The following is a 461,373-nucleotide window of genomic DNA, read 5'->3' on the forward strand; positions in this document are numbered from 1 at the left end:
CGAGAGAGTGGATCAGCGTGTGAAAGGCCACAGCGAGGACACCAATCAGCTGCGCGACCTGCGTGTACTGATTGACGGTGCACCAACCAAAGATGGCATTTTGCTGCAAATTTTCACTCAGACGGTAATCGGGCCTGTGTTCTTCGAAATCATCCAGCGTAAAGGCAACGAAGGCTTTGGTGAAGGTAACTTCAAGGCGTTATTTGAATCGATTGAAGAGGACCAGATTCGTCGAGGAGTATTAGACGATGCATAAATGGATCTCGTTTCCTCATCGGGAGGGGATATGTTCTAAACAAGCGCATGCCGATTTCCCTGAAGAGGCAATTTATGAAAGAGAAGCAGGACGGAGCGGTTTCTTCGGTCCTGCGGCTCACTTTCACCACCAACATGCCCCAACGGGTTGGTCTGAGTGGGAGGGGGACTTACGCCCTCGTGCTTTTGATTTTACCCTGGTGGAGAAAGCCAGCCAGATAACCCCTTGGGCCGTGCCTCATCTTCTACACAACGCCGACTGCAAAATCCGTGTGTGGCGAATGGATGAGAAGATGGATTTCCTGGTTCGTAACTCCGATGGGGATGAGTTGCTGTTCATTCATCAGGGCAGTGCTGAACTCTATTGTGATTATGGCCATTTAGCAGTGAGTGAAGGTGATTATGTGATGATACCGCGTTCGACCAACTGGTGCTTAGAGCCAAGCGAGCCGATGTTCATCCTGATGATTGAGAATACCGATGCCGCGTATTCGTTGCCTGAGAAAGGCATGGTAGGCAATCATGCCGTGTTTGACCCAGCGGTACTTGAAATCCCATCAATCAACGATCAGTTCCGCGCTCAGTATTCAGAAAACCAAACTCAGGTTCAAGTGAAACGCCACGACAAAGTCAGCGTGATCACTTATCCATTCAACCCGCTGGATGCGATTGGTTGGCATGGCGACTTATCCGTGGTGAAAGTCAACTGGCGTGATATTCGACCTCTGATGTCGCATCGTTATCACTTGCCACCTTCGGCACACACAACGTTTGTGGGCGCAGGCTTTGTGGTGTGTACTTTTGTGCCTCGTCCGATAGAGAGCGATCCCGGAGCTTTGAAGGTGCCGTTTTATCACAACAATGATGACTATGATGAGGTGCTGTTCTACCACGCAGGGGACTTCTTCAGCCGCGATAACATTGAAGCAGGCATGGTGACCTTCCATCCGGCTGGGTTTACGCATGGGCCTCATCCAAAAGCTTTTAAGGCGGGTCAGGCACACAAGAAGAAGTTTACCGATGAAGTGGCGGTGATGATTGATACTCGCCATGCACTAGAGTTCTCCGATGAACTCGATAGCGTTGAAAACAAAGAATATGTCTATAGCTGGCAAGAAGCGGCTGATGACAAGAAGTAAGGGACAAGGATGAAACTAGCAACCAGGAAAAATGGTACTCGCGATGGTTTGTTGATGGTCGTGAGCAAAGATTTAAAACATTGTGTGGCCGCGACAGAAATTTTTTACGCGATGCATCTTGCGCCAACCATGCAAGTGGCTCTAGATAACTGGGAAAAAGTCGCCCCTCAACTAGAAGAGCTGTATAACGCTTTAAACAAGGGTACAGTTTCGGGGGGCGAGAAGTTTGATCCCCAACACCTGGAATCGCCTTTACCACGGGCTTATCAGTGGGCAGACGGTAGTGCGTACGTCAATCACGTCGAACTTGTACGTAAAGCGCGTGGTGCTGAAATACCAGAGAGTTTCTGGGTTGATCCTTTAATGTATCAAGGTGGTTCAGATGCGTTTATAGGCCCTTGTGACAATATCGAATTTGCGAGCGATGAATGGGGTATCGATTTCGAGGGCGAGGTTGCCATTGTCACCGGAGATGTACCGATGGGAGTGAGTGCCGAGCAGGCGCAAGACTCGATTCGCCTGTTGATGCTGGTGAATGACGTGTCTCTACGAGGGTTGATTCCTGCTGAGCTGGCAAAAGGATTTGGCTTCTTCCAGTCGAAACCTTCTTCAGCGTTTTCTCCGGTCGCAGTAACACCGGATGAACTTGGTGAACAATGGCAAGACAACAAGGTACATTTGCCGCTGATATCGACCTATAACGATGCGCCTTTTGGTTGCCCAAATGCGGGAGTCGATATGACCTTCAACTTTACAGAGCTGATTATGCATGCTGCGAAGACTCGTCCATTGTCATCGGGCACCATCATTGGCTCAGGTACAGTTTCGAATAAGCAAGGGACTGAACACGGTACCTCAATTGCCGAAGGTGGTGTCGGATATTCATGCATTGCTGAGGTACGCATGATTGAGACCATTCGTGATGGCAAGCCATCTACCCAGTTTATGTCGTTTGGTGACTCAATTCGTTTAGAAATGCTCGATACAGAGGGTGACTCTATTTTTGGAGCGATTGATCAAAAGGTTAGCCAATATCGCGAATCATAACCGGAGAAGCAGTTAACCACACAATTATGGTTACAGAGAGGGACTATGAACGAGAGCATCACACTCTATGGTTATTGGCGATCTTCAGCGGCTTATCGGGTGCGTATTGGCTTGAATCTAAAACAGCTCAACTATGAATCTAAATCGGTGCATTTGGTTCGCAATGGTGGAGAGCAACACGATTCACAATATCATGAGCTTAATGCCAGTGAATTGGTACCAGTGCTGGTGGATGGTGAGCTTCGGCTTAATCAGTCGTTAGCTATTCTTCAATATTTAGATGAAAGCTACCCTGAAATCTCCCTTATTCCAGAGCAGACACCGCTGCGTTATCAAGCGTTGGCGTTGGCTCAGGATATCGCGATAGAAGTTCACCCACTGAACAATCTGCGTGTGTTGCAGTATTTGGAGGGGGAGTTGTCGTGCAAACAGAAAGATAAGCTGGATTGGATTCAACACTGGGTTCACCAAGGGTTCAGCGCGATAGAAGAGAAGTTAGCAAAACACCGTAAGTTACATGGTGATTCGGTGTATAGCCTGGCGGATTCACCCTGTATTGTAGATATCTGTCTGGTGCCACAAGTCTATAACGCGCTACGCTTTGATGTGGATATGTCCGCTTATCCGTTGATTAACGCGATTGTCGAAGCGTGTAATCAACTGCCAGCCTTTGTTCATGCGATGCCTGAGAACCAAGCGGATGCGAACGTATAGATTTAAACGAATACCAGTTATCAAGCGCTGACTTAAATACACTAAGTATTAAGAGCAGGTAAGCCCCCACGGATTTCAATCCGTGGAGGGCTTATTGTTTCTGAAAAGCAACACGCTTTATCTCTTCCAACACTTCCGAGTTTGCAATCGCACCAAGATTTTCGACCGTCTTGCCATTGATAATCTGTTTCACGGCTAACTCAACTAGCTTTCCAGAGCGTGTTTTCGGCACGTCACTTATCGCAATTATTTGGCTTGGAACGTGCCTCGGTGAGCAAGAGGATTTGAGTTTGTTCTTGATGGTTGCCACCAAGTGTTCATCCAGAGTGGTATTTTGCTGCAATTGAACAAACAGCCATATCTGCTCATCACGGTCGATCTCTTTTCCTACCGCGATGGAATCGACAATGCCTTTAATAGTATTCACTTGCTGATAAATCTCGGCAGTACCAATTCTTACACCACCGGGGTTGAGCGTGGTGTCACCACGTCCGTAGAACAGGTAGCCACCATGGATGCTTTGTTCTACTTCGTCACCGTGATGCCACACGTTGTCGAACTTGTCCCAGTATGCGTTGTGATAGCGTTCACCAGTGTCATTCCAAAACCCTGTTGGGAAATTGGGAAGTGAATTGGTACACACCAGTTCACCTCGTTCTTGAATGACCGTTTGACCCGATGAGTTGAACACCTTGATATCGACTCCTAGACCTGCGTGTTGACACTCTCCCCGATAAACTGGGGATATAGGGTTGCCCAATACAAAGCAGCCGCAAATATCCGTACCACCAGAAATAGACGCTAAATGTAGATCTTGCTTGATGTGCTTATAAACGTAGTCGAACTGTTCCGGGTAGAGTACAGAACCGGTCGAGCAGAGTGTTTTTAAATGAGGAAGAGTGTGACTCTCGACTGGAGAAAGTTCCTCTTTCTCAATTGTTTCTAAATACTTGGCTGAGGTACCGAAAACCGATACATATGCTCGTTGTGCTAAATCCCATAGAACATCAGGATGCGGATAAACCGGGCTACCATCAAAGATCACCAGGCAAGCACCACTAGCGAGCGATGAAACATGCCAGTTCCACATCATCCAACCACAGGTGGTGTAGTAGAACACACGGTCTCTTGGCTTAATATCGCAATGAAGCTGATGTTCTTTTAGGTGATTGATAATGGTGCCACCGACGGAATGGACAATGCACTTTGGCTTCCCTGTCGTTCCAGAAGAATAAAGAACAAACAAAGGGCTATTGAACTCTACACGGGTAAACTCCAAAGGTTGAGGCTGAAAATGATTGATAATGTCCTGCCAGTTCTGGATCGGTACATTTGGCTCAATGCTATGCGATTTCAAATCGTTCTCTTGATTTAAATAACTAATGGAACTCACCCGCTTTAGCCCATTTAAGTGTTCAATGACTTTGCGGTTTTTGTCTATCATATCGAACGACTTGCCATTAAATGTATAGCCATCGCAGGTGAACAGAACCTTGGGTTTTACTTGACCAAATCGTTCTATCACACTCTCTACGCCAAAGTCTGGTGAGGTAGATGTCCAAACAGCCCCAAGGCTTGTGGTGGCAAGCATAGCGATTACGGTTTGCGGCAGATAAGGTGTGTAAGCCGCGACTACATCGCCCTGTTGCACACCACAATCTACAAGCCACTGCTGAACGCATGAGACTTCCTCACATAGATCTTGCCAAGTATAGATCTGTTGCTCTCCACGCTCATTTTCAAACCAAATTGCCTGTTCCTTTGATAACGACTCGGCAGAACACAACAAGTTTTCTGCATAGTTGACTAGTGATCCTGGAAACCAAACCGCGTCCCGATGGGATTTCGGTTGCTGCCAGCGGCTTTCACCTTGTTGTAATACCTGGTCGCCTTGTGAACCCATCATCTCACAAAACTGCCATACGTTTTGCCAAAACGACTCGGGATGCTCCACCGACCATTGTTGGAGATCTGCGTAGGTTTTTAGCTTCCTCTCCGATTGAGTGAGGCTATCCATAAATCGGGCTATGTTGGCATGAGCGATACGTTGGTCACTTGGTTTCCAAATTGGTTTATTGCTTCCGTGCATTTTATTTCCTGTAACATGCAATTAACATCTTTAGTCTGGTATTCAGGTTTTACAAAGTCAAAAGATCAGTAAAATAAGCATCCAACAGAATTGTGTAAATAAAATGTTACAGAAAGGCCGCGTTCGAAAAGTGGCGTAAACTGGCGCTTATCAGGAGTGGAGGTAGGCTTAAAGGAGGAGATTTTTTAGGAGGTGTATCATGACTCAATATCATTCGAAGCCCGTTAGTCAAGAGGGCTGGGTTGAGTGGAGCCTCGAAGAAGATGCCATTTGGCACGACTTGGTGACAAGGCAACTGAGCGTAATCAAGGGTCGTGCTTGCGATGCATATTTATATGGTTTGACCTTGCTTAATCTGCCATTAGACAGGGTTCCTCAGCTCCCCGAGATAAATAAAGTGCTTAAGGAAACAACAGGTTGGCAGGTACAGCCAGTTCCTGCATTGATTGATTTCGATCGTTTCTTTGATTTGCTCGCTAACAAGCGATTTCCTGTTGCAACGTTTTTAAGAACACGTGAGGAATTGGACTATTTACAAGAGCCGGATTTTTTCCATGAAATATTTGGCCATTGTGCCATGTTGACCAACACCGATTTCGCGGCTTTCACTGAGCGCTATGGAAAATTAGGAAAGGTAGCCACTCCTAAGCAACGTGCTTATCTTGCTCGTTTGTATTGGTTTACGGTTGAGTTTGGCTTAGTTCAGGAAGGACAGAAACTGAAAATCTATGGCGGAGGTATTCTTTCGTCTCCGGCAGAAACCATTTATGCGCTGGAAGGGGATGTAGCGATTCATGAAGAGTTTGAGATACAAACAGTCCTAAGAACGCCTTATCGCATCGACATTATGCAGCCTAAATACTATGTCATTGAGGGGCTGTCTGAGCTATTTGAAATTGGCCAAAAAAACTTATTACAGCAAGCTGATCTCGCGATAGAAGCGGGATTACTACCACCACTTTTTGAACCTAAGGAACCAGTACATGTTGAATGAACAAAAATGCGAAGCCTGCAGTATCGATGCAATCGCGCTTAATAAAGATGAGCAACAGTCTTTGCTATTAGAGTTGACTGACTGGCAGATCGTGGAAAGAGACGGCATCCCGCAGCTTGAGAAGGTGTATAAATTTAAGAACTTCAAGCAGGCGTGGGCGTTCAGTAATCAAATCGCAGAGTTAGCGGAAGATCAGTTTCATCATCCTTCTATCTTATTGGAATGGGGTAAAGTAACCGTGACATGGTGGAGCCACTCGATCAAAGGCCTGCACAAAAACGATTTTATCTGTGCTTCACGTTGCGATACCTTTTGTTTAAGTGATTGATTTTATAAATTAATAGGTGACTTTCTAGCAAGGAAGAGCAACGTCTTCCCAACAAACCTGAACTTTCTAGCCGCATTTAGCGGCTTTTTTTGTGCCTAAAGAATAAGCAATAACACAGTGAGGGCTCCTTGGATTCGTTTTATTGTAAAAATAGAAACGCCGTTTTAAAAATATATAGATTTGATCACATAAACCGAAATTCATATTTGAGTGTTATTGATCAAATATGAATTGGTTGTATTATGAACTTATCCAACAGGAGTACTAGCATGTTTATCAATTACAACAGCAACCCCATTGATGCGAAGTCGTACGATACGCAGAGATTAAGGGATGAGTTTTTAACAGAAGAATTATTTACAGCCGGTGGCGTGAACATGGTTTACAGCCATATTGATCGTACCGTTGCCATCGGTGTATGCCCGAAAGAAGAATCAATTAAGCTTGATGACTACGTCGACAAGAAAGCGTTTGGTACAGACTTTTTCCTTGAAAGAAGAGAGCTGGGTATCGTCAACCTAGGTGGAAGAACTGAGATAAAAACCCAATCTGGTACCTATACACTTGAATGCCTGGACGCTCTTTACTTGGGGAAAGGGGAACAAGAAGTCGAGTTCACGTCACTGGATAGTGAACAAGATGCCATTCTTTACTGTTTGAGTGCACCAGCCCATTATTCGCATCCATCTCGCCTTATCACTAAGGAAGAAGCAAAAAAGGTTAAACTAGGCTCAATAGATAACGCCAACGCAAGAGTGATAAATCAATACTTGCATCCGGATGTGTTGCCAACGTGTCAGCTATGTATGGGCATTACCCATCTTCAGCCAGGCAGTGTCTGGAATACGATGCCGGCGCATACACACGAAAGACGGATGGAAGCATATCTGTATTTCAACGTGAAACCATCTCAGGTTGTCTTCCATTTCATGGGGGAGCCGGAAGAGACTCGCCATATTATTGTTCGTGACAAGCAACTTGTTTTATCTCCTAGTTGGTCTATTCACTCTGGGTGTGGAACTCAAAACTATAGTTTCATCTGGGGAATGCTGGGAGAAAACCAAACGTTTGATGATATGGATTTCATCAATATGGAATTAATACGTTAACTATATAATAACTGTACCTTATACGGAGACATAACATGTTTAAATCTAAAGCAATAAAGTTTGCTGCATTAGCAGTAGCGGTAAGTAGTTCTTTAGGATTTTCATCTATCGCTTCAGCAGCGACAGAAATCAAGGCTGCTTTTAACCAATCTGATAGCCACCCACAGTACCTGGCGTTGGAAGAGTTTGGTAAGCAACTGGAAGCAGCGACTGATGGTCGTTATAAAGTTAACATTTTCCCGAATGCATTGTTGGGAGACCAGCGAGCTGCTCTGGAGTTGGTTCAGACAGGCGCTGTGCAAATGGCAGTAGTTGCGAACCCACTGATTGAAAACTATGACAATACTTTCACTGCAATCGGTATGCCTTTTGCGTACACGGGTATTGAGCATCAGGAAGAAGTATTTACTTCAGGAGTGCTGGACGAACTGTTTGCTTCAACTAAGAAGTTTGGTTTTGAGGTATTGGCTGCTTACACCGCAGGCTCTCGTAATATTTATACCAAAGGAAGTAACGTTCAATCAGTGGCGGATATGAAAGGGCAAAAGATCCGAGTAATGCAATCTAACACCATGGTTGAAATGTTGGGTTGTATGGGCGGAACTGGTGTGCCTATGAGTCAGGGAGAAGTGTACACAGCTGTGCAGCAAGGTGTTCTGGACGGAGGTGAAAACAACGAGATCACTTATGCAGACATGAAGCATTATGAAGTTGCGCCTTACTTTAGTAAAACGTCTCACTTGATGGTTCCTGACTTAGTCGTGATCAGCGATGATTTCATGAACTCTATGTCGGCAGAAGATCAGGCGACCATTCGCCGTCTTGCTAAAGAATCGACGGTAGATGAGTTTGCTAAATGGAATGCGACCATTGGCAAAGCACGTGCTGTTGCAGAAGAAAATGGCGCGAAGTTTATGGATGTTGATGTGAAGCAGTTCCAGGAAAGTTGCAAACCGCTTAAGCAAAAACTCATTAAAACTGATGCACAGAAAGCACTAACTAAAGTAATCAGTGAACTGAGCTAACCGTATCAGAGCCAGGCTTTTTGGCCTGGCTCAGTACTTAGGGTAAGGAAAGACTCTAGTGGAAAAATTGTTTATCTGGGCAGAGAAAGTAAAAAAAGTCATTGATTGGTGTGTCGAGCGGGCATGTATTGCAATCATGGCATTATTAACGGTTCTCGTTACCTATCAGGTTGTTACTCGCTATGTGTTTGACAGTCCGAGTGCGGTAAGTGAGGTGTTGTCCCGTTACTTGTTTGTCTGGCTTGTTTTGATTGGTGGTGCTTATGTGTTTGGCCTGAGAGAGCATATGGCGATTACGTATGTGCGTGACAAGTTCTCTTCTAAAACGGGTGTCATCGTCGATATTGCAGTTGAATGGGCGATAGCGTTTTTTGCTTATATCGTAATGTGGCAAGGCGGTTACAAAGCATCAGTTCGTCAGATGTGGCAGCAGGATTCAGCGCTGGAAATACCTATGGGTATTATTTACTCCGCATTACCGATTGCTGCGGTACTTATCTTGATCTATTTCGTTATCAATCAAGTGAAACTCATTAATAAATATCAAAAACTTAGTGTGAGAGGGTAATTGTATGGATGCTGCTTCACTCGCTGCATTGATTATGTTTGGCGGAGCGATTTTCTTACTCGTGGTAGGCGCTCCAATCGGTATCAGTATTGGATTACCTTCTTTTGCCGCTATGGTGAGTATCCTGCCATTGACTGGTGCAACAACAACAGCTGCTCAGCGTATGTTTACAGGTTTAGATAGCTTTGCTTTGCTTGCCATACCGTTTTTTATCCTTGCGGGTAACATCATGAATAACGGAGGCATTGCCATCCGATTAATTAACTGCTCTCGCATTGTTACTGGTTACTTTCCCGGAGCATTGGCACAAACGAATGTGGTTTCAAACATGCTTTTTGGTTCCATAAGCGGCTCTGGCGTAGCTTCGGCTGCAGCGATTGGTGGGATCATGAACCCTATCCAAAAGAAAGAGGGTTATGATTCGGCTTTCAGGACGGCAGTAAATATTGCTTCTGCTCCAACCGGGATGCTCATTCCTCCGAGTAATACGCTTATCGTATATGCGACTGTTGCAGGCTCGGTTTCTATCTCGGCATTGTTTATGGGTGGTTACTTGCCAGGGCTGCTTTGGGGTGGTGGTGTTATGTTGGTGGCAGGGATCATGGCGTACCGTCGTGGCTACATGTCCAAACATGTGCTGAGTATTTCAGAGCGATTTAAGCTGCTCATCGATGCCATACCAAGCTTGTCGCTCGTCGTTGTGGTGATCGGTGGCATTCTTGCCGGAGTTTTCACCCCGACAGAAGCTTCAGCAATTGCGGTGGTGTACTCATTGGCGCTTGGGTTTATCTATAAGGCTCTAAAAATTGAGCAGTTACCTGATATCTTATTGGCAACAGCGAAGCTAACAGCGATTGTTATATTTATGATTGCGGCTTCTTCGATCATGTCGTGGGTAATGGCATTTACCCAGATTCCGGGAGTGATTGCCGATACGTTGCTGGCGTTAACTGATAACCCAATCGTGATTTTGCTGATAATTAATGTGATTCTGCTTTTTGTCGGAACATTTATGGATCCGACTCCAGCGGTACTTATTTTTACTCCGATTTTCTTACCAATCTGTGTGAATCTGGGAATGGACCCCGTTCAATTCGGTATTTTGCTAGTATTTAACCTCTCTCTGGGTACAATTACCCCGCCTGTGGGGCCAATACTATTTACTGGTTGCAAGGTCAGTGATGTCAAAATTGATCATGTGATAAAGACGTTGCTTCCGTTCTTCGCGGTAATTTTCCTCGTGTTGATGGCAGTGACCTATATTCCGGCAATTTCGATGACGATTCCCCAGTTGATGGGATTGGTTCGGTAAAGTAGATATTTGGCAAGGCTCCACATAGGTGGGGCTTTTTTCGTTACTCGTTGATATCAAATCAATGACAAAAAACAGTACCGGGCGTTAGATTGATCGATTTAAAAAACAACCCGGTGAACAAGTGAAGTAATTAATGGAAGCGGAAAAGAAAACGGAATACCGTGCACCAGCTCTTGAGAAAGGGTTGGATATCATAGAGCTACTGGCGGCAGAAGAAGAGCCACTGACCAAAAAGCAGATAGCAGAAAAACTTGATCGTAGCATCAATGAGATATTTCGTATGTTATCTGTGCTGGTGGATAGGCAGTATATAAAGTTCGATAGTGAGTTTTCCGTCTACTCACTAACATTGAAAATGTTTGCCTTATCAAATCAACATCCACCTATCGCTCAATTGCTGAAACGTGCTAAGCCTCTTATGGAAGAGCTAAGTCTGAAGTTAAACCAGTCGTGTCATCTTAGTCGTTACGAAAACAGTGAACTTATTGTCGTTGCTCGTCAGGAAAGCCCATACAAGATGGGTTTTGGTTTGCGTTTAGGAGCTTCACTCGATATTTGTGCGTCAGGTTCCGGTGTTGTGCTACTGAGCTTCAGTACTGAAGAAACAAGAAGTGCGATATTGGAAAGTCAGACGGATGCGACGAAAGAAGAAATTGCCTACACCTTAAGCCATATTGAGAAAACGTTGGAAGATGGTTATTACGTAGGGGCCAGCCCTCAGATTTCAGGGGTGACTAATATCAGTGTTCCTATATTGGGCGTTTTAGGAGAGGTAATGGCGATACTGACAATTCCATATATGACACTCAACTCTGCAACGGTTCATCATCATATTGAAGATATCGAAAATGCAAAGCATGAGCTTTTGAAAGTAGCGAATGAACTGAACTTGAATGTTGTGACTTGAGTTTAATGACTTGCATATAGTGATTTAAAGGGCCAAAAGAAGACTTTAGGCCCACTAGTTGCTGGAAAGCATGTTGGGGGATTTTGCATCCCCTTTTATGGACATTATCCCGTAATGTTTGCAACTTCAGAGACTAGGCCTGCCAGCTCTTCCCAGCGCTCTTCTTCTACCAGGTTGCCCGGCACCATCCAGGTACCACCACATGCCAGTACAGACGGAATAGCAAGGTAATCATTGACGTTCCTCGGACTTACCCCGCCAGTTGGCATAAACTTCACCGGGTAAACGGCTGTAAGTGCTTTTAACATTGCAGTACCACCCGATGGTTCAGCGGGGAAAAACTTTAGTGTATCCAGGCCCATTTCCATTGCCTGTTCGACAAGGCTTGGGTTGTTGATACCCGGAATAATGGTGATATTCCGCTGCTGACAGTACTTCACAGTTGTAGGGTTGAAACCCGGGCTAACGATAAAGTCCACACCTGATTCGATAGCGGTATCAACTTGCTCCGTGGTCAGTACAGTACCAGCACCAATTAACATCTCAGGATAGGCTTCTCGCATGTTTGCTATAGCCTGTGCTGCCTCAGGCGTTCTGAATGTTATCTCTGCACAAGGTAGTCCATTTTCGATGAGAACCTGAGCGAGTTTTACCGCTTTTGACGAATCTTGAATGGCAATAACAGGGACAACTTTTAACTCCTGCAATTGTTTATTTAGGTCTTTCATTACATTTTCCTTAAATTTGTGGCATTAGTTCTTTCGATATGACAGCACCATGGTGTTGAATAACTGTGCCAGCCAAAGTATGTCCTGCCTTAGCGGACTCGGTACAACTCCCACCAAGGATTCGCTTTGCAAGGTAACCCGCACTAAAAGAGTCTCCGGCAGCCGTTGTATCAACAATATTATCGACAGGCGTTGGTGCGACTGAGAACTCTTCCTGCCCCGATATAACAAGGCAAGCATCACCGCCACATTTGATCACGATTTCTTCTACACCAAGAGACCTTGTTCTTCCTACGGATTCACTTATCTCCTTATCTCCCCACAACAACATCTCGTCATCAAAGGTCAAAAAAGCAATGTTGGTCAGAGCAAGTATCTCGGTGTACCACTTCTGCGCTAGGGCAGGGCTGCTCCACAAAGCAAGCCGATAGTTGTTGTCGAACGAAATCGCTACACCGCGTTCACGACACACTTTTAATGCGCTAATGAGCTTATCCCTACAATCTTCAGGCAAAATTGCCAGACTGATGCCGCTGAGGTATATCATCTGATGATCTGATAGCTGATTTATGAGAGTGTCGAGGGGCAGGGTGCGCAACCAGTACTTTGCTGCAGAATCATTACGCCAGTAGTAGAAGCTTCTCTCTCCTTCATCCGTAGTTTCGATGGCATAAATACCGGCAACCTTATCATCCGAAATTCGCACTAACTCGGTTTGGATTCCCTCTTTCTGCCACGATTTCAACATATCTTTGCTGAACGGGTCACTACCCAAAGCGGTGACATATGACGTGGTAATAGCGTGAGAATTTGTAAGGCGTGAAAGGTAAACGGCCGTATTTAACGTATCTCCGCCAAAACCTTGTATAAGCGATTCTTTAGTTTTCTTGAGTTCAACCATGCACTCGCCAATAACAGCGATATTCTGGATAAGCATTTATGTCTCCTAGCTTTGACATACTGTTTGATCTTTTTCTTTTGCTCGACTTTTAGACAAGCGAAATATGGTAATCATGTTCATGGTTATTACAGTGAGTTCCAGTAACACACCACCATAAGAGCCGACAATGATATTGTTCGTTAGCCAACAACATGCTCCCAACAAGAAATAGAGCCTCATCCGTATTCCTTGCGTAGCAAACATGGCATAGGTGCCGATGGCCGTACCGGCAATCGGGAATAACGTCCACCACTGTTCAGCAGCGTAGAGGCCTAGAATTAAACCCAGCACGATAAATAGGATTGCGACACGCTTTGAGGAGACATATATGGATGTTCCTGTTCGTACCGCAGAAAGTGCAGCTGCGAGCGTTGACATCATCGAACCGAGCAATAGATAGTGCAGAAGGTGGTTAAGATTAAAGACAAGCATCAGGATCTTAAGTTTTCTATCATCCTTTTGATAAAAGGTAGAGATACCTAACCCAAAGCTAACAAAGCCAAGCGCTTGTGCAATTAAAAATAAATTAATTTCCAACTTCTGCCCCTTTTGGAATCACCAACTCTGGTGATTATCTTGCTAACCAACCGCCATCGACAGCAATGGTGTAACCATTGATGTAATCAGATGCATTTGAAGCTAAAAAGACGCATGGGCCAGCAAGATCTTTTGGCGTACCCCAACGATCCGCCGGAATTCTATCCAGAATTTCACGGTTTCTCGATTCGTCTGCACGAAGCGCTGCCGTATTGTTTGTCGCCATATAGCCAGGAGCAATGGCATTGACGTTGATCCCTTCTTTAGCCCACTCGTTAGCCATTAAACGAGTTACGCCCATCACTCCACTCTTTGATGCGGTATAAGAAGGTACCCGAATTCCTCCCTGGTACGAGAGCATTGAGGCGATATTGATGATTTTTCCACCTTCACCTTGAGCAATAAATTGCTTTGCAACGGCCTGAGACATGAAGAAAACAGACTTGATGTTAATGTTCATTACGTCATCCCAGTCTTGTTCCGAAAAGTCGATGGCGTCATTACGACGGATGATACCGGCATTGTTTACGAGGATATCGATACGACCGAGCTCAGTAACGGCACGATCGACAATCGAAGGAATGTCGTCCAACTTCATCAGATTTGCGCGTATATCGATAAACTTGCGACCGGTTTGTTTGATTATTTCAATCGTCTCCTGAGGCTCGACGATGTTAACTCCAACAATGTCACAGCCAGCTTTCGCGAGGCCTAGAGCCATGCCCTGGCCTAGCCCTGTATCACAACCTGTAACGATCGCCACTTTTCCTTCTAAGTTGAATGATTCAAGCATTTCTTGGTGTCCTCTCATGTTTGCAACGGGTGCTATTACTCGATGTTGTCGAGTCTTTGAACTAGCATAACAATATTTATGGTCTATGATCAATTAAAGATTAAAACGCCATTTCATTAAAAAAGTTTACGTCATTGGATTATATGTGAGATAGGCTTTATATTTGTAAAAAGTGATTTTAGAAATTACTAGGTCATTTGAAGTTTTGGATTATAATCACGAGACGTTTTTTTCGAGGTAACGTAAATGAGCAAGGCAACACAGCCGGAAGCTGTATCTTCAGTTTTAAAAGTTTTTAGTATTCTTGAGGCACTGGGACAACAAAAAGAAATTGGCGTTTCTGAACTGTCTCAACGCTTAATGACATCCAAGGCGACGACATATCGTTTCCTGCAAACGATGAAATCTCTGGGCTATGTCTCTCAGGAAGACGAAGCAGACAGGTATTCGTTGACACTGAAGATGTTTGAGCTTGGCTCTAAATCTCTAGAGTATATGGATGTTGTGGCTCTTGCTGAGAAAGAAATGAGACACATCTCAGAGCAAACAAACGAAACTGTTCATTTGGGGGCTCTGGATGAAGGCTCGATCATATATATTCATAAGATTGATTCTAGTTACAGCCTTAGAATGCATTCTCGGGTAGGTCGTAGAAACCCGCTTTATTCAACTGCTATTGGCAAAGTGCTACTTTCTGGTCATGATGATGAGTTTGTTCGCAATGCTCTTGCAGAGGTTGAGTTTAAGAAAAGCACAGACAAAACCTTGGAGAATACAGATCAGTTACTTGAAGAGCTAAAAGTGGTTCGAGAGCAGCATTATGCGGAAGATAATGAAGAACAGGAGCCAGGGCTCTACTGTATCGGCGCTCCGGTTTATGACCGTTTTGGTAACATCATCTACGGTATTTCAATTTCTTTCCCAACCATCCGTTTTGACCATAAACGCAAGTCTGACTACGTGCGATTGCTACAAGAAGCGGGTAAAAATATATCTGAGCAGCTTGGGTTTTATGAATACCCGATTTAACTATCTACAACAGGTGTCACGATAACCGACATGAGGCTTCATTTAGCGAAGCCTCATACGCTCCAAATACATGATTCCATGTCCACTTTGTCTCCTCTTATCCAAAAGTTATATTTATTGGCAGTTATCAATTCTGTGATACTATTTGCGTAGTGAATTAGCAAAACGTAATTTACAAATGAGCTGCTGAGAAATGAAATAAGTTTTCTTCGGTGCTTATAAATAAAAAATTGCTTTTGCTTCAATGGAATGACATTTTGGTGGCCCTATGTTTTTTAATAAGCTTCGCTTGAGCTCTAAGCTTCTTTTTGGTTTTGCGATACCAATCTTAGCGATTTTACTTCTATCCTTTCTTTCAAACTCTTCCGTAAAGAGTCTTCTCAATGTAAACAACTCCCTGTCCCACGACATGTCTATGGTGACCAAAGTCAGCGCGATCAGAGGAGCGATGCTGGAGATGGAATCTGGTATGAGAGGGTATCTAATATCAGGTAAAGAGAGTTTCCTTGCCCGATATGATAGAGGGTTAAATTCGTTTGAAAATCAAATAGCTCAACTTGAGCAGAGTTATCGTAATAATCCACAGCAATTAGCGAGAGTCGACCAGATAGAACAGCTGCAGAAACAATGGTTGGCAGAGGCTGCCAGGCCTCAAATTGAGATGCGTAAAGAGATCGCTTTGGGCGAAGCGGCTACGACACGCTACTTTGAGCTTTCCGGCAGAGATATTGGCCCTAAAACCATTGTTGAGTTTCGTTCTATCATTGAGGGGATGGCCGCTGAGTTCGATGAACGATACGATAGAGATGGCTATGAGCTGCTAAACACTGTGCTGATGGCGGTAATTAACCAAGAGACAGGGCAGCGAGGGTTCTTGCTATCAGGCAATGAGGAAGCTTTAGCTCCTTATACTCAGGGTGAAAAAGACTTCGCAGCACAAGTATCGGCATTAAAGGAACATCTGGCAGGTGCTTATTATGATGGCTCTGAGCTTTTAAATAAACTTGAACAAGCGCAAGCAATAGCGAAAAAATGGCGGGAAGAAGCGGCTCAGCCAGAGATAGATGCACGTATTGAGATGAACAAGGTAAAGGTGACATTAAGTGACCTTACCGCGTTTATTGAAGAGGGTGCCGGTGAGCGAAACATTTTGGCCATTGATAAGGTCATTGAGCAACTGGTGAGCGCTGAAAAAAGTCATGTCGATCGGGTACAAACTGAGGCACAACAGTCGGCTGAGTCTGCCTCCAACTTTGGTATGATGGTCGCAATACTGTCTCTTCTACTTGTTTTGTTTATGAGTTATTGGATTGTACGTGAAGTTCTCCAGCAAGTTGGTGGTGAACCACTTGAGATTGCGACCATTACTAAGCAAGTCGCGCAAGGTGATCTTTCAAAACAGGTAGAGTCGGTTAAATATCCAAATAGTATATATGCGTCGATAGCGGTAATGACTTCACAGCTGCGTTCTACTATTTCAAAAGTGATGGGTGCTACCCAATCTCAGAAAGACGCTGCTGAGTCTCTATCTGTTGTTGCCAACCAAACCAACCTGAATGTACAGAGTCAGGTGAAATCTGTTGATCAGGTAACCGTAGCCATTGATGAGATGCAAATAACCGCATCTTCGGTAGCAGATAGTGCCGCGAATGCTGCGAGTTCTGCCAACCAAGCCGACCAACTGGTTAAACTGGGTTCAGAAAAAGCAGATAGCGCCGCAGTGGGTGTTTCTCAGTTAGCAGAAAGCCTGAACACCACGTCATCTCAAATCCAGGATCTTGCGGCAAGCGCAGAAGACATCACCGATATTTTGAATGTTATTAAGGGCATTGCTGATCAAACTAACTTATTGGCGCTTAACGCAGCGATTGAAGCAGCAAGAGCCGGCGAACAAGGACGCGGTTTTGCTGTCGTAGCAGATGAAGTCAGAGCATTAGCGAAAAGTACTCAGGATTCCACGGTAGAAATTGAGGGGATGATTGTCAAAGTACAGCAGCAGGCGCAAAGTTCTGTGGATTCTATGAATCAGGGGCAAAGTCAGGCTGGGCAAATCGTCAGTATTACCCATGAGGTGAATCATGCCCTTACCGATATCGAACAGATGGTGGCGGATATTACTGATGTGACTAACCAGATCGCAAGTGCCGCTGAAGAGCAGAGTCACGCTTCTAAAGAGGTGAGTCTGCGGGCGGAAGAGATTCGGGCTCAATCTATCCAAACAGGAGAAGGGGCAGAAGCGATATCGAAATCAACGGAAGAGCTTAAGGTGCTTTCAGCTCAGTTAGAACAAGAGATGGCCTACTTTAAAATCAGTTGATAGCGCATTCATTATTTATACGAAAAAGTGATGCGAAAAAAGCCCCGGTAACTTCTCGTTACCGGGGCTTTCTTAAATTATCCCGAGTTGAGGTTAGATAATATCATTCTCTTGCCTGACTATGCCCTGAGCTTCTTCCAGATGTTTAATCAATATAGGAAGCTTTTTGTTATAAAACCGCTTGTTGTAGCCGTCTACTTTACGGGGCAATCCATCCGCAAACTCGTCTAAATGTAGCCGGATAAAAACTGGGTTGTTATGTTCTGTGTCCTGCATTTTGTCACGGATAACCATAAGAAAACTTTTTAGCGTGTTCTCACATTGCTCAATACTCTCGTCAGTTGCGGGTTGAAATACGAAGTAATAAAGAGCCAGGCTATAAATAAGATTATGTGCCCGCTCTGACATTACACCGAGATCTGTTAATCGTTGTAGGTCAGATTTGAATCCGCTTTTTATCCTATCGACACTGGCCAATCTTTTGTTCAGTATGGCTTGGGAAGCCTTTTTCCTTTTGTTTACCCGGTAATAATACGCGCCATATATCGCGGCTATCACCAAAGCTAACAATATGACAATAACGTTTAGCATCAAGAACACCTTAAAATGAACTGCATATCATAGTAATCAAACCTTTAAGTGCTATCCACAATTCTGTGTGTCTACATATCGATTACGAGAATATTGTCTCACTGTGGGGACTTGATGGGCTAACCAACACTTTCGCAAGAGATAAGTGGAATGTGCGAAAGGTTGTTGTATGAGAGTACGGTTCACCAATACTAGTACTTTGGTTATTAATTAAAATTTAGATTTAACTAGATATTTATTATCTTCTTTATAGATATGCTGTAGATAATATAATTTGCTCATATGGCAAATCCAGAGTGATAACATATATAACTATTTATTCGATATTATTTTATCTCTACTAGTATGAGATATTTATAACATGACTATTATTCATGCTTCGTTTATAAATTATCGATTTCTCTTTGGGAATATAATCTTATTTTAGTTTAACGAACTTGATGGGGTTTTTGTGAGTTTTTAAGTGATTGAAAATAATAGCAATGCATTGCTAGGTATGTCTGTTTTTAGGAGAGTTGCTAATTCTGATGTTCGCAATATGAATGTATCACCTTAATTATATTAATGCAGAGTTGATGATGAATTATTGTCATTATCCTAACAAGCTTGATGTTGATCTGAAAAAATCCCGGTAGTATCTTTCTGTACATCATATTGTATATTTTATTTTAAGTTTTATTAAACTTTGATTTGATTTCTACGATTATTAAAAGTGGAGTTTATGGGTAATTCGCATAGTAATAGCTATTCTTTAATTATTAAAACAAGTACCACCTTATTATTCTCAATAGCTATATTTGGTTGCTCTTCAGAGCCCAGGACAGTTAATGCGCAAACATCTTTGATTGAAACGCGTAACGACTTATCTGAGCTTCCGGTTATTGACTCTGGCTACTGGGGCAATCTGAACAACGAATATACCTCAATTATTACCTACGAGAACCAGGGAGTTGGAGTCGGAAGACCATATACCTCTGCTCTGGGTTTTAAGTGCAGAACGTTGACCTTCTCTAAATCGACATCGACTAACAAGGTGGCTAAACGAGTTGCTTGCAGACAAGGTGGCTCTGATGAAGAGGCTTCCTGGCACATGGTAAACACTTTGATCACAAATCAATAAAACAGATTCCTATGAAGTTACATAATTCCAAATGGTTCGCACCAGCTCTAATGGCTATTTGCCCTTTTCAGGTGAGCGCGATAGACGCAACTCAATATCTGGCCGCGCAAAACGCGATGCAGATGGACGCAACTGAACCTGACACCAAAAGCAAAGTTGAAGAAACGGCGCCAAGCAATGCTGGTTACACCAAGGTAAATCGTGAAAACCTACTTTTACCTGGGGAAACAGACGTGCGAAATCTATTGCCTTCTTCAGGGGAAGATCTTGCCCCTCCTTATGGCGCGAATCTTTTTGCCGGGGGCTACGAAACCGAACGTGCTAATGGTCTTAACGACAACTACCTGATTGCTGCCGGAGATAAGATAAACATATGGATGTGGGGAGCAGTAAACTTCTCGAACGTACTTACGGTCGATAATCAGGGCAACATATTTATTCCTGAAATCGGGCCTGTCTCCGTTCTGAATGTGCCAGCAAGCCAGGTTAATGATGTGGTAACCCGAAAAATAAAAGAGGTATACACCAACAACGTTAATGTCTATGTGAATTTGCTTACTGCAACTCCGGTCAGTATATATCTTAGTGGTCCGGTAATCAGGCCCGGTCAGTATGCGGGAATGGCCTCAGACAGCGTATTGTATTATCTGAAACGTGCTGGCGGTATTGACCCAGAAAGGGGAAGTTACCGAGATATATCCATCGTTCGTGAGGGCAGAACGATCGCCAGGGTTGACCTTTATGACTTTGTACGCAAAGGCATAATGCGTGATATTACGTTCAAAGACGGTGACGTCATCCTTGTTCAACCGCAACGGGCTGCAGTAACCGTTTCGGGAGGAGTCAGAAATCCGTTTCGTTTTGAATTGGATACCAGCAACTCAACCGGTAAACAAATCTCAGCTTACGCCAGACCGCTGGCGAAAGTAAGTCATGTTGGTGTTATCGGCGACCGTTCTGAAGGGCCATTTTCTCGTTACATGTCGGCATCAGAGTTCGAGCAGTTCGAGCTACGTGATGGCGACAGAATCGTATACAACGACGACCTTCATGCTCAGGTTATCGATGTTAATGTCACCGGAAGCTATCAGGGGCCATCGTACTTTACGGTAAAGAACGACACGCGCTTACATGATGTCCTCAACCATATCCCGGTTGATCCACAACTCTCTAATTTTAGCTCGGTTTACATTCTTCGAAAGAGCGTGGCACAAAAGCAAAAAGAGATGATTGAGGAGTCACTTGATCGACTGGAAAGAAGTGTTTTCACTGCTCCAATATCATCAGATGGAGAGGCTTCTATCCGCGCCAGAGAGGCGGAGCTGGTTTTGGAGTTTACTAAACGTGCCAGAAAAGTCGCTCCACTAGGTAAAGTCATTGTTGCTGAGCATGGCAAGGTTGCAAATATCCTTCTGGAAGCTGGCGATAAAATTGTTATTCCAAGAAAGACCGATCTTATTCAGGTCGGTGGTGAAGTGTTAATGCCGCAGGCTGTTGTGTTCAACGAAAAAGCAGAAGTTGATGATTACATCGCATGGGCTGGCGGGTTTAGTGAGCGAGCTGAAGATCAGCGTATAGGTTTAATTCGTGCCAACGGACTGGTTGAGTTTGATAGTGATGCTGAAATAGAGCCTGGCGATCAAATTCTTGTCTTACCAAAGGTAGAAGTGAAGACAATGCAGACTGTCAAAGATATTACTCAAATAATGTATCAGATCGCGATTGCTGCGAACGTTGTAGTGGATTGAGTACCTGTAGTGGCGAAAGTAGCAAAGCGCACAAATCTGCAAGTCTGGAGTGATGTCATCCTTGCCATCTTCCTACGCGAGATTAAGAGCAAATCCGATGACAAGCTAGGCGTTGCATGGTCGGTGATTTCACCGGTTGCGCTTATTTTCATGCTTTCATACTTACGAGGCATGGTGGATGGACGCGATACACATGGCATTCCGACCTTCTTTTTTATGGTTTATGGGATGTTATACGTTCAAACATTTCTCGGAGTTGTTACGTCTGTTTCAGCCGCAATAAAAAGGAATAAACCGCTGTATGCGTTTAGACAGGTACAGCCTATTAGTTCCGTCATTGCAGTTACAGTATTTGAAGTGCTGACCAAGATTTGCGTGACGATAGTGATTGTCGTGATTAGCTATTTTTTGGGTTTCGAGTTTGTATTGGAAGATCCAATCTCAGCATTTGCCATATTTCTTGGGGTGGGATTGCTTGGCGCAAACGTGGGGATGCTATTTGCTTTAGCCAGTAGCTTTGTTCCTGAAGTTGATAAAGTCCGAACGTTAGTGGTACGTCCAATGTTCTTTATCTCAGGCATATTTTTCAGCTTACAGGATATTCCCAGAGATTTTTGGCACTACTTAACATGGAACCCAATCTTGCACGCAGTGGAGCTAACACGTTTTGCCGCTTACCCCTATTACGGTAGTGAGGGTGTGAGTGACTCATATTTCGTCATGTGTGTACTCGCTACTCTTTTCTTCTCATTGGCTTGTTATCAGGTTAGTTGGAAGCAGGCTATCAGCCGATAAAACACGATGCCAAAACAAATAAGAAGTCAGCAACGGGGAGCGTCCTCAGCCGTTCGCACGCTCAAATTAAAGAAAAAGAAAATGATATTAGTAAGGTCTCCAGACATGTTTGCTAAGCGATTAATGCAGAAAACTAGAGAGTTAAAAATCGTAAAGATGGTTTCACGGTCGCCATTTATCGCACTCGCGGTTGTACCAAGTATTTGCTTCTCTGCGTATCAGTTGCTTTGGGCGACGGAACGCTATGAAAGTCATGCTCAAGTAATTGTTCAACAACCCGACGGTATGGCGACGATGGACCAGTCAATGGCATTGTTGAGTGGACTTGGAGTGAACAGCACCGCTGTATCGGACACTGAGTTGGTTAAAGCCTATATCTACTCCAACGATATGTTGTCTTATTTGGATGATCAGCTTGATTTGCGCAGCCATTACAGTCATCGGGATATAGATATGTTTAGTCGCATGGAAGCCAATGAGAGTAAAGAAGAGTTTCTGGCGTACTACCAGAATCACCTCGATGTTTACATTGATGCTAAATCTCAGGTTGTACAAATAAATAGTCAGGCATTTGAACCGGATTTTGCCCATCGACTTACCCAAACCATCGTCGACAGAGCAGAGTGGTTTATTAACTCGATAGGCCATCAACTCGCAGAAGAGCAACTTAAGTTCATCAAAAATGAGCACAAAAATGTAGAAGAAAACCTTGAGTCTGCGCAGAGCAAATTATTGGCTTTTCAACAGAAATATAACTTGCTGGACCCAACGGCTGAGGGTGCTGCGATGCAGCAAATTACCTATACGCTTGAAGGGGAAATTACAGCAAAAGAGGCACAACTGAAAGGGCTCAATAACATCATGAGCGGAAATGCGCCACAAGTTGTGAGTATAAAAAATGAACTGAACGCATTGAAGGCGCAGTTAAAACGAGAACGCAGCAAACTTTCGACAGAAACGGGCACTTCGATACCTGTTAGTGAGATTCTAGCTAAATTCACCGATCTGAAAGTGAAAATGGAGCTGGCATTGCAAGCCTATACCGCTTCTCAGGTTTCTCTGGAGAAATCGAGAATTGAAGCTTATCGCCAACTCAAGTATCTGGTTGTTGTGGAGTCTGCTACACAGCCTCAAGAGAACAAATATCCGGACGTTTTTTACAACATAAGCCTGTTTGCCATGTTGATTACCATGATTTTTGCGATTGGAAGAATTATTACGCTGGTGGTGAAAGAGCTGAGGTAAACCTCATCACGCTTTCGAGCTTACTTACTGTTCAATTCATAAAGAAATTTTTAACTCAGTACTTCGTTAACAGAAGTGCATGAGCCTTTTTAATCATTGATTAAGTCGTAATAGGTTAGGGGAGAATATGAAAAAAGTACTGGTTGTTTTTGGTACCAGACCAGAAGCAATAAAAATGGCACCCATTGTCGATGAATTTCAAAAATCACCGCAAGTGCAGGTCCGGGTTTGTGTGACGGGGCAACACCGTGAAATGCTGGATCAGGTACTGGACCTGTTTGATATTAAGCCGGAATATGATCTGGATATCATGAAGAGAGGGCAGGACCTGACCGATGTTACTACGGCAATCCTGGAAGGCTTGAAGCCTGTGTTCGCTGATTTTAAACCTGACCGAATTTTGGTTCATGGCGATACAGCAACTTCTTTCGCTGCAACCTTATCTGCCTACTACCATCAGGTAGCGGTGGGACATGTAGAAGCCGGTCTTCGTACAGGAAATATTTACTCTCCCTGGCCCGAAGAAGGCATGCGTTGCCTAACCGGAAGTATTGCAGATCAGCATTACACACCGACAACAAGCTCTCTAAAGAACTTGATTCTAGAGAACACTGCGCCTGACAAGATTTTTGTTACCGGAAATTCGGTGATTGACGCACTAATCGAAGTCTCTGAGCGCATAGACAACAGCCCAAGCCTACAAGCTGATTTTCAGGAGAAGTTCGATTTTATCGAAGGAGATAAGAAACTTATTCTGGTGACGGGTCATCGTAGGGAAAATCACGGGGACGGTTTTGAACGTATATGCAGAGCACTGAGCAGGCTTGCAGAGCGGGATGATGTTCAGATTGTCTATCCCGTTCACCTTAATCCCAACGTCCAGGAGCCTGTGAAGCGTCATCTTAGCAACCTTGATAACGTGCACTTAATTGAGCCACAAGACTACCTGCCTTTCGTTTACTTAATGAAACGTTGTTATCTGATCTTAACCGACTCAGGAGGTATTCAGGAAGAAGCCCCTTCACTTGGCAAGCCTGTGTTGTGTATGCGTGATACGACAGAGCGCCCGGCAGCAGTAAAGGCTGGAACAGTCAAACTAGTTGGCACTTGTGAAGATACGATATTTAACGAAGTAGTGAACTTGCTGGATAACAACATGACTTATCAGGTAATGAGCTATGCCAACAACCCTTATGGTGATGGCCAGGCAGCAAAGCGAATTCTACAAGCGGTGCTTGGCAATGACACCTCAATGTCGTTGTTTATCGATCACTCCCTGAATGTTGCGTAACGCCATTCGGAATCTATTCAGTTAAACAGAGAAAATCATGAAATTTGAAACTATTTCCGTTATCGGTCTTGGCTATATCGGCTTGCCAACAGCCGCAGTTATTGCGAGTAACAAAATCAGAGTGAAAGGTGTAGACGTTAACCAACATGCTGTCGACACCATCAATCAGGGCAGAATTCATATTGTTGAACCTGGATTGGAAGAGCTGGTAAACACAGCGGTAAAAGACGGCTATCTGACTGCCCATACATCTCCGGAAAAGGCGGATGCATTTCTTATGGCCGTGCCGACACCATTCAAAGGCGAGAACTACGAACCGGACTTAAAATACATCGAGGCGGCTTCTAAAGCATTAGCGCCTCAGTTGGAGAAAGGTAACCTTGTTGTGCTTGAGTCAACTTCACCGGTGGGTGCAACCGAAAAAATGGCCGCATGGCTTCAGGAGGCTCGTCCTGACTTAACATTTCCACAAACTACGAGAGAAGGAGAGTGCGCAGATATTCTTATAGCGCACTGCCCGGAGCGCGTGTTACCTGGTCACGTAATCAGAGAGCTGGTTGAAAATGACCGTGTGATAGGTGGTTTAGATAAGGCGAGCACAGAAGCGGCAACTGCGGTGTATAAATCGTTTGTTCATAAAGGAAACTGCATCGCCACGACAGCCCGAACCGCTGAAATGGCTAAGCTAACCGAGAATGCGAGTCGTGATGTTCAGATTGCTTTTGCAAACGAGCTGTCTGTTATCTGTGAGAAGCAAGGTATCGATGTATGGGAACTAATCGAGTTGGCTAACCTCCATCCTCGAGTCAACATTTTGCAACCGGGTGCAGGTGTGGGTGGCCACTGCATCGCTGTTGACCCGTGGTTTATTGTCAATCAGAACCCGGAAGAAGCGAAACTGATTCATCAGGCACGCAAAACCAACGATGGCAAACCTCTGTGGGTGATAAGCAAAATTGAAGATGCGGTTAAAGACGTTGAAAAGCCTACTATTGCCTGTCTGGGACTGGCGTTTAAACCGGATATTGATGACCTGCGTGAAAGCCCGGCATTAGACATCACTAAGTTACTTGCGATTAAAGGTTATAACATCCTCGCGGTCGAGCCCAATATTGAAGTTTTACCAGGAGAGTTCTCTGCTTTGGAAAATGTAAAGCTCGTGGATCTGGAAACTGCGAGTGCTCAGGCCGATGTTGTTGCTGTATTGGTTAAACATCGAGAGTTTATAGATGGAACAATTACCCATCGTAACACTCTCGACTTTGTGAACTGCTAAATAGGATAGTAAGGGAGCTCTACATAGAGCTCCCGGTAAAATAATTTATGTTTCCGGTAATTGAGCTAAAACACTTTTCAGATCTACCTGTTGGTCAGGATAGGCCGACTCAATATGATATTCGTCTTGAGAAAGATTTCACACTTTCAGTGCTGGCTAAAATTCACGATAAGCCAAAAGAGCTGATTGTTCTTTTTAATGGGGCAACAAGTAAGGATAAATTAACCAAACCCAATTTTTCCAGATGGAGTTGGGCTGAAAAAACGGGTTACTCGTATATTTCTATTTCTGATCCTTTAGTTGGCACAACCGATGATTTAAATCTGGCATGGTATGTGGGAACAACAGACTTTGATCTGCAGAACTATATTCAGAAATGTATTAAGCGAATATTAATCAAAGTTGGTATTGAGCCTAACAAGGTTATTTTTTATGGATCTTCAGGTGGTGGATTTGCTTCAATTGTAGCTTCTACTTACTTACGTGGTTCTACCGCGATTGTCTATAATCCGCAAACGAATGTACTGGACTATAACGAAATAGCAGTAGATAGATTCTTGAACAGTTTTGGTGCAGAAAGAGCAGAACTAACAAAAGAGTGCTTGTATCGTTTTTCAATTTCAGAGCTAATGAAGCGTAATAATTACCTCCCAAACATAATTTATAAACAGAATACCCAAGACCAAAGCCATATACATCAGCATTACTTCAATTTCTATCAGAAGTATATGGATATGACGATAGGTATTGGTGGTTATGGTACGAGCCTGACAACGCATTTGTTTCACTCGAATGACGGGCACTCAGCCATTTCCGATATCAATGGATTCAAACAGGAGATCGAGGCTTGCTTACAAGTAGAGAAGCCGATTGAACGGAAGCCTTACAGCAGTATAGGCTTGTCTGCTTTTAATCTGGATTCAAAGATAAAGTGGGTCTACGACTTCGATGAACCAAGCTCTTCAACATTATCCGTTTCTGGTTTATACGATTTAACAATAAGTGAGAAAAACAAGCCTGCAATTCTTATCGCTTTCGATACAGATATTATTGATGAGGAATCACTTCGGTCTTTCGGTCTCGGATATTCAAAAAGCTTAAAATGCGCATTTAAATATATAAAACCTAAAACGAACAGTGAGAACTTTTTATTCTCTTTGGAAAATAAATTAGGGGTCAAACGAGTGGGTTTTAGAATCTGGAGTGGAGCGAATACAGCATCCATTTCAGATTTGAAGATTGAATGTTCTGATGCGGTATAGAGTTTAATTATTATATGAAGTTTTTAGAATTAATTGGCATTCGAAAAAGAACATTGCCAAATATTAATGTCGACCTATCCTCAGAAAGTGACTATATATTCTGGTGCGAAAAAAATGTCACGCATGCAAGACAGGTCTCCTGCTCCAGAGCGGCATTTCAACAAGGAAAAGATATTTATCCTGAACCTGCTTTAACCTATGGCGAGTATGCATTAAATGAAACTTTCGACCCAGCATATATTTCTGTTTATGCCAACCGATTAAAGCGGTCAGGAAAAGTAATAAAGGCTAGGGAACTGTATTCGCAAATTGAAGGTTTAGATTTCGTACAGCCCAAGTTATCAGCCGCGAACCCTGTATTTAAGGTACTTGGGGCTCGATGTGATGCCACTAATGCTAAAAAGTGGATGGACTTTGTTATATTAAGAAATAAGGGCGCGCACAAAGGGCTATCACGAAAGTTCTTCACCGTTTTTAAAGATGTTGATATGCCACTGGCTGTGAATACCGGCCTGGCCTATGCTGAAAGCCACGCAAAGGACATCAGATTTACCTCAGTATTTCTGAAAAGGGCTAAGCAGGTTATGACGGATGCTGAGTTTCTTGAACTGGTTATTCGTTTAGAAGAGAAGCACTCAGATGAGTTGTATCAGCATTACATTACTGTTGGCCAAATTAGTCATATTGTCAGCGAGTTTGGTGAGGGTGATGAAAGCTTGCAGCAAGTTCAAGCTATGTGCTTAGCGAGCAAAAGTGAATCTATTTTGAAAGCGGCCTTTGTCGCATGTAGTGACAAAAACTCTGCGTTATATTTATATTGTGCCAATGAGCTATCAAAGCTTGATCTGGATTGTAAGTGGAAGCGAAGAATTACGGACTTCTTCTTGTCACTGGGGCACGTATCTGTCGCTCAGGAGCTTATCTCAAAAGCACCCAAAACGGATCTAGAGCGGATGAAGAACAGATCCATCTCTTCTATCTACAACTTGAGTAGGAGAGGATATACGAAGGCTGGTGAACTAACGATTTACCCATACTATCAGCCTGAACGTTTGAAGGTTTTTTATCTGTTGCACAACCGATTACCGTATAACTCTGGTGGGTATGCAACAAGGTCACACGGATTGATTACTTCTGTAAACAAACGCTGGAGTATTGATGGTGTTTCCCGGTTAGGGTACCCACAAGACCGTGCAGGTTTTGAAAGTGAACCGTACGTGCCAAAAAACGTTATAGACGGTATTACTTATCATGCCTTAAATAACAAGCTGCATGCTTTTGGCAAAACACCCTTGGAAGAGTATATCTCTCAGTATGCACAAGAGCTTCAAAGTCAGTGTTTGAATGTAAAGCCTGCCATTATTCATGCAGCATCTAACTATATGAATGGACTCGTTGCCACCAGTGTTGCTCGAAGCTTAGGGATCAAATCCGTCTACGAAGTTCGCGGGTTATGGGAGATTACCCGAATATCTAAAGACCCTGCATGGGAAGGAAGTGAATACTTCAACATGATGGTGAATCTGGAGGCTCAGGCTGCGAAAGAAGCAGATGCAGTGTTTACTTTAACCAAAGCGTTAAAAAATGAACTGATTTCCAGAGGAGTGGATGAAAACAAGATAACACTTTTGCCAAACGGCGTGGATTCCTCAAGGTTTGTCCTTATAGACCGAAATGACGCACTGGCAAATGAGCTAGGGTTTGATGGCCAAGTTATTATCGGATTTATCGGTTCTGTAGTGCAATACGAGGGTGTTGAATACATCATTGAGGCAGCAAATATACTCAAGGGCCGTGGCGTACATAACTTCTCTGTTCTTATCGTCGGTGATGGTGCGGTGTTGGAAGACGCAAAAGCGTTAGTCAGCAGACTTGAACTAGAAGAGACTGTCGTGTTTACGGGACGTGTGCCTCATGAAGATGTAGAGCAGTACTATTCGATTGTCGATATCTGTCCTCTTCCAAGAAAGGGCCTACCCGTTTGTGAAATGGTTTCACCACTTAAACCGTTTGAAGCAATGGCAATGGGGAAAACAGTGGTGTCGTCGAACGTTGAAGCGCTTGCTGAAATAGTTCAAGACGGCGTCACGGGTTTGTTGCACCAGAAAGATGATGCATCTGATTTAGCCGATAAGCTTGAGCTACTGATTAATAACCCCGAATTAAATCATAGGCTTGGTAGCACTGCCCGAGATTGGGTAGTGAAAGAACGTGACTGGAAGAGCATCGCGCGCAGAGTCGACGCAGTTTACTCGCAATTGCTTGATGAATCGAACAAGTAACGGATGTTAAGTTCAAACATCGTTAGCTTGAAGCGGAACACAGTTACCGTTGGCAATCGGCTGATATCCGGGGCTATTTCTCGACTGTATGAGTCTGAATATCGAGAATTGTGTCCGGTCATAATAAGGTTGTTACCACAACATTCTTATAGGCTTGCTTGTGTTTACTTAAAGCATGGTCGGGTATCGGATGCCTATGAACTCCTTTTGGCATATCCGCCTAAAACCCAAAACGGTCAGACTCTATTGGATAAACTGAAGTTTCAAAGTGAGGTGATCAACGCCGGCAAACAGACATGGCTGCCACTGAACTCCGAGAAATCAAAGCTAAGTTTTAATCGTTCTGTTCTGATGACACTGCACAGTTCTGCCCCCTATGACAAGGCGGGCTATTGGTATCGTACCACTGCCTTGTTAACAGCGTTGAAGTCACACCAGGTATCCGTAGTTTGTGCAACACGAGCGGGGTACCCATGGGATTTGAGAAAGCATAAAGACTTACCAAAAGTGGAATCTGAGATGGTAGATAACACGCTCTTTTTCAGATTGTCAGCAGGTGGTTTTCCTTATAAGCGTGGGGCAGATTTGAAGTACATCAACGGTTATGCGCAGCAACTGACAGAGATAGCAAAGGCTAAAAAGGCATCGGTGATTCATGGACACTCAAACTATCTAAATGGTCTGGCAGCAATTAAAGCGGCTCGTGATCTGGGCTGCAACAGTGTTTATGAAGCAAGAGGTTTTTGGCATATGACTCAGGAAGCCAAAACACCGGGTTACAAAACTACAGAACAGTATGACTACGAATCGAAAATGGAACGTTATGCCTTAGAACTGGCTGATAAGGTTGTGACGCTCTCCCATGCGATGAAAGCGCTGATTACGAGTTGGGGGATAGAGTCCGACAAAATACATGTGGTACCAAATGCAGTGGACACCATGCAGTTTTCTCCAACAGTGAAGCAAGCGTGTGTGAACCTTACGAAAAGTCAGTTGCCGGACAATCACTGTTTCACTATAGGTTTTATTGGTTCACTTACCGTTTATGAAGGTTTAGATGTATTGATAAAGGCGGTGGTTAGCTTACGTCACAAGGGACACAATATTCAGTTAGTCATTGTAGGAAGCGGGCCAATGGAAAGTGAACTTACATCAATGGCGATGCAACATGATTGTGTTCATATGGTTGGCAGCGTTGCTCATGAAGAAGTAATAGCATGGTACGCTCAGTTTGATCTCTGTGCTTACCCTAGAACAGACGATGAAGTATGCCGTTATGTGCCGCCGATGAAAGTATTGGAAGCGATGTCAATGGAGATCCCTGTTGTTGTCTCTGACTTACCACCACTCACAGAAATGGTGGATGATATGTCTACCGGGCTGGTATGCACTTCCGTAGATCTCAACTCATTAGCCAAATGTCTTGAGTTTGGTCTATCGCACCCAAAGGAGCTGGAAAGAATCGCGAGCAACGCAAGGACGTGGGTAATGAACAATCGTACCTGGCATCAAAATGCCAGGCGATATGAAAGTCTCTACAACACATTTAAGTAATATTGCATATGAGAATATCAATGCTTGTCTGGAACGAGTTCCTGAATGACGCGCGGGTGCTAAAAGAAGCACAAACCTTACAAAGTGAAGGTCATCAAGTCTGTGTTCATGCACTGCATACTCCCGGCGTAACTCAACAGAAGGAGCGGCGTGAAGAAGGGATATCGGTGACGCGTGTCGCGCGCAGTCCCTTCTGGGGTCTAAGAAAAAAGCGTCGCAAGGAGAGTGAGAAGTCTCAGCCGGTAGAACCGAAACCCATCACTCTGTCACATCAACTGATGCGACTGGTAGCTCGAAGTTGGACACATTCTGCTCTGTGTCATGCTCTGATAAAGAGCAAGCCAGATGTGATTCATGCTCATGATGTAAATGTATTACCTACGGCATGGTTGGCATCGATATTGTGCCGGGTTCCGCTTGTTTACGATGCTCATGAAATCAGTACCAGTCGGGAAGGATACAAGAGCTTTAGAAAGCTTGTTGCCTGGATTAAGATTCGTATGCTTCCAAAAGCGGTAGCAGTTATTACAACCACAGACATGAGAGCTAAGTACCTTGCCAGAGCCTACGGTGTAAAAGAGTCTGTAGTACTGCAAAACAGGCCAAGGCTCACCACAGCTGAGAAGTCTTCAGATTGCATTCGTGAGCACCTCTCTTTGCCAGAAAGGGATTGGCCAATCGTGTTATATCAGGGTGGACTTCAGTCTGGCAGAGGTCTTGAAAAACTGATTGATGCTGCCAGGTTAGTGGAGAATGTGTACTTTGTTCTAATTGGTGGTGGACGCTTAACTTATGAACTGAATTGTCAGATTTCATCGTTGAACCTAGAGTCGCGTGTCCATATTATTCCTACGGTACCTTTGAGCCAGCTCCCGAGGTACACAGCGTCTGCGGATCTTGGTATTCAACCGATTGATAACACTTGTTTCAATCACTTTTCTACTGACTCAAATAAGTTGTTTGAATATGCCTTAGCGGGTCTTCCGGTGTTGGCATCAAACTTTCCTGAAATTCGCAAAATTGTGCAGAAATATTCAATTGGCGACCTTATTCAAAGCAATACTCCCGAGGGGTTGGCAGCTCAGGTTAAACAGTTAGTTTTTGACCATGAGCGCTTGGAGCGATATAGGCGAAATGCGTTATTGGCCCGGGATAATCTGTGTTGGGAAGAACAGGAGCACAAGTTAACGGCAATCTATCAGTCCATATTGGTGCCACAGTGAAGCCCAAACGCATTTTGATTTTGAGTTACTTTTACGAACCGGATCTTTCGGCATGTTCCTTTCGAACGGCTGCTCTAGTGAGGTATTTGGCCGATCTTTATCCGGACATAGAAATTGATGTCGTCTCAACCGCGCCATCTCGATACGCTTCTTATAAGCCAGAAGTAAAAAGCCGTGTTGCCAGCAACGTTAATATATCGCGGGTTGATGTTGCTGATGTCGGATTTGGTTTTATGGGAGAGTTGTTTTCATTTGCTAAGTACGCCTTTCACATAAGGAGTTTCATCTCCGATAAAGAGTATGACTTGGTATACGCAACCAGCGCAAAGCTCGGTACATCGGTACTGGCACGAGTTATTGCAAAGAAGAAAGCTGCCAAACTTTATTTGGATATCAGAGATCTTTTATCCGATAACATGGAGCACATGTTTCACCCGTGTGTTCATATCCCGCTATTACCCATCATTCGCAAGCTAGAACAATACGCTTTTTCGGGAGCCAACAGAATTAACGCGGTTTCTGGTGGGTTTACGAGACATCTGGAAACGTTTGTGAGTAGCGATTGCATTCGGCAGTTCACAAATGGAATTGATGACGGGTTTTCAACTTTGCGTCTAAGAAAAAGGAGTGATAGACCGTTGAGGATTGTTTATGCGGGAAACCTTGGTACATGCCAGGCGCTGCATAAAATTGTTCCAGAACTCGCGCAAAGGGCCAATGTTCGAATCACTGTCGTAGGTGATGGCCGTGATGCCAAAAAGCTCACGAATGAGTTACTTAAAAAAAGAGTTAACAATGTAGAGGTTCACCCTCCGGTTCCCAGAGCAGAGCTTAGTAATTACTACGAGGACGCAGATGTACTGTTTTTGCATTTGGACAGCTTTGAAAACTTATCCCGCGTGATTCCGTCCAAGGTGTTCGAGTACGCCGCAACGGGGTTACCAATGATTTGCGGAGTGCAAGGTTTTACAAGAAAGTTCATCGAAACAAATATTTCAAATGCTGCGACGTTTCCTCCAAACGATGTTGATGGTTGTATATCGAAGCTAAGTTCACTGCGACTTGAAGTGTCTTCAAGAGAAGTGTTTTGTGCGCGATTTAGTCGTAAAAAAATCATGAGCGAAATGACAAGCGACATCGGCAATCTGCTCTTTCAGTCATAAAGGGCGTTTCCTTAAGGACTCCAATGATAACGTTAAATAAGCTAACAAAGTTTTATCCTTCGAAACTAGGTAAACAGTACATCTTTAAAGACTTAGACTTTACCTTTCCGGAAGGAAAAAATATCGCCATTCTTGGCTCCAACGGTGCTGGTAAATCCACGTTGTTCCGGGTGATTGCGGGTAGTGAATACCCCAACTCAGGCAGTGTTACAATGACCCGTTCTATCTCCTGGCCGGTAGCCCTTGCAACAGGTATTCATCCTCAGATGACAGGGAGAGAAAATACGCGCTTTATTGGCAGAGTTAACGGTGTCTGCGATCTAGAGGAATATGAAGAGAAGGTGAAGGCGTTTGCCGAGCTTGGAGTTAAATACGATTTACCGGTTCGGGGATATTCTAGTGGTATGCGTTCACGCCTCGCTTTTGGTTGCTGTATCTCTATTGATTTTGATATCTATCTGATTGACGAAGCTACGTCGGTTGGAGACCAAGGCTTTCGCAGAAAAGCAAAACAAGCCCTGCTTGATAAGAAAGATGAAGCAACCGTGATTATGGTGAGCCACGATATCAAGGAGATAGAGCAGTTTTGTGACAGTGCAGTTGTACTGCATCAAGGTCGCCTGACGTATTACGACGATTTAAGTGAAGGGCTGAATTACTATAAGTCGTTGTGACTGATAATAGTTCTGGCTTAGGTGATACAAAAAGCAGCAATCAGCGTCAGAGTTGTGTCAGGTGCTCTCTATTATTGATTCACCTCACATAACCTATTGTCTGTCTGTGTCATAAGTTGCGCTGCAAATTAAAAGAAAGAGAGAAGCTCAAATGACACAAGTTAATCAGCAACGCTTAGTTGAACATTTCTGCCAACTGGTTCGCATCGACAGTGAATCAATGAATGAAAAGGAAATTGCAGAAACGCTGACGGAACAGTTGGGAGAGCTCGGTTTTATAGTACATAAGTTGCCGGTACCGGAAAAATACACGAACGGATTTAATGTATACGCGCGTCTTGAGGGCCAGAAAGAAGGCTCGATTCTTATGAGTGCGCACATGGATACCGTAACTCCGGGGATTGGTATCGAACCAATCATCGAAGACGGCATCATTCGCTCTAAGGGTGAAACGATTTTAGGTGGCGATGATAAATCGGGTATTGCTGCTGTAATGGAAGCGGTTCGCTGCATTCAAGAGCAAAACCTTGAACATAAAACTTTGGAGCTTGCATTTACCGTTCATGAAGAAGGTGGTTTGTTTGGTTCAGAATATTTCGATATGTCTTACGTTACGTCAAAAGAAGCGATTGTTTTGGATACCGGTGGTCCAATTGGTACTATCGTGACTGCGGCTCCGGGACAGCAGAAGATTGTTGCGACCATCAAAGGACGCCCAGCGCACGCAGGCCTTGCCCCGGAAGAGGGCATAAGCTCGATTATGGTTGCGGCAGATGCCATTAGCCAGATGAAGTTGCTTCGCATCGATGACGAGACAACGGCAAACATCGGCATGGTTAATGGAGGCCAGGCGACGAACATTGTGATGCCTGAGCTGAAAATCGTTTCGGAAGCTCGCTCCCTGAACGGTGAGAAATTAGCAGCGCAGGTTAATCATATGATTTCAACCTTTGAAGCCGTGGCTGAAAAACACGGTGCCGAAGTAGAAATTGAATCGAGCCGTGCTTACGACTCTTTCGTTATCGAAGAAGATAACGCACACGTGGAGGCGATTAAAGAAACGTTCGCTGATATTGGTGTTGAAGCCTTTACCAAAGGTACTGGTGGCGGTAGTGATGCAAACAACTTCAACAAGAAGGGAGTTACAACAGTAAACCTTTCAACAGGCATGGCGAAAGTGCATACCACAGAAGAGTTTATCGCGGTCGAAGATATGGTGAAGATTACCGAGTTCGTGAAGCGATTCCTGACTAAGTAACCTCTTGCCACGGCGTTTATACTGCGTGCCCCCGGATGTGATATTCGGGGGCATTTTTGATTGGGAACGAATCGAAATAGGGTTACTCTTCAAGCAATACCAGCAAGTGCTCCGGTAGCTCTTTTTCTAGCTCTGGATGTGCTTTAAGTAGCTCTTGAAGTTCGGAGCGTGCTTCATCAACTCTGTCCTCCTGCAATAGTCTTTCTATATGGGTAAATGGAGATATAGATAGCTGTCGGCTAGACTTAGCACGTATTGCTCGTTCTGCTTCTGGTGCAACTCCCATCAGTGACATTTCATCTGAAAAGGCCTCAACCTGCTCTGGAACAGGAACGGATAATGGCTCCTCTTGCCATTGCCATGGGGCCAGTATGGCGACAAAACCTACTGAGGCTGCAAGGCCGATATAGGGCCACCAGTTTCGTGATTTTTTGAGGTTAGAAACTGAATATTCCAATATCGCATTGTCAGCTTCAGCCGATGGCGTTTCTGTTGCCCCTTTTTTATACAGGGAGATGATGTCCTGATCATCGTATTTCTGATTCATGTTCTCTCTCCCAGCTTTTTGGTCAGGCAGTGCCTGAGTTGATCAAGGGCATATCTCAGACGGGTTTTTATCGTCTCTTTTTTTTGGCCGGTTATCTCGCCAATTTGTGATGTTTCGAATCCAGCTTCATGTTTAAGTAGAAAGGACTCTCTCTGCTGCTCAGGCAGCAATTCGATGCAGTTTTTCAATGCGGATACTTTGCGTTGCTCCGGATCATCTGTAGAGACGGATAACTCATCATCACCGACTACCACCAGTTCAGGCTTTCTGACACTTGATTTTCTATACTCATCGACCACTAAGTTGTGGCTAATGGAGTAAAGCCAGGTGGTAAACTTAGCTTTTTCCGTATAAGTTTGGCGTTTATCTACTACCCGAAACCAAGCATCCTGAAATAACTCTTCTGCTCTGGCCCGATTGTCAGGCAACTGCCGGACAAAGTAGCGAAACAAAGACGCTTTGTGTCTCTGGTACAGCTCAGCAAAGGCGCTACCATCGCCTTTGCTGTACGCAATCATCAGTTCTTCATCGGTTTGCTTCATAAACTCTGTGCAACTTCCACTAGTGCAACAAACTCTCCGCGATAATTATATGGATCGTCACCTCTACTGGTTCGGGCGATCGCTGCGATTTGTTCGTAAGAAAAATTATCCATGTACTGATTGTCCTTTAGCTTTTGAGCAAATGCAGCGACTGAAGTAGCAAACTGAAATTCTTTGCTGGTGGCATTAAAGTTATTTTCAATATTATCAAGGTCAACAGTGTGAGAGATACGTTTGCTGTTTGATTCTCCTGGTAGTTTATATCTGACTTTGACCTGAACCAACTCATCTGCGTGTTTACTCTTTACAGACTCAGTCTCTTGATAACGAAGCTTATCGATTTGACCTTCATTCCCAGAAAGTGTGAGCTCGTAAAGTGCTGTTACTGTGTGGCCGACACCTATTTCGCCCGCATCTACCTTGTCATTATTAAAGTCTTCGTCTTTTAACAAGCGATTTTGATAACCGATCAGACGATACTCTTTTACAGTAGCCGGATTAAACTCAACCTGAATTTTTACATCGGATGCGATTGTCTGAAGCGTACCACTCATCTGTCTCATAAGGACTTTCTTCGCTTCATGCAGTGTATCGATATAGGCATGGTTGCCATCTCCGGTATTTGCCAGTTGTTCCATCAATGCGTCATTGTAATTACCGCGGCCAAACCCCAGCGTTGTCAAGGAGATACCTTTTTTGCTCTCGGCTTTTATAAGTTCTTTAAGTTGTTCGATATCGCTTTCTCCAACATTAAAGTCGCCATCTGTTGCCAGCACTATACGGTTGATACCATTATCAACAAATCCAATATCCGCTTGCTGAGAAGCGAGCTTGATACCGCTCTCTCCATTGGTGCCCCCACCGGCTGTTAAGTTCTCCAGAGCGTTCTGAATGGCTTTTTTGTTGTCGCCACTTGTTGCTTCAAGGACAACTTGTGTACTGCCTGCGTAGGTCACCAGGCTAATGGTATCGTGCTCGGTTAACTCCTTAGTCAGCATACCTAGGCTTTTTTTAAGTAGTGGAAGCTTGTTTTGCTGGTTCATAGAACCAGACACATCGATTAAAAACACCAAGTTAGAAGGTTTTCTTTCAGACTTAGGAATATCGTAGCCTTTGAGACCTATTTTCAGAATATGTCGGTTGGAGTCCCATGGTGCAGTTGCAACTTCGGTATGTACGTTAAAAGGCACAGATTTGTCTGCTGGTTCCGTGTATTCATAAGGGAAGTAGTTGATAAAGGCCTCTTCTCGAATGGCGTCTGACGGTGGTAGTTCTCCCATATTGAGATAACTTCTCACATTGGCGTAACTGCCTGTATCTACATCAATACTAAAAGTAGAGAGCGGATTGTTTACAACCTGCTGTATACCATTGCTTGGGGAGTCTAGGTAGTTGTCTCGGTTGTCCATACCATAGGCGATATCCGCTGATGCGAGATAAGCTTCAGCTACCATTTTCTTGTGAGAACGAATAGAGCCGGGAACCGCCTGAAGTTCCATACGTTGCAACAGAATAACTTCTTTCTCTCTACGAGCATTTTCCAGACTAATTTGATGTGCAGCTTTCGCCTGATCAGTATTTGCACTCTGACTCTCTTCTTTATGAGTACACCCATAGATAGCAATGAGAGACAAAGCGATAGACGCTGAAATGGTTTGTTTTAGCATGATTAATCATCCTTTTACTTTGTTTGTACAGGTATAAACGGATGAGTTGTGCAAGTGGGGTGAAAAAAATAAAAAAACGGAAAGAGGAGAATCTTTCCGTTTTATAGGTTATCAGCTGGCGAAATTTGATTTCACCTTCAATAAGGTTTCTACCCGCTGGTTAAACGGGTGGTTCTCCTGCTCAGCCAGTTGTATCAGGTAGGCTGCACAGTTTGCCGCTTCGTTATCTAGGCCAAACGCTTGTATTTCATCAATATCGAATCCACAACGCACCAAGTAGTCATAACATAAAGTTTCACTAGCAGGGCGAGCTTTGCCGTTTCTTCGATCCAACCTTGCTTCAATAATATTAAGAGTTCTCATTCGATTCTGTTTATTCTTTCTACTCAAGCGCTTATCAAGAGCATCAAGTAAATCATCATCGTCAAAGGTAGGTATAGAATCCGATTCTGCGCGTCTTCTCAGAAACGGAGGTACTTCCAGAAAGTCTGTATCCATCGAAGCATTAACAGGCTGTGCCGGTCTGGATGCATTCGCTGGTGCTGCTGACATGAACGCTTTATCCATTTGTGGAACGGCAACGAGCTCAGGCATACCGTCTGCTGCGGGAACCGCGTCTTCTCCCACCATGGTGTAGCTGGTAAACGGAGAGATGATGTTGGCTTTGGTTGCTAATGTTGTTGCCTGTTCAACTCGGCTGGTGCCCCATTTATTGATGAGTAACTTAGCCACTAACTGCGAAATAGCGGTTTTAAAGTTTAACTTGGGGTCTTGAGTCAAGAAACTATGCTCTGATTCCTGTTGAGCGACAATATTCTTCGGACGCTGATGAGTAATCATAGCTACTGCATTACTCTGGTTTTGGTACAGGAACGCAGGATGATAGAGTGAATGTGTCGCTAACTCTGCTCCATGAACGTAAATTTTTGCTGGCAAGCTGTGATGAGCAGATTGTGTAAATACTTTAATTAGAGCGTCTGCCATATTTTCGTGTGGGTTAACCAGTGTTAGACATCCACCAGTCTCAACAGCAAGCCTTTGTAATATCGATTCAGAGATGGCAAACCCAACGCCAATGCAAAAAATGCGAATCCCTAAGGCTTTTGCTTCTCCAATTAGTTTATCAAAGTGGTCGTGAGCCCACACTTGTCCATCAGTAAGAAGAACAATATCGCTCACCATTTCTTTTGATTTCACCTGTTTTATGGCCAGTTCAAGCGCCAGTTCTATTTCTGTTCCCCCTAAGTCAGCCGAGAGGGTGTTCAAAGCGTCAGTGAACTCCTCAGTCGCTTCTCTGGGGTAATCATAAATACTGTGTGCATCGGAACCATACTCAATAAGGTTGACGGGGCGATTCTTGGGAAACTCAATAAACACTTCCTGCAAACCTTGAGCAACGTGCGTAATAGAAGGGCCACTCATTGAACCTGAACAGTCGACAAGCAACTGAACCGCTCTTGGTTTATCGTGGTTACCACTGTTCGTTAAGGCAGGTTTTTTTAGGACACTTTCATTTGGGACGATAGATCCAAGAGTCGCATATTGACCATCGAACTCAGTTGTGAAAAACGAAGATACAATAGCCTCGCATCTTAGTGTGAAACTGATGTCCTGATTTAAGAAACCGGTGAATCGAACTTGTTCTGAGTTCACAGCTTCAATTTGATGTGATGAGTTTGAAATTTCTGAAGAGTCGGGCAAGTAGACATTGGCCACAAAGGGATAGCTAACCAGAGCGTTAGTGGATGGTTCGGGCGAGCCAAAAAAGTCTTTCACGCCATAATGAGGTGTTACAAACGTAGGCAAAAAGTAGCGAAGCTGATTGCGTTCCGTTGTTGCTATTTGATGCAAAGTTAAGGATATCTCAGCGGATTCGCGAGGTGCCAGATTACCCAGATTTAGTTCGTATAAACCATCTCCCACATCTTTAATGAGTACCGCACGTTTCCCTTCGGCAATACCTTCTTCGTACTTCTCGTCAGCGGCTAACTTTTCTAGCACCTGACCTTCATAAGAGTGTTCACCAATCCGAATTTGCACGCCTCCTAATACCGCTTCGCGTGGAATAGGGAAGTGATAACACGTTTCTATCACAGTATCGCTGTCATTAAAAAAGTGTTGAGTAAGTTCGGTTGTAACCACTGGAAACAAGAAACGAATGTTGATGTTTGCCTCTTTAAGAGGTGATTGGTTGAAGTGATTAGTTTTGTTCATTGGCTCCCTCCAGAATACGGGTTACAGATTTGGCGATATTTTGTATCGTGACGTGATCAAGTCCGGCAACACTTTGGTCAATTTGGATCTCTATACCCTGAGCGATATGAATTGTGGTCAACATACTTATTTCACCAGCAATTTTTTTGGGTTCAGGTATGTCTGCTGGTGGTTCTTTTAGTGCAGATGCAATTTTGTCCAGAGATAGCCCGGCATTGCTCCACTTTTTTACAAGTAAGCACTGTTCGACATGTTGTTCACTGTACTTCGCGGCTTTTCGTTCACCGATAGGCCGATCTACAAGTCCCTTTTGTATATAAAAGCGTATTGTTCTGACCGGAAGTTCAACAAGCTCGCTGAGTTGGGTAATAGAGTAGAGATTCATACATTCACCATTTAATTGACAGTTAAAGTGTATATTAATGTCTGTTTAACTGTCAAATAAAGATCTTGGTTAGATCTTATGGTGCAAAAAGGCCCCGTAACTCTGAGTCTACGGGGCCTAAATTGATAATTGGAGCGATTGGGTATTTCGCTACTGTTGAGCCGGTTTGCGGGGCTTCCTTACTGGTTTCTTACGTGAAGCAGGGGTGTTGTTCCCACCTGTGCTTTTACCACCGGAGTGATTGTTAGTTTTGCTTTTAGCTTCACCGCGAGCGTTCTTTGGCTTAGAGGTACTATTTCCCTTTGAGATATGGCGACGATTTTTCCCAGTCGGCTTGTGACCCTTAGCATTATCCCCAGAGCGCTGACCATCTACATGATCTTTGTTCACCTTTGGCTTTTTAGGTTTTTTGGGCTTCTTTGGCTTGATAGGTCGGGTATCCAATCTGGACTCTGGTACGGTGTTTGTTACAGGGAAGGCTTCCAGTTCAAACCTTGGAATCACTTTTTGAATTAACCTTTCTATTGCAAATAGTTCAGGTGCCTCGTCTGCACATACCAGCGAATATGCCTGACCCACTTCACCAGCACGACCTGTGCGTCCAATTCTATGAACATAATCTTCAGCTACATTGGGAAGATCGAAGTTCACCACTTGTGGAAGCTGCGGTATATCGATACCGCGAGCCGCGATATCTGTCGCGACGAGTACACGAATATCTCCTGATTTGAAATCAGCCAGTGCTTTGGTTCGTGCCCCCTGACTCTTATTGCCGTGGATAGGAGCGGCTGTTATTCCCTGGTCGTTCAGATAATAGGAAAGACGATTTGCGCCATGCTTTGTTCTGCAAAAGACCAGCGTTTGTTGCCAGTTTCCATCAATGATGAGTTGTTTAAGCATAGGCGCTTTTTTACGCTTATCGGCAGGGTATACATTTTGCTCAACGGTTCTTGCTGTGGAGTTTGCCGGGTTAACGGATACTTCGATTGGGTTGTTCACCAAGCCTTTCGCAAGTTCGCGAATCTCTTCTGAGAAAGTGGCAGAGAAGAGCAGGTTCTGTCTTTTCTTAGGAAGTAAATTAAGAATCTTTTTGATGTCTCGTATAAAGCCCATATCCAGCATACGGTCGGCTTCATCCAGAACAAGCACCTCAAGTTGATCAAATTTAACGGCATTCTGATTGAATAAATCTAAAAGTCTTCCCGGAGTCGCGACCAGTACGTCGCAGCCTATACGCAGGTTCATCATCTGCGGGTTAATTTTAACGCCACCGAAGACAACGTTAGAACGAGTAGGAAGATACTTACTGTATTTGACGACACTGTCATTCACCTGAGCGGCCAGTTCTCTGGTTGGTGTCAGTACAAGCGCGCGAACATGATTTCCTTTTACTCGTGGGCCTGAGCTGAGAAGTTCCAGAATAGGCAGTGTGAATCCGGCCGTTTTACCTGTTCCTGTTTGAGCCGCAGCCATAACATCTTTTCCATCAAGTACAGCAGGAATTGCTTGTTGCTGAATAGGAGAAGGGATGTCGTAACCTTGCTCTTCGATGGCTTTTAAAATAGGTAGTGAAAGGCCCAGTTGGGTAAAACTCATAGAATTTGCTCTCGGTCGGCAGAGTAGAAACAGGCTGATTTAGCTGTAAAGGTCGCGCATTTTGCGCTTTTTGTAAGGGGAACACAAGCTCATTCGCGGGTCTGAGTAGATAAAAAAATGGGAACCCCGGAAGAAGGTTCCCAAACAACCACAAACGTGAAGAAAAATTAAAGTAATAAAAGCAAGATGCTTTCAACAAGGACTAACGAGCTAATATATGTTCCCTACGATAAATGCCTTAACTGGCTAAACTTTAAATACTGATACAGAATCGCTGAGTGAATGAGAAATTTTTTCAAGTTCCTGACTCAGGGATTCCGACTTCTCACTCTCGATTGCCACACTTGCAGCTTCGGCACTGACACTGGAAACCGTCAGATTTATTTCGGCCGCAACCGCACTTTGCTCCTCAGACACTGTGGCAACCTGATCATTTAAGCTTCCGATAGTGTCTACACTTTCATGAATAGAGAGCAGGCTAGAACTAACTTCTTCAACCTGGCTCAGGTTGAGTGATACCTTCTGCTGGCTGTTTGCCATGGCTTTTACTGCTTTGTCTGAATCGGCCTGGAGCGAAATAAGAAGTTCGCCAATTTCCTGAGTGGAATTTTGTGTGCGCATCGCGAGGGAACGTACTTCATCGGCTACCACTGCGAATCCTCTACCTTGCTCACCTGCACGAGCGGCTTCGATAGCGGCATTTAATGCCAGGAGGTTTGTCTGTTCAGCAATGCTTTCAATTACAGTCATAACATCACACACTTCCTGACTACGGCTGCTTAACGTTGTGACAACCTCAGTGGTATGTGTAACATCATTTGCCAGCTCATCAGTCACTTTCTTAAGTTGCTCTATGGTTAACTTGCTCGAATGAATCGCTTTGTTACCTGTCACCGCGGCTTCAGAGGCTTGATGGGCAATCTCCGCTAGCTGAGCTGATGTGGAAGCCATTTCAGAAGAGGCTGTGGATAGCTGGCTAAGATCTTCCTGCTGCTTTTCGATACGCAGTTTGTTTTCAGATGCACCGTTTGATATTGCATCTGAAGCTTGTGAAAGAAGCTTCGTGGATTCAGACACATCTTGAATCACGGGTTGTGTTTTATCTAGAAATTGGTTGCAAGCATTAGCGAGCTGGCGAGTTTCATCGTTGGTTTTAGTAGATGCTCGTTCGGTCAGGTTGCCGTCCGCCACTTTTGCAAGCAGTCCGACTGTCTGGCGAATTGGGCTTACGATTTTCTTACTCAAAAGGTATGTGATAAATACGCAGACAAGCCCCACGATCGCAGCGATAAGGACTTGTTGAACTCGGGTTTTGTCGTTTTCTGTAACAATTAGCTGTTCAAGTTGATGAATATCATTAAACACAACGCCTTCATCAATCTGAACAACGATGTGCCATGTGGTGTTTGTATCTTTAATATGAATCGGTGCAGAAGAGACCAGAGTACCATTCTGATTCACTGTCATTACCTGATTGTTTTCAGTGGCTTCAATCAATATCGGATCGCTGGTCACACGATTCGCAATACTGGTGTTACTTGATGCAATGACAAAACCGGTTTTGGTGAGTAATGAAATAGAACCACTGCCATCAAACAAAGCATTAGCCAGTTGTTTTGTTTGCGTGTTGAACTGTTCGATATTCAGATTTAAACCGACAACGCCATAAAATTTATCGTCCAGAACAATTGGCGCAGATATAGCTGAAACTAAAGTTTCGACTCCTTGAACAACATACTGATGTGGTTGGATAAAACAGGGCGTTAGGCTTTCTTTTGCGCACAGGTAGTATTCGCCTAAACGGTCACCCGATACATAACGCTCTGTATTCTCAAAATCGTTAAGCGGAGTTAATGAAAGCTCTCCAGAGGTGTATGACCAATAAGGAGCAAAACGGCCTTGTTTGTTATGGCCAGGCTGGTGGCGGAAAATCTTGTCTGCACCACCAAGGACATTGGGCTCCCAGACGCTAAAGATACCCGTATAGGATGGATGCGACTCTAGGCTTTTTGCCAGTAAACTGTTAAGCAACTGACGCATTTCCATCGCTCCAATACCACCAACGGATTGCTCTTTCTTAACCGCTTCAAAGCTGATGGCGAGTGAACTGACATAATCTTGTGCGGATAGAACTTCGTCACCGATCATGGTTGCGATTCGGTTTGTTTCGGCTTCCAGACTCGCTTCAGTCAGATTGGTAACCAAATCTTCGGTTTTTGTTCGGGTGAGATTTAATATCTGATCAGAACTTACAATAGAAGTAGCGACAAGAACGCATGAGATAACCAATGAGCAGGTAAAGATGTATAACCCTATGCGAGCTTGTATTGACCTTAAGTTCATAACCACCTCCTAGTTTGATATTGAGAATTCTATCAAGTTAGGAGTGCTATAACTGTGATGAATGCCAGAAATAACAAAACCGGTTTTGATTGATAAATGTTAAGCAGAAAACCAGTCAGTCTGGCACATATGTTCTATAAACCATTCGAATGCTTTGCCTTGCTGATCTTTATGCCAGGCGATAAAAACAGCCTGATCTGGACGTGGAATAGCACATTGTTTCTCAACCAGCCTGCCTGAGTTAAGGAGGGGAGCAGCCATATGCAGCGGAAGGAATCCAGTGCCCAACCCTTGAGATTGCGCTTCTATTTTGCTTTCCATAGAGCTGACGCGAATAACCTGCTTACTCAGGAAAAGGCCACTTTCTCTCACTGGTAAAATCTGAGATGTATCTGCTACTACTATAGAAGGATATTTTCTGAGTTGGTCGTTATCGATGATTCCTTCATAACTGGCAAGAGGGTGGTCAGCGGATACCGCAAAGACAAAAGAGAGACTGCCTATTTTGTGTGCTTTGAAAAGGCCCTTTGGAAGCTCGCCAGACACACCAATCACAATGTCTGCCCGTCTGCTATGCAGAGCATCCCAGCCACCACCCAGAACCTCTAATCCAAGAGTGACATCAACGTTGTGTTCAAGCTTGTTGAACTTCGAAACGAGGTTCAACAAAGGTTGTTGAGGAACAACCGTATCTCTGGCGATTCGTATTTCTCGTTCCCAACCTGAGTCCAACTGTTTGACCGCATCGGATAGTCGGTTTGCCGCGAGCAATATCTCTCTGCCTTGTTCCAGTACAAGCTTTCCTGCTGGTGTTAGCTTTGCCCGTTGTTTACTCCTGTCAAACAAGGGTACACCCAAATCCTCTTCGAGCTTTTTGATTGTATAACTGAGCGCAGAGGGGACTTTATACAGCGACTCAGCTGCTGCGGCAAAGCTTCCTCGCTTGTCGATGGCATCAAGTGCCTGTAGCGCTTCTATGGTGATTGCCTGATGCATAACTCATTGTTCAAATAATTTGAAGTAACCATTCAAAATGTTCCGATTTTCTAATCAATCTAGCACATCTAAACTTAGTTTCAACAGGTGAGGAGTCGAAGATTTACCTCATTCAATAATGATGAAAAATATTGAAGATTAGTGAGGCATTATGATTACTGTTAGACACGCACAAGAACGCGGCCACGCAAACTATGGCTGGCTGGACACTAAGTACTCTTTTTCATTTGCTGATTATTATGATCCTAAACATATGGGATTTTCTGCACTTAGAGTGATTAACGATGATTTAATCCATCCGGGAGCGGGGTTTGATACTCATGGTCATCGTGACATGGAGATCATCACCTATATCACTAGCGGCTCAATTGAACATAAGGATAGCGAAGGCCATATCCGTGTGTTACCTGCGGGAGAGTTTCAGTTAATGTCGGCAGGGAAGGGAATTTACCATAGTGAGTACAATGCTTCACAGACAGATGAGCTGACTCTTCTGCAAATCTGGATTGAGCCGAACTCGTTTGGAGGTAAACCTGGTTACCAGCAAAAAGATTTTGGCCGGAAAGCGGGTTTAACAACCATAGCAACGCCTACTGGTGAAAACGGAACCCTGTTAATTAAACAGGATGCTAAGTTGCATCAATTAATTCTTGAGCCAAACTCTTCATTGATGTACGACGTAACTTTGGGTCGAAGAGTGTATGTACATCAAGTTAGCGGAGCTTTACTGGCGGATTCAACCCAGTTAATACCTGGAGACGGAGCAAAAGTGGAAGCTCAGGACAGCATTGAGCTGACCAACAATACACACGATACAGTCGTAGCACTTGTGTTTGATTTACCTTAAAAGGAGAGATGTTATGGGGTTACTTGTAAACGGTGTTTGGCAAGATAAATGGTATAACACCAAAACCAGTAAAGGTAAGTTTCAGCGAGAAGATGCACAGCTACGCAACTGGATAACCGTTGATGGCTCGGCTGGGCCATCAGGAGAGTCAGGGTTCGAAGCGGAGTCAGGTCGGTATCATTTGTATGTTTCACTCGCTTGCCCGTGGGCGCACAGAACCCTTATTTTTCGCAAAATTAAAGGTCTGGAGCCCCATATCTCTGTCTCTGTGGTGAGCCCGGATATGATGGAGAATGGTTGGACGTTCGATAAAGGTAACCACAGTACCGGTGACGATCTGTTTGATTATGACTATCTGCATCAGGTCTATACGAGAAACAAACCTGATTATACTGGCCGGGTGACGGTACCTGTTTTGTGGGACAAAAAGTTTAATCGTATTGTGAGTAACGAGTCGTCAGAGATTATCCGTATGTTTAACTCTGCATTCGATGGTATTACCGAGAATGCTTTAAACTTTTACCCCGATGAACTGGTTGATCAAATTGATGAGCTAAATAGCTTTGTTTATAACAGCATTAACAATGGTGTTTATAAAGCTGGTTTTGCGACTACTCAGCAAGCCTACTCGGAGGCTTACTCCACGTTATTTGATGCATTGGATAATATTGATGCAAGGCTTGAGAATAATCGATACTTGTTAGGTGATTCTCTTACCGAAGCGGATTGGCGCTTATTTACAACTTTGATTCGGTTTGATGCAGTTTATGTTGGTCACTTTAAGTGTAACAAGCAGACGATTGAGCAGTATGAAAACATTAAGGGCTATCTCAGAGAGTTGTATCAATATCAGGGTGTCGCTGAAACGGTAGATTTCTACCATATAAAAAGGCACTACTACTTTAGCCATACCATGATTAACCCGACACAGGTAGTCCCGATGGGGCCAGATATTGATTATTTCTCGGATCACGGTCGAGGCTAGTGGTTAACTTGTTTGAGCTTATTCTGCAGATATTGCTGTTCGAACTGTTCGGCAGCAATTGCAGGAGACCAATGATACCCCTGACCAACTTGACCACCTAGCTGTTTAATCACAGTCAGTTCCTCAACGGTCTCGATACCTTCTACGACGACATTGGCTTGCAGAGTTTCAGCCATATTGAACAGCGTTTTGATGATCGTCTGATTGGTCGGGTTATTCTGAACTTCTTTCACAAAGATCATATCCACTTTCACTTCGTCGATATCCAGCTGGCTTAGATAAGCCATGGAAGAGTACCCGGTACCAAAATCGTCCAGCGAAATAGCAAACCCAAGCGCTTTAATTGCGGCTAGGGTTTTGATAAGTTCCTGCGATTTCTCCAGCTCCTGTGATTCGGTAATTTCTAAGGTGATGCAACTAGTATTGGTATCGTACTTTTGGCTCATCACTTCTAGGTAATGAATAAAATCTGGTTGCCTCAGGTCGATAGCGGAAATGTTTATCGACAAGCAAATATCTGATTGATATGGGGCTATCCATGCAAACATTTTTTCAATAGCGATTCTGGTCAGGCTATGGATAACACCGCTTTGTTCAGCGAGAGGAATAAAGACGTTTGGTGGAACCATTCCTAGCGAGTCGTGATGCCAACGCATCAGAGCTTCCCCCCCAATGACTTGATTGGTACTTAGGTTCACTTTTGGTTGAATGTAGATATCAATTTTCTGATCAGTTATCGCTCGTCTTAATTCATGCAGTATGTGAATTCGAGCTTCGACTTCCTCTGTCATTTGTTCGTTATAAGGTAGCCACTTGACCCCTTTTTTTCTGGCTTCCAGCAGTGCCATGTTCGCTTTTTGATGAAGGCTGGTGATTTTGCCCGAACCTCCGGTGACACATGCGGCTCTAAGGTGAATGTCCGAAAAATAAAAACTGTCATTCAACTGTGTCTGCCAAACATTTAGCAGAGTATCTACCTGATGCTCTGCCAGTTCATCATCAGTAACGAATATGACGGTTTGCAGGGGAGTAATCGCGATACCAAAGTGATCTTTAGCCAGTTGCAGGTTAACTTGCCATGGCAGTTTTGAAATGTGTTTTCTCAATCGATACATCAGTTTTCTTGTTTCGATAGCGACCTTCTCGGCACCAAGGGCGCTGATCAGGTGTTCTAACCCTTCCATATGGATAAGGATTAAACGGATATGCTTTGTCTTTATGCCTCGCTTTCGGAATTGCTTCTCTATGCTGTAACGGTAAAAAGTCTGATTTGGCATGTTCAGAGCCTGATCTAACAGACGGTGTTGCTTGTCCAGTTCTTCATGATACTGAATTCGTTTAGCCAAACTAACGGATAGTAAATAGAGCTCTCCCATGACACCCAGCATAAAGCTATGCAGAGTAATCAGGTTTTGTGGCAAGAGGTTGCTATAGGTAAGAAATCCGGTACACGCACCTGCGAATGTACACAACCATGATAGTAAATAATAAAATGCGGGGTGATACTTTTGCTTATAAGCAATGAAAGCAGAACTAATACAGATATAACTCACAATCACAATCAACACAGACGTGATGTACATACGTTGGAGCTCCGTTATCTGAAAGCTCACGAACAACAATATGATAAACAGCCAGCCACTTTTTTCGATGGCCTGACCAAGCCTTGGTCGATACTTATTTATATCCAGAAAGTGATGACCAAACATCAACGCACACCAGAGAATGATCAGGTGCAACGTGCCCATATGACTTCCAAGCCAGCGCACAAACGAGTCTGGAAAGAACACGTACCCGAAGCCATATAGGGGAGCAAAGTTCAGAAAGATAAATATTTGAAAAAGCAGATACCAACCGTATTGCGCGTTGTTTCTGCTCAGGGAAAAAATGATGGTGTTATAGATTGCGAGGGCAAAGAGGACCCCAACAGATACGCCCCAGAAAATCGTGGTTTTGCTTAAATCATCTTTGAATGCTAGCTCATCCATAAGCTTCAGCGGCATAATCGCCGGGCCATCACTTTGCTTCCTAATAAGTAACGTCAGTTTTTCATTGGGTGATATAGAAAACTTAAAAACGATCCCTTCGTATAATTGAGTCGATGGCGGGCGATCATAAATTCCAAGGTTTTGGGATTTTATTAATGAAGCCCCTCTGAAGAGAAAGAGATCAAGTTGGTGCTGTAAATGACTTTGTGACACCAAAGCCACTTTCATGGTTTGGGTAAGTTGAGATGCCGATATGTTGATTCTGTACCAGTAAGTGTCGCTGTTGGGAGAGAGAGAATCTTTATACAGGCTGGTATCAAATGCCGAATGATCGAGAACCTGTTCCGCGCTGTAATTGTTATCCAATATGGTTTCTAAAGGGAGAGTTAGATTCAAGTGCCAAAAGTCGTCGTCAACAGTTAGGTTTGCTGCTGACACCGAGTGACACAAAAGCAGTGTACAAAACCACAGGAATCTAGTCATAAACTGATTTTTACCAACGTGACGTAATTTATTCTGGGGTTATCCCCTTATCTATTAGAAAGCATATGTCACCACGGGGATATTTCAAATTGGTACGAGCCAAAACGGAAAAAGGGTGTGATAAAACACACCCTCTTACGAACTTGAATGAGTAGTCAGTATGAAGTTTAAGCCACCCTAGGTTTAGCAGGTTTGCTTAAAAGCCGGAAGCCTTGACCTATAGTCCAGTAGAAGTACTTGTTGATAATGCTCACTGGGATATAAAGCAGCATCGCTGTTAAAAGGACAATAACGAGCCCTAAGACAAAAGAGATACCTTGCGTAATTTCTATACCAGCAGCATCAAACAGTGAGTAGGCAACTTTTTGTAGAAGAGACAGTACCTTACCGTGTAAGCAAAAGTACAGAAGGGAGTTTGAACCAATATAGGCCAGTGTGGAACTCAACACACTGGTATTCTTGGAAATCGCAATACAAAGATGTATCCCCAATAGAGTGATAACGATTCCGTCGACGATGTAGTGAGTCGTTTCTATGTGAATAAGTTCTGAGAAATTCGCGTAATGGATAGTCACCAAGGGTATGTATAGGATCGCCATGAAGATAATGGATTTTCCAGTATCCAATGAGCCTAGCTTAGTCTCATTCTGCTTGTAAAGATAACCTAGCGACATATAAAACACGGAAGGCGCAATAAACTCTATATGCCATGGAACCGGATCCAGATCAGCAAAGTAATTGACAAGTAGCAATGCAATAGACAGAGATAAAAGGCCCGCCCCTTTTGTATACTTCACCATAAAGTAGAAAGGTATTGTTGCTACAAATAAACAAGCGAGAAACCACAGCCCGTCGTCTTCACCACGTATTTGAGCAAAGAAGTTGTAAAAAGCCTCATCCAGTGGTGGTTTATCACCAAAAGTTAATATTTGGCTCAGAATTATATTGGCGATACCGTAAATAAAAAACGGGATTAGAACCGTTCTGAATCGTTGTTCAACTACCTCAAGAAAACTGTATTTTGTGTTGAACAAATAGCCAGAAACAAAAAAGAAGATGGTCAGAAACATTGGCGAGAAATAAGCCATCAGCGTTTCGTTCATAAAATCGAGGTGGCGATAAATAATCATGAGGAACGCGATACCCCTAGCGATATCCAGCCACATAATTCTTTCTTTCATACATTCCTCCTCAACACCACGAATTTGCTTTTAACACGACAATATTTATAAGTTTCTTAACGGGCGGGAATATATCTTTTCCATGTCATTGTTTAGTCAGGAATTTGTTACTTTGACGGAAGCATTAAATGGTATGTTATACCTATTTCCCCATTCAAAACTTATCCGTTGTCTATCGAAACGACGAGCTGTAGAATGCCGCCTATTTTTCCATTTGATATGAAATATGTTGCATTTTGTTGTTGTTAGTGATGATGTTCCGCTGTGTCGTCAGCTTGAGAAAGTGCTCAGGAAAGAAGGACACTCTGTTTCAGAATGTCATAGTGGTGAGAGAGCGCTTCATCATATGGAGTCGTGTTCTGTCGATCTTGTTTTACTTGATGTGTCGTTGCCAGATATAGATGGAAATAGTTTTGCAAGGCGGATATGCCAACGATTTGCGACACCTATTTTGATGCTCAGTGTATATAGTGATGAGGCATTGGTACTTGAAGGGTATAAATCTGGTGCTGATCAATATCTTGTTAGACCGTTTAAAATCGCAGAGTTGCTAGTACGAATTGATGCAATTATGCGAAGAGTTGGTTTAGAACGAAAGCGATATGCGATGTGCCATACGGTCCAACAGATCAGTAATCAGATCTCATCGTTACCATTAACCGATACTGAATCTGATCTGCTGAGTTATTTGGTCAGTCGTCGGGGAGATATTATTTCTAAGGCAGAGCTCCAGACAAAAGTATTGTGCAAAGATATAAGCCCGTTTGATCGAAATTTAGATATGCATATCAGCAATATACGTCGAAAGTTAACATCAGCAGGGTTATCAAAGCAGCACATCAAAACTGTAAGAGGGAAGGGGTACAGTTATATAGAGCGATTGTAAACAATGTAAATTTGATACACATGCGAATAATTATCATCTAGATTTCTCGCGTTTTTCGTAGTTTGCATTGTGTTATGTCATTAAAAAGTAAGCATAATCAGATCTGGTTCCGCCGAATACATATCTATGTATCGATGGCGCTTCTTTTGATTACCCTGTTTTTTGCTGTAACTGGTATTACCCTTAACAGACCAGAATTATTCGAACAAAGCCATCCGGTCATCACCCAGTACAATCTAGAAGTGCCAACAGATGTGTTGTTCAAACACTCCAACTCATTTCATCCCGAAAAAGAAACCTTGATTACGTTTTTGAGAAAGGAAACAGATGTTCGTGGCTTTCCTTCTGATCTTGATGTCTATACCACAGTAGACAAAGGAGAGCTTATTGAGGGCGAGGTTTCGATGGACTTTAAAGGGCCCGGCTATAACGCAACGGTGTTTGTCGATATGGTGAGCAAAGAGGCTGAAATTGAGGTCACCGAGTATGGTGTAGTGGCGTTGCTCAATGACCTTCATAAAGGTCGGAACAGTGGTGAATACTGGAAGTGGTTTATCGATATTACGGCTTTGCTAATGGTGCTGTTTGTGCTTACAGGCGTTTGCCTTTTACTGCCGAAAAAGAAAACCCTTAATGTTGCCCTGAAATGGAGTGTTCTTGGAACACTGATTGCCTGGGCAGTTTATGTTGTTGCTGTGCCTTAGGAGCTCCTTTGAATAAACCTACCTTACCTTCCTTTTCAAAGACTGCCGTACTTGCGTCTGTTTTACTCGCCCCCTTTGTTGTGGCAAAGCCACTACCACCAGAAGTGAGTGTTGATTTTGGACTTCAATTACCAGAGGCCAAAGCATCTGCGCATGCTCGTCCTTACGTCGCAGTTTGGATTGAAGATGATGAGCGTAAACCAGTTAAAACGATTCAATTGTGGGCTGGAGACGATGAATGGCTAAAGGACCTGCGAAGCTGGTGGCGCAAAGTTGGTCGTTATGATCGGAAGCTAGTTGATGGCGTTACATCAGCCACCCGGCCATCCGGGGAGCATCGTTTTAGTTGGGATGGTAAGGACGACAGTGGCCATCGTCTGGAACAGGGTGAGTATACCGTGCATATAGAAGTAGTGCGTGAGCATGGTGGTAGAAACTATCTACGCCAAAAAGTTGCCTTTAACGAATCAGAAAGCAGCTACCAACTTGAGCCCACCGAAGAGACTGGGGTTATTACCATTAACTACCGTGTGAACTAAAGTCGTTCAGGCTGGTTACACGTAACGATTCCAAAGGAAAATCAATGAGCAAGATAATTAAAACGGCTGTATTGGCGTCAACGGTTGTATTCGGTGCCGTAGCATCTATGTCAACGCAGGCACATCCGCGTTGGATTCTGCCTTCCCATTTCACCGTCTCTAAGCAGGGTGGTGATTGGCTGACATTTGATGTTACAGCGTCTAACGGAACGTTTGTTTTTGATAAGCCAGCAAGTGCTGAAGCTACCTATGTGTTGCTTCCGGATGGAGTGAAGAAACGCCCAGATGCAGTTTTTAAGGGGAAGCGACGTTCTGTGTTGGACTATTACTTTGAGCAAGAAGGTACACATAAAGTGGCTTTTGTATCGGGCCCAGACTATTACACGTCGTACAAAGCAGGTGAAAGCGATGAGCTTATGTGGGTGAAAGCCAGTAAAGCTGAACGTAGTTCCGTTCTACCTAAACAAGCGAAAGATGTAGAAACTAAGCTGTTTTCTAATCGGGTAGAAACCTATATCACCTTAGGTAAGCCAACGGAAAAAGCGTTCACGATTGAAGGTAAGTTTCTTGAATTGAAGCCTGTTACCCACCCGTCGGATATTGTGGAAGGGGAGCCCGTTACTTTCCAGTTCTTCTATGAAGGAGAGCCGCAACAAGGTGTAAAAGCTGAAATCACACGCGATGGCACGCTTTACCGTAATCAGCCGAATGAGATTAATGTGATAAGTGATGCTAAGGGGGAAGTGACTTTTACGCCACAACAAGCAGGGCGTTACCTTATGAAGGCAAGTTATCAGGGCAAGCTGAAAGATGCGACGTTAGCAGATTTTGGTAGCGCCAGCCTGAACCTGACGTTTGAAACACAACTGAATTAAAGTTCTGATAGTCGATTTCCCGTCTGTTTCGAGAAACTCAAAAAAAGCCCGCAGATAGACTGCGGGCAACACCAATAGGGGTAGGAGAATTTCAGAGCTTGTTTGAAGTGTCACTCTGTTTATTTATCTATTACGCGGTTGCGCCTTTAAGCTTCGCTTCTTTTGCTTTCTGACGTGAGCCAAGAACAATGGTAAGAGCAAATGACAGCGCGAAAGACACAAGCATACCAATTACGTAAACGCTGATGCTGTCTGGACGGATTGAAATAATTCCAGGCAGGCCTGCTGCCCCCAAAGCCTGAGCTTTTACATTAAACATTGTCAGGAATGCACTTGAAACCGCTGCCGCACAGATTGCCGCAATAAACGGGTAACGCAACTTAAGGTTTACACCAAACATTGCTGGTTCAGTAATACCTAGCAGAGCGGTAACACCTGAAGGCATTGCGACACCTTTGGTCTTAAGATCTCTTGTTGTGAAACCTACCGCCAGAGCAGCACCACCCTGAGCAATGTTAGACATAGCTGCAATTGGGAAGATGAAAGTACCACCAGTGATAGCGATGTCTGCCAGGAGCTGAGTTTCGATAGCGATGAAGCTGTGATGCATACCTGTGATTACGAACGGTGCATAGATAAAACCAAACAACGCGCCACCAACAAAGCCAGCAGAGTCATATAGCCAGTTCAGACCATCACCCAGCAGGAAGCCGATATCGCGAGTAGCAGGGCCAACAAGTGTAAATGTCAGGAATCCAGTGATGAAAATTGCCAACATTGGCGTTAGTAGGTTATCCAGAACAGAAGGGATAACTTTACGAAGACCATTTTCAACTTTTGCCAGAATAAATGCGGATACCAAAACAGGCAGAACCGAACCCTGGTAACCTACTTTTTGAATCTCAAAACCGAAGATATTCCATGTTGGGATGGTTCCCGCAACACTCGCGCCACCAAAACCCCAGCCATTCAGAAGGTCTGGGTGAACCATTAGCATACCTAGAGCAGCACCAAGGAACGGGTTGCCACCAAATTTCTTAGAAGCTGAGAATGCAAGCAGAACTGGCAGGTAAACAAATGGGGCGTTCGCAAAAGTGTTGATCATACCTGCCAAATCGGCCATGCCAGGATAAGCTTCGATAAGTGACTGATCTTCAATAAACAAGCCGCTAGCTGTTAGAAGGTTGAAGATACCCATTAAAAGGCCGCCAGCAACAATTGCTGGAATAATAGGGACAAAAATATCAGAAAGGCCCTTCACCGCTCTTTGCACAATGTTTTGCTTCTCAGCACCTGCTGCTGCAACGTCACGGGTAGACATATCAGCCAACCCGGTTAGTTTGGCAAGCTCAGCGTGAACCTGGTTTACGATACCTGAACCAAAAATAATCTGGTATTGACCGGCAACTTTAAACTGACCTTTTACACCTTCAAGATCCTCGATGGCTTTTTCGTCTACCAATGATTCGTCTTTAAGCGCCAGACGCAGACGAGTAGCGCAGTGGGCTAAAGCTTGAATGTTGTCCTTTCCGCCAATAAGCGTTAAGAGTTCTTTTGCTACAGCAGGGTAATTCATATCTTACTCCGGTTGTTTTTTCATCTGAATGCTGTTTGTAATTCGCTAACTTTTTTAATTTTCGGGAACGTTTGCAAAATGGATTCTCGGTTATTTTTTGATTTAGTCAAAGAAAATGAAGGTAAATCGTGATCAATAGCACGAAAAGATAGATTTTAGGCAGTGTTATTGCCAAATGTTTACTACTTTTTTAGCTTGAATATGCGATGAGACGTTAAGGGGTAGTAGAGGTGATATTGTGTTTGCATGTCTTATATTTCATATAAAACAAACGGTTATATGCATTAGGTGGTTTTTGGTGAAATCGTTCCCTAGTGATTTTTGCCATCTTGCTGATATTTCTAGATATCCCTACCTTGAACGAGAGTGAGTTGAAGAATTCAGTACCCAAATAAGAAAAGTGTTTTTGAAAATTACGGGTAAATTTTTTGAGAATAGTATGTTGCAAGGTATTGGTGATGAGCCACAGAAAAAATACTTATGTCACAACTTACGCATTAAACAGTGATTACTTTGATAAATTCGTTTCAGATCGCAGAAGTCGAAAAAGATAACAGGTACAACAAAAAGGAATTATTTCAGGAGTAAAAATATATGTACAAAAAAAACGCAGTAATCACCGCAGAGAACGGTCTTCACACTCGTCCAGCTGCACAGTTTGTTAAAGAAGCAAAGAAATATGCTGAGGATGTAGAAATTGTTTCTGGTGGTAAATCTGCAACTGCGAAGAGCCTGTTTAAACTTCAAACTTTAGGCTTGGTGAAGGGTACGGAAGTAACAGTTCAGTCTACTAACCAGCAAGCAGTAAATGAGCTGGCAAAATTCCTGGAGAATGTAGAAGGTTAAGTACTCGCCTTTTAAATGAATATAAGAAAACGCAGCTATTTCAGCTGCGTTTTTTATCATCACGAAACACGACTCCAGTCTATCGAAAGCCTTTCCCTTCTCGAAAACATCTCTATGTGTTTCTCAAGAATAAGTTCTACAGTTTTTAAGCTTTGTTCTGATTCAGCTGAACATTCTATCTCAAGGGATTGCCTGCCTTCAGATAAAGCCATATGGCATTCACCCATCGGAAATTCAACCTGTCCTTTCTCGTCATCCCATTTTGCTGGTACCTTTCTAGAAAAGTGCCTGCACAAAGTGGTTAGATAACGGGGAGAGTGTTCAGATGCGATATTTGTTTTGCTTTTATGCATTCTGGTACTCGGTAATGAGAGGACGCCTCCTCAGGTATCCTCTTTAGTTTTAGAACTGGTATGATGCAGACAGTTTGTAATTGCGTCCCGGTTCATAGTCATCCGTTGTATAACCGCGAGCTACACCGTTTCTTGAGGCATGGGAAACGTATTGTTCATCAAATATGTTGTCGATACCAAAGGTGACCTGCAGGTCTTCGATATCTGATGGCATCCACTGAACATAAAGGTTGTGTGTATCGTAACCTTCCTTGATAGATGCACCATCAGGGACATTGTCTTCGTCAAGAACAACGATTGTGCTCCAACCAAACACGGCATCGATAGAATCCGCCTGATAATCCAAAGATAGTGCAATGCTGTCACCGGTATCCATGCTTACACCGCTTCCGTCTACAAGTGGTTTACCTGAAGTCTTGTTCTTCGAGTCGGATCGTGAGTAAGAGACTTTAGACATAAACGCGCCATAACCATAACCTGCACTGATCTCGAAACCTTTCAGTTCAGCATCTCCAATGTTCTCTATCAGATAGGAACTGTCGGCACTTTGGTAGTTTTCAGCAATGTAGTCGTCTATTTCCGTTCTAAACACGGTCACATTAGAGCTAATGAAATGGTCCCCGAAGTAATTAGCATAACGCGCACCAATCTGGCTGTTTAGTCCTGTTTCAGGCTTTATATCATCAGCTAGATAAGCAACATCCTGGTATTTAATAAAGGTTTCCATCAGTTCAGGACCCTTAAACAAACTTCTTGCATTCGCAAACAGCGATAGATTGTCAACTACTTCCCAGTCTGCTCCTAAAGCCCATGTCAGTTCATCGAAGGTCTTGTTGCTGGTTACCGCTTCTCGCTTGTAATTGTCGTATCTTAAACCTGCAGTTAGAGATAGCCCTTCCGTAAAGTAGAATTTATCTTCAGCAAATACTGCGGTTGAAATTGCGTCTTCATCCATGAAGTCTGAACCACCATAATTGCTACTACTGTTCTTGTTCATGTAATCTATGCCGTACGTAAACAGGTTTCGGTGCGAGGCGATATCAAGATCAGACTGAAACTTCGCGTTCAATCCAGTATTTTCATTGGTGGCAATGTTTACAGAGCGTCTGTCACCAGGCCACCCACCAGTTATCACGGACTCATCTCGGGTAATTTCAGTAGTACTGCGGTAAAGGTTTATTTTACCGGAGTGAACTCCGTCTTTAAGCTCGTAAGATACGGTAAAGGTATCACGATCGTAATCGGTAGGAATCAGGTCATCACCACTTAACCCCTGGTTAGCATCGCCCGACATGTCAGGCCTTGGGCTATAGTCTCCGCTATCACGATACATATCGTAGCTCAGCTCAAAACGATGACGATCTGATGGCTCGTATCCTACTTTGACTAACATATTGGATATGTCACCAGCTGAACCATAGGTTTCTACACCTTTGCCATCTTTAAAGTTATCTCTTTCAACGTAATGGCCGTATACCATGGCATCAACATTTTCGCCTAACATACCATAGAGTGTTAGGGAACCTTGTTTATGGTCATTGGAACCATAGCCGCCATAGATACGAGCGCCAAAGTCTTCACCATAACGAAGAAGATCTTTACCGTCTTTGGTTTCAAAATAAACCGAGCCCCCTAATCCAGATTGTGTCACTGAGTTGTTACCAACCTGAATATCAGCGGACTTCAAAATGTCAGGATTTAAAGTGAGGTTGCCGATATGATGGAACATGTTTGCATGTTGAGACGCACCATCAAGACGTATGTCGAGATCGGTCTCTCCTAAACTGCGGATATTAATTCTCTGGTTAAGGGAATGCGTGCCACCAACGTCTACCCCTGGGATGTCGCGTAATAGGTCTGACATATGATCAGCTTGTTTTAACGACATATCCTGGTCACCTAAATACTCCGAGTTACTAGAGACACTGGTTCCCCAGACGACAACTTCTTCCTGATTACTTTCCACCTCTGCAGATGCCTGACCACTTAGTACCACTGCTATAGCGACAGAGACTCGACTAATCCTTGCCAAATTATTTTTACTCATGATGAACCTTGTTTATGGTAATGATATCTATTCGCATTTATGATAGGTTTCTTTGCTAATGTGTTACAGCACATTTAGTTATGCAAAATCACCAGATTGTTATTTAAAAAAGGCAAACCAGTTATGAGTAAACCGCTTCCATCAATGTTTACTAAAGGCAGCTTTACCCGTCGGATAGAACATGATGAAAAACAGATTGTGGTGTCGGACAGAAATACTCAGACATCAGCACTTGTGGAAGGTGACTTGATCTCTTATCAGGTTACTAATGGTTTCGCACTGCATGGGGGAGTGACAAAAGAGCTGATAAATTTTGAGGTGATATCTACAGCTCAAAAGTCACTTATCGTCACTATATTATTGGAAGGAAAACTGGATTTTGGCTACGACGATTTAGGCTTTACATTTGATGCAAGGGAGAAGCCAGTAGGCGTCGTTGTTAACTTGACTAAGCCCGCAAGCTTCCGTCGCAAAATCCATCGGGATAATAAAGTCGCGAAACTTAACATTGTTCTACCAATTAAATGGATTAAGGAAAGAGGGGGATTGGATAACAATGTTGCCCGCTTTATTGAAACACATTTAGCGAGTTTTGAATTAGAACTGGCTAGTTCGGTATTAGAGCTCACCAGGGAAATCATCCACTTTAGTTCAGCAAGTGGCTTGATTGAAAAAATGAAGCTGGAAACAATGACGCAAATGCTGCTGCTGGAGATCTTTAAACAGTTATCTGAATATACGTCGCCCCCAAGATTTGAAGGCAGTACTACCCAGATAAATGTTGCCTTAGCAGAATCGTCTTCTTATGAAGCATCCTTCGAGCGTTCACTTGACGAGTTGGTTACCTATATCGAAGCGAATCTAGAGATGAACCTGACAGTTGCTGATCTAGCTGACTATTCTGCGATGAGTTTATCCAGCTTACAGAGAAAGTTTAAAAAAATGCTGGGTTACAGTATTCAGAGTTACATCAGACGCAGAAGGTTGGAAATAGCCAGACAGCAGCTAGAAAACGGGATTATCACGGTTACCGAGGCCGCTTACAGTGCAGGGTACAGGCACCCATCAAACTTTACTAACGCTTATAAAAAAGCGTTCGGTCACCCACCACAGGATGCTGTAAACAATAAGAACGAGCTTTGAACTCGTTCTTATTTAGTGTAACGAGCTAGTAGTATACGCACACTCGTTGATTTTCCAGAGATACCACGGTAAATGGCGTTTCGTAGATACCCTCTAGAACGGATTCATCGATGACTTGTTCTACTGGGCCGTCAATTACGACCCGACCATCTTTCATTGCAACGATATTGTCTGAGTAACAGGATGCAAAATTGATATCGTGAATCACGATTACCACGGCCTTGTTCATTTCATGCGCCAGCCTTTTAATATTTCGCATGATCTGTAGGGAGTGTTTGATGTCCAGATTATTTAAAGGCTCATCAAGCAACACATAATCGGTGTCTTGTGCCATCACCATTGCGATAAACGCCAGTTGTTTCTGACCACCACTTAACTGGTCCAGGTAACGATCCTCAATTGGTCCCAACTCAAGATATTCAATTGCAGAGTCGATAACCTTTTGATCTTCGGCGGCTAGCTTTCCAGCAGAGTAGGGGAATCGACCAAAAGAGATCAGCTCTCTGACAGTGAATCTCATGTTAAGGCTGTTTGACTGACGCAAAACCGCCAGCCTTTTTGCTAATTGTTTACTAGCCCATTGTTCCAACTCTGTGCCGTCGATGTATACGCAACCAGAGTCCTTTTCAAGTAATCGACTGACCATGGAAAGCAGGGTGCTTTTACCAGCACCGTTGGGCCCTATGATGGAGGTGACCTTACCCTTTTCAAAATTCACACTTGTGTTTTTGACCACATCCCGGCCTGAATAGGTTTTGTTTAATCTTTCTGCATTTATCACGGGATACCTACATGATCTTGTTTTTTAGTAAAATTCGGAGGAAATAAAGTCCCCCAAAGAAGTTGATGACAACACTGAGCGTAGTTTCGAACTCAAGTACATGCTCGATAATGAGCTGTCCACCTAACAGAGTGACCAATGAAATTAAGATACAGCCTAGAAATAAGGTTTTGTGTTGATAGCCAGTCAACCACTCACGGGTAAGATTTGTCACTAAAAGACCAAAGAAGAGTATCGGTCCGACTAGTGCGGTAGAAACCGCGATGAGTAAGGTGCTTAGCAACAATACTTTCTTGGTAACGTTTCGAACATCGACGCCAAGGCTTATGGCATTGTCATTATCCAGCCACATCACATTCAGCACGTTGTTGAGCTTAAACAGCCAGAACGCGGAAAGAGCAATAATCGGTGCACTGATATAAATAAGCTCTGTTTTTACATTGTTAAAACTCGCGAACATGCTGGACTGAACCATAGTGAACTCATTAGGGTCCAACATCAGTGAAAACATGGATGCAATATTCGAAAACAGCTGACCAAGCACAACCCCTAGTAATAGCAAGATCATTAGATTGCGTTTACCGGAGTGGAAGTAGAACTGAAACAGTAAAAATGAAAAGCTGACCATAAGCACAACGCATACTATAAAGTTAAGGTATGGGTTGAGTAGGAACTCACTGAATCCACCTAGCATATATACGATTAACACCTGAATTAGCATATAAAGCGCATCAAAACCCATAATTCCGGGAGTCAGAATCCGGTTATGAGTAATAGTCTGAAATGCCAGCGACGATAGGGCTATCGCTGTCCCTGAAAGTACAACGGCAATCACTTTTGGCGTTCTTCGTGAAAGAAAATACTGGTAGTTGTCTGGTGTGAGACCAATACCAAGAATTAACGTTGCTCCCAAAAGTGTCAGGGCTACCAGTACAAGCAGTTTGGTTTTATCGGTCATTGGTTTCTCTCTTTAGCAATAGAACGACAAAAGCCGAACCGCCAACAATACTGATGATCATGGATATTGGGAGTTCGTATGGGAAAATCACGATACGTCCGATAATGTCGCAGACGAGAATAGTGCACGCACCGAGCGCGGCAGTTAAGGGGATGTTTTTCTTTAGATTGTCACCGTTAAAGTAAGAGATGATATTCGGTACTATCAATCCCAAGAAAGGCAACTGGCCGACAATCATCACTACACTTGCCGAGAGAACGGATACGAGAATAACACCGATAGTGACGATCTGGCTGTAGTTAAGCCCAAGGTTAATCGCGAAGCTCTTACCAATACCAACAGCAGAGATGCGAGTGGCATATAGGTAGGTAAATATCGCGATAGGTACTGAGATATAGAGTAACTCGTAATCACCCTTGAGAATGTTGGCGAAGTTTGCCATGGTCCAACCAGACAGGTTCTGTAACGCATCGTATTTGTATGCGATAAAAGTAACGAGAGACTCAACAATATTGCCGAAGATAATCCCTATCAATGGAACAAATATGGCGTTCTTAAACTGTATAGACTGAATCAGTTTGATGAACATCAATGTACCAAGAATAGCGCACAAAAAAATAAGCCATAGTGCTTCACCATGTCCAAAAAAAAGCAGGCTTAGCATGTAACCAAACATCGCACATTCAATAGTTCCAGACGTGGATGGGGCTGCAAACTTGTTTTGACTTATCTGTTGCATTACTAACCCAGCTATACTCAGGCCCGCTCCAGACAATAGAATAGCCAGTAGTCGGGGGAGACGGCTGGTAATCAACAAGTTCCAGGCTTCAGCGTCACCGGATAGTATTGCTGAGAGAGATAGTGGGCTTACTCCAACGAAAAGAGAAACAGCGCTGAGGAAAATCAGCGCTGTAATGAATATTCTTAACCACATTGCTAATTAATGCGCCATATCGATAATCATCTGTTTTGTCGCATTCACACCTGCAATTGCAAGATACCAGGCGTTGATATCTAGAAAGACCATACGATTATTTTTGTACGCAGGGGTGGATTTAACCAGATCGTTGTCAAACTGCTTTCTGGTTTCACTTTTGCCCTTGTTAACCAGAATATCCCGGTCGACAACTAGCAGATTGGAAGGCTGTTTTTCACTGATAAATTCGTAAGAAATCAGATCACCGTGACGGCTCTCTTTTATACCTTCAACTGTTTCGGTGTATCCGAAGTCCGTGTAAATCGATGCAAAGCGAGATTTAGCCCCAAACGCAGTGATGTTGCCACCGGAACTCATCACGGTCAGTGCGTCTTGGTTGTTGTTCTGATTGTCCGATTTGATATTGTTTATCTGTGCATCGAGAGATTTGATAGTCTTTTCTACCTGGTCTTCAATTTGAAAGACTTTGCCTATGTTGCGCCATTGATCCTGAGTACTTTGCCAATACGACTTTTTCCCATCGACCGCAAATAGAAGAGTAGGAGCAATATCAGACAACTCTTTGTATGCTTTCGCACCTCTTGAACCTACGATAATAAGGTCGGGTTTGAGATTGTAGATCGTTTCAAAGTCAGGTTCGAAAAGAGATCCAGAAGAAGGGTAAGCATCAGTATCATACTTTTTTAGATATTCAGGATAGGTTACGCCTTTGCTAACTGCTATAGGGTCAATATCAAAGTAATCGAGAACGTCTAGAGAACCAATACCGATAACGACGACTCTTTCAGGAGTAGTATCAATATTAATAGTTCCTAAAGGGTGTGTCACAGTAGTGGCATTAGCGATGGAAAAAAGGGGAGCTATTGTGAATATCAATATTGTGAGTAATTTATGCATATTTATACCGAATGATAATGATTTGTATTTGCGTTCGAAGTATACCGAGTTGTTATAGATCTTCAAGACCATTGACAGTTTTCACCTTATAGAGAACAAAAACGGCAAAAACGCTAATTTCTGATTGTATCCGTTTCTAAATGTGGATAATGTTTCCTATAGGAAACTTAATGTGCATTTTGGAATTATTTAAGGACAAGTAATGTCAGATATCATAAATGTTGATGTGGTTGTTTTGGGTGGTGGGCCAGGTGGTTATAGTGCTGCGTTTAGGTCTGCTGATTTAGGGTTTAGTGTATGTTTGGTTGAGCAGAACAACACATTAGGTGGGGTATGTGTGAATGTCGGTTGCATTCCGTCGAAAGCCTTGCTTCACGCGAGTGCATTTATAGAAGAGGCGAAAGAGTCCTCAAGTATGGGTATTTCGGTGGGTGAGGTTGATATTAACCTTGATCAGCTGCGTACTCATAAAGAGCACACTATAAATAAACTCACTTCCGGGCTAGATTCATTGTGTAAAGCTCGGAAAATCACACGTATTCAGGGACGAGGAAAGTTTACGAATCAAAACACCTTGCTTGTGAATGATGGTGCTGAACAGGTTCATTTTAAGCACGCAATAATCGCGACAGGCTCGTGCCCTGTCTCACTTCCTTTTGCTCCAAATGACTCAAGAGTCTGGGACTCTACGGACGCACTGGCTCTAAAAGAGATACCGAAAAAACTGCTTATCATTGGTGGTGGCATTATCGGGATGGAAATGGCCCAGGTCTACTCGTCTCTTGGATCTAATATAACGATTGTTGAAGCGTTGGAGCAGATTATTCCTTCGGCAGACAAAGATCTCGTTATGCCGTTGAATAAGACACTAAAGAAGAAATACCAAATATATACAAAAACCAAGGTTACTGAGATGCGCTCAGGAGATGAAGGTATAGAAGTGAGTTTCGAGCGTAAAAAGGCCCCGGAAACTGAACAGTTTGACGCTGTCCTGATCGCTATAGGCAGGACTCCAAACACTCAAAACCTGGGGCTTGAAGAGCTGGATATTGGTGTTGACGAAAAAGGTTTAATCCCTGTTGATAGCCAAATGCGTTCTGCTATTCCGAACATCTTTGCTATCGGTGATATCGTTTCTGGACCAATGCTGGCACATAAAGCGACTCATGAAGCCAAAGTTGCTGCAGAGTCTATCTCCGGTTTGGAATCCCACTTTAACCCTTCTTCTATTCCTTCGGTTGCGTATACTTCTCCAGAAGTGGCGTGGACAGGACTAACGGAAAAAGAAGCTAAGTTACAAGGTGTCGACTACAGCGTAGGTAAAGTTCCCTGGATGGTCAGTGGTCGAGCAATCAGTGTAGGTGCTGAAAATGGTGTAACGAAAGTACTGTTTGAGAAAGATACCGGAAAAATTCTTGGTGCAGGCATATGTGGTGCGAATGCAGGTGAGTTAATCCATGAGATCTCGGTGGCGATGGAAAGCGGAACGACATTAAAAACGCTTGCCCACACCATTCACGCCCATCCAACGTTGGCAGAAACAGTAGCAATGGCGGCTGAGCTGGTAGATGGCTCTGTTACGGATATGCTACCCCAGAGAAAGCGATAACTTACTAAATTAAAGGCAAAATATTATATGTTTTGCCTTCAAATATTCATTTGAATTCAATCTGATGCATAAGTAAGCCAAATGCGAATCATTCTTTATTCGAAATATCTATAGCTCTTTTGATCTAAAACAAAGAAGTCCTTCTCTAACTCTTAAGTGGTATGGCTAATGATAACGGTTATCGTTAGCATGCGCATCACCGCATCATGCCTTGATGATTTAGACATATAAAAAAGGACAAGTAGTGAAAAAGACAACAATAAGCCTGGCCGTTTCGGCATCACTCTTTACCTCTGCAGTGTTCGCTGCACCTGAAGTGACAGTACTCGATAAAACTCACCAACCAGCGGGAAGTTTCCTTGCCTACACCGAATTCGAATTGTCTGGTGAGCCTTTGGCTGAGTCTCTGGGGCTGGATTTAGACGTACTGGATCCAAACATCGCAAACGTACCAACAGCATTTGATTTTGCGGCAGGTATTGAAAGTTACGAGTACTCAGAAGAAGCGATGTACGCTTTAAACTACCAGTCGACAATGGGCCCACATATTGTAAATGGTCCGCTTAACCAAGCACGTGGCGGTAAGCTTCATGACCTTGGGAAACGCGTGATTGAAATGGCTGCGGCAGTAGGTTTCCCTGCAAGCGAAGTTCCTCAGAATATGTATCCGATCTCTATTCCATATATGTCTGGTAGCCCTGAATTTGCTCAGACTCCTGATACAACGACAGTGAATGGTGATGAAGTTGAAATTACGACTGCTAAAGGTGAAGACAAAAAAGTACAGGTGGTTGTCCCTGCTTATTTCCGAGACTACAAAACGCTGTCCTGGGATGAGTCTTCATTTGATAAGACACTGAACCCGGCAGCAACCGGTGGTATCTTCCTGAAAGAAGTGATGTGGTCGCAAGACTTCCTTGGCGGCATGCATGTCACTGAAACCGAAGAAGAAGTTGAAGCAGACTCGGCTACGATGGATCAAGACGGCAAGCATAGCCTGGGTGTTTCCGCAGCGGATGGCTTCAACGGCATGCTTCTAACAGAGATGTCTATCGACAAGCTCCAGATCATTCAAAAAATGCTTGGCTTCGACGGTACGAAACTGGGGGTGAAGTTTGGTCCTGATTACAACCCGGAAAACGGCCCAATCTGGTTTGCACACAAGGTCTCTGTTGAAGAAGAAAAAGTAAATGGTGTAAACGCGATCAAAGCGTTAAAAGTGAGTGATTCTTCATCTCAGCTTCGTGATACCTGGATGATGCTTTGGCCAACGGCTGAGTTCTTTGCCTTTACTGACCAACGTGAAGCGAATACAGCGCAAAATCCAGCGTTTACTGCTGTATTTGATGGCGCTCCTTTTGCAGCAGCACCATCGCAAAACATCGATGCAAATCAGGTAAACGATGTGATTGCAGATGACGCATTCTCTCTGGCAAGTAACATCTCCAACTTGTTATTCCAGAACATCGCAGCACTTCACTTCAACGATGAAAAAGGCACATTTGTCACTGAGTACAAAGATGGTCAGCAGGGTGATCAAGTTGATATCTATGATTCATCCTACTCGATTGTTGCGCTTTCAATTTACCAGCGTGCGAAAGACGCACTACCGGTAGGGTATGCCTCTGCTGAATCTGGCGATGTAAACCTTCAGAGCAAGCACGGTAAGCAAGCACTTAATATGATTGTTAAACAAGCTGACTTTATTCTTGCAAACATGGTTGCAGAAAATGGCCTTGTGTTTGATGGCCTGACTCTGGATAAAGCGATGACCCGTTCTGGTGAGCAATCTCTGGACGCTCAATTTGCAACGATTCGTGGTCTTGTTGCTGCATACCTGGCTACAGATGACATGAAGTATAAGAAAGCCGCGCGCTCAATCTACCTTGCGGTGGAAAGAAACATGTTCGATAAGAACATCAACACATGGGCTGCTGTTCCTGGTCAGGCTACGATTCATACACCATACACTGCGGCTGCTATCTCTGGTGGTCTTCGCGAAGCGATTCTTCATCTTAAAAACGAAGAAGGCGAAAACGAACCTGCATTCGAATTAACAGCACTTACTGATCGCTACGTAAGCTGGTTCCGAGGCGTAATCAACGGTGGCATGCAGTTGGCTGAGTGGATGGGTGATTCAGGTGAAAACCAGATCAAAGGCAGTAGCTCAACAGATACTGACGAAGATGGTGTTCATCAGGTTATCGCTGCCGGCGGAAAATATGGCACAGCAATGACAATGGCAAACAAAGTCAGTGTTAAATAACATAGATTAGCTAAGTTAATGTTTAAGCAGCGATTTTTAGTCGCTGCTTTTGTTGTTTCTGATTCAATATAAAAGCGGTAGTGGTAGTAGGAATATAAAATGTCTGAACAACTTATCTCGCAAAATCGTTATTCTCCTTGGAGTCTTCGTACCTGGTGGGCGTCTTTGGCGTATCACCATAAATGGGCGGAAGCTATTTTATATTTGATGTTTGCGTCTGGTTTGCTTCTTTGGAACCGTGTAGAAGTTATTTGGGAAATCGAGAAGTGGGCGTTACTGGTACACATGTTGGCAGGTGTTTCTCTGTTTTCCCTCATAGTCGGGGCATTCTGGATGTCTCACCGTCGGTTAATTGTGAAGAGCAAAAAGCCGTTCCTTCGCCAAACCGGAACCATTATCGAATGGTTGTTAGTCATCTGCTCGGTGAGCGGTTTCTACCTGTTTTTCTGGGGCGCTCCGGGGAACACTATAGGTGAAATTATTTCTGATGTTCACTTCTATTCATCGTGGTTACTGGTACCACTGGTATTCAGGCATGCCATGCGCTGGACCGTATTGCGCATAGTGAAAAAATAGTAAAACTAATAATAACAAAGAGTTAAGGTTGATCTTTTCTCACAAAATACAGAGGAAATATGTTTGCAAGTTTCTTAATTACCTTAAGGGAAGGTCTGGAAGCCTTCCTTCTTGTTGGTATCGCGTTGTCTTATCTGAATAAATTGAATGCTCGTCATTTTAACAAATACATCTATCTAGGCGTGGCGGTTGGCTTGGTCTTATCCATTGCTGTTGCGTTTGTTTTTCAGGTTGTAGTGAATCAGTTCAGTAATGAGCTGTACCAGAACTACCTGATGTCCGGAATTCTTCTTTTCGCGACTATAGTACTGACCTATATGGCAGTCTGGATGCAAAATCAGGCGAAAGGCCAGGTTGCTCAAATGCAGCAGGATATTGGTGCAATGGTTAGTACAGGTAATCTTCTCGGGTTGGTATTTCTTTCGATGCTTGCCATTCTTCGTGAAGGCTTTGAGACTATCCTGTTTTTCTCTGCTCTTATGTATTCAAGCTTCGGTGAGCTTAGTACTCAGGATGCACTTATAGGTGCAGTATTGGGACTGGTACTTGCGTATGTGCTGGTCTGGGTAATGATGAAGAGTACGAGAAAGATGCCTTTGACCGCTTTCTTTAAGTGGACCAGTTTACTCATCATCATCATAGCGGCTGGCTTGTTATCTTCCGCAGTTAACATGCTACAGGCTGCCCATGTTCTGCCAATTGTCTACCCTCAGATGTTCGACATTTCCCACATCCTTGATGACAGAGGTGTGTTCGGTACGTTCCTAAGAGCCTTGTTTGGTTACAACTCATCACCTGGACTTCTACAACTTTCTGTTTGGCTTATCTACATGTTTATATTTATTCGTTTTTGGCAAAGAGGATACAAAGCAGCATGAATACCTCATCAAACAAGCAGGTTGTTATTCTAGGTGCAGGGCCGGCTGGCTTAATGGCTGCCTGGGAGCTTAATGAAGCGGGTCATCAGGTAACGCTTATCGAAAAAGAAGAGTTTGCAGGCGGAATGTGTGCAACTCAAACATTTAAAGGTAAGGAAGGGGAGTATCGATTCGATTTCGGTGGTCATCGATTTATCACCAAAAACCCGAAACTACTTTCCTTTGTTGATGAGCTGCTTAGTGATGACCTTATGTTTGCTCAGCGGAAGAGTGTGATTCGGTATAGAGGGAAAAAGTATCAGTATCCTTTGGAAATGATGGATCTGATTAAAAATGCACCCCTATCTTTGTTGTTTGGTGGTGGCTTCGATCTATTTATGCAGTTATTCAAAACGAAACCCGAAGATCGCTCCAAGGTCAGTTTTGCCGAGTGGACAGAGAGTCGTTTCGGTAAAACGCTCTACACGCATTTTTTCGAAGGCTACACAGCAAAACTTTGGGGAATCAACCCTCGCGAACTATCTGGTGATTGGGCTTCCCAGAGGATCAGCCTTATCGACCTTAAAGACATCGCCAGACGTATGCTTCCGGGCAAGCGTTCCAATATTCGTACTTATGCCAGACAGTACCGATATCCAAAGTGGGGTTTCGGACAACTTTATACCCGACTGGCTGAAGAGCTTGAGAAGCAGGGTGTTCGCATTATTTATAATGCAGAAGTCACCGGACTACAGGTTTCTGAAAATGGCACGATAGAGCAGGTTGAGTTCAGTAAAGGCCTGGAGAAACACACGCTTTATGCTGAGCACCTGATTTCCACTTTACCTTTACCGCTGATGACTAAACTGACGGGCTTTGATAGTGAGCTTGAGTTCCGTTCTCTTCGGTTCATGAACATGCCGATGGAAACTCAGAATATTTCAGACAACACATGGCAGTACCTTTCAGATCCTCACATCTTGGGTACTCGCCTACAAGAGCCGCGTCGTCGCTCGTCTTTTATGTCTCCCGAAGGTAAAACTTCCGTAATGATCGAAATTCCGTGCAACAAGAATGATGAAATTTGGAGTATGGATGGTGGGGAGTTAAGAAAACGTGTTCTTGACGACCTGGACTCACTAAACGTTGATCCCGAACTGTCTACAGGCGAGTTTTTTACCTCCTACAGCGAACATGCTTACCCCTTGATGGATATGAGTTATCAGGAAAAAAGAGAGAAGGCAATCAAACATTTGGCTCAGTTTCCGAACTTGGTCATGACAGGCAGACAAGGAACATTCAGGTACATTTTTACTGATACTGCAATGGAGATGGGAATGATGGCCGCACAGTCTGTCATGGATGGTAAAGACCGTCAGCGAGAGATATTTGATTACCGCAATGAAAAGACGGTGATTGAAGTTCAGAGTGTTGCCTAACGTTATTTGTAAAGAAGCAACAAAGATAAATTGAGACTTAACTTATGAAAAAAGCCTTTATTAGCAGCGTAGTTAAAATGCTGCTGCTTTGCATAGCGTTAGCAACATGCTCAAATGCATTCGCTTACTCTTATGCTGCCGCTGGAAAGGAGCCGTTAATTGATGGTCGTGAAGCAATATTGCAAGCCCTGGATGCTGAGGATTATCAGGCGGTTCAGGATGCGGTGGATGGACTTGAAGAAGAGTTTGCCTATCTGAAAAGTGATCACGACGTCGATCTGCTAACACCCATGAACAATGCAATTGCTCAGAAAGATGCTCTGCAGGTTGAATCTATTATCGATAGTGCGGTTGTTGAAGAGATTGTCCGTCGCTTGGATGGAGCAAGCAAAAATCTCGGTGATTATCAGGTTGCCAAAGTGTTAGTAGTAAAGAGTAAGCTGTTTTTAGATTTGATATTGCCGAAGCTGGATGATGTAAATCGCCAGCAAGCAAACGAGTCTATCGTGGCGGTTTTGGAATCTATCGGCAATCCGGGTGTTTTTGGCGTAGGGCAGACTCCGGCTGATCCAGAGCGCTTTGAAGCTGAGCGAGCAAAACTGATGGCCTCGGTACAAGGTCTGAAATTTCATTGATTCAGATGAAAGGGCAACATTGGATTTATGCTGTTTTTATCGCTGCTTATCTGTGGTGGGGGATTTGGCTTGTCCAATATCCAATGCAGATAAGCAGTGATGATGCATTTAATTTCTCTCGGGCGGTGGAGCGTTTCTCAGTACTTGAGTTTCGTCCACACTTTCCTGGATATCCGGCTTTTGTGGCGATGAGCTGGGGTGTGTCCTTGTTTGGAAGCGGTATCGCTCCAAATATCCTGGTTTCTTTTTTGTCTGTACTTGCAATTCCCCCTTTACTCTTCGCCTTGGTGTTTCGGTTGAGTCAGTCTGGTGTAGCTGCAGTGTTTGCGGGATTCTTGGTGATGACTCAGCCTTTGATGGGAGCATTGGCACTCAGTGGATTGTCCGATTCTATGGCATTGGCAATGTTATTGTTGGCTTTCATTTCTGCACTAAGTAAACGATATGCTCAGGTAGGGTTATGGATTGGCCTGATGTTGGCGGCACGTCCTTCGTACTTTCCTTTAGCAGCCAGTTTTTTGCTTCTTCCTTTAATTATTGTCAACCGACAAGAAAGAGTGTCCGCATACATCAAAGCCGCTAGCGTTATTTTAGTCATCGGAGTGTGCTGCTTTATTTTTGTGATGGCTAAAGACGGAACCGCTTACTTTGGAGAAGGGGTGCGCTTTACTCAAGGGCATTTTGATATCTGGGGCAATACCGCCTCTAGTCAGGATATGGGTTCAACTAAGTTTGGTGTGCTTAATCAATGGCTCGTTACCTTGTCAGAAGAGTATGGTACGGGACTGTTGGTTCTGATTTTGTTGTCCTTGATTGTTGGGCTGTTTGCATACAAACCATGTGCAGCAGCTCCATCGCATCTGCTTTGGCAAAGGGCAATTTCAATTGTTGGCGTTATTTATTTACTCTGGATTTTTCTGGCTCAGAACCCAGATAACCTTCGTCATTGGGGGCCTGTCTTCTTACTTTTTAGCGTCGTATTCCCGCTTCAACTATCTACTTATCTGCCCGACACTACTCATCATAGAACCTTAGGTGCTGTAACGATTTTAAGTGTGTTCTGCTTTGGTTTTAAAGGGGGTCAGCACCTTGATTTGAGCCAAAGAAATTCGCCAGTTCAGCAAGTAATCCAGTGGTTGAACAACAACAAAGAGATTCAACATGTAGGCACCAACTACCAGGTAAACCTTATTCGTGACACCTTCAAGGACCGAGCCATCTATGACATGTACTACCCAAGCAATGAAAAAAGGCTATTGAAGAGTAGCCACAACGCTTATCGCATCTCAGGGACCGAGCTGGTACAGCACAAATTAATTCAAACGTTTCCTGCAAGATTTAGCGGGGAACGGAAACTATTTCTATATAAATTAAGCCAGTAGTTCACTGGCGTTACTTATGAGCAACCCAAGATGTTAACAAGTCTAAATAAACTGTCTAAGTGGTTATTCCTTCTCATACTAACTTTTGTTAGTAGCTCTACACTGGCTGCTGACAAAAGTGCCTCCATGAGGATTAGCAAAGATAAGTCCATGATTTACAGTGCTAACTTTGACGCAGGAAGTATCAGCATAATATCGCGTGATAATGGGGAAATTCTGAAGGAAGCGAAAATTGGCGAAGATATTCGTCGAATCGCCTTCAGTGAAGATGAACAACATTTGTTAGCGACGGATTATCTCGCCGATAAAGTATTGTTACTCGATGCAAAATCACTTGAGGTGCAACACACAGTTTCGGTTCCTTCTCGTCCTTTTGGAGTGGTATACAGCGATAAGCATAAACTTTTTTACGTGACCAGTTTCGAACGGGATAAGTTGATGCTTATTAAGCACAATGGTGAAATTGTGAGAACAGTCGATACAGAAGCTTCTCCAAGAGGATTGGCTCTGACGGATGATCGCCTGTTAATTTCACATGCGATGACCGGACAGGTATCCATTTATGATGTCTCTGGTGAAGTGCCTCAATTGTCTAAAGTCATTCAACTCGCTGACAGTGCAGAAAATCCAAGCAAAACCGTTTCTCAGGGTAAACCAAGGCTTTTAGATAATATCGTTATTTCACCAGATGGTACGACAGCGTGGCTACCTCATGTGCTGTGGTCATTTGGTCACGATTTTCAGTTTCAGTCTACGGTGTTCCCGGCTATATCGATTATTGACCTGGAAAAAGGTAACGAACATGAAATCATAGACGAACGCAAGCAACTGTTTAAACAGATAAACATCATAGAAAGTGGTAACCGTATTCGTATTGTTTCTAATCCGCATGATGGTGCTTTTACAAATGACGGAAAAAAGGTCATTTTTACGCTTGCAGGCTCGGAAGATTTAATGGCTTTTGACTTGTCTCGTCAGCGCAAGAAGAACAAAAACCGTCACCGCCGTAAGAAGTTCCAGGGGGGGGTAAAGGCGACTCAGATATACCGTGGTGTACCGGGTAATAATCCTCGCGGTATCCTTATAGAAGGTCGTGAGCTCTATGTTCAGAATGCAATGTCATTAGATATCGCGAAGTTTGATACCGGTGCGCCAGGGCCGTTTTCCAAAATAAAATTGTCACAAGAACATTTTGCCTCTTTGGTTAAGGCAGACCCACTTTCACCTCAACTGCGCCTTGGCAAAACGTTGTTTAATAGCGCTAATACAGCGGATAACCCTGAATTTCCTATGGCCGGGGATTTCTGGATGAGCTGTAACTCATGTCATCTGGATGGTTTCAACTTTACCAATCGTCAGTTGATGGAAGATGGCAAAAAAGACCGTTTCGAAAATGCCCTGACTGGACACGTAGATGTCAGAAAGATGATCGCGGGTGATCCGGTTGGCGCCTATATTGATATCATACAAAAAACGCAGGGCGGTATGGGCGGAGATCCTCGAGAAGATGCTCCTGAGCAGGTTAGCGTGGAAAACCCACCAGTAGAAGCCGCGAAAATGATGACCGCGTTGAATGAGTATGTTCGCGCGCGTGAAAACTTACCTTACCTTTCTACCTGGCTTCGATTGGATGACAAAAAGCGCTACACCCATCCAAAAGAGTGGATTAACTCAGCGGAATGTAACGAGTGTCATACCACGATTTATGACCAGTGGGCAGATTCGAACCACGGTATGAATATGGACCACCCATATTATCGTCAGCATGAGGATGTTGCTGCCAAAGCTGAAGGCGAAGAGTTCCGCGTACTGTGCCGCGGTTGCCATGCTCCTCAGATGGTGATCAATAACGATAATAAGCCAATGAAAGAATATGGCGACATGTATGAAAAGGGTGGCCAATCCTTGATTGACGCTATGTCCCACGGTCAGGCGGTGAGTGAGCGCGGAACGGGCTGTGTATTCTGCCATCGAGTTACTGAAGCGGAAAATGCAGGAGGTAACACCGACCTGACAGTAAACCTGAAAGATCGCGAATCCTACGTGTTTGAAGATGCAGAGAGTAGCATGATGAAGTGGCTTTCTGAGAAGCAAATTAATGCTTCACCGGAGAAACACAAAGCGTCGTACTCTAATCCTGAGCTATATCAGAGCTCTCTGTACTGTGCGACCTGTCACAACGAGTTCACAACAGGGCAGGGGGCTAATATCAATGACAACTTTGGTGAGTGGCTGGCGTCACCGTTTAACTCACCGGAAGATCCTGCAAAGCACAAGACTTGTATCGATTGCCATATGACGCAGGATGTAACTGACTTTGATAACAAGGTAGCAGGGCAGTCAACCAATGATGGTCCGGTTAAGCAAAACATGCGCTCCCATCACTTTGTGGGCGGAAACTACTACTTTACAGGAATGCGAAACCAGGAACACAAAAAGCTGAGTATCGAAATTCTAAAGACCGCTTTGGAACTGGAAGTAGAAAAACAAGGAAACCTAATCACTGCGAAGGTAACCAACGTTAATTCCGGTCACGACATGCCTGGCGGTGCTCGTCGGCAAGTATGGTTGGAGGTTATCGCGACAGATGCAAGTGGCAAACAGGTGCTCACGAGCGGTGTCATGAGGGAGGGTTATATTCCTAAAGATGCGCGTAAGTTTATCAAGGTCGGTGTAGATAAAAACGGCAAACCGGTTGGTCAGCTTTTCTGGCGTTATGTGAAGATCGGTAAAGATACCCGAATCAAATCTGGTGAAACCCGAAACGAGGTGTTTGAACTGCCGCAACAGATTCAATACCCGCTCACAGTTTCAACTCGTGTGCTTTATCAGGTGTTTGCGAAAGGCCTTACCGACAAAGTTCGGGCAGCATACCCTGACGAAAACATTCCTGAGCCAGAGGTGATTGAGCTTGAAAAGGTTGTAGTTACTTATACCAAGTAGTTAAGCAAAAAAGGCGACCAGAGAGAAACCTGGTCGCCTTGTTTTTTGCTGAGCTAGTCGATCTAAACATAGTATCGACCTAATGTTCGGCTATTCACCAACCACCCTCTGTAGATAGTCGCATTTTATTTTGTTATCACCGGTATGTTCATTGTGGATGTCAATCTCTGCTTGTAACTCATGAGATGCAGGACCTTTTAAAGGCTCTTCAAAGTGTCGACCATTTACTTCATAGACCCCAACTCGGAGTTCCGCTTTCTCTAACTCCTCGATAACGACATTAATTTTATCTCTTATCTCCGAAAGCTCAGCAGCCTTGATGCCCAGCTTCCGAATTGAGTCCCCGCTAGAAAATACTTCTAATGCAGCTTCAACCCTCTCTTTCTGAGTCATATCAACCTCCGTTTTCTGCCATTGATGTAGCAGATATTTGCTAAACGCTGACAATGAAATTGTAGCTCCTTTTTTAAAGATTCGATGGATTTAGAAAGCTCAAAAGTATTTAAAAAAATAATGTTCGATTGATCTTTTATAATAGTGACTGTATAGTCACTCGCAAAAATGACCGGATGGTCACTAGTGTATGGCAAGCCAATCGTTGGTTGAAACCCGGGAAGAACCTTAGCGGCTAAGTTGCGTAATAAATATAACTATATGAAAGATTTTATTAATAATATTGACCAGGTAATGACACTTGCAAAAACCATATATCCTGGAAGTCGAAAAAAGCGTTACCGTTTTCTGTTTTGGGGGGGGATGAACAGTTCGACAATTAAAGAGATGAATCGGCTTCGGAGAAATGAAACATTGAAAGATGTGTTTATTCAGTATCCGATGATGAATGAAAAGCCGATGAAACCTTACGTCTGTGTGGGATGGAATCATAGAACGCGTCTGGAGCATTTCGTAAAACATTTTGAGTTTATGTCTGAGCATCTTGAAGGCGTATGTTCAGAAGTGTATAGCGATCGAGGGGAGTACTTTTTATTCTCGGTTACTGACAAAAACGACAAAAAATACCGGGTTGTTCTCTATTCCGGAGAATCGAGAGAAGGCTCTTGAGGGATCGCGATATTGAATGAATGGAATCAAAAGGTATATTCCATAACTTTTAATATTTCCGGAAACGACGCTATCTACATAGGCTCATTGCAAGGTGCCAGCGATGAAGTCGAAAATAGAACGGAGGTGATTAAGTCTTTGACCCGATCTTTACATGGTCTCAGACCTAAAGCTCTGATGATCGAACTTGTTCGATATCTAGCGACTATTTTTGAAATTAAGAACATCTTTTGTATAAGTAATGATGGTCACATTTATCGTGCCCTAAGATATACAGGCTCTAAACGTGAAAAGGTAACATTCAATTATGATGGCATTTGTAAGGAGCTCGGTGGTGTTCTGATAAACAGATATATGTACCAGATACCTGTTCAAGGTGAACGTAAGTCACTAGATAGTCTGAAAAGAACGAAGAGACGTCTGTATTCGAAAAGGTATGACTTTTTGGATGACCTTAGGTTCAATCTGGCGGATTCGCTGAGCCATAGTAGGTGATTTGATTTTTCCCGTTCTTTTTCGACACGTACATAGCACTGTCAGCCATACTAATTAAATCTTCAGCACCTAATCCATTATCTGGAAATTGGCTTACACCGATACTAAGCGTTGTTATGATTCGATGACCATCAATAAAAAATGGCTGGTTAAAAGTATACATAAGGCGCTTTAATATGGGTTCGATTTCGTTGGCATCTTTGGCTGACTCAATCACGGCAACGAACTCGTCTCCGCTGACACGAGCGATGGTGTCTGTACTACGTATGACTTGCCTGAGTCTGTCAGCAACTTCCATCAGAAGTGCATCACCGGTTGGGTGTCCGTAGTTGTCATTGACGCTTTTAAAGTTATCCAAATCCATAAAGACAACATAGGTGAGTGTATCGTAACGGTTAGCCCGACATAAGTGCTCTTGAAGTCGTTCTCCTAGCGTTAACCTGTTCGCTAACCCGGTAAGGTGATCGTGATGAGCCATGTCACTAAGCTTTGCCTCTGTTTCTTTGTAATAAGTGATATCCCGAACCAGACAAACGTAGCTTTGTTCTGCTCCTGTTTTGCCAATTACGCGGTTAAAGGTTATCGAGGTTGAAATGAGGGTTTGTTGCTTGGTTTTTAGGTAAACTTCACCGCTCCAGGAGTTGAATGAGGGCATTGCCGGGAGTACCTGATGGAGCTCAGAATCGACGAAAAGAGAGTCAAACGGGTGGTTTATCAGTTCAAACTTGTGATAACCCGATAGGCTGACCAGTGCTGCGTTTGCATCCATTACCATGCCGTGTTTGTTTATTACGAGTATTCCCTCTGATGTTGACTCAAACACCGCAGAGGAAAGGCTTTGTTGCTCACGGTGTCTGCGTTGCTCACTAACATCACGCATGACCGCAACCACCCCCTTTTGTGTCTGATTTTTATCGATAAAAGGAAAGTATCGTATTTCCAAATTGATCTTTCGGTTTTCAGGTGTGAGTTGAATCCTTTCATAGCATACCGTATCGCCTTTAAGCGCTTTATTTACGTACCGAGAGTAAGATAGATCCATTTTCTCACCGACGACCTGAGATACGGTGTGACCAATAACTTCTGACGGAGTTTTACCCAGCATATTGAGATAGTGTTGGTTAGCCGCCAGATAAACTTTGTCGTTGTTAATGACGGCAAGAAAGTCGTTAGTTGAGGTAAATAACTGTGCGTAAAGGTTGATTTGCTTTTCTGCCTGTATTCTTACAGTGACGTCGTGAATAACGCTAAACAGGAGCTTGCGATTATTGAAGTTTACCGGACTGGCAAACACTTCGACATCGCGTATATCTCCGCATGCCAACTTATGCTTAAAGAGAAAATGATTCTGGTTTAGGTTCTTAGCCCGCTGCATCTCTTGCTTTACTTCGTCAGCGCTAAGTTGGTTGATGTTCTGTATTTTTAGCTTTTGTAGGTGCTGCAAGCTATAACCATAGAACTCGACGGCGGCTAGGTTGGCTTTGATTATGTTTCCGGTCTCAAAGTCGATCAGAAGCATAGGTACGCGAGAGTCAGTAAACAGACTTGCGTAGGAAATATCCTTGCCAACCGTTAACTCTTCCAACATTAAGCTCTCCCTAGCACAGAGTAATAAACGCACCTATATGCATATTAGCAGTTTTATTTCAACAAATTAGAGAGAACTAATGTATTTTTCACCTTTTATTAAAAATAAGTCTTTAGAGCAAATTCTCAGTATTTTCTTTTAATTTGCTCAAAGTAATCATGCCAGTGAGAGCTTTAGCTGTGTTATCCACTTCTCGATACGTTCTGGAGTCTGCTCAGCCTGCCGTTCCATGTCTATTGCCAAACCGACAAACTGACCATCTTCCTCTGCTCGTGATTCGGAATGTGTGTAACCATCGGTTGACCAATGTCCTATGATGCTCGCACCGGCTTCTTCACATGCATCAGCTAAGTCAGCCATTGCATCGACAAAGGTATCTGCGTATTCCACTTGATCACCCAGGCCAAAGATAGCAACCTTGGTTTCAGCAAGGTTCAGATCTTCGATTTCATCTAAAACGTAGTCCCAGTCTGATTGAATTTCACCATTGTTTATTGTTGGTGTTCCAAGAACGACAAGATCATACTGCTCGAAGTCGTCGACATCCGCATCGGCAATATCGAAGCATTCACTACCAAATTGCTCTGCGATTTGAGTAGCAACTTTTTTAGTTGCACCCGAATCACTTCCAAAATAAACCGCTATGTTTTCCATTGTTTTTCTCTCTTTTAACTATTTCCACTCAGCAAGCTGGTTAAGTAGTGTTTGTTTATACTCAACCTGAAACTGTAGTGAGGTGATGCCTTGTTCAAAGCTTTGATGGTCTTTGGTCGAAAGTTGGTTAAATCTGTTTTGCAGTGTCACAAACTCAGCTACGCCCTGTTTGGCCGGACGGGAATCTAACTGAAGAGGAGCTTTACCTTTCGCTTTTCTCCTGGGATCAAATCGGTATAGAGGCCACAAACCACTAGCGACCAGTTCTTTTTGCTGTTCGATACCTTCAGACATATTGATACCGTGTGTGATGCAAGAGGCGTAGGCGATGATGATTGAAGGTCCCGGATAAGATTCCGCTTCTTGAATCGCTTTTAATGTCTGGTTCATATTTGCGCCCATGGCGACAGTAGCCACGTAAGCACTGCCATTGATCATGGCGGTTAAACCAAGGTCTTTACCGGCTATCTGTTTGCCTTCACTGGCAAACTTGGCAATAGCACCAGTCGGTGTCGCTTTGGACTGCTGTCCACCCGTATTCGCATAGACCTGATTGTTCAGGACAACTATGTTGACGTTTTTGTCTCCCGCCAATACGTGGTCCAAACCGCCAAAACCTATGTCATAGGCCCAGCCGTCACCACCTAATATCCAGACACTCTTTGCTACCAGTGAATCTGCATGTTGTTGGATTGGGTGGTTTTCTGGCATTAATTGTTTTAACTCGGCTACGTTCTTGCGCTGTTTATCAATGCCTTTTGCAGACGAGTCTTTTGCCAGCGAGATAAGGTCAAGATAAAGCACTTCCGGGAGCTCTGGCTTGATGGATTCCAGTTGCTCTAGAGCAATATCAGTTTCGCTGTCCACTGCCATTCTCATACCCAGACCAAACTCAGCATTGTCTTCAAACAGTGAGTTTGACCAGGCGGGCCCCTGACCCTCAGCGTTTTGGGTGTACGGCGTTGTTGGCAAGTTCCCTCCATAAATGGAAGAACAACCCGTCGCATTGGCGATCAACATATGGTCGCCATAGAGCTGCGTAATAAGCTTTATGTAAGGCGTTTCACCGCATCCTGAGCAGGCTCCGGAAAACTCAAGCAAGGGTTCCAGAAGCTGACTGCTTCGGGCATCGATGCGTTTGATATCAATTGGCTTTAATTCAGGTAGTTTGGTGAGGTATTCAAAGTTATCTTGCTGTTCCGATGGAACCGATTCTCTGGACACCATCTCTAGTGCTCCTAACACCTGCCCATTTTGAACGCTGTGTTCTTCTCGCATAGCAGGACACATTTCTGCACATAGCTGACAGCCGGTACAATCTTTTGGCGATACCTGAAGCGTAAATCGTTCTCCCTGAAAATCACGCAGCTTGTAATCGGTCACCTTGAAGGAATCTGGTGCATCATCCAGTAGCAGTGTATTGCTGATCACTTTGACCCGAATTGCGGAGTGAGGACAGACTAAACTACAGATATTGCACTGTGTACAGGACTCAGGATCCCAGTCTGGTACGAAGGAGGCAATATCTCTTTTTTCCCATTGGCTGGTTGCCGTAGGCCACTGACCATCTTCCGGAAACGCACTGACCGGTATTAGATCGCCACGGTTATGTAACAGCTCGGCAGTTACCTTGCGTACGAACTCAGGTGTGCGAATGGTCTTACTATGAAGTGATACCGCTTCGTTAAGTTGTTCAGGATTTGGGGTCACTTCGAACAAAGCACTGGCGGTTTTAACGACGGCATCATGATTCGCTTTAACTACCTTTTCACCTTTGTTGCGGTAGGTTTTAGTGATCGCTTGTTGCTGAAGATTCAAAGCCTTATCAGCATCAAATATATCAGTAAGCAAGAAGAAGGCTCTCTGCATTATGTTATTGATTCGCCCGCGTATACTCTGTTCGTTAGCGAGCCGGGTGGCATCGATGGTATAAACCTTAAGTTGCTTAGCCAGAATGTGCCCTTGCTCTCTATGCTGCAACTTCTGCCAGAGTACCTCTGGCCCATATGCAGAGTTAAAGAGTATGGTGGCTCCGACCTTGGCCTTAGCGAGAATATCGTTGTTCTTAAACAGACTGAATTGATGGCAACCAATAAAGTCAGCCTTCTCTATCAGATAAGGTGCGTCGATGAGTGATGTATCAAAGCGAAGGTGAGAGGTTGTCATACCTCCGGACTTTTTAGAATCGTAAACAAAGTAGCCCTGAGTAAACCAGTCACTGTTGTTGCCCGTTATTTTAATGGTGTTTTTATTTGCACCTACGGTGCCATCAGAGCCCAATCCATAAAACAGAGCGTTCAGCCTGGCTTCTTTGTAACTACGGGAAGAGGTTTGAACAGAGAGTGAACGATGAGTTACGTCATCCGTGATACCGATGGTGAAGTTATGGAACAGGCTGCCTTGTTCCATGTACGAGTAGATTGTCTCAACATGAGCTGGCGTAAACTCTTTGCTGGAAAGGCCGTATCTGCCTCCATATACGACGGGCGCTGACGTGATGTGATAGGTCGACCACGCACTGGATATTGCGCTAACCATATCAAGATAGAGTGGTTCTCCAATCGCTCCGGGCTCCTTGGTGCGATCCAATACTGCGATACGTCTTGTCGTAGAGGGTATCGACTTTATACAGTGCTCGATTGAGAATGGACGATAAAGATGGACACAAAGAACGCCGACCTTTTTATCTTCTTTAAGGTACGTCTCTACAACCTGATTAACGGTACTGGTTGTAGACCCCATCACCACAATGACATCATCTGCTTGCGGGTGACCATGGTATTCAAAAGGCTGGTAGTGACGGCCAGTCAACTCACCAAACTTCTCCATCATTTCAACAACGATTTCCGGACAAGCATCGTAGTAGCGATTGACTGCTTCTCTGGCCTGAAAATAGGTATCCGGATTTTGCGAAGTCCCTTTTAATGTAGGGTTGTCTGGCGTTAATCGTCGATTAAAGTTCTGAATGATAGCGTCTTTGTCTAACATTTGCTTAATCAGATAGTTACTAATGTAATCAATATGATTAAGCTCGTGAGAAGTTCTGAAACCGTCGAAGAAGTGAACAAAAGGTATTCTGCTTTTGAGCGTTGCGGCCTGCGCGATAAGCGCAAAGTCGTGGGCTTGTTGAACATTATTGCCGGCCAACATGGCAAAACCGGTCTGCCTGACACCCATGACATCCGAGTGGTCACAAAAAATCGAGAGAGCGTGTGTTGCTACAGTTCTGGCAGCTACATGTAATACGAATGGGGTTAACTCTCCGGCAATTTTGTACATATTAGGGATCATCAAAAGTAAACCCTGAGATGATGTAAAAGATGTTGCCAGCGAGCCAGCAGTTAGCGCTCCGTGTAAAAGCCCCGCAGCCCCGGCCTCTGATTGCATTTCGTAGATGTCAGGAACAACGCCACGGAAATTAGTCTGGCTTTGATTGGCCCACTCTTCACACTGTTCCGACATCGGGGAAGATGGAGTAATAGGGTAGATTCCAATGACATCGTTGCAGCGATAGGCAATAGACGCAGCAGCTTCATTGCCATCGACAATTCTTGTTTCGCTCTCAAATAGCTTAGATATATCCATGCTGTTTCTCTCCAATGCTATTGTTTGATGTCATCTGGGTCGAAGTTTTCGGCCCACTTACGTAAAACTTCCAACTCTTTCTGTTTACGCGCCTTTACATCATCGTTCTTTTGTGAAAACACATATTGAGGCTCGTGAGTACCGTTGGTATTGATGACAAGGCGCAAGTCCATGTTCAGAGTCACAAGGATTAATACGCTGGTAGCTGCGTAAAATAGATACAAAATATTCTTTCTCATGACTGAGCTTCCTCTACCTGAATCGCAATAGGTTGTTCATTTTCAGGGCGTTTGTTTACAAGAAGCTTCTTGCCCTGCTTAGGTTTTTTAACCCCGGATTTTCTGTTTTTCTTACTTGGTTTAGTGGCTTTTTTGTACCAGTCTTTCAAGAACAGCAGGTAGTCTGTCATGGCACTGATAGGGCAAAGCGTTTTACACCAAGGTCGATGAACAAATAATGATGTGAGTAATAGCAGGATGGTTAAGATGAACAGGTAGATGGGACCTATCATGCCAAACATAATGCCAAATGGTTCGTAGTTGAATGCGGCAGGCGCGCGGAAATATAAACCAGCCGCGAGTGTTGCAAGCAGTAATGCTCGGGGAAACCATACAAATGCCTTATGTTTCAGGCTGATTGTTTTGGCATTGGTCAGTTTTGACAAGCACTGCTGCGTTGTCCCCATTGGACAAATCATCTGACAATAGATGTTTTTGTTAAACATCAAAATATAGCCAAGTGTAAGAACAAGCAGGATGATAGCCGTGTAGTTTCCGAGGCCGGACATCCACGAGCCAGATATCAGGATGTTCATCGTGGAAGATGAGATCAAAGCAGCGGAGTAGAATCCAAAAATGCCCATTGATGCAATCATTAATGTCCACTGCATTTTCAGCTTGTGTGCACTGGAAGAGCGGCTGATAAACATGGCGGCAGCGAAAAATAGTACTGCTAATGCATCAATGAAACTAACGTTGTCAAAAGGGCTCCCTTCGTCCTTGAGGCGATAGCCAAACATTTGTTCCCGAATAGGGTCAATGGCATCGTTTGTTGCCTGTGTTATCCCGTTGGAAGATAAGGTAGCGCCACTAATGGCATCAACGGTTATGGTCTTTTTTCCCGACTGTCCAAGGATGTTACTCACAAGCCCGTTTTCAACGACCTTTGTGACATAAGAAGAGGTATCCTTGATAGAGAGTATGCTGGTTTGCTCTATGTCTCCTTGCATATCTATCCGAATAGCCATGCTCATCTCACCGCCATAGCCGACACCTGTACCGACACCTAGCCAGGCTTTTTGTTCTGAACCTTCAACGACCTGATACAAACCCTCGTCGACCTGAACCAGTTGCTGATTCTCGTTGACCAGTGAGTTGAGCATGGATATTTGGCGTTGTGATATTTCTAGGCCACCAAACCACCAGGCGGAAATGAGCAGTAATAATGAACCGACCGCTGCTAGCTTTTCGACGACTTGGCTCGAATTCTTTTTCGATCTTCTTGCCATTGTTTACCTACCTACAAAAGAAATTGCTTCGTTGTGTTTTATGTGGGTAATGGTATTCGTGTGGTGAGTGGCATAAAGGTAAAAACCAGTCGAATTTGGATAGAAATATGCCATTGATATTGAAGGTTGATATTTATCAATAGTCGATGAAACAGCGAAGCGAATGCGGCGTTAATAATGGAAAGAAATGAAGGGCAGAAATAAAAACAGCTCTGAACTTGCATCCAGAGCTATTAGAAATTGGAGGTATCTTAAAGTGTTTTTAAGTAGTCTCGAATTACGGTTAATACACCGTTCTCGTTATTTGAGGGAGCCTGATGTCTGGCGTATTTTTTTACCCCTTCATGGGCGTTTTTGACAGCATAAGAGTGGTAGCTTTGCTCCAGCATTTCGACATCATTAAAGTAATCGCCAAAGCTCATTGTTTCGTAAAAGCTAAAGCGAAGCGTCTTTTGAAGGTGTCTGATTGCAGCGCCTTTAGATGCGTTAATATTCATAACATCAAGCCAAATTCGGGCACTGATGACGACCTTATGATCTTCACCAAACTTTGCGTTGATGACTGGCTGTACAAACTGCTCTGTACCTCCAAAATGACAAATTGCCACCTTGATAAACTCATCTTCAACCTCTAGAAGGTCGTCGACATAACGGCATTGAGTGTAATACTTACTGAATTCTGCCAGCGCTTCAGGATCCTGAGTTTCGATATAAGCGGATTTTTTACCGCACAGAACGATGTGTGCTCCGCCGATGGTTCTGGCCGTTTTTATGATTTCATCGATAGATTCATCACCCATAGTACATGCATACAGCTCTTTGCCCTGGTGCATGACCATAGTGCCGTTCTCTGCGATAAACATCATGCGATCCTGTATTGGACCGAAGGTTTTTAACAGGCTGTAATATTGGCGCCCTGATGCGGCTGCGAACATAATTTCCTGCTTCTCCAGTTCATTAAACAGTTCGAAAAACTCTGGGTTTAGCTCGCTATTATCATCGAGCAAGGTTCCATCCATGTCTGACGCGATAAATTTAATTCTGTTTGATGTCATTATAAATACCTGAACTTTTGGAGATGCAGCATGAGGGGGCCGCTATTAGGAAACGTAAAATATAGGAAATTGAGACAGTTTGAAAGAAAAGTTTGACTATTGTCACACAGTTAGTAAGGAGGCAGGCGTCGCGATGAACGCTAAACAACACGCCCGCGAAGTGACTTTGTGGCCCCTTTTCTTTTCTTCGCGTCCACACGACGTATTTGCGAGTTTCGCGTCGGCTTCGTTGCTCTGCGGGCTTTTTGAACAACTGCGACAGATTGAATCATTAGTTTTAATCTTTCGAGCGCATCTTCTCGGTTTTGCTCCTGAGTTCTGAACTGCTGAGCTTTAATTATGATCACACCCTCTTTCGTCACTCTGGAATCTTTTAATGCGAGTAATTTTTCTTTATAGAAAGCGGGAAGGGTAGAGCGCCGGATATCAAATCGAAGATGTATCGCTGAGCTGGTTTTATTTACCTTTTGGCCTCCAGCGCCCATCGCTCTGATAGCAGAAAGTTCAATCTCCCAATCAGCGAGCTCTACAGAGTTAGAAATTTTTAACATAAATCAGGCGGGCAATATCTCTTGCATTACGTGGTTGAGCACATTAACCCAATATGGGCAGAACTGGCTACCACTTTTACGGTTTATCTCTTCAACTGCTTTCGCCATTGGCTTCTTCTCACCGTCTGCTTTTACATGGGTCATGGCTTCAAATGCATCAACGAGTGCTATCACTCTCGCTCCATGGGATATATTGTCCCCGGAAAGTTGCTCAGGGTAACCCTTACCGTCTGGTTGCTCATGGTGTTGATGGATAAACTGCTGCGCTTCGGCCCAGTGCGGCATCTCTCTTAGGAAAAGAGCACTGCGAATAACATGACCCCGCACTCGATTTATTTCAGACTCAAGCAATGAACCTTTTTGGCGTAGTAGGCTCATCGGCACAATTGACATACCGATGTCGTGCAAATAGATCGCGGTTCTTAACTGGCTTTCGTCGATCGGGTTTCCGGCGTACTGGTTAAGAAGTAAGGCTAACTTTAGTTGACGGTTACTTCGGCCCGCCCAGTTATCCATCCTCTTTTCTACGGTTTTGGCGATATCACTAAAGAAAACCAGATCAGGTTCAACTTCTTTCTCCCAGTCTACGCGTAGCTCTTCTGAATCGTACGCCAACAGTTCACTGGTATAGCTGTAATCAAGCGGTGGATCGAGGGCCATCAATGCTTCGTTAAAGTATTGATTATGTTTGGAAGCGTTATAGCTTCTTATTTTGGCGATGGATTCCGTCGCTGAATCAAACACCCTTGGGTCGTACTGGGTTTTTCCATATCTGGCACAATCATCGGCAAAGGACTTTACATGCTCAAAGATAGACAAGAGCAGTTCGGAAATCACTTCGGTATAGGGAAGTTGTCCTTCCCGAACCATCTGGAGAACATCTTCGAAAGCCATTAAAAGGGGAATAACAGGTTGAAACTGAGCAATACCCACATCACCTTTGACCGTGTGCACATATCGGAACAACTTATCAAGTAGCTCACGGTTAGTTGGGTCACTGGCAATCAATGGCATGGTGGCTTCGCTTTCTTCGCAAAGCATGTTTACTTCGTCTACCACATCATTAAGTACATCTATATCTATGTCTGGCGGTATAAAAGTAGTCATCCTGATCCTTGCTCTGTTAGTCCTTGGATTTGGTGCGGATATTATCTCAAAGCATAATTTATTATATGAACTCAGGCGAACTTAAATTTATAAAACTATGAACCGTGATTCGTAAATTGGCAGTATGAATAGATCTATTAACTAATAATTTAACTATACTTCCTAATATGAAGATATTTACGTGTTAGTGAATAGCTTACCGATATACCAGAAAATAGTGTGGTTGAAGTTATGGTATTGCGTAGAACAAACATATTCGTGCTGATGTTTTTAGCGTTTATGCTTATTTCGCTGCCATTTCCAATGCAAGCCAATACCATTCAAATATATACAGAAGATTACCCTCCTTATAATTACATTGAGGACGGACAGCCGGCCGGACTAAGCACAGAGATCGTTCAGCACATAATGGCGCTTGCAGGGCTTGAGTACACAATAGAGTTCCAGCCGTGGGCCAGGGCAATGATTATTGTCGAAAATGAACCCAACACCTTTGTTTATTCAATGAGACGTCTACCAAGCAGAGAGTCTCGATTTTTGTGGTTAGGAGAAATTGTCACGTCTCAACACTCTGTCTTCGCATTAAAAAAACGAAGTGATATTAAAGTAGAGAAAGTGACTGACCTTATTGGATACTTCATCGGAACCACGATTCATGATTCCAGGGAAACCTTATTAATCGAAAATGGTTTTCCTGTAGAGAACTTGACCCGGATAAGTGGAAGGGACGCCTACGAGAGAAATTATAAGAAACTCAAAGCGGGAAGAATTGATGTGTGGCCGATAGATGATGCAGTTGCCCATCATATAAGTCGCAACTGTGGAGATGACCCGAGTTTGTTGCTTCAAAAAGTCTATACCTTCAACGAAGGTACGCTCCACCCTTACTATCTAAGTACTAACTTACGTACAGATCCTGACATCGTTGAAAAAGTAATGAATGCGTTGGTAACTTTTAAAAAGAGCCGGGAGTACAAGCAGATTTTGAAAAGATGGGGTATAGAGACCTCAGAATAGTTGGCTTGTCATAATGAGATGGTGATGTGAAAATGACATCGTCAAACTTATATTAATGACAAACGGCTCTAGAAAATGATTAAACACACATACGATTGTTGGAGTCTTTGAAATCTGCAGCCTTGTTTAAATTTATATTTATCAGTTAGTTATGGCTTGGTGGTGATAATTGTCTTTATTACATCTAACGGCTCATCACATTTTGGCACAAATAATGCTCATGACCCTTGCTATTAATAATTTTCCAGGAAGATGTTGTGTTAAATATCACCGACAAAAGTAAAGAAGATCGTATTGTCCCTCTTTTCCGATTGGGCTTCAGACCCTTTTTCCTATTAGGGACGCTCTATTCAATTATCTCTATCGTTATATGGGTTTATGCGTTTCAGAAGGGGCAACCAGAAGCGTTAAAGGTTCCTGCTATCTGGTGGCACGTACACGAGATGTTTTTCGCTTTTGCCATGGCGATTGTGGCTGGCTTTGTACTTACGGCTGTTCAAACCTGGACTGGGGTGAATGGCACAAAGAGTTATCGCTTAGCGGCAATCGTCGCACTCTGGGCACTGCCACGGATTCTTTTTTGGACAGATACACCGCTGTGGATTACCTCGATAATCGAATCTCTGTTCATTCTGTCTGTTGCTTACGAAGTTGGGTTTAGAGTTGTCGAGTCAAAAGGCTGGAAAAACCTGTTCTTTGTCCCTCTGTTTGTTCTGGCAATCGTCGCTAACTTTGCTAGCTACGCTACCATTAAAGGTATGGCACCATTTCCACCGTCTGCGGTTTGGCATGCAATGCTGTGGTGGTTTGTATTGCTACTTTCTGTGATGGGTAATCGTGTTATCCCGTTCTTTACTGCAAGGCGATTCAATAGTGAAAAGCCACAGCCGATCCTATGGTTGGATTACGCTGTGAATATCTCGCTTGTGTTGTTGTTTGCTTTGAGCTTTTTCCCAATCGCTTCTATGGAGTTTTCTAAACCTTTGATGCTGGTCGCTGGTGCGCTGCAACTTGTTCGCTTTGTGCGCTGGAAGCCTTGGCAAACCGTGAGTGAGCCATTGGTTTGGTCACTACATCTTTCTTATGGGTGTATTCCGGTTGGATTGCTGTTGAGCGGATTCACCGACGGATTTACTCAGCACTCTATGATTCACTTGTTCGCAATCGGCGCTCTTGGTGGCCTGATTCTGGCAATGATTGCACGTGTAACCATGGGACACACTGGTCGAATGATCTATCAAGGACCGGCTTTCTGGTATGGATTTGCTGCCACTTTCATCGCAGCGGTTATCAGAAGTGTTGGTGTCGCAATGCAGCCAGAAAGCATTATCTTGTACGTGAACATTGCTGCGGGACTATGGGTGTTTGCATTTGGCCTTTACCTCGTGAAGTTTGGTCATATGTTGGCGACACCACGAGCAGACGGTCATCCAGGCTGATGTAATTATGACAACGCTATGATATCTTGGTTGGCACGATAATGTTGTTAATAAGAGACAAGATGAAAGCATCGGTAGAAAGAGTGCTGTTGCAAATAGCATTGGACTTAAGCGGAGATCTATCAAAGGGTAACCATTACCAGAAATTGATAGACTCCCTTCAACAAGTACTGCCTTGTGATGCCAGTGCGTTGTTTGTATTGGATGAGAAAGGATTTTTGACCCCGGTTGCGGTTAATGGACTGTCTCGATCGGTGTTAGGTCAAAAATTCTACCCCGACAATCATCCTCGGCTTAAGACCATTCTTGAAAGTAAAAAGCCAGTCAGGTTCAGCGCAGACTCTGAACTGCCGGACCCGTTTGATGGTCAGCTCTCAGCCGTACCCAATGAAGTAATCGATGTGCACGACTGCATGGGGTGCAGCTTGTACGTTGAAGATAAGCTTGTAGGGCTAATCACTCTGGATGCACTTGAGCCTGATGCCTTTGAGAAAATTGACTCAATTACGGTCGAAACTTTTGCTGCTCTGGCTGCTGCAACTCTCAGAAATAACACACTTTTTAAAGCGCTTCAGAAGTCTAATCGGCAGCAAAAAACCGTCAATCAGATGTTGATTGAGCAAGCCCGTTCTAAGGAAGGGAAACTGGTTGGTGTGAGCCCGCAAATCCAACGCTTGCGCGAAAACATCGGCATGGTGGCGAAATCCAGTTATGCTGTGTTGATAAGTGGGGAAACCGGAACCGGGAAAGAACTGGTAGCGCATGCTTTGCATGAACAGTCGCTGCGAGCGGACAAACCCATGATTTACGTAAACTGTGCAGCCCTGCCAGAGAGCATCGCAGAGAGTGAACTGTTCGGTCATGTGAAGGGCGCATTTACTGGGGCCAACTCTAACCGAGCCGGTAAGTTTGAAATGGCCGATGGAGGTACTCTCTTTCTGGATGAAATTGGTGAACTTCCTTTACTGCTTCAGGCAAAGCTATTGCGAGTTATCCAGCAAGGAGAAGTGCAAAGGGTTGGTGCGGATAAAAACTTGCTGGTGGATGTACGCATTATTGTGGCAACCAACCGCGATTTAGAGCAAGAAGTCCTTGAAAGCCGGTTCCGCGCAGACCTCTATCATCGCCTGAATGTTTTTCCTATCTTTGTTCCACCTCTTAGAGAAAGAGAGGGGGATATACCTGTCTTAGCTGGGCATATTCTCGATCAGGTACGTACACAATTTAATATCCATGATCTGCATCTTCATCCTGCGTGCCTAGCCAAAATGGAATCGCTGCAGTGGCCTGGTAATGTCCGGGAACTGGAGCACACCCTTATGCGTGCTGGTCTTAGAGTCATTCAGAAAGGTGAGAACTTAATTCGATTAATGCACCTTGGTATCGAAGAAAGCGCGCAAGCAAACGGGAAAATAGAAAGCCGTACGTTACCTAGTGAGCCTGTTGCGATGAGAGATATGGTAGAGGAGTACCAGAAGGAACTCATCGAACATGCTTTAGCGCAATCCGATGGAGTGTGGGCCCAGGCTGCGGAGTTTTTACAAATGGACAGAGGAAATCTCTACCGTATGGGGAAACGCTTGGGGATCAAATAGATAGTAAAACAGTGTTTGTTGTCATAACTACATCGCTGCGATGTGATTATGACAACGCAAGAAAATAATGCTTTTAATAAAATTCAATAAAAACAATAAGATAAAAGTTGGCACGCTTAGTGCAATATAGCTCCCGGAAAAATCGTCGCAGGCAATGAACCTGCACAGAATAATTAAACTGGAGCTCATATATGTTCTGTATTCAATGTGAACAAACAATTCAAACCCCCGTGTCTAAAGGCTGTAGCTTTGCTCAGGGTATGTGTGGCAAAACATCAGAAGTGTCTGATCTGCAAGACGTACTAGTATACTCTCTTCAGGGTGTTTCTTTCTGGGCTAACCTTGGACGCCAGTTTGGTGTTATCGATTCTGAAATCGATCAGTGGGCACCAAAAGCATTCTTTTCTACTCTGACGAACGTTAACTTCGATCCAGAGCGCATCATCGAGTTCACTAAGACTTCTAACGAGTTCAAGCAGCGTCTTGAAGAGCAAGTTCGTGCAGCTGCACTGGTTTCTGACAAAGAGATTCCAGAGCTTTCACCAGCAGCGAAATTTGAACTACCAGCAGACGCAACAGAGCTATTAGGTGTTGCACCTCAAGCGGCAGTTAACCGTGGCCATGAAACAGAAAACGAAGATGTAATCGGCCTTCGTCTTCTTTGCCTATACGGTCTGAAAGGTGCGGCAGCGTACATGGAGCACGCACGTGTTCTTGAGCAGACTGATAACGCAGTTTATGCCGAGTATCATGAAATCATGAGTTGGTTGGGTACGGATCCAACAGACCTTCAGGCTCTGCTTGAAACGTCTATGAAGATTGGTCTGATGAACTACCGTGTAATGGAGATGCTGGACAAGGGTGAAACTGACACCTTTGGTCATCCAGAGCCAAGCCAGGTTAACGTTAAGCCAGTTAAAGGCAAGTGTATCCTTGTATCTGGTCACGATCTTCACGACCTTGAAAAGATTCTTCAGCAAACTGAAGGTAAAGGCATCAACGTTTACACTAACGGTGAAATGCTTCCTGCTCACTCTTACCCAGAGCTTAAGAAGTACCCACACCTTGTTGGTAACTACGGCAGCGCATGGCAGAACCAGCAGAAAGAATTTGCTAACTTCCCAGGTGCAATTGTAATGACTTCTAACTGCCTGCTTAGCCCGGAAGTTGGTCAGTACGCAGATCGTATTTTCACTCGCAGCATCGTGGGCTGGCCGGGCGTGATGCACATTGAAGGTGATGACTTCAGTGAAGTAATCAAGTGCGCCGAGTCTCTGGAAGGCTTTAAGCACGACGAAATCGAGCATATGATTACTGTTGGATTCGGCCGTAACGCACTGATGGCTGCTGCACCTGCTGTGGTTGAGCAAGTGAAAGAAGGCAACATCAAGCACTTCTTCCTTGTAGGTGGTTGTGACGGTGATAAAGCAGAACGTAGCTACTACACGGACTTCACTGCTGAAGCACCAGAAGATAGCGTAATCCTGACGCTTGCGTGTGGTAAGTTCCGTTTCAACAAGAACGAGTTCGGTGATATCAATGGTATCCCACGTCTTCTTGATGTTGGTCAGTGTAACGATGCTTACTCTGCAATTCAGCTGGCTCTTGCTCTATCTAAAGAGTTCGACTGTGACATCAACGAGCTTCCGCTAACATTGGTTCTTAGCTGGTTCGAGCAGAAAGCGATCGTTATCCTACTGACTCTGTTTGCTCTAGGTGTGAAAGGCATCTACACAGGTCCTACAGCGCCAGCATTCCTGACAGACAATCTAATCAAGATCATTCAGGAGCAGTTCGATATGCGTAGCATCTCAACGCCTGAAGCTGACCTTAAGACTATTCTGGCAGCATAATCTTACTGCGCACAGTGCTCCGGCTTTTGCCGGAGCCTTTTTGTTTTTACCTGTTATTAATAAAGGGCTTCTGTGCCTGAAGGATATTTACCATGTTTGACTGGACACATTCAGATTCAATCCAGCTTGTTTGTCGTAAGAAGTGGCATGAAACACCAGACTCAGTGAGCTTTGAGCTTGAGTCAGAAGACAGCGATGTAGAGTTCAACTTTAAGCCAGGGCAGTTTGCTTCTCTGGGTTTCGAGATTGATGGCAATACAGAATACCGTGCTTACTCTATTAACTCTCTTCCGGGTGAATCGACATTGAGATTCACAGTGAAAAAAGTGGAGAACGGACTTGTTTCCAACTTTATTCTTGATGAGTTGAACGTTGACCAATCGGTAATGCTGCTAAAACCTGCTGGCGCATTTAATAACATCGACTGTACCCACAATGGCAAAGTGACCATGGTGAGTGCTGGATGTGGTATTACTCCGGTAATGTCTATGGTCAAGTACTGGCTAGAGCACAATAGTGATGTCGATATCGACTTCATCCATATGGCTCGCGATAAAGAAAACACAATTTACTTTGAAGAGCTGGAATCTATTGCTCAGCAGCACGATAACTTTAACTTGCGTCTACTGCTGAAAGACAACGGAGATACTGCTCATCCTCAAGGTCGTTTGGATAAAGAGTGGCTTTACAAACTCAGCCCAGATCTAAATGAAAGAACCGTATACCTTTGTGGTCCGGTTGGTTTTATGGAAGACATTAAGCGTTATCTGACGGAAGAAAACTTCGACCTGGAGCGCTTCTATCAGGAGAGCTACACTCCGGCAGAGGCCCCGGTTAGTGAGTCTGTGAACGATGATGGCGGACCTGTCAGCATCTCGGTACCTGCTTTTGGCAAGAACATTGAAGCGGAAGAAGGAAGCGTACTGGTAGATTCTCTGGAAAGTGCAGGCCTACCGATCATTGCGGCGTGCCGAAGTGGTATCTGTGGTTCGTGCAAATGTAAAGTAGAGAAGGGCGACGTAGAGTCGACAAGTAAAGAGACGCTGACAGAGCAAGAGATCAGTGATGGCTATGTTCTGGCTTGTTCAACTGTCGTTAAATCTGATGTTGAAGTCTCTCTAAACTAATTTCATAGACTCTCTTATAACCTCTGATGTCTTCAAACATTGGAGGTGACTACCTGCTAAAATATTCGAATATTTATCGAGTTAGAGTGGTAGGAGAGAGTCTTCATGAGCCAAATCGACAAGCTTCATAGTCAAAAAATCTATTTTCATAGCGACGAAATTCAAAAAGAGCAGGATCTGTGCCTGGAACGTCTCTATGACTTCAATCAAACTCGCCCTTCAGAAACAAGTACACGAGAAAATCTCTTAAAGCAGATATTCGCGGAAGTGGGTGAGGGCTCGTATATCGAACCACCTCTTCGTGCTAACTGGGGAAAACACACCCATCTTGGCAAGAATGTCTACGCAAATTTCAACTTAACACTGGTCGACGATACCCATATTTACATTGGTGACCACGTAATGATTGGACCCAATGTAACACTCGCTACTGCGGGGCACCCAGTTGATCCTCAGATGCGTATCGATGTCGCTCAGTTTAATATCCCTATACACATTGGCAAGAATGTCTGGCTTGGTGCACACAGTGTTGTGTTACCGGGCGTGACTATTGGAGAGAATACCGTGATAGGTGCGGGAAGTATTGTAACCAAAGATATCCCTGCAAATGTCGTGGCGGTTGGTAATCCATGTAGAGTTCTCAGACCGATTACCGAACGGGATAAGGAGTACTATTACAAAAACCTCCGCTTTGATGATAACTAAGCTTCCTGCTTCAAGTTTATTTCGATAAAGTCACCAACAAATATAGCAACAAGCCATCTATCAGAGTAAGGAAGCTAAATGACAATCTGTTAAGGCTAAAAAGACATTGGCTGATAGTGTTCTATACTAATGAAAACAAGAAGAATTAAGCCATGGTGGTCGCTGTTTAGGGAAGAGCTGATGTCTTTAAAGCATTTTCTACATTTTGTTGTTCTGAGTCTTGGACTTACCGTGACTCAGAACGTATCAGCAGAAACAATCGTCGTTGTTGATAGCTATATTGGAGACTATCCTTGGTCCGCGACCAGCAGGAAAGGATTCAACGAAACGATAGATAAAAAGCATAACGTCACGTTTCTGGAAATGGATACCAAGCGAATCTCTCCTTCTCTTTATGAAAGTAAAGCCGATGAAATCTGGGATGAGATTTCGAGTATTAAGCCCGACATCGTCGTGACCATGGACGACAATTCCCTTAAGTACCTTGGTGAGCGAATAACAAATGCGGGCTATCCATTAGTATTTATGGGTGTAAACAATGACCCAAGGCTCTATTTCGAGAGTGGTAATCTTCCTGCTCGAATGAGTGGCGTCCTTGAACGTCCGCTTCTTTTCCAAAGTATGCTCTATATATCCAAGGTGATACCGATGAAGTATCACCGTGTTTTGTTGGTTATGGATAATGGTGCGACCTCGACCGGTTTTTTTGAAAAAACACTGAATGGCCACGATAAGATAAACGCAAACGGGGTTGAGTTGGATGTGTTTATCGCGACCCACTTTAACGAGTGGCAAGAAAAATTTAAGTCACTCTCTCCAGATGACTACGACGCAGTTTTAGTTGGAAGTTTTTCCACCTTGCAAGATAAAGAGAACCTGCCGGATGTGACTGACAGTTACATTTTAGAGTGGGCCAGCGAACATAGCCCAATTCCATTGTTTACATTCTGGAGTCATCGTATCGGGCATGGAAAAACGGTTGGTGGGCTTGTTATCAGTGGATTTCAGCAGGGTAAAAGTGCCGCTCAGAAAGTACATTCGATTGTAGACAACGGGATATTCCCATTAATAGAAGTATCAAAAATAGGAGAGCCTATTTTTAGCGAGAGCCAACTCTCGCGTTGGGATATCGTTTTGCCTGACTATATTAGAGACCGAAGTCATATCGTTGAGTGATGATTATGGTTGCAGGTTAATAATAGAACTAAATTATTAAAAAATAATCCAATAAGGGAAACACAATGAAATCCAAATTGTTCGCGTCTGTTGCTGCTTGTTTTATTCTTGTTATGGCGGCATTGCCCGCTCAAGCTAATACCCAGAAGTTTATTTCATGTACTGTCGATTCATTGAGTGTAAAAGACAAACATAACCTGGCCAGGTGGATATTCTTTTCAATTGCAGCTCATCCCCAAATGGGGGAATACAGCAAAATCACAGATAGTGACAGGCTAGCCACAGACAAAAAGGTTGGCCGTCTAATTACTAAACTGTTGGTTGATGATTGCCCTGACGAGTTAAGAGTCGCCAATAAAGAAGATCCGTATGCGGTAGAGCGGGCTTTCGAATATATCGGTCAGGTAGCGATGCAAGAATTATTAACCGCTGAAGAGGTTAATAATGCTATTACGGGTTATATCGAATACACCGATCAGGATGCTTTAGAAGAGCTTATCTCAGAGTAATAATTTATAAGGCAGTGTGATGTCTAAACGACGATTTACTCTTGTCAGAAGCCTTTCTTATTTGCTTATACTTTTTAGTGTTTGCAAGATGAGCTATGCAAAAGTACTTATCGTTGGTGACTCTCAACATCCGCCATTTTCTTATATCGAAGATGGTGAGAATAAAGGTATCTATACCGAAATTGTTCAGCAGACACTGAACAGAATGAATCACACCGCTGTTAGCATTGAACTTTACCCTTGGAAGCGTTCCCTCGCGATGGTTGAAAGGGGGAATGCTCAGGCTATTTTCCCTCCTCACTACTTTCCAGGTAAGCGGCCTTTCTTAATTGATTACTCTGTTCCTATGATGACTGAATACGCTTCGGTTTTTTGCAACAAACGCTCGTTAAGTCAAAAAGGTATTGAGCTCAATGGCAACCAAATTTGGCCGGAAGATTTTTTCGATGCGTCCTTTGTGCTGAGCAGGGGCGTAAAAATGGGCGGGGATGCTTTCTGGGCAGGGGTTGAAAACAAGACCATAAGTGCCGAAGAAGTGAATGGCCCAGAGAATGCGTTGAATATGGTGCTTACAGGACGTAAAGACTGCCATATCAACGACAAGGTCACCGTGCAATGGTACTTGTCGAATGTTTTTACGGGTGAACGAGTGGAAGATGTTTCTCTGGCAGCGGTAATCGCGGAAGAGGCTGGATACCTTGCAGTCGGGGCAGACTGGAGCGATGACCAGAGAAGCGAATTTCTAGAGCAGTTTAATCAGGAGTTAAACATCCTGATCAATGATGGCTCTGTAGAGGAAATTATCGAACGATATATTCGTTAAGATTCTGAAACGCAGAAAAAGAGTAGAAATGACACCGGAGAAGTAATATGGAGCGTTACGATTACATTATCATTGGTGGAGGCTCAGCAGGTTGTGTGCTGGCTTCACGTCTTACCGAGGATGAAGCTATTTCAGTATGCCTGCTAGAGGCAGGTGGCAAAGATGACAGTGCCATTATCCACACACCAACGGGGATAATTGCCATGTTGCCGACTAAAATTAACAATTGGGCATTTGAAACAGTGCCACAGCCTGGTCTCAATGGACGTAAAGGGTATCAACCCAGAGGCAAGACTTTAGGTGGTTCAAGCTCAATTAACGCGATGATGTATGCTCGTGGCCATAAGTATGATTATGATCTTTGGGCTAGCTTGGGTAACGAAGGCTGGAGCTACGATGAGTGTTTGCCTTATTTCAAAAAGGCAGAAAATAACGAAGAGCTGAAAGATGAGTTTCATGGGCAAGGTGGTCCGCTGAATGTAGCTAATCTGCGCTCACCAAGTCCAATGCTCGACCGCTACCTTGATGCCTGTGAAGAGATAGGCATTCCGCGCAGTCCTGATGTGAATGGTGCTGAGCAATTTGGTGCAATGCAGACCCAAGTAACTCAGGTAAATGGTGAGCGTTGCAGTGCCGCGAAAGCTTATCTCACCCCTAATCTAGACCGCCCTAACTTAACTGTGGTAACTAAAGCCACCACACATAAAGTGTTGACTGAAGGTAAGCGTGCAGTCGGTGTGGAGTATGGCTCAAAAGGCAAGGTATTCCGCATCTATTCTAATCGAGAAGTGATTTTATCTGCGGGAGCATTTGGCTCTCCGCAAATCTTGCAACTTTCTGGTATTGGCGATAAAGCCGATCTTGAGCCACACGGCATTGAGCTGGTTCACCATCTTCCTGGTGTAGGGAAGAACTTACAAGATCACATTGACCTTGTGCACACCTATAAAACCTCAGCCAAAAAAGAAACGTTTGGTGTTTCACTACAAATGTTCAATGAGACCCGCAAAGCCTGGCCTGAGTGGCGCAAAGAGCGTAAAGGCAAACTGACCAGTAACTTTGCTGAAGGCATTGCTTTTTTACGCTCCGGCGATGAAGTAGATGTGCCTGACCTGGAGTTTGTCTTTGTGGTCGCCGTTGCTGATGACCATGCAAGAAAAATTCATGTTAGCCATGGATTCAGCTGTCATGTGACACTTCTAAGACCTAAGAGTCGCGGCAGCGTTACCATCCAAAGTAGCGACCCTTATCAAGCTCCGGTGATTGATCCTAACTTCTTCGGACACCCAGATGACATGCCTGTAATGATCGAAGGGTGGAAAAAGCAGTATCAAATGATGGAGAGCTCAGCCTTTGATGATGTGCGAGGTGAGAACTTCTATCCTGTTGATCCCAATGATGATAAGGCGATTGAGCAAGACATCCGTAATCGAGCCGATACCCAGTATCACCCAGTCAGTACTTGTAAGATGGGCCCAAAAGAGGATGAGCAAGCGGTAGTAGATAATCAAGGTCGAGTCTATGGTATTGAGCAACTGCGAGTCATTGACGCTTCTATTATGCCAACCCTGATTGGTGCAAATACCAATGCCCCAACCATTATGATGGCAGAGAAGATCGTTGAACAAATCAAACAAGACCATCTGTGCGGTCGAGTGGATTTAACGGTTCATCGTGACCAAAGCCCAACTAGCAGGGATTTTCTCTAGTTTTCTGCCTAGGTCACTTTTTAAGCTTTATGACTATCGTAAACTGGTCGGAGCAGTTCTTGATGTTGACCTTAAATAATCGAAAAAAGGAGTTTTTCATGGGTAATCTCTCTTCCCGGTTCGAATCGGCAGCCGTAGCTGTAAAATCATTGAATCAACGACCTGACAACGAAACCCTATTGTCACTTTATGCCTACTATAAACAAGGCAGTGCAGGTGATGTTCAGGGCAAACGACCTGGTCTGTTCGACCTTAAAGGTGGTGCCAAGTATGATGCTTGGGAGCGCTTGCGTGGTATGGAATCAGAAAAGGCTAAGCAGGAATACGTCGACCTGGTCGAACGTTTGACCAACGTGTGATGTTTAGCAAAATTCAGTATTTTGCTGCTTTGCTGAGTGTTCCCTGGCAAAGTCGCGAAGGCAACGCCCACGACTTTAGTTTCGATACCATCGCTGGTGATATGCTGTCACTGGCCGAGTACGAAGGCAAAGTGGTTCTGGTGGTTAATACAGCCTCGGAGTGCGGCTTTACCCCTCAGTACAAGCAATTGCAAGCATTGTGGGAAACCTATTGTGACCAGGGGCTAGTGATAGTTGGTGTTCCGTGTAACGATTTTGGTGGTCAGGAACGATCCTCAAATGCCAGCATCAATAGCTTCTGTGAACTTAACTTCGGTGTGACGTTCCCACTGGCCGCTAAAACCAGGGTTAAAGGCAGAGGTCAGCATCCATTCTATACCTGGGCCGGGCAGCAGGTCGGTTTCGTGGGTAAGCCGCGCTGGAACTTTCACAAATTTCTAGTGAATAAAGACGGCCAATTGGTTGACTGGTTCTCGTCTACGACCAACCCCAATGCCAGGAAAGTAGTGAGTGCGATTGAGCGCGAGCTAGCCAAATAACTCAAAGACCGGGCGGTTTTCTTGCTTTGCTGTCCGGCTAAACTTTTAGATTCACCTGTTCCTTGAGCATTCCATTCGGCTTGGTACGAGTAGCACACTATACCGTTTATGCAATGTATTTATTAGCGTAAATGCAATATGCGTCACAGTAACTGGACGGACCAGTGTCAAGATCTTGAACTGACTAAGAGAATGGTGTTAGGCGGCTTGCGAAATAAGCACACAATTGCCAAGGTTAAATGAGTGTTATTGGATCTGTTTAAGGAATGAATATGAACTACTTTGTCACTGGGGCCAGCGGATTTATTGGTTTAAACTTGCTACAACGTTTGACCAAACGGCCAGGAACCTTTTATCTGTTGGTTCGCAATGATGATAGCCAGCTTAAGATCCTAAACGCGGCAAAACAGCTTGGTTTCCCAACGGATAATCTGGTGTTTGTCCAAGGAGATTTGACCCAGCCGAAACTGGGAATCGCATCCCAGTGGATTGACCAACTCAGCAACTCAGTGACACATTTCTTCCACCTTGCTGCGGTTTATTCGTTCGAAGCCGATAGTGATACTATCGACAAGGTCAACATCGACGGTACCCGACATGCGCTTCAGTTAGCCGAAGAACTGGGTGCCGGCTGTTTTCACCATGTTAGCTCAATTGCCGTCGCAGGCCAGTATCGCGGCTGGTTCCATGAAGATATGTTCGAGCAAGCTCATCCTGAGGGCAACAGCTACCTGACTAGTAAGTTGGCCTCAGAGGCGCTGGTACGTGAGCAAAGTACATTGCCATGGAGAGTTTATCGACCTGGGGTAGTGATCGGAGACTCGAAAACTGGTGCGGCCATGCGTATTGACGGGCCTTACTATTTCTTTAAGTTAATTCAGAAAATACGTGATTCCTTACCACAGTGGGTACCTATGCTGGGGCTTGAAGGGGGTCGCCTGAACCTGGTACCGGTCGATTTTGTCACCGATGCCATGGATCATATTTCCCATCAGCCGGAGCTGAACGGCCAGTGTTTTCATCTAACCGATCCTGAGCCTTGTCGAGCCGGTGAGGTGGTGAATATCTTCGCCCACGCAGGACATGCGCCTCGGGTAGCGATGCGGATTGACCTTCGCCTGCTGGAGCTACTACCCAAAGCACTGCGCAACGAGCTGGGTAATCAGCCTATGTTAAAGCGTCTGGGCCAATCTCTATGTAAGGAGTTCGGGATCCCACCAGCGGTGGCCGCATTCTTTACCACGCCAACCTTGTTTGACTCCCGCAATACCCAACGGGCTTTAGAAGGCACGGATATCAGCTGTCCAAGACTTGAGGATTACGCCCCCGCTATATGGGATTACTGGGAGCGAAACCTGGACCCTGACCTGCATCTGGAGCGCAGCCTCAACGCCCGGCTGAAGGGTAAAACTGTGATGATCACGGGTGCCTCATCGGGCATAGGTAAAGCAGTAGCTCTTCAGCTAGCGAAGACAAAGGGGCAATTATTGCTGGTGGCGCGTAACCCTGAACGACTGCAGGAGACGGTTCGCGAAGTCGAAGAGTTGGGTGGCAAGGCGGCAGCATATTACTGTGATATTGCTGACCTTGAAGCCGTGGATGTGATGCTGCAATTGGTTGAACAGCAGTTCGGTAAGGTCGATGTGTTAATTAATAACGCCGGTCGTTCTATCCGTCGCCCAGTGATCAACTCGCTAAACCGTTTCCACGATTATGAGCGCCTGATGCAGATAAACTATTTCGGTGCACTGAGACTTATCAACGGTTGTCTACCTGGCATGATTGCCAATAATGGTGGTCATATTATCAACATCTCGTCGATTTCAGTGCTGACCAATCCGCCACGCTTTGCTGCTTATGCTGCGTCTAAAGGTGCGATGGAAAGCTTTACCCGATGTGCGGCTCCAGAGCTGATTGACTACAACATTCACATGACGACTATCCATATGCCCCTGGTCGACACGCCGATGCTTGAGCCAGTGGAAACCTATCGATCGGTCTCAACTCTCAGCCCTGAAGAGGCAGCAGAGATGGTTGCTAAAGCCATTATCGAACGACCGAAGCGGGTTTCCACCCGATTGGGCATGTTTGGTGCCTTAGTGCACGGGCTATTCCCTAAACTGGGTGAGCTTATCATGAACACTTATTTCCATATGTACCCAGACAAGCTGGATCAAAAGTACCGGCCAGATCTGCCCGAAGCTGAGGCTGCCTATGAAAATCAGCAACAGATACAACGGGAGATACAAGCCCTGTCCAGCTTAATCAGAGATATTCATCTGTAAGCTAGTGCTCAATTAAGCAGTAGACAGAAAAACAGACGACCAAGGAGCGGGAATGAAACGAATCGAAATGATTCATGCCTATGCGGCACCATTAGATGAGGTGATCCGGTTTTTCAGTGAACCCGATCTAATCGAAGAGAAATATGCAAAGCTCGGAGCGAGCAATACCCAGGTCCAGGAACTGGCAGAAACCGACGATGGCTTCAGGACCCGCACCGAGCGCCAGGTGCCGGCCAATGTGCCGTCGATACTGAAAGCGGTGCTTGGCGCGTCGAATCAGATCCGTCAGCAAGAGCAGTGGCACTGGTTGGATGACGACACAATCTCCTGTGATCTGATGGTAGATATTGTCGGTGTGCCAGTGACGGTGCAAGGTGAAATGCGACTGAGCGCCTTTGATGACAATGAGCGCTGTGAAAACCATGTCACTATCTCGGTATCAGCATCGCTGCCGCTTATTGGTGGCGCGCTGCAGGATTTTGTTGCCAAGGATGTCAAGCGTTTGGCCGAAGCCGAATTTGAACATATTCAGCAGCAGATTTCAGTCAGTGTAGCGTAGTCAGGTATATACCCGCGTTAACACAACACGTGCATGGAGGCCGAGTGAATACCAAGTCCAGAATCCTAGAAACAAGCCGATGTCTGTTCAATCAGCACGGGGTTGAGCCAATCTCCAGTTTGCAGATCGCAACTGAGCTTGAGATCAGTCCTGGTAACCTTTATTACCATTTTCACGGTAAGGATGAGATTGTTGCAGTGTTGGTCAACGAATGCGATCAGCTATTTGCCGACGATAGTCAGGCGTTTTTCCGGGAGGTTGAAAGCTTGGAGCACTATTGGGCGTTTTTGCATCGCCTGATGGAGCACTTCTTGCGTTACGAGTTTATCTTCAGGAGTCTGGATCATCTACACTGTGAGTCTCCGGCCCTTGGCCGGCGGATCAGAGCCCTGATTCGTCGACTGAAGGGGTTGATTATGACCATGCTGGAACGGTTATCCAGCCTCGGTGTTTTGCGGGTAAATCAAGCTGAGCAGGCTATCCTATCCGACAATCTTTTACTGGTTGGTCTGCACTGGGCACACTATCAGGTTCTGCTGCATCCAGGCCTCGACGAGCCAGCATTGGTGCGCAAAGGTGTGATTCGCATGTTGACCCTGGTTTCTCCCTACATCGCACCTGAGCACGGGGCAGCACTAGTTCAGCACCAGCGCTGGGCTGAGCAGCTCACGAGCTAGTGTTAACTCGTATCATAGAAATCGCAGTTCCCGTTAGCTGAGCTGCCCTGATACTATAGTAGATATTGGGGTGCTTATCTGGCGGCGGGATCTTCGCCTTTTATTACATCGTGTTGCCACAGAAATTGGGCAATGCTGTCAATCGCTTCTTCGGCTTCTCGAATCTGGCTAAACAACGGATAAACATGGGGCATCCCGTCACCCACTATCAGCTCGATTTGATGGTCAGCTTGTGTCAGCTTTTCAGCGAGACGAGTCGAGTCATCCAGCAAGACCTCTTCAGAGCCCACCAAGATCAGTGTAGGAGGGAGTTCCACGTAGTCAGCATAAATGGGAGAAACCAAGGGATCCCTTGGTGGTGCTCCGCAGAGATAGGTGTTGCGCATCAGCAGCAGTGAAGGCAGATCGAAGAACGGGTCGTCATTACGTTTTGCATAGGCGCTTTGTCCAGTCATCTCCATATCCGATACAGGAGAGAGCAGAACCGCAGCGGCGGGGAGTGGCAGATTATCCTGCTGAGCCTGCAGCATGGTTCCAAGTGCCAGATTACCGCCAGCTGAATCACCCATCAGGACTATTTGACGGCTGTCGTAGCCCTCTTTTAGCAGCGCACGGTAGACCGCGTAGCAGTCATCGTGGGCCGCGGGATACGTATGCTCCGGAGCCAGACGGTAATCTACCATCAGTCCACGGCCAGATATTTTCTGGCAAACCCTTCCGATAAAGCTGCTGTGGGTATTTGGGCTGACAAAACAGAATCCGCCGCCATGGAAATAGAGCAGCAGCATGTTGTCGTCGGATGCTGGCATGTCAACCCATTCACAGGGAATATCAGCCCAACTGCATGGAGAGCGCTTCAATAACTTCGGGACGTTGATGAGCGCACCATACTGGTCGATATTGGTGATCAGCTCTCGCATTTCATGCACATCATCGCAGCGAGCCATACGCTGGCGCATAACGCGCTCAAGCACTTTGTTAAATGCCCGACTTGTCCAATGTGCCATGTTTACCTCCCTGAACTTAGTTGGGGAACCCGCGCTGTCATTCGATCATGTCAATAGTATAGACGAACAATTCAGATCTTTAGTCTTACTCCTTCGCTGGCTCGGTTTCTCTGGTTACCCTTCGGTGTTGCCGAGGAAGAGGTGATACCTTGAACTGCTTCAGTTCGGCAAGCAGCATCTCGGCCTCGTACGCCAGGTTTTGTGAATGATCGTCGGCCAGAGGGTCGTACAGCCCTCCATTCAACCCTGACATTGCTGTGTCCATCACATCCCGATCGAGGGACGCCAATGCTTCTTCCAGGTAATCGGGTATTTTCTCTGAATGGGACAGGTTAGACGGGCAACTGACGAGTCCGAAATGCAGGTGGTCATCGTAGCCAAACATGGTGATGTTAATGGTTTGACCGGGGATAAGCAGAGACAGCGGATAGCATTCCTGCACTTCAGCACCGAAGAAATAGCGCCGCTGCGCTGGTCCCGGCACATTGGAAATGATCAGGTTGGTGGCTGGTGGTACCACATGGTTGATATTCAGTTTGCCGCCTAACAGTGCTAATCCGTTGACCAGAATCGAATAGTTGATATACCCTCCAGGTGACACCTCTTGCGCATGGTGCTTCACATTGTCGGTGGACTGTTGGATTGCTGCCAGACGCCTGGTTGGAGTATCCAAGGCATGACCGAGTTCAACCAGGCCAACCGCAAACTTGTTGCCCCCATTTTTGACTGCGCCCTCTTCCCGTAGATCAATCGGCATCAGTGCCACCAAGGGTTGCTCAAGACACAGACGGTGATCCTGCAGGTATCGATTCAAAGCAATATCACACACGCATAACATCACGTCGTTCAGTGACGCGCCGGTGACGCGGCTGATCTGCCGAAACTGGCTGACAGGTAGTCGGCCCAGGCCAACCGCTCGCGATTTGTGGTGCTTTTGGTTGAACGGTGTTTTGGGCGCGGTAAAGGGGACTTTTAGATCGGGTAGTTTGCCGCAAAACAGCTTTGATAGCATACCTGTGCCTAAAGAAACCAATCCCAATGAAGCACTGAGTTGACGTTTTAGCTCATCGACCGAGCCAAACAACTGAGTGATCAACTGATGATTTTCTTCCTGCTGTTGCTTGTGCGATTTTCCTAAATCCTGCTGCCAAAATGGCTTGCCTGGCTCTTTGGGATCCAGTGACGTGCAAAAATCAACTAACTTGCCGACTTTCATACCATCGGCAATGGCATGGTGCAACTTGAAGCAGATCACCACCTGATTGTCTTCCAAGCCACCAATCACCCACATTTCCCACAGTGGCCGGAAGCGATCCAGTTGATGACTGTGGAGCCTTCCCACTAAGTCCAGCAACTGCTCACGACTTCCCGGTTGGGGCAGCATCGACAAATGAACATGTTGGGTGATATCTACGTTCGGGACGTCCTGCCAATTTGGCCATTCGGTCAACGACAGGTTCAAGCGCCAGTTGAATGGTGACTTGACTTCGGTATAAGTGAGAAGTTGGCTGTACAGGTCACATGCGAACTCTGCGCTCTCGGTGCCTGGTGGTGGTTGCAAATGGAGTAGTCCGGTAACATGCATCGGCGTGTCACCAGATTCAAACAACACAAATGCAAGATCGATAAGAGAGAGTTTATTCATAGGCGCCCGTCGATCCAGTTTTAAACGAATGAAGAGGGGTGGGGGCAGTCCCCCACCAGTCTACTAGCAAGCTGTCAGCTATTTTTTCGCTTGCTGTTCTAGCATTGCTTCTACGATGGTAGTCAGCTTTTCGATTTTTTCATCTAACCGATCAAGCTTGGTTCGATCTATACCGCTGACACGATACATTATGTCGTTAACCTGGTCTTCAAGATGATCAGCAGTTTTATCGCGAGTCAGATCGATCTTGTCTTTCGCAGCTTGTTCCACTTCCTTGCCACGCTCTACCAGTTCGTCAAACATACGGCTGGTTTTCTGGTTAATAGACTGTGCCTCTTCGACACTGCGGCTATACATGCCCAGTCCCGCCAGCCAGATATTTCGTGTCATATACTCACCGTTTTCAACGATTTGAGTGGCGGTTTGGTCAACTGTGCTTAATTTGCTCATGATGTCCTCCCAATGAACTGGTGTTTCGGGTTATTCCGCTTTTTCGGTTGTTACAGTTTTTGGCTTACGTGCCGGTGCTTTAGTGGCTGTTTCGGTTTTTGCCTTGCTAGCAGGAGCTTTTCGCCTGGCTATACCTGAGTTTGACCGTGGTGCTGCCTTGGTCGTTTTCGCAGCTGGCTTTGCAGGTACCTCTTTAGCTACACTTTCTGCAGCGGCAGTCGCTGCTGGCGCGCTTTCTTTCTGAGCCTGGCTCTGCTTGAGCAGCAGTTCGACTTGTTCGGTCAGTTTATCCAGCTTGTCATCAACCTCATTCAGCTTGAAGCTCTCGACACCAGTGACTTTCTGCACCATTTGATGCAACCGCTCTTCCATTGCCACTGTGGCTTGGCTGCGTTTGGTATATACACGCTCTTTCTGCTGTTTTTCGATTGCACGCCCGCGCTCGAGCAGGTCTTCGAATAACGAACGGCCGCGGCTAGAAATCCCGTTGACTTCCTCGGCACTCTTGGCGTATGCGCCTAGTCCTGCAAGCCAAATGTTGTACATCATAGTTTCGCGCATGCTCTCGACGCTTTTATCATCACTGGCTGCGCTGCGTGAGAAGATCCCCATCTTTCCCTCCTTAAATTGAATAAGACTGAATTCTCATTCCAGGTTCATGATAGCTAGGGAAGTTAGAGTCAGCTTTCTAATAGCTTGTCGGTTCGCAATAAAATCAAAAAATCGTGATGGGATTTGCGCTGGATCAATTTTTCATAAGGACTCGCCGAGTAGTTCATCCAGGCGAAGGGTAATATGTTGTTCGATAGAGTGCGCAAACAGGCTGGCGGCAAAGCCAAGACGAATATTCATACTCATTTTGCCAGAGGTTGCTAGCAGCCATCCGTGGGCAGAATGGTGCTTAAAATGCAGGTGTTCTTCGTCCCAGTGCCAGCGCAGGCCGTATTCCAACTCCAGTTCATTGGCAACTTGCTCAGCGACATCTCTTGCCCGGTTGTGTGATAATTCGTGATCACGTTCGATAAAAATCACCATAGTTGATTAGACCGCCTTTTTCTTATTGGTATCGATTATTCATAGCGCAAAGCATGAAAAGGATCCAGCGTGCTGCTTTTCCGAAGGAAAAAAATCTGAAGAACTCCTCAATATTGAAGACATTTTCTAGGGTTTGTTGACCTTTTGAGCTGAATTTCCTAGCGCAATTTAGTAACCAAGAACGCAATTCCTGCTGCAAAACAGGCAGCGACTGCAACCTTTTTTAAGGGGCTTTGCTCGGTAGGAGTCAGAATCGAAGTTAATGCCGCTGCCCCAGCTGTGGCCTTTACAACTGGATTGTCGGCTTTCAACAAAACAGCCACTGCAATTGCAGAAATCAAGTACTTTTGGACTTGTGTACTCTCTTTCACTAAACCACATGAAGTGCGTACAAAGTGTTCACAGTTCTCAGAAAACAAGCTGTAGGGAACTCCTAGGAATTTTCTTGCAGTTTGTACCGCCAGAGCTGGGTTGTCGGCTTTAATTGAACTGAACTCAATACGTCGATTGTCGGCAAAAGAATTTAAATCAATTTCTTCCACACGCCGGTACTTCTTTGAGTTGTGAATAACCGTGTTGTTACCTACGTAGATTCCATAGTGTTTAAAGCCAGTGTATTGAATCTTCAACACTTGCCCTGAGTAATACATTGTAACTCCCCTCTACTAAGTGAGTACCATATCAATAATAGGGGACATTAAGCACTATTCAAGCTTGAACCTTGCAAGCCAGAGCTATCAGGCTCTTGCTATTTAGTAAAAAGGCTCTATGGCGAAGGTGTTATTTCAATAGTAGGCTTCTAAGTGCCTTAAATACAAAATCTCTGTTTTTAAGAATAAATCGATTCTTAGGGAGCCAAGAACTTGAACGTAGTACGGTTTTTGCTTTAGAGAAGGTCAGGAAGCCTTCGTGACCGTGGTAGTGGCCCATACCTGAGTTACCGATACCACCGAATGGTGCATCATCTGCGACAACGTGCATGGCAGTATCGTTTATTGAAACACCACCGCTGTGCGTTCTAGTCACAAAGTTATTAATCAGCGTTTCATTTTTAGACATGATGTAAAGTGCTAATGGTCGAGGCCTGTCATTAATGTATGTAATCACTTCCTCGGCATCTTCGTAGGTCATTATCGGCAAAATAGAGCCAAAGATCTCTTCTTGTAATATCTTCATGTCTGAAGATAGGTTACTGATTAGATGAGGGTAAACGCGACGACCTTGATCAGGTTCGACGTCTTTGACTGCATCGACTCTCGCCCCTTGAGCCTTTGCATCTTCTAAGAAGCTCATTAAACGAGAATATTGGCGTTCGGAAACGATATGGGTTTGCGTGTTGCTGTCCTTACCATTCAAGTGATATTCAGTATAACGCTTAATAAATGCATCGATGAATTCTCGCTCACGCTGTTTAGGAACAAAGACATAGTCAGGTGCCACACAGATTTGCCCTGAGTTGACTGATTTACCTACGATAACAGCGTCGACAGCGATATTAATGTCAATATCTTTATCAATAATGGTTGGTGATTTGCCACCCAGCTCAAGCGTGATAGGCGTTAGGTTATCTGCAGCAGACTTCGCCACAAGCTTTCCTACGGCTGATGACCCGGTAAAAATAAGGTGGTCGAATGGGAGTGCAGAAAAAGCAGCACCAACGTCAGCTTCGCCTTCAACAATCTGGATGTGCTCTTCGAGACCTTTTGTGAGTTTTCTTAAGGCTGCATTGGCATTCGGAGTGAACTCACTCATTTTAATCATGACACGGTTACCTGCCGCAAGTGCTTGTACCGTAGGTCCTAGCGCTAAATAGAAAGGGAAGTTCCATGGCGTTATAACGCCAACCACTCCGAGTGGTTGATAATGAACTGTAACGCTTGAAGGTGTCAGCATTAGCCCGGCATGACGCTTAGATGGTTTCATCCATTTCTTTAGATTTTTAGTCGCATAGTTAATGCCTGCAACACTAGGGAGTAAATCAGCGATGAGCGTATCAAACTCGCTACGATAGCCGTAGTCACGTTTCAGCGCATCGTAGATCTCTTGTTCATTGTCTAAAATGGCTCGCTTAAGCTTTTTCAGAATATCGATACGTTGAGCATAAGTCGGTGCTGGGTTTTTGTTATATGCACTTTTCATTAAAGAAAAGTCGTCTTGAAGTCGCTGAAGTGTTACGTTCTCTAGTATTGACATAATGATTCTCTGACTTGAAAAAATTAAACATCAGTCTTTATGATGCTTTTATTATAACTTCACAAACTCATTCACTACGATTTAGTTTACATTTGCGGTTAATTTTCTCAACTTTAAATTTACATTTGTAATGTGCAATGTAATGTCGGATTTATCGCGTAGAGAAATAAAAGAGAAAAATAGCAACGAGCTAATCTGAGTTGGATACGATATCACTCAGCGTTAGCTCGAAACTTTAACTCTCTTATACACTAACTAGAAAATGGTTCTAAGCCATTGCGATACGTTGTTCCGGGTTACGCTTATCGAGACTCGCGCTCAATCGGGTTAGCAACAGCGCGATGAATACAACCACTGCACCAATCCATGGTGTATGCATCAAACCTGCCTGTTCAACAACCAGACCTCCACCCCATGAACCCAGAGCAATACCAACATTAAAAGCCGCGATATTTAAGCCAGAAGCGACGTCTACTGCATCTGGAGAGTACTTCTCAGCTAGTTTAACAACGTATACCTGAAGGCCCGGTACATTGCCAAAGGCGAATGCTCCCCAAACAAGAATCGTCGCAACGGCAGTGAATTTGTTGACCGCTGCCAGGTTAAACACCAGCAATATTGCAGCTAGAGCCAGAAAGATAAAAGTAAGTGCTTTAGTTGGTCCCATGCTATCAGCCATCTTTCCACCCCAAATATTCCCGATTGCTACAGATACGCCATAAACAAGCATGATCAGACCGATAGCGCTTGATTCGAATCCTGTTACGTTTTCAAGGATAGGAGCAAGATAGGTAAAGGCTGTGAAAGTACCACCGTAACCTAAAGCTGTGATCGCATAGACAAGTAACAAGCGAGGTTTTGTCAGCACTTTGAGCTGAGACGACAATTTAGTGGCTGGTGGTTGCTTAAGGTTTCCAGGTACCAGAATTGCGCTACCGATTAGGGCGATAAGACCAAGTATCGCGACAATTAGAAAAGTCGCTTGCCAGCCAAATGTTTGACCAATCCAGGTGCCCAGTGGCACACCAGTTACCAGAGCCACGGTCAGGCCAGTGAACATGATGGCAATCGCGCTTGCTGCCTTGTCTTTAGAAACTAACCCAGTGGCAATAGTGGAACCGATCGAAAAGAAGACACCGTGGGCCAGACCCGTGAGTATACGAGCGGCTACTAATGTGCTGTATCCAGGTGCCTGCCAGGCGACAAGGTTTCCTAGTACAAACAGAGCCATAACGGCAATAAGAACAGTTTTGCGTTTCCAGTTACCAGTCAGGGCAGTGAGTACGGGTGCTCCGATAGCAACCCCAAGAGCATAAAGGCTAACAAGGAGTCCTGCAGAAGGTAGAGAAACATTTAGATCGGCCGCCATGGTTGGAATCAACCCAGCAATAACAAATTCGGTTGTACCGATGGCAAAAGCACTGAGTGTCAGCGCGAATAATGCGATAGGCATATTATCCCCTCAAACTAATTGATGTGTTTTATTGTTCGAGGGCTATTATTCATGTTTCAGAAATCGCAAAAATACCACTTTCTACAAATGACTTTTGCAAAAAACGCGAAGAGATGATCAAAAGGTTTATTTTGAAAATCGGGTTTTACTGCTGGTCTTCAAATGAACCTGTGCCTTCGATGACTTCGCTTATGCCTTCCCAGAATTGTCGAACGGATGGTCGCATAATCCCCTTAGAGCGGTAGCAAACGACATTGAGAGGGACGGTCAGTTCAGCTTTGTCTGCAAACACGGGGATCAGGCTTCCATTTTTAAGCTCCTCTTCTATCGCATGGCGAGGTACCCACGCAATCCCTTGTCCTGCTGTCGCCATCTTGATGAGCGTTTCACTTAAGGTTGTTTCGACAATCTGCTCAAGTGGAAGGTTAGATGTTTCAACCATTGGGGCAACGACACTTCTCAGAAAGGTTTGCTCCGAATAAGCAAGATAAGGAAGCTTTGGCATAGATGAGACGCTTGCCATGAGCTCAGGTGAGGCAACGGGTATTATTCTCTCTTTTAATATGAGTTGTTGCTCAAACTTGTCTTCAATTAAAAAGGAAGGCCTCATTTCCCTAGTATCGTAAGCAAATAATACATCAGAGGAATTATCTAATAATGCTTGGTAGTGATTATCAATACCTTGTACAGAAGGGTTTATATCAAAGTACAAACCTTCAAGGTGTTGTTTAGCTTGTTTAAATAGTTTTGGAATAAGATTAATTGCAAAGGAGTGCAGACAAACAATACGTACAGATTTATCACTCTTTAATGAGGCATTATAAAAATCTTCTTTCGTTACTTTAACGGTGTCTAATATTTTTTCTGCATAAGGAACGAAGTTCTTTCCATGTTCAGTCAGTGTAATTGGATATGTAGAACGGTCGAATAACGGAACGCCAAGCCATACCTCCAGAGCTTGTATTCTACGGCTAAATGCAGATTGTGTTACATACCGCGCTTTTGCTGCAGCAGAAAAACTTTCGAGCTCTGCTAACGTCATGAAATCATCTAACCATTTGATATCCAAGTTTTTAATCCTGTGTTTGGAGGTTATTCGTTAAATGAATACTATCATTCATAATCAGCAATAGAAAGAGAATTACTTACTTAAAGTAAGGGTATAGAATAAAAATGAGTCACCATAAAGGGTTAGAAATATAATTTAAATTTACACCGATAATAATTTATTTAATCAAGTTTTTCATTGGAAATCTGTTTAATTAAACGGACGGGATTCCTTTGTCTAAATAATTATGTCCCTGTCTGTAAATTATAGATGGCTTTAAGCTAGTAACACTAAAGAGAAATAACAATGTTTACCCTACTAAAAAATGCTGAATTATATAGTCCAAAGCGTATCGGTAAATCAGATATTTTGCTCGGTCACGGAAAAGTGTTGGCAATATCCGACGAGTTAAATTTATCTGGTCTAGGCGATATAAATAAAATCGATTGTGAAGGGAAGATAGTTGCTCCCGGATTAATTGACCAACATATCCATTTAACCGGAGGCGGAGGTGAAGCTGGCTTCTCTAGTCGCACTCCTCAGGTGACGTTGTCACGACTTGTTCGTGCAGGGACAACTACGGTTGTAGGTGTACTTGGAACGGATGGAATCTCTCGCTCTCCAAAAGATTTATATGCAAAAGCTTCAGCGCTGTGTGAAGAAGGTTTAACTGCCTATATGCACACCGGATCTTATGAAGTGCCTACGAAAACCATTACTGGATCTATCCGTGATGATATGACCTTTGTACCTTCAGTTTTGGGTGTGAAGATCGCTCTTGCTGATCACCGCTGTTCTTTCCCAACGATTAATGAACTTTCCCGTATTGTTTCTGATATCCGAGTTGCGAGCTTGTTGTCCGGTAAAAAGGGCTTGCTGCATGTGCACATGGGGGCTTTGCCGGAGGCATTTGCTCCACTAAATGAACTGGTTCGTATGGGGATTCCGGTCCAGCATCTCTCTCCAACTCATGTCGCCCGTACAGAAGCCTTGTTTGATGAAGCTATTTCTTTTGCTTTAAGTGGCGGTTTTGTGGATATCACCTCAGGTGGTAGTCGCTTCACTCCACCAGAGCAGGCCGCAAAATTGGCACTTGATTCGGGTGTTGATGTAAGTCGAATCACGATTAGTAGTGACGGAAATGGCAGTCTGCCTAAATTCGATGACGAGGGTAAATTAACCGGCTTAACCGCAGCTAGTGTGGACGGAAATCTTCTGATATTGCCAAAGCTAGCTGAACAGGGCATTTCTCTAGAGCAAGCGTTCTCGATGCTAACTTCAAACGTAGCTAACTCGCTGGGCATACAAAAAGGTACTATTCAGGCTGGGCGCGATGCAGATCTGTGCGTGTTCGATAAAGACTTAAATCTCGAAACGGTTATCGCCAGAGGCCAGACAATGATGCTGAATAACGAAATTCTTGTACACGGAAACTTTGAGTAAGGAAGAACATGAGTCTTTTAATAGCGTTAGTCGCCCTGGTGATAGCGGGACGATTTATTCTTAAAAAATACAATCCTCAAGGCGTGCTTTTTACCACAGGTATTGTTTTGATGGTGATAGCGATTTTTATGCAGGACGCGAGTTTTGTAAAAAAATCGACCGGATTTATCGGATTCGATATTTTCGAATACATCAGCGCAACGTTTAGTAATCGTGGTGGAGGCCTTGGCCTGAAGATTATGTTGATTGGTGGCTTTGCAATGTTGATGTCTGCAATTGGAGCCAGTCAGGTAATGGTTCGGGTTGCGGCTAAGCCTCTAACAAAACTTCGTTCGCCATATTTGATGTTGGCACTGGCATTTATTCTTGGGCAGTTTTTATCTCTGTTCATTTCTAGTGCTACTGGACTGGGGCTACTTCTAATGGCAACACTTTACCCGGTACTCGTCAATCTAGGTTGTAGCCGCGCATCCGTTGCTGCGGTTCTGGCTAGTACTTGTGCGGTTGAAATGGGACCAGGTTCAGGCAACTCTATTCTGGCGGCAAAAACCGCAGGATTAGATATAACCGAATATTTCGTTAGCGACCAGTTACCGATTACGATCCCGACCATACTTGCCATAGCCGTTGTACACGCTTTAACACAGCGCTACTTCGATAACAAAAGTACAGAGGAAGTGGTGGAAACCCAAGAACAGGCAGTTAAGCAAGATGATACAACTGCACCGCTTTACTACGTATTGCTGCCGATCCTTCCTCTGTTCCTGATGCTAACCTTCAGTAAGATCGGAGTAGAAAGTATCAGAGTAGGAATGTCTACAGCGATTATTATCAGCGTCGCTATCAGCCTGGTATGTGAGTTTACTCGCTGTCGCGACAGCAAGGTAGTCTTTGATAAGTTGCAAGGTGTCTTTAGCGATATGGGCAAAATTTTCGCTACCGTAGTGACTCTAATTATCGCGGGTCAAACTTTTGCAATGGGTCTTAAATCGATTGGTGCGATTGACGCGATGATAGAATTAGCGACTCAGTTTGGCTTCTCTGCTGCGATCATCGTTCTTATCATGGCACTGCTGACATTCTCGATTTCTGCCCTAATGGGATCGGGTAATGCAGCGTTCTTTTCATTCGCACCAACCGTACCTCAGATAGCGAAAACCATTGGTGTCGATGTTTCCAGCATGATTTTGCCAATACAAATGTCTGCTGGCATGGGGCGAACTATCTCTCCAATCGCTGGTGTTATTATCGCTGTATCTGGTATGGCAGGCTTGTCACCATTTGATGTGGTTCGCAGAACCTTGTTGCCTATGTTAAGTGGCTGGCTGTTCATGCTTACCATCACATTTAGCGGTAGTGGTCAGTTGCTTGATATTTTACCGTTTTTGGCAGGTATGGCTGTGTTAGCGAGTGTAGTGTTCTTTTATCGTAAGAACAAAGAGCAAAAATTAGCGACAGAATAACGTTCATTGCTCTAACTTAATCATCAAAAAATCCCACTCGACTGAGTGGGGTTTTAGTTTATACAGCGTGAGCTAACCATTTACATGGTTCTAGCTTCATACCGGAGAATGTAGCAGTGAATGATGATTTCAGTGGGCTACATGCGTAAACACCGAACTTAACTGAGTTGCTTGCAGGTAAAGGAGGGTTACATTTACCCATTTCCGCAGTGGTTTCACCTAGAGAGTGGAGGTGGAAAATCCTCATTTGCTTGAACGTCTCTCCATCAACCGAATGTTCAATCAGGAAATCTGGCCCTCTTCGGCTTAAGCGATACCAGATATGACTTGGTAGCGGAATATCTGTTGTTGCCCAGTCGGAGTAACCAAGGTTAGTGACTACGCTGCCAAGGCGTGAAAATTGTTCATTTTCATACTCAATGGAGGCTTTAAACCAGTTTTCATTATCTAGATAAATAATCAGACCGCATTGATCAAATTGAGCCTGATATTCAAAGCTGACTTTTGTAGTGAACGTGAAATTTTCATTTGATTCTACTTGCAGAGCAGGCGCGTTGTCATTTCTAAAGCCGTAGTATGAACGCTGCCAGAAGTCTGTTTCAGGTTCTGTTGTAATCGATACCGACTCTGCTGTTACCTTATGTAATTTTGGCTCGAATATCCATTCGCCCTTTGTAAAGTCTATCATTATCTTTTTCTCATCTAACTAACTGATACCTGGATTCTATGTCCAAATGTAGAGAAAAAACGAGAGGGGAGTCATGCGCCTAATTACTGAACATCGACAACCTGATTTCGACCACGATGTTTTGCTACGTAGAGTGCGCCATCGGCTCGGCTTAGCAGAGAATCGATGTTGTCGTTTTCCCTAAGTTCTGCAGCACCAATGCTAATAGTGAATTCCGGGCCGCTCATCTCGCGGCTCATTTTCTGTACCTGAATTCGAATGCGCTCTGCAATCATCTTCGCATCTTCAATGGAGGTTTCTGCGAATAGTATAGCGAACTCTTCACCACCAAGGCGGCCCAGAAGATCTTCATGTCGAAGGCTTTCCTGGCAGATATCAGAGAGCATGCAGATCGATTGATCTCCAACGGCATGACCGTAGCCATCGTTCACTGCTTTAAAATTGTCTATATCTAACATCAGAACGGATAGCGTACGTTTATTTCTGTCGTGGAAACTGATCTGCTTAGATGCAGTGAGAAAGAAATGCCGTCGATTACTGATACCGGTTAGGTAGTCGGTGTTTGATTCGTGGGTCAACTTCTCTTCCACTTGTTTACGAGAGGAAATATCAACCAGAGTCCAAACCACACCTTTGTCCAGATCAGGCTTATCTCCAGCATCTATCGCTATTGCTGAAATACTAAGCCAGACTGTGTCTCCTCCCTTCTTTAAGAACGGAAAGTCCACAACGATGGGTTTACCCTTCAGCAGGCTTTTTTCTATATAAAAGTTAAAGAGTTCCTGGTGGGATGAATCTATGTGGTAGGAGTCGATTTTAAGGCGGTCGATATCTTCAAATGTGTTATAGCCCAAGAGCTCACAGGCTGATTGGTTTGCCTGCGTGATATTCATATCTCTATCAGTTAACAAAATGCCCGCCAGGCACTTTTCATACAAACATCTGAAATCAATCTGACCGTCCATGTGCACCTACCCGTAATGACGTTGTAATCACTAACGATACAACTAAGTCTAATTCAAAATGGTGAGGTGCATAGGAGGATAGTTAAGATATTATTCCGCTTATTCCTGAAACTTCTTATTCATCTCAAGAGCGAGATAGAAGGAACGTGTTGTTGCTCTTGAAAATTCAAGCTGATCAACTTTTATTATCTGACTGTCAATAATGCTGTAATTTGGCCTGCTTAGCGGTGGTGTAGGGCTTTTGTTCATGGGGCCAACCTGATAGAGATAAAAGTCCGGGTTTTCAAATAGGATACTTTCTACATTGAACTTCACGACTTTACGTTTGCCGGGGGCAATCAGCTCGCCACCTGCCGCAGTGATGATTCCGTTTACAATGCTTTTCTGTCCGGCAACCATAAATGGACTTTCGGTTACCTCAAAGACCACTCTTGGCTTGTTCTCAAGAGGCTTAATCTGAGACTGAATATCTGACAGCTCTGCCACCAACTGTTTTGCTTGTTGTTGTTTATCGACAACCCTGCCTATCTTGACGATTTGTTCCAAAATCTCATTCAGGGTATATGGATCGTATTGAATGACATCCGCATCGATTTGCTGCTTCATTTGATCCGAGAAAAAGCGGTTTGTGCTGATGATAAGCAGATCGGGCTCTAACCCTTTTAGCAACTCCACATTTGGCTTGATATGGGAACCTATCTTTAGTGCATCTGGAAAGTCGTGATTACTGCGTGTGACGCCCACAACTTTGTCTTGAGCACCCAGCTTAATCAGAATGTCTCCTGCAGCAGGAGCCAAAAGGACAATTCTTTCGTATGCGTAGCTAGTTGGGACAAAAATTAAAGCTAGAAGTATCAGTAGATACCGTAACATCATAAACCTCAGAAAGTAGTTGTGGTGTTACCGCATCACGCGGAACATCGTAGATTAGATTGCCTTGTTTAAAGAACAGGAAGCGATCAAAGTAGCGGTGAGCCAGATTGATATCGTGCACTGAAGTTATCACCGTCTGTGGTAGTCGATGCATGTGTTCAAATATCTCTAGCGTGTGCCTGATATCAAGGCTGGAGTTAGGCTCATCCATAAAGATGATAGGCGCTTCCTGATTCAGAACCCTGGCTATCATGACTCGGCGCTTCTCACCGCCTGACAAATCGGCATAGCTCTTATCTTTGTACTGGTCGATATCGAGCAGCTTTAACAGATCAAGCGTGATGTCGCGATCTTTCTGCTGAAAATCATTGCTTGTCAGGTGCACATACCTACCTAGTAATGCCACTTCCATAACACTAAAAGGGAAGGAGATATCAGAGAACTGAGCAAGTACTGAGAATAACCGGGCACGCTCGGCATGAGGGATCTTCTCTATCGCTCTGTTTTGATAGAACACCGATTTCTTGGGTACATCAATTAATCCAGTTGCTAGGTTGATCAGGGTACTTTTACCACAGCCGTTCTCACCCATTAGCGCGACTTTTTCCCCGTGCTTTATTTCCAGCTCCGGGACACTCAGTTTGAAGTCTCCGCGGGAAAAATTGAGATTTTTAATCGTAAGGTTAGCCATTCCAGAAGTGCTCCCTGCGACGTTTTAACAGGTAGAAGAAGAACAGGCCACCAAAGATGGCAGTCATGATACCTACTGGCAATTCGGCGCCTCCTGGAATAATTACACGTGATAACGTATCGGATGCCATCAACAAGAATGCACCAAACAGGCTTGAATAGAATATGTTGTGCTTCATATCGCTGCCAAACAGGCTACGTGAAATGTGTGGGACAATCAGGCCGACAAACCCGATGATGCCAGAAAAGCTAACCGCTACCGACACCAACAGGGTAGAGGCGATAAATACAATTGATCGTAGCCTGTGAACGTTGACGCCTAAGCTCTGCGCGGAATGTTCATCGAGCGCTAGGATATTCAGCTTCATTGCGTTTCGGTGCAGATAAGCGAAGACCAGTGCAAAAAGTACAATACAGATGATCAATCGTTCTGCATTCACCATAAATATTCCCCCCATCAGCCAGTAGACGATGGAGTTTAATGAGTCTTCAAAGTAGTACTTAGAGAAGCTGATAACAGCAGAGGAAACCACATTCATCACCACACCAGCAAGAATCATGGTGATCGGGTTGATTCGCCCTCCGGTCAGGGACATTCGATAAACCATGGCAAGTCCACTAATACCAGTGATAAAAGCGAAAACAGAGATGAGATGAACCGGCATACCTAATGAGATAGCAAGTACGGCCCCCAAAGCTGAAGACGAGGCGGCACCTGTAGTGAAACTATCTGCTAGTGGGTTTTTAAGCGTGAGCTGGTAGATGCTGCCACTAAGCCCAAGCATTGCACCGATAACCGCTGAAAACAGTACCCTAGGAACTCGCAACTCGGTAAGAATTTTGTACTCAATTGCCGACATGTCTAACGGGTTGATGAAGTTAGGTCCAATTAACATGGACAACAACATGGCGACTATGAAGATTCCAACTAGTCCCCACTTCATGCTTCAACCTTATAGACAATTCTTGTTGCGATAAAGACCAATACCACGTTTAGCACCAGTAATATTCCTAAAGACGAATAGTTAAACGGTGAATTTAGCAGGGATGAGCGGATCAAGTCTGCGCTGTAAGTCAAAGGCGACAGCTTTGCCAGCCACTGAATAAACAGCGGCATTTGATCGACAGGGAAGAATGTGCCTGAAAGGAACATCATTGGTGTAATAACAAATGAGTTCATTGTCGCCTGATCTCTGTGGTTCTTCATTTTCAGAGAGACAATCAAGCCAATGAGTGCAAAAGCGATCAGATGAAGGACCAAAGCGAGCAAAAACTGGATACCAAAATGCAGTGAAATTCCGCAAATCACACTGTAAACAGAGACGACTACAACTGGAATCATGCCCTTGGTTACACCGTAAGCGACTTCACCCAGCACGATCTGCCAGCGCTGATTGGGAGAGAGCAGATACTCTTCAAATATTTTTAAGTAGAAACGGCTGATGTTTATCTCGGTAGCGATATTGTAGCTGTGGTTCATGCTTGACATGGCAAGCAGGCCGGGCAGAAGGAAAGTCAGGTAGTCCAGCCCCTCGACACTGGTTCCCTTGCCGACACCGTAGCCAAAGGCCATTAAATAAAGAAACGGTGGCACGGCTGCTGCCAGAACCACTCGCACTAGCTTTTTTCGGAGAACAGTACACTCCCGGTAGTAGATACCTACAACACCATCAAGCATTTTTGACTAACCTCTTTCCTGTTAAATGAAGGAATACGTCTTCCAGTGTTGTCTCCCTGATGCTTACAGGGGCGTGTGTAATTTGAGATAGCCTTTTAAGTGCTTGCTCTCTGTCATCAAAAAATTCCTGGGTGAACTCCTCTGACTCAATATCCAACACACATTGACCGAGCTGTTGTTTCAGAGTGTCCGCGGTTCCCTCTGTTATGATTTTGCCGCTATCGATAAAAATAACTCTTTCCGATAGACGTTCTGCTTCCTCAATATAGTGGGTAGTCAGGAATATGGTGCACTTACGTTCCTGATTGATTTTATTCAGGAAAGACCACATCTTCCTGCGACTGTGGGGATCGAGCCCTACGGTAGGTTCATCCAGAAAGAGGATTTTAGGTTTGTGCATCAGGGCTCTGGCGATCACTAGCTTGCGCTTCATGCCGCCAGAGAGTTTTCCTGATGGTTTTTCTTTATGATCTTGCAGGCCAGCAAACTCCAGACTCTCTTCAATGGCTTGTTCGAGGTCTTTGCCTCGCATTTTGTACAAAAGCCCATGAACACGGAGGTTTTCGGCAGGGGTGAGTTCTCTGTCGATATTGTTGTGTTGAGGTACAACACCAATTAAACGTCTTAGTTCATGTCTGTCGGAACGGTTTTCCTGACTTTCATACAAAATTTTGCCCGAGTCTGGCTCTAGCAGGCCGGTGAGCATTTTTATCGTTGTGGTCTTTCCGGCACCGTTAGGGCCGAGAAAGGCACAAATTTCTCCTTTTTTAAGGGAAAAACTCATGTTATCAACCGCCCGGCTCTTACCAAAATTTCGGGTAAGAGACCGGACTTCGATAAACGCATCCTCATTCGAGACAGCAACTTGTATGGATACTGTGTCTGGTTTTGATGCTGTGTTATTTGGAACTGAGGTTGCGTTCACTTCATTACCTACTTAAGCGCCAGTTTTGCATCGTTTGCTGCGTCAACCAGATGCTGAAGATAGATCTTTTGGATAGCATCGTTGCTACCAAGGCCTTCTAGGACTGGTGTTACTTTGATGCCTTCATTAGAAAGCATCACTTTCCATGAATCTTCTTCATCACCAGCCATATCGTTAGTTGCGTGGTCTCCAGCAACGACCATCAGTGGTTTGGCAGTAACTTTTTTAACACCATCTTTTTTCATATCGGCCAGTATCTTATCGAAACCAGGATGCCCTTCTACAAGACCTACATATGTTTTCACTTCTGGGTAAGCTTCATTCATCATCTCGCCCAGTTCATAGTACAGGCCTGTCGAGAGGTGGTCATTACCGTGTCCCATGTAGACAAGAGCGGAATTGTTTTTCTTAGCCAGTTCAACGTCGCTTTTCAGCGCAACGGTTAGCTTTTCGAGGTCCTGACGATACTCGTAATCTTTACCCCATGTTCCCATTAAAGGGCGGCCAATAGTGATGGTATGGAAAGGCTTCCATTTCTGCTTGATGGTTTCTATAGAGCTAAGTGCATCGGTATACGCTTTAAGATCGATGAACTCTTCACCGTGGGTAAGAAGCGTCGTTTGAACGACGATGTTTTTATAACCTTCGTTCTGAAGGTCAGCCAGAGTACCCAGAATATTTTTTACATCGTAGAAGCTAGCCGGGATGTCAGGGTGGGCATCTTTGTACGCTTGATCAGAGTCTCTTTGATGCCAGATTTTGCGGATAATATTAGAAGTAAAAGCGAAACGAACAGGCGTGTTCGGATACGCCTGTTCTACTTCTTCCTGAATACCGATTAGAGAACCAACCGCGGTGTCATAAGTCGTGCCAAATGCGGCAAGAACAATAGCGGTTTTAGCTTCTTCTGGTTTAGCATCAGATGCCTGAGCAAAAGGCGCTGCAGCAATAGCGCCTAGTAAAAGAGAAGTTGAAATTTGTTTTAGCATTATAGTGTTCCGTAAGTTAGATCCAACATAGGCTTGTAAACTCTTACGGGATGAACATCGGGCATTAGCAAAGGTGTGCTTATGTACCACGAGTAACCCGCTCGTTAGGTGGAAGAAATCCACACACATTCAGGCAGGTCTCCTGGCTCTTGGGTCTACGCCTTACAAACTCCCTTCCCAGATTTCTCCAGTGGCTTATATTTGAAGACTCACCAATTACAGTTGCGGGCACAGCTCAAGAATTTAACTTGATTCCCTATTAAGCGAATGCATAAAGCATAGCACCTGAAGCGTTAATATAATGCATTAAACTTTATTTAATCAACCGTGATTAAAATCAAAAAATGGTTATTTAATAAAAATATTTCGCTGATGATAAATATATTACCATTGCAGATAAATTTATTACTTACTGCTTTATTGATAATGCCTCTCATTTTACGTGGTTAAAATTCACACTTCGCATAGTAATTATTTGTTATTAATCACAGTTCCCAAAATCCTAAATGACAATGAATTCTTAATGTTTGAATAGTCAAAAACTTGTGGTGTTGCTGTCTAACCTTATGTTTTGTGGAGGTTGGTTGGGTCGTGGTGCTGTGGGGTATGACAATATATTTGCATGGGGCGTAATTTATTACCATCGTTGTATGATTTAGTCAGCGAAATATTTTTATCCATCATTGATATATTGGTAACCCTGAATTGATCATTGTTTATAAGAAATAGACAAATAAATTAAATATATCGAGGGAGTGATGAGTAATATTGTAATGGCTGTTAATGCAGGCAGTTCAACAATTAAATTTCAACTTTTTGAAATGCCTAATGAACAGGTAATTGCAAAAGGGATAATAGATAAAATTGGTAAGCAGGACGCGGCATTCTCAGTTAAATACGGAGAGGGCCATGAGTTCACACAATATAAACCAATATTAGACTATGAATCAGCCATTGATGGCTTGCTAACATCGTTAACTGAACTAGGTATTGTTGCTGATCTTAAAGACATTACTGGGGTAGGGCATCGAGTCGCCCACGGCGGAGAGCGTTTTAGCCAGGCGACCGTTGTGACCGATGAAGTCCTAAAAGAGATTGAGAACCAAATTGAACTGGCACCGCTCCACAACCCGGCAAATGTAACCGGCATTAAAGCGATTAAACGAATCTTACCGGATGTCTGCAATGTTGCTGTGTTTGACACTGCGTTTCACCAGACAATGAAGCCAGAACATTTCTTGTATGCCATACCGTATGAGTTATACCAGCAGCATAAAATTCGTCGTTATGGCTTCCATGGTACCAGCCACGGATACGTAGCACAGTTGTGCACGCAGCAACTCAACAAACCACTGGAAGAGTTAAAAATCGTCAGTTGCCACCTTGGCAGTGGTGCGAGCATCTGTGCCATCGACGGCGGTGAATCGGTTAACACTTCTATGGGCTTTACTCCTTTAGCCGGAATCATGATGGGAACCCGATGTGGTGACATTGACCCTTCTATATCGGGTTATCTGCAAGGCAAGCTTGAGACCAGCTATGAAGAGGTTCAGGACATTTTCAACAAAGAGTCTGGTTTGTTAGGTATCTCTCAGCTTTCTAATGATTGCCGCGAAGTAGAACTGGCCGCGGAATCAGGCAATTTGAAGGCGCAACTGGCATTGGACATGTTTGTCGACAGAATCCGCCATTTTGTGGGTAGTTATATGGTTCAGATGGGTGGAATCGATGCACTTATTTTCACTGGTGGTATCGGCGAAAACTCAAGATTGATTCGAAGCAAGGTGACCGAAGGGCTCTCTGCATTTGGTATTGCAATTGATGCCGCTAAAAACAAATCGAATGACACCTGCATCCAGACTGAAGACGCGACGGTTGCGACTCTGGTGCTCAATACAAATGAAGAATTAATGATAGCCCGAGAGGTCTGTCAGAAGTTGTAAGCATTAAGAAGTAGACAATTTTTATTATTTAATTAATTGATTTAACGACAAAGTTAAAAGAGGAAAATTCAATGGATAGCATCATTATTTCTCCTGGAAAGTACATTCAGGGTAGTGGCTCAATCAAGAACATCGCAAACTACGCAAACAAGCGCTCACTGGTTATTGCCGATGATTTTGTAATGGGTCTGACAAAAGATGCAGTAACGACCAGCTATGCAGCACAAGGAGTTGAAGTTAACTTTGAACTGTTTAAAGGTGAATGTTCTAAGGTCGAAGTAGAAAGACTAAAAGGCAAGATCGCTGAGTATGGCAGTGAAATGATTGTTGGTGTCGGTGGCGGTAAAACACTGGATACAGCAAAAGCGGTTGCGTTCTACGCAGATCTTCCAGTCGTTATCGTTCCTACTATCGCATCAACAGATGCTCCTTGTAGTGCGCTATCTGTTCTTTACACCGAAGACGGTGTGTTCGATGAGTACCTACTGCTTCCAAGTAACCCGGATGTGGTTCTGATGGATACTGACATCATTTCTAAAGCACCAACACGTCTGCTTGTGGCTGGTATGGGTGATGCGCTTGCAACTTACTTCGAAGCACGTGCCGCGAAGGCCGCTCAGGCTGGCAACATGGCTGGTGGCCTGACGACCAACGCAGCACTTACTCTGGCTCGTCTGTGTTATGACACGCTGATCGATCAGGGCTACATTGCGAAAGCTGCTGCGGATGCAGGTGTATCAACTAAAACACTAGAAAACATTGTAGAAGCAAACACCTTCCTAAGTGGTGTTGGTTTTGAAAGTGGTGGCCTTGCAGCAGCTCACGCAATTCATAACGGTCTGACGCTTCTTGAAGAGTGTCACCACCTATACCATGGTGAAAAAGTAGCGTTTGGTACGATCACTCAGTTGGTTCTTGAGAACGCACCAGCAGAAGAGATCAAAGAAGTTATCGAGTTCTGCGTTAGCGTAGGTCTTCCAACTAACCTTGCGGAGATGGGCGTGAAGGAAATCGATAAAGAGAAGCTGTATGAAGTTGCTAAACTGGCGACAGCGGAAGGTGAAACCATCCATAACATGCCGTTTGAAGTGACCGCAGAAAGCGTTCTTGCGGCAATTCTTGCCGCTGACCGTCTAGGCTCAGACTTGTTCTAATTGCTAACTCATTGACAACAAATGCTAAAAAGGTTCAGTACAATCTGGGCCTTTTTTTTGCATAAAATTCTCCGATTTCATTTCGATTTAGTGCTAAGCGTCGTGTAGATGCTGGTGATAGCACATAGGGAGGATTGAGGATGAATAGCGCAGAAGCAAGAGAAGAATTTAAACGCGTGGTCGATGATTTAAAATCACGTGGAACTTACGCAGGGGAAGTTGAATACGGACCGGAAGGTGATTGGCTTGGTATGGTTTATGAGAAGAACTACAGCTATAGCGATTATCGAGAGCAGGTTCAGTATGCAAGGTTAGTTTACAACGGCAGGACATCGTTTAAGTGATTGCCCTGCGTCACTTTATGTAGCTATTGCCCCAAAAAATATGGCTGTTATTAATTAACCAGACTTTCTCTCAACTTATCTGATACAGCGAAAGCTTACGATAAAGCGTAGAGAGCGCAATACCTAGCCCATCTGCTGTGGCGTGCTTGTCCCCATTGTGATAGTCGAGCGCGGCTAATATATGTTGCCTTTCAACTGCCTCCATAGGCATTAGAGGGTTTGAGGTATGTTGCGTCTCTTTTACAGTAGTCAGCTCTGGCGGAAGGTCGTCAGTTTCAATCCACTCTCCCCGACATAGGGCAACCGCATATTCAATAGCATTAGTTAACTCTCGGACATTACCGGGCCATTGGTAATCCATGAGCTGTTTTATCGCGCAACGAGACAAACCAATAATGGGCCGATTCATATCGACGCTCAGTCGGTGGAGGAACAGATTCGCAATGGGAAGAATGTCTTCGCGTCTTTCTGAAAGGCGTGGCACTTTGAGTTCAATAACACGTAAACGGTAGAAAAGGTCTTGTCGAAAATGGCCTTTAGCGACCTCATCGTTCAGGTTGCGGTTTGTGGCAGCAATGATTCTTACATCCAGTTTTCGTGGAATGTTTTCACCAATGCGCTTGATCTCCTTTTCTTGAATCACCCGCAACAGTTTGACTTGCATACTAGCGCTGATTTCGCCTATTTCATCCAGAAAAATAGTGCCGCCATTCGCCTCTTCAAACAAACCCGCTCGGGCTCTGTCCGCTCCCGTAAATGCGCCTTTGGTGTGACCAAATAATTCAGCTTCTAGCAGGGTTTCGCTAAGTGCTCCACAGTTAACGGGAATAAATGGACCTTCTGAACGGTTGGAAGCTTGATGAACATAACGGCTGATATGTTCTTTACCTGTACCGCTGTCACCACTGACCAAAATAGTAGAGTTCACTTCCGCAGCCCTTTTTGCGATATCGATCAGTTTTATCATCTGAGGGCTACGGGCGATAAAACCCGGAATAGGATCGATTGGATTTTCAAGGATGGCTAACTCGTTTCTTTTGGCAGCTAATCGTTGTTCTAGCTCTTGAATCTGTTGTTCTTGCTCGGTCAGGGTTTGACTGATGCTATCCATTTCAAAATAGGGTAGGTGCTCATCCAGTCGATGATCCCAGAACTCTTTAAAACGTCCTTCCATTTCACAATGAGAATCACCTTTGGCAACGCACTTGGTTTCGATGAAGTACATTTCACGACCACGCTTAAAAGTCTCATAGCCCGTTGCAAAGCCAGTAAGTGTCCAGCAGCTTCCTTCGTTGGCTGGCCCCAGCAAATTTAAATGTTGCTCCGCCTCATAGGAGTTGTCCATCTCTGAACGGATAACCAGTTTCTCGCTTTGACCATCGATAATCTCATGATGGGTGGTATTCACAATGCCAAATACCCTGTGCAGGTGTTCTCCGGCTTGCCCGTCCTGTAACAATTCCGGGAAGTCGTCCTGAAGCATTTTTGCGGTGCGCCATCCATGAGCAAAGCCAAAGCGAGTGAGTACCTTACGAGCTTTGTCGTAACCGAAGGTATCCACCAGTTCTTTTCTTAGAAGACCCAACGCCAGTGCATCAAGAATCAGAACCCGCTGTTGCATAAAATGTATAGAGGCGTCCTGACTGGATTGACTAAGTAAACCGTCTAGTAATAGCTCTTCAACTTTCATAAAGCACCCGTGATTTCCTGTTTTCGGAAATGAAATTCCTATTATCGGAATTAGAGCTGCTCTCTCACCGTAGAACTGAGATTTTGTTCATAAAAAACCTTAATTTCAGTGTGGTATATCAATTGCAACTACCCCTTCAGAGTTACACGAATAGAGCTGTCAATCCCGATAAATAACGAATAAATCAGGGATAAATATCAGCATTTTTAAGTCCGGAAAAATAAGGAAAAGCAGTATGACTAAGTACCATTCGACGGTAGGTCGACGGGATTTTATGAAAATGTTGGGGATGGGAGCTGCTGGAGCTGCCACACTGGGTGGAACGACGAAGGCATTTGCGGATCTGGATGAGATGATGGATTCGCCTTACGCAGAACGTAACCTTCCGTGGTGGGTGAAAGAAGTCGACGAACCAACAATCGAGATCGACTGGGATAATATGGAGATATTCCCCGGTCCTCATAAAACACTGTTTAACCCTGCAAGCTGGCCGAACCCTGAAGACTGGGTGAAAATCCGCGACCAGAACATCATTAGTACCACCGAAAAAGTAAAAAACAACGAACCGGGTTATTCGCTTCGGGACCGTGCACTTGCGGATGCTAACTGCTGGGGTTGGGGAACCAATACAGCTATCGATCCTTCCTGGACTGGCCCTGATGTTATGGCAACGGACAAGTGGGAACACCCGACCATGTTCTATGAGCCAAAAGACTTTGGTGTGCCGCGTTATCAGGGGACACCGGAAGAGAACTCTAGAATGCTTAGGGTAGCAGGTCGTATTCTGGGTGCTGCTGATATGGGCTTCGTAAAACTGAACGATAGAACGAAAAAACTGCTGTATGGAAACATTCGCTTTGAGAATGTTGAACGCGGTTATGATGCCAAAGATGGTACTTTTGTTCTTCCTGATAAAGACCTCTGGGTTATCTGTGCGGTTATTCCACAGAGCTTATGGATGGCGCAGTACACCGATCGTATGAGTTGGGCTGCGGCGAACACGGCCGCTTACTCTCGCGCCAATATATATTCTAACCGTATCAATGTATTCCTTCGCGGTCTTGGCTATCAGTTCTACGGCGGTAACACAGGCTCTGTAGGCCGAAGCGTTCCTTTCGGCATTATGTCTGGTATGGGTGAATATGGCCGTGCAGGTATTCTGGTGAGCCCACAATGGGGTACAAACTTCCGTACAGTAATGTTAACTGTTACCGACCTTCCTTTGGCAGAAACCAAACCAATCGACGCGGGTATTCTTGAGTTCTGTAAGACCTGTAAGAAGTGTGCGGAGATGTGTCCATCCGGTGCAATTCCAACTTCGGATGAACCTTGGTGGGGTGGTGATAAACCATGGCAGGCGAAGGGTTATAAGGGTTGGTATCAGGATGCTCAGAAGTGTTACTCCTATATGTTAGGTGGCGATCCCGACTGTAGCCGTTGTCAGGCCGTTTGTCCGTTTACCAAGTTTGATGAAGCTGTAATGCACGACCTTGTGCGTATGTCTATCGCTAAAGCCCCAATGCTTAACGACACCATTCGTAAGCTGGATGATGTGTTCGGGTATGGTGAAGAACCGTCGTCGTCGAAATCTCCTTGGGATGTGGATCCTATGGATATTCCTCTGTTTGGTATGGATAGATCACGCTCATAAGGTAAGGAGATTATTATGCGTTATATCAGTTGGGACTGGTTTTACTATGTAATTGTTGGTTTCGTTTTAGGTGGAGGAGCCGCTTATCTTCATGCTTACCTTAGGGTTCAGGCTAATAAGTTTAAATGGTATGAAACGGCTCTGACGGTCATCATTTTTATTACCGTATTGTTTATGGCCCAAACCTTTATTGGTTCGCTTTACGAAGGTGAAGAGCGCGCAGCATGGCTGACACTTCTGTTTATGGGGATTCCTACTTTCGTTATGGCGTTTGGAGTTTTCCGTTCATACACCAGAAGATTAACGTCTGAAAGAGGCTAACTAGTTTAGCAACTATAGATTCTAATACGTTGTACATGTTATGAAACCTGAACAAATCATTGCACAACAAAGGCTTGAAGAGGATGGCGCCCCAATGGGGCGTCAAAACCAAATCAGGTCGAAAGTTGGCAAAAAGAAAAAAACAAAATCCCTTAGTAAGAAAACCAAAGAAAGGATGATTGCGGTTGCCTCGATTGTTCTGATTGTGATCGCCTGGTTGATTGGTGATTATCGTCAGAATATGGATATAGAGCCGTATCTCTATCAGACTTATCCGGTAACTCAGAACATAGAGAAAACGGAGAACGGAAATTTCGCCGCATATGCAGATGAGCAGCTATTGGGTTATATCTCAGTGGGACAGGGAAGTGCTTATGGTGGCCCAATTCAAATGGCTGTCGCTACTGACCTGGAGGGCAAGGTTATTGGCTTGTCCGTAGTACGCCACCTTGAAACCCAAAGTTTCTTTGACCGGGTTGAAAGGAGTGGGCTGATTGCTCGCTTAGAAGGCAAGAGCTACAAGGATGCATTTAGTCTTGGAAACGATGTAGATGGAGTGAGTGGAGCAACTTATACCTCCCGTGGTATCGCAGATGCCGTGCTCGCAGGTTCCAGGAAAATTGCGCAAAGTGAGCTCAACCTTTTTGTACCACCTCAAGAGCCGCCTAAACTTGTTTTTGGGGTACCTGAAATAACGCTAATTGCTCTGTTTGCACTTGGAACCATTGGCCGGAAGTACTCAACTAAACATACCATGAAGCTCCGCTGGATTAGTTTGTTAACCGGTATTGTGGTGCTCGGATTTATCTATACTAACCCGCTCACCATATCGTTAATCAACAAGATGCTACTGGGCTTCTGGCCTGACTGGCATACCCACCTCTACTGGTACATGCTGCTTGTCGGGATCATATTCTCCCTGACTGCATTTGATAAAAATGCCTATTGCGAATGGTTCTGCCCGTTTGGTGCAGCACAGGAGTGCATGGGGAAAATCGGGGGAGCAAAAGCACCTAAAATACGACGCTTTAATGCCCATCTGAAATGGCTTCAAAGAAGCGTTGCTCTTACGGCTGTTATCGTTGCTCTGGTTTTCAGAAATCCGGGGATCAGCAGCTACGAAGTGTTCGGTAGCTTGTTCGACCTGGAGGGAAGCATTCCGCAGTTTTGGCTAACGGGTACTGTGTTACTGCTGGCGCTGGTTATTCACAGGCCCTGGTGCCGCTTTCTCTGTCCGCTTCACCCCATCGAGGCGTTTATCAAACTGATTAATAACTGGGTAAAAGAATCATGGCAAAACGTACGTCACGCAAGAAAAAAGACAGCAAGTCAAAAGAGCCACTAATCGTTGCTTTTGTTGTGATTAGCTTTGGGCTGATTATGTATGAAGTGGGTCTGAATGTGGCTAACGAACTTAACGCGGCTGAGCATATGAAGGTACTTATGGCTCAACGCTAGTGTTTGAGTTTTTGTAGGGATTATTTCGGTTGTCCGGAAAGGCTGATAGGGCATGCATTACTACACCCTATCAGTCTCTTTTTGGGCCTGTTGACCGCAATTACAGAATACTGGACAGGAACTTCTGTAGTCTTGGATGCTCTGGATTATCAAAGAAGTTTTCCGGGCTATCGTCCACCAATAGTTCACCATCTTCCATAAACAGAACTCTGTCGGCTACTTCTTTGGCAAAGCCCATTTCATGGGTAACTACAACCATTGTCATGCCTTCCTGAGCCAGTGATTTCATTACGTCCAGAACTTCCCCAACCATTTCAGGGTCAAGTGCCGAGGTTGGTTCATCGAACAGCATGATGTCTGGCTTCATCGCCAGGGATCGAGCGATGGCAACACGTTGCTGTTGTCCACCGGACAGCTGGCTTGGGAATACATCTTTCTTATCACCGAGTCCAACGCGGGCAAGCAGGGCTTCCGCTTCTGATTTAACGTCATCTTTCGCTCTGTTTGCCACTTTCAAAGGAGCCAGCATCACGTTATCGCGAACAGATAGGTGAGGAAACAGGTTAAACGACTGGAACACCATGCCGACGTTTTCACGCAGAACGTTAATATCCGTGTTCTTGTGGTACATATTGATACCGTCGATTACGATGTCGCCACTACTGATCTCTTCCAATTGGTTCAGTGTTCTTAGAAATGTTGATTTACCTGAGCCTGATGGCCCAATGATAACCACTACTTCACCACGTTTTACTGTTGCAGAAACACTCTTTAAAGCATGGCACTGATTAGGGTAAATCTTATCTATGTTGGTGGCGATGATCATATCGTCGCCTCTGAATTCTGGTCTAGTCACTGCTTGCTAACCTCTTCTCAATTTTCTGAACACCAAACGACAATGTTGAGGTAAGTACCAGATATAGCGCTGCTACAACAAACCAGACTTCAAATGATGCGAAGCTACCAGCGACGACTTCGCGTCCTGCTTTGGTTAAGTCGGTAATAGAAATAACTGATACCAGAGAAGAGTCTTTGATGAGGTTGATTAGCTGACCAGCCATTGGTGGCAATGTACGTTTAAATGCCTGTGGCAAGATAACGTAGATCATCGCTTTCGGGTAAGTCATACCCAGAGATCGAGCAGCCTCCATCTGGCCCGGTGGAATAGACTGGATACCAGAACGAATAATTTCAGCAATGTAAGCTCCAGTGAAAATCGAAAGGGCGGTGATACCAGCTGTATAACGGTCCAGATCGAAGACAGTACCCAAGAAGAAATAGACGATAAAAATCTGCACCAGTAGTGGTGTTCCACGTATGATTTCCACGTAAATCAATGCGAGATTTTTACTCATTGGATTGGATGAAATCCGCATTAATGCAGCTACAAGTCCAATGATAATGGCAAAGAATAGCGAAATAACCGAAAGCTTCAGGGTCATGATTAATCCCTGAATAAGTACACCTGCACTCTGCTGTTCGGTGCTGGATAACAAATCACCTTCAAATAGCAAATCGCCTTCGGCAACATGGACTTGACCCGTTGATTCGATTAGTTGTGCAGGGTCACCATTGTCAAACTCCACAACCAATTGTCCCTCAGCATTTAAGGCGACCATTCCGTCACCAGACGCAAAGGCTTCGATTGGCGAGTTATCAATAATATAGGGAAGAATCCTGCCCCACTGCCATGTGTAGTTGATTTTCTGAGAGGCGGTATAAATACCATAACCGATCAGAAACAGTGCTAAACAGAACAGTAGATGCCAAATCCACGAATTCGATTTCTTTTGCATAAAAACACCAAAAAAGGAGGTCAGGGAAGTTCCCCGACCTAAGATAAAGATTTATTTGAATTATTTAATTTGTTTTAACCAGGCGTCGCTTTTGAACCACTTGTTATAGATGCGGTCGTATGTGCCATCACCTTTAATCTGACGCAGGAAGTTGTTCAGGAAGTTCACCATATCTGGATCGCCTTGCTTAACAGCCCAACCTAGTGGCTCATAAGTAAACGGTTCCAGGATCACAGCAGTCTTATCTGAGTTTTGAGAAGTGAAGATAGAGACAAACGGCATGTCATAAACCATCGCGTCTGCTTTGCCGTTAATGACTTCCATCGCCGCATCGGTTTCTGTTTCAAATGCGTTGTATTGCGCTTTTTTCAGCATACGCTTAGTTACCTGCTCACCTGTTGTGCCCAGCTTACTTGTCACTGTGTACTTAGGATCATTCAGGTCTTTATAGCTCTTGATCTTACCTTCATGTTTTGGATTCAGGATTAGGGACTGACCTACGATGATATATGGGTCTGCAAAGTTCACTTTCATGTTGCGCTGAGCGTTGATTGTCATACCTGCCATGATCAGGTCACATTTGCCTGTGATAAGCGCAGGAATAATACCGTCCCATGCAGTGTTTACAGGTACGTACTTAACGCCCATCTGCTTAGCCATTACCTTACCAAGATCGATATCAAAACCGATGTAGTTACCATTTTTCGCTTTCATTTCGAATGGCATATAACCTACATCGAAACAAGCTCTTAGCTCACCAGACTCAGCGATACCGTCAAGAACTTCACCAGCAGAAACATTTGCTGAAAGTAGAGCAGCTGCGCCCACTGCTAATAATTTTGTTGTCATTTTTTTCATTTATTCACACATCCGTATTGTTGTTTAACCTGTCTTAATGAATTGTAATTCACTTATGTCGCATGATTATGCCATAATAATTGCGTTTGGCTACATTTATATTCTAGTCAGTAAGTAGGTTGAACAAATTTTGTGCGCCGTGAACACCATTAATTGGAATAAGTTAACGAATTGTTAACAATGTTCGAGGGTGATTTGTAGTCCCAAATACCGTTAAACTAAGCAAAAATAAAAAAACAAAAAATGAGAAATTCAGATGGAAAATAATAAGGTCACAATTCTTGATGGCGGCATGGGAAGAGAGCTGGAAAAACGAGGAGCACCTTTTCAACAACCAGAGTGGTCTGCATTGGCTATGATGCAGACTCCGGAAAAGGTTTGTGATGTCCACCGGGCATTTATACAAAGTGGTGCACAAGTCGTTACAACCAACAGCTATGCGTTGGTTCCATTTCATATTGGAGAGGAACGTTTTAAGAATAGTGCGCTAGAGCTTGCGGCTCGCGCTGGAGAAATGGCAAAGAAAGCTTCGGATGCTGAAGGTGGAAAGGCTTTGGTTGCAGCATCGATTCCACCTCTGTTTGGCTCATATCGTGCCGATCTTTATCAGCCGGATAGAGTGGTTGAGGTAGTTACTCCACTTATAAAAGGGCAAGCACCCTATGCAGATGTATGGATTGCTGAAACACAGTGTCTTATTGAGGAAACTCTTGCTGTTTATGAACAGGTTCGGAAACTCGATAGTTCGGATAAGCCGTTTTGGGTGGCTTTCACCGTTGAAGACAGCACGGACACTAAGGAGCCGCAATTGCGTTCCGGTGAAACCGTAAAGCATGCCGTTGAGGAAATGGCAAAGCTTGATGTGGCTGCGATTCTATTCAACTGTAGCCAGCCAGAGGTAATGGAGCAGGCGTTGGTTGTTGCTCGTCAGGTACTGGAAGCAAACCAGAAATCGGATGTTGAGCTTGGCGTGTATGCGAATGCTTTCCCACCAACAACACAAGATGAAGCAGCGAATGATGGTTTGAGTGAAATGCGCGAAGATCTAAACTTAGCTACATACACAGATATGGCAGTTAAATGGTCTGAATGTGGTGCAACGATTATTGGTGGCTGTTGTGGGATAGGGCCTGAATATATAGCTGCGTTGAGTGAACGTTTCAGTAAGTAGTTGTTGGGACTAATGAAAGTGAAACAGGCACATACTGTTATAAGTATGTGCCTGTTTTTGTTTATACGCGATTTACTAGTAGATTGAAGTCAGTTCACCTAACTTTCTATCCAAGTGCAGGCAGTACTTCGGCAGTAATTAGAAGCTGAGCTGAGATAATCACTATTCCAAAACCAGCGACAAGGACCAGCCCGGCCCGGCCACCTTTCACTTCATATGAACCACTATATGTTTCATCTGCTCTTGCCTTTTTCACCATTGCAACCGGGAGGAAAATGGCGAGTATCACAAGTGCAATCGCCGCATAACCAAGTGCCATAATAAATCCTTGCGGGTAGAAAAGAGCGAAACACATTGGCGGCACAAAGGTTACAAGTGCAGAGATAACTCGGTTTTGGTTTTGTCCTTGTTTACGCAGCGTATCTCCCAGGTACTCAAACAGGCCAAGGCTAACACCGAGAAAGGATGTAAGTAGTGCCAGATCAGCAAAGATACCAATAATCTGACCAAGCTTCCCAAAGTGAATCTTATCGGAAAGAGCGTTAATTAAACTTGTTAGTCCGCTATTGCTGTATAGCTCTTGTTGGCTAATCACTCCAAGGGTAACGATTTGCCAGAATAAGTAGATAAGCAAAGGAATCGCAGATCCAATCACAATCGATTTTTTAAGAGCGCGAGTGTCACCTTCTAGGTAGTTTACGATGGCCGGGATACTGCCGTGAAATCCAAATGAGGTAAAGATAACAGGGACAGCGGCAACGATAAGACCCTTCTCCAAAGGCATATTCAGTAGGTAAGTGCCTGTTACATTAGGTGCCAGGAAGAACAACACAGCAACCATGGCTGCAAGCTTAGTCGCGAATAAGATTCTATTTACGCGATCGACAGTGCCAGTCCCAATGGTCACGATCAACGCAACTATTAGAGTAAAGATAACGGTTGAGGTTTGGTTCGTTAATGACATACCAAAAAACTGCTCTAAGCGCTGACCAAACTGAGCACCTCCGCCCGCGATATAAGCTGCACATAGCGCGTAAAAAAGAAATAACATCGAGATGCTAGCAACCCACTTCCCTTTGTCGCCGAGAAACTGTTTGGCAAGAGTGTGAAGCGTTGCATTTGCAGGCGCATGTTGGTGAAGTTCCAGCATAAGCAAGGCGGTATAGGTCATCAGTGCCCACAGAACAAACATGATACTAAGGGATGTGAAAAAACCGATACCTGCAGAGGCGAGGGGAAGCGCGAGCATGCCAGCGCCGATAGTAGTACCTGCTATGATAAGCGTACTTCCCAGAACTTTTGAGTTGTTCATTGTAATTAATTCTTTACATTGTCTGCTAGAGTGATGTGCGAACAATATATGATCATTACTTAGGTGGCAATATGCTGTGTAAAATATTGTTGTCAGGTCATGTAATAAAATATTTACGTCTCGTGCTGTTTTTCTAAAGGCTCTTGCCACAGCGCTGGAAGGTAACATTCCAAAAATCAACGTGGTCAAGCACTGCTTTTCGAAACTCTTTGTGAGCATTGCTGTAAGTCGTGTCCAAGGGAGGGCCATATGGAGCAACAAGCTCATCAATATAAGGGCCCAGTTCCGAATAGATTTGGTCGAGCTTACTTAAATAAGGCTGTATTTCTCCAACGAAAAACAAGTTGAATACATTGGTAGTGTATTCCAGCCTTTTCCTACTATGATGCTTTACACAAACAATTCGACGAGAGTTTTTCCAAAGCATGTCTGTGGTGCTATTGAGCCAAAGCGAACTTCTTTTTAACGAGTAGAGTAACGGGCCGATAATTCGGGTCTTATCGATATTTTGTTGATGAGGAACAACTGGTAAAAGGTTTTGAAAGTCCGAATAATTTCCTCCTAACGACAACGCTTTTAAACCGGGTTCCAGACTGGCGACAAGATTGTAATCTTCATCGGTTAACCAACGAGTTTTAGACAATTGCTTACGTACTTCATCAGATTGTGTAATAAGGTTGTGCCAATGATGAGGAAGGTGTTCGGTTTTAACTGTTTTTAATTCGACTAATGTATTGCGTTCTTTTTCAGAGAGTTCAGTCGAGTTCATGCACATATCCAATGTCTTTAACAACGTGACCTGATAATCAAAATTGGCGAACTGATCCTGCACCTTGCCTAAGCTCGAGTTTTTCTCTGCAATCACATTGAACAAACCACATTGTCGGAAACCATAACTTTCAAGTAAGCCCATTGAAACGCGCGGCATTTCTTTACGCAAACTTCGCTTATCAGCAATTTTTAAAGTGATCTTTTTAGGGGTAGCAACAGTATCTACTTCTAGGACGTTACTTAGTCTGGATAGGTAATTTTCAAACATATCGTCTTGTTCTGCATCTGGTATGCATCCAGTTAATGCAAGAGTAAGTAATATGCTTGTAGTCACAGTTTTCGACAGCATAGTCATCTGCCTTGGCTAAATTATAACTATAGTACGTTTCCTTCGAACATTTAGATCACCGCCCTTGAGTTGCCTACATATTTCTAGGAGAGAAAATGAGAAGTGTAATTTTGATGCTAACGGTTTTTGTTTTGACAGGTTGTCTCGGTATGCCTGAAAACCTAAAGCCAGTTAATGAGTTTGATGCCAGGCAGTATATGGGCAAATGGTATGAGGTAGCTCGTTTAGACCACAGTTTTGAGCGAGGGCTTAGTAAAGTCACCGCTGAGTACTCTCTTAAAGAAGATGGAGGGATATCTGTTATTAATAAAGGTTATTCTGTGGAAGAGGAGAGTTGGGATCAAGCGGAAGGCAGAGCTTATTTTGTTCGGTCTGAAAGCGAGGGTTACCTGAAAGTGTCTTTCTTCGGTCCTTTTTATGGTTCCTACGTGGTCTTTGAACTCGGTGACAACTACGAATACGCCTTTGTTTCCGGTCCAGATAATGATTACCTCTGGTTGCTGTCAAGGTCTCCTGACGTCGACGAAAGTGTGAAGAATCGATTTTTAAACCTATCTAATGAACTGGGTTTTAAAACTGAGAACATTATTTGGGTTGACCATTAATAAGTGTGACTCAAGTAAAGCCCTAGTTAATCATGTTTCATATTAATATCCATGTCTGATATCTTTACCATATGCTATTTTGATATTCAGCGTGTAATGAAGCAGTTAATAGTTGCCATATTGTCGTTGTTGATGTTGTCCGTTCAGTTTGCTCGTGCGGAAGATACTCATACCCGCGAGTTATTAATTGTACGAGGTGATGGCGACTGGCCCCCACTAGAGATGGGTGTAGATGGCGTGAATGAAGGTTTGCATTTTGATTTGGTTCGAGATGTAGCAAAACGTCTAAACATCAAAATTCGTTTCAAAAGTTTCCCTTGGAAACGTGCAATTGAAATGGTGCGTTCTGGAAAAGCAGACGCCATTACTTACATGTCTTATACGCAAGAGCGAACAATATTCGGCATATTTTTGGAAGATAATATTCTCTCGCACTCCGATATTGCACTTTTCACACTCAAAGAAAACGCCGACAAAATTAAATTTACCGGAAATCTGAGAGAACTAGAAAACTACTCGATAGGTACTCTCAAAGGGTACGCCTACGAAGATGAGTTCGATGCTGCAGATTATCTTGAAAAGGATAATTTGTCTGCCCATGAAAAGCAGCTGGTGCTAAAAATCGTAAAGGGGAGATTGCCTATAGCAATAGGCAACGTAAGCGATATCAAGTATTTCGCTAAAGAACTGGGTGTCGGTGATCAGATCGCGTTCCTTGAGCCCCATATTATTGATAAACAAGCAAACTACATTGTTTTTTCTAAGTTGAGAGATGACGGAATTGCTCGCCTATTTGCTGATGAAATGAAGAAATACAAGCAAACTCAGTCTTATCAAGATTTGCTTCAAAAATATGGTCTAAACGACTAGTTTCTCCATAACGAAGTTTGTAAATATCTCACCTCTAACTTTTATCTGTTGCTCTTCTATTACGTTAAAACCAAAGTGTTCGAAAAAGGGCCGGGCAGTAATACTTACCTGAGCATAGTAGCGTTTAATTTGATTGGACTTTCCTCTATCCAGAATTTTATTCATGAGCGCTTTTCCAACCCCTACGCCCTGAAATTCATGATGGCAAAAGAAGTGATCAATCAAACCGTCTGATTGGAGATCTGCATAACCTACAATCTGACCATGATATTCAGCGACAAAAGGTGATAGCGTCTCTAGTTTATTCGCCCATGCATTCATATCGAACGATTCGGGTGCCCATGCTTTTACTTGTGCGAGAGAGTAGTGACGTATATTAATATTGCGCACGGTATGGAAATATATATTCCACAACGCAGTTGAGTCTGACTTTTGATAATCTCTGATTGTAATCATGATGTTGAATTCGTTTAACCTCTGGATAGTTCGATAGAAGCGTGATTAAATCGTGCTCGTAATCAAAGTTATACCGGAAAAATAATAATATTCAAAAAGGAACAATAATTGTGGCTAGCGCAGTATTGGAGAAAATCACCAGAAATAAAGCTGTTTGGGTATCAGTAATCCTGTTGGCTTTACCACCCCTGTTTTGGGCTGGAAACTTCATTGTTGGTCGTTCTGTTCGGGGTGAAATTCCCCCAGTCTCCCTTTCATTTTATCGATGGTTGATTGCCGCAATCATTTTGCTTCCGTTTACTTACCAGAAAATCAAGAAAGATTGGCAATTATATCTGCAGTCGAAATATCTTGTTTTCATTTCAGCCATCTCTGGAGTGAGTGCGTTTAATACCCTTGTTTATCTCGGGCTGCAGTCGACCAGCGCAAATAATGGAATGATTCTTAACGCTTTTATTCCTCTGCTTATTAGTGTCATAGGGACGGTTTTGTTTGGTTTGCGTTTAACAACTAAGCAGTGGGTTGGGGTAGCGATATCGTTAACTGGCGTAATAACAGTGATTACTCAAGGCGAACCACTTTCGTTGCTTTCCTTTACGTTTAACCCGGGTGATTTGACTGTGATCGCTGCAATGTTCTGTTGGGCTATCTATACGCTGGTTTTAAAGCGTCTACCAGCCGAAATAGATCGGGTTGGGTTGATTGCTGTTCAGGTTCTTATTGGTCTTTTTGCGTTATTGCCGTTTTATATTATGGAAACTGCGTCAGGTATTGCTACTCAATGGAATCAGCACGTTATCTTCAGCCTGGTTTATGTCGGACTGGTACCTTCCGTGCTCGCGTATCTGATTTACTCTGCCTGTGTGGAAAGATTAGGCCCAACTAAAGCGGGGCTCTCAACCAACTTATTGCCAGTATTTGGCATACTGCTTTCAGCGTTGTTTCTTGGAGAGAGCCTCTATATGTATCAATTTGTGGGTATGTTCATGATCTTTATAGGTATCAGCTTGAGCTAACTTAAGACCATTTACGTTTTTTGTTTTTCTCTTCCTTGTCGAGAAACGCTTTTTCCAAATTGATATCGTATCGGTTAGCAATAGAGCACAGATAGATAAAGACATCAGCGAGCTCACCACTGAGCTCGCCAACTTTTGAGTTTTGATCAATCGCGATGCCTTCTGCTTTTCGAACCGCTTTAAATAACTCACCGACTTCTTCACCAAGCAATAAGCATTTCTCTTTGGCGTTTTGCTTAGAGAAACCTCTTTCTACCTCCAACTCAGCTACGTATTGTTGAAAGTCGGTTAGTGTGGGTTTTTTCTTTAACTCAGGCACAAGTTATCCTTTTAGAATTATTTAGTTAGCCAAACTCAAAGTCATAAAGCGGCTGTTTGGGTCGGGTTTATAATCAGCGAATGGGTCACAGTAACTAAAACCAAACTTTTCGTATAAAGCTCGCGCGGGTTTAAAGTAATCTTCAGCACCCGTTTCCAGGCTGATGCGCTGGTAACCTCTTGAGGTAGACTCTTCAAGGATGTGTTGCAGCAATTTACTACCGACACCAGATTTACGAGCGATGGTTGTTGTTCGCATTGATTTGATTTCAGCAAGCTCCTGAGAGTGTTGTTTTATGGCAACACAACCCATCAGTTTTTCATCAAGCCATGCGCTAAAGAATGTAATTTCCGGAGATTTGAGTTCGTCGATGTCCAGAGCATGCACACTTTCCGGTGGTGATGTCGCGTACATGTCGGCAAGGTGCTCTTCCAGGAGTGCCAATACTTCTCCGCCAGAAAGATCATCTATTTTGATTTCCATATCTATGTTTTCTCCTCTTGTCGTTGTTATGGCAAACATAATGCCTTGTATTTTCTTTCGACACCAGAGGATAAATAATAAGCTATTTTTCTTGGTCGAGTCCTTTTAACAGGGCATTCGCTTTGGTTTTTGCGGAATCCTGATAGACGTCAAACGCATCTTCTTTATTTCTACCGCTTAGATACAAATAGCCGTGGATAATCAGCATAAAGAAGGAAATGACAACGACAAGTAGAGGCGCCAGACCGAACGACTCTATATTAAGCGAGTACAGACCAGCGAGCAAAAACAGCCCCGATATAATGGCAATGGTTTTGCTTCTTGTTGATTTATTCATTAGTAACCTACTGATTTGTTTGATGTACAGAGGTTACTGAGAATGACTTGCGCATAAATTGAGCTGGGTAACAAAATCTAGATGCACTTAACTTGAGGACCCAATATAGCCGCTCAAGGCATTAAGATATATATCAAAACTGAGCGCCCCAACTCGTAGCTTCGAAAAATTAGAAGTATTAATTCTAAATAATCGTTTTTTACGAACCTTAGATAAATAATAAAGTTGAGTTTATTGCTTTTAAAAAACTGTGTTGAATAAGTTTATTGTTTTATCTCTCCCCCGCCAGACAAAAGATCTTGGTGTTACTTAGGTACCAAAAAAGATGACAGAATTTGCGACATGTTACTCTGTTTTTAAAACAAATTTAGGGTACGCACTTAAGCTAAAGAAACTACCTAATGGATCTTATGTTAGCCGGGATGGTATGACATTAATGTCGATTTCCGCTTTTAATCAAAACTTTAAACATGACTTACCTGTATCTGAAACGAGTATGGCATTAGTAACATCTGATGTCGTTAGTGTTCGAGTACCTGCACACGTTGATGATGAAGGATATAAAAAGGAACGAGCGTTCCCTCTAGAAGAAATTGAATCCTATCTGAGTGTGAAAGCAGCGAGTTAACTTCATTTCACTATTCCCAACCCAAATAAGATCTTAAAGGCTCAATTCCTTTTCCTTCTATAGCGGAGGTCGTAAATATCTCGCTAACACCTGCTGCATTGAGAAACTCACAAGCTCTTTCAGGGTTGTTTTCATTTTTATCAGACTTGGTAATGACACCAATAACTGGCCGGTTGAACACCTGGGCGAAAAGGGGAGCAAAGATGCTGTTATCGGTTTCGGCACTTTGGACTAGTGCGACTACATCTGAGTCGTAGGAGGTATTGATAAGCGCACTGTAGAGGCGAGGGTTTTCCAGATACTCTCCCGGTGTATCAATCGCTGAAAAACAGAAATCCAACGACTGGGTTTTTTGGTATTGAATAGGCTGGTGGGTAAGAGATTGTATAAGCGTTGTCTTACCACATTCGCTTTGCCCCACCAGCATGACACGTTTTTTACTCATTGATAACCGTATCGCTCTAGGTTCTGGTTAGCTGGCAGGAGCTGAACTTCATCATATCCCCCAACGTATAGATAACCTGCTGCAGAGCGTACTCCACAGCAGATACATCACCAGTGATGACCACAGAACCGGTAAAGCGATCCACAAAGCCAAGTTCAACCGCACCTGATTTGGTCGCGATGTCGCCAGCAATGATAGACGCTTCGCTTGGGGTGATGGTCATGATCCCAATCGCATTACCGGAATTGCCATTTTCAGTCGTCAATCCAAGCTTTTTAAACAGGTTTTTGTTTGGGTTGGCAATCAGGTGCACCAGGGTAATCTGTTTACCCGGTACGTATTCCTGAATCACTCTTTCCTTGTCATCACTATGCATGTCAAACCTCGGATTACATTAACTGTTGCCAAAGTGCAGCATCTGGTTTTGCAATCACGCTGTTTTGAACCAGCAAGCCTTTCTCTCCGGCATCTTGAGAGGCGTTAGTTACCGCTGCTTTCACATCGGCAATATCACCGTTCAGCACCATGTAACATTTACCACCAATGCCGAATGCCATATGAATGCGAACCAATTGAACGTTAGCGGACTTAACAGCGCGGTCTGCGGCAGTAATACAAGCGCCAACACTGTAAGTTTCTACCACACCGATGGATTGTTTCTTCGGCACTTCGTTAACACCGCTGAGCGCTGGAAGAATCGATGCGTGAACATTTGGGATAACAAAGTGATCCACTGTCATATGTTCACCGGCTTTTCTGCCATTCTCGACCGCTTGTTTAACAGCGCCGATTTCTCCGCCAATCATCACAATGTATTTGCCGGGACAAATCGTTTTTGTCACAAGCAGACTGACATTGGCACTTTTAAGCATGACATCGCTTACCTCGATGCCGCGGGCAATACTGGATAGCTCTACCAGACCAATTGCGTGATACATAATTTACTCCCTGATAATTGTGATAGCGGAATCGCTGATATTGCTGATAGTGCCATTGATACTGGCGTGAATTGAGACACCCAAGGCGTCTTCATCTGGTTGGGCGATACACTGGCCTAGAACGACTTTGTCACCTACAGAGACAACCGGTTTTGAAGGTGCGCCGATATGTTGCTGTACTGGGACAACGATTTGTTCTGGATGCCAATCTAGCGGCTCTAAAGGCGCTGACTTTGCATACGACTCGATATTCAGCTTAGAGACAAGACGTTTAACCGGAACCATCCGATATTGTGCCATTGGGTCTGCAGGTCTTAGTTCGCCTTCGTATCTCGCTCCTTGTTCACGCAATTTCTTTTTCAGAATCTTGTTTACGCGCATTGGGGAGATATCAACCGGGCAGGCGTAGGCTTCACATACGCCACACTCAGAACAGGTCAGGGCGGACATCAGTACAGAAGGCTTAGCCACATTCTCATAGCTGATTGCTTTTACAAGCTCACTTGGTGGCAGTTCATGACCAATAAGGTGGCGAGGACAAAGCTCAGTACAGAGACGGCACTGTTCACATACGGTTTTCGCCATATTAATTACGCTCTGGTCAGACTGCTTTTGTCTTCTTACCAGAATATGATCATCCGGGAATACCAACAGGCCGCCAGTCGTTTTGGTAACCGGAGTAGAAAGATCTTCTACTAACTTACCCATCATCGGGCCACCCGAGATGAAAGCCGGATTTGGAACAGTAGCGCCACCGGCTAAATCTAGTGCTTCCTGCAAGGAAATACCGATAGGCACAGTAAGCGTTACTGGCTTAGCTACAGCCCCGTTAATGGTCAGCGTACGATGAGTAACCGGTGCTTCACTTTCAAGCGCATCGGCAACCTGAATCAGAGTCTGAACGTTGTTAACCATCACGCCAACCGATGCTGGAAGTGCGCCAGCGGCGACTCTGCGTCCTGTCGCCATCCAGATCGTAATCACTTCATCACCAGCCGGGTAAACGTCCGGAAGAATATGAATTCGAACATTTTCAGGAAGAAGGGGAGTCAATGCATCTATGGCTGGTTGATATTTCTGCTTCAAAGCAATCACGCCTTCTTTGGCGTTGGTCATTAACATGCCGTATAGCAAGCCGCGAATAAGTTTATCCGGAGTTTGTGCCATTAGCTGTTGGTCAACTTTAAGCATAGGTTCGCACTCAGCAGCGTTAACCAGATAGATTTCCGCCTCTGCCTGCATTTTTACGTAAGTTGGAAAACCCGCGCCGCCTGCTCCCACGATGCCTGCATCACGGATTTTCCTGATTAGTTCCGGCTTGTCGAACTGGCTAAATGTCTGCTGTGTCAGTTCTACATTTCGGTCAGCCGTTTCTAAGAATGGAGTCATAGTACTGCCTCGAATAATTTCCGGATTTCATTCTCTGAAGCCCGGTATGGATTAGTTTCAAAAGTCTTATCTGCCTGCGCTGCTTCAACCATGTCAGGCAGTTTTTCCCTCAATTGACGGTGAGCAATACCGTTGGCTCTTAATGAACTTTTAATGTGAATTTCTTTTTGAAGCTGTCGAATCTGATAGATAAGCTGATTTACTGCTGCGTTCTCGTTGATGCCTTTAGGACACAGTTGACAGAACTTGGCCAAACGGGCATATCGCTTGCGAGCCCGTATATCTTTGGCATTCAGACGAATAGAGTGGGGAAGCAACATCGCATTAGCGAGGCCATGTGCCATATGATATTGCGCGCCCAACTGGTGAGCCGCAGCATGATTAACCCCAAGGCCAGCCTGAGTAAATGCCATACCTGCCATCGCAGATGCGTTATGCATCTTTTCACGTGTTGATAAACAAGAACCATTTCGGAATGCAATAGGCAGATATTTAAATACGATGTACACCGCCTTTTCAGCTAGTGCATCGGTGAAGTCATCCGCATCGACTGACACGTAAGCCTCTATAGCGTGAGTCAGTACATCCATTCCGGTATTTGCGGTGATGTTTTCTGGCAGACTCACTGTCAGCTCAGGATCGAGAATGGCAACATCAGGGAAAATACTCGGATGGAAAATCGGATACTTTTTACCTTGTTGGTTATCACTTATCACTGTAGCTGATGACACTTCTGAGCCAGTACCGCTAGTTGTCGGGATAGCGATACAGCGTTCCAGATTGATGTTCTGGTTCTGAGAGGCAAAAAAGTTCATCGCTTTTGCAGCATCGATAGCAGAGCCACCCCCAAATCCGATAATGATTTGCGGTTTAATCTGCTGAAGTTGTTCGATGCCTTTTACGACAGTTTCAATATCTGGGTCCGGAGAGATCTCGGAAAAAAGATAGACCTCATTTTTCGTCTTAAGCTGACTTTCCAGGCGAGCAAAAAGGGGACTGCTCGCCAGAAAACCATCACAAACAATCCAGATTTTCTTATCACTGAACTTGTCCAGATAGCTTAAGCTGCCAATGCCGCTGTAAACTTTAGTTTTGACTGAAAAATGGGCCATATCTTAATCCTTGTCCAGAGATTAACGGATAGAGAATCCGTTATGCAGAACGCAACGTCTTGTACGAGCAAACGAGCGAGCTGACGTGGTTCCTTCACCTGTTGGTGTCGCGATAGTAAAGGTGTTAAAGCTCTCTGCACCTACACCGATACCGCCGTAAGAAGGGCCGTTTTTAACGAAGATCGACGTCTGCATTAACTGCGCAACCTTGTTCAGACGCGAAACGTTCTGAGAGTGCATAATCGCTGTGTGATGCAGGTTGTTTTCGATTTTCAGAGAAAGCGCCAGGCCCTCTTCGAAGTCTTTTACACGAACAATAGGAAGTACTGGCATTAACTGCTCTTCAATAACAAATAAGTCATCCTGAGCGGCTTCGAAAATAATCAGTTTTGGTTCGTTTTCCGGAACATGTAAACCAGCAGCTTCAAGAATAGTGGCAGGGCTGCGACCAACCATATTCTTATTAACAGCGCTGCCGTTGAAACAAGCACTGCGAAGCTTTTCAATGTCAGCCGGGTCAGTCAGCAGATGAGCACCAAACACTTTCATCTGTTCGATCAGACGTACCGCTACACTGTCGATAACCACAACCGATTTTTCTGCGATACAAGGGACGTTGTAGTCCAGAGATGCACCGGCAACAATGCTTTGAGCTGCAGTTGTGATTTCCGCTGTTTCGTCAACAAGACAAGGAGGGTTACCTGCACCCGCACCGATCACTTTTTTACCGGTTTTCATTGCTGCATCTACAATACCCGGGCCACCAGTTACTGCCAGAAGTGCAATACCCGGATGAACCATCATTGCCTGAGTCGATTCAAACGTAGGCTTAGCTACAGTCACGATAAGGTTTCGGATACCACTCGCTTTAAATGCAATCTCTTCCAGTTTCTCGATTAACCACAGTGAGACCAGTTTTGCGCCTGGATGTGGACAGAAGTAAACCGTGTTACCTGCTGCCAACATAGATATTGTGTTGTTGATGATGGTTTCTGTCGGGTTAGTACTTGGAGAGATAGAACCAATCACACCAAAAGGTGAGTACTCAAACAGAACCATACCGTCATCACCAGTCAGCGCTTCTGTCGTTAAATCTTCAACACCTGGGGTGTTTTCAAGGGCTGCCTGATTTTTCAGGATCTTGTCGTGCGTGTTACCCATCCCAGTTTCCGCTGCTGCGTCGGCAGACAGTTTAGGAATCAAAGGAGCCACTTCCTTACGGATAGCAGAAATAATTGCCATACGTGTCTTTAGAGGACTCTGGAAATAACGCTGATACGCTTTTTGCGCCGCTTCTACTGCACTGTCTACATCACTGAAAATGGCCGCTTGTTCGGTCGCGCTAACGGCTGATGGCGCTGCGTCAGAAGTTTTCGCAACTGGTGCAGCTTCCGATGATAACTTTTCCACCAGTATGTTTCGCACAATGGCTTCTAGTTGGGTTGTATCCATTTCTATTTTTCCTCTAACTCTAATCCGTCAATGGCAGCAGTGGCGATTTCGATATCCTGCTCAACAGAGCCACCACTGATACCAATTGCACCAATTATTTTGTTGTTGTAATAAAGAGGAAGTCCTCCACCGAACGTAACAAGCTGTCCTTCGCTGATGGCTTCCAACTGATAAAGATCGCTGCCTGGCTGAATTAAACCGGGTAGCTGGTGTGTCGCACATTTAAGTGCAATAGCTGTGTATGCTTTTTTAGGTGCCAGCTCTATGCTTGCTAACAGAGAGTCAGGCATACGATAAGTGATGATCAGATGACCATGTTCATCCATCACCGAGATAACCACAGGTACATCGATTTTCAGCGCTGCCCCAACAGCTTGCTTCAACATCTGATGTACGCGGATAAACCCTAGCGATGACGGATCTTCAACGGGTGGTTTCATTTTTGTTTCGCCTGGTTCTGATTGCTGATTTTCCGTATATGAGCCTTCAGAAACGGCTTGCTGGTATTTCTCAACCACCGTATTTACTAAGGCTTCTGTATAAGCGATGTGATCTTCTAACCTTGATACGGCATACAGAAAATCTGACATACGGTTCAGGTACTTAAGGGCAACCGGACGAACGTTAGTTGTCTGTGTCAGCTCAACAAGGCGACGTTCCGCTCTACGAGCGATGGTTCTTGCAAGATGCAGACGACTACCGGATTCAGTTGCACCGGGCAAAACAAAGCTGTTTACCGGTGGTAGGGCAGACATGCAACGATCGACCGCTTTTTCAAGCGCTTCAATATCTTCAATTTCGACAAAGCGTTGCTGCTTATTTTTGCCGTTACCAGAGTCAGCTACCTCAGCCCCAAGGTAAAACAGCTGGTGCTGGATCTGTTCCAGAAGCTGGCGGTTGTACTCATCTTTTACCGATTTTTGGGCAAAACTCAGGCAAGAGTTCAACTCATCAATCGTGCCGTAAGTATCGACTCGTGCATCGGCTTTGGAGACTCTAACGCCACCGATTAAAGATGTTTGGCCTGCGTCGCCTTTTTTCGTATAGATAGCCATGACTTACACATCCTCCTGATAAGTCAGCGAATCAACGATACCAACAATGGCAGCATCAACTGCATCACCCATACCGTCGATAGCAAGACGTGCTGAAGAGCCGCGAGTCACAAAAACCAGTTCCCCTTCGCCCGCACCAACGGAATCAACCGCAATTTCATCAGATAGGTGCGCATCTTCGGGGAAGGAGCCATCGCCACGAATAGGGCGGATAATCAGCAGTTTTTTGCCAATCAGTGATGGTGATTTTTGAGTGGATACAACGGAACCAACTACTTTTGCTAATTGCATAATCTACTCCGCCTTAATCAATTTAATTTGACGCTGAATCAGCGTTTCATTTGCAAGGGCTGTGACTAACGAACCTGAAGGCGTTAGCAGCCATTTGCCGTTTAGACCCACTACCATGGAGTAATCAATAACCTTGCGTGTAGTGGTGTGAACTTGTTGCCCTAACTGGTCAAAGTAAGTAACCGGTAAGCCGGATAAACGGGTAACCGGTATTCTGGATAGCAGATTTTCATGAATGCTGATTTGAAGGCTCATACCGTATGAGATTGCATCCATTACCGTTTTCACCGCTTTGCTACTGTCGTCAGCCATAGCCAGCTTGCTCAAAAAAGAGAGGTCGGCCAATGAAATAGATAGCACGCTGTATCCGGTATAGATGGACGGTGAAAGGCCTTCACCCAGAGCGGTGATATTGGTTTTAAAAACCGCACCTTCGCGTTTTTCCAGCATCTTGATGACTGCTTCAACAATCATCGAGACATCGGGAGCATTCTTACACTGGTTGGGGCTATAACTCACTTGCTCGCTCCTTACTCAGCTGAACCAAGTAAAATCGCAAATGCAGAGTTGTTACCTACATCTGCAGCATTTGCTTCGTCGGTATCAATGTGCATTTCTAAAACCAACTCAGGAGCAACACGAATGGCAACATCATCAAATACGGTTTTACGCTGTGTTCCCTGAATAGAGACTCTTACGGTGTCACCGTGTTTTACGTTGTAGACCAGTGCATCCAGTGGTGACATATGAATATGTCTTACCGCTACGATAGCGCCCTGAGACAGTTCTATCTGACCAAATTCACTGATTAGGGTTACGCTCGGTGTACCATCCAATGCGCCAGACATGCGAAGTGGCGCTTTTACACCAAGAACACGCGCGTCTGTTGCTGAAAGTTCAACCTGTGTTGCGCTACGCAGTGGTCCAAGTACGCGAACGCGCTCCAGTTGTCCTTTCGGTCCTTTAACAGTTACTGTTTCTTCCGCGGCGTAATGACCTGGCTGAAGCAGCATTTTCTTTACTGTTAGGTCATTGCCTGGGAACAGCGCCTTGAAGTCGGGTTCCGACAGGTGGATATGACGATTAGAAATGCCAACCGGTATAGGGCGGTGACGCATTTCATCAAATACAGTTTCAATGGTTTCGCGAACCTGTTGCTCATTGATCGCTTTTTCGTTGATCATCTCTTCTTACCTTCGTGAATACAGTCTACGTGTGGTTCGCCTTTCTTACGCGGGCATGCAGGGTCCTGACAAAGATTGCAGGTTGCTACTCTTTGTTCCTCAACTGTTTCCGCATCTTGTTGTGGTTCAGTTTCTACCGGAGCGTTATCTTCCGGAGCTGTTTCCTCTGGGCTATCTTCTTTATCTTCTTCGAGAGCAACTTCTTCTAGATCAGCTTCTTCTGACTCTGTTTCCGGCTCCTGTTTTTCAGGCTCAGGTTCTGGTTTTTCCTCTTCAGGCTCCTGCTCCTGTGGTGCATCATCTTGTGGTGCTGGCTCAGGCTTTTCTACCGGAACCACACTAGCCAGAAGTTTTGCATCAGGGCGAGACAACACTTTCTGAGCAACAAAACCGTTGCCTTGCTCTGCCAGAGCTGCACCGGTTGCAACCGCAGCCTGAACTGCTGCAACATCTCCGGTTACCTTGATGGTCATCCAACCACCACCTTTAGCGGTGTCGATACCAACCATATTGATCGCTGCACATTTAGCCATTGCATCAGCGGTGTTTATCGCCAGTGCCAGCCCTTTAACTTCTAATAAACCGAGAGAAACTTTCACTTCTATTCTCCTGTCTGGTCGAATGTGATTTTGAATGGAATGCCTTTTACTAAACGGGCGGCGTTGTTCCCTAGTGCTCTGAGTACGGCACTGTTTTGAATTTCTGTTGCGTTTGCAGTGAAGAGTGGGGTGCTGTCTGGCAGATTCTTCTGGTGAATCACCATGTTCTGACCAGTACAAGCGATGCCCACTGAAAGAGCGGAAAGTTGAGAAGCCTCGTATGCCTGACTAATCAGGTTGCTTTCGTCAATGGCTTCTAATTGGAATGGAATGCTCTCTTCCTCAATACCGAACAGTACTTCCTGCCACTGGACTGGAAATTCACTGCCGATATGACGAATCAAAATGGAAGGCTTGTTATCGACGTACAGATTCATTATTTATCCCCTTTCACATGAGACAAAATAAGACCTGTTGCTACCGCATTACGAGGGCCTTCACATCCGCGAACATTGCCCTGCCCGGCAACCAGGTTGTAGTGCGCCAGTGAGTCTGTTACTAGTTGAGGGATTTCGAAATCCAGCGAAGAGCCACCAACCAGAACCACGAATGGAATATCACGGATATTGCCTGTTGGGCTAACGGACTTAAGTGCACGGATAGAGTTAGTGACGAAAACCCTAGATTTCGCAGAGCGTCGGATAGCCTTAATTCTTTCCAGAGGTAAGTCGCCACTGAGCGGGATAAACTTATCCTCTTTAACCACAACAACGCGGGCAAAGACTTCCGCAGGCAGTGGCTTTTCGAAGAACTGAACTGTGCCGTCTTCATGGCGGATATGGAAAAGGCTCTCCACTTTAGCCAGTGGGTAGCGCTTAATGTCCTCCGCCAGATAACGGTCTTCCAGTCCGAGTTCAGCAGCGATAATCATGGTGACCATTTCACCGGCCCCTGCAAGGTGGATAGCAATGATATCGCCGCTGGAATTGATGATAGATGCGTCGGTAGAACCTGCGCCCAGATCCAGAATCGCCATAGGCTTATCGGTTCCCGGAGTGGTGAGCGCGCCTAAAATAGCGGCTTCAGCTTCTGCGCCTCCAATCTGAACATCTATGTTCAGTGTATTGTGGATCTCTTCGGCAATGCGTGCCATTTGAAGATGGTCTGATTTCACCATAGACGCGATGCCAACCGCGTGCTCCAGCGAGAACTCACCTGCAAGTCCGCCTTTTACGCTCACTGGCACAAAGGTATCTACTGCTAACAGATCCTGAATGAATACTTCGTTGGTTGGTTTGTTGGTTAGCTCTGCCATTGTTTGGCGAACATTTTCCAGCATGCCACCAATATTGGTTCCGGCTTCACCCGTTACGTTGTCGATTTTTCCGCTGGCACCAACCGCATCCATAATGGCTTCACTGCCTTTAGTGATTTCGATTGTTAGTGTTTTGCCTTCACTAAAGATAGATAGGGCACCGGCTGGGATTGTTCTTGCTTTTACATCGCCTTCTGGCGTTTTCACTACCACCGCAGAACGTGTACCGATCAGTGCCCGGGCAACCGGAACGACGCTTTTTGTCTCTTCCGGCGTTAAATCAAACATAGTGGCAATACCGTATGGGTTTGACAGGGTTCTTATCACCTGTCCCGGTGCGGCCACTTCAATAGCGGCGTTCATACCCATAGGGATTTTGTCGATGTAACTGACTTCATCGACAATCGGAATGACTTTGTCCAGACGGTTGTTGACCAGCACGCCGTCGTCTTTTTGCAAGATAGCGCCAACAATCTGATAGCCTGCGTTTGAAGAGGCATTAATCATGGCTGCAACATCGGCAAAGTCGACCTCTTTCGGCACGACCAGAATGTAGGGTTTGGAATTGTCTTTGGTTAGCAGATCGCCGATTGAGATGGTTTCACCTGCACCTATGCCTAATCCGCCAGGTGTCTTAGGGTTGTGACCTATCATTGTCGATTCGGTGATGATGGTTTCTGTAATCATCTCCATAGCAACGTCGCCAATAACCGGCGTTGCTTCATTAATTCTTATCAGGTCAAGATCTTTGACCGTTAATCCAGCCTTCTCTACGACCAGATTCAGAGCTTTGTATATACCCACAAGGTTCTGCTTAGTGCCTTTGATTCCCGTGGTTTCTGTCAGTGCACTGGCAACAAATTCTTCTAATCCATTATGTTCAACGCTAGCTAACGCTACTTCTGTTGAAGAGTTACCGATGTCGACACCAACAATATAAGTCATGATACTTCCGTTTATTTCGTCATTTTTCTTATGGAAAGAGTTCTTATAAAAAAGCTCTTCCCTCCACCCAACAATAAGGAGCTTAGGAGGGAAGAGTTAAGGCGAATTAGTCGTCGCCTTTCAGCTTCTTACGCTCTTCGTAACGCTCAGCTGCTTCGCGGACATAACCCGCGCAGATTGTTGCCTGATACTTGATTTCAAGTTCACGGGCGATATCCAGCAGTTCTTGTTTAGAAGAACGGTAAGGGCGTAGCGCGTTGTAGATTTCTAATACGCGCTCATCTTCAACTACCGCCAGTTCTGCAGCTCGCTCAAAGTTCACTGCAAGACGTTCACGGCCAGCACAACGTGCGATATCTGCCTGGATTCGCAGAACCTCAGGAGTGATACGAACATCATTGCTGTCTACCTGACCATTCATTACGCCTTCCAGCGTAATTTGATCAGCCGTTTTACCAGTTGAAGTTTTCACCAGATCAGGGCGCTTTTCTGCCAGAGGATAATCACTGACGGAAACGCTTCCTGCTGGTGAGCTAGCCGCAGGTGCAGGCGATGCTGCTTCAGGGCTATTCATTTTCGCAAGTACATCGCGAACCATTGATTCAATTGCATCTGAATTCATCGTCATATCCTTTCTTAAACCGCGACCTGAAGTTCTGCTGCAGGCTTACCAACCACAACGTGCTTAGTTTCCTTAATATGCAGCAGAGCTGACTTAGCCTGATACTTAGGACGAGCCATTTGGTCGTTCATTGTTGGTACAGGTTGAGGCGTTTCGCCTTTCGCGTATTTAGCCGCGTTTTTGCCAATCAGACGGTAAGTTTCCGGAGTCAAAAGTGGTGCCTGCGGAAACAGCTCAAGGTTCGAAAGAGGTGGTAGCCCTTTTTGATGGATTACCGTCGTACCTTTAGACTGAATCCCGATGCAGATACCGCTGCCACTCAGGTGCTCACCTTCTACTGCTGCAAACGCAACATCAGAAGACTTGAAGCAACGAACAACACGTGCACTAAGACCTTCTTCTTCGATACCCGCGATCATTTCGCGAAGAATACTCGGATGAGGTACGCCTACGATGCTTTCAGTCTGAGAAATACCGAACGCAGGGCAGACAGCGATAACTACTTCGTCACGCTTAGTGCTAGGCTGAGCAACACCAATTTCTGTTAAGAAATTGCTAGTGGTTGCTTCAGCAGCAGGCTTATCAAAAGAAACAGCCTGAGGCTGACCAACCTGCATATTGCTCACTACGTCTTCGATAATCTGACGCAGTAATTTTTCATTTAATTCCATTGTCAGTCTCCTTAACCCAGCTCGTTTGGATCGATAGCAGCAGGAATATCTTTAATCTGTTCCCAGCGTTCCGAGCTCATCTGGTATCCTGTTGAAGGACCTGCGTAGTCGTTAACGTCGTTAACAGCAGAGATAACCTTGTTGTTTTCACCAATGATTGCTGAAGTGTGTAGGTAGTCACCCGCCACTTTCGCTTTCTGAATATCCAGTACAGCCTGAGCAACATCCTGGAAACCACCGTCATAAAGCGCTTTAACCACTTCAAGGCCGGTGCGGTTTTCATCAATGATTTCCTGAGCTGCCTTGATATCTTCAACCATGTTACGGTCTGGATAATCTTTAGAGCCGTGTGCGTAAGTCGCTGCAGTTACTTCTTCGTCTGTTACTGGAGGAAGACCCATGCCTTTGAACACTGCCTGAATTGCACGTGCTGCCTTGTTACGAACCGCAACCACTTCTTCTTCGCGAACCGGGTTCATAGAACCATCCACTTTAAGGTCACGCTGAAGTACTAAGTAATCGTCGAAGTCTTCTGCGTCCTGGTTGGAACCTGCGAACATGTTGTCGTAGTTAGGTACAGACGAGTAACCAGATGAGATAAAGTCAGTACCTGGCAAGAACTGCATAAGCAGGCGAGCAGTACGACGAGTCTCAGAGTGTGAGAATGTCTGGTCGTTACCAGACGCACACTCGAGGTCGATTGCTGAACAGATTAGGTTTTCTGCTAGCACAGCACGAACACCTGAAGGTACCGCTGTTGGAATACCGATACAGCTGATAGAGCCGTTCTGCAGACCCTGTACGCCAGCCGCTTTAGTGATGTAGATACAGCGAGCTTCCAGATACAGCATGGACTTGCCTTCTGCATAACCCATCTGTACCTCAGAACCTGTGCCTGATGTAAAGCGCATCTTGATACCACGAGAAGCGTAAGATGACGCTAAGAAGCCTTTAGACCAAGGTGTATCATCACCATCAGTAAATACAGGTTCAGTACCGTAAACAGAGATGGTTTCTGCGTAACAAGTGTGACCAAGCATACCTAGCTTAAGCTCGGTTGCTTCTTCAAGAGCACACTGAGTCAGTACGCCCGGACGACCTGTCTGAGAACCCACAAGAAGGGCAATGGCGTTAAATGGCGCGTAACGCGCTACCGCGACGGTAGTTTCCTGCTCATCAAATCCGCGAAGTGCTGCTTCTGCTGCATCTGCTGCGATCTGTACAGGGTTGTCTTTCACGTTTGTTACGTGGGCCTGCTGAGAAGGTGTTTTTCTGGCGCGCATTTTTTGCATCGCCATCATCATCTCAACCACGTTCATCTTAGACATCACATCTACGATCTTCGCAGGTGTCATTGATGTCGTCAGAGGGATGATTTCATCGCGAGCAACGTTCGGATCACAAAGCATGTTTGCAAGCTTTGCAGAATCCATGGCCATTACTTTTTCAGCATTTTCAAGATTGATACCGTATTCAGCGATATAGTGGTCAATCAGGTCAAATTCTGATTTTGGTTTGCTGTCCAGTTCGACAACTTCACCGTTTACAATTTTAATCGAAGGAGTTGGATCGTTCGGGCTATCCATTGCGATAAAGCCTTCTTCAACCCATTCCTTCACAAAGCCATCCTGATTAACAGGGCGCTTTGCTAACTCTTCAAATCGTTTTGATTTCATGGAACGACCCCTGTCAGTCCTTAGATGTAAGATGGACGGCTGTTAGTTGGCTCGTCACCCATAGCAGAAAGTAGAGTTTTACCTACTTCGCGAGCAGACGTTACCGCCTGACGAACTGCGCCTGAATCACCAGAGATGATTAGGATCACTTCGTTACTAAAGCTAGTGCCACCAGCCGGAGAGCTGTATGCAACCGTTTCTACGTTTGCAGACTTAACTGCTGTATCTGCCATTAGTACGCCAACCGCTGCTGGTGCACCTACGATTACGCCACATGCTTTACCAAGTGGTGAACCGAACGCTTTTTCCAGTGCGTAGCTTGCGCGAGCGCTGTATTGAAGTTCGATATGACCTGCATCATTTGCGTATACATCGCCAAACGTACGGTCGATTTCTTTAAGTGCTACTTCGATTGCGCGGCGAACGTCAGAGACATCGTCACCACCAAAGATGATTAGAGAACCATGGCCAGCACCGCCTTTTGTGTCACGTGGCAGTTCGATAGAAACTACTTCAGTGTTAGTGCCTTTTACTGCTTCGTCCGCAGCCATGATTTGTGGGCCTGCACCAGTACGTGCACCCAGAATACCGATAGAGCGGTAGCGCTTTTCAAGCTTCATTGCGTCCAGAACTTCGCTATCCACGTTTGCGATGACCAGGCCGATAGTGTCGCCCATTGCTGTTCCGACGAATTCAGTTAAACCACACGTCTTTTCCATTTTTTTGCCTCGTTCTATTTCTTGCTGGTCAGATGTTGTATCTGCGCCTTTGACTTTCGCCATAACCTGAGCCATGACTTCGTCGACCAGGTTGCTATCCATTACTCAATTCCTTTAGGTAAGATTTTCTCTACGTCAGTGTGTGGACGTGGGATTACGTGAGTCGCTACGATTTCACCTACGTTAGCTGCTGCAGAAGAACCAGCGTCAGTTGCTGCTTTAACCGCACCTACGTCACCGCGAACGATAACGGTAACCAGACCAGAGCCGATTTTTTCGTAACCAACTAGATCTACGTTTGCTGATTTAACCATTGTGTCTGCTGCTTCGATTGCTGCTGTAAGACCTTTAGTTTCAACCATGCCTAATGCTTCTTGTTGCATAATTACCTCGATATTTAATTTGGTGTTTGTTTTTTCGAACATGAGAACTCGGGAACTAAATCTATACGCAGTCGAAGAAAAAAAATTGCGCACTTGGAGGGCAATAAATGGAAAAAAATCATCAATGCTATGTGAAAAAATTGTTCCGACAGCGGTGGAAGGCCCATAAAACCGTTAGTTTTATGAAAATCAGGAATAACAAAAAATACTCAGTGATTATTTTAACATTCGAGATCTAGGTTAAATTTTTGGCCTATTTATGATCGCCTTAACAAATTGAGGTTTAGGTGATGACAATAAATTTTTGTTGCTTCAAATTTATACAAATGCAATAAAAACAGATAGATGTAATGTTTTATTCAAAGATAAAGGACAATATTGTTGCATTGTAGATGGGCAAAATAGTGTTATTTGAAGATTAGGATGACAATTTATTGCTATTGAAATGACGTATATTAAGCAGCGGAAAGACGAGTTGTATTCCAAACGAGAACAAGTACCAGAGAACTCATAACAATTTAACCATAACACTATTCTGTCAGCTCCCCCTTAATAACGAGTTGATGGAACTACCGGAAGAAAATGATATGAAAGATACATTAAAAGGACAGTGTATTGCGGAGTTCTTAGGTACAGGTCTGTTTTTATTTTTTGGTGCAAGTTGTTTGGCTGCGATTAAAGTAGCCGGTGCCAGTTTTGGTCTTTGGGAAATCTGTATTACCTGGGGTTTAGGTATTTCATTAGCAGTATATCTAAGCGCAGGTATTTCGGGTGCACACCTCAATCCAGCAGTAACGCTTGGTTTGTGGTTGTTTGCGAACTTTGAAAAGAGAAAAGTAATTCCTTATGTACTGTCTCAGACAGCGGGCGCTTTTTTCGGTGTCGCAATGTGCTACCTAATCTACGCAGATCTGTTCACTGCTTATGAGCAGGCGGAAGGTATGGTACGTGGTAGTGAAGAGAGCCTCTATCTGGCCAGTATATTCAGTACTTACGCTAATCCTGGCATCACTATCTGGCGCGCATTTATCGTCGAGATCGTTATCACTGCTACATTGATGGCTTTGATTCTTGCGCTGACCGATGACGGAAATGGCGTACCGAAAGGCGCAATGGCACCACTTCTTATTGGTATTTTGGTTGCAGTGATTGGCGCGGCAACCGGGCCATTAACTGGATTTGCTATGAACCCGGCAAGGGATTTTGGACCGAAAATCTTTGCCTGGATGGCGGGGTGGGGCAATGTAGCCTTCACTGGAGCAAGAGATATTCCTTACTTCCTTGTTCCTATATTTGCTCCGTTAATAGGTGCAATCATTGGTGGGGGCGGGTACCGCATGCTTATCACCAAAAACTTGCCAGAGGCGACAACAAACTAGGCTATTTTTAGTTTAGTGAATAAGTAGTAGTCCCCTTGATATCGGTCACAACGAGTATAGAGTGCTGTAATGTAAACTCGGATTTAACGTCACATTGAGCATAACAATAATAGGAAAACTCTAATGAACCGACCGGAAAGCTTCCTGGAGTCACAGGGAATAAACAAGGTGTTGCAGGATTTTGCCAATGCAACCGGGTTAGCTGTGGTGCTGGTAGATATAGATGGTAAAGAAGTGTCGGCTTGCTTTAACTTTACCAACTTCTGCCAGAAGATCAGAAAGACACCTGAATTGTATGCCAGATGCATTGAAAGTGATCGATGCGGGGGACTAGAAGCTTCTAAATCAAATAAACCGTGTATTTACCGTTGTCACGCAGGTTTAGTTGATTTGTCTATTCCATTAATAGTCGGAGGCCACTTAATCGGGTTTGTGTTATGTGGTCAGGTGCGGGTATCGAGTGGCTCTAGCAGTGCTGAGCTTGGCGATATTCAGCCAGTAGACATGAAGTGGATGAAGAACGCAGAGCTTATTGAGGACTACAACAATATTCCGGTCGCAGACTATTCAAAAATATTTTCTGCTGCTGATCTGCTAAAAACATTGGTGGATGATTCAATTAAAAAACACATGGACTTTGTTGTTATTAACGACAAATACGATGTAAGAACTTTGTTTAAGTCCAATGAAGGGAATCAACCACACGACAGTAAAATTAAAAAAGCGCTCAGATATATTGAGGCACATTTTTTTGAAGATGTAAGACTAGAAGAAGTGGCTGATCACGTTTATTTAAGTCCGCATTATTTTAGTAAGCTGTTTAAAAAAGAGATGAAAATTGGCTTTAACGCCTACGTAAATCAACAGCGCATGGTTGGTGCTAAAAAAATGCTGCAATACAGTGACTGGTCTATCTCCAGAATTGCACACAACCTCGGTTTTTCAGGGGCTAGCTACTTCTGTAAGGTGTTCAAAAACGCGTACAACACCACACCTCAGGAGTTCAGGGCATCACTGAAAGATGAAGAAGAAACACTAGTAGATGTTTAAAAAATAGGACCCAGATAAATATTGGCTGTTTGTCGATAAATATATTCCATCTCTCTAACTATTTTGACAGGGTTATATATGTATTGTTTTGTGGTCAATATTTATCAGCAACTCAAAAAATGAGTTAAGTATTTATCTTTTTGTCAAAATTGATAAGTATCAATTTAGTGAATTTATTCATGTGAGAAACTTCTCACATCTATTTAGTGCTTAGCGAATACGGGTGATTTCGCAGCAGTAAGTTAAAAGTGAATCAGGTGAAAGTCCTGGACTGTACCCGCAACTGTAAGCGGACCGTTTGTATCCGAGCAACGAATGAAGCCAGATACAGAAGAGTTCGTAAGTCAGAACCTGCTAAATGGAATACTCAACTATAGAACAACCTGGGCGGGAGCACTCAGAGTCGTCTTGTCATGCGATTTCTCCTGCCCTAGCTGTAAGTAAAATTCGATGTATACCAACTTTCTGTATAAGTCGTATGCATTAAGGAAATAGTAAGTGGGCAAATTAAAGCGTTCAAAAAACAATTCAGAACTGCGCTGGGGCTATACCACAGGTGCATGTGCTGCTGCGGCTGCGAGAGCTGCGGTAAGAGCGCTTATTACACGCGAACTGCTTACCGAGATAGAAATTAAGCTGCCCAATCGTGATCTTGTCACCTTTCCTTTAGCACGATTGGAAACAAACGAGTTAGACAATATTGAACAGGTAATTGCGGGTGTGATTAAGGATGCTGGTGACGATCCTGATTGTACTCATGGTCTTGAAATTCAATGCATTGCGCGCTGGAACGGTGAAACAGGTATCCACCTTAAAGGGGGAGAAGGCGTTGCCACGGTGACGCTTCCCGGACTAGAACTACCTGTTGGCGAGCCGGCCATTAACCCTGTACCGAAAGCCAATATCCTGGAAATGGCCGAACTTGAATGGGCGAAAGCACCTGATGAATTGCGTGATGAAAAAGGTCTGGAGTTAACCATTTCTGTTCCTGGCGGCCTCGAAGCTGCGAAGCAAACCATTAGTGAGCGACTTGGTTTGATTGGAGGCATTTCGATTTTGGGAACGCGCGGTACCGTTAAGCCTTATTCAACATCTGCGTATGCAGCGTCGGTAAGACAATCGGTGCAGATCGCCCGGGCTAACGGGCTGGAACAAGTTGTTTTGACAACGGGTAGTCGCTCGGAAAAAGCAGCTATGACTCAGTTTCCTGAGTTAGGGGATATGGCCTTTATTCAGGCAGGTGATTTCATCGGTGTAGGCCTTCGCGCAGGAAAGCGCTACGGCCTTAAAAAAATATCGCTGGTTACCATGATTGGTAAGCTCGGCAAGCTGACATCTGGCCGGATGATGACTCATGTTTCCGGCCACGCCATCGACTTTAAACATTTGAGCGAACTTGCTCAGGAAGCAAAATTATCAGAATCCCTGTGCCAGCAAATTGCTGACGCAAATACAGGGCGACACGTATTAGAACTGGTACGTGAACACAAACCAAAGCCATTTCTAACCCAACTGTGTGAAGAAGCCAGAATGCATGCGAGTAAGTATGTTGCAGATGCGCTTCAGGTTGAGGTGATTCTTATCGATTTTGATGGCTCTCCACTGGCATGTGCTCGTGGTGAAAGTACGGTTCACGAACAGCAGGAATTAAAAGATCTTTCAGACGGTAATACTATGGATTCAATGCAACAAATGACTCGTCAGGGACGAGTAATAGAGAACGGCTCATTCGCAATCATTGATGATGAGATCCAAAAGTTTCACGGTGGTCATAGCTACGATGAACAGCAGTGGCAGGTAGTGAGACGAGCTATTCACACAACTGGTGATTTCGAGTTCGCTAAGTTATTTAGGTTTAGCCCTGGTGCGGTTGAAGCGGGTATCAGCGCGCTTAAAGCGGGCTCTCCGATCATTAGCGATGTCACCATGATCACCAGCGGTATCAGTGCTCAGAGACTTGCGGTAAACAACAATCAGACCTACTGCTTTATCAGTGATAAGGGCGTTATTGCAACCGCAAAAGAGAAGGGTGAAACACGCGCTATTTGGGCAATGCGTAAAGCACGTGACCTTGGCCTGTTAGACGGTGCAATCATTGGTATTGGTAACGCTCCGACGGCGCTTTATGAAATCCTGAGAATGGTTGAAGCAGACGAAATCAAACCGGCACTTATCGTGGGCATTCCGGTTGGATTTGTAAAAGCGGACGAGTCTAAACAAGCGTTGCTTGAGCAGAAAAAAGTACCTTATATCCTAAGCGAAGGCCGCAAAGGTGGCAGCCCGATTGTGGTATCGACGATTCACGCACTTCTTTATCAGACGGTATAAAAACTATGGCGAGTATTGTTGTCATCGGTGTTCCTGAGGATGGTTGTTTAAGCCTAACTAGCCGTGCAGTGAGCGTAGTATCACAAGCAAGAGTGGTTGCTGGTCATCCCCGTCATATCGAGTGGTTTCCTCAGTTTGACGGTGTATTTCTGGATATGACTCAGGGGTTTTCTGAGTGGATGAATGAAGTGATCGACGAGAGTGAAGAGGGCGATGTTGTTGTTCTAGCATCTGGTGACCCGCTCTTCTTCGGCATTGGTACTACTTTGCTTAAGAAATTGCCTGCCGATGAACTGGCCTTTATTCCGACGCAAAGCTCGGCTCAGTTGGCGTTTTCTAAAATGGGTTTACCCTGGAATGAAGCCGCATACATCTCTTGTCATGGAAGACCGTTGAATGGACTGGTTGCCAGAATGCAGCAAGGCAGTTTGTTCGCCATTCTTACCGATTACAAAAATACACCGCAAGTTATTGCCCGCCACATGCAAAACTTTTACGAGACAAACTGGAAGTTAACCGTTTGTGAGCAGTTGGGCGGCACGTCAGAACAGGTTCGAACTTTTACCGTTGATGAACTGGTAAGCAGTGATATCGAGTTCGACAAGCTCAACATTCTCGTAGCTCAGAGAGAGAGCAAAGCACTATGGGGTGGTAACGGTCAGTTTGCTTCTGATGAGAGCTTCCTTAAGAGAATGCCTCAAAAAGGATTGATTACTAAACAGTCGGTAAGACACTTGGCGCTTAGCGCAATGCGTATTGGTCAGGAAGACATTGTCTGGGATATTGGTGCAGGCTCTGGTTCGATATCAATAGAATCTGCGAAGTTTGCAACTCAGGGCAAGGTGTTTGCTGTTGAGTGTAACGAAGCTTGCTTTAACAGTATTGAAGCCAATATTTGCGCCCATGGTACCGACAATGTTCAGCTAGTGACGGAGCCAGCTCCGGTTGCGCTGATTGATTTACCAAAACCCAATGCGGTTTTTGTTGGTGGTAGCCGTGGTGCAATGGACGCCATTCTTTCTTATTCATGGGCTTCGTTACTAGATTCGGGACGATTAGTCGTTACCGCAGTGACCATGGACACAGTAACCGAAATCTATCAGTGGGCAAAAACCAACGAACTCAGTTTTGATGCTCAGCTAATCAATATTTCAAATACACAGCCGCTAGCGCACTACCAACGCTATCAGGCAGAAAACCCTATTCACCTTTTTTCATTTGTAAAAACGCAACAGTCTCCGGGAGAGAACGATGAATAACAATAAATTCGGTCAACTATACGCAGTTGGTGTAGGAACAGGAGACAGTGAGTTACTGACCCTTAAAGCCGCGCGCCTGATTCAGGAAGCGGACGTTGTGGCGATTCCTGAGAAGAACAAAGGCAAAGCCGATTCGTTTGCATGGGAAATTGTGACTGGCGCAATCGCAGAAAAAGAGATTAAGGGAGAGCACTGCTTCCTTCATTTCCCAATGACTCGTGATGCTTCTATCAATGTTCCGGCATGGCAGTCAGCTGCTTTGACGATTCTTGACCGACTAAAGCAGGGCAAGTCAGTCGTTTTTGTTACGGAAGGTGACCCATCCGTATTTAGTACCTGGGCCTACATTCAGGAAGAGCTGGAAGAGATTGCACCGGATGTAGTTCCTGTCATCGTACCGGGTGTAACATCTATTACAGCTGTACCTGCTGCAACGAAGATCCCTCTGGCTGACGGTAAAGAGCGCTTCTGCGTTGTACCTGCAACGTACGGAATTGACTGTCTTGAGTCGTTAGTCAAAGAGTTCGACACCATTATGCTTATCAAAGCGGGACGTATGATCGAGGCGCTTTCAGCGAAGTTAAAAGAGCTTGGCCTTGAAGACACTGCAACCTACGTATCTCACGCAAGCACTGATAAGGAAGAGATCTACCGAAATCTGGATGATGTTCCGCAAGAGCACCGCTACTTCTCTATGGTTCAGCTTTCTATCCGCGCGCGTCGTGGTGTTCTTCGTGGCAAGCAATCAGCAGCGTAACTGGTATTTATAATGAAACTGGCTATTTACGCGATTACCGCAACCGGAGCAAAGCAGGGCGAAAAGCTTAAACGAGCGCTACCTTTTGCTGACCTGTTTGTTGCACCTGTTGCTTTTGATGATATTGAAAGTGCGCAGCTATTAAACCTGCCACTGTCTGGTTTTATCGCAGAGCGCTTTAATCAGTATGACGGGCATATCTTCATTTGTGCGACTGGTATTGTCAGCCGCATGATCGCTCCGCTGATTGAAGATAAACGAACCGATCCGGCCGTTGTCTGCTTAGACGAACAGGCAACGTTTGCTATCTCATTGCTTTCCGGCCATCGCGGTGGTGCCAACGAACTAACGGAGCGTGTGGCACATATTGTCAAAGCTACTCCAGTGATTACTACAGCATCCGATGTTTCTGAAAACATCTCTACCGATATGCTGGGCGCACCATTTGGCTGGAAACTGGACTCAATCTCCGAACCCTCCATTACCAAGGTTTCCGCTGCGGTTGTAAATGACGAACCTGTGATTGTTGCTCAGGAAACAGGGGAGAGAAACTGGTGGAAATACGAAAAGCGTATGCCTGCCAACATTCTTACTCACACCTCTTTAGAAGGCATTAAGAGCGACGACTTTAGCGGAGCTATCTTAATCAGTGACCGTAAATCTCCTCAGATTTCAGACTGGGACAATAAGCTGGTCTTATGGCGTCCTAAGTCACTGGTTCTTGGACTTGGATGTGACCGCAATACACCGATTTCTACCCTAAAAGCGGGATTAGAAGCTTTTAGTGAGGAGTTTAACCTTGATCTTGATTCTGTTCAGGCCATTGCGAGTATTGAGCTAAAGGCAGACGAAGTTGGGTTGAACGAACTGTCAGCAGAAATGCAGTGGCCTTTTATTACCTTTGCTGCTGAAGAACTTGATGGCATCGAGGGCATTGAAAACCCTTCAGATTACGTGAAAAAAGTAACTGGTAGTAACTCGGTTGCCGAAGCTGCCGCGCTTAAGCTCAGTGATACCAATAAACTGGTCGTCGCTAAGTGGGCATTCAAGCTTGACGGTTTCAATATGACAGTGGCTTGTTGTCGCAAAGAGTTTAGCGAGTCTCTGGTTCGTCATAAGCGTAAAAACTGGTTTGGCGAAAAGAAACATGGCAGTGAAGAGCGCCATGGTGAGAAAACGCAGTCGGCTTCTTCTAATAAGATCGAAACTAAAGAAATCAAAATTAATGCCCATGGCAATGAGGTTGTTGAAGGTTACCAGTGCAAACCCAAGCATGTTGATCTCGACAGACCGATGCTATTCCACAAGCACCATATTTTGCTTTGTGAAGGCAAGCGATGCGCAAAAGCGGGAAGTAAAAATCTTGCCCACGATCTGCGCGGAATCCTGAAAGAGCTTGGCCTGTCAAAAGGCGAAAAGCGAATCAAAATAAGCCGAACCATGTGTGCCGGAGCATGTCGCAATCGTTCGACCATGGTGATTTACGAACGCTCAGATAATCCGTCTTCGAACCATGCTCAATGGCTGCGTGGTGTGGAAGAGTTTACCGAGCAGCAATGGCGAGATGTGTTTGTCGCTTTGTCAGAAGACAGGCCACTAAAAGAACTAATTGAGAACAAATATTTTGCGGCAATTGAAGAGGCCGAGAACGAATAAATGAAAAGACTAAGACACTACACCAAAGGAACCGCAATTGTACTGAGTTGCTTTGGCTCTGTCGTAGAGCAACGCAGATATCAGGAACTGATGGGTAAGGTTCAGAGCCGTTATCCTCAGTGCGAAGTACGTATGGCGGTTAGCTCTCGTATGGTGATTAAAAAACTGGCGGCAAAAGGGCAAGAGTATCAACACCTGCCTTCGGTTCTGGCTTCTTTGGATATGGAAGGGTATCAACGTATTTTGGTTGTCTCTTGCTATGTATTCCCGACAGATGAACACAAACAGGTGGAAATGATTGTAGAAGGTTTCCGCAACTTCTCTCTATCCGCTATCGAGTATACGCCGGCCATAGTCCATCACACTCATAGAGCCAGTGATCTGCTTTCTGGTATGAACAAAAGGTTTGCTGAAGGTAGTGACATTAACCTGTTTATCCACCATGGCGCGCCTTATCTGGATAACGCTGGTCATCAGGCTATCGACTATTGTGACAACTTGCTATCCCGACTGTCGGAAAAAAATATCTCTTGTTCCTTAGAAGGAGCAATGCCGTTTGATTTGGTAAAAGCAGAAGTTCAGCGTCGTATTGAGTCTCTGAACTCAGATACCGCACTGCTACTTCGCATTATCCCGCTCTTGCTGGTTTCCGGAAATCACTTTGTTAAAGACATGGTTGAGATAAAAACGCAGTTATCGGATCTCTGTGACGTGCAAATCGCGGAAGGCGAGGATGGCGAATCATTTAATCTTCTGTCAACCAAAGAGGTGACAGACATAATTTTCACTCAGATCGATCAGGGCTTGATTCGTCTGAAAGCACCGGCTGAGGAGGCTAACGGTGGCTAAACTTTATTTGGTGGGACTGGGTCCTGGTAGTTTGGATCTGATGTCCGTTCGTGCACAAGAAGTCATTAAAAGTGTCGATGTGGTGGTTGGTTACGGCTTGTACGTAAAACTGATCGCATCCTTGATAGATAAGCAGGCGCTTGTCAGAACTGGCATGACTAAAGAGTGGCAGCGCGCAGATGCAGCTATCAAACACGTTCAGGAAGGCAAGGACGTAGCACTGGTTTGTTCTGGTGATGCAGGTATGTATGCCATGTCTCCACTGGTGTTTGAGCTTCTCTCTTCTCAGGATATCGATATTGAAGTCGAAACCGTTCCGGGTATTACTGCGGCCAACGCTTGTGCCTCGCTGGTAGGTGCGCCTTTAGGTCACGATAGCTGTACCATTTCTCTTTCAGATCTGTTGACACCATGGGAAGTGATTACTCGTCGAATCGAAGCCGCAGCAATGGCTGATTTTGCGATTACTTTCTACAACCCGCGCTCTAAAAAACGTCAGAACCATATTATTGAAGCGCAGCAGATTTTGCTCAAGCACCGTCCGGCAGATACGCCTGTAGCGGTTGTGAATGCAGCTTATCGTGAAGAGCAAAGCGTACAACTTTCTACGCTGGATAAGTTTACTGAACTTGAATTTGGTATGAACGCGGCGGTCATTGTTGGTAACGAAAGCAGTTACCGTTTTAACGATCTAATCGTGACACCGCGCGGATACAAGAACAAATACACACTGGAAGACGGAGAAACCCGTGAAGGGCAAACTCCGGGACGTTCCCTAAAACAAGAATCAAAAGACCTGAAACAAAAAGGCGAGGAAGTAGTATGACCGTTTATTTTATAGGTGCCGGACCGGGCGATCCGGATTTGATTACCGTCAAAGGCGCTAAGTTGGTAGAAACTTGTCCGGTTATTCTGTATGCCGGTAGCCTTGTACCTAGAGCCGTAATTGAACGTGCTCGTCCGGATGCACGAGTTTATGACTCAGCAAGCATGGATCTGGATGACATCACTAAAGTCTACACAGATGCTCATGCAAACGGTGAAGATGTTGCGAGAGTTCAGACTGGGGATTTGTCTATTTACTCATCTCTTGCTGAACAGACTCGCAGACTAAACGCGTTGGGTATCGACTGGAAAGTGATTCCGGGCGTTTCATCGTTTCAGGCATCCGCAGCAGCACTAGGTCAGGAGTTAACCCTTCCAGAAGAGTGTCAGACCATTATCTTGTCTCGCGCATCAGGCAGAACACCAGTGCCGGAGAAAGAGAATCTGAAATCTTTGGCTAACCACGAGGCGACGTTGTGTCTGTTCCTGAGCGCAACTCTGATTCGTAAGGTGGTTCGCGAACTGAGCGACGTTTATCCTCAAAACTGGCCTGTTTGCGTAGTCGAAAAAGCCTCTCATCCTGAGCAGCGTATTATTCGTGGTACGTTAGCAGATATTGCTGAAAAGATGCATGAAGCAAACATCAAGTCTACAGCGATGATCATTGTGAGTAAGGTATTTGCTATCGATGACTTCGTTGATTCTAAACTTTATGACCCGACTTTCTCTCACGCTTGTCGTAAAGCCAAAGTGGTTGAATCAGAGCCGGTAGCGGAAGGAGATTCCCATGAATAAAGGCAAAGTCTATTTAATCGGAGCAGGGCCAGGCGATCCGGGGTTGCTTACCTGCCGCGCAAAACAACTGCTCGCTGACTGTGATGTGGTTTGTTACGACAAACTGGTGAGCGCTGCAATTTTATCTACCATTCCAGAAGGTGTTCAACTTCATCAGGTAGGTTACTTAGGTTATCAGGGCACTCATATCGATTACGGAATGCATCCTGACGTGCTTGAGTTTGCTCTTGCTGGCAAGCGAGTGGCTCGCTTGAAAGCTGGCGACCCTTGTATTTTTGGCCGCACGACAGAAGAGTGTCGTGATCTCAAAAGCAAGGGCATTCCGTACGAAATTGTACCGGGAATCACCGCTGCTCTGGGTGCGGCTTCTTACTCAGGCTTTCCACTAACTAGTGGTGGCGTCGCTTCAAGCGTGACCTTTGTTAGTGGTCACAAGAACACCAAGGCGCTTAACTCATGGAGCCGTCTTGGCCCGGATGGCGGTACATTGGTGCTTTATATGGGTGCTAAAAAGCTTGCAGAGCATACTAAGAGCCTGATTGAAAACGGTAAAAGCAAGGACACACCAATTGCTTTAATAAGTTCTGCGACCAGTGCTGATCATGGTTGTATTACAGGCACTTTGGAAACTATCGCTGATAACGTCGAAAAGGCAGGGTATCGTGGCCCGGCGTTAGTAATCATCGGTGAAGTTGTAGAGCAGGCCGACGAACTGGATTGGCGCAATCAGCTTCCGCTTACTGGCGTAAGAATGCTGACTTGCGGTCAGTACGAAGAGCTAAAAGCACTTCGAAATGCGGGTGCTGAAGTGATTGCAGTAGAAAACATGCCAGTGAAATCCCTGATTGATAGCGAAGATTTAGAGTACCTGTCATCGTTGTCTGAGTTGAGTTTTAGCGACCTGCCATCATTCAAAGTGTGGTGGAGAGCGGTGCAGGAAAACAACTGGGATATCCGCAAGTTCCCGATGCCAATGGGCAGTAACAACCGCTATGTTAGGAACGCATTAAGTGAGATTGGCATTCGTCCAGAAAGTGTTTCTGATAAGGCGATGACGCTAACACTAAGCGAAGAGAAGGCGTTTGGTGAAAAAGATAAGTTCTATCTTGCAGGCCGCATGGACAGCGAAGCACAACACTATGCTTTACCTGAAGTTGAATGGGTTCTGGTCGAAAACATTGCTATGTTCCAGTCGATAGCTCAGCATCATTCAGAATCTATTCAGAATGCCCAGTTGGTTCCGCTTAACGAAGAGGTGAAAGCGTGGGCGTTAGCAAATAACTACCTGGCTGACGAATGGGATATCCCTGACTTTGTTGATATCTCTGATTTGACTGAGTCTGGTGAAAGAGCCGATGTTGCCTGATACGGTTTTGTCCACGAGCGATAGCCTGCTAGCGGGCGCATGGATATTAGTCTGCGCGCTTTGGCTGGATAAGTGGCTGGGTGAGCCTAAGCGTTTTCATCCGCTCGTGGGTTTTGGCAATCTGGCTAAGCGTATCGAATCGTTTTGTCGCGATATTCGGTTCCTTAGTGAAAGTCAGCAGGGGTTTCTCGCCTGGACTTTGGCTGTTGTTCCTCTAGTTTTCGTAACCGCTTATCTGGTTTCGTTAGCTCTGCAGGTTCACTACGCACTTTGGTTTGTTTTGAATACGGTTATCTTATACCTCACCATTGGTGGGCGCAGTCTAATTGAGCATGCCGACAACATCTATCAACCTCTTAAAGCGGGAGATATCGATGGCGCACGTTATCAGGTATCCATGATTGTGAGCCGCAATACCGAAAAAATGGAAGAGAAGGAGATCACTTCCTCTGCCATTGAGTCGGTACTAGAGAACGGCAACGACGCTGTTTTCGCACCCATGTTCTGGTTCCTTATTTTTGGTGCTCCGGGTGCGGTGTTGCTTCGATTGTCGAACACGCTTGATGCCATGTGGGGTTACAAGAACGATAAGTACTTGAACTTTGGTTACATCAGCGCAAAAATCGATGACTTTTTAGGTTGGATACCAGCTCGTATAACGGCATTGGTTTACGCATCTCAGGGCAGTTTTAGAAAGTCGATAGCTTGCTGGAAAAATCAGGCGAAAGAGTGCAGCAGCCCCAATGGTGGCGTCGTCATGACAGCAGGAGCGGGAGCGCTGAAGGTGACGATTGGCGGCCCCACTTATTACCATGGTGTGCTGCACGATAAAAAGCCGATGGGAATCGGGGAGTATGCAAAAGCAGACTCCATACCGCTTGCTAACCAGTTGGTTGAGCGCGGTAGTTTTACCTTAAGTTATATATGGCTGGTATGCGTCATTACAGGAGTCGTTTAATGGCGATTAAACACGGCGGAAATCTGATAGAGATAGCTGCGCGATTTGGTACTAATCCATCGGACTGGATTGATCTTTCTACCGGGGTTAGCCCCTTTACCTATCCGGTTGGAGAGATTCCGGAATCTGTCTGGAATCGACTTCCGGAAACCAATGATGGATTGGAAACGGCAGCCCAGTCTTATTACGGTACTGCATGTGAACCCGTTGCGGTTGCAGGTTCTCAGGCGGCAATTATGGCTCTACCGGGCGTGATTACGCTTGAGATGGGGCGATGTGGAACCATTGCCTTGCCAAGAGTCGGATATAAAGAGCACCAGCATGCCTGGAGTAGCTACGAATTAGACGGTAACGAGTGGGAAATTGAGTTTTATGATGACTTCCCAACACAGGAACAAATCGAAAGCTGCGATGTGGTTCTACTGATTAATCCGAACAACCCTAGCGGAAGATTTACCGAGCAAAGCGAATTGCAGAAAGTTCTGCATGATAAACAAAGCAAAGGTGGCTATCTGATCGTCGATGAAGCCTTTGCAGATTGTACTCCCGATATCTCGGTGCTGGATGAATCGTCACATAACGAACATCTGATTGTGCTTCGCTCTGTCGGCAAGTTCTTTGGGTTAGCGGGTGCGAGAGTCGGTTTTGTTTTTGCAAAGTCAGTTATTAAGGCTCTGCTAGAGGAAGCGCTTGGCCCCTGGACAGTAACTGGTCCGGCACGCTGGGTGATGAAAAAAGCGCTAAATGATGAAAAATGGCAGCGAGAAACTGCATCCATGATACAAGCTTCGTCAGAAAGACTTAATCAGCTATTAGATACTCGACTTGATTGCCATAGAGCGGGAACGCAGCTTTTTACTACGGTTTATCTGGACAACGCAGCTGAATTCCATGAGTTCCTTTGTACCCAACAGGTGTTAACACGATTGTGTGACGAGAAAAACGCGATTCGTTTTGGCCTTCCGTCTGATGATGAACAGTGGGAAAAACTCGATGCAGCTTTAAATGCGTTAGCCGAACATAAAATGAGACAACCAGAAAAGGAACGGGCTTGTGAGTGATTCAAAAAATAGAGTGGAACTTGTCCTTGGCGGTGCTCGATCAGGCAAAAGTAGCTACGCAGAAAGAGTTGCCAAAGAATCTGGAAAGCCAGTTATCTATATCGCTACGTCAGAAGTTCGCGATGATGAGATGGCAAAACGAGTTGAACTGCATAAAGCGCAACGCCCGGCTGGGTGGCAGGTGATAGAAGAACCTTTTGCACTTTCTAATGCACTGAAAAAACACAGTAAAGAGGATAACTGCATTCTGGTGGATTGTCTTACGCTATGGCTTAGTAACTCTCTTTTCGGAGACACAGAGACTGAGTGGTCTGAGGTCAAAGCGGAGTTTTTGCAAACACTTTCTGAACTGCCGGGGCAGGTGCTACTTGTAAGCAATGAAGTAGGCTGTGGCGTTGTTCCAATGGGAGAGATCAGCCGTCGTTACGTTGATGAAGCGGGTTGGCTGCACCAGGCGATTGCGGCTCAAGTATCAAAAGTCACGCTGGTAACAGCAGGGCTACCAATGACTCTGAAGGGAGAATAATCATGGGTTGGTTGAACTATATTACTCTGAACTCGGTTGCTCCGGTTCCAAACCTGCATCAAATCAGCGATGCAGGGGCAGGAGAGGGATTAATGCAGCTTCATCCGACCCGCGATACAGAGCAAATTGCCTGCGGACATGCTAACACGCTTCTCAATGGAGAGTTTCATCCATCACCTGTGTTAGGCAATGGCTCTGTTACCCCCGCGATTTTGGTACATGGCTTGTTTAGAGCGCTTCAGAAAAAAGGGTTCAAGATTCGACTGCACTGTTATCAACTTGGACTGGATAACACACCAGACTTTAGTGACTGCAAACTGGATGATGTGGTTGTTCACCATTGCAACATTGGTGATGAAGCGGAGCTTATTCAAAAGGAGCTTATCCCTGAACTTAAAAGACAAGCTGAAGAGGGTGAAGAACACCTGATTGCGGAATCCGGAATTGGAGGAACGACTTTCGCTACGCTATGGCTTCGCCGTTGGATTGATGAATCGCTCTGGTTTGCAGGAAGTACCAAAGATCCACAAAAGCTGGCTATTAAATCCCAACTACTCGAATCTCTGTGGGAGAAATCTTCGGAACTCGCATTAGATGTAAACCAATATCGAGTTGATAATGAGTTGTCAGATCCAGTGCAGCGAGCTTGTTGTTCATTGCTAGAGTCACCGTGCAAATCACTAAACTTTGCTGGTGGTGCAATGATATTTGCTCCTGTTATTGCGATGAATGGTAGTTCTCCGGTTAACGAGGTTTCAATCTCAACCACCAAATGGGTATTGGAATGTGAGGACTCAAGAGTTGCGGCATTTTCACTGCCTGATAATTGTCGATTAACCACCCCGAAAGCAGATTTCTTGCTGTCTGAATATGAAGCTATCCGAATGTACGAAAAAGGCTATGTCATCGAAGGTTGTGGCTTAGGCGCATGCCTTGTTTTTGCTGAGCAACATGGGCTCAGTGAAAGTGAAATCATTAGTAGCCTGGATAGTGCAGTAGGGCATTGGTTAAGTTAATTATCACGTAGAAAGCAGTTGCAGGGGGCTAGTAACGTTGCTGGCTCCTCGGTTTAGTACGTGGGTATAGATTTGTGTTGTTTTCACATCTTTGTGTCCTAGTTGCTCCTGAACAGTTCGAATATCAGCTCCCGATTCAAGTAGGTGGGTTGCGAAACTATGTCTTAATGTGTGGCACGTGACGTGCTTTATTAGCCCCGCTTTTTTAGATGCTTGCTTGATAGCCTTGCTTAATGCGCTCGGGTTGATATGGTGGCGCCTGATTTGGCCTGTTTCTGGATCAGCCGAAAGTTTTCCAGACGGAAAGAGATATTGCCATTTTAGCTCTTTACTTGCATTGGGATATTTCTTGTTTAGTGCGTCTGGAAGCCATACTCCAGCGAAGTGCTCATTGACAATATCTTGCTCAAAGTACCTTTTTACTATCTGCTGTTGTAGTTCAAGTGCTGCATGTAGATCCTCTGCAAGTGTAACTTGACGGTTTTTGCCTCCCTTACCTTGCCAGACCCTAACGACACCAAAATCGAAGTCGATATCCTGATACCTTAATCGAAGGAGTTCCATTTGCCTTAACCCGCTACCATATAACATTTGGGCGTGAAGTTTGTATATGGGATTGATAGCCTGAAAAAGTCGGCCGAGTTCTTTGCGTGTAAGCACTACAGGTATCTTTCTTTCAATTGCCGAGCGTTGAAATCTCAGTTCCATTGAAAGTGGGCGCTTAATGATCTCTTTGTACAAAAAATTTATAGAGTTTAAGGCAATGGCTTGTGTTTTCTGTGAAGAGTTCCTTGACGTAGCGAGGTAGGTAAGAAATGCCTCAACGTGAGATTCATCTAGTTTGTCAGGATGTTGTTTCTGGTTGTAGTAAATGTACTGTTTAATCCAATAAATGTAGCTTTGGACAGTCCTATACGCATAGTGTCTGGCAAACATATACTCGATTTAACTGGTTTTATGAACAGTATCTGATTCTTAGTAAAATTTAGTGTGATATAAGGATGATTTCCGTATTTTTGAGTTGTCAACTAAGCTGAACTGTTTACTATTAATTTATTAATCAAACGGTTAACTGATAACTCTAGAGCGTTGGTTCGTGCGATAGATGGACGAGTCGAAGTGAGATAGATGGAAAGAAACCGTTTAGAAAGCGTTAGCATACTTAATCACTTCACAAACATGTTTACCTGTAGGAATGTATGAATAATAAAAAACAGCAGCATTATATTTGGAAGCATTATTTAAGCCCATGGCTTAAGGGTGAAAAAGTCTGGTGTAATAGAAGTGGAAAAATATTCCCTACCTCAAGGGATAACATTGGGCAACAACGTTTTTTTTACGAGGCTGAACCTTTAAATGATTTTGAACGGAAATTGGTGATTAGCTTTATAAAGAAGATGCATCCTACTAGTTATGAGACTAGCTTGAGTACCTTAGAAATTTACGACGTGGTATCTCGGGGAGATCAACTTACACGTAGAAATGGAATTGAAGAATATCACACATCTATTGAGCACAAAGCAGAAGCAACTATTGAAAGCCTATGGGACAAGGACTTGTCTTGGTTGGATAATATGCAAAGTAAAATAGACTTTTCGCGCTTCTTAGGTGTCCAGTATTGTCGTACAAACCGAGGGCGACAATCATCATCAATTTCTCTTCGAGAAGTTGAAGCTGCTTTCCCTATGTATACAGGACTGTTTAGCCCAGACAAATTATCTAAAGTTTTGTGTCTGTTAATGGGGGACGTAGTTGGTAATTGGATCTACTCTTCAGGCCATTTTAGTTTGCTCAGTAATTCTACAACTCTAGAGTTTATAACTGGAGATCAGCCCTTATTCAATCTAGATATGAGGGGAAGAGGTAAAAATGAAAATGCGATGGAGTTCAATTTGTTTTATCCAATTTCACCAAAGTTAGCTCTATTAATTACCCGTGACCGAAAAGAGCATAAGGAGTTGAATATTGATGAGGTCAATTCGTACAATAAATTCATTGTTTCGTGTTCTCATGAACAGTTATATGCAAAAAACAAAGAGTCATTGTTAGCATACCTGCCCGAAAGAAAAGTATGCTAACAAGCAATTTAAGAGGGATTCACAACGCTTGGCATTTTTGCTTCTACTTCAAATTTAGTGTTTATGGCACAATGTTTTAGGTTTGGGTGGAGGCGTTGTTCACCCCTTAATTGGGCGTTAGGTTTCGTGTTTGAACTCGCAAAAATAAGTGCAACTAGTGTAATATCATAACCCACTATTTAAATGTGGTTATCTGTCTCCATATAGCACTTAGGGTTAGCAATTGCTTTCCTCTGTAAACTAAAAGTGGAGGCTGTATGACAGCTAGTTATGCTAAAGATTTTCACGAAATTCCAGAGTCATTAACCAATAACTCTTCTCTTAAGCGCAAAGCGTTGGACTTAGTCCAATCTGAACCAATTGCAGGTAAAGTTACGACTGGTGGTAGTCGGTTGGAAGATTTTCGAGAAATCTTAATTGACTTCTTTGATTTGCAAATAGATTTAAACGCAGCGATTGCTGAAACTGAACATAGGCTACCTCGTCAGCATAGTATGTTTTCTGGCGATAACCGTGTGTTTGCAAGTGGTTGGGCGGAGCGTTTAGTAAGGACGCAAGTTAGTAGGTTCTATAATCAGGCTGTCTTGGAAACAATCATTGAAAGCGGAAGTGATGATTGCTTTGTAGATCACTCTTCAAGTGAACAGGCTTCGTCGAAGTGTTCTCAGCAATTAGCAGGTGCGAATCATAGTGCTCGCGTAATGCTAGAGCGTATAAAGTCATCTTATGGCGATGGTGAATGGAATAATGAGCGCAAGCTCCCTGACCATCCTCACTGTACCCATACGTTTAGCCCTGTGCTATAAAACCTAACAATCTGTTTAAGAGTGATTCGCAACGCTTGGCATTTTTGCTATGCGTTGCGTTTTGTGTTTAAGGTGGTATGCGGAAGCTTCGGTATTGCGTTGCTCACACCTTAACAGGGCGTTATACCGCAATCAATCATCTAACCTTTTCATAGCTTTACGATAAACATCGCTTCGTTCGCGCTTTCCTACAGCTAAAACGGTTACAATGATGACATCGTCTTCAACTTTGTAGACTAGACGGTAACCAGATTGGCGAAGTTTAATTTTATACATGTTGTCAGCACCGGATAGTTTTGAAGCCGGAACATGTGGATTGTCTAAGCGTTCAATTAGCTTTTTCTTAAACTGTTGCTGTAGCGTGGAGCCAAGCTTTTTCCACTCTTTGAGTGCGCTTTTCTTAAAGTCGAGCTTATAAGTCATCAATATTTACCGAAATGCTCTCTTCAGACTCACGCTCATTAGCGATAGCAAGCAGTTCAAGATCTTCGAGCCTGTCCATCATCATTTCGTATGCTTCGGCAGGTACGCAATAAAATGCTGGCTCATTTCGGTTTAATACAGCAACAGGTTCGCCGTAAGCACTAGTAGCGACTTTCATAGGGTTAGCTTTTAACTCAGTAATGCTTGCAGCAACATCCGCTAAAATTCTAGTGGTCATATAATCAGTCTCTTAAGTGGTCTTAATTTCGGTCATTTTATCCTGAATCAAGCGGTATAACAAGGCGCTCAAAGGGACAAAAAATGTGTGGCACTTTTGGTTCCGGTTAGGTTTAGTGTTATCGTTGTTTTCATTGAAGTTATAGGGCTTTTTTTGCCTATTAGCTTAGCGTTAGCTATTTCTCGCATATAAAGGAGTTCCAGTGGTAAAAGTTCTTGTTAGTTCATGTTTGGTTGGAAACAACGTTAGATACAATGCGAGCTGCTTATCGATGCCAGAACCTGAGTTACTCTGGCTCAAGTCAAACACCGAGCTAGTGATCTTTTGCCCTGAAGTATCAGCAGGTTTGCCTATTCCTAGAGCGCCTGCCGAAATCATTACTGGTAAAGGTGTTGATGTGCTCGATGGTTTGGCAAACGTCGTTGGAAATGATGGCATCGATGTTACTAAACAGTTTATAAGTGGGGCAGAGAAGGCTTTGGAACTGTGCAACACAGAGCAAATAAAGTACGCAATACTTGCAGAAGGCAGTCCTTCCTGTGGCAGTTCAAAAATTTATGATGGCACATTCAACGGGATTAAAATCGATGGTTCAGGGGTAGCTACTGCATTGCTCGAGCGAAATGGGATTAAAGTCTACAGTCAGCATACGGTAGCTAAGCTCCGAGGGGTGTTGGAAAAACATAGCTAACAAAGCATTTAAGAGTGATTCGCAACGCTTGGCAGTTTCGCTTCGCTCAAGTATAGCCAAGCGTCGCTCACATATATGGTCTCCCCCTGTTTTGCAAGTCAGCAGTGTGATTCAAAGTGCAGGTTAACTACCATATATACGGCCTGTTTTCGCGGCTATTGCCTTGGCCAAGATGAGGCAGTCGAACACGAAGTCCTAATCACCTTATCGACTGTAAAAGCCAGTGTGAGCACAAGGTTTTCAACGTGTAGGATTATCCTGTTATTCATCTTACTACGTACTTTGCAAAGGGTTGGTGATGGTTGTTTTTTATGTTGGTTGATACTCTTCATTTTTGGTTGTGACGGCCCAGGCGATTCGCATAAGTTTGTTCGCGAGTGCTACCGAGGCACGATTAGCCCCTCGTCGCTCTTGTAGCTCAAGCATCCATTTACTCAGTTTGTCGGATTTATACTTGGCTCGTCTTAAAGCCGCCCGTGCTCCATGAACCAGTAACGAGCGAATGTAAGTGTTACCTTGCTTAGTTATTCCCATAAGAATCACGTTACCGCCTGTTGTATCTTGCCTTGGAACGAGCCCCATCGCCGCGGATGCATCACGTCCAGTTTTGAACTGTTGACCAGAGCCGAGCCAGACGGCGACTGCTTGACTAGTGAGCGGGCCAAAGCCTGGAATAGACATCAGTCGCTTGGCATTATCAAACTGTTTGACGGTTTGGTTGAGCTTGTCTTCAAACCATTTAATCTGTTCGTCAATATATAAATAGCGTTCGTATTGATGTGATACCAGTTCACGTAATATTGGTGATAGTTGGTTCTCGGCATCCTCTAGAACTTCAGGAATTGCTTGTCTAAAAGAAGCTTTTCCTTTGGGAATAACAATGCCATATTCGGCAATTAACCCCCGAACCTGATTAATCAGGCGAGTTCAGCAATTGCTTCAGCGTCGTTATAGTCGTTCTTTTGTTTACGGCGTTGATTTTTGACGTGTTGGGGCGGGTATAGCAGGACTTCGTGCCCAAATTTTTTGAACTCACGAGCCCAGCAATGAGCCCCTGAACAAGTCTCCATGGCAATAATGCATGGAGTTTGAGTTGCGATGTAGTTAAGTAGTTTACTTCGCGGGAGTTTTTTTCGACCGAGATTCTTTCCTTTATGATTGATTTCAAAAAGAAAGAAAATACTTTTTGCTAAGTCGATGCTGATGATTTTATGCTGAGTCATGGTCTTCTCCTTTTGCTTCAGGACCTGAACACTCCAAGCATGGCTCAAGGCCGTGTGAAGTGTTAGGGGGAGACCATCTCATCACCTTAACAGGGCTACATGGATTCCCCCGGTTGTCAAACGTCCGCTAAACTTCAAGTGATGGGTTTTGGACTGCCGCTCTACATTCGGCCTACTTATCGACGATTTGCATACGTCGTGGCCCTGATGACTATGCGCGACTGCGGTGCCTTATTCGTTAGATGACATCATAATGTGTCCGCCGCATTAACAGGCTCTCCGCTAGTGGTCTTAACCTATCTCCATCCATTGCGTCCGCTATGACCCGGTGGGTGTGAATCTTGTTACGCTGCTTAAGACGTAAAGCGCTTAGGCAGCGTAATTTTTATACTCTGTTTGATTGTGTAGCAGTGACCAGATGATACGAGTATTTTTAGCAGCCAGTGCAACAATGGCTCGATTCATCCCCCTTCGCTCTAATATGCCTCTACACCATTGGCTCAACCTGTCTTGTTTATCTCCCAGATTGGAGATAACTGTTCTCGCTCCATGAACTAAAAGTGTTCGAAGGTACTTGTCGCCATGTTTGGTTATTCTGCCAAGTCGTGGTTTTCCGCCTGTGGAGTATTGCTTGGGTACTAAACCTAACCATGCTGAGAAGTCCCGACTTTTATCGAACTGGGAGCCATTGCCTATTGATGCCAATATTGCCGTTGCTGTTTGAGGGCCAATACCTCTGACTTTCATTATTCGCTGAACGTTGTCACTGGCTTTAGCAAAGGTATCAAAAGTATGTTCAGTATCAGCAATACGCTGATTGAGTATATCGAGATGCTGATAGGCATCATGAAGTACAGCTCTTGCCAGTTGAGGAAGGTCATTTTCAGCATCTTCCAGCATTAGCGGTACTTGTTTCATTAAGGATGAACGACCGACAGGTATAACTAAGCCGAACTCAGAAAGCAGTGCTCTAATACGATTCATGATAGCGGTTCGTTCACGAACCCAATGCTCCCGCATTCGGTGAACAGACAACATGGCTTGTTGCTCGGGTGATTTAACCGGAACAAATCGAGTAGAGGGGCGCTGAACCGCTTCGCAGATAGCAACGGCATCATTGAGGTCGTTCTTGCCCTTAGTTCGATAAGGTGCGACATACTTGGCAGCCATGATGCGTGGTTCATGTCCGAGTGTTCGAAGTGTCCTAGCCCAATAGTGTGCACCACCACACGCTTCAAGTCCTATACGCATCGGTGGCATATTTGCTGTTGTAGTCAGCAAGTTAGAGCGGTTAACGGATTTGTGGATTAGAACTTTACCATTCTGGTCGACAGCATGAAGACTGAAGTGGTTTTTAGCTAAGTCGATACCGCAGAAAAAAGAATAATCAGACATGGTGCCTCCGGTTTTAATAATGACCACATAAGTGTGGCTGATCCTCGGGAGGGGGAATCCATGTCATTCGTTATAACACAACACACAAATCTTGCCCTCAAATGTCAATTGAACTATTATTTGTACGTTATTTTGTACTGATTGGAGTTCACTATGAGCCGTATCCGCTTCGACCAAGACATCCAACCGCTATCGGAGTTCCGAGCGGGTGTTGCTTCTTACATAAAACAAATCAATGAAACTCGTCGCCCACTGGTTATTACACAACATGGTAAAGGTGTTGCCGTTGTCTTAGATGTCGTTGAGTATGAGGCGATGCAGGAGAAGATCGAGTTACTAGAAGAAATACGTGCAGCGGAATCTCAGCTAGCTTCTGGTTTGGGGGTTTCAAATGAAGACGCTCGTGCTCAAGTTCTTGGACGTATCAAAAAATGAAAGTAGTTTGGTCTCCGCTAGCTCTTCAAAAGCTAGGTGATACTGCTGAGTTTATTTCTTTAGATAGTCCATCAGCAGCGGAAAACTGGGTAAACGAGATCTTTGATAAGGCTGAACTTCTGGGAACGATGCCTGAAATGGGGCGCTTCGTTCCTGAAATGCCCAATACAAACTATCGTGAAATCATCTTTGGCCATTACCGTATTATCTATAGTCTAGGTCTTGAAGTTCGTATTCTGACAGTTCGCAATTGTCGACAGTTGCTGTCTGAAGACGATCTGTAGCACAGTGTTATAACAAATTGCTTAAGAGTGACGGCAAACCTTTGGCATTTTTGGTTCGGTTGAGTTTAGTGATTACGGTGGCTTTGCTTAGGCTTCGTGGTGGTTAGCCGCACCTTATCAAGGCGTTAGTTTACCAATCAAGATCATCACCCCAGTTTTTATTTAGGGTGATGTCTTAGCTACAAGTGGTTTTGTGGGAGTTGCGATTGACTAAGTACAGCCACAACTAAAATAAAACCGTCTTCCTTTGTAAAGTAAGCTGTGTGTTTTCCTACCGGAAAATAGAAACTGCTTGGATAAATCTCATCACAGCTGTGACCTACGGCTGGGTTGTCGGCAAGCATTTGAAACCCAGCTAGCAATGTATCTTTATAGTTGTTCCACTGCATTTTAGAAAAGTTGTTGATGGTATAGCTTTTAATTTTTCGTAAATGAGCCTGAGCCAATTTACTTAGTTTGTATTTATTCTTTTGCATAGTGGGTTACAAGGCGCTTAGGAAATCTTCCCCATCAACTACATTGCCTTGTGCTAAGTCTTGTTTAGCTGACTCGAAACAATGTTTAAGGTAATCAGTTTTCATTGCCTCTAGTTCTTCATAGTCTTTGATAGACATTACCACCACGGCATCTTTACTGTTTTTGCTAATCTTTACTGGCTCACGTTGGGCGCTTAGAAGCAGCTCACCAAAGTTACGCTTTGCATCATTTGCTGTTAGTGTGTGCATACTCAGTCTCCAAGTTTGGAATTACAGTAAGATTATAGCTTGTCGCACAAAATGGTCAATACGATTAAATCGTGCGATTTGTGCGAAAGGCAAACTAACAATAAATTTAAGAGTGATTCACAACGCTCGGCGCTTTCACTTCAAGCCAGTTTAGTGTTTATGGCACAATGGTTTAGGTAAGGTGGTAGCGTTGTTCATACCTTAATTTGGCGTTATGTGGCAGGTAGGATCTATGACCCCAGTAGCAGTTCTTGTTTATGTTCCCGATGTGGAGGCAGGGCTTCAGTGGTATCAGCAAGCGTTTCCTGAAGCTGTTCCAATTCATCTTCCAGACTTTGATTTCACGGTACTCAACGCAAACGGTTTTTCTCTCGAAATTGTTCAATCTGACGACAAGGTTTCTGAGGGTAAAAAGGGGACTGTACTCTATTGGTCTGTGAGTGACTTATCTGTAGCATTATCTCGTTTAGAAGCTCTTGGGGCATCTTTATATCGTGGTCCAATGGAGGTCGAAAATGGACTCTCTATGTGCCAACTTGAAGATCCCTTTGGAAACTTAATCGGTCTACGTGGGGCAACCACATAACAAATTGTTTAAGAGTGGCAGCTAACCTTTGGTATTTTTTTGGTTTGGTTGGCTTCAGTGTATACGGTAGCAATGTTTGGGTTTTGTAGTAGTTAGCCGCATCTTAGCTAGGCATTATGCAACCGGGGTTCAGGAGTAATCAGATATGCAGTTAGTAACTAGAGACTTAGCTCAGAGCAAGCGATGGTTGTCTGATTCTGAGCGAAAGTCCATCATTGAAATAATCGGCTCAAGTTTTTCAAACGTGACTCCAGAGGCTTATTTAGCTAAATACTTTGATGATTCTGATGCATTTGAACGAAAGCTTAGGCTTTACTTAGATGGTCACCAAGTTGTTGGTTATTGTTTGCTTACGTTCACTGACGAATCAAAAATTACAGTAATTCGAGCCTCGGCGGGATTTCTACGTGACTATCGAAAGGGTGGGAATACTTTCCAGTTTTCGTTGTCTGAGAGCTTTAAGTACTGGCTGCGCGCGCCCTGGAAGACAATTTATTACGCAGATACGATGCTTAGCCCTGCTATGTATCGAGCTATAGCAAAAAATACAGGTATTATTTGGCCTCATCCTCACCACCAAGCTCCGGGTGAAATCTTCAACCGTTTTAATCCTGATGGAGACCTTAGTTTAACCGAGCCTTTGCGTTGTTTGGTTCCTGTAAATCGAATAAGCAATTACGCGAAAAGCGAACTAGAGTCCTTTGAAAATAGTAACAAGCTCGAAATTCAATATTATTGCAACTTGAATCCAAACTTTAATCACGGAGTGGCTTTGTTTGTAGTAATCCCAGTAAATTTTAAGCAATTTTTAAAAACCGCATGGAAGAAACTTCGCGCAAGAAACGTGGCATAACGAAGTGTTTAAGACACAATGTTACCAGCAAAGCAAAACCGGCTATACCAGTGCTAGAAGAGTTCAACACATGACATAATGTTCTAAGGTAAATTATGATTTTTACAACAACAGAAACAGTTCCAGGCAAGGAAATAGAAGCCGTATTGGGCGTTGTTAATGGGAATGTAGTCCAGTCTAAACATGTTGGCCGAGATATAATGGCAGGTTTGAAGGGGATAGTCGGGGGTGAACTCAAGGGCTATACAGAGATGTTGATGGAAGCTCGGAATATAGCGGTAGAACGATTAATTGCAGACGCTGAAAAGTTAAATGCAGATGCAATTGTCGGGATACGCTTTACAACGAGTTCGGTTACTGATGGTGCGTCAGAAATACTCGTTTTCGGTACAGCGGTTAAGTTACGGCCTTAAGAATCAATGTAATCAGGCTACGAAACGGCTAGTAGCATAATAAGGTCCGGGTTCATAGCAAGGCGATTTAACCTCTAGCTTCTGTTACACTCCGCCTTCTCATCGAACAACAGGTACTTAAAATGAGTCAAGAACAACCGAACAACCCACTTCATGGCATCACTCTTGAAAAAATGCTAGTTCGACTGCAAGAACATTATGGTTGGAAAGGGTTGGATTCGAAGATTCAAATCAACTGTTTTTACAACAATCCATCAATAAAGTCTTCGCTGAAGTTTTTACGTCGAACGCAGTGGGCAAGAGACAAAGTTGAAGCCCTGTATATAGAGACTTTCTGTAAGTAAAGCTGCTGTTTCGGGCAAGAACGAGTCTAGCTGGATTTTGTATTCTCACTATGCAATTGTTAACATTGTGTAACTGGTTTTATAAAAAGAAAACGTGTCGTGAATTCTCCCTGTGTTCGAAATTGCTGCCTTGACGATAAAGATATCTGTATCGGATGTTTTCGAACTCTACAGGAGATTTTGGACTGGTCGGAGTCTACTCCAAAAGAAAAACACGAAATACTTCAAAGGTGTTGGGAGCGTAAAAAGTTAGCTCAATCCAAGGAGGATTAAATGTTATCAAGGGAAAAAACTGGGCTTATTGTTGTTGATGTACAAGGTAAACTCGCAAGATTGGTGCACAATAGCGATACTGTAATCTCCAATTGTCAGAAGCTGATTCAAGGTGCGCAGGCTCTTGAAATTCCGATTATTCTTCTTGAGCAAAACCCTGAAAAACTTGGCGACACAGTCAGCGAGTTGACGAATCAACTCAATGGTATACAACCAATAGTTAAATATACGTTTAATGCCTTCGAAGCTCCTGATTTTGAGCAGGCTATAAAAAACATGAAAATAGATACCTGGTTAGTTTGTGGTATAGAAGCGCACATTTGCGTCTATCAAACAGCCAGAGGTTTGATTGATATGGGTTACAAAATAGAACTGGTTAGCGATTGTGTCTCGTCTCGTTCTGCCTCGAATGTAGAACTTGGTATAAATCGCATGAAAGATGCGGGTGCTTCTATCACTGGGCTGGAAATGTGTCTTTATGAACTTGTTGAGGACTGTCGCTCTCCCGAGTTTAAGAGAATATTAGATTTGATTCGCTGAGGCGTATTTCCGTCAAACGATCCCTATCACTTATCTGCGGCTAGAAAACAAATGGAAATTTCTGCAAAAATTATCAGTCAGGCTGACACTGCAAAGCTATTAGATTTCGAGTTAGAAAACAGGCAATGGTTTGAGAAACATATCCCTCCCAGATTAGATAGCTTTTACTCTCTTTCAGGTGTTCAGTCGCAGATAGAGACGTTTTTAGAACAGTATGAAAATGAAACCCTTATACCAATGTTGCTTTGGACGCCTGATGGGGAGTTATGCGGTCGTTTAAACCTGACCATCGACGAGTCTGAACCCACAGTTGGAATACTTGGTTATCGGGTGGGGGAGAGATTTACTCGCCAAGGCGTAGCATCTCAGGCAATCAGTTTAATACAACAGTATATTGTTCAGTTTACTGAGATTACTACCTTGAAGGCGATAGCGTTAACGAGCAATATCGGTTCTAGTAAAGCGCTGGAAAATAATGGTTTTAACAAAGAATCTAACATTAAAAACTTTGTGTTGTTAAATGGACGCCACGAAGACGCCAATGAATATATCTGGACGCATTAATAAGAAGCAGACCCTAGCTCTTATATAGCAATCTGTTGTTGTGAGTTAACTCCCTCTCTCGAACTGGACTGGATTTGCAACATATAAAAATTTGATATACTACCGAGCAATATTATTTATACAGTTGTTTTAAATGAAGAAACTTATCACTGAGTGCTATTACTTCAGCACACTAAATTTCAACACTATTTTCAGAATCTTTGGTCCTTTTGCGATAATTACAGCTGTTTTAAGTCCTGTTATTGAAGTAATGAGTAGCGTCTATGAGTATAACTGGGTTTATCTCATGTATCTGTGCATGTTTAGTATTGTGCATACTTATCTTATGGTTCGATTTATCAAATTTATGGCCTCTGTTGCCTCCGGTCGAGTTATTGAACAAACGGTGTCGTTCCGTGAGTGGTTTGATTTAATCATTGTGTATTTTATCTATGGTGTTGCCGTCATGCTTGGAATGATTGCTTTGATTATTCCGGGCTTATATTTTTCAGCTCGATATGGATTTGCAGACTTTGAAGTCGTCTTAAACAAGAAAAAGCCTTTTTCTGCACTAGATACCAGCTGGAAAGAGACGAAAGGAATAACCCTAAAGCTGATATTGGTATCTGTACTCATTGGTGGTTTCCAGATAGTGTCAGGCACTATTCTTGGTTACGTTGGGGATACCTCGATGGCAATTAACATAGTAACAACGGTATTATCTGACCTCATTTCGACTGTTGTGATGATATTTATGTCTATTGCATACTTCCGCGTGTACGTAACCAACTTCGCGGCTAATGAAGTTCCAGCAGAAAGTGAAGCTTAGTGGCTTAAATCTTCTTATAAATATATAGAAAACTGTGATGTTTTCTAAAGGGATTGTTTATGAAAAAAATCGTTTTTGTCCTTGCCTTGTTTGTAACTCTGTTTGGTTGTGCTGGGATTAGCCAAAACGAAGTCACCGTTTCTAGTAGTCTGGTTGATTTTCTTTATCCTGATTCAGAGAACTATAAAGAACATCAACCGTCCATTCCTCATCTAACATTGCCTATTAATGTCGGGATAGCTTTTGTTCCAAGCGCTGATAACAACAAACTAGCGCTCTCAGCGAAGCGGAAGCATGAGATTCTAACAAAAGTGAAGGATGAGTTTTTAAGCCTCGAATATGTCAACAGGATAGAAGTTATATCTGATGCATATCTGAAACAAGGAGGCAGCTTTGATAACCTTAAACAGCTTTCAAGGTTGTATGATGTTCAGGTCATGGCTTTAGTTTCCTACGACCAAGTAGCTCGAAATACACAGAATAATGCGGCACTACTTTATTGGACAATCGCTGGGATGTACTTAATCCCTGGAGATGAAAATAATACACAAACTTTTGTTGATACCGCAGTTTTTGATATAAATAGTCAAAAGCTACTCTTTCGTGCTCCGGGAATCAGTGATGTTGAATCTTACTCCACCGCAGTAGGGGTAGAGGATAATTTTTACGATAACTCAAATAAAGGGTTTAACTTAGCTGTTTCAGATATGGTCACGAATCTGAAATCAGAACTCGAAATATTCAAGGTTCGTGTGAAGGAAGAGAAAGTGGCCAAGGTAAGCTATAGCGATGATTATAGCGGAGGTGGTATTGGTTGGCCGCTTATGATTCTAGTATGCTTGGTTGCTGCTATTCGTTTAAAAACAAATAAGCCTTCAAAGTAAGTACTCATACTCTTAAATTTAAACGCCATACTTTGCCAGAATGCAGAGTATGGCTTTTGTCTAGTTTCGTTTCTAAACCTTAACGATAGAACTCTTCTGATTTATCAGCTGTTGATTACTGATCTCAAACAGGTTTGGTAGCTGGTTTAATGTCACTCTGTCATGTGAGACCACAAGTAATATCGCTTCTGGTGCTTCTTGCTTTATGTATTGGAGCAATGCGGCTACATCTGCCGAAGATAGATTAGATAATGCTTCATCCAACACAATAAGTTGTTTATTAGGATCGATGCTCATCAAAATCATCAACTTTCTCTTCTGGCCAGTGGACATAGGAATCTGGCTAATATCCCGTTGAAATATAAACTCGTAATCAATAGAAGTGTGCGTAAATATTAGGCTACAGATTTTCGTGATTTTGTTTACGTCTGTTACACCGCGCATATAAAAGTTGGAATAAACACTGCCTCGAATGAAATCTGAAGTAGGGTCAATAAAGACGACCTGTTTAGCAAAGACGCTTGGATCGATATCAACACCATTGTAGAAACTATTAAAGAGTATGGTACCGGAGTATTCCTGGTGTGACTGAACAATGGTCGACATAAGCGAAGACTTACCGGAGCCGATCGGACCATAAAAGCCGTAAGTGTTACCTTTAGTCAGTTCGAGATTAACGCCAATAAGAAGAGGTGATTGCTCAGCGCTAATATCAACATTCTTTAAAGTAATACTGGCGATGTTGTCCAGGTGCAGACCTTTGCTAACTATTTTGGGCTCGATGTTTTCCAATAGATCCGCGATAGCCAGTTTTAGGTGGTAAGTTGATACCAGAATGAAAAAACCTTTGGTAACAAAGCTAATAACGCTTGATGCAGCGCGACCATTAAGTATTAAGAGCGCAAACAGAACGTTAAATACACTCGTATCTATCTTCGATGTATAGAAAAGTACAATAAATAACGAAAAGCTCGCGATAAAAGAGCTGACTCGAACAAACTCTTCCCAGTTGAAATTGAAACTAGCGAGTTTATGATCACTATCAAACGACTTTTTGCACGACTGTTCAAAGTTGTTTAGCAGAGATTGGTTATTTAGAAATCTTAGCTGCTTGTTATTTCTGTAGTATGAAATTCTTTCGTTCAGTAGGTCTTGCTGTGCAGACTCTAATTCAATAAACACCTTGTAATTGCGGTAACGCATATATGTTGCAGCGCCTATAACCACGATGTAAAAGCCAAACAATGCTAAGGCGTACGTACCAATAAACATAAACAGCAAAGAGATAACCAAAAGAAATATGGAGGCATCCATAATGATACTAGGTAGGTTTTCCCATATAACCTTACGGTTTGATTCAACCATACGCATTTTGGTTAAGCTGTCTTTTTGCTTAAAACCGGGCATCAATGAAAGTAGATAGCGCTCCATTTTCAAAGAGTTGTTCTCTAACTTACGCAGATGAATGTGTTTTATTGCGTATTTGAGCGCATATTCACACCCCCACAAAATTAAAAAAGCCGCGGTGACGAAAAGTAGCGTAGAGGCTTGTGAGTTAAATATCAGGCGAGTATTGAATAGGTTGCTATAAAAAGCTGGGATAAGAACAAATGGTACAGCGGCCAACAAAAAGAAGTTTGCTTTAGGGAATAGCTGATATACCACTTCTACGAATTCACGAGTCTTAAGTACCTTTGGGTATGCCTCTATAAAAACGATTTCTTTCCCGATCAACGCGTTTGCTTCAATTTGCTCGTGTTTGTCGTTCACTAAGTTAACGCCAATGCGTTGCACATAGCTTGGTGCTAAATCGGAGACGATGAATGCTTCGGGTAGGTCATTAACTGATTTAACTTCCCGCTTTTCAAAACTGTAGTTAAAGAGAGAATCCACGAATAATGGCTTGAGTTGCGAGATAAGCTGGTCCAGCGTTTCGCCTTCAATGTGTTTAAACGCTTTCCAATCAAATTTTGCTTGTGATTGATTAACAAGCAGCGTTATTACTGATTTCATAGAAGCCTCGCAAACATAAAGTATTCGTATAATAAGTATCAGCGATACAATGCACAATCTGATCTGAGCTTTTCTTTTGATTTAACAGCAATTGATAGGCTGTGTCTCGGCTCTTGTTGCTGGTTTATTAATAAATTGCTTACTTATTGAGCGCTCCTGCCGTGCACTCTATGACTACATAACATTAATTAATGAATGCCTGCCTTTGTCTTTGTGTGAATGATATAATATAGGATCTTATAAACCGTTATTGACTATTGTGACTACAAGGAAAGTTTGAACAAAAATTAGCTGAAAACTCAAAGTTATAGAGGGTGTTAAAGGTTTTGTGATCAAGCCCATCTGTCGATTTGAGAAATGATAAATTAGTTTCATCAATAGCTCATAATTGTGCTATAAGAGCAAACACTCAAAAATGATGAAATTAAAATGCTTTTTGAGAGTTCTAACTTCTATATCTATTTCGGTTAACCCATTCTGATTAAATTCTGGGCAAATTAAAGAGTAACTGGGTCTGTTATTATGCAAAATGTTGTAGTTGATTCTATTTCGGATATCAATATTAAAGGTTTCGACATCGAGATCACGCTTCCTAGTGGTGAAGTTGAAGTGATTAAAGATGGTGTTGTTGCTGTAGCGCTTGGTGAGTTGAATGTCGAGACTCGAGAAGGTGAATTCTCGATGAATGACCTCATCAAGCAAACAGGGGTCAACCTAGAGACGACATCCAGTGTCTTTTTAGAAAATCAACTTTATGCGACTGGCGACTCAGTAAAAGGAGATCTGGCAGGCGAAGGTACTGAAGAAGATTTACTTACTGGAGATGGAGATAAATCTCTGGAAGGTGAGGAAGATGCTCTCGGTATTTTAAATAGTGATGGAACTTCGTCAGAGACTCAGGATGGCACTACCGATGAAGAGTATCAGAAAGCGCTCAATGAAGTGGTTGACGAAGCTGCGCAGCAAAGACAGGAAGCATTAGAAAGACAATTTGCCCAGTTGTCAGAAATGCAATCTGCCCTTCAGGCCCAGAAGGACGCGCTTGCCCAGGAAAGAGAATACCTGGCTGAACTTGCCGAAGCTCAGCAAGCTGAAAGAGAAGCCATTGATGCTGAACGTGAAGGCGTCATTAGCCTGGCAGAAGCGATCATTAGCAACAGTGAAGTAGATGGTCAACACAATGTAGAGGACTACATTGTCGAACTAGAAGGTGACGGTGTAGATGTCGAGTCCGGTGTTGTGCTTTCTGGAGACGATGGTGGTGCATCATCCAGCTCAGAACTGGTTCAGGCGATAGAGTCACTGATTGAATCCAAAGAGAGCGCGAGTGAAGCTGCGGTTGCAACAGCCGCAAATACAAGCCCAGCACCGACTCCAACCCCAACTACTCCTTCGGGTAGTACAACGAGTACATCTACGAATACTTCTTCTTCGGATGACAGCTCTTCATCAAGCTCGACACCAAGAAATACTGCGGCTCAACCGGTAGAAGACCCTGTGGATGATGCTACAAATGATGATGGTGCCGGTGACAGTGATCAGTCAGAAGCAGCAGCCTATCTGACCCTGCTTTTAGATGGTGAAGATGATTCAGGAACCATCGGGGACTTTATTACTAACCAAAGTACTGACTTAACTTTTAACGGTCAGTCAGAGCCTAATTCTACCGTTAGGTTTTTGGTCACAGATGGTGAAAATAATACAGTTTACGAAGAGTTCGTTACTGCTAATGCAACGGGTAACTACACGGTTGAGCTTTCAGATGAGTACGCAGAAGGCAGTTATTCGGTAGCGGTATCAACAACCGCAAGCTCTGGCGAATCACTATCCGTCTCTGAAATACTGGTTATCAAGAAAACGCCACCGGCCACTCCGACGGTTGCTTTAGCAGAAGAATCGGATACCGCAGCCAGCTTCAATCAGGATTCTACGGGTCGAATAGACAAAGTGACTTCTGATAAAACACCAACATTTGAAGGGACAGCGCAAACAGGCTCTACAGTTACTCTGACCATCGATGGTGTTGAATATAAGTCTGCTGTTGTCGGTGAAGACGGACTGTGGTCAATAAATGTACCTTTACCAGATAATTTTGAAGATGGTAAACACTTTTATTCAGTAGTTGCCACTGATGAAGCGGGTAATGTTTCTGAAACAGTCAGCGATAACAGCACCTATTTCACACTGGATACCCAGATTCAGGATATGGCAGGATCTCTGGCATCGACATCCGATACGGGTAAAAGTGACAGTGATGGCATTACTAAGTATACCGATGGGCAGCTTAGCTTTACCGGTACCGTAGAAGAAGGTGCAACGGTAAAACTGGTTATTGCCATTGGTGGCACAACTTATACGGTTTCACCGACGGATGCGCAATATTCGGTTCTGGATGGAAAACGCACCTGGACCATAGATTCAAACTCGACGGATTTTGCCGCCGCCTTTATCGATAACGATATAGAAAACAATGGTGAGTATACCTACCATTTTGAATACGAAGATGCAGCAGGCAATATTATCTCGTCGGCTGATCAAACTTTGGTGGTTGATACAGAACTGCCATTTGTTACAAGCCTTGGCTTAACGGAAGATACGGATTCTGCGCCGGAAGGCATTACCAACAGTTCGTTAAAAACGGACAATATTACTGCAAATCAAAAGCCTGTTATTGAGGGTACTGCGGAAGCGGGCTCAAGCATCACTGTGACCGTTACTGCGAAAGACGGAAGCTACACTCAAACATACCAGACAGACACTGTTGGGGAGCGTTGGTCTGTAGAGTTGACCCGCAACGATGAAAATACTGAGTTAGTCAGTTTGCTTGATTCTGGTGAGTACGATGTTTCTATTGTGGCAACCGATATCGCGGGAAATACTCAAACAACAACCGACAGTTTTACTATCGATACCAGCACCAGTATCAATATCACCACTGGTTTAAATGAGAAAGTAAACAGCCAGATTCAAACTATCACTGGTTCCGCTGAAGAAGCGGCAACCGTAACGCTCACTATCAAAGGATTAGACTCAGATAACAATACCGTCGAATATACACAGCAAGTGTCGGTAGCAACTGATAGTGATGAAGACAGTGTTGGTTCATGGTCATTCGATATAGATCCTGCTCAGTTAGCAAAAGATGGTGTCATTGCTGACGGTAACTACAGTTACAGTCTGACATCGGTGGATATTGCGGGTAACACGGTTTCAACTGCGACGCAAAACTTTACTTTGGATACGCAGGTAACCCCTTTTACCGCGAAGCTAGACGATGCTTCTAATTCAGGTTCTCTGGATGATGTGATCACGAAAGATAACACGCCAACTTTCAGTGGTACCGTAGAACCGGAAAGTAAAGTTGAACTGACAATAAATGGCAAAACCTATACGGCCACAGCGTCAGATACCAGTGATGGAAGTTGGTCTATTACTGTGCCCGATGGTGATGCTTTACCCTCTGATAATCAGACATACTCCTACACAATCAAAGCCACAGATCCGCTAGGGAACGAAACGACACTTAGCGATTCAGAACAATATAAAGTTACGATTGATCTTGGTGACCCAACACTGTCTGGTGGTCTGGATGCAAGTAGTGACAGTGCTGTGGTAGGTGACCGGATCACCAACGAAACCAATCCACTGTTCTCCGGTTTAGGGGATGCAGGTGATACCATCACGTTGAGTATTATTAATGCCGATTATCCAGACCTGGCACCGATTGAAAAAACAGCCGTTGTTAACAGCGACGGAACCTGGAAGATTCAGCTGGATGATGGTGAAAACCCTGATGGCAGTGAGGACGGTGAGTACGACGGTAAACTGTTAGATGGCAACTACACATACACATTAAACGCGACGGATAAGGCTGGAAACAGCGTAACCACATCGGCAGCTTCTTTGGTTGTCGATAGTGAGAATCCGACACCGCTAACGGGCTCGTTAGATGAGAGCAGTGATTTAGTTTCAGATGCGGATGGTCAGCTAAGTAAAATTCAGGCGATCAAAGCAGATTACACGGACACTGAACTTGACGAGACAACGCGGGATACAACGCCTCTGTTGAGCGGTACCGTAGATGCAACCAATATCGATGAGGTTGTCATCTATCTTGACGATCCTTCAAAGTCGACACCTATTGTGGCAGAACTTGAAACCGATGCTGACGGGAAGCTTGTTGTTACAACCGATGCAAACGGCAACCAGGTAGTCAAATGGACGGTTCAGCTAGGATTGCAAAATGCGGGTGAACACAACTTTAGTGTGGTTGCTACAGACAAAGCGGGCAACCAATCTACGTTAAATGATCAGTCATTTACTATCGATAACGCGACCGCTGCTCCGACTGGAAACTTGCTTAACGAAGGTTCGGATTCGGGTACAAAAGGCGACCTGAAAACCAATATTCTGACTCCAAACTTCAGTGGTGAGGCGGGAAGTGCGGAAGCGGGATCAACACTGGTTCTTGAAATAAACGGTAAGAAATACGATACCGTCGTTAAGTCGGATGGTAGCTGGATAATTCCGGTGACAGATGCACTTCCTTCTGATGTCGAGGAGCAGCCGTTTACTCTGTCTCAAATTGACAATGCTGGCAATATCGCCAGTACGACTCAGACTCTGTTCATCGACACTTCTACAGAAGTTACCGCACATTTGCAGACAGAAGCTGATTTCACAACCGTGCCAGATGGATTTGTCAGCTCAGACTCAGGCGCAGATGGAGACAGCTATACCAACGTCACGGCACCGACTTTCACTGGTACCGGTGAAGATGGTTCGACAGTGACTATCTCGATCAACGGTCAGAATTACTCATCAACAGTGACAGACGGAAAGTGGACCATCGATGTTTCTGGCCTTACGCCGACCTCTGCCGATGTAGCGACAGGCGCTCAAGAGTTCGATTATACGGTGACCAGTACCGATGTCGCGGGTAACGAAGCGGAAGTGGAAGGTACTTTAACGGTTGATACCTCTCTCGTCTGGACTGGTGGTCTAGACAAGAGCATGACCATCTCAGAAAACAATGATCAGATTTATCTAGGCTCAACAGATGTTAGCTTTGGTGGAGAAATCGAAAGTGGTGGTACTGTAAGGCTTGTCTCTTTCGGTGGTAATACGTTATCTACACCTATCAATGCGACTGTTAATGCAGACGGCACCTGGATTATAGATTTTGCCAGTTCGGAAGCGATCCTTCAGAACCTGAGTGACAAAACTAACTACACATACACGCTGGAAGCAACGGATAAAGCGGGCAATACCCAAACTATTAGTAGCAACTTTACGGTAGAAAAGGCGCTACCAAAGATTCTGGAATTGGATCTGGACGACAGCTCAGAAACCGGTGTAGACGGAAACGCGGCCACACTGGACGACAACATTACTTCATTGCAGTCACCAAAAGTTTCGGGCCTAAGTCAGGTTGGAAATACCGTTTCGGTTGTGATTACTTATGAAGATGGTAATCAGGTTGGTTCTCCGTTGACGACAACGGTTCCAAATACCGATGTTGTTGATAAAGAGATCGATGGTGTTACTCAGTCATTTGCACCATGGTCCGTGACAACAGATGTTACTTTGCCAGACGGTCGTTACACCTATACTGCGACTGTCACCGACAGTTCAGGCAATACAGCTCAAAGCAGTACCATTGTTGATATCGATAATACTGATCCATTAGCAGGTATGGATACCACCCCGGACGATATCTTAACGGTTGAGACTCAACCATCGTTCACGGGGCCAGCTGATGCATCAGGTCAAAACGTTACTCTTGTTATCACAAACAAAGAGGGTACTAAGTCTTACATTATCAACGAGTCCTTTGATGCAGATGAGATATGGTCGATTGATGTAGCGAACTACAACGATGATGATACGGGTAATCCGATCGAGCTAGCTGACGGTGAGTATACTTATACGATTGATTCACAAGATCTGGCCGGGAATCAAGCCCAACAGATTTCAGGTAAGTTGACCGTTGATACAACCGCTCCTGAGTTCTCAGTTAAGCTTGATGATGCTTCAAATACTGGTGTCACTACCGATAGTATCACTAACGAAACACAACCTGTTTTTAGTGGTGAAGTTGATGACCCTGATGCGACAATTCGCCTTGAAATTGATGGCCAGACCTACACAGACGCAACGATTGCGCTAAATCCGGATTCAGGAAAGTATGAATGGTCAATAAAGGTTGATACCCCTCTTTCAGAAGGCGATATCAACTATACGGTTACCGCTACGGACAAAGCCGGAAATGCGAGTAACTCAGATGATAACGGTGTGCAGAAGAGCATCACTGTTGACTTTACTATTGATGATGGCGATCTGACCACCAAGTTTGGCTCAAGAACGAACGACGAATCTGAGTCAGAAATTCTTACTAATGTCGCTGCACCAACGTTCAACGGAACGGGGAATGCTGCGGGCGATAAAATTACCATCACTATTACCGGAACAGATGCAGACGGTAATCCGGTAAGTAAAACATTTGAGGGTATTGAGACAGGAACCGTCGCAGACTCCGATGGTAATTACTCCTGGTCGTATACGTTACCAAATACTATCGCTGACAAGCTGGTGGCGGGAGAGTACTCATATCAGGTCACGGCATCAGATGTTGCCGGAAACACCAAGACGATCTCTGGTGAAAACTTTAAGGTTGATCTTGAGATTTCGGAGTTTACTGCGAGACTGGATGACCCGAAATATACCTCCGATCTGTCAGAAGGCAACGTTCTGCATACGCAGGATGCAACGCCATATTTCTCAGGTAAAGTCGAAGCTGGTAGCACAGTAACATTAAGCATAGATGGTCAGCCACAGCAGCAGGCAACGGTCGATGCGAATGGTAACTGGTCAGTTGAGTTCCCATCGGACCTCGTAGAGAAAGAGTATACGTACACCCTTACAGCAAAAGATGCGGCCGGTAACACGCAAACACTTGGTGGTACTTTAGATATCGACCACTCGATAGATTTGACGGGCGGTTTGGATACGAGTTCTGATACCAAAGCCACAAATGCCAGCTCTGACTTCAACTTTGATAATTATACCTCTGATACCACACCGAAATTTACCGGTAATGGTAACGAAGGCGATACGGTTGAGCTTGTCATTAAGCGTGTGCTTTCTGACAAAGGCGTCGATCCAGAAGTAACAGAAACCATTGGTGCAACCTACACTGTTGTGGTTGATGAGAACGGTAAATGGGCAATCAACCTGGAAGATGAAGGTCTGACACTTGATCAGGGTAACTACCGCTACGAAATAACGGCAACCGATGATGCGGGTAATTCATCTACGATCTCAGAGCTAATGACGGTAGATACTGAAACCAGTGTTACGGGTGAGGTACAAGATCATCAAGATTCCGACACGGGTGTATCTGCGACAGACGAGATTACGCAAAGTACGACCCCGGTATTTTCTGGTACTGCAGAAGAGAGTTCTACGATCACGCTTACTTTGCACAATCAAGCAGATGGGGCGGACAAATCTAATGACATCATTAAGGTTATATCACTTGGCGAAGGTGAGACAGACTGGACGATCACGCTAACAGGAAGTGATAACCTGTCTGAAAATGCAACCTATGACTACACCATCGTTTCTGAAGACAAAGCGGGGGTTATTTCTGGGTCTAATTCAGACAATACAGGTACTCTGGTTATCGATAATACAATACCAACGATTACCAGCAATGCGCGTCTGGATGTCTCTGATGACTCTGCGCCGAACAGCAACGATGTTGTTAATAATTCGGGTAACGCTGACTTAACTGCCGATGGTATTACAAGTGATACAAAACCTCGCGTTTCAGGTGTTGCAGAAGCAGGTGTAGCAATATCCATTCAGGAAGTTGGTGTTGCTGATGCCAAAGTTTATACAACAACATCGGATTCAACGACGGGTAACTGGCATATCGACCTCGACGAGTTTAGCAGTGAAGGTGAGCGTACCTTCAATGTCACTTATACCGATACTGCGGGTAACACGGTAAATGAAACAACCACAATTACTCTGAACAATATTCACAATGTTACCCAGGACCCGTCTGCATCTGATTCTGTGCTCAATGCAAGTAGCACGGAGTTGCATCTGGAAGGCAGCGTTGATGACAGCGAACGAGTGTTTGTATTCATCAATGGCGCAAGCAATAGTCCTTATGAAGCCACGGTTAACAACGGCAAATGGTCGCTAAATATTGATGACAACGAGTTGCCTTCGAATGGTAATTATACCTACTACGTCGAATCTACTAATATTGCAGGCGTAGTGGATACGACCACGACTCAGACCATTGTTGTAGATCGAACACCGGTTTCAATAACCGCTTCTTTACACGAAGATAGTGACACAGGGTTTAATCCGACGGATGTAGCGACCAACAATGATGGTGTCACTTCCGTTCAGAAACCGTTATTTAGCGGGACAACGGACGACAAAGATGCCGTCATTCAGGTCACTATTGGCTCTGAAACAGTTACGGCACAGCTGACGACTGAGAGTGAGTCGAGTAATACAGGCCCTTGGACATGGGAAGTTCAATGGCCGAATGCGTTGGACACCAGCAGTGACCAAGGTGGTGTTACTTACAATTACACTGTGACGGCGAAAGACAGCGCTGGCAACGTAACAACGGAAAACAACAACTTTACTCTGGACACTGTAACCAGTGTGACAGCCGATTTAAGCAGCACACATACTGAGCAAAGTGGTGTAGACCTTGTAGAAAGCGGTCAGGTTCTGAAGTTCTCAGGAACGGCTGAGTTCGATGCTGATTCAAACAGCAAAGTTGAACTGGTTATTACAGATAAAGACGGAAATAAGACCGTCTTTGACCAAATTACAGTAAACAGTGACGGAAGCTGGAGCCATCAGTTAACACCGACAGAACGCAGTGCATTAACAGATGGCGAGTACAGCTATCAGGTTAATGTGACCGATAAGGCTGGTAATACCAACAGCACCACGTCACAAACCTTCAAGTTGGACAGTGTTGTCGATGGTTTTAGTGCAGAGTTGGATTCTGACTCTGGCCGTAGTAACGAGTTTGCTGATGACCAGATCACCAATGAGTTACCACTTAAGTTCAGTGGTACAGCCGAGGTTGGTTCTACGGTCGAGTTAACCATTGATGGCTATACCTATGTCGCTATAGTTGATAGCAGTGATCCAGGTAAGTGGACATTAGAAGTTAACGAAGGGCATCTCAAGTCGGGCCAGGCATTGCCTGCTGACTACTCCCTAGAAGATGCACAGACTTACCAGTATAGCTATACGGTTACTGACGTCGCGGGGAACATACTTTCTACATCAACTTCCAATAGTGCTGCGCTATCGGGAAGCGTAACCATAGATAAAACCGTTGATCAGTCGGAAACCGCGCATCTTAGCCATGACGCAGATGTCGATACAGGTTCATCACTGCTTAACCCGGATGCACAGACAGACGGTATTACGCAATCACACCACCCAGAATTTACCGGTACGACTGAGTTAGATGCAGAGATTACCCTTGTTGTGAAATCTGGCGATTCTGTGCTTCACAGCTATACCTTTGTTAACAGTGAAACAGCTGCGGCAGCCAATGATCAGTTGACGGTAGATTCGTCTGGGAAGTGGACGTTCAAAGTGCCTGATTTCTTGAATGATGGCAATTATACCTTCGACATTGATGTTACCGATAAAACCGGTAATGACGCTCCAACAACAACAGGCAGCGTAACCATTGACAACACGCTATCGACGGCTGTTTCGGGGTCGCTAACCGTAGAAACAGATACTGGTAGAGATCTGCTGTCAGGTGAAACCTTGGCACTAAATAGTGATGGACTTACCTCCGACACAACGCCTGAGTTTACAGGTGTTGGTGAAGCTGGTGCTATCGTCACGCTGACTTTTGCTGACTATCCAAACCTTAAACTGCAAACCAGAGTCGGTGATGATGGTAACTGGACCATTGATAATACAGCTGGAAACTACAATGAGTTGGTAGCAAACTTTACAAATGGCAGTACCTATAACTACAGCATCACGCAAACTGATAAAGCGGGTAACACGACGACAGAAGCATTCACAAGTAGTGTGACTTTTGACACCACAGATCCAACTAATACGACACTCAAACTGGCTGCAGAAGATGATACTGCAGGTAAGGCAGACGGAAAAACAACGCAGGAGCTGCAACAGGACGGTATCTCGAACCATGATGTAGTAACCATTATAGGTGTAACGGAAGCAGGTGCTACCGTTGATCTGGTGCTGACTGATATTACCGATCCTAACAACCAGACAACCGAAACGAAGCATTACACAGCGGTCGCTGATGCATCAGGAAACTGGAACATCACACTAGACAGTCATGATGACGGTACTTATCAGTACAAGGTCGTCACCACTGATCTAGCAGGTAATGAAAACACGGCTGGTGAAACAGGTGAGTTTAAGATTGATACCAAACTGAGTCTTGAGGGCGGTGTCGCGGATAACAGTGTACAGGGCTGGACGGTTAGTGAACAACTGACCAATAGCGCTGCACCTGTATTCAAAGGTACGGGTGATGCCGGAGATGTCATTACTCTGCGTCTCGATGCAGACCATATATATACGACGGTAGTCAATGAGTCCGGTGACTGGTCTATTTCCAATATCGATCTGTCTGACGGCAACAGTAACTATGCTGGCGGCACCTACAACTATATCATCACCGCGACAGATGCAGCAGGAAATACAACCCTTGCAACGGATGCGGCAGACAACGTAAATATCAGCAAAGAGATCCGCGGCAGTATTGAGGTCGATACTCAGGCCCCAACAGGTTTGGAAGGTGGTATCGCTGGGGACGAATCAAAAGATTGGTCTGTTGCTGACTACGTGAATGCTTCACAAAACAGCACCTGGGTTATTAAGGGTGAAGTTGAAGCGGGTACTCAGAAGGTTGTGGTGAGTATCAGCGGAGTCGCAGGAACCGAAACCGATGGCTATAAAGTAGAAAACGTTGAGGCAACGATAGATGCCGATGGTAACTGGGTTCTTGACCACACAAATATTCCAGCCTTAACGCAAGATGGCGACTATGAATACACTTTTGTCGCGACAGATAAAGCGGGGAACAACAGTGACCCGGTTACTCAAAGTTTCAAGTTTGATAGCAGTGTTACCGCGGTCAAATATGACATCAATGATGATGCTAATGACGACAATAGGGTAAACACGAGCACACCAACATTCAGTGGTAATCAGGCCGAAGGTACTGCAACCGAGCCAGGTGCGACAGTTACCATTACTATTGGTGGCAGTACATACCAAACAACGGCCGATACGAATGGTGACTGGTCTGTTACGGTTGCCGATTCGAGCAAGCTTACTTCCGGGGCTGGTGCCGAGCTTAGCGTACCAAACGGTGAGAGCAGTGCCGATATCGCATATACCGTAAAAGTGACAGACAAAGCGGGCAATGAAAGTTCGCCTATTACAGGTACGCTTACTCTGGATCAGAGTGTGGTGCTATCTGGAGATCTGTCTGACAGTAGCAATAGTGGTGCTCTGGATGACAAGCTGACCAATGACACAACCCCAAGCTTTAGCGGAACTGCTGAAGTGGGTTCTGTCGTTTACGTGGCGATTAATGGAAAAGTGTACGCTACAAACAATGCCGACCACGGCTCAATGGATAGTGCGGGCAACTGGACGATTACGGTTCCTGAAGCAGACAAACTTACTGCACCTGACACCTCTGATTCTAGTGAAGCTCAGGATTACTCTTACGTCATCTATAGTCAGGATGTGTCGGGTAATATTGGTTACCTGAAACCTGACGGCAGTGTACAAGCTGCAGATTCTCTAGATGCAGCAAAAGCCCAGACAACCAATACATTGCAAATTGACAATAAAGCATCGGTTGATGGTGACCTGGATGACAGTGCAGACTCTTCTTACACCTTTGTGGCCGAAGGCAGCAATACGCACACTGATATTGAAACTAAAGCAACAAATCTGGGTTCGGATGACACAACGAATCAGGTTGAGAGTCTTGTCTTTACGGGGACGGGAGAAAAAAACAGCACTATTCGACTTTATTTCAACACAAGTACAGTGCCTTCGGATGCGACGGCTTCTGATTACATAGAAACGACAACCGACGCCGCTGGTCAGTGGAGCATTAACGCAGCTACAGATTCTAACGGTTATGCGGAGCAAATCGCTCAGATCATTAGTGATAACGGTAGTAAGTCATACTCTTATGTGGTTGAAGTCATAGACAGTGCTGGCAACCATGAAACCCACAGTAATACCGTTACTATTGATACAACCAAGCCAGAAACAGGGAACTTCGACCTGGATTCTGCCAGCGACACCAGTATTGATAATAGTGGTGAAACCAACCTGATTAATCCGGTTATTTCCGGCATCAATGCGGAAGCAAACGCATTTGTGCAGGTAACAATAGATGGTCATCTTTATGAGACTCAAGCTGACGCCGATGGCAAGTGGGATGTCACGGTAAGTCACGATTTATCAGCCGGAGAGACAACTGAAAAAGAAGTTGAATATCAGGTCAATGTTTTTGATGCGGCAGGCAATAAAGCGGATGAGCAGTCGGGTTCATTTGTTTTTGACAATAAGATTGATACTCCAATCACCATTAATGGCAGCGACAGCTTCCTTCTGGAAAGTAGTGATACTGGAAAAAGCAGTACCGATGGAGTTACCAAGACCTCAGATGACCTGATTTTCACCGGTAAAGCGGAAGTTGGTTCTACCATTACCATCAACTTTACGGACTCTGGGTTAGCTTCTCAGACGGTCGTTGTGACGGGCGATGCGGATGAAAACGGAATGGCGCAATGGAGTATTGCTAACGTTGACATTCCAGCTCGTGATTCTGCTTACAAATACACAGTAACCGCCAAGGATGTGGCCGGAAACACTGCAAGTACAGACGCTGAAGTCTTTGTTGATGGTGTCACTCCAGTGGTCACCAAGGCGATGACTCAGGTGGCAAACACTCAGGCAGATGTTGATGAAGGAAGTATTCATGCCGATAAAACGACATCGGACAACACGGTTAATGACACGACACCGGTATTCTCTGGCGAGGTCGATGACAAAGACGCGGTAGTAGAGCTGATCATCGAAGGCATGACAGTCATTGCCACCATCGATCCAACAGCGAAAGCAAATGGCAAATACACCTGGACTGCTCAGCTTGCCGATGATCAGGTACTTGATGAAGGTGCTCACGCCTTTACTGTCAAGGTTACAGACCCTGCAGGTAATTCTGATAGCGTTGAATACACCAGTGTTGATGAAAAAATTACCATCGATACACAAGTCGATACGATAACTGCCAAACTGGACGATATCTCTCAAGCTTCAACAGGCAATGCGACACTGACGATTCAGGACAAGCCGACTCTGTCAGGTACTACAGAAGCCAATGCTGACGTAACACTTGTTATTGATGGACGTACATACACGACTCAAGCAGATGACAGTGGTGATTGGTCTGTTCAGATCGGTAGTGGCGATAACAGTGATCATACGTTAGATACTGGCAATTACGCTTATACCGTTTCGGTTAGTGATGTCACCGGCAATACAGACAGTAAGACCTTTACTGGTGAAAATGCTCTGGTGGTTGATCTGGACGTCACATTCACCGGAAAGCTGGATGATGACAGCAACACCTTTAATGCAGACAATCCGGAAACCGATCTTATTACTTCTGTTGATACGCCAGTATTTAGTGGAACGGTTATCGCGGGTACAGAGGTGTTTATTTTTGTCGATGGGACAAGCGAATCTCTGGGAACCTTTGGCACTGCTGGCACAGGAAGTCTGGTTAGCTGGGAAAAGAGCCTAAGCAGTTCTCTATCGGAAGCTGATCACACCTTTACTCTCTATGCGAGAGACCCCAATGGTCAGTGGATCTATCTCGATGCGGACGGTAACGCCGTTAAAGTTGACGACGCAGCTAGCGTACCGACCGATGTAAACACCATTACTATTGATAAATCGCTGGATGCATTCTCTGGTGATTACGATGCTACTCTGGATACAACTCGCGCTGGTTTTGATGGTGCCGATGATAATTACACCTCGAACAACGATCCTGTGTTCAAAGGGACAGGTGAAGCAGGTGGTACTGTTGAGCTGATTCTGGAAAGAACCGACACCGATCCACGCACCTCGCAGGGCAGTGTGATTGTTGAAGTTAACGACGCAGGTGAGTGGGTAGTTTCTAAAGATACGAGTGGCCTGAATGCAACATCCGGCAGCTTCCTTGGTAATCTGGCTGATGGTACTTACGAGTACAAACTGGTTTATACCGACATCGCAGGTAACACAAATGCAAGCTCAGCCACATTCACTGAGCTGACGATAGACAATGTAGCAGAACTGACTGCGAATGACTTAACCGCAGCGACAGATACCGCACCTGCGGGCGTGGGTGATTCCGACTCTCGTCATAGTGATCAGTTAACCAAAACAACACCAACATTGCAGGGTACTTCCGAACCCGATGCAGCAGTAACCGTCACACTTACTCAGATCGGTGACGATGTATTAACTACACCTGTTGAGATTGATTCCGTTGTTGATGCAAATGGCAACTGGACGCTGAACTTAAAAGGCAATGCAGAACTTCAGGCCCAGGGTTTATTGGATGGTGATGGCAACCTGAAAACAGATGGAGAATATCGCTACTCTGTTCAAAGTACGGATAAAGCGGGTAATACAAGCCCTGTTATCGAAAAGAGCTTTGTTTATGATTCGACGTTAACAGACACGGCTAATCAGGGCTCCGAGTTCAGTGGTGGTCTTGATCAAGATATCGCTCAGGATACGGGCTTGTATCAGGACGATGGTAAAACCTCTCAACAGAAACCACTGTTTACTGGCTTCGGTGAAGCAGGTGCGACCGTGACTCTATTGCTCCATTTCCCTTCAGGTGATACCGAAACCGTAACAACTCAGGTGAAGAGCAACGGTCAATGGGTCATAAATGCAGAGGCTTATCCAGAGCAGTTTGGCGCAGACGGGCTTGTAGCCGGTAATTACACTTATGGGCTGACCATTACTGATGACGCGGGCAACACTAAGACGTTGGCTGATCAGACATTAACAATTGATACAGAAGATCCGCAGCTAACAAATGTAGGTCTAAGCACCGCTTCTGATACAGGTGATAACTCGGATGATCATACAGCGAACGCTCAGCCTGTCTTCCAAGGTACGGTAAATGAGACCTCAGTCGTTGAGTTTACGGTTTATCAGAAAGACAGCAACGGCAATGTTATTGACTCTCATACCTACAATTTGGGTGAAGTGGATGGTAACTGGAATGTCGACTTATCTACGCTTAAAGACAGTGACGGTAACATCTATGAGATTACCGAATCTGGCACATACTACTACAAAGTAACCGCTACCGATCTTGCCGGACATACAACGGTACTGGATGATTCAGAACAGTCCATTGTTGTCGATCTGGAAAACAAACTAGTCGCTGATCTTGATAATACGGAAACTCTGACTACAGATAGCGCCCCTGTGGTAGCTACGAATGCGGATGGCAGTTCAACCACCACAACCATCACGTTGGCCGATAAACAGACCAATAACTCGCTACTTCAGTTTAGTGGTAGTGGTGAAACGGGCGATATTGTCACCATTACTGTTGACGGTGTTGAGGTTGCACGCTTTACATTGACCGATGAGACCGATCCGAAGACGGATGTTCGCGGAGATGGAACCACGCAGAACTGGACATATCAGCATGAAACCAATGTAGCCAATGCTAGCAGTCAGGATTTTGATTATGTCATCAGTTCGACGGATTTAGCGGGTAACGTTAAGACCTTTCAGGGCAATGTCGACGTAGACAAAGAGATTGTAAATACATTGACCACAGATGGGCTTACAGAAACATCTGATTCTGTGGGTGTTCGAGAGTCTATTGAGAAATCAGATAACATTACCAACTTAACGCCGGTTCTTGAAGGTAGTGTTGACGCTAATGCGAAATCCGTGAAGGTAACTGTTACAGACAAAGACGGAAATATTGTTGCAGAAGATGTTCCTGCGACGATAGACACAGCGAACGGTCGTTGGAGCGTCGAGCTTAATGGTTTAGATACTGATGACGGTAGCAAAGATGGTGAATACTCTTACACGGTTACCGCAACAAGTGCGACAAATAACGATTCATCAGTGACGGGTAAGTTTACCCTCGACAACACGATCTCCAACCCTGATTTTGTCGGAGGTCCTGTCAATATTGATGGCGCAGAAGAAACAGCGTCCGGCACTCCGATTCTTTCAACCAGTCCGACATTTGAAGGGACAGGTGAAACGGGCTCAACGGTAACGCTTGAGATACTCAAGCTAAACCCGGTGACCAACGAGTATGTTTCTAAGGGAAGCGAAAGCGTTCTGATCTCCACAGGAACAAACTGGTCGTTTGCCGCAGAGGACTATAAAGATCTTATAGAAACGACGGGTGATAACGAGTACCAGTACAAGTTAACGATTGTTGATGCTGCGGGTAATACTAAAGAGCTGGATGCGGATAACTTCCAGTTGAATTTGGAAAATCCGGTCATTGAATCCATGCGTTTGTCAGCAGAGAGTGACACGGGTGATTCCACCGCAGATAACTATACCAAAGATACGACACCGGAGTTTGAAGGTAAGGTAGACAAAGAGTCTACCGTGACGATTCGAGTTGAGCTTCTGGATGACAGCAACAACCCGACAGGTACTTTCTATACCATTAAAGGTAAAACAGACAGCACAGGTGCGTGGGATACGACGGACCCAAGTGGAGACTGGCAGGTCATCAATGCGATTTCCGGTAGTGATGACATTACTCTCGTTACAGAGGGTAAATATCAGTTCAGTGTTGAAGCAACGGATAAGGCCGGACATTCAAGCACAACAGAAACAGAGACCTTCACTCTTGATACACATAACTCTTTGACAGGAACTGTCGAGGCGGATTCTGATCATGCAGGGTATGTCGACAATGGTGTTCTAGTTACTAACGATTCATCGCCTGTGTTCTCTGGCAAAGGTGAGGTGGGTGACGTTGTCACACTGGCTATTCAAGTTAAAGGTGGTGTTGGCACTGATATCTACAGTCAGACCGCGACAGTTGATAGCGATGGTAACTGGACGATAGACCTTAACACCGCTGGTGGCTCTTCTTTCGAGTTACCTTCGGATGGCGATTATACCTACCGTATTTCTTCGTCTGACCTTGCTGGCAACGATAGTGTTATCTCCGGTGAGCTTACTCTGGATACAGATAACCCGAACAATCTTACTTCTCAGGGTCTTACTGAGGAGTCTGACTCCGGTAGCTCTAATACCGATAACATTACGAACCTTTCTCCGGTACTGGAAGGTACAGTTGAAAATGGCGATATTCAGGTTGAAATTACGCTACTAGCAAAAGACGGCAGTGTTGCGGAATTACCTGATGGTGTAGGACCAACATTTACAGCTACTGTCGTTGACGGCAAGTGGACAGTCGCACTTACAGGCCTTGACCTTGATAACGGCAGTAATGACGGTGTCTATACCTACAAGGTAACAGCGACAGACGGACTAACACCAACCACGATCACCGAGACAACAACTGGCGACCCGCTATCCTTTACGCTGGACAACAAAGTCGTACTTGAATCTGGTGCAGATATTCCGGATCCGACATTGACTTCTACCCATGCAACGACAAACGATGGAAAGATTGTTACGGGTGACCAGACACTGAATTTCAATGGGACGGGTGAAGCAGGCGCTACGGTTAAAGTGCAGGTATTTGACTCAACCAGTGGTGAAGTCGTAGCAACAGCGACAACCACAGTTTCAGATAATTCAACAGGTGCCGCCTGGGCTATTGATGATGCTGATTATGACCAGCAACTTGCGGGTGGCAATTACAAGTACAACATCACCATGACGGATATCGCGGGCAACGAAACACTGATTGCTGATAACGAAGCGATTAGTGTCGATCTGTCTGGGCCGACAGTTACGTCGTTCAACCTGGTTCATGACGCTGTGAATGACACCGGTGATTCTGCGACGGATAACCTGACCAACAATGCGACACCGAAATTTGAGGGTGTGATTAGCGAAGCCGGTTCAGTTGTTCTGACGATTATTGCTCTGGATGAAAGCGGTGACCCTATTACTGATAGCAAAATTGTCAGTGATTCCATTAGCACAAACCCTGACGGCAGCTGGAATTACACGCTACCTGTGAGTTTGTCGGATAACGGCAGATATCAATACACGGTGGTTGCAACAGACCTTGCGGGACAAGTATCGCCAGAATCGTCAGCAAAAGAGTTTGAGTTCGACAGCGTAAATATCATGACAGCGGGTATGGACTCAGGTGTTCAGAAAGTGGCTGACGAAACCGTTACCAAAACTTCGGACGAAGAATGGACAAACCCGGAGCGACTAACGAATGACTCTACGCCGAAGTTCTCAGGCAAACTGGAACAGGGTGATACCTCAGTTCAGTTGGTGATATTGAAAGACAACAACCCTGTCTTTGCTGACCCAATTATTATTGATGGCGATGCTATTAACGCAGATGGTACATGGGAGTATGAACTTAAGTCATCGTTAAGTGATGGCAACTACAAATACGTTATTACTTCTATAGATGTGGCTGGTAACAGCAAAGAGGTTAATGGTGAGTTTGTACTGGATGTCGCAGGTAATGTGCTAACAGCAACCGGTTTGACGACAGAATCTGATTCTGCACCTGATGTTGGCTCAAAAGCCGAAGAACTGAGCGACAATGTCACTAACATTGATCCGGTTCTTGAAGGTGTCGCTACAACCGCCGTAAGAGTGGAAGTGGTATTAGTCAGCCGTACAGGGGGGGCACTACCAGCAAAAACCGTGTACAGCGATGAGAGCATTGGTGATGGCGGTGAATGGTCTATTACTCTGGACGGCCTGGCCGCAGAAAAACTTGATGGTGAATACACTTACAAGGTCATTGCTTACGATTCGGCTGGTGAAGCGACAGAGCTAACTACAGCTAATGCTGCGGTTACTGATGAGCTTACGTTTACCATTGATACCGAGTTCACAGGAACCGCGACAGCTGACCTGAGCCATGATGCATCCTTTAATACAGGTGATGTGACAGACAATATTACCCAGTCTGGACTACCAATCTTTGAAGGCGAAGCGGAACAAAATGCCGTTATTCAGCTCACTCTGTTTGGTACGGATGGCAATAAGGTCGGAACAATCGTTACCCGTGCATCTGACCAGGGTACCTGGTCTATCGACAACACAACTGACGGTTACGGGACAGTCATTCCGGGTGCACTGGACAACGGCACATACACGTACAGAGTCGACATGATCGACACCGCGAACAACCATCATACAATCGATACTAAATCCTTTGTTGTTGATAATCAGGCTGCAACTCTTGAAGTGAGTGGTCTTGCGGATGGTAGTGATACTGGCCTTTCTTCAGAAGACAACTATACCAATGCAAGCACGCCAAGTATTACAGGGACTGCTGACGAGGCGGGTACTATTATCCTCACCTTTAAGCGAATGGACACTGACGGTACTACAGTTCTTGAAACCAAAACCGTTACTCAGAGTATTGATTCAGCGGGTACCTGGACGATTCCTGTCCCAGCTGAAGATGAACTGAGTGCGGGGGAATGGCAATACACGGTCAAGATGACGGATCTTGCGGGCAATGAAACCGCCGAGAAATCAACAGATAGTGATGGTGACCCATTAGCCTTTACATTGGATCTTCAGAACAATCTGACCGGTAAAATTGAAGCGCCTCAAATTAACGCAGGTGATGCGGAATATACGACATCATCAGATGGTCTGACGGTGACTATGGCTGATACGGTGACCAACAATGGTTCTCCGACATTCAGTGGTAAAGCTGAAGCTGGTGACAAAGTTACCCTGACCATTACCTTTGCTGGCGGTGTTCAGTACGAGAAAACCATTACTGTTGCCAGTGATGCGGATACTCAGGCACTGAAAGACTGGACCATTGATTTGTCGGACAGTGCCACTTATCCAGACTTCAATGAATTGACGGAAGAAGGTGAATACACATACACCATTAAATCGGTCGATGATGCAGGTAACAGTAAAACCGTTCAGGGAACGTTCAATCTGGATTCCGCGCCAAACGTAATTACAGCTTCTGGTCTGACAGATGATACCGACTCAAGCAGCGTTTCATTTGGTGACAAAGACTATATTGCTGCAGAGAAAACCGACAATATCACACAGGACGTGCCTGTATTGGAAGGCACGATTACCAACCCTACAGGTTCAAATGACGCAGAGAGTATTAAGGTTGTTGTACTCGATAAAGATGGCAATGAGGTTTATCAATACAAAGGTGTTATCTCCGGAAACAGTTGGACTGCATCTTTGGCTGCGGCCAATGTAATCGGCAATGCATCTGCTTCAGAGTTGGGTGAAGGTGATTACACGTACAACGTTGTTGCTGTAGATACGGCGGGTAATGAGTCAGTACTAAAAGCTCAGGACGTTGTTGGTGGAGAAGTGAAAGACAACATGTCGTTCACTATCGACAGAAGTGTTGATGCGAGCACAAGTGACGGTTATCAACATACCAATGACAACGATACAGGTAGCAGTAGTTCAGACCAGATCAGTAGCAATACTAAACCAGTATTCAGCGGATTCGGTGAACCTGGTGCTCTGGTTACCGTTACAATTGATAGTAACGACCCGGCATTTGATGCGATCGAGTTTACTACCCGAGTGAAATCAACAGCAGTGGATGGTAAGTTTAGCTGGACAATTGATACCGCTGATTTTGAGGCGATTATTGGGTCAAATGGCCTGGCGGATGGTGAGTACGAGTACAGCATCGCCATGACAGACAAAGCTGGCAATGAAACCACAGTAACACCTGAAAATAACAACACATTTGAAATCGACAGTACTAAGCCGACAATTACCAGCTTTGATATGGTATCAGATACAGATGCGCATCCTGATCGCACCGCGAATACCAGTCCGGTTTTCTCGGGTGTGATTTCTGATGAAAACGCGTCAGTAGTGACGGTAACTATTACTGATAGCGACAACGTCAAGCATGTGATTGACGTTGCTGTACCAAAAGGTTCAACAACCTGGACACTTGATCTCTCTGACTACGACTCTGACTTATCAATAGAGGGTTCAGATAACGCATCACTGGTTCTGCCAAGCGGTGAAACCAAGTACATCGTTGAAGTGACTGACGTTGCCGGAAATACAAGAACGGCAAGTTCAGAACAAACCTTTACCATTGAGACCGACAACAGTCTGACTGGAGAGATGACGACAGCCTCGGATTCAGGTGTGGATGACAGTGGTAACTATACAAACCCGGATAACGCTACCATAGCGTTTGGTGGCAACGGTGAAGATGGTTCTACCGTGACTATCACCATTTACGAAAAAGGTAACTCAACACCAGTTATCACTGGTGACACAACAGTAAGTGGTGGGAATTGGTCATTCTCAGTAGCAGATGAGTCGGCTCTGGCTGATGGTAAAGAATATACCTATACGATTTCTTCCACCAACGCATTGGGTGTTACTAAGACCATAAGTAACGATGGTGTGGTTGAGTCGGTGACTATCGATGGTGTTACCAAAGAGCTGAGCAATCAGCCAGCGACCACTAACTATGGCTTTATTGTTGATAAAACGGGTCCACAGTTTGATGAGTTCAAAGGGCTGACAGAAGAGACAGATACCGCAGCGACCGTATACGCGACAGAACAAGCGGCCACGGATGCGAAAAATGACAACATCACTAAATCTGCAACGCCAACGCTTGAAGGCACGATTGCGTCTGCTGATGTTGGTTTAATCGACACTGTAAAAGTGCAACTTCTGACCAAAGACAACAGCGACCTTTCGGGTGATGTTACCTACACAGGTACGGTAGATGGCACTAATTGGACAGTACAGCTTCCTGAACTGGCCGATGGCAAGTACACATACAAAGTGATTCTTACTGATCTGGCAGGGAACGTGAGTGAAAGTGATCCGTTGAGTTTCGAGCGTGATTCAACTGCACCGGATGCTCCTAAGAATGACCTTGGTGCGAGTGAAGACTTCCTTGATCACAATAATGACCAGGTTAACTCTGGCGACCTGACAGATAACATTACCAACAATCCTAAACCCGTGTTTACTGGTTCGGCAGAAGCCAGTGCGTCCATTACGCTTGTCATTGCGGGGGGTGGTACTTATACCACCGCTGCGGATGCATCTGGTAAATGGACAATTGACCTCAGTAAAGAGGACGGTGAGGGGTTAAGCGATGGCACTTATACCTACACAGTTACAGCAGAAGATACCGCTGGTAACGCCTCGTCTGCAAACGCAGAAGTTATTATCGACACAAAAGGGCCTGCGAATCTAACGGCTATTCTGGATGTGGACGCTTCTGTGGAAGATGATGCCTACATCGACAAAAATCTTGCTCAAAGCGATGCCATCGCAACTAAGCAGATTACCGATGGTGACAACAGTTATCAGGCTCCATTGCTTGGCGATGCCAGCCCTGTGTTCAAAGGAGAAGCAGATAAAGATGCCATTGTTAAGGTAACCATTACTAATCTGGCGGATAACACTTCTACCGAGTACACAGCGACGGTTTCCGCTCCATACGATGAAAATGGTGTGGGTGTCTGGACTCTTCAAGTGCCGCTATTGAGTGTGGATAACAGTGGTAAGGCAGAATACAAGTACGAAGTCACTGCGACAGATATTGCCGGGAATGCGACTGAAACGACAAATATTGTGGTGAAAAACCCAACAGTCGACGGCCAGTTTGTTGACACCAAGTACTTTGCATTGGATACCAAGACAACATTAACCGACTACCGTCTTTCAGCGAGAAGTGATACCGGTACGACCAACGACGATAAAGTCACCTTTGATACAACACCTTACTTCAATGGTAAAGGTGAAGTTGGCGCGACGATTCATATCGATATTCTTGATGCTAACAATGTCGTGAAAGGCACAGCAGAAGCCGTCGTACAGGCTGATGGTACATGGGAAGCTCAGGTACAGGATGCACTTGACGGGGGTATCTACTCTGCACGCATCACCGCAACGGATACGCTGGGGAATCAGGTCAGAGAAACCATCAATGATATCAACATTGATGTCGACAGACCTGACGCAGACGACCTTATCAATATTGTTCCGCTGGCTAATACTGTTGGTGGTGTTTCTGCAGAGGAAAACGACGAAGGAAACCGTGACAACATTATTGGTGGAAATACGGTATATATCAGCGGTGAAGCCAGCTCCGAAATAGGCGTAGGTTCTGAAGTCCATGTTCTGGCATACGAGCTGAATGCTGATGGCAGCATCAAAGCGGGTGGAATCAGCCGCGAAGTTACTGCGACGGTGAGTGGTAATACAGAAGGTACATGGACCGCGAGCCTGGACTTAGATACCAACTCTAATGATCCTGTCGAGTTTGGCTATGACGTCTGGATTGTCGATGCGGCCGGTAACGATATGGAAGGCTCACGCAAGTCGACTCAGAATGCCGGTGACAACCTGGAAACCTTTACGATTGACCAGCTGCAACTGGCATTAAGCAACTACGACAATGTTTCAGACGGTACGTTAGAAAACGGCCATTACTATACTCAGGGCTCAAACTTTACTGCAGTTGGTGTTGTTGAAGATGATGTGTCTGAAGACAACATTTCGGTGACTGTGGTTGGTGTTGATCCAAGTGATTATACATTCACAGTCAGCGAAGCTTCCAACGGTTCGAAAACGTGGAACCTAGTGTTTAAAGACCTGAATCAGGGTGACTATTCCTACACGATTCAGGCTACCGATTCTCAGGGAATTTCCCGAAGCATCACCCAACAGGTACATGTAGACAACGTAGACCCAGACGCACCGACTGACATTAAAGTGAATGGTGTTGATCTGAGTTCTTACAGTTCTGCACCTCTGCTTGATGAGATGACCTTTACCGGCAAAGCAGAACCGAACTCTACGGTTACTCTCTACTTCACTTCTGCGGATGGCAATACTGATCATAGCTATACCGTGAAGGCGAACGTGGGCAGTGACGGCACCTGGAAGATGGATATCAATCCTGATAACCAGAATGTCCCTAGAGGCGAGTTTACCTACAACTTTACTGTAACCGATCGCGCTGGAAACGAAGGTGCAAGGGCAGGTTATGAAGTTGATTACGACAATACCTCGCCTGTATTTACTGAAAACACTCTGACACTTGAGGCAGGCAAAGTCGGCGCGGATGAAAATCAGTCAGAAAATGACGAATGGTTAATCCGTGGAAATCAAGCTGAACTGGCGATTTCTGGTGATATCACTGATATCGAGAACAACATTTCTACGCTGACGATCAGTGTCGATGGTGGTAGTGCACAAACCGTGACAATCACGGATGGTCGCTACAATTTTGATTTAGCTGGTCTGAACTTAGGTACAGGTAATCATGAGTTGGTATTAACCGCGACAGATACTCACGGAAATACCACAACTCAGAGTAAGACACTGACCATTGATAACCAGATGGAAGTGACCGCATCTCTTGCTGCGAACTCAAACGGCGGTGATAAGGACGACCTTCTTACTAACGATACAACTCCTGAACTGACGGGTGTTACAGATCCTAATATCACAGTAACGATTACCATCAACAAAGATGGTAGTGAAGTGACCAGTGCAACTGTGACTTCCGATGCCAACGGTGTCTGGACGTACACAGCACCTGAGCTTGGTAGTGGCACTTACGATTACACCATTGCGGCGACAGACGGCAGTTCCCGAGCGGAGTTCCAGGCTAATACCTCAGGGCAGTTTAGTGTGGATGCGGATAAACCAATTGTGACCAACATTGGTGTTTCTGCACTCGCTGAAGATGGCAATGTGATCGCAGATGGTGTGACTGTCGATGGTACAAGTACAACCACCAACCATAATCAGGTTCGTATTGAAGGTGACCTTGATTCACTAAACCAGGACTCCAAGGTGGAAATCTATCTTGCGGGTCAGTGGCACAACGTCACTTCTGTTGCGGCTGATGGTCACTTTACCTACAACTATGACCAGACACTGGAAGCATCGACAACACCTTATGTTTATAAGATAAGAGCGACTGATGATGCGGGTAATGTGACGACTATCGATCCGGCGGGTTCGATCACCATCAGTCCGGTAGAAGTCTCAATAGATGCAAGTGGCTTAACGGAACTCACAACCGGAGAATATTCGGGACATCTGGTTGCCAACAAAGATATGGTCGACAACAATGGCAATATCACACTCAGTGGTAAGGCGCTGTTAGGTGAGAACTTTACGGTTTACCTTGCGGATAAAGACGGTAACAAGGTAGCTGGTAGTACTGAATATACAGGTATCGCAGACGCTTCTGACGGAACCTGGAACCTGGATCCTATCAGTATTAATAGCCTGAACCTGAACGAAGGTGAAGAGTACCAGTTTATTATCGAAGCGGGTGGTCGTATCAATTCTGTTCAGATAATGAAGGATACAGAAACGACCATTACTAACGTAGATGTCGCGGGCAAAGATGAAGATGGGCAGGACTACTTCAATTCAGATGAGCTAACCGGAACGATTATTTCCGGTAAAGCTGAAATTGGCTCTGTAGTAACAATCGAGTTGACTAAACAAGGTTCTGCTCCAGTAACGAAGACAGCGACGTTGCAAGCAGATGGTAGCTTTACCTATGCAGGTGATTCGTTAGATGACGGTACATACACTTACAAAGTGATTAGTACTGACCCGGCAGGCAATGAAGTCGAGTTGACGCCTGACAATGCATCTTTTATCGTCGATAAAACGGCTCCAGATGCACTTGATACCAGCTCGTTGCTTAGCACCCGTCCGGATACCAATGCCGATGGTGTGATTACGGAAAATAGTTACGAGTTCAAAGGTGTCGTTGATCTTGCGGATCTGGAAAATCAAAACAAAGTAATTATCGAAGTCGATGGTAAGACGTACGTGATCCGTCCTGATGATGCATCACTGACATCGGATGAAGTTACCTTTAACACCAGCACAGGTGAGTGGTCATTAACGGTTTCCAACCTCAGTGAGGGGAATCATAACCTTGTTCTAACGACCGAGGATCAGGCTGGAAATCAGAAGGTTCAGGTCAACGAGGACTTTACGGTTAAGACGCAAGTTGCCGAAAGTGATTTGACCTTCACTCTGGTTAAAGACAATGGTGATGTGATCGCTAAAGACTCTGGCACCGGTGAGTATCATACCAATGACCCTGAGTTCGATGTTCAGCTATCAACAGCAAGTAACAGTGACGTTACTGTCGTTGCGAAGCTCTATATAACAGGTAGCTCTGTAGCTATCGATTCACATACTGAAGTGCTGAACAGCTCAGACGGTAACAGAACCGTCACCTTCGCATCGCTTGGTGATACCTCAGGTGAGTACCGTATTGAACTGACGATTACTGATGCATACGGCAATACCAGCACAGAATCTATCACCAACATTGATTACGACAAACTGATCACCGATCCAACCGTGGATTTGGCATCTGAATCGGACTCAACCTCTGGAACCGGAGTTTCAGCGGAAGAGGGTGATTATCGCACCAACATCGAGACAGCAACCATTAAAGGTAGTGGGGATGCAGGCTCAATCATCTCTGTCTGGGTTGGCTCGACTCTGGTTGCCAGCAATGTTGTTGTTGCTGCGAGTGGTGAGTGGTCTTACAGCTTCCAGCCTGGTGAACTGAACCAAAATACTGACAATACAATATCGGTACAGGCTCAAGACAACGCAGGTAACACCTCTGCAAAAGTCACCATGACAAACAGTATCTATCTGGATACCAATGCGTTGGCGGAACCTGACTTTAGCTTTGCCGGTGAAGGCTCTGCTCCGGCAGGGGTTATCACTGAGAATTCGGGTGTAATCACATCGAAAATAAACACCATCGATATCGAGATTGCTAAGGGCAATGTTGACGGGAATGATAATGCTTCAGGATGGGAATACTCCCTGAATGGAGGAACCAGCTGGATTCAAGGCGGTGATAACTATCAAGTCACACTTGCTGATGGGAGTTATGATCTTCAGATAAGACAAACTGACAACGCAGGCAACGTCAGCGCGGTCAAATCTCAGTCTATCGTCATTGAAACGCAGGCTCCTTTTGTTCCTGTCATTGACTGGACTGAAGATACGGGCACCGACGGTGACAATATTACCCATAACGGTGAACTGAAAGTCGAAGGTATAGAGCCAAGTGCTACCTGGTACTACTCATTGAACGATGGGAGCTGGATACAAGGTTCGGGAGACACTATTGCGTTGCCAGATAACTTCAATGGAAAAGTTGAAGTGTATCAGAAAGATTGGAGTGGCAAAGATAGTGGCTTTGCAGAGCTAACAGGCATACAGGTTCTGCCTGACTTGTCGGCATCAATAACGATTGATATGCCAGATGTTACAAACGGCTATGCGAACAGCAATACCGTGACAGTTAACGGGCTGAATGGTAGCGCTGGCTGGCAATATACTGTTGATGGTACAACTTGGATTCAGGGTAGCGGTAATACCTTTAAACTAGCGGATAGCAGCTACAACCTAGCAGATATTCAGGTAAGAGAAATTGATTCAGCAGGAAGCGGTACGCCTGTTTCGGCAGGTACCGGAAATGTGGTTATTGATACGCTTGCGCCAAATGCTCCGGTAATAAAACTGGAGAACGATACAGGCACGACGGGTGACAACGAAACCTCCGACGGCACTATTTTGGTGAGCGGCCTGGAAAGCAATGCGACCTGGTATTGGTCAAACGATGGTAAAGCGTCTGATGCTGCCGATAAGGTCTGGAATTTGGGGACTGGAAGTAACAGCTTTGACCTTAACCCTGGCTTTGAGGGTGATGTAGAAGTTAAACAGGTAGATGTAGCAGGAAACGAAACCGTTGCGACACTTGAATCTATCAAGGTAACAGCACCACTCTCTACACCAACTATTGAGCTTCCTACGGGTAATGATGCGACAGTAACGGTATCAGGTACTGGTAGCAATAGCTGGATGTACTCTGTTGATGGCGGTGTGCACTGGTTTGTGGGCTCAGGTATTAGCTTTGAGCTGGCAGACGGTGACTACTCTCTGAATCAAATCCGAGTTGTTCAAATCGATGCAAGTAACAACCGAAGTGATGAGGCGAAAGCGAGTGCGTTCACGGTAGACACAACAGCGCCGGACGCAGCGACTATTACCATCACAGATACAGGCACGACTGGTGACAACATTACCACCGACCAAACCATTTTAGTGTCTGGTTTGGAGCAGGGTGCGACATGGAAATACTCGATCGATAACGGCGCAACATGGAGCAGCGGTGAAACTGTGAACGTTTCAGGCGCTGCGAGCTTTGATGTGCCGGTTGGCGAGTATGAAAAGGGTGAGATTCAGGTACAACAAACAGATGCGGCAGGAAACATTACTACGTCTTCCTCACAAAGTGTTATTGATGTACAAGCGGCTCTTGGTGCTCTAAGCATTACGTTGCCTTCGATTACGGGTAGCGATGGTGTTACCACGTACAACAAGGTTGTAACGGTTGAAGACATTACGGTTGGTGCGACCTGGCAATACTCAGTTGATGGCGGCAACTCCTGGATAACCGGTGGGGTTGCGACAGATACTACTGCTTCATTTGAGCTTGCTGATGGTGAATATACAGCTGCGGATAGTATTCAGGTTCGCCAGATGAATGCTGTTCAATCAACAGAAGACATCAATGCCACAGTGGCAACGGCTGGCTCAATTACGGTAGAAACGGGCACTCCTTCAACACCGGTTATTTCATACAACCATACCGGTAGCGATGGACAGACGAATGATACGACAATCACCATAAGTGGTATTACAGAGTCGAGCTGGAGTTATACCGTCAATGGTGGCGCAGCACAAACAGCCGTTGTAACCAACGGTGTAGCAACCATTACTTTATCCGGTGGTGATGGCAACTACGCGATTACGGCGACACAAACCAATGCTGCGGGTAAAGCTTCTGCGACACCAGCTTCTCTAAATATAGAGCTGGACATAACAGCGCCAGCACAAGCCAACATTGCTTATGTGCAGTCAGGTGCGGAAGGGTATACAGACACAGACTCGATTACGGTTACGGGAGTAGAAGCGGGCGCAACCTGGAAATACTCTTTGGATGGCGGTCAAACCTGGAGTAGTGACGCTGTATGGTCCGGGACTTCTCAGGTGATCTCTGGTGAACTAACAGAAGGTTCAAACGCGATACAGGTTTCGGTTACGGATACTGCGGGTAATACCTCTATCTCAGGTAAGACGGTTGTTTATGATGCAACGGATCCTGCTTCGCTAGGTGTTTCTTTGGAAGATTCTGGTTTGAATGGCGTTACGAGCAACGGACAAGTGAATGTTGCTGACATCGAAGCAGGAGCTACCTGGTCTTACCGTATTAATAGCGGTATTTGGATAACCGGAGGTACAAATACGACATCGGCCGCTGCTTCAGCAAGTTTCGTACTGACGGAAGATGATGGTGTTATCAACAAAGTCGAAGTACGTCAGACAGATGTATCTGGTCGTGAATCGATTACTACACTTGCTGGCGTGAACAGCGGTAGTACCCTAATCGTTGATACCACAGCTCCAATCGTATCTGTACAAACTGAAGTCAATAAGATCTCTGTCACCACCAACGAGGCTGTGACATTGAACTTTGATACCGACGGAGATGGTAACTCTGATAAAACTGTCGAGATTGCTTCAGCAGGAAACTGGGAAGTGGATCAGGCAGACTTAGGACTTACCGGTAACGGCGAAAATAAAACGGTCACTATGTCTGTAGAGGATAGTGCAGGTAATAGTTTGGATAATCTGGATATTCTATTAAATGTCGATACCCAGGCACCAACTTTGACTAACTTTGAAGTGAATGATGATGTGCTGAGCGGAAGCCAGTCGAGTGTAGAAGATGTATCCGATGGTTCCTGGACTAACGACAATCAGCCAACCTTTGAAGGGACGACGGAGAATGGTGCGACAGTTAAGTTAACGATTGGCAGTGATAACTATGAAGTCGTGGCTTCTTCAACGGATGGCAGCTGGAGTATTACTCCGGGAACTCCGCTAGCTGATGGAGAACATAACTATTCAGTCATGATTACTGACAAAGCTGGTAATGAGCTGGAAACTGCGAAAACCGGAACGTTGAATGTGGATTCGACGCCACCTGCGTATACAGGCCTTAACTATACCGAGAACTCGGAAAATGGGACTGTTACTGCTATTAGCTTTAATGTGTCCGATACCAACGGAGGAATCACTCAAAGTAACATCACTGCGCTTTTGGATGGTGATACTGAGAATCCTTTGCCAGTAACGGTTACCGGAAACGAAGTAACTGTAAATACCAGCACTGCGAACGCAACTCACAATGATGTAAATCACGATATCGTGATAACCATTACGGACGTTGCAGGAAACGAGACTCAGGTGGATAACGATATCTGATTTGTCAGGTAATCTGGAGCGAGTGTATATAAGAGGCGAAATACCAATCGGTTTGACTGATTGGTATTCGTTTCAGTGTCGCAATAAAAGATTGATTGATGCGACATATAGTTACTTATTGCTTTAATTACTCAGCTAATCTAGTATTGCGTTCGCATTAACTAAATTTTAAAAATATTAATAAGTTAGCTGTTCAGGATGTATAGAAACAAATGAAAGGTTTGAACAAGGTAGTCCCATACAAAAAAGTATGTAAAGCATTGGCTGCCTTATACGGTATTTTCCTTTGCGGTCACGCAAATAGTAATGAACTTCCAACCCCAACCGGTGTAAATAAAGCTCCCGTTGTATTTAACGAGAAGTACGATGTTGAAGAAGTTACAGAGCAGCAAACATTTATCAAGCAAGGTTACTTAATAAAGTTTGATGATGTGGTTGAATTGGCTTTAGATTCTTCCAAAGAATATCAGGCGCTTACAAGGGAAGTTGAGTCAAAAACGATTCTTAAAGATAAAGAAGAAAAGTATTACTACCCAAGAGCCTCCCTTAATTCAGAGACTACAAAATACTACGGTACACCGGTTCCAAGTGCTAACGAAACTCAGGACTTTATATTAAAGCTGGATTCTAAGATTTATGGTAGTGCTGTAAAGGACAAAATAGCAGCCAGCAGGGAAACACTGGAAGCTGGAAATATAAGTCTGCGAGCTCAGGAAATAAATGTATATTATACGGTGCTTAGATATCTGACTAAAATTGAATTAACAAGAAAATATGAAAAAGTTGCTGAAGAATATAGAAAGGAAATAGAGAAATATTATCTAAAGCAGGTTAATTCAACAAATGAAGGTGTTTCCACACAAACTGATACCATGGAAGCAAGGTTATCGGTTGCAGAGTTTGATGACTCGGTATTCTCGGTAGTTTCCAATATCGAACAATATTTTAAACAGTTAACAGAAGAAACTGGTATAGATTTAAAATTGTATGAAGAAGGTGCCGGAGATGACATCGGTATTGATTATAAAAGGCTGCAACCTTTACTTGCTATCAATATAAACGAAATAAGTCCTGAAGAATTGATCGCGACTAATGCTGATTTACAACGAGCCCAACGTACAATGAACTCTTCGCTCTATTCAGCTCAGTCAGCCCGAGAACGTTTTGTGGTCGAAATAACCTCGGAAAACCACTTTCTAACAAATGGTGATACCGAAGGAAACGACTACGGGGACACGGACCAATCTTACGTAAAACTGAATGTTGAAATCGACCTGTTTAACCACGGAACTCAAGCTGACAAAGAATCTGCAATAAAAATGTACGAAGCTGAGAGACTAAGGTTTGATCAGCAATACACGCAGTCGATGGATGCGTTTAGAACGGCATTAACCAACTATAATCAGCAGAAGACCAAGAGACAAAAAACAGCAGATCAGGTCGATATCCTGGCCCAACTTATCGAGAACCAGAAAGAAGAAATCTTTACGGATCAAATCACTTACAAGGATATCGTAGACAGTATTGCTAAGCTCAATAGGGCAAATCAAACCCTGCTGGAAATCGACCTTAATCTTTACGATACACTGTATGAGATTGGTACATTGAGATCAGAAAAAATTCTATAGTTAACGCTCCGTAAATCTGGGATAAATAATGACAAAGGACATCTTAAAACATAAAGGAAAGCTGATAGCCATAAGTTTGGCAATCGGCTTTATTTTCTATGTCCTGCTTTTAAAAGAGATTGAAGTGGTTGCGCCGGGTACGGGCTTAACGGGTATTAAACAGAGTAACGTTTCAGTTAAAGCGCCAACAAGCAGTTATATTGTCGAATTGAAAGTAGCCCAGGGTGATGAAGTAGAAAAGGGCCAACCGCTTTTAAAATATAGAAACCTGGAAGATGAATATCGCCTTAAACAGACTGCGGAAGAGTTAGATTTTAATGAGCGCCTTCTTTCTATATATCAAAGTGAAAGATGTTTCTTAACTGGTCCTCGATTTGCATCGGTAACAAAAGAGAAGTCCGCATACGGCTGTAAAGGGGATGAGACGCTTACAAATGCTGGTGGACTATATATTCTTAGTTTTTACGAAGACTATCTTCAGGAACAGAAATATATTCTTGACGTAGAAAAAGAACGTCGTCACAAGGAGCGTGAGCTTCTGAATAAAGAAGAAATTCTGACTAAGAAGAAAACGGCCTTAAGGCGCGGTAAAGGTGCGACCATCAGTTTTTACGATGTGGATGCTGAACTGTCGAATGTAAAAACAGAGGTGATTAACTTTCAGATCTCTTCCATCGATGCAAGAAAGAAACTTAACGATAAGTTAATGGTTTTTCAGATGCGTCGTTCTGAGCGATTGCTAACGCTGGAAGAGCAGATAGATAAAATTCGCCCTCTTATCACTCAAGCTAAGTACACCAAGGGCTTGTTGGTTGAGAAGCAGCTTAAATCTGTCATTCGTTCACCCATCGATGGTAGCGTGCTTGAGCTAACAGAAGGCCTGTCTACCGATACCTTTATTCAGGAAGCGACGCCTCTGTTCGTTCTGAAAAAGAAAGGTGCTTCTCAGCAGGTTGAAGCGAAATTTGATTCTCGCTATCGCCATTTCTTAAGCATTGGAAGAAAGGTGCGTTTAAAGATCAACTCTCCTGGGTTTAATGAGATTTTTAACGGCACGATCACAGACCTAAGCTCCGATTCAATCAGCTACGAAGATCAGGGCCATGCCGGAGAGCGCTATTACCGCGTGACTATTCAACCTGATGATGAATTCTTAGCACTTTCTCTTGATTTGGGGATGGATGTACAGGTGTTTGTGGTAAACGACAATGTCAGCGTACTGGAGTTTATTTTAAGTGTGTTGCCAGACAACATTAAGTTTGAGGTGTGGTAGATGATTGGATTTGTTGCCGCAATCTCTGCATCTCTCGCTGTGATAATACTGGTTGTTATTGCAAGTCTGATTGGTTTTGTTCAATCAATAATGCCGACGTCCGGCATTATTAAGATTGATGAAGATACCTATCGCTACAATTTCAAAACCCCTTATGTTACCAGAGAGCTATTGACCGAACTCGTTCTGACGATAGGGGACATGAGCTTTAGTGATCGCATTAAGTCTTATCAAATCGGGTGTAATTACGGATTTAATACCACTGAATATGAAATGACCCGTATCGCTACATTTAACTATATCGCTACCAATCAGTTTTTTGATAACTCATACCCTGTCGACAATATCGTTGTTGAAGAAGAGCCCGAGAGAATGAACAGTTGTCATATGGATATTCACCTATTCACAGAAGGAGCAAACAATGGATGATGATACTCTTGCCCCGTTTGTGGATGCGCTCTCTTCTGCATTGATCATGATGGTCTTGGTTGGCATATTTTTTATGCTTCAAACTGCGACCTCACTCAACTCAGCCGCTCAGGAAGCTTCGTTAAACGACTTTCAGGAGAGTGAGTACAACCCGATTGTTTACCACGAAGTTATGCGTTCGGATTTGGATGAACACCAGTTTGAGTACCTGATTAATTTCAAACTTGAGCCGGAGTTTGTCGAATCTATCCGAGGCCAATTACTCGAAGCTCAAAAAGTAAAATTCACCATATATAGCCGAGATGATTTAAAGAAGAGCACAGTGAATCTGATACGACTATTAAAATACCTACAACTACCTTCACATATAAAGGTTGAAACCTCCATGCAACCAACAACAAATGTATTATCTAAAGTGAAATGGGAGATAGACTAGATGTATATCTTTGGCTTACTGGTTTATATTGCTATTCCAATCCTCGCGTACGTTGTCGAGCCTGCAAGAGTGCTTGTTCAGCAGTGTTTTGCGCTTTCGCCCGAAATAACCGTTTTAATCTCACTAACCTATTTGTATCCGCTAACGATATTTGCGTATAGCTATATCAAGAAATACAAAGATGCGGTTCATCTTGCCCACTTTAGAAGTCAGGTAACTCTGGCATCGTCTTTTGCCGTTTCATTTGGTTTGATTGGTACATTCATTGGTCTGGCTCAGATGATTTCTGGCATTGCTGCAGGTATGGGAGCGGATGGTGACTTCTCGGAAAAAATGGAAGCACTGCTAGGTTCTATTGGTCTTGCACTTGATTCCATGTCGTTTGCATTTTTAACCTCGATTCTTGGTGTGAGTGCATCAGTCAGTATTTTGCTTGCGTCAAACTACCTGAACAACTTCTTTGAGAAAGAGTTGGTGCACGGAGAAAGCAGTGGCGGTGAAGGAGGTAAAAACTCGATAGAAGGTTTTGCTGAAGAACAGCAGGAAGTGATTAATGAAAACTTCCGACAGGTTCAGAAGTCTATTGATGACACCATTAACCTGATCAACAGTAAAGAGAAAACCTGGACCGATCTATTCACTCTGCTGGAGAACAATTCAGGTTCTACGGTTGTGCAATCCTTTAGTGAAAACCTGGCCGAGAACAATCGTCTGGCTCAACAACAATCTGACCAGATTCAGCAAATCTACGCGGAACAGTCTGCGATGCATCAGAAGCTGGAAACCTCTTTACACGAGTATACTCATTACATGCAACAGCAGACCCATGCGATGGTTAATGCTATCACTAACATGGCGTCAGAAGTGGATAGAATGGGTTATATGATTGAGCAAACGTCTGATAAAACTAACCAGACAATTACTCAAAATGGCGAAGTTTTTGAGAGTGTGAATGCATCGCTGAACGAATTCCTGACCAATACGCATGCCTCTTTTGACAGTGCCCTTAGCAATACCAATACCTCATTTAATGAAGCATTAAGCAACACCAATACCGCATTCAACAATGCAATGGAAAATACCAATGCTCAATTGCAAGGTGTTGCAGAGATTCTGAATGATATTCGGGTTTCTACAGCGATTCCTCTTGAAGAGTCATTGAACATTGCGCTTAGAGATAACTCGTTCAATCTGTTGTTCCAACCTCAGTTTAGCGATGAACAAAGCATCATTGGTGCGGAATCGTATATCCGCTGGGTAGAACCTGTCCGTGGCCTGATTCCAAATGGAAAACTATTTAAGTTAGCGAAAGATGAAGGTGTGTCAGTTCAGCTCGAGTTCTGGGTGATGCGGAACACCATACAGCAAGTTTCACAGTGGCAGCAAAAAGGCACGTGGAACCCAGAATGGACCGTTTCTATTAACGCGACGGCTGAGCTTCTATTAGCACCGAACTTCATTACAGAAATCGAAAAGACGCTTAAGCAGAACGATGTGTTACCTGGTTCACTGGCCTTCGAAGTCACAGAAGATGCCATCATGCAAAACAGTGCTCAGGCGAAAGATAAGATTCGCCAGCTGCACCTGATGGGCCTGAAGCTTTACATTGATAACTTTGGTACCGGATACACCAATATCGCACAGTTGAGCGAGTTCCAGCCTGATCGTCTGAAGCTAGCGCGTTCTATTGTAAACAACCTGACAGATAGCACTCAATCAGGTATTGCAGTCGTTCGTTCAGTAATGTCACTTGCTCAACAGTTGGGTATAGAGGTATCTGCAGATGGTGTCGAAACTCAGGAGCAGTTCGACCTGCTGAAAGCGGAAGGTTGTAACCTGTATCAAGGTTGGTTCTTCGAAAAACCATTGGAAGCAGAAGCGTTTGAAAACAAAATTGCACAGAGTAATGACGAATCCGAATTCAACCCTCATGAAGTAGAGCAAATAGAAGACGCTGAGATTGTAGAAAAGAAAGACACGGAATAGTTCCTGTAGCGTTCTTAGAATAAAGTGATAAATGCCCCTTCTTTCCTGAAGGGGTATTTTTTTGTGCAACAATTCAAGTGTTAACTTCTTTTATGTTACGCAAAGCCCGAATTAAAAGCCGATCGCTTGAATTAACGGGCGTTATTTAAGCTATTATTAATATTGCTAATATATGAAAACTAAGATGTATTGATTTACCATTGAGGTGGTAGAAAGTTTAGAATTAATACTTCGGTTTTCCAAGGTTGATTCAGAGGGAGTAGCGGTAACAGGATGGGTATTAAAAAACGGGTTACTCTTTTTGTTTCTATATTTGGTGTCTGTGTCGGCGCATCCTCAATCGGTTTTAACCAAATTACATTAAAAAACTCACTGCTTTCTATTCAAGAACAACAAGTTGAAGCGTCAGTTAAGCTCGGGCAGAGTAAAATAAACAGCTTGTTTCGTGAGATGGAGCTCGCATCTAAAAAGCTCGCTCTGTACGGTTCAGAGCTATATCAAACCAAAGATAAATACAGCAAAGCAGAAGCAGAAAATGTCATTCAAGCCCATCTGACAGATATTTTCATACTCAACGATCAAAGCATAGGTGGAGGTATTTGGTTTGAGCCTTATCTGTTCGACGAAAGTCAAAAAAGGTATGGCCCCTATATTTATAAAGAAGCGGATCAACTCATCTTTACCTGGGATTTAAGTACACCTGAATATAATTATCACGAGCATTCCTGGTATAAAATCGCATTCGACAACGATAAATTACACGATCATACCTCCTACTGGAGTGAACCCTACTTTGATGATGCAGGTACTGATGAGTTAATGGTGACAGTAACCACTCCAATTTTAGATAGTGAAGGCGTAAAAGTTGGCGTTGCGACAGTAGACTGGGCAATAAAACAACTGACCGATACCGTTGAAAGCATTGAGTTTACAGACAACTCGTCTTCGCTATTGGTTAGTAAGATGAGACAACAGTTTCTTTCATTTCCTGATGCTTCCTCTCTGCACCTTAAACCTGTAACTGAACTGCCTTGGGGCCTTTCTCTGCTCGATAATGCTAATGGCAACACTATCTCTAAAGTTGAAAATGTGGAGTTTAATCAACAAGAAGGAACCATTTATTTCCTTGAGATTCAGCACGACTTAATTCTGGGTGTATTCCTTCCTGATAGCGATTACATGCAGCATATTAATAAGTTCACAAGTATGAACTTATTACTCAGTGTTTTTTTTCTGATCGTCTTTTTATTTGGATTAAGCTTCACCTTGCGACGATTGTTCGCGCCTTTGAGTCAGATAATCGATGATATTCAGGCTTCTGTTCAGGTGAATGAAAAATCCGACTCTATCCGTGTAAGCCCGATTAAAGATGTTGGTGTTAAAGAGTTCACTCCAATCATTCATATGTTGAACAAGGTATATGAAAAAATAAATGATTACACGGTGCAGATAGAGCAGAAAAACAGCTCATTAATTGAGAAGAAAAAGGAAATCTATGAGTTAAATACTTATTTGGAACAGAAAGTCGAAGAGCGAACACAGGAGTTAGAGACCAAGGCTGCCGAAGTTATTCAGGTACTAGACGAACTAAAAGAAGCGCAGCAACAGATGATAGAAATGGAGAAAAATGCAGCTTTGGGTCAACTGGTTACAGGCGTAGCCCATGAAATTAATACGCCTATTGGTGTATGTGTAACAGCGACTTCGATATTGGATGAAAAGCAGACGACAGTCAAAAATGACGTTGATGAAAACAAGCTGACCAAACCTAAGCTAATGGATTTTTTAACGGAAGTTGAAGAAGTCTCAGAGGTACTGAAGTTTAATCTCGAAAGAACTAAACAATTGATAGAAAGCTTCAAACAGGTTTCGGCCGATCAGGCCGTTGAAGAATCCAGAGTATATGATCTTCATGAGTACATGGAACTTATCGTAGGCTCAATGAAGCTGAGTCTCGATCAAGAAGACATAGCAATTAACTGCTCCGTACCTGAAAATATTTCCATTCATGGTTATCCGGGGGTGTTATCTCAGGTGATGAGTAACTTAATCGCGAACTCTATTAACCACGCCTTTAAAGGGGTAGAGAATCGTGAAGTGACTATTACGGTTATCCCGACAGAGAGCGAAAAAATCAGCCTGGTATATACTGATAATGGTTGTGGTATGAATGAAGAGTCGGTCGGTAGGGTGTTTGAACCGTTTTTTACAACTAAGCGCGGACAAGGTGGAACAGGGTTGGGAATGCACATTACCTATAATCTCGTCACTCAGAAACTTAAAGGAAGTATCTCTGTTGAAAGTAAACCGGGGCAGGGTGTGCGTTTTAATATGGTACTGCCGGTGAACCATGCCGAATAGCCTACGTATATAACATATAAGTGTTTTAGAGAGGTGTGAACTCAATGGATTTTCTGGCGGACACTGTGGATGGCAAAAATGAGTTGGACTCAGCGATTGAGTTGCCGCCATGGTCGGTGCTTGTTGTAGATGATGACAAAGAGGTGCACCGTATAACAAGGTTAGCGTTATCCCGATTTGCTTTTCAGGAGCGCAAACTCGACCTTATTTCTGCCTACAGCGCTGAGGAAGCAAAAGGTGTTCTGACTGCACGAAATGATATCGCTCTGGCCATCGTCGACGTTGTTATGGAAACCGATCAGGCTGGATTGGAGCTGGTTAAATTTATCCGTGATGAGATTCAGGACAAACTGATTAGAGTGGTACTCAGAACCGGACAGGCAGGCAAGGCCCCTGAAGAGAAAGTAATACAAGACCACGATATTGATGACTATCGTTTAAAAACAGACTTAACGACAGAGAAACTCAGGACCGTTTTATACTCTAAACTTCGATCTTATTCAGAGCTTTGCAGAATGCACGAGCAAAGGTTGTCTCTGAACAGAGCAATAGACGCTTCGTCGCATGTGCAAAAGACAAGGCACCGAACTGACTTTTTCAATGTACTTTCACAACAGTTTTACTCTTTACTTGGAACACAATGCTCTTCTATCTACGGAGTGGTCTCTCCAGATTTCGAAAACAAAGAGACTGAACAATCAGTTTTTCTGTTTGAAGATGATTTAAGAGAGTGCGATGGCACCAATCTATATTCCGAGTTTCCTGAACATATCTCTTCAAGGTGCGAAGAGGCCATTCTTGCTAACCAATCAAAAATGTACCCAGATGGTGCTGCTTTTATCTCAAGAAATGGTTCTGGAACCTCGTGTTTGATTTATCTCAGTTTTTCGGTAGAGATAACCGGTTTCGACCGGCATCTAATCAAAGTGCTGGGTCAGAACGCGGTTTTGACTCTGCAGAATATCTCTCTAGCTTCTGAGATAAGCGATACATCTAAAGTGTTGGTTTACAATCTGGCAAATGCGGTTGAAGCCAGAAGTAAAGAGACCGGGGCTCATGTTCAACGTGTCTCTTTAGTTTGCGAAGGACTCGCGAGGTATTGCGGGTTGAACGAAAGGGAGGTGATGCTGATTAAATATGGCTCTCCACTCCACGATATTGGCAAAGTGGCGATATCTGATCAAATCCTACATAAGCCTGGAAAACTCGACTCCGAAGAGTGGGAAGAGATGAAAAGACACGTTGAGTACGGTGTCGAGATACTGTCGAAATCGCATAATCCGGTCATGAAGAAAGCCAAAGAGATAGCAGGGTCACATCATGAAAAATGGGATGGTTCTGGTTATCCGAAAGGGTTGTCGGGAAATCTTATCCCCATTTCGGGTCGTATCACCGCAGTTGCCGATGTATTTGACGCTCTGGGTTCAAAGAGAAGCTATAAAGAAGCCTGGGGAGAGGAACAGATTAAAGCTGAAATGATTTCCCTCAAGGATAAACATTTCGACCCTGACCTTGTCGATATTCTTATTGAACACTGGCAAGAGTTTATCTCTATTCGAGAACAATACCCGGACTAAATATATCAGTCAGCCCCGGCTTCCAGAACCTGTCGAATGCTTCCGCCTATTGTGTTAACGGTGTCATAGAACCCCAAGGTGAGCAAAAATTTATCGTACTTCGCCATTTTTTTACCTGTTAACAAGCGGCTTTTTATTGGTAGTATCAGTTAGTGTAGCTGGTTAATAACGGTTAGTTGTAATAAATGATTGATACTTCAAAAGCTTTAATGGTGCAAGGCACCACCTCTGACGCAGGGAAAAGCGTTTTGGTTGCGGGCCTGTGCCGCGTACTTGCACGTAAAGGCATTAAGGTTGCGCCGTTCAAGCCGCAAAACATGGCATTAAACAGCGCTGTGACGGTTGATGGTGGCGAAATAGGTCGCGCGCAGGCTGTTCAGGCATACGCTTGTGGAGTAGAGCCGACAACAGACATGAATCCAGTGCTGTTAAAGCCAAATACTGACATTGGTGCGCAGGTGATCATTCATGGCAAGGCGTTGGAAGATATGGACGCGGTTTCCTACCACGCATTTAAGCCACAAGTGATGAAGTATGTAATCGAATCATTCGACAGGCTTAAGAGTGACTATCAGAGCGTGATGATTGAAGGGGCGGGAAGCCCTGCAGAAATCAACCTTCGCGATCACGACATTGCCAATATGGGGTTTGCTGAAGAAGCGGATATTCCAGTCATTATCGTTGCGGATATCGACCGGGGAGGCGTGTTTGCTCATCTTTATGGTACGTTGGCACTGCTAAGTGAGTCAGAGCAAAATCGCGTAGCCGGTTTTGTCATCAATCGATTCAGAGGCGATATTAAGCTACTTGAAAATGGCCTCGATTGGCTGGAAGAGAAAACCGGTAAACCCGTACTTGGTGTGTTGCCCTACTTGCATGGGCTGATGTTGGAGGCTGAAGATGCCATTAATATCAGCCAGCTAAACAACGACGAGCCGCAATTAAAAGTTGTGGTGCCGGTGCTGCAACGTATCAGTAACCATACAGATTTTGATCCTTTAAGAATGCATCCAAATGTTGATTTAGTCTTTGTTGGTAAGAATCAGCCTTTACCACCTGCGGACCTGATTATTTTGCCTGGTTCTAAGAGTGTTCGAAGCGACCTGGCTTTTGTACGCGAACAAGGTTGGGACAAACAGATTGAACGTCACCTCCGTTTTGGAGGCAAGCTTATGGGTATTTGTGGCGGCTACCAGATGCTGGGCGAGCTAGTTTCAGATCCTCTAGGGTTAGAAGGACCGGCAGGTGAAAGCCGAGGTTTAGGCTACCTACCTATAGAGACCGAACTTAAAGACAACAAACAGCTTAAGCAAACAAAAGGTACTCTGACTCTTCCTGAGCAAGAAACCGTTGATGTATTTGGATATGAAATCCACGCGGGTATTACGAAAGGCGTATCAGAAGGTGCACCGCTCTCGCTTGCAGACGGAAAAGACGGTGCAGTAGGGTTAGATGGTTTGGTCTTTGGTAGCTACCTTCATGGCATCTTTGAGTCACCAGAGGCTTGTAGCTCAATTTTGCGTTGGGCAGGCTTGCAAGAAGCGCAAGGTGTCGATTTTGCTCAGATGCGTGAAGACGGTATCAACCGTGTCGCTGATGCCATTGAAGAGCATTTGGATCTGCGAAAACTTTGGCCAGAACTGACGGAGTTCCAGAAGTCATGAGTTCAGTAAGCTGTCCGGCTCTGGTTGTTGCTGCACCAAGTTCTGGTAGTGGTAAAACAACCATTGTCGCTGCAATAGCCCGATATTTCACCAATCAGGGTAAGAAGGTCCGGGTATTTAAAACCGGCCCTGATTTTATCGACCCAGACTTTCTTTCCTTTGCTTCTCGCCAACCTGTATACCAACTCGATTTCTGGATGTGCGGTGAAGCGCATTGCAAACAGTTGGTCGCAGAAGCTGCGAAAGAGGCTGATCTGATATTAATCGAAGGCGTTATGGGCATGTTCGATGGAAAGTGCTCCAGCGCTGATATCGCTGCGACACTTGGCATCCCTGTAATGGCGGTTATCGATGCAGGAAAAATGGCTCAGACGTTTGGTGCCATTGCTTACGGGCTGGCTAACTTTCGTGATGATATCCAATTGTATGGTGTATTTGCGAATCGTGTTGGTTCAGTCGGACACGCTGAGATGTTAAAAGAAGCGTTACCCGAATCGCTAGAGTTTTGTGGCTATATGGCGAAAGATTCAACTCTGACATTACCGGAAAGGCACCTCGGACTAGTTCAGGCCAAAGAACTGGATGATCTGGACGACCGCCTTAATCATGCGGCTGAGTTAATTGGTGAAAGTGGTGATATTACCATTCCTCCAGCGGTAAGTTTTGAACTAACAGAGAGTGACTCCTATCAGAAATTGCTGGCTGGCAAGACCATCGCGATTGCGAGTGACAACGCATTTAGCTTTATCTATCAGGCTAACCTGGATTTGCTTAGTATCCTTGGGGCAAATATTCGCTACTTCTCACCGATAAAAGGTGAAGGGCTACCTGATTGTGATGCGCTATATCTACCTGGGGGATATCCCGAACTCTATTTGGAGGAGCTTTCGGCTAATCAGAGTTTAAAAGCACAGATCTTAAAGCATGTTGAAGCTGACAAACCCGTTGTCGCTGAGTGTGGCGGTATGCTCTATCTGAACAAAACACTAACGGACACTCATGAGAAAAAGGGTGAGATGTGTGGTGTTTTAAATGCAGAATCGCAGATGCAAACTAAGTTAGCTGCTCTTGGTTTAGTCGAAGGTGAATTGGCATCGAAAGAAGTTCTTAGAGGACATACTTTTCATTACTCCAAGACAGAGTCGAAAGAGTCAGAGTTCTGTATGCCAGTCTCTCAACGAGGCAGAAAACTGGATCCGGTTTGGAAACGCAATATGGTTATCGCATCCTATATTCACTGGTATTTCCCATACAACCCGGAACTGACAGCAAAGATGTTCAAGGGGGAGTTGTGAAACTCATCCTTGTTCGACACGGGCAGACCGAGTGGAATTTAGAAAGGCGGATTCAAGGCTGGAAAAACAGCGCATTGACAGATGACGCCAAAGAGAAGTTATCAGGTAGTACGTTAAGCGAGTTGAACTCGTCTGTGCGTGGCTCCCCAGTATTTTATAGTAGTGACCTGGGTCGTGCTTACGAATCTGCACAGATACTTGCACACTCATATTCTAGCAACGTCATTGCTGACAGGCGTTTGAGAGAAAGGAAACTTGGTGTACTGGAAGGCAAAGTCATCGACCTGGACCAGGAGCTGATGCCCTTCTGGCGTGTCTATCACAACCGTTATTCTGAAAAAATGGAATCTGCTTTTGGTGTCGAATCAGAATCGGATTTCGAATCACGAATCCTCACTTTTATCGAACACTTAAGACAGAGACATGCTGACAATGACAATACCATCGTCATTGTTTCTCATGGTGAATGGATAAGAGCGTTTATTAATATTATCAACGGAATACCTTCCTGGCATAAAGGACGTGGTATTGAGGATAATGGTTTACCTGTTATTCTGGAGCTTCCAATTTTGATTTGCCGGGAAACTGCGTGACAACCACAAGAATAGAAATACTCCGACATGGATTACCGGAAGGTGATCAGTGCTTTCGGGGACACACAGACTTCGCACTAACTGAACAAGGCTTTCAACAGATGCGGAAATCCGCTTCGGGTTGTCAGGTAACCGATGTTGTTGTCACCTCGCCACTTAGCCGATGTCGGGATTTCGCTCTTGAGTATGCCCAACAACACTCATTAAACCTCTACGAAGACGCAGAATTTAAGGAGCTGGATTTTGGTGATTGGGATGGCGTAGAAAAGCAAACAGTCTGGGAAGAAAATCAGCCATTGCTTACCCGTTTTTGGTCCCATCCCTGGGAGACAGTGCCTCCAAACGGCGAAGGGCTTAACGAGTATGACGATAGAATTCAGAAGGCCTGGAATCGACTTTTGACTCATCACAAAGGGCAATCCGTACTGCTTGTTACCCATGGTGGGGTTATGAAGCAACTTCTAAGGCAACTGTTAGAAATGCCCAAAACAGCTACCTATCTGCAGAGGCTAAATATTCCTTATGCGGCAAGAATTACCGTCACGGTTTACCACGACGATGATGGTAAATTATGGCCTGAGGTGCACTGGGCATAGAGCACCGGTTCTAGGAGGCTGTGGCTGAGTGAGCCTGCTGGAACGTACATGCGAATGAGTAGTTTTAAAATAAATCGATTAATGTATTGTGCGGTATGTGGAAACAGACTCATTCAGTCATTGCCCGTTCAATTTCGGTTGTAGTTATTGCGGATGTAGTTAATGAAACAAAAATTAATCAGAGAAGCACAGATATTCCTTTTGGCAGTCGCCATCTTTACACGAATCCCTGTATCAGCTTCAGTTCCTTATAGTGAAGAACGTAAAAACGAGTCGTATAAATATTGTGGCTTGGTTGGTTTGCTGATCGGTTGTTTAACTGCACTTGTTTTTATCGCTGCTAATGTAATCTGGCCCCTTGAAGTTTCTGTCGTAATCTCAATGGCTTTCTCTATCTATGCTACAGGTGCGTTCCACGAAGATGGATTTGCGGATACCTGTGACGGGTTTGGGGGAGGCTTTACACCTGAACGTAAACTCGAAATCATGAAAGACTCCAGAATTGGAGCTTACGCGCTACTTGGCATGATCATGATTTTGCTGCTTAAGTACACCAGTTTTATTTCTTTAGAACAAGTTCCGCTGGCTCTTATTATAGCTCACGTACTTAGTCGCTCACTTGCAGTGAGCTTCATCTATACGCATGGCTACGTTCGCCAAACGGAACAATCAAAACTCAAGGTCGCTAAAAGCCCGAGCAGTCGTTCAGACTTTATAACATTACTGGTTGTTGCTGGACTGACAACATTGCTTATCCCATCCTTTAAGCTGGCTGCTGTTTTGATAGTGTCGTTGCTTTTGGCAAGGCTATGGTTTAGTCGCTGGATGGTTAAACAAGTAGGTGGGTATACAGGAGATGCATTAGGTGCGGTACAGCAAATGTCCGAAGTGCTATGTTACCTGGTTTTCCTGGCTGTTTAACCATCTTGCTTTAGATTTAGTACATCGTATTACCATTTAACGTGGTTTCCGGGATTTCTTGCATCGCGTCCCAGTGTTCTACGATCTTGCCATTTGCATCAAAGCGAAAGAAATCCATCGTTACATATTCGATGCCATCTGGCCAGGTTTGATGGGTGTGCAAGGCAACAAGGTCCCCTTCAGCGATAGCTCGAACAAAACGAATACCCTTGTCTGGATATTCTCTTTGCATTCTTTCAAAGTAAGCAATAAATGGCTCTGGTCCATTCCCCACTAAAGGATTGTGTTGGATGTAGTCATCACCAACATATTTATCTACAGCTTGTTGTGGATTGCCAAAATAAGCTGTGCGGTAAAAATCTATCGCATTCTGTTTGTTTTTCTGTAGGTCGATACTCATCTTCTGTTTCTCACGTCTGCGTTCGTTATAAGGTCAATACACCCTAAATAGCTTAATAAATAACCATTGAATGGGAAATATAAGGTACTAAATTCACCATAATGAGTACGACTATGACCAGAAACAGGGACTATGAGTTACCAAACTGGCTGATATATACCCCTTAATAGGTAATATTTATCCCTTCAAATTGACGTGAATCAAACTTGATTTCAACGGCTTTTTTTTACCCGTTGCCTATCGAAATCTACCTTTAGACCTTAGCCCAAATCTTTACCCTACCGAGTATAAGGTTATAGAGGCAAGTGCTTAATGAGTAGTGTAAATCACGATTGGGTAGAGGAATTGTTCTTAATTCTGGATATCCCGATAACAAAGAAAAAGTGGCAAAACAAGTTTGATGAAACCATGTATTCATTGAAGAACGAAGTTCAATTTATGGTTTCAACACTCAATAACAATGAACAACAGTTAATTCAGGAAGCGGAGAAGAGAGTAACCAGCTATTACCTTAATGGATTTAAGAGCACGCTCACCACAGAGTTAAAGGTTGTTGCCAGTGAAATATTACTGAGAAACCAGCAACCGGAACTTGCTCTTACTGTATTGCAACCTATCGATATGGACGCAAGTGCGGACTACTTTATTAACTTTGGTCGTGCACTTATGCAGATCGGCATTCTAGATCAGGCCAAACAGAGCTTTATTACGGCTCTAGATAAAGATCCTGAGTCAGCAGAACCTCTATTTCATCTCGCCTTTCATGCTGGCATTAGTGGGGATTTGAGGGCGTCAGCAAAACTGTATCGCGAAAGTCTGGAGCATGACCCTGACCATATCGGCAGCCTGATGAACCTAGCCTATTTAAGTTTCCAGTTAGAGGAAATAGATAACGCCATACGTTATGCAGAACAGGTGATCAAAGCAGATGAAACAATGCTGGGTGGTTACCTGGTTATTTGTTCTTGCCTGAATGCTAGCCGTCAATTTGAAAAGAGCGCGGAAACGATAGCGCGAGCCCGCAATATATTCGGCGAAACTGAACCGGATATTGATGAGTTAGAAGCAATAGTTTGCTTTGAACAGAGTCGTTACTCCAGAGCAGTCAAATTAGTTACCCGCTATATAGAAGCCCGCCCTACAGCAATGGATCTCCGCTATGTCCGACTCAAATCAAATATTGAACTAGAAAACTGGGATGAGGCGCTGGCTGATATTGACGAGCTTTTATCTTTAGAACCTTTTGATACTGAATGCCTTGAGATGCGTTTCCGAGCTCTGTTTTCAGCAAACCGCTGGGAAGAGGCGGAACTGGCTTATATCAAGCTTCTCGAGAATTCACCTCAAATGCGAATTAAGTATACGAAAGAGTACGCAACGCTTAGGAAAAATCTGGCAATTGTTATTGGATAACCCTATTGGCTTATCCGGACGTTAAGGAAGCAATGAAATGAAAAAAGAAGAGCAGGCTCCAAATGAGGGGCGTCGTAATTTCTTAAAAATGGGAGGGGCAACGGCGGCAGCTGCGACAGTCGGTGTTGGTGCTGCGACCGGCTTTGTGCTGGGCCGCGAACCGGATCAGGATACGGGGTGGGGGCGAACAGCCGCAGGTAAAGACATGTTCTTTGACCGGGAACCTTTTCGTGTCGATTGGGCACCAACTTTAATTAAAGTTGGTGAAACGGAACGTCCGGATAGAGAGGACTTTTTGTTCTGGCGCCTGGGAATGATAGGCCAAGCTATGAAAAGCGGATGGGACCCTTCGACAGGATGGAAAAACTGCCCGGACGAGCGAGTTGTTCGCTATTACTCAAAGTTCCCAAACCGCTGGCCGGACATCATGGAAGCGTTCAAGCAGATGGCAATCTCGAAACAGGTGCAGCACAAGTATCTGGATAGATTTGTTATCGCACACGCGTATGACCATGCAAACCACGCTTCTATGTATGGTGAAAATGGGGTACCGGTTAACTGGCCTGTGCCACCAAAAGGTGACCCATCAATAGCAGATTACAAGAGTATCTATGATGATGTGTATGGCAATGTTGCCGCAGCTGAAGCAGGGCCGGCATTTAGTGCGGAATCATCCGAGGAAGATACCTCGGAAGAGGCTAAGCCAGAACGTCCAATAGTAAAAAAACGCGAGTTTAAGTCGCCAGCTCATGCAACTAAACTGATCAAAAAAGTTGCGCACCAAATGGGCATTAGCTTTGTGGGCATCACTCCGGTTGACCCGGATTTTGTGTTTAAAAACATCATGCGCGGAATGCCGGAAGGTGGTGCGCACTGGGGGGATGAAATTCCTAAACATTGGAAGTCGGTGATCGTGTTAGGTGTGCCAATGAGCTGGGATGGAATGTACGCCGCACCGGGTTACGGTACTTCTTACGAAGCATACAGTCTGGTTCGCTTTGGTGCAGGTAAGTTAGAGGTCTTCTTAAACCGCTTAGGTTGGGCGGGTCGTGCAATGGTTCCGGGTGGTGACTACGAGATGACACTGCCACCGCTAGCGGTTAAGGCCGGACTTGGCGAATCTTCGCGTAATGGTAGTCTTATTACACCAGAAGTCGGGCCAAATATCCGTTTGGCCTGTGTGGTAACTGACCTTGAGTTCGAATACGACAAGCCAATCGATATTGGTGTTCGTGATTTCTGTAACGAATGTAAGATCTGCGCAACCTCCTGTCCGAGTGGTTCAATTAGTCTTGCGGACGAACCTGACTTTGTTCAGCGTGGTTACAAGATATTTGAATTTAATCAGGATAGCTGTTTCCGTTTCTGGTCTTCGTTACCTTCTGATGGTCAGCAAGGTTGCCGTGTATGTATCTCTGTTTGCCCTTATACACGTCGTAATAACTGGATTCATGCGTTAGTCAAAGAAGCAGACCCTCGTGACCATACTGGTTTAACCCGTAAAACCTTGCTAGCAATGCAGCACAACTTCTTCTATTACCCGGATGCAGAGGCTTATGCGGCACCTCATAATGGTGGACGCCTTGCTAACTATCACCAGCCACCGGAGTGGTTGCGTTCTGAGGAGTTCTTTAAAGGGATAAACAAGGACTGGGAATACGATGGTAACTGGGAGGGCTTTTAATGTTTCCACAATCTACAATTTTAGATCCAATTTTTTGGATGGTATTGGGTGCAGCACAGATGTTTATTTATCAGTCTGCAAAACTATGGGCCGAAGACTTTGATCTTCGAATGAACTGGTGGAAATGGACGTTGGTAATGGGCTGGTGGTTTTCACTGATATTAACCATTGCAGGTGCATTTACGTTGCTTGGAGAAAATGAGGGCAATGCTGGCTGGTATTTTCTCGGCTTTGTTGGTACTGCGTTAGTTATTGGTGGTGCCGTGTTGCTTAAGGTACTACTTGTACTAAGCGATAAAGAGAAAGCTGCCGCCTGATAATTCAGTTGCGAGCAAGAACTCCCCTGTAATCGTCTCGATTATGGGGGATTTTTTATTGATACAAAGCTTAATTTGTTAGTAATAACCTGATTGATATCAAGGTTAATAGTGATAGGGTAAAAAGTATCCATGGCGGGTCAAAATCTACCTTTAGGCCATGGTGATGTGCGTTATGCTTGTTCTAGCCCCTTAAGACAAAATGAAACCAAGTAATCTTAAAAGTAAGTAACCATAGGATGATATCGATTCATGATTAATTCTGTACCTTTCGACAATGATTCTTTTTTGGTCGGCATTACGATGTACTCCATTAGGGATCTTATCGATGCCAGGCCGTTGGAAGAGCTGACTAATCCGCACCGGGTTGAGTTTTATGCGTTGATATTAATCACCGAGGGGAGTGGTTATCACTATATTGATAACCGTTTGTATCACTGCAGACCGGGAACAATGTTGGTTTTGAGTCCGCATCAAGTCCATTACTTTGAGTCTCATTTTCAGTGGAATGGATATGTCGTCACGTTTCAGGATTCAGAGATCTTTCCAATTGATAATCTTGAAGCCAACTACGCGATAACCAAAGCAATTCGAAGTGTTGATGTAATGAATGACATGTTGGATCTTGTTGGTCGCGAGTATGAAATGTTGTACGAAGAAATACACTCTAAGGAAGACATCGTGTCACCCGCTGTACAGAGAAACTTGCTTCAAAACATCATGTACAAAACCTTTTTCAGGAGCAACTTCAGTCAAAAAGAGGTGACCAGAAGTAGAGAGCTGGAAGACTATCAGGTGTTTAGTGACGCGGTGGAAAGGTCATTTAACCGAAGACACAATGTCAGCGAGTACACAGAAGAAGTAAGAATGTCGGCGAAACGACTGAACTCGGTTTGCAGGAAGGTAAAAGGGATCTCTGCTAAGCAGGTTATTGATGCAAGAGTGGTTCTGGAAGCGAAGCGATTGATCGGATATACCACAACACCTATCTCAGACATTGCGTTAGAGCTAGGCTTTAACGAACCAACCAATCTGGCAAAGTTTTTTCGCAGACACACCAATATCTCTCCGACAGAATTTAGGAACATGTCTAAATTCTTCTCTGAGAAAACTTAGACATGTGAATTCCACTATTTTACTTGCTGAATGGTGCCCGTTTTTGAAACGTTCATGAGTGCTTTTGCAATATCCTGAAGTGGCACCTTTAGCGCATTGTCGATCACTTCTTCACTCACTTTGCCACCAGCATATTGCATGACCAACTTTTTAAAAGCGGCTGGATTGGAAGAGCTATCATCACCTTCATATCTAGGCTGGGCACCTGCGCGTACGACATCGTCTATCGCTAAAAGAATTAAGCGATACGCTTTTAGTTGCTCTTGTGTTTCGATACTCATAGTTACTCCGGTAGGTGAACAGTAATTACCTGAATTAATAATAGTTTCATCAGGAAATTTCGGTCAAATACCATGACCCATAATTGAGAGTTGAGTGCATTCGTGTGTAAAAGGATGCAACGTCTATTTTGTTATCTGAGCACAAATATAATCTGCTATCTGGTGTGTTTTGATATTACGTTCGATGACTTTAGTGTTTAAGCTGCCATTGTGAACTACTGATATCCAGTCTTTAATCATATGGACAAAACCTTTAGATTCCAGCATCGGTGTCCAGTCTTTTAAGCCCAGAAATGACTGCTGGTTGTTTTTAAAGCAACGGCCCTGGACGAAAGAGTCGAACTCAAATAATTGATTAGTGTATCCGGCTGTAACCTTCTCAAAGGTTGCACCACACTGACGGTTCATCGATGCTTCGTAGATGGTGCCTTCAATCTGCCACTGAACATCAAGCCTTAGCAATCGTTGTTCACTTTTCTGAACCGTTATATGAATATCCTCGAGTGAAAGCGAGTTGTTGAGATTGATACTGTCTAACGGGTGGATAAAGTCATCGAATATAAACGTGCGAGGGTCGCCTGGCAGGTTATGACGATTTTTCTCCCACCTAAGGGATGTAAGCTTGTTTTCTACGGTACCTGAGAGTTCGTTAATATGCTGGTTGAACAGCGGGATGTGGCGTCGGTTAAATCCTACATAGAGTACGGCATTATTTTTTGCTGCCTGCTCATAGAGTAATTCGACCTGCTCTGCATTATCAACAAGCGGTTTATCGACAAACGTAGCGATACGGTGGCCAATAAAGTAAGAGGCAATGTCATAATGAGCAGAGGTAGCGGCGTGTATCATTACAGCATCGACCTTGTGCTCAAGTAGTTTCTTATAGTCAGTTTCAATATCTTTTATCCGATATTGACCAGCGAGTTCAGAAAGACGCGTCTGATTACGCGAGCAAAACACCAGCTCAATGTTTGGTAGCTGTGTGATGACAGGCAGGTAGGCTTTACATGCGATATCACCTAAACCTATAACGGCTATCTTCATGACTTAACTCCATTTGAAATAGCGTACTTCATTACCATTTTTCGGGTGGGTCGGGATATTGAATGACAACAGCAGGGATACAATTGCCATAAGTGCACCAATCACAAATACTGCTGCGGGAGAAACTAACCAAATGAAGCCGAAAGTTACAGGTATCACGACAGCTGCAATATGATTGATGGTGAAGCTAACACCAGCCGTAGCTGCCATATCAGCGGGATCGGCTATCTTCTGGAAATAGGTTTTAATTGCTAACGCTATTGCAAAGAAAAGGTGATCGACAACGTATAAGGCCGCTGCCCACTCAGACGTTTCTACGACAGCGTAGCCTGCGAAGACAAAAAACAAACCAGTATACTCAAATACAAGTGCCTTTTGTTCACCGACTTTGCCAATAAAGTTGCCTATCTTCTTGGCAAACAGAAAATTAAACAGGTAGTTAATTAAGAATAAAAGGGTAATGTCAGCGACTGAATATCCGAATTTTTCCACAAGGAGGAATCCGGCAAATACGGTAAATATTTGTCTTCTTGCACCACTCATAAATGTAAGTGCATAGTAGAGCCAGTAACGCTTGCGTAATACCAGCTTGGTGTTTTGCTGTGTATGGGATTTAAACTGAGGAAATGTCAACGCGATAACCAACACAAGCAGAAAACCTGTACCACCAGTAATCAAATACACCCACTGATAATCCAGCGTAAACTGTTCGAGTAAAAGCCACAAAGCGCCATAGGTAACTAAGGAAGCAAGTGCGCCAACAGAAATCATTTTCCCTAACATTTCTGGTGCTTCTTCTTTACTCAACCACTGTAATGAGAGCGATTGTTTGAGTGTTTCAAAATAGTGGAAACCAATCGACATGATTGATGTGGTTACAAGTAATCCGAACAACGATGGGAAGAAACCCGTAACTGCAACTCCGATACTTAATAAGAACAACGATACGATCATAAAGCGTTGTTCCCTGACAAAAGCAAGAATGAATATCGCAGTAAAAGCCAGGAAGCCAGGTATTTCCCGGACAGTCTGTAATAAACCTATATCCGAACCATCAAAATAAGCTCTTTCAACGACGAAGTTGTTTAATAGTGCCATCCAGCTTGAGAAAGTGATAGGAACGATGATGGATATAATAAGCAGAAAATTTTGTGGCGTTTTCCAGGTAGCACTTTTTGATGCTACCGAACCCTGATTGGTGTTATTCATTAATTACTCAGAAGGTTTGACCAGCGAATGGCTTGCTGATAACAATCGGAAACTACTCGATCCGGAGCTTTTATTTTGTTGCTGATTGCTATGGCGCGTTTCCAGTTCGCTTTTTCTATTGCTATCGAAAGTTCAAGTATATACCCCAATAAGCCCTGGCGCTTTAATAAAGCATTTCTAATGGTATCGTCGATAGGAATCGAATTAATAATTGAACCTAAATCTTGATCGAGTAGTGAATCAAGTAGCGAAAACAGGCCACATATAAAACCGTGGCTCGGGTTATATTTTGAGCCGTAGCGTTGTGTCATTAACTGACAAAATCGAGCGCGTTGAATCGACAAGCTGTATAAAGCCTCTGGCTTATTTTCATCGACTGCAGCTAATGCTACCAATGAAACAAATTGACGAAGTCGGTCTTCTCCAAGGTAGCTAAGCGCTTGTTTGAAAGAGTCGATCGGAGACACTATGTAAGCGGTAGAGTTTACAAACCTAAGAAGTTTGAATGACAGGGTAACATCACACGAAATGATCTTTTCTACTTCGGCAAAATCCACCTCTGGTTCTGAAATTTGTTTGCAAAGCTCAACAATAGTGAAAATAGAAGGTTTAATTGTCTTTTGTTCGATCACTTCGGGTTTGCTAAAGAAATACCCCTGGAACAGATGGAAATCAGCTTCTTTAGCTTGTTCAAATTCTTCGTAGGTTTCTACTTTTTCAGCAAGGAATTCGATGTCATAGTTTTGATACTCTTTAATAAATTGAGAGCACTCATTGATGGTTGTCTGACGCAAATCGAATTTGATGATATCGACCAGAGGATAGAAAGCTTCGGCTTCTTTTGTCGGTATAAAGTCGTCTAGTGCGAGTTTATAACCACTTTTCTTTAACTCTCCCAACTCGCTTAGCATCTCGGGTGTGGGTTTACAATCCTCAAGTATTTCAATAACTACCTTATCTTTAGGTAGAACGGTAGGGGTATGTGAGAGAATGCTTTTATAAGAGAAGTTTACGAATCCAATTTTGTCTTCAAGAGACGAATTCTGGTAAGTCATAAACTGTTCGGTCAGAATTTTACTTGTAGCAATTTCAGGATCGACGTTGGGAAATGTATTTCGTTTTCCATTTCGAAACAGCAGCTCGTATGCAACAGTCTTCCTGTCGGAGTTTAATATAGGCTGACGTGCTACATATGAATAGTTCATAACTACTTAGGTCTCAATATTTTCTAGCCGCTTATTAGGCGTTACTAAATACTTATTATTTTTCTCAAAGCTTAACTCGATAAGTGGGTTATCCGTACTCTTCTATCGATATTATAGTTCTTAAAATATAAGCTAAGTTACTATTATTGTTTTTATATTAAGTGATAATGTCACTACTTCGGATAGTGATCAATAAAATATATTGATCAAATTGCACTAATCATTAATGAGATTGATGTATCTGCATGATAAATAAGAATAGTAAAAACCTGTCAATTCTACTTAATTTGCTGGTCTTTGTACGCCCGTATAAGACGCGAGCATTTGCGGCTCTTGCGGCCTTGATTCTGACCGCTGCAATGACACTTTCGATAGGTCAGGGTGTCAGAATGTTAATTGACTCGGGTTTCGCCGAGCGCTCTCATGAACAACTTCAGCTCGCAGTAGTGTTTATTTTGGTGCTAACAAGCCTGATTGCTGCAGGAACTTATGCTCGTTTTTATCTGGTGTCATGGTTAGGTGAGCGTGTGAGTGCAGATATTAGAGTGGCTGTCTTTAACCATACTATTACGCTTCCACCAGACTACTTTGAGTCGAAAGGAAGTGGTGATGTGATGTCTCGCCTAACAACAGATACGACGCTGCTGCAAAGTATTATCGGTTCTTCTTTTTCAATGGCGATGCGTAGTGCACTGATGTTTGTTGGTGCGGTTATCATGTTGTTTGCTACCAACATAAAGTTAACGTTGGTGGTGCTGATTTCTGTTCCCTTTATTCTGGTTCCAATTCTTTTTTATGGCCGAAGAGTGAGGGCTTTGTCTCGTCAGAGTCAGGATTCGATGTCGGATGTCGGCAGTTACGCGGGTGAAGCGATAGAGCATATTAAAACGGTACAAAGCTATACCAGAGAAGAGCAGGAACGCGCATCATTTATTATAGAGGTAGAGAAAGCATTTCAGATTGGCAGAAAGCGGGTCCAGCAACGAGCAACGCTTATCGCTGGAGTGATTATCATTGTGTTCGGTGCCATTACAGGAATGCTCTATATTGGCGGTAGCGATGTTATTTCTGGTGTGATGAGTGGTGGTGAGCTTGGGGCTTTTGTGTTCTATGCCATTCTTGTTGCTTCCTCGTTAGCGACAATCTCTGAGGTGTTGGGTGAACTCCAGCGTGCAGCTGGTGCTATGGAACGCTTGATTGAGCTTTTGGAAATAAAAAGTAATATCACGCCACCTGAATCTGGGGGTGAGTCGGCTGAAGGGCTGATAGCCGAGGTCGAGTTCAAAGAGGTTTGCTTTAATTACCCATCGCGTTCCGATCAACCAGCGACGGATAACCTGACGTTAAAAGCAGAGCAAGGGAAAGTATTGGCTTTGGTGGGGCCATCTGGTGCCGGGAAATCTACATTGTTCGAACTTCTTCAGCGCTTTTACGATCCTAAATCAGGAGTTGTGGCACTGGGTGGAAAAGACATTCGAGACTTTAGTCCGGAGGTATTGCGTTCAAAAATGGCGCTAGTGCCACAACAGCCCGCGCTTTTTAGTAGCGATGTCTTTCACAACATTCGTTATGGGAAACCAGATGCGACGGAAGAAGAAGTCATCGAAGCGGCAAAGAAAGCCAATGCACATGAGTTTATTGTGGATTTGCCAGAAGGTTATAAAAGCTTTCTGGGAGACAAAGGGGTAAGACTTTCTGGCGGGCAGAAACAGCGGATTGCGATTGCCCGAGCGATACTCAAAGACCCGGAAATCCTTTTGTTGGATGAAGCAACAAGTGCTTTAGACAGTGAAAGTGAGTTCAAGGTACAAAAGGCACTCGAAGTACTGATGAGAGACAGAACAACGCTGATTATTGCCCACAGGCTTTCAACAATTCAACATGCGGATAAGATAGCGGTTCTGGATAATGGACGCTTAGTTGATTTTGGTGATCACAGTTCACTAATGAAAAGCAGTGAGTTGTACAGTCGGCTGGTGGAATTGCAGTTTAAAAGTCTGCAGTAACTCGTATTTTTCTGTGCTATACTCCGCGCCCCTTAACTAATTTGAGCCTATTGCTATGAGTATGAAAACTGACATCCAGAAACAGCAGAACCGTCTGGATAACTGTAAGCGTAAGCTTGATGCGGCGAAATCTCGTGGCGATCAGGCAATGATTTCAAAGTTTACTGATGAAATCGAACAGGTTAATAAAAAGCTGAATCAGCTTAAGCATAAACAAAGCTACGATCTAAACAAAGAGCGTAAGAGCCTTTTGGATATGCCGTTTTCTCGTGAAATCACGAAAGCAGAACAAGCAGATATGGGTAAACTTAAACGCTCAGTTAAAGGCTTAATTGTCGTTCACCCGATGACAAAACTTGGTAAAGAGCTTCGCCTGGAAGTAATGACAGGTTTTGCTCCTAAGAAGTTCTAATAGTCACATCTACATAAACAGGCGCTGTAGTAGAGCGATATACTCAGTGCCTGATTGCTGTTCATCTCGATGTTTGAAATCAGTAATAACCTGTTTGCCCGCGACATACACGTGTCGGATTAGATTCTCATTACTTGCAAATAGCCAGCGGTTCAACAAGTCCTCATCTTTACTGGCTGCTATATAAGGGTGTTCGTGATCAAGTACGATAAAGTCCGCCCTGCATCCGATATCTAACCCTATATTGACTCCTGAAGCCTGATTTCCTCCCTGTAACGCCTGTTGGTAGAGAAAGTCCCCAACGTGGTTATTTTGTACATCATACAGTCGGTTTCTTTTCTGATCTTTTAGCCTTTGACTGTATTCTAGGGTTCGCAGTTCATCAGCTACTGACAAGCTCACATGACTATCCGAACCGATACCCCATACACCGTTTTTGGCTACAAAGTCTGTAGCCGGGAATATGCCATCACCTAAGTTGGCTTCGGTTGTCGGGCATAGACCAGCTACTATTTTATTTTGAGCAATAGTATTTAGTTCGTGTTGGTTAAGATGCGTCGCGTGAATAAAGCACCATTGTTCGTTGATATTAAAACGATTGGAAAGCCACTCAACCGGGCGCTGACCGCTCCAGTCGATACAGTCCCGAACCTCTTTTTGTTGTTCTGCTATGTGTATATGTATTGGTTGCTCGTTATTTGCTGCTCCCAATACTTCGATTATCTGTTCTTCTGTGACTGCCCGTAATGAATGAAAACAGACACCTATTTGGTGTAGCGGTGATTTCGACAGTTCTGATTCACATGCCTGATGCATATTAAAGTACGAGTCAACATCATTAATAAATCGCGCTTGCCCTGATTCAGCCTGTTTAGCGCCAAACCCTGAATAGCTGTATAACACTGGTAAAAGTGTTAAACCCAAGCCTGCCACATCTGCCGCGTGTTTTAGCTGGAGAGACATTTCATGAGGAGTCGCATAATATGAACCATCTTGTGAGTGATGCAGGTAATTGAATTCAGCGACTTGTGTATAACCGGCTTTAAGCATATCGATATAGAGCTGTGTCGCGATGACTCTGACATCATCAGGGGTCAAGGATTGAACCATCTTGTACATGACATCGCGCCAGCTCCAGAAACTGTCGTTGGCGTTGTGGCATACCTCAGCTAAGCCGGCCATAGCGCTTTGAAATGCATGAGAGTGGAGGTTGACCATTGAAGGGATTGTCGGACCAGTCAAATAAATTGCCTGATCAGCGTTGCTATCGGTTTTGACAGATACAATTACGCCATTTTCAACTTCGAAACGCACATCCTTTTTCCATACGTTTGATATCAAGGCGCGTTTTGCAAAATATGCCTGCTTTGCCACAAGCGGTCTCCCGAACTTTTTGGGGTATTTGGTTCAGTCTAACTCAATAGTGATAATCTATACAAGTGCATACAACTATGTTCAGTTGTATAGGTGTTTTCTACTCGATTGTTGTTCCCGAAGCGGTTAGCTTGCTATAATTCCGTAGCAATCAGCGAGTTACTGTATAAGGGATAAAATGGCAGAATCGACAACCAATACAATTGACCGTATGCCTAAGTTAATTGAAAACACCCCAGGTCCTTTGTACGCCAAAGTAAAGAAGGCGATTAGCCATAAAATCGATAGTGGTGAATGGCAGGAAGATCAGAAAATCCCTTCTGAATCTGAAATCGTAAAAGCATTGAATGTCAGCAGAATGACGGTCAATCGTGCGCTTAGAGAACTTACTGATGAAGGGGTGCTTACCCGGCAGCAAGGTGTTGGTACTTTTGTTGCCCAGAAAAAAGCGCATTCGGCGTTGTTTGAAGTTCATAATATTGCGGATGAAGTTTCGGCTCGCGGGCATACTCACCGATCGGAACTGATTGAAATGACTAAGGCTAAAGCATCTATGGAAGAAGCGATGAGCCTTGGCGTTCGCTTTAACCATAGTATTTTCAGGGCAACGATTCTTCATTTTGAAAATGATCTGCCTATCCAGATAGAAAACCGAGTCGTCAATGCGATGTTAGCACCAGAGTATGATCAGCAAGATTTTCAAAAAAATGGTGCTTATCATTACTTAATGAAAGTCGCCCCGATGACAGAAGGTGAGCATCTTGTAGAAGCGGTTGTTCCAACGAAAGCCGAGTGTGACTTGCTTAACATCGATACGAGTGAACCTTGTCTTCAAATAAAAAGAAGAACATGGTGCAAAGATCAGCTTGTGACTACAGCCCGGCTCATCTCCCCAGGTTCCAGATTCCAACTGTTTGGTCATTTTAACCAATAATTTTCAAACATTTCTGGCATATAAATACGTAAAGCAGAGTGCTAAATATTGGCCTCTGCTTTTTTGTACTTGGTGATATATTTTTTAGTGAAAACTTGCAGTGGTCACAAATTCGCCTTATTGTCTCTATACAGCTTGTATGTACATGTATATGTTACCTGTCTGATTTACACATGTTTAGAACAGTTATGGAGAACGATGTGATGTTCGAACTAGAGCTAATACCTGGCAAGATTACGCTATCAGAGCTGCGTGAAGTGAGCCGAAATCCGGCCAAGCTTTCTTTGGATAGTGAGTCATTTGAGGCCATTCATGCAAGTACTCAGATAGTGAATGATGTTATTGAACAGGGAAGGACTGTTTACGGGATTAATACTGGCTTCGGTCTTTTGGCAAACACCAAAATCGCAGCAGAAGACTTAGACGAACTCCAGCGAAGCATTGTCTTATCACACGCAGCTGGTACCGGTGAGCTAATGTGTGACCATACTGTCAGACTGATAATGACACTAAAAGTAAATAGTCTGGCCAGAGGCTTCTCTGGAATTCGCCTCTCCGTGATAGAGGCCTTGATAACGCTTGTGAACAAGGAGGTCTATCCTTGTATACCTCAAAAAGGTTCCGTTGGAGCTTCTGGTGACTTAGCGCCACTAGCGCATATGAGTGCGGTGCTACTAGGAGAAGGGCAAGCGCGATACAAAGGCGAGGTAATTTCTGGTCAGGCGGCACTTGCTATTGCCGGACTAGAGCCGATCAATCTCGCGCCAAAAGAGGGGCTTGCTTTATTAAATGGCACACAGGCCTCTACGGCTTTTGCGCTGGAAGGACTTTTCCATGCTGAAGATTTATTTGCCTCAGCGGTGGTTTGTGGAGCGTTGTCTGTAGAAGCCGCTCTGGGTAGCCGACGTCCGTTTGACGAAAGAATTCATCAGGTTCGGGGACACAAAGGACAAATAGATGCCGCTGCAGCATATCGATACCTGTTAACCGAAGAGAGCGAACTTGGAAAATCTCATTCAGGTTGTGAGAAAGTTCAGGATCCATACTCTCTTCGTTGTCAGCCTCAGGTAATGGGTGCTTGTCTGGACCAGATTCGACATGCCGGGAATGTGTTGCTTGTTGAAGCGAACTCAGTGTCGGATAACCCTCTGGTATTTTCCAATGGTGCGGACATCATCTCGGGTGGTAACTTCCACGCAGAACCTGTAGCTTTTGTCGCTGACAATCTTGCATTAGCGATAGCTGAAATCGGTAGCCTTTCCGAAAGAAGGATGGCGCTCTTAATCGATAGTAATTTAAGCAAGCTACCTCCATTCCTTGTAGAAAACGGTGGTGTGAACTCCGGCTTTATGATCGCTCAGGTCACTTCAGCGGCACTCGCCAGTGAAAACAAAACCTTCGCACACCCAGCATCGGTTGACAGCCTGCCTACGTCTGCGAATCAGGAAGACCATGTCTCAATGGCAACTTTCGCGGCCCGCCGCCTGAAAGACATGTCGGAGAACACTCGCGGTATATTGGCAGTAGAACTTCTTTCTGCTGTACAAGGGTTGGATTTCCGCGCTCCGTTAAAGTCTTCTGAACGTTTGGAACAAGCCAGGGCTGAGTTGCGTTCTCGTGTCCCGTTCTATGACAAAGACCGCTACTTCGCAGCAGATATCGAAAAAGCAACCGAGCTACTCGCTGAAGCTGTTCATAATGAGTTTATGCCAGCTGAATTATTGCCAAGTTGGTAAGGAGTTGGAATGACGAAGTGTATTCAATTTGACTCCTTATGGTACGGGTTCCATTTAGCCACTATGGAAGGTGGAAAATATAGCGCTATCGAAGACGCTGCGATTGGTGTTTCTGATGGTCGTATTCTCTGGATAGGGAAACACCAAGAACTCCCGAACTATAGTGCGATTAACCAGCATGATTTGGGTGGTGGGTGGGTAACACCGGGCCTTATCGATTGCCACACTCACTTGGTTTTTGGGGGGAATCGTGCTGAAGAATTTGAACGTCGACTAAAGGGTGAGAGCTATAAGGCTATTGCTGAAAGCGGTGGGGGTATTGCTTATTCCGTTAGGGCGACGCGGGAAGAGACACATCAAGAGTTAGTTGACTCTGCGAGTCGTCGATTAACTGCTTTGATTAAAGATGGTGTGACAACGGTTGAAATCAAGTCCGGCTATGGCTTGGCGTTAGAACATGAAATAAAGATGCTTGAAGTGGCAAAAAGTCTGGGGGACAAGTATCCGGTAGATGTGCAAACTACATGTCTGGCGGCTCATGCACTACCTCCTGAGTTTAAAGAAGACAAAGATGGATACATCGACTATTTGTGTGACCTTGTCTTACCAAAAATTGCAGCGCTTGGAATTGCGAATGCTGTCGACGCATTTTGTGAAGGAATCGCTTTTAGTCCAACTCAGGTTGAACGTTACTTCAAAAAAGCACAGTCGTTAGGGTTACCTGTCAAACTTCACGCTGAGCAGCTGTCGCCTTTGGGCGGTACAACATTGGCAGCACGCTTTAACGCATTGTCTGCTGACCATTTAGAGTACATGACCGAGACCGACGTTACACAAATGGTGAAGTCTGGGACGACCGCAGTGTTACTTCCAGGTGCTTTTTTTACTTTGCAAGAGACGAAAAAACCACCTGTTGCACTCCTCAGGCAAGAAGGCGTTCCAATGGCCATCGCAACTGATGCAAACCCAGGTACCTCACCAGTACTCTCTTTACGACTTATGATGAATATGGCATGTACTCTGTTTGGTTTAACTCCCGAAGAATCGCTCGCGGGTGTAACCTGTCATGCAGCTAAAGCTTTAGGGCTTGCTGATAGCCATGGTGAGCTTGCCAAAGGGAAGGTGGCTGACTTTATTTGTTGGGATATTGAAAGTCCCGGAGAGCTAAGTTACTGGCTTGGTGGTGACCTACTAAAACGAAGAATAAAGAGTGGGGTGATCACTCATGTCAATTAAAATCATGGAACCATATACCTTCACAAAGGGAGACAGCCCTTTGCTGATCAGTATGCCTCACTCTGGAACCCGCCTGTTGTCTGAGATGGAGTCACGTTTGACGCCTGAAGCAAAATCGCTGCCTGATACAGATTGGTACCTACCGGAACTTTATCGCTTTTTAGGTGAGATGCCGGTTAGCGTCATTAGCGCGAACTATTCTCGATATGTGGTTGACCTAAATCGTTCCATCAACGATGAACCTTTGTATAAGACAAAAACTACGGGATTGTTTCCTGAAATACTGTTTTCAGATAACCCGATTTTCTTACCGGGAATGCATCACACAGAAGTACTTAAAAATACGATTAAAACTGAAATCTGGATGCCTTACCATCGAAAGTTAGCGGCAGAGCTAGAACGAATCAGAGACAAATTTGGCTATGCAATACTCTTTGATGCTCACAGTATCGCTAGTGAGGTTCCAATGCTTTTTGAGGGACAGTTGCCGGATTTGAATTTTGGTAATAACGCGGGTTTGTCATGTTCGGATTTAATGTTAGCGCGGCTTGCCCAAATATCAGAGAAGAGTGAATACAGCCATGTATGTAATGGACGCTTTAAAGGTGGTTTTATCACTCGTTCATACGGGCAACCTGAAAACAACATCCATTCAATACAATTAGAGCTGTCGCAAGCGACGTATCTATCTGGAAGCTTGGAGAGCTACCAGTTGGATAATGAAAAACTACCGAAGATAGCGGCTCTGTTAAAACAACTTATTGAATCTTTACTCACTATCGGCAATCCAGCCGAGATGAAAACATTTACGCATAAGAATGAGGTGTGTGATGACTAATTTAGACTTTAAACAACAAGTTATGGAAGGAATACCAGAAGAGCTTCCACCACACCGAAAACGAAATGAAGAACTTAGCCATGCACCAAAGCGAAAGGAGATTTTGTCGAAGGACGAAAAAGTTCTCGCGGTGAAAAATGCGTTGAGATACTTCGACGAAAAACATCATTCTACACTGGCTGCTGAGTTCTATCAGGAGCTGGAAACATACGGCAGAATATACATGTATCGATATATGCCGGACTACAAAATTACTGCCAGAACTATTCATGACTTCCCTCATCAGTCTAAGCAGGCAGCAGCGATCATGCTTATGTTGAGTAATAACCTAGATGAAGCGATCGCACAACACCCACAAGAATTGATCACATACGGTGGTAACGGTGCTGTTTTTTCGAACTGGGCTCAGTATCGTCTTACCATGAAGTACCTGGCGGAAATGACCGATGAGCAGACTTTGGTTCTCTATTCTGGTCATCCGATGGGACTCTACCCATCTCACCCAAATGCACCACGTGTCGTCGTTACCAATGGCATGATGATTCCTAACTACTCTAAGCCTGATGATTGGGAGAAATTTAACGCACTTGGGGTCACTCAATACGGTCAGATGACCGCTGGCTCCTTTATGTATATTGGCCCACAGGGCATTGTGCATGGCACAACTATTACCGTTCTTAATGCTGTTAGGATGAAGAAAGATAGAGATAAATCTAAATTACCTATCTTTGTGACATCAGGACTTGGTGGTATGAGTGGGGCGCAACCCAAAGCCGCGGTTATAGCCAAAACCATTGGTATCGTTGCAGAGATTAATCCGAAAGCGGCTTATAAACGACACGAGCAAGGCTGGGTGGATGAGGTTCATCCCGACCTTGATGGTTTGATTGAAAGAGTACATGTAGCCATCGAAGAAAATAGACCTGTGTCATTGGCTTACCTTGGGAATGTTGTGGACTTATGGGAGCGCTTTGCAGAGGAAGATATCGACATTGACCTTGGTTCTGATCAGACATCACTACACAACCCTTGGGCCGGTGGTTATTACCCTGTTGGACTATCGTTTGAAGAGTCAAACCAGTTGATGGCAGACGATCCAGATGCGTTTCGCTCAATGGTGAAAAGTACGTTAAGAAGGCATGTCGATGCGATTAACAAACTGACAGCAAAAGGCATGTACTTTTTTGACTATGGAAACGCTTTTTTGCTTGAGTCGAGTAGGGCGGAAGCCGATATTCTTAAGTCTGATGGTTCCTTCCGATACCCATCGTATGTTGAGGATATTATGGGGCCAATGTGTTTCGATTACGGCTTTGGACCTTTTCGTTGGGTTTGTTCGTCGTCTGATCCGGCAGATCTGGAAAAGACCGACAAAATCGCAGCCGATGTTCTTGCGAGTATGTTAGATGAAGCACCTGAAGAGATAAAACAACAGATATCAGACAACTTGCTCTGGATTGAGAGTGCTGAGGAAAACAAGTTAGTTGTTGGTTCTCAAGCTCGTATTTTGTACGCAGACGCTGAAGGAAGGATGAAAATTGCGGAAGCTTTCAACAATGCGATTAAAAGTGGTGAAATATCCGCACCAGTCATTCTAGGCCGAGACCACCATGATGTGTCTGGTACCGACTCCCCCTACAGGGAAACATCTAATATCTACGATGGTTCGCGATTTACCGCAGATATGGCTATACAAAATGTCATCGGAGATTCGTTCCGTGGCGCTACCTGGGTGAGTATTCATAATGGTGGTGGAGTAGGTTGGGGTGAAGTAACCAATGGCGGATTTGGTATGGTTCTCGATGGGTCTGAGGATTGCGATAGAAGACTCAAGTCCATGTTGCACTGGGACGTGAATAACGGGATTTCGCGTAGAAGCTGGGCAAGAAATGAAGGTGCAGTGTTTGCCATCAAGCGCGCTATGGAGATAGAACCCAAATTAAAGGTCACCATTCCTAACTTTGCCGACGATGAGCTAATTGAGAAGCTAATTAAGTAATGTGTTTTTTTTGTCTGCTTAAACAAAAAGCGCCTCTGATATCAGAGGCGCTCTTGTAATGCTGGTTTAAGAATCACGCAGTTCTCTACGAAGAATCTTGCCAACATTGGTCTTTGGCAGCTCATCTCTAAACTCGATTATTTTAGGGATCTTGTAACCTGTCAGGTGGTTCCGACAATGCTTTTTGATCTCATCCGGTGTAACTGCTCCATTTGTCACAACCACGAGTTTTACTCGTTCACCGGCAACGTCGTCTGGTACACCGATAGCAGCCGCTTCGACAACCTTGGGATGTAGTGTTGCGACTTCTTCAATCTCGGTAGGGAAGACATTAAAACCAGACACAAGAATCATATCTTTCTTGCGATCTTCTATGTAGAAGAAACCTTGTTCATCCATACGGCCAATATCGCCAGAATTTATCCAGCCACCTTCCTGCATCACCTCTTTGGTTTCCAGCTCCTGTTGCCAGTAACCCTTCATTACCTGAGGGCCACGAATTTGAATTTCACCAATTTCCCCGGCATCAAGTTCGTTGCCTTCTGAATCCACAATTCTTAGCTCAGTTCCGGGAAGCGGAACACCAATAGAGGGCACGAATGATTGCTGAGTGTGAACGCCTCCGGCCACAACCGGAGAACACTCAGTCAGACCATAACCTTCAATGATTGGCATACCTGTAACTTTTTGCCACTCGTCGGCGACATGTTTCTGGGTTGCCATACCACCAGCAATAGTAAAGTTAGCGGTACTGAAATCCAGTGCTCGGAAGCCAGCGTGATTATTTAATCCGTTAAACAGAGTATTCAAACCGAAAATCATAGTGAACGGATATTTACGCAAGTCATTCGCGAAACTGTCTAAATCTCTTGGGTTAGTGATTAATAGGTTTGTACCACCAAAGAACATAATCAGCATCATGCTGACTGAGTTAGCAAAGATGTGATAAAGCGGCAGTGGTGTAACTGCGTGCTCATTTTCTCTTAACGTTCTTGGAACGAAATGAGCGTTTACCTGTAAAACGTTGGCGATGATATTACGGTGGGTGAGCATGGCCCCTTTTGCAAGTCCCGTTGTGCCACCAGTGTATTGCAGGTAAGCAAGATCATCACTGTTAATGACAGGTTCGTTAAAAGTAAGGCTTTTTCCCTGAGTTAAAGCACGTTTTAAGGAAATAGCACCTGGTAGGTTGTATTTAGGTACCATTTTTTTAACGTACTTGATAACGAAGTTGACGATGGTACGTTTGTGGGGCGCGAGCTCATCACCAATCCTAGTTAAAATAACGTGTTTAACACTGGTTTTTCCAATAACTTGCTGTAGGTTGTTCCCAAAGTTAGTTACTGCAACGATGGCTGTCGCTCCAGAATCACGAAGCTGATGTTGAAGCTCTCTGGGTGTGTAGAGCGGATTTACGTTTACAACAACTAAACCTGCTTTAAGTGCACCCAAAATGGTAATTGGATACTGCAAAAGGTTTGGCATCATCAGCGCAATGCGATCCCCTTTTTTCATATGCAGTTCTTTTTGAAGATAGGCTGCAAATGCGGTACTTTTTTCCTCAAGCTCACGATAGCTCAGAGAGTGTCCCATGTTTACAAAGGCCGCTTTGTTAGCATTCTTTGCAAATGACTCACGAAATAACTCGGTAATATTGGGATATTGATCAACGTCGACGTCTGCTGGCACGTCGGAAGGGTAGCTATTCAGCCAGGGTTTATCTGTAGAATTCATACGCTATACAAATAGATTAGGTAATTTGAATTTGGACACCCACATACGATAACTGATTGAGATTAAAAACAATAGTTAATTTAGTGATTAACGTTATATAAACGATTGCGTGCCCTTCGATGCTGTAAGAAGGGCACTTGATTCAGGCTAATCGTACCATCTTGAGGTGTAGGCAGTACTGTAGTCGGGTGTACTTATCTCTTCAGCTAAATCATCGGATGCGTTTAATGGACCAACAACGGTTTTATAAGGTATAAACCCAGCCCAGACAGGTAAATCGAGATCTTCCTTGTCGTCATTTACACCTTTATCTCCTATCTTTACAGAAGCTTCACTTAACGGCATAACAAGAAGCATCGTTGCTGCGAGTTCCTTTTGGTTACCAGGTCTGACATCCTGAGTTCTTCCCGGAGCTATTTGCTCTATAAAGTGATTCAGCAAAAGGTCTTTCTCTGTGCTTTCTTCTATCGCTTCGAATGAACCAAATACAACCGCTGACCGATAATGTGCGCTGTGATGCATTGCAGATCTCGCAAGTACCCATCCATCAAACAAGGTAAAGGTTAAGCATGTTTGCCCTCCTTGTTTTAATGTTCGCATCAACCGACTGTTGTTGGCACCATGTATATAAATATTGTTGTCAACTCGCCATGCAAGCATCGGAATTACGACTGGACCAGAAGTTTCATTGATCGCGATATGTGCGATTAGAGACTCATCAATGATCTTATAAAGATTTTCGGTATCGAATGAAGCTTTGTGAGCTCTTTTTTTAATTTCTGTTCGTTTTGTTTTAGAAAGCATGAATGTCTCCGGCTATTCATATTGCGCTTCAAATATAAGAAGAAACTGGTATTGTGGTTAGAGCCAATATTGAATAAATGATGGTGCCAATATGCAGCCGATAGATTGCGGGGATTTGTCTCTTTCGCACAATAAAAGCTCAAAACAAGAAGCGTTGTTCCATGCTGTTCGGGAGAAAATTGTATCTGGTTTATGGCCAAAAGAAGGTAAATTGCCCTCTTCGAGAAAACTTGCCGAGGAGTTGTCTGTTAGCCGAAACACTGTCACTCTGGTGTATGAGCAACTGGTAGCGGAAGGTTATATTCACAGCCGAAGAGGTTCCGGTTTTTTCGTTTCAGTCGATTTGCCAGAGCAGTTTCTGGGGATAAATAAAATCGACGCGAAACCTGAACGTGATGCGATAGCAACTAGAATAAATGCACCGTTTGCTCCAGGAGTGCCTGATTTACAAAAGTTTCCTTTTATGAAGTGGCAGAAAATGGTGCAAAAGCACATGCTGCGGCCCATACTGCTTGGAAATCAAAACATCCAAGGGGACAAAGCATTGCGTGCGGCTCTCGCGGATTATCTTTCTTCCAGCAGGTCAGTTAAATGTCATCCCGGCAGGATCATCATTACTTCGGGAGCCCAACAAGCTCTTTCAATCGCTGCAATGGCAACACTTCATCTATCTGATTCAATTCTTATTGAGCAACCAGGCTATACGCAAATACGAAAGGTGATTGATCTTTTAAAACTGAATGAGCGTCCACTACACGTTGAACCTAAAGAAGGCATTGATATCGACGGTGTTATAGCGAGTGATGCGAAAGCACTTTACGTCACTCCGAGCAATCAATATCCAATGGGAACAACGCTTGATACGGAACAACGACTCAAACTTATCGAATGGTCGAAAAAAAACCGTAGCTGGATTATTGAAGACGATTACGATAGTGAGTTCCAGTTTGCACATCGGCCATACACAAGTTTACAAGGCTTGGCTGGGCAATTAGACAGAGACGCTCGTGTTATATACGTCGGCTCTTTTAGCAAGGTCATGTTTAATGGATTGAGAATTGGATACATGGTTGTGCCGGATTCTTTGGTGGCGAGATGTTTAGAAGTTAAAGATGCTTTATCAGGCGATACACCGTCACATGTTCAGGCGGCACTCGCCGATTTTATCAGCGAAGGGCATCTGCTCAGACACATCAGAATGATGCGTAGATTGTATAAACAGAAATACGAGCTGATGGTAAGTGCGGTTAAACGCCACTTTGGAGATCTGGTTGATATCATTAGCCAACCAGCAGGTCTGCATATAACACTGAAATGGCATGCTGGTGTTGATGAGAATGTCTTTGTTGAAAGGGCGAAAGAAGTCGAAATTATCGTCCGTGCACTAAATTATTATGAAAGAAAAGACGCCATTCAAAGGGATTGGAGTGGCGTAGTTTTAGGGTTTGGGAATATTGCCATAGAGGATATCGACTCCAGAATGGCGGATCTTGCTCAATTATTTCAAGACTAACGATGTGGTGGAAAGAAGAAAACATCCAAACAAAATTCAAACACGCTTAGACTGCCATAGTTCAATAAACTTGTCTGCTGAAATTGGTTTAGATAATAGATAGCCCTGTGCCTGTTGACAGCCGAGATTCTTTATATAGTTTAGCTGATGAGGTGTTTCGACCCCTTCGGCAACGACATTCAAATCATACAGTTTTGCGACTTCTACAATGATATCCACAATTGGTCTTGAATCTGGACGATCTAAGCTGATTTCATTGATGAACATTCTGTCAATTTTGAGTGTATCAACGGGATAATCCACTAATTGACTGAATGCAGTGTAACCGGTTCCAAAGTCGTCCAATGATAGTTTTATGCCTAACTTACGAAGGTCATGAAGTACATTCAGGTTTTTTGATTCTCCAGGAACAAAGCATGTTTCGGTTATTTCCAATTCAATGCATTTGGCTGGCACTTGATGTTTGTTTATCAGTTTTTCAACTTGTTGAACAAAGTCAGGGTTTTTTAATTGCCATGAAGAGAAGTTGATCGCGATTATACCGGAAAAATCATATTGCTCGATCCAGTTTGCTAACTGCTTGAGTGAAGCGTCCAGGACCCAATAATCTATATCTTCTATAACCCCTGACATTTCAGCGACTGGAATGAACTCCGCAGGACCGTAAACTATTAGGTCATCTGATGTCGCTCTTAATAGGGCTTCTGCACCGCATATCCTGTTTTCACTACAATCGTAAATTGGCATATAGAGCAGTTCAAACTGATTTTTTCCTAGTGCTTCTTTCAGATGATCTGTTATCACTTCGTGCTTTCTAACTTCAGCTTCGAGCTTCTGTGAGTAAAATTTAAACCCGTTTTTGCTCTCATTTTTTGCTGAGTACATTGCTAAGTCGGCACATTTTACCAGTGAGGTAGCGTCTACAGCATCATCTGGAAACACCGAAATTCCTATGCTGGCTCCCATATCATATGTTTGTTGATGTACTTTAAAGCCACCATCAAACAACGAAAGGATTTTCTTTGCAAAAATAGACAATACGTCTGGATCTTGAAAGCCCGATAGAGTGATGGTGAATTCGTCACCTGAAATTCTGGCGAACTCAAACTCAGATACCTCCATATCATCCCAATCTAAGTCTACATAGCTTTCTACTAATTGCTGCGCAAACTCCTTAAGTAACTCGTCGCCTTTCTGATGCCCATATTTATCGTTTATCGTTTTGAAGTTATCTAAATCGAAATATATAACGGCACATCGCTCTGTATATTTTTTACAGTGTTCAATGAAACGATTTAAATCAGTGTTAAATTGATGCCTATTAGGTAATCCAGTTAAGGGGTCTCTTCGGGCTATATTGTCTAGATCTTGAATTAAGTCAATATATTTGTTTGTTAGAATCGAGACCTCGTCATCATTCTTAGGTCGGGATAAATGAAGAATCTGCTGAGCATTAGTATTTTCAATTTTATTTGTAAGCTGTACTACAGGAAATATAATTTGCCTTGTAATCAACAGTTTTAGTATTACAAATGTGACTATAGTTACAACGAGCACTATCACTGAGAATAAAACTTTAAAAGGTGAATAAAGAGATGAAAGATAAGAATCTGGAATCGATAAGGTTATGTTCCAAAGGTCATTTACTAGAGTGTACCCAAACTCATTGTTCGTCAACGGAATAGTTTCAGATTGTTGTCTTAATACATGAGTAGCTGCTTTGGGTTGTATTTCGAAAGTAGCTACCTTTCCCAGCCTTGAAAGTAACGTATCTAACTGTTCCCTACTGACGTTGAGCTTAACCGTAATTACCGCGGTATACAAATCCATGCTTTTCGAGAATAATGTACTCGTTATAGGAATCTCAGGGCTAAAAGTACGGATGAGAGTGAGTAGTTCACCATCGTCAGCTGTAGATTCTATTTTATACAATACGGGATACAGGTCATGTATACCATTACGGCTAACATTATCTTCTATATAATTAACATGAAATTTAATATCTTCATTTATATCTAAATCAGCGAATGGGTCAGAGTTGTTTATATAAAATATACTCTTTTTGTCTGGTCCAAAAATGCCAAAGCTTATTAAGGTGCTGTTGTTGAATTGTAGTTGGTTTATGTAGTCTCCAAGTTGTTTCTCTAAATAATATCTATTCAAATCAAAGTTATAATTATAAATGTAATTGTTAATATTTTCACTACCTAATAAAATTTTACTTAAAAAATCCACCTCATTTATTTTGGTATATAATTTTTCAGAAGCATTATGCAGTTCGTAAACTATCTGTTCTGAAATAGAAGAGGTAAGTTCTGCCTTTTGACTATTGTAGGAATAAAACCCAGCAGTAGAAAAAATGATGACCATTACCGGCAGTAAAATAATATTAATTCGTAAAGATAGTTTCATAAGACAACTTATCGCTTAGATAAAGAATTAACAATATTCGCTCTTAGTCTCATCGATTCGTCGTCAAGGAGCTCATAGTAATATATTTTTTTAGTAGTTAACCCAGCGGGATACAACTCGCTATCATTTCTATAATGAGTACTGGTGTATTGAAGTGCACTTTTATTAGACGTTGCGAACCAAAACTCCTCGGCATTAGCAGCTGCAACTTCGGGAGTAGAAATAAACTCTAGAAAATCAATGGTTGCGTTACTTAAGGACTTATTCTTATGCGCTGAAAGGCACTCAAACCACATTAAAGTTCCTTCCTCTGGTAGAATGTATTCCCAATCATCTTGGCTGGTTGCTTGAGATATAGCCTCTTTCTCTCCTGAGTAAAAAACAGCTGCTTCCATCTTGGAGTTAATTCCTTTTTCAAGGGCGTAACCAATTGTGGTTCTGAAAACTAGTAATTTATCAATGATACTCTCGAGCAAATGATACGCCTCTTTTAGATGCTCTTTGTTACTAGTCATGGGGTCGTGTCCCAAAGCTAAAAGAGCGATGACCAGCGTATCCACGTCTTCATCTGGCAGCACTACAGTCCCCGGGTTGTTTTTTGCAAACTCTAATAAGTCCCTCCAGGATTTAATGGGCTGTGACACCTTTGAGTTTCGGTATCCAATACCCATTGAGCCAAAAGAAAAAGGAATACCGTATTTGTCACACGCCTTCAGTGAGGTTGAAGTATATTGACTGGTGTCTCCTAAAAGAGAAGGAGCGAACTCTCTTAGTACGTCTTTTCCAGTAAGAGTGGTGATTGTATGGTTATCAACAATGATTAAGTCATAGAGCTCTGCCTTCTTTGAAAGCAATACCTGATCTCTTAGCATTTCGCTTTCGAAAAAGGTCTGGTTGACCGTATGTCCATATTGGTCTTCAAACGCTCGGATAATGGTAGGTGAGAAGTAGTCTTCCCAAGTAAAGATTTTGACTTCACCAGCGATGGAGTGAACGCTCAACAGCATTGAGATAACAAAGGTTGATACCAATGGAACTAGAGGCATTAAGACTCCAAAATATTAGTTATTGATAATATTTTATAATCTAATATTAGAACATAGATAAACATAATGATCATCGTGCTTGAATAGAGAGGTATTTAAATTGTGGATTGGTTTATGGTTTTAGAAAATTCTCGGCCGAAAATAATTATTTTCAGTTAGTTATGCGTAGATCGACTTGAAATGGTGTGGACAAGCTAGTAAAGCTCTAGGCCTTGATAAAGGCCAAGAGCATTTTAGCTTTTATCTAATATATCCCAGTAGATCAGTTTCAGTAGGAAGTGCCGTCATCGCACCTTTTTGAGTTGTTGCCAGCGCGCCACAACCATTCGCCCAGTTTACCGCAGACTTAATGTGTTCAGACGTATTCCAGTTATCGCTCTGAGCCAGTTTCGCCAATAACCCTCCGACAAATGCATCACCAGCACCTGTGGTATCGACAGGTTTTACCGCTTTACCGGCAATGAGTTCCTGGTTTTCATCATGAATAACCAGTGCGCCTTTTGCTCCCTGAGTAATCAGTACTAATGGATTGTTGTAGGACTTGATAGCCTTAAGACCTTCTTCTAATGTTTTAGTGTCGGTCAGGAAGAGTAACTCATCATCAGAAAACTTCACCACGTTAGCGAGTGAAACCGCTTTTAAAACAACCTCTTTGATTTCAGACTGGTCAGCCCACACTTCATCACGAAGGTTAGGATCGAAGCTAACAAATCCACCGACCGCTTGGATCTGCTCCATCGCTGCAAAAGTGCTACCACGGCTTGGCTCATTAGCCAGCGCAATAGAACACACGTGTAGCCACTGGTTTGCTGAGAACTCTGGAATATCGGCTTTCTGCATAAACTGGTCAGCACTCGGTTTAACCATAAAGGTAAAGCTTCTTTCACCTGAGTCGTCCAGATCCACAATCACCGTTGATGTACGTTGAGCAGTATCCAGAAGCATAGAGTCAGTGTTAACACCTTCGTCTGTCAGCGTTTTTTTCATAAATCGTCCGAGCGGGTCCTGACCAACACGACCGAAGAATCCTGTGTCACCTCCCAGTCTAGAGACGGCCACTGCTACGTTTGCCGGTGCACCACCGGGACATTTCAGGTAGCTGTCTGTACCTTCGGGAATCAAATCTACAACCGCGTCACCTGTTACCCATACTCTGTTCATCTTGTGAATCCTGTTATTGATTACGATAAATGAAGTTTACTAAACCGATTTAGCAATGCAATATAGTCAAAGGATCTTTTGTTGTAAGAGATAGAAAACTGTGATCTTTGTCAGCTCGTTATCTGTTCGGAATTTAGATACACTCTGCTGATAACACGAGGTTTTTAATGAAAAAAAATAAGCTTACTCTTGCGGATATTGCGAAATACGCAGGCGTATCAAAATCGACAGTCAGCTTTGTACTTAATGGCCATGCCAAAAAGCACCGGATCACCGAAGAAACTGTACAGAAAGTTCAGGAAGTCGTTGATAAATATCAGTATGCTCCCAGTGTCTACGCCAGAGCTCTGAAATCTAAGAAGACTTACACCATAGGTTTGATTATCCCAGACCTGCTAAATATGGGCTTTGCAACGATTGCTAAGGAATTGGAACGCCTATGCCTGAATGATGGTTACCAACTTTTGATCGCATCATCTGACGATAATATCGAGAAAGAGAAAAAGGCCGCCAACAATTTGGTAGAGCGTCAGGTCGACCTTCTTATGGTGGCGTCGGCAATGACAGATGGGGAGTTTTATAAAAATATCGACACGGAACGACCGGTTATATTGTTCGACCGAAATATTGAGGGTAGTGAACTGCCTACAGTTATTACGGATGCGAAAGTTGCAACACAAAAACTTGTCGGTTCGATGATAGACAACTCAGCGAGAGAGTGTCTGTTCTTTGGCGGTTTGATGCAGCTTTCTCCAAGTATTGACCGTATTAACGGATATCGGTTGGCGATTGACAGATCAAGGTTGAGTCTGGACCCAGAGTGGGAGTATCAAAAGGATTACCAACCTGAATCTGGATACTTAATGATGCAAGAGAGTGTCGAAAAGCTCGGTAGACTGCCAGACACGCTGTTTACCGCTTCTTATTCTATCCTTGAAGGAGTTTTACGGTATCTGGCTCAGAAAGATTTGATGAATAGTGGAATTACATTAGGAACGTTCGATAACTACTCGGTTTTAGATTGTTTACCCATAGGGATTAGTTCTATTGAGCAAGATTGTACAAGTATCTCTCAAACCCTGTTTGAGATGATGAAGCAAAAGTTATCAGGCCAAGAAATTGAACAAGGAGTCAGGGTTATATCTGCTCTTCATCATATAAGGATAAAACAATGAAAACGATAGGCTTAATCGGGGGAATGAGCTGGGAGTCGACAGCCAGTTATTACTCTGCACTAAATGAAGGTATAAAAAATCAGCTTGGTGGTCTGCACTCCGCGAAAATTGCACTTTATAGTGTCGATTTTGCAGAAATTGAAGAGATGCAGCATAAAGGAGAGTGGGATAGAACTGCACATGTACTGGCGGGTGCTGCTAAAGCGGTTGAAGCTGGTGGCGCGGATTTCTTTTTAATCTGTACCAATACCATGCATAAAGTCGCTCCTCAGGTTCAGGAGGCGGTAAATATCCCGTTACTTCACATTGCAGATGCCACGGCTAAGCAATTGCAGTCTGATGGCATTAAAACCGTTGGTTTACTTGGTACTAAGTTTACAATGGAACAGGACTTTTATAAGTCACGACTTATAGAAAAATTCGGTATTGACGTCCTGATTCCAAATGAAGAGCAGAGGAACGTTGTCCACGATGTCATTTATAATAAGCTTTGCTTAGGTGAAATTAAAGAGAGTTCTCGCGATAAGTACCTCCAGATTATTGCAGATCTTCATGTGCAAGGTGCACAGGCGGTGATTCTTGGTTGTACTGAAATCGCCCTTTTGGTTAAACCGGAACATACTGAAGTACCTTTGTATGACACCACTGCGATTCATGCACAGGCAGCGGTAGAACATGCCATCAGTGAATAATTTAGTTATTAGAGAAGCGAGGCTAGATGATGCAAAAGCAATGGTTGAGCTTCTTCAACCAATTATTGATGCCGGTCTGACAGCGATTAAAACCAGCTCCGTTGAAGAGCAGCTGGAGTTTATCGAGCTGTTTCCCAAAGCGGGTGTATTTCTTGTTGCTATCGATGGTGATACGGGAAAATTGCTGGGTATGCAGGATGTTATGTATACAGATGAATCAGGTGTAAGTGAGATAGGAACGTTTGTCGATCTAGAGTGGCGGGGCTATGGAATAGGACACAAGCTGTTTACTGAGATTATAAGAAGGCTCGAGGTTAAGAATATAAATCAGATAAAGGCAATTGTTCAGGCGAGTAACAAAAATGCAGTCGCTTTTTATAGTAAACTTGGCTTTCAGAATTTTGTTCCTTACGGGGACAAAGTAATAGGTTTGTACAATTTACCCGATTAAATAGCCGAGGATAGCAAATGTCTGGTGAGCGCATCGATGAGAGTGGTGAAAGGTACAGGTGTCCGGAGTGTGGGCATGGTCGTCGCCTGTCTAGAAGCGAAATTGGTGAAATCCGACGAGCGATTGATATCGCAAATTCACAGGCAAAGCGCAAAGGTATTAAACCTAAAGATCCGCAAATAGCAGTGTTTAGCTGCAAGTGTAATTGCTTCGCGGTTAACGTAGAGAAATAGAACAAAAAAGACCAGTTACTGTATATAACGGCAGCTGGTCTTTTCAGTCTCTTTACGTACTAAGATTAAGCAAGAATCTCTTTTGCTTTCTCTACTACGTTTTCAACAGTGAAGCCAAACATCTTGAATAGCTCACCTGCTGGTGCAGATTCACCGAAGGTTGTCATACCGACGATACGGCCACCAAAGCCAACGTACTTGTACCAGTAATCAGCAATACCTGCTTCAACAGCAACACGAGCTGTCACATCAGAAGGCAGTACAGATTCACGGTACTCAGCGTCTTGTGCATCAAATACGTCAGTAGCAGGCATAGATACGACGCGTACCTTCTTACCTTCAGCTGTCAGTACTGCTGCTGCTTCAACTGCTAGCTCAACTTCAGAACCTGTTGCGATGAAGATAAGCTCTGGCTTGCCATCACAATCTTTTAGGATGTAAGCACCTTTCGCAATGTTCGCTACCTGCTCTGCGTCACGCTCTTGCTGTGCAAGGTTCTGACGAGAGAAAATAAGAGAAGTAGGGCCATCTTTGCGCTCGATAGCGTATTTCCAAGCAACTGCTGATTCAACCTGGTCACATGGACGCCATGTACTCATATTTGGCGTCACACGTAGAGAAGCCATTTGCTCAACAGGCTGGTGCGTAGGACCATCTTCACCCAGACCGATAGAGTCGTGCGTGTAAACCTGAATGTTCTGAACTTTCATTAGCGCAGCCATACGCATTGCGTTACGAGCGTATTCCATAAACATTAGGAAGGTTGCACCGTAAGGAACAAAGCCACCGTGAAGCGCGATACCGTTCATGATAGCCGTCATACCGAACTCACGTACACCGTAGTGGATGTAGTTACCAGAGAAGTCTTCACGAGTCAGCGACTTAGAACCAGACCACATAGTCAGGTTAGAAGGTGCAAGGTCAGCAGAACCACCCATGAACTCTGGTAGCATAGCACCGAACGCTTCTAGAGCGTTCTGAGAGGCTTTACGTGATGCGATGTTTGCAGGGTTTGCCTGAAGGTCAGCGATGATGGCTGATGTCTTCTCTTCCCACTCAGCAGGTAGTTCACCGTTTACACGACGCTTGAATTCAGCTGCCAGCTCAGGATAAGCGGCTGTGTAGGCTTCGAACTTCGCATTCCAGTCAGACTCTTTTGCGGCACCTGCTTCTTTTGCATCCCACTGCGCTGCAATGTCAGCAGGGATTTCAAATGGACCGTGTTCCCAACCCAGGAATTCACGAGCTGCTGCGATTTCATCGTGACCTAGTGGGGCACCGTGACAGTCGTGAGAACCAGACTTGTTCGGAGAACCAAAACCGATGATAGTTTTAGTACAGATTAGTGTTGGACGAGGGTCTGCTTTCGCTGCAATGATAGCCGCATCGATTGCTGCTGCATCGTGACCGTCAACAGCTGGGATTACGTGCCAACCGTAAGCTTCGAAACGCTTAGGTGTGTCGTCTGCAAACCAGCCTTCAACGTGACCATCGATAGAGATGCCGTTGTCATCCCAGAATGCGATAAGTTTGCCAAGACCCAGTGTACCCGCCAGAGAGCATGCTTCGTGAGAAACACCTTCCATCAGACAGCCATCACCCATAAATGCGTAAGTGTGGTGGTCAACAATCTCGTGACCTTCTTTGTTGAACTGCTCAGCAAGAGAGCGCTCAGCCATCGCCATACCAACCGCGTTACAGATACCCTGACCCAGTGGACCGGTTGTTGTTTCGATACCTGGTGCATAGCCGTACTCTGGGTGACCCGGAGTTTTTGAATGCAGCTGACGGAAATTCTTCAGGTCGTCGATAGATAGCTCGTAACCAGTCAGGTGAAGCAGAGAGTATATCAGCATTGAGCCGTGGCCGTTTGAAAGGATAAAGCGGTCGCGGTCAGCCCACTCTGGGTTTTGTGGGTTGTGGTTCATGTGGCCACGCCAAAGTACTTCAGCGATATCAGCCATACCCATAGGTGCACCTGGGTGACCTGAATTTGCTTGTTGAACACCATCCATGCTTAGTGCACGGATTGCATTGGCTAGTTGTTTACGTTCCATTTTAGTTTCCAATAGATTTTAAAATTCTAAATAAGAAAAATTCATTAGGCGCAGTAGAAAGCAGATATTCTCGGAAAAGGCGCACAGTTTACGATAGTAAATGGGCACCTTTAACGAAGAAGAACAGCTTTCTAGCAAATATAATTACAGCTTAGCTTCGATCATTGTCTCTAGCTTGCCCTGGTCAACAGCGAAGTTGCGGATACCTTCTGCTAGCTTCTCAACGGCCATTGGATCTTGGTTGTGATCCCATAGGAACTCGGAGTGAGTCATTGCAGCAGGACGCTCTTTCTTATCAGTTGTAGCAACAAGTTTAGTTTCTACTTCACCTTCAGCCGCTTCCAGGTCAGCAAGTAGCTGAGGAGCAATAGTCAGGCGGTCACAACCAGCCAACTCTAGGATTTCACCGATGTTACGGAAGCTTGCACCCATTACAACTGTGTTGTAACCGTGCTCTTTGTAGTAGTTGTAGATCTTTGTTACAGACAGCACGCCTGGATCTTCAGCAGCTTCGAAATCACGACCTTCTTTCGCTTTGTACCAGTCCATGATACGGCCAACGAATGGAGAAATAAGGAATGCACCTGCTTCAGCACATGCACGAGCCTGAGCAAATGAGAATAGAAGAGTCAGGTTACAGTTGATGCCTTCTTTTTCGAGGATCTCTGCAGCACGGATGCCTTCCCAGGTAGAAGCAAGTTTGATAAGGATACGGTCGTTTGTAACACCAGCGTCGTTGTACATTTTTACTAGCTTACGAGCTTTTTCAACGCTAGCTTCAGTATCGTAAGAAAGACGTGCATCTACTTCTGTTGAGATACGACCCGGGATAGTTGTCAGGATTTCTTTACCAATGTTTACCGCTAGCATGTCACAAGCATCTTGAACCTGTGTTGCTTTGTCGTCACTTTGAGACTTAGCGTACTCTACTGCGTTATCAATAAGAGGAGCGTAGTCTTCGATTTGAGCTGCCTTAAGAATCAGAGAAGGGTTTGTTGTTGCGTCTTCAGGCTGGTACTTACGGATAGCTTCGATGTCGCCAGTGTCTGCTACTACTGTGGTTACTTTACGAAGCTGGGCTAGTTTATTGCTCATTGTGATGATCCTATCTAGTTGGCTATATGCTCTGCTCATTTGTCAGCTAGGTAAACATTGGCTTATGAACAATTGCCAACTGATTTCCATCTGGAACAAATATAGCGTGAACATTTGATTCGTTGTTGAGTAATTGATATGACCAAACTAGCGTATTTAGACAGGAAGTCAATCATGAAAGCCCTTCAAAAGTGACTTTAATCAAATTTTATTAGATTTTATGGATCCATTGCCAGATATAAACGTTTACGCGGTTTTTGTAGTGTAATTTTTACGTCATAATACAATAAATTCTCTAGTGAGAATATGTAATGCATGCGAACAAATGTAATGCTGTAGATCAGGTGACACAAATGTCATAATCCTGAGCAAGTGAACACTACATAGAAACGACTATGGAAAAGACCCAAAATATGAGTAATACACATCAAGGCATCTCTGAAGAAGAATCCGATCTGTTGACCGAAATCTCTGTGGCTTATTATCAGGATGGTGCAACTCAGGAAGAGATCTCTAAGAAGTTTGCTATATCTCGTGCGAAAGTCGGAAGAATGCTTAAACAGGCTCGTGATGAAGGTATTGTAGAAATTACTGTAAAGTATCACCCGGTATTCAGCGCTAAGATTGAGCAAAGGCTGATTGAGCGATTTGGTATCAAACGTGCACTTGTTGCGTTAGACCAGCCAAACGAAGAACTGCAAAGGCTTCAAGTATCGGGCTTGGTTTCTAACTACCTATCAAGCACATTGAAAGATGGTATGGTTGTAACGGTTGGTCAGGGTAGAAACGTATCTTCTGTTGCTCACTACGTTGGTGTCGTTTCTCCCAGAGATTGTAAGTTTGTATGTGGTATTGGGGGTATACACCCTAGAGGTGGTATGTTTAACGCTGATCATATTTGTCGACAACTGGCTAAGAAGTATGGTGGCACATCAGAAACTCTTTACGCTCCTGCATACGCGGAAAACAAAGATCAAAAAGATGTCTTTATGCAGAATGCAACAGTGAAACAGACACTGGACCTTGCCCGTAAAGCGGATATGGCGCTCATTGGGGTAGGGGACATGAGCGAAAATAGTTATATGGTAGATTTGGGCTGGTTTACCGCAGACGAAGTTGTTCAATCAAGATTACACCAAGGTGTCGTCGGAGATTTTGCCGGATACGATTTCTTTGATATCAAAGGACAGACAGCGAATACTGTCATGAGTGACAGAGTGATCGGTTTAAGTATTGAAGAGTTTAGGCCTATTAATGAAGTTGTTGCTATTGCTGCAGAAAATAGTAAGCCACTGTCGTTACTTGGCGCGTTAAGGACGGGAGTTATTGATGTGTTAGCGACGAGTGTTAGTAATGCCCTGACGGTATTGAATCTTGATGAGCAGGTGCGATAGACAGCACTGCTCTTTATTGGATGATGTTACGCATTTACGTTTTTCTGTTTCCAAACGATTAGTTGAACCCACGCCGCTTCCAGTTCCGATAGTTCTTCGCGTGTCAAAAGAGAAGCGCCCGATTCAGTTGCACTTGTATAAGTGTCACCAAGTTTTGATTGAAAGTCTTTTTTTAATTGAGAAACAATGGCATCCATAAATACAGTACTCAATAAGTGATTGAATTTGCGTCTGTAGATAGGATGCCATCCTAGATGGATCATTCAAACCTTTAACCAATAAAAGTGGCATAGATCACAAAAATAATTCTATAGTGTATCAAAAATAAGAATTATTAATTGGAATATAACGAGGTCCAATGAAATCTAGCCAGAGCAGACTGAACAGGCCGGATTTCTCATTAGCTTCATTTCTCGCCAACTCATATTCATAGCATCAAGAATCAAAAGCTTTCCTGTTACTGGCTTCCCAAGCCCTGAAATGATCTTTATCGCTTCCATCGCTTGCGTAGCACCAACGATACCAACGACCGGAGCCATGATGCCCGCTTCAACACAGGTGAGCGCGTTAGCACCGAACAAAGCGCTTAAACACTGATAGCAAGGGGCATTGTCCTGATACGTGAAAACGCTTATCTGACCTTCCATACGAATAGCAGCGCCTGATACCAAAGGTGTCTTAGATTGATAACAAAGCTGATTTAGCTGGTTTCTCGTGTCGACGTTGTCCGTTGCATCTAGTACAACACTGTGCTGACTGATAAGATCTGAAAGTTCTTGGTCTTCTAGTCTTCGATCAATCGTATTTACGACGATATTCGGATTGAGAGCTCTTAGAGACTGAGCTGCTGAATCGACCTTCTTCATACCAATGGTGCTATCAGAGTGCAGCACTTGTCTTTGCAGGTTAGACAGCTCAACAGTATCAAAATCAACAATGGTGATGGTACCAACCCCGGCCGTAGCGAGGTACTGGCTAGAGGCACACCCTAGACCACCAGCACCTATTATCAGTATCGACCCTTGTTTGAGGGCTTCCTGGCCCTCGAAATCGAACTCTTTTAGTATGATTTGTCTGTTGTACCTGAGCATCTCTTTGTCAGACAAAATGTCCATTTGAATACTCCGTTTAATAAAGTGTCGATTTGAAAAGTTCGATTTGAACGGTTTCTCCTACCTCGACTTTACCTCTGTCTTGTTCCAGAACTACAAAACAGTTAGCGAGGCTCATTGAGCGGAAAGCACCTGAACTCTGATTGCCTGTTGTTTCAACAACAAGCTGACCATCTTCTATCGAGAAGACCCCTCGTTGATAATCCGTTCTGCCTGGCCTTTTCTTAAACGCAGATTTGGTGATCGCTGGAACAGAAACCGGAGCTGTCCATTCTGTTTCACCAGAAAGCTTAGCTAGTAAAGGTTGTACAAAGACATAGTTTGTAATTGCCGCAGAAACAGGGTTTCCTGGTAAACCACAGAAAATTGCATTCTCTAGTTTACCATACGCAAAAGGTTTGCCTGGCTTAATAGCGATTTTCCAGAAACCAATTTCACCAATCTCTTCCAGGATATCTTTGGTATAGTCGGCTTCACCGACGCTTACGCCACCAGATGTGATCACAACATCGGCTAGATCCTGTGCTTTTAAGAAAGTATCTCGTAACTGCTCAGGAATATCAGGAATAATGCCAAGGTCGATACCCTCACAACCGAATTTCTCTACGAGAATCTTTAGACCGTAGCGGTTGCTGTCGTAAATTTGGCCTTCATCTAATGATTCACCAAGCTTTCTGAGTTCATCACCGGTAGAGAAAAAAGCGACTTTTGGCTTGTTATAGACAGAAACATGACTAATACCCAAAGAAGCAATCATCGGCATGTCCCGAGGTGTAAGGCGAGTTCCTTTCTTAAGTACAAGGTCGCCTTTAGCAATGTCGTCGCCGACCGGGCGGATATTATTGCCTTCTTTCACATCTGTCTTAGTGAACTGGATACCAGCGTTGGTAACATTGGTATCTTCCTGCATGATCACTGCATCACATTGTTCTGGTACTTTTGCACCGGTCATAATGCGAATGCAGGTAGCAACTGGCCATTCGCCTTCGAAAGGTTGGCCTGCGAAGGATTTCCCTGCTAAAGGCAAAGTATCGCTGTTTGCTAGATCACTACGACGGACAGCATAACCGTCCATAGCAGAGTTATCGAATGGAGGTACGAATAAGGGGGAGAGTAGATCTTCTGCCAGAACATATCCGGTTGCTTCTTCCAAAGGCAAAGATTTGGTGGTCAGCTCAGGCTTAACGCTAGAAAGCATCTTTTCAAGAGCGTCTTTTATTGGCATCAATCCAGGTGTATCGCAGCAACCCATAGTGTTTCCTTTATACTTGTTTATCTATCTTACAGAGGACAAGAACAATAACATAGAAAGGCATACTGCCGTATGTTGTATGATTCACAGAATCAATCGACTGCTGATATTTCCTACAATAGGGGCAATAAAAATGTCAGTTGATATCGGAAATAGATGTAATTCTCATTGATTGCGAGTATCCTTGACGACCGCTCATGGTGAGCAGAGTATATGCAGTAAGGGGAGTGATTAATGTCAGAAATTAGCGAGTCAGCAAAAATGGTAAAAGATGCGCTAGAAACACGTGGCCTGGAAACGCCAATGTGTCCTAATGACATTAGCCGGGAAGAGAAGAAGCAAAAAATTGAGCATCATATGAGTGAGGTGCTTAAACTTCTTGGACTGGATTTGACCGACGATAGTTTAGAAGAAACACCGGGACGTATTGCCAAAATGTACGTTGATGAAGTGTTTTCCGGTTTAGACTATAAAAACTTCCCTAAGATTACCGTAATCGAAAACAAGATGAATGTAAGTGAGATGGTTCGAGTGAAAGATATCACGGTAACCAGTACCTGTGAGCACCATCTTGTGACAATCGACGGAAAAGCCGCTGTCGCCTATATCCCTAGAGGAAAGATAATAGGGCTTTCAAAGATTAACCGCATCGTACGCTTCTTTGCTCAGCGACCTCAAGTCCAGGAGCGAATGACTCAGCAGATCCTGGTTGCTTTACAAACTTTGCTGGGCTCAGACGATGTTGCCGTTACCATAGATGCTACACACTACTGTGTAAAATCCCGTGGAGTAATGGACGCAACCAGCGAAACAACCACTACAGCACTCGGTGGTATTTTTAAGTCCAACCCTGCGACTCGGCATGAGTTTTTACATGGTCTACGCTAAAAGATTATTCAGAGATATCAAAAAAGAGACCCGCAATATTGCGGGTCTCTTTTTTGTATTCAATCTCTTGGCAGATAATTACTTCTTGCCTTGAGCTTGCTTGTCTTCTTCTGTTAGCTCACGAATACGACGGCTGATGTCGCGACGTACTTTTGAGATCTCAGCACTCTTGATGATGTGGTCATCAACACGATCTTCGTAATCTGCTTTCATGTTTTTGATGATTAGCATGATTTCATCGTGTGACATTGCTGGCTTAATGTAGTCTAGCAGGTTGTCCAAAAGCTCAACACGCTTCGTGTTGTCGCGGATTTTTTTATCATTGTCCTGAAGTTCACGCTTAAGCTTATTCTTACGACGTGCCTGGTTAACGATTTCAAATACGTTGTTCATAATATTTTCCTAACTCAATAAACGACTTACCCCGATTAAAACACATCAACTGTTTTGAATACAGCACAAAGAGCAGTTGAAAATCTTCATTGTCGTAATTTTAGGCAAGCGGATGGATAATCACTTCAAGCCTAAATGGTTCTACATTAAGATTACGTTTGTATGAATGGATTAATTATTTCATGGCTAGAGTTTAACGGCTTTGAATGTAAGGCTGCCTTAATAGCACTTTCCTTTTCTAGCGATACAGAGTAACTTTATCAAAAAACGTAACAGTAACTCGCTAAGCAAATCAGAAAGTTATAATTGTTACCAAGAATAAAGAGGCGATAGTATGAATATTGAACTAACTCCGGTAGAAGCACGTGTAATTGGCTGCCTGATGGAAAAAGAAGTAACGACTCCAGACCAGTACCCACTAACGCTCAATGCGTTGACCAATGCATGTAATCAAAAAAGCAACCGTGAGCCAGTAATGGCTCTGTCGGAAGCTGAAGTTTTAGATGCTGTAGAATCACTAATCCAGCGTCGCCTGTTAAATGATGAAAGTGGTTTTAACAGTCGCGTATCTAAGTATCAGCACCGTTTTTGTAATACAGAATTTGGTGATTTAAAGTTCTCAGAGCAAGAGAAAGGCATCGTATGTTGTATGTTATTGCGTGGGGCTCAAACGCCAGGAGAGTTGAGAACAAGAACAAACCGCTTAGCTCAGTTTGTTGACGTGAAAGAAGTGGAGTCTGTACTGGAAAAACTGGCTGAAAATGAGTTTGTGGTTCGATTGCCTCGCGAGGCGGGTAAAAGAGAAAGTCGATACATGCATCAATTCTGTGGTGAGGTTGATTTAACCCAGGTTTCGGCTGCTTCTGTTGTTACTACAGCATCCACTTCTGTGAATGATGAGCGTATTACGCAGCTCGAACAAGAGGTCGCTGAACTCAAATCCCAAATGGCTGAGTTGAAAGCGATTGTTGATCAGCTTGTGTAAGTCTTAACAGTTAGTTATAGCCGAATGACTAACGATTCGAAAGTAAGTCCGGATTGGTGGGTTTATCTGATCCGGACAAAAAACAACTCCCTTTACTGTGGTATTACAACCGACCTAAAAAGGCGCCTCTCAATGCATAAAAATGGGACTGGTGCCAAAGCACTTCGTGGTAAAGGGCCATTAGAGATGGTTTGGTGGGAAAAAGCTGATTCAAAGAGCGACGCTTTGAAGCGGGAGATTGCCATAAAGAAGAAACCCAAGTTGGAAAAAGAGTCTTTAGTTAGTGATTTCACCCCTGATTAATGTCGGCACAGAGTTTAGGACAGCCTCGAGAGGTTTCTCCTAGACAGTCATTATAAGTAGCGCTATGTTTTTATTGATATAAAAATAAATGACACAACCAATAGCTGAGGGCTGGTATGTCTATTCAGAATGCGCTACTTATTACTTCTGCTCTTGTTACTCTTTTTGGTTTGTTTGCTATTTTCATGATCAAGGAAGAGCCAGGCTATCGAAAGGCTAAGCCTTACTTCATCATTTTTTATCTTCTAAACTTCGCTCTCTATTACCTCGCATCAACAATTCCCGATTACCAAACACGAGATGAACTTTACCTATTAGTACTTATTTTGACGTTATCTACAGCGATGTTAACAGTGGGTATAACAGTTCGTTGCAGAAGGCCCGAGCTTGAGAAGGCGACATATGCCGTCACTTCTATTTTCGTACTCTCATTACTGTCGGGGGAGTTTGTTGAGTTAGCTGAAACAATATTTACTATTGCAAACGTGTTGATAGTACTGATAGCCATTGTAAAAAAACAACCAAAGGCAAATGTGGCGGATTATGGATTAGTGGCAATTTTGTTTATATGGTCGCTATTTTCAATTGTTGAAGCTCAGTTCATAAACGATTTGTCGAGTACAACAGAATATTTTAATAGTTTTATGGTAATCGAGTTGCTAGTTGTGCCTGCTAACATTTTCGGTGTCACTATTTTTATCGTAACAAGTTATATGATGGACAGTTACGTCATCTTAGAGCGTGTTGCAAAGCTGGACCCTTTGACAGAATTACTTAACAGAAGAGCATTGTTTGAGAGAATCGCGATTCAGGAAAACTAGTTAAAACGAAAAAAAGGTCAAGCAGCATTGCTATTGGCTGATATTGACCACTTCAAATCGATTAATGACACACGTGGGCACGACGCGGGAGATTTGGCGATAAAACACTTCTCATCTCTCATTATGGACTCCGTTCGAGAGTACGATATTGTCGCCCGATATGGTGGAGAGGAATTTATTGTGTTTCTCCCAGAGGCCAGTCTGGATGTTGCCACAAAAGTGGCGGAACGTATCAGAGAGAGTGCTGAACAGAGCGAGTTGAAGTTCTCGGGCGAGGTATTTGGCTATACCGTCAGTTTTGGTGTGGTTTCCTATGATTTTAGTATTGGTGCTGACGCGACAATAGCAATCGCAGATAAAGCTCTATATCAGGCCAAGCATGAAGGTAGAAATCGAGTATGTACTAAGTGACATGGTATATGTAATATTAACCGCTTAAAATGGCAACTTAATCGATTTCTTAATTTATTTGATAGCTCATGAAATACGTTTAAATCACTCAAAGAACGTTATTGAGTCGGAAAATGTTTCATATAAAGCTCCGGCCAAGTCACATAAATATTACCTGTCATGATATAGAGATGGTAAATGCGTATTCTGTGTAGTATTTGTATCTGTTATTGAAAGTGCATTATTGACGAGCAGTATCAAAATACCGCACGCATTAAACGCAAATACAGACGGGGTTGCCATGATTATCGATCGTAAAACATCATTAGCACTTGGATTAATACTATGCTCTAGCTCAGCCATATGCGCGACAAAAGTAGCGGATGGACGCGGCAATGGTATGGGTAATACAGGAGTTGCTTCTGCAGATTACCTTGTTGCACCGTTCTATAACCCGGCACTGGGTGCTTTTTACCGCGAGAGCGACGATATTGCGATACTTGTCCCTGCCGTTGGTATCACTGGGCGAGATACAGATGAAACGTTAGATACGCTTGACGATTTTCAGGATCTTTATGATAAAGATAAGTTTGACGAATCAACAGCAAGCAAAGAAACCGTCGACCAGTTGAACGGCTACCTTAATGACTTAACGGGTAATAGTCCTTTAACTGTGACAGGTGGTGTTGGACTAGCAGTGGCTGTTCCCTCTGAGCATGTGTCGGTAAATGTGTTTGGCCGTGGCTTCGTGGAAATAATTGCAAGCACCAGAGTTGCAGCTCTAGGCTCATATGATCCAAATAATCAGGTAGATTATGCGACGAAGACGAAAACTCGAATTGAGTCTTCAGAAGTAGACTTAGTCGCTTTCGGGTATAGCGAGTTTGGTATCGCATTCGCAAAGTTGTTTGAGTATAACGGCCATAATTTTAGTCTGGGATTGTCTCCAAAATATCAGGAGTTAAAGACTTACTCAGATACAGTTAACGTAGATGATTTTGACCTCGATGATTATGACAAGAGCGAGACGTCTAAATCAGCATTTAACATGGATTTGGGTGCAATTTGGTACAAAGGAGCCTGGCGCGTTGGTTTATCGGTGAAAGATATCTTCAAACAAGAGATTGATACTACCGCGGGTAACTACAAGTATGAACTATCACCTCAGGCTACAGCAGCTGTTGCTTACAATACACGCTTCTTTACCGCAGCTATCGATGCCGATTTAACAAAGCAAACGCGCTACACCAAAATAAAAGATGATACGCAGTTTATTCGATTTGGTATTGAAGGAAATGCTTGGGATTGGTTACAGCTAAGGGCTGGGTATGAAATTGATGCTCAGGATACTCTGGATAACTCAGTAACCGCTGGTTTAGGCTTGAGTCCGTTTGATGTACTTAATATCGATTTGGCGGGTTCATATGCAGGAGATAATCAGTTTGGTGGTTCTGCCAATCTAGCGTTCACATTCTAACCTAATTTTACATATTCAAGCCGTTTCATTGATTGAAGCGGCTTTTTACTTAATCTGATGCATAAAAAATAGTGATAAATTGGTAACTCTCCTTTATATTTGAAGTAATAACAAATAAAAGTCTCCTAAGAACTCTGGGGGTAAAGTGAAGAGAAAAACCAAGCTTTGTGCGGCGCTCAGTCTCCTGTATTCTTCATTCCTTTTTAGTGCAGAGCACATAAGCAGCTATTGGGGATACCAATCCTATTTGGAAGCGTTCCCTCATCAAGAGTTACTTACCAAGGCATTCGATGAAGTTGTCCGGGAAACGCCTGTTCCAATTGCTATGTCGAATAAAAATCCGATAACCATTTCGGTGGTTTATCCTGGTGAGCAGGTCTCGGATTATTGGCGAAGAAACATCAAAGCCTTTGAGCTGAGATTAAATGAGCTCAACATCAACTACGAGCTTGTACAGGTGTTCACAAAACCCAATGCGGATACCAGACAGCAAAGTATCTCTCTGAATAACGCATTAAAAAGTAATACTGACTATCTTATATTTACGTTGGATACGAGCAGACACAAAAAGTTTATTGAACATGTGTTACATACGTCTAAAACCAAGTTAATCCTGCAAAACATTACCACTCCAGTTAAAGGGTGGGAGAAGAAGCAGCCGTTTTTCTATGTGGGGTTCGACCACGAAACAGGCACACTCGCGCTGGCCGACTACTTTAAAGCAGTCCTTCCTGAGAAGTCTGAGTATTCCGTACTTTATTTTTCTCAGGGTTACATCAGTGACGTTAGGGGGGATACCTTTATTAAGTCGATGAATAGCAGCGGTGAGTATATTCTAAGCTCTTCATTCTATACCAAAGCCAACAAACTGAGTGGGTATAGAACGACTAAGTTAATGTTAGAAAAAAATCCAAATATCAAACTGATTTACGCTTGCTCTACCGATATTGCACTAGGAGCGGTAGATGCACTCAAAGAACTCGGTAGAACGGACATCAAAATTAATGGCTGGGGTGGTGGTTCTGCAGAACTTAACGCATTAAAATTAGGCGATCTTGATGTCACTGTGATGCGTATGAATGATGATACTGGAGTAGCGATGGCCGAAGCGATAAAGTGGGATATGGAAGGTAAAGCCACACCTACAGTCTATTCCGGTAGTTTTGAATTAGTGACTAACGATGACAGTCCAGAGAGAGTGGAGCACTTGAAACAGTACGCATTCAGGTATTCAGACAGATAATGAGCCAACAGAAACAATCTAAGCTTACAATGGCGAACCTTACGGTTCGCTTGTTAATGATGGTGTTCTCAGTACTGATGCTGGTTTCTCTGTTTTTTAGCTACCAATTCAGTACTGCAGCCGTTAATCAGGAAGTTGAGCGCAGTCTTCAACAAACGTCATCACTTATTCAAAACCTATTTGATTATAAACTTGCGTCAATACAAGCTTTACAAAGTAGTCAATCCAAGGCATCGACTTTGCTTGGGTACGTGGAGTCGGGCTCCGTCCGAAAAACAGATGACTACTTTGTCGCTGCTGAAAAAGCCGATCTGAGTAGCACTCCAGATTTTCGGTTTATTACCCGAGGTAACGGGATTTTTTGGGATGATGGAAACTCACCTTTCTTCGGTATATCTCAAGCAAAGCTGGTTGATTTTTCCAAGGCGATTACTTTTCACAACACCTGGCACTATACATCGGTAGAAACGGAAATAGGTGATATTCAAGTACTTGTCCGTAAGTCTCCGATCGTTAACGACGCGAATGGTGAAGTTGTTGGAACACTTTTCATCGGTATTGTTCTCGATAACAATTACGCGCTGGTTGAGCATCTTAAGACGGCTAGTAACACACAGGACGTCGTATTAGCGATCAATAACATTCCAGTGGCTTCGACCATCCATTTTGACAAAGATTTCTATGAGAGTCTTTTTCGCTCTACAGAATCGGGTGAAAGCCTGATCGGTGATTATCTTTATAACAAAGTAAATCTTAAGATTGGAGGGGTAGAGACACCACTCGATGTTTATAGTATTCAAAACAATCAGAACATTCTGACGCTAGAGAAGAACTTTAAACTGAGCTTTGTTTTTTCTGCTGTATCAATTTTTCTTGCTGCTGTCGTGGCGCGGTTGCTAATCCAACGGAAAATAAATGGTGAACTCAACCAACTTATGGTTTACACCCAAAGTGCTCGTGAGAGTAGGGATATTAAACCATTTTCTGGTTCATCGGTTTACGAATTTGACCATATAGGTTTAACACTCGAACATACGTTTGAAGAGTTAATTGAGAAGGAAAAATCTTTTCAGGATCTTTTCAGGTTTGCTGTATCTCCGATATTCATTTGGGATCAAGACCTAAACATCATGCGAATGAACCCGGCCGCAAAAAAGGCTTTTACTCATGAATCGGTATTTAGCGAGGCGTCATTCGAAGCATTTAAAACTTCAGTTCATAGGAAGTTACTTACCGTTAAGGGCGGAGCTACCTTATCGGGTACAAACATCAATATCGGTGATACCGTTTATCGGTGGAACATCTCTCCAGTAGTCATGGAAAACGGTGTTCACTCGATAATTGGTCAGGGACAGGATATTACCACGCTTATCGAAGCGGAGAATCAAAGTAACCTCGCGAGATTGGAAGCCGAGAAATCTGCCAGAGAGCGGGCAGACTTCCTAGCCCGAATGAGTCATGAAATTCGCACCCCACTTAACGGAATTTTGGGTATTTCGTCCATTCTTAAGAAGACCTTGAAAGAACCGGAACAAGAAGAAAAAGTCGATGTACTGGTGCAAAGCGGCGAACATCTTCTTGCTGTATTGAATGATATCTTAGATTTTTCCAAGATTGAGAAAGGTAAATTTAAAATTGTTCACAATGACTTCATGTTGAGCACCGTTGTTGAATCAATCGAGAACATTTACCGTCCACTCTGTTTAGACAAAGGCATCAAACTCAAAGTGGCTAGTGCGAATGAACAAGAGGTTTTTGTTCGTACTGATCAGGTTCGATTAAACCAGATTTTGTTCAATCTTCTGAGTAACGCAGTAAAATTTACTCATATTGGGCATATCAAGGTAAGCGTAAAACTAGATAGTATGCTTCCGGGATATACCGACCTTACAATCTCGATTGAAGATACCGGAATAGGTATTTCAGAGAAAAACCTAAGCCACATCTTCGAACCTTTCGTGCAGACAGAGAAAACATCGACGCGTGAGTATGGCGGAAGTGGCCTTGGTTTAGCGATTGTTAAAAGTCTTGTTGATATGCTGGATGGTGAGATAGACATCGTGAGTTCTGAAGGGTTCGGTACTCAGATATCATTGAAACTGCCAGTTGAGATCATTGACAAGAACAATGTGCAAATCAAAGAAGACCTATCGGAATCTTATACCGCGTTTTTGGGTAAACATTTAAAAGCGCTTATTGTTGAAGACAATCAAACTAACGCATTTATCGCGAAGACATTCTGTGAAAAATTCGGAATTGAAGTCGAGTGGGCGAAAGATGGTTATAAAGCAATTGAGATTCTGAAAGAGACCAAATTCGACATTATTTTAATGGACAACCAAATGCCCAACTTAGACGGTATCGATGCGACCGCAATAATAAGAAGTATGGGTATTGATACACCCATCATTGCTTGTACTGCGGACGGTTTTGATAGCACCAGACAAGCCTTCCTAAAGGCAGGGGCGAATTATGTGTTGGTGAAACCGATCAAAGAAGCGCAGTTTGCTGAAGCACTCTCTTTTTACAAAGAAAACTTTCTATGATGGCAAAGCTTTTCCGGACAGCTCATCAAGCTGTCCACCAAACTATTTTCCAAATTAAATTATTCGCCAAAAATTGCTTTGTCGATGATTTCGTATTTTAGTTTATCCGACATCTTTAACTCAGGCTCAAACTTGATGCCCAGAAAAGTTTGATTTGTGTACTTACGATAGTTCACAACGATGCACTTTGGAGATTCTTCCGGATAGTTTTCTAAAAAGGTATTTATAGCGACTTCGTCGTCTTTGGAGATGTTTAGCGCTTTGTTCACAACCAAACCGCAACCAGACATAGATAAGTCTCTCAGTGTCGCTTTATATTCAAGTTCCTCGTGAGTCACTTTCACCGGCAGGTTCATTTTTATTCGTTTGTTGGAGCGAATTGGCTTACTTTCGAAACTGTATGGCAGTTTAAGATACATAAGCCATGTTGGACGTGAAGAGACAGTAATGATTTCGGTTTTAAAAGCAATAATATCGCCTAGCTCAGTATCAGTCACTCCTCGCACAACAATGCGAGCGTTACTTGTTTTCCGGGTGATGAGGTCTTCTACCGCTTTAGAGGGCAGGTCAAGAATGATGAACTGGCCTTCCTTAATGCCAACTAAATTGCATTGAAAAGCGTAGTCATCTTTTGGACCAAACTTAATGACAGCCGCCAACTTCATTCCAAACTCGAGATAATCTTTTATCTTATCCGTCTGATTTATTGTTAATTCCATATATAGCCAAACTTCTTTTTATTCTAGGGCTAGATTAGACGGAATTAACCGTAAAGGGTAGGGTAAATGTCAAATTCTAAAGGATGAATGGATATAAAGATTTAGACGTGGGTGTCGAGAAGTGTGCCTATGACCTCATTTGAACGCTGTACAACATTGACTCCGGCTTGATTGTAGGTTTGCGCCTGATTGAGTTTAACCAGCGATTCTTCATAGGACGCAGCTTTCTTTTTTTCCTCTTCTCTGATGGCTTCTTTTTGTTCGACTTCTTGTTCTTTTTCGATATCAGAAGGCCGCTCAAGCTTGTTAAACTCGAGATCTTCACGAGAGTTTTTCTGCGCGATTTCGTTTGCAGCTTCTTTGGCAAGATTCTGGGATTGGTTTATAAGAGCATAACCGGATTGAACCGATGATACAGACATAGATATTTTCCTTAGCGCTATATCTAAAGCCTAATATTAATTGCTCAATAGTTCAAATATTAACGGAAAAGACTTGATATCATATCCAGCTCTTCATCGGTAACAAGGGGCTGTTCTTCAGATTCGCTAGCGAGTTTAGATGCAATTTGACTCTGCAATGCAATTAATTGTTCAACGCTAAGCTGAACGATTTGAGATTGTATCTGTTCAAATTGATGTAGGCTCATCTTACTATCCTTTACGACCAAGTTTTCATTTGGTTAAGGGAATAGTAAGTAAGTTTGTCTGACAAAATGTAAGAGTAATGTCAGCGATTTGATCTTTTGTGTCAGAAACTCACTCGTTTTCCAAGCTATTACTGTGCTCTTATGCTTTACAGGAGGCGAAGTCGTTCGCCAACTTATGTAACTCAGGCATTATTCTGAGTATCAAATGAAGTTGTTGCAGAACGAGTTCTGCGGAACGTTCATCCGCGCTATGCCATTCATTTAGGCGAGCCTCAAGTTCATAAGCGTCTGCGATTGGCTGGAAGTTTTCACAATCGTTGTTAAGCTGACTGCTTAACATTTCAAGCCGTTGATGGATGCTTCGGTGAGCATCCAGAATAAGTTGGTGTGTTACCTCGTCATTAATACGCGACCGATGTGCTCCCATCGCGGAGATATAGCTCAGTAAGGCATGATTTAATGTTAGGAAGCGAAAGCTTTCTCCTTTTGCAGATTGATACCGACCTGGCTCTGACAACATATTGTTAATCGCCGAGCTGAGATTGGCACTGTGAGTGTGGGCGTTCCTGCGAGCAATTCGATATTGAAGGTCATTTTGTTTTCCTATCCGATACTGTCCAATTATCTGGGCCAGATAGAGCTTATTAGCGTTAACGGATTCCGCCATCACCTTGTGAAGCCGTTTTGATTGCCAGTCTGGAAGAATAAAGGTAACTGCAAGAACCGAGAGCACACAACCAATCAAGGTGTCAGCAAGCCTTGGCAATATGACCGCGTAACCTTCACCTAGCTGGTTGAAACAGAATAGAACAAGAACGGTAATAAATGCAGTTGCATAGCTATAGTTGTTTACTCTGAAAACAAAGAATGCGACACCAGAGAGCACAATGAACACGAGCTGAGATATCTGGGAAGGGAACAGGGAAAGCAATAAACTGCCAGTCAACAGACCGACCACTGTTCCGGCGACACGCGAAACCAATTTTTGCTTTGTTGCACTGTAGTTCGGCTGACAAACAAAAAGTATGGTTAGCAAGATCCAATAACCGTTCTCAAGATTAAACTGCTGAATGACGGTGTATCCCGCTACGAGCGCTATAGAAAGCCTTAATGCATGTCGGAACAAGAGAGAACCTGGATTTAGATTAGAATGAACTCTTTCCCACATTGCAGCAAAGGTATGTGCTTCTGTATCTTCAAGTAACTCGTCACCTTGAAATTCAACTGCATCGGGGTTGCTTATATTGGCAAGTTGCTTTTCAACCATGCTTAAATTATTGAAAAGGTATTGTATCTGAAGTACCGCAGTTTGGATTTCTCTTGAGCCTCCATTGTCCAGATTTTCAATAGATTGTTTGAGTTCCTCAAGTGCGATACTGCTTTTATCAGAGTGTTCATAAGCAACACCTAGACCAATCGCTTTCGATACGTCGAGGCAAGCTTTGGATTGCAACTCTATCACGTGCTTGAATCGAAACAGCACGTCACTGCGCATGAACAAGCTAGCAAGTTCCTGATATCTATAATGACTAGAGCTTATTCGCTCATGAATATCTTGTGCGATAAAGTAGGTATTAAGAAATCTATCTGTTGTACTGTCAACATGACCTCGCTTGGAGCGAGACAAGAATGTCGCTTTACACTCATTTAATGCCTGAACAGTTTTCGCATTCAAATTGGCTTCCTTAATGCGAAGCGGTTGTGGCGTTAGTTTTTCAACGGGATGAAAAAGCTCGCGTTTCACATCCATGTAAGTTGAAATCTGCACAAACACATTTGCCAGACTTTGTTGAACGGGTTTTAGTGGAGATAAAGTTAGCCAGATTAATGATGATATAAAATACCAGATGGCTCCTGTAATAAGCAGTAACGGCTGAAGCCAATAGTTTGTGCTCTGGTGTGCACCGAGCATGGTGTAGATAGCAATAAGCAGTGAACCAAATGCGATTTTTGCGTATCGGGGTCCGATGGCGCCCAACATGATAAAACCTATCGTCGATGTAAAAAGGCCTAACGCAAAAAGGATTGGATGAGCAAACAGAATCTCTATCGATAAAGTCGCAACTAAAAAGCAAATCACCGTGATGGTTTGTGCGCGCAACCTTCCTGAAAAATTATCGTCCGATTCTGCTAACGCTGCTGCGATGACACCCAGAATCATTGGAATCATATAATCGGAACTATCGAAGTACCAGCAAGGTACGATGACTCCAAGAAGCGCAAAGAGGATCAAAGCACCATAGTGAAATGCCTGGTGGTTCCAGTAACGGTGGAAATGGGTTAACAAGGTTTTCTGCTTTTTAGGTGATAAAACTGATAGGGCTTAATTTATCAAATTTATAAGGCCAAAGCAGAAAAATTTCATAATAACAGTTGGTTGTTAGACTGATTTGTTACTATGTGACTTCAATTCAGTCAAAATATTACGTATTCTGGTGGTTTCGATTTTTAGTGAACTTTCCGAGAACCCGATATGCGTCTGTGTGCTAGTGAACTGGCCAATTTCTTTATTCAGGAAGAGTACAGAGAGGTCGAGATTCAGCCTGAATGGCTGATCATATCTTCTACAAAAAGCGAAGAGCGAATTCCATTCTCTATCTGGGATGGAAGTGTCGTTCTTAAGCGAGGGCTTTTATGGGGTACACTGACGTTTTACTCGCATGTTAGCGACGGAAAAAGGTTTGCCTGGGCGGTTCAGGGGTTACCCTGGAATGAATGCAAGTCTTTTGCCCGAGAGGCAATTGAACTCTATCAGACATGGCACCAAGAACAGTGTAAGCAACTTAATCAAAAACTGCCTGAGTGGCAGTCGTCATTGCAACTTCTCATCAAGCAACCCTCTTACCTTACTCATTCGAGCCTTGATGTATGGCGAGCAAAGGTCAGCAAGGAGATGGAGGAGATAAACACAACACTGGCAGAAGCCTTGCTAAGGCAACCTTCAAAACTTGAGCTGATAGCCGACTGGTTAGAAAATGATGAAGAAAATCTTGAACAACGAAATGTTGAATGGTTAGAACGAGAAAGGGAGAACTGGGCTGTCTTGTTCGCACAGGTAGAAAGTTCTCCGCTCAACGTGTCTCAGCAACAAGCGGTGCTGATAAACGATGACCATAACCTGATACTTGCCGGAGCAGGAACGGGCAAAACAAGCGTCCTTACCGCTCGTATAGCCTACTTGCTTCAGAGTCACCTTGCGCAGGCGGAAGAACTGCTCATGCTTGCATTTGGTTCAGATGCTTCCAATGAGATGCGAGAACGACTTGATGACAGGGTGGGGTTAGCTGCAGAAAAAGTATCGGTTCAAACGTTTCATAAACTCGGCTTAATGATTCTAAATACGGTAGAAAACGAACGCGTTAAAATCTGTCCTCAAGCAACAGATTCGAAATTAAAACAGGTATGGTGTAGCGAGTGGTTAAAGCAACACTGGACTAATTCTGCCAACTTTAAACGCTGGCAAAAACACCTATCAAAATGGCCAATTGCATACTTAAAAGGTGACGACGAACTGGGTGGCCAAACGGAAAACCCTAAACTTATTGCGTGGCTGGAATCTCAACTCGATCAATTATGTATGCTTCACCTCGGCAAGAAGCAACTGCAGGAAAAAATCGTCGTTCACGATGACTATTCTCGTTTAAATAGTGAGTTGTCACTCGTTTGGCCTTGTTATCAGGCCTGGCAGCAAATGCTAAAAGATCGGAACCAGATTGATTTTTATACCATGATTACCAAAGCGACTTCTTATGTACAAAAAGGCAAATTTAAGTCTTCATGGAAGTACATCATGGTTGATGAGTATCAGGATATTTCACCTGACAGGCAGGCATTGCTCGAAGCGCTGTGCAGTCAAAAAACAGAATCAAATGATGGTCTGGTTAAAAGTCCGTCTTTGTTTGCCGTTGGTGATGACTGGCAGTCCATATATCAGTTTACAGGGTCTTATGTTGATCTTATTACTGAGTTTTCTGACCGATATCCCAACTCGACGGTACGTTATCTCGACACAACCTACCGTTTCAACAATCAAATAAGCGATGTTGCCAGCCAGTTTGTACAGAGCAACCCTAAACAACTGTCGAAAGAGATGGTCAGTCACCGGCAACAAAAGCAGAAAGCCGTTTACGTGATGCCAGCTAAGAGCATCGAAAAAGAGCTTAAGGCATTGAATAACAAAGCTACGATGGTTAAAAGTGTTCTGCTATTGGGGCGAAATCATTATCACAAACCCGAAGAACTAAAAGACTGGAAGAAGCAATTTGCTGATCTAAACATTCAGTTTATGACCTGTCATGCCAGCAAAGGAAAAGAAGCAGACTACGTGTTTATCCTGAACGTTGATGAAGGTCAGTTCCCGTCAGCACCTCGTCAACCTCATTTAAACGCTGTACTTGTTCAATCTTCCGACACGTTTGCGCACGCTGAGGAACGAAGGCTTTTCTACGTCGCTTTAACTCGAGCAAAAGAGAAAGTATGGGTGACTTACGAAACGAGAGAATCTGAGTTCGTGAATGAGTTAGTTACTCAGGACTACGCTATAGTTAAAAAGAGATAGAAAATCATCGGAGTATAGTCATGTCTGATCAAATACATCCTGAACATGGTTCAATCAACTACATCGAATATCCAGCGTCAGATTTTGAAAGAACGAAGGCATTTTTCTCTCAGGTTTTCGACTGGAAATTTACCGATTATGGTACAGAATATACCGCTTTTCACGCAAACGGATTGATGGGCGGTTTTTATCTTTCTGAACATGCATGTGCTCAGGAGCATGGTGGCGCTCTGCTTGTCTTTTATAGTGAGAGCCTGGAAGAGACCATGGTTACTATCCAACAACATGGTGGGGTAATTAGCAAGGATATATTCGCCTTTCCCGGAGGGCGCCGGTTCCATTTTGTCGAACCTAGCGGCAATGAAATGGCTGTGTGGAGTGACAGGTAAAAGGCGTCACTAGAATAAGGAAAGGGAGCGAAATCGCTCCCTTTAATGTTTGAGTTAAGTTATTGCCTTAGATAAGGGGATAACTACAAACGCTCTTTCAGATAAGCATCATAATCTGGAACTTCTACATCCACTTCTTTATCAAGAAGCGAAGATTCAAACAAGAAGTTTGCAGAGGCGCGGTTTGTTGCTGTTGGAATATTCCATACACTTGCGATACGTAGTAACGCTTTTACATCTGGATCATGCGGTACCGCGTTCAGTGGATCCCAGAAGAAAATCAACATGTCGATTTTGCCTTCTGAAATGAACGCACCAAGTTGTTGGTCACCACCCATCGGGCCACTGATCATACTCTTGATGGCTAAGCCTGTTTCTTTACTCAACATGCTTCCAGTTGTACCTGTTGCGTAAAGGAAATGACCCTGGAGCTTAGTCTTGTTTTCTTTTACCCAACGCAGAAGGTCTGGCTTGCAGTTGTCATGAGCAACAAGTGCAATGTGTTTATGGGCCGGTAAGGTTCGTGTTGTTTTTTGCATTATTTCATTCCATTAATTTTTCAGGCATATTCTGCCAGTGAAAATTCCTTGTTGACTAGTCTGATATCAAATTTCTGACACAATATTGTTTAGTTGCTTGCACTTTCAACAGCTGAGTTACTATTAATGTCGTTTTGTACACTAAAAACCGGTCGATATCCAAGAGGTGATAACGAGTCCTTAATGTCCGTGAGTCTTATATTTTCTGGCGTTAGCTTTTCTATCACTGGAGAAAGTGACATTTCGTAGGGCTGATCGTCAAAGAAGCTAGCAACCTGCTGTATAGAATAGCGCCCTTGCAGAACCATTTTGTCGGTCGATGCAAACTCGACTTTATTTCTCAAAAGCCCTCGATATACACCATGACTGAGGTACGTCGAAATCAAGCCGATATTTTGATGCTCCGGTGCTTTTCTTATCTCACTGATGGCCGCTTCAATAGAAACTGCGCCACCAACAATATAATCGATGTCAGGGAGCTCTAATACACGCTGAGCGAGATTGCGCTGTATCTCTTTATCGTTGTCGCCCCAGTAGGTGCTGATAATGTTTACATCTGAATCATCAAGCGCATCGTAAAAGCCTTGTGTAGCAGGCTTAGTCCCGCCACTGAAACGCGGGCCAAGCAACCAGGCGACGTTAACCGTACCGCTATCTTTAGGGTGCTTTTGAGCAAGGTATTGGCCTGCGTTGTAGCCCATCCAATACCAGTCGACGCCAACTTCACCTTCAAACTGAGGTCGGTCTTTGACACCGATATTCAGATGATTGACCGTAGCAAACAGGGGAGTGTCACCAATTAACTGGTTGATCTGGTCTAGATACGCGTTTGGCGACACTGTACCGAGAATAATTGCATCTGCACCCCACTGATAACAGGAGGCGAGTTGCTGTCTCTGTTTGTTAACGTTGGGGTAGCCTCCTGACTCAAGAACTTTTAGCTCCAACCCGGCAGCTTCTGCTTCCATGACCATCCCATAATTTACTGACAACCAATAGGAATCTTTAAGGTGTGGGTAGATAGTACAAACTTTATTCGAAGCAAATGCTAAAGCGCTGTTTAAAAACAAGCCGCTCAGAATTGCCATTGAAAAGACGTTTCTCACTCTTTTTACATTCATTTCCACGAGATCATTGGTTTCGGTTTCAATACCCTGCAGAATATACCGTATTAGAACTATTATTGTCAGGTATTAATAATGCTGTTAGCTCCCGCGAGTATTGGCAGAACATTGCTGTTTTCTTTTACAGCCATGGCCGGCTTTCTGATTTTAGCTGTGGCGATAGGTACATCGGGTTTCAATTTTGTTGCTAAAACTGAAAAGAAGGTGGTTGATACGGCAATCCCAGCGATGTTGGAAGCAAGAGAAGTCGCCGGATTAAGTTCAAGAATTATTTCGTCAGTTCAGATATTGTCCAGTTCTGAAACAGAACTGGAAAGACGTATGGCGGGTCAGCAGCTTTTTGGGTTGTTGGAAAAACTACTGAGTCATATTGAAGAGTTAGGAAATGATGAATTCAACGTTTCTATATTAGAAGCGTTAGAAACTCACGTTCAGACCATCATCGATACCATCGCCCAACTTGGTATCGCTGTAGAGCAGGGACTAGCAATTGAACGAGACCTCGCGTTACGGGTTAACGAGATGCGTACTTTAGCTGATGAACTTGAGGAGCTCACCCGAACTCAGGTAAGAAATACCAGCACCATAACCGTCGCTAACGTGACACAGCTCTACGGACTGGTTGAAGATCAAGAAACAGAGACTGTTTTTGATGCACTTGACACTCTAGTCGAAGTCGACCTTGACCTCTCCGAACGATTACATGAACTCCATCTGCTTGCCTTTCAGATGCTGGCGCATATCGAAGAATCACAAACGGTAACTAACTTTGACCGTATTCAGCAGTTGAGCAGTGAATTCGACACCAATATGGAAATCATGATGAGACGAGTGAGATCCGTTGAAGATCCTACTCGCTCGGAACAGATGACAGCGCTGTTAGAGCAACTAAAACAGCGACGGGTTGTGTTCGACTTGCTGAGTCAGCGTTTTCAAATTAAAGAGACAGCTAACGGTTTGAAGGTTAAGACGTTAGAGGTTTTTGAAGAACTCAACGCCACGGTAAACAAGTTAGTTGATGAATCTAACCTTGTGACAGCCAGGGCTGTTTCAGATGTGACAAAAACTTTAAATTACGCAAAGTGGTCTCTGGTTATACTGTCGTTAACAGGTCTGATCGCCATGAGCATCATCATCTGGAAAATTGTTTATCAGTCTGTAGTTAAAAGGTTACATGCTTATTCAGATGCGCTAGTTTCTATTGCAAATGGCGAACTGGGTTTCAACCTAAAAGTGAAAGGGAAAGATGAAATCGCTCATATGGGCCGGGCGATTGTTACTGCGCGAGATACAGCAAAGCAGTTGCAGGTGGTGGCGAAAAGCGAGAAGGCAGCAAAGCTCGAGCTGGAGCAGCATAAAGCGCAACTTGAAGACACGATCACCGAACGCACGAAACAGCTTCAGGATGCGAATGAACAGTTAAATCGGGAAGTTTCTCAACACGCGAAAGCGAGGGAAGAAGCAGAACAGGCAAACAGAGCAAAAAGTGCATTTCTTTCTACGATGAGTCACGAGATCCGAACGCCGATGAACGGTGTCCTGGGAACAGCGACTTTACTTAAATCGACGGGATTAAATAGCCAGCAAAGCTATTATGTAGACGTGATTAACCGAAGCGGTTCTAACTTGTTAGCCATTCTTAACGATGTTCTGGATTACTCCAAAATAGAGGCGGGCAGACTTGAGATTAGGCCCGCTCCTTTCGAAATTTGTGAGTTGGTTAAAGATACATTCCAACTGCTGGAAAGCCGCGCGAACGAAAAAGGACTGGGTTTTCATTGTCAGTTGGAAAGTGATATCTGTGGTTATTGGTCTGGTGACTCAACTCGTATTGCACAGGTGCTGAACAACCTACTTGGTAATGCGATTAAATTCACCCAGAAAGGCGATATCGATCTCTATGTCAGTGAAGACCCGGAGGAAAAAGGCAACCTGCTGTTTGAAGTGACTGATACCGGTATTGGTATTGATCAAAAAGACGCTGACAAGCTGTTTAAAGTGTTTTCACAACTTGGTACGGAAGAAGCGAAAGTAGGAGGCACTGGATTAGGTTTAGCGATTAGCCAGAAACTGGTCGAAGCGATGGGTGGTTATATCTCCGTTGAATCTGAACTTGGTCAGGGAAGTCGGTTCTGGTTCTCTATTCCAATGAAACAAACTGACGCACCAAGTGAAATTAAGGTTGAGACGCAGCGAGAAACGAAATACAAAGCCAAGATACTGATGGTTGAAGACAACCCTGTTAACTGCATGGTTGCGGAAGGATTCCTATCTTTGGAAGGCCATGAGGTGACTATCGCTGAAGATGGTGCGTCGGGTGAAAAATGCTTTCTGGAAAACCGATATGATATCGCACTGCTTGATATCAATCTGCCGGATTGTAACGGTGTAGAGTTGCTTGCGCGATTGCGTCAGGTTGAAAAAAATAATGGAGAAGAGCCAATCCCTATGGTCGCTGTCTCTGCTCATGTGTTTAGTGAAGAAGTTGAGAACTACATAAACGCTGGCTTTGATGGTTATATCCCTAAACCATTGGATAAGAAACAACTGTCCAATGCGATACAAGCGTCACTTGAAGGCAGAAACCTGCTCTTAGAGCAAACCAAAGGAGATAATGTAGAAGCTCATAAAGACAACGTTGTTGTCGATTACTCTGTTCTTGAAGAAGACATTGGGGTTCTGGGTAAAGATAAGATTGTTCGGTTGGTCGAGCTCTTTTGCAAGAGTAGTAGTGAAATAATGGAAGCGCTGGTAAAAGCAGAGCAATCTGGCGACAAGGGAGAAATCAAACAACTGGCTCATAAGTTAAAAGGTTCTGCTGGTTCAATGGGCATGAAGTGGTTGTTTAATGTGTGTCTTGAAGTAGAGTCCGACTCTAATCCACTTGAAAAGTATATAGAACAGAAAAATGAGCTTAGTGATGCACTCGATATCTCAATAAAGATGTTAAAAAAAAGGCTGAGTTAAAGATAAATATGTTACCATGTAACATTAAGTAGGTGCGAGTAAAATAGTTTTTAAAATGCCACCAAATTATGGTGGCATTTTTTATGATGATTAACTTGATTTCAGTTCCAGTAGTTGGTCGACAAATTCAGCAAAGCCGTATCCACCCGGCTTAGTCATCACAACTGAAGGGTAATCAGTCAGCTTGTCCCAATAATTAGCAATATTAGCAACACCCACGCTTTTAGTAAGGGTAGCGAACATTGCCTGATCATTGGCTGAATCACCGACATAGCAAACCTGCTCATCTATCTCTTCATCGCTAAGACCATAACTTCTCAAGAAAGCAAGGGAGCTTACTTTCTTCGAATGTTCGCCATACCAGGCATTTATATGAATGGAACTGGCGGTTGCATGGGCACCAAGCGCATGAATTTTATCGACGACTTCATTGATGATTTTGCTATCTACTTTAGGTCGGTTCTGTCCAATATCAATCGCGACTTCACACAGCCTGTATGGTTGGTCGAGTGTAAGTTTCAGGTCTGGATAATCTTTTAAGATCTCTAAAACCTGTTGTTTTAAAGTACTTTGAAGCTCTCGCATTTCTTCGAGACTGACTGCCGACTCAATACAAAGATGTCCATTGTTCTTTTTTAAGGTGATAGCCCCATTTTCTCCCAGTGCTGCTTCAACCGGCCACAACTGAGCAATTTGGTCACACCAACCAGAGCAGGCACCGGTTACCGCCACCACTTTGATACCCGCTTTCTGAAGCTTATCCATAGCGATCAGTGCTTCAGGAGGCAACATGCCTTCACAGGTAATGGTATCGTCAACGTCGGTGAGAACCCAGTTAATCTCTTTCCACTCGCTGGTAAGTTTGTTTGGTACTGATTTCATTAACGCCTCCTACAGCAAGTTAGGTAAGAACATAACGAGCCACTCAGAATAGGTGAGGAGCATAAGAACACCGAGCAACGCAGCTAACAGAGGCGCTACTTCCCGTACAAAGTCCACCATACGTACGCGCAGAATTGAACATACTGTAAACATCATAGAACCAAACGGAGGTGTTACACCACCAATCATAATATTAACGATGACAATGATACCGAAGTGGACAGGGTTAACGCCCAGGTTCAGCACCGCAGGTAATAGAAGCGGTGTAAGAATGATCATTGCCGCCCCACCTTCGATAAACATACCTACGACTAGTAACAGCACGTTTATGATTAGAAGAAGCGTTAACTTGTTATCCGTAAGCCCAATAAGGAAAGAGGCGACATTCTGCGGAATTTGTTCCAGGGTCATGTAATACCCAAACACCATTGCACCGATGATGATAAACATGACCGCACTGGTTCCCTGTATAGTCTCTCTTAGTATGATTTTGAAGTGGTGAATTTTTAGCTCTTTATAAATAAAGAACCCGATGATTGCACAAAGAAGTACCGCTATTGCACCTGCTTCGGTCGGAGTAAACAGGCCAAATCTCATACCTAGGATAATCCCGAACGGAATGAACAGAGCAGGGATAGCTTTCGCGAAATAGGTGAGCCTTTCTTTTCCGGAAGCCGCTTCTTTACGCGATGGTTTGTAGCCACGTTTTCTGGAAATAAACGCGATGGTTATCATGAGAGCGCTGGCCATCAGTATTGCTGGGACATAGCCAGCAATAAACATGGAATGAACAGAAACGTTAGCCAGTAAAGCAAAAATTATAAGGTTTATGCCGGGTGGAATTACCGGACTAATACTTGATGACGCAGCGGTAACCGCCGCGGTAAATGGAAGATCGTAACCTCGCTTTGTCATCTCAGGTGCGAGAATCTTCGATTGCATTGCGGCATCGGCATTAGCTGAGCCTGAAATGCCCCCCATAAGGGTGCTCAGTAGCACGTTCACATGCGCCAGTCCCCCGATACGATGCCCGATAAGTGAATCTGCAAAAGCGAGTAAACTCCGACTGATTCCAGCGTAATTCATTATCGAACCCACCATGATGAAAAATGGTATTGCTAGTAGTGGGAAGGAAGACGCAGATGAAATAAACCGCTGCATGACTAGTGCAACTGGAAGCGAATCGTTGATAAAGAAAAAATAAACCATTGCTGAAGCAATCAGTGAAAAAGCAATCGGTATATTTAACAAGAAAAGAACAAACAGAAGAATAATTGGTATATAGATATCCACTTTCGTCACCTACTGCATTTGATTGGACGAGTCATGATCTGAAGGCTTCAAATCATCTCGGATAAATTTGATTGTATGTATTGCCATCATAAAGAAGCAGAACACTAATACACTGTTAATCGGCAGATAAGACATGCCCATCACTGGTGTCACTTTGGACGAGAGCATGGTGTAGTCGAGGCTTAAATAGGCCATTGCCAGATTAAAAAACAACAGGAAGAATGAGATCACCAGGCGGAACGGCCGCTGGATATGAGCAGGCAGGAGCAGCATAACTACATCCACACCCATATGTAATTTATGTTTGTAGCAAGAGCTGATTCCGAAATAGACCGCCCAGATAAAACAGATAACAGAGAGCTCTTCACTCCAGGGAACAACAAATCCGAGGCAATAACGTAAAAAGACGTTAATGATGACGACAAGGACGGTAATCGATATGGCTATGGATGCCAGTATCTCTTCGAGATTAGCTAAAAAACGCATTTGGTCTCCGGTGCTTTATGCCGGGTAAGTAATAAAATACGCCTTCACATTAAGCTGCAAAGGCGTAAACAACATACTTACCGGTTTTTACTACTTGGCTGCGCGAATTTTTTCTAGTTCAGCGTTGATGGTTGCGTGTACATCTGGGCTCCACGTAGGGAACTGGTTATAAACCGATGCAGTCAACTTGTTAAACTCTGCAGTATCAACTTCGTTAAATGTCACACCTTGTTCTTTAAGCTTTTGAGTGTACTCTTCGTCAAGCTTAACCAAATTCTTGGTATTTGACTCCGCACCTGCCAGAATTTCTTCCATTACGATTTTCTGTTCGTCTGCGCTTAGCTTATCCCACACTTTTGGAGAGATGTATAAGCCTACCGTACCAAGGAAGTGACCGGTTTTAGACATGTTCTTCGCAACTTCGTAAATCTTAGTTGAGTACATAGTCAGAATAGAGCCTTCAAGACCGTCTACAACGCCCTGCTGAACCCCTGCATAGGTTTCAGGAAAAGGCAGTGCTGCTGGTGCTGCACCCATAGATTTAAGAGTGCTGATGAACAACTGACTACCCGGAACGCGGATACGCATACCTTTCATATCTGCCGATGTTTTGATCTCTTTATTTGTGATCATGTGACGGAAACCAAAGATATAATCAGCGTTCAAAACTTTGATGCCTTTCTCTTCCGCTTTCTTCGTCAAATCTGCAACGTAATCGGTTTTCATCATTGCCAGATATTCATCATAAGAGTTGTACAACATCGGGCCTGCAAGAGCTGCAAAATCTGGCACGTAGTCGCCAAGGTAGCTTAAGTCTTCTACCGCGATCCAGTTAGCTCCGTTTACTACTTGCTCTAGGTTATCTTTGTATACAGGTAGCTGGCCACCCGGGAATACTTTGATATTGACTTCACCATCAGTACGTTCGCGAATGTTATCTGTTACTTTAATCAACTCCTGAGTCAGAAGCTCGTTTTGAGTGAATACCAAACTCATGTTGATGTTTGTTTTAGCCATAGCTGCGTTGTTCATTCCAAATAGAGCAGTAGCAGCGAGTACAGATCCCAATAGTGTTTTTTTCATCGTTTTGACCTTTTGTTAGATGAGGTGTCCCTTTGTTCACGGGGTCGTTTGTTATTTTTAGAGTTAAAATGTTTCAAATGGCTTACATTCAAGTGAACATTATATTAATCAAGTGAAACTATCGATCATGTTAACAAGCTCAAATTGTTAACTCTTTTTTTCTCTCAAAATGGTTAGATTTAGTTATATTATGCGTACGTTATGACACTGTTCACATTGTTGCTTATTTACATTTGAGTAGTTGTTGAGTTTTTTCATATGAACATTGGTGGAAGAGAAAATGATAGTTGGACATCGCGGAGCGGCTGCTCTTGCTCCCGAAAATACAATGGCAGGAATAAAAAAAGCGGCTAAGTTAGGCTGTCAATGGATAGAAACCGATACCCATCTAAGTGGAGACAATGTTCCTGTTATCTTTCACGATCAAACGGTCGACCGTTGTACTAACGGAACGGGAAAAGTGTCAGAACTTTCGGCCAAACAGTTAAGAGAGCTGGATGCAGGGAGTTGGTTTGCCGATGATTTTGTCGGAGAGCGTATCCCTACACTTGAAGAACTGCTGTCTTATTGCAAAGACCAAAATATGGGTATAAACCTTGAGTTAAAAGTGTATGACCTGAAAAGTGTGGAGCAACTTGTAGAGCAAGTTGGCGTCGTCATAGAAAAGGTTTCTTTTGATACCCGAAACTTGTTGCTGTCCAGCTTTTCAATTGAAGCGGTGAAAGAGTGCAAACGAGTATTTCCAGATATAAGGGTAGGTTTGATAACCGAAGATGCAACGTTAGCTTATCTTGACGAAATCAAACCACTGAACCTGTATAGTGTTCATGTTGATCAAAAAATTCTTTCAAACGAGATGGCAAAAACTCTGACAGCTCTCGGATATGAGTTGAATATTTGGACACTGAATGATGCGACTAAAGCAGCTCACTTCAAGTCCATTGGAGTCGAGCACATCATTACTGATGACCCGTCACTATTTTAAGTGGAAATAGCATGGAGCTCACTCAACGACAGAAGAAAATTCTTTCTTATTTAAAACTGCACAGTGACGTTCAAATAGATGAACTTGCAGAGATGTTTGACGTCACTCCCCAAACCATTCGACGAGATGTCAACTACCTATGTGAACATGGATTGGCTAGAAGGGTTCACGGGGGAGTTAACTTACCTGCAGTGTTAACAAATACGACCTATCAGTTTCGAGCGAAAGTGGAATCAGATATAAAACTGGCAATGGCAAAAGAGGTCGCGAAAGCGATCCCCGAGGGGTCCACCATCATGTTGGGTATTGGCACTTCGATTACTTACGTTGCTCAGTGTTTATCGCAAACTAAAAAGCTTCGGGTCATTACCAATAATGTTCAAGCGGCCAGAATTCTGGAATCGAATACCAACATAGAGGTTTTTCTCGCTGGTGGATTGGTAAGAAGTGAACACCAGGACATAGTCGGTCAAAGTGTGTTGAACTTTTTTTCAGATTTTGAAGCCGATATCGGGATTATAGGTTGTGGATCTGTTACTGAGAGTTTGAATGCCATGGAGCATGAAACGCAGGAAGCAGAGATTTCTAAGTCAATAATTGCGAACTCTCGTCAAAGCTGGTTACTGTCCGACTCAAGTAAATGGGGAAGGTTTGCTTCGGTTAAAGTTTCGAGTTTATATTCGCTTTCCAGAATTTATACTAACAAAACGGATATGCCTATGGACCTTCCTATATACAGGGTTTAACAGTTCTTTTTTTCGATAGAACCTTGTCTGTAAAATCGACAAGTAATTCCGGGAAATGTATAAAACATGAGCTCTCGAGCTTTGTAAGATCCTCTCAGTCCTAAACAACGACCAGAGAGAATCAGCTTATGACAAACACGAATTGGAATACCAATATGATTGGCGACCAGACAGGTCGACTTGTCGTAATTACAGGTGCAACGAGCGGCATTGGAAAAGAGACGGCTAAAGTATTGGCAGCAAAAAACGCGACCGTTTTGATTGGCGCTCGAAATCTTGTTAAAGCTGAAGCAGTAATAAAAGAGATTAAAGATCAGTATCCGGAAGCCAATGTTGTTGCTCGTGAGCTTGATCTAACCAGTCTCACGTCGGTCAAGTCCTTCGCAGATTCGATTTTAAAAGACTTCGATAAACTAGATGTCTTAATCAACAATGCGGGGATTATGGCGTGCCCTCATGCTGAGACAAAAGATGGATTTGAAGTTCAAATGGGTACGAACCATCTTAGTCATTTTGCTTTGACAGGACGCCTGATGCCGCTTCTTAAAGGGACACCAGATTCCCGTGTGGTTGTTCTTGGGAGTGTAGGGCACTATTTTGGCAATATCGATCTTACAGACATCAACTGGCAGAAACGCAAATATAAGACAAATAGAGCATACGCTGACAGCAAGTTAGCGAATCTTTATTTTTTCCACGAGCTATCCCGAAGATTGGAGAAAGATCCTGAAGCACCAATTGTATCTGCCGCACACCCAGGCTGGACACAGACAGAGCTTCAACGCCACACAAAAAGTATTAACTTCCTGAATCGGTTTTTCTCTCAGGGTGTAGAACAAGGCGCTTTACCGACGCTCAGAGCTGGTTTGACCAAAACGTGCGTTCCGGGGAGTTTTATGGGCCTTCTAAGTATTTTGAACTTCAGGGTGCACCAGTCATGGTTGGGTCGAGCAAACGTTCTCAAGATAGAGAGGTGGCCAGAAAACTGTGGCAACAATCGGAAACGTTAACAGGCGTAGTGTTCTAAAATGAATGAAGTTTTAGAATTTCACCGCAGTTAAAACCGAATATCTGAACACGAGTAGCGACGATGAATGATATTTATCACCTAAATTCAATATCACAGGTACACCGCTCATTAGGAATCGAACGGCCTAAGCATCGCTTATTACGGTTATCCCAAATAACTGTATTCATAGCGATTTGCTCAAAGCGAGCTATAGGTGCGACATGTACATCGTCTCTATGAAAGAAGGCATATCCGGTTCGATGGGATATGGTAGAAGTACCTACGATTTTGATGAGGGAGTCATGCTTTTCATCGCTCCGGGACAAGTTGTAGTCCCTGGAGACACGGTGATTGATAACACTTCTAAAGGATGGTCACTTTTGTTCCATCCAGACTTGATTCGTCGCACTTCGTTAGGGCAGAAGATTAATCAATACTCTTTCTTTTCTTACGATGTTAATGAAGCGCTTCACCTGTCTGATGACGAAATTCAAACACTGACTGAACTGGTTCAGAAGATAACGAAAGAGCTAGAACAAAGAATCGACAAGCACACAGAGAATCTGATTTCCGGAAACATCGAACTTCTTCTTGATTACTGTACTCGCTTTTATGATCGACAATTTTATACTCGTTCAAATCACAACAAAGACAGTATCGTAGAGTTTGAAAGTTTCTTAAGAGACTATTTCCAGAGTGATGAAGTTATCCAAAATGGTATTCCCAGTGTGGCTTATTGTGGAAAAGAGCTAGGTATTTCCCCAAATTATTTGAGCGATTTGCTAAAAAAGGAAACGGGTAAAACCGCTAAGGAACATATCCAGCTCTTTCTTATTGAGAGAGCGAAAAACAAATTGTTAGGGTCTGATGATTCGATTAGCAGAATCGCATTTGATCTTGGTTTTGACTATCCAGCTCATTTTACCAAGGTATTCCGTAAAACAACTGGGTATAGTCCTTCTGAGTTTAGGAAGCTTAATTAAACCTAGTGGAAAACAACCTTCTAATGTACTAGAAAATAGTTCTGCAGGAATCTTGAGTAAAAAGCGAAATGTGATAATGTTTTTTGCTTGAATGTAACTTGCGGGATACCTAAGAATGACTATCGACCTAACGAAGTACAAAGGTCTAATTTTTGATATGGACGGCACTTTATTAGATACCATGCCATATCACCTGGATGCGTGGGAGTTAACCGCTCAAGCATATAATATTCCATTCGACAGAAGCTGGATTCATAGTATGGGTGGCATGCCAAGCCCGAAAATTACTATGGAAGTTAATGCTCGTTATGGTTTGGATCTTGATCCGAAAGAAGTAGCTGGTTACAAAATGGCAAGGTTTGCAGAGATGGACGGAAGTGGGGAAGTCATCCCACATACTTTTGAAGTTCTGAAAACTGCACAGGGTAAGTTTAAGACTGCAATCGGTACTGGTAGCCCGAGACAAAATGCAATGAGACTGTTAGAAGGCCAGGATCTGGTACCTATGTTCGACACCATAGTCACTGCGTCAGATGTCGAAAATCATAAACCAAACCCGGACACTTTCTTACTTGCGGCTGAACGAATGGATATAACTCCTGCTGAGTGTGTTGTGTTCGAAGATACAGAGCTTGGTAAACAAGCAGCTCATCTGGCGGGAATGGATTGCATCATGGTTGTCGGTGATAAGTTCGAATTTTATCCAGTAGCAGGTTAAACGGTATTCATATGGTCTCTCGTCTTAAAAGGAAATTAGAAGAAAACCGAGAGAGGAGAGAGCGTGAGCTATTGCTCGAAGAAATGCCAGATGAATGGTCTGAGAAACTAGAAAAATCGAATTACCTATTTAGTTTCGATTTTTTTGATAACTTTCCTTTATCGATTATGTCGCCACTCGACAACGTCTCTTTTTTTGACGATAAATCAGTTATTCATGGTGATTACGACCGAAAAAGTGATGCAATCACGTTTATAAGTTCTTTAGATATTATGCTTGAGCCTCCTACACATATTTGGCTTGGCTCTGGTCCAGTTTTCGAACTGGATAAACCGCTAGATTCAAGAACCTTGGCGGATCTAATCAAAGGCAGCGAGTTTATGTCTGTTGCAGTTGAGAAGAACCTGTCTAAGGGCCTGATATGCCATGATTACCTGGGCTACCTTGAGCCTGAACGAATGACGAACAACAATGAACTCATCTTTGATGTTTTTTATTATTCAAGTCTCGATTAAATGACTCAAAAAAAACAGGGTAGCCTCGCGGCTACCCTGTTTGCTTAAACCTAACGATACTATTTCACTTTCCAGGTTACGGCATCACCTGCTTTGATTGGTACGACAGTCTCGTTACCAAAAGGCATCTCTTTATCTACTGTCCACTCTTCTTTTACCAGTGTTACTGTATCGGTGTTTCTTGGTAATCCATAGAAATCTGGGCCATTAAAACTAGCGAATGCTTCCAGGTTTTCTAACTTGCCTGCTAGTTCAAATACTTCAGCGTAAAGCTCTAAAGAAGCATGAGCGGTGTATGAACCTGCACAGCCACATGAAGTTTCTTTTTTACCTTTTCCGTGTGGTGCAGAGTCAGTACCTAAGAAAAACTTTTTGTTGCCACTTGTCGCGGCTTTCACCAATGCGTCCTGGTGGGTATTTCTTTTCAAGATTGGCAGACAGTAAAAGTGTGGACGAATACCACCAACCAACATGTGATTTCGGTTGAACATTAAATGGTGTGCTGTAATGGTAGCTGCGACGTTGTCACCCGCTTCTTTAACAAACTTAACCGCATCTGCAGTTGTAATATGTTCAACGACTATCTTAAGTGTATTGAAGTTTTCAACGATGGGCGCCAAGACATTATCTAAAAACACTTTTTCGCGGTCAAAGATATCAATCTCGTGTGTCGTCACTTCTCCGTGAATAAGCAGCAACATACCTACTTCTTCCATTGCCTCAAATACAGGATACATGTCGGGGATAGAAGTAACACCAGAGTCGGAGTTGGTTGTTGCTCCGGCAGGGTATAGTTTTGCAGCGTAAACTTTACCGCTTGCTTTAGCCTTGCGAATCTCTTCAGGCGTCGTTTTGTCGGTTAGATACAGTGTCATGAGGGGTTCAAAGTGGGTCGCTGGAAGTGCGTCCATAATGCGTTGGTGATAAGCGAGCGCCAAATCTGTATCTGTGGTAGGAGGTACGGTATTCGGCATTACAATTGCTCGACCGTTGTATCTGCTGATGTCGCGTACAGTATCGACGAGTACCTCTCCGTCACGCAAATGAACATGCCAGTCATCAGGGCGAGTAATTGTCAAAGTTGTCATTGAGATGCTCCTACATTGGGTAAATTCTATCGGAGCCTAGCAAAACGCAAACGGTTACGCTTAGGCGACAGGATGATAGAGGAAAAACTTTACTATTGCATCTCATTTATGTGAGTATTTTAGTTATAAATCGACCATACTCTAATAAAAACAATACCATCTGGAGCAATTATGTCTGAAACAAGACTCTCTCAAATACATGTCTATCCTGTAAAATCGACTAAAGGTATTTCAATTTCGAGCAGTTGGGTTGAAAAGCAAGGTTTAGCTTTCGACAGGCGATTTATGTTGGCGTCTTCAGATGGGATGATGATCACTTCCAGAACACACCCAAAGTTATTGCTTGTACAGGTTAGTTTAATGACTGATGGCTTGATTCTATCTTATCCCGGTAAAGCGTCGGTCAAGATTGCTTACTCCGAACTAGCAAACAACGAAGTCGAAACGACAGTCTGGAAGGATACTTTTTCGGCTTACTCTACTACCATCGATGCTGACAGGTGGTTTAGCGAAATTATTGGTGAAGAGACTCAGTTGTTGTTCACCGGGAAACAGTCCAATCGTTATAGAGAAAAACTCAGTCAGAATGTGAGCTTTGCTGATGGTTATCCGCTACTAATTATCAGCAAGCAGTCGCTGGAAGAACTGAATCGACGTTGTCCTGAACAGCAGGTGATGTCTCAGTTTCGACCGAACCTTGTTGTCGATGGAGCGGAACCATTTATTGAAGATAGCTGGAAGAAGATAAAAATTGGCGAAGTTATTTTCGAGGTTAGGAAACCTTGCGAACGTTGTATCTTAACTACGGTAGACCCAAAAACAGGCAAACCTTCCGATAGCAAAGAACCATTAGCTACATTATCAACCTTCAGAGCAAACGAATCAGGTGGCACATTCTTTGGCCAAAACCTTGTCGCCTTGAATGAAGGTGTTATTAATGCCGGTGATGCAATTGAGGTACTCGAGACTAAAGAAAAAGAGCAGTACGTTGATAAGTCATTAGATAAATTGAAGCTTACTTGTGTGGACATTGAAGAGATCGCTAAGGGCTTCGTGACTTATTGGCTGGAACCTGTTCACGGTGTGTTACCTCCATATCTTCCGGGTCAGCACTTGCCAGTTGAAATACACGATGGCGATGAACTTATTGCTCGACACTACACGCTCTCTTCGAGCCCATCTCGCCCTGGACGCTATGCGATATCCGTAAAACGTGTCAATGGTGGCAGAGTGTCAAACTGGATTCTGGACAACATCAGAGTAGGGGATACTTTGATGGCAGATACGCCAAAAGGGGCGTTCCATTTAACTGAACAATACAACAATCCGCTTCTTCTTATGTCGGCAGGCAGCGGCGTAACTCCGATGCTTTCGATGCTTCGTTATTTAGCGGATCACAATCAGATGAACGATATTGTGTTCTATCATCAATGCAGCACTGTTGATGATATTCCATATAGGAATGAGCTCGACGCCTTAAATTCTCAATTTGAAGGGTTGAAAGTCATTATTTCGCTGAGTCAGGCACACGAGGAATGGGATGGGTTAAAGGGGCGCATTGCTCTCTCTCACATTAAACATATTCCTGAACTTGAAAGTCGGCAGGCCTTTGTCTGTGGTCCAAGTGGCTTTATGCAAAAAGCGAAAAACTTACTCATTAAGTTAGGGTTAAATGAATCGAATTACCATCAGGAGATGTTTGGTATCGAGGCTGGTCACACGGCTCAGGAACTGAAATCAGTTTCGCTTACTGTGAACGGTGCAACTTTTACTGGTGACAATCAGACTCCGTTATTGCTTCAGGCGGAAAAAGCGGGTGTGACAATCATTAACAGTTGCCGTGCGGGTTTTTGTGGTGCTTGTACCGTGACGCTAGAATCTGGAGAAGTTAACCAACCAGACGTTCCAGCATTAACCGATGAAGACAGAATTGCAGGGAAGGTATTGGCGTGTTGTTGTGTTCCTAAAACCGATATCGAAGTCGTTTCTTAATTGCTGAAGGAGGGAGGCTACCCATTGAGCTACTCAATGAGGTAGTACTCCTCGTAATTTGTTATTTCAACGCTTCGCGATGCACTTACAATGTAATCCGTGATACAGGTAATCACATAAGAGTGATTGTTGGAGATAATGTCGCCAGGCTGTAACAACCTAAGAGGCTTATCACTTGTAGAACAAATCCACTCTTTATGAGCGTTATCATTGACGACAACTAATACAATGTTGTCTACCGCGGTCGCTCTATTCCCATTATTTGAAGTCACAACAAATTGTTGCCCGGACAAAACATGCTCAACAATCGCACCGGCTTTAAACTGGCTCATCGAATGTGGTCGGGTTGGGGTAGTATTCTTGCTCATCTTTCTGATTAATAATTATGTTTTTCTTGAGGTTAGCAGTAGTGAGCAAGGAAGTAAATTAATGATATACTCTGTCACTTGTTAAGCTCAATTACGCATATTATTTAATCGCAAATGACAGATTCATCTAACACCGTCCTCAAAATTGCTGTATTTGGCAGTGCTTTTAATCCACCTAGTATTGGTCATAAGAGTGTTATTGAATCACTTATGCATTTTGATCGGGTTTTACTCATACCAAGCATTGCTCATGCTTGGGGAAAAGAGATGCTTTGCTATGAGAAAAGGTGTGAACTAGTGGATGTGTTTATCGAAGATCTGAACAAGGTTAAAGTCAAGCGTTCCACCGTTGAAGAGAAATTACATACGCCTGGTGAAAGCGTCACTACGTATGCAGTACTTGAAAGGCTACAACAAGAAAACCCAAACGCCGAACTAACGTTTGTTATTGGACCTGACAATTTCTTCAACTTTTCAAAGTTCTACAAGGCGTCTGAGATAACACAGCGTTGGTCGGTTATGGCATGTCCTGAAAAAGTGAAGGTAAGAAGTACAGAGATCAGGGAACGCATCAAAGAAGGAAAACGTATTTCCGAGCATACTACTCCAGGCGTAGAATCTTATCTAAAAGAACATAACCTCTACATCTAAGTAGAATACTAGAGACTTTCACCCAGAATAAGTGTTGTAATCTGCTCAAACTGATCTGAAGCGCCAGCGAACAGTTTTTCTATCACTTGTTCTTTTTTAGTCCCGGACAATATAAGCTTTCTCGCTTCTCTAACTTTCATAGATAACTGCAACTCCTGAGACAAGCTATTCTTAGAATCCGGGCTCCATTGAGTGAATTTTTGGCTAAGTGGTGAAAGATTTAATTCTGGAGTCAGTTCGGTTAGTTCATCCCGAATTACCCTCAATAGGTTTTCAGAGTGTTGCTCAGAAACTTTTTGCGTAGCCAACTTAGTTAGTATCGCCGAAGAAACGGCGCCAGGATGCACATAACCAGCTTGAACCGGGAATGCATCTTTTAATCTGACGGATACATCAACTTTTGATATCTCAGAATTTGGGAAGATGGTTAAAGATGTCAGACAATCTGCTGGTATCCAAAAAGATTGACCTTTTTCTATCGCGTATTCGAACTTTTTAAGCTTAAACAGTACTAATCCATTATGAACATACAGCAGGCTGTTTTTTAACACCTTTTTTCTAGGTGTAACGACAAGTGTAGAGTTGTGCTCATATTTGTGTTCGATAGCGTGATTCATTCGGATTCCCTGTGTTTTCCCCTTTTTCTCAGGGGCGCATAGAGTAACTTTTTTTGTGATAAATGCAATGGATTCGATATTACAGACCATAATAACGGCATAAACTCTAAGGTCTCTGGTCTGACCTTGTCATAGAAACGTAAACATTAGCTGCGTGACATAGCAAGAGCGCGTAATATTGTGCCGATTTTGAAATACGAAGATTACAATGACTGAAGTAAACGACATATATAAGGATATTCGTCCATATAACGACGACGAAATTCGTCCTGCCATTGAAAGATTGATAAACGACAAAGAATTTATCAATGCAATCATAAAACACAGATTCTCGAATTACCCAAGCTGGTTAAGTACCGTACTTACCCCAGCGGTGAAAATCTATCTTCGCTCTAAGTGGGGCAAGCTCTCATCAGTTCATGATGTTCAGTTAGAGATCGAAAAGTATCTTAGTCGTATTCTGGATACAACTACCGATGGGGTAACCTATTCCGGGCTGGATAACCTGGATACCAACGTTCCATACCTTTTCGTTTCGAACCATCGGGATATAGCGATGGATCCTGCGCTGGTAAACTTCGGGCTGCACCATAGCAAGCACAAAACTGTGAGAATCGCGATCGGTGATAACTTGCTCAAAAAACCTTGTGCGACGGAGTTGATGAAGATAAACAAAAGCTTCATCGTTAAACGTTCAGCAAAAGCACCTCGTGAACTAATGAAAGCGTTGGGTCAGCTATCTTCTTACATCAAGCACTCACTAGATACGGGGAACTCTATCTGGATCGCTCACAAAGAAGGGCGAGCGAAAGATGGCAATGATTTTACCGATCCTGCGATTCTCAAGATGTTCCACGTAGAAGGCCGTAAGCAAAAGATCAGCTTTGCAGACTATATTAAAACGTTGAGAATCGTGCCTGTCGCGATTTCTTACGAAAACGACCCTTGCGATTTGGCGAAAGCAAATGAACTGTTTGAGAAAGCAGAGAAGGGGACATACGAGAAATCAGAGTTCGAAGATATCGATAGTATCGTGAAAGGTATTCTTGGTTACAAAGGTAAAGTCCACGTAGCATTTGGTGATGTGATTGATGGTGATTTCGAAACACCGGAATTGCTGGCTGGAGAGATAGATAAACAGATCCATGCTTTGTATAAGCTTTATCCAATAAATCTGCTTGCCGCTGAAGAATCAAACGATGTGATTACCGATGCCACAAAAGCAGCGTTAGAAGAGAAGTTGTCTGTGCTTCCTGAGGCTGCACGTAACTATCTTACGGATATGTACGCTAATCCGGTTCGAAGAAAAATGGAACTGGAAAACGGGTACTAGTTAAAAGAAATCAGAGATACCAATGCTTGATTCTTAAATTAAATTATTGGTATCTCTGTGAGCCCACTACAGTGCGTATTTTTATAGTGGGAGAAGTATTAAACTAGTCGTCCACATTAAATTGTTTTGTTAAGCCAGTCAGTCTTGACGTTACATCATTTAGAGTCGTTGCAGTCTCAGCTGTCTGCGCGGATTCACTTGTCACCGATATTGAAGACTCATTGATTGAAGAGATGTTGTTGTTTAACTCGCGAGTTACAATATTTTGCTCTTCTGCCGCGCTGGCGATCTGAGCATTCATCTTGTATGTGTCCATAATCGACTCGTTGACCTGACCGATTGAGCTGCCAACCTGATCCGATATCTGGACTGCCCGACCAATTATCTCGGCACTGCCTTCGATAGCATTAGTGAGATCATCACTTCGCTCCTGAATCATCTTAATCATAGTGTTGATTTCTTCAGAGGATACTTGAGTTTTCTGTGCAAGGTTACGAACTTCGTCTGCAACAACCGCGAACCCTCGGCCATGCTCACCCGCACGTGCAGCTTCAATCGCCGCGTTAAGTGCTAGCAGGTTGGTCTGTTCCGAGATACCAACAATAACATCCAGAATGGTACTGATTTTTGCACTGTCTTCTTTAAGCGCTTCGATTTTGGATTTAATACCCTCGTTTTCAGATTCGACAGAACGAATTGAGTCGATGGTCTGTTCTACCAGCGAGTAGGATTGTTGCGACACCTCGGTTGCACTCTGAGTCACAGCCTGAGTCTCTGCTGCACTTTCAGCAATCTCATTCACACTCGCCTGCATCTGCTCCATGGAAGCAACTAGAGCAGAAAGTTCTTCCTGCTGGCTTTGCATGCTTTCGGAGTTCTGTCGGGATGCACCAATCACTAAACTGGATGCGCTCTCAAGATCGTCTGCTGAATTATTTAATTCAAAAACCGTATCTCTAAGTGAGTTTTGCATCTCAGAAAATGAACGTGCAAGTGTACCGATTTCGTCATTCTTATACTTACGCAGGTCTATATTGTTGTTCAGATTTCCAGACGCTATTTTTTGCGCGAACTCCGTCATTTGAGCAATCGGCAGGCCAAAAGAACGTCTCAAGAAAATCGTAGCGAATAGCAGCGTTAACACGATGATGACGACCGCAGCAATAATGGAGGTAATTGCTGCACTGGTTGCTGCTTCCTGAATATACGCTTGTGATACTCGAACATTGACGTACAGTTGAGCGTCATCAGAGTAGGTTAGGTAGTTGTAGTAACCATCTTTTAACACTACTTGCCCAAGAGAGGAACGGTTTTGATTTTCGGATGTACCTGCTATCTCGTAAAGGTTTTTACCAACGACTTCAGTATTGCTGCTACCGATGATAAAACCGTCCTTTCTAAATGCGGCGGTTTCGTAGGCACTATCCTGAATTGTACCAATAACGAGTTTAGACAGGTCATTCATCTCTTTATTGACGTTTAGCATACCGATAATTTGGCCGTCACGTTTAATAGGGTTTGCCCATGCAATGACCATATTACCGTTGATGGATTTGTATGGTGTCGTTATACAAAACTCGCTTGTACGCATAACACATTGGTACCACTCTCGCTTAGTGATATCCAACTTCGTCATTGGTATTAGCTCACCAGTGATATTGGCGACACCTTTACCAACAAGTCCAGCATAGGACACAAGTGAGCTTGTGCTGTCATTTAGGTCTGTAAAGAACTTTCCTTGTTCCTGATAACTTGAGTTCTCGTCGTATATTTTTGCCGCGAAATTCAGTGAAGATTTTATTGAGTTTGCGTAAGCATTGATAGAAGAGGTTATTTCTCGGTTGCTGTCGACCAGTCGGTCTAAACTGCTTTCTAAGGAAATTTGATCTATTTTTTTATAGCTCAAACTCGCGACAACGGCTCCTACTAACACGGCACTTATTGTTAGCAGCAAGAACAGTTTTACACGAATGGATAAAGAACGCTTGTCTGTCATATGGTTTACCTGGGCGTGGTTATTCTATTTTTATCGTTGCGTTTGTGTTGCATACCTAACATTAATGAAATCTATATGTGCAACAATAAGCAATAATGCACCATTATGTGGTCGTTTGCGAAAACATTTGTGTGTTAAACTGGCAATAATTTGATTTCTCTCAAATGAGCTAAATTAGTGAAATATAGAGACTGATAACCTCTTAGATAAATATAATTATATATCAGTAGGATATGTATTAGTCTGAGAGTTTGGCTTGACTTTTGAAGAAGAGGTAAACGTTTCCAACCAGCAAACGAAAAATCTGTCAGCGTGGTTATTTAAATACACAAACATACATGAATCTACATTGGGAATAACCTTCTTAAGCTAACCTACTATTTTTCTGAAATTTCTTTATCTCCAGGTTTTGGCTTATAGATATTTCTGGGCAGTGCACTGTTTGATATGACAACTAAGGTAAGCATAACAACCACAATAGGCCAAAGGCTTCCATTGTAAAATAGACTTGTAAGCCCCCCCATTAACGCTCCGGTCAAGTATTGGCCCGCACCTAAGAGTGCGGATGCAGCTCCTGTGTCATCAGTAAACTGGCTCATATAAAGAGCATTAGCATTTGGCATAATTGCACCTAACATACCAATTGCTCCTATTACACCAATAACAAAGATATAAACGGGTACTTTAAGGAATATAAAAAGAGGTAGTACACACACAAACACCGCCTGAAGCAAGATCGCTAACTTCAGAAGCTTATATGCTGGAGTAGTTCGCAATAGTTTCGAGTTGCTACGATTTACAACAATATTTCCCAAAGTGTTTACTGCGAACGCTAATGCAAACATTTGAGCATCTAAACCAAACACGTCCTGATAAATAAACGAAGCATTTGTGACAAAAACCATCATGACGCTGTATGAACAAGCTTGAACCAACAAATAGCACATAGCAACTTTGTTTTGAACAACAGTTAGGTATCTTTTATATGCTGGAGTACTACTTTTAGTGTGTTTTTTTGAAGAAACTGGTAGGAACAAAGCAACCAAAAGCGCTACAAGTGCAGCGTAAAATGAGGTGAAGTAGAAGATATTTTGCCATTGTCCAAACAGAAGAATAAAAGCACCGATACTTGGTGCAATAGCTGGCGCCATAACCATGATAAGCCCAATCAGACCAAATAGTTTTGCTGCATTGTTGCCTTTCTCTCGCTCTCTAACTAGTGGAGCAATACACACAGTAGCGAAACCGCCACCAATTGCCTGAAACACTCGGGATAACTGAAGGATATGAAAGTTATCAGAGCACGTTATAACAATTGAGCAGGCTGCGTATAGTGATAAACCTACGACTATAATGGTCCGCTTTTCAAATCTGTCCGCCAAGGGACCACCAAGAATTTGTCCAAGCGCCATTCCAAAAATATAAAGGCTAACTGTTGTGGCGATGGATTCTGTACCGACATTCAAGTGAGATGCCATAGAGGGCATACCAGGAAGGTATGCGTTTACAGCGAAAGGACCGACAGCCAATATCATTGCCATTAATAGCGCAAACTGTCTGCGAGCCATAAATCCTCCGTGATCAAAATAATATCTTTCTGGAAAGATATGTTAGTTTGATATTATCTTTCTGGCAAGATATTCTTGGTTCTCCTCATTGATATAAGAAGTGCTAATGACAATAGAAAAGTTCGAAACTTTCCTCTCTCAGATGGAAGAAAACTGGTCGGAAGCGTATGAAAATATGACTCCAGCGATGCCACGTATAGACAAAATTCAATCTATCAACGATATAACACGTAGCAAGGTTATGGCTGAGTACGGTTTATTGGGCGCAGATTTTGGATTGCTAGCGGCACTGAGAAGAACTCCTGAACCTCATCTTCTTAAACCGACTGAAATCATGGATTATATGCTCATTAGTTCGGGAGGGTTAACTAAGGCGCTGTATAGATTGGAGAAAAAAGAGTTAATTTCCAGGAGCGCGTCACCAGAAGATGGCAGAATTAAGCTTGTAAAGCTTACCCTCAATGGAAAAAAAGTCATTGAAGACGTTATGGACAAGGTCCATTCTGACCATAAAACAATAACGGAAGCACTGAGCAAGGATGAACTCGTACAGCTTGATATATTGCTTAGTAAACTCCTATCTAAGATGGAAGGCTAGAGCTTGCATTATAAAACTGGCCATTAATCAACTCTTTGATTTCCCGTGAACGGAAAGAGTACTCTCGCCACTTCGATCGGTTGGCGAGAATAATTTCGCTTGTTAACTCATCGAGTAGTGAAGGAATAATAGCTAATCGGTCACAATAGTATTCACTTTCTTCGTTAAGACCAAACTGTTCGGCAACCTGCTGTGCAAAGGTGTGCTCCTCTTTGTCGAGCAAATACCGCCAAAGGGCATGGTAGAACGTATGATAATGAATCGACAAGTGCGATTCTTTTTCTCTCCAGACAGTGAGTAATACCTGTCTGTATGGGACAACCATATCACCGTTTTTGTTAAAGTGTTGATCGATATAGCCATCTTCATCCACATAGTAATCATCCATCGCGTACTCTTTGTCGTCGTCAGTATTGAATCGGATGGCGTAATATCCCTCGTTACCAATAAGGGTACACATTGACAGACTGTAGGTGGTTAGTGACTCGAAACTAAAACCTACGTTCGAAAATACTTCGTAACATAGTTCTCTTAAGTTCTTTCCGCCATCATAGGTACATGCGTAAGTTAACGAGCCCTTCTTTTGTCCAAACTTAAGCCACAGTCTTACTTCTTCGATGAGTTTAAGCTTTGAAGAATGGCGGGCATATTGATATAAGTCTGACTCGATATCGGATGCTAGTTGAAGTGTTCGTTCTACAATATTGTTTACGTTTATGGGGTTCATATATAACTGAAAGTGGGTTCGTAATCGTACTTAGTATGGATTTTAGTAGCGTCCTCTGTCCACCGACTGGCGCATAATTATCTACAATAGAGTGAGTGACATACGTTGGGTTTACGTTCTCAGTACGTTGGTTCTTCGCAAATGGCTCCTTTCTAGTCGACTTTCGAAGGAGCCATTTGTTGATGATTATTACTCGATTTCTAACCAAGCTAATAATAGCTTGTAAGTAATACTTAAAATAACTGCTCCAGCGAACAGGCCTACAATACCTGACATCGCCATGCCGCCCATAGCACCAAGAAGAAGTACCAGCATTGGCACATCGGATCCACGGCTCAGTAACACGGGTTTAAGAAATGTATCACTGACACTAACCAGAACACACCAAGCAGCAAATAACGATGCGGTGACCGTCGTCTCTGCATTAAATACATAGATGATAGGAGCAACAAGAATCAGAATAGGCGGTATCTGTACGATTGCTAGGAACAAAACACCAAAAGCCCAAAGAGCAGGGGCCGGAACACCAACTGCTACAAGTCCAGCGGATGCCAGAATAGACTGAATAACAGCAACACCGATAACACCCTGAACAACACTTCGTACAGTCGTTTTTGTCAACTCCGTCAATTCTTCACCCCTGGACTCGGTCAATCTATCCGCCAATATAACGAAAGCTTTTCGGCAGTTATCCGCATTTGCCATAAATACACCAGAGATAATCGTAGCAGCAATAAACTGTAATAAGCCACCTGCAAGCGATCCCATCATCGATGTAATTGTGGCCACACCTTCTTTTACTTCCTCACTGTACTTTTTAAGTGCGCCCTCTAGATTTACAGATGCATAGTGAGCCACGCTATAAAGTTTATCACCAGCGATAGGAATCTCTTTTAAAGATTCTTTTGGTACAGGAATCCTAAGAGAGCCGTCCTGCAAACCCGATACCGTTTCTGTAGTTGTAGAGTAGACGCCCATAGAGAGCAGAACTAGGGGAGTAAACAAAAGAATAACCCCAATAAAAGTGATAAGAATGCTGCTTTTGTTAAGACTAATTCCTAGCTTCTCACTGAGCATTGTTGTTAGCGGATAAATAGCTGTGGCGATAATCCCACCCCATGCAATTAAGAGGATGAAAGGCTGCAATATCGAGAAGCACAAGTACAGTAAGATCATTACACCGACGATCTTTATAGCGGCATCTACAGCCTGGTTGGAAAAGTTTTGAGCAACTTTCATGATTTTTCCTTGGAAACTAACGTAATTGTATAGAAAACGACGGCTGAATCTCGTTCAGCTCATACTAAATGCATAAATGAAATCAGAGCTTTAGCAGGGGGAGTATAGAACTGCTCATTGATGACAATTGCCAGAGAACTGAAAGAATATTGTAGAAAAGCAGGTTAGGTCAGAGCTGATGTTTTCTGAAACCATATAGGCGTTTCTCTGGATAACAGAAACACAAAAACACGCGATAAAGCGTTTAGTTTACAAAAAGTTGGGAAGTTACGAACTTAAAAGAGAAATTGGAGCGTGCAGCGGGAATCGAACCCGCATCATCAGCTTGGAAGGCTGAGGTAATAGCCATTATACGATGCACGCATCATCGTGAAGACGAGAGTTAATATGCCACATTCAGGAGAAAAAGAAAGTACAAATTTGCAGTTAGCTGTTCGTTTGCACATTTTTTATTCTAAAAGGACTCGTAATCTAAAACTTTGAATTAAAAAGGGGTTTTTATTTGCGTCTAGTGTATATCTTATAACCAGTACAAAAGAACAAGTAACACGAAGAGTTGAAGTAACACATATAAACAATCTAGTATTTACCGAGTGAATAATCAGTAAGTCGTTTCTTTATAATTAATAAGAATCAAAAAGGACCTTGTTATCTTATGAACAAGATATTTATAACTCTATTCTTTTCGCTGGCAAGCCAAATTGCTTACGCCTTGAACTCAGAGCCAAATATTATCGTTAAATACTTACCTGGTCAGACGGAGGGTGAAAAGGAAGTCATCGAGATTCTTAAGAATAGTGGCGTTAATGACACGATTGTGCAATTAGGAGATGAACTGTTTCCTTTCAATAACACCCTTTCGATCGAGTACGGTTCAGACGATGGCCCGCTGTTTGATCCTGAAATAAATACTATTCAAATGCCTTATAGCTTTGTCCTTGAAGCTTTTCACTATTTCACGAAGAATAAGTATGACGAAAAGTACGGTAAGCCTGCTTATGAAGGCGTCTTAGATACCGTGGCTCATACCCTTGTCCATGAGATTGGACATGCTTACATTATGGATAAAAATATCCCGATTCTAGGGAAAGAAGAAGATGCTGTAGACAACCTGGCGGCTATTGTCATGATTGAATACCTTGAAAGCGGAGCTGACAGTGCAATTAGTGCGGCCGATATGTTTGCTTTTGAGAGTGACGAAATGCCGGAAAAAATCCATATGGCAGAGTACATTGATGAGCACAGCTTTAACATGCAGCGTTATTTTCAAACACTTTGTCTAGTCTACGGTAGTGACCCTGAAAAATTCAAAGGCTTGCTCGATGAAGTGGGCAAAGAAGAGGTAACGCAACGAGAAGAGTTTTGCGAATATCACTATCAACGAGTTAGTGATGATTGGCACACTTATCTGGGAGTTCAGTAGAGTAATACAATTGAAAGAACAAAAAGGCATCACAGCATTGATGCCTTTTTTACGTCTTTTGTTTTCATAACTTATAGGTATTCATTCTTCTGCTTTATTGCAGCCTGATAAACAGCTTGGGCAACTTTGTCGTGTACTTCTTTATCGAGTGCTGCTGGTACCAGATCGCCTTTGCTAGCCAGTGCAGATAGTGTTTCTGAAACCGCAATTTTCATCTGATGAGAAATATGAGAAACGTCAGCTGCCAATGTACCTTTAAACAAGCCCGGGAAAGCGAGCATGTTATTGACAACTTTGCCGCATGTAGCGAAAGAGGCACCATGTTCAATCGCGATACTAGGTTCAATTTCCGGGTCGGGGTTACTTAGCGCCATAATGATTTGTCCTTCGCGAACCATTTCTGGCTTAATGAGACCTTTGACACCAGTTGTTGCTACAACAACATCGGCAGTTGCCATAACTTCTTCTAGTGACATAGGGTTTCCTCCCATACCACGAAGTTTTTTCTGTGCATCTTCATCTAAGTCGCACCCGACTACGTCTTTCACGCCATACTCAAGAAGAAGGTTACAGATTCCCATTCCCGCGGCACCAAGTCCAATTTGACCAAAGACTCGTTCTTTTAGGTCGATATTCGCTTGCTTTGTGGCGGATAGCAGGGCAGCTAGCACAACCATGGCGGTACCATGTTGGTCGTCGTGAAAGACTGGTTTGCTAACACGGTCAATCAACTCATCTTCGATTGTGAAACATTCGGGGGCTTTAATATCTTCGAGTAAGATTGCACCAAATGAAGGGGAGATAGCTTCAACGACTTCGATAATTTTGAGAGGGTCTTTTTCTTTTAGAAGAATAGGAACACCAGAAAGCCCGACCATCTCGGCTAGTATTGCGGCTTTACCTTCCATTACAGGCAAACCGGCTTCCGGGCCAATATCACCTAGCCCCAATATTGCTGTGCCGTTGGTAACGATAGCGACCGTGTTTTGAAGGTTTGTGAACTCCTTTATTTTATTGGGGGATTGCTGAATCGCCTGACAAACCCGGGCCACACCTGGAGTGTACACATCACGAAGTATCTCGAGAGATTCTATTCCAACGGAGGAGACAGTTTTGATCTTACCTTGCTTATGTCGATTGAATACTCGGTCTGATTTACCGGTTATAGACGTATCCGGCAACTGATTGATTTGGTCGAACAGCTCATGAATATTGAGAGAGTCATCATACTCTAGTGTAACTTCCCATACGGTGTCTTTATCTAATCTTTGTACCGCATTAAGCCCTTCGACGGTTGCACCGAACGCACCGATAACACCTAGTACTTTTGCCATATAACCTGGCCTATGGGGAGCTTCTACTAGTAAAATCTCAACAATATGCATACATACCTCAATTTTTATTATGTTCTAACTTATCGCGTTACTAAGTTTAGAAGAGCAGAGAGATGAAGTGCTTATTTGTTATAAATATGTGATCGGACGTGCAGGTTTAGGTTTTTTACTCTAAATGCGCAACTAGTTACAGAAAAGCCCTATTCAAAATCAACGTTACGCTGCCTTTGAATAGGGCTCTTTGCCTCTATGTTTTGCATTCCTTCGAAAACTTCCTTTACCTTTTTTCGCCTTTTCTACTTTTGAAGTAAATAGTTTACTAGTTACTAACGCCTTTAGAGCGTTGTCATTTATGGTGCCTCTTCCTGTTTCGACATCGAGTTTTTGTTCAGATGTCTTTGTGTCAACAGGAGGCAGGCTGTGAATTTTCTTAGCCATAGTGGTCTCCTAATATATCCGGGTGGGATTATTCTCCATGAAAGAACAAAAATCAACCATCGTATTTTAAGTATGATAAATCGCCATACTATAACCAAAGGTAATTTAGGATATACGAAAGTGTATGCTCCAAAGTTGGTATTCTTTTTTTGAAATCATCTACATTGGAGTATTAATGCATAACAGAAATAACGCGCTGCGTATTCTAGTTTTAAGTATCATTTCATGCGGTTCAGCCTATGCAGCAGAAGAGAGTGAGCTCCAGGATATGTCTGATCCGCTTGCGGTTTATACTCAAGCGGGTTTTGGGGTATCTGATAAAGGAATCAACTTAAAAGTTGGCCAAACTTATGACACCGGTAACCCAGTGACCATGGGTATGAATGTTATTGAAATAAAAGGGATAGGGGGAAAGGCGATAGGGATTCGTAGTGAGTCTGATTTCCCAGCAGTGGATGATTCCGTAGACTCATTCAGGTTTCGGAATTTTGGAGTAGATTTGACCAACGGACGTGGTCATCAGTTAGATCTCAGTTACAGCGTTGAACAAGATAGAACCACAGCTTCATACAGTTTTATACAAGCACTACCTAAATTCGGTCCAGTTAGCCTGTATCCTCTCGCTGGTTTAGGTTTGGATGTCATGAACAGCAAGAATTACCCTGGAGAGCAAGCGTCCGACTCTGGTTACACTATACCGGGAACATTTGCTTTAGTTGGGATGTATTCAAAGGTAGAGATTACCAAGAACATATGGATTAACTACAATCCAATGTACATGTCGACATTGTCTGGAGCGGATTGGTATAAAAAAGAAATTTATGCAGGAGAAAGCAGTATTTTGACTCATGAGTTTGCGCTTTCTTACCAGATCAACAAAAGAAGTAACTTACGATATTTTGCCAACTGGAACGAAAAAACAGACTTTGCAGACGGTGATCATCGTATCGAATATAACTATCAGTTTTAGTCTGAACTATTGTAACTAGTTACTTAAAACAGATATAGCCCCTTAGTCGGGGCTATAATTTTGTTTGATCTTTTCTAGTGAAGGGATAGCTTTTGGAATAGTTAACCATCTTGTTCTTCTCTCCGATAAGGCTCTCCAGATTTTTATTGAAGATGAACGGTTGATATCCTTACTTTGTACGATACTCGAATGCGAGCATTGATATTCTTTTGCAATAGAACCCTTCATCACCAGCAAACCAGTCGTTGACCTTAGCCGACGGTAGAGCAGAGTTCTGACTCTTCCCCAGTTTTTATTACTTAAAGCCTGGTAAAACTGATGGCTTTCTGGAGTAGGACGATTTTTGTAAAAAATCTTAACTCTTAAAACGGCAAAAATCGAAAGCAAGATTCCTAGAAACAATGCTGTTATCCATGCCCAGTTTTGTTTTATAAAAGATTTGATCGTGTGGCGTATCTTGTAATTACCACCCTTCAACAGCGTTGAGTGCAGTGTATGATTCTCTGTGTCCCACCAATGAATCAAAATGTCCGGAAGTTTTACTTCACCTCCAGTTCGCATTATGTAGGTCACACTGTCACTTCGAGTGGAGGCATATTCTCCTCTGTTAACCGAGTCGCTGAGTTTATATGGCTCTGTGTAAGAGCTGACATTTTGGTTTTTTATCGGTTTTATAGGATTTGGCAACAACATTGAAAGCGTGTCTTTTGCAGAAATATCTATCTTTCGTGTTATAACATCACCCACTTGTAGCTGTTTAGAAGATAACTCAACCTTCTGCGTAACAGTCGCTGATGTGGAAGTAAACCATATACTATCTTGGGTTAATGAAGAGTCGGGTAAACCAACGTTGAACTTTTGTGGCTCTGTATAAATAACCCCGGCTACATTCCCTTTTTCTGTAGACACCTGAACTGACACTGGAATAGATGGGATAGTGTATTGTCCACTTTTTTGTGGGAACAAACGGATTTCCCACCGTTGATGTGACCAGGTTTGTGCACCTTTGCGTTCCGTGTAGTTGGTTGCCTGTGAACTTTGGGGTGGAACTACCAGGTTCGGCACCTCAATGTAGCCGAACTCCGTTCCTCGGTTAAACCACCTGTTGGTACTGATATCCACGTACAAGATGACCTGTTGGTTTATCGCCACATGTTCCCCGTTGTTTTCCTTGGTACTCAACCAACTTTTGATTTTGAGTCGGTTGGAATCAATTAGGGTGTTGATATCTTGGGCAATCGCGTTTGGTGTAACAAAAGAAGCAATCAGTGTTAGTACTAGGTAAGTCAGAAACTTGTACATGCTAGTTCTCCAAAGAGTGGTTTACACCGAGTGAATCGTTTAGTTGCATTTGGAATTTTGCTCTCAAAAACTGCTTAGGGTCAGCTTCTACACGTTTGAGCCATTTGTTAGCAACAGCGTCATTTTGCAAAATCTCATCAGCGCTAAGTATTTCTTTTATCGTAATTTCTTTAGTTACTTGCTCTTCAGCGCCATCAGCGGTTTGTGGTTTGTCATCGGGAAGTTCTTGTGAAGACTCCTGAGAACCTTCCATGCTTTCTGCCTGACTCCTACTAAACTCGTTTATCTGCTTGATTACAGACTCGATAATTTTCAAGTTGTGTGCAGCAGCGGTATTGTTGGGGTTAGATTTAACCAACTCTAGGTAAACGCTACGTGCTGCTATGTACTCTCTCATTCCAACCAATGCATTTGCCGCGTTGAATCGAGCTTCTTCAGTACTTAACTGCATGAACAACGTATGCGCCGATTCAAACTCTTCTGCATAGTAATAAGCTTTCGCTTTTTTCATTGGATCATCATAGGCACGGGCAGATTTGAGATATTGTTTATCGTTAAAGTAGTATTGGCCTTGTTGATCCGGAGTAAGCCAAAGATCTAACCAAAACTGAATGGCTTTGTCTTTTAGTGTTACTTCGTTTGACTCACTTATATCTGCCGCTTTAGCCTGAACTAAACTCGCATAAGTTGGTTGTGAGTAGAGCAAGGTTGATGCTGATAAGAGGGTAGTTACCAGGCACCATTGAACTAACCAGCCCTTACGGAACCAAAGCAAAATGACTAACGCTAAAGGGAAAACGAGGTAATATCCCATATCTTTCCATGGGGTAGCCAAATCATTGCTTAGTTGCATGTGACGCTGTATGCGATTATCCAGCCACTCTATATCGCTGTGATCTACACTTGGCTTAGTAATATAACCACCGGTTGAGTTAGCCAGTTGCTTTAATGACTGATAATCGAAAGGCAGGTCGCTGCTTCTCTTAGAGTTTCCGGCCGCCATGATTAACAACTGATAGGGTTTACCTTCGAAATACGATTTAAACTGCTGTTGATCATCTGGAGATATGCCATCGGATATCAACAAAACTGAGCCGACAACATCGGTCTCCTCCATTAGCTTATCGATTATCGGCAGAGTTGTTTTAAGACGTTTACCATCTCTGGGCATAATTGTCGGATCGATAGCCGAAAGTATTGGTTTGAATACTTCAGTATCTTGAGTAAACGGCATGGCAAGATGTGCGCTACCGGAATAAACAACTAAGCTGGTTTTGCCGCCGGAACGTAATGCCAATAGATCTAAAATTTTCTGTTTAGAACGTTCTAATCGGCTGGGTGGTAAATCTTTCTGGAGCATGCTCTCACTTGTATCAAGCAGTATAAGTAACGGTGCTTTATCCTCACCAAAAGGAGATGATTCACGCTGCCAAGTCGGACCGGCACAGACGATAATGGCAAGTGAAAGAATTGACGTTAAAACCTTTAAAGGTAACTGCTTTTTCCACCCTTTATCTCCGACAGTTAATGCTTCCCTAAGATGGGGGGGTAAAATTTTTTGCCAGCTTTTCTGTTCGTCTCGGTTCCACCTGAGATAAACGACTGCAGCCAAAGGTAAAAAGGTTAACAGCCAAAATGGCCGTATAAAATGAAACTGAAATAGAATTTGCTTAAGTATCATTAGGTCCATAACTTAACAGCCCCTTCGTTTATAAGCGCGGTTAACTCGCTGACGCTTTATGAGCACTAAGGAAAAGGCACTAAGATTCAGAAGCAGAATTATCATGACAAAGTAGTGATGGATACTCGTTTTCGCACGATACGTTGTACTCTCGAATAACTTTGGTTCAAGCTCATTTATTTTATCGTATGCACTGTTCAAGTCCTTTTGGTCGAGCGCTTGAAACGCTTGACCACCCGACTCTTTGGCAACGCGTGTGATGATGTCCATATCAATAGCTTTCTCACCAACGGTTTGTGGGTCACCCATGGCAATCATATGAATCCTCACCCCTTTAGCTCTCGCGACTTTTGCGGCGTCAATTGGAGGAACATAACTATCAGTGTCATTCCCGTCGGTTAAAACGATGGCAACTCTTTCTCTGCGTAGGCGCGTTTCTGGTGAGGAGCTTTCTCTGTCAAAGACCTTGATTGCTAGACCGATAGCGTCCCCTAAATGAGTGCTCTGCCCGGCCATTGCCACGGAAGCTTGATTTAGTAACTCAAGCCAGACTGGAATATCGGGTGTGAACGGAGTTTGAATATAGGCAGCATCCCCAAAAAGAATCAAGCCGAGCCTGTCACCGGTACGTTTTATCGCGAAGTCTTTCAACACTCTTTTGGCGGCATCTAATCGATTAATTTTTTGTCCGTCTTCAGAGATAAAATCTGTTTCGGACATTGAACCTGATAGATCAACCACAACCATAATATCGCGCCCCATAAGTTCTCGCGTTTGAGGCTCACCAAGAATGGTTGGCTTTGTCATGGCAACGACAATACATATCCATGAGATAACCAGAGTAATACGTTGCCAGGTTGCCCTGGCAAGCGTAGTAGCACCTTCATGTGGTGTTTCACCTAAGCTATCGAGCAATAGATCAAAAAAGGGGACACGAATCGCACTTTTTCTTGTCCGGTAAGCCGGAATTAAGTAGTAAATTATCAGGGGGGCTGGGAGGGCAAACAACCAACCGGGGTAGGTGAGTGCTACGTCATATAACCAGCTAAACATACTTCTCTTCTCCGGAATCGCCTTGTTCAGATGGGTTGTGCTCAGCTATCCAGCATTTAGCTCGTCTTAGCAAAACAGTAACTTCGTCTTCCTGAAGAGAGACTTGATCAGGCGGAAGCAACAGTTGGCGCTGCCACTTTAAGCCCAGTTCATTATGAAAAAGGGGAGATTCTGACTGATAAAACGCATCTAACTTGATAAGAAACTCTTCACCCGTAACGGATGAAAATGATTTGTCTTTGTAGCTAGCAACTGTTTTTAGAACCAAATTCAAGTCGCGAATGGCTAGCGTAATTTGTTCAGTTTTTATCGAATCGAGGGCTTCCATGGCTTCACTTCGATATCGGTTTTGCCACAGGTACACAAGATACTTATAAAGCTTATATCCCACAAAACCTAGGGCGGCTAAAGCGAGCAATTTCCAACCTATAGTTTGAGGAATCCAACTGACCTGTTCTGGGCTGGTAACGTCGATTATCTCTATGAAAAGAAGTTTGTTACTAAGCGGTGAATCGCTCACTTCAACCCTCCCATTGCTTTTTTAAATTGAGAAATGTGCTGACCGTCCGTACTTACCTGAACCAACGGAAGGTTTTTGATTGCCATCATATGAGTCAGATCGGCGACTCGTTGTCGGTATTTTTCAGATATACTTTGATTTGCTTTCGAAAGTTGCAGGTGACTATCTAAACTCAACTGATATTGGCCGTCGGTGACAGTAAATGCACCATAGTTTTTTGATATGGATTTCTCGTATGGATCGGAGATTAAAACGCCTAGCACATCGTTATGTATTTGGAGATGCTTAAGTTTTGTCAGGTCCTTCTCTTTTGCGCCATACCAATCGCTAAAAATGACAACAACGCTATTTTTCATTTTCAATTGGACTAGTCTGTCGACCATTCCGCTAAACGTATTCTGATTCGAATCCACAGAAAGTGCAGAAAGTTTATTGTTAACCTCACAAAGTACAGACAAGTAATTTAGAAAATCTTTTTGCGAACGTACAGGCTTACACCATTTGACTCCTTCTCCTTCGGTAATCAATAACCCAATACGATCATTATCCTCCAATATGCGCCATGCACATAGAGTAGCCAGCTCAACGGCAATAACTGATTTCATAGTATTAACCGAAGAAAAAAACATACCTGAGTTTTGATCGACACAGAGGATTACGTTGTAATCCTTTTCCTCGCTATAAACTCTTATGTGAGGTTTACCGGTCCTTAAAGTTACGTTCCAATCAAGGTTGCGTATGTCATCTCCGGTGTTGTAATGGCGTAATTCTTCGAAGTTTAAACCGCGACCTCGAAAGCGAGAACCATGTCTGCCTGACAATACGCTGCCTGATTTAAATTGAGGGAGCAGGGTAAAAGAAGAAGCTTGTCCCTTAAGGCGAATAAGCTCTCGATAGTCGCAATAAAGACGACTATCGTTTAGTAAATCTGAAGACATACCTAGCCTCTAGCCGATTATCACATGGTCTAAAAGCTCTTTTACGACTTGCTCTCCGCTAATACCGTCAGCAAGAGCGTCATAGGTGAGACTGATTCTATGAGCAAGTACAAATGGTGCAACACTTCTGACGTCATCGGGTTCAACATGATCTTTACCTTCTATCCAAGCATTTGCTCTGGCACATTTGTCCAGCGCAATGGAGGCGCGAGGGCTTGAACCGACGTCAATCCAACGACTTAGTTTTGACTCAGGATAACGTTCTGGGTGTCTTGTCGCCATAACCAGACCAACAATGTAATCTTCTACAATTTCTGAGACATAGATTCCGGATAGAGCCGCTCTTGCCTTTAATACTGCCTGAGGATCAATAGTCTTAATCAAATTTTGTGTTTTGACTATATGGTTTTCTTCGTTCCGAACTAAACGAATGATCTCTTTCTCCGCAGGGTCATCAGGATAGTCCACATTAACTTTCATGATGAATCGGTCCATTTGAGCCTCGGGTAATGGGTAAGTACCTTCTTGCTCAATCGGGTTTTGTGTTGCCAGAACCATAAACAGCTCGGGCAGTTTATGTGTCTGATCGCCAACAGTGATGGTTCCTTCTGCCATTGCCTCTAATAGAGCGGCCTGCACTTTCGCAGGCGCTCTGTTTATTTCATCCGCTAGGATGATGCTGTTAAAAACAGGTCCTGGCTGAAAATGTAATTTTGGTTTTCCATTTACCTCCTGATAAACCTCAGTACCGGTAACATCTGAAGGCAGTAGATCTGGAGTGAACTGTATTCGACCAAAAGAGGTGTCTAACGTATCGGCCAGAGATTTTACGGAACGCGTTTTAGCGGTACCAGGTAAACCTTCCAGCAGAACATGTCCACTGGTTAAAAGTCCTAACACTAATGAACGAACCACGTGGTTTTGACCAATTACAGATTGTTCAACCTGGGTTAGTAGGGAGGTGATCAACTGATGACTATTTTGCATCTTAAGCTCCGAATTTCTGGAAATACTTGTAAATATTAATGTTGGGCCAGCTTTTTAGCTTTCTGTGCCTTTAGGTGTTCCTCATAGGCCTTTTTCATTTTTTCATCACTGTACTTACCGTGAGCTACTGGGTGCTTTAGTGCTCTTAAAATGTAAGAGAACCCTTTGTCGGCATGGCGATAAAACTTATGCCAACCTGCACATAAATAGTTGAGTCCTGGCTCACCGTCTTTTGTCGCTATAAAACGATTCTTAGGGCACTCACCAAAGCAGGCAAACTTGTAATCACATTGCTGACATTGATTAGTCAGTGTTTTAGATTTCGCCAGTCCAAAGTCTTGTTGCTTACTTGAATAGGCGAGGGTTTCAAGTTTTGTATGGTAGATATTGCCGATTTTATATTCTGGGTAAACGTAGTGGTCGCAAGCGAATACATCGCCGTTTGGTTCCATTGCTAAACCTTTTCCACACATCTCACCAAGCGTACATAATGGGTTTTGTCTTCCCATCCATGTTTCTATAAACGCCTCAAAATACTGAATAAATACCTGACCAACGTCTCTTTGAATCCATTCATCAAAAATTGCAATTAGGAAGTTACCCCACGCTTCATCTGAAACACAAAAAGGTTCCATAATTGAGTTTTTGTTACCCGGTAAAAGTCGTTTATCTCCTTGCCTTGGCATCGCCGCCTGATCCCAGGTTTGCGGTGCATCTGTACGGAAAGTTTTTTGTTCAACAATGGGAATAAACTGCATCTGAGGAGACTTTACTACGTCACGTAAAAATCGGTAGACTTCTAGAGGTTGTCGGCTGGTCATGTTATTAACACAAGTGAGTGTTGCAAAGTTAACCTGATGTTTATGTAATAATTCGACAGCTCTCATAACCTGTTTGAAAGTGCCGCGACCTGCTTTGTTTGTGCGATAGGTATTGTGCAGGAGTTCCGGTCCGTCAATACTAAGGCCAACGAGAAAGTTATTCTCTTTCAGAAACTGACACCACTCATCGTTTAGCAAGGTGCCATTTGTTTGTAAGTCGTTAAAAATACTCGTGCCTTGTGGCTTATATTTGTTCTGAAACTCAACAATTTTTCGGAAGTAATCCACCCCAAGCATAGTGGGTTCACCACCTTGCCATGAGAATACTATGTCGGGCGTGTTCTGGCCTTCTATATAGTTTTTAATGTAATGCTCCAGAGTTTCTAAGCTCATTTCTGGAGTACAACCTTTCTTGTAATCTAGAAGGTCCTGTTTACTTAGGTAATAGCAATACGTGCAATCAATGTTGCATGCAGCTCCGATAGGTTTTGCCATTACATGCATTCTTTTGGATGCCTTCCCCTGATATAGAGGACCTGTTGTCAGGATTGAAGTGTCAATTGCCATCAAAGCTCCGAAGTCAGTTTTGTCGTTATATATGAAAAATTACTAACAGTGAGCAGTTATTATAGGGGGAATGTAACAGGGGGAATGTTATATTAATTATTCTAATTTGGAATGATGTCACCAAATAAGTACAGAACTTGTATTCAATAATTAATAACAAGCACGAATTTAAGATTTCTTATACGAATACTTTGTGATTTCGTATGAAATGTTTTAATGAATGTTAGGTTGCACCGTATTTACGTTTATTTACTTGCCAGCTTTTTAATTTCATTTCTAAACCATAGGTGTGAAGGTTCGGTGTTTCTACTTGGGTGCCACATCATATGGATATCTACTGTGCTCTCTTTAAAGGGGCTGTCTATCGCTCTTACATTGAACTGCTCTGAGAAAAGCTCAGCCATTTCTTTCGTTGATAGAGCAATTAATTCGGTTCTACCAACAATAGACATTAACTCAATAGGTCCAGCAACACGGTGTACCGCATTGCGTTTGTTGAGCTCATCGATATCTTCTGAATCGAGAATACTTTTTCGACTTTCCCAGGCAGATACAACCAGGTGCTCTTCTGTTAAAAACTGTTCTTTAGTGATGTTGCCATCGTTTAGCCTAGGATGATCTTTGCTACAAATTACAACCAACTCTGCAGGAAAAAGAAACTCAGATCGTATAGAGATGTTGTTTACAGGTTTTCCGATAACCAAGTCGTAACGTTGCATTCTAAGGTCTGATTCTAAATCTTCGGTAAAGAGTGGATGCACTTCGAGCGAGATATTGGGTGCTGACTTTTGTAAAAACTCAATTAAATCGGGGATAAATGAGTAGCTAACGGCATTAATCGCTGCAATCGTAAAAACTCTATGAGCCGTCATAGGGTCGAAATTTCTTGAACTGCTTAATGTTGAGTTGAAGTTAGTGAGTGCAGCGGACATAGCAGGGTAGATATCTAGCGAAAATGGCGTTGGCTCAACACCCGATGCATTGCGGTTAACAATAGGGTCATTGTAAATATCTCTTAACCGCTTCAGCGCTTTACTTACTGCTGGTTGACTAATACCCAACCGTTCAGCAGCTCGCGATAAGTTTCGCTCTTCCATAATAGCCACAAATATAGGGATAAGATTTAATTCAACTGACTTCATGATTTATCCAACTTTTATCAAACTTCGTTTATCTAGAATACTAACTGGAATTCGGAATTAATTGTGATTGCAATGTGAAAACCCAGAAAATCCCTAAATATGGGTTGCTTTCCATTCACAAAATAACCGTTGGTTATATTTAGTATAAAGCGACTTTACGAATTCGTCATTCTATAGTTTTGTCAAAGACCTACGAGTAGTTAGTGGGTTTTGATTTCGATTTACAATTAAAAACGGAGTGGTCATCAATGACACATAAACTCGGCAAAACAGTCGCTGGTATTGGTTTAGCAACCATGTCCACGGCTGCAATGGCTGCAGACCAGCCAAATATCCTGGTAATTTGGGGTGATGATATTGGTCAGTCAAATATCAGTGCTTACACTTTCGGCCTGATGGGTTACAAGACACCAAATATCGACCGAATTGCAAATGAAGGCATGAAGTTTACAGATTACTATGCAGAGCAATCTTGTACAGCAGGTCGTTCTTCATTTATTACCGGGCAGTCCGTATTCCGTACTGGTTTGAGTAAAGTAGGTCTGCCAGGTGCTGATGTTGGTCTTCGCAAAGAAGATGTAACCATCGCCGAAGTACTACGTGACATGGGGTACTCTACTGGCCAGTTCGGTAAAAACCATCTGGGTGACCGAGACGAGTTCCTTCCAACAAACCATGGCTTTGATGAGTTCCTTGGTAACCTATACCACCTAAATGCTGAAGAAGAACCTGAAAACGTCGATTACCCTAAAGATCCAAAATTCCGTAAGAAGTTTGGTCCACGTGGTGTGATCCACTCTTACGCCGATGGCCGTATAGAAGATACTGGTCCACTCACGCGTAAGCGTATGGAAACCATCGATGATGAAACCGTTGATGCGGCGATTTCCTTCATGCAAAAGAGTGCCAAGCAAGAAAAACCATTCTTCGTTTGGTGGAACGCAACCCGTATGCACTTCCGTACTCACGTAAAACCTGAGCTTCAGGGCTCTTCAAACGTAAGTAACTATGCAGATGGTATGATGGAGCACGATGCTCACGTTGGTGAGTTACTTGATCAGCTTGAAGAGATGGGTATCGACGAAAATACTATCGTATTGTACTCAACAGATAATGGCCCTCACATGAACTCATGGCCGGATGCCGGTCTTACACCATTCCGTGGTGAAAAGAACACAAACTGGGAGGGTGCTTACCGTGTACCTGCCATGGTGAAATGGCCAAATCACATCAAGCCGGGTAGTGTGTCAAACGACATCATGCACCATATGGATTGGTTCCCAACACTAGTTGCCGCTGCTGGTAATGACGAGATCAAACAAGATCTTAAAGAAGGCCACTCAATCGGCAAGATGACTTACAAAAACCATCTTGATGGATACAACTTCGTTCCTTACCTAACCGGTAAAGATGAAAAAGGTCCACGTCACGAGTTCTTCTACTTCAGTGATGATGGTGATCTTACTGCGATGCGTTACGACAACTGGAAAATTGTTTTCATGGAGCAGCGTGTAACCGGAACTATGCAGATTTGGGCAGAACCGTTTGTTCGTCTACGACTACCTAAAATCTTTAACCTAAGAATGGACCCGTACGAAACTGCGGACCGTACTTCAAACACTTACTACGACTGGATGCTGGATCATGCGTATCTTTACGTACCGGCACAAGCAAAAGTAGGAGAGTTCTTGCAAACATTTAAAGAGTTCCCACCAAGACAAAAAGCAGCAAGCTTCAGCCTGGATGAAGTTATGCAGCAAATGTCGGCTCAGCCAGCGAAGTAAGGCATACAAAAACTCCCGCGCAAGCGGGAGTTATTTATTGAAGTACCTTAGTCATGGGGCTAAGACATCAAACAAATACCATCAGAAAGTTTTCCCAATGATGAAGTAAACCGATCTGTAACCCTGCTCGGTTGCGCCAACTGCGAGCACTACAGGGCCTATCGATGAATCTACACCTGTGAATAGAGAACCGGCATGATAGAGTGGTGCATGCGCGAGGCTTGTATCTACATTGTTCCAGACCCCACCGTATTCCATTGATGCACCAACGTAAACGGGCAATCCGCCGACATCATCAAACAGTTTATGACGTACCATCAAGCTACTGAAGAACAAGTTTTGCCCAATTAGACTGTCTCGTGGGATGCCAGACAAACGTAAAAATCCTCCCAACTCTTTTGGTTGAATTGGAACGTTATCTGCAGATTTGCTTTCAACGGTACCAAATTCAACATTACCAACGAAAGTCGTTGGGCCAAATGATTCTGCCCCGCGGAAACTAATGTCGAATTCGTGTACAACTTCGTCTGTAAAGTCATAGCTTCTGCCATCTACAGACGCTGTTCCCGATAAGGTGTCATCAGATGCAAAGTACTCGATATTTATTAGAAAACCTTTGTGCGGCATAGAATAGTCGTCTAGGGTGTCAATTCTATATCGCCCGAAAACACCTTTTCGTTTGTAGTCAATGCTTCCGCTGGAAGGTGTTAAACCACCTTTAACATAGCGAACACCGACTCTTGCTTCTTGCCATAGAGTAGGCTGTATACCAATTGCACCTTCAAACTCGACTTCCTCGACGTCGCTCTTATTGGAGTTTTCGTGCATACCGAGTGTCACTTCTTCATCTAAGTAGTTCTCCTGAGTATATCTGTCTTCTTTAATATAAGAGACTCCAAAAGAATTGAACCATTTTTGGCTATAGTAGAAAGGTGAGGAGAAGTTCAACGAAGCCCTTCTTTCAGTACCAAGTTCCACATTGGCTTTTAGTTCTCCACCAAAATCGTTAATGCCGGTGAAGTTTGTTGAAACACCTAGTGCTACATTGCTGTCTGAATCGAAATCCTCTTCGACAATAAACCTGAAGTTGAGGTAGTTTGGCCCCCAGCTTTTTTCATCAACGTTGATGTGCAGGGTATTTTCCTCCTCACCATCTTCGTTCGTACCTTTTTCAAACCAGTAGTAAATTCGCTCAAAACGATCCAACGCGTAGAGTTTTCTTATTCTCTCTTCGATAAGTTCTGAAGAAGGAGTAACACTAAATCTTGTGTCTTCATCCAGAGCTTCAATATCGATTTCAAGATAGCTAAGTAACATGTCATCGCGATAATGAGAGTTGTTCTCTAAAACGAGTTTATTGACCACCATTTCGTCACTTCGAAGTACTTTTTTCTTTTGCTTTTTGTCTATGTAGCGTTGATAGTCGGCAGAAGAAAGAGAGTATCGTGACAATGATGTTTCGATGCTTGTAGCCGCGTTATAACCCCATTGAAGCGCTTGTGGCATCTTGTGGAAATCCGTTGTACCGATATCTCCTACGTGGGGAATAAGTAAAATATCTTTATCTTCGTCTAATAATTCTTTTTGTTCTTCTGTTGTTCTGCGCACCAAATAATTAGACAGTTGTGACGCGACATCCAGTACACTGGAGATCTGCTCTTTTTCAAGATAGTTACTACTGATATCAACAGCGATAATGATGTCGGCCCCCATCGTTTGAGCAACGTTGACCGGCATATTATTCGTCACACCACCGTCGATAAGTAGGGTCCCATCGAGCTCGTAAGGTGGAAGCGCGCCAGGAACCGACATACTTGCCATCATTGCATCAGCAAGCCAACCATCTTCTAAAATAACTTCTTCAAAATTTTCGATGTCTGTTGCGACCGCTCGATAAGGTATTGGAAAATCGTCGAAAGACTTCATCTGAGGAACATTACCGCTAGTGATTCTCACGATACTCATCATGTTTTGCCCTTGAACAACACCAACAGGAGAGCGGATACCATCTGTTCCAATGCCTAAATCTGGATTCAAGTTAAAATAATCTTCGTACTCTTTGGCTCGTACCTGTCTTTCACTTCGGCTTACCTTATCAACGTAGCCTTCTTCCCAATCGACAGTTTCAAACAATACTTCGATCTCATCTGCACTCATGCCTGTCGCATACAAACCTCCAACAAAAGCTCCCATACTGGTACCCGTGATGTAATCGACAGGAATCTGCATTTCTTCAAGTTTTTTTAATACTCCGATATGAGCAGCACCTTTAGCACCACCACCTGCCAAAACAACACCGATTTTAGGCCTGTCATGATTTGAAGTAATACCTGTTAAGTCGGTAGCCATAGAAAGATGAGATGTGGAGAACATACCGAGCAAGCATGTAAGCAGAATGAACGACTTCCAGTATTGAGTCATGATAAATCCTTTTAATCACAGGTCGAGGATAGATATCTGAGATAAATGAAAGGGTACTACAACTATTGAGCCATCACCATTTAAGGTGATGATTTATAGGCGGTAGAGTGATCAGGAATGAATAACTGTAGGTATCAGGCAGGAGCGTATACTTCTCAGATGGGACAGATACAAATGGAGAGCTATCTTTAGCTCTCCATGGTTAGGTCATTGCGCTAGCTTTTAGTACGTTCTACAGCATCGAGCCAACCTTCATAGGCGACTTTTCTGCTGTCTTTGTCCATCTTAGGATGAAACTCACGCTCAATCTCTTTCTTATCAATTAGCTCATCAAAGCTATTCCAAAAGCCAACAGCGAGGCCGGCAAGCATGGCAGCACCAAGTGCGGTAGATTCCCGTACTTTGGGACGTACCACTTTCGTTCCCATGATATCGGACTGGAACTGCATCAAGAAATCGTTCGCAACCGCACCACCATCCACACGAATTTGGTTAAGTTTTAAACCGGAGTCTTCTTGCATGGCTTCTAACACATCACGGCTTTGGAATGCGATAGATTCGAGCGCAGCTCTGATAATATGATTTTGGTTTGAACCACGAGTGAGCCCCGTTAGCGATCCTCGGGCGTGCGGATCCCAGTAAGGTGCACCTAAACCCACGAAAGCAGGAACCAGATAAACACCGTTGGTATCACTGACTTTTTCTGCGAAGTATTGTGTATCAGAGGCATCGCGAATTAGACCCAGTTCGTCTCTTAACCACTGAATAGTCGCGCCACCCATAAACACACTGCCTTCTAATGCATAGGCCACTTCTTCACCGATCTTGTAAGCAATGGTCGTTAATAATCCGTGTTTGGAACGAATGGCCTTATCACCGGTATTCATCAGTAAGAAACAGCCTGTACCATAAGTGTTTTTTGCAAGCCCTTTAGTGATACATTGCTGTCCAACCATAGCTGCTTGCTGATCACCGGCTATACCAGCAATCGGAATCTTGGTTCCGCCACCAATATTGGCGTATCCGAAAATTTCACTACTCGATTTAACTTCTGGAAGCATTGAACGTGGAATGTTAAATATTTCTAAAAGTTTATCATCCCAACTTAGAGTGTGGATATTAAAGAGCATGGTTCTTGAAGCATTACTCACGTCTGTAACATGAGATGCACCATTTGTAAGCTTCCACACAAGCCAGGTATCTACCGTACCAAACAGCAACTCACCACGTTCTGCTTTTTCTCTTGCACCTTCCACATTATCGAGTATCCACTCGACTTTTGAGCCAGAAAAATAAGCATCAGGCACAAGGCCGGTTGTATCACGTATATATTCTTCATACCCATCAGCGACGAGCTTCTCACAACGTTCAGCAGTTCGACGACACTGCCACACGATTGCATTGTATATAGGGTGACCTGTCGCTTTATCCCATACAATCGTGGTTTCTCGCTGGTTTGTGATACCAATACCAGCGACATCCTGATTCGCTACGTCAGATTGTGCCAGGACTTCGGTTAATGAAGAACGTTGCGTTGCCCATATTTCCATTGGGTCATGTTCTACCCAACCGGCCTTAGGATAAATCTGGCTAAACTCTCGTTGAGTAGAGCTCAAGATGTTTGCGTCATGACCGAAGATAATAGCTCTTGAACTGGTAGTACCCTGGTCGAGTGCAACAACTACTTTCTGCTTCTCTTCCATTTATTTTAATCTCCTGAATGGGGTTATGTTGAATATCGTATTCTTAATCTGATGCGCGAACTTTTACCATATAATGTCACTTTCTGTAAGAATAACAACATAAATGTGTGAAACTTGTTATTCAATATACCTCTTTGTGATAATGGACAGATGTTTTGTTATATAAAAATTATAAAAAGTGCTCGATCAATTTCGTTTCTTGTGCTTGAATTAAGCAAAATGAGCGTTTGCGAGCATTTACGAAAAGATAAGAGGTTAAAATGACGAGTAGCAAAACTAACTATGATGTTGTAGTAATTGGTGGCGGAATAAATGGTGTTGCCACTGCATCTGATGCGGCAGGAAGAGGACTAAAAGTAGCGCTGTTTGAGATGAATGATCTTGCATCAGCTACGTCGTCTGCGAGTAGTAAGCTTATCCACGGTGGTTTGAGATACCTGGAACATTACGAGTTCAGATTGGTGAGTGAAGCACTGGCTGAGCGCGAAGTGCTACTGAAGAATGCTCCTCATCTTGTTTCTCAGCTTAGATTCAGGTTACCGCATCGACCTCATTTGCGTCCTGCCTGGATGATAAGGGCAGGCCTCTTTCTTTATGACAATCTTGGCAAAAGAGTATCACTTAAAGGCAGTCATGGTCTGAAGTTCGGAGAAACCGATCCTTTGTTACCCGAAATGAAAAAAGGGTTCGAATACTCAGATTGCGCTGTCGACGACGCTCGTTTAGTTGTTATTAACGCAAAGTTGGCGGAGGAGAAAGGCGCAGAGGTGTTTACTCGCCATAAATGTGTTGGAGCAGAACGTTTAAACGATGGTTGGAGTATTACCGTCGAAGATACTCATTCGGGTGAAATCAAAAAGGTTACAGCGAAAGCGTTAGTTAATGCGGCTGGGCCGTGGGTAGATAAGTTCTACGATAGCCAATTGAAAATGCGCGCTCCTCGTGGCATACGTCTTGTAAAAGGTAGCCATGTCATCGTACCTAAGATGTATGAAGGTGATTACGCGTTTATCCTACAGAATCAGGATGGACGTATTGTGTTTGTGCTGCCATATCTCGATAAGTACTCAGTCATTGGTACAACAGACGTTGAGTACAACGGTGATCCATCAGAAGTCGAAATCGACAAAGATGAAATCGAATACCTATGCGATATTGTTAACCAGCACTTTGTAGAAAAAGTCTCTCCTGAAGATGTTGTTTCCACGTGGTCAGGGGTTCGACCATTGTGTGAAGATGAATCTTCTGACGCACAAGCCGTTACTCGCGATTACACCATCGAACTAGAGGATGAACTTGACGACGCTCCGCTGCTTTCGATTTTTGGCGGCAAACTTACCACTTATAGGAAGTTAGGCCAGGCAGCTGTTGACAAACTGGCACCGTATTTCCCGCAAATGTCAGCTCCATGGACAAAAGAGGCTACATTGCCGGGAGGAGACTTCTCTAGCAGAGAGAATTTGATTGCGGCGTTAACAAGCCAGTACCCATGGGTTGACCAACAAACAATTAAACGTTGGGTGAAAGCTTACGGTACATTAAGTGATGCTTTCCTTTCAGGAACAAACAGCCTCGAAGATTTGGGAGAGCATTTTGGCCATGGATTGTATCAATCTGAGGTCGATTACCTAGTAAGTAGTGAATGGGCTATGACGACAGAAGATATCCTATGGAGACGTTCAAAGCTTGGTTTGGAATTTAGCCCAGAACAAGAAGAGAGGTTGGCAGGGTATCTTGAAAATGCTCTTGCACCTACAGAGGCACTTCAAGACGCCAGTTAACCTTTTTAATCATATCCGAACAAAAAGAGAAGCAACTTTGCTTCTCTTTTTTATGTTAGTCAGTTGACGACAACTGCTGTTCCGCTAGCAGAAACCATAAGCATGCCGTTGCCCTGGCCAAGCACTTCGTAATCAAGATCAACACCAACAACCGCATTTGCACCAAGGTCATGAGCTTTCATTTTAAGTTCTTCTAAAGCGATTTCTCTTGCACGTTGCAATTCTCTTTCATAAGTGCCTGAACGCCCACCGACAAGATCCCGAATTCCGGCAAACATATCTTTAAACATGTTAGCACCCAAAATAGCTTCGCCAGCGATAACCCCTTTGTAGGCGACAATACGCTTTCCTTCGACAGATTGAGTAGTTGTGATAATCATATTAGCTCCATTTAATAGAAGTTAGGCTTGGTTGATTTAATAATAGTTGTGAATCACTGGTTATCATAAAGGACTATTTTCATTCTGATCAAACTCTTTGTGTAACCAGGAACGCAACGCAAGAACACTTTCTAAACGTAGTTTTTCTGGTAGACATGCAAAATAAAAGCTCTGGTTCGGATTGAGAACTGGTTTACCGACTTCTGCCAACATTCCGTGCTCAACTTCGTCTTTTACAAAAAGTCGGTGGGTGACAAACACGCCTAATTTTCGCTTTGCTGCCTGCACACCCTGTAGAGAAGAGGTAAAGCTAAGACTGTTTCGTCGGCTTGGTACTTTAACATTGTTGTCATTACACCAGACACACCAGTCCTCTTTACGTCTTTCGTTGTTAGCAAAAATGGCAGGGTACGAACTTAGAAGGGACTCTGGGGAATCGCGTTCAGTTAAGATGTCAGGATGACAAACAAGCACTAATTCATCGTCGCCTAATTTATCGCAATAGTAGTCTTGCCACTCATCGGGGACACCGTGCACCAAAGTAACATCCACACCCTCTTTTTCCATATCGAATGGACCAATGATGTTAGAAATACGGATGTCGAGATTAGGCGCAATTTCCTGAAAGATCTGAACTCGGGGTATCCACCAGTGCATGGTGAGAGAGGCCACCATATTGACATTAAGGCGGTTGGGGTTAGCTGGCTCTTGCAACTCTTCACTGGCGTCAACAATTTGTTCTAGAGCTGGAGCGACCTTACGATAATATTTTTTACCCAAAGCATTAAGTTCAACCCGACGGCCTACACGCCTGAAAAGAGCTACGCCAAGTAAATTTTCCAGACTTTTTATTGATTGGCTCACTGCTGAATGACTTACACTAAGAACAGTTGCTGCATCAGTCATGCTGCCAGTCTCGGCAACAGCGATAAATACATAGATCGATTTTAAAGGGACTAATGTTCTCATATGTTAGCTTTTCTTACAGGTTTGTTTAATATTACTCGTTTTTAATTGATACGTCATTCTCCTAGAATACAGACACCTAAGGAGAAGAAATATGCCATCTGAATATCGTCCAGCCCTGTTTATGTTAGTTTCAACCTTGAGTCTCTCGGTTAATGGGCTCGCGGCAAAGTATCTCGCTGCTTTGGTAAGTACTGAATGGCTAAGCTTTATTCGATTTCTCATTCCTGCTTTTCTGGTCTTTCTCATCCTGAGTTTTTCGAAAATCCGAGTACCTCATCGAAGTATGTGGACGCCATTAATCACGCGAGGAATCTCTATCGCCGCTTGCCAGGTTTGCTTTCTGATCGCTTTAGAAAAGCTAACACTCGTTGAGAGTGTCGTTCTGTTTGCGACTGGCCCTTTGTTTATTCCATTATTAGAAAGAATTTTTTTTGGTGTGAAGGTCAGATTGATAACAAAAGTTGGGTTGTTGCTTACCTTTTTCGGTGTGGTATTGCTTGCAGGAAATCCATCAGGTTTGACCATAAAGCCTGAACTTTTATGGGGATTAGCCGCAGGGGTATGTAATGCAGGCTCTCAATTAAGCTTATTCCGCTCGTCTAAAAGCGCATTGACACCATTAGAAATTAACGCGTGGGGATTTACCATAGCAGCCGTCTGTATATTGCCTCTTTTGATAACAAATGGTTTGTCGTCTGAAGACATAGCTACTATCACTTCACCAACAGAACATCTTGATGTTTGGGCGGCTGTCGTGGCACTTGCTTTGCTCATCATCAATACTCAGTATTTCCGGGCCAAAGCGTATCAACTGGTGAGCAATAACTCGCAGTTAGCTCCGCTTATTTTTACTAATCTGATATTTACTGCGTTATGGCAAAAGCTCTTTTTTAATGACGAGTTCACCGCTTATCAGGTTTGGGGAATTGCATTGATCATCGGAGCGAGCATGATACAAGTACTTGTCGTCTCTTCTGCAAAATCTAAAAACAAGAGCCAGCTTGCCCACAGATAATACTTATAGCGATCGTTTCCTTATGAGCTGTATTGGTTAGCGATATACTCTTTAACTTTTTTAATGTGACTCGCTCTGTCGACCTCAACTATTTGAGACGCTTTTAGATACTCGTTAGCATACTCCTGGTCAATTTCATTGGTGATGAAAAGCAGATATAGCTTAGGATCGATATGGCCAGAGGTTGCAAAGCGTGTCATGATTTCCAGCGCTTCGCTCAGTGTATAAGCCTTCTTATAGGGTCTGTCACTGGAGGTTATCGCTTCAAATATGTCTGCTATAGCCATAACGCGTTCCTGAACAGAAAGGTCATCAATACCTAAACCTCTAGGATATCCTTTGCCATCTATCCGTTCGTGATGATTCCCCGCAATGTTCGGAACGTTCTTTAGGTGATCCTGATAAGGAAGTCGTTTTAACAGATTGATTGTCTGGATAATATGGTCGTTGATCATAAAGCGTTCTTCAGAGGTAAGCGTGCCATTCTCTACTGTGAGGTTATGTAACTCCCCTCTGTTATATTGAACGTCTGAAGGTTTAAGATTGTATTCGTCGTCCCAGTTTTTTCTTGGGTCGAGCGTTTCGTCCCAAGGGACAAGATGAACTTCTTTATCGCTGAGCAACGACTCTTCAGCGGGTGTAGGGGTAGGGTGACCGGCTCTTTCTTTCTCGACCCAAGATACACCAAGTTGGTCATCAAGGGTTCTGGTCCACGTCCTGGAAGCTATTAACTCAAGCTTTTCTTTGTCTTCCGGTGTAAGCGGTTTATTCCCTAGGTTGCAACTCGCTATGAAAGCAAACTCTTGATCGAGTTGGTTATGAAAATCAGCTAATTTTGCTTTTGAACCAGGCTCGTTGTTACCTTGACTTAATGCCTTCCAATAGTCTCTATCTGCTTGTATTTTCAGAAGTTCAAAACGCATTCTGACCTCGTGAATACGGTCATAAATAGTTTCCAGCTTAGTTGCTTTATCGACAATGTATTCCGGTGTCGTCACTTTGCCACAATCATGAAGCCATGCCGCGAGATTAAGCTCTTCCCAGTTTTCGGGAGTCATGGAAAAATCGGCAAAGTCCCCGTTGTCCTTTTCGGCTGCTTTTGTGAGCAATTTAGCAATTGCCGGAACCCGGTGACAATGGCTTCCGGTATAAGGAGACTTGGTATCGATCGCTTCAGCCATTAACTCGATAAAAGAAGAGACCATTCTCTTTTGGTGTTCTAACTGGTCGATGTTCTCTTTTGAAATCTGCGCGAAACTCAGTAATTCTCTCAAGAAAGCGTGTTTGTCTTTTTGCAAATCATTACAAGCCCGTTCATAACCCACGACTAGAATACCAACAAGTTTTTTCTGTCGGCTCAACATCGGGAACAAATAGGCTTCGCTGTTATAGAAAATGCTCTCGTAGTTTTTAATGATATTGTCTTTCTTAGTTAACGACACAATTTCGCCTTTAACCAGTTGGGCCTTCAGCCACGGTGTGCTTTCAAGCAGTTGATTGAGGCCTATTTTAAAGGGAATAATCGAGTGGTTTACTTCGGTTACGAATTGCTTTTCATTTTCGTTATATACCGAAAGCACTATAGTCTCCGCTTTAGTAATCAAATAACTTTGCTTGCTGATAGTTTTAGTGAGCTGTTCAAAATCGTGTCTTGACGCTGTTTCCTGCAGGAGTGTAAGCAGATCATGTAACGTGTGCTCCATAAGCTCGATAGAGTAGGTGAGCTCGTTTACTTCCTTAATAATACTTTTTGGATACCGGGTTTTCTTAAAGTGAAAACCCCGAATGTTTTCAGTCATCACACTTAGAATCTTAAGAGGCTTTGTTAAGCGCGACACAGTCAGCCAAATAATTACAAAACTCGCCATCAACATGAGTACGGCAGCCAGAATCTGTTTATCTCGCATCGATAGGAGGTCAAATAGCAACTCACTCTCAGGAGTCGCTTCTGCAAGAATTAATCTAATATGTTTAGTTAGGGTGACGGGGGTAAGAGTAACTGACCAACTTTGACCATCATATTGAACTTTTTCATAAATGATATTGCTGCTGTTTCTGTTCATTATCGGTGCGAATAGTTCATCGGTCGACTTGATCTGTGGGTTGTCCGAACCCGGCACATACTGATATCCGGCTATCAGGTTAAAACGAGAGTCAAACAGAGCAAGTTTGGTATGCCCAGAGATAGCGATGTTGCTTAGTTGATGGGAAAGGTTATCCAATGTTAAATCCGCGGCGACAACGGAATGACCATCCATTGATAAGCGTGACAGTGTGACTCCAGCCGTCTTTAAATAATAAAAATGATAAGGTTCGGTTAAAGCAATTTCTCCATCGGCTTTTGCATTGGTATACCATGGCCGCACTCGAGGGTCATACTCATTATCGTTCGAGGTTTTCTCTTCCGTTCTCACTAGTTCATCGTTGTAAAAAAGAAAATCATTACGTCCTGAGATGTTGGTGTAATTCAGCATCAAAGATGAGTTACTGTCAGAAGAATCAAATAGCTCTCGTGTTAATTGATTGCGAAGAGGTCGAAACTGCGTTGAATTTCCTTTTTCATCTCCATAAAAAAGCGCAACAAGTTCATCATTGCGTTGGAAGATCAATTGAAATGATTTTAACCACTGATGCTTACTGTCAATAGCGTCGGGGATGGGGGGAAGAGAACTAGTCGCCATCAGATCGAGCGTCGTGAGTATGGGAGAAATCTCTCTTTGAAAGGTGTTCTCTAGCTTGTCGGCATTTTCTTCACTCAATTCTTTTGATATTTGAGCAAGCAACTCTTGCGAATGATAATAACTTATCGTGATAAGACCACTTCCTAGTGCAATCGCCAGGAAAAGAAATAGAGTCGTTATATGAATGTTTAAAGAATACTTGCGCTTTGCCATGTCACTCTTCAATTAGTTATGCTCAATTCAAGTATTATTCATATGAATGGGATTGCAAAAAACTCGCGTAAAATTAGTTTGTTGAATGTATTTATTATTTCTAACTGTGATGTGTAACATCTAAATTTTGGAAACTATCTTTAATTTGATTTCATTTTAGGAATCAAAGAAACCGTGTTGTTGATCACAATTATTGGTACACTATTTCCATCGCGTCACTAAATTCCGAGGCTTTATGAAATTCGAGGTAGATACACATACGCATACCCTGGCTAGTGGACATGCATACAGTACCGTCATTGAAAACGCAAAAGCGGCAAAAGAGAACGGCATTAAGATGTTTTGCACAACTGATCACGCAAGCTCAATGCCTGGTGCGCCGCACTATTGGTTTTTTATGAACCAAAGCGTATTGCCGAGATTTATTTCTGATATTGCTGTGATTCGCGGAGTTGAATCCAATATTTTGAATGAGGCAGGGGACGTCGATATTCATCCCAGAGCTTCTGAAAAATTAGACTGGGCAATAGCTAGCTTCCACGAACCTGTTTTCGCACCAAAAAATAAAGCGGCACATACAACAACACTTATTAATGTCATCAAAAGTGGACGCGTTGATGCACTTGGCCATTTAGGAAACCCGAGTTTCGATTTCGACTTTGAAGAAGTTATCGGTCACGCAAAAGAACATAACGTTGCCATAGAAATCAACGCAAGCTCTTTAAAAGGTCATAGTAGGATAGGAAGTATAGAACGTTGCTATGCCATTGCTGAAGTGGCTCGAGATATAGGCGCTTACATCACAACGGGGAGTGACGCTCACTTCTGTGATGCAATAGGAAAACTTGAATTAGCTGAGACGCTACTAGAGTCGGTAAATATGCCGACCAAGCAAATCATCACGACTAACGCCCGACAATTCCTCGACTTTTTACAGTTACGCGGTCACGAAAAAATCGAAGAATACACTCACCTATAAGTTTGCCTTCTATAGTTTTCCGCTCGACTTACAATAACTATGAATCAGAGCTCTATTCTTGATAGAGCTCTAAAGGCAAATTATCCGGGTCTTTAAAGAAGGTAAATTTTTTACCGGTATACTCATCTATCCGAATCTCTTCGACTTCAATAAGTTTGGACTCCAAATAAGCTTTGCTCTCTTCTACAGATTCAACAACAAATGCCAGATGTCTCAGTCCCTGTGCTTCAGGTGAATTGGGCCTTTTAGGTGCTCCCGGAAATGAGAACAACTCTATCTGCCCTCCATCAGGTAGAGCCAGATCCAATTTATAAGAGTCTCTTTGCTCACGGTAGTTTTCCGCAATTATTTTCAGTCCGAGAACTGTGGTGTAAAACTCTTTAGATGCCTCGTAATCGGAACAAATAATAGCTGTATGGTGAATTTTTTTTAACATTAAACTTCCTCATTCATAAGCGTTTTCGGGAGATGAAACATGACGTAATCAATAAAGGTTCGTACTCTCGCAGGCAAATAGTTGGTTTGTGCGTATTGAAGCGCGACGATACCGTGATAATTACCTTTAACCGTCCAGTCTGATAAAACCTCAACAACTTCGCCTTTTAACAAAGCATCTTTAACCACGAAGTCATGAAATATTCCGATGCCAAGCCCATTTTTTACTCCATTAAGGCGCATCTGAGAGTGGTTAACCGCATAACGACCTGATACTGGAACAGAGATGAGTGTTTCACCCTTTAAGAAGCTCCATATATGGTCTGTTTCCGTTTCAGCGAGGTATAAGCAATCATGGTTTTCAAGTTCGTTTGGATTAAGTGGTTTACCGTTTTTCTGCAGATATTCTGGGCTTGCACATAACACAAGACGAGTTTTCCCGACCTCTTTTAGTACCAGGTTTTCGTCTGGCTTGTCGGTTAATCGAAATGCCACATCTATTTTGTTTGCGAAAATATCAATCGCGCCATCTGCGGCACGAAGTTTTAACTGAATGTCGGGGTGTGTTTTCAAAAAGGGGATAACTAAAGGTTGTAACACGTCATTCAGAAACGCTTCGGGAGCGGCCACCGTGATTGGTCCAGAGGCAACATCATGGTCTTTATTACTAATATCGATCACTTGCTGAGCTGAATTAGCCATCATCACGCATTGCTTATAAATCTTTTCCCCTGCGTCCGTCACTATCAGTTTACGAGTGGTTCTTTCAAGTAGTTTTACCGATAACGCTTTTTCCAGTCTTGTGATGGTTTTACTAAGAGCTGAGGGCGTTACTCCGAGTTTTTTCGCCGCTACCGTAAAACTTTTTTCCTGAACAACTAAAATGTAAGCAGCGAGGTCCGGTAAAAGGCTGATAAGTTGATTTGAGGGCATAACTTTCCTTGATTGGGTTATTGTTGCCTGAGATTCATTAATGTTTTTCCATCCGTAGGGATAATAGTATCAAACAGATTCAATTAGAATAGTTTTACACTGTAAATGTTTTACAAATAATGTGAGTTTAGGTCTGTAACTTACTGTTTTAACGAAAACTATAATTAATATTAAGGAATGCTTGTATGACTACTGCATTTTACGATCAGATTAACCAGCAAATTGAAGAAGTAAAAGTGGAAGGGCTTTATAAGTCTGAACGCATCATTACTTCACAACAGCAAGCCTCTGTCTCTATCTCTACCGGCGAAGAAGTGCTTAATTTTTGTGCAAACAACTATCTTGGTCTGGCAAACCATCCTGACCTAATTGAAGCAGCGAAAGATGGTATGGATAAGCACGGCTTTGGTATGGCATCTGTTCGTTTTATATGTGGTACTCAAGATGCGCACAAAGAGTTGGAACAAAAGCTATCCGAATTTCTTGTTAAAGAAGACACCATCCTTTACACATCTTGTTTCGATGCTAACGCTGGCTTGTTCGAAACTATCCTGGGTAAAGAAGACGCGATTATTTCTGACGCACTAAACCACGCATCTATTATCGATGGCGTTCGTCTTTGTAAAGCAATGCGCTACCGCTATGCAAACAACAACATGGAAGAGCTTGAACAACAGCTTATTGCAGCGAACGAAGCTGGTGCTCGCCATAAATTGATTGTCACTGATGGCGTATTCTCTATGGATGGGGTAGTAGCGAACCTTCCTGCAGTTTGTGACCTTGCAGACAAATACGACGCGCTGGTCATGGTTGATGACTCTCACGCTGTTGGCTTTATGGGCCAGAATGGCCGAGGCACTCACGAGTATCATGATGTGATAGATCGAATCGATATCATCACAGGTACTCTGGGTAAAGCAATGGGTGGCGCTTCTGGTGGTTATACTGCTGGTAAAAAAGAAGTGATCGACTGGCTACGTCAGCGCTCTCGTCCATACCTGTTTTCTAACTCAGTGGCACCTTCTATTGTTTCTGCTTCTATTCGTGTACTTGATCTACTTAAAGAGAGTGGAGAACTACGCGACAGACTTTGGGATAATGCTGCACATTTCCGTGCTCGTATGGAAGCTGCTGGCTTTACAATGGGTGGTGCTGACCATGCGATTATTCCAATCATGCTTGGTGATGCAAAAGTCGCTGCAGAGTTCGCAGAGCGAGCACTTGCTAAAGGAATCTATGTTATTGGCTTCTCTTTCCCTGTAGTACCAAAAGGCCAGGCACGTATTCGTACTCAGATGTCAGCGGCACATTCTCGTGAGCAGTTAGATAAAGCGATCGATGCATTCATCGAGGTAGGTAAAGACATGGGTATTATCGCTTAAGCGCAGAGGAGCATGATGATGAAAATTAAAGCACTTGCAAAGCTTGAGCCTAAAGAAGGTATCTGGCTTACCGACGTAGAAATGCCAGAAGTTGGTCACAACGATCTGCTTATCAAGATCAAGAAAACGGCTATTTGTGGTACAGACGTACACATCTATAACTGGGATGAGTGGTCACAAAACACGATTCCAGTACCTATGGTTGTCGGCCATGAGTACGTTGGTGAGGTCGTTGGTATTGGTCAGGAAGTACGCGGATTCGAAATCGGTGACCGCGTCTCCGGTGAAGGCCACATCACCTGTGGTCATTGTCGAAACTGCCGTGGTGGCCGCACGCATTTATGTCGTAACACAGTCGGTGTCGGTGTGAACCGAACCGGAGCTTTCTCTGAATACTTAGTTATTCCAGCATTTAATGCCTTTAAAATACCTGCTGAAATATCTGACGATTTAGCCTCTATTTTTGACCCGTTTGGCAACGCTGTGCATACCGCACTGTCCTTCGATCTGGTGGGTGAAGATGTTTTGATCACGGGTGCAGGACCTATTGGTATTATGGCGGCAGCGGTGGCTAAACATGTTGGCGCACGCCATGTCGTTATCACAGATGTTAACGAATATCGACTCGATCTTGCTAAGAAGATGGGTGTGACTCGCGCAGTAAATGTTGCGAACGAAAGCCTTGAAGACGTAATGACTGATTTAGGCATGACAGAAGGTTTTGATGTTGGATTGGAGATGTCAGGAAACCCTTCTGCGTTTAACAGTATGCTTAAAGGTATGAATCATGGTGGACGAATCGCGCTTCTGGGTATCCCACCATCAGACATGGGTATCGACTGGAATCAGGTGATTTTCAAAGGCCTTATTATCAAGGGGATATACGGACGTGAGATGTTCGAAACCTGGTACAAGATGGCTTCATTGATTCAATCTGGCTTAGACCTTACTCCAATAATCACTCATCACTATAAGATTGATGATTTCCAGCAAGGGTTCGACGTTATGCGAAGCGGAGCCTCTGGAAAAGTTATTCTTGATTGGCAATAAAACCAACAGAAGCGCTCGTAAATGAGCGCTTTTTTATTACTTTATTACGTTAACAAACCCTAATCTATATTTAACTCGTCTCTGGAAGCTGGATTTATCGGCAGTTGATATAAGAACTCATCTGCACGTTTTAAGATCTCTTTGAAAATCGACATTTCCTTTCGGTGTAATAAATCAACGGAAAGCATATTTTCAATATTTCGCCAGCTGTTTGGCATTGTCAGAGTGTCGAACACAAAGTCGGTCTCTATATTAATATGGGACACCCAAGATCCAACTCGATGCTCCCAATACATCAAGTCAAGTGGGTCTAATCCCGAATTTGCAGCACTTTCAAAATCAACATCATGACAATACTCGGAGAAGGCTTTCTTTAACTCTCGTATATTAACAGGGTCGCTATAGAAGTGTTTTGCATTCTTCGCACCAGCGACAGACTTGTGATAGACCTTCGCTAACTCATCACCATAGTTAACATTTTCTCCCTCCAAGATGGAGTAGCCCTTATCACGGTAAAACGAACGGCCAATCTCATATGTATTCGAACGCAGATGTGTCGCACCATCCCCAATCAGGTCACGATAGGCTGGGACAAGGGCTGGACCGTGAGAATAGTATGTGGATTTCTTGATGTTGAAGAGATCAGGGTCTGATTTGTAACTCTCTCGGTCAAATACAATATGATCCAAACCGAATCGTTCAGCAATGAGCTTTGATACGTCGACATCAGCATCGAACCGACCGTGTTGTTTGTTGTGGTTTAAGTAAGTAATAAAACGTGTTTTATGCTTAAATTCCGGTACACATAAAATCAGTAGAGCAAGAGAGACGCGACTGTCTAACCCACCAGTAAGCGTCAGACACACTTTGTTCTTTCGCTTATATAGCTCTGGCAAAAGATTCCTGGCAGAAAGAATGAAGTCTTCAGCAGCTTCTTTAGGTGAACGCGCAGTAACCGAGAGAGGCATCTGCCCAGGATAAAATCGTCTAACTCCTTTTTCCAACTCCAACGCGGTATTAGGTGTCAACATTTTCACGCCTTTAAGCGGTGTCCTGTTACCCGGATAACCCCACTTTAATGGGAACTCGTTGTTTAGAATTGAGCTGAGTAGATAAGGGTGTGAAGCACAAACCGATTTTCTTGAACTTGTGTAAAACACTGCTTTTGAAGCTGTTGCATCGGGTAACACAACAGTTTTTCCATCATTATGGTAGATGATACAAAAACGGCCCCAGACGTTTTTTAGCGTTGAATAGAATCTAGCTTCATCAACTTCAAGCGAAGAGCATAATAGTGCAAGTACATCACCCATACTTGTTTCCGGGATATTATCCAGATAAGCATCGCCAAGAATGGCGACTGTTCCACCATATTGTGTTGATGAACTCAACAACTTGAGCCCACTGTCATGGCTAATGGTAAAAGCACCAAAATTAACAATATTAAAATCGGGTGGCGTAATGTTATGCGATACCGCATATTCGGTTGAAACTATAAATCCGAGTGGAAACTCTTTCATATTGTTATCTGCTGCTGTTTACTGTCTTCTGGGCAAAATCTATTCAATAATATTAATATTGAAGCGCTCGAAAATTATATTAGCCTCTGTTCGTCGTCAAGAAGATGAATCCATATGATACAAATACTTACCTTGCCCTAACACATTCGGAATTTAAGATTTCCGCGACAAATAGTAATGGCTATTTATATTGGAATTCATTAGGGTAATTAACATTCGAAATAGCAAGCCCACTTCCCGAGGAACAAAATGATCAGACATATCCTTCTCATCAAATTTAAAGAATCAGCCGAACAAGAGGCGATAGAGAGATTGATGGCTCTTTTTAAAGCCATGCCCGAGAAAGTACAGGGTGTTACGTCAGTAGAGTGGGGGATTAATGACAGCCCGGAGCACAAGAACAAAGGTTACACACATAGCGTGTTTATGACTTTTGCTGACGAAGCAGGTAGGCAAAATTATCTGCCTCACCCTGAACATGATGCGCTGAAGCAAGTTTTTCGCCCGTTGCTGGAAGATGTTATCGTCTTCGATTATCAGGCTTAAGCGCGATGATTATTATGTTAGATATATAGAATGGGCTCTACCAGAGCCCATTTGCTAGTAGGTTACTCAAATACGTAAGACTCAGGAACCACTACAATACCTTCCTCTGAGATCTTAAAGCGTTTCGCATCTTCTGCTTTATTGACACCAATTTTTGTTCCCGCCGGAATCTTCACGTGCTTGTCGATAATGCAGTTCTTCAGTTGGCACTCTTCTCCTACTTCAACATGATCAAACAAAATGCTATCGGACACCGTCGCGCTGTTTTCTATCCTTACGTTAGAAGACAATACCGAGTTTTGTACCGAACCTCCTGAAATGATTACGCCACTGGATATGATTGAGTTAATAAAGATGCCCTCATTCCCAGTTACCGATGAAACGGTTCTTGCTGGTGGCAACTGAGGCTCATAAGTTCTTATCGCCCAGTCACTCTGATACAGGTCCATCGGTGGAACCGGCTTAAGCAAGTCCATATTAGCCTGATAGAAAGAATCAATTGTACCCACATCGCGCCAGTAAGCATCCCGTGTAACACGACCTGTTTTCTCCCCAAAACGGTGAGCATAAACGCCTTCTTTATCGATAAGCTTAGGAATAATATCTTTACCAAAATCATTGCTGGAATTTGGATCTTCTGCGTCTTGTTCAAGTGCTTCAATAAGGGCATCAGTCGTAAAAATATAGATGCCCATCGATGCTAGGCTCTTATCAGGATCAGAAGGAACCGGTTGAGGATTATCAGGCTTTTCAGCGAACGCAATGATCTTCTGTTTTTCATCGATAGACATAACCCCGAACGATTTTGCTTCTTCTAAAGGTACTTCCATACAGGCAATTGTCAGGTCTGCATTGTTCTCTTTATGCTTTCTCAACATGGGTTCGTAGTCCATCCGGTAAATGTGATCTCCGGATAGCACCACGACATATTTGGCTTCACTTCGGGATAGTAACCACAAGTTTTGATAAATAGCGTCAGCAGTACCGCTATACCATTTATCACCTTTACGCATCTGAGGCGGTACAACCGTAATGTACTCACCCAGTTCAGGGTTGAATACGGACCACCCATCACGCAAGTGTTTCTGTAATGAATGAGACTTATATTGAGTCAGAACTAAAATCCTTCTTAGTCCAGAATGCAAACAGTTGGTCAATGTAAAATCGATGATTCTATATTTCCCACCAAAAGGTACTGCGGGTTTTGCCCTATTATCGGTCAATGGAGAAAGTCGTGAGCCCATACCGCCTGCGAGTACTACCGTAAGTGTTTCCTGCATAGTTCTAATCCCTGATCATGTGCATTGTTAATATCTACCAATCAAGAATTAAGCCACTAATTAATACCCATAGTAACAACAACTTATATTTTTACGCACATTAAGATGAACTAATTTGGGGAGTGAAAAAATGATGACGCACCAGTATTGTGCATTTGAGTTTTTCTAGAATTAGCGTGCGGTCCTAAAATCGTACAAGATTCTCTCAGTATTTGTGGGGTTATCGAATGTTTGCACTAAATTGAGTGCTATTCTTAAATTAATGAATTCATAGATATAGCGAAGATGTTATGCGTACTTTGTTCACAGTAATAACCTTTGTTTTTTCTCTTTCGATTAATCATGCGGTCGCATTAACCGCATCAGAGATCGTAGAAAAATCTGATCAGCAAATGCGCGGAGATTCAAGCTATACCGAGATGACCATGCGCATCATCCGTCCCGACTGGACCAGAAGTATGAGCATGAAAAGTTGGACCAAGGGACAGCAACTCTCATTAGTTTTAGTTACAGCACCAGCTAAAGATAAGGGTAGTGCATCCCTAAAAAGGCATCGTGAGATGTGGAACTGGATTCCTAACATTGAACGAATTATTAAAATTGCACCTTCAATGCTTAGTCAGTCCTGGATGGGTTCAGACTTTACCAATGATGACTTGATAAACCAGTCTTCAATCGTTGTTGACTACCATCATCAACTAATCGGTGAAGAGGCGTTCGATGGCGAAGTAACCTACGTTATCGATGCTATCGCGAAGCCAGACGCTCCGGTGGTATGGAGCAAAGTCAGACTGTGGATTTCAAAGGCAAACCATCTTCAGCGTAAGGTTGAGTTCTACGACGAGTTTGAAGAACTGGTCAATCGTCTTCAGACTTTCGATATAAAGAACGTAGGTGGAAGAGAGTTCGCGACGCGAATGGAGATGATACCTGTCGATAAAAACGGCCATAAAACAGAAATCATTACTCACGAGGCGCAGTTTAATTTCAGCATTAAAGACGGTTTTTTCTCGCTTTCCCAAATGCAATCTTTACGTGATTAGGGTTTACCTATGTTGCTAAAGCTTTCCTGGAGAAACATCTGGCGACAAAAGCGCAGAACTTTATTGACGGCTCTGTCAGTCGCTCTCGCCTTGTTTCTATCGCTTCTGACACGATCACTCCAGGAAGGCACCTACTCAGCCAATATAGACAATGCAGCAAGGTTTTATACTGGCCTGATCCAGATACAACATCCGGATTTTGAAGAAAGCATGAGCATTGATGATGTCATACCCGGCTCAGGAGACTTGCTGCGTCTGCTTGAAGACAACAATACACTCACCCACATACTGCCAAGAATAGAGTCCGCAGCATTAGGCGCGGCTGGTGATAAGTCAAAAGGTGTACTTGTACTTGGTGTCAATCCAGAACTGGAGAACCAATACTCTAATATCAGCAAAAAATTAGTAGCCGGAGAGTTCCTGAGTTCAGAAGACCAAGAAGTGTTAATAGGACAGGGGCTAGCGGATTACCTAAACGTTAAAATTGGTGATGAACTTGTTTTGTACGGACAAGGTTACCGAGGTCAAACCGCAGCTGGCTTATACAGAGTAAAAGGAGTTTTGCACTATCCACTCACCCAACTCAATAGCCAAATTGTGTATATGCCTTTGTCTTTGGCTCAGACGCTTTATAGCACTGGAAATATGGTCACTTCATGGGTCCTGCATTCAGATGACCTTTCAAACTTGAAAGTATTGGGGAGCGACCTAAAAAATGAGCTGGGTTCACGTGCAAGAGTTCGAAACTGGGAAGAGCTTGCACCTGAAATGGCACAGCAAATTGCGATGGATAGAGCTGGAGGTATATTTCTGATTTACGTCCTTTACGGTGTGGTTGGCTTCGGACTGTTCGCGACAATAATGATGATGACAATGGAGCGACAGCGCGAGTTTGCCGTCATGCTTTCGACCGGTATGTTACGAGTGAAGATTGTTCAGCTCGTTGCTCTAGAGTCGTTCTTTATTGGCGTTATAGGTATTGTAATAGGTATCGTACTAGCAAGTCCGGTACTTGGTTATTTCTATGTTAATCCTATTACTCTTACTGGTGATACCGCCAGGATGATGGTCGAGTCCGGATTCGAGCCAGTTATGCCCGTATCTTTGGCACCGAATCTCGTTGCTGACCAAATACTCGCAGTTCTTCTTCTACTTCTAATCAGTTTGATCTACCCACTCACCTTTATCTATCGTCTGAACTTGGTCTCTGGTTTAAAAGGAGGTCGACATGCTAGTTAAGCTTGCATGGAAAAACATTTGGCGGAACAAACTCAGAACCGGGATCATGTTGAGCGCAATGACCTTCGGTCTTCTCGGTGTCGTGACCATGATGGGTTTCATGTCTGGCATGGTCGACAACATGGTACATAACGCTATTTCATGGCAAACCAGCCATATTCAGATTCATAATCAAAAGCAGCTCAGTAACCCTGATATCGAAGATGTTATCAACCATCCTCAAAAGGCGCTGAACTTCCTGTCAAAACAAGATGATATTCAAGCATGGAGTCCCAGATTTATTGTTCAGGGTATGATTGGTTCCGCCAGAAGCAACCGTAGCGTTAGAATTATTGGTGTTGAACCAGATAAAGAATCTTTAATCACACCGTTAGTAAACAGTGTTACTCAGGGACAATGGCTTCCAAGAGCCGGACGAAATCCAGTTTTAGTTTCAGAGAAAATCGCAAACAGATTGCGCTTGAGGATTGGCTCGAAGGTTGTGCTTACTTTTGCTGATGCTAGTAAAGATGTTACTGGTGCAGCTTTCCGGGTTTCAGGCATATTCCAAACGCCTTCGACCAGTTTTGATGATCAGAATATATATGTCCGGATTAAGGACATCCAAAAAATTGCAGGGATGACAGGGTTTCATGAAATTGCACTGTTGTATCGGTCTACAGACACAGAAGTCTCTTCAGAACTTCTCAATTCTAAAGTAAAAGAAATTAAAACGTTAACTGATGATACGACCTTAGTTCGCGATTGGAGAGAGATACAGCCTTTGCTTGCATCCATGATTTCAGCGATGGCGGTGAGCAATGGGATTATTCTGGGCATTTTTGTTTTAGCAATGTGCCTTGGCATCATTAATATCATGCTGATGTCTGTATACGAAAGAACACGGGAGTTTGGTGTACTCATGGCGGTGGGTATGAAAAAACATCAGATAATCTGGCTCATCATTTGTGAAAGCACATGGTTAGGTTTGTGCGGTGCAAGTCTGGGCTTGATTGTTAGCGAAACAATGATACAGATATTAGGCATAACCGGGCTGCCATTAGGTTCGATGGCGGAAGGTTTAGGCGCTTATGGCGTCGATACCATTCTTTATCCCCGCGTATCACTGTTCGAATACCAGATTATTTTCGTGACTGTTGTTTCTGCATCAGTTATCGCAGCAATCTATCCTGCAAGGCAGGTACTTAAAAAACGCCCTGCAGAAGCAATGGCTAGTTGAGGGTAACAACATAGTGACCATAGAAATTAACCAACTCAATAAAATCTATTCGCCAGACAGTGAATTTCCTGTTCACGCTGTACAGGACGTCAATCTTAATATTGATAAGGGAGAGTTTGTCGCCATCATGGGGCCATCTGGTTCAGGAAAAACCACGTTACTCAATATTATCGGAGGAATAGATTCACCAACGTCAGGTTCAGTCAATATCGACAGCTGCAACATCTGCAATCTAAGTGAAAAAGAGAAGATTACGTTTCGAAGAGATAATATTGGTTTTATCTTTCAAGATTACAGTCTTCTCCCTGTGTTAACCGCATTGGAAAATGTCGAGTTTGTGATGCAATTACAAGGTAGGAGCGAAGAAGAATCACGAACGCGAGCGTATGAGTTGTTAGATATGGTTGGCCTTAAGGACCAAATAAATAAGGTTCCTCCTTCTTTATCCGGAGGTCAACAGCAAAGAGTTGCGGTAGCCAGAGCTCTCGCGCCTTCTCCGAGGTTTGTGATAGCAGATGAGCCGACAGCGAATTTGGATGCACAAAGTACATCAGAGCTTCTAGATATCATGCAAAAACTCAACGAGAAAGAGGGAACGACGTTCATATTTTCCACTCACGATCCAAGGGTGATCAGCCGTGCTAAAAGAGTCATCGTGTTTGAAGATGGCAAACTTAAGCTAGACAAAACAAACATCCCCCCCAGAGAAAAGTGATGCGCTACTTCGTGCCAGTTTTGTTCATGTATTCCTCTGTAGCCAGCGCTCAAATTCCAGGGCTAGAGCCTGAAAAGCAATGGTCATTAGGCGGATATATAAAGTATATGCCCAGTTACTCTATTGTTGATGATGGACCTGACAGAAGCGACCAGCTCATTCATCAGCGGTTTAATTTTGAGTATCGCTTTAAATCAAAGACAAGAGTGAATGTAGGGGTAAGAAACCGGATATTCCAAGGCGATTCGGTGGAGCAACCTTTATTCTCTAAACTCGTTTCAAAAGATTACGGCTATATTGACCTGTCTAAAAACTGGTACGAAAACCGCAACACTATAGCGAATAGTCAGATAGACAGACTGTCTCTTACACACAACAAAGAAGACTGGCAGATAAGGGCAGGGCGCTTTCGTGTTAACTGGAGCATGAATACGATCTGGAATCCAAACGACGTATTTAATACCTACTCTGTCTATGATTTTGACTATCAGGAAAAGCCCGGTACTGACGCATTCTCTCTATCAAAACAACTGGGTTACGCTAGTCAGTTTGACGTTGTATATCACCCCAAGTCTGATTCAACTTCAGATAGTTGGGCGCTCCGATACTTACACAATCAGTCAGGTTGGGACATTCAATTGATTGGTGGACAGGCTTACGAGGACAACATTCTTGGCATGGGTGCTGCCGGAGATCGCTTCGGAGCAGGCCTTAGAGCTGAGATTAGCCATTTCATGCCCCATAATTCGGCCGGGAATAGCGACGAGAAAAACAACACTGTCATTAGTACTGAAGCCGACTATAGCTTTGGAGGAGAATATAACCTCTCGGTAAGAGGTGCCTATTTGTACGTAAAACAACCGCAAGAACCAACGAATGCAGCAGTCTATTTAAATCTCCCTCTCACCGCAAAAACCTTGAGTTTTACCAGACATACCATCTACAGCGAACTCAATTTTGATACATCTGCTCTCAACAAAGTTTCACTTGCCGGAATCTACTACCAGGAAAGTTCATACTACTTGTCACTCACGGATACCTATTCGCTCGCAAACGACTGGCAACTCATAGGCATCATTCAACGTTACTCGGGTAAGGATGATAGCTTGTTTGGAAAGAGTAGGAGTACGTTGTTATATTTACAAATTCGCTGGGATTTTTAGTAAGTATCGAGCTGCAACTTAAGTTAATCATCATGATTATGGATTTTATCCAAATACATATATGAATTTTATATTACATTAGTATTGCTGCTTTGGGGTTTCGGCTCCGGACATAACAACTCACCTATCTAATTGTTATTATTAATAATTAAATTAGTCAATTCGCGGAAATTGAACTTAAACATGTAATTATTCCTTGCCTTAAAAGCTCTTTACCTTCAACTACGCCCCTCAATTCCACCCCATTGAAAAACTAAAGGGGTGATATATCGTTCGAATTTACTTGTATAATAACAACATCTCTAACAGTTACATGCTTGAGTGATCTGCCAAAGATGGATTGTGATCCTCGCTAATAACTCAACTGGCTTGCTTTTTTCTCATTATTTTTTGCATTCATCAGCAAGCCCAATAGGAGAAGGACAATGAACGATTATTTAAATACCTGCATTGCTGACACAGCTTACTCTGAAAGCGATGCGATGACTGTCTACAGCTCACATAAAGAAGAAGTGGTAGGCAAACAACTAACAAACAACAAAACCGATGTCGTGCTTCACGCTTTCGATTGGACATATCGTGATGTCACAGCCCGAGCCGAAGAGATAAGCGACCTTGGTTATAAGTCGGTTTTAGTTTCACCACCAATGAAATCCTTTAAACATGAAAAAGGCACTCAATGGTGGCAGAGATACCAGCCTCAAGATTATCGCGTTATCGATAACCAACTCGGGAATACCCAAGACTTCATTTATATGGTCGAAACCCTCAGATTATTTGGAGTGAGGGTTTACGCTGACATCGTTTTTAACCATATGGCTAACGAGTCAAAGAAAAGGAAGGATCTCCAGTATCCCTGTAAAACAGAGATTAAGAAATACCAGGAGCAATGGGATGACTATAAGTCTCAGGTGCTGTTTGGTGATTTATCTGAACCTCTGTTTAATGAAGAGCATTTTGTCACAGCCTTTGGTATTACCGATTGGAAAGACCGCTGGGAAGTGCAAAATGGTCGAATTACCGGCGGTCCAGACGATCCGGGATTACCTACACTAAAGGTCTGTAAACACGTAGTTGAGCAGCAGAAAAACTATCTTAGGTCACTTAAAGAGATAGGAGTAAAAGGGTTTAGAATCGATGCTGCAAAACACATGGCTCTGGATCATCTTAAGCAGGTATGGACCGAAGAAATTACTGACGGTATGCACATCTTTGGAGAGATAATTACCGACGGTGGTGCGACAAAAGAAGAGTACGAGTTGTTCCTGAAACCTTACCTTTCTGAAACGCGGTTAGGCGCTTATGACTTCCCACTGTTTAATACTGTGTTTGAAGCCTTCAAAAAAGACGGAAGTATGGAATCGCTGATCGATCCGTACTGTTTTGGACAGGCATTGTCTAATCACCGTGCGATTACTTTTGTCATCACTCACGATATCCCTAACAATGACGTCTTCATGAATCTGGTCATGGATGAAGAAGATGAATGGTTGGCGTACAGCTATATTCTTGGTCGAGATGGCGGAGTTCCGCTCGTATATACCGATCTCGATACCAGTGGCATAAAGGGTGAAGACAATTTGCCTCGTTGGATCGGTGCATGGAAAGATGAGCGTATGCAGAAGATGATCGCTTTCCACAATGAGGTACATGGCCAAAAAATGATTCCGGTTGCAGCGGATAAAGACATACTGGTTTTTGCTCGTGGGGAAAAAGGCCTTGTCGCGATCAATAAGTCGGACTCACCGCTAGTGGTTGATTTCGAATGGCATAGCGATATGCAAGACATTCTGAGTGGACAACAATACCAGATTGAAGACAATGAACTGAATCTTGTGATTGACGCCAAGTCTTCTATGATGCTGCTATAGCTTTATAAACAGTCGCAAATAAAGAACAGTAAAAAGGGAGCAACATGCTCCCTTTTACGATCTGAATAATCTTAACTTTAGAATTCGCCTCTTTATACTCACCCAAAGCCAATCCCTACGTTTTCGCGCGTAATGTTAAATAACAATTACTGTATTTTTATTATGTCAGAAGGTGCGTAGGGTAACGGCATTCAATGTTAGAAGTGAATCTAAACGCAATTTTATTCACTTTAATGCATTGGAAAAGGATAGATATTACAAAGTGTTTTATTAAGACAACAAAGCCCCGAACGATCAGGGCTTTTGAGTTAAAACTGATAGGGCTCCATTTAGAAGATCAGATGAGCGACACCAGCAATGACAGGAAGCGTGATTAAGGTACGCAGTATAAAGATAACAAACAGCTCACCAATGTTTACTGGTATCTTACTGCCCAGAAGTAACGCACCAACTTCAGACATATAAATTAGCTGAGTGACTGACATTGCAGCAATGACAAAACGAGTCGGCTCACTATCTATTGAAGAAGCAATAATAGCTGGAATAAACATATCCGCGAATCCAACAACAATCGTCTCCGAAGCAGCAGCTGCTTCAGGAATGGCTAATAGTTCCAGGAATGGGATAAATGGCTGGCCTAATATAGCGAACACTGATGTGTACTCTGCGATGATTAATGCAATGGTACCAAGACCCATAACGACAGGCAGTACACCAAATACCATGTCTACTGCATTCTCAATGCCTTCACCAAAGACTTTTTTCGCACTTTTAATGTTTGAAGCTTTCTCAAGCGCAAGTTTCATGCCCCAGCTTACCGTTGAATGTCCTTCGGGAATCAGGTTTTGGTCACTATCAGGTGTTGAACCATCAATAAACTGGTCTTTCTTTCTGCTTAAAGGGGGTAGGCGAGGGATCACGACTGCTGCAACAAAGCCAGCGAGACAGATAGCACCATAAAAAGCTAAGAAGTATTGCTCCAGATTCACCTGAGCCAGTACGACAAGGCTAAATGTAATGGATACAGCGGAAAAAGTAGTACCCACAACAGCAGCTTCTCGTTGAGTATAGAACTTGTTTTCATACTGCTTTGAAGTAAGAAGGATGCCGACACTACCATCACCTAACCACGACGCAATGCAGTCGATGGCTGAGCGCCCAGGGAGATTAAAAATTGGACGCATTATCTTACTTAGCAAGGTGCCAAAGAACTCTAAAAGGCCAAAGTTAAGCAGTAAAGGGAGTAAAAGGCCTGCAAAAATAAACACAGAAAATAGAGTAGGGAGCAATCCCTCAAGCACTAATCCACCTGTATTTTCTTCCCAGATAGCTTTTGGACCAAATTGGAAGTAGGTCATAACAACCGCGATACCGCCAATGACGCGAACAGCCAACCACATAGGGGTCGGGCTTAATAGACCGTTTACGAAGCGATTATTAGCAATAAAGTTCGGCTTAATGAATCTGTATACAACAGAAGCTACTGCGGTCAGGGCAATCACTAGTGTGACGAGAGGAACAATAGCATCACCAATAACAGATAGTAGAGTTTTTGCCAAAACCGCTACGGGTATCGTTAGGTCACCTTCATAATTAATAGGTGCCATAAAGAGGAAAAGACCGATCAAAGAAGGGATAAGAAATATCCAGAAAGCATTGCCCTTCTTTGGTGTTTCAAGTGATTGGGTATTATTTTGCATTAATATTCTCAAGTATTCTGTTATCACACCTTCCTTGGATAACCATTCACTAAAAAGTCCGTTTTAGTCAATGTGCGTGATGATAACAGAAAATAACACCCTTGCAATAGTATTCACTATTTTGCGTGAAATATGCAGTCACTTGATCTGAATAATCGAATGTTAATAGATTTTGTTAATTGAGAGTTTACCCAGTGTTAATATCAATAAATATGACTAATTAGAGCATCAGTCATACTGCTCTATCTCACTATCAAAAGTGACCCAACCATGCTTCCTAGATTCATAGACTGAAAACGCTGGCGTAGGAAAGTCCTGTTCTCTGAATATGCCCAAAGGCACGACTGAGTGACCTGGTGCTGAGCTTAACTTTAGTAACATTGTTGTACCGCAGCATGGACAAAAGTTGTATGAGACTTCATTCCCGGAGTCTGCAAGCCTTGTATAAGAAGAGACTTCACCGTCGATCGTTACTTGCTCAGAGTAAAATCGGGCTTGTACTCCAAACACGCTCCCCGTTCTCTTTTGACATTCAAAACAGTGACATGCTGCAGTCCTTAATGGCTCGCCTCTGCAAGTGATGGTGACCAGTTCACAACTGCATGTTGCTATTCTTATTTTTGTCATGATTTACCTCTAGCGAACTTTGTTACGTTTAAACCGTAGAATTTTATAAGTATAACTCAAAGTCGATATGCAACACGGTTACATTTTTACTTGCTCATAACGATACCAAAAGCACACCGTCGAGTTCACGTCGTTGTAATTTGGCTCATTTCGTATTAACAATTATATCTGTAAAATTATTCTTTTGATAATTGACAACAATGTAATTAATATCTCCCATGAATATTTTCAGACAGGAAAAATTAATGTTAATTAACCGTGAGGGACAACCAACCGATGTTAAATTATAAAAATAAAACAGTTGGTTTTCAGTTAAGACTTATCTTATCTATTTGCTTGCTGGTTGCTTTTACTAGCATTGGTTTCATGGCATATAAAAATGCTTCCGATACCTTGCTGCAAAAAACAATGCGGGAACATCAACTTCGTGTTGAATCACTGGCTAACGTGTTACAAGGGGAATTCAAAACACTGTTAGAAAGTGCCCGTAAATTAGAATCGGCTTTTCGTAATGGCTATATTGCTGGCATACAAACCGAAGAAAGAACCGTTGAGTTTGAAGGTCACAATGTCAACGTAATATCTCAGTACGGTGAGTCTCTAATTGGTGATACTAAGCTAGTTGATGCATTCAGTCGCGATACAGGCGCGGTAGCTACATTATTTGCATCCTCAGGCGATGACTTCCTTCGCGTGTCAACTTCTCTAAAAAACGCATCCGGCAAACGAGCTGTAGGTACACTTTTGGGTAAAAACCACCCTGGTTACCAACTATTACGCAGTGGCCAGCCTTATTACGCACAAGTTGAACTGTTTGGAACCAGTTATCTAACCTATTACCAACCGATACTCGATTTCAATAAGAAAGTAACCGGTTTATCCTTTATTGGTTTACCTGTTGACACTGCGACACAAGAACTGTTTAGCACCCTAAGCGATATGGTTTGGGGTGATACAGGTTATACCATCATTGTAAGCGACAAAGATGCAGATCGCGGAAAGCATTTACTGCATCCAACCAGAGACAAAAACGACTCACCAATTCAAGATCTTGCCGACTACGATGGTAAATACGTTTATAAGTCCTTATTCGAGAACGAAAGTGGAATATTAAGATATAGACATGAATATCAGGGAACCATAGGTCAAAAATATATTGCGTTCGCTACCGTTCCAGGTTGGGAATGGAAAATTCTTGGTGGTACCTTCATCGATGAAGTCACCAAAGAGAGTAAGGATCTATTAAACATCATCGCAATTATTTCTTTAATCGTGGGTTTGCTCACTTTCTTAGTAATTACATTTATTATCAACCGAATAACCACTCCTTTAACTGCGCTATCCGGATATATGGACAGAGTGGGCAAAGGCGAAGTTAGCCTGGAAATTTCAAGAAACGATGAAAATACCCGAAATGAAATAGGTCGGTTGACGAACGGGCTCGATTCTATGGCGACTCAGCTTAACGGCTTAGTTACACAGATTCGTAAGACCAGTGATGATGTGTTTGATCAAGCAAACAGTGTCTCAAGGGATGCACATCAAAACTTAAGTCAATCAGAAGAGCAGCAAGCACGCGTAGAGCATGTTGTTACAGCAATAGAAGAGATGGCCACCTCCGCTCAGGATGTTGCCTCTCAGGTTGAAAATATTGCCGCGAATGTTCAAGAGGCAAACTCAAATAGCCAAGAAGGTCTTGATCGAGTTGAACAGGTAAGCATCGATATCGCCGAGCTTAACGATCTGCTTGACCAATCTGCTGACGCTATCGAAGAAGTCGCTAAAGAGAGTGATAGTATTCAACAAGTCACCAAAATGATCGACGAAATCGCAGAGCAAACAAACCTGCTTGCTTTAAACGCAGCAATTGAAGCTGCCCGTGCAGGAGAGCAAGGCCGGGGATTTGCCGTTGTAGCAGATGAAGTAAGGACGTTGGCCCACCGTACTCAAACCTCTGTTCAGGAGGTGGTTTCTATCATTAGTAACCTAAGAGAAGCAACGAGTGGTGCGGTGAGTCTGATGAAGACAAGCCAGGAAAACGCAAACGAGGTCCTTGAACAGGCTTCGCAAGCAGGTATGTCTCTGGAATCCATTGCTACTCAGATAGACTCAATATCCGATCAGGCAAGAACCATTGCGACAACTTCTGAACAACAAGCACAGGTATCACGTGAAGTTGCTGAAAGCGTGAGTGATATTAGTAAACTCAATTCAGAAACTAAAGAAGTGACCGCGCAAACAGCGAAAAGCGCGGATAGTTTGCAATCTCAGTCGACAGAACTTAAGCAACAAGTTGAGTTCTTTCACTAATTCATTGTGAACTAATCACTTAAAACCCTGTCAAAAAAAGCCAACGTGTTTCGTTGGCTTTTTTGTAAATTTACTTGTTCATGAAATAACGCATGTTATAAAGTAACAAAAGTTTTCTAGTGACCTTGAACTATATGGCTTAGCTGATAGGTTTGTTATAATCCACTAGATATTTTCAATATAAAAAAGCTACCGACTCTCAACCGAAGCACGGTAATGCTAGATTCGTTTTATAGTTTGGATACTTTTGTGTTTAAAAAGTCTTATTTTTATCTACTCCCTATTATCGGAGTAGTTGCTGCATTCAATACTTCTGCCTCATCTGTAGAGAGAAAAGAAGTTCCTTTAACTTTCCATGAGTTGCCTTCATATTTAGCTTCTGTTAACAGTGATTCCGAACTGTTATTCGACACTCCTCCTGAATACGCCTACGAGATTCAAAAAGGTGACAACCTGAGTTCACTTTTCAGTAAACTTGGCTTTCCCTATAGTGACCTTATGAAGGTTATGGATGTCGACCAAAACTATCTTATGCTCGATACCTTAAGACCAGGGAACAAACTTCTTTTCTGGCGAACCAAGGAAGGAAGCAACCTCGAAAAAATGGTGCTGGAGTTTAACGCGGCAGATAGAGTCTCTTATGATCGCTTAGATGATGGTGAATACGCCTATAAAGATATCTCCGTTCCTGGAGACTGGAAGTTGACCCCGTTTGTCGGTGAAGTTCATGGCAACTTTTCTGTTTCTGCGAATAAAGTGGGCCTTGGTAATTTTCAAATTGATCAAATCAACAACTTGTTAAAAAACAAACTTAACTTTTCTCGGGATCTAAGAGCAGGGGACAAGTTCGAGGTAATTCAGCGCGAGCAGTACGTTGATTCAGAGCCTACTGGTAAAATAGAGTTACAAGCGATCAGGATTCACAACCGTGGTCGCGTAGTTAATGCTTATCTTCATTCCGATGGTCAATTCTACGATAGCAATGGAGAAAGCTTACAACGCGCATTCCAGAGGTACCCTACAAACAAACGTTACCGCATCTCTTCAAGCTTTAACCCAAAAAGAAAGCACCCGGTAACAGGAAGAACATCTCCTCATAACGGAACAGATTTTGCCACCCCGACCTGCACACCAGTTTACTCAACCGGAGATGGAAGAGTCGAATTAACCAGAAATCATCCATATGCTGGTAAGTATGTTGTGATCAATCACGGTGGCACTTACAAAACCCGATATCTACACCTGAGCAGAATTTTAGTCAAAAAGGGCCAGAAAATTTCACGCGGACAAAAAATCGCTCTTTCCGGAAACACCGGACGTTCTACTGGCCCTCACCTTCATTACGAGTTTATAATCCGTGGCCGACCAGTTAATGCCATGACGGCCAAAATTCCAATGGCTAGCTCAGTGCCGAAGAAAGAATTGAGTCAGTTTAAAGCAAAAATTGCACAGTACGATGCGCTATTTGTCGACTCGTACAAAGATCAGTTGTTAGCAAAAGCTGGTGAATAGTCACCTTACATACCTAGGTTTGAACATGTTACAGAATGATTTTGAAGCTCTAGTAAAAGAGCTTTGTAAGAAAGAAAACTTACCCGAAGCACTTCAATTGCTTAAGGCCTGTGCTGATTCAGAAGTTTCTGAAGTCGCAGAGTCGCTTACTGGTCAGTTCGCTTTAGCCGAAGTTGAAGGCGAAAAGCGAATCTATCACGTGACTCTTCAGGAAAATGACTCCGGTGAAGAGGAGGAGTTTGTAGAACATATTATGAATGAAGGCGAAGATGTGATTTATTTCGTTGCCTGGTTCTTCTCGACGATGTTCGACATGAAGCAAAAAGATGTTTACCAGATAGCCGGAAAAACATTTAAACAGCGTAAAAAGAGTTAAGTAAAAAGGAAGCGTCAAGCTTCCTTTTTTATTAAAGAATTTAGATTATTAGCCGAAAACATACCTATAGGTCTATGCTAAATGAGTCTGATTTAATAAGAAAGGTTAGGGCAACCACATGAAAAAGCTTGTCATCATTATTGTTGTTCTACTTATTCTGGCTGGTGGAGGTGGTGGCGCTTATTACTACTTTTTCATGATGAATGAAGAAGAAGCCATGGTCGAGAGTACAGAAGAAGTTTCCCCTGAGCCTATGGCAGAGGAAACACCTGAACCTGTAACCCAAACCAGTATTGAACAAAACCGTGACTATTACGTCATTAGTGAGCGTCTGAACGTTCGCTCCTATCCTGACAAATCCTCATTAATCCGCTCAGTCTTGAGAAAAGGAGACAAGGTTCACTCACTAGAAGTAAAAGGCGAGTGGATCCGAATTTCAGACTTTATGGTTCACGACAGCGGTAATGATGTTGCCGACTGGATTAATCTAGAGTTTCTATCCGAAACGCCTCCGGTCATCACAGCGGCTGATAAACGCAAAACAATGGTAAAGCTGATAAAAAAATCAGATGACTTTGTCGTCCATGAAGACCAATTTGTCATTGCCACACAAAACCTGATCAATGATGGCCGATGTACTTTTGAAGATTTCGAAGTGCTTGGAGGTTGGTTAATTTCAGTTGCATACAAGCCTGACCCTGTCTATTTCGTTTACTGTGGTGGTATAGAGCGCCAGGACAAGGTTTATCTGAATGTGGAAACAGGTGAAATTTTTTACCCAAGATAAATACTTAAATAGAAAACGTTCCCATATCAATAATCATAATAAACTTTAAAAATAATAGTAGCCTTGCTCTTTTGTGAGGCTTATCACGTCGGAATTTCAAATTCCCTTACATATGCCTGAAACAGCTCTTTATTTCTCTTTTACGAACCGTCAGAATTGGGAATTCCCAAAAATAACAAGTTGATTCCCTAATATGGCTAGCTTACATGATGTCGCCCGTTTAGCCGGCGTTTCCAAATCTACGGTGTCCCGCGTAGTAAACGACGAATATGGTGTTAAAAATGCCACTAAAGAAAAAGTTCAAAAAGCGATAAAAGAGTGTGGGTATGTGGTTAATCAGGTCGCTAAAGATCTTAAATCGCAGAAGACCAACTTGATGGGAGTTATCGTTCCTACAATGTCCTCAAACGCTACATCTCTGGGTGTTGATGGTCTGACAAAAATATTTGAGGAAGCAGGTAAACATGTGCTTCTGGCGAACAGTCAACACCGATACGAGAAAGAACTTGAGTACATTCAGCTATTTAACCAAAAGCGTGTAGAAGGCATTATTCTGTACGCAACACATCTGGATAAAGCATTAACGGATGCAATAGCAAAGTCCGCAGCTCCAGTAGTACTGGTCGGGCAGGATGGTTCGTTTTTTAACATCCCAAGCGTAGTCCATGATGACCAGCGGGTAGGCTTTGTCGCGGGTAGTAACCTCATCGAAAGCGGAGCGAGCAATATTGGATTCATTGGTGTATCCAGCAAAGATATCGCGGTCGATGCCATGCGATTTACAGGTCTGGAACAAGCTTTGTCTCATAGCGGTCTCAAAGCTCCTCTTTTTCACAGTAGGGGCGACTTCAGTATTGAATCCGGTTACGACCAAACTCAACGGCTGTTAACCGAATACCCTGAATTAGACGGGCTGTTCTGCGCTACGGATAAAATCGCTATTGGTGCAATTAAAGCAATACTTGAATCGGATAAATCAGTAGGCGAGGAGATAAAAGTCATTGGTGTTGGCAATGACGAACTTGGCCTAGTGGTTACACCGTCACTCACCACATTTTCCTATGCCTTTGAAACAGCAGGAGAAACAGCTGCAAATCTTATCCTGAGTATTGCGCAAAAGCAGAACCTGACATCCGAAAAAATTATATTAGGTTTTGAATCGATTACTCGGGAAACTTGTTGAACTCCCATAAGTGATAGTTTTAGCAAATAGGTAAACGCTCAATTAACGCTTGCGTTTACCTTAAATTTGCCATAAATTGCAAACGTTCCCAACTTTATCAGAGAATGATTATGGTGTTACATCAGTATGTTCAAAAATGTGGTGGTCTTAAGAATGTTAAGCGACTTTTAGCGACGAAAGACACACTTTATTTCGAAGTGTTTTCTTCAGATTTGGTTAGTCTGGATAAAGCCGACACTCCGTTTGATACCCACCTTAATCAAGCCATCTTCGCGAGAGAAACTGCTCATACAGATGAAATACTCGATGATGTTTGTGAGCAGATAGATAGGGTACAAAAGTCAAAGGTACTTAGTTACTCTAATCACGTCGAATGCGAGTTCAGACCAGGTTGGCATATATCACCTCCAGTTGGACTGTTAAACGACCCAAATGGTTTTATCTATCACAATGGTGAGTACCACCTGTTCTACCAATGGTATCCATACGGGTGTGAACACAAAGATAAGCACTGGGCGCATCTTACAAGTACCGACCTGATCAGTTGGGAAACCAAACCTCTCGCGCTGTCACCTTCTAACTGGTATGACAGTCATGGTGTGTTTTCTGGTCATGCGGTAAGTCTGAATAACACGCTATTCCTTTTTTATACCGGGAATGTACGGATAGGAGAGCAACGTGACCGTCTTACCACTCAGTGTCTGGCTACCAGTGTAGATGGCATCAACTTTGAGAAACATGGTCCCGTTGTCGGTTCGCTTCCTCCGGGAGTGACACCTCATTGCCGCGACCCTAAAGTATTCAAACATCATGACACGTGGGTCATGTTACTTGGTGTACAGACAGAGGATCTCAAAGGGCGAATTGCCATCTATAAATCTGCAGACCTTTATAACTGGAAATTCTTTAAGCTCGTTGGTGACGAATATGGCGACTTTGGCTATATGTGGGAATGCCCGGACTTCTTCCAGATCGAAGAGCAGAGCTTTACTGTTATTGGCCCTCAGGGCATCGATGCCTTGGGTGAACATCATACGATTCCACACCACAACGGCATCTCTAAAGTTGATATTCGAGATGATGCCACGATCGTGTTTGGAGAGTTCCAACACCTCGATTACGGATTTGATTTTTATGCTCCACAAACCACGCTCTCACCCGATGGTCGAAGGTTAATGATTGGGTGGATGGGACTACCTGACGAAGTGAATCACCCAAGTTCTGACAATGGCTGGGTTCACCAACTGACTTGTATCCGCGAACTATCTAATAAAGATGGACATCTGCTGCAACAACCTGCCAAAGAGTATTTTGACCAGGCGGGGCCTGTGAAAAATATCATTCTGGAAAACTCTGAGTTTGATCCTGGCAATAACCAGTACATCCTCAACACTATATTGTCCTTGGGTGATGAGTTGCAGCTGTTTAAAGGTAGTCGACATCAACTGAAAATCACACTGGATAGTGCATCTAACACGTTAACCTTGGATCGTAGCGATTCTTTGATTAGAGAAGGGGACACTATCAGAACAGTGAAACTAACAGGTAGTAAAGTACAGCTCCAAATACTAGCGGATACATCATCGGTAGAAGTATTTATAAACAATGGAGAAAGTGTACTTAGTGGAAGAGTTTTCGTTGATCACGATGCCCATAAAATTGCTCTTCACGGTAAAGCCCAAATGGAGTTTCGAGCACTAAACTTGATCTAGGCTAAGTTAGGGTGTGTATATACCTCTAACTAGTTAATTAATCGTTTTTGCAAATGTAGTATCCTTTGGAAATAACTTAATAATCAGTCTGGCCCAAAAGATGAGAAAAATTAAAACCGTTCTGGAAGGCGAGCTAGAAACCGAATTTAGAACGGTTACGGCTATGATGGAGATTTACTGTAAAAAACACCATCAAAGTAACAAACTGTGTAATGAGTGTCAGGAACTTCTAACTTATGCCGAAACTAAGTTGGATAGGTGTCCTTATGGTGAAGATAAACCTACCTGCAACAAATGCCCGATCCATTGTTATAAGCCAGAGCCGAAAGCGCAGATGAAAGAGGTGATGATTTATTCGGGGCCAAGAATGCTGTTTTCTCATCCGATTCTTGCTATCAGGCATCTTCGACATGAAAAAAGGCCCGTTCCAGAGCAGCCACCAGTTAACATGTCTAATCGCTATATAAGATTAAACAGAAACAAAATAAGCTAGGACATGAGTTCCTAGCTTATTTCTTTATGTATGCGCTAACGTTAAGTTGTTCACCCATTTCAGTTTTAAGTAACGGCTGAAGCAAAGCGCAAACTTTACAATCTCTTCGGCGATCATTAACAGGTAGACAATGGTAAAGCTCCAGTCTGCAATAAATGCGGCAAAAAAGGTCAGTGGAATACCTACCATCCACATCGCGATGAAGTCCATACGCAGACAAAACGCAGTTTCACCTCCTGCTCGCAAAATGCCATTGATGATAATGAGGTTTAGCATTCTCAACCATATCCCGGCACACAAAATTGATATAGCAGGTAGCGCTAATGGATAGAACTCCTGATTTGAAAGGTTCAGCCACTCAAGCAATAACTCTCTTTGCAACAGCAACAATGCTCCCAGAACAATTCCAACACCAAAAACCAAACGGATAAACACTTTGGACATGCTGATTGCTTGTTCAAATCTTTCCTGTCCAAGGTTTTGGCCAGTAATCACAGAACACGCAACAGACACACCAAAAAAGACCGAGTAACAAAGCCCCTCAAACGGACCTAGCATGCTAAACACTGCTAGCTCTGTTGTACCCATGTGACCAAAAATCATTTGATAAGTGAGTGTTCCCAATGCCCAGAGCAAAGAGTTACATGCATTAGGGATCGCCAGTTTTTTAAATGATATAACCAAACGTTCTTTGTTGCTGATTACTTTTGCTTTTACCAACCAATGTTTCTTTATTCTTAAACACAGAATCATCAGTACTATTTGAATAAATCGAGCTATAGTGGTTGCTAATGCAGCGCCTGCCACGCCCATAGGCTCGACTCCAAACCCACCTTTGATTAACCAGAAATTGAGTCCAATGTTTAGTGCGATGGTAACAGCGCCAAGGTAAAGCGGCGTCATTGCATCGTTACTAGAGCGCATACTTGATTCGAGCACGATAATGATATGAGTCATTATCAGCACAGGAAAGCTATACCACAGATACTGAGAGCCGAACTGAATTACGGCCTGATCACTGGTTTGCAACTGCATAATCCATGGCGAGAGAAACGTAATCAGCACCGTCACAGGAATCATGATCTTAATGCCCAGCATCACCGCTTGAGCAGTCACTGTCTTAGCTGAAGCAGCGTCGCTAATCCCCCAGTATTGAGCAACCAATATACCGTTAGCAGTACCAAGGCCTGCCATTATCATGATTGCCACAAAATGCCATTTTGATGCAATTCCCACAGCGGCGGTTGCTTCCATACCAAAATTACTCACCATGAGAACGTCGGCAAGTGATAAAATGGCAACAAGGGCACTCTGTATCGCTACGGGTAAAGCAAGCTTAGCCACCCTCGAAATGATGCGGGGTGGAGTAGTTTTAAGTTGAGATTGAAAAGTCATAACTGCTCCTGTAATTTGGTGAGTAATATATTCCTGAGCGTAGGTTTGTGACATGTTCAAAAATAGCAAAAACCTGTTCGAATCCGTCATTAGTGATTTTAAACCTCCTGAGGTATGGCGCGACCACACTTATCTCGCTCCTGCTTGCAAAGAACGTTTTTTAACCTTATCTGAGATACCGGAACTAGAATCAGAAGGTTTTTTCATGGCTGGTTTGTCAGAGTTAAAAGATGGTTATGAAGTAGAAAGAGTAGGAGCAAACGTACACACGTTGATTTTTACTTTAGACGGGGAGGGGCAGTTGACGACTTCAAACACCTGCATACCATTAAAACCAAATACTTTGGCCATCCTGCCAGCATGTATTCCCTTTAGATTTGAACTCCCAAAAGAGCAAACCAAATGGAAAATGGTGTGGATTCTGCTCCCTGACACCAGTAAATGGAACTCAATGCCGAAGTTTGGACAAAGTGTTATTCCGTTTCAAGAGTGCGAACAGGTCTGGTCGTTACTTGTATTGCTGCACAGTGAAATCGGTTCAAGAAACAGTTATCGTAAGCTGCTCGTCAGTGAATTATCGCGACTATTGACAGGTGTAGAAGCAAAACCGATGACATCAGTAATGAGAGTACAGGCACTTTTCAATGAAGTTGAGTCACAGCTTCAGATGCCTTGGACAATAAAAGAGATGGCTGCCAGGTGCTACATAAGTGAAGAACAATTTAACCGGGTAACAAAATCTTTGTTTGATTGCTCACCGAGACGTAAACTCATCTCTTTAAGAATGGATAAAGCTGTCGACTTACTGCATCATCAGGACTGGACGGTAGGTATGATCGCTCAACGTCTGGGTTATAATGACCCTTACAATTTTACTCACCGATTTAAAGCTCATTTTGGATGCTCTCCACGAGAATATCGTAAACAACATATCAATGGTTCTCAGAAATAATTATGGCAAACGTAGCTATTTTCGTAGATGTTCAAAACGTCTACTACACAACAAGAGATGGATTTAACCGACGTTTTGACTACAACTCGTTTTGGCGGAAGATTTCATCTGCAAACAATATTGTTTCAGCGAGGGCATACGCTATCGCTAGCAACAACGAAAAACAGAGGCAGTTTCATCATATTCTTAGAGGAATTGGTTTTGACGTTAAGTTAAAACCCTTTATTCAGCGACTTGACGGCAGTGCAAAAGGGGATTGGGACGTTGGCATCACTTTGGATGTTATCGAATCAGCCAGTCTAAAAGAAATAGACGAGATCATTCTGCTATCGGGGGACGGTGATTTTGATATGCTTGCGGAAAGGGTTATCAATAAATACGGGAAGTTGTTCTCCGTCTATAGTGTTGAGTCTTTAACCGCACAGTCATTAATTAATCAGGCAAGCTACTACTATGCAGTTGAAGACGATCTTCTGCTTTAGCTAAAAAACGTTATGTTTGCCACTCAAGAATTGCGTATAGCTGCAAATATTTTCTTACCAATTGTTGATCGGTTGAGCGCACTAACGGATGCCCGAACCTCAGGTAACAAGGGCTAATCTGAAATCGACGGTCTAACTCATGAATCAAACGGGATTCGCTTTGATAAAGCGTGATCCCTTGTTCACTAAACTCATTGATATCATCAGGCAAATCTCCCATCCACCAGGACAGCAGCTCACGGCTTTGTTTGCTTCGGGAAATCCAGTGATCACTTAATAACACCAACATGTCATTCGGTTGAATTGCGAAACCATACTCAGCCTGCCATTCGCTGATATCCGCCAATAACTTTTCCCTGCAACTGGTACTTGCGCTCGCCATATGATGCGTAAGCACCCAAACCGTTCCGAGTTCTGATGCTATTTGATAATGGTGTGGATGATCGGTCGCTTTGACTGTTTCCATCGCTTCAAACTGGTTTGAATGGCCGAAATCGTCAAGAGTCGTACTTAGTCGACGGGCAAAAGCTCTACCCAGATGGTGCTCGCTCATGCCTCTGTTGTGCACCGTTGGATAGTGATTCTCGCAAAGTTTAAGGCAATCTTTTTGAAAATTCTGAATGCTTTTAATGACCAGATCCCTTAACAAGGCTCTTCTCCCAGAATGTACGTTGGATTATATTTTTGCCTACAATACAATGTTTTGTATTTAGTTGTGAAGTATTATCAAATAAACCATTGGATTCTATGACCCAGGAATGAAAATGAGCGACATTAAGTTAGACAGTAAACAAAAAGAAGCGATGATTTCACTACTTCAAGAGTATTTCGAACAAGAACTTGGTACCGATTTAGGACAGTTTGATGCAGATTTTCTTATTGATTTCATCAGTGACAAAATGGGTAGCATTTATTACAACCAGGGCGTCAAGGACGCACAATTGGTTATAGAAAGAAAGGTTATGGATATTTCGGATGAACTGTACGAGATAGAAAAAGAGACGCAGTTATAGAAAAGTACCCGACAGCTCGGGTACTTTTCGCTAGCTATTTCTTTAGCTTTTATATCCGATTAAGCCGTTTCAAGTGCCTCTGATTCTTCGATAAGGTTGAGCTTATCACCATAGATAGGTCTCAGTGCTACAGCAACCTCGCTTCGGGAGATAACTCCAATCAGTTGGCCATTGTCTAACACTGGTAAGGTATGAGGTTTGGTAATCTTCATGCTCTTTGCGCGCTCTTCCAATGAAAGAGAGTTCAGTCGAATAGCAATACCAGTATCAGAGACTGGGTAAAGCTGATCTTTGTCTATACAAAAGAACTCAGCTACATCCAATAAGGTGTCATTAGCGTTAACAGCCAAGACATCACGTGTCATAAGGTCAACCACTTTCTGACCTTTTTCAGGAATGTAGTCCTGGCACCATAACTCGACCATCACATCATGAAGGGATAGAAAACCAACAAGCTTGCCATTTACATCGGTGACAGGAGCGCCCTGAAACTGGCTTTTTAGTAGCGTGTCTAGCGCAATTTCTATTGGCATGTCAGCAACTAAGACTGGTGCATTAGGGTTAATAATATCTCTTACTAGAATGTTACTGTTCATAGCTATATCCTTGACGTTGTTAGTTTTAATAGTGTTAGTTACCGGGTAACTCTCGGCAGTTTTAAGTTCTGGCCTGCGAAAAACTGCCCAGTTGAACAACCCAACCAGTACCGAACCACCCAGAATGTTGCCGAGCGTTACAGGAATCAGATTCGCAGTAATAAAGTGTGAAAGGGTAAGGTCTGCGTATTGAGATGAATCAACACCCAGCTGCAGCCAGTAGGATTCCGGAGCCATTGCTTTGATCGTGACCCCTAGAGGAACCATAAACATGTTAGCCACGCAGTGTTCAAATCCGCTGCTCACAAACATGGCAACCGGAAGCATCACCATGAACGCTTTTGCCAGCGCATTTTGCGTGCTGAATGTCAGCCAAATCGCGAGGCATACAAGTAGATTACACAACACACCTAAAGAAAATGCTTCGAGTGCTGTGTGATGTAACTTGTGCTGTGCAATATTGAGTGCATTTAGCCCCCACATGCCATTATTCATCTGATACAGCCCAGCAGCAGTAACGAGAACTAAAAGCAGAGTGGCTCCTATAAAGTTACCTACGTAGACCTTTCCCCAGATAAAGACCATTCGGTTAAAACTTATTTGCTTGTTTGCCCACGCAATACTCGAAAGCACTGAGCTTGTGAAAAGCTCACCTCCACAAATAACGATGAGTATTAAGCCCATACTGAATGCTAAGCCACCCAAAAAGCGGCTAATTCCCCATCCTGCGTCTGGATTTCCGGTGGTAACCGTGATGTAAAACAAAAACGCGAGTCCTATAAACGCACCAGCCATAATGGCTAAGCTGATGGTCATACTTGTCGTTTTACTTGTTTTCCCTAACGCAAATTTCTCGGCTTCAGACATCATCTCCTTTGGTGAAAAGAATGGTCTTAAGTCCACCGCGTTTGTCGTCGACATGGCTACATATTCCTCCTGTTTAATTTGCATGGAGCAAAACTCCCTAAATCTTTGGCCCTTTTTCTTCGAGTCCTAAACACAATACGATGGAAAATCCGAACAGGTAAAATTGATATTAATTAGGATTGCTATCAAAAAAATTGATAAAGAATTCTGTGCTGTTAAAATGAACCAATAAGCATATAAATAACGATAAATCAGAGGCATAGAGATGCGTTACTCATTAAAACAGTTGGCTGTTTTTGACGCTGTTGCCGATACAGGTAGCGTTAGTCAGGCAGCAGATAATTTGGCTTTAACCCAGTCGGCAACAAGCATGTCGCTCTCCCAACTGGAAAAGGTTTTGGGGCGCCCTTTGTTCGAAAGACAGGGTAAAAGGATGGCGCTTACTCATTGGGGAATGTGGTTGCGTCCAAAAGCAAAACGTTTATTGCAAGACGCACAACAGATACAAACCGGGTTTTACGACCAACACTTGGTGAGCGGTGAGATTCGAATTGGTGCTAGTCAGACACCTGCAGAGCATCTGGTTCCAGAGCTTATCAGTATTATTGATACGGACTTCCCGGAAATCCGTATGAACCTCAATGTTAAGAGTACTCGCGGTGTCATCAACGGTGTCCTGAATTACCGCTATGACCTCGGTATTATTGAAGGTCGCTGCGATGATAGCCGTATTCATCAAGAAGTCTGGTGCCGTGATCACCTCATTGTTGTTGCCTCCGCTCATCATCCTTTTGCAAACCGAGAACGTGTCAGTCTTGCACAGTTGGAACAGGCGAAATGGGTGCTAAGGGAAATTGGTTCAGGTACCAGAAAAATTTTTGATAGCTCTATTCATAAATTAATCGCAGATTTGGACGTCTGGAGAGAATACGAACACGTACCGGTTCTTAGAGCTATGGTCGAAAATGGGCCGTATTTGTCCTGCCTTCCTTATCTCGATGTCGAAAACCACATAAAAAGCGGACAATTAGTGGCATTAAACGTCCCAGAACTGGATATGGAAAGAACCCTTTCTTTTATATGGCGCGCAGATATGTCTGAAAGTCCATTAGCCGACTGCATCATTCGGGAAGGGTTGAGGATGGCTCAGGGAAAACCCAGTGTTTTATAATTGATAGCACTCTTAAGTATTATTGATATTTTATCGGATTCTGTTGATTAATCGATTGCATCACAAATTACATGTAACACATTATTCCATACATGCTTTTATGTGACAGTCATCACTTATGGTATCTCTATTTCGCATTAGTATCGCTTTTTGAATCTGCAAATCTGAGGTTTCGGAGCGATCATGAGTGCACTGCTAGCAATATCAATAACAACTGGGATCCTGTCGGGTGTATGGGGATGGGTGTCTATCTCTATGGGTCTAATTACCTGGGCTGGCTTTTTGGGCTGCACTAGTTATTTTGCCTCCCCTACAGAAGGTCTGAAAGGACTTGGGTTTAGTCTTGCAGCAAATGTTTCCGGAGTGTTCTGGGCTATGGTTATGATTAAAGGTGGCAGCATTTTCCCACTAGAAATCATGGGTTTTGTCGTTACTGCACTCGTCTCTTTCATGATGTGTATTCAAGCTAAGAACACCGTTCTTGCCTATATTCCTGGCACATTCATCGGTTGTTGTGCGACTTTTGCGGCTAATGGTGACTGGGCGCTTGTTATTCCTTCGTTGGTGGTTGGTGGTATTTTCGGTTACCTGATGAAGTTCACCGGACTTGCACTAAAATCCTATATTGAAAACCGATCTGCTAATCGCAAAAACTCAGTACTACAAAGTAACTGATAGCTATCTTCAATAATCTAGTTACCTTAAATAAATATTGAACAAAAAGCGGGAACACATATATTTATGTGTTCCCGTTTGCCATTGTTATCACTCGTTTTAATGTTGTGCGAATCAACTTAGGCACGCAGTCCGGCCCGTACTCATCACAGTAGGAAACAATAGCCAACGCCAAATCAGGTTTCGCATACTTCTTCAACGCTCTGGTGATGACTTTCTTAGGCGGAATAGGGTGATCGTGAGGTATCTTAATCAGATCCTTAAAGAAGTATTCAAATCCGTTAATATATAGATAGTGTTCTATGTCTTTCTCTGGCAGTTCAGTCAATCGGTGTTGACGTAAGTCATTCCCTAATAAGTTAGTTACAGCTGTCGCGTATTTCTTACCTGCAGCATCACCATCGGTCACCACATGCCAATCAATCTCGAATGCCTTCGCTACTTTTAACAACGACTTTAATCCAGACTGAGCAAACTCAATAATATGAACGCCTTCTGCAGTTAAGTTATAGCCATAGAGTTTCGCTAACTCATTAAATAACCAAACTTCGGTTTCACCCTCAACCAGAAGCCAACAACGTGCGTAAAGAGCGCTCGAACGGTGAAAACGGATATGGAAACCCACACGTCTAAGTTCATCTCTGCTGAGTGCTTTATTTTGTAGTTGTTTCGCCTCTGTCCTGTCTGACTTTCTCACCAGTCTCCTTATCGAACTCAGAGGCACTGCACCCAGTAAATCGGCACTGTTCGTCGTCAGAATCTTCTGCATTGGGATCAGGTTGACCAGGTTCCATGCCCGCAAAAGGTGAGTAGGGTGCAAACGTCCTTCTGGATCTTCGATAATAAATATTGGTCGAGCACACTTACGTAAGTTATTCGGTCCTTTTGCCTGAAGGTAATTGTTAAGAAGGATCAATATCAGCAGTCTGGTCTGATTACTTTTGGTCTCTTCAATGGCTTGTAATAGGTTTTTAGAAGCAGCTCTTGAAGTGAACGAGAGGCTATCACGCGGTTTGTTAGGGTTAGATTTACGCCTCTGTTTGAACGAAAAATAGTGCTCAACTAAGTCGTGCATTGAGTTAAGGCTACTTTTAATCTCGCGTTTACTGACATGACCCGGCATATCCAGAAGCCTTCGGCACGTATTTTGAATTCTTCGCTCAACTCTGGAGTTCTCAACTTCAGTCTCTTTCCCATTGTTGGCTTCTCTCATTCTGCGAGAATCCCGAAGACGAATCACCGGATGAAGCGACATAAGTTCATAGGCTAACTTCTCCGGATGATGAAGGGACTTCACCGTACCGTCGTGGTTAAGAAAAGAGAACTTCTGGCTTATTTTATACAAGTCTCTATCTGAACTTACCCGATAAACAATTCTCTTGCTGCCTTGCTCGTCTTCAGTCCATACAGGGGCAATCTTTCGGTACCTTCCTGAACGCTCTTCACCATCAAAACTGGGTACAAAGGTCAGTATTATCTGTATGTGTTGGGTTTGTGGGTGTGCAATGGCGTAATCAACGTGGAAATCCTGCATTTCAAATTGATATGGGATACCATCTGCAGGCAAAGCAATAGAAAGCGCATCAAGTAATGACGATTTACCCCAGGTGTTTTCACCGATTAGCGTTGTTAGCTCATCGCAAGTTAGTGATAAACGTCTGATGCCCCGAAAGCCAGATATATCAATACGACTTAACTGCATAAATTCGCTCCTTACTTAAAGTAATGATAATTCATAAAATGTAAGTTCGCCTGATTATCTTCATACTTTGGTATTGATTTAAAAAGAAAAACTCATTCAAAACTCTATGGCTCATAATTGATATAAAAGTTTTCATGACATTGTCATAATGTTTGGCTTACTATTGCGGCGAATAGAAGAGATTTAATAGATATGAATAAAAACAATAAGCCCGTAAAACTAACCGTGGCTCATATTAACGACACCCACTCATACTTCGAACCGCAGTCACTTCAGTTAACACTCGATATCGAAGGAGAAAAAGTCACACCGTTTGTCAGTAACGGTGGATTCGCACGCATTGCAGCGCGAGCAAAACAACTAAAGCAACGTGCGATTGAAAATGGCAGTGAGTTTTTGTTTTTCCATGCAGGGGACTGTTTTCAGGGAACGCTTTACTTTTCATTATTTAAAGGTCAGGCCAACGCAGACATGCTCAATGCACTTGAGCTAGATGCGATGACTCTGGGCAATCACGAACTGGACATGGGCAATGATCCTGTCGCAGAGTTTTTAGGCCGTATTAACTTCCCGCTAATGTCAGGCAACTGGGACGTGTCCAATGAGAGCCCCCACAAAAAGCTCACATTAAAAGAGAGCAAAAAACTGATCTCTTACAACACAAAAACTAAAGCAGCAAACTGGATTACCAAGGAAGCACAGGGAGAAACCGTCGCAATATTTGGTCTTTCTATCGACAAGATGGAAGACATTGCAAACGTAGACCCAGATACGCCATTTATGAATACGTTCGAAACCGCAAGATCTACGGTTCAGGAAATACAAAAACAAGGCATTAACAAGATAATTCTGGTAAGCCACCTGGGATACGATGTGGATAAAGAGCTCGCTTCTGATGTTGATGGTATTAGCCTTATCATTGGTGGTCATACTCATACGCTACAGGGCGACTTTAGTGACTTAGGTTTAAATAAAGAAGACGATTACGGGAGCCAGGTGAACCAAACTTATATCGTGCAGTCTGGTTTCCATTCACAAAGCATAGGGCATTGCGATATCGAGTTTTCTGCCGATGGTAAGGTTATACATTTCTCAGGAAGAAATGAGCTTCTTATTGGTCGTAGGTTGTGCATTGACGCGACATTGCAACAAACCCATGACGATGACGTCCACAACAAAGCCGCTCAATATCTCAGACAGCACAACAATATCGTTGTTTGTAAGCGTGACCCGTTATTACATACGTTGCTAGAAGACAAATACATCCCGAAGGTAAGAAAGCTTCAGCAGGAAATTATTGGAACGGTTCCACGCGATCTTCGTCATATTCGCTTGCCAGACTCAATAGGTGGTAGTGAAGTTGCTCCTTTAGTTGCAGAGTCGTTTTATCACATGATGCATTCCAAAGGTTATTCTCCTGAGTTTGCGATTCACAATGCTGGAGGTGTTCGAACCAACCTAAGAGCAGGTCCAGTCACTGTGGCTGATATTGCCGGAAAATTGTTACCGTTTGCCGTACCTATTGGGGTCTACTACTTAAAAGGGAAAGATATTGCCCTTATTTTAGAAGGGGCAATTAACAATGCGCTCAACAATGGAATGATAGGCACAGGGTCAGGAAGTTACCCTTATACCTATAATCTGGACTTTCATTACAACAAGCAGAAGCCTGAGGGTGAAAGAATCGAAAACCTGAGAATTTATCAACAGGATAAGGGTTGGCAGAATGTCGTACCTGAAAGGCAGTACATGGGTACATCCTCTGCATACACGATGAAAGGTAAGGAAGGGTATGATGCGATAACAAGAGTCGCAGGAGAGGGCACTGTCACGCACTATTCAATGGCAGATTGTTTTATACAGTTTGTTAAAAACTTCCCATCCCGCTTAAGTGCTATTGAAAACACCATAGAACAAATTGGTTAATTAACGTACATGGCACACCCATTGCTAGAAAATCTTCGAAAGCTCGCATTTATGCGACCTGTACCTGGAGAAAACCTAGACATGGGAGACAACCAGATGTGGATTAAAGATTGGTTAGATACAGCTGTCGTCGTTGTTTGGATAGCAGCTTGGTCAGCATTGGTCTATTTTGTTCCTTTAGCTGGCATTTAATCGTGATAAGACCAGAAAATACGTAACGCCAGTCACCGATTTTGACTGGCGTTTTAGTATCTGAACCAAAATGTGATTTGGATAAAAATAATTGACCCAAATATAACTTCGAAAATTTCTTAAAATCTATCAAGCCAACCTATACTAACTTCATGGATTTTTCTTAAATCCCGATAAAACCCACTTTATTCACTATTTATACAATACAAGTCAATATTTATTCATCAAATAAATAAGCGACACTGATTATTGCATTCACATTGTATATCCATTAGTTTTTCTTATCCGAACTTCTAATATTTGTCATTTTTTCACCAATGAGAATTTGGATAAAATAAATCCCATAAAGTCAGTAATCAAATTTAGTAGAGAGGTACTTATGGCTCAGGTAATGCATGCAAACGTTGTAACAGCTCCAGCCTCTATGGATAAGAAAACCTACGCGGTAAACATCAAAGGATTGATTGCTCACATACTTGATATTTTGTTTGTTTCTGGTGAACCAGAAAAAGCATATTACTCAAGTGAACTATCTTCACACATGCAGAAAGATATTGGCATGACACGTTGATAGAAAAACAGTTTGAATAGAACCCCGGTTGAGGAATTAGCCGGGGTTTTTCTTTTTCTAGTTTTCTATTATCCTCTATCTCGTAACCCGCCCCACCTCAATACAGTTAATCACTCATGACACAACAGTTTATCCTCATACGAGGTCTTCCTGGCTCTGGTAAGACAACACTTGCGAAAAAAATGAAAACTCAACTAGGAGCCAAGCACTACGAAGCAGATATGTATTTCGAAGACAGACATGGAAACTACGTCTATGACGCTTCAAAAATTGTAAGTGCGCATCGCTGGTGTCAGGAACAAACGAAACAAGCCCTAAAAGAAGGGCACAACGTGATAGTGTCAAACACGTTTGTTCAACAATGGGAAATGAAAGTGTACGAGGATATGGCTTCTGAAGAGGGGATAGAGCTATCTGTCTTTATCTGTAATGGCGAATACCAAAACATCCATAACGTACCAGAAGAAGTGATTGATAGAATGAGGCAGAATTGGGAAGAATAAGAGAAAGGCGCCTTGTCAGCGCCTTAGGAAGATACTTTGTGATAAAGCAGTTCGAATTACTTCTTACGACAAAACTCACAACGCAGCCACATAGACTGGCCGTCAACTTTACCTGAGAACAAATCAAAGTCGTCCTTAGCCAGACCGATATTACGTACCATAGTGCCCTGTTTTACCACCATGCTTGAGCCCTTAACAGGAAGGTCTTTGATGATAGTCACGTTGTCACCGGCTTTAAGCTCTGCACCATGACAATCAACATGTTTGTTGTTGCCTTCGTCCATACCGATCTCAGCCCATTTAGCAATGTCTTCTTCCATGTACATCATGTCCAGCAGATCGTTCGCCCAGCTTTCTTTTTCAGAAAGGCGCTTTAGCTGTCTCCATGCCATAACCTGAACAGGTGGAACCTGACTCCACATACTGTCATTCAAACAACGCCAGTGGTTTGCATCCATCGTGTCCGGGTTTTCAACCTGATCTTTACAGGTATCACAAATCATTACAGCGTGATCCACTGTAACTTGAGTATGTGGAGATACGATAAATGGGGATAGCGCTGAGTCTGAACCACAAAGCTCACACTTCGAGCCACAGCGTTCTAGCATAGTTGCTTCAGTTGACATTGTTCTTACCTTAATAGGATTAATTTTCGCTGTATTATCCACTTTATGAACCAGAATAAAAGCGTTTCATGTCAGCACACTATCAATTATTCGGTAGACCTATAGCTTACACTCGGGCATGCCTGCAGAAGAGTTTGGTAACTGTCCAATCTTGTTCCTTAGATCGGTAATTCTGGTACTGTGAGACGGGTGCGTTGAAAGTAGCTCAGGAGGCTGGCTTCCACCTGAGGCTTTCGCCATGTTCATCCAAAGAGAGACGCTTGCATTTGGGTTGAACCCGGCTTTGGCCATGAGTTCCAGACCAACAATATCGGCTTCAGACTCCTGTGTGCGTCCATAAGGCAACAGGACACCATATTGAACACCTAAACCTAATGCCGCCATCGTCATATCACGATGTTCATTACTTTCCATTGCAATATTGGTAATTTGAAGTCCGGCATTTGCCAACTGTGCCTGAGATATCCTCTCGTTACTATGATTAGCCAGTACGTGCGCAATCTCATGGCCAATAACTGTTGCTAACTGATCCTGATTAACGGCCACATTTAGTAAACCAGTGTAAACACCAATTTTCCCACCAGGTAACGCAAAGGCATTAACCTGTTCACTGTCAAACACAACAACCTCCCACTCATCGAAACCGGGCTGCTTAGGAACATAAGGTAAAATTGCATCCGTGACACACTGCACATAGGCTATCTTGTTCTTGTCTGTACTGATTTTTTGTTCTTTTTTCATCTGTTCAAAAGACTGATTTCCAAGACCAACCATTTCTTGATCAGAAAACATGATCAGTTGCTTTCGTCCGGTTGGAGACGAGCTGCAAGCCGCTATGGCAGCAACCGACAATGTTAGAAGGGCAGTTTTCCAACGCATCAAAATAAGATTCCTTAATTTCTATGGGTTTAGGATTATTAGTCACTTAAGTATAATAGTACCACTTACAAAAAAGGACGCATTATGACGATTTGGAAAAAAGAGATAGATCTGAGCAAACTTAACGCCACATCAAAAAATACACTCATTGAACATCTGCAAATCGAGTATACCGAGATAACAGAAAACTCCATTTCAGCCACCATGCCAGTATGCAGCTTCACACATCAACCTTTAGGTATGCTTCATGGAGGAGCGTCAGTTGTATTAGCAGAAACTCTTGGCTCACTAGCCGCTAACTTTTGCGTAGACGAAAACCACTACTGCGTAGGACTCGACATCAATGCAAATCATATTCGCGCCATGCGTAGTGGCTATGTTGTCGGTACAGCAAATCCGATCCATCTTGGAGCTACAACACAGGTCTGGCAAATTGACATTACTGACGAGCGAAAAAGGCTAGTGTGCTCAAGCCGATTGACCATTGCTGTACAAAAGAAGAAGAAATAACAGAATGATCATTGAGTTTAAAAGCGGAAAAATCATTGCTAACCAGTTCGAACTTGTCATACGAATTGCCGGAGAACAGATGATTACAATGCAAGCACAAGTAGACGCAGTCGAATTGATCTCGGGAGCCAATGTTGTGATGGTAAATGGCTCAGAGTGCAAATGGTCTATCAAGCTCGATAACGAAGAGCAGTTGCATCAGTTATCTCATGAAATTGGTATAGATATCCGATAATTATTACTTCCACCCCAGAACCCTATGCTAAAATAGGAAATTCCTATCAATTATTGCGCAGAGAAATTTCCTCTTTATGAGCAGTCCAAGACTCAGAGTTCAGTTTGAAAAACTTTTCGAGCATTTCGATGGTAAAGACAGCGACATACAATTAGAAGAAGTCACAGAGATTCTGTTCTGTACACGTCGAAATGCCAGGATTGTGCTGAACAAGCTCGAAGAGGAAGGGTGGATAGAATGGCACCCTGCCGCAGGTCGCGGCAACTTATCTCAGTTAGTTTTTAAAAGAAACCGACAGGATGTCAGCGAAAACCTTGCAAGACGATACCTTGAAGAAGGAAAGATAGGTCAGGCGCTGAATGTTTTAGACAGGGACACAGGTAAACTTTCAAAAGTGATTGAAGGTTACCTGGGTGTTCAACATGTAGAAGGTGCGCAGGTTATACGCCTTCCATACTACAGACCCCTGTCAATGCTCAATCCAACCAAACAGCACAGGCGCTCAGAGCAACATATCATTCACCAGGTATTTAGCGGGCTAACAAGACTCGATGAAAATGAACAAATTCAGCCTGATCTTGCTCATACATGGGAAGCAATATCCGACATTCATTGGCGATTTTATCTCCGGAAAGGGGTTCGGTTTCATAATGGCAATAGCCTGCAAACCGCCCATGTCGTTGACAGTATAAATCGCATTAAGACCAACACGCTCTTTTCTCATATAGAGAGTGTTTCTAGTCCAGCGCCATTAATTATCGATATTCACCTAAACAGCTCCGATTGGCATTTCCCACTGCTGCTGTGCGAAGCGTCTGCGAAAATCATGCCTCCAGAAGAGTGGCAAACCGAAGAGTTTGATCTGCAGCCTATTGGAACTGGTCCATATCGAGTTGAAGTAAACAATGACAAAAAACTCGTTTTAGAAGTGTTCGACGGTTACTTTGGTTACCGACCACTCGTTGATAAGGTTGAAGTGTGGGTTATCAATGATGCCTATTCGGCTATGGTCTTTCCGAGTCTTTCCAACCCTATACCTCCTCATAACAGTTCAGCGGATGATGTCGAACTCGATCCTGGTTGCACATATTTGTTACTTAATAGAAAAAGAGGATTACTGAAAGATGACAACTGGGCACGTTATCTCGTCTCCAAACTAAACTCGTTTAGTCTGTTTAAGACCTTACCTGAGCAAACCATCATAGATATGGGTTTATTGCCTGCTACAGGACTGAAGCCTGGTTGGCAACACATGTTACGCAATAATACCACTGCGGTAGAAAAGCCAGGAACCAGCAAGTTCACGCTCGCGTATCACGCTATGCATCCCGTTTTCCCAGCAATGGTTAAATCGATATCAAAATTACTAGAACAAGACGGACATCAGGTCGACCTGGTTAAATACGATTACAAACTCGATGTTCCTGACAACGTAGATATCTGGTTTAAGCCCATGGGAATAGGAACGAATCGAGACGATGCGCTGGCAGCGTGGCTTTTAGATTACAGTGACATCAATAAGATGAGTCAGCCTGATACTTTTACGCAATGGCATAAGCTAATTGAAGATTGGAGAAGTAAAAAAGACGAACCTTTCCCTTCTAAACAACTTGGTTTGTCACTCTCAGAACATTATCAAATAATTCCGATGTTTCATTGCTGGCTAGGTGTTAGTAAAGACCATTGTGGTACGTTGCAAAATGCAAGATGTAATGCTCTTGGTTGGTTTGATTTTAGTAAGGTATGGGTTAAGCCCGAAGTCACCGGTGACACTGAGCGGTGACGGGCACTCATTACGGACACAAAAAAACCAGCAACTATGCTGGTTTTTTAGAATGAGACAGGAGATTGTTTATTCTTCGCTCTCTTTATTTTCTGCGACAAACCTTTTGATAAAATGTCTAATCTCACGCGCTGCTGATGTGTCCAAATCCTCACACAACGCGACAAACTCGTCTCGTTGTTGGCCGTTGATTCTTATAATCAACTGGCTATCTTTTTTGTTCTGGTCACTTTTTTTCTTGTTAGTACTCACAACTAATATCTCAAGTATATACAACGGCTATCACTTTACATTTTTATGACGCCTAGTCAACCAATAATGGTTCCAATTGAGCGAATTGTCGCCAGTTAAAGCTAAGTTAGTGATTTAGGTAATATCATTGGCTTAAAAGTGCACTTACCTGAACGGCAATTTCATCGTATACTCAGGAATTAAATAGAAAAAGAATGAACATAGAGGCGCTCAATGACTAAGTACTATGCTGAGATCACTGGTTGGGGAAAATGTATACCACCAGCAGTACTATCTAATGACGATATTAGTACATTTTTAGAGACATCTGACGAATGGATTAGAACCCGTACAGGTATCGAAAACAGACGAATCAGCCATGTAAATACGTCCGATCTAGCGACTGTCGCTGCGAAACAGGCTTTAGCAGCAGCAGGGATAGAAGCAAAGGACCTGGATGTGATTATCGTTGCAACCTGCTCTCCGGACTCACTTATTCCAAATACCGCTTCTAAAGTACAACAGAACCTGGGAGTTGCTGGCGCAGCCGCATTCGACCTAAACGCTGCCTGCACTGGCTTTGTATACGGTTTGGAAACTGCGACACGACTCATTCAGGCTGGGTCGTACAAACACGCGCTTATCATTGGTGCTGAAAGACTTTCTTTCTTCATTGATTGGACCAAACGAGATACCGCAGTGCTCTTTGGCGATGGTGCAGGAGCAGTAGTCGTTAGCCGCACTGAAGAGAAGGTCGGGCTTCAAGAAGTTCTTATTGGATGTGACTCGGATGGACGAGACATCTTATCTGTTCCGAAGTTTGGTACCTGCATGGATCGATTTGCCGCAGATAACGGTTTCTGGGACTTCAACTTTGAGGGCAGGGATATCTTTAAACGAGCGGTAAAAGGAATGGGTGTAGCCGCTCAAACCGTTCTTCAGCGTGCTCAGATGACAACGGAGCAAATTGATTTATTGATCCCACATCAGGCCAATATTCGTATCATTCAAACGCTTTCTGACTTGGCAGGTATCGGGCAGGACCGCGCATTCGTAAATATTCAGAACTATGGTAATACCTCCGCTGCAACGGTGCCGATCGCAATTTGTGAAGCAGTCGAGCAGGGAAGGGTTAAACCAAACGACACTATCTTGCTCGCTGCCTTCGGAGCCGGGCTCACTTGGGGTGCGGGTTTATTAAAGTGGGGTGACCGCGTCACGCCAATTGGACAATCTGACGCAAAACTTCCAGAATGCGAGCAAACAGCGTTAGAGTTAATCGACCATGCTGTCAAACAGTGCCAAAGTAGAGACTCAAACCGTTAAATCGACCTGAAAGAGATAAAGGGCATTGATATGCCCTTTTTTATTTTCTGCAAGTATGCCTTAATAACACTTATTAGTTACTTAAGTATGGTTTATCAGCCTTTAAGATGAAACCTTTTAACAAACTAAGAGTTGTTATACTTCTCCTGCTACTAACTGCCTTGCCTAGTGCTGGAAAAACATCAATTCGCCTCTCACTTGGTGAATGGAAACCCTATATCTCCGAGTCCATGCCAGACTATGGCACCTTTACTCAGATCGTGACTGAATCCTTTGCTTTATCAGGCATCAGCGTAGAATACTCGTTTTATCCATGGAAAAGGGCAGTCTATCTTGCAAGAGAAGGGCTCGTTGATGGGGTTATCGCAATTGCTCATTCAAAGGAAAGGGAAGACGAGTTTTTATTTAGCAAAGATCCTATTTTGATAGGTGAAAGAGTCTTTTTCCATATGAAGGATTACCCATTTCATTGGAATGATATGGAGGACTTAAAGGATATTCCCATAGGAGGTACTTTCGAATACTTCTATGGAGAGGAATTTGCACAAGCCGAAGCAGCCGGAAAAATTCAGGTAGATCGAGTTAATTCTGACCTTCAAAATCTTCAGAAGCTACTTGCAGGTCGAATAAAAGTTTTCCCAATAACCAGGGAAATAGGGCAATACATTATAAAAACTGATTTATCAGAAAATAAAGGAAAATTCACATTTAACGAAAAACCATTAATAACTACCGCCTTCTATATAGTCCTGCCCAAAAAATCTAAATCAAGTGAAGAACTAATATCTTTATTTAACTCTGGATTTACAAAACTAAAACAATCCGGTCGATATCAAGAGTTATTAATTAACATGAAAAACAGCTTAAATTCAGATAATTAGTATATTTAATATTTCTCCCCCTATATAGTTGGTTATTTTATATTAAATTCTCACATCGTTGATTCACATCAAATTTTACTCTCATTCGTTTGCTATCTTTGCGATCAATAACTCATGTGAATATTTAATTTTACTCGTCAGTTTCTAGTTAGATGTTCATATTTTAATCACAAGGAACTATATGAATAAGTTTAAGCTGCAAATAGCGGGCTCACTAGGCGCTATTGTTACTCTTATCATTATTGCACTTTCTATATTAAGCTTTGTATCATTTAAAAATGAGAGTGTGGATCTTAATAAGTCTATTCTGAAAGCAAATAACAAAGCGGTAGAAGCTGAGCTTATTGAAAAGTTTATCGGTTATAAAAACGTTCTTAAATCTGTAGACGTATCGCAGAACGATGTGCATGAAAATAACTTGTCAAACCATGCATCTGATCAACTAGCAATGATCTTACGAACATATGGAGACGCAGCTGAAGGTGTCTATTTAATGCGAAGAAACGGAGAGCTTTTCAACGCATCAGGTGAGAAAACCCAGGTTAATGTAAAGGACCTAAATCGCAGCTACCACCAGGCGATATATAACCAAGGTAAGGACTATTACGTAACGGATACATTTGCCTCGGCGTTTACAGGAAAATCCATCCTGGTCATGGCATCTAAAATCAACCACGATATTGCTGTAATTATCACGGTTTACGTAGACTCACTACTTGGTGACACCTCTAAGCTTGGAGACATGTTTATTTATGGGCCCGATGGCAACATTCTTTACTCACCATACCCACAGCTAATCGACAAAAACATCTTCAAAGAGCGTCCGCTTTATAAGAACTTCAATCGCAATAACCCTGTGATGATGTACTCAACCGTGGTGAACGGAGAAGAAACTGACTTCACCGCATTTTGGGGTGAAATGGCCATTAGCCGGTGGTCTTACGTTTCTTTTATTAAAGACTCTGTCATTGAAGTCGGGGCTCATAATCAACTTATCACCTCATTGTGGACCGGTTTAGGTTGTCTATTATTAGCTGTTGCTTTTCTTTCGTTCTTGCTTCAGAAACTAGTACTTAAGCCTGTCGGTGGAGCACCTGAAGAGATTGAATCCGTAATGGAAAAAATTGCTGCTGGTGATCTAACACAGAACCTGACTTACACCGGTAAAGAGACAGGCATCTACCGTTCTTTAATCAATCTTTCTGAAAAGTTGTCTGAGCTGATCACGAACTCACATGGGATTTCTGAGAACGTCGCATCCGCTTCTCAGGAACTCAATGCAGTCATGAGCGATACGCTTACGAATGCCCAGAATGAGCAGATTCAAACAGAGCAGATTTCGACTGCCGTGCAAGAGCTATCTTCAACCTCAATGGAGGTGAGCGACAAAGCAGTAATGGCGGAAGAAAAAACAAGAGAAGCCCAATCGAATGTAAACGAAGGCAAAAAAACCTTGGAGAAGAACATTCAGCTATCTGGAGATATCAACGCATCGGTCGCAGAAACGGCTAATCTTGTTGAGGAGCTAAGAGAATTTGCGATTGAAATTGGAAGTGTTACCGAGGTTATCACCAACATCTCAGAACAAACTAATCTCTTGGCACTTAACGCTGCTATTGAGGCAGCAAGGGCTGGAGAGCAGGGAAGAGGATTCGCTGTTGTAGCAGATGAAGTACGCAACCTAGCTTCTAAAACACAAAGTTCAACGGTGAGTATTCAAGACATAATCTCTAAGCTTCAACACCAGTCTGAGAAGGCAAGCCAAAACATGGCTGAGAATGTCACCTTAATCGAAGAGTCAGTTCATCTTGCCGACAATATTAAATCAGCATTCGAAGATATATCTGTCGCGGTTGAGTCTATCTCTGAGATCAATGCGCTGGTAGCAACCGCTTCCCAGCAACAGCATAGTGTCACTGAAGAAATTTCCCGTAACGCGACTGAGGCTGCGGATCTGGTTCAACAAAATGTTGCTGCGGTAAACCAAACTTTGTTGGCATCTTCTGAACTATCTCAGATGGCTGAAACTCAAAAAAATGAGCTGGCTTATTTTAGAGTGTAGGCCGGATATAAGGTAAGACGTACACTAAGAAGCAAAGAAGGGAGCCATACGACTCCCTTCTTACTATTTGATACTACAGATGCTAAACCTTTGAATACATGTAGGTTCTATAACCACCCACTATATTTCTGGCGTTGTATCCACGATTCATCAATTGACGCGCAGCCACGTTACCACGTAACCCTACAGCACACAAAATCAGTATCTCTTTGTCTTTCGGTAACTCATCCATTCGTGTTCTTAATTCATCTACTGGGATGTTTACCGCCTCTGGCAATGTGCCAAAGTTTTCAATCTCAGCTGGTGTACGCACATCAAGCACAAGCTGCTCACTGTTTAGTGAATCAAGCTCTTCAAAGTGAATTGCGTTGATATCACCTTTCTCTATGTTGTTTGCCACAAATGCAGCCTGATTAATAACGTCTTTTGCACTACCAAACGGTGGTGCGTAAGTTAGCTCCAGGTGTTGTAGTTGCTCTATCGTCATTCCTGCACGCTGCGCAACAGCCATTATGTCTATTCGCTTATCTACACCGTCCTTACCCGCAGCCTGCGCACCTAATATCTTCTTTGTATCAGGGCAATAGATCATTTTGAAAGAAACAATCTCAGCACCTGGGTAGTAACTCGCGTGGCTCGCGGTGTGCACATAGATTTTGCGGTAAGGGATACCTTCACGTTTAAGCGTTTTTTCATTTTTCCCTGTTGAAGCAATAGCCAAATCAAAAATCTTACAGATCGCAGTTCCCTGTGTTCCCTGATAAGTCTCCTCGCGACCAAGCATGTTGTCAGCGGCCATTCGACCCTGACGGTTAGCAGGTCCTGCCAGCGGAACTAAGGTAGGATGACCAGTAACAAAATCGACTTCTTCAACCGCATCACCTACCGCATAGATTGAAGGATCACTGGTTTGCATGCTTGGATTAGTCCAGATACCACCCAGTTCACCTATCGTTAGTCCCGCTTCCTGAGCCAGTTTTATTTCGGGACGAACACCAATTGCCATCACCAAAACTTCGGTCTGCATTTGCTCGCCATTACTTAACTTTAAGCTTAAGTGCCCCTGAATGTGGCTATGTTCGTCAGACTCACCACTTTCAAGATTTGGTACGTGTGATTCCTGGATATACTCGACAGACTCCAGTGCGACCCCCAGCTTAAGATCAACACCATGTTCCTTAATTTCGGCGTGAGCAAATCCAGCCATTTCTCGGTCAACAGGTGTCATTACCTGATCAGCAAGTTCGACAAGCGTGGTTTTAATGCCTAGCTGGTGAAAAGCTTCCATCATTTCCAATCCAATAAATCCACCACCGACGACGGTAGCGTGATCAGGTCGATTCATCTTGATTGTGTTGATTATCTTGTCCATGTCAGGAATATTCCTGAGGGAGTGTGTCAAAGGATTATCTATTCCCGGAATAGGAGGGACAATAGGGCCCGCTCCAGGGCTCAGCAACAGAAAATCATATGACTCTGTATATTCGGTTCCATCCAGGACATTTTTGACTGTAACCGTTTTAGCTTCTTTATCAACGCTAATGACTTCGCTCATAATGCGGACATCGACATTAAAACGAGCAAGGAAACTTTGAGGTGTTTGAAGTAGCAAATTCGCTCTTTCAGTAATATCCCCACCTATATGATAGGGAAGACCACAGTTAGCAAAGGAGACAAACTCACCTCGTTCAAACATGACGATTTCCGCATCCTCGCTTAAACGCCTCGCACGAGCAGCAGCAGAGGCACCTCCGGCAACACCACCAACAATAACAATCTTAGTCATAGCTTTCTCCAACATTTTACGGCTACAAATTCACTTATTTAAAAACCAAAAAAGCACACACGCCATACGAACAATGTTCGGTATGAGCTAATGCATGCAATGCTTTTTTGGCTTCTGCTTTTGTTCTTTAGTTGAGCCCTAGCTTCTTGAGAAAGAATACCGCAGGACAGATACCAGTAAAGGCACTCTGGATTAAGTTGAATCCTACAAATACGGTTAGCCAAACGAAGTTAGGGTGAACCGTTACAGTCAAAATTACTGAGAGTAAAATCATGCTTCCTGCTAATACTCTTATACCATTTTCGAGAGTCATCACAATCTCCTTATGTCATCTAGTAAAGCCTCAATACAACAAGAATATAAACACCTAATTTAGTTTTGTCTAATATTATTTTTATTTTATCCTAATGTTCTTATTAAGCATTGACTAATGATGCAATATTAGTAAAATCTAATTAAGACTTTGAACCGCTGCGAGGATACTAATGGACATCGACAGAATGCACAGTAACGCCAAAGAAGTATCAGAGTTATTGAAGACTATGGCTCATCCCGAGCGCTTAATGGTGTTATGCCAACTCACCCAAGGAGAAGTAGGGGCCGGAAAGCTACAGGATTGTTCAAGCCTGAGCCAGTCGGCGTTTTCACAACATCTAACCGTGCTAAAAAAACAGAATCTCGTTAGCGTGAGAAAAGAGTCTCAACAAGTTTTTTATTCTCTTTCAGATACTAGAGTACTCGATCTGATTAAGAGTCTACATACGATTTATTGTAATTAAGAGGTATACAAATGGGCTTTAGTATTCCCTGGGAATCATTATTTGGTGGCGTGTTGCTTGGAATATCAGCCACTATTCTGTTGTTAATGAATGGAAAGATCGCAGGGATAAGCGGCATTTTAACCGGATTACTCACTCCTAAGTCCAAAGATTACTCCTGGCGATTTCTGTTTTTTGTAGGAATGATCGCAGGGGGCATGGCAAGTATGGTTTTTTTCGGTGCGCACATTCCAACGGAATTTGCCGCAAGCCCAATATTAATAGCGATCTCCGGATTATTAGTAGGCATAGGAACAAAACTCGGTAACGGATGTACAAGCGGTCACGGAATATGCGGTATAGGCCGTCTTTCGGTTCGGTCCTTTGTAGCGACATGCACTTTTATGCTGGTTGCTGCCATCACCGTTTTTGTTCGTCTTCACCTTCTGTAGTTCGGAGAGCTGTATGTTTCGTTTTGCTTCATTAATCGCTGGTATTCTGTTTGGCATGGGTATGGGTATTTCAGGCATGGTAGACCCGATAAATGTCATTGGATTTCTGGATGTTGCCGGAAATTGGTCACCTGACCTTGCCTTTGTTATGGGCGGTGCTCTCGCAGTATTTATGCCAGCCTATTTCTTCGTTATTAAACCAAGGAAAAAACCGGTTGTTGCCGAGCAGTTTTGTCTGAATAAACGCAAAAATATCGACCTTCGCCTGATAAGTGGTGCTGCTACATTTGGCATTGGCTGGGGTTTGGTTGGAATATGTCCCGGACCTGCGGTTGCATCACTTGCAGCAGGAAATGGCGGAGTCGTGTTGTTCTTCGCCTTTATGATGGTTGGGCTAGGCCTAACTAATTTACTGATTTGCATCAATAAAAACAGAGTTAACCGTTCTGAAGTCGTGTCTAACAACTAAAGTTACTGGGGATAAAGCCCTAAAACATTAAGTATCCAGGAGGGAGAATGAAAACGGAATTAAAGACAAGTTTTGTTCACAAGGTAATGAACAGTTTTTTCCCTCCGATACTTATACTATTCGCTCTACTCGTCGGGGTGGTTGCACTTTGGCTCACCCCCAAAGAGGAAGATCCTCAAATTGTCGTGCCAATGGCGGATGTCATTATTCAGGCTCCGGGACTTAGTGCAAAACAAGTCGAAAAACAGGTAACTGAACCGCTTGAGAAGTTGCTTAGTCAGATTGATGGTGTCGAGTACGTATACTCCTCTTCAATGAAAGGTGCAGCTCAGGTAATCGTTCGGTACTTTGTTGGAGAAGGGCGCGAAGAAGCACTTATCAAGCTGTATAACAAGTTATATGCTAATCAGGATCGCATCCCTTCATCAGTCACTAGCTGGATAATAAAACCCGTTGAGATAGATGACGTGCCTATCGTTGTTGCGTCTCTCTATTCTACTCAGCCGGAAACCATCGGATCGTATGAACTAAGACGGATAGCACAACAGGCCACTCAAAGGTTAAAAGCGTTAGACAATACTAACATTGTCGAGGTGATTGGAGGCCAGTCTAGAACCGTTGAAGTTGCGTTAGATACCGCTGCAATGGCAGGCAGGCGAACAACCATCGAAGATCTTCAGAATGCGTTTAAACTCAGCCATACCAAGCAAGAGTCCGGTCTAATCCATCTATCCGGAAACGTATATCAACTCGAATCGGGTCAGTTCTTTTCCAAAGCAGATGAACTCAAATCACTGGTTGTTAACGTTGTTGATGGCAAGGCGGTCTATCTTCAGGATATCGCGACAATCACCGATGGCCCTGAAGAACCTTGGAACGACACCTGGTTCCAGTATGGACCTGCTGACGGGAAGACAAGTGAAACTTATCCAGCTGTATTTATCTCTGTCGCCAAACAGAAAGGCGCAAACGCAGTCGGTGTGGCACAAGATGTCCTTGATGAGCTCTATGAGATTAAACGTAGCCAGTTTCCCGACTCAGTAGAGATGAGCATTATCAGAAACTATGGACAAACAGCCAGTGATAAAGTTTCTAACCTGGTCTCTAGCCTTGGTATCGCGATTTTGACGGTTGTCGTTTTTGTAGGCTTGTTCCTGAACTGGCGCAGCGCATTAGTCGTTGGGATCGCTATACCTATCAGCTACGGTGCAGCTTTAGGCATGGATTTGCTGTTTGGTTACTCGATAAATCGCGTAACTTTATTCGCTCTCATATTGGCGCTTGGTCTGATCGTTGATGACCCTATTGCCAGTATCGACAATATAGAAAGATATCTCAAAAGAAAGGAACTGACACGAACCAAAGCCATCGTAATGGCTATGGCCGAAATTCGCAGTGCGCTACTGATGTCTACTGTCGCTATTGTTATTGTGTTTACACCCATGTTCTTTATTACAGGTATGATGGGCCCTTACATGGCACCTCTCGCGTTCAATGTGCCTGTTAGTGTAATCTTCAGTACTTTCGTCGCCTTTATGATTACACCATGGTTAGCTCGTAAAATTCTTCGTGCCGCGACCGAACAAGGCGTGTACGACATTAAAACAACGCTCCTTTACAACGGTTATCAAAAACTACTTCTTCCGATTCTTCAAAGCCGATCTAAGAGCTGGGTATTTTTAGGGTTGGTCGCTGTGCTCTTTTTCTCTGCCGCACTATTACCAGCACTACGTTTAGTACCGCTTAAGTTGTTGCCATACGACAACAAAAATGAGTTTCAGCTGGTCTTGAATATGCCAGAGCAAAGCAGTTTTGTGGAAACATCCAATGTGCTTCAGTCTTTCTCTGATTACCTCATTACAGTACCAGAAGTCAGTTCTGTCTCGGCTTTCGCCGGTGTCGCTTCCCCAATGGATTTCAATGGTATGGTCAGACACTACTTTATGCGAAGCCAGCCAAATCAGGGCGAGTTACGGATCGTACTTGCGGATAAAAGCCGAAGACACCAGCAGTCCCATGAAATTGTGACTCGTCTTCGAAACGATCTTGAAGCGATAGCCTCAAAACACAGTGCGGATATACAGATCGTTGAAATGCCACCCGGACCTCCAGTCATTGCTACGATTACCGCAGAGGTATATGGAGAAGAAACGACATCGTATATTCGGTTACAACAACAGGCTGAAGTACTGGCAAACCGGTTAAAAGGAGAAGAGTTTGTCACTGAAGTTGATACCAGTATCCAGGGCGAGTACGAAACCTGGCAGTTCGTCGTCGATATAGAAAAGGCTGCATTGTCCGGTATTTCGGTCTATGACGTGAATCAAACAATTTCTGCTGCTAACAAGGGATTACAACTTGCAAATCTGCAGGCGGAAAGAGAGATAAATGAACTTCCAGTCATTGTCCGGTTACCTAAGAACAGCAGAGACGATTTGAATAAACTTCAATCACTATATGTTAGAGGTCAGGCAGGCATCAGTAAGCAAGTGGTGCAGGGCGCTTTGATTGATGCACCTCAACCTCTTGTTCAGTTATCTGAGATTGGACACTTTATTAAACATCCAGCCGATCAGCCTATTTATCATAAGAACTTAAAACCTGTTGTTTATGTTTACGCTGAAACCGTCGGAAGAGTGCCAGGTGAAATCGTTGCCGATGTTATTTCTGATCAGAATGAACCTGCGTCAGGCAACAGAAGACCTTTAGCAGAAAGACATTACTTCAATAATGGAGCAGGGGATGGTTGGTCTCTCGATTCTGACATTAATGTTGTCTGGAGTGGTGAGGGTGAATGGAAAATCACGGTAGACGTTTTCCGTGATTTAGGTATCGCTTACGGTGCTGCTTTATTAGGTGTATTCATTGTTATGTTGATTCAGACAGGCTTGCCCGCTGTATCTGGCATTATCATGCTGGCAATTCCTTTAACAGTTATCGGCATAATGCCCGGTTTCTGGTTGCTGAATGCGCTGAGTTCTCCAATTGATGGCTATTCAAATCCCGCTCTGTTTACCGCTACCGCTATGATCGGAATGATTGCGCTTGCCGGTATCGTAGTACGTAACTCGCTCGTGCTCATCGAGTTTATACAGCAGTCCCTCAGAGAAGGCATGCCGCTTCAAGAAGCGTTAATTCAATCCGGGGCGGTGAGAATGAGACCCATATTGCTTACAGCAGGCACAACGTTACTGGGTAACGTTGTGATTACACTCGATCCTATTTTCAATGGACTAGCATGGGCAATTATCTTTGGTATTGCGGCTTCAACCGTCTTTACCTTGTTTGTTATACCTATTGTTTACAACCTTGCATACCAAAATACCGAAGGACACGGTTTACCAATTCAGGAGGAGGAAGTATGAAAATCTCAAAGCTTATTTTAGGTATTGTCCTTTTTTCAGTTCTTGGCTTTCTTTTCCTCTATATGGCAGGATTTTTTACCGAGAAGCTAAGTGAAGAGCGTGTAGTGAAGCTTTCTGATTTGTCGGGTGCCGAAACAATAACCATTGAAAGTATTACTAGACCAATAGAGCGAACTTACACCGGAACGGTTGTCGCTGATCAGCAAGCAACATTGTCTGCGAGACTAACAGCAAAGATCGCTGAGGTCCTTATCGATGTGGGCGACCAGGTACAGCAAGGCGATGTACTAATGCGACTTGAGAGCGATGATTTGGATGCGAGGGTTCTTCAAACACAAGAAGCGTTGTCTTCAGCCCAAGCCAGATTAAATGCTGCCCGTAAAGAGTATAAGCGCGTTGAAGAACTGGTGGGCCGTAAGTTGTTGTCACAATCTGAGTTTGACCGTGCGGAAAGCGACCTTAAAACCAGCCAGGCTGAGTTCAGGAGAGCGCAAGCAGCAGTGACGGAAGCAAAGACCACATCCGGTTTTAGTATCATCACCGCACCATTTAGTGGGCTTATTACAAAGCGACCAATCAATCAGGGAGATACAGCCACACCCGGAATGGAACTTCTATCTTTATATAACCCAGAAAAGATGCAATTAGAATCGAGCATATCCGAAAGTCAGATAGCAAAAATCACACTGGGTAGTCAGCTAAACTACAAACTGCCCACATATTCTCAGGAAGGCAAAGCTGAAGTGGTAGAAATTGCACCCGCTGCCGACAATAATTCACGAAGCTTTGTTGTTAAATTAGTCCTAAACCTCGAACAGCAGGTTTACCCGGGTACCTATGGCAAGGTAATTGTTAAAGAAGGAAATGAGTCCATTATCCAGTTACCCAACGAAGCCATCTATCAGGTTGGACAATTGGACTACGTAAAGGTGGTAGAAGATGGAGTGGTTTCACGTCGGTTGGTACAGTTAGGAGAAAATAACCGCGTACGTAAAGGACTCAGTCAGGGAGATACGGTTCTATTAAGTCCGTTATCGTTTTAGAATCGAAGCAAGCCAGACCGTGTAAATGCTACGCGGTCTGTTTAGTTTAGATATTTGGTTATTAAAGGGCAGTGATCACTGAGTTGATATGCCAGAACATCCGGTTTGCTATAAACCAACTGATATGGTTCAGATAAAGCCAAATCAGCACTGGCAATCATATGGTCAATTAAATAACGATACGAATGCAGCTCCCCCTTCGATTTCGTAGAGCGTACCTGGCAAATCGCATCACTATTCGCTGAAACCAAGACTGGTTCTGGGTCTGCTCCTCTGATAGCAAGCTTATATAACCAATCGTTGGAGTAGGCTAGATTGTGGTTAAAGTCTCCCAAAACAATAAAGCTATGATTTTGTCTTGCTCTTGATGCTATCCATTGATTGATTCCATTCACTTCTTGCTTCAGCAACTTGCAACTGCGGTTGTTTTTAAATTTCCCCCGACAACCCGCTTTAAGATGTACAGAAAGCAAATGAATCTCTTGCCCACTGATATTTATCGAGATATATGTGGCAAAACGAAGTTTTGACGATTTGTTCGAGGCCAACCTTAAATCACCATGGTTCTTCGTTGTCAGGTCATTACGTACTGCAAAGCCGGTATATTGGTTGATCTCCTTAAACTGATGCCTTTTATAGTCCTTAGAAGCCCGGTCAGACAAAATGATTCTGTATTGCGTCCCAAGTACCTTTTTTATGGCATTTACATCATTCACTTCCTGAAAAGCGACTATGCCGGGTGACATTCGGTTAGCATACTTAGTCAGCGTATCAAAATCCTCTTTCGTGCGTTCACTTTGGCTAAACCGATGATTTGGTGAAGAAGTGAGCCATTCTAGATTCCATGTAACAATTTTTATTGGCTCGGCATAAACCGTGCCTAAAGAAAGAATCAATCCACAAAATAGTGAACTATATCTAGTAAATTTAACAAAATAAGGCGGTCTCATTTCTTGTACTTCTCGCTAACTCTTGTCGCTCAAGCCTATCAAAAAAATCAAGTCCGATACGACAAAAATTAAGTGAAATTTTTGTTTATTTTTATAACGAGATCTCATGCACCAAGATCGATTTGATCTTGTTCGGCTCTTATTGTTTTTTGATCTCGATCAATACTTTTTGTCGGTTTCATGCGTTTAATACGCCACAACATATTGTGTCTGTCTGTATAAATTAAACCCTATATGGTGTGTTTGTGAATAGCTTGTGCATATCTTTGGGGTAAGGAGTATAAATTGAAATTGGTCGTCATTAAGAGAGATGGTTCTCGTGCCCCTTTTACTAAGGATCGCATCATTGCAGCAGTGGAAAGCTCAGCGACTTATATCGACTCAGAAGTTACCTCATACGCACATACTATTGCGGAAAACGTAGAATCACTTCTTGCTGATCGTTACGAAGTAGATATCAGAGATATCCAGACTCTGGTTGAAAACGAAATGATGCAAGGCCCATATAAGGGCATGGCAAGATCATACATCGAGTACAGACATGACCGTGATATCGCTCGCGAAAAGAAAAGTGCACTAAGCCAGGAAATTCAGGGGCTAATCGAGCAAAGTAATGCTGACCTTCTGAATGAGAACGCAAACAAAGATGGCAAAGTAATCCCAACTCAGCGCGATTTGCTTGCTGGCATTGTTGCGAAACACTACGCAAAGACACACATTCTACCTAGAGACGTTGTTCAAGCTCACGATAGCGGTGACATTCACTATCACGACCTGGATTACGCTCCATTCTTCCCGATGTTCAACTGCATGCTAATTGATCTACGCGGCATGTTGACTGGCGGATTTAAAATGGGTAACGCTGAAATCGATACTCCAAAATCGATCTCTACAGCGACAGCAGTTACAGCACAGATTATCGCGCAAGTTGCATCACACATTTACGGTGGTACGACAATCAATGCAATTGACGAAATTCTGGAACCTTACGTTGTTGCAAGTTACAACAAACACCTTGAAGTAGCGAAAGAGTGGGATATCCATAACCCTGAAGCATTTGCTGAATCCAGAACGGAAAAAGAGTGTTACGACGCATTCCAGTCTCTTGAGTATGAGGTAAATACACTTCACACAGCGAACGGGCAAACTCCTTTTGTTACCTTTGGTTTTGGTTTGGGTACTTCCTGGGCATCAAAACTGATTCAGGCATCCATTTTAAAGAACCGTATCGCTGGTCTTGGTAAGAATCGTAAAACTGCAGTATTTCCTAAGCTGGTATTTGCCATTAAAGATGGTCTTAACCACGCTCCTTCAGATCCAAACTACGATATCAAGCAGCTCGCTCTGCAATGTGCATCAAAACGTATGTACCCTGATATCCTTAACTACGACAAAGTTGTCGAAGTGACTGGCTCCTTCAAGACGCCTATGGGTTGCCGTAGCTTCCTGAACCCGTTCGAGGAAGCAGGAGAGTTAGTACATGATGGTCGTAATAACCTGGGTGTTGTCAGTTTAAACCTCCCACGTATCGCTATTAAAGCGAATGGTGACGAGCGTCGTTTCTATCAGCTGCTAGACGAAAAACTTCAACTCGCACGTAAAGCACTAGAAACTCGTATTTCTCGACTAGAAACAGTTAAAGCGCGTGTAGCCCCAATTCTGTATATGGAAGGCGCTTGTGGCGTTAGATTGAACCCTGAAGACTCTATCGCAGAGATCTTTAAGAACGGTCGAGCATCTATCTCGCTTGGTTACATCGGTATCCATGAAACAATCAATGCCCTGTACAAGAACGGTGCTCATGTTTACGACGATCCTAAGATGGGCGAAAAAGCGGTTGAGATTGTTAGTTTCCTTAAACGTGCTGTTGAGTCCTGGAAAAAAGAGACAGGCTACGCATTTAGTCTTTACGGCACGCCAAGTGAAAACCTATGTAGCCGCTTCTGCCGTATCGATACGAAAGAGTTCGGTCTTATCGAAGGCGTGACAGATAAAGGTTACTACACCAACAGTTTCCATCTGGATGTAGAGAAAAAGGTGAATCCATACGACAAGATCGACTTCGAAATGGATTACCCACCGTTATCTAATGGCGGATTTATCTGTTATGGCGAGTTCCCTAACATGCAGCAAAACATAGAAGCGCTGGAGAATGTTTGGGACTACAGTTACAGCCGTGTTCCATACTATGGCACTAACACACCTATCGATGAGTGTTACGAGTGTGGTTACGAAGGTGAGTTCGATTGTACAAGTAAAGGCTTTACCTGTCCTAAATGTGGCAACCATGACTCTACCAAAGTATCTGTAACACGCAGGGTTTGTGGTTACCTGGGTAGCCCTGATGCACGTCCATTCAACCTCGGTAAACAAGAAGAAGTTAAGCGTAGGGTAAAACACCTTTAATCGATGAACTACAGTCAATACTATCCCATTGATGTTGTAAACGGACAGGGCACGCGTTGCGTGCTCTTTGTTTCTGGCTGCGTTCATCAATGCAAAGGTTGTTACAACCAGAAAACATGGTCGCTCGACTCCGGTCTTCCTTTCACACAGGAGATGGAAGACCAGATCATCGCTGATCTTAACGATACTCGTATCAAGAGAAGAGGTTTATCACTATCAGGTGGCGACCCTTTGCATCCCGACAACTTAGATGCGGTGTCAAGACTCGTAAAACGTGTGCGCAACGAATGTCCGGGAAAAGACATCTGGGCCTGGACCGGGTATGTCATCGCTGAACTGTCTGATGAACAGAAATCTCTGGTTCGACAGATTGATGTGCTTATCGATGGTAAGTATGAGAAAGACCTCGCTGACCCGAGCCTTAAATGGCGGGGTAGTAGTAACCAAATTATTCACACTGTTTCCGATCTGGATTCATTGTAATTTTGAGACACTCGCTAAAAAGCCCTTTTGAAATCGATTAACTAGTGATAACTTTGAGTCATTAATAATGAATTTCAAAGGGTTGCGATTTCAATGTTTTCACACTTACCAACACCTGAACAAGATCCAATTCTCTCTTTAATGGCGGCTTACCGAGACGATCCTCGTTCTGAAAAAGTAGACCTGGGTATTGGCGTATATAAAAATAGCCAGGGTGAAACGCCTATCATGCAGGCGATTCAACGTGCTCAAGTCAAAGTAAAAGAAAGCGAAACAACAAAGTCCTATATCGGGCTTACTGGTAGTGAACTCTTCAATCAACAAATGACCGAGCTACTACTTGCCGGCACCTCAGCAATGAGCCGTGTCTCTGCTATTCAGACACCGGGAGCAAGTGGCGCATTACGCATGTTAGGTGATCTCATTGCCGTCGCGCAACCTGGTACGACAGTTTGGCTAAGCAATCCTAGCTATATCAATCACCAACCAGTGATGGAAGCTGCTGGTCTCAACGTCAAGCACTATCGATACTTTAGTCCTGCCACCAAACAGGTTGATACGGATTTAATGCTAGCGGATATCTCGAATGCGGGACCAAACGATGTGGTCTTGCTTCACGGTTGCTGTCATAACCCAACCGGTGCTGATATCGACTTTGATACGTGGAAAACTATTACCGAGCTTTCTCAGAAAAATGGATTTACTCCATTTGTCGATATCGCGTATCAAGGTTTTGGTGATGGTCTGGAAGAAGATGCTAAAGGCCTTAGATTTATGGCTGACAATCTTGAAGAGATGTTTATTGCGACCTCTTGTTCTAAAAACTTTGGTCTATATAGGGAACGCACCGGTGCGGCGATAGTCGTTGGCAAAAAGCAGTCCGATACAGTTAATGCAAAAGGGCAGTTACTAAAACTGGCTCGTTCCACCTACACCATGCCACCCGCTCACGGCGCCGCATTAGTCTCTGCAATACTCGATGATGCAGAACTCACAACGATGTGGAAGCAAGAGCTTAGTGAAATGCAGCAGCGTCTTGTCTCTTTACGACACAAATTGTGTGAAGAATTAAGAACAGTTCACAAAACCCAACAGTTTGATTTTATTGAATCTCACAAAGGTATGTTTACTGTGTTAGGATTTTCTAGAGAGCAAATGCAATCATTAAACCAACAGTTCGGTATTTACGGAGTTGGTGATGGACGTATTAATATCGCCGGACTAAAAGAGAGTGATATTTCCTACGTTGCTAACGCGATTGTGAATGTAGCCACGGATTGATGCCTATACACCTGGAGGGCAAATGATTAATAAGAAGACTCTGCTTGCTGTTACTTTGTGTACAGGTTTGGCCGCTTGTTCGACGACTGGCCCAACCCAAGATGAAACAACAAGTAATGTAAACAAGGATAAAGAGCCAACCGAAGTAACTCCGTTACCTCCTGTAGCCGAACTTCCGGACCAGGAGACACAACCTCCCGTCGTTGAAGAGGAACCAGTTGTGGAACCGGAGCCCGAAGTGAAACCGGAACCGAAACCTGAGCCTAAACCTAAGCCATTGCCAACAAAAACCGAAGAAGGGAAATATATTTTCGGTCAGGAAGAGTGGATATTTGTACCTGGCATCAACCAGCAATTTGTTGCCAAGATCGACACTGGTGCAACAACCTCTTCGATAAGCGCGACAGACATTGTTAAGTTTGAGCGAGATGGTAAGGATTGGGTTAAGTTTAAAATCAGCTATGGGGACAAGCAGTCAAATGAGGTGAGTCTTCCTGTTCTTCGCTGGGCGAAAGTCAAACAATCTAACAGTGACGAACCGCAGAAAAGGCCCGTAGTGACTTCCTGGGTTCAGGTAGGGGACTTTAAAGACAAAGCAGAGTTTACCCTAACTGATCGTACGCATTTGAGCACACCCGTTCTTCTTGGACAGAGTTTCTTCAGAGATATTGCTATCGTTGATATTAGCAGGAAGTATGTTCAGCCAAAGGCAAAAAAATAAAACACTAAGCCCGGTCAACATCCGGGCTTTTTACTCTCTGAATTCCAGACTAACTTCAATGTAGCGAGCATAAGATGACTGACCCATTCTGCATGGTTTTAACCACTGTAAATTGTGACTCAACTAAAAACACCATTATAGAATCATTATTAAAGAACAAACTTGCCGCTTGTATACAAGTATTGCCTATTCACAGCCATTACATTTGGGACGGGAAGGTACAAGAAGATAATGAACAGCTTTTGATCATCAAAACCCAAAAGGGACTTTTCAACGAGCTAGAGTCCGTTATACAGTCGTTACATGATTATGATGTCCCACAAATAGTACAAGTACCTATTACAAATGGGCTCAACCCTTATCTTTGCTGGATTGAAGAATCAACGAAAACACCTAACGTTTAAAGTTTTGTTTCCAGTTTAAAACCCAAAAGATAACGATCGCAGTTAGCGCTCCCATGGTATCGCAGAGCATATCTTTCTGAGCATCCCAAATGTCTCCTTGAGATCCAAGGAAGGCGATACCTTCATCTCCACCAGCCATAGCAGCATACCACCACTCTATGATTTCATACGCGGCCGCCACACTCATGATGGCAAACAATCCAAACATGGATGCAATCAGTTTGTTGCAATAGTTTTTCTTAAATAGATACTCAGCAATAGGGAAGGCATAAAACCCAATTGAAAAGTGGGCAATTCGATCAAAGTTGTTTCTCTCAGACCCGATAAGTTCATTGAACCAGTCAAATGGAACTTCAGAAAACGTATACTTAGCACCAATGGTATGAAGAATCAGCCAGATAAACATCATTACATACGCAGTTTTACTAAAAACGAAAAAGAAACGAGTTACCAAAAGAATAATTCCAACGATACCAACTGCAGGTAGGATCTCGGCCACCCAAACCGCTCTCGATACAGGTTCGATCGCAGCGAATATGAACACGCCTAGATAGACGAGTAATAGTGCAGTAAGTGTGGACTTTGAGGTTTGGTAACTTGTCATACCGGAGTTTCCGTAACACATATGATGAACAACGAGATCACTATGGTGACACACAATAGAACACTGTTCAATTAAATCATCAGGCTTCTGTGGCATCGCTTCTTCGCTGTCACGTCTTCCGGGGACGGGATGAAATGTTTATTATTGGAACAAGAACTCAAAATGGACAGTGCATTGAATGGATAACCCCCTCATTTGGCCAATATTAAAAATCTTACGAACAGAAAATTTTGATAGCCAAAAACAGAGCTGGAAGGTACATGAAATCATGTCGAAGTTATCAGAAGCAGGGCTTCTACCAAAGCTGGACGCCAATCAGGAGAAAGACCTTTTTAAACGAAATTTTCTGATTATGAATGCCTTATATCAGTTGCAGTCGTTGCTTTCGGAGTCTGAGTATCTTCAGGTGCAGTCCATGGATATTCGCTTGATAGAGGCTGAAGTTTACACTGAGAACAAAATCGATAAACATGATCCACTCAAAAGTTACTACACCGACTGGAATAACTATGAGACTTCAGAACAAGAGATTCAGCAACTGTTTGATGATTTTTGGGATAGGTACACTCGCTATATCTCATTAGCTACAACAAACTACTCAAGATTAGAAGCGCTTTCTGTTTTTGGCCTGAGCCCTGATGCCAGCTATTTGGAAATCAAGAAAAAATGGCGTGAAATGGCGCTTAAATGGCATCCCGACAGAGAAGACGGATGTGAGAAACAATTCCGTAGTTACTGTGAAGCGTGGGCAGTACTGAGGGAGAAAAAGGAGTAGAGAATGAAAATCAAACACTACTCCTGTTTTGCTTTTTGGGATCTTACTTATAGCCCGCTATTCGTAAACGGTTGAGTGCTGCAAGAACATCAATAGGGCGCGGTTTCGCAAGATCACCATGAGGAGGGAGGTGACTGAACAAGTTACCGCTTATCAAATCCGTTACCTCTTTAGTAAGATTTTTTGAGTTACCCGGCATTTGTGTCAGCATCAGCCAAACCCAGCCAATACCATTGATTTCGCTTGATGACTCCAACTGCTCCAACGCTGATAAATCAACAAACTCTTTGCCGAACCTTAGGGTGTCCACACCTTTACCAGTTACCCTAAACTTACCTTCAGATAAAATGGTCTGTAACGGTTTTTTATTGAGCTTGCGAGGCGTTACTTTTGCCATTTCCACGTCTGACTCGTTCTTACGCTGGCTAGGATACTCAGCAATCACTTGCTTGGCCTTTTCTGTAATATCTAGCGCTTGATAATCGTGCATTTGGATTACCGTATCAGCGACATCCAGATAATCACCAGAGCCACCCATAACGACGATAGTAGACACGTCCTGCTCATCTCTTAGGTGATCAATTCTGTCTACAAGTGGAGTAATAGGCTCATCACCCTTTGAAACTAACGCCTGCATACGCTCATCACGAATCAGGAAGTTAGTTGCAGAAGTGTCTTCGTCGATGAGAAGGGTTGACGTACCTGCTTCCAGAGATTCCTGTAACCACGCAGCCTGTGAAGTCGAGCCTGAAGCGTCCTGAGTAGAAAAACAGGTCGTATCTTTGCCCATGGGCAGATTGTTGATGTAGTTAGACAAATCGAGCTTATGGATGCAGCGTCCGTCTTCAGCTTTAATTTTCATTGCATCTGAAAGAGCAACCACACGTTCTCTGCCATCACCAGGAATATGGTTATAGATAGAACGTTCAATCGCATTCAAAAGGGTAGACTTACCATGGAATCCGCCACCCACGATAAGCGTCACGCCTTTTTTGATACCCATACCTTTAACAAGTCCACCATTTGGCGTTGATAACTCCACTTCCATAGACTCTGGGGACTGGAACGGAACCGCGCCTTTCATTGGCAAGTCCTGGTTCCCGGCCAGGCGTGGTAATACCGAACCATTTCCAACAAACGCAACAAGCCCACTTTCCGTCAACTGTGCTCTAAGTGCATCCTGATCCTCAATCATTTCACAATGAGCCTTTAAAACTTCTATATCCAGCTCTCGTTCAATGGTAGATTTTCGAATCGACTTTGGAAGGTGGAAAGTAAGGTTGTTTATCGCTTTCTTACCAAGAATGCTTCGTCCTTCTGCGGGTAGGTTTACCCTAAACCTAATCTCAATGCCTTCTTCTGTGAACAGCACAGCTGTATGGTCAAGTACGGTTTGCCCAGTCAGGGCAATGGAAACTAACGGATCATGTTTTGTATAAGCAGAAAAGGTTCGGCTGATAAAATCTCTTGCAGCTACCTGATAGCTTTCAGACTTTTCTCTAAGCCACTTTAGCCCTGTGGGGCCCCATGGTCTTACAGCGCGTAGACGAGACGCAGATGCGTAGGGATCGCTCTGAACATGGTCAATATATAGGGTGAAGTCATCAAAAGAATAGCTCCCCTTAATTTGCTGGTAAGCTTTGTAGTTCTGTTTTTCGATCTTCTTCAGCTTTGCGATTAATTGATCCATAGTCTCGGCTTTTTTGAATGTTTACTTATTAAAAACGGGCGTGGATTATAGTTAACCAAGCCTTATTAATCAAAACATTCGCTACTTATCAATACTCCCAACTTGTTAGTGCTTGTGTGAGGGTTCAGGTGTCAATTGAACAGAGTGTTGTGCCTGTTGAGTGAAAACATCACTGAACTGTTGGCAATCCATCGGTTTACCATACAAGTAACCTTGAGCGTAATCGCAACCTTCATTAATAACAAACAGCTCCTGGTCGAGGTCTTCGATTCCTTCCACCATCACCTTGAGATCCATCTTTTTTGCTACTCGAATCATTGAGCGCATTATCTCTTTATCATTCTCTTCGTTAGCGATGTTTTGTGTAAAACTCTTATCGATTTTTATGATAGAGAAGGGGTATTTCTTAAGGTAACTAAACGAAGCACAGCCTGTCCCGAAGTCATCCAGTGACAGCGTCACTCCAAGTTCACGAAGCTGAATCAATGTCTGATTCGCCAGAACTTCGTTATAAATCAAACAGTTTTCTGTAATTTCAATTTCAAGGCAGGATGTCGGCAACTGATAAGTACTAAGCAGGTGCCTTACCTGATCGATAAAGTCTTTATTCTTGAGTTGCACAGCAGACACGTTCACTGCAATTTTAAAGTCCTTGGTATAGTTGTACCATTCACTCGCTTGCTCAATAGCCGCTCTCAACACAAAACTTCCGACTTCAAAAATCAACCCATTTTGCTCTGCCATTTGAATGAGTGATTCATTTGAGATGACACCAAGCTTAGGGTGGTTCCATCGCAGCAATGCCTCAGCACCAATCCAACGTCCTGTTTTAAGTTCGACTTTAGGTTGAAAGTAGAGGGTCAAATCGTCGTTTCTCACCGCCTGAAGCAGATAGCTTTCTAACTGACTGGCATGATTTTCATCCCTGACTTGCTGCTTAGAAAAGAACATATATTTCTGGCCGGACTCTTTACAAGAGAGCATGGCTTCTCTGGCGTGTTTGGTTAACCCCATCGCCGTGTCTGAAGTTTCACTCGAGGAGACGCCAAGAAACGCGTGAAGGTGGACTTTCTCATTATCCAGCATAAACTCGGAGTGGCTCAATTCAGCAAGCCGACTACAAAACGCTTCAATAAATGAATTGGATTTTGCCACTTCAATAGCGATACCCAAATCCGCTGTGCCTATGCGGCCACTAAAGGATTCAATACCGCCTATGGTTCCAACTCTTTCTCTGTATGCCACAATCAAATCGCTCAACGCTTGTTCACCGTATCTCGCTTGTAAGCGACGTCCATTGGTGAACCCTATCTGGATCAGATAAAGCACAGAGTCTTTACTCAGGTTAGTTAATTTTTTCTCTATTTTTTTCTTAAATGACTCAAAGTTATACAAGCCAGTCGTGACATCGTGTTTCTTCTGGTAATCAATTTCTTGTTCTGCGGCTTTGCGCTTATCAATCTCCTGACTCAGTGAGTAACTCAAGTTCGCCAAGTCGCGGGTACGATTTTTTACGCGCTTACGTAACTCTTTATTTAGTCGTAATAATTTAGACTGCTGATAAATGATGGTTAACTGAGACTCAATCGAATTCTTGAAAGTTTCCAGTAGTGCACGGTAGGTATTAGAGTAGTGGTTTGTCTTGTTGTCCAGAATACACATGGTGCCGAACGGCGAACCATCAGGCCAGTTAACCGGAACCCCGAGATAAGAAATCATCCCTAATGCGATATCAGGATTATTTTTCCAATCTTCATCCTCGAGTGCATTTGGTACAAGAAGTTCTTTCTGACTTGAGATGACCGTTTCACAGTAAAGCCCCTGAGGGACTGCCTCTGTATCACCGACTTTGTAAGGGTTATTTTCTGACGAGCTTCTGCTGTAGACCTCAATCTCGTCTTTGTGCATTCTCATAATCAGTGCGCTTGGCACTTGAGTTATCTCAGCAAGTATATTTAGCGTATTCTGCCAGTTTTGCTGAATCTCGTCCGGGATCGTTAGATCATTGGTATCAATTCTGTTCATACTGCAACTATCCGTGTTGGAGTGATTCATCGTTCATGAGTAACCAGATCATCCTAATCTTTCATTACTCTTTCACTTAGTATAAGCCGATTATGCAACCGAAATAAAAAAAACCTCCAGAATCAGAGGTTTTTAACAAGTTTATTTTAGAGGTGAGACACACTTACGGGCGCATAGCCCTTAAGTCTTCCATTTCGAAGGGAGCTTCATAATCCACACCATCTAAATCAAAACCATTAAGCTGCAGAAACTCTTGCTTATACCCAGCGTAATCCCCAATCGCCTTGAAGTTATCCGCATTCATCTGGTGCATCAAGGTTGAAACTTCTTGTTGAACATCTGAATCTAACTCAAATTCATCCATGCGCAGCAACCGCTCTCCATCGACAGGGACCGACTCGGTTCCATATAACTTATCAGAGAACAAACGCTGCATCTGTTCAATGCAAGTCTCGTGTGTACCTTTCTCTTTCATCACCCGATAGAGCGCTAAAATATAAGGAGTGAATGCAGGAATAAATACACTGGCTTTCGTTACCAAAGCCTTACAGACCGTAGCGTAAGCACCACCATCATAGTTAGCTAACTTCAGGTTCAAAGAGTGGCTGGTTTGGTGAAGATCGACTTTAGCGCGACCAAGAGTACCTTCATGGTAAATCGGATGGGTAAATTCAGGACCAATATAAGAAAAAGCGATGGTCTTACAATTGGGAGCAATCGAATCGGAGTTGATCAGCGTATCTACCCAGGATTCCCAATCTTCGCCACCCATCACCTTGATCGTAGATTCTATTTCCTCGTCAGTCGCTGGTTCAACCGTCGTTTCTTGCCAACTATCATCCTCTAATACAATTGTTGCACCCGTTGCACTTTCACCAATCGTCTTGATGGATGATCGCCACATTTCATCGCTATTGGGTTTAGGACGTACACCAGTCGCTAAGCTATAAACAATAAGATCAACTTCACCATCAAAATGCGTTTCTATCGCTTCAATGACCTGATCACGAACCTCTTGAGAAAAAGCGTCACCAACAATGTTTATCGCTTTTCTGCCTTCTGACTCAGCTCTCTTTTTGAAATAGATATTGTTGTACCAGCCAGCACTGCCTACGCCTTTCTCAGATGGACCTCTTTCGAAGGAGACGCCGATAGTATCAGACTGACTACCGCCAAAACTCAATGCAACTCTTGCAGCAAGTCCGAAACCGGACGATGCACCAAGTATAAGAACTCGCTTTGGACCACCTTCAATAGGCTTTGCGCTTTTGACGTAATCAATCTGCTTTTGAATAGCAGCTTCGCATCCGGTTGGGTGAGCGGAGCGGGCTACCACACCCTTTATTTCAGGTTTAATGATCATTGATAAAGTCCTTATTAGCACACAATAAGGACCGACTATATAGTGGAAGCTGCCCGAGTTGCTTGAGCCAAAGCAACTTTATTCAAGATAAAGTGCCAGGTTATCTGCCATATAACCTGCAATCCAAGGCTGTGCATCGGCATTTGGGTGAAGGCCATCCTGTAGCATCCATTCTTCTTTTAGAATAACGTGCTCTAGGAAGAAGGGAACTAACGGCAGGTCATTGTTCTTCGCAATCGTAGGATAAATATTGGAGAACGCCTGGCTATAACGCTTGCCATAATTCGGTGGGATCTGAATTTGCATTAGGATAACTTTCGAACCAGAGTTGCGTGCTTTTAGCACGATTTGATTCAGGTTGTTGGTGATGGTTTTAGGGTTGAAGCCTCTTAAACCATCATTTGCACCCAGCTCAACCAAAAGATATTCTGGTGTGTGCTCAGAAAGTAAACGAGGAAGCCTGTCAAGCCCGTTACCGGTTGTGTCTCCGGAAATACTCGCATTGATAACCTGATAGTCGAATCCTCTCTGTTTAAGCTCAGAAGGCAAAATCGAAGGCCAGCTCTTCTCAAGCGGCATTTGATAGCCTGCACTTAAACTATCCCCAAGCACCAAAATTGTGTTACTACTAACAGTTGAAGAAAAAAGAATAACTAAAAGGGAAATAAGTCGAATCATGCCACAGTCCGTAATTAAAGCTGAATCAATTGCTAAATTAGTTTCTACCAATAAAGAACATTTAACAATCCTTGAAGACGTAAATTTAGACATTTATGAAGGTGAGTCTGTTGCCATCGTCGGTACATCCGGGGCGGGGAAGTCAACATTAATGACGTTATTAGCGGGTCTGGACGTCCCGACAAAAGGCGAGGTCACCCTGCTGGGACAAGCGCTTTCCACTATGGATGATGAAGAAAGAGCGAGCCTGCGCAGTGAGTCCATTGGATTCGTATTCCAGAGCTTCCTGTTAATTCCCAGCCTTACCGCACTGGAAAACGTCACATTGCCGTGCCTGCTGAAAGGAAACGATGAAGACAGGGAGCGTGCTATTGAGCTTCTGGAGTCGGTGGGGCTTAACAAGCGAATCGATCATTTACCTTCACAACTTTCCGGTGGCGAACAGCAACGCGTGGCACTGGCCAGAGCATTTATGATTAAGCCGAAAATCATGTTTGCTGACGAACCAACCGGAAACCTGGATCAACATACGGCGGAAAAAATCGTCGACTTACTCTTTGAGTTAAACAAAACCCACGGAACTACTTTGGTTTTGGTAACACATGACCAAACTTTAGCAAAACAGTGTGACCGCATCTTTAATATGCACGCTGGTGTTCTTGAGGAGGCTCAGGAATGACAGACGTTAAGAATCAGTCGACTAACTCCCGGCTTTTTCGTTGGAGTATCGAAGAAATCCGGCACGGACAATTGTGGCCAGTCGCAGTTGCTCTGACTCTCATCATCGCTTGCGTATTTGCATTATCTGCACTCGCTGAGCGAATGGAGCAAGTCATTGTAAAGCAGGGTAGAGACGCACTGACCGCGGATCTGGTTTACTCATCTTCTAACCCTATTCCAGAGGTGTTGACCAGCACGGTTTCGAGTCAGTCAAATGTCGAGAGCGCATCGCTCGTTCGATACGGAACCATGTCTTTCAGTGATACTGACATGCAGCTGGTGACCGTCAAGGCTGTTGATGATAACTACCCATTACGTGGAGAGCTTTCGCTCGACAACGGCAGTCAACGAAAAGGGTTTGTTTCACCAGGGGAGTTATGGCTTGATGAACGTGTTTTCTCGCTACTCAATGTTGAGATGGGTGACAGCGTCACTATAGGTGATGCAGACTATGTTATATCTGGTCGTGTGGCGCAGGAGCCTGGAATAAGCTTTAATCCTTTCCAACAAATGCCTTCTGTGTATATCCATGCCTCCGACATCGAAAAGACTGGAGCCCTTCAACTGGGTAGCCGGGTTCGGTTCAACTTATATCTACAAGGTAACGACGCCGCACTCAATACGATAAAAGATTCAATTGAGCTGACACCAAGTGACCGCTGGCGTGATCAGGACTCTAGCACCCGAAATAATGAGTTGTTTGGAACCACCACTCAATATCTCTCTCTTACCGTAGCCATCGTAATTATCATGGCGGCAACTACTTTGGTATTGACCTGCCAGAGCTATGTTGCGAGTCGCTTACAAACTGTCGCTATGCTAAAAAGCATGGGAGCAACAAAGCGCTGGCTCGTTCGCTGGCTGAGCATGCAGGTTATACTGCTGTTCGTGGTAGGTTCAACATTTGGGCTAATTTTAGGTACCGGTCTGGAGATACTACTGAGGGTACCACTTGACGGTTTACTTCCTGACCCACTTCCGGGGTATGGCATTACACCTGCGTTAGTTTCTCTACTTTCCTGCGCACTCATTGGAATTCCTGCTCTTGGTATTCCACTTTATTCGCTGATCACCACTTCAGCTGTTAACGTCATGCAGGCGGAAGAGAGAAAAACAAACCGAAAAGCATTTTGGTTATTGCTTGTACCATTACTTCCTATGATTGCTATCTACTGGAACAACATGCTGGTTTGGTTGGTACTCGGTGGAATTATTGGGTTGTTTGCGCTGCTCGCCGCTGTGAGTATTGTGTTTATCCGGGTAGTGAGCAAGCTTCCGTTATCCACATCGCTGAAACTGGCCGTTAGCCGTATCAGTCGCTCATCTATCGCCAGTGGTATCCAATTTGGTGCGTTAGCGCTTTCTCTTATGTTACTCGCGATCATATGGCTGGTAAGAACGGATCTGCTTGCAGACTGGCAGCAAACGATCCCGACCAACGCACCGAATGTGTTCTCTATTAACATCGCTCCTTATGAAAAAGATTCGTATCTGGAAACGCTCGACTCGAACAACATTGAACGCTCAGATGCGTATCCAATTATAAGAGGGCGCGTTGCGACCATTAACAACAGTGAAGCGAAGACCTATCAGGGAGTGGATAAACAGAGCGACTCCCTTCAAAGGGAAATCAACTTCACTTGGGCGGATTCTATCCCTGAACGAAATCCAATATTAGAAGGAGAGTGGACGGACAAAGGTGGCGTATCCGTTGAATCTGAAATAGCTACTGAGTTAAACCTGAAAATTGGTGACACGCTGGGCTTTGTTATCAACAGCAAAACTGTAACCGCGACAGTGAACTCAATACGCCAAGTAGAATGGCGCGAAATGAAGCCAAATTTCTACTTTGTGTTTACACCTGATGTTTTAGAACAACTCCCGGCTACATGGATGGTTAGCTACCGTATCGCCGATGGCCAGAACCGCTTCCTGAGTGAGCTTTCTCGTTCTTTCCCAACGGTGAGTATTCTTGATATTCGCTCTATGGGCAGCAAGTTGCAGGCGCTGCTCGCTCAAATCATTTGGTCAGTGACTGTACTTGCCGGACTAGGTGTTGTGGCCGGTATACTTTTGATTTTCACATTGCTGCGTTTAAGCCTGTCGCAAAGGCAAGATGAGATTCGACTATACCGGACTCTAGGCGCCAGTAAAAAACGCATTAAGCAGACGATTTGGAGTGAATACGGCCTGATGGCTTTGGTTGCGGGTATTGTTTCCAGTATAGGAGCAGAAGCCAGTGTTGCCGGATTAATGACATGGGGCTTTGAACTAGAAAGTAACTTGCACCCTGCGCTGTGGGTAATATTGCCGATATTAGCCTTTGCTGTACTGGCTTTAACCCTGAATACTCTGATCAGGAAGCTGTTAAGTCCTATATATCAGTGATGAACATCAATCTATCAAAAAGCAGTTTATGCTAAGTATTCAATTAGCTACGGTGAACAGGTAGAATAGCTCATCAGTTTTATTAACATTCCTGTTAATTGAAAATATCGATTACCAGGAACGATGAGCAAAATAGTTGTTTAAGATGGAACTTAACAGACACGCAATTAAAAAACACACTAAGCGCAACTTCAGGCAGATAATATCCTCAAGCCGATGTGGCTGCCTGAGCTGCCTTAGAATTTTCAGCCCGTCTAAAGTCGTAGAATGGACAGGGCATAGCACCACTGCAGTATGCCCTTATTGTGAAGAGGACAAAGTTATCGGCTCTGCATCGGGATACCCGATAACAGAAGAATATATGACTCACTACGCAGCCGCGACGAATCAACAACAACCCGCGAAACAAATCAGTTCAAAATATCGCTCGTCATTCTCGTTACCTTCCATGCTGGATAAGTCTGTCGCTTTCCGACGTATCACTGACACCAAATAATTGTTAACTGGCTCACATTGAGCCAGTTGCTTAATTTTTGTCCCGATTATTCACTTTAAACTAGAGTTATCCACAAAATCAGTGGATAACATTTGGGATAACTCATTGTGGAAAAATGGGCTCTTGAGTAGAGCCCACATGGTGTCTGTCCTTAGAAAGAGTATTAATTTTATACAACGGCTTTTGACTTATTCACTGAATTGGGGTCAAGCAGTTTTTAATATGTTTTAACTATATACACAGCAACAGTTAAACCATTTTGTCATATATTGGTGTTTGGGCTCTAATAGCCAAACCTTAACGCCCATGCTGACCAGATAGCCTGCAAGTGTCGACGATTACCTTTAATAAATTTCACAGAGTGACCCGGTTTAGCCTGAGCAATTCTCGGCTGATCGATACGGGCTAAAACACCAATTTTGGGGTATCCACCCAACGTTTGCCTGTCATTGAGCAAAACGATGGGCTGGCCATCAGGGGGAATTTGTATCGAACCCAGCGCAATTCCCTCAGATATCACTCCGTTTCGGGGAGGAGTGACAGGCTGCCCCGTCAATCGATAACCCATGCGATCACTCGACTGACTCACACTGTAAGTGTTTCTGTAAAAAGCTCTGCGAGCTTCTTTAGTAAACTCTTGAGCCTGATAAGACTCGATTACCCGAAGCCTTAATGGCAGGTTGTAGTCCGGAACAAACCGAAAAGAAACCTGTTTTGGTTCCGTTTTGTGTTGAGGCATACCCAGAGGCAATACATCTCCAGCGACCAAGGGAGTTCCATCCTGATGCAATCCACCAAGTTTCTCTCTTAGAACGGTTGAAGTACTGCCAAGATGTGGTTCAACAACAAAGCCACCAGCAACGGCCAGGTAAGCTCGAAGTCCATTTACAGGAAGGCCAAATTTAAGTGTTTGTCCTTTGGAAACATAAAAAGATGACCAGTTCTGAACTGGCCGATCATCAAGTTTTGCCTGAAGATCGCCTCCACAAATCGCTACCATGCAACCTTTGGTGAATCGATACTCAGCCTGTCCGAGTGTAATTTCAAGAGTAGGGCAGCCAGCTGGGTTTCCCAGAAGTAAGTTAGACCAACAATAAGCGTACTCATCTAATGGGCCACCTTGCGTAACACCAAGTGGTGTAATACCAAACCTTCCTATGTCCTGAATAAGACTCAGCTGACCTGGTTTAATCACCTCCATTACACCCATAACTTGCCACCTAGTTCTTTGTACTCATATTTATCTATCGATTCAAACCGTACTTTTTCTCCTACCCGAAAAGGTGAGAGCCTTTCACTATTCGGGTCAAACAGTTCAACAGGAGAGTTACCTATAATGTTCCATCCTCCGGGCGTATCACTGGGATAGATAGCGGTTTGTCTGTCAGCTATCCCAACACTGCCTTTCATGACTTTTAGCCTCGGCGTTTCAAGCCTGGGGGTTGCTAAATCTTCTTTTACATTGGCCAGAAAAGCAAAACCCGGAGCAAAGCCTATTGTACAAACCGTATATTCCTGCGATGTGTGCAGCTCAATAAGTTGTTCAAGCGAGATTTTTTTTTCGGACAGTATTTTAGGTAAATCTGGAGCGACACTCTCGTGGTAATAAACAGGAAACACAATGCTGTGATTATTCTCTTCTTCTGGATAAAACTCGAGTGAATGCAATAACGATGCGATGCTACTAAGCAGATCTTTTTCAGAAATCCTGAAAGGAAGGTAATCAATCAACAAGGTTGTATAAGATGGTGTGACACTCATGATCGAATCTGAGTGTTCAGAGACGATAACCTCGGCAATTGCACTGATGTATTTTGGCAGCTGAACGTCAATTTCATCAGAGAATCGTATCAGGATTGACGACTCACAAACTGCTTCAATAGAAAGTTTATCCCATATCATAGCGGTTAATACCTCTCCTCAAGCGCTTCATTTAGTCTTCTCACAACCGCAATAGAGTACGTGTTGTCTCCATGTATACAAACTGTATCGGCCTCCAATGTAATTTTTTGACCATTGACTGATGTGACGCTGCCATATTCTGCTAACTGCATCACTTGATAGTAGATATCGTCACTATTGTGCAAGACCGCTTTTTCATGGGTCCTAGGTGTCAACAGGCCATTATCCAGATAGGTTCTGTCTGCAAACGCTTCAAACAAAAGAGGGACATTGTACTCGTCTGCGATTTCCAGGTACTTATCGTTGTGGTTTGTTGCCAAAATCATCAACGGTAAAGAATAAACTTCACAAGCACTGGCTATAGCGCGAAAGATGCCTGGATCTTTCATCATATCGTTATACATAGCACCATGAGGTTTAACGTACTTTAACTCTGCATTGTAATACCGACACATGGCATCCATCGCCCCAATTTGGTAGATCACCATCTGGCTGATTTCTGTATCCGGAAATGCAATGGACTTGCGCCCGAAACCCTGTAGATCGGGATAACCCGGATGCGCTCCAATCATTACTCCATGTTGAAACGCCAACTGAATGGTTTTAGCCATCGTCGCGGGATCCGATGCATGAAACCCACAAGCGATATTCGCCATATCAACCCAGGGCATCACTTCAGAATCGTTACCCATTTTCCAGGGACCAAAGCTTTCACCCATATCGCAATTAATCAATAAACGGTCTTTCCTTACCATAAGTGTCCTAGGGTCTGTTGACCTTTTGCGGTTAAATTTTGTTCGAGATAAAAGCGTTTTAATCGCGGCGAGAGGTTTGTAGCCTAGTTATTCTAAGCAAAATACCTCTCAACAAAGAGTAAAACGCTTTTAGCCGAACCCTTCGGGCAGCGTTTGTGGCTCCTTTCTACTACGTTATCGGCTTAATCAGGTAGAGTAACTACATTTCAAAGCCTCTGCCTTGTATAAAGAACCCACAAACTGCTGCAAAAATCAGCTCAAAAGGTCAACAGACCCTAGTTATGAGTTATTTCATTAAAATGCATCAAACAGCGCAAAGAATCAGTGATCAAATTCATTTAATTATTAGAACAAACCCAATCTTAATTAAATCTCTGAGATATTAAATATAAATAAAAACATGTAATTACATAAAATAGAGATAATATTACTAGTTATTTTCTTTGATACAGCTCAACGTTTGTACAAAAAACAACTTTTACCGCACAAAATTCCGCCTATCATGTTACAATCTAGTTAGTTTTGATGAATTTATTAATTGAGAGGAGATATTTGTGGAGCTTGCGCTAATTCTTACCTTTATCGTTGCCGCTGTAGTAATGGTTAGAAAAGAAATGAAACAAAAATAAGTCGGACATCTTTTAATATCAATTTTTCTTTCCGATTTAGTTATACATCATAGAGTTAAGAGCCACATAAAGTGGCTCTTTTTGCATCTGTAAACCTAGTTAAGTGGGAGTAACATATCCGCTGTACCGTCTTCAAACTGAATATCCAGCTCGAAGCCCAGTTTTTGAGCAAGAGTTAGCATTCCGCGGTTTGTAGGCATCGTCATTCCTGACATCTGCTTGGTACCTTTCTGCCTGCAATAGTCGATAATTTTGTTCATCAAGATCTTTCCTAAGCCTTGTCCTTTAAGGTCGGAGCGAATAAGGATAGCAAACTCCGCATCGATGTTCTCCGGATCAATCAAGGCACGGGATACGCCAATTATATGTCCATCGCTATCAACAGCTACAAATGCCATTTCCCTGTCAAAGTCTATTTGAGTTAGATTAGCTAGAGCCTCATGATTAAATTCACCAACATCAGTAAAGAATCGCTTGTAAAGATCCTCTTTTGAAACGTTCTGAATAAACTCAGCATGGGCAGGTTCGTCTTCAGGAAGAATAGGGCGCAGAAGTATATTTTGCCCATTTCTTAGATCAACGCGTTCTTCAAACTCGACCGGATAAGGTCTGATAGCCAGTCGTTGATGAGCGTCACCAGTAAAAGGTTTGAGTTTCAAATCGACATCGAGAATCGTCAGCGAGTTCTCCCCAACCAGCAACGGATGAATATCTATCTGGTCAATTTCAGGGTTATCGATGACCATTTGAGAGAGTCGAACCAGAAAGTCACAAAGCGTATCAATATTCAAAAACGAAGTTTGTTGAGGACGTATCTTGTTACCCTTTATTGCACGAATAATCAGATAACGAGCCAGAGCCATATTCAGAGGTAACAGAGCTGCCGCTGCATCGATATTTTCATCCCACTCAGAACCACATTCTCCGAGGAAAATTGCAGGGCCAAAGGTTTCATCTGTCGCAACCTTAACATGAAGTTCATAGGCCCCGATCCGACTCGCCATTTCCTGAACAATCAGCCCGTGAACTCTCGCTTCAGGGTACTCATGTTGCACATTGTCCAACACAGACTGCGCGGCATTATGCACCTCTGTCGCTGTTTTCAGATTCAGGAAGACACCATGTACATCAGATTTGTGTTCTATATCTGGTGAACGAAGCTTAACCGCTACAGGGTAACTTATTTGCTCTGCGATCTGCACCGCTTCGCTTGCTTCCTGTGCTATCCAAGTGTCCAGAACCGTAAAATGATACTGTTTTAGTAGAGGGGTGATTTGGTGTGTATCCAGAGTTACCTCACCATCTCTCACTTTCTCTTTCACCCATTCTCTGGCGGTTTGTACTTGCTCTTGGGTTAATTGTTCCGCTGACGTTGGTGTTTCCATCAACTGTTTTTGATTACGCCTGTACTCGACCAGGTGCATGTAGGCAACAACAGCGCTTTCTGGTGTTCGATAGGTCGGTATTCCAGCATGAGTAAACAACGCTCTGGCCTCACGGGTGGTTTTCTCACCACTCCAGTTTGTGAGGATGTTAAAACGTTTATGCCTAGGGTGATTCTTTATACAGTCGATAACCGCTTGAGCCGTTTCAGTAGAATGTGCCACAGCAGATGGGCTATGCATAATCAGCAACGCATCGATATCATCACTGTCCAGCATCGCGTTAATTGTTTTTACGTATCTGTCTTTACCCGCATCTCCAACCATATCGACTGGATTACTATGAGACCAGGAAGCAGGCAGAACTGAACTTAGCTTGTCTTTTGTGGCAACCGACAACTCGGCTAGCTTTCCACCTCTTTGAAGAAGCGTGTCTACCGCCATAATAGATGGACCGCCACCATTAGTTATAATACCGAGCCTTTCACCTCGCAACGGTACTGCGTGGGTTAAGGTTTCAACCGCAGCAAACAACTCATGCGTATTATTTACCCGCAGCATGCCCGTTCTTCTTATCGCGGAATCGTAAATGATGTCCAGCGTATCGCCACCGCCTGTATGACGTTTTGCAGCTTGCCTTCCGGCGTGTGTACGGCCGCCTTTAAGCACCAATATCCTACGGTTTCGGGAAGCGGCTCTCGCAGCTGACATAAACCTTCGAGCGTCTTTAATCGAATCAAGATACAGGAGAATCGCACTGGTATGGCTATCGGTACAGAGATGGTCTAACAGTTCTGCAAAGTCGATGTCACTCCCGTTACCAATAGAGATAAAAGCAGAAAACCCTATGTCTTTGTCATTTGCCCAATCGAGTACTGTGGTACATACAGCCGCAGATTGAGACACAAAGGCAATGTTGCCTTTCTGAGCGGTAACAGGAGAGAAAGAGGCATTAAAGTTAATCCATGGCAGGACAATGCCGAGAGAGTTAGACCCTAAAATTCGTATCCCGTTTTGCTTCGCGATATCGACACACTCTTGTTCAATAGTAAGGCCATCGGGCCCTGTATTATGCATATCAGAAGACAAAATGATGACAGAAGGGACTTTACGTTCAGCCAGAGCGATAAAGAGTTCTTTGTTATGTCGGGCGTTTGTACACAATATCGCAACATCAGGAACAATAGGCATCGACTGAACATCGGGGTAGGCGAGCACACCACAAACAGATTTATATTTCGGAGTAACAGGAATAATTGCGCCCTGATAGCCACCAAGAAGTAGGTTTTTCATAATCACTTCGCCGGCCCTGAACGGACGATTTGAAGCACCGATTACCGCCACTGACGAGGGTTTAAGCAACTTAGAGATATTATTCATGATCGCTCCTGTAGTAAGCACGAATTAATAATAATCCATCTATCTGACAATAAACGTATTTACATCTAAGCTTTGGATAACATGCGAGGTGTAAGGTTGAGTTTGTGCCTCAGGTCACATCAAATAAGTGCCTAACCTAAATAGTCGCTTGATTCTGTTCTAGTCTATAGGCATGATTCTAGAAGTGTTTTATAACTCTGAAAATTATTAGTTTATTCATGAAAAAGATTTCGATTATCGCGCTTTCTGTTTTGCTAGCAGCTTGCTCTAGCGGTACATACACCACAGATGTAACATCAGAAAGTTACAAGGAAGAATACAAGCCACAGGTAGTTGCCGCTGCAATGCCTGCGACAGAGACAATGACCGAAACTTCAGTGTCTCAATCAAAACCAAAATCTAATAGCACAATGCTGGTAGCACCAGCAAAAAGCTCACAAATGGCTCCGGCTCAAGCTAAATCACAATCGAAAAAAGTAAGAATCATCGCTGCAGAGCAAAAACACAGAGATAAGGTACAAAGATTCGGCTATACACTCCAGGTGATCGCTGTAGATAGCGCTGCAAAGGCTCAGACTCTTGCCAACCAACTTCCATCAGGCACACCAGTGTGGGAACACTTTAAGAGAGTTAATGGCACAGATTGGTACGCTCTGCTATACGGAGATTACGAAACAAAATCTGAAGCAAAAGCGGCAATCGCCACTTTGCCATCATATTTCAGAGAGCTTAAACCGTTTGTCAAAAGCTTAGACAGTGTAAAAAACTCTGATTACCCGAAGCTTAGAAAACTAAAATAATTCCATTAAGGGCCGAAAGGCCCTTTTTTGAGACTGTTTTCTAAGCAATCACTACGATTTGTCATAATATTTACCTGATTTCGCTGTACGTTGCTGGTCAGTTAGCTATGATTAGTCCCTATTACTTTTCGTTGTTCATGGATCGATATCTTAATGACTATGTCTAATATTCTTCTTCTGTGTGGCGGTGATTCGTCAGAACATGAAGTGTCACTGGTTTCTGCCAACTTTCTTCTCGAGCAGCTCAACAAACAAACCGACTTTAATGTGGTTCGGGTTGAAATTAAATCGGATGCTTGGGTGAAGGACAATGGAACAAAAGTCATTTTGGATATAAACAAAAAGTCACTGATATCCGATTCTTGTGAGACGAAAATCGACTATATCGTTCCTTGTGTGCATGGATACCCTGGTGAAACAGGTGATCTCCAATCTCTGTTCGAACTGTCAGGGATTCCGTATTTTGGTTGTGGAGCGGAAGCTAGCGTACTCTGCTTCAATAAGATTACGTCTAAGCTTTGGTACGATGCTCTCGACATCCCTAACACACCATACTTATATCTTACTGAGAACAGTGAAGAAGCCATAGAGAAAGCGAGTCAAGCTTTTGATAAATGGGGAAAAGTATTTGTTAAAGCAGCATGTCAGGGCTCTTCCGTTGGATGCTACAGTGTCACGTCTAAAGATGAACTAGCTTCATCCATCGACTCTGCTTTCAGCTACTCTAATCAAGTGCTTATAGAAAAATCTGTTAAGCCAAGAGAGTTAGAAGTGGCTGCTTATGAAATCGATGGTGAACTCTTTGTTTCAAAACCAGGAGAAGTCATTGCTCCCGAAGGAGAGTTTTATAGCTACGATGAAAAGTACAGCAGCGATAGCCACTCTGTAACAGAAATAGAAGCAAAGAACTTGTCAGCGGATGTGCTTGCTAAAATCGCTGACTTTTCTGCGAAGGCCTTTCGCCAACTTCACTTAAAAGACCTTTCCCGAATTGATTTCTTCTATACGAAAGATGGCGATCTTTATCTGAACGAAATCAATACCTTTCCAGGTATGACGCCAATTTCCATGTTTCCTAAGATGCTGGAAAACAACGGCCATGATTTTAGTGAGTTCCTGGCGTCTGCCGTAAGAAAGGCGATCAGTCCCAAGGTCTGATGGTCTTAAACTTAGACATTTCAGACTCTGATGTGTCTTTTAACTCAAGATATTGCGCTGGCATAGCAGGGCTGAGCCAGCGCCCGAAGATTTGAATATCTTTCAACTTATGCCCTTGTCTGCTAAGTTCTCTGGCCGCACCCACTCTAGGAGATTGAGCGGTAAATCTTAGGTTTTCCGGCATACCAAGCCTATCACTCGCTCTCCTCAGTACTCGGTAAATAGACGAATCATCTAGTATGCTATCGCCAATATTTCCATGTCTGTCGATTCTCCGAAAACAAACACCAGTCTCAGGCAATAACTTAAGCCATCGCTTCAATACTGTTGAAGCTTGTTCACTTAAAGGGTATCTGTTGTCCTGAATGGAAATCGTTGAATTCAAGTCTGTTTGCTCAATATCTTCAATTTTTAGTTTTTTTAGTTCAGAGCGTTTTAATGCACATTCGAACATGACGAAGTATATCGCTATATCACGATAGGCCAGGTTAGTCTTTTCTTTGTCCAAAATAGCGTACAAGGACGACAGGTGTTCTTCAGTAAATTCGTTCGCCTGACGTGCATCACCTTTCTTTGTTTGCTCTAGTTGTTTGATAGAGAGTCTTACCTGTCTATTTAGACAGGGATCGGGATAACCGTGAACCTTATGAATAATGCCTAACGAGACACTGTAACGTTTTATAGAGGAATACTTTCGGTTGGCGGCTTCTTTTTCAAGAAAGAGCCTAACTGCAGCCACAGATGCAGGTAAAGGTGATACGTTATTTGCATGGCAAAAACTGACAAAGCGGTTCCAATCTGACGCAATAGCCAGCTCAGAGCTTTTTGAGTAAAGCCCAGTTGTTACCGTACGCACATTTGTGAAATCCACTTGCTGTTTGAACCGGTGTACGCTAAGTTCACATTCTTTTTTATTTTCAATCGGTTGTAATCTTTTTCTACTCATTTAACTACTTAAAAACAGGCAATTTTGGGCTTGAATATCGCTTAAATGTAATTATTATTAATAGATTCCTAATAAAAAGCATAATCAAGCGGTATGGCTACTACATTTCACAGAGGATATTGCATACAGTCAAGCTCGGATAGAGAAGTCTGGCATGTACGAATCAAAAACCAAGTTCTTTCCGGAAATCTCACTGCAGTAAAAAAATCAATTGATTGGTGGTGTGATACTGCAACTGTTATCGATCCTAAAGAGTTTGCATCGCTAGCTCCAGCCTCTGGAGAAGAAGCAAATGAACAGATTGAAGAGTACAATGGATTTTCTATTAAAAGCGATTCTGGCGCAAAGAACAGCTGGTATTGTATGTTTAAAGGTAAGCTAGTAAAAGGTTCAAAAGAAGCGATCAAGAAGCATATTGATAAGCACCTTGAAGTATTGGCTAGCAGACAGAAGAAGTAATAATGAGTTTAGTATATTCAACAGAAACAGGCCGTATTAAGCCAGAACAAGAAAAACCAAAGCGCGAAAAAGGTGACGGCATTGTACGTATCCAAAGACAAACCAAAGGCCGTAAAGGCAAAGGTGTTTGTATCGTAACAGGACTTGATTTGGATGACGCTCCATTGAAACTGTTAGCAGCAGAGCTTAAAAAAGTATGCGGTTGTGGTGGATCTGTAAAAGATGGCACCATTGAAATACAGGGTGACAACAGAGACAAGATCAAAGCACACCTAGAGAAAAAGGGATTTACAGCAAAACTAGCGGGTGGCTAATACAGGCATAGCGTTATATGTATACGGTTAAGAAAAACCAGCAGAGATGCTGGTTTTTTATTGTTTGGAAGCTAGGGGAACAATAAAGTGAATAGAAGACTGTTCCTAAACCCAGTACATTTAACATAACACACATAATGCGTAGTTATGTGCATTGGTTAAGTTACAATACAAACATGGTAACTACGACGCCAAAGCACCCAATTTATCGAAGCAAGTAACTGGCATTTCTTTCTTCAGTTCATACGTACTTTTACCATCAGTCCGTCGATGAGAGCTGTTTAGGAAGAACCTAAAACTGCGAATCGACCTTAAGGAATCGGTTTCTATTATCTTTGGTCGATATTTGCAACACACGCACATGAGTTGCGAATTATCTATGTCTAGCGTGCTACTAGTCTTCTACCGCGTCTACGCTTCATATCGAAGGTAATTAGTTTTTCAGGACTAAAGGCTTATCGAGGAGGAATAGAACCTACACGCCTTAATCCCAACTAATCCACGTCTTACCGGTGATGCCAGTCGTTACATGGTCACATTGATTCAAATACCGAAAATGACCATTACTTACACCACTTAATATGAACTTGTGTCCTTTTTATTCGATGACAAACACATTATAACCACTGGTTATGGCTATATGTTGCGGCTTTATAAGGCATCCAGCATGAGTAAATGCTCACACGCAGATCTGTCACTTTTAGAACATGGTCAGCACAATATTCTGTTGCAACGAAGTTAGGATGTAATTTAATTACAGTCTCGACGTAATTTGTATTGTTATTTGTATCATTCTTGGGTGTGGTGGGATATTCAACCTAGTAGGTTTGCGTAAAAACAGTGAGTTAGTAAGATTTGGCAGAGAAACTAATTGCTTGATTAACCTGGTACTGGTCACACTGGCTTGATGAGCCTAATTATAAAAAGAGAAATGCATTTAGTTATATTGCACTAGAGGGGTACCAATACGAGAACTATGAGTAAGTGTAAGAGAGGGAGATAACTCCCCTTCCCTTTAGTCTGCTTTTTCGTTTTGTTCTTTACGGATTTGATCAGCAACTATTTGAATGGCTTCTGCAGTACTCACTCCTTCAGCCATCAGCTTTTGGATTTTATCAACTGCTTCTTGTTGCTCTTGGTGAGATAAAGTAGGAAGGTCGTTAAACATATATTCGGCTCCTTTTTTACAGAAGCCGAATATTAACAGGATTTTAGTAGGTAGCAAGGAAGTTTACGTAACCGCCCATCGCGTCTTTAGATGTATAACTAACCGCAACATCCATTTCTAATAAGCCTAGTGGTGATAATCCAACACCTGCAGTAAATGTATCTTCTGAGTCGCTATAAGCCATGTTCTTTTTATAACCACCACGAAGTGCAAGTTGGCGGAAGATATCGATCTCAATACCGGCTCTAAACCACTGTGTATTGTCCTTAAAGGAAGTAAAACGTTCATCTTCGTTCAGATCATAGTCGACGCTTAGAGCAAAGTAATCATCAACATATCCAAGACCAACAGTATATTGAGGTCTCATTCTGTACTCGAAGTCTGTCGTGATTGTATGAGTATTGCTTGTTGAGCTACTCGTCAAAACAGTCGTAATCTGCTTTGTTTCGATATCACGCCCAACGAGATTGGTACCAGTAAAACCAACTCGTAGTGGTCCATAAAACCACAACGCACCAATATCTACGTTTAAAATAGTTTCCCCAGTACCGTTTTCTCGCAAATCTTTAATGTCATAGCTTTCAGGAGAGGCGGTATAAACATATGTATAAATTCTTTGTAGTTTTGGAGAAATACCAAAAGACATATGCTGACCGAAAACAGTTGAGTACCGAGCAATTGATACTCCCGCTTCTGCAACACCAATAGAAACTGCATTTACCGCTGTCAACTCAGCACTTTCTGCAATTCTTCCAGCCTCAGTTGCTTCTGAGCTAGTCCAGACTTCAGGTGTAACAAATGATTCCGTGTACGCCTTACCAAAAATCGTCATCGAAAGGTATGGGTTAGGAATACCAAAGGCAACAGCACCGCCCAATTCCAGTTTTGCTTCGCTGCCCTTTAGGTTGTTTAGAGCAGTATCCACGCTTGTTAGGACACTAGGGTCAGCTGCGGCTGGGTTATCTTTGATTGCTTTTATGTTGTCTGCAATCACATCAAGATTATCGACCATGTTGTCCGTGTCATCGTACATAAGTCCGATACTCGGCAATAACATTCCGGCGTCATCATTCCGGCGATAAATTGCCGTCAATGCTGGGTTATAAAATGGGGCTGTCAGGTAGGTAGCAGAAACAACACCAGTTCCGCCCATAGCGTCACCGCGTGCATCAACAGCATAGTTAGCGGCAAGAGTAGAAAAAGAAGTTAGAGAAACCGTGCCGACTACCGCTAAACGTAGTTTATTCATATATTTACACCTAAAATCATCCAATGACAGTGTATCGGCGCATTGCGCCGAACCTTTACATTTTTATCACTCCTCAGCAGATATGTCGTGAGTTTTACTGATGACTTGTTGCTCTTCAATGGTAATCGCACCTTGCCATCTTTTATGAGTGATAGATACAGCTAGCACATATCGATCCGGTTTGAAGCTTTCTTGGGGTAAAGTTTTCGGATACTCACTTTCGTATGAACGTTTCCACACTTTTTTATACTGATCATCGACATAATCGTATAAACCAATATCCATAACTGGCAATGCACAGTAAGGATTCAGCAAACCAAACTTATCAACCGCCCACTTATCTTTTGTTTCCCAACGGACGACTTCTTTCGCTTCGGCTTCACCTATCACCACCCAAGATTCCCAAACACCTTTGCTGGCAGATTTGATGACAACTTTATATAGCCCTTTGGACAGGCGTTGACTCAAAGAGAAAAAGTTACGGTGTATTGTTTTATCAGATTCGTTTACGATCGTATATTCCGTTTCATCGGAAACTGGCGTCGCTGGCCACTTAATTAGATCAATACTTTCGATGTCTACTTGAGTGACCGCATCAACAACCGCTCTTTCAACTCTCCTACCCGGACTCTCAATGGATTGTCGTCGAACGATAACTTCATCTAACCACTCAGCGAGTGGCTCTGAACTGAGACTCTTACCACAATCTTTTTCGAGCGCTTTTAGGAGTAGTTGATTTAAGTGGTTATCCATATACGCATTATTGTTGCTTTGCCAAACTTGAATCATCGCAGAAAAACTCTGCTCAAGATTGTCATCTAACAGCATTTGGTGCGCCTGGATCAAAGGAGAGGATCCTTCAAACCAGTTTTCCGCGGTAGCCGCGGAAACTGGTGTCACAAGCAATAATGTCGTGAGTAGATTTTTGTACATTAAGATTTCATCTTATAACCAACACCACGAAGCGTTTCGATATCGACTCCAGGCAACTTCTGGCGCAACTGAAGTACATGAGTATCTACTGTTCGTGTTGTTGGGAAGTGATTATAGCCCCATACATGATCAAGCAATTCATCGCGGGTGAATACTCGGCCAAGGTTGCTCGCCAGGAACAACAAAAGATCAAACTCTGTTCTTGTTAGCGTCACTGGCTCGCCATTGTAAAAAACATCGCGCGTGCTTTTATCAATAACAAGGTGTTCTGTCGTAACACGGTTCGAATCCGAACCATCATCACTATCGGACTTTCTCAGTTGAGCTCTAACACGAGCAAATAACTCAGCTTCTGCAAACGGTTTTGTCAGATAGTCGTTTGCACCTGCATCAAGCCCGGAAACTTTGTCTTTGATCGTAACAAGAGCAGTCAGTAAGATAACTGGCACCTGCTTAATTTCCTTCCAGGTAGGAAGGTGATCAACTGAATCACCATCAGGTAGCTGTCGATCGAGAATTACTAGATCCGCTTTTTCCCATAGTGGTGCAACTTCAGCAATTGTTTCTGCGTGAAAGCATTCGTAACCCGCTTGTTCCAGGCTAACCAGTAAGCCATCAGCCAAGTTTTTGTCATCTTCAACGAGTAGCAATGTCTGTTTCACAAGGTATCTCCAAGGTAAATGTTGTCGGTGGCCCACTAAGAGACATTCTGCCCCCCATACGAGACACCATAGATTCTACAATAGTTAATCCTAGCCCTAACCCAGCTTTACTAACAAATGGCTTTTTGAGCGTTTTCCAATCTTTGCGAGTTAAAGTGCCCTGATCGATGATATTGAAACTAATTCGACTGGGCTTTACATCAACCTTTAACTCTACTGGCGCTTTACCATACTTCACTGCGTTATTGACCAGGTTATCTATACAAGTGCCCAACCAATAGACATTAACTTTAGCTGCAATATCTTGCTTTATCGTTAGTGTCGGTGGGTTGGAATGTTCTTCAAAGCGATACTCTAGCCACTCCTGTATAGAAGGAATCCATTCAGTTGCTAAAGGTTGCTTGTCTGATTGCAAATAATCCTTACTTGCCTCCGCCAGTTGACGAAGTCGTCGTGTGTCCTCACATAAGCGTCGAAACTCTTCATAAACAGTTTCAGGAAGGTTTTCGAACTCTCTTCGAAAACCTTCTACCGTTAAAGATAGACTCGCTATTGGCGTTCTTAGTTCATGAGTCAGTATCTGAAGCACGAGCATGCGGCTCTTCAACTCGCGGCGTTTCATCTCCCAGCGGTAAATCGACCAAGCGATAATCAGCGCAATGTTTGCAATGACAAGTGCGATCATGGCCTTCATAAGAAGGTTCGATTTATCCTGAACCTCGATACAAAGGTTACCACGTTGTACAAAACAGTTGCTGTTTTCGTCAATTAGCCACAAGGAAATCTCGGCTTTCTCTATGTTCTTTTTCCAGATCTTCCTGTCATAAAGAAGATATTTATTACCATCACGAAGCCAAAGCTCATCACCATTAATAAACATCTTCTCACCGGCAATTAGTGCGGACAGTGAGCTGAAAGTCATATTCTGCAATTTTCCGAGCAAAGTATCTTCCTCTGCCTCTGGGCGCTCTTGAATGTGCATATAACTTTGCAGAGATTCGAAACTATCGGGATACTTTTTTGAGTATCGAGCAGCATACGTACCACCACCAGGGTGAATCAGACCGGTTCTCGCAAACCATTTTTTAGATAGCGGTGTACCTTTGCATAGTGCACGAATAAAAACTAGAGGTTCAGTAACCTTTGGGCTTAAAGGAAGTTTGCCCGAACAGTTTTGGGACAAACTATACAGCTGCTGAATATCTTTGAGAGGATACTTCCCGGTTTGTGGAAGCATAAACTCAGGTGATATGAGCTTAGTTGGAAAGTCGGTTTGTAATACACGAATATCATACTGTTTTTTAGGTTCAACCTTTTCAAACAGATCGACGAATGTATTTATTCGTTCTGGTAATGTATCTGCCTGAACTGTAAATGGCAGTAAACATATGATTAATAATAATCGTGATGTCTTCAATTTGATTTCCGACGCGTTAGATATGCCATTTAATATAGCGTAAAAAACAAGAAAATCATATATTGTTCAGTAGGATAAAGCTTTAATTAGTCATACTTTTCAGTTAGATGTAAATAAAATTAAGGCCCGCATATGCGGGCCTTATACGTTACTTCATACGCATTAAATATGCTGAGAGATCGATAGGCACGACTCTTTAGCATCACCAAATAGCATCTGAGTATTTTCTTTAAAGAATAGAGGGTTTTGAACACCCGCGTAACCAGTATTCATTGAACGCTTGAATACAATTACGTTTTTCGCGTTCCAAACTTCTAGTACAGGCATACCCGCAATAGGGCTGTTTGGATCATCTTGCGCAGCTGGGTTAACTGTATCGTTTGCACCAATTACAAGTACGGTATCTGTCTCTGTGAAATCATCGTTGATTTCATCCATTTCCAGAACGATATCGTAAGGTACTTTCGCTTCAGCAAGAAGAACGTTCATGTGACCCGGTAACCTTCCTGCTACAGGGTGGATACCAAATCGAACTTCAATGCCCATATTACGAAGCTTTTCAGTGATCTCATACACTGGGTACTGAGCTTGAGCTACTGCCATGCCGTATCCAGGAGTGATGATGACAGACTTAGAGTCTTTCAGCATCTCAGCTACTTCTTCTGCGCTTGCTTCTCTGTGCTCACCATATTCAGTATCGCTGCTCACTGCCACTTCCTGACCGAAGCCACCAGCAATTACAGAAATAAATGAACGGTTCATCGCCTTACACATAATGTAAGAAAGGATGGCACCAGAAGAACCTACAAGTGCACCTGTTACGATAAGTAGATCGTTTGCCAGCATGAAACCTGCTGCTGCTGCTGCCCAACCTGAGTATGAGTTAAGCATAGAAACCACAACAGGCATGTCCGCACCACCAATAGATGCAACAAGGTGATATCCGAATGCAAATGCGATAAGTGTCATCACGATAATCGCGAAGTAACTACCGTCTACTTTAACGAAGTAGATCATTAGCAATGTAGAAACAACAACCGCTAGTAGATTCCACTTGTGTTTATGTGGAATCGAAAGTGGTGAAGAAGAGATCACGCCGCGTAGCTTACCGAAAGCAACAATCGAACCGGTAAAGGTTACAGCACCAATGAATACGCCAAGGAAAACTTCTACAAGGTGAATCACATGTTCGGCATGAATTTCAGACGGAACTAGTGATACTGGTGGAGGTGGAGCAATAAAGCTGTTGTAACCAACCAATACCGCAGCCAGACCTACGAAACTGTGAAGAATCGCAACCAGCTCTGGCATTTCAGTCATTTCTACTTTCTTCGCGTAGTAGATACCGATACTACCACCGATCACCATAGCAAAAATCACCCAGACAAAGCCTTGGGCACTTGGTGAAAAGATCGTCGCGATCAATGCGATCGCCATACCAGCGATACCATAGTAGTTACCTGCGCGAGCAGACTCTTGCTTTGAAAGCCCCGCAAGGCTCATGATAAATAAGACAGCAGCAACTATGTATGCGGCTGTTACTAATCCTGCAGACATCCGTTACTCCTTAGTCTTTACGGAACATTTCAAGCATACGCTTCGTAACGGTGAAACCACCGAAGATGTTTATGCTCGCAATTAACACAGCGATAAACGCCAGAACAGATACAACACCATCACCTTGTCCTATCTGAAGTAGCGCACCAACGATAATGATGCCCGAAATCGCGTTAGTTACAGACATTAGCGGAGTGTGCAGTGCATGTGTCACGTTCCACACTACGTAGTAACCCACGATACATGCCAATACAAATACCGTGAAATGCGCAAGGAATGCAGAAGGAGCAACACTAGCGATCCATGCAAAAGCACCGATACCGGCAGCAATCATAGCGACTTTCTTAACTGGAGACGCAGGTTCTTCTTTTACTTCTTCAATCGGTGCTGCAGGCTCTGGTTGAGCTTGTGGCTGAGCGGATACCTGAATCGGTGGCGCAGGCCATGTTACTTCACCTTCTTTAACAACCGTCACACCACGAAGAACAACGTCTTCAAAATCAATGTCGATGTTGCCGTCTTTCTCTTTACAAAGAAGCTTCAGAAGGTTTACAAGGTTTGTTGCATAAAGCTGAGAAGACTGTGTAGGCAAGCGGCCAACCATGTCGGTGTAACCGATGATCTTCACACCGTTGTCCGTCGTGATAACTTTGTCAGCTACTGTGTATTCGCAGTTACCACCATTCGCCGCAGCAAGGTCAACAATTACGCTGCCCGCTTTCATGCTATCAACCATCTCTTTGGTGATCAGCTTCGGTGCAGGGCGTCCTGGAATAAGAGCAGTAGTAACGATGATATCAACATCTTTAGCCTGTGCAGCGTATAGCTCTTCGGCTTTTTTGTTGAACTCTTCAGACATTTCTTTCGCATAGCCGTCACCAGCGCCAGTGTCTTCCTCGAAATCTACTTCAAGGAACTCGGCCCCCATTGACTGCACCTGTTCTTTTACTTCAGGTCGAACATCGAAAGCGCGAACAACAGCACCAAGGCTACCCGCAGCACCGATTGCAGCTAAGCCAGCAACACCAGCACCAGCAACCAGCACTTTTGCAGGTGGAACTTTACCTGCCGCTGTAATTTGACCGGTAAAGAAGCGACCAAACTCATGAGCCGCTTCTACAACTGCACGGTAACCAGCGATGTTAGCCATCGAGCTCAGCGCATCCAATGCCTGTGCACGGGAAATACGAGGAACCGCATCCATCGCCATTACGTTAATGTTCTTAGAAGAGAGCTTTTCCATTAACTCAGGATTTTGCGCTGGCCATACAAAGCTCACCAGGCTAGCACCCTCTTTCATTGAGTCTATTTCATTATCTGAAGGTGCATTAACCTTCAAGATAAGGTCGGATTGCCATATCTCTTCTACAGAAGCGATTTTAGCTCCAACTTGTTCAAAAGCAGCATCGTCAAAACTGGCTAAAATACCAGCCCCCGATTCGATTACGACATCGAATCCCATTTTTAATAGCTGTTCAACCGACTTCGGTGTCGCAGCAACTCGTGTTTCACCCGCGAGTATCTCTCTAGGCACACCAATTTGCATAGTTATTCCCTACTATTGGCACAATGAATTTTGGATTTGATATTACTAGTGCACTTAACTCACAGATTTTTTCATTCGTTAAGTACAAATTTTAGTCATTTTGATGAAAAAGTACGTAATACATCTAAAATTTGTAAGTAATGAGCTAAGCATACCTATAATTTATATGTAAAAAAACCACATTTAGGATCGTGGCTATCAGGTCGAACCACCGCGTTGTAGCCAGATAGGATATGACTTTTTTACTAAAAAGAGCCAACAGCTTAAACGCTATTGGCTCCTATATATATGACGAACATCAATAAGTAGAAATTAAACCTTGGCTTTGCTTTTACTTATCAAACATATACAACATTTTCACTAAAAAATATTACCGTTCATTTGATCGATAAACATTTTGGCTTTCGACAACATTAGCTCATTAGCATCACTTTCAGATGTCACTACATCTGAACGGATAAAGTTATGAACCTTTAATTCACCGTCGATTTCTTTTGTAATTCGACCAGCAATACGATATTGACCCGACTCAGCTCTGGACTCCTGATAGATCAGGAAATCTTTATACTCTACAGGTTCGACTACTTTAGACTCAGATTTACCGCCCCCAAAAAGCTTTGAGAAAAATCCCACACTAAACTCCTGTTAATTAAATCTCTTATCTTACTTTGTCTTTAACGGAACGATCGGCTTCTCGAACCACTCCAGTTCCGGATCTTCCTCTTCAGAAAGATCTTTATAGATCACGTCGCTATCGTCATCTTCTCGTTTCTGTCTTCGATCATCTTTGATCATTGTTTCAGCAGCTTCAAGAGCAATTGATGCCTGGGCTCTTAACTGATTTAGTTTTTCTTCATGGACACTCGATAAGAAATCCACGTCATGACGAATATATACTGGACGGAGTTGGTTTAACGCAATGCAAGCGAGATCCGCTAATTGCTCACCATCGTATTTGTCGGTATATACAGGTTCGGCCAACTTTCTGCCGACCAGCGTTTCCATATAGTTATGCACTTCAACACTGATTTGCATGTCTCTACTCCATTAATCGATCAGATAGACAATTTGTAATATGTATACTCAACAATAAGCTTAACCCAATACCTACAAAGGTAAATCGGCTATCTAAGCTTAGCCCCGCCATTTATATTAATTCTGATAGTTTCCCCACACTTTTGATGTTTTTATTGTTCCATGAAGATATTATTGGCATTATGATCGTTTATTGAAAAGCTCAATTTCATTGACAATCAAAACCGCTCTGATAGAACCAGAGATAAAAGCAGCAGGCTGTAAACTCGCGATGTCACTCATTCGTCCCAATCTGATCAAATTTTTGTTACCACTATTTTTCGTATTGGTACTTCAATTCGTAATGCAGACCATATCAGGGACAATTGAAGCAAACATTTATCTAGCAACTAATCTTCCCTACCTTTTGTTTGTTATTTGCATCATGCTTTGCCAATTATTTAATCAAGGCCGGATTGGCATGGTAACCGTTGCCATGTGCATCACTTATTACGTGATACAAACAAGATTACAATCCCCTCTTTCCACTGGCACAACCAAACTAGAGTTTCTTTTACTCGCATTTATCTTTCCCGTAGCCTGTATTACTGCCAGCCTTTACAAAGAGTGCAAATTGCTGACGACTAAAGGGCTCTCTTATTTAGCCATTATTGGTATGCTGATCGGCTGGGGAGTCATCACGGTTATCCATGTTCAGGATGCAGGTTTAAGCGATTTCTGGGAAGCCGTGCTGTATAACATCCCTGAAATGTCGAAATTGCCTGTATTACTGTTTCTATACAGTTTCTTTGTGAGTTGTTGGTATGGCATACAAGTCCTCAATCACAACAAGTCTATCGATGTTGCCATTTATACTTGCCTGGTGCTTACGCTGCTGACTTTCGTTCTGTTCGATACCAACTACATTTCCACTACCCTGTTTTCTTTGTCTGGAATCATGCTTATTGTCACCGTTATCTCGACTAGTCATGAACTTGCTTATATTGACCAGTTAACAGAAATACCGGGTAGAAGAGCCTTAGAAACAGAGATGCGCCACCTTGGACGCAAATACACAATCGCAATGCTCGACGTTGACCATTTCAAGAAATTTAACGATACCTATGGCCATGATACTGGTGACGACGTTCTAAAATTGGTTGCGAGCAAGATGATGAAAACAAGGGGTAAGGCCAAAGTATATCGTTACGGTGGTGAAGAGTTTACTGTGTTGTTCAAAGGTAAGTATGTTGATAATGCGGAGCCATTTCTTGAAGAGCTTAGAGAAAGCATTGCCAACTACGAAATGACACTGCGTAACATGGATAACCGCCCTAAGGACAATAAGGTCGGCTCAAAACAACGTAAAAAACAAAATGCCAGCAATACCGTTAGCGTAACAATCAGCATTGGTATGGCTGACAGCTACGACACCAAAAATCCAGAGACTGTTCTCAAAGCCGCCGATGAAGCCCTCTATAGGGCCAAGCAATCTGGTCGAAATTGTGTTTCCGACTAGTTAAGTTCCTGTTAGTATTTGTTTAAATACAAAAACAGGACAACTAAATGATTCTAAAAATAATATCCGCTGTTATTGCTCTCGGCGTAGGTTTCATGGTGTATAAAAACAGTGCTCAACCGGACTATCTAGGCGTCGTAGATGGTAAATTTGCGCCAGTGCCTTCGTCACCAAACGCAGTTTCTACTCAATCAGATGATCCAGAAAAGCTGGTGGCACCTCTGTCTTTCGACGATATTACTCACGCTAAAAAATCTGTTTATAACGTCCTGACGACGATGGGTGGAAATGAAATCGTTACAGATGACGAGTTCTACATGCATGTGGTCTTTACCACGCCAACCATGAAGTATCGTGATGATCTGGAACTGTATTTCAATATTGATGAAAAACAGATTGAATATCGTTCACAATCGCGGGTCGGATACAGCGATCGAGGGTTAAACAGAGAACGCTACGACTCGTTTGTCAAACTCTATAAAGAGTCTAAGTAAACAACTGTTTCATGGTCAAAAAGGTACAGATCACATCCTTAAATATTTCATAATACTTTAACTGGCGAAGTCATAACCATTATTGTACGGTAAATCTGTTGATGTGCTTTTGCATCAATCAGTTATATGGATAGAGAACAGGTATGAGCGATAAAATCAATGGCACTGTAAAGTGGTTTAATCAGGACAAAGGGTTCGGCTTCATCACACCAGAAAATGGTGGTAAAGATGTATTCGTACACTTTTCAGCAATCAATGGAACAGGTCGTCGTAACCTCCAAGATGGTCAACAGGTATCATTTGTGGTGACGAACGGTCAGAAAGGCCCTCAAGCCGAAGACGTCAGTGCCATCTGATTAGCAAACCAGCTTTTCCAAAGCCGTTACTTTTATAGTGACGGCTTTTTAGTTTATTGACATTTAAAATATTCCTCTTAGCATGTGCTTTTTACCATTAAAGAGAATTTCCTATGTCCGAAGAGACAAAGATGTCTGAAGAGACAACAAACGAACCAGTACAAGTAGACCTGTCTTCGGTATCAGCCGAGCTGCGCAAAGTTATTGAGTATGATGATGTGCCTGAAGAGATGTACAACATGGTTGTTTCTATTCACGAAGTGTCTGAAGAAGCAGTACGGGAATCATGGAATGAACTTCCAGCAAGTGCGCAAAATATTTTAGATAATTTTGAACAGTTTCATGCGCTTATTTCTGTTAGCCAGGCGTTTGCTGGTGTTAACTTTATGGAAGACTACCAGAACATTGAGCTGCCACAGGATATGACTGAAGAACAACAAGAAGAGTACCGTGCTCAGCTGCTGGATAAAGTTTTACACAACTGCGTGAAAGATATGGTTAAACAGGTGAAAAAAGCCCGTCGTGACCCAATCCTGAAAAGAGAGTTTGTTGACGTTTTTGCTAAGTAATTAACGACGATACATTCGTAATAGATAAGCCGCAATGTACCAGATGGATTCATTGCGGCTTTCTCGTTTTATGGCTACGAATGCTCTACTCATGCACAGGCATTAGAGCCATATCCTTCTGCGTCACACTCACACCTTTTATCTGGAGATAGACATTCATGTCTGGCACCAGTTTGAGCTCATCCATTGCCCATTGCGTAATCGTAGCTTCCAGATGGCAATCTGAGCCGATATCCAGATTCAAAGCAATACTTTGATTACCGTGTTGATTCTTCACTTCCTGAATACTCGTGACTGTAGCTGGAATAACATTTCTTATTGATGTGTTTTCGGGCTTGGTCGTCGTCACAGAGACGTCATTTGAACGAACCTGCATTCTGATCTTGCTACCAATTTCTTCGTCTATCTTCTGAACCCACAAGCTCGCTTCTTTGCTTAGCCTAACCTGAGTCAGTGAGTATTTCTCATGATGAGAACAGATAGTGCCTTCCAGCAACGTGCTACGTTCGGAGAAAGATTGCCAGGGTTTCATCGCATCGGATCCCCAAATATCTTCAAGCGGTCCGTTAGCAACAACCCTTCCTTGATCAATAAGTAGAATATGATCGGCTAATCTTAAGATCTCATTGAGGCTGTGAGTGACATAAAGAATCGGTACTTTGATCTCTCTGGATAGCTTTTCCAGAAACGGCATTACTTCTTTCTTCCTTGGAAGATCCAGCGAGGCCAGTGGTTCATCCATAAGAAGAAGCTGAGGACTCGATAGCAACGCCCTAGCGATAGCAACCCTCTGTTTTTCTCCTCCAGATAAATCTGAAGGATAGCGTTCAAGCAGGTGCTCTAAATGAAGCAGTTCAACAATATGATTGAACGATATTTTATCTAACTCCCCCTTTACCCCGTAAAGAAGGTTTCCTTTCACTGAGTAATGAGGAAATAATCGAGCGTCCTGAAATACATAACCAATATTTCTTCTTTCTATCGGGATGTTAACTTTGTTGCTGCTGTCAAAGATCAGGTTGTCACCAACGACGATCTTTCCTGAGTCTGGATTTATCAAGCCACTTACGACATTGATTACTGATGTTTTGCCTGATCCCGAACGACCGAAGATCGCAGTGATCCCCTTAGAAGGAAGCTCAACATCGATGTCGAGTAACATCTCACCGAGAGCGTGCTTTATAGAAAGATCTATCATTTCGCCACGCTCCCGTTTAATTGACGTTGAGATTTGCGGTTGAGCAACTCGGACACAAACAAAGAGCTTAATGCAACAACAATAGAAATTGCACACAGCCGTGCTGCTTCGAACTCGGCACCTGGCGTTTCAATAAAACTAAACATTGCAAGCGGGATTGTTTGAGTTTCCCCAGGGATATTGGAAACAAAGGTAATGGTGGCACCAAACTCTCCCAAGCTCCGGGCAAACGCAAGCATGGTACCTGTCACGATACCCGGTAATGTCAGTGGCAAAGTGATGGTAAAAAATACTTTAATTGGAGAGGCCCCCAGGGTGCGAGCGGCATGTTCTAGCCGGGTATCGACACTTTCAAGGCTTAATCGTATCGCTCTAACCATCAGTGGAAGTGCCACAACAGAGGATGCTAAAGCGGCCCCTTTCCAGCTAAAACTGAAACTAATACCAAATACATCGTTCAAAAAACTACCAATTACTCCTTGTCTGCCCATAAGAATCAAAAGAAGATATCCGATGACAACAGGAGGAAGAACAAGAGGCAGATGGACAATGCTGTCTAATAAGCTTTTCCCAAAAAAGTTTTTCCTAGCCAGCAACCAGGCTAAACCGATTCCAATAGGGATAAGCCAAAGTACGGCGAAGAAAGCAACTTTCAGGCTTAGGATAAGCGCTTCAATTTCAAATTCTGTTAACATGAACTAAGCCCTGATTAGTTATTAACAGTTTGAGTATCAATGGATTGAAAGCCATATCGATTCAGAACACTATTCGCTTCATCACTAAACAGGAAGTCATAAAACTGTTCACTCTCATTTGAATCCGTTAACCGAGCAGCCGGATACATGATAGGAGCATGACTCTCTTCGGGCAACACCGCCAAACTAGTTACAGCGTCACTGTAAATTGCGTCGGTTTGGTAAACAATGCCAATATCAGTTTCTCCGCGTTCAACCAAAGCCAACGCAAACCTGACATTATTGGCGGCTGCTAACCGGGGCTTCATTTCATCCCAAACACCCAGAAACTCCATCGCCTGCTTTGCGTAAATGCCAGCAGGAACGGAATCCGTTTGTCCTACAGCCAAACGGCTATTTTTGGTCACTTCCATCCAGTTCTTCTTATCTTCTGGAGAGAACTCCGTGATTCCGCTTTTACTTCCGCTAACAATCACAAGGCGATTGCGAGCAATATCTCTTGAGTTCGTTGGCTTAACTACATTTTTCTCAATTAAGTAGTCCATCCACTTTTCATTAGCTGATATGTAGATATCTGCCGGAGCGCCCTTCTCTATCTGTCTTGCAAGAGAAGCAGAGCCACCAAACACGGTGATTACCTTAATTCCGGTTTTCTCTTTGAATTTTTCACCGATTTCTTTAATGGAGTTAGTCATAGAAGACGCTGCATAAACCTTTAAATTTTGTGCTGCTGACTGGGCAGAAAATAGAATAAGCAGGGGAATGAGCAAGCTACGAATCAATTTGTACATCCTGAACGTTAATTACTTGTTTTTATAGCAGGCAGCAACCATACATCAATTCACATAAGGTCGTTGTGCACTAAGCTAGATATTTATAAAAACAATACCTTCTTTCTGTCAGTAATACGACTTTTTTCTGGCTTGGATATTGCATAAGTACAATCAATATTTTAATGAACCTGATTTGGAGTTTCCATGCAAGGAAAAGCTCGTTCAATCGCTTTACTGGCATCTACATTGTTGGTGTCTGGAGCCGTCAGCGCAAACAATTTTCCATACAACGCCTTTGATGTAAACATAGGCGCTAGCCCTACATCATTTGGCCTAGCGTTTACTTCGCAGTTTACAGAAAATAGTCATTTCATCATCAAGGGCGACAGCCAATTCGAAAGTGATTGGGTTTTGGCTGGTGGTATAGGCTTTAATGGACCACTTACTCAGTTCGCTGATATCTACGGCCGTATGATGCTAAATAGCGTCAAAGAAGGTAGAGAGAACTTAGCTGATGAAGATTTTTTACCTGAATTTGCTATTGGCTCACGAGCTTGGATTTTACAAAACATAGAAGTATATGGCGACATCGGTCAATTAATTGACGGTGACAATACTCACACTTCATATAATGTTGGAGCTAGATTTCATTCGACACAGCAGCTCGTACTTGGTGCCGGACTGCGAAACAACGGTTTATACGGTGGTCAGTTCTTAATGAACGTGCGTTTCCAGTACTAAATTACTAGTTAAGGCCAGAAAGCAGAGTACGTTTACTCTGCTTTTTTACACTCCGAAGATATCCGTCAGAGTTTTGTCAATTTAAAACAAAGCTAAGCTTTTGCATCAACCAACCTAAATTTCACCCACTCTTTTGATCGCCATCTTACCGCCATTATCAAACCACGAAACCACTCATCCATAGCAACCGCTATCCACGCACCAACTACCCCATAGCCCAAGTTAAGTCCAAGCACATATGCCATAAATACCCCGATTCCCCACATACTCAAGATACCCATTTGTACGGGGAACTTTACATCGCCAGCTCCCTTTAAGGCAGAGATAAAGATTAGGTTAAACACCCGTCCTCCTTCCAGGAAAATAGACGCAAATATCAGTGTTCCCGTCAGAGCAACAATTTCTTGATCATCGGTGAACAGATTGAGGAACGGCTCACGTAGCAGGTAAATAACAATAGCAATGGTAAGGGACACGATAAAACCGGCCACAAAGTATTGTTGTACTTTCTGGTGAATAGATTCAATCCAACCTTTGCCAACAAAATAACCGGTTTGAATCTGTGCCGCTTGTCCTAGTGCGACGGAAAAAGCAAAAGAAAAGCGGGCGATATTCTGAGCATAAGTGAAAGCAGCCAAAGAGGCTGTGCCCATCTGGACGACAAAGTAGACAATGATGATCTGTGCGATATTGTAGAACAGTATTTCTCCAGCATTCATACTGCCTATTTTAAGGATCTTTCGATAGATCTCTTTACTCACTTTAAAAGCATTTTTGTACGGTAAATGAATGTTCGAACGAGTCAGTACTACCCACAATGCTATTGTCCCTAGCAACTGGCTAATTACGGTTGCTATAGCAACGCCTTGTACGCCATAAACAGGCAACCCGAAAGGCTGATATAACGCAATATAGTTACCCAAAACATTTATTACGCCACTCGCCAGATTGACCACCATTGGAGATCGGGAATACCCATGACTTCGAAGAATCGTTGAAAACACAATACCGAGGGTCACATTGAACGTCATCACACCCGCAATAATCAGGTAATCTTGAGCGTAGGTTTCTACCTGTAAATCTAGGCCATACAGAGGAACAAAGTAATAAGCACCGATGACCGCTATAAAGCTAAGAAAAACACCCACCAGCAAAGCAAGAAAAAGACTGGCAACACCCACATCGGTAGACTTCTTCTCCTCACCCGCACCATTGAACTGTGCGATAAGTATCGCTGTACCGCTACTTACCATAGAAGAAACGATCATCAGGAAGAAAGTAAGTTGCGTGATTACCCCAACGGCTGACACCGCTTTGTCTGAATAACTACTCAACATAAAAACATCACTGGTACCAAGCACCGTTCTCAACAGTACTTCTACCAAAATAGGCCAGCCAATCGCTAAGATTGACATACGTTGATCCATGCTTTTTACGTTTTTCATTTCTAGCCTATGTTTTTTGTTCGAATAGCCCCAATTCGAATGAAGAGCAAAAGAGAAGATACTCATCTTACGCCTATACAATCTGTCTGTTCTATCAACTTTTCGACACAAAACAGGAAAATTCCGACATGATGCTGGTGCCAAAGAACACTTCCCTGGCTTAACCCCATGCTATCTAATGCAAGCTATGCGGATAGATACGTTCGCAGATCTCAAGTACAATGCGCACCAATCAACTAACATATATAATCAGCGTTTATACTCCGTTTATAAATGTCGACATTAAGTAAGGCCTATTTTAATGGTTAACAACTCGATCCAATGGTTTCCTGGTCTACTGAATTGAAATCCAGTAACGTCTAATTAAGTGCATTTTATTCTTTATAAACATACACATAAACAAAAAACCCTATTTGATAACGTCCTAAGTCGTTTCACTAAATCCATAATTTTTTGTACCCCATTTTGTACCCCATAAATTTAACTGCTGTATAATAGAGGAACAACCATCAAGGAGTTCCCATGCCTAAGCCAACAATAAGATTGACCGACCGACAGATCAAAAACACTCCTGTTAAAGATAAAGAATATGTCCTTGCTGATGGAAATGGATTGAACATTCGTATCAGACCAAATGGTACTAAATCTTGGCAATTCCGATACTGCGACCCCATGACTGGCAAAGTTAAGAAAATTTCTCTTGGCTCATACCCTAAACTAACCCTCGCTAATGCGAGAAAAATCGCACAAGAATACCGCAACCAAGTAGCAAATGGAGTAGATCCAAAGCAACAATTAAAAGAAATAAAGCAAGAAGCAAAAAGAAGAGAATCCAGCATCTTCCTTTCTGTTGCTAAGCAATGGTTCGATAGAAAAAAGAAAACCATCAGTGCAGCTCATGCGGAGCGGACATGGCGTACACTAGAAAAATATGCCCTACCTAAGCTTGGGAATGTCCCAATTGAGGAAATTACTCGCAGAGATACGATCTTAATTCTTCGACCTTTAGAAGTAGATCAAAAGCTCTCAACTATTAAACGTATTTGTCAGTCACTAAATCAGATTATGGAATATGGTGTCGATAGCGGAGTTATCAACGCAAATCCACTAACTCGAATGATCAATGCGTTTGAAAGACATGATGTCAAACATATGGCTACAATACGCCCCGAATTGCTTGAGACATTTCTTTCTAGATTAGAAAGTAACAATAAAATTCAAGATAAAACTAAGTGTTTATTACTATGGCAACTGCACACTATAGCAAGACCCAAGGAAGCAGCTAGAACACGTTGGAAAGACATTGATTTAGTATCTAAATGTTGGACTATTCCTGCAGCTGAGATGAAACGCAGAAAAAAACATAGGATTCCTCTAACAAAGGAATGTATTGAAATTCTAAATAAAATGAAGCCACAAAGTGAAGGAAGAGAATTTGTTTTTCCGGGAGAGCGAGATCCAAATGATCATGTAAGTGTCTTTACCGCGAATGCTGCGCTTAAGCGCAGCTTAGGCTTTCAAGGCAAGCTTGTTGCTCATGGACTACGAGCAATTGCTTCAACCGCACTACACGAAGAAGGGTTCGATACCCTTCATATTGAAGCATGCTTATCTCATTCAGACCAAAATGAAACACGTGCAAGTTACAACCGCTCAGACTTCTTTGAACAAAGAAAACAAATTATGCAGTGGTGGAGCACATATATTGATACTGCGAGTAAAAGAGATTGAGGGTGTAACCTACACCGTACTCAAGCACACTATCTAGATTGCGACAAACATATGTACACAAACATATGTACACAAACATTTGTACTAGCTCAGACCTGATCTGACAGTTACCCACTTTTCGGCTCGGCGCCTGTCAGATCCTATCTGGGCTAGATTCTTTGAATTACAATTTATACGCTCACTATGAGTCCATTGTCCAATTCACTTTCATCTGGAACCTCGAATCTAGGCTCCATAAAGTTAAACATTATGTCCGTAACTTCGAAGGAAAATACGTTAGGGTCTTTTTCTGCATTTCGATTAGCAATCCTCTTTCTTCGAGTTTCGACTTGAGCGTCGAGATAGTGAATTTCAGCACGAATATTCAGTGCGTTAGCTTTAGTCACAAATATGTCTCGTTGCGCCTTGGTTGTAAAACCCAAATCAAGAACAACATTTCCACCTAACAATATAATCTGCTCACTAACTTCCCAGATTTGATCGTAACAACGACTTACTCGTTCCATCATCCATGAATAATCTAGTGCAACCATATCTTCTGCAAACAGTCTCTGCATCCAAGGATCTATCGAGAACTTAACGGCGTTGATTTCACCACATATAGACATTGCGTATGTTGTCTTACCCGCCCCCATAGGGCCGCAAACTAGAATTAACTTACCCATTTTTTATTCTCTTCAAATTGTTTGTAACTGGAGCGTGAACCAGAGGACATCGTTGAGTTACCTGATAACTGTGCCGACCCACTTAAGGAAAAAGGAATCAGTTAGACCTACCCTAAACTCCTACTCAATCGGTCTTGAGAGTTACTCTTTATCTTTCCCATTGCGCCGGAACAACAGCGGCTTGACTGCCTAGTTTGACAACTTTCCCACCATAGGTGTCAGTATAGTTAGTAGCCTCGGCAGTATTCGAAAACCAAAGAACAGGATAGCCAGCGTCTTGCAACTCAATACTATTAGGTAGTATCGAGCCTTCGGGAGCTTTAACGACCTGTTGTTTAAACTCAGCCCAACAACTAGCACCATTCTCAGCAGCTAACATCTGCAATAAGTGCTTACGTTGAATAATCGAAGTATTGTTCTTGAGATCAATTAACGAGATATCGAACAATACCTTCGCATTAAGTAGACGTCTAAGAACAGGTAAAGAGCGAGACAACGACTCTGACTTAGCGAGTTTTTGTAAGACTTTAGCTTCTCGAAGCCATAATTGAAGATCTGGATTTTTTTTAAGACACATATCGTCCTCCTTTTACTCAACCTACTCGCTATCAGTTACAGGGTGATATGCATTGAAATGCTTACTATGGATTTTAGTGTATTGGTACTATCGTTTTTGCGAGATAGGCGTCCAATAAGCCTAGTCGAAGATTACTACTTCTTTACTTGTTTATCAACATGACTCAGCAATAAGTCATTGCATAACTTGAAAAGTCTAACTCGAAAGTTTTTGGGGAAAGTACACTAGATTCTTACCTTGTCATATATTGCAAATGATTTTGTATAAGGTGAATCTGATACGTAAGATCGTGGAATTGTGTTTGTGCTCAGTTACAAGCGAATAGACCAACGCGACAAAGGTAGTTTGTGACTTTTTGGGGTGAGAGGAGTAACCTGAAAGAAGGATTGTAGAGCATTTTCTTTAAGTAGATTTCGCCAAGTTTGGAAATTAAGAATAACTAGAGATGTAGCCAATTTTAATTGACTACTGCAAGGCAAAAGAGATCTAAACTTAATCGACCTTAGACCTCTTCACTTTTTACTCTTTTATCGTTAATAAAATTCATTAATTTCGGGAAGCCACTCCGTACAATGGCCTTCCCTTTGTGGGTGCGGGACATGAGACTCCCACGCAACGAGTCATGAAGCGGCAACGATTTGGATAAGGGAAAAGAGGTCGTCTTTTCATCTTCCCTATATTCCTAGTGTTTAAACTATTAACCCGGCCAGTGCGAGAGTCGAAATATAGTAACGACGTTGATTCCAGGCTACCCAATGTACCAAATAGCGTTTCCACCTATTTTTATCGATTTCTACTGATCGCGCCAAACGATCATTAAGTGGGACATTGAATCTGATGGTTATTACAAACCCCAGAATTGAGAGTAAAGCGCCATAAAGTACCGGAGTTTGAATGTCTAAGATCCCTTCTGCTAAGCCAGTCACAAGCAATAGCAAACTGGATACAGGAGACAGCATAAAAAGAGCCAGAAAGGTCCTATTTAGGATGACTTCATTGATTCGATTCATCGTTTTCATACTGCCCTGCTCCGCAAGCACCTGCATGACCGTGTTATGAAAAATAAAGTACGTTCCCGCCAGGAGTGCTGTTGAAAGCGCAGCGGTCAAACTACAGATTTGGAATGTCAGTATAAGCATGGTGTTCTTCTCATCATCGAATGGTTTGTCTATTACAAATCATTCAGTGATAATTTGGTTTGCAGGAAATCGTAGAAGATTTGCAGGAAGTACAATTATGGATGACAAAAATATCCGGATGCTCGAGAAGTTTGCACTGGAAAACAGAAAAGGCACAGAGACGGGTTCCCCCTTAAGTCAGCTTAAAATGAGCAGCGTGTTTTATACGCACTCAATCATGAAGCAGCCTTGGGGTGTCAAGATGCCCTCCATTCCATCAAGCACTATGTTTCACCTTATCCTCGAAGGTGAAGCCATTGTGTCTGTATCGGATGAGAAAGTGAAACTTGGTCCTGGCGATTTTGTTCTTCTTCCTCGCGGTACCGGTCACGATATCGTTGATGTAAACAATACTGCCGCGATCGATTTGTTTGAAAATGAGTTAGAGCAAGTGACAGAGCACTATGAACGACTAAGAATCCAGGGACAAGGAGAGGTTACTGTTACGCTGTGCGGGACGGTCTTATTTGATAACGACGTGACAGCATCAATCATCTCCTCTATGCCTGACTTTATTCTTATCTCAGCTCAATCCAAGGCTCACGAAACTATCAAGAGTATGGTGCAAGCCATACATAGGGAAACAAGGTACGAGGATTATGGTTCGGGGTTAGTAGTCTCTAAACTGGCTGATATCTTGATTTTGCAGTGTATTCGTTGTTGGATAAATGAGGTGTCTGACGAGAACCAAAATTGGATAGTAGCTCATACAGATAAGCGTCTTTCTCGTGCTATGAAAGTGATACACAACGACTCTTCTGCCAACATAGATATTGAGTCTCTGGCTAAGTTATCCGGGATGTCTCGCACGAGCTTCATCGAGTATTTCAAAAAGGTGGTTGGTCAGACCCCGAGAAAGTACATCTCAGACTGGCGTTTATCGCTCGCTAGAGAGAGGCTATTGCATGGGAAAGCACATGTCTTGAATATCGCTCTGGATGTAGGATACCAATCAGAAGCCGCTTTCAGCCGTGCTTATAAAGCAAAATATGGTGAGTCTCCATCTACAACAAAAAAGCAATATGTATAACGCCGTCTACCATCGACCTGATAAATAACTGCCCGATTATAGAAATCAGGCAATTATTTTGGATTTTCTTCGTCTAGTTAGCCCCAATAACCAGCCTCAATAGTCTTCGAAACATAGTCAGAAAACTTAGTTGGTTTACGTCCAATAGCTTCCTCTACTCCCTGGGTTAGATTAGAATTGCGGCCGTCAAATACCACTGTGAACAACTCATTGAGCAACCATTGATAGTCTTTTGGGACGTTTTTGCTTTCTAGGATGGTTAAGTAGTCATCAATGTTCACCGAGGTAAATGTGATCTCTTTACCCAATTGCTTAGAGATCTCATCGACACAATCTTGGAAGGTCATTAGTTCTGGGCCAGTTACTTCGTAAAGGCGGTTACGTTTACTTGGATCGATGAGTGCTGCTACTGCTACTTCCGCTATATCATCAGTGTCAATGAAGGGTTCTGGTGTGCTAGCAGCTGGCAAAACCAAGTCCCCATTTAGCACACCCTCAGCCATAAAGCTTTCACTAAAGTTCTGAGCAAACCACGAAGCTCTAACAACATTCCAATCTAAACCGCTTTTTATCAAAATTTGTTCTGCTTTCTCAGCTCCTTCTTCTCCACGACCAGATAGCAAAACAATATGTTCTACACCCTCTTTTTTAGCGACTTCTACAAAGGCTCGGATATCACCTTCTGCATTGGGAACTGCTAGGTCTGGTTGATATGTTACATAGGCGGATCTGGCACCTTTCAAGGCTTCGGGCCAAGAACTACGCTTATCCCAATCGAAGTGAATTGCAGTACTTCGGGAAACCGGGCGAGTTTCGATTCCGAGATCACACAATAACTTGTTCACTCGTACACCTGTCTTTGCGTTTTTGCCGATGATTACGATTGGTCCTGATGTATTAGTAGTTGTCACAATGGCTCTCCTGTTTAATAGACAATGTTGGTTAAGAACAAGGTCATCGTGCCCCAGTAGCGCCAAGATAGATTGATGAGAAGTACGGAATTTTTTACATAAAGTCCTGAAGAAAAACTAGCTCTACTAAATCAGTAATGACTCAGCTTAGCTAGTATCTGGTAATCTCCCAAAAGTTGAAGGATTCAATAATGTCAGTTTTTACTCCCAATTGTCCGAAGCCTTTTCTTTAAACGCCACACAGCCCAATAGACTAGTGCACCAAGCAGAAACACAAAAAATATAGTCGTTAATCCACTCTTAACTATTGTAAAACTGCTGGCGCTCGCAACTAACATTTCAGATACATCAGGAAACACATGTAGCATTGAAGCAACAACAGCATTTTCAAAATAATCAAACAGACCCGCAAGCATTGGAATAAATGCAACTAAGAACCATTTCGACTGCTTGGGAAGAAATTGTTTTAAAACCCATGTAATCAATAAGCTATACGAAATGGCAAACATCAACGGATATACTAAATCAATTGGTAACTGAACAGTAAGGTATGCACGCCTACCTTCCAGCCCTAGTGTTTGCAGCAGTTCTATAGCTTCGGTATAACTATAACCCGCAGGAGACATATCAAACAGAACTGACTGTGGTGCAAAGCTTAAGACCAGTGGTATGGAATAGCCTAGAATCACGCCATAAACCAAATTGGTTAAGAAAAACAAAACTAGTACCGCTTTACCACTCGAAGCTCTCTGCAAAATTGATATAGCCTTTTTCATTAATTCACTCCATAAGATTAGATACTTAGCTCTGAGGCTCAAGCTTTTATCCAAGTTAGTTTTTAATCTATATGGTTTACTCCCGTAGGTAGTTCAAACCACATTTACAAATAATGAGTAATTGCATGCCACCAAGATAGCTAGTTCCGAAACAGGTGGTATAGAAAACTGTAGCAAAAAATCGTGGGATGGCAGATAAGACTAGGTGGTGCGAGGAGTTTCCCATAAGCGAGCAAAGTTGACGTTCCTAACAAGTAACGTTTGTCTGCATTGATACTCAAATTCGCAGACAAACACACCTCTCAATGAAATTATTTCTGCCCATACAAGAGATCAGCGGCAGCCACGCCCATCTCTTTATAGTCATGCCCCACTCCCTCAACTGATTTCAACTGCCAATGAAAAAGGGTTTTAGCTGATTGTGCCAACTTTTGACTGTGACTATAAAAATATTTACCACGCTCAAAGCGACCTAAACCCTGCTCATCTGCACTTGGAGTATGAAGCATGATACCTCGCCTTTCGGTTTTATCATCGAGCTCGCCAAGCAAGATCAATAACTTACTCGCAAATGAACTGTGAAGGTTTTCATGAGATACTGAAGTCCCACCAGTGCCAAACGGAAATCTAATAGTTGCGTCCGGTAAAGTATAAAAGCCTGAATTCGCTGCTACGATTCGATTTGCCTTTGAGTTGGGTTTAAATATCGCAAAGCGGTGTAATATCTGCCCACCTGCAGAATGACCAAATAGATCATAGTTAGTTTGTTCCTTCCCAAGGATTGGTTTCACACTACTAAAAATCAAGTCAAAATCATCAAATATCCAGTCTGGCTTATTCATAACGAAAGAAAATTTAATATCTTCATCACTCATATGATATTTTGAAATACGTCCGTCCACTTTCTCGATTTCAAGATTTTTTAGCTCCAACCCTTCAACAATTCCACCCAAGTGGTACGAAGCAAAATCGTAGCTTTCTTTCGGGTACGAAGGAGACAAAACTAATAAGTTGTACTTGTCAGCACTCTTAACCCAGCTATCCCTATAGTCGCTAGCATTCCTACCCGCACCAGGAATGACTATTATCACCGAAGTCTTTTCATTAAATTGAGATGGCATATAATAGTAGACTTCAATTTTTTCTTTGATGTTTCCAGCCTCAAGTGGAATCACATAACTCCCCGAACCTTTTCCAAGCTTTAAAGCTAACCTGTCATTTTTCATCAAAGTACAGCTAGTTAACAAAGTTATAAATAAGACTAAGAGATATCTCACTTTATGTCCTTATATTAAGTCGGTCTAATTATCCCACACGTTAGCTATTGGCTAATTGTTAATCCAACGCTGACTTCGTATGGATATACCTAGCCAGATAAACCATATAATCTGAGTGATACCAAAAATTTCAGTTAAGACTTCAGCGGGATATATTGTCGAAATTCCAGCAACTCCTACAGTTATGCCGAGGTAATTGAGTCCTCGTGGAAGTATTTTCACCTTTAAAGCTGCTAGGCTAAGTAACAGAACCCAAAGCCCACCAACCAGTTCGTTTCCTCCTCCAAGGCTTTCGACTATTACAGAAATCACTCTCCACGTATCAAAAGCTTTCTCTACAGATACGTCCATTAGCTCAATAGCATGTGCAAGCCCGATATTCGCCAGCATGCCACTTGCAATGACCAGAACAACCCAAACAAAGCCGAAGACTGAACCGACTTTAACAAGTGGATCATTTGTCGATTCTAGTTTTTCAAATAGCCCCACAACAAGTACTGAAAGAAAAACTCCAAACACGACATACATCAGAAAATACATCATTGAAAAAGAAAACTGATTTTCTGCTAAATAGGCCATTTTTTCTGATGCACTACCCTCCGAGGGATATGCCCAAAAAGCACCAAAGTATACAAAGGCAAGGATATAAATGAGTGCTTCAATCCAAGCTGCAGCACCTAGAAATTTTGGTAATCTGTCCATTACTGCTTTCCCTTTAACTGCTAACACCACATCACGCTATGACGATACTAGATAATAAGCTTTGAACACAAGGCGGTGAAATAAACTGAAACCTAAGGACAATAGATTGTCACCGATAGACATCATTGCGGTTCTATTTGTTTGATAGATTGGCCCTCTACATACTTCCGCCGACAGAATTTTGCCTATAAAGGACAATAAATAAAGGACTTAACATGAAGAAGAAACCCATCTTACTTACTGCGATTGGTTTAGCACTGCTAACTGGTGGTGTTGCAAATGCAGCAGATAGTCAGACTTCTATAAAGGTAATGGTTGGTAATAAAACATTAGAATCAAACTGGGGCAAAGATGACTCAATGCACACGTTTGCCGTCCTTTCGACGTTTCAATCTGCAGCCCTGCCATTCGGTATAGCATTTGACCTTCATGGCAATAGCAACGAAAACAAAGTAACTGGTAAAGCAACAGAGTCGGCTATAGGTGAAATGAACATCGGCCTAAGATATAAGCCCCAAATTGCATCAAGTGCATTTACACCTTATTTTGGTGGTGGTGTCAGTTTTGTAGCGGTCGAACTAGAGGAAATCAACTCGGGAACCAAAACCACTCATAACGGTACTGGCACTGGCTATTGGGTTGGGGGAGGTATCGACTTTCGCTTTTACAACCAGTGGTCAGTGGGTCTTGACGCTCGTTACTCAAGTGTCGATGTGGAGCTGAACGGTGAAAAGCGAGACGCCGGTGGCTTTGGATGGGGAGCGACGATCGGATACCATTTTTAATGAAGTTGGTTGATTTAGCTAGGTTGAAATCTATGATAATTGCATCGGTAACACTCTCTACTGTTGGCTGCGTTTATGCGCCTAAAACCGTAACTGTTTATGATGAAGCTTGCGAAATAGCAGTAAGGCATATGGAGTTAGAATCAAAGGAAGTCGCCGAATTAACAGCGTGTGAGAATGAACATTGTGTAGCAAGCATATTAGGTGTCGGACTATATAGTATAGGTAGCATTATAGTCTCGGGGAGTATTGTGATCGCTAACAATGTCGTTTACGGGTTTGATAAGCAGGATGACTGCCAGAATGACCCCCTGTAGTTCCAACGAAGGCTTTGCAATCACCATCGTTGGGGGAATGATGATAATTGAATACCAATATAAAGGTTACAAAGGGGAGCTTTCTTTAGTCTCTGCCGAACGCATTGAAGTTTTTAGGGAGCACTACTATGGACTCAACTATTTATACATAGTTGATCAACTGATAAGTATGGTCGTACGGCTTGATGAGCAAGTACTGTCAATTACTCAGCCTGATTGTACGGTCAGGGAGTTGGCAGAGATCAATTGTTTGTCTGATATAAAAATAACCATAGATTCGATACTGTGCCACAAAATTATCTAGCTAACCATTGATGTGTATTAGTTCCGACTAGATCTGACACTTCAATTTGAAAAGAAGAGAGTTACCCACTTTGATTAAGGTGCTGAATCTTAAATCAAAGAAAAGAGGTAACTCTCATGCTTCATACTAGCAATCCAATCATAAAACACAAAGCTGGCCTTCTTAATCTTGCCGAAGAATTAGGAAATGTTTCTAAGGCCTGCAAGATCATGGGCGTGTCCAGAGACACGTTCTATCGCTACCAAGAACTCGTTGAGGATGGTGGAATAGATTCACTCATCAATCAGTCACGAAGAACTCCGAACATTAAAAACAGAGTCGATGATGAGACTGAGAATGCAGTTGTAGCGTACGCTGTCGAGTTTCCTGCTCACGGACAAGCTCGTACTAGTAACGAGTTACGTAAGAAAGGCGTATTTGTCTCTGGGAGCGGTGTGCGCTCAATTTGGTTGAGGCACAACCTAGAGAACTTTAAAAAGCGATTGGCAGCTCTCGAAGCTAAGGTCGAAAAAGACGGAATCATCCTCACTGACGAACAAGTTGCAGCGTTAGAGAAGAAAAAACATGATGATGAAGCCTGTGGTGAAATAGAAACTCACCATCCTGGCTACCTTGGTTCTCAGGACACCTTTTACGTTGGTAATTTGAAAGGTGTAGGACGCATTTATCAGCAAACTTTTGTCGATACATACAGCAAAGTTGCGTTCGCCAAACTCTATAAAACAAAGACACCAATAACCTCGGCTGATGTGCTCAATGATCGAGTCCTTCCGTTCTTTGAGTCTCAAGAGCTTCCGATGCTGAGAATACTGACTGACCGAGGAACAGAATACTGCGGCAAAGTTGAGCGGCATGACTATCAGCTCTATCTGGCTATTAACGATATCGATCATACGAAGACAAAAGCCAGACACCCTCAGACAAATGGCATCTGCGAGCGGTTCCATAAAACCATACTCCATGAATTTTATCAGGTAACGTTTAGGAAGAGCCTCTACAGTTCGTTAGAGGAATTACAAAAAGATCTAGACGAATGGATTGATTACTACAACAATCATCGTACTCATCAAGGAAAAATGTGCTGCGGCAGAACGCCAATGGAAACATTACTGGATGGGAAATCAATCTGGGCTGAAAAGAATCTAGCCCAGATATAATCTGACAGGCATCTAAAAGTGGGTAACTGTCAGATCAGGTCTGAGCTAGTACAATTGATGTACTGTGTTGGTGTCACTCCAAACCACCTTTTAAACGCTTTGTAAAAGCTTGATGGTTCTTTAAATCCGAGGCCAAAACATATTTCGGTAATACTAAGCTGGCCAGAATTAATCAAGCTTCTAACTCTTTCGCTACGAACTTGGTCAACAATTTCTTTGAAGTTCGACCCTTCTTCTTTGAGTCTTCGATAGAGTGTTTGTCTGCTCATGTGCAGTTGCTTAGCAATCACATCTATAGAGGGGGCTTGGCCTTTGTTCAAACAATCAACGACTAAGGCTTTTGTCTTATCCTTGATAATTGAATCGCCCTGAATAGTGACCAATACCTCCTTGGCTTTTTGTTCTGCGATACTTTTTAGGAGTTGACTGCTCGTTTGGATTGGTTCCTCTAAGAACGTAGAAGGAAACTCTAGTGAATTGACACCGGATGAAAAGGTTATATTTTTTCCAAATACTGGTACGAACTTACTCTTATAGTTCGGAGCATCAAAAGTAAAACTTGCCCTTGATATGTTGATCTTGTTCCCACTTAGCAAGTTAGCCCAAGCAACCATTGCGCTCATACTTCTTTCGACGGCTATCGAAGGGTACTTATCACATTTATGAATAGTCAGCTTCAAGGTGCAAGTGAACCCATCGTTATCTATTTGCCATTGTTCTGCAGTGTTCATTAGAGAAGTGTTCTCAATGAAGGTATCTACCGCTTCAGCTAGAGAGCTTGTTTGACTAACCCAGCTAGCTAGTACACCTTTAGAACTTGGATTAATCTTTTGACCGAGAGTGAGCCCGATCTCAGGAATAGTGTGGTTCTTTCGAATCACACCAAAAAGGTAGAAATAATCAGCGATTGGTAAACGGTCGATCAAATCAAGGTTAGATAACTTCTGTAACAGCTGTTGTAACCTCACATCCTTATGTTCCAAATTAACCGTGTTAAGTTCATCAACAAGGTCAAGAGCCGCAGCTACAGAAACAGAGTTATTATTATCAGTTTTTGACAACTTATACTTCCTTCTTTTCCAAAAATATCTGGCTCATGCTAGGATGACTCCTGACTCACTTTGCCTACACATTTAATTTAGATCAACAGAAACATTCACCCGATCTATATAAAGGCATATCCCCATCCAGTAAAATGCATGCGTATAGACGATTAAATATCTATCACCCTTTTGAGTAATCCTCTTCAACCAGTTGGCCTCTTTTTGACCAGCGCCACTAGTTTTCTAATCCAACCAAATCTTAATAGTGTTCACCATTTCGTTAGTACATAATGGGTAGGAATCATTTTTACTTATGGTTACGTAACATAGGTATTTTTTGACCTGCTGCAGATGATTCAATAAGTACATGCAATCTTTTATCACGAGTTTCCTCTTTTTTAGCACTCATAACCCACCATATCGAATCTCTTTTGTACGATGGTGCTAAATTAGTAAAGTATTGCCAGGCGGGTGCATTCGCCTTAATTGATTCTTCATACTTTTTATCTAGAGGGACATTCCTTTGTTCAGAGGAATAGCCTTTCACATCATTTCGATTGTCAAATAACAAAATGCCTTCCGGTCTCATTTTCCCCATTTTTAGAAGATTCTGCACTTTCTTCACGTTCACAGCACTCCAAACACTATTTATCTTGCGAGGAGAGAAACGAATTTTATAACTATCTTCATCTATTGATTTCCGGATGCCATCGATCCAACCGAAACAAAGCGCGACATCAACTGATTCGGACCATGTAAAGCTTAACTTTCGAGAGCCTTTTTTAAAGAAGCCCACCCAAATCTCAGTTTCCTGAGCGTGATTTAACTCTAACCAGGCATGCATTTCTTCTTGATTCTTAAAAAATAGGACAGCTGACATTTATTGTCTCCAAACACACTCGCTTTGGTGTTTTTGCACTTTTTAAGGTTAAACGAATGAACGGTTTAAATTGGATATCTCACCGCAAATCTAACAGACGCCTACCTTTTCAATTTAGGATGGCGAGGATTATAAAAAGTGTTGGTGACATAACTTGACACCAATATGGGTTGTTCGGAGAAAAGCTTGTGTAAGCTTTAGCCTTTTTGAACTACGATTTTCAACTTCAATTCCAGACTGTCAGGGCTTTCGTCTGAAGACGGTTCCTTACAACGGAATAAGTAGGCAATCAGGGAGTATCAAGGATTGCCAGCTCCGCAGCCAATAGATCAAACACCCGGCGAACTCGCAAGTTCGTTCTAAGCTCTTCATGACATACAAGCCAGAGTGGAATCTGCATCATTGGAAAAAAATCCTCGGGAGCGCGCATAAGTTTTGGCTCTTGTTTCGCTATGTCTTCTGGTAAATACATCAACCCTAGATGTTGTTTGCATAACTCTAGTTGAGCAGGTTGAAACTCAGTAGAAAGCTTGAAATTGTCTTCACCTAGCTGCCAGCCATGCTTTGTAAATTGTTCAATGATTCTGCTGTTGTTTCCAAAGCCTATAATTTGCAGCTCCCGGATATCTCCAGTGGACCCTACACCAGAGAACTGCTGAAGGTACTCCCTGGTACCATACAAATAAATTCGCTCTTCGCCTAACTTCTTTGCAATGAGACTCGGCTGGGTAGGTTGGAAACTTCGAATAGCAATATCGGCATCTCTACGTTTTAAATCACTTACATCGTTTGTGACGTTCAGCTCTATGGATATACTCGGCTCTTCACGTCTTAACTTGCTCAGAATCGGTGGCAACCTATACATGGCATCAAGCTGACAGACCGAAATTACGACAACGCCTTTCAGAGCTTCCGATTGGCCATTTGCAGCCATCGAAAACTTGTGGGCCACATCGCCCATTTCTCGCGCGATATTAAGTAATTCGATTCCACTGCGAGTGAGTTTTAACTTATGCGCTGAGCGCTCAAAAAGAGCAACACCAAGCTCATCTTCCAGAGCTGATACCTGACGACTCAGCGTCGGTTGTGTCACGCATAAAGATTTTGCGGCCGCAGACAAGCTTCCAAGCTCCGCAGTAGCTAAAAAAGCTCTTGTCCGGTTCCAGTCAAAAGAAATTGATTTCCAGTTCATACAAATCTGTATACCTCTATGCATTTTTAAGCAATTACCATTAACTATATGTATATATATATAGTGTCAGCACAATTGTTTTATTGAGGTAGTTTTATGACAGTTTTAGTATTGGGGGCGACAGGGGCAACAGGTCGGCTTGTGGTCAAAGAACTAATTTCGCGGGGTTACAATGTAAGAGCCATTGTGCGGGCATTGGATAGAGTAGACCGTGACCTTATCGCCAGCAGGCAAGTAGAAGTAGTGGTTGCCAACATAATTGATTTGTCTGAGGAGCAGTTAATTTCCCATGTCAGAGGTTGCGAAGCTGTGATTTGCTGTCTTGGGCACAATTTGTCACTAAACGGAATTTACGGCCAGCCAAGAAAGCTAGTGGCAGACACCACAAAGCGTGTATGCCAAGCTATAACCAAACTAAAACCAGTTCAGCCGGTAAAATTTGTATTGATGAGTACGTCTGGATATCAAAACTCACTAAGAGGTGAGACAGTTTCCTGGATGCATAAAATGGTTATTCAGCTAATAAGAAAAACCATTCCTCCCCATGTGGATAATGAAGAGGCTGCCCAGTACCTGCAATACAATGTATCCGGCTCTTTATCTCAGTTGGAGTGGGTTGCGGTCAGACCAGATAGCTTGATTGACCAACCAATGAAAACGGAGTTTTCTGTTCACGCGTCTCCGATTTGTGACCCGATATTTGCATCAATGAAGAGCAGTCGCATCAATGTCGCTAATTTTATGGTGGAATTGATTTGTTCACCTCAAACCTGGAGTATCTGGAAAAATGAAATGCCCGTTCTCTATAACGACCAGAAAGGTATCAATGTGTGACACGGGAGTCGGAACATGCGTCATCCAATAATCAATCAAATAGAAAAAGCTGATAAAGCGATAGTTGCGGAAGATTTTGATACCTTAATGTCTATCTATACTTGTGATGCTATATTAGTGGTCGAGCCTGGCAAAAACGTTGTTGGCAAGCAAGCCATCAGAAAAGCGTTTGAGGCTATAGCTGTTTATTTCAGAAACGGCCTGAGAGTTCACCAAAACGGTTTAGAAATTTTGGAGTCTGGTGATACAGCTTTAGTGCTGGCGAATACGGTTGTATCAGCGCCGAATTACCCAGAAGTTACCAGAAAAGCAACCTATGTCTTTAAAAAGAATCGGTGTGGTCATTGGTTGTGCTCTATTGATAACTCATTTGGGCATGACATTATCCAAATCCCTGACCAGACCCCATGTTAGGACTTACATTACCGCCACATAAGCAGCCAATGTTATGATCAATTATCTATTCTATTTCAGCCCACAAACACTTTTAATATGCGTTGTGACACTTGAGGCTGGAACAGCAAATTTTGCGTAGTCATCGAGCCAGGTTACGATATTGAGAAACGTTATCTTCAAACGGTACGTAACGCTGGCGAAATTTACTACCTTCAACAAGCTCAGGTAGTTTAATTCTATCCATACGAAAGTGGCGAAAATCATTTCGTAGTGGATCCCATGCAACCAGATACCAGAGAGGCCACAGTATCAGTATAGCTTGCGGCTCTACTTCGCGACTCGTAGTAACACCTTTCGCATCAAAGTATTTGAAACGGATAATCTGTCGCTGCAAAAAAGTCGTTTCGAAAACAGGCAAAAGGTTGGTATCTATCTCTCCTATGTTAGTTGTATCAACACCCGGTGCGAGCTTTCCAATATATAAACCATCCAATAAGCGGCGCAGGTCTTTGACTTTATCTGAGGACAATAAGCCCTCTATTTTTGCTAAGCCGGTATCAGCAATATTAGAAAATGGCATACTCCCGGTTGAACGTATCGCGGTCACACTGATGATAAGAGAAAATACCTCAACAACAGAAATTCGAGCGCTGGTTAAGACGGACTGAGGCTCAAGTCGAAGCCCCCCACCAGGCCCTGCTTCCGAGTGAATAACAAACCCTTCTTCCCTCAGCGTACTGATATCCCTTAGTATTGTACGCCTCGATGCACCAACACTTTCAGCCAAACCCTCTACGGTTAATGTTCCATTTCGTCGAAGATTACGAATGATGGCATCTTGTCGTACTCTAACGTTCATTTTTACACTTCCTGATATTTAGTGCCAACTGGTGTCACCATTAAGTTATACATTACTTAACATTATTTGTCAGTGGATCCAAATGTTGTTTCGACTCAGACAATTATCTTAGTAGATAGCCGCATAGCTTAAATGTAGAACAACCATGCCACCACTCAGGAGAAGGACTATGTTAGATTTTAATCACTTTCCCACACCCCAGTTAATTTCGGTGAATAATATCGAGCTAGAAGTGTTCGAAGCTGGTCAGCAAAACGCTGGAAAGCCAATTATACTTTGCCATGGCTGGCCAGAGCTCGCTTTTTCATGGCGTTACCAAGTGCCTGCCCTCGTAGCTGGGGGCTACCACGTCATCATTCCTAATCAACGGGGTTATGGAAATTCCTCATCTCCTAAGGAAATAGAGGCGTATGATATCGAACATTTATCTGGTGACCTTGTTGCCCTGCTCGATCACTATGGATACGACAATGCCATTTTTGTTGGTCATGATTGGGGAGCAATGGTTGTCTGGGGACTAGCTTTATTACACCCCACCCGTGTTAGCAAGGTAATAAACCTGAGCTTGCCCTATCAGGAACGCGGTGATGTGCCCTGGATAGAGCTCATGTCACAACTACTTGGTTCGGATTATTACTTTGTTCATTTTAATCAACAACCGGGGGTTGCTGATGCCATACTAGAAGAGAACACATTTCAGTTTCTTCATAACTTGTACAGAAAAGATACTCCCACCCCAGGTGTCGAGTCCGACATGATGATGATAAAACTCGCGCAATCGGAAACGGCTTCTGGCAATCCTTTGATGAGTGAGCCTGAATTAGACGTCTATGTATCTTCCTTTAGAGCTTCGGGGTTTAACGGTAGTATCAACTGGTATAGAAACCTTGACCGGAACTGGCACCAATTAGCGGATGTAAACCCTGTGATCCAGCATCCGACACTGATGATTTATGGTGATCGAGACATGATACCTCAACCAGAAAATCTGAAAGAGTTTGTACCCAATGTCCAAGTCATTCATTTAGACTGTGGTCATTGGATACAGCAAGAGTTACCGGAAGAAACAAATCGGGCAATCTTAAACTGGCTCAATAGATGACGCATTAAGGCAACTCTGAACACTTCGGGAGCATTAATCGTCAATTTGAGTTAACTCTCCCGAAGTGAGGTCTGTTCAGAGGATGTTTAGCCCAAATATATCTTTAATATCAAAAAGTACCCTCTCAGTTTTCTCTTTAGATAGTTGGCTTCCTTCAGCCAAAATATTAATTAGCTGTGCTTTATCATCGAGTAGTTCGGCTCTTTTCTCTCGAATAGGTCTAACTAGCTCTTGCAAACATTCTTCAAGGATTTTCTTTGTAGTTCCATCACCAAGACCGCCTCGTTGGTAATGTTCCTTCAAGTGAGTGATGTAGTTTGAGTCTGGGTGAAATGCATCAAGATAGGTAAAAACAACGTTTCCTTCGACGCAACCAACATCCTCATTCTTCAAGTGATTTGGGTCAGTATACATTGATTCTACAGCAACACTGTTCTCCTTCTGGGAAGCGCCAAGATTGAAAGCGTTCCCCATTGATTTTGACATTTTATTCTTTCCGTCCGTGCTAGGTAGACGTGATGCATTTCTAAGCAGCGGACGGCATTCATTGAGGACTGTTTTTCCTGCTAGGGTATTTATTTTCCTTACAATTTCATTCGTTTGTTCAAGCATAGGCAAGAATTATTTTTTGTTTTTATGAATTATGAGAGAGACCTGCAATACCAATGGGTTTATGGCTTTCTCATCAAAAAGCCCTTTCTCCAACCAAAACCTGAGAAAACCACCCAGCAATTCTCGACTATCCCATCAAGTCGATCGAAGCAATTCTCGAAATTTTGTTGCTAACCAGCCGCTCTGCGATACAAGCAAGTAATCCTCCATTACTTCATATATGCCTCTTATAGAACAACAACAAACTACAACAAACCACAACTCCGCGTAAGAAGCTTTTGGACATTTCTGAGTTACAACGAAGGGCTGTTTTCTACCCTATCGATAAGATTTAGTATCCCAAAAAGACAACAATACCGTTTCTATTGCTGATCACTGTGACAGAAAATGGACTTAAGCTTCCATCTCGAACTGTAGTATTAAATCCACTTTATGCAGGACTGAATAGCAAGCATGTGGATTTCTCTCCCCCCAAAAAACAGGCTGGCTAATATGGATTTTTTCATTGAGCCGATGACACTAAACTTGGGGAAAGTCCAGTACTTATCGAAAATTGGTCATCTTGGCGAGTTTTTGGTTCGATATCGTAACCTTACCCGAACCGTATACCAGAAAGGTGATTCTAAACAATCCTTATAGTCTAACTAGTCAAGATTGAGTAATTGATCGAACTCAGCTTAGATAAATTCCTGATTTTAGATTAGCTCCACTGCTACGAGAATAGCAGTGGAAAGTTGAATCCTTATTCAGACCTCGTGTTTTAGTACATCGGGTCTTTATGACAAGTGATTAAATTTTAACTAAAAGGTGTTTCCTTCAAGTTGTCAGCACAAACCGATAGCTGTCTTATTACTCGAGATGAGACTAACAATTCTTTCATTTGTAACAGCGTCTCAGGAGAAGACTCTTCGTAAACCTTGGAAGATTCTTGCCATTGTTCTTTGCTAGGCCACTGAGCGTAAGCCACATAAGTATCATCTGTTTCAGTTTCGTGCAACCTTGAACCTAGACTACCCCGCTGTGCGTAAACAAATTCAGTATGATCTGCCCACGCCTTTATAAACGGCTCATCTTTACCTTTTTTTATTTGAAATTCATACATGACTATAAACATGTTTAACTCCTCACAATTGAACCAATACAATAGTCCCTTTAGATAATTAAAAACTAGCAGTTTCCTTAAGTAAAACTGGTATTTCTTTTGAGAAATCGATCCAAGGGTTTGCACCTAAGCTATCAGACCAGTTAACACTTGGGTCTTCATAGCGCATTATAAAATTCTCTGGCCCATGTGCGTGAGCTACAACTAGTCCATAATCAGCATCAAAAAAGCCACCATGAGGGACCAATCCAGGATAAGAGATACGCCATGCACTTGATTCCCTGTCAACATATCCAAGCGTGAGCTTTCCGACTACGCCATCTTCGAGAACGAAAAACCAAGTCCATTGCCCTCCGGATATGATGGTCATTACTTCGTCAATGCCTTCACCACTATCTGAACTGTTGACATGTAGTTTGCCAAACTTGTGTTGAAGAAAATACTTCGTTTCCTCTGACATCGATTTCATGTCGTAAACCTTTGGGTAAGGGGAGACATTTGGCTCAGAAGTAGACAAAAGTCCACCTCGAGGAACAGCTGGCTCCCTACCGGCTATTTCAATTTGTTGAAGCAACTCCCCCCTGTGTAACGCAAACGTCTCCAGAAGAAGTGATTGATCTTGTTTGCTCAAAGCCTGCTTCTTAGAGCGTTCTAAAACGTCTTGAACATTGTTTGGGATAGAAGCTTCAGTAACTTTCACACCAATTCCTTTCAATGCATTGTTTACATTCTGAATACCATTTACGGCGGGCCTGCCATCACTAAAGGCTAATTCAAGAACACCCAAAGAGCTCGGGTTGCTCGCTAAAGCATGAGAAGAAATAAGGGTAAATATAATAGATATCAATAATCTTTTAAGCATGTGAATCCTCCAAATATGTCTAGTTATCTTCCAAAATAAATATAATGACAAATTGAAGAACAATAAATATTAGTTTAGTGAATTGTCAATTCACCGTATTTTCATTGAATGCACACTTAAGTTTTAAAATAATATACATAACACCAACTAAGGATAATATTATGAATATTATTTACATGACAGTACTTACGGCACTCGCGCCAATTATTTGGGGCAGTACTTATTACTTAACTACTGAATTCTTACCTCCAGGCCAACCCTTTTTAGCAGCCGCTATTAGGTGTTTACCCGCGGGTATATTCTTACTGGCTATATTCTGGGAAAGAGTGAACTCAGCATCATTCAAACGTCTATTTATATTATCGATATTAAATATTTCATTATTCCAAAGTATGCTATTCATTTCTGCGTATAATTTACCTGGTGGGCTAGCCTCGCTGATAGGCTCTTTACAACCAGCGATAGTGGCATTTCTGGCTTTCGTTTTTAAAAACGAAACACTATCCAAGACCAAGATTTTTATGTTCTTTACTGCATTGATAGGGATGAGTTTAATCTTTGTTCAGAATTCAATTCAGTGGGATCTTTTGGGCGTGATAGCGGCACTTATAGGAGCTATCTCAATGTCCTTTGGCACTTTTTTGTCAAGAAAGTGGTCAAGCAACATTAACTTATACGCTTTCACAGGATACCAGTTAGTATTAGGAGGCATCATATTGCTGTGTATATCTCCGTTGTACGATACGTACCCCACAAACCTGGAGGCCAAAAACGTCTATGGGTATGCTTATCTGGTCGTTTTTGGAGCCATAATTTCTTACTCAATTTGGTTTAATGGTGTAAAGAAACTGCCCCTAAGTGTCGCAAGCTCTCTTGGTTTTTTAAGTCCAATTACCGCAATTATTATTGGTTGGGTCGCCTTGAACCAATCACTAACTCTGACTCAACTAGCTGGCGTGGGATTGGTCTTATACTCCCTATGTAAAATAGTCTCACCAACGAAGCCAGATACTCCAAAAATAGTGGCGACTAAACTACACAAGAATACGTTCGATTAAGAAATCGATGAAGCTTCGAACTAGTTTTGAGTGCGCTCGGCTACTTGGATAAACCGCATAAAGATAATGATGCTTAGGTAGCCAATCCGGCAGAATTTCAACTAACTCACCTGAATCTAATTTCGATTTAACATACGTATAGGGTGTTAAGATGACACCCTTACTAAGCGTTGCAGCTTCAACTAGTGCTAGGCTATTGTTGACCGTGAAATGAGAAAACGTAACATCCACTTCTTCTACTTCGCCACCACGATCAAATCGCCATGTGTTTGATGAAGATAAGCTGTAACCGAGGCATTGATGCGACTTTAGATCTAAAGGACTTAATATTGGAGGAAAAGCGTCCAAATAGGTTTGGGAAGCACATAGTGTTCTCTTTATTTCATTAAGCTTTCGGGATTTCAATGAGGAATCAGCCAAAGCACCTGTTCCACGTATAGCGACATCAACCCCTTGGGATATAAGATCGAGATGCCTATCGTCCATTAATATCTCAATTGAAACGTTTGGATAAACATCTGAAAATTCGCAGATAAGTCGATTTATCACCTCGATCCCCAGAGACACTGGACAACCAATTTTCAGCTTTCCCGCAATGTGTCCTCTATTGAAAAAGAGGGTTTGCTCCGCATTGTTGATGGTATCTAAAGCGACACACACCTCTCGGTAAAAATCCAGTCCGGATTCGGTAACAACTAACTTTCTCGTGGTACGGTTAATTAAAGGGGTATCCAGTGAAATTTCTAACTCATTGATGTTCTTTGTCACAGCCGCTTTTGATAGTTTTAGATCCGTCGCGGCCGCTTGGAAGCTTCCTAACTCAACAATGCGCCTGAATACCGTCAACGCTCTTATTTTATCCAAAATTTATTCCTTAAAACTAACTCAATAATGTTTATAGACTAACAACTCGCCTTTCCCAACGTTGACAATACAATGAGATAACCCTGGATGTCGTTCTATCCAAACAAGGAGCTCTTCTAGCTCTTCTCTATGAGAATTAGCGTTGTCACATATCAGAAGCCCCCCCTTCCTCATGCGGGAGAGTAAAGCATTAAAGTAGCTTAGATACTCGTCTCGATTTGCATCCAAAAAAACCATATCAAAGCACGGTGCATCAGTATCACGAAGATATCTTTGCACTCCAATTTGGTAAGTAGAGACTTTACTTTGGACGTTTAATTCCTTGAAATTCTCATTCGCTTCTTTAAGTCTAGACGGATTTATATCTAACGTGATAATCCTACCGGAAGACGGTAAGTTTTTTGAAAGCCATAGTGTGGAGTATCCATTGGAAGTGCCAACTTCTAGCACCCGCTCTGGCTTTTCCATTGTTACCAAGAAATTCAAAAACTCCCCTGTATCTCGGGTAATGTTCAAGTATTTGTCTTTTTTATCTAGTGCGAAAATATCGTTTTGGGCTCCTCTTGCTTCCATAGAAGCAATCAATGTGTCAAATGTCATAATACTTCCAGCTTTTTAAGAGTGTTCAACAAATCCGCATACTTAGTAGTAGCGCGGATAGCATACTTTTCATTGACAATTAGCGTAGGAATCGAGCGCACACAATACTTAAACGCAATCTCCGAATCTCTTGTAAGCTCACTCAAGACGTGCTCCGACTCTAGTAATTGGTTGAATGCCTGTTTGTCGTATTCTAGGTCATTGGCGGCTTGCTGGATCACCTCTATATCATTAACGTTCTTAGTTAATTGAAGGTGATATTTTTGCAGTAAATCAAACATGTCCCAATGACCTTTTTGGCCATGTAGGATCTCAGCTGCCTTTGTCGCTTTAGCTGCAAGTAGACCATTAGGGTAATTAAAATCAGCTTCGCGCATGCCTGATATATTAAATTTTTCGTTATTCCCCTCAAATGATTGACAAGACTCCCAGTGTTGAAGAATTTCCGCTTTTGCATTTTCTAGCGAACCCCACTTATTAATCATCTCTCTATCATTTCTTTGTAATACAAAATTCCTATGAACAACTCTAACGTCGTATTCGCTAGCCAATCTTCTTAAAGCAGGTGATTGTATATAACACCACCCACACACAACATCATGAAAAAATTCAATTTTAGCGTTCATGTTTACCTCGTTATTTATAAATCGCATTCAGTATAAAGTATTAAACTAGCCACATCTGTAAAAATACTTTTCACTCACAGTAAACAATTATTCTGATATTGTTATTTTGAAAGTTAATATAGATATTGGGTGCGTTATATGAAAAACATTTTAGATTTAATGATTGAACGTAAAACAACGGGCATTTACGATTCGTCGGTTGAAATATCATCACAAGAGGTGATTGAAATTGCCAATTATGCATTTCAGTCTCCGTCTGCTTTTAATTTGCAGAACTGGTATGTCGTAGCAGTCCACTCTAAAGAGGCAAAAAAGAAACTTTGTGAAGCCGCTTATGGCCAACCACAAACTAAAGATGCTGCGGTGACTTATATTGTGTGCGGCAATAGTGATGGGTATAAGCAGCTAGACACGATTTTACAAAGTGATGTCGATAAACTAATCATCCCTGAAGGTATAAAGCAAGCATGGGTCGATATGGCGGCCACAAGTCATTCAGGCAGTGAAACAATTCGAAGAGATGAAGCGATTCGCTCTGCTTCATTGTTAGCCATGAGCTTGATTTATGCAGCCGAAGCGAAAGGATATAACACCGGTAGTGTAGGTGGATTTGACTCAGGCTTGATCAAAGATTCTTTCAACCTGGGAGAAGAGATGATCCCAGCAATTCTTATTACGGTGGGCAGAGCTGCAGAAGGTAACTGGTCCAAAAAAACCAGGCGTGCGACTCAAGAAGTATTGAGTGTCGTATAGAAGAATAACGGGGTTAGCTTGTCTAACCCCATATTAAATGGACCACCAGGCATCAGTATGAACGAACGACAAAAAGCACAGAAAGACTTTGAATCGAGTGGGCAAAATATCATCGTTGGCAATGCTTCCGAATGCCCTATAGACCCGCTTATTCTTGCGAAAACGGATGCAAACTCTTCTTATGTCAGAAAGAGCATCGATTCGGGGTTAACGGCTAAAATCTACCAAATAGAAATTAATGGCATTCATTACACGCTAAAAATTAAACGAAAACAGGCTTTGGTTTCAAATCTTGATGGTGAATTTTCGTTTATGAATGAAGTTCAGAGGCGATTGGATTTTTACAGACTTAAGGCATCAAAAGAAACCAGTTCAAAGTTTAAAAATATTGTTGAAACGATATATGCAGACTATCGGTTAGGAATTATTTTATCTCCTTGGATTGATGGGGAAGCCGTGAATAGCCTGAACTCAGACATTTTTAGGCAAATACTGACCACAACCAATGAGTGCGAAAAGCAAGGTTTAATGGAATGGGATCTATGTGAAGGTAACGTTCTTATTGATGGTAATGGAAAGGTCTACCTGTTTGATTTTGGGTATATGTACAAATTTAATCCACTTACAGATTTCAACAGCAACGGTAAAACAGATCCTTTATTTCACTTGGTCGAGCGGTTTGAAACAAGATTCTTTTTTGGATGGCTTATTAAGCAAACCTCAATGACATTCGAGGAACAATTTGAGCTCTATCGAGAGCTTAAACTAGTTGCATCTGAAGTATTTGAAGACAAAGTAAAGTGGCTTTCTGATGCCAATGCTGACCAAAATGTGGTTTCACAATTCGAACAGCTCTTGCGCAAATGGAAAGCGGCATTAAGCAATGATGCACTTTTGCTAGATATGTTCACTCTTGAGTCCTTTCGTTCACACGTTCTCGATGTGGAGGACGACCTTCATGGTCAGAGCTGCACTCCCAACACTATAAAAAGAATCGATGTAATAATTGAATCAATTAGTGCTCATTATGCTTTTTTGCAGACCAATGGTGGATTGTTCTATGGAAACAAAGATAAGAATCAGAAAGACTTAATTGATACTTACCGAAGCAAACGAGCGCTAGCAAAAACATATCTAATCAATAAATCAACCGATTGATATCTGTTGACATGGAGGTTGATTTGAACATTCTATTTTCACCGGATATTTCTTCAAATTATCCAAATAAAGGATTAAAAATTAGTGTCAATTCAATCGAAACAGCATTGAGTCGAGATGAATTAGTACTGCATTACCAACCTAAAATTGATCTTCATACTTTAGATATTTTGGGCTTTGAGGCCTTAGTCCGTTGGAAGC

412 protein-coding genes, 1 tRNA gene, 3 pseudogenes and 2 riboswitches (2 of these 418 cut by a window edge) are annotated in these 461,373 nt (G+C 43.4%); of the genes and pseudogenes, 224 read left to right on the forward strand and 192 right to left on the reverse strand.

The window, feature by feature from the left end:
- The 4 genes in view from hppD to maiA are tightly spaced (at most 45 nt apart) and all read left to right on the forward strand, a layout consistent with a single transcriptional unit that may run on beyond the window.
- Positions 1-256 carry the 3' portion of a 4-hydroxyphenylpyruvate dioxygenase gene (gene hppD / locus SNR28_RS02895; RefSeq protein WP_375749522.1) on the forward strand. It extends 818 nt beyond the left edge of the window, so only the last 256 of its 1,074 coding nucleotides appear in the window; the start codon falls outside the window, past its left edge; it ends in the stop codon at positions 254-256.
- Complete coding sequence (locus SNR28_RS02900; RefSeq protein WP_375749523.1) at positions 249-1,394, forward strand: homogentisate 1,2-dioxygenase; 1,146 nt, start codon at positions 249-251, stop codon at positions 1,392-1,394. Before hppD ends, SNR28_RS02900 begins: the two co-directional genes overlap by 8 nt.
- A 9-nt stretch (positions 1,395-1,403) precedes the next feature.
- A complete protein-coding gene (locus SNR28_RS02905) occupies positions 1,404-2,441 on the forward strand; it encodes a fumarylacetoacetate hydrolase family protein (RefSeq protein ID WP_375749524.1) in 1,038 nt (345 codons plus the stop codon).
- A 45-nt stretch (positions 2,442-2,486) separates the two neighbouring features.
- Positions 2,487-3,155 carry a maleylacetoacetate isomerase gene (gene maiA / locus SNR28_RS02910; RefSeq protein ID WP_375749525.1) on the forward strand — a complete coding sequence of 223 codons (669 nt, stop codon included), beginning with the start codon at positions 2,487-2,489 and terminating at the stop codon, positions 3,153-3,155.
- 91 nt (positions 3,156-3,246) lie between these two features.
- Here the strand turns inward: maiA and SNR28_RS02915 are convergent, their stop codons facing one another.
- Positions 3,247-5,244, reverse strand: a complete 1,998-nt coding sequence (locus tag SNR28_RS02915) for an acetoacetate--CoA ligase (RefSeq protein ID WP_375749526.1) — start codon at positions 5,242-5,244, stop codon at positions 3,247-3,249.
- Positions 5,245-5,443: 199 nt separating this feature from the next.
- Here SNR28_RS02915 and phhA point away from each other — a divergent pair, with 199 nt between their 5' ends.
- The 7 genes from phhA to SNR28_RS02950 all read left to right on the forward strand — a co-directional run bounded on the left by phhA (position 5,444) and on the right by SNR28_RS02950 (position 11,490).
- Complete coding sequence (gene phhA / locus SNR28_RS02920; protein WP_375749527.1) at positions 5,444-6,238, forward strand: phenylalanine 4-monooxygenase; 795 nt, start codon at positions 5,444-5,446, stop codon at positions 6,236-6,238.
- Entirely contained in the window at positions 6,228-6,566 is a 339-nt protein-coding gene (locus tag SNR28_RS02925) for a 4a-hydroxytetrahydrobiopterin dehydratase (RefSeq protein WP_375749528.1), read from the forward strand. The genes phhA and SNR28_RS02925 overlap by 11 nt, the downstream gene beginning before the upstream one ends.
- A gap of 269 nt (positions 6,567-6,835) precedes the next feature.
- A complete protein-coding gene (kduI, locus tag SNR28_RS02930) occupies positions 6,836-7,675 on the forward strand; it encodes a 5-dehydro-4-deoxy-D-glucuronate isomerase (protein ID WP_375749529.1) in 840 nt (279 codons plus the stop codon).
- A 35-nt stretch (positions 7,676-7,710) separates the two neighbouring features.
- On the forward strand, positions 7,711-8,700 hold the full coding sequence (locus tag SNR28_RS02935; protein ID WP_375749530.1) for a TRAP transporter substrate-binding protein: 990 nt from the start codon (positions 7,711-7,713) through the stop codon (positions 8,698-8,700).
- Positions 8,701-8,758: 58 nt separating this feature from the next.
- On the forward strand, positions 8,759-9,268 hold the full coding sequence (locus SNR28_RS02940) for a TRAP transporter small permease (RefSeq protein ID WP_375749531.1): 510 nt from the start codon (positions 8,759-8,761) through the stop codon (positions 9,266-9,268).
- A 4-nt stretch (positions 9,269-9,272) separates the two neighbouring features.
- Complete coding sequence (locus SNR28_RS02945) at positions 9,273-10,580, forward strand: TRAP transporter large permease (RefSeq protein ID WP_375749532.1); 1,308 nt, start codon at positions 9,273-9,275, stop codon at positions 10,578-10,580.
- Between the two features lie 136 nt (positions 10,581-10,716).
- Positions 10,717-11,490 (forward strand): IclR family transcriptional regulator, encoded by a 774-nt coding sequence (locus tag SNR28_RS02950; RefSeq protein ID WP_375749533.1) that lies wholly within the window; start codon positions 10,717-10,719, stop codon positions 11,488-11,490.
- A 104-nt stretch (positions 11,491-11,594) separates the two neighbouring features.
- Here the strand turns inward: SNR28_RS02950 and SNR28_RS02955 are convergent, their stop codons facing one another.
- From SNR28_RS02955 to kduD, 4 genes are read right to left on the reverse strand one after another with little or no spacing between them, the layout of a single operon-like run.
- Complete coding sequence (locus SNR28_RS02955; RefSeq protein ID WP_375749534.1) at positions 11,595-12,218, reverse strand: bifunctional 4-hydroxy-2-oxoglutarate aldolase/2-dehydro-3-deoxy-phosphogluconate aldolase; 624 nt, start codon at positions 12,216-12,218, stop codon at positions 11,595-11,597.
- Positions 12,219-12,228: 10 nt separating this feature from the next.
- Complete coding sequence (locus SNR28_RS02960) at positions 12,229-13,155, reverse strand: sugar kinase (protein WP_375749535.1); 927 nt, start codon at positions 13,153-13,155, stop codon at positions 12,229-12,231.
- Positions 13,156-13,164: 9 nt separating this feature from the next.
- The gene (locus SNR28_RS02965; protein ID WP_375749944.1) at positions 13,165-13,689 is read right to left on the reverse strand and encodes a YgjV family protein; all 525 of its coding nucleotides are present in this window, start codon (positions 13,687-13,689) and stop codon (positions 13,165-13,167) included.
- 40 nt (positions 13,690-13,729) lie between these two features.
- Positions 13,730-14,488, reverse strand: a complete 759-nt coding sequence (gene kduD / locus SNR28_RS02970) for a 2-dehydro-3-deoxy-D-gluconate 5-dehydrogenase KduD (protein ID WP_375749536.1) — start codon at positions 14,486-14,488, stop codon at positions 13,730-13,732.
- Positions 14,489-14,734: 246 nt separating this feature from the next.
- Between kduD and kdgR the strand changes: the two genes are divergently transcribed.
- Together kdgR and SNR28_RS02980 are read left to right on the forward strand one after the other, a co-directional pair.
- Positions 14,735-15,517: a DNA-binding transcriptional regulator KdgR gene (gene kdgR, locus SNR28_RS02975; RefSeq protein WP_375749537.1), complete on the forward strand. Its 783-nt coding sequence runs from the start codon at positions 14,735-14,737 to the stop codon at positions 15,515-15,517.
- Positions 15,518-15,785: 268 nt separating this feature from the next.
- Entirely contained in the window at positions 15,786-17,834 is a 2,049-nt protein-coding gene (locus tag SNR28_RS02980) for a methyl-accepting chemotaxis protein (protein WP_375749538.1), read from the forward strand.
- Positions 17,835-17,927: 93 nt separating this feature from the next.
- Here SNR28_RS02980 and SNR28_RS02985 read toward each other — a convergent pair whose 3' ends face one another.
- The gene (locus SNR28_RS02985; RefSeq protein ID WP_375749539.1) at positions 17,928-18,425 is read right to left on the reverse strand and encodes a hypothetical protein; all 498 of its coding nucleotides are present in this window, start codon (positions 18,423-18,425) and stop codon (positions 17,928-17,930) included.
- Between the two features lie 841 nt (positions 18,426-19,266).
- Here SNR28_RS02985 and SNR28_RS02990 point away from each other — a divergent pair.
- The 13 genes from SNR28_RS02990 to SNR28_RS03050 all read left to right on the forward strand — a co-directional run bounded on the left by SNR28_RS02990 (position 19,267) and on the right by SNR28_RS03050 (position 35,316).
- Positions 19,267-19,545 carry a hypothetical protein gene (locus SNR28_RS02990; RefSeq protein WP_375749540.1) on the forward strand — a complete coding sequence of 93 codons (279 nt, stop codon included), beginning with the start codon at positions 19,267-19,269 and terminating at the stop codon, positions 19,543-19,545.
- 11 nt (positions 19,546-19,556) lie between these two features.
- Positions 19,557-21,293 (forward strand): polysaccharide biosynthesis/export family protein, encoded by a 1,737-nt coding sequence (locus SNR28_RS02995; RefSeq protein WP_375749541.1) that lies wholly within the window; start codon positions 19,557-19,559, stop codon positions 21,291-21,293.
- Positions 21,294-21,302: 9 nt separating this feature from the next.
- Positions 21,303-22,088 carry an ABC transporter permease gene (locus SNR28_RS03000; protein WP_375749542.1) on the forward strand — a complete coding sequence of 262 codons (786 nt, stop codon included), beginning with the start codon at positions 21,303-21,305 and terminating at the stop codon, positions 22,086-22,088.
- A gap of 81 nt (positions 22,089-22,169) precedes the next feature.
- A complete protein-coding gene (locus tag SNR28_RS03005; protein ID WP_375749543.1) occupies positions 22,170-23,333 on the forward strand; it encodes a lipopolysaccharide biosynthesis protein in 1,164 nt (387 codons plus the stop codon).
- Between the two features lie 127 nt (positions 23,334-23,460).
- Positions 23,461-24,624, forward strand: a complete 1,164-nt coding sequence (gene wecB / locus SNR28_RS03010) for a non-hydrolyzing UDP-N-acetylglucosamine 2-epimerase (protein ID WP_375749544.1) — start codon at positions 23,461-23,463, stop codon at positions 24,622-24,624.
- Between the two features lie 37 nt (positions 24,625-24,661).
- Positions 24,662-25,900, forward strand: coding sequence for a UDP-N-acetyl-D-mannosamine dehydrogenase (gene wecC, locus SNR28_RS03015; protein WP_375749545.1), 1,239 nt, complete (start codon positions 24,662-24,664; stop codon positions 25,898-25,900).
- A 47-nt stretch (positions 25,901-25,947) separates the two neighbouring features.
- The gene (locus SNR28_RS03020; protein ID WP_375749546.1) at positions 25,948-27,162 is read left to right on the forward strand and encodes a hypothetical protein; all 1,215 of its coding nucleotides are present in this window, start codon (positions 25,948-25,950) and stop codon (positions 27,160-27,162) included.
- A 14-nt stretch (positions 27,163-27,176) separates the two neighbouring features.
- Positions 27,177-29,444 (forward strand): glycosyltransferase family 4 protein, encoded by a 2,268-nt coding sequence (locus tag SNR28_RS03025; RefSeq protein ID WP_375749547.1) that lies wholly within the window; start codon positions 27,177-27,179, stop codon positions 29,442-29,444.
- Positions 29,445-29,651: 207 nt separating this feature from the next.
- A complete protein-coding gene (locus tag SNR28_RS03030) occupies positions 29,652-30,998 on the forward strand; it encodes a glycosyltransferase family 4 protein (protein ID WP_375749548.1) in 1,347 nt (448 codons plus the stop codon).
- Positions 30,999-31,018: 20 nt separating this feature from the next.
- The gene (locus tag SNR28_RS03035; protein ID WP_375749549.1) at positions 31,019-32,221 is read left to right on the forward strand and encodes a glycosyltransferase; all 1,203 of its coding nucleotides are present in this window, start codon (positions 31,019-31,021) and stop codon (positions 32,219-32,221) included.
- The gene (locus SNR28_RS03040) at positions 32,158-33,384 is read left to right on the forward strand and encodes a glycosyltransferase family 4 protein (RefSeq protein WP_375749550.1); all 1,227 of its coding nucleotides are present in this window, start codon (positions 32,158-32,160) and stop codon (positions 33,382-33,384) included. The genes SNR28_RS03035 and SNR28_RS03040 overlap by 64 nt, the downstream gene beginning before the upstream one ends.
- Before the next feature lie 23 nt (positions 33,385-33,407).
- On the forward strand, positions 33,408-34,058 hold the full coding sequence (locus SNR28_RS03045; RefSeq protein WP_375749551.1) for an ABC transporter ATP-binding protein: 651 nt from the start codon (positions 33,408-33,410) through the stop codon (positions 34,056-34,058).
- A 151-nt stretch (positions 34,059-34,209) separates the two neighbouring features.
- A complete protein-coding gene (locus SNR28_RS03050; RefSeq protein WP_375749552.1) occupies positions 34,210-35,316 on the forward strand; it encodes a M20/M25/M40 family metallo-hydrolase in 1,107 nt (368 codons plus the stop codon).
- Between the two features lie 82 nt (positions 35,317-35,398).
- Here SNR28_RS03050 and SNR28_RS03055 read toward each other — a convergent pair whose 3' ends face one another.
- From SNR28_RS03055 to SNR28_RS03090, 8 genes are all read right to left on the reverse strand, one after another.
- Positions 35,399-35,863, reverse strand: a complete 465-nt coding sequence (locus SNR28_RS03055) for a hypothetical protein (protein ID WP_375749553.1) — start codon at positions 35,861-35,863, stop codon at positions 35,399-35,401.
- Positions 35,860-36,405, reverse strand: a complete 546-nt coding sequence (locus SNR28_RS03060; RefSeq protein WP_375749554.1) for a sigma-70 family RNA polymerase sigma factor — start codon at positions 36,403-36,405, stop codon at positions 35,860-35,862. Before SNR28_RS03060 ends, SNR28_RS03055 begins: the two co-directional genes overlap by 4 nt.
- A complete protein-coding gene (locus SNR28_RS03065; RefSeq protein ID WP_375749555.1) occupies positions 36,402-38,072 on the reverse strand; it encodes a von Willebrand factor type A domain-containing protein in 1,671 nt (556 codons plus the stop codon). The genes SNR28_RS03060 and SNR28_RS03065 overlap by 4 nt, the downstream gene beginning before the upstream one ends.
- 111 nt (positions 38,073-38,183) lie before the next feature.
- Positions 38,184-40,286 carry a VIT domain-containing protein gene (locus SNR28_RS03070; RefSeq protein ID WP_375749556.1) on the reverse strand — a complete coding sequence of 701 codons (2,103 nt, stop codon included), beginning with the start codon at positions 40,284-40,286 and terminating at the stop codon, positions 38,184-38,186.
- Positions 40,273-40,671, reverse strand: a complete 399-nt coding sequence (locus SNR28_RS03075) for a helix-turn-helix domain-containing protein (RefSeq protein ID WP_375749557.1) — start codon at positions 40,669-40,671, stop codon at positions 40,273-40,275. The genes SNR28_RS03070 and SNR28_RS03075 overlap by 14 nt, the downstream gene beginning before the upstream one ends.
- Positions 40,672-40,821: 150 nt before the next feature.
- Positions 40,822-42,267 carry a DEAD/DEAH box helicase gene (locus SNR28_RS03080; protein WP_375749558.1) on the reverse strand — a complete coding sequence of 482 codons (1,446 nt, stop codon included), beginning with the start codon at positions 42,265-42,267 and terminating at the stop codon, positions 40,822-40,824.
- 246 nt (positions 42,268-42,513) lie between these two features.
- Positions 42,514-44,610 carry a methyl-accepting chemotaxis protein gene (locus SNR28_RS03085; RefSeq protein ID WP_375749559.1) on the reverse strand — a complete coding sequence of 699 codons (2,097 nt, stop codon included), beginning with the start codon at positions 44,608-44,610 and terminating at the stop codon, positions 42,514-42,516.
- A gap of 99 nt (positions 44,611-44,709) precedes the next feature.
- Positions 44,710-45,606, reverse strand: a complete 897-nt coding sequence (locus SNR28_RS03090) for a LysR substrate-binding domain-containing protein (RefSeq protein ID WP_375749560.1) — start codon at positions 45,604-45,606, stop codon at positions 44,710-44,712.
- Positions 45,607-45,757: 151 nt separating this feature from the next.
- On the opposite strand from SNR28_RS03090, the gene SNR28_RS03095 reads away from it, so the two are divergent.
- Both SNR28_RS03095 and SNR28_RS03100 read left to right on the forward strand, forming a co-directional pair.
- The gene (locus SNR28_RS03095) at positions 45,758-46,453 is read left to right on the forward strand and encodes a pirin family protein (RefSeq protein WP_375749561.1); all 696 of its coding nucleotides are present in this window, start codon (positions 45,758-45,760) and stop codon (positions 46,451-46,453) included.
- A gap of 13 nt (positions 46,454-46,466) precedes the next feature.
- Entirely contained in the window at positions 46,467-47,438 is a 972-nt protein-coding gene (locus SNR28_RS03100; protein WP_375749562.1) for a glutathione S-transferase family protein, read from the forward strand.
- On the opposite strand, the gene SNR28_RS03105 is transcribed toward SNR28_RS03100, so the two are convergent.
- Complete coding sequence (locus SNR28_RS03105) at positions 47,435-49,909, reverse strand: EAL domain-containing protein (RefSeq protein WP_375749563.1); 2,475 nt, start codon at positions 49,907-49,909, stop codon at positions 47,435-47,437. The two genes, SNR28_RS03100 and SNR28_RS03105, sit on opposite strands and share 4 nt — an antisense overlap.
- A gap of 167 nt (positions 49,910-50,076) precedes the next feature.
- Positions 50,077-51,090 (reverse strand): acyltransferase family protein, encoded by a 1,014-nt coding sequence (locus tag SNR28_RS03110; protein ID WP_375749564.1) that lies wholly within the window; start codon positions 51,088-51,090, stop codon positions 50,077-50,079.
- 226 nt (positions 51,091-51,316) lie between these two features.
- Between SNR28_RS03110 and SNR28_RS03115 the strand changes: the two genes are divergently transcribed.
- The 4 genes from SNR28_RS03115 (at position 51,317) to SNR28_RS03130 (ending at position 54,094) form a co-directional block, all read left to right on the forward strand.
- Positions 51,317-51,976: a response regulator transcription factor gene (locus SNR28_RS03115; RefSeq protein WP_375749565.1), complete on the forward strand. Its 660-nt coding sequence runs from the start codon at positions 51,317-51,319 to the stop codon at positions 51,974-51,976.
- 74 nt (positions 51,977-52,050) lie between these two features.
- A complete protein-coding gene (locus SNR28_RS03120; RefSeq protein ID WP_375749566.1) occupies positions 52,051-52,680 on the forward strand; it encodes a PepSY-associated TM helix domain-containing protein in 630 nt (209 codons plus the stop codon).
- An 8-nt stretch (positions 52,681-52,688) separates the two neighbouring features.
- Complete coding sequence (locus SNR28_RS03125) at positions 52,689-53,219, forward strand: DUF2271 domain-containing protein (protein WP_375749567.1); 531 nt, start codon at positions 52,689-52,691, stop codon at positions 53,217-53,219.
- Positions 53,220-53,263: 44 nt separating this feature from the next.
- Complete coding sequence (locus SNR28_RS03130; protein ID WP_375749568.1) at positions 53,264-54,094, forward strand: DUF4198 domain-containing protein; 831 nt, start codon at positions 53,264-53,266, stop codon at positions 54,092-54,094.
- A 130-nt stretch (positions 54,095-54,224) separates the two neighbouring features.
- Here SNR28_RS03130 and SNR28_RS03135 read toward each other — a convergent pair whose 3' ends face one another.
- Positions 54,225-55,670, reverse strand: coding sequence for a sucrose-specific PTS transporter subunit IIBC (locus tag SNR28_RS03135; protein WP_375749569.1), 1,446 nt, complete (start codon positions 55,668-55,670; stop codon positions 54,225-54,227).
- 594 nt (positions 55,671-56,264) lie between these two features.
- On the opposite strand from SNR28_RS03135, the gene SNR28_RS03140 reads away from it, so the two are divergent.
- Positions 56,265-56,516: an HPr family phosphocarrier protein gene (locus SNR28_RS03140; protein WP_375749570.1), complete on the forward strand. Its 252-nt coding sequence runs from the start codon at positions 56,265-56,267 to the stop codon at positions 56,514-56,516.
- A gap of 59 nt (positions 56,517-56,575) precedes the next feature.
- On the opposite strand, the gene SNR28_RS03145 is transcribed toward SNR28_RS03140, so the two are convergent.
- Positions 56,576-56,869, reverse strand: coding sequence for a DUF2218 domain-containing protein (locus SNR28_RS03145; protein ID WP_375749571.1), 294 nt, complete (start codon positions 56,867-56,869; stop codon positions 56,576-56,578).
- Between the two features lie 49 nt (positions 56,870-56,918).
- The gene (locus tag SNR28_RS03150; protein WP_375749572.1) at positions 56,919-58,916 is read right to left on the reverse strand and encodes a TonB-dependent siderophore receptor; all 1,998 of its coding nucleotides are present in this window, start codon (positions 58,914-58,916) and stop codon (positions 56,919-56,921) included.
- Between the two features lie 123 nt (positions 58,917-59,039).
- On the opposite strand from SNR28_RS03150, the gene SNR28_RS03155 reads away from it, so the two are divergent.
- Positions 59,040-60,059 (forward strand): helix-turn-helix transcriptional regulator, encoded by a 1,020-nt coding sequence (locus tag SNR28_RS03155; protein WP_375749573.1) that lies wholly within the window; start codon positions 59,040-59,042, stop codon positions 60,057-60,059.
- 25 nt (positions 60,060-60,084) lie between these two features.
- On the opposite strand, the gene SNR28_RS03160 is transcribed toward SNR28_RS03155, so the two are convergent.
- Genes SNR28_RS03160 through SNR28_RS03175 form a run of 4 tightly spaced genes read right to left on the reverse strand, consistent with a single transcriptional unit; the run spans position 60,085 to position 63,632 of the window.
- On the reverse strand, positions 60,085-60,840 hold the full coding sequence (locus SNR28_RS03160) for an ABC transporter ATP-binding protein (RefSeq protein WP_375749574.1): 756 nt from the start codon (positions 60,838-60,840) through the stop codon (positions 60,085-60,087).
- Positions 60,841-60,847: 7 nt separating this feature from the next.
- A complete protein-coding gene (locus SNR28_RS03165; protein WP_375749575.1) occupies positions 60,848-61,798 on the reverse strand; it encodes an iron chelate uptake ABC transporter family permease subunit in 951 nt (316 codons plus the stop codon).
- A complete protein-coding gene (locus SNR28_RS03170) occupies positions 61,788-62,732 on the reverse strand; it encodes an ABC transporter permease (protein WP_375749576.1) in 945 nt (314 codons plus the stop codon). The genes SNR28_RS03165 and SNR28_RS03170 overlap by 11 nt, the downstream gene beginning before the upstream one ends.
- Positions 62,733-62,738: 6 nt before the next feature.
- Positions 62,739-63,632, reverse strand: coding sequence for a siderophore ABC transporter substrate-binding protein (locus tag SNR28_RS03175; RefSeq protein ID WP_375749577.1), 894 nt, complete (start codon positions 63,630-63,632; stop codon positions 62,739-62,741).
- Positions 63,633-63,834: 202 nt separating this feature from the next.
- Here SNR28_RS03175 and lpdA point away from each other — a divergent pair, with 202 nt between their 5' ends.
- The 8 genes from lpdA to SNR28_RS03215 all read left to right on the forward strand — a co-directional run bounded on the left by lpdA (position 63,835) and on the right by SNR28_RS03215 (position 75,339).
- A complete protein-coding gene (gene lpdA / locus SNR28_RS03180; protein ID WP_375749578.1) occupies positions 63,835-65,241 on the forward strand; it encodes a dihydrolipoyl dehydrogenase in 1,407 nt (468 codons plus the stop codon).
- Between the two features lie 244 nt (positions 65,242-65,485).
- The gene (locus SNR28_RS03185; protein WP_375749579.1) at positions 65,486-67,507 is read left to right on the forward strand and encodes a hypothetical protein; all 2,022 of its coding nucleotides are present in this window, start codon (positions 65,486-65,488) and stop codon (positions 67,505-67,507) included.
- A gap of 99 nt (positions 67,508-67,606) precedes the next feature.
- Positions 67,607-68,083 (forward strand): hypothetical protein, encoded by a 477-nt coding sequence (locus SNR28_RS03190; protein WP_375749580.1) that lies wholly within the window; start codon positions 67,607-67,609, stop codon positions 68,081-68,083.
- 59 nt (positions 68,084-68,142) lie between these two features.
- Positions 68,143-68,961, forward strand: a complete 819-nt coding sequence (locus SNR28_RS03195) for an FTR1 family protein (protein ID WP_375749581.1) — start codon at positions 68,143-68,145, stop codon at positions 68,959-68,961.
- Positions 68,958-70,379: an FAD-dependent oxidoreductase gene (locus tag SNR28_RS03200; RefSeq protein ID WP_375749582.1), complete on the forward strand. Its 1,422-nt coding sequence runs from the start codon at positions 68,958-68,960 to the stop codon at positions 70,377-70,379. The genes SNR28_RS03195 and SNR28_RS03200 overlap by 4 nt, the downstream gene beginning before the upstream one ends.
- Positions 70,380-70,423: 44 nt before the next feature.
- The gene (locus tag SNR28_RS03205; protein ID WP_375749583.1) at positions 70,424-71,014 is read left to right on the forward strand and encodes a hypothetical protein; all 591 of its coding nucleotides are present in this window, start codon (positions 70,424-70,426) and stop codon (positions 71,012-71,014) included.
- Positions 71,011-72,396, forward strand: coding sequence for a hypothetical protein (locus SNR28_RS03210; RefSeq protein WP_375749584.1), 1,386 nt, complete (start codon positions 71,011-71,013; stop codon positions 72,394-72,396). The genes SNR28_RS03205 and SNR28_RS03210 overlap by 4 nt, the downstream gene beginning before the upstream one ends.
- Before the next feature lie 126 nt (positions 72,397-72,522).
- Complete coding sequence (locus SNR28_RS03215; RefSeq protein WP_375749585.1) at positions 72,523-75,339, forward strand: cytochrome D1 domain-containing protein; 2,817 nt, start codon at positions 72,523-72,525, stop codon at positions 75,337-75,339.
- Between the two features lie 90 nt (positions 75,340-75,429).
- On the opposite strand, the gene SNR28_RS03220 is transcribed toward SNR28_RS03215, so the two are convergent.
- The gene (locus SNR28_RS03220; RefSeq protein WP_375749586.1) at positions 75,430-75,732 is read right to left on the reverse strand and encodes a hypothetical protein; all 303 of its coding nucleotides are present in this window, start codon (positions 75,730-75,732) and stop codon (positions 75,430-75,432) included.
- Between the two features lie 363 nt (positions 75,733-76,095).
- Between SNR28_RS03220 and SNR28_RS03225 the strand changes: the two are divergent.
- A pseudogene (locus SNR28_RS03225) lies at positions 76,096-76,896 on the forward strand (VirK/YbjX family protein).
- Here the strand turns inward: SNR28_RS03225 and SNR28_RS03230 are convergent.
- The 8 genes from SNR28_RS03230 to SNR28_RS03265 form a co-directional block, all read right to left on the reverse strand.
- Entirely contained in the window at positions 76,862-78,484 is a 1,623-nt protein-coding gene (locus SNR28_RS03230; protein WP_375749587.1) for a diguanylate cyclase domain-containing protein, read from the reverse strand. The pseudogene SNR28_RS03225 and the gene SNR28_RS03230 sit on opposite strands and share 35 nt — an antisense overlap.
- Before the next feature lie 156 nt (positions 78,485-78,640).
- Positions 78,641-79,138, reverse strand: a complete 498-nt coding sequence (locus tag SNR28_RS03235) for a flavodoxin (RefSeq protein WP_375749588.1) — start codon at positions 79,136-79,138, stop codon at positions 78,641-78,643.
- An 18-nt stretch (positions 79,139-79,156) separates the two neighbouring features.
- Entirely contained in the window at positions 79,157-82,723 is a 3,567-nt protein-coding gene (nifJ, locus tag SNR28_RS03240; RefSeq protein ID WP_375749589.1) for a pyruvate:ferredoxin (flavodoxin) oxidoreductase, read from the reverse strand.
- Positions 82,724-82,740: 17 nt separating this feature from the next.
- Complete coding sequence (locus SNR28_RS03245) at positions 82,741-82,962, reverse strand: hypothetical protein (RefSeq protein ID WP_375749590.1); 222 nt, start codon at positions 82,960-82,962, stop codon at positions 82,741-82,743.
- Positions 82,959-84,230 carry a 4Fe-4S binding protein gene (locus SNR28_RS03250; protein WP_375749591.1) on the reverse strand — a complete coding sequence of 424 codons (1,272 nt, stop codon included), beginning with the start codon at positions 84,228-84,230 and terminating at the stop codon, positions 82,959-82,961. The genes SNR28_RS03245 and SNR28_RS03250 overlap by 4 nt, the downstream gene beginning before the upstream one ends.
- Positions 84,231-84,481: 251 nt before the next feature.
- The gene (locus SNR28_RS03255; protein ID WP_375749592.1) at positions 84,482-85,285 is read right to left on the reverse strand and encodes a Cof-type HAD-IIB family hydrolase; all 804 of its coding nucleotides are present in this window, start codon (positions 85,283-85,285) and stop codon (positions 84,482-84,484) included.
- Between the two features lie 140 nt (positions 85,286-85,425).
- The gene (arfB, locus tag SNR28_RS03260; RefSeq protein ID WP_375749593.1) at positions 85,426-85,836 is read right to left on the reverse strand and encodes an alternative ribosome rescue aminoacyl-tRNA hydrolase ArfB; all 411 of its coding nucleotides are present in this window, start codon (positions 85,834-85,836) and stop codon (positions 85,426-85,428) included.
- 3 nt (positions 85,837-85,839) lie between these two features.
- The gene (locus SNR28_RS03265; protein ID WP_375749594.1) at positions 85,840-86,943 is read right to left on the reverse strand and encodes an HD domain-containing phosphohydrolase; all 1,104 of its coding nucleotides are present in this window, start codon (positions 86,941-86,943) and stop codon (positions 85,840-85,842) included.
- Between the two features lie 231 nt (positions 86,944-87,174).
- On the opposite strand from SNR28_RS03265, the gene SNR28_RS03270 reads away from it, so the two are divergent.
- From SNR28_RS03270 to SNR28_RS03340, 15 genes are all read left to right on the forward strand, one after another.
- Positions 87,175-87,960 (forward strand): substrate-binding periplasmic protein, encoded by a 786-nt coding sequence (locus SNR28_RS03270; protein ID WP_375749595.1) that lies wholly within the window; start codon positions 87,175-87,177, stop codon positions 87,958-87,960.
- Between the two features lie 257 nt (positions 87,961-88,217).
- Positions 88,218-89,399, forward strand: coding sequence for an NnrS family protein (locus tag SNR28_RS03275; RefSeq protein WP_375749596.1), 1,182 nt, complete (start codon positions 88,218-88,220; stop codon positions 89,397-89,399).
- A 62-nt stretch (positions 89,400-89,461) separates the two neighbouring features.
- Positions 89,462-90,994 (forward strand): nitric oxide reductase transcriptional regulator NorR, encoded by a 1,533-nt coding sequence (norR, locus tag SNR28_RS03280; RefSeq protein WP_375749597.1) that lies wholly within the window; start codon positions 89,462-89,464, stop codon positions 90,992-90,994.
- A 191-nt stretch (positions 90,995-91,185) separates the two neighbouring features.
- A complete protein-coding gene (gene hcp, locus SNR28_RS03285) occupies positions 91,186-92,847 on the forward strand; it encodes a hydroxylamine reductase (protein WP_375749598.1) in 1,662 nt (553 codons plus the stop codon).
- A gap of 92 nt (positions 92,848-92,939) precedes the next feature.
- Positions 92,940-93,974: a 2Fe-2S iron-sulfur cluster-binding protein gene (locus tag SNR28_RS03290; RefSeq protein WP_375749599.1), complete on the forward strand. Its 1,035-nt coding sequence runs from the start codon at positions 92,940-92,942 to the stop codon at positions 93,972-93,974.
- A gap of 105 nt (positions 93,975-94,079) precedes the next feature.
- A complete protein-coding gene (locus tag SNR28_RS03295) occupies positions 94,080-94,679 on the forward strand; it encodes a sugar O-acetyltransferase (protein WP_375749600.1) in 600 nt (199 codons plus the stop codon).
- Positions 94,680-94,808: 129 nt separating this feature from the next.
- Positions 94,809-95,855: an ABC transporter substrate-binding protein gene (locus SNR28_RS03300; protein WP_375749601.1), complete on the forward strand. Its 1,047-nt coding sequence runs from the start codon at positions 94,809-94,811 to the stop codon at positions 95,853-95,855.
- Between the two features lie 65 nt (positions 95,856-95,920).
- The gene (locus tag SNR28_RS03305; RefSeq protein WP_375749602.1) at positions 95,921-96,364 is read left to right on the forward strand and encodes a hypothetical protein; all 444 of its coding nucleotides are present in this window, start codon (positions 95,921-95,923) and stop codon (positions 96,362-96,364) included.
- Positions 96,365-96,452: 88 nt separating this feature from the next.
- Positions 96,453-97,187 carry a substrate-binding periplasmic protein gene (locus tag SNR28_RS03310; protein WP_375749603.1) on the forward strand — a complete coding sequence of 245 codons (735 nt, stop codon included), beginning with the start codon at positions 96,453-96,455 and terminating at the stop codon, positions 97,185-97,187.
- Positions 97,188-97,234: 47 nt separating this feature from the next.
- A complete protein-coding gene (locus SNR28_RS03315; protein ID WP_375749604.1) occupies positions 97,235-98,896 on the forward strand; it encodes a GMC family oxidoreductase in 1,662 nt (553 codons plus the stop codon).
- A gap of 98 nt (positions 98,897-98,994) precedes the next feature.
- A complete protein-coding gene (locus SNR28_RS03320; protein ID WP_375749605.1) occupies positions 98,995-99,255 on the forward strand; it encodes an acyl-CoA-binding protein in 261 nt (86 codons plus the stop codon).
- Positions 99,255-99,794 carry a glutathione peroxidase gene (locus tag SNR28_RS03325; RefSeq protein ID WP_375749606.1) on the forward strand — a complete coding sequence of 180 codons (540 nt, stop codon included), beginning with the start codon at positions 99,255-99,257 and terminating at the stop codon, positions 99,792-99,794. Before SNR28_RS03320 ends, SNR28_RS03325 begins: the two co-directional genes overlap by 1 nt.
- 272 nt (positions 99,795-100,066) lie before the next feature.
- Positions 100,067-102,079, forward strand: a complete 2,013-nt coding sequence (locus tag SNR28_RS03330) for an SDR family oxidoreductase (protein WP_375749607.1) — start codon at positions 100,067-100,069, stop codon at positions 102,077-102,079.
- A 52-nt stretch (positions 102,080-102,131) separates the two neighbouring features.
- Positions 102,132-102,638: a DUF2505 domain-containing protein gene (locus tag SNR28_RS03335; protein ID WP_375749608.1), complete on the forward strand. Its 507-nt coding sequence runs from the start codon at positions 102,132-102,134 to the stop codon at positions 102,636-102,638.
- 44 nt (positions 102,639-102,682) lie between these two features.
- Positions 102,683-103,315, forward strand: coding sequence for a TetR/AcrR family transcriptional regulator (locus tag SNR28_RS03340; RefSeq protein WP_375749609.1), 633 nt, complete (start codon positions 102,683-102,685; stop codon positions 103,313-103,315).
- A gap of 74 nt (positions 103,316-103,389) precedes the next feature.
- On the opposite strand, the gene SNR28_RS03345 is transcribed toward SNR28_RS03340, so the two are convergent.
- The 9 genes from SNR28_RS03345 to SNR28_RS03385 form a co-directional block, all read right to left on the reverse strand.
- The gene (locus SNR28_RS03345; RefSeq protein ID WP_375749610.1) at positions 103,390-104,322 is read right to left on the reverse strand and encodes an alpha/beta hydrolase; all 933 of its coding nucleotides are present in this window, start codon (positions 104,320-104,322) and stop codon (positions 103,390-103,392) included.
- A gap of 85 nt (positions 104,323-104,407) precedes the next feature.
- On the reverse strand, positions 104,408-105,967 hold the full coding sequence (locus tag SNR28_RS03350) for a wax ester/triacylglycerol synthase family O-acyltransferase (RefSeq protein WP_375749611.1): 1,560 nt from the start codon (positions 105,965-105,967) through the stop codon (positions 104,408-104,410).
- A 78-nt stretch (positions 105,968-106,045) separates the two neighbouring features.
- Entirely contained in the window at positions 106,046-106,417 is a 372-nt protein-coding gene (locus SNR28_RS03355) for a phasin family protein (protein ID WP_375749612.1), read from the reverse strand.
- A gap of 30 nt (positions 106,418-106,447) precedes the next feature.
- Positions 106,448-107,029, reverse strand: a complete 582-nt coding sequence (locus tag SNR28_RS03360) for a phasin family protein (RefSeq protein ID WP_375749613.1) — start codon at positions 107,027-107,029, stop codon at positions 106,448-106,450.
- A gap of 141 nt (positions 107,030-107,170) precedes the next feature.
- Entirely contained in the window at positions 107,171-107,452 is a 282-nt protein-coding gene (locus SNR28_RS03365) for a polyhydroxyalkanoic acid system family protein (protein ID WP_375749614.1), read from the reverse strand.
- 158 nt (positions 107,453-107,610) lie between these two features.
- Positions 107,611-108,102 carry a lecithin retinol acyltransferase family protein gene (locus tag SNR28_RS03370; protein WP_375749615.1) on the reverse strand — a complete coding sequence of 164 codons (492 nt, stop codon included), beginning with the start codon at positions 108,100-108,102 and terminating at the stop codon, positions 107,611-107,613.
- Between the two features lie 130 nt (positions 108,103-108,232).
- Entirely contained in the window at positions 108,233-109,645 is a 1,413-nt protein-coding gene (locus SNR28_RS03375) for a coniferyl aldehyde dehydrogenase (protein WP_375749616.1), read from the reverse strand.
- A gap of 268 nt (positions 109,646-109,913) precedes the next feature.
- On the reverse strand, positions 109,914-111,098 hold the full coding sequence (locus SNR28_RS03380) for an MFS transporter (RefSeq protein WP_375749617.1): 1,185 nt from the start codon (positions 111,096-111,098) through the stop codon (positions 109,914-109,916).
- A 145-nt stretch (positions 111,099-111,243) separates the two neighbouring features.
- The gene (locus SNR28_RS03385; protein WP_375749618.1) at positions 111,244-112,167 is read right to left on the reverse strand and encodes a LysR family transcriptional regulator; all 924 of its coding nucleotides are present in this window, start codon (positions 112,165-112,167) and stop codon (positions 111,244-111,246) included.
- Between the two features lie 285 nt (positions 112,168-112,452).
- Here SNR28_RS03385 and iadA point away from each other — a divergent pair, with 285 nt between their 5' ends.
- The gene (gene iadA, locus SNR28_RS03390; protein WP_375749619.1) at positions 112,453-113,589 is read left to right on the forward strand and encodes a beta-aspartyl-peptidase; all 1,137 of its coding nucleotides are present in this window, start codon (positions 112,453-112,455) and stop codon (positions 113,587-113,589) included.
- 8 nt (positions 113,590-113,597) lie between these two features.
- The gene (dcuC, locus tag SNR28_RS03395; protein WP_375749620.1) at positions 113,598-115,052 is read left to right on the forward strand and encodes a C4-dicarboxylate transporter DcuC; all 1,455 of its coding nucleotides are present in this window, start codon (positions 113,598-113,600) and stop codon (positions 115,050-115,052) included.
- Between the two features lie 58 nt (positions 115,053-115,110).
- Here the strand turns inward: dcuC and SNR28_RS03400 are convergent, their stop codons facing one another.
- From SNR28_RS03400 to SNR28_RS03435, 8 genes are all read right to left on the reverse strand, one after another.
- Positions 115,111-115,740, reverse strand: a complete 630-nt coding sequence (locus SNR28_RS03400; protein WP_375749621.1) for a DUF1349 domain-containing protein — start codon at positions 115,738-115,740, stop codon at positions 115,111-115,113.
- 83 nt (positions 115,741-115,823) lie between these two features.
- A complete protein-coding gene (locus SNR28_RS03405) occupies positions 115,824-116,705 on the reverse strand; it encodes a diguanylate cyclase (RefSeq protein ID WP_375749622.1) in 882 nt (293 codons plus the stop codon).
- 99 nt (positions 116,706-116,804) lie between these two features.
- A complete protein-coding gene (locus SNR28_RS03410; RefSeq protein ID WP_375749623.1) occupies positions 116,805-117,503 on the reverse strand; it encodes an ABC transporter substrate-binding protein in 699 nt (232 codons plus the stop codon).
- Between the two features lie 25 nt (positions 117,504-117,528).
- A complete protein-coding gene (locus SNR28_RS03415) occupies positions 117,529-118,269 on the reverse strand; it encodes an ABC transporter ATP-binding protein (protein ID WP_375749624.1) in 741 nt (246 codons plus the stop codon).
- A complete protein-coding gene (locus SNR28_RS03420; RefSeq protein ID WP_375749625.1) occupies positions 118,262-119,212 on the reverse strand; it encodes a FecCD family ABC transporter permease in 951 nt (316 codons plus the stop codon). The genes SNR28_RS03415 and SNR28_RS03420 overlap by 8 nt, the downstream gene beginning before the upstream one ends.
- Positions 119,209-119,946 carry an ABC transporter permease gene (locus tag SNR28_RS03425; RefSeq protein ID WP_375749626.1) on the reverse strand — a complete coding sequence of 246 codons (738 nt, stop codon included), beginning with the start codon at positions 119,944-119,946 and terminating at the stop codon, positions 119,209-119,211. Before SNR28_RS03425 ends, SNR28_RS03420 begins: the two co-directional genes overlap by 4 nt.
- Positions 119,939-120,871 (reverse strand): ABC transporter ATP-binding protein, encoded by a 933-nt coding sequence (locus SNR28_RS03430; protein ID WP_375749627.1) that lies wholly within the window; start codon positions 120,869-120,871, stop codon positions 119,939-119,941. The genes SNR28_RS03425 and SNR28_RS03430 overlap by 8 nt, the downstream gene beginning before the upstream one ends.
- Before the next feature lie 8 nt (positions 120,872-120,879).
- The gene (locus tag SNR28_RS03435) at positions 120,880-121,860 is read right to left on the reverse strand and encodes a sirohydrochlorin cobaltochelatase (RefSeq protein WP_375749628.1); all 981 of its coding nucleotides are present in this window, start codon (positions 121,858-121,860) and stop codon (positions 120,880-120,882) included.
- A 114-nt stretch (positions 121,861-121,974) separates the two neighbouring features.
- A riboswitch (cobalamin riboswitch) is annotated at positions 121,975-122,164 on the reverse strand.
- A gap of 454 nt (positions 122,165-122,618) precedes the next feature.
- On the opposite strand from SNR28_RS03435, the gene SNR28_RS03440 reads away from it, so the two are divergent.
- From SNR28_RS03440 to SNR28_RS03450, 3 genes are all read left to right on the forward strand, one after another.
- Positions 122,619-123,803 carry an acetate/propionate family kinase gene (locus SNR28_RS03440; RefSeq protein ID WP_375749629.1) on the forward strand — a complete coding sequence of 395 codons (1,185 nt, stop codon included), beginning with the start codon at positions 122,619-122,621 and terminating at the stop codon, positions 123,801-123,803.
- A gap of 71 nt (positions 123,804-123,874) precedes the next feature.
- Positions 123,875-124,957 carry a glycerol dehydrogenase gene (locus SNR28_RS03445; protein WP_375749630.1) on the forward strand — a complete coding sequence of 361 codons (1,083 nt, stop codon included), beginning with the start codon at positions 123,875-123,877 and terminating at the stop codon, positions 124,955-124,957.
- Between the two features lie 140 nt (positions 124,958-125,097).
- The gene (locus SNR28_RS03450; protein WP_375749631.1) at positions 125,098-125,301 is read left to right on the forward strand and encodes a hypothetical protein; all 204 of its coding nucleotides are present in this window, start codon (positions 125,098-125,100) and stop codon (positions 125,299-125,301) included.
- A 70-nt stretch (positions 125,302-125,371) separates the two neighbouring features.
- On the opposite strand, the gene SNR28_RS03455 is transcribed toward SNR28_RS03450, so the two are convergent.
- A complete protein-coding gene (locus SNR28_RS03455; protein WP_375749632.1) occupies positions 125,372-126,991 on the reverse strand; it encodes a sigma 54-interacting transcriptional regulator in 1,620 nt (539 codons plus the stop codon).
- A gap of 235 nt (positions 126,992-127,226) precedes the next feature.
- Here SNR28_RS03455 and SNR28_RS03460 point away from each other — a divergent pair, with 235 nt between their 5' ends.
- From SNR28_RS03460 to SNR28_RS03475, 4 genes are read left to right on the forward strand one after another with little or no spacing between them, the layout of a single operon-like run.
- A complete protein-coding gene (locus SNR28_RS03460; protein ID WP_375749633.1) occupies positions 127,227-128,642 on the forward strand; it encodes a reductive dehalogenase in 1,416 nt (471 codons plus the stop codon).
- Positions 128,643-128,657: 15 nt separating this feature from the next.
- Positions 128,658-128,963: a hypothetical protein gene (locus SNR28_RS03465; RefSeq protein ID WP_375749634.1), complete on the forward strand. Its 306-nt coding sequence runs from the start codon at positions 128,658-128,660 to the stop codon at positions 128,961-128,963.
- Between the two features lie 40 nt (positions 128,964-129,003).
- Positions 129,004-130,308 (forward strand): FMN-binding protein, encoded by a 1,305-nt coding sequence (locus SNR28_RS03470; protein WP_375749635.1) that lies wholly within the window; start codon positions 129,004-129,006, stop codon positions 130,306-130,308.
- Entirely contained in the window at positions 130,254-130,421 is a 168-nt protein-coding gene (locus SNR28_RS03475) for a hypothetical protein (protein WP_375749636.1), read from the forward strand. The genes SNR28_RS03470 and SNR28_RS03475 overlap by 55 nt, the downstream gene beginning before the upstream one ends.
- A 100-nt stretch (positions 130,422-130,521) precedes the next feature.
- Here the strand turns inward: SNR28_RS03475 and SNR28_RS03480 are convergent, their stop codons facing one another.
- From SNR28_RS03480 to SNR28_RS03490, 3 genes are read right to left on the reverse strand one after another with little or no spacing between them, the layout of a single operon-like run.
- Entirely contained in the window at positions 130,522-131,247 is a 726-nt protein-coding gene (locus tag SNR28_RS03480) for an amino acid ABC transporter ATP-binding protein (protein WP_375749892.1), read from the reverse strand.
- A gap of 22 nt (positions 131,248-131,269) precedes the next feature.
- The gene (locus tag SNR28_RS03485; RefSeq protein ID WP_375749637.1) at positions 131,270-132,217 is read right to left on the reverse strand and encodes an amino acid ABC transporter permease; all 948 of its coding nucleotides are present in this window, start codon (positions 132,215-132,217) and stop codon (positions 131,270-131,272) included.
- A 60-nt stretch (positions 132,218-132,277) separates the two neighbouring features.
- A complete protein-coding gene (locus SNR28_RS03490) occupies positions 132,278-133,075 on the reverse strand; it encodes a transporter substrate-binding domain-containing protein (RefSeq protein ID WP_375749638.1) in 798 nt (265 codons plus the stop codon).
- Positions 133,076-133,331: 256 nt separating this feature from the next.
- Between SNR28_RS03490 and SNR28_RS03495 the strand changes: the two genes are divergently transcribed.
- The gene (locus SNR28_RS03495; protein ID WP_375749639.1) at positions 133,332-134,246 is read left to right on the forward strand and encodes a homocysteine S-methyltransferase family protein; all 915 of its coding nucleotides are present in this window, start codon (positions 133,332-133,334) and stop codon (positions 134,244-134,246) included.
- A gap of 106 nt (positions 134,247-134,352) precedes the next feature.
- On the opposite strand, the gene SNR28_RS03500 is transcribed toward SNR28_RS03495, so the two are convergent.
- Both SNR28_RS03500 and SNR28_RS03505 read right to left on the reverse strand, forming a co-directional pair.
- Positions 134,353-135,558: an aromatic amino acid transport family protein gene (locus SNR28_RS03500; protein ID WP_375749640.1), complete on the reverse strand. Its 1,206-nt coding sequence runs from the start codon at positions 135,556-135,558 to the stop codon at positions 134,353-134,355.
- Positions 135,559-135,691: 133 nt separating this feature from the next.
- A complete protein-coding gene (locus tag SNR28_RS03505) occupies positions 135,692-136,678 on the reverse strand; it encodes a DUF3080 family protein (protein ID WP_375749641.1) in 987 nt (328 codons plus the stop codon).
- Positions 136,679-136,773: 95 nt separating this feature from the next.
- On the opposite strand from SNR28_RS03505, the gene SNR28_RS03510 reads away from it, so the two are divergent.
- Complete coding sequence (locus SNR28_RS03510; RefSeq protein ID WP_375749642.1) at positions 136,774-137,283, forward strand: lipocalin family protein; 510 nt, start codon at positions 136,774-136,776, stop codon at positions 137,281-137,283.
- A 96-nt stretch (positions 137,284-137,379) separates the two neighbouring features.
- Entirely contained in the window at positions 137,380-138,153 is a 774-nt protein-coding gene (locus tag SNR28_RS03515) for a substrate-binding periplasmic protein (RefSeq protein WP_375749643.1), read from the forward strand.
- Here the strand turns inward: SNR28_RS03515 and SNR28_RS03520 are convergent.
- Entirely contained in the window at positions 138,142-138,609 is a 468-nt protein-coding gene (locus SNR28_RS03520; RefSeq protein WP_375749644.1) for a GNAT family N-acetyltransferase, read from the reverse strand. The genes SNR28_RS03515 and SNR28_RS03520 overlap by 12 nt on opposite strands.
- A gap of 110 nt (positions 138,610-138,719) precedes the next feature.
- Here SNR28_RS03520 and SNR28_RS03525 point away from each other — a divergent pair, with 110 nt between their 5' ends.
- Entirely contained in the window at positions 138,720-139,625 is a 906-nt protein-coding gene (locus tag SNR28_RS03525) for a DMT family transporter (protein WP_375749645.1), read from the forward strand.
- A gap of 1 nt (position 139,626) precedes the next feature.
- Here the strand turns inward: SNR28_RS03525 and SNR28_RS03530 are convergent, their stop codons facing one another.
- From SNR28_RS03530 to SNR28_RS03540, 3 genes are all read right to left on the reverse strand, one after another.
- Entirely contained in the window at positions 139,627-139,944 is a 318-nt protein-coding gene (locus SNR28_RS03530) for a MazG nucleotide pyrophosphohydrolase domain-containing protein (protein WP_375749646.1), read from the reverse strand.
- 21 nt (positions 139,945-139,965) lie between these two features.
- Positions 139,966-140,427, reverse strand: coding sequence for a GNAT family N-acetyltransferase (locus SNR28_RS03535; RefSeq protein WP_375749647.1), 462 nt, complete (start codon positions 140,425-140,427; stop codon positions 139,966-139,968).
- 82 nt (positions 140,428-140,509) lie between these two features.
- Positions 140,510-140,764: a hypothetical protein gene (locus SNR28_RS03540; protein WP_375749648.1), complete on the reverse strand. Its 255-nt coding sequence runs from the start codon at positions 140,762-140,764 to the stop codon at positions 140,510-140,512.
- Between the two features lie 436 nt (positions 140,765-141,200).
- Between SNR28_RS03540 and SNR28_RS03545 the strand changes: the two genes are divergently transcribed.
- Entirely contained in the window at positions 141,201-141,392 is a 192-nt protein-coding gene (locus SNR28_RS03545; RefSeq protein ID WP_375749649.1) for a hypothetical protein, read from the forward strand.
- Between the two features lie 10 nt (positions 141,393-141,402).
- On the opposite strand, the gene SNR28_RS03550 is transcribed toward SNR28_RS03545, so the two are convergent.
- From SNR28_RS03550 to pduA, 18 genes are all read right to left on the reverse strand, one after another.
- Complete coding sequence (locus tag SNR28_RS03550; RefSeq protein ID WP_375749650.1) at positions 141,403-141,837, reverse strand: EutP/PduV family microcompartment system protein; 435 nt, start codon at positions 141,835-141,837, stop codon at positions 141,403-141,405.
- Positions 141,838-141,853: 16 nt separating this feature from the next.
- The gene (eutS, locus tag SNR28_RS03555) at positions 141,854-142,213 is read right to left on the reverse strand and encodes an ethanolamine utilization microcompartment protein EutS (protein WP_375749651.1); all 360 of its coding nucleotides are present in this window, start codon (positions 142,211-142,213) and stop codon (positions 141,854-141,856) included.
- Positions 142,214-142,226: 13 nt separating this feature from the next.
- Positions 142,227-142,775 (reverse strand): BMC domain-containing protein, encoded by a 549-nt coding sequence (locus SNR28_RS03560; RefSeq protein WP_375749652.1) that lies wholly within the window; start codon positions 142,773-142,775, stop codon positions 142,227-142,229.
- 3 nt (positions 142,776-142,778) lie between these two features.
- Complete coding sequence (locus tag SNR28_RS03565) at positions 142,779-144,164, reverse strand: 4Fe-4S dicluster domain-containing protein (protein WP_375749653.1); 1,386 nt, start codon at positions 144,162-144,164, stop codon at positions 142,779-142,781.
- Positions 144,161-145,276 carry a 1-propanol dehydrogenase PduQ gene (locus SNR28_RS03570; protein ID WP_375749654.1) on the reverse strand — a complete coding sequence of 372 codons (1,116 nt, stop codon included), beginning with the start codon at positions 145,274-145,276 and terminating at the stop codon, positions 144,161-144,163. The genes SNR28_RS03565 and SNR28_RS03570 overlap by 4 nt, the downstream gene beginning before the upstream one ends.
- Positions 145,277-145,297: 21 nt before the next feature.
- Complete coding sequence (locus SNR28_RS03575; protein ID WP_375749655.1) at positions 145,298-146,728, reverse strand: aldehyde dehydrogenase family protein; 1,431 nt, start codon at positions 146,726-146,728, stop codon at positions 145,298-145,300.
- A gap of 2 nt (positions 146,729-146,730) precedes the next feature.
- Positions 146,731-147,783: a cob(I)yrinic acid a,c-diamide adenosyltransferase gene (locus SNR28_RS03580; protein ID WP_375749656.1), complete on the reverse strand. Its 1,053-nt coding sequence runs from the start codon at positions 147,781-147,783 to the stop codon at positions 146,731-146,733.
- 3 nt (positions 147,784-147,786) lie between these two features.
- Positions 147,787-148,074, reverse strand: a complete 288-nt coding sequence (locus SNR28_RS03585) for a EutN/CcmL family microcompartment protein (protein WP_375749657.1) — start codon at positions 148,072-148,074, stop codon at positions 147,787-147,789.
- A gap of 3 nt (positions 148,075-148,077) precedes the next feature.
- The gene (gene pduM, locus SNR28_RS03590) at positions 148,078-148,593 is read right to left on the reverse strand and encodes a PduM family microcompartment protein (protein ID WP_375749658.1); all 516 of its coding nucleotides are present in this window, start codon (positions 148,591-148,593) and stop codon (positions 148,078-148,080) included.
- Between the two features lie 11 nt (positions 148,594-148,604).
- Positions 148,605-149,258, reverse strand: coding sequence for a phosphate propanoyltransferase (locus SNR28_RS03595; protein WP_375749659.1), 654 nt, complete (start codon positions 149,256-149,258; stop codon positions 148,605-148,607).
- Positions 149,255-149,857, reverse strand: coding sequence for a BMC domain-containing protein (locus SNR28_RS03600; RefSeq protein ID WP_375749660.1), 603 nt, complete (start codon positions 149,855-149,857; stop codon positions 149,255-149,257). Before SNR28_RS03600 ends, SNR28_RS03595 begins: the two co-directional genes overlap by 4 nt.
- A gap of 2 nt (positions 149,858-149,859) precedes the next feature.
- On the reverse strand, positions 149,860-150,234 hold the full coding sequence (locus tag SNR28_RS03605) for a glycerol dehydratase reactivase beta/small subunit family protein (RefSeq protein WP_375749661.1): 375 nt from the start codon (positions 150,232-150,234) through the stop codon (positions 149,860-149,862).
- Positions 150,234-152,057, reverse strand: coding sequence for a diol dehydratase reactivase subunit alpha (locus SNR28_RS03610; RefSeq protein WP_375749662.1), 1,824 nt, complete (start codon positions 152,055-152,057; stop codon positions 150,234-150,236). The genes SNR28_RS03605 and SNR28_RS03610 overlap by 1 nt, the downstream gene beginning before the upstream one ends.
- A gap of 106 nt (positions 152,058-152,163) precedes the next feature.
- On the reverse strand, positions 152,164-152,679 hold the full coding sequence (locus tag SNR28_RS03615; protein WP_375749663.1) for a diol dehydratase small subunit: 516 nt from the start codon (positions 152,677-152,679) through the stop codon (positions 152,164-152,166).
- A 14-nt stretch (positions 152,680-152,693) separates the two neighbouring features.
- Positions 152,694-153,350 (reverse strand): propanediol/glycerol family dehydratase medium subunit, encoded by a 657-nt coding sequence (locus SNR28_RS03620; RefSeq protein ID WP_375749664.1) that lies wholly within the window; start codon positions 153,348-153,350, stop codon positions 152,694-152,696.
- Between the two features lie 11 nt (positions 153,351-153,361).
- Complete coding sequence (locus SNR28_RS03625) at positions 153,362-155,026, reverse strand: propanediol/glycerol family dehydratase large subunit (protein ID WP_375749665.1); 1,665 nt, start codon at positions 155,024-155,026, stop codon at positions 153,362-153,364.
- 20 nt (positions 155,027-155,046) lie between these two features.
- A complete protein-coding gene (gene pduB, locus SNR28_RS03630) occupies positions 155,047-155,847 on the reverse strand; it encodes a propanediol utilization microcompartment protein PduB (RefSeq protein ID WP_375749666.1) in 801 nt (266 codons plus the stop codon).
- On the reverse strand, positions 155,847-156,128 hold the full coding sequence (gene pduA / locus SNR28_RS03635; protein ID WP_375749893.1) for a propanediol utilization microcompartment protein PduA: 282 nt from the start codon (positions 156,126-156,128) through the stop codon (positions 155,847-155,849). Before pduA ends, pduB begins: the two co-directional genes overlap by 1 nt.
- 587 nt (positions 156,129-156,715) lie before the next feature.
- Between pduA and SNR28_RS03640 the strand changes: the two genes are divergently transcribed.
- From SNR28_RS03640 to SNR28_RS03705, 14 genes are all read left to right on the forward strand, one after another.
- Complete coding sequence (locus SNR28_RS03640) at positions 156,716-157,507, forward strand: MIP/aquaporin family protein (RefSeq protein WP_375749667.1); 792 nt, start codon at positions 156,716-156,718, stop codon at positions 157,505-157,507.
- A gap of 123 nt (positions 157,508-157,630) precedes the next feature.
- The gene (locus SNR28_RS03645) at positions 157,631-158,557 is read left to right on the forward strand and encodes a PocR ligand-binding domain-containing protein (protein ID WP_375749668.1); all 927 of its coding nucleotides are present in this window, start codon (positions 157,631-157,633) and stop codon (positions 158,555-158,557) included.
- 193 nt (positions 158,558-158,750) lie between these two features.
- A riboswitch (cobalamin riboswitch) is annotated at positions 158,751-158,931 on the forward strand.
- Between the two features lie 124 nt (positions 158,932-159,055).
- Positions 159,056-160,885: a cobalt-precorrin-5B (C(1))-methyltransferase gene (locus tag SNR28_RS03650; RefSeq protein ID WP_375749669.1), complete on the forward strand. Its 1,830-nt coding sequence runs from the start codon at positions 159,056-159,058 to the stop codon at positions 160,883-160,885.
- 5 nt (positions 160,886-160,890) lie between these two features.
- Positions 160,891-162,144, forward strand: coding sequence for a precorrin-6y C5,15-methyltransferase (decarboxylating) subunit CbiE (gene cbiE / locus SNR28_RS03655; RefSeq protein ID WP_375749670.1), 1,254 nt, complete (start codon positions 160,891-160,893; stop codon positions 162,142-162,144).
- Positions 162,137-162,901: a precorrin-2 C(20)-methyltransferase gene (gene cobI, locus SNR28_RS03660; RefSeq protein ID WP_375749671.1), complete on the forward strand. Its 765-nt coding sequence runs from the start codon at positions 162,137-162,139 to the stop codon at positions 162,899-162,901. Before cbiE ends, cobI begins: the two co-directional genes overlap by 8 nt.
- Positions 162,902-162,913: 12 nt before the next feature.
- Positions 162,914-164,557 (forward strand): cobalamin biosynthesis protein, encoded by a 1,644-nt coding sequence (locus tag SNR28_RS03665; RefSeq protein WP_375749672.1) that lies wholly within the window; start codon positions 162,914-162,916, stop codon positions 164,555-164,557.
- Positions 164,558-165,406, forward strand: coding sequence for a sirohydrochlorin cobaltochelatase (locus SNR28_RS03670; protein WP_375749673.1), 849 nt, complete (start codon positions 164,558-164,560; stop codon positions 165,404-165,406). It begins immediately after the preceding gene.
- Positions 165,399-166,232, forward strand: a complete 834-nt coding sequence (gene cobJ / locus SNR28_RS03675; RefSeq protein WP_375749674.1) for a precorrin-3B C(17)-methyltransferase — start codon at positions 165,399-165,401, stop codon at positions 166,230-166,232. The genes SNR28_RS03670 and cobJ overlap by 8 nt, the downstream gene beginning before the upstream one ends.
- On the forward strand, positions 166,229-167,026 hold the full coding sequence (gene cobM / locus SNR28_RS03680) for a precorrin-4 C(11)-methyltransferase (RefSeq protein ID WP_375749675.1): 798 nt from the start codon (positions 166,229-166,231) through the stop codon (positions 167,024-167,026). Before cobJ ends, cobM begins: the two co-directional genes overlap by 4 nt.
- Positions 167,019-168,392 (forward strand): uroporphyrinogen-III C-methyltransferase, encoded by a 1,374-nt coding sequence (cobA, locus tag SNR28_RS03685; RefSeq protein WP_375749676.1) that lies wholly within the window; start codon positions 167,019-167,021, stop codon positions 168,390-168,392. The genes cobM and cobA overlap by 8 nt, the downstream gene beginning before the upstream one ends.
- The gene (cbiB, locus tag SNR28_RS03690) at positions 168,382-169,350 is read left to right on the forward strand and encodes an adenosylcobinamide-phosphate synthase CbiB (RefSeq protein ID WP_375749677.1); all 969 of its coding nucleotides are present in this window, start codon (positions 168,382-168,384) and stop codon (positions 169,348-169,350) included. Before cobA ends, cbiB begins: the two co-directional genes overlap by 11 nt.
- Positions 169,350-170,411: a threonine-phosphate decarboxylase CobD gene (gene cobD / locus SNR28_RS03695; protein WP_375749678.1), complete on the forward strand. Its 1,062-nt coding sequence runs from the start codon at positions 169,350-169,352 to the stop codon at positions 170,409-170,411. Before cbiB ends, cobD begins: the two co-directional genes overlap by 1 nt.
- A complete protein-coding gene (cobU, locus tag SNR28_RS03700) occupies positions 170,404-170,937 on the forward strand; it encodes a bifunctional adenosylcobinamide kinase/adenosylcobinamide-phosphate guanylyltransferase (RefSeq protein ID WP_375749679.1) in 534 nt (177 codons plus the stop codon). The genes cobD and cobU overlap by 8 nt, the downstream gene beginning before the upstream one ends.
- A 2-nt stretch (positions 170,938-170,939) precedes the next feature.
- Positions 170,940-171,953 carry a hypothetical protein gene (locus SNR28_RS03705; RefSeq protein ID WP_375749680.1) on the forward strand — a complete coding sequence of 338 codons (1,014 nt, stop codon included), beginning with the start codon at positions 170,940-170,942 and terminating at the stop codon, positions 171,951-171,953.
- A gap of 3 nt (positions 171,954-171,956) precedes the next feature.
- On the opposite strand, the gene SNR28_RS03710 is transcribed toward SNR28_RS03705, so the two are convergent.
- Positions 171,957-172,889 carry an integron integrase gene (locus SNR28_RS03710; protein WP_375749681.1) on the reverse strand — a complete coding sequence of 311 codons (933 nt, stop codon included), beginning with the start codon at positions 172,887-172,889 and terminating at the stop codon, positions 171,957-171,959.
- Positions 172,890-173,152: 263 nt separating this feature from the next.
- Between SNR28_RS03710 and SNR28_RS03715 the strand changes: the two genes are divergently transcribed.
- Positions 173,153-174,031: a DUF4238 domain-containing protein gene (locus SNR28_RS03715; protein ID WP_375749682.1), complete on the forward strand. Its 879-nt coding sequence runs from the start codon at positions 173,153-173,155 to the stop codon at positions 174,029-174,031.
- A 257-nt stretch (positions 174,032-174,288) separates the two neighbouring features.
- On the forward strand, positions 174,289-174,837 hold the full coding sequence (locus tag SNR28_RS03720) for a hypothetical protein (protein ID WP_114780090.1): 549 nt from the start codon (positions 174,289-174,291) through the stop codon (positions 174,835-174,837).
- Between the two features lie 132 nt (positions 174,838-174,969).
- On the opposite strand, the gene SNR28_RS03725 is transcribed toward SNR28_RS03720, so the two are convergent.
- Positions 174,970-175,260 carry a type II toxin-antitoxin system RelE/ParE family toxin gene (locus SNR28_RS03725; RefSeq protein ID WP_005377002.1) on the reverse strand — a complete coding sequence of 97 codons (291 nt, stop codon included), beginning with the start codon at positions 175,258-175,260 and terminating at the stop codon, positions 174,970-174,972.
- Positions 175,250-175,498 carry a type II toxin-antitoxin system Phd/YefM family antitoxin gene (locus SNR28_RS03730; RefSeq protein ID WP_375749683.1) on the reverse strand — a complete coding sequence of 83 codons (249 nt, stop codon included), beginning with the start codon at positions 175,496-175,498 and terminating at the stop codon, positions 175,250-175,252. The genes SNR28_RS03725 and SNR28_RS03730 overlap by 11 nt, the downstream gene beginning before the upstream one ends.
- 202 nt (positions 175,499-175,700) lie before the next feature.
- Here SNR28_RS03730 and SNR28_RS03735 point away from each other — a divergent pair, with 202 nt between their 5' ends.
- Positions 175,701-176,189, forward strand: a complete 489-nt coding sequence (locus SNR28_RS03735; RefSeq protein ID WP_375749684.1) for a DUF523 domain-containing protein — start codon at positions 175,701-175,703, stop codon at positions 176,187-176,189.
- A 309-nt stretch (positions 176,190-176,498) separates the two neighbouring features.
- On the opposite strand, the gene SNR28_RS03740 is transcribed toward SNR28_RS03735, so the two are convergent.
- The 3 genes from SNR28_RS03740 to SNR28_RS03750 all read right to left on the reverse strand — a co-directional run bounded on the left by SNR28_RS03740 (position 176,499) and on the right by SNR28_RS03750 (position 178,807).
- Positions 176,499-177,110, reverse strand: coding sequence for an IS110 family transposase (locus SNR28_RS03740; protein ID WP_375749894.1), 612 nt, complete (start codon positions 177,108-177,110; stop codon positions 176,499-176,501).
- Entirely contained in the window at positions 177,107-177,412 is a 306-nt protein-coding gene (locus SNR28_RS03745) for a transposase (RefSeq protein ID WP_375749685.1), read from the reverse strand. The genes SNR28_RS03740 and SNR28_RS03745 overlap by 4 nt, the downstream gene beginning before the upstream one ends.
- A 369-nt stretch (positions 177,413-177,781) precedes the next feature.
- The gene (locus SNR28_RS03750; protein WP_375749686.1) at positions 177,782-178,807 is read right to left on the reverse strand and encodes an IS110 family transposase; all 1,026 of its coding nucleotides are present in this window, start codon (positions 178,805-178,807) and stop codon (positions 177,782-177,784) included.
- 153 nt (positions 178,808-178,960) lie between these two features.
- Here SNR28_RS03750 and SNR28_RS03755 point away from each other — a divergent pair, with 153 nt between their 5' ends.
- Both SNR28_RS03755 and SNR28_RS03760 read left to right on the forward strand, forming a co-directional pair.
- Positions 178,961-179,242, forward strand: coding sequence for a type II toxin-antitoxin system Phd/YefM family antitoxin (locus SNR28_RS03755; RefSeq protein WP_375749687.1), 282 nt, complete (start codon positions 178,961-178,963; stop codon positions 179,240-179,242).
- Positions 179,239-179,526: a type II toxin-antitoxin system RelE/ParE family toxin gene (locus SNR28_RS03760; protein WP_375749688.1), complete on the forward strand. Its 288-nt coding sequence runs from the start codon at positions 179,239-179,241 to the stop codon at positions 179,524-179,526. The genes SNR28_RS03755 and SNR28_RS03760 overlap by 4 nt, the downstream gene beginning before the upstream one ends.
- Positions 179,527-179,705: 179 nt before the next feature.
- On the opposite strand, the gene SNR28_RS03765 is transcribed toward SNR28_RS03760, so the two are convergent.
- Both SNR28_RS03765 and SNR28_RS03770 read right to left on the reverse strand, forming a co-directional pair.
- On the reverse strand, positions 179,706-180,002 hold the full coding sequence (locus SNR28_RS03765; protein ID WP_375749689.1) for a type II toxin-antitoxin system RelE/ParE family toxin: 297 nt from the start codon (positions 180,000-180,002) through the stop codon (positions 179,706-179,708).
- A gap of 6 nt (positions 180,003-180,008) precedes the next feature.
- Positions 180,009-180,251: a type II toxin-antitoxin system Phd/YefM family antitoxin gene (locus SNR28_RS03770; RefSeq protein WP_045957228.1), complete on the reverse strand. Its 243-nt coding sequence runs from the start codon at positions 180,249-180,251 to the stop codon at positions 180,009-180,011.
- Between the two features lie 232 nt (positions 180,252-180,483).
- On the opposite strand from SNR28_RS03770, the gene SNR28_RS03775 reads away from it, so the two are divergent.
- The 9 genes from SNR28_RS03775 (at position 180,484) to rhlP (ending at position 185,516) form a co-directional block, all read left to right on the forward strand.
- Positions 180,484-180,837, forward strand: a complete 354-nt coding sequence (locus tag SNR28_RS03775; RefSeq protein ID WP_375749690.1) for a VOC family protein — start codon at positions 180,484-180,486, stop codon at positions 180,835-180,837.
- Between the two features lie 145 nt (positions 180,838-180,982).
- A complete protein-coding gene (locus SNR28_RS03780) occupies positions 180,983-181,690 on the forward strand; it encodes a hypothetical protein (protein WP_375749691.1) in 708 nt (235 codons plus the stop codon).
- Between the two features lie 95 nt (positions 181,691-181,785).
- Complete coding sequence (locus SNR28_RS03785) at positions 181,786-182,103, forward strand: heavy metal-binding domain-containing protein (RefSeq protein ID WP_375749692.1); 318 nt, start codon at positions 181,786-181,788, stop codon at positions 182,101-182,103.
- 122 nt (positions 182,104-182,225) lie between these two features.
- Positions 182,226-182,447, forward strand: a complete 222-nt coding sequence (locus tag SNR28_RS03790; RefSeq protein WP_375749693.1) for a VF530 family DNA-binding protein — start codon at positions 182,226-182,228, stop codon at positions 182,445-182,447.
- A gap of 81 nt (positions 182,448-182,528) precedes the next feature.
- Positions 182,529-182,720: a DUF1289 domain-containing protein gene (locus SNR28_RS03795; RefSeq protein ID WP_375749895.1), complete on the forward strand. Its 192-nt coding sequence runs from the start codon at positions 182,529-182,531 to the stop codon at positions 182,718-182,720.
- Positions 182,721-183,260 (forward strand): hydrolase, encoded by a 540-nt coding sequence (locus tag SNR28_RS03800; protein WP_375749694.1) that lies wholly within the window; start codon positions 182,721-182,723, stop codon positions 183,258-183,260.
- 51 nt (positions 183,261-183,311) lie between these two features.
- Positions 183,312-183,824, forward strand: coding sequence for a GNAT family N-acetyltransferase (locus SNR28_RS03805; RefSeq protein WP_375749695.1), 513 nt, complete (start codon positions 183,312-183,314; stop codon positions 183,822-183,824).
- Positions 183,825-183,957: 133 nt separating this feature from the next.
- On the forward strand, positions 183,958-184,632 hold the full coding sequence (locus tag SNR28_RS03810) for a hypothetical protein (protein ID WP_375749696.1): 675 nt from the start codon (positions 183,958-183,960) through the stop codon (positions 184,630-184,632).
- 59 nt (positions 184,633-184,691) lie between these two features.
- On the forward strand, positions 184,692-185,516 hold the full coding sequence (gene rhlP / locus SNR28_RS03815) for a rhombotarget lipoprotein (protein WP_375749697.1): 825 nt from the start codon (positions 184,692-184,694) through the stop codon (positions 185,514-185,516).
- Positions 185,517-185,588: 72 nt separating this feature from the next.
- Here rhlP and SNR28_RS03820 read toward each other — a convergent pair whose 3' ends face one another.
- Positions 185,589-187,529, reverse strand: a complete 1,941-nt coding sequence (locus SNR28_RS03820; protein WP_375749698.1) for an ATP-binding cassette domain-containing protein — start codon at positions 187,527-187,529, stop codon at positions 185,589-185,591.
- 522 nt (positions 187,530-188,051) lie between these two features.
- On the opposite strand from SNR28_RS03820, the gene SNR28_RS03825 reads away from it, so the two are divergent.
- The 13 genes from SNR28_RS03825 to SNR28_RS03885 all read left to right on the forward strand — a co-directional run bounded on the left by SNR28_RS03825 (position 188,052) and on the right by SNR28_RS03885 (position 232,924).
- Complete coding sequence (locus tag SNR28_RS03825; RefSeq protein ID WP_375749699.1) at positions 188,052-218,165, forward strand: Ig-like domain-containing protein; 30,114 nt, start codon at positions 188,052-188,054, stop codon at positions 218,163-218,165.
- Positions 218,166-218,377: 212 nt separating this feature from the next.
- On the forward strand, positions 218,378-219,793 hold the full coding sequence (locus tag SNR28_RS03830; RefSeq protein ID WP_375749700.1) for a TolC family protein: 1,416 nt from the start codon (positions 218,378-218,380) through the stop codon (positions 219,791-219,793).
- A 28-nt stretch (positions 219,794-219,821) separates the two neighbouring features.
- Positions 219,822-221,066, forward strand: a complete 1,245-nt coding sequence (locus SNR28_RS03835; protein WP_375749701.1) for an HlyD family efflux transporter periplasmic adaptor subunit — start codon at positions 219,822-219,824, stop codon at positions 221,064-221,066.
- Positions 221,067-221,495, forward strand: a complete 429-nt coding sequence (locus SNR28_RS03840) for a hypothetical protein (RefSeq protein ID WP_375749702.1) — start codon at positions 221,067-221,069, stop codon at positions 221,493-221,495.
- Positions 221,488-221,931, forward strand: a complete 444-nt coding sequence (locus SNR28_RS03845) for a hypothetical protein (RefSeq protein WP_375749703.1) — start codon at positions 221,488-221,490, stop codon at positions 221,929-221,931. Before SNR28_RS03840 ends, SNR28_RS03845 begins: the two co-directional genes overlap by 8 nt.
- Positions 221,932-223,917 carry an EAL domain-containing protein gene (locus SNR28_RS03850; RefSeq protein ID WP_375749704.1) on the forward strand — a complete coding sequence of 662 codons (1,986 nt, stop codon included), beginning with the start codon at positions 221,932-221,934 and terminating at the stop codon, positions 223,915-223,917.
- 273 nt (positions 223,918-224,190) lie between these two features.
- On the forward strand, positions 224,191-226,278 hold the full coding sequence (locus tag SNR28_RS03855; RefSeq protein WP_375749705.1) for an ATP-binding protein: 2,088 nt from the start codon (positions 224,191-224,193) through the stop codon (positions 226,276-226,278).
- A 44-nt stretch (positions 226,279-226,322) separates the two neighbouring features.
- Positions 226,323-227,855, forward strand: a complete 1,533-nt coding sequence (locus SNR28_RS03860) for an HD domain-containing phosphohydrolase (RefSeq protein ID WP_375749706.1) — start codon at positions 226,323-226,325, stop codon at positions 227,853-227,855.
- 185 nt (positions 227,856-228,040) lie between these two features.
- Positions 228,041-229,519 carry a cobyric acid synthase gene (locus tag SNR28_RS03865; RefSeq protein ID WP_375749707.1) on the forward strand — a complete coding sequence of 493 codons (1,479 nt, stop codon included), beginning with the start codon at positions 228,041-228,043 and terminating at the stop codon, positions 229,517-229,519.
- Complete coding sequence (locus tag SNR28_RS03870) at positions 229,516-230,814, forward strand: cobyrinate a,c-diamide synthase (RefSeq protein WP_375749708.1); 1,299 nt, start codon at positions 229,516-229,518, stop codon at positions 230,812-230,814. Before SNR28_RS03865 ends, SNR28_RS03870 begins: the two co-directional genes overlap by 4 nt.
- Complete coding sequence (locus tag SNR28_RS03875) at positions 230,811-231,407, forward strand: histidine phosphatase family protein (RefSeq protein WP_375749709.1); 597 nt, start codon at positions 230,811-230,813, stop codon at positions 231,405-231,407. The genes SNR28_RS03870 and SNR28_RS03875 overlap by 4 nt, the downstream gene beginning before the upstream one ends.
- Positions 231,404-232,003: a histidine phosphatase family protein gene (locus tag SNR28_RS03880; RefSeq protein ID WP_375749710.1), complete on the forward strand. Its 600-nt coding sequence runs from the start codon at positions 231,404-231,406 to the stop codon at positions 232,001-232,003. Before SNR28_RS03875 ends, SNR28_RS03880 begins: the two co-directional genes overlap by 4 nt.
- 162 nt (positions 232,004-232,165) lie before the next feature.
- Positions 232,166-232,924: an adenosylcobinamide-GDP ribazoletransferase gene (locus tag SNR28_RS03885; RefSeq protein ID WP_375749711.1), complete on the forward strand. Its 759-nt coding sequence runs from the start codon at positions 232,166-232,168 to the stop codon at positions 232,922-232,924.
- Between the two features lie 16 nt (positions 232,925-232,940).
- On the opposite strand, the gene SNR28_RS03890 is transcribed toward SNR28_RS03885, so the two are convergent.
- The gene (locus tag SNR28_RS03890) at positions 232,941-233,324 is read right to left on the reverse strand and encodes a nuclear transport factor 2 family protein (RefSeq protein WP_375749712.1); all 384 of its coding nucleotides are present in this window, start codon (positions 233,322-233,324) and stop codon (positions 232,941-232,943) included.
- A gap of 312 nt (positions 233,325-233,636) precedes the next feature.
- Here SNR28_RS03890 and SNR28_RS03895 point away from each other — a divergent pair, with 312 nt between their 5' ends.
- The 4 genes from SNR28_RS03895 to SNR28_RS03910 all read left to right on the forward strand — a co-directional run bounded on the left by SNR28_RS03895 (position 233,637) and on the right by SNR28_RS03910 (position 237,854).
- The gene (locus tag SNR28_RS03895; RefSeq protein ID WP_375749713.1) at positions 233,637-234,737 is read left to right on the forward strand and encodes a tetratricopeptide repeat protein; all 1,101 of its coding nucleotides are present in this window, start codon (positions 233,637-233,639) and stop codon (positions 234,735-234,737) included.
- Positions 234,738-234,774: 37 nt separating this feature from the next.
- Positions 234,775-236,421 carry a 4Fe-4S dicluster domain-containing protein gene (locus SNR28_RS03900; RefSeq protein WP_375749714.1) on the forward strand — a complete coding sequence of 549 codons (1,647 nt, stop codon included), beginning with the start codon at positions 234,775-234,777 and terminating at the stop codon, positions 236,419-236,421.
- On the forward strand, positions 236,421-236,738 hold the full coding sequence (locus SNR28_RS03905; protein ID WP_375749715.1) for a hypothetical protein: 318 nt from the start codon (positions 236,421-236,423) through the stop codon (positions 236,736-236,738). Before SNR28_RS03900 ends, SNR28_RS03905 begins: the two co-directional genes overlap by 1 nt.
- Positions 236,739-236,990: 252 nt before the next feature.
- Positions 236,991-237,854 carry a helix-turn-helix domain-containing protein gene (locus tag SNR28_RS03910; protein ID WP_375749716.1) on the forward strand — a complete coding sequence of 288 codons (864 nt, stop codon included), beginning with the start codon at positions 236,991-236,993 and terminating at the stop codon, positions 237,852-237,854.
- Positions 237,855-237,868: 14 nt separating this feature from the next.
- On the opposite strand, the gene SNR28_RS03915 is transcribed toward SNR28_RS03910, so the two are convergent.
- The 4 genes from SNR28_RS03915 to SNR28_RS03930 form a co-directional block, all read right to left on the reverse strand.
- Positions 237,869-238,135 carry a hypothetical protein gene (locus SNR28_RS03915; protein WP_375749717.1) on the reverse strand — a complete coding sequence of 89 codons (267 nt, stop codon included), beginning with the start codon at positions 238,133-238,135 and terminating at the stop codon, positions 237,869-237,871.
- Between the two features lie 123 nt (positions 238,136-238,258).
- A complete protein-coding gene (locus tag SNR28_RS03920; RefSeq protein WP_375749718.1) occupies positions 238,259-239,179 on the reverse strand; it encodes a Gfo/Idh/MocA family protein in 921 nt (306 codons plus the stop codon).
- A gap of 3 nt (positions 239,180-239,182) precedes the next feature.
- Positions 239,183-240,388 carry an MFS transporter gene (locus SNR28_RS03925; RefSeq protein WP_375749719.1) on the reverse strand — a complete coding sequence of 402 codons (1,206 nt, stop codon included), beginning with the start codon at positions 240,386-240,388 and terminating at the stop codon, positions 239,183-239,185.
- A complete protein-coding gene (locus SNR28_RS03930) occupies positions 240,388-241,593 on the reverse strand; it encodes an EAL and HDOD domain-containing protein (protein ID WP_375749720.1) in 1,206 nt (401 codons plus the stop codon). Before SNR28_RS03930 ends, SNR28_RS03925 begins: the two co-directional genes overlap by 1 nt.
- Positions 241,594-241,838: 245 nt before the next feature.
- Between SNR28_RS03930 and SNR28_RS03935 the strand changes: the two genes are divergently transcribed.
- Positions 241,839-243,599 carry an ABC transporter transmembrane domain-containing protein gene (locus SNR28_RS03935; RefSeq protein ID WP_375749721.1) on the forward strand — a complete coding sequence of 587 codons (1,761 nt, stop codon included), beginning with the start codon at positions 241,839-241,841 and terminating at the stop codon, positions 243,597-243,599.
- 55 nt (positions 243,600-243,654) lie between these two features.
- Positions 243,655-244,011, forward strand: a complete 357-nt coding sequence (locus SNR28_RS03940) for a YibL family ribosome-associated protein (RefSeq protein ID WP_375749722.1) — start codon at positions 243,655-243,657, stop codon at positions 244,009-244,011.
- Between the two features lie 9 nt (positions 244,012-244,020).
- On the opposite strand, the gene SNR28_RS03945 is transcribed toward SNR28_RS03940, so the two are convergent.
- Positions 244,021-245,385 carry a formimidoylglutamate deiminase gene (locus SNR28_RS03945; RefSeq protein WP_375749723.1) on the reverse strand — a complete coding sequence of 455 codons (1,365 nt, stop codon included), beginning with the start codon at positions 245,383-245,385 and terminating at the stop codon, positions 244,021-244,023.
- A 178-nt stretch (positions 245,386-245,563) separates the two neighbouring features.
- On the opposite strand from SNR28_RS03945, the gene hutC reads away from it, so the two are divergent.
- From hutC to SNR28_RS03970, 5 genes are all read left to right on the forward strand, one after another.
- On the forward strand, positions 245,564-246,319 hold the full coding sequence (gene hutC, locus SNR28_RS03950) for a histidine utilization repressor (RefSeq protein WP_375749724.1): 756 nt from the start codon (positions 245,564-245,566) through the stop codon (positions 246,317-246,319).
- Positions 246,320-246,522: 203 nt separating this feature from the next.
- Positions 246,523-248,055: a histidine ammonia-lyase gene (gene hutH, locus SNR28_RS03955; RefSeq protein WP_375749896.1), complete on the forward strand. Its 1,533-nt coding sequence runs from the start codon at positions 246,523-246,525 to the stop codon at positions 248,053-248,055.
- Between the two features lie 9 nt (positions 248,056-248,064).
- Positions 248,065-249,291: an imidazolonepropionase gene (hutI, locus tag SNR28_RS03960; protein ID WP_375749725.1), complete on the forward strand. Its 1,227-nt coding sequence runs from the start codon at positions 248,065-248,067 to the stop codon at positions 249,289-249,291.
- Positions 249,281-250,129, forward strand: a complete 849-nt coding sequence (gene hutG / locus SNR28_RS03965) for an N-formylglutamate deformylase (protein WP_375749726.1) — start codon at positions 249,281-249,283, stop codon at positions 250,127-250,129. The genes hutI and hutG overlap by 11 nt, the downstream gene beginning before the upstream one ends.
- Positions 250,122-252,128: a urocanate hydratase gene (locus tag SNR28_RS03970; protein ID WP_375749727.1), complete on the forward strand. Its 2,007-nt coding sequence runs from the start codon at positions 250,122-250,124 to the stop codon at positions 252,126-252,128. Before hutG ends, SNR28_RS03970 begins: the two co-directional genes overlap by 8 nt.
- Before the next feature lie 66 nt (positions 252,129-252,194).
- Here the strand turns inward: SNR28_RS03970 and SNR28_RS03975 are convergent, their stop codons facing one another.
- Positions 252,195-253,862, reverse strand: coding sequence for an AMP-binding protein (locus SNR28_RS03975; protein WP_375749728.1), 1,668 nt, complete (start codon positions 253,860-253,862; stop codon positions 252,195-252,197).
- Positions 253,863-254,009: 147 nt separating this feature from the next.
- On the reverse strand, positions 254,010-254,666 hold the full coding sequence (locus SNR28_RS03980) for a pyridoxamine 5'-phosphate oxidase family protein (RefSeq protein ID WP_375749729.1): 657 nt from the start codon (positions 254,664-254,666) through the stop codon (positions 254,010-254,012).
- A 91-nt stretch (positions 254,667-254,757) separates the two neighbouring features.
- Here SNR28_RS03980 and SNR28_RS03985 point away from each other — a divergent pair, with 91 nt between their 5' ends.
- Positions 254,758-256,179, forward strand: coding sequence for a PLP-dependent aminotransferase family protein (locus tag SNR28_RS03985; protein WP_375749730.1), 1,422 nt, complete (start codon positions 254,758-254,760; stop codon positions 256,177-256,179).
- Positions 256,180-256,215: 36 nt separating this feature from the next.
- Here SNR28_RS03985 and SNR28_RS03990 read toward each other — a convergent pair whose 3' ends face one another.
- The 3 genes from SNR28_RS03990 to SNR28_RS04000 all read right to left on the reverse strand — a co-directional run bounded on the left by SNR28_RS03990 (position 256,216) and on the right by SNR28_RS04000 (position 260,798).
- A complete protein-coding gene (locus SNR28_RS03990) occupies positions 256,216-258,591 on the reverse strand; it encodes a putative bifunctional diguanylate cyclase/phosphodiesterase (RefSeq protein ID WP_375749731.1) in 2,376 nt (791 codons plus the stop codon).
- Between the two features lie 8 nt (positions 258,592-258,599).
- Positions 258,600-259,637, reverse strand: a complete 1,038-nt coding sequence (locus SNR28_RS03995) for a PotD/PotF family extracellular solute-binding protein (RefSeq protein ID WP_375749732.1) — start codon at positions 259,635-259,637, stop codon at positions 258,600-258,602.
- Positions 259,638-259,877: 240 nt separating this feature from the next.
- On the reverse strand, positions 259,878-260,798 hold the full coding sequence (locus SNR28_RS04000; protein WP_375749733.1) for an aminoimidazole riboside kinase: 921 nt from the start codon (positions 260,796-260,798) through the stop codon (positions 259,878-259,880).
- A 167-nt stretch (positions 260,799-260,965) separates the two neighbouring features.
- On the opposite strand from SNR28_RS04000, the gene SNR28_RS04005 reads away from it, so the two are divergent.
- From SNR28_RS04005 to SNR28_RS04020, 4 genes are read left to right on the forward strand one after another with little or no spacing between them, the layout of a single operon-like run.
- Positions 260,966-261,973 carry a LacI family DNA-binding transcriptional regulator gene (locus SNR28_RS04005; protein ID WP_375749734.1) on the forward strand — a complete coding sequence of 336 codons (1,008 nt, stop codon included), beginning with the start codon at positions 260,966-260,968 and terminating at the stop codon, positions 261,971-261,973.
- Positions 261,970-262,665 carry an aspartate/glutamate racemase family protein gene (locus SNR28_RS04010; protein ID WP_375749735.1) on the forward strand — a complete coding sequence of 232 codons (696 nt, stop codon included), beginning with the start codon at positions 261,970-261,972 and terminating at the stop codon, positions 262,663-262,665. The genes SNR28_RS04005 and SNR28_RS04010 overlap by 4 nt, the downstream gene beginning before the upstream one ends.
- Complete coding sequence (locus SNR28_RS04015) at positions 262,658-263,116, forward strand: GNAT family N-acetyltransferase (protein WP_375749736.1); 459 nt, start codon at positions 262,658-262,660, stop codon at positions 263,114-263,116. The genes SNR28_RS04010 and SNR28_RS04015 overlap by 8 nt, the downstream gene beginning before the upstream one ends.
- Positions 263,117-263,133: 17 nt before the next feature.
- Entirely contained in the window at positions 263,134-263,349 is a 216-nt protein-coding gene (locus SNR28_RS04020; RefSeq protein ID WP_375749737.1) for a hypothetical protein, read from the forward strand.
- A gap of 65 nt (positions 263,350-263,414) precedes the next feature.
- On the opposite strand, the gene tkt is transcribed toward SNR28_RS04020, so the two are convergent.
- Positions 263,415-265,406 carry a transketolase gene (gene tkt / locus SNR28_RS04025; RefSeq protein ID WP_375749738.1) on the reverse strand — a complete coding sequence of 664 codons (1,992 nt, stop codon included), beginning with the start codon at positions 265,404-265,406 and terminating at the stop codon, positions 263,415-263,417.
- 144 nt (positions 265,407-265,550) lie between these two features.
- Entirely contained in the window at positions 265,551-266,501 is a 951-nt protein-coding gene (tal, locus tag SNR28_RS04030; RefSeq protein WP_375749739.1) for a transaldolase, read from the reverse strand.
- 413 nt (positions 266,502-266,914) lie between these two features.
- Between tal and SNR28_RS04035 the strand changes: the two genes are divergently transcribed.
- Positions 266,915-267,895, forward strand: a complete 981-nt coding sequence (locus tag SNR28_RS04035) for a sugar-binding transcriptional regulator (protein WP_375749740.1) — start codon at positions 266,915-266,917, stop codon at positions 267,893-267,895.
- Between the two features lie 26 nt (positions 267,896-267,921).
- On the opposite strand, the gene SNR28_RS04040 is transcribed toward SNR28_RS04035, so the two are convergent.
- The 3 genes from SNR28_RS04040 to moeA all read right to left on the reverse strand — a co-directional run bounded on the left by SNR28_RS04040 (position 267,922) and on the right by moeA (position 270,259).
- Positions 267,922-268,158: a hypothetical protein gene (locus SNR28_RS04040; protein WP_375749946.1), complete on the reverse strand. Its 237-nt coding sequence runs from the start codon at positions 268,156-268,158 to the stop codon at positions 267,922-267,924.
- 102 nt (positions 268,159-268,260) lie between these two features.
- Positions 268,261-269,010 (reverse strand): molybdopterin-synthase adenylyltransferase MoeB, encoded by a 750-nt coding sequence (gene moeB, locus SNR28_RS04045; protein ID WP_375749741.1) that lies wholly within the window; start codon positions 269,008-269,010, stop codon positions 268,261-268,263.
- 13 nt (positions 269,011-269,023) lie between these two features.
- Positions 269,024-270,259 carry a molybdopterin molybdotransferase MoeA gene (moeA, locus tag SNR28_RS04050; protein WP_375749742.1) on the reverse strand — a complete coding sequence of 412 codons (1,236 nt, stop codon included), beginning with the start codon at positions 270,257-270,259 and terminating at the stop codon, positions 269,024-269,026.
- A 234-nt stretch (positions 270,260-270,493) separates the two neighbouring features.
- Between moeA and folE the strand changes: the two genes are divergently transcribed.
- On the forward strand, positions 270,494-271,147 hold the full coding sequence (gene folE, locus SNR28_RS04055) for a GTP cyclohydrolase I FolE (protein WP_375749743.1): 654 nt from the start codon (positions 270,494-270,496) through the stop codon (positions 271,145-271,147).
- A gap of 78 nt (positions 271,148-271,225) precedes the next feature.
- On the opposite strand, the gene SNR28_RS04060 is transcribed toward folE, so the two are convergent.
- The gene (locus tag SNR28_RS04060; protein ID WP_375749744.1) at positions 271,226-271,540 is read right to left on the reverse strand and encodes a DUF496 family protein; all 315 of its coding nucleotides are present in this window, start codon (positions 271,538-271,540) and stop codon (positions 271,226-271,228) included.
- A gap of 334 nt (positions 271,541-271,874) precedes the next feature.
- On the opposite strand from SNR28_RS04060, the gene SNR28_RS04065 reads away from it, so the two are divergent.
- The 7 genes and pseudogenes from SNR28_RS04065 to SNR28_RS04095 all read left to right on the forward strand — a co-directional run bounded on the left by SNR28_RS04065 (position 271,875) and on the right by SNR28_RS04095 (position 279,305).
- Positions 271,875-272,525 (forward strand): YceH family protein, encoded by a 651-nt coding sequence (locus SNR28_RS04065; protein WP_375749745.1) that lies wholly within the window; start codon positions 271,875-271,877, stop codon positions 272,523-272,525.
- A gap of 24 nt (positions 272,526-272,549) precedes the next feature.
- Positions 272,550-272,828 (forward strand): GIY-YIG nuclease family protein, encoded by a 279-nt coding sequence (locus tag SNR28_RS04070; protein WP_375749746.1) that lies wholly within the window; start codon positions 272,550-272,552, stop codon positions 272,826-272,828.
- Positions 272,829-272,944: 116 nt separating this feature from the next.
- Positions 272,945-273,649, forward strand: a complete 705-nt coding sequence (locus SNR28_RS04075) for a hypothetical protein (protein WP_375749747.1) — start codon at positions 272,945-272,947, stop codon at positions 273,647-273,649.
- 15 nt (positions 273,650-273,664) lie between these two features.
- Positions 273,665-274,060: pseudogene (locus SNR28_RS04080) on the forward strand (GGDEF domain-containing protein); the annotation flags it as partial.
- A gap of 280 nt (positions 274,061-274,340) precedes the next feature.
- Positions 274,341-275,516 carry a conjugal transfer protein TraF gene (locus SNR28_RS04085; RefSeq protein ID WP_375749748.1) on the forward strand — a complete coding sequence of 392 codons (1,176 nt, stop codon included), beginning with the start codon at positions 274,341-274,343 and terminating at the stop codon, positions 275,514-275,516.
- 145 nt (positions 275,517-275,661) lie between these two features.
- Entirely contained in the window at positions 275,662-276,759 is a 1,098-nt protein-coding gene (locus tag SNR28_RS04090; RefSeq protein ID WP_375749749.1) for an autoinducer 2-binding periplasmic protein LuxP, read from the forward strand.
- Positions 276,759-279,305, forward strand: coding sequence for a LuxQ periplasmic sensor domain-containing protein (locus SNR28_RS04095; RefSeq protein WP_375749750.1), 2,547 nt, complete (start codon positions 276,759-276,761; stop codon positions 279,303-279,305). Before SNR28_RS04090 ends, SNR28_RS04095 begins: the two co-directional genes overlap by 1 nt.
- Before the next feature lie 59 nt (positions 279,306-279,364).
- Here the strand turns inward: SNR28_RS04095 and SNR28_RS04100 are convergent, their stop codons facing one another.
- From SNR28_RS04100 to yccS, 4 genes are all read right to left on the reverse strand, one after another.
- On the reverse strand, positions 279,365-280,024 hold the full coding sequence (locus SNR28_RS04100) for a PilZ domain-containing protein (RefSeq protein ID WP_375749751.1): 660 nt from the start codon (positions 280,022-280,024) through the stop codon (positions 279,365-279,367).
- A gap of 101 nt (positions 280,025-280,125) precedes the next feature.
- On the reverse strand, positions 280,126-280,446 hold the full coding sequence (locus tag SNR28_RS04105; protein WP_375749752.1) for a hypothetical protein: 321 nt from the start codon (positions 280,444-280,446) through the stop codon (positions 280,126-280,128).
- A gap of 59 nt (positions 280,447-280,505) precedes the next feature.
- Positions 280,506-280,673, reverse strand: a complete 168-nt coding sequence (locus SNR28_RS04110) for a hypothetical protein (protein ID WP_375749753.1) — start codon at positions 280,671-280,673, stop codon at positions 280,506-280,508.
- Positions 280,674-280,812: 139 nt separating this feature from the next.
- On the reverse strand, positions 280,813-282,960 hold the full coding sequence (gene yccS / locus SNR28_RS04115; RefSeq protein ID WP_375749754.1) for a YccS family putative transporter: 2,148 nt from the start codon (positions 282,958-282,960) through the stop codon (positions 280,813-280,815).
- A 186-nt stretch (positions 282,961-283,146) separates the two neighbouring features.
- Between yccS and helD the strand changes: the two genes are divergently transcribed.
- Together helD and SNR28_RS04125 are read left to right on the forward strand one after the other, a co-directional pair.
- Positions 283,147-285,231 carry a DNA helicase IV gene (gene helD, locus SNR28_RS04120; RefSeq protein ID WP_375749755.1) on the forward strand — a complete coding sequence of 695 codons (2,085 nt, stop codon included), beginning with the start codon at positions 283,147-283,149 and terminating at the stop codon, positions 285,229-285,231.
- Positions 285,232-285,251: 20 nt separating this feature from the next.
- A complete protein-coding gene (locus tag SNR28_RS04125) occupies positions 285,252-285,620 on the forward strand; it encodes a VOC family protein (protein WP_375749757.1) in 369 nt (122 codons plus the stop codon).
- Between the two features lie 83 nt (positions 285,621-285,703).
- Here the strand turns inward: SNR28_RS04125 and SNR28_RS04130 are convergent, their stop codons facing one another.
- Both SNR28_RS04130 and torT read right to left on the reverse strand, forming a co-directional pair.
- Complete coding sequence (locus SNR28_RS04130; RefSeq protein WP_375749758.1) at positions 285,704-286,159, reverse strand: methylglyoxal synthase; 456 nt, start codon at positions 286,157-286,159, stop codon at positions 285,704-285,706.
- An 89-nt stretch (positions 286,160-286,248) separates the two neighbouring features.
- Positions 286,249-287,286 carry a TMAO reductase system periplasmic protein TorT gene (torT, locus tag SNR28_RS04135; protein ID WP_375749759.1) on the reverse strand — a complete coding sequence of 346 codons (1,038 nt, stop codon included), beginning with the start codon at positions 287,284-287,286 and terminating at the stop codon, positions 286,249-286,251.
- 72 nt (positions 287,287-287,358) lie between these two features.
- On the opposite strand from torT, the gene torS reads away from it, so the two are divergent.
- Entirely contained in the window at positions 287,359-290,250 is a 2,892-nt protein-coding gene (gene torS / locus SNR28_RS04140) for a TMAO reductase system sensor histidine kinase/response regulator TorS (RefSeq protein ID WP_375749760.1), read from the forward strand.
- Between the two features lie 90 nt (positions 290,251-290,340).
- Here the strand turns inward: torS and SNR28_RS04145 are convergent, their stop codons facing one another.
- The 4 genes from SNR28_RS04145 to SNR28_RS04160 form a co-directional block, all read right to left on the reverse strand.
- Positions 290,341-291,132 carry an HAD-IIB family hydrolase gene (locus SNR28_RS04145; RefSeq protein ID WP_375749761.1) on the reverse strand — a complete coding sequence of 264 codons (792 nt, stop codon included), beginning with the start codon at positions 291,130-291,132 and terminating at the stop codon, positions 290,341-290,343.
- A 9-nt stretch (positions 291,133-291,141) separates the two neighbouring features.
- Complete coding sequence (locus SNR28_RS04150) at positions 291,142-292,425, reverse strand: TRAP transporter large permease (RefSeq protein WP_375749762.1); 1,284 nt, start codon at positions 292,423-292,425, stop codon at positions 291,142-291,144.
- A gap of 9 nt (positions 292,426-292,434) precedes the next feature.
- Positions 292,435-292,911, reverse strand: coding sequence for a TRAP transporter small permease (locus SNR28_RS04155; RefSeq protein ID WP_375749763.1), 477 nt, complete (start codon positions 292,909-292,911; stop codon positions 292,435-292,437).
- A gap of 90 nt (positions 292,912-293,001) precedes the next feature.
- Positions 293,002-293,994, reverse strand: a complete 993-nt coding sequence (locus SNR28_RS04160; RefSeq protein WP_375749764.1) for a C4-dicarboxylate TRAP transporter substrate-binding protein — start codon at positions 293,992-293,994, stop codon at positions 293,002-293,004.
- A 280-nt stretch (positions 293,995-294,274) separates the two neighbouring features.
- Between SNR28_RS04160 and SNR28_RS04165 the strand changes: the two genes are divergently transcribed.
- The 6 genes from SNR28_RS04165 (at position 294,275) to SNR28_RS04190 (ending at position 298,950) form a co-directional block, all read left to right on the forward strand.
- Positions 294,275-294,979 (forward strand): glycerophosphodiester phosphodiesterase family protein, encoded by a 705-nt coding sequence (locus tag SNR28_RS04165; protein ID WP_375749765.1) that lies wholly within the window; start codon positions 294,275-294,277, stop codon positions 294,977-294,979.
- An 11-nt stretch (positions 294,980-294,990) separates the two neighbouring features.
- Complete coding sequence (locus SNR28_RS04170) at positions 294,991-295,725, forward strand: DeoR/GlpR family DNA-binding transcription regulator (protein WP_375749766.1); 735 nt, start codon at positions 294,991-294,993, stop codon at positions 295,723-295,725.
- Between the two features lie 128 nt (positions 295,726-295,853).
- On the forward strand, positions 295,854-296,735 hold the full coding sequence (locus SNR28_RS04175; protein WP_375749767.1) for an oxidoreductase: 882 nt from the start codon (positions 295,854-295,856) through the stop codon (positions 296,733-296,735).
- Positions 296,736-296,955: 220 nt separating this feature from the next.
- A complete protein-coding gene (locus SNR28_RS04180; protein ID WP_375749768.1) occupies positions 296,956-297,717 on the forward strand; it encodes a helix-turn-helix domain-containing protein in 762 nt (253 codons plus the stop codon).
- Between the two features lie 115 nt (positions 297,718-297,832).
- Positions 297,833-298,435, forward strand: coding sequence for an HAD family hydrolase (locus SNR28_RS04185; protein WP_375749769.1), 603 nt, complete (start codon positions 297,833-297,835; stop codon positions 298,433-298,435).
- Positions 298,436-298,446: 11 nt separating this feature from the next.
- Entirely contained in the window at positions 298,447-298,950 is a 504-nt protein-coding gene (locus SNR28_RS04190) for a hypothetical protein (RefSeq protein ID WP_375749770.1), read from the forward strand.
- A 59-nt stretch (positions 298,951-299,009) separates the two neighbouring features.
- Here the strand turns inward: SNR28_RS04190 and pyrC are convergent, their stop codons facing one another.
- Positions 299,010-300,038, reverse strand: a complete 1,029-nt coding sequence (gene pyrC / locus SNR28_RS04195) for a dihydroorotase (RefSeq protein WP_375749771.1) — start codon at positions 300,036-300,038, stop codon at positions 299,010-299,012.
- A 171-nt stretch (positions 300,039-300,209) separates the two neighbouring features.
- Here pyrC and SNR28_RS04200 point away from each other — a divergent pair, with 171 nt between their 5' ends.
- Positions 300,210-302,030 (forward strand): MOSC N-terminal beta barrel domain-containing protein, encoded by a 1,821-nt coding sequence (locus SNR28_RS04200; protein WP_375749772.1) that lies wholly within the window; start codon positions 300,210-300,212, stop codon positions 302,028-302,030.
- A gap of 29 nt (positions 302,031-302,059) precedes the next feature.
- On the opposite strand, the gene SNR28_RS04205 is transcribed toward SNR28_RS04200, so the two are convergent.
- Entirely contained in the window at positions 302,060-302,398 is a 339-nt protein-coding gene (locus SNR28_RS04205; protein ID WP_375749773.1) for a hypothetical protein, read from the reverse strand.
- A gap of 114 nt (positions 302,399-302,512) precedes the next feature.
- Here SNR28_RS04205 and SNR28_RS04210 point away from each other — a divergent pair, with 114 nt between their 5' ends.
- Positions 302,513-303,049, forward strand: a complete 537-nt coding sequence (locus tag SNR28_RS04210; protein ID WP_375749774.1) for a nicotinate-nicotinamide nucleotide adenylyltransferase — start codon at positions 302,513-302,515, stop codon at positions 303,047-303,049.
- A gap of 8 nt (positions 303,050-303,057) precedes the next feature.
- Here SNR28_RS04210 and SNR28_RS04215 read toward each other — a convergent pair whose 3' ends face one another.
- Positions 303,058-303,666, reverse strand: coding sequence for an AraC family transcriptional regulator (locus tag SNR28_RS04215; RefSeq protein WP_375749775.1), 609 nt, complete (start codon positions 303,664-303,666; stop codon positions 303,058-303,060).
- Between the two features lie 208 nt (positions 303,667-303,874).
- On the opposite strand from SNR28_RS04215, the gene SNR28_RS04220 reads away from it, so the two are divergent.
- A complete protein-coding gene (locus tag SNR28_RS04220) occupies positions 303,875-304,999 on the forward strand; it encodes a 1-acyl-sn-glycerol-3-phosphate acyltransferase (protein ID WP_375749776.1) in 1,125 nt (374 codons plus the stop codon).
- Positions 305,000-305,102: 103 nt separating this feature from the next.
- Here SNR28_RS04220 and SNR28_RS04225 read toward each other — a convergent pair whose 3' ends face one another.
- Both SNR28_RS04225 and SNR28_RS04230 read right to left on the reverse strand, forming a co-directional pair.
- On the reverse strand, positions 305,103-306,995 hold the full coding sequence (locus SNR28_RS04225; protein ID WP_375749777.1) for a methyl-accepting chemotaxis protein: 1,893 nt from the start codon (positions 306,993-306,995) through the stop codon (positions 305,103-305,105).
- A gap of 377 nt (positions 306,996-307,372) precedes the next feature.
- Positions 307,373-308,563, reverse strand: coding sequence for a multidrug effflux MFS transporter (locus SNR28_RS04230; protein WP_375749778.1), 1,191 nt, complete (start codon positions 308,561-308,563; stop codon positions 307,373-307,375).
- A 106-nt stretch (positions 308,564-308,669) separates the two neighbouring features.
- Here SNR28_RS04230 and SNR28_RS04235 point away from each other — a divergent pair, with 106 nt between their 5' ends.
- Complete coding sequence (locus SNR28_RS04235; RefSeq protein ID WP_375749779.1) at positions 308,670-309,161, forward strand: MarR family winged helix-turn-helix transcriptional regulator; 492 nt, start codon at positions 308,670-308,672, stop codon at positions 309,159-309,161.
- Here the strand turns inward: SNR28_RS04235 and SNR28_RS04240 are convergent.
- The 3 genes from SNR28_RS04240 to SNR28_RS04250 all read right to left on the reverse strand — a co-directional run bounded on the left by SNR28_RS04240 (position 309,145) and on the right by SNR28_RS04250 (position 311,490).
- Positions 309,145-309,888 (reverse strand): hypothetical protein, encoded by a 744-nt coding sequence (locus SNR28_RS04240; protein WP_375749780.1) that lies wholly within the window; start codon positions 309,886-309,888, stop codon positions 309,145-309,147. The two genes, SNR28_RS04235 and SNR28_RS04240, sit on opposite strands and share 17 nt — an antisense overlap.
- A gap of 189 nt (positions 309,889-310,077) precedes the next feature.
- Positions 310,078-311,127: an AI-2E family transporter gene (locus SNR28_RS04245; protein ID WP_375749781.1), complete on the reverse strand. Its 1,050-nt coding sequence runs from the start codon at positions 311,125-311,127 to the stop codon at positions 310,078-310,080.
- A 288-nt stretch (positions 311,128-311,415) separates the two neighbouring features.
- Positions 311,416-311,490 (reverse strand) — tRNA-Gly (locus SNR28_RS04250).
- 292 nt (positions 311,491-311,782) lie between these two features.
- On the opposite strand from SNR28_RS04250, the gene SNR28_RS04255 reads away from it, so the two are divergent.
- Complete coding sequence (locus SNR28_RS04255; RefSeq protein ID WP_375749782.1) at positions 311,783-312,550, forward strand: DUF4344 domain-containing metallopeptidase; 768 nt, start codon at positions 311,783-311,785, stop codon at positions 312,548-312,550.
- Between the two features lie 71 nt (positions 312,551-312,621).
- Here SNR28_RS04255 and SNR28_RS04260 read toward each other — a convergent pair whose 3' ends face one another.
- Both SNR28_RS04260 and SNR28_RS04265 read right to left on the reverse strand, forming a co-directional pair.
- Positions 312,622-313,884, reverse strand: coding sequence for an NADP-dependent malic enzyme (locus tag SNR28_RS04260; protein WP_375749783.1), 1,263 nt, complete (start codon positions 313,882-313,884; stop codon positions 312,622-312,624).
- Between the two features lie 216 nt (positions 313,885-314,100).
- Entirely contained in the window at positions 314,101-314,322 is a 222-nt protein-coding gene (locus SNR28_RS04265) for an alternative ribosome-rescue factor A (protein WP_375749784.1), read from the reverse strand.
- 175 nt (positions 314,323-314,497) lie between these two features.
- Between SNR28_RS04265 and SNR28_RS04270 the strand changes: the two genes are divergently transcribed.
- Positions 314,498-315,292, forward strand: coding sequence for a hypothetical protein (locus SNR28_RS04270; RefSeq protein WP_375749785.1), 795 nt, complete (start codon positions 314,498-314,500; stop codon positions 315,290-315,292).
- Positions 315,293-315,334: 42 nt separating this feature from the next.
- Here SNR28_RS04270 and SNR28_RS04275 read toward each other — a convergent pair whose 3' ends face one another.
- The 8 genes from SNR28_RS04275 to SNR28_RS04310 all read right to left on the reverse strand — a co-directional run bounded on the left by SNR28_RS04275 (position 315,335) and on the right by SNR28_RS04310 (position 324,303).
- The gene (locus SNR28_RS04275; protein ID WP_375749786.1) at positions 315,335-316,594 is read right to left on the reverse strand and encodes a BatD family protein; all 1,260 of its coding nucleotides are present in this window, start codon (positions 316,592-316,594) and stop codon (positions 315,335-315,337) included.
- A gap of 1 nt (position 316,595) precedes the next feature.
- Complete coding sequence (locus SNR28_RS04280) at positions 316,596-318,284, reverse strand: VWA domain-containing protein (protein WP_375749787.1); 1,689 nt, start codon at positions 318,282-318,284, stop codon at positions 316,596-316,598.
- Positions 318,285-318,287: 3 nt separating this feature from the next.
- Positions 318,288-319,328, reverse strand: coding sequence for a VWA domain-containing protein (locus SNR28_RS04285; RefSeq protein ID WP_375749788.1), 1,041 nt, complete (start codon positions 319,326-319,328; stop codon positions 318,288-318,290).
- On the reverse strand, positions 319,321-319,848 hold the full coding sequence (locus SNR28_RS04290) for a DUF4381 domain-containing protein (RefSeq protein ID WP_375749789.1): 528 nt from the start codon (positions 319,846-319,848) through the stop codon (positions 319,321-319,323). The genes SNR28_RS04285 and SNR28_RS04290 overlap by 8 nt, the downstream gene beginning before the upstream one ends.
- On the reverse strand, positions 319,845-320,786 hold the full coding sequence (locus tag SNR28_RS04295; RefSeq protein WP_375749790.1) for a DUF58 domain-containing protein: 942 nt from the start codon (positions 320,784-320,786) through the stop codon (positions 319,845-319,847). The genes SNR28_RS04290 and SNR28_RS04295 overlap by 4 nt, the downstream gene beginning before the upstream one ends.
- Before the next feature lie 9 nt (positions 320,787-320,795).
- Positions 320,796-321,773 (reverse strand): AAA family ATPase, encoded by a 978-nt coding sequence (locus SNR28_RS04300; RefSeq protein WP_375749791.1) that lies wholly within the window; start codon positions 321,771-321,773, stop codon positions 320,796-320,798.
- A 35-nt stretch (positions 321,774-321,808) separates the two neighbouring features.
- Positions 321,809-323,161: an anaerobic sulfatase maturase gene (locus SNR28_RS04305; protein ID WP_375749792.1), complete on the reverse strand. Its 1,353-nt coding sequence runs from the start codon at positions 323,159-323,161 to the stop codon at positions 321,809-321,811.
- Positions 323,162-323,406: 245 nt separating this feature from the next.
- Positions 323,407-324,303, reverse strand: coding sequence for a LysR family transcriptional regulator (locus SNR28_RS04310; protein ID WP_375749793.1), 897 nt, complete (start codon positions 324,301-324,303; stop codon positions 323,407-323,409).
- A 248-nt stretch (positions 324,304-324,551) separates the two neighbouring features.
- On the opposite strand from SNR28_RS04310, the gene SNR28_RS04315 reads away from it, so the two are divergent.
- On the forward strand, positions 324,552-326,087 hold the full coding sequence (locus SNR28_RS04315; RefSeq protein WP_375749794.1) for an arylsulfatase: 1,536 nt from the start codon (positions 324,552-324,554) through the stop codon (positions 326,085-326,087).
- An 81-nt stretch (positions 326,088-326,168) separates the two neighbouring features.
- On the opposite strand, the gene SNR28_RS04320 is transcribed toward SNR28_RS04315, so the two are convergent.
- Entirely contained in the window at positions 326,169-328,508 is a 2,340-nt protein-coding gene (locus tag SNR28_RS04320) for a patatin-like phospholipase family protein (RefSeq protein ID WP_375749795.1), read from the reverse strand.
- A gap of 215 nt (positions 328,509-328,723) precedes the next feature.
- Complete coding sequence (glpK, locus tag SNR28_RS04325; RefSeq protein ID WP_375749796.1) at positions 328,724-330,211, reverse strand: glycerol kinase GlpK; 1,488 nt, start codon at positions 330,209-330,211, stop codon at positions 328,724-328,726.
- 260 nt (positions 330,212-330,471) lie between these two features.
- On the opposite strand from glpK, the gene glpD reads away from it, so the two are divergent.
- Positions 330,472-331,992 (forward strand): glycerol-3-phosphate dehydrogenase, encoded by a 1,521-nt coding sequence (glpD, locus tag SNR28_RS04330; RefSeq protein ID WP_375749797.1) that lies wholly within the window; start codon positions 330,472-330,474, stop codon positions 331,990-331,992.
- Positions 331,993-332,051: 59 nt separating this feature from the next.
- On the opposite strand, the gene SNR28_RS04335 is transcribed toward glpD, so the two are convergent.
- The gene (locus SNR28_RS04335; RefSeq protein ID WP_375749798.1) at positions 332,052-332,372 is read right to left on the reverse strand and encodes a heavy metal-binding domain-containing protein; all 321 of its coding nucleotides are present in this window, start codon (positions 332,370-332,372) and stop codon (positions 332,052-332,054) included.
- A gap of 63 nt (positions 332,373-332,435) precedes the next feature.
- Positions 332,436-333,341, reverse strand: a complete 906-nt coding sequence (locus SNR28_RS04340; protein ID WP_375749799.1) for a LysR substrate-binding domain-containing protein — start codon at positions 333,339-333,341, stop codon at positions 332,436-332,438.
- A gap of 91 nt (positions 333,342-333,432) precedes the next feature.
- Between SNR28_RS04340 and SNR28_RS04345 the strand changes: the two genes are divergently transcribed.
- Positions 333,433-334,356, forward strand: coding sequence for a DMT family transporter (locus tag SNR28_RS04345; RefSeq protein WP_375749800.1), 924 nt, complete (start codon positions 333,433-333,435; stop codon positions 334,354-334,356).
- A gap of 20 nt (positions 334,357-334,376) precedes the next feature.
- Here the strand turns inward: SNR28_RS04345 and SNR28_RS04350 are convergent, their stop codons facing one another.
- Positions 334,377-337,250 carry an HD domain-containing phosphohydrolase gene (locus tag SNR28_RS04350; protein ID WP_375749801.1) on the reverse strand — a complete coding sequence of 958 codons (2,874 nt, stop codon included), beginning with the start codon at positions 337,248-337,250 and terminating at the stop codon, positions 334,377-334,379.
- A 235-nt stretch (positions 337,251-337,485) separates the two neighbouring features.
- Between SNR28_RS04350 and SNR28_RS04355 the strand changes: the two genes are divergently transcribed.
- Complete coding sequence (locus tag SNR28_RS04355) at positions 337,486-338,229, forward strand: phosphatase (protein ID WP_375749802.1); 744 nt, start codon at positions 337,486-337,488, stop codon at positions 338,227-338,229.
- A 52-nt stretch (positions 338,230-338,281) separates the two neighbouring features.
- On the opposite strand, the gene SNR28_RS04360 is transcribed toward SNR28_RS04355, so the two are convergent.
- Complete coding sequence (locus SNR28_RS04360) at positions 338,282-338,665, reverse strand: VOC family protein (RefSeq protein WP_375749803.1); 384 nt, start codon at positions 338,663-338,665, stop codon at positions 338,282-338,284.
- Positions 338,665-339,597, reverse strand: coding sequence for a LysR family transcriptional regulator (locus tag SNR28_RS04365; RefSeq protein WP_375749804.1), 933 nt, complete (start codon positions 339,595-339,597; stop codon positions 338,665-338,667). Before SNR28_RS04365 ends, SNR28_RS04360 begins: the two co-directional genes overlap by 1 nt.
- A gap of 185 nt (positions 339,598-339,782) precedes the next feature.
- On the opposite strand from SNR28_RS04365, the gene SNR28_RS04370 reads away from it, so the two are divergent.
- Together SNR28_RS04370 and tdh are read left to right on the forward strand one after the other, a co-directional pair.
- A complete protein-coding gene (locus tag SNR28_RS04370; protein ID WP_375749805.1) occupies positions 339,783-340,979 on the forward strand; it encodes a glycine C-acetyltransferase in 1,197 nt (398 codons plus the stop codon).
- Positions 340,980-340,997: 18 nt separating this feature from the next.
- Complete coding sequence (gene tdh, locus SNR28_RS04375) at positions 340,998-342,029, forward strand: L-threonine 3-dehydrogenase (RefSeq protein ID WP_375749897.1); 1,032 nt, start codon at positions 340,998-341,000, stop codon at positions 342,027-342,029.
- Positions 342,030-342,088: 59 nt separating this feature from the next.
- On the opposite strand, the gene SNR28_RS04380 is transcribed toward tdh, so the two are convergent.
- The gene (locus tag SNR28_RS04380) at positions 342,089-343,549 is read right to left on the reverse strand and encodes a hypothetical protein (protein WP_375749806.1); all 1,461 of its coding nucleotides are present in this window, start codon (positions 343,547-343,549) and stop codon (positions 342,089-342,091) included.
- Between the two features lie 249 nt (positions 343,550-343,798).
- Here SNR28_RS04380 and SNR28_RS04385 point away from each other — a divergent pair, with 249 nt between their 5' ends.
- Positions 343,799-344,095, forward strand: coding sequence for a Dabb family protein (locus tag SNR28_RS04385; protein ID WP_375749807.1), 297 nt, complete (start codon positions 343,799-343,801; stop codon positions 344,093-344,095).
- A gap of 62 nt (positions 344,096-344,157) precedes the next feature.
- Here SNR28_RS04385 and glgC read toward each other — a convergent pair whose 3' ends face one another.
- The gene (gene glgC / locus SNR28_RS04390) at positions 344,158-345,375 is read right to left on the reverse strand and encodes a glucose-1-phosphate adenylyltransferase (RefSeq protein ID WP_375749808.1); all 1,218 of its coding nucleotides are present in this window, start codon (positions 345,373-345,375) and stop codon (positions 344,158-344,160) included.
- Positions 345,376-345,665: 290 nt separating this feature from the next.
- On the opposite strand from glgC, the gene SNR28_RS04395 reads away from it, so the two are divergent.
- The 6 genes from SNR28_RS04395 to SNR28_RS04420 all read left to right on the forward strand — a co-directional run bounded on the left by SNR28_RS04395 (position 345,666) and on the right by SNR28_RS04420 (position 352,625).
- The gene (locus tag SNR28_RS04395; protein ID WP_375749809.1) at positions 345,666-346,418 is read left to right on the forward strand and encodes an outer membrane lipoprotein-sorting protein; all 753 of its coding nucleotides are present in this window, start codon (positions 345,666-345,668) and stop codon (positions 346,416-346,418) included.
- Positions 346,419-346,427: 9 nt separating this feature from the next.
- Positions 346,428-347,657 carry an ABC transporter permease gene (locus SNR28_RS04400; RefSeq protein ID WP_375749810.1) on the forward strand — a complete coding sequence of 410 codons (1,230 nt, stop codon included), beginning with the start codon at positions 346,428-346,430 and terminating at the stop codon, positions 347,655-347,657.
- The gene (locus SNR28_RS04405; protein ID WP_375749811.1) at positions 347,647-348,876 is read left to right on the forward strand and encodes an ABC transporter permease; all 1,230 of its coding nucleotides are present in this window, start codon (positions 347,647-347,649) and stop codon (positions 348,874-348,876) included. The genes SNR28_RS04400 and SNR28_RS04405 overlap by 11 nt, the downstream gene beginning before the upstream one ends.
- Positions 348,877-348,889: 13 nt before the next feature.
- Positions 348,890-349,591, forward strand: coding sequence for an ABC transporter ATP-binding protein (locus tag SNR28_RS04410; protein ID WP_375749812.1), 702 nt, complete (start codon positions 348,890-348,892; stop codon positions 349,589-349,591).
- On the forward strand, positions 349,591-350,754 hold the full coding sequence (locus tag SNR28_RS04415) for a hypothetical protein (protein ID WP_375749813.1): 1,164 nt from the start codon (positions 349,591-349,593) through the stop codon (positions 350,752-350,754). Before SNR28_RS04410 ends, SNR28_RS04415 begins: the two co-directional genes overlap by 1 nt.
- Before the next feature lie 482 nt (positions 350,755-351,236).
- A complete protein-coding gene (locus SNR28_RS04420; RefSeq protein ID WP_375749898.1) occupies positions 351,237-352,625 on the forward strand; it encodes an alpha-amylase family glycosyl hydrolase in 1,389 nt (462 codons plus the stop codon).
- 329 nt (positions 352,626-352,954) lie between these two features.
- Here SNR28_RS04420 and SNR28_RS04425 read toward each other — a convergent pair whose 3' ends face one another.
- Positions 352,955-354,325: a YjiH family protein gene (locus SNR28_RS04425; protein WP_375749814.1), complete on the reverse strand. Its 1,371-nt coding sequence runs from the start codon at positions 354,323-354,325 to the stop codon at positions 352,955-352,957.
- Between the two features lie 228 nt (positions 354,326-354,553).
- Positions 354,554-354,952, reverse strand: a complete 399-nt coding sequence (locus tag SNR28_RS04430) for a GFA family protein (RefSeq protein ID WP_375749815.1) — start codon at positions 354,950-354,952, stop codon at positions 354,554-354,556.
- Positions 354,953-355,228: 276 nt separating this feature from the next.
- Between SNR28_RS04430 and SNR28_RS04435 the strand changes: the two genes are divergently transcribed.
- From SNR28_RS04435 to SNR28_RS04465, 7 genes are all read left to right on the forward strand, one after another.
- Positions 355,229-357,262 carry a methyl-accepting chemotaxis protein gene (locus tag SNR28_RS04435; protein WP_375749816.1) on the forward strand — a complete coding sequence of 678 codons (2,034 nt, stop codon included), beginning with the start codon at positions 355,229-355,231 and terminating at the stop codon, positions 357,260-357,262.
- Positions 357,263-357,478: 216 nt separating this feature from the next.
- Complete coding sequence (locus SNR28_RS04440) at positions 357,479-358,774, forward strand: peptidoglycan DD-metalloendopeptidase family protein (RefSeq protein WP_375749817.1); 1,296 nt, start codon at positions 357,479-357,481, stop codon at positions 358,772-358,774.
- 25 nt (positions 358,775-358,799) lie between these two features.
- The gene (locus tag SNR28_RS04445; protein WP_375749818.1) at positions 358,800-359,150 is read left to right on the forward strand and encodes a hypothetical protein; all 351 of its coding nucleotides are present in this window, start codon (positions 358,800-358,802) and stop codon (positions 359,148-359,150) included.
- A gap of 118 nt (positions 359,151-359,268) precedes the next feature.
- Entirely contained in the window at positions 359,269-359,937 is a 669-nt protein-coding gene (locus tag SNR28_RS04450) for an SH3 domain-containing protein (RefSeq protein WP_375749819.1), read from the forward strand.
- A gap of 193 nt (positions 359,938-360,130) precedes the next feature.
- Entirely contained in the window at positions 360,131-361,120 is a 990-nt protein-coding gene (locus SNR28_RS04455) for a LacI family DNA-binding transcriptional regulator (protein WP_375749820.1), read from the forward strand.
- Between the two features lie 110 nt (positions 361,121-361,230).
- Positions 361,231-362,832 (forward strand): glycoside hydrolase family 32 protein, encoded by a 1,602-nt coding sequence (locus tag SNR28_RS04460; protein ID WP_375749821.1) that lies wholly within the window; start codon positions 361,231-361,233, stop codon positions 362,830-362,832.
- Between the two features lie 100 nt (positions 362,833-362,932).
- Positions 362,933-363,325, forward strand: coding sequence for a nitrous oxide-stimulated promoter family protein (locus tag SNR28_RS04465; protein WP_375749822.1), 393 nt, complete (start codon positions 362,933-362,935; stop codon positions 363,323-363,325).
- 24 nt (positions 363,326-363,349) lie between these two features.
- Here the strand turns inward: SNR28_RS04465 and SNR28_RS04470 are convergent, their stop codons facing one another.
- Positions 363,350-364,720 carry an MATE family efflux transporter gene (locus tag SNR28_RS04470; protein WP_375749823.1) on the reverse strand — a complete coding sequence of 457 codons (1,371 nt, stop codon included), beginning with the start codon at positions 364,718-364,720 and terminating at the stop codon, positions 363,350-363,352.
- 52 nt (positions 364,721-364,772) lie between these two features.
- Here SNR28_RS04470 and SNR28_RS04475 point away from each other — a divergent pair, with 52 nt between their 5' ends.
- Positions 364,773-365,672, forward strand: coding sequence for a helix-turn-helix domain-containing protein (locus tag SNR28_RS04475; protein ID WP_375749824.1), 900 nt, complete (start codon positions 364,773-364,775; stop codon positions 365,670-365,672).
- Between the two features lie 2 nt (positions 365,673-365,674).
- Positions 365,675-366,154 carry an NYN domain-containing protein gene (locus SNR28_RS04480; protein WP_375749825.1) on the forward strand — a complete coding sequence of 160 codons (480 nt, stop codon included), beginning with the start codon at positions 365,675-365,677 and terminating at the stop codon, positions 366,152-366,154.
- A 10-nt stretch (positions 366,155-366,164) separates the two neighbouring features.
- On the opposite strand, the gene SNR28_RS04485 is transcribed toward SNR28_RS04480, so the two are convergent.
- On the reverse strand, positions 366,165-366,803 hold the full coding sequence (locus SNR28_RS04485) for a hypothetical protein (RefSeq protein WP_375749826.1): 639 nt from the start codon (positions 366,801-366,803) through the stop codon (positions 366,165-366,167).
- 115 nt (positions 366,804-366,918) lie between these two features.
- Between SNR28_RS04485 and SNR28_RS04490 the strand changes: the two genes are divergently transcribed.
- The gene (locus tag SNR28_RS04490) at positions 366,919-367,167 is read left to right on the forward strand and encodes a DUF2164 domain-containing protein (protein ID WP_375749827.1); all 249 of its coding nucleotides are present in this window, start codon (positions 366,919-366,921) and stop codon (positions 367,165-367,167) included.
- A 59-nt stretch (positions 367,168-367,226) separates the two neighbouring features.
- Here the strand turns inward: SNR28_RS04490 and focA are convergent, their stop codons facing one another.
- Positions 367,227-368,684, reverse strand: a complete 1,458-nt coding sequence (gene focA / locus SNR28_RS04495; RefSeq protein ID WP_375749899.1) for a formate transporter FocA — start codon at positions 368,682-368,684, stop codon at positions 367,227-367,229.
- A gap of 211 nt (positions 368,685-368,895) precedes the next feature.
- Between focA and SNR28_RS04500 the strand changes: the two genes are divergently transcribed.
- Both SNR28_RS04500 and SNR28_RS04505 read left to right on the forward strand, forming a co-directional pair.
- Positions 368,896-369,801, forward strand: coding sequence for a LysR substrate-binding domain-containing protein (locus SNR28_RS04500; RefSeq protein ID WP_375749828.1), 906 nt, complete (start codon positions 368,896-368,898; stop codon positions 369,799-369,801).
- Between the two features lie 183 nt (positions 369,802-369,984).
- Entirely contained in the window at positions 369,985-370,476 is a 492-nt protein-coding gene (locus SNR28_RS04505; protein ID WP_375749829.1) for a DUF1097 domain-containing protein, read from the forward strand.
- A 64-nt stretch (positions 370,477-370,540) separates the two neighbouring features.
- On the opposite strand, the gene SNR28_RS04510 is transcribed toward SNR28_RS04505, so the two are convergent.
- Positions 370,541-372,178 carry a DUF2813 domain-containing protein gene (locus SNR28_RS04510; protein WP_375749830.1) on the reverse strand — a complete coding sequence of 546 codons (1,638 nt, stop codon included), beginning with the start codon at positions 372,176-372,178 and terminating at the stop codon, positions 370,541-370,543.
- Between the two features lie 192 nt (positions 372,179-372,370).
- Here SNR28_RS04510 and SNR28_RS04515 point away from each other — a divergent pair, with 192 nt between their 5' ends.
- The 4 genes from SNR28_RS04515 (at position 372,371) to SNR28_RS04530 (ending at position 375,370) form a co-directional block, all read left to right on the forward strand.
- On the forward strand, positions 372,371-374,104 hold the full coding sequence (locus tag SNR28_RS04515) for a bifunctional metallophosphatase/5'-nucleotidase (RefSeq protein ID WP_375749831.1): 1,734 nt from the start codon (positions 372,371-372,373) through the stop codon (positions 374,102-374,104).
- Between the two features lie 9 nt (positions 374,105-374,113).
- The gene (locus SNR28_RS04520; RefSeq protein WP_375749832.1) at positions 374,114-374,296 is read left to right on the forward strand and encodes a hypothetical protein; all 183 of its coding nucleotides are present in this window, start codon (positions 374,114-374,116) and stop codon (positions 374,294-374,296) included.
- Between the two features lie 379 nt (positions 374,297-374,675).
- On the forward strand, positions 374,676-374,867 hold the full coding sequence (locus SNR28_RS04525; RefSeq protein ID WP_375749833.1) for a hypothetical protein: 192 nt from the start codon (positions 374,676-374,678) through the stop codon (positions 374,865-374,867).
- Positions 374,868-374,983: 116 nt separating this feature from the next.
- Positions 374,984-375,370, forward strand: coding sequence for an ATP-binding protein (locus tag SNR28_RS04530; protein ID WP_375749834.1), 387 nt, complete (start codon positions 374,984-374,986; stop codon positions 375,368-375,370).
- 56 nt (positions 375,371-375,426) lie between these two features.
- On the opposite strand, the gene SNR28_RS04535 is transcribed toward SNR28_RS04530, so the two are convergent.
- The gene (locus SNR28_RS04535; RefSeq protein WP_375749835.1) at positions 375,427-375,996 is read right to left on the reverse strand and encodes a PhnA domain-containing protein; all 570 of its coding nucleotides are present in this window, start codon (positions 375,994-375,996) and stop codon (positions 375,427-375,429) included.
- A gap of 99 nt (positions 375,997-376,095) precedes the next feature.
- Positions 376,096-376,878, reverse strand: coding sequence for a M48 family metallopeptidase (locus tag SNR28_RS04540; RefSeq protein ID WP_375749836.1), 783 nt, complete (start codon positions 376,876-376,878; stop codon positions 376,096-376,098).
- An 81-nt stretch (positions 376,879-376,959) separates the two neighbouring features.
- On the opposite strand from SNR28_RS04540, the gene SNR28_RS04545 reads away from it, so the two are divergent.
- The 3 genes from SNR28_RS04545 to SNR28_RS04555 all read left to right on the forward strand — a co-directional run bounded on the left by SNR28_RS04545 (position 376,960) and on the right by SNR28_RS04555 (position 379,403).
- A complete protein-coding gene (locus tag SNR28_RS04545; protein WP_375749837.1) occupies positions 376,960-377,385 on the forward strand; it encodes a hotdog fold thioesterase in 426 nt (141 codons plus the stop codon).
- Between the two features lie 4 nt (positions 377,386-377,389).
- Positions 377,390-377,620, forward strand: a complete 231-nt coding sequence (locus SNR28_RS04550) for a DUF3389 domain-containing protein (RefSeq protein WP_375749838.1) — start codon at positions 377,390-377,392, stop codon at positions 377,618-377,620.
- 76 nt (positions 377,621-377,696) lie between these two features.
- On the forward strand, positions 377,697-379,403 hold the full coding sequence (locus SNR28_RS04555) for an SgrR family transcriptional regulator (RefSeq protein ID WP_375749839.1): 1,707 nt from the start codon (positions 377,697-377,699) through the stop codon (positions 379,401-379,403).
- Between the two features lie 69 nt (positions 379,404-379,472).
- On the opposite strand, the gene SNR28_RS04560 is transcribed toward SNR28_RS04555, so the two are convergent.
- A complete protein-coding gene (locus SNR28_RS04560) occupies positions 379,473-379,655 on the reverse strand; it encodes a hypothetical protein (protein WP_375749840.1) in 183 nt (60 codons plus the stop codon).
- A 213-nt stretch (positions 379,656-379,868) separates the two neighbouring features.
- Here SNR28_RS04560 and SNR28_RS04565 point away from each other — a divergent pair, with 213 nt between their 5' ends.
- The 3 genes from SNR28_RS04565 (at position 379,869) to SNR28_RS04575 (ending at position 383,903) form a co-directional block, all read left to right on the forward strand.
- Positions 379,869-380,960: a ketoacyl-ACP synthase III gene (locus SNR28_RS04565; RefSeq protein WP_375749841.1), complete on the forward strand. Its 1,092-nt coding sequence runs from the start codon at positions 379,869-379,871 to the stop codon at positions 380,958-380,960.
- A 107-nt stretch (positions 380,961-381,067) separates the two neighbouring features.
- Positions 381,068-381,841 (forward strand): substrate-binding periplasmic protein, encoded by a 774-nt coding sequence (locus tag SNR28_RS04570; protein WP_375749842.1) that lies wholly within the window; start codon positions 381,068-381,070, stop codon positions 381,839-381,841.
- A 181-nt stretch (positions 381,842-382,022) separates the two neighbouring features.
- Positions 382,023-383,903 (forward strand): methyl-accepting chemotaxis protein, encoded by a 1,881-nt coding sequence (locus SNR28_RS04575; protein WP_375749843.1) that lies wholly within the window; start codon positions 382,023-382,025, stop codon positions 383,901-383,903.
- 82 nt (positions 383,904-383,985) lie between these two features.
- Here the strand turns inward: SNR28_RS04575 and SNR28_RS04580 are convergent, their stop codons facing one another.
- Both SNR28_RS04580 and SNR28_RS04585 read right to left on the reverse strand, forming a co-directional pair.
- Positions 383,986-385,689, reverse strand: coding sequence for an FAD-dependent oxidoreductase (locus tag SNR28_RS04580; protein WP_375749844.1), 1,704 nt, complete (start codon positions 385,687-385,689; stop codon positions 383,986-383,988).
- A gap of 127 nt (positions 385,690-385,816) precedes the next feature.
- Entirely contained in the window at positions 385,817-386,002 is a 186-nt protein-coding gene (locus SNR28_RS04585; RefSeq protein WP_375749845.1) for a DUF2892 domain-containing protein, read from the reverse strand.
- A 172-nt stretch (positions 386,003-386,174) separates the two neighbouring features.
- Between SNR28_RS04585 and SNR28_RS04590 the strand changes: the two genes are divergently transcribed.
- Genes SNR28_RS04590 through SNR28_RS04610 form a run of 5 tightly spaced genes read left to right on the forward strand, consistent with a single transcriptional unit; the run spans position 386,175 to position 391,776 of the window.
- Entirely contained in the window at positions 386,175-386,468 is a 294-nt protein-coding gene (locus SNR28_RS04590; protein WP_375749846.1) for a metalloregulator ArsR/SmtB family transcription factor, read from the forward strand.
- An 11-nt stretch (positions 386,469-386,479) separates the two neighbouring features.
- Positions 386,480-386,899: a YeeE/YedE family protein gene (locus tag SNR28_RS04595; RefSeq protein ID WP_375749847.1), complete on the forward strand. Its 420-nt coding sequence runs from the start codon at positions 386,480-386,482 to the stop codon at positions 386,897-386,899.
- Between the two features lie 13 nt (positions 386,900-386,912).
- Positions 386,913-387,368 (forward strand): DUF6691 family protein, encoded by a 456-nt coding sequence (locus SNR28_RS04600; protein WP_375749848.1) that lies wholly within the window; start codon positions 386,913-386,915, stop codon positions 387,366-387,368.
- Between the two features lie 47 nt (positions 387,369-387,415).
- Entirely contained in the window at positions 387,416-390,733 is a 3,318-nt protein-coding gene (locus SNR28_RS04605; protein WP_375749849.1) for an efflux RND transporter permease subunit, read from the forward strand.
- Positions 390,730-391,776, forward strand: coding sequence for an efflux RND transporter periplasmic adaptor subunit (locus SNR28_RS04610; protein ID WP_375749850.1), 1,047 nt, complete (start codon positions 390,730-390,732; stop codon positions 391,774-391,776). Before SNR28_RS04605 ends, SNR28_RS04610 begins: the two co-directional genes overlap by 4 nt.
- 41 nt (positions 391,777-391,817) lie before the next feature.
- Here the strand turns inward: SNR28_RS04610 and SNR28_RS04615 are convergent, their stop codons facing one another.
- Entirely contained in the window at positions 391,818-392,726 is a 909-nt protein-coding gene (locus tag SNR28_RS04615) for an endonuclease/exonuclease/phosphatase family protein (protein WP_375749851.1), read from the reverse strand.
- Positions 392,727-393,011: 285 nt separating this feature from the next.
- Here SNR28_RS04615 and nrdD point away from each other — a divergent pair, with 285 nt between their 5' ends.
- From nrdD to cutA, 5 genes are all read left to right on the forward strand, one after another.
- Positions 393,012-395,132 (forward strand): anaerobic ribonucleoside-triphosphate reductase, encoded by a 2,121-nt coding sequence (nrdD, locus tag SNR28_RS04620; protein WP_375749852.1) that lies wholly within the window; start codon positions 393,012-393,014, stop codon positions 395,130-395,132.
- Positions 395,133-395,135: 3 nt separating this feature from the next.
- Positions 395,136-395,615, forward strand: coding sequence for an anaerobic ribonucleoside-triphosphate reductase-activating protein (nrdG, locus tag SNR28_RS04625; protein ID WP_375749853.1), 480 nt, complete (start codon positions 395,136-395,138; stop codon positions 395,613-395,615).
- Between the two features lie 93 nt (positions 395,616-395,708).
- Entirely contained in the window at positions 395,709-396,896 is a 1,188-nt protein-coding gene (locus SNR28_RS04630) for an amino acid aminotransferase (protein ID WP_375749854.1), read from the forward strand.
- A gap of 22 nt (positions 396,897-396,918) precedes the next feature.
- Positions 396,919-397,617 (forward strand): ATP-dependent zinc protease, encoded by a 699-nt coding sequence (locus SNR28_RS04635; protein ID WP_375749855.1) that lies wholly within the window; start codon positions 396,919-396,921, stop codon positions 397,615-397,617.
- 74 nt (positions 397,618-397,691) lie between these two features.
- The gene (cutA, locus tag SNR28_RS04640) at positions 397,692-398,021 is read left to right on the forward strand and encodes a divalent-cation tolerance protein CutA (protein ID WP_375749856.1); all 330 of its coding nucleotides are present in this window, start codon (positions 397,692-397,694) and stop codon (positions 398,019-398,021) included.
- On the opposite strand, the gene SNR28_RS04645 is transcribed toward cutA, so the two are convergent.
- Positions 398,011-398,625: a DUF2238 domain-containing protein gene (locus SNR28_RS04645; protein ID WP_375749857.1), complete on the reverse strand. Its 615-nt coding sequence runs from the start codon at positions 398,623-398,625 to the stop codon at positions 398,011-398,013. The genes cutA and SNR28_RS04645 overlap by 11 nt on opposite strands.
- 178 nt (positions 398,626-398,803) lie before the next feature.
- On the opposite strand from SNR28_RS04645, the gene SNR28_RS04650 reads away from it, so the two are divergent.
- Positions 398,804-399,400: a DNA-J related domain-containing protein gene (locus SNR28_RS04650; RefSeq protein WP_375749858.1), complete on the forward strand. Its 597-nt coding sequence runs from the start codon at positions 398,804-398,806 to the stop codon at positions 399,398-399,400.
- Between the two features lie 43 nt (positions 399,401-399,443).
- Here the strand turns inward: SNR28_RS04650 and SNR28_RS04655 are convergent, their stop codons facing one another.
- The 4 genes from SNR28_RS04655 to SNR28_RS04670 all read right to left on the reverse strand — a co-directional run bounded on the left by SNR28_RS04655 (position 399,444) and on the right by SNR28_RS04670 (position 405,156).
- Complete coding sequence (locus tag SNR28_RS04655) at positions 399,444-401,090, reverse strand: ABC-ATPase domain-containing protein (RefSeq protein WP_375749859.1); 1,647 nt, start codon at positions 401,088-401,090, stop codon at positions 399,444-399,446.
- A gap of 105 nt (positions 401,091-401,195) precedes the next feature.
- Positions 401,196-403,115 carry an EAL domain-containing protein gene (locus SNR28_RS04660; protein WP_375749860.1) on the reverse strand — a complete coding sequence of 640 codons (1,920 nt, stop codon included), beginning with the start codon at positions 403,113-403,115 and terminating at the stop codon, positions 401,196-401,198.
- A 163-nt stretch (positions 403,116-403,278) separates the two neighbouring features.
- Positions 403,279-404,478, reverse strand: coding sequence for an enoyl-ACP reductase FabV (gene fabV / locus SNR28_RS04665; RefSeq protein WP_375749861.1), 1,200 nt, complete (start codon positions 404,476-404,478; stop codon positions 403,279-403,281).
- Positions 404,479-404,556: 78 nt separating this feature from the next.
- A complete protein-coding gene (locus SNR28_RS04670; RefSeq protein ID WP_375749862.1) occupies positions 404,557-405,156 on the reverse strand; it encodes an arylesterase in 600 nt (199 codons plus the stop codon).
- Here SNR28_RS04670 and SNR28_RS04675 point away from each other — a divergent pair.
- The 3 genes from SNR28_RS04675 to SNR28_RS04685 all read left to right on the forward strand — a co-directional run bounded on the left by SNR28_RS04675 (position 405,155) and on the right by SNR28_RS04685 (position 408,760).
- Complete coding sequence (locus SNR28_RS04675; RefSeq protein WP_375749863.1) at positions 405,155-405,835, forward strand: ABC transporter ATP-binding protein; 681 nt, start codon at positions 405,155-405,157, stop codon at positions 405,833-405,835. The genes SNR28_RS04670 and SNR28_RS04675 overlap by 2 nt on opposite strands.
- Positions 405,832-408,264 (forward strand): ABC transporter permease, encoded by a 2,433-nt coding sequence (locus SNR28_RS04680; protein ID WP_375749864.1) that lies wholly within the window; start codon positions 405,832-405,834, stop codon positions 408,262-408,264. The genes SNR28_RS04675 and SNR28_RS04680 overlap by 4 nt, the downstream gene beginning before the upstream one ends.
- A 145-nt stretch (positions 408,265-408,409) precedes the next feature.
- On the forward strand, positions 408,410-408,760 hold the full coding sequence (locus tag SNR28_RS04685; RefSeq protein WP_375749865.1) for a hypothetical protein: 351 nt from the start codon (positions 408,410-408,412) through the stop codon (positions 408,758-408,760).
- 283 nt (positions 408,761-409,043) lie between these two features.
- Here the strand turns inward: SNR28_RS04685 and SNR28_RS04690 are convergent, their stop codons facing one another.
- From SNR28_RS04690 to SNR28_RS04705, 4 genes are all read right to left on the reverse strand, one after another.
- Positions 409,044-409,970, reverse strand: coding sequence for a biotin-dependent carboxyltransferase family protein (locus tag SNR28_RS04690; RefSeq protein WP_375749866.1), 927 nt, complete (start codon positions 409,968-409,970; stop codon positions 409,044-409,046).
- Positions 409,961-410,662 (reverse strand): 5-oxoprolinase subunit PxpB, encoded by a 702-nt coding sequence (gene pxpB / locus SNR28_RS04695; RefSeq protein ID WP_375749867.1) that lies wholly within the window; start codon positions 410,660-410,662, stop codon positions 409,961-409,963. Before pxpB ends, SNR28_RS04690 begins: the two co-directional genes overlap by 10 nt.
- Positions 410,663-410,667: 5 nt before the next feature.
- Complete coding sequence (locus SNR28_RS04700; protein WP_375749868.1) at positions 410,668-411,417, reverse strand: 5-oxoprolinase subunit PxpA; 750 nt, start codon at positions 411,415-411,417, stop codon at positions 410,668-410,670.
- A 724-nt stretch (positions 411,418-412,141) separates the two neighbouring features.
- Positions 412,142-414,808: a GNAT family N-acetyltransferase gene (locus SNR28_RS04705; protein ID WP_375749869.1), complete on the reverse strand. Its 2,667-nt coding sequence runs from the start codon at positions 414,806-414,808 to the stop codon at positions 412,142-412,144.
- Positions 414,809-415,026: 218 nt separating this feature from the next.
- Between SNR28_RS04705 and SNR28_RS04710 the strand changes: the two genes are divergently transcribed.
- A complete protein-coding gene (locus SNR28_RS04710; protein ID WP_375749870.1) occupies positions 415,027-415,608 on the forward strand; it encodes an SPOR domain-containing protein in 582 nt (193 codons plus the stop codon).
- 153 nt (positions 415,609-415,761) lie between these two features.
- Entirely contained in the window at positions 415,762-416,766 is a 1,005-nt protein-coding gene (locus tag SNR28_RS04715) for a D-alanine--D-alanine ligase (RefSeq protein ID WP_375749871.1), read from the forward strand.
- Here the strand turns inward: SNR28_RS04715 and SNR28_RS04720 are convergent.
- Entirely contained in the window at positions 416,750-417,712 is a 963-nt protein-coding gene (locus tag SNR28_RS04720) for a tyrosine-type recombinase/integrase (protein ID WP_375749872.1), read from the reverse strand. The genes SNR28_RS04715 and SNR28_RS04720 overlap by 17 nt on opposite strands.
- A 93-nt stretch (positions 417,713-417,805) precedes the next feature.
- Here SNR28_RS04720 and SNR28_RS04725 point away from each other — a divergent pair, with 93 nt between their 5' ends.
- Entirely contained in the window at positions 417,806-418,171 is a 366-nt protein-coding gene (locus tag SNR28_RS04725; protein WP_375749873.1) for a DUF3319 domain-containing protein, read from the forward strand.
- Between the two features lie 2 nt (positions 418,172-418,173).
- Positions 418,174-418,485 (forward strand): stress response translation initiation inhibitor YciH, encoded by a 312-nt coding sequence (gene yciH / locus SNR28_RS04730; RefSeq protein ID WP_375749874.1) that lies wholly within the window; start codon positions 418,174-418,176, stop codon positions 418,483-418,485.
- Positions 418,486-419,500: 1,015 nt separating this feature from the next.
- On the opposite strand, the gene SNR28_RS04735 is transcribed toward yciH, so the two are convergent.
- The 9 genes from SNR28_RS04735 to SNR28_RS04775 all read right to left on the reverse strand — a co-directional run bounded on the left by SNR28_RS04735 (position 419,501) and on the right by SNR28_RS04775 (position 428,052).
- Positions 419,501-419,653, reverse strand: a complete 153-nt coding sequence (locus SNR28_RS04735) for a YoaH family protein (protein ID WP_375749875.1) — start codon at positions 419,651-419,653, stop codon at positions 419,501-419,503.
- Positions 419,654-419,696: 43 nt separating this feature from the next.
- Entirely contained in the window at positions 419,697-420,902 is a 1,206-nt protein-coding gene (locus SNR28_RS04740) for a conjugal transfer protein TraF (RefSeq protein WP_375749876.1), read from the reverse strand.
- A gap of 66 nt (positions 420,903-420,968) precedes the next feature.
- Complete coding sequence (locus SNR28_RS04745) at positions 420,969-421,835, reverse strand: DUF2861 family protein (RefSeq protein ID WP_375749877.1); 867 nt, start codon at positions 421,833-421,835, stop codon at positions 420,969-420,971.
- Positions 421,835-422,497, reverse strand: a complete 663-nt coding sequence (gene vxrB, locus SNR28_RS04750) for a response regulator transcription factor VxrB (protein WP_375749878.1) — start codon at positions 422,495-422,497, stop codon at positions 421,835-421,837. The genes SNR28_RS04745 and vxrB overlap by 1 nt, the downstream gene beginning before the upstream one ends.
- The gene (gene vxrA, locus SNR28_RS04755; RefSeq protein ID WP_375749900.1) at positions 422,472-423,920 is read right to left on the reverse strand and encodes a sensor histidine kinase VxrA; all 1,449 of its coding nucleotides are present in this window, start codon (positions 423,918-423,920) and stop codon (positions 422,472-422,474) included. The genes vxrB and vxrA overlap by 26 nt, the downstream gene beginning before the upstream one ends.
- A gap of 156 nt (positions 423,921-424,076) precedes the next feature.
- On the reverse strand, positions 424,077-425,471 hold the full coding sequence (pntB, locus tag SNR28_RS04760; protein WP_375749879.1) for a Re/Si-specific NAD(P)(+) transhydrogenase subunit beta: 1,395 nt from the start codon (positions 425,469-425,471) through the stop codon (positions 424,077-424,079).
- A 10-nt stretch (positions 425,472-425,481) separates the two neighbouring features.
- Entirely contained in the window at positions 425,482-427,017 is a 1,536-nt protein-coding gene (gene pntA, locus SNR28_RS04765) for a Re/Si-specific NAD(P)(+) transhydrogenase subunit alpha (protein ID WP_375749880.1), read from the reverse strand.
- A 360-nt stretch (positions 427,018-427,377) separates the two neighbouring features.
- A complete protein-coding gene (locus SNR28_RS04770; protein ID WP_375749881.1) occupies positions 427,378-427,650 on the reverse strand; it encodes an HlyU family transcriptional regulator in 273 nt (90 codons plus the stop codon).
- Between the two features lie 30 nt (positions 427,651-427,680).
- Positions 427,681-428,052 (reverse strand): late competence development ComFB family protein, encoded by a 372-nt coding sequence (locus tag SNR28_RS04775; RefSeq protein WP_375749882.1) that lies wholly within the window; start codon positions 428,050-428,052, stop codon positions 427,681-427,683.
- Positions 428,053-428,245: 193 nt separating this feature from the next.
- Here SNR28_RS04775 and SNR28_RS04780 point away from each other — a divergent pair, with 193 nt between their 5' ends.
- The 4 genes from SNR28_RS04780 to SNR28_RS04795 all read left to right on the forward strand — a co-directional run bounded on the left by SNR28_RS04780 (position 428,246) and on the right by SNR28_RS04795 (position 430,969).
- Positions 428,246-429,550, forward strand: a complete 1,305-nt coding sequence (locus SNR28_RS04780; protein WP_375749883.1) for a GGDEF domain-containing protein — start codon at positions 428,246-428,248, stop codon at positions 429,548-429,550.
- 47 nt (positions 429,551-429,597) lie between these two features.
- Complete coding sequence (locus SNR28_RS04785; RefSeq protein ID WP_375749884.1) at positions 429,598-430,044, forward strand: DUF1499 domain-containing protein; 447 nt, start codon at positions 429,598-429,600, stop codon at positions 430,042-430,044.
- A 143-nt stretch (positions 430,045-430,187) separates the two neighbouring features.
- On the forward strand, positions 430,188-430,400 hold the full coding sequence (locus tag SNR28_RS04790; RefSeq protein ID WP_277822437.1) for a cold-shock protein: 213 nt from the start codon (positions 430,188-430,190) through the stop codon (positions 430,398-430,400).
- A 131-nt stretch (positions 430,401-430,531) separates the two neighbouring features.
- Entirely contained in the window at positions 430,532-430,969 is a 438-nt protein-coding gene (locus SNR28_RS04795) for a DUF3069 domain-containing protein (protein WP_375749901.1), read from the forward strand.
- Between the two features lie 85 nt (positions 430,970-431,054).
- On the opposite strand, the gene modC is transcribed toward SNR28_RS04795, so the two are convergent.
- From modC to modA, 3 genes are read right to left on the reverse strand one after another with little or no spacing between them, the layout of a single operon-like run.
- The gene (gene modC / locus SNR28_RS04800) at positions 431,055-432,167 is read right to left on the reverse strand and encodes a molybdenum ABC transporter ATP-binding protein ModC (RefSeq protein ID WP_375749885.1); all 1,113 of its coding nucleotides are present in this window, start codon (positions 432,165-432,167) and stop codon (positions 431,055-431,057) included.
- Positions 432,164-432,862 carry a molybdate ABC transporter permease subunit gene (gene modB, locus SNR28_RS04805; RefSeq protein ID WP_375749886.1) on the reverse strand — a complete coding sequence of 233 codons (699 nt, stop codon included), beginning with the start codon at positions 432,860-432,862 and terminating at the stop codon, positions 432,164-432,166. Before modB ends, modC begins: the two co-directional genes overlap by 4 nt.
- A 14-nt stretch (positions 432,863-432,876) precedes the next feature.
- Entirely contained in the window at positions 432,877-433,653 is a 777-nt protein-coding gene (gene modA, locus SNR28_RS04810; RefSeq protein WP_375749887.1) for a molybdate ABC transporter substrate-binding protein, read from the reverse strand.
- Positions 433,654-433,839: 186 nt separating this feature from the next.
- Here modA and SNR28_RS04815 point away from each other — a divergent pair, with 186 nt between their 5' ends.
- Positions 433,840-434,376: a hypothetical protein gene (locus SNR28_RS04815; protein WP_375749888.1), complete on the forward strand. Its 537-nt coding sequence runs from the start codon at positions 433,840-433,842 to the stop codon at positions 434,374-434,376.
- A gap of 92 nt (positions 434,377-434,468) precedes the next feature.
- Here SNR28_RS04815 and SNR28_RS04820 read toward each other — a convergent pair whose 3' ends face one another.
- A complete protein-coding gene (locus SNR28_RS04820; RefSeq protein ID WP_375749889.1) occupies positions 434,469-435,821 on the reverse strand; it encodes an MATE family efflux transporter in 1,353 nt (450 codons plus the stop codon).
- A 522-nt stretch (positions 435,822-436,343) separates the two neighbouring features.
- Between SNR28_RS04820 and SNR28_RS04825 the strand changes: the two genes are divergently transcribed.
- Complete coding sequence (locus SNR28_RS04825) at positions 436,344-437,552, forward strand: integrase arm-type DNA-binding domain-containing protein (protein WP_375749890.1); 1,209 nt, start codon at positions 436,344-436,346, stop codon at positions 437,550-437,552.
- Positions 437,553-437,722: 170 nt separating this feature from the next.
- On the opposite strand, the gene SNR28_RS04830 is transcribed toward SNR28_RS04825, so the two are convergent.
- The 3 genes from SNR28_RS04830 to SNR28_RS04840 form a co-directional block, all read right to left on the reverse strand.
- The gene (locus SNR28_RS04830) at positions 437,723-438,217 is read right to left on the reverse strand and encodes an AAA family ATPase (RefSeq protein WP_375749891.1); all 495 of its coding nucleotides are present in this window, start codon (positions 438,215-438,217) and stop codon (positions 437,723-437,725) included.
- Positions 438,218-438,365: 148 nt separating this feature from the next.
- Entirely contained in the window at positions 438,366-438,794 is a 429-nt protein-coding gene (locus tag SNR28_RS04835) for a hypothetical protein (RefSeq protein WP_375748082.1), read from the reverse strand.
- 689 nt (positions 438,795-439,483) lie between these two features.
- A complete protein-coding gene (locus SNR28_RS04840; protein WP_375748084.1) occupies positions 439,484-439,933 on the reverse strand; it encodes an anthrone oxygenase family protein in 450 nt (149 codons plus the stop codon).
- A 97-nt stretch (positions 439,934-440,030) separates the two neighbouring features.
- On the opposite strand from SNR28_RS04840, the gene SNR28_RS04845 reads away from it, so the two are divergent.
- Positions 440,031-441,002, forward strand: coding sequence for an AraC family transcriptional regulator (locus tag SNR28_RS04845; protein WP_375748085.1), 972 nt, complete (start codon positions 440,031-440,033; stop codon positions 441,000-441,002).
- 77 nt (positions 441,003-441,079) lie between these two features.
- On the opposite strand, the gene SNR28_RS04850 is transcribed toward SNR28_RS04845, so the two are convergent.
- The 4 genes from SNR28_RS04850 to SNR28_RS04865 all read right to left on the reverse strand — a co-directional run bounded on the left by SNR28_RS04850 (position 441,080) and on the right by SNR28_RS04865 (position 444,668).
- The gene (locus tag SNR28_RS04850; protein WP_375748086.1) at positions 441,080-441,913 is read right to left on the reverse strand and encodes an NmrA family NAD(P)-binding protein; all 834 of its coding nucleotides are present in this window, start codon (positions 441,911-441,913) and stop codon (positions 441,080-441,082) included.
- Positions 441,914-442,107: 194 nt separating this feature from the next.
- Positions 442,108-442,689, reverse strand: a complete 582-nt coding sequence (locus SNR28_RS04855) for a hypothetical protein (protein ID WP_375748087.1) — start codon at positions 442,687-442,689, stop codon at positions 442,108-442,110.
- Between the two features lie 311 nt (positions 442,690-443,000).
- Positions 443,001-443,915: a hypothetical protein gene (locus SNR28_RS04860; protein WP_375748088.1), complete on the reverse strand. Its 915-nt coding sequence runs from the start codon at positions 443,913-443,915 to the stop codon at positions 443,001-443,003.
- A gap of 102 nt (positions 443,916-444,017) precedes the next feature.
- On the reverse strand, positions 444,018-444,668 hold the full coding sequence (locus tag SNR28_RS04865) for a hypothetical protein (RefSeq protein ID WP_375748089.1): 651 nt from the start codon (positions 444,666-444,668) through the stop codon (positions 444,018-444,020).
- A 215-nt stretch (positions 444,669-444,883) separates the two neighbouring features.
- Here SNR28_RS04865 and SNR28_RS04870 point away from each other — a divergent pair, with 215 nt between their 5' ends.
- The 3 genes from SNR28_RS04870 (at position 444,884) to SNR28_RS04880 (ending at position 447,231) form a co-directional block, all read left to right on the forward strand.
- On the forward strand, positions 444,884-445,453 hold the full coding sequence (locus SNR28_RS04870) for an outer membrane protein (protein ID WP_375748090.1): 570 nt from the start codon (positions 444,884-444,886) through the stop codon (positions 445,451-445,453).
- 303 nt (positions 445,454-445,756) lie between these two features.
- The gene (locus SNR28_RS04875) at positions 445,757-446,074 is read left to right on the forward strand and encodes a hypothetical protein (protein WP_375748091.1); all 318 of its coding nucleotides are present in this window, start codon (positions 445,757-445,759) and stop codon (positions 446,072-446,074) included.
- 116 nt (positions 446,075-446,190) lie between these two features.
- Positions 446,191-447,231 (forward strand): IS481 family transposase, encoded by a 1,041-nt coding sequence (locus SNR28_RS04880; RefSeq protein ID WP_375748092.1) that lies wholly within the window; start codon positions 446,191-446,193, stop codon positions 447,229-447,231.
- Between the two features lie 29 nt (positions 447,232-447,260).
- Here the strand turns inward: SNR28_RS04880 and SNR28_RS04885 are convergent, their stop codons facing one another.
- The 3 genes from SNR28_RS04885 to SNR28_RS04895 form a co-directional block, all read right to left on the reverse strand.
- Entirely contained in the window at positions 447,261-448,292 is a 1,032-nt protein-coding gene (locus SNR28_RS04885; protein WP_375748093.1) for a helix-turn-helix domain-containing protein, read from the reverse strand.
- A 289-nt stretch (positions 448,293-448,581) separates the two neighbouring features.
- Positions 448,582-449,154: a YdeI family protein gene (locus tag SNR28_RS04890; RefSeq protein WP_375748094.1), complete on the reverse strand. Its 573-nt coding sequence runs from the start codon at positions 449,152-449,154 to the stop codon at positions 448,582-448,584.
- A gap of 289 nt (positions 449,155-449,443) precedes the next feature.
- Positions 449,444-450,346: a LysR family transcriptional regulator gene (locus SNR28_RS04895; RefSeq protein WP_375748095.1), complete on the reverse strand. Its 903-nt coding sequence runs from the start codon at positions 450,344-450,346 to the stop codon at positions 449,444-449,446.
- Positions 450,347-450,442: 96 nt separating this feature from the next.
- Here SNR28_RS04895 and SNR28_RS04900 point away from each other — a divergent pair, with 96 nt between their 5' ends.
- Both SNR28_RS04900 and SNR28_RS04905 read left to right on the forward strand, forming a co-directional pair.
- Positions 450,443-451,180, forward strand: coding sequence for an NAD(P)-binding oxidoreductase (locus SNR28_RS04900; protein WP_375748096.1), 738 nt, complete (start codon positions 450,443-450,445; stop codon positions 451,178-451,180).
- 15 nt (positions 451,181-451,195) lie between these two features.
- Positions 451,196-451,594 (forward strand): YybH family protein, encoded by a 399-nt coding sequence (locus tag SNR28_RS04905; protein ID WP_375748097.1) that lies wholly within the window; start codon positions 451,196-451,198, stop codon positions 451,592-451,594.
- Positions 451,595-451,715: 121 nt separating this feature from the next.
- On the opposite strand, the gene SNR28_RS04910 is transcribed toward SNR28_RS04905, so the two are convergent.
- The gene (locus tag SNR28_RS04910; protein ID WP_375748098.1) at positions 451,716-452,435 is read right to left on the reverse strand and encodes a helix-turn-helix transcriptional regulator; all 720 of its coding nucleotides are present in this window, start codon (positions 452,433-452,435) and stop codon (positions 451,716-451,718) included.
- 169 nt (positions 452,436-452,604) lie between these two features.
- Between SNR28_RS04910 and SNR28_RS04915 the strand changes: the two genes are divergently transcribed.
- The gene (locus SNR28_RS04915; protein WP_375748099.1) at positions 452,605-453,537 is read left to right on the forward strand and encodes an alpha/beta fold hydrolase; all 933 of its coding nucleotides are present in this window, start codon (positions 452,605-452,607) and stop codon (positions 453,535-453,537) included.
- Positions 453,538-453,612: 75 nt separating this feature from the next.
- Here SNR28_RS04915 and SNR28_RS04920 read toward each other — a convergent pair.
- Positions 453,613-454,155, reverse strand: a pseudogene (locus SNR28_RS04920) (tryptophan--tRNA ligase); the annotation flags it as partial.
- Between the two features lie 486 nt (positions 454,156-454,641).
- Here SNR28_RS04920 and SNR28_RS04925 point away from each other — a divergent pair.
- Positions 454,642-454,788, forward strand: a complete 147-nt coding sequence (locus SNR28_RS04925; protein ID WP_375748100.1) for a hypothetical protein — start codon at positions 454,642-454,644, stop codon at positions 454,786-454,788.
- A 157-nt stretch (positions 454,789-454,945) separates the two neighbouring features.
- On the opposite strand, the gene SNR28_RS04930 is transcribed toward SNR28_RS04925, so the two are convergent.
- Both SNR28_RS04930 and SNR28_RS04935 read right to left on the reverse strand, forming a co-directional pair.
- A complete protein-coding gene (locus SNR28_RS04930) occupies positions 454,946-455,263 on the reverse strand; it encodes an antibiotic biosynthesis monooxygenase family protein (protein WP_375748101.1) in 318 nt (105 codons plus the stop codon).
- A 46-nt stretch (positions 455,264-455,309) separates the two neighbouring features.
- The gene (locus SNR28_RS04935) at positions 455,310-456,113 is read right to left on the reverse strand and encodes a hypothetical protein (RefSeq protein WP_375748102.1); all 804 of its coding nucleotides are present in this window, start codon (positions 456,111-456,113) and stop codon (positions 455,310-455,312) included.
- A 161-nt stretch (positions 456,114-456,274) separates the two neighbouring features.
- On the opposite strand from SNR28_RS04935, the gene SNR28_RS04940 reads away from it, so the two are divergent.
- Positions 456,275-457,171: an EamA family transporter gene (locus SNR28_RS04940; RefSeq protein WP_375748103.1), complete on the forward strand. Its 897-nt coding sequence runs from the start codon at positions 456,275-456,277 to the stop codon at positions 457,169-457,171.
- On the opposite strand, the gene SNR28_RS04945 is transcribed toward SNR28_RS04940, so the two are convergent.
- From SNR28_RS04945 to SNR28_RS04955, 3 genes are read right to left on the reverse strand one after another with little or no spacing between them, the layout of a single operon-like run.
- On the reverse strand, positions 457,148-458,035 hold the full coding sequence (locus SNR28_RS04945; protein WP_375748104.1) for a LysR family transcriptional regulator: 888 nt from the start codon (positions 458,033-458,035) through the stop codon (positions 457,148-457,150). The two genes, SNR28_RS04940 and SNR28_RS04945, sit on opposite strands and share 24 nt — an antisense overlap.
- Before the next feature lie 21 nt (positions 458,036-458,056).
- A complete protein-coding gene (locus tag SNR28_RS04950) occupies positions 458,057-458,635 on the reverse strand; it encodes an O-methyltransferase (RefSeq protein WP_375748105.1) in 579 nt (192 codons plus the stop codon).
- A complete protein-coding gene (locus tag SNR28_RS04955; protein ID WP_375748106.1) occupies positions 458,632-459,261 on the reverse strand; it encodes a DsbA family protein in 630 nt (209 codons plus the stop codon). The genes SNR28_RS04950 and SNR28_RS04955 overlap by 4 nt, the downstream gene beginning before the upstream one ends.
- Positions 459,262-459,399: 138 nt before the next feature.
- Here SNR28_RS04955 and SNR28_RS04960 point away from each other — a divergent pair, with 138 nt between their 5' ends.
- The 3 genes in view from SNR28_RS04960 to SNR28_RS04970 are tightly spaced (at most 57 nt apart) and all read left to right on the forward strand, a layout consistent with a single transcriptional unit that may run on beyond the window.
- Positions 459,400-460,014 carry a nitroreductase family protein gene (locus SNR28_RS04960; protein ID WP_375748107.1) on the forward strand — a complete coding sequence of 205 codons (615 nt, stop codon included), beginning with the start codon at positions 459,400-459,402 and terminating at the stop codon, positions 460,012-460,014.
- A 57-nt stretch (positions 460,015-460,071) separates the two neighbouring features.
- Positions 460,072-461,172 (forward strand): phosphotransferase, encoded by a 1,101-nt coding sequence (locus SNR28_RS04965; protein ID WP_375748108.1) that lies wholly within the window; start codon positions 460,072-460,074, stop codon positions 461,170-461,172.
- A gap of 23 nt (positions 461,173-461,195) precedes the next feature.
- A protein-coding gene (locus SNR28_RS04970) for an EAL domain-containing protein (protein ID WP_375748109.1) crosses the window boundary here: on the forward strand, positions 461,196-461,373 show its start. The gene runs 659 nt beyond the window's last position; the window shows 178 of its 837 coding nt (coding positions 1-178); its start codon is at positions 461,196-461,198; its stop codon lies off the right edge, out of view.

It is taken from the genome of Vibrio iocasae, from assembly GCF_042245395.1.
GTDB classification, from domain to species: Bacteria; Pseudomonadota; Gammaproteobacteria; order Enterobacterales; family Vibrionaceae; genus Vibrio; species Vibrio iocasae.

What these genes read in the sequence shown, in the direction of transcription:
- SNR28_RS02900 (WP_375749523.1), top strand. Translation starts at nt 249, where the DNA reads ATGCATAAATGGATCTCGTTTCCTCATCGGGAGGGGATATGTTCTAAA.
- SNR28_RS02905 (WP_375749524.1), top strand. Translation starts at nt 1,404, where the DNA reads ATGAAACTAGCAACCAGGAAAAATGGTACTCGCGATGGTTTGTTGATG.
- maiA (WP_375749525.1), top strand. Translation starts at nt 2,487, where the DNA reads ATGAACGAGAGCATCACACTCTATGGTTATTGGCGATCTTCAGCGGCT.
- SNR28_RS02915 (WP_375749526.1), bottom strand. Translation starts at nt 5,244, where the DNA reads ATGCACGGAAGCAATAAACCAATTTGGAAACCAAGTGACCAACGTATC.
- phhA (WP_375749527.1), top strand. Translation starts at nt 5,444, where the DNA reads ATGACTCAATATCATTCGAAGCCCGTTAGTCAAGAGGGCTGGGTTGAG.
- SNR28_RS02925 (WP_375749528.1), top strand. Translation starts at nt 6,228, where the DNA reads ATGTTGAATGAACAAAAATGCGAAGCCTGCAGTATCGATGCAATCGCG.
- kduI (WP_375749529.1), top strand. Translation starts at nt 6,836, where the DNA reads ATGTTTATCAATTACAACAGCAACCCCATTGATGCGAAGTCGTACGAT.
- SNR28_RS02935 (WP_375749530.1), top strand. Translation starts at nt 7,711, where the DNA reads ATGTTTAAATCTAAAGCAATAAAGTTTGCTGCATTAGCAGTAGCGGTA.
- SNR28_RS02945 (WP_375749532.1), top strand. Translation starts at nt 9,273, where the DNA reads ATGGATGCTGCTTCACTCGCTGCATTGATTATGTTTGGCGGAGCGATT.
- SNR28_RS02950 (WP_375749533.1), top strand. Translation starts at nt 10,717, where the DNA reads ATGGAAGCGGAAAAGAAAACGGAATACCGTGCACCAGCTCTTGAGAAA.
- SNR28_RS02955 (WP_375749534.1), bottom strand. Translation starts at nt 12,218, where the DNA reads ATGAAAGACCTAAATAAACAATTGCAGGAGTTAAAAGTTGTCCCTGTT.
- SNR28_RS02960 (WP_375749535.1), bottom strand. Translation starts at nt 13,155, where the DNA reads ATGCTTATCCAGAATATCGCTGTTATTGGCGAGTGCATGGTTGAACTC.
- kduD (WP_375749536.1), bottom strand. Translation starts at nt 14,488, where the DNA reads ATGCTTGAATCATTCAACTTAGAAGGAAAAGTGGCGATCGTTACAGGT.
- kdgR (WP_375749537.1), top strand. Translation starts at nt 14,735, where the DNA reads ATGAGCAAGGCAACACAGCCGGAAGCTGTATCTTCAGTTTTAAAAGTT.
- SNR28_RS02980 (WP_375749538.1), top strand. Translation starts at nt 15,786, where the DNA reads ATGTTTTTTAATAAGCTTCGCTTGAGCTCTAAGCTTCTTTTTGGTTTT.
- SNR28_RS02985 (WP_375749539.1), bottom strand. Translation starts at nt 18,425, where the DNA reads ATGCTAAACGTTATTGTCATATTGTTAGCTTTGGTGATAGCCGCGATA.
- SNR28_RS02995 (WP_375749541.1), top strand. Translation starts at nt 19,557, where the DNA reads ATGAAGTTACATAATTCCAAATGGTTCGCACCAGCTCTAATGGCTATT.
- SNR28_RS03005 (WP_375749543.1), top strand. Translation starts at nt 22,170, where the DNA reads ATGATATTAGTAAGGTCTCCAGACATGTTTGCTAAGCGATTAATGCAG.
- wecB (WP_375749544.1), top strand. Translation starts at nt 23,461, where the DNA reads ATGAAAAAAGTACTGGTTGTTTTTGGTACCAGACCAGAAGCAATAAAA.
- wecC (WP_375749545.1), top strand. Translation starts at nt 24,662, where the DNA reads ATGAAATTTGAAACTATTTCCGTTATCGGTCTTGGCTATATCGGCTTG.
- SNR28_RS03020 (WP_375749546.1), top strand. Translation starts at nt 25,948, where the DNA reads ATGTTTCCGGTAATTGAGCTAAAACACTTTTCAGATCTACCTGTTGGT.
- SNR28_RS03025 (WP_375749547.1), top strand. Translation starts at nt 27,177, where the DNA reads ATGAAGTTTTTAGAATTAATTGGCATTCGAAAAAGAACATTGCCAAAT.
- SNR28_RS03035 (WP_375749549.1), top strand. Translation starts at nt 31,019, where the DNA reads ATGCTTGTCTGGAACGAGTTCCTGAATGACGCGCGGGTGCTAAAAGAA.
- SNR28_RS03045 (WP_375749551.1), top strand. Translation starts at nt 33,408, where the DNA reads ATGATAACGTTAAATAAGCTAACAAAGTTTTATCCTTCGAAACTAGGT.
- SNR28_RS03050 (WP_375749552.1), top strand. Translation starts at nt 34,210, where the DNA reads ATGACACAAGTTAATCAGCAACGCTTAGTTGAACATTTCTGCCAACTG.
- SNR28_RS03055 (WP_375749553.1), bottom strand. Translation starts at nt 35,863, where the DNA reads ATGAATCAGAAATACGATGATCAGGACATCATCTCCCTGTATAAAAAA.
- SNR28_RS03060 (WP_375749554.1), bottom strand. Translation starts at nt 36,405, where the DNA reads ATGAAGCAAACCGATGAAGAACTGATGATTGCGTACAGCAAAGGCGAT.
- SNR28_RS03065 (WP_375749555.1), bottom strand. Translation starts at nt 38,072, where the DNA reads ATGCTAAAACAAACCATTTCAGCGTCTATCGCTTTGTCTCTCATTGCT.
- SNR28_RS03070 (WP_375749556.1), bottom strand. Translation starts at nt 40,286, where the DNA reads ATGAACAAAACTAATCACTTCAACCAATCACCTCTTAAAGAGGCAAAC.
- SNR28_RS03075 (WP_375749557.1), bottom strand. Translation starts at nt 40,671, where the DNA reads ATGAATCTCTACTCTATTACCCAACTCAGCGAGCTTGTTGAACTTCCG.
- SNR28_RS03080 (WP_375749558.1), bottom strand. Translation starts at nt 42,267, where the DNA reads ATGAGTTTTACCCAACTGGGCCTTTCACTACCTATTTTAAAAGCCATC.
- SNR28_RS03085 (WP_375749559.1), bottom strand. Translation starts at nt 44,610, where the DNA reads ATGAACTTAAGGTCAATACAAGCTCGCATAGGGTTATACATCTTTACC.
- SNR28_RS03090 (WP_375749560.1), bottom strand. Translation starts at nt 45,606, where the DNA reads ATGCATCAGGCAATCACCATAGAAGCGCTACAGGCACTTGATGCCATC.
- SNR28_RS03095 (WP_375749561.1), top strand. Translation starts at nt 45,758, where the DNA reads ATGATTACTGTTAGACACGCACAAGAACGCGGCCACGCAAACTATGGC.
- SNR28_RS03100 (WP_375749562.1), top strand. Translation starts at nt 46,467, where the DNA reads ATGGGGTTACTTGTAAACGGTGTTTGGCAAGATAAATGGTATAACACC.
- SNR28_RS03105 (WP_375749563.1), bottom strand. Translation starts at nt 49,909, where the DNA reads ATGACTAGATTCCTGTGGTTTTGTACACTGCTTTTGTGTCACTCGGTG.
- SNR28_RS03110 (WP_375749564.1), bottom strand. Translation starts at nt 51,090, where the DNA reads ATGAAAGAAAGAATTATGTGGCTGGATATCGCTAGGGGTATCGCGTTC.
- SNR28_RS03115 (WP_375749565.1), top strand. Translation starts at nt 51,317, where the DNA reads ATGTTGCATTTTGTTGTTGTTAGTGATGATGTTCCGCTGTGTCGTCAG.
- SNR28_RS03120 (WP_375749566.1), top strand. Translation starts at nt 52,051, where the DNA reads ATGTCATTAAAAAGTAAGCATAATCAGATCTGGTTCCGCCGAATACAT.
- SNR28_RS03130 (WP_375749568.1), top strand. Translation starts at nt 53,264, where the DNA reads ATGAGCAAGATAATTAAAACGGCTGTATTGGCGTCAACGGTTGTATTC.
- SNR28_RS03135 (WP_375749569.1), bottom strand. Translation starts at nt 55,670, where the DNA reads ATGAATTACCCTGCTGTAGCAAAAGAACTCTTAACGCTTATTGGCGGA.
- SNR28_RS03140 (WP_375749570.1), top strand. Translation starts at nt 56,265, where the DNA reads ATGTACAAAAAAAACGCAGTAATCACCGCAGAGAACGGTCTTCACACT.
- SNR28_RS03145 (WP_375749571.1), bottom strand. Translation starts at nt 56,869, where the DNA reads ATGCATAAAAGCAAAACAAATATCGCATCTGAACACTCTCCCCGTTAT.
- SNR28_RS03150 (WP_375749572.1), bottom strand. Translation starts at nt 58,916, where the DNA reads ATGAGTAAAAATAATTTGGCAAGGATTAGTCGAGTCTCTGTCGCTATA.
- SNR28_RS03155 (WP_375749573.1), top strand. Translation starts at nt 59,040, where the DNA reads ATGAGTAAACCGCTTCCATCAATGTTTACTAAAGGCAGCTTTACCCGT.
- SNR28_RS03165 (WP_375749575.1), bottom strand. Translation starts at nt 61,798, where the DNA reads ATGACCGATAAAACCAAACTGCTTGTACTGGTAGCCCTGACACTTTTG.
- SNR28_RS03170 (WP_375749576.1), bottom strand. Translation starts at nt 62,732, where the DNA reads ATGTGGTTAAGAATATTCATTACAGCGCTGATTTTCCTCAGCGCTGTT.
- SNR28_RS03175 (WP_375749577.1), bottom strand. Translation starts at nt 63,632, where the DNA reads ATGCATAAATTACTCACAATATTGATATTCACAATAGCTCCCCTTTTT.
- lpdA (WP_375749578.1), top strand. Translation starts at nt 63,835, where the DNA reads ATGTCAGATATCATAAATGTTGATGTGGTTGTTTTGGGTGGTGGGCCA.
- SNR28_RS03190 (WP_375749580.1), top strand. Translation starts at nt 67,607, where the DNA reads ATGTCTGAACAACTTATCTCGCAAAATCGTTATTCTCCTTGGAGTCTT.
- SNR28_RS03195 (WP_375749581.1), top strand. Translation starts at nt 68,143, where the DNA reads ATGTTTGCAAGTTTCTTAATTACCTTAAGGGAAGGTCTGGAAGCCTTC.
- SNR28_RS03200 (WP_375749582.1), top strand. Translation starts at nt 68,958, where the DNA reads ATGAATACCTCATCAAACAAGCAGGTTGTTATTCTAGGTGCAGGGCCG.
- SNR28_RS03205 (WP_375749583.1), top strand. Translation starts at nt 70,424, where the DNA reads ATGAAAAAAGCCTTTATTAGCAGCGTAGTTAAAATGCTGCTGCTTTGC.
- SNR28_RS03215 (WP_375749585.1), top strand. Translation starts at nt 72,523, where the DNA reads ATGAGGATTAGCAAAGATAAGTCCATGATTTACAGTGCTAACTTTGAC.
- SNR28_RS03220 (WP_375749586.1), bottom strand. Translation starts at nt 75,732, where the DNA reads ATGACTCAGAAAGAGAGGGTTGAAGCTGCATTAGAAGTATTTTCTAGC.
- SNR28_RS03230 (WP_375749587.1), bottom strand. Translation starts at nt 78,484, where the DNA reads ATGTTGGAAGAGTTAACGGTTGGCAAGGATATTTCCTACGCAAGTCTG.
- SNR28_RS03235 (WP_375749588.1), bottom strand. Translation starts at nt 79,138, where the DNA reads ATGGAAAACATAGCGGTTTATTTTGGAAGTGATTCGGGTGCAACTAAA.
- nifJ (WP_375749589.1), bottom strand. Translation starts at nt 82,723, where the DNA reads ATGGATATATCTAAGCTATTTGAGAGCGAAACAAGAATTGTCGATGGC.
- SNR28_RS03245 (WP_375749590.1), bottom strand. Translation starts at nt 82,962, where the DNA reads ATGAGAAAGAATATTTTGTATCTATTTTACGCAGCTACCAGCGTATTA.
- SNR28_RS03250 (WP_375749591.1), bottom strand. Translation starts at nt 84,230, where the DNA reads ATGGCAAGAAGATCGAAAAAGAATTCGAGCCAAGTCGTCGAAAAGCTA.
- SNR28_RS03255 (WP_375749592.1), bottom strand. Translation starts at nt 85,285, where the DNA reads ATGACATCAAACAGAATTAAATTTATCGCGTCAGACATGGATGGAACC.
- arfB (WP_375749593.1), bottom strand. Translation starts at nt 85,836, where the DNA reads ATGTTAAAAATTTCTAACTCTGTAGAGCTCGCTGATTGGGAGATTGAA.
- SNR28_RS03265 (WP_375749594.1), bottom strand. Translation starts at nt 86,943, where the DNA reads ATGACTACTTTTATACCGCCAGACATAGATATAGATGTACTTAATGAT.
- SNR28_RS03270 (WP_375749595.1), top strand. Translation starts at nt 87,175, where the DNA reads ATGGTATTGCGTAGAACAAACATATTCGTGCTGATGTTTTTAGCGTTT.
- norR (WP_375749597.1), top strand. Translation starts at nt 89,462, where the DNA reads ATGAAAGCATCGGTAGAAAGAGTGCTGTTGCAAATAGCATTGGACTTA.
- hcp (WP_375749598.1), top strand. Translation starts at nt 91,186, where the DNA reads ATGTTCTGTATTCAATGTGAACAAACAATTCAAACCCCCGTGTCTAAA.
- SNR28_RS03290 (WP_375749599.1), top strand. Translation starts at nt 92,940, where the DNA reads ATGTTTGACTGGACACATTCAGATTCAATCCAGCTTGTTTGTCGTAAG.
- SNR28_RS03295 (WP_375749600.1), top strand. Translation starts at nt 94,080, where the DNA reads ATGAGCCAAATCGACAAGCTTCATAGTCAAAAAATCTATTTTCATAGC.
- SNR28_RS03300 (WP_375749601.1), top strand. Translation starts at nt 94,809, where the DNA reads ATGAAAACAAGAAGAATTAAGCCATGGTGGTCGCTGTTTAGGGAAGAG.
- SNR28_RS03305 (WP_375749602.1), top strand. Translation starts at nt 95,921, where the DNA reads ATGAAATCCAAATTGTTCGCGTCTGTTGCTGCTTGTTTTATTCTTGTT.
- SNR28_RS03310 (WP_375749603.1), top strand. Translation starts at nt 96,453, where the DNA reads ATGAGCTATGCAAAAGTACTTATCGTTGGTGACTCTCAACATCCGCCA.
- SNR28_RS03315 (WP_375749604.1), top strand. Translation starts at nt 97,235, where the DNA reads ATGGAGCGTTACGATTACATTATCATTGGTGGAGGCTCAGCAGGTTGT.
- SNR28_RS03320 (WP_375749605.1), top strand. Translation starts at nt 98,995, where the DNA reads ATGGGTAATCTCTCTTCCCGGTTCGAATCGGCAGCCGTAGCTGTAAAA.
- SNR28_RS03325 (WP_375749606.1), top strand. Translation starts at nt 99,255, where the DNA reads ATGTTTAGCAAAATTCAGTATTTTGCTGCTTTGCTGAGTGTTCCCTGG.
- SNR28_RS03330 (WP_375749607.1), top strand. Translation starts at nt 100,067, where the DNA reads ATGAACTACTTTGTCACTGGGGCCAGCGGATTTATTGGTTTAAACTTG.
- SNR28_RS03335 (WP_375749608.1), top strand. Translation starts at nt 102,132, where the DNA reads ATGAAACGAATCGAAATGATTCATGCCTATGCGGCACCATTAGATGAG.
- SNR28_RS03345 (WP_375749610.1), bottom strand. Translation starts at nt 104,322, where the DNA reads ATGGCACATTGGACAAGTCGGGCATTTAACAAAGTGCTTGAGCGCGTT.
- SNR28_RS03350 (WP_375749611.1), bottom strand. Translation starts at nt 105,967, where the DNA reads ATGAATAAACTCTCTCTTATCGATCTTGCATTTGTGTTGTTTGAATCT.
- SNR28_RS03355 (WP_375749612.1), bottom strand. Translation starts at nt 106,417, where the DNA reads ATGAGCAAATTAAGCACAGTTGACCAAACCGCCACTCAAATCGTTGAA.
- SNR28_RS03360 (WP_375749613.1), bottom strand. Translation starts at nt 107,029, where the DNA reads ATGGGGATCTTCTCACGCAGCGCAGCCAGTGATGATAAAAGCGTCGAG.
- SNR28_RS03365 (WP_375749614.1), bottom strand. Translation starts at nt 107,452, where the DNA reads ATGGTGATTTTTATCGAACGTGATCACGAATTATCACACAACCGGGCA.
- SNR28_RS03370 (WP_375749615.1), bottom strand. Translation starts at nt 108,102, where the DNA reads ATGTATTACTCAGGGCAAGTGTTGAAGATTCAATACACTGGCTTTAAA.
- SNR28_RS03375 (WP_375749616.1), bottom strand. Translation starts at nt 109,645, where the DNA reads ATGTCAATACTAGAGAACGTAACACTTCAGCGACTTCAAGACGACTTT.
- SNR28_RS03380 (WP_375749617.1), bottom strand. Translation starts at nt 111,098, where the DNA reads ATGCCTATCGCATTATTCGCGCTGACACTCAGTGCTTTTGCCATCGGT.
- iadA (WP_375749619.1), top strand. Translation starts at nt 112,453, where the DNA reads ATGTTTACCCTACTAAAAAATGCTGAATTATATAGTCCAAAGCGTATC.
- dcuC (WP_375749620.1), top strand. Translation starts at nt 113,598, where the DNA reads ATGAGTCTTTTAATAGCGTTAGTCGCCCTGGTGATAGCGGGACGATTT.
- SNR28_RS03400 (WP_375749621.1), bottom strand. Translation starts at nt 115,740, where the DNA reads ATGATAGACTTTACAAAGGGCGAATGGATATTCGAGCCAAAATTACAT.
- SNR28_RS03405 (WP_375749622.1), bottom strand. Translation starts at nt 116,705, where the DNA reads ATGGACGGTCAGATTGATTTCAGATGTTTGTATGAAAAGTGCCTGGCG.
- SNR28_RS03415 (WP_375749624.1), bottom strand. Translation starts at nt 118,269, where the DNA reads ATGGCTAACCTTACGATTAAAAATCTCAATTTTTCCCGCGGAGACTTC.
- SNR28_RS03420 (WP_375749625.1), bottom strand. Translation starts at nt 119,212, where the DNA reads ATGAAGTGGGGACTAGTTGGAATCTTCATAGTCGCCATGTTGTTGTCC.
- SNR28_RS03425 (WP_375749626.1), bottom strand. Translation starts at nt 119,946, where the DNA reads ATGCTTGATGGTGTTGTAGGTATCTACTACCGGGAGTGTACTGTTCTC.
- SNR28_RS03435 (WP_375749628.1), bottom strand. Translation starts at nt 121,860, where the DNA reads ATGCTAAAACAAATTTCAACTTCTCTTTTACTAGGCGCTATTGCTGCA.
- SNR28_RS03440 (WP_375749629.1), top strand. Translation starts at nt 122,619, where the DNA reads ATGAGTAATATTGTAATGGCTGTTAATGCAGGCAGTTCAACAATTAAA.
- SNR28_RS03445 (WP_375749630.1), top strand. Translation starts at nt 123,875, where the DNA reads ATGGATAGCATCATTATTTCTCCTGGAAAGTACATTCAGGGTAGTGGC.
- SNR28_RS03450 (WP_375749631.1), top strand. Translation starts at nt 125,098, where the DNA reads ATGAATAGCGCAGAAGCAAGAGAAGAATTTAAACGCGTGGTCGATGAT.
- SNR28_RS03455 (WP_375749632.1), bottom strand. Translation starts at nt 126,991, where the DNA reads ATGAAAGTTGAAGAGCTATTACTAGACGGTTTACTTAGTCAATCCAGT.
- SNR28_RS03460 (WP_375749633.1), top strand. Translation starts at nt 127,227, where the DNA reads ATGACTAAGTACCATTCGACGGTAGGTCGACGGGATTTTATGAAAATG.
- SNR28_RS03465 (WP_375749634.1), top strand. Translation starts at nt 128,658, where the DNA reads ATGCGTTATATCAGTTGGGACTGGTTTTACTATGTAATTGTTGGTTTC.
- SNR28_RS03470 (WP_375749635.1), top strand. Translation starts at nt 129,004, where the DNA reads ATGAAACCTGAACAAATCATTGCACAACAAAGGCTTGAAGAGGATGGC.
- SNR28_RS03475 (WP_375749636.1), top strand. Translation starts at nt 130,254, where the DNA reads ATGGCAAAACGTACGTCACGCAAGAAAAAAGACAGCAAGTCAAAAGAG.
- SNR28_RS03480 (WP_375749892.1), bottom strand. Translation starts at nt 131,247, where the DNA reads ATGATCATCGCCACCAACATAGATAAGATTTACCCTAATCAGTGCCAT.
- SNR28_RS03485 (WP_375749637.1), bottom strand. Translation starts at nt 132,217, where the DNA reads ATGCAAAAGAAATCGAATTCGTGGATTTGGCATCTACTGTTCTGTTTA.
- SNR28_RS03490 (WP_375749638.1), bottom strand. Translation starts at nt 133,075, where the DNA reads ATGAAAAAAATGACAACAAAATTATTAGCAGTGGGCGCAGCTGCTCTA.
- SNR28_RS03495 (WP_375749639.1), top strand. Translation starts at nt 133,332, where the DNA reads ATGGAAAATAATAAGGTCACAATTCTTGATGGCGGCATGGGAAGAGAG.
- SNR28_RS03500 (WP_375749640.1), bottom strand. Translation starts at nt 135,558, where the DNA reads ATGAACAACTCAAAAGTTCTGGGAAGTACGCTTATCATAGCAGGTACT.
- SNR28_RS03505 (WP_375749641.1), bottom strand. Translation starts at nt 136,678, where the DNA reads ATGCTGTCGAAAACTGTGACTACAAGCATATTACTTACTCTTGCATTA.
- SNR28_RS03510 (WP_375749642.1), top strand. Translation starts at nt 136,774, where the DNA reads ATGAGAAGTGTAATTTTGATGCTAACGGTTTTTGTTTTGACAGGTTGT.
- SNR28_RS03515 (WP_375749643.1), top strand. Translation starts at nt 137,380, where the DNA reads ATGAAGCAGTTAATAGTTGCCATATTGTCGTTGTTGATGTTGTCCGTT.
- SNR28_RS03520 (WP_375749644.1), bottom strand. Translation starts at nt 138,609, where the DNA reads ATGATTACAATCAGAGATTATCAAAAGTCAGACTCAACTGCGTTGTGG.
- SNR28_RS03535 (WP_375749647.1), bottom strand. Translation starts at nt 140,427, where the DNA reads ATGGAAATCAAAATAGATGATCTTTCTGGCGGAGAAGTATTGGCACTC.
- SNR28_RS03540 (WP_375749648.1), bottom strand. Translation starts at nt 140,764, where the DNA reads ATGAATAAATCAACAAGAAGCAAAACCATTGCCATTATATCGGGGCTG.
- SNR28_RS03545 (WP_375749649.1), top strand. Translation starts at nt 141,201, where the DNA reads ATGTCGATTTCCGCTTTTAATCAAAACTTTAAACATGACTTACCTGTA.
- SNR28_RS03550 (WP_375749650.1), bottom strand. Translation starts at nt 141,837, where the DNA reads ATGAGTAAAAAACGTGTCATGCTGGTGGGGCAAAGCGAATGTGGTAAG.
- eutS (WP_375749651.1), bottom strand. Translation starts at nt 142,213, where the DNA reads ATGCATAGTGATGACAAGGAAAGAGTGATTCAGGAATACGTACCGGGT.
- SNR28_RS03560 (WP_375749652.1), bottom strand. Translation starts at nt 142,775, where the DNA reads ATGTATCACGCAATTGGTCTGGTAGAGCTATCCAGTATTGCCCGCGGC.
- SNR28_RS03565 (WP_375749653.1), bottom strand. Translation starts at nt 144,164, where the DNA reads ATGACTCCATTCTTAGAAACGGCTGACCGAAATGTAGAACTGACACAG.
- SNR28_RS03570 (WP_375749654.1), bottom strand. Translation starts at nt 145,276, where the DNA reads ATGGCCCATTTTTCAGTCAAAACTAAAGTTTACAGCGGCATTGGCAGC.
- SNR28_RS03575 (WP_375749655.1), bottom strand. Translation starts at nt 146,728, where the DNA reads ATGGATACAACCCAACTAGAAGCCATTGTGCGAAACATACTGGTGGAA.
- SNR28_RS03580 (WP_375749656.1), bottom strand. Translation starts at nt 147,783, where the DNA reads ATGGCTATCTATACGAAAAAAGGCGACGCAGGCCAAACATCTTTAATC.
- SNR28_RS03585 (WP_375749657.1), bottom strand. Translation starts at nt 148,074, where the DNA reads ATGCAATTAGCAAAAGTAGTTGGTTCCGTTGTATCCACTCAAAAATCA.
- SNR28_RS03595 (WP_375749659.1), bottom strand. Translation starts at nt 149,258, where the DNA reads ATGATCAACGAAAAAGCGATCAATGAGCAACAGGTTCGCGAAACCATT.
- SNR28_RS03605 (WP_375749661.1), bottom strand. Translation starts at nt 150,234, where the DNA reads ATGAATCTGTACGTCGATAACAAGCCTTCCATTTTGATTCGTCATATC.
- SNR28_RS03610 (WP_375749662.1), bottom strand. Translation starts at nt 152,057, where the DNA reads ATGACTTATATTGTTGGTGTCGACATCGGTAACTCTTCAACAGAAGTA.
- SNR28_RS03615 (WP_375749663.1), bottom strand. Translation starts at nt 152,679, where the DNA reads ATGAATTCAGATGCAATTGAATCAATGGTTCGCGATGTACTTGCGAAA.
- SNR28_RS03620 (WP_375749664.1), bottom strand. Translation starts at nt 153,350, where the DNA reads ATGGAATTAAATGAAAAATTACTGCGTCAGATTATCGAAGACGTAGTG.
- SNR28_RS03625 (WP_375749665.1), bottom strand. Translation starts at nt 155,026, where the DNA reads ATGAAATCAAAACGATTTGAAGAGTTAGCAAAGCGCCCTGTTAATCAG.
- pduB (WP_375749666.1), bottom strand. Translation starts at nt 155,847, where the DNA reads ATGGATAGCAACCTGGTCGACGAAGTCATGGCTCAGGTTATGGCGAAA.
- pduA (WP_375749893.1), bottom strand. Translation starts at nt 156,128, where the DNA reads ATGCAACAAGAAGCATTAGGCATGGTTGAAACTAAAGGTCTTACAGCA.
- SNR28_RS03640 (WP_375749667.1), top strand. Translation starts at nt 156,716, where the DNA reads ATGAAAGATACATTAAAAGGACAGTGTATTGCGGAGTTCTTAGGTACA.
- SNR28_RS03645 (WP_375749668.1), top strand. Translation starts at nt 157,631, where the DNA reads ATGAACCGACCGGAAAGCTTCCTGGAGTCACAGGGAATAAACAAGGTG.
- cbiE (WP_375749670.1), top strand. Translation starts at nt 160,891, where the DNA reads ATGGCGAGTATTGTTGTCATCGGTGTTCCTGAGGATGGTTGTTTAAGC.
- cobI (WP_375749671.1), top strand. Translation starts at nt 162,137, where the DNA reads ATGAATAACAATAAATTCGGTCAACTATACGCAGTTGGTGTAGGAACA.
- SNR28_RS03665 (WP_375749672.1), top strand. Translation starts at nt 162,914, where the DNA reads ATGAAACTGGCTATTTACGCGATTACCGCAACCGGAGCAAAGCAGGGC.
- SNR28_RS03670 (WP_375749673.1), top strand. Translation starts at nt 164,558, where the DNA reads ATGAAAAGACTAAGACACTACACCAAAGGAACCGCAATTGTACTGAGT.
- cobM (WP_375749675.1), top strand. Translation starts at nt 166,229, where the DNA reads ATGACCGTTTATTTTATAGGTGCCGGACCGGGCGATCCGGATTTGATT.
- cobA (WP_375749676.1), top strand. Translation starts at nt 167,019, where the DNA reads ATGAATAAAGGCAAAGTCTATTTAATCGGAGCAGGGCCAGGCGATCCG.
- cbiB (WP_375749677.1), top strand. Translation starts at nt 168,382, where the DNA reads ATGTTGCCTGATACGGTTTTGTCCACGAGCGATAGCCTGCTAGCGGGC.
- cobD (WP_375749678.1), top strand. Translation starts at nt 169,350, where the DNA reads ATGGCGATTAAACACGGCGGAAATCTGATAGAGATAGCTGCGCGATTT.
- SNR28_RS03705 (WP_375749680.1), top strand. Translation starts at nt 170,940, where the DNA reads ATGGGTTGGTTGAACTATATTACTCTGAACTCGGTTGCTCCGGTTCCA.
- SNR28_RS03710 (WP_375749681.1), bottom strand. Translation starts at nt 172,889, where the DNA reads ATGTTTGCCAGACACTATGCGTATAGGACTGTCCAAAGCTACATTTAT.
- SNR28_RS03715 (WP_375749682.1), top strand. Translation starts at nt 173,153, where the DNA reads ATGAATAATAAAAAACAGCAGCATTATATTTGGAAGCATTATTTAAGC.
- SNR28_RS03720 (WP_114780090.1), top strand. Translation starts at nt 174,289, where the DNA reads ATGACAGCTAGTTATGCTAAAGATTTTCACGAAATTCCAGAGTCATTA.
- SNR28_RS03725 (WP_005377002.1), bottom strand. Translation starts at nt 175,260, where the DNA reads ATGACTTATAAGCTCGACTTTAAGAAAAGCGCACTCAAAGAGTGGAAA.
- SNR28_RS03730 (WP_375749683.1), bottom strand. Translation starts at nt 175,498, where the DNA reads ATGACCACTAGAATTTTAGCGGATGTTGCTGCAAGCATTACTGAGTTA.
- SNR28_RS03745 (WP_375749685.1), bottom strand. Translation starts at nt 177,412, where the DNA reads ATGACTCAGCATAAAATCATCAGCATCGACTTAGCAAAAAGTATTTTC.
- SNR28_RS03750 (WP_375749686.1), bottom strand. Translation starts at nt 178,807, where the DNA reads ATGTCTGATTATTCTTTTTTCTGCGGTATCGACTTAGCTAAAAACCAC.
- SNR28_RS03755 (WP_375749687.1), top strand. Translation starts at nt 178,961, where the DNA reads ATGAGCCGTATCCGCTTCGACCAAGACATCCAACCGCTATCGGAGTTC.
- SNR28_RS03760 (WP_375749688.1), top strand. Translation starts at nt 179,239, where the DNA reads ATGAAAGTAGTTTGGTCTCCGCTAGCTCTTCAAAAGCTAGGTGATACT.
- SNR28_RS03765 (WP_375749689.1), bottom strand. Translation starts at nt 180,002, where the DNA reads ATGCAAAAGAATAAATACAAACTAAGTAAATTGGCTCAGGCTCATTTA.
- SNR28_RS03770 (WP_045957228.1), bottom strand. Translation starts at nt 180,251, where the DNA reads ATGCACACACTAACAGCAAATGATGCAAAGCGTAACTTTGGTGAGCTG.
- SNR28_RS03775 (WP_375749690.1), top strand. Translation starts at nt 180,484, where the DNA reads ATGACCCCAGTAGCAGTTCTTGTTTATGTTCCCGATGTGGAGGCAGGG.
- SNR28_RS03780 (WP_375749691.1), top strand. Translation starts at nt 180,983, where the DNA reads ATGCAGTTAGTAACTAGAGACTTAGCTCAGAGCAAGCGATGGTTGTCT.
- SNR28_RS03785 (WP_375749692.1), top strand. Translation starts at nt 181,786, where the DNA reads ATGATTTTTACAACAACAGAAACAGTTCCAGGCAAGGAAATAGAAGCC.
- SNR28_RS03790 (WP_375749693.1), top strand. Translation starts at nt 182,226, where the DNA reads ATGAGTCAAGAACAACCGAACAACCCACTTCATGGCATCACTCTTGAA.
- SNR28_RS03800 (WP_375749694.1), top strand. Translation starts at nt 182,721, where the DNA reads ATGTTATCAAGGGAAAAAACTGGGCTTATTGTTGTTGATGTACAAGGT.
- SNR28_RS03805 (WP_375749695.1), top strand. Translation starts at nt 183,312, where the DNA reads ATGGAAATTTCTGCAAAAATTATCAGTCAGGCTGACACTGCAAAGCTA.
- SNR28_RS03810 (WP_375749696.1), top strand. Translation starts at nt 183,958, where the DNA reads ATGAAGAAACTTATCACTGAGTGCTATTACTTCAGCACACTAAATTTC.
- rhlP (WP_375749697.1), top strand. Translation starts at nt 184,692, where the DNA reads ATGAAAAAAATCGTTTTTGTCCTTGCCTTGTTTGTAACTCTGTTTGGT.
- SNR28_RS03820 (WP_375749698.1), bottom strand. Translation starts at nt 187,529, where the DNA reads ATGAAATCAGTAATAACGCTGCTTGTTAATCAATCACAAGCAAAATTT.
- SNR28_RS03825 (WP_375749699.1), top strand. Translation starts at nt 188,052, where the DNA reads ATGCAAAATGTTGTAGTTGATTCTATTTCGGATATCAATATTAAAGGT.
- SNR28_RS03830 (WP_375749700.1), top strand. Translation starts at nt 218,378, where the DNA reads ATGAAAGGTTTGAACAAGGTAGTCCCATACAAAAAAGTATGTAAAGCA.
- SNR28_RS03835 (WP_375749701.1), top strand. Translation starts at nt 219,822, where the DNA reads ATGACAAAGGACATCTTAAAACATAAAGGAAAGCTGATAGCCATAAGT.
- SNR28_RS03840 (WP_375749702.1), top strand. Translation starts at nt 221,067, where the DNA reads ATGATTGGATTTGTTGCCGCAATCTCTGCATCTCTCGCTGTGATAATA.
- SNR28_RS03845 (WP_375749703.1), top strand. Translation starts at nt 221,488, where the DNA reads ATGGATGATGATACTCTTGCCCCGTTTGTGGATGCGCTCTCTTCTGCA.
- SNR28_RS03850 (WP_375749704.1), top strand. Translation starts at nt 221,932, where the DNA reads ATGTATATCTTTGGCTTACTGGTTTATATTGCTATTCCAATCCTCGCG.
- SNR28_RS03855 (WP_375749705.1), top strand. Translation starts at nt 224,191, where the DNA reads ATGGGTATTAAAAAACGGGTTACTCTTTTTGTTTCTATATTTGGTGTC.
- SNR28_RS03860 (WP_375749706.1), top strand. Translation starts at nt 226,323, where the DNA reads ATGGATTTTCTGGCGGACACTGTGGATGGCAAAAATGAGTTGGACTCA.
- SNR28_RS03865 (WP_375749707.1), top strand. Translation starts at nt 228,041, where the DNA reads ATGATTGATACTTCAAAAGCTTTAATGGTGCAAGGCACCACCTCTGAC.
- SNR28_RS03870 (WP_375749708.1), top strand. Translation starts at nt 229,516, where the DNA reads ATGAGTTCAGTAAGCTGTCCGGCTCTGGTTGTTGCTGCACCAAGTTCT.
- SNR28_RS03885 (WP_375749711.1), top strand. Translation starts at nt 232,166, where the DNA reads ATGAAACAAAAATTAATCAGAGAAGCACAGATATTCCTTTTGGCAGTC.
- SNR28_RS03890 (WP_375749712.1), bottom strand. Translation starts at nt 233,324, where the DNA reads ATGAGTATCGACCTACAGAAAAACAAACAGAATGCGATAGATTTTTAC.
- SNR28_RS03895 (WP_375749713.1), top strand. Translation starts at nt 233,637, where the DNA reads ATGAGTAGTGTAAATCACGATTGGGTAGAGGAATTGTTCTTAATTCTG.
- SNR28_RS03900 (WP_375749714.1), top strand. Translation starts at nt 234,775, where the DNA reads ATGAAAAAAGAAGAGCAGGCTCCAAATGAGGGGCGTCGTAATTTCTTA.
- SNR28_RS03905 (WP_375749715.1), top strand. Translation starts at nt 236,421, where the DNA reads ATGTTTCCACAATCTACAATTTTAGATCCAATTTTTTGGATGGTATTG.
- SNR28_RS03910 (WP_375749716.1), top strand. Translation starts at nt 236,991, where the DNA reads ATGATTAATTCTGTACCTTTCGACAATGATTCTTTTTTGGTCGGCATT.
- SNR28_RS03915 (WP_375749717.1), bottom strand. Translation starts at nt 238,135, where the DNA reads ATGAGTATCGAAACACAAGAGCAACTAAAAGCGTATCGCTTAATTCTT.
- SNR28_RS03920 (WP_375749718.1), bottom strand. Translation starts at nt 239,179, where the DNA reads ATGAAGATAGCCGTTATAGGTTTAGGTGATATCGCATGTAAAGCCTAC.
- SNR28_RS03925 (WP_375749719.1), bottom strand. Translation starts at nt 240,388, where the DNA reads ATGAATAACACCAATCAGGGTTCGGTAGCATCAAAAAGTGCTACCTGG.
- SNR28_RS03930 (WP_375749720.1), bottom strand. Translation starts at nt 241,593, where the DNA reads ATGAACTATTCATATGTAGCACGTCAGCCTATATTAAACTCCGACAGG.
- SNR28_RS03935 (WP_375749721.1), top strand. Translation starts at nt 241,839, where the DNA reads ATGATAAATAAGAATAGTAAAAACCTGTCAATTCTACTTAATTTGCTG.
- SNR28_RS03940 (WP_375749722.1), top strand. Translation starts at nt 243,655, where the DNA reads ATGAGTATGAAAACTGACATCCAGAAACAGCAGAACCGTCTGGATAAC.
- hutC (WP_375749724.1), top strand. Translation starts at nt 245,564, where the DNA reads ATGGCAGAATCGACAACCAATACAATTGACCGTATGCCTAAGTTAATT.
- hutH (WP_375749896.1), top strand. Translation starts at nt 246,523, where the DNA reads ATGTTCGAACTAGAGCTAATACCTGGCAAGATTACGCTATCAGAGCTG.
- hutI (WP_375749725.1), top strand. Translation starts at nt 248,065, where the DNA reads ATGACGAAGTGTATTCAATTTGACTCCTTATGGTACGGGTTCCATTTA.
- hutG (WP_375749726.1), top strand. Translation starts at nt 249,281, where the DNA reads ATGTCAATTAAAATCATGGAACCATATACCTTCACAAAGGGAGACAGC.
- SNR28_RS03970 (WP_375749727.1), top strand. Translation starts at nt 250,122, where the DNA reads ATGACTAATTTAGACTTTAAACAACAAGTTATGGAAGGAATACCAGAA.
- SNR28_RS03975 (WP_375749728.1), bottom strand. Translation starts at nt 253,862, where the DNA reads ATGAATTCTACAGATAAACCCTGGCTGAATAGCTACCCTTCCGACGTG.
- SNR28_RS03980 (WP_375749729.1), bottom strand. Translation starts at nt 254,666, where the DNA reads ATGCTTTCTAAAACAAAACGAACAGAAATTAAAAAAAGAGCTCACAAA.
- SNR28_RS03985 (WP_375749730.1), top strand. Translation starts at nt 254,758, where the DNA reads ATGCAGCCGATAGATTGCGGGGATTTGTCTCTTTCGCACAATAAAAGC.
- SNR28_RS03990 (WP_375749731.1), bottom strand. Translation starts at nt 258,591, where the DNA reads ATGAAACTATCTTTACGAATTAATATTATTTTACTGCCGGTAATGGTC.
- SNR28_RS03995 (WP_375749732.1), bottom strand. Translation starts at nt 259,637, where the DNA reads ATGCCTCTAGTTCCATTGGTATCAACCTTTGTTATCTCAATGCTGTTG.
- SNR28_RS04000 (WP_375749733.1), bottom strand. Translation starts at nt 260,798, where the DNA reads ATGAACAGAGTATGGGTAACAGGTGACGCGGTTGTAGATTTGATTCCC.
- SNR28_RS04005 (WP_375749734.1), top strand. Translation starts at nt 260,966, where the DNA reads ATGAAAAAAAATAAGCTTACTCTTGCGGATATTGCGAAATACGCAGGC.
- SNR28_RS04010 (WP_375749735.1), top strand. Translation starts at nt 261,970, where the DNA reads ATGAAAACGATAGGCTTAATCGGGGGAATGAGCTGGGAGTCGACAGCC.
- SNR28_RS04020 (WP_375749737.1), top strand. Translation starts at nt 263,134, where the DNA reads ATGTCTGGTGAGCGCATCGATGAGAGTGGTGAAAGGTACAGGTGTCCG.
- tkt (WP_375749738.1), bottom strand. Translation starts at nt 265,406, where the DNA reads ATGGAACGTAAACAACTAGCCAATGCAATCCGTGCACTAAGCATGGAT.
- tal (WP_375749739.1), bottom strand. Translation starts at nt 266,501, where the DNA reads ATGAGCAATAAACTAGCCCAGCTTCGTAAAGTAACCACAGTAGTAGCA.
- SNR28_RS04035 (WP_375749740.1), top strand. Translation starts at nt 266,915, where the DNA reads ATGAGTAATACACATCAAGGCATCTCTGAAGAAGAATCCGATCTGTTG.
- SNR28_RS04040 (WP_375749946.1), bottom strand. Translation starts at nt 268,158, where the DNA reads ATGATCCATCTAGGATGGCATCCTATCTACAGACGCAAATTCAATCAC.
- moeB (WP_375749741.1), bottom strand. Translation starts at nt 269,010, where the DNA reads ATGGACATTTTGTCTGACAAAGAGATGCTCAGGTACAACAGACAAATC.
- moeA (WP_375749742.1), bottom strand. Translation starts at nt 270,259, where the DNA reads ATGGGTTGCTGCGATACACCTGGATTGATGCCAATAAAAGACGCTCTT.
- folE (WP_375749743.1), top strand. Translation starts at nt 270,494, where the DNA reads ATGTCAGAAATTAGCGAGTCAGCAAAAATGGTAAAAGATGCGCTAGAA.
- SNR28_RS04060 (WP_375749744.1), bottom strand. Translation starts at nt 271,540, where the DNA reads ATGAACAACGTATTTGAAATCGTTAACCAGGCACGTCGTAAGAATAAG.
- SNR28_RS04065 (WP_375749745.1), top strand. Translation starts at nt 271,875, where the DNA reads ATGAATATTGAACTAACTCCGGTAGAAGCACGTGTAATTGGCTGCCTG.
- SNR28_RS04070 (WP_375749746.1), top strand. Translation starts at nt 272,550, where the DNA reads ATGACTAACGATTCGAAAGTAAGTCCGGATTGGTGGGTTTATCTGATC.
- SNR28_RS04075 (WP_375749747.1), top strand. Translation starts at nt 272,945, where the DNA reads ATGTCTATTCAGAATGCGCTACTTATTACTTCTGCTCTTGTTACTCTT.
- SNR28_RS04085 (WP_375749748.1), top strand. Translation starts at nt 274,341, where the DNA reads ATGATTATCGATCGTAAAACATCATTAGCACTTGGATTAATACTATGC.
- SNR28_RS04095 (WP_375749750.1), top strand. Translation starts at nt 276,759, where the DNA reads ATGAGCCAACAGAAACAATCTAAGCTTACAATGGCGAACCTTACGGTT.
- SNR28_RS04100 (WP_375749751.1), bottom strand. Translation starts at nt 280,024, where the DNA reads ATGGAATTAACAATAAATCAGACGGATAAGATAAAAGATTATCTCGAG.
- SNR28_RS04105 (WP_375749752.1), bottom strand. Translation starts at nt 280,446, where the DNA reads ATGTCTGTATCATCGGTTCAATCCGGTTATGCTCTTATAAACCAATCC.
- SNR28_RS04110 (WP_375749753.1), bottom strand. Translation starts at nt 280,673, where the DNA reads ATGAGCCTACATCAATTTGAACAGATACAATCTCAAATCGTTCAGCTT.
- helD (WP_375749755.1), top strand. Translation starts at nt 283,147, where the DNA reads ATGCGTCTGTGTGCTAGTGAACTGGCCAATTTCTTTATTCAGGAAGAG.
- SNR28_RS04125 (WP_375749757.1), top strand. Translation starts at nt 285,252, where the DNA reads ATGTCTGATCAAATACATCCTGAACATGGTTCAATCAACTACATCGAA.
- SNR28_RS04130 (WP_375749758.1), bottom strand. Translation starts at nt 286,159, where the DNA reads ATGCAAAAAACAACACGAACCTTACCGGCCCATAAACACATTGCACTT.
- torS (WP_375749760.1), top strand. Translation starts at nt 287,359, where the DNA reads ATGCTGTTAGCTCCCGCGAGTATTGGCAGAACATTGCTGTTTTCTTTT.
- SNR28_RS04145 (WP_375749761.1), bottom strand. Translation starts at nt 291,132, where the DNA reads ATGAAATCAGTACCAAACAAACTTACCAGCGAGTGGAAAGAGATTAAC.
- SNR28_RS04155 (WP_375749763.1), bottom strand. Translation starts at nt 292,911, where the DNA reads ATGCGTTTTTTAGCTAATCTCGAAGAGATACTGGCATCCATAGCCATA.
- SNR28_RS04160 (WP_375749764.1), bottom strand. Translation starts at nt 293,994, where the DNA reads ATGAAAAAAACACTATTGGGATCTGTACTCGCTGCTACTGCTCTATTT.
- SNR28_RS04165 (WP_375749765.1), top strand. Translation starts at nt 294,275, where the DNA reads ATGATAGTTGGACATCGCGGAGCGGCTGCTCTTGCTCCCGAAAATACA.
- SNR28_RS04170 (WP_375749766.1), top strand. Translation starts at nt 294,991, where the DNA reads ATGGAGCTCACTCAACGACAGAAGAAAATTCTTTCTTATTTAAAACTG.
- SNR28_RS04175 (WP_375749767.1), top strand. Translation starts at nt 295,854, where the DNA reads ATGACAAACACGAATTGGAATACCAATATGATTGGCGACCAGACAGGT.
- SNR28_RS04180 (WP_375749768.1), top strand. Translation starts at nt 296,956, where the DNA reads ATGTACATCGTCTCTATGAAAGAAGGCATATCCGGTTCGATGGGATAT.
- SNR28_RS04185 (WP_375749769.1), top strand. Translation starts at nt 297,833, where the DNA reads ATGACTATCGACCTAACGAAGTACAAAGGTCTAATTTTTGATATGGAC.
- SNR28_RS04190 (WP_375749770.1), top strand. Translation starts at nt 298,447, where the DNA reads ATGGTCTCTCGTCTTAAAAGGAAATTAGAAGAAAACCGAGAGAGGAGA.
- pyrC (WP_375749771.1), bottom strand. Translation starts at nt 300,038, where the DNA reads ATGACAACTTTGACAATTACTCGCCCTGATGACTGGCATGTTCATTTG.
- SNR28_RS04200 (WP_375749772.1), top strand. Translation starts at nt 300,210, where the DNA reads ATGTCTGAAACAAGACTCTCTCAAATACATGTCTATCCTGTAAAATCG.
- SNR28_RS04205 (WP_375749773.1), bottom strand. Translation starts at nt 302,398, where the DNA reads ATGAGCAAGAATACTACCCCAACCCGACCACATTCGATGAGCCAGTTT.
- SNR28_RS04210 (WP_375749774.1), top strand. Translation starts at nt 302,513, where the DNA reads ATGACAGATTCATCTAACACCGTCCTCAAAATTGCTGTATTTGGCAGT.
- SNR28_RS04215 (WP_375749775.1), bottom strand. Translation starts at nt 303,666, where the DNA reads ATGAATCACGCTATCGAACACAAATATGAGCACAACTCTACACTTGTC.
- SNR28_RS04220 (WP_375749776.1), top strand. Translation starts at nt 303,875, where the DNA reads ATGACTGAAGTAAACGACATATATAAGGATATTCGTCCATATAACGAC.
- SNR28_RS04225 (WP_375749777.1), bottom strand. Translation starts at nt 306,995, where the DNA reads ATGACAGACAAGCGTTCTTTATCCATTCGTGTAAAACTGTTCTTGCTG.
- SNR28_RS04230 (WP_375749778.1), bottom strand. Translation starts at nt 308,563, where the DNA reads ATGGCTCGCAGACAGTTTGCGCTATTAATGGCAATGATATTGGCTGTC.
- SNR28_RS04235 (WP_375749779.1), top strand. Translation starts at nt 308,670, where the DNA reads ATGACAATAGAAAAGTTCGAAACTTTCCTCTCTCAGATGGAAGAAAAC.
- SNR28_RS04240 (WP_375749780.1), bottom strand. Translation starts at nt 309,888, where the DNA reads ATGAACCCCATAAACGTAAACAATATTGTAGAACGAACACTTCAACTA.
- SNR28_RS04245 (WP_375749781.1), bottom strand. Translation starts at nt 311,127, where the DNA reads ATGAAAGTTGCTCAAAACTTTTCCAACCAGGCTGTAGATGCCGCTATA.
- SNR28_RS04255 (WP_375749782.1), top strand. Translation starts at nt 311,783, where the DNA reads ATGAACAAGATATTTATAACTCTATTCTTTTCGCTGGCAAGCCAAATT.
- SNR28_RS04260 (WP_375749783.1), bottom strand. Translation starts at nt 313,884, where the DNA reads ATGGCAAAAGTACTAGGTGTTATCGGTGCGTTCGGTGCAACCGTCGAA.
- SNR28_RS04265 (WP_375749784.1), bottom strand. Translation starts at nt 314,322, where the DNA reads ATGGCTAAGAAAATTCACAGCCTGCCTCCTGTTGACACAAAGACATCT.
- SNR28_RS04270 (WP_375749785.1), top strand. Translation starts at nt 314,498, where the DNA reads ATGCATAACAGAAATAACGCGCTGCGTATTCTAGTTTTAAGTATCATT.
- SNR28_RS04275 (WP_375749786.1), bottom strand. Translation starts at nt 316,594, where the DNA reads ATGTACAAGTTTCTGACTTACCTAGTACTAACACTGATTGCTTCTTTT.
- SNR28_RS04280 (WP_375749787.1), bottom strand. Translation starts at nt 318,284, where the DNA reads ATGGACCTAATGATACTTAAGCAAATTCTATTTCAGTTTCATTTTATA.
- SNR28_RS04285 (WP_375749788.1), bottom strand. Translation starts at nt 319,328, where the DNA reads ATGTTTAGCTGGTTATATGACGTAGCACTCACCTACCCCGGTTGGTTG.
- SNR28_RS04295 (WP_375749790.1), bottom strand. Translation starts at nt 320,786, where the DNA reads ATGTCTTCAGATTTACTAAACGATAGTCGTCTTTATTGCGACTATCGA.
- SNR28_RS04300 (WP_375749791.1), bottom strand. Translation starts at nt 321,773, where the DNA reads ATGCAAAATAGTCATCAGTTGATCACCTCCCTACTAACCCAGGTTGAA.
- SNR28_RS04305 (WP_375749792.1), bottom strand. Translation starts at nt 323,161, where the DNA reads ATGGCAATTGACACTTCAATCCTGACAACAGGTCCTCTATATCAGGGG.
- SNR28_RS04310 (WP_375749793.1), bottom strand. Translation starts at nt 324,303, where the DNA reads ATGAAGTCAGTTGAATTAAATCTTATCCCTATATTTGTGGCTATTATG.
- SNR28_RS04315 (WP_375749794.1), top strand. Translation starts at nt 324,552, where the DNA reads ATGACACATAAACTCGGCAAAACAGTCGCTGGTATTGGTTTAGCAACC.
- SNR28_RS04320 (WP_375749795.1), bottom strand. Translation starts at nt 328,508, where the DNA reads ATGACTCAATACTGGAAGTCGTTCATTCTGCTTACATGCTTGCTCGGT.
- glpK (WP_375749796.1), bottom strand. Translation starts at nt 330,211, where the DNA reads ATGGAAGAGAAGCAGAAAGTAGTTGTTGCACTCGACCAGGGTACTACC.
- glpD (WP_375749797.1), top strand. Translation starts at nt 330,472, where the DNA reads ATGACGAGTAGCAAAACTAACTATGATGTTGTAGTAATTGGTGGCGGA.
- SNR28_RS04335 (WP_375749798.1), bottom strand. Translation starts at nt 332,372, where the DNA reads ATGATTATCACAACTACTCAATCTGTCGAAGGAAAGCGTATTGTCGCC.
- SNR28_RS04340 (WP_375749799.1), bottom strand. Translation starts at nt 333,341, where the DNA reads ATGAGAACATTAGTCCCTTTAAAATCGATCTATGTATTTATCGCTGTT.
- SNR28_RS04345 (WP_375749800.1), top strand. Translation starts at nt 333,433, where the DNA reads ATGCCATCTGAATATCGTCCAGCCCTGTTTATGTTAGTTTCAACCTTG.
- SNR28_RS04350 (WP_375749801.1), bottom strand. Translation starts at nt 337,250, where the DNA reads ATGGCAAAGCGCAAGTATTCTTTAAACATTCATATAACGACTCTATTT.
- SNR28_RS04355 (WP_375749802.1), top strand. Translation starts at nt 337,486, where the DNA reads ATGAAATTCGAGGTAGATACACATACGCATACCCTGGCTAGTGGACAT.
- SNR28_RS04360 (WP_375749803.1), bottom strand. Translation starts at nt 338,665, where the DNA reads ATGTTAAAAAAAATTCACCATACAGCTATTATTTGTTCCGATTACGAG.
- SNR28_RS04365 (WP_375749804.1), bottom strand. Translation starts at nt 339,597, where the DNA reads ATGCCCTCAAATCAACTTATCAGCCTTTTACCGGACCTCGCTGCTTAC.
- SNR28_RS04370 (WP_375749805.1), top strand. Translation starts at nt 339,783, where the DNA reads ATGACTACTGCATTTTACGATCAGATTAACCAGCAAATTGAAGAAGTA.
- tdh (WP_375749897.1), top strand. Translation starts at nt 340,998, where the DNA reads ATGAAAATTAAAGCACTTGCAAAGCTTGAGCCTAAAGAAGGTATCTGG.
- SNR28_RS04380 (WP_375749806.1), bottom strand. Translation starts at nt 343,549, where the DNA reads ATGAAAGAGTTTCCACTCGGATTTATAGTTTCAACCGAATATGCGGTA.
- SNR28_RS04385 (WP_375749807.1), top strand. Translation starts at nt 343,799, where the DNA reads ATGATCAGACATATCCTTCTCATCAAATTTAAAGAATCAGCCGAACAA.
- glgC (WP_375749808.1), bottom strand. Translation starts at nt 345,375, where the DNA reads ATGCAGGAAACACTTACGGTAGTACTCGCAGGCGGTATGGGCTCACGA.
- SNR28_RS04395 (WP_375749809.1), top strand. Translation starts at nt 345,666, where the DNA reads ATGCGTACTTTGTTCACAGTAATAACCTTTGTTTTTTCTCTTTCGATT.
- SNR28_RS04400 (WP_375749810.1), top strand. Translation starts at nt 346,428, where the DNA reads ATGTTGCTAAAGCTTTCCTGGAGAAACATCTGGCGACAAAAGCGCAGA.
- SNR28_RS04405 (WP_375749811.1), top strand. Translation starts at nt 347,647, where the DNA reads ATGCTAGTTAAGCTTGCATGGAAAAACATTTGGCGGAACAAACTCAGA.
- SNR28_RS04415 (WP_375749813.1), top strand. Translation starts at nt 349,591, where the DNA reads ATGCGCTACTTCGTGCCAGTTTTGTTCATGTATTCCTCTGTAGCCAGC.
- SNR28_RS04420 (WP_375749898.1), top strand. Translation starts at nt 351,237, where the DNA reads ATGACTGTCTACAGCTCACATAAAGAAGAAGTGGTAGGCAAACAACTA.
- SNR28_RS04425 (WP_375749814.1), bottom strand. Translation starts at nt 354,325, where the DNA reads ATGCAAAATAATACCCAATCACTTGAAACACCAAAGAAGGGCAATGCT.
- SNR28_RS04430 (WP_375749815.1), bottom strand. Translation starts at nt 354,952, where the DNA reads ATGACAAAAATAAGAATAGCAACATGCAGTTGTGAACTGGTCACCATC.
- SNR28_RS04435 (WP_375749816.1), top strand. Translation starts at nt 355,229, where the DNA reads ATGTTAAATTATAAAAATAAAACAGTTGGTTTTCAGTTAAGACTTATC.
- SNR28_RS04440 (WP_375749817.1), top strand. Translation starts at nt 357,479, where the DNA reads ATGCTAGATTCGTTTTATAGTTTGGATACTTTTGTGTTTAAAAAGTCT.
- SNR28_RS04445 (WP_375749818.1), top strand. Translation starts at nt 358,800, where the DNA reads ATGTTACAGAATGATTTTGAAGCTCTAGTAAAAGAGCTTTGTAAGAAA.
- SNR28_RS04450 (WP_375749819.1), top strand. Translation starts at nt 359,269, where the DNA reads ATGAAAAAGCTTGTCATCATTATTGTTGTTCTACTTATTCTGGCTGGT.
- SNR28_RS04455 (WP_375749820.1), top strand. Translation starts at nt 360,131, where the DNA reads ATGGCTAGCTTACATGATGTCGCCCGTTTAGCCGGCGTTTCCAAATCT.
- SNR28_RS04460 (WP_375749821.1), top strand. Translation starts at nt 361,231, where the DNA reads ATGGTGTTACATCAGTATGTTCAAAAATGTGGTGGTCTTAAGAATGTT.
- SNR28_RS04465 (WP_375749822.1), top strand. Translation starts at nt 362,933, where the DNA reads ATGAGAAAAATTAAAACCGTTCTGGAAGGCGAGCTAGAAACCGAATTT.
- SNR28_RS04470 (WP_375749823.1), bottom strand. Translation starts at nt 364,720, where the DNA reads ATGACTTTTCAATCTCAACTTAAAACTACTCCACCCCGCATCATTTCG.
- SNR28_RS04475 (WP_375749824.1), top strand. Translation starts at nt 364,773, where the DNA reads ATGTTCAAAAATAGCAAAAACCTGTTCGAATCCGTCATTAGTGATTTT.
- SNR28_RS04480 (WP_375749825.1), top strand. Translation starts at nt 365,675, where the DNA reads ATGGCAAACGTAGCTATTTTCGTAGATGTTCAAAACGTCTACTACACA.
- SNR28_RS04490 (WP_375749827.1), top strand. Translation starts at nt 366,919, where the DNA reads ATGAGCGACATTAAGTTAGACAGTAAACAAAAAGAAGCGATGATTTCA.
- focA (WP_375749899.1), bottom strand. Translation starts at nt 368,684, where the DNA reads ATGTCGACGACAAACGCGGTGGACTTAAGACCATTCTTTTCACCAAAG.
- SNR28_RS04500 (WP_375749828.1), top strand. Translation starts at nt 368,896, where the DNA reads ATGCGTTACTCATTAAAACAGTTGGCTGTTTTTGACGCTGTTGCCGAT.
- SNR28_RS04505 (WP_375749829.1), top strand. Translation starts at nt 369,985, where the DNA reads ATGAGTGCACTGCTAGCAATATCAATAACAACTGGGATCCTGTCGGGT.
- SNR28_RS04510 (WP_375749830.1), bottom strand. Translation starts at nt 372,178, where the DNA reads ATGCAGTTAAGTCGTATTGATATATCTGGCTTTCGGGGCATCAGACGT.
- SNR28_RS04515 (WP_375749831.1), top strand. Translation starts at nt 372,371, where the DNA reads ATGAATAAAAACAATAAGCCCGTAAAACTAACCGTGGCTCATATTAAC.
- SNR28_RS04520 (WP_375749832.1), top strand. Translation starts at nt 374,114, where the DNA reads ATGGCACACCCATTGCTAGAAAATCTTCGAAAGCTCGCATTTATGCGA.
- SNR28_RS04525 (WP_375749833.1), top strand. Translation starts at nt 374,676, where the DNA reads ATGGCTCAGGTAATGCATGCAAACGTTGTAACAGCTCCAGCCTCTATG.
- SNR28_RS04530 (WP_375749834.1), top strand. Translation starts at nt 374,984, where the DNA reads ATGACACAACAGTTTATCCTCATACGAGGTCTTCCTGGCTCTGGTAAG.
- SNR28_RS04535 (WP_375749835.1), bottom strand. Translation starts at nt 375,996, where the DNA reads ATGTCAACTGAAGCAACTATGCTAGAACGCTGTGGCTCGAAGTGTGAG.
- SNR28_RS04545 (WP_375749837.1), top strand. Translation starts at nt 376,960, where the DNA reads ATGACGATTTGGAAAAAAGAGATAGATCTGAGCAAACTTAACGCCACA.
- SNR28_RS04550 (WP_375749838.1), top strand. Translation starts at nt 377,390, where the DNA reads ATGATCATTGAGTTTAAAAGCGGAAAAATCATTGCTAACCAGTTCGAA.
- SNR28_RS04555 (WP_375749839.1), top strand. Translation starts at nt 377,697, where the DNA reads ATGAGCAGTCCAAGACTCAGAGTTCAGTTTGAAAAACTTTTCGAGCAT.
- SNR28_RS04565 (WP_375749841.1), top strand. Translation starts at nt 379,869, where the DNA reads ATGACTAAGTACTATGCTGAGATCACTGGTTGGGGAAAATGTATACCA.
- SNR28_RS04570 (WP_375749842.1), top strand. Translation starts at nt 381,068, where the DNA reads ATGAAACCTTTTAACAAACTAAGAGTTGTTATACTTCTCCTGCTACTA.
- SNR28_RS04575 (WP_375749843.1), top strand. Translation starts at nt 382,023, where the DNA reads ATGAATAAGTTTAAGCTGCAAATAGCGGGCTCACTAGGCGCTATTGTT.
- SNR28_RS04580 (WP_375749844.1), bottom strand. Translation starts at nt 385,689, where the DNA reads ATGACTAAGATTGTTATTGTTGGTGGTGTTGCCGGAGGTGCCTCTGCT.
- SNR28_RS04585 (WP_375749845.1), bottom strand. Translation starts at nt 386,002, where the DNA reads ATGACTCTCGAAAATGGTATAAGAGTATTAGCAGGAAGCATGATTTTA.
- SNR28_RS04590 (WP_375749846.1), top strand. Translation starts at nt 386,175, where the DNA reads ATGGACATCGACAGAATGCACAGTAACGCCAAAGAAGTATCAGAGTTA.
- SNR28_RS04595 (WP_375749847.1), top strand. Translation starts at nt 386,480, where the DNA reads ATGGGCTTTAGTATTCCCTGGGAATCATTATTTGGTGGCGTGTTGCTT.
- SNR28_RS04600 (WP_375749848.1), top strand. Translation starts at nt 386,913, where the DNA reads ATGTTTCGTTTTGCTTCATTAATCGCTGGTATTCTGTTTGGCATGGGT.
- SNR28_RS04605 (WP_375749849.1), top strand. Translation starts at nt 387,416, where the DNA reads ATGAAAACGGAATTAAAGACAAGTTTTGTTCACAAGGTAATGAACAGT.
- SNR28_RS04610 (WP_375749850.1), top strand. Translation starts at nt 390,730, where the DNA reads ATGAAAATCTCAAAGCTTATTTTAGGTATTGTCCTTTTTTCAGTTCTT.
- SNR28_RS04615 (WP_375749851.1), bottom strand. Translation starts at nt 392,726, where the DNA reads ATGAGACCGCCTTATTTTGTTAAATTTACTAGATATAGTTCACTATTT.
- nrdG (WP_375749853.1), top strand. Translation starts at nt 395,136, where the DNA reads ATGAACTACAGTCAATACTATCCCATTGATGTTGTAAACGGACAGGGC.
- SNR28_RS04630 (WP_375749854.1), top strand. Translation starts at nt 395,709, where the DNA reads ATGTTTTCACACTTACCAACACCTGAACAAGATCCAATTCTCTCTTTA.
- SNR28_RS04635 (WP_375749855.1), top strand. Translation starts at nt 396,919, where the DNA reads ATGATTAATAAGAAGACTCTGCTTGCTGTTACTTTGTGTACAGGTTTG.
- cutA (WP_375749856.1), top strand. Translation starts at nt 397,692, where the DNA reads ATGACTGACCCATTCTGCATGGTTTTAACCACTGTAAATTGTGACTCA.
- SNR28_RS04645 (WP_375749857.1), bottom strand. Translation starts at nt 398,625, where the DNA reads ATGACAAGTTACCAAACCTCAAAGTCCACACTTACTGCACTATTACTC.
- SNR28_RS04650 (WP_375749858.1), top strand. Translation starts at nt 398,804, where the DNA reads ATGGATAACCCCCTCATTTGGCCAATATTAAAAATCTTACGAACAGAA.
- SNR28_RS04655 (WP_375749859.1), bottom strand. Translation starts at nt 401,090, where the DNA reads ATGGATCAATTAATCGCAAAGCTGAAGAAGATCGAAAAACAGAACTAC.
- SNR28_RS04660 (WP_375749860.1), bottom strand. Translation starts at nt 403,115, where the DNA reads ATGAACAGAATTGATACCAATGATCTAACGATCCCGGACGAGATTCAG.
- fabV (WP_375749861.1), bottom strand. Translation starts at nt 404,478, where the DNA reads ATGATCATTAAACCTGAAATAAAGGGTGTGGTAGCCCGCTCCGCTCAC.
- SNR28_RS04675 (WP_375749863.1), top strand. Translation starts at nt 405,155, where the DNA reads ATGCCACAGTCCGTAATTAAAGCTGAATCAATTGCTAAATTAGTTTCT.
- SNR28_RS04670 (WP_375749862.1), bottom strand. Translation starts at nt 405,156, where the DNA reads ATGATTCGACTTATTTCCCTTTTAGTTATTCTTTTTTCTTCAACTGTT.
- SNR28_RS04680 (WP_375749864.1), top strand. Translation starts at nt 405,832, where the DNA reads ATGACAGACGTTAAGAATCAGTCGACTAACTCCCGGCTTTTTCGTTGG.
- SNR28_RS04685 (WP_375749865.1), top strand. Translation starts at nt 408,410, where the DNA reads ATGGAACTTAACAGACACGCAATTAAAAAACACACTAAGCGCAACTTC.
- SNR28_RS04690 (WP_375749866.1), bottom strand. Translation starts at nt 409,970, where the DNA reads ATGGGTGTAATGGAGGTGATTAAACCAGGTCAGCTGAGTCTTATTCAG.
- pxpB (WP_375749867.1), bottom strand. Translation starts at nt 410,662, where the DNA reads ATGATATGGGATAAACTTTCTATTGAAGCAGTTTGTGAGTCGTCAATC.
- SNR28_RS04700 (WP_375749868.1), bottom strand. Translation starts at nt 411,417, where the DNA reads ATGGTAAGGAAAGACCGTTTATTGATTAATTGCGATATGGGTGAAAGC.
- SNR28_RS04705 (WP_375749869.1), bottom strand. Translation starts at nt 414,808, where the DNA reads ATGAATAATATCTCTAAGTTGCTTAAACCCTCGTCAGTGGCGGTAATC.
- SNR28_RS04710 (WP_375749870.1), top strand. Translation starts at nt 415,027, where the DNA reads ATGAAAAAGATTTCGATTATCGCGCTTTCTGTTTTGCTAGCAGCTTGC.
- SNR28_RS04715 (WP_375749871.1), top strand. Translation starts at nt 415,762, where the DNA reads ATGACTATGTCTAATATTCTTCTTCTGTGTGGCGGTGATTCGTCAGAA.
- SNR28_RS04720 (WP_375749872.1), bottom strand. Translation starts at nt 417,712, where the DNA reads ATGAGTAGAAAAAGATTACAACCGATTGAAAATAAAAAAGAATGTGAA.
- SNR28_RS04725 (WP_375749873.1), top strand. Translation starts at nt 417,806, where the DNA reads ATGGCTACTACATTTCACAGAGGATATTGCATACAGTCAAGCTCGGAT.
- yciH (WP_375749874.1), top strand. Translation starts at nt 418,174, where the DNA reads ATGAGTTTAGTATATTCAACAGAAACAGGCCGTATTAAGCCAGAACAA.
- SNR28_RS04735 (WP_375749875.1), bottom strand. Translation starts at nt 419,653, where the DNA reads ATGTTTAACGACCTTCCTACTTTATCTCACCAAGAGCAACAAGAAGCA.
- SNR28_RS04740 (WP_375749876.1), bottom strand. Translation starts at nt 420,902, where the DNA reads ATGAATAAACTACGTTTAGCGGTAGTCGGCACGGTTTCTCTAACTTCT.
- SNR28_RS04745 (WP_375749877.1), bottom strand. Translation starts at nt 421,835, where the DNA reads ATGTACAAAAATCTACTCACGACATTATTGCTTGTGACACCAGTTTCC.
- pntB (WP_375749879.1), bottom strand. Translation starts at nt 425,471, where the DNA reads ATGTCTGCAGGATTAGTAACAGCCGCATACATAGTTGCTGCTGTCTTA.
- pntA (WP_375749880.1), bottom strand. Translation starts at nt 427,017, where the DNA reads ATGCAAATTGGTGTGCCTAGAGAGATACTCGCGGGTGAAACACGAGTT.
- SNR28_RS04775 (WP_375749882.1), bottom strand. Translation starts at nt 428,052, where the DNA reads ATGCAAATCAGTGTTGAAGTGCATAACTATATGGAAACGCTGGTCGGC.
- SNR28_RS04785 (WP_375749884.1), top strand. Translation starts at nt 429,598, where the DNA reads ATGATTCTAAAAATAATATCCGCTGTTATTGCTCTCGGCGTAGGTTTC.
- SNR28_RS04790 (WP_277822437.1), top strand. Translation starts at nt 430,188, where the DNA reads ATGAGCGATAAAATCAATGGCACTGTAAAGTGGTTTAATCAGGACAAA.
- SNR28_RS04795 (WP_375749901.1), top strand. Translation starts at nt 430,532, where the DNA reads ATGTCTGAAGAGACAACAAACGAACCAGTACAAGTAGACCTGTCTTCG.
- modC (WP_375749885.1), bottom strand. Translation starts at nt 432,167, where the DNA reads ATGATAGATCTTTCTATAAAGCACGCTCTCGGTGAGATGTTACTCGAC.
- modB (WP_375749886.1), bottom strand. Translation starts at nt 432,862, where the DNA reads ATGTTAACAGAATTTGAAATTGAAGCGCTTATCCTAAGCCTGAAAGTT.
- modA (WP_375749887.1), bottom strand. Translation starts at nt 433,653, where the DNA reads ATGTACAAATTGATTCGTAGCTTGCTCATTCCCCTGCTTATTCTATTT.
- SNR28_RS04815 (WP_375749888.1), top strand. Translation starts at nt 433,840, where the DNA reads ATGCAAGGAAAAGCTCGTTCAATCGCTTTACTGGCATCTACATTGTTG.
- SNR28_RS04820 (WP_375749889.1), bottom strand. Translation starts at nt 435,821, where the DNA reads ATGAAAAACGTAAAAAGCATGGATCAACGTATGTCAATCTTAGCGATT.
- SNR28_RS04825 (WP_375749890.1), top strand. Translation starts at nt 436,344, where the DNA reads ATGCCTAAGCCAACAATAAGATTGACCGACCGACAGATCAAAAACACT.
- SNR28_RS04830 (WP_375749891.1), bottom strand. Translation starts at nt 438,217, where the DNA reads ATGGGTAAGTTAATTCTAGTTTGCGGCCCTATGGGGGCGGGTAAGACA.
- SNR28_RS04835 (WP_375748082.1), bottom strand. Translation starts at nt 438,794, where the DNA reads ATGTGTCTTAAAAAAAATCCAGATCTTCAATTATGGCTTCGAGAAGCT.
- SNR28_RS04840 (WP_375748084.1), bottom strand. Translation starts at nt 439,933, where the DNA reads ATGCTTATACTGACATTCCAAATCTGTAGTTTGACCGCTGCGCTTTCA.
- SNR28_RS04845 (WP_375748085.1), top strand. Translation starts at nt 440,031, where the DNA reads ATGGATGACAAAAATATCCGGATGCTCGAGAAGTTTGCACTGGAAAAC.
- SNR28_RS04855 (WP_375748087.1), bottom strand. Translation starts at nt 442,689, where the DNA reads ATGAAAAAGGCTATATCAATTTTGCAGAGAGCTTCGAGTGGTAAAGCG.
- SNR28_RS04860 (WP_375748088.1), bottom strand. Translation starts at nt 443,915, where the DNA reads ATGAAAAATGACAGGTTAGCTTTAAAGCTTGGAAAAGGTTCGGGGAGT.
- SNR28_RS04865 (WP_375748089.1), bottom strand. Translation starts at nt 444,668, where the DNA reads ATGGACAGATTACCAAAATTTCTAGGTGCTGCAGCTTGGATTGAAGCA.
- SNR28_RS04870 (WP_375748090.1), top strand. Translation starts at nt 444,884, where the DNA reads ATGAAGAAGAAACCCATCTTACTTACTGCGATTGGTTTAGCACTGCTA.
- SNR28_RS04875 (WP_375748091.1), top strand. Translation starts at nt 445,757, where the DNA reads ATGACCCCCTGTAGTTCCAACGAAGGCTTTGCAATCACCATCGTTGGG.
- SNR28_RS04880 (WP_375748092.1), top strand. Translation starts at nt 446,191, where the DNA reads ATGCTTCATACTAGCAATCCAATCATAAAACACAAAGCTGGCCTTCTT.
- SNR28_RS04890 (WP_375748094.1), bottom strand. Translation starts at nt 449,154, where the DNA reads ATGTCAGCTGTCCTATTTTTTAAGAATCAAGAAGAAATGCATGCCTGG.
- SNR28_RS04895 (WP_375748095.1), bottom strand. Translation starts at nt 450,346, where the DNA reads ATGAACTGGAAATCAATTTCTTTTGACTGGAACCGGACAAGAGCTTTT.
- SNR28_RS04900 (WP_375748096.1), top strand. Translation starts at nt 450,443, where the DNA reads ATGACAGTTTTAGTATTGGGGGCGACAGGGGCAACAGGTCGGCTTGTG.
- SNR28_RS04905 (WP_375748097.1), top strand. Translation starts at nt 451,196, where the DNA reads ATGCGTCATCCAATAATCAATCAAATAGAAAAAGCTGATAAAGCGATA.
- SNR28_RS04910 (WP_375748098.1), bottom strand. Translation starts at nt 452,435, where the DNA reads ATGAACGTTAGAGTACGACAAGATGCCATCATTCGTAATCTTCGACGA.
- SNR28_RS04915 (WP_375748099.1), top strand. Translation starts at nt 452,605, where the DNA reads ATGTTAGATTTTAATCACTTTCCCACACCCCAGTTAATTTCGGTGAAT.
- SNR28_RS04925 (WP_375748100.1), top strand. Translation starts at nt 454,642, where the DNA reads ATGGATTTTTTCATTGAGCCGATGACACTAAACTTGGGGAAAGTCCAG.
- SNR28_RS04930 (WP_375748101.1), bottom strand. Translation starts at nt 455,263, where the DNA reads ATGTTTATAGTCATGTATGAATTTCAAATAAAAAAAGGTAAAGATGAG.
- SNR28_RS04935 (WP_375748102.1), bottom strand. Translation starts at nt 456,113, where the DNA reads ATGCTTAAAAGATTATTGATATCTATTATATTTACCCTTATTTCTTCT.
- SNR28_RS04940 (WP_375748103.1), top strand. Translation starts at nt 456,275, where the DNA reads ATGAATATTATTTACATGACAGTACTTACGGCACTCGCGCCAATTATT.
- SNR28_RS04950 (WP_375748105.1), bottom strand. Translation starts at nt 458,635, where the DNA reads ATGACATTTGACACATTGATTGCTTCTATGGAAGCAAGAGGAGCCCAA.
- SNR28_RS04955 (WP_375748106.1), bottom strand. Translation starts at nt 459,261, where the DNA reads ATGAACGCTAAAATTGAATTTTTTCATGATGTTGTGTGTGGGTGGTGT.
- SNR28_RS04960 (WP_375748107.1), top strand. Translation starts at nt 459,400, where the DNA reads ATGAAAAACATTTTAGATTTAATGATTGAACGTAAAACAACGGGCATT.
- SNR28_RS04965 (WP_375748108.1), top strand. Translation starts at nt 460,072, where the DNA reads ATGAACGAACGACAAAAAGCACAGAAAGACTTTGAATCGAGTGGGCAA.